General features: G+C 67.1%; 421 protein-coding genes, 3 tRNA genes, 2 pseudogenes and 4 riboswitches (2 of these 430 running past the window's edge). Of the genes and pseudogenes, 204 read left to right on the top strand and 222 right to left on the bottom strand.

Translation table 11 applies throughout. The features are described 5' to 3' along the window. From IDF66_RS16870 to IDF66_RS16850, 5 genes are all read left to right on the top strand, one after another. On the top strand, positions 1 to 916 hold the 3' portion of the coding sequence (locus IDF66_RS16870) for a UTP--glucose-1-phosphate uridylyltransferase (RefSeq protein ID WP_164306391.1). Its footprint begins 41 nt before the window's first position; 916 of the gene's 957 nt are visible here — the last part of the coding sequence; the start codon falls outside the window, past its left edge; it ends in the stop codon at positions 914 to 916. A 105-nt stretch (positions 917 to 1,021) separates the two neighbouring features. Further along, positions 1,022 to 2,326 (top strand): molybdotransferase-like divisome protein Glp, encoded by a 1,305-nt coding sequence (gene glp, locus IDF66_RS16865; protein WP_190267828.1) that lies wholly within the window; start codon positions 1,022 to 1,024, stop codon positions 2,324 to 2,326. A 30-nt stretch (positions 2,327 to 2,356) separates the two neighbouring features. Continuing rightward, complete coding sequence (locus IDF66_RS16860; protein WP_164306389.1) at positions 2,357 to 3,013, top strand: GNAT family N-acetyltransferase; 657 nt, start codon at positions 2,357 to 2,359, stop codon at positions 3,011 to 3,013. A 53-nt stretch (positions 3,014 to 3,066) separates the two neighbouring features. Continuing rightward, a complete protein-coding gene (locus tag IDF66_RS16855) occupies positions 3,067 to 3,714 on the top strand; it encodes an SIMPL domain-containing protein (protein WP_190267827.1) in 648 nt (215 codons plus the stop codon). A 151-nt stretch (positions 3,715 to 3,865) separates the two neighbouring features. Then, a complete protein-coding gene (locus IDF66_RS16850) occupies positions 3,866 to 5,104 on the top strand; it encodes a gephyrin-like molybdotransferase receptor GlpR (RefSeq protein ID WP_190267826.1) in 1,239 nt (412 codons plus the stop codon). Between the two features lie 88 nt (positions 5,105 to 5,192). Here the strand turns inward: IDF66_RS16850 and IDF66_RS16845 are convergent, their stop codons facing one another. Then, positions 5,193 to 5,936: a hypothetical protein gene (locus IDF66_RS16845; protein ID WP_190267825.1), complete on the bottom strand. Its 744-nt coding sequence runs from the start codon at positions 5,934 to 5,936 to the stop codon at positions 5,193 to 5,195. 133 nt (positions 5,937 to 6,069) lie between these two features. Between IDF66_RS16845 and IDF66_RS16840 the strand changes: the two genes are divergently transcribed. Then, positions 6,070 to 6,142 (top strand) — tRNA-Ala (locus IDF66_RS16840). 109 nt (positions 6,143 to 6,251) lie between these two features. Here the strand turns inward: IDF66_RS16840 and IDF66_RS16835 are convergent. Beyond that, positions 6,252 to 6,743, bottom strand: coding sequence for an FBP domain-containing protein (locus IDF66_RS16835; RefSeq protein WP_190267824.1), 492 nt, complete (start codon positions 6,741 to 6,743; stop codon positions 6,252 to 6,254). A gap of 466 nt (positions 6,744 to 7,209) precedes the next feature. Here IDF66_RS16835 and IDF66_RS16830 point away from each other — a divergent pair, with 466 nt between their 5' ends. Continuing rightward, the gene (locus tag IDF66_RS16830) at positions 7,210 to 8,634 is read left to right on the top strand and encodes a DEAD/DEAH box helicase (RefSeq protein ID WP_190267823.1); all 1,425 of its coding nucleotides are present in this window, start codon (positions 7,210 to 7,212) and stop codon (positions 8,632 to 8,634) included. Positions 8,635 to 8,747: 113 nt separating this feature from the next. Here the strand turns inward: IDF66_RS16830 and IDF66_RS16825 are convergent, their stop codons facing one another. Continuing rightward, positions 8,748 to 9,068, bottom strand: coding sequence for an AzlD domain-containing protein (locus tag IDF66_RS16825; RefSeq protein WP_164306383.1), 321 nt, complete (start codon positions 9,066 to 9,068; stop codon positions 8,748 to 8,750). Beyond that, positions 9,065 to 9,805, bottom strand: coding sequence for an AzlC family ABC transporter permease (locus IDF66_RS16820; RefSeq protein WP_190267822.1), 741 nt, complete (start codon positions 9,803 to 9,805; stop codon positions 9,065 to 9,067). Before IDF66_RS16820 ends, IDF66_RS16825 begins: the two co-directional genes overlap by 4 nt. A 19-nt stretch (positions 9,806 to 9,824) precedes the next feature. Between IDF66_RS16820 and IDF66_RS16815 the strand changes: the two genes are divergently transcribed. Continuing rightward, positions 9,825 to 10,451: a helix-turn-helix domain-containing protein gene (locus tag IDF66_RS16815; protein ID WP_190267821.1), complete on the top strand. Its 627-nt coding sequence runs from the start codon at positions 9,825 to 9,827 to the stop codon at positions 10,449 to 10,451. Positions 10,452 to 10,493: 42 nt separating this feature from the next. On the opposite strand, the gene IDF66_RS16810 is transcribed toward IDF66_RS16815, so the two are convergent. The 3 genes from IDF66_RS16810 to IDF66_RS16800 all read right to left on the bottom strand — a co-directional run bounded on the left by IDF66_RS16810 (position 10,494) and on the right by IDF66_RS16800 (position 14,091). After that, positions 10,494 to 11,300 carry a maleylpyruvate isomerase N-terminal domain-containing protein gene (locus IDF66_RS16810; RefSeq protein ID WP_387999910.1) on the bottom strand — a complete coding sequence of 269 codons (807 nt, stop codon included), beginning with the start codon at positions 11,298 to 11,300 and terminating at the stop codon, positions 10,494 to 10,496. A 208-nt stretch (positions 11,301 to 11,508) separates the two neighbouring features. Then, the gene (locus IDF66_RS16805) at positions 11,509 to 13,047 is read right to left on the bottom strand and encodes a 4Fe-4S binding protein (RefSeq protein ID WP_190267819.1); all 1,539 of its coding nucleotides are present in this window, start codon (positions 13,045 to 13,047) and stop codon (positions 11,509 to 11,511) included. A 27-nt stretch (positions 13,048 to 13,074) separates the two neighbouring features. Continuing rightward, complete coding sequence (locus IDF66_RS16800) at positions 13,075 to 14,091, bottom strand: AurF N-oxygenase family protein (protein ID WP_190267818.1); 1,017 nt, start codon at positions 14,089 to 14,091, stop codon at positions 13,075 to 13,077. Positions 14,092 to 14,278: 187 nt separating this feature from the next. Here IDF66_RS16800 and IDF66_RS16795 point away from each other — a divergent pair, with 187 nt between their 5' ends. Beyond that, a complete protein-coding gene (locus IDF66_RS16795; protein ID WP_190268052.1) occupies positions 14,279 to 16,078 on the top strand; it encodes a cation:proton antiporter in 1,800 nt (599 codons plus the stop codon). Positions 16,079 to 16,152: 74 nt separating this feature from the next. On the opposite strand, the gene rpmG is transcribed toward IDF66_RS16795, so the two are convergent. After that, the gene (gene rpmG / locus IDF66_RS16790) at positions 16,153 to 16,317 is read right to left on the bottom strand and encodes a 50S ribosomal protein L33 (protein WP_124707939.1); all 165 of its coding nucleotides are present in this window, start codon (positions 16,315 to 16,317) and stop codon (positions 16,153 to 16,155) included. Continuing rightward, positions 16,317 to 16,553, bottom strand: a complete 237-nt coding sequence (rpmB, locus tag IDF66_RS16785; protein WP_190267817.1) for a 50S ribosomal protein L28 — start codon at positions 16,551 to 16,553, stop codon at positions 16,317 to 16,319. The genes rpmG and rpmB overlap by 1 nt, the downstream gene beginning before the upstream one ends. A gap of 104 nt (positions 16,554 to 16,657) precedes the next feature. Between rpmB and mrf the strand changes: the two are divergent. Continuing rightward, positions 16,658 to 18,029 (top strand): annotated as a pseudogene (mrf, locus tag IDF66_RS16780) (ribosome hibernation factor-recruiting GTPase MRF). Next, positions 18,029 to 18,280 (top strand): type B 50S ribosomal protein L31, encoded by a 252-nt coding sequence (locus tag IDF66_RS16775; protein WP_164306375.1) that lies wholly within the window; start codon positions 18,029 to 18,031, stop codon positions 18,278 to 18,280. Before mrf ends, IDF66_RS16775 begins: the two are co-directional and overlap by 1 nt. Before the next feature lie 177 nt (positions 18,281 to 18,457). On the opposite strand, the gene IDF66_RS16770 is transcribed toward IDF66_RS16775, so the two are convergent. Then, positions 18,458 to 18,766 (bottom strand): hypothetical protein, encoded by a 309-nt coding sequence (locus IDF66_RS16770; protein WP_190267816.1) that lies wholly within the window; start codon positions 18,764 to 18,766, stop codon positions 18,458 to 18,460. Positions 18,767 to 18,925: 159 nt separating this feature from the next. Between IDF66_RS16770 and IDF66_RS16765 the strand changes: the two genes are divergently transcribed. The 7 genes from IDF66_RS16765 to IDF66_RS16735 all read left to right on the top strand — a co-directional run bounded on the left by IDF66_RS16765 (position 18,926) and on the right by IDF66_RS16735 (position 25,953). Further along, positions 18,926 to 19,786: a universal stress protein gene (locus IDF66_RS16765; RefSeq protein WP_190267815.1), complete on the top strand. Its 861-nt coding sequence runs from the start codon at positions 18,926 to 18,928 to the stop codon at positions 19,784 to 19,786. 52 nt (positions 19,787 to 19,838) lie between these two features. Continuing rightward, a complete protein-coding gene (gene soxR, locus IDF66_RS16760; RefSeq protein WP_164306468.1) occupies positions 19,839 to 20,285 on the top strand; it encodes a redox-sensitive transcriptional activator SoxR in 447 nt (148 codons plus the stop codon). Positions 20,286 to 20,366: 81 nt separating this feature from the next. Further along, positions 20,367 to 21,317 carry a patatin-like phospholipase family protein gene (locus IDF66_RS16755; RefSeq protein WP_164306826.1) on the top strand — a complete coding sequence of 317 codons (951 nt, stop codon included), beginning with the start codon at positions 20,367 to 20,369 and terminating at the stop codon, positions 21,315 to 21,317. Between the two features lie 10 nt (positions 21,318 to 21,327). After that, positions 21,328 to 22,551, top strand: a complete 1,224-nt coding sequence (locus IDF66_RS16750) for an MFS transporter (protein ID WP_190267814.1) — start codon at positions 21,328 to 21,330, stop codon at positions 22,549 to 22,551. A 46-nt stretch (positions 22,552 to 22,597) separates the two neighbouring features. Next, positions 22,598 to 23,824 carry an arginine deiminase gene (locus tag IDF66_RS16745; protein ID WP_190267813.1) on the top strand — a complete coding sequence of 409 codons (1,227 nt, stop codon included), beginning with the start codon at positions 22,598 to 22,600 and terminating at the stop codon, positions 23,822 to 23,824. A 12-nt stretch (positions 23,825 to 23,836) separates the two neighbouring features. Next, positions 23,837 to 24,214, top strand: a complete 378-nt coding sequence (locus IDF66_RS16740; protein WP_190267812.1) for a GntR family transcriptional regulator — start codon at positions 23,837 to 23,839, stop codon at positions 24,212 to 24,214. Positions 24,215 to 24,246: 32 nt separating this feature from the next. After that, entirely contained in the window at positions 24,247 to 25,953 is a 1,707-nt protein-coding gene (locus tag IDF66_RS16735; protein WP_190267811.1) for a BCCT family transporter, read from the top strand. Here the strand turns inward: IDF66_RS16735 and IDF66_RS16730 are convergent. Beyond that, positions 25,889 to 27,439: a dolichyl-phosphate-mannose--protein mannosyltransferase gene (locus tag IDF66_RS16730; protein ID WP_223309801.1), complete on the bottom strand. Its 1,551-nt coding sequence runs from the start codon at positions 27,437 to 27,439 to the stop codon at positions 25,889 to 25,891. The two genes, IDF66_RS16735 and IDF66_RS16730, sit on opposite strands and share 65 nt — an antisense overlap. Positions 27,440 to 27,525: 86 nt before the next feature. Between IDF66_RS16730 and rsmI the strand changes: the two genes are divergently transcribed. Then, positions 27,526 to 28,410 carry a 16S rRNA (cytidine(1402)-2'-O)-methyltransferase gene (rsmI, locus tag IDF66_RS16725; RefSeq protein WP_223309719.1) on the top strand — a complete coding sequence of 295 codons (885 nt, stop codon included), beginning with the start codon at positions 27,526 to 27,528 and terminating at the stop codon, positions 28,408 to 28,410. Here the strand turns inward: rsmI and IDF66_RS16720 are convergent. The 6 genes from IDF66_RS16720 to IDF66_RS16695 all read right to left on the bottom strand — a co-directional run bounded on the left by IDF66_RS16720 (position 28,340) and on the right by IDF66_RS16695 (position 36,774). Further along, on the bottom strand, positions 28,340 to 29,617 hold the full coding sequence (locus tag IDF66_RS16720) for a helix-turn-helix domain-containing protein (RefSeq protein WP_190267810.1): 1,278 nt from the start codon (positions 29,615 to 29,617) through the stop codon (positions 28,340 to 28,342). The genes rsmI and IDF66_RS16720 overlap by 71 nt on opposite strands. Before the next feature lie 161 nt (positions 29,618 to 29,778). Then, complete coding sequence (locus IDF66_RS16715; protein WP_190267809.1) at positions 29,779 to 30,948, bottom strand: aminodeoxychorismate synthase component I; 1,170 nt, start codon at positions 30,946 to 30,948, stop codon at positions 29,779 to 29,781. Further along, on the bottom strand, positions 30,945 to 32,525 hold the full coding sequence (gene metG / locus IDF66_RS16710; RefSeq protein ID WP_190267808.1) for a methionine--tRNA ligase: 1,581 nt from the start codon (positions 32,523 to 32,525) through the stop codon (positions 30,945 to 30,947). Before metG ends, IDF66_RS16715 begins: the two co-directional genes overlap by 4 nt. Positions 32,526 to 32,645: 120 nt before the next feature. Next, entirely contained in the window at positions 32,646 to 33,563 is a 918-nt protein-coding gene (locus IDF66_RS16705) for a PDDEXK family nuclease (RefSeq protein ID WP_190267807.1), read from the bottom strand. A gap of 152 nt (positions 33,564 to 33,715) precedes the next feature. Next, a complete protein-coding gene (locus tag IDF66_RS16700) occupies positions 33,716 to 36,067 on the bottom strand; it encodes a glycoside hydrolase family 65 protein (protein ID WP_164306836.1) in 2,352 nt (783 codons plus the stop codon). Continuing rightward, positions 36,064 to 36,774, bottom strand: a complete 711-nt coding sequence (locus IDF66_RS16695) for an HAD family hydrolase (protein WP_164306837.1) — start codon at positions 36,772 to 36,774, stop codon at positions 36,064 to 36,066. The genes IDF66_RS16700 and IDF66_RS16695 overlap by 4 nt, the downstream gene beginning before the upstream one ends. A gap of 135 nt (positions 36,775 to 36,909) precedes the next feature. On the opposite strand from IDF66_RS16695, the gene IDF66_RS16690 reads away from it, so the two are divergent. From IDF66_RS16690 to IDF66_RS16670, 5 genes are all read left to right on the top strand, one after another. Continuing rightward, a complete protein-coding gene (locus tag IDF66_RS16690) occupies positions 36,910 to 37,782 on the top strand; it encodes a PhzF family phenazine biosynthesis protein (protein ID WP_190267806.1) in 873 nt (290 codons plus the stop codon). After that, the gene (locus IDF66_RS16685; RefSeq protein WP_164306839.1) at positions 37,779 to 38,714 is read left to right on the top strand and encodes a TatD family hydrolase; all 936 of its coding nucleotides are present in this window, start codon (positions 37,779 to 37,781) and stop codon (positions 38,712 to 38,714) included. The genes IDF66_RS16690 and IDF66_RS16685 overlap by 4 nt, the downstream gene beginning before the upstream one ends. Before the next feature lie 123 nt (positions 38,715 to 38,837). Beyond that, entirely contained in the window at positions 38,838 to 39,968 is a 1,131-nt protein-coding gene (locus IDF66_RS16680; RefSeq protein WP_164306840.1) for a resuscitation-promoting factor, read from the top strand. Then, the gene (gene rsmA / locus IDF66_RS16675) at positions 39,932 to 40,822 is read left to right on the top strand and encodes a 16S rRNA (adenine(1518)-N(6)/adenine(1519)-N(6))-dimethyltransferase RsmA (RefSeq protein ID WP_190268049.1); all 891 of its coding nucleotides are present in this window, start codon (positions 39,932 to 39,934) and stop codon (positions 40,820 to 40,822) included. Before IDF66_RS16680 ends, rsmA begins: the two co-directional genes overlap by 37 nt. Positions 40,823 to 40,955: 133 nt before the next feature. Next, positions 40,956 to 41,891 carry a 4-(cytidine 5'-diphospho)-2-C-methyl-D-erythritol kinase gene (locus tag IDF66_RS16670; RefSeq protein ID WP_190267805.1) on the top strand — a complete coding sequence of 312 codons (936 nt, stop codon included), beginning with the start codon at positions 40,956 to 40,958 and terminating at the stop codon, positions 41,889 to 41,891. 33 nt (positions 41,892 to 41,924) lie between these two features. On the opposite strand, the gene IDF66_RS16665 is transcribed toward IDF66_RS16670, so the two are convergent. After that, positions 41,925 to 42,644 (bottom strand): glycoside hydrolase family 25 protein, encoded by a 720-nt coding sequence (locus tag IDF66_RS16665; protein ID WP_190267804.1) that lies wholly within the window; start codon positions 42,642 to 42,644, stop codon positions 41,925 to 41,927. 84 nt (positions 42,645 to 42,728) lie between these two features. Between IDF66_RS16665 and IDF66_RS16660 the strand changes: the two genes are divergently transcribed. The 3 genes from IDF66_RS16660 (at position 42,729) to IDF66_RS16650 (ending at position 46,640) form a co-directional block, all read left to right on the top strand. Continuing rightward, the gene (locus IDF66_RS16660) at positions 42,729 to 43,907 is read left to right on the top strand and encodes a lipase family protein (RefSeq protein ID WP_223309718.1); all 1,179 of its coding nucleotides are present in this window, start codon (positions 42,729 to 42,731) and stop codon (positions 43,905 to 43,907) included. 97 nt (positions 43,908 to 44,004) lie between these two features. After that, on the top strand, positions 44,005 to 45,852 hold the full coding sequence (locus IDF66_RS16655) for an ABC-F family ATP-binding cassette domain-containing protein (protein WP_223309717.1): 1,848 nt from the start codon (positions 44,005 to 44,007) through the stop codon (positions 45,850 to 45,852). Further along, positions 45,852 to 46,640 (top strand): aldose epimerase family protein, encoded by a 789-nt coding sequence (locus IDF66_RS16650; RefSeq protein ID WP_190267802.1) that lies wholly within the window; start codon positions 45,852 to 45,854, stop codon positions 46,638 to 46,640. The genes IDF66_RS16655 and IDF66_RS16650 overlap by 1 nt, the downstream gene beginning before the upstream one ends. A gap of 8 nt (positions 46,641 to 46,648) precedes the next feature. Here IDF66_RS16650 and galK read toward each other — a convergent pair whose 3' ends face one another. From galK to IDF66_RS16635, 3 genes are read right to left on the bottom strand one after another with little or no spacing between them, the layout of a single operon-like run. Then, a complete protein-coding gene (galK, locus tag IDF66_RS16645) occupies positions 46,649 to 47,731 on the bottom strand; it encodes a galactokinase (protein WP_190267801.1) in 1,083 nt (360 codons plus the stop codon). Next, positions 47,728 to 48,894 carry a galactose-1-phosphate uridylyltransferase gene (galT, locus tag IDF66_RS16640; protein ID WP_190267800.1) on the bottom strand — a complete coding sequence of 389 codons (1,167 nt, stop codon included), beginning with the start codon at positions 48,892 to 48,894 and terminating at the stop codon, positions 47,728 to 47,730. The genes galK and galT overlap by 4 nt, the downstream gene beginning before the upstream one ends. After that, positions 48,891 to 49,685, bottom strand: coding sequence for a DeoR/GlpR family DNA-binding transcription regulator (locus IDF66_RS16635; protein ID WP_190267799.1), 795 nt, complete (start codon positions 49,683 to 49,685; stop codon positions 48,891 to 48,893). The genes galT and IDF66_RS16635 overlap by 4 nt, the downstream gene beginning before the upstream one ends. A 122-nt stretch (positions 49,686 to 49,807) precedes the next feature. Between IDF66_RS16635 and IDF66_RS16630 the strand changes: the two genes are divergently transcribed. After that, positions 49,808 to 51,511 carry a sodium:solute symporter family protein gene (locus IDF66_RS16630; RefSeq protein ID WP_164306848.1) on the top strand — a complete coding sequence of 568 codons (1,704 nt, stop codon included), beginning with the start codon at positions 49,808 to 49,810 and terminating at the stop codon, positions 51,509 to 51,511. Positions 51,512 to 51,535: 24 nt separating this feature from the next. Next, positions 51,536 to 51,799, top strand: coding sequence for a hypothetical protein (locus tag IDF66_RS16625; RefSeq protein ID WP_164306849.1), 264 nt, complete (start codon positions 51,536 to 51,538; stop codon positions 51,797 to 51,799). A gap of 58 nt (positions 51,800 to 51,857) precedes the next feature. On the opposite strand, the gene IDF66_RS16620 is transcribed toward IDF66_RS16625, so the two are convergent. The 3 genes from IDF66_RS16620 to IDF66_RS16610 all read right to left on the bottom strand — a co-directional run bounded on the left by IDF66_RS16620 (position 51,858) and on the right by IDF66_RS16610 (position 55,211). Beyond that, on the bottom strand, positions 51,858 to 52,700 hold the full coding sequence (locus IDF66_RS16620; RefSeq protein WP_190267798.1) for an SGNH/GDSL hydrolase family protein: 843 nt from the start codon (positions 52,698 to 52,700) through the stop codon (positions 51,858 to 51,860). Between the two features lie 158 nt (positions 52,701 to 52,858). After that, positions 52,859 to 53,593 carry an alpha/beta fold hydrolase gene (locus tag IDF66_RS16615; RefSeq protein WP_190267797.1) on the bottom strand — a complete coding sequence of 245 codons (735 nt, stop codon included), beginning with the start codon at positions 53,591 to 53,593 and terminating at the stop codon, positions 52,859 to 52,861. Positions 53,594 to 53,657: 64 nt separating this feature from the next. After that, complete coding sequence (locus IDF66_RS16610; protein ID WP_190267796.1) at positions 53,658 to 55,211, bottom strand: ABC-F family ATP-binding cassette domain-containing protein; 1,554 nt, start codon at positions 55,209 to 55,211, stop codon at positions 53,658 to 53,660. 232 nt (positions 55,212 to 55,443) lie between these two features. Between IDF66_RS16610 and IDF66_RS16605 the strand changes: the two genes are divergently transcribed. Continuing rightward, entirely contained in the window at positions 55,444 to 56,448 is a 1,005-nt protein-coding gene (locus tag IDF66_RS16605) for an enoyl-CoA hydratase/isomerase family protein (RefSeq protein ID WP_190267795.1), read from the top strand. A 9-nt stretch (positions 56,449 to 56,457) separates the two neighbouring features. Here IDF66_RS16605 and IDF66_RS16600 read toward each other — a convergent pair whose 3' ends face one another. Next, entirely contained in the window at positions 56,458 to 57,246 is a 789-nt protein-coding gene (locus IDF66_RS16600; RefSeq protein WP_223309716.1) for a hypothetical protein, read from the bottom strand. 4 nt (positions 57,247 to 57,250) lie between these two features. Beyond that, positions 57,251 to 58,858 carry a peptide chain release factor 3 gene (locus tag IDF66_RS16595; protein WP_164306854.1) on the bottom strand — a complete coding sequence of 536 codons (1,608 nt, stop codon included), beginning with the start codon at positions 58,856 to 58,858 and terminating at the stop codon, positions 57,251 to 57,253. Between the two features lie 134 nt (positions 58,859 to 58,992). Between IDF66_RS16595 and IDF66_RS16590 the strand changes: the two genes are divergently transcribed. Then, entirely contained in the window at positions 58,993 to 59,862 is an 870-nt protein-coding gene (locus tag IDF66_RS16590; RefSeq protein WP_317628736.1) for a type IV toxin-antitoxin system AbiEi family antitoxin domain-containing protein, read from the top strand. Positions 59,863 to 59,901: 39 nt separating this feature from the next. On the opposite strand, the gene IDF66_RS16585 is transcribed toward IDF66_RS16590, so the two are convergent. Together IDF66_RS16585 and IDF66_RS16580 are read right to left on the bottom strand one after the other, a co-directional pair. After that, positions 59,902 to 60,918 (bottom strand): beta-ketoacyl-ACP synthase III, encoded by a 1,017-nt coding sequence (locus IDF66_RS16585; protein WP_164306855.1) that lies wholly within the window; start codon positions 60,916 to 60,918, stop codon positions 59,902 to 59,904. Positions 60,919 to 60,969: 51 nt separating this feature from the next. Next, positions 60,970 to 61,638: a PadR family transcriptional regulator gene (locus IDF66_RS16580; RefSeq protein ID WP_190267793.1), complete on the bottom strand. Its 669-nt coding sequence runs from the start codon at positions 61,636 to 61,638 to the stop codon at positions 60,970 to 60,972. Between the two features lie 226 nt (positions 61,639 to 61,864). On the opposite strand from IDF66_RS16580, the gene IDF66_RS16575 reads away from it, so the two are divergent. Together IDF66_RS16575 and IDF66_RS16570 are read left to right on the top strand one after the other, a co-directional pair. Next, positions 61,865 to 62,902 carry an ATP-binding cassette domain-containing protein gene (locus tag IDF66_RS16575; protein WP_164306857.1) on the top strand — a complete coding sequence of 346 codons (1,038 nt, stop codon included), beginning with the start codon at positions 61,865 to 61,867 and terminating at the stop codon, positions 62,900 to 62,902. Continuing rightward, positions 62,899 to 63,660 (top strand): ABC transporter permease, encoded by a 762-nt coding sequence (locus IDF66_RS16570; RefSeq protein ID WP_190267792.1) that lies wholly within the window; start codon positions 62,899 to 62,901, stop codon positions 63,658 to 63,660. The genes IDF66_RS16575 and IDF66_RS16570 overlap by 4 nt, the downstream gene beginning before the upstream one ends. Before the next feature lie 5 nt (positions 63,661 to 63,665). On the opposite strand, the gene IDF66_RS16565 is transcribed toward IDF66_RS16570, so the two are convergent. The 3 genes from IDF66_RS16565 to IDF66_RS16555 form a co-directional block, all read right to left on the bottom strand. Then, the gene (locus tag IDF66_RS16565; protein ID WP_344870566.1) at positions 63,666 to 64,685 is read right to left on the bottom strand and encodes a beta-ketoacyl-ACP synthase 3; all 1,020 of its coding nucleotides are present in this window, start codon (positions 64,683 to 64,685) and stop codon (positions 63,666 to 63,668) included. A gap of 204 nt (positions 64,686 to 64,889) precedes the next feature. After that, a complete protein-coding gene (pth, locus tag IDF66_RS16560; RefSeq protein WP_190267790.1) occupies positions 64,890 to 65,456 on the bottom strand; it encodes an aminoacyl-tRNA hydrolase in 567 nt (188 codons plus the stop codon). A 20-nt stretch (positions 65,457 to 65,476) separates the two neighbouring features. After that, entirely contained in the window at positions 65,477 to 66,121 is a 645-nt protein-coding gene (locus IDF66_RS16555) for a 50S ribosomal protein L25/general stress protein Ctc (protein ID WP_164306861.1), read from the bottom strand. A 287-nt stretch (positions 66,122 to 66,408) separates the two neighbouring features. Between IDF66_RS16555 and IDF66_RS16550 the strand changes: the two genes are divergently transcribed. Next, positions 66,409 to 66,852: a limonene-1,2-epoxide hydrolase family protein gene (locus IDF66_RS16550; RefSeq protein ID WP_190267789.1), complete on the top strand. Its 444-nt coding sequence runs from the start codon at positions 66,409 to 66,411 to the stop codon at positions 66,850 to 66,852. A 9-nt stretch (positions 66,853 to 66,861) separates the two neighbouring features. On the opposite strand, the gene asnB is transcribed toward IDF66_RS16550, so the two are convergent. Continuing rightward, on the bottom strand, positions 66,862 to 68,703 hold the full coding sequence (gene asnB / locus IDF66_RS16545) for an asparagine synthase (glutamine-hydrolyzing) (RefSeq protein ID WP_164306863.1): 1,842 nt from the start codon (positions 68,701 to 68,703) through the stop codon (positions 66,862 to 66,864). 133 nt (positions 68,704 to 68,836) lie between these two features. Further along, on the bottom strand, positions 68,837 to 69,178 hold the full coding sequence (gene arsC, locus IDF66_RS16540) for an arsenate reductase (glutaredoxin) (protein ID WP_164306864.1): 342 nt from the start codon (positions 69,176 to 69,178) through the stop codon (positions 68,837 to 68,839). A gap of 84 nt (positions 69,179 to 69,262) precedes the next feature. On the opposite strand from arsC, the gene IDF66_RS16535 reads away from it, so the two are divergent. Then, positions 69,263 to 69,841, top strand: coding sequence for a hypothetical protein (locus IDF66_RS16535; RefSeq protein WP_190267788.1), 579 nt, complete (start codon positions 69,263 to 69,265; stop codon positions 69,839 to 69,841). 11 nt (positions 69,842 to 69,852) lie between these two features. On the opposite strand, the gene IDF66_RS24060 is transcribed toward IDF66_RS16535, so the two are convergent. Beyond that, the gene (locus IDF66_RS24060) at positions 69,853 to 70,656 is read right to left on the bottom strand and encodes a FadR/GntR family transcriptional regulator (protein ID WP_164306866.1); all 804 of its coding nucleotides are present in this window, start codon (positions 70,654 to 70,656) and stop codon (positions 69,853 to 69,855) included. A 102-nt stretch (positions 70,657 to 70,758) separates the two neighbouring features. On the opposite strand from IDF66_RS24060, the gene IDF66_RS16525 reads away from it, so the two are divergent. The 5 genes from IDF66_RS16525 to IDF66_RS16505 are packed head-to-tail and all read left to right on the top strand — an operon-like array spanning position 70,759 to position 75,926. Then, positions 70,759 to 71,904 carry an acyl-CoA dehydrogenase family protein gene (locus IDF66_RS16525; RefSeq protein WP_190267787.1) on the top strand — a complete coding sequence of 382 codons (1,146 nt, stop codon included), beginning with the start codon at positions 70,759 to 70,761 and terminating at the stop codon, positions 71,902 to 71,904. Beyond that, complete coding sequence (locus tag IDF66_RS16520) at positions 71,901 to 72,872, top strand: acyl-CoA dehydrogenase family protein (protein WP_190267786.1); 972 nt, start codon at positions 71,901 to 71,903, stop codon at positions 72,870 to 72,872. The genes IDF66_RS16525 and IDF66_RS16520 overlap by 4 nt, the downstream gene beginning before the upstream one ends. Next, complete coding sequence (locus IDF66_RS16515) at positions 72,869 to 73,651, top strand: enoyl-CoA hydratase/isomerase family protein (protein ID WP_190267785.1); 783 nt, start codon at positions 72,869 to 72,871, stop codon at positions 73,649 to 73,651. The genes IDF66_RS16520 and IDF66_RS16515 overlap by 4 nt, the downstream gene beginning before the upstream one ends. Further along, positions 73,648 to 74,853 carry an acyl-CoA dehydrogenase family protein gene (locus IDF66_RS16510; RefSeq protein WP_190267784.1) on the top strand — a complete coding sequence of 402 codons (1,206 nt, stop codon included), beginning with the start codon at positions 73,648 to 73,650 and terminating at the stop codon, positions 74,851 to 74,853. The genes IDF66_RS16515 and IDF66_RS16510 overlap by 4 nt, the downstream gene beginning before the upstream one ends. Next, a complete protein-coding gene (locus IDF66_RS16505) occupies positions 74,853 to 75,926 on the top strand; it encodes an acyl-CoA dehydrogenase family protein (RefSeq protein WP_190267783.1) in 1,074 nt (357 codons plus the stop codon). Before IDF66_RS16510 ends, IDF66_RS16505 begins: the two co-directional genes overlap by 1 nt. On the opposite strand, the gene IDF66_RS16500 is transcribed toward IDF66_RS16505, so the two are convergent. From IDF66_RS16500 to IDF66_RS16480, 5 genes are all read right to left on the bottom strand, one after another. After that, positions 75,927 to 77,624, bottom strand: a complete 1,698-nt coding sequence (locus IDF66_RS16500; RefSeq protein WP_190267782.1) for a class I adenylate-forming enzyme family protein — start codon at positions 77,622 to 77,624, stop codon at positions 75,927 to 75,929. A 36-nt stretch (positions 77,625 to 77,660) separates the two neighbouring features. Next, complete coding sequence (locus tag IDF66_RS16495; protein WP_164306873.1) at positions 77,661 to 78,860, bottom strand: MaoC family dehydratase; 1,200 nt, start codon at positions 78,858 to 78,860, stop codon at positions 77,661 to 77,663. Between the two features lie 15 nt (positions 78,861 to 78,875). Beyond that, the gene (gene acuI / locus IDF66_RS16490; RefSeq protein ID WP_223309715.1) at positions 78,876 to 79,865 is read right to left on the bottom strand and encodes an acrylyl-CoA reductase (NADPH); all 990 of its coding nucleotides are present in this window, start codon (positions 79,863 to 79,865) and stop codon (positions 78,876 to 78,878) included. Between the two features lie 93 nt (positions 79,866 to 79,958). Further along, positions 79,959 to 80,738, bottom strand: a complete 780-nt coding sequence (locus IDF66_RS16485) for an SDR family NAD(P)-dependent oxidoreductase (RefSeq protein ID WP_317628735.1) — start codon at positions 80,736 to 80,738, stop codon at positions 79,959 to 79,961. After that, a complete protein-coding gene (locus IDF66_RS16480; protein WP_190267780.1) occupies positions 80,735 to 82,210 on the bottom strand; it encodes a class I adenylate-forming enzyme family protein in 1,476 nt (491 codons plus the stop codon). The genes IDF66_RS16485 and IDF66_RS16480 overlap by 4 nt, the downstream gene beginning before the upstream one ends. Before the next feature lie 82 nt (positions 82,211 to 82,292). Here IDF66_RS16480 and IDF66_RS16475 point away from each other — a divergent pair, with 82 nt between their 5' ends. From IDF66_RS16475 to IDF66_RS16460, 4 genes are all read left to right on the top strand, one after another. Further along, entirely contained in the window at positions 82,293 to 83,495 is a 1,203-nt protein-coding gene (locus IDF66_RS16475; RefSeq protein ID WP_223309714.1) for a CaiB/BaiF CoA transferase family protein, read from the top strand. Continuing rightward, entirely contained in the window at positions 83,488 to 84,381 is an 894-nt protein-coding gene (locus tag IDF66_RS16470; RefSeq protein ID WP_190267779.1) for an HpcH/HpaI aldolase/citrate lyase family protein, read from the top strand. Before IDF66_RS16475 ends, IDF66_RS16470 begins: the two co-directional genes overlap by 8 nt. Continuing rightward, a complete protein-coding gene (locus IDF66_RS16465) occupies positions 84,378 to 85,649 on the top strand; it encodes an acetyl-CoA hydrolase/transferase family protein (protein WP_190267778.1) in 1,272 nt (423 codons plus the stop codon). Before IDF66_RS16470 ends, IDF66_RS16465 begins: the two co-directional genes overlap by 4 nt. Before the next feature lie 101 nt (positions 85,650 to 85,750). Beyond that, positions 85,751 to 86,512 (top strand): enoyl-CoA hydratase/isomerase family protein, encoded by a 762-nt coding sequence (locus IDF66_RS16460; RefSeq protein WP_190267777.1) that lies wholly within the window; start codon positions 85,751 to 85,753, stop codon positions 86,510 to 86,512. A gap of 18 nt (positions 86,513 to 86,530) precedes the next feature. On the opposite strand, the gene IDF66_RS16455 is transcribed toward IDF66_RS16460, so the two are convergent. The 15 genes from IDF66_RS16455 to glmU all read right to left on the bottom strand — a co-directional run bounded on the left by IDF66_RS16455 (position 86,531) and on the right by glmU (position 103,533). After that, positions 86,531 to 87,073 (bottom strand): carboxymuconolactone decarboxylase family protein, encoded by a 543-nt coding sequence (locus tag IDF66_RS16455; RefSeq protein WP_223309713.1) that lies wholly within the window; start codon positions 87,071 to 87,073, stop codon positions 86,531 to 86,533. 44 nt (positions 87,074 to 87,117) lie between these two features. Continuing rightward, on the bottom strand, positions 87,118 to 87,861 hold the full coding sequence (locus IDF66_RS16450; protein WP_190267775.1) for an SDR family NAD(P)-dependent oxidoreductase: 744 nt from the start codon (positions 87,859 to 87,861) through the stop codon (positions 87,118 to 87,120). Then, positions 87,858 to 88,691: a TauD/TfdA dioxygenase family protein gene (locus tag IDF66_RS16445; RefSeq protein WP_190267774.1), complete on the bottom strand. Its 834-nt coding sequence runs from the start codon at positions 88,689 to 88,691 to the stop codon at positions 87,858 to 87,860. Before IDF66_RS16445 ends, IDF66_RS16450 begins: the two co-directional genes overlap by 4 nt. Before the next feature lie 42 nt (positions 88,692 to 88,733). Continuing rightward, on the bottom strand, positions 88,734 to 89,294 hold the full coding sequence (locus IDF66_RS16440) for a nuclear transport factor 2 family protein (protein WP_164306882.1): 561 nt from the start codon (positions 89,292 to 89,294) through the stop codon (positions 88,734 to 88,736). Between the two features lie 33 nt (positions 89,295 to 89,327). Beyond that, a complete protein-coding gene (locus tag IDF66_RS16435; RefSeq protein ID WP_317628734.1) occupies positions 89,328 to 90,158 on the bottom strand; it encodes an SDR family NAD(P)-dependent oxidoreductase in 831 nt (276 codons plus the stop codon). Positions 90,159 to 90,211: 53 nt separating this feature from the next. Further along, positions 90,212 to 90,763 carry a nuclear transport factor 2 family protein gene (locus IDF66_RS16430; protein ID WP_190267772.1) on the bottom strand — a complete coding sequence of 184 codons (552 nt, stop codon included), beginning with the start codon at positions 90,761 to 90,763 and terminating at the stop codon, positions 90,212 to 90,214. After that, the gene (locus IDF66_RS16425) at positions 90,760 to 92,199 is read right to left on the bottom strand and encodes an aldehyde dehydrogenase family protein (RefSeq protein ID WP_190267771.1); all 1,440 of its coding nucleotides are present in this window, start codon (positions 92,197 to 92,199) and stop codon (positions 90,760 to 90,762) included. The genes IDF66_RS16430 and IDF66_RS16425 overlap by 4 nt, the downstream gene beginning before the upstream one ends. Positions 92,200 to 92,235: 36 nt before the next feature. Then, positions 92,236 to 93,942 carry a thiamine pyrophosphate-binding protein gene (locus tag IDF66_RS16420; RefSeq protein WP_190267770.1) on the bottom strand — a complete coding sequence of 569 codons (1,707 nt, stop codon included), beginning with the start codon at positions 93,940 to 93,942 and terminating at the stop codon, positions 92,236 to 92,238. After that, positions 93,923 to 94,858, bottom strand: a complete 936-nt coding sequence (locus IDF66_RS16415) for an SDR family NAD(P)-dependent oxidoreductase (RefSeq protein WP_190267769.1) — start codon at positions 94,856 to 94,858, stop codon at positions 93,923 to 93,925. The genes IDF66_RS16420 and IDF66_RS16415 overlap by 20 nt, the downstream gene beginning before the upstream one ends. Before the next feature lie 39 nt (positions 94,859 to 94,897). Next, on the bottom strand, positions 94,898 to 96,733 hold the full coding sequence (locus tag IDF66_RS16410; RefSeq protein WP_190267768.1) for a flavin-containing monooxygenase: 1,836 nt from the start codon (positions 96,731 to 96,733) through the stop codon (positions 94,898 to 94,900). A 63-nt stretch (positions 96,734 to 96,796) separates the two neighbouring features. Continuing rightward, on the bottom strand, positions 96,797 to 98,170 hold the full coding sequence (locus IDF66_RS16405; protein ID WP_388000171.1) for an aromatic ring-hydroxylating oxygenase subunit alpha: 1,374 nt from the start codon (positions 98,168 to 98,170) through the stop codon (positions 96,797 to 96,799). A 39-nt stretch (positions 98,171 to 98,209) separates the two neighbouring features. Further along, the gene (locus IDF66_RS16400) at positions 98,210 to 99,055 is read right to left on the bottom strand and encodes an SDR family NAD(P)-dependent oxidoreductase (protein ID WP_190267766.1); all 846 of its coding nucleotides are present in this window, start codon (positions 99,053 to 99,055) and stop codon (positions 98,210 to 98,212) included. Between the two features lie 7 nt (positions 99,056 to 99,062). Continuing rightward, positions 99,063 to 100,655, bottom strand: coding sequence for an SMP-30/gluconolactonase/LRE family protein (locus tag IDF66_RS16395; protein WP_223309712.1), 1,593 nt, complete (start codon positions 100,653 to 100,655; stop codon positions 99,063 to 99,065). A gap of 393 nt (positions 100,656 to 101,048) precedes the next feature. Continuing rightward, positions 101,049 to 102,026 carry a ribose-phosphate diphosphokinase gene (locus tag IDF66_RS16390; RefSeq protein WP_164306890.1) on the bottom strand — a complete coding sequence of 326 codons (978 nt, stop codon included), beginning with the start codon at positions 102,024 to 102,026 and terminating at the stop codon, positions 101,049 to 101,051. Between the two features lie 28 nt (positions 102,027 to 102,054). Continuing rightward, positions 102,055 to 103,533 carry a bifunctional UDP-N-acetylglucosamine diphosphorylase/glucosamine-1-phosphate N-acetyltransferase GlmU gene (gene glmU, locus IDF66_RS16385; RefSeq protein ID WP_190267765.1) on the bottom strand — a complete coding sequence of 493 codons (1,479 nt, stop codon included), beginning with the start codon at positions 103,531 to 103,533 and terminating at the stop codon, positions 102,055 to 102,057. Positions 103,534 to 103,710: 177 nt separating this feature from the next. Here glmU and fabG point away from each other — a divergent pair, with 177 nt between their 5' ends. Further along, entirely contained in the window at positions 103,711 to 104,466 is a 756-nt protein-coding gene (gene fabG, locus IDF66_RS16380) for a 3-oxoacyl-ACP reductase FabG (RefSeq protein ID WP_190267764.1), read from the top strand. A 125-nt stretch (positions 104,467 to 104,591) separates the two neighbouring features. After that, a tRNA-Gln gene (locus IDF66_RS16375) sits at positions 104,592 to 104,663 on the top strand. 119 nt (positions 104,664 to 104,782) lie between these two features. On the opposite strand, the gene IDF66_RS23855 is transcribed toward IDF66_RS16375, so the two are convergent. Then, entirely contained in the window at positions 104,783 to 105,544 is a 762-nt protein-coding gene (locus IDF66_RS23855; RefSeq protein WP_317628756.1) for an MSCRAMM family protein, read from the bottom strand. Between the two features lie 111 nt (positions 105,545 to 105,655). Then, positions 105,656 to 107,152, bottom strand: a pseudogene (locus tag IDF66_RS23850) (DHA2 family efflux MFS transporter permease subunit); the annotation flags it as partial. A gap of 94 nt (positions 107,153 to 107,246) precedes the next feature. Here IDF66_RS23850 and IDF66_RS16365 point away from each other — a divergent pair. Continuing rightward, on the top strand, positions 107,247 to 107,915 hold the full coding sequence (locus IDF66_RS16365; protein ID WP_164306894.1) for a TetR/AcrR family transcriptional regulator: 669 nt from the start codon (positions 107,247 to 107,249) through the stop codon (positions 107,913 to 107,915). A gap of 15 nt (positions 107,916 to 107,930) precedes the next feature. Here IDF66_RS16365 and IDF66_RS16360 read toward each other — a convergent pair whose 3' ends face one another. From IDF66_RS16360 to IDF66_RS16340, 5 genes are all read right to left on the bottom strand, one after another. After that, complete coding sequence (locus tag IDF66_RS16360; protein WP_190267762.1) at positions 107,931 to 108,923, bottom strand: glycine betaine ABC transporter substrate-binding protein; 993 nt, start codon at positions 108,921 to 108,923, stop codon at positions 107,931 to 107,933. Further along, a complete protein-coding gene (locus IDF66_RS16355) occupies positions 108,920 to 109,657 on the bottom strand; it encodes an ABC transporter permease (RefSeq protein WP_190267761.1) in 738 nt (245 codons plus the stop codon). Before IDF66_RS16355 ends, IDF66_RS16360 begins: the two co-directional genes overlap by 4 nt. Next, positions 109,654 to 110,976: an ATP-binding cassette domain-containing protein gene (locus tag IDF66_RS16350; RefSeq protein WP_190267760.1), complete on the bottom strand. Its 1,323-nt coding sequence runs from the start codon at positions 110,974 to 110,976 to the stop codon at positions 109,654 to 109,656. The genes IDF66_RS16355 and IDF66_RS16350 overlap by 4 nt, the downstream gene beginning before the upstream one ends. Further along, a complete protein-coding gene (locus IDF66_RS16345; RefSeq protein ID WP_164306898.1) occupies positions 110,973 to 111,617 on the bottom strand; it encodes an ABC transporter permease in 645 nt (214 codons plus the stop codon). The genes IDF66_RS16350 and IDF66_RS16345 overlap by 4 nt, the downstream gene beginning before the upstream one ends. 235 nt (positions 111,618 to 111,852) lie before the next feature. Further along, positions 111,853 to 112,266: a nuclear transport factor 2 family protein gene (locus IDF66_RS16340; RefSeq protein ID WP_164306899.1), complete on the bottom strand. Its 414-nt coding sequence runs from the start codon at positions 112,264 to 112,266 to the stop codon at positions 111,853 to 111,855. 46 nt (positions 112,267 to 112,312) lie between these two features. Between IDF66_RS16340 and IDF66_RS16335 the strand changes: the two genes are divergently transcribed. Continuing rightward, positions 112,313 to 113,008 (top strand): TetR/AcrR family transcriptional regulator, encoded by a 696-nt coding sequence (locus IDF66_RS16335; protein ID WP_190267759.1) that lies wholly within the window; start codon positions 112,313 to 112,315, stop codon positions 113,006 to 113,008. Here IDF66_RS16335 and IDF66_RS16330 read toward each other — a convergent pair. Further along, positions 112,969 to 113,607 (bottom strand): TetR-like C-terminal domain-containing protein, encoded by a 639-nt coding sequence (locus IDF66_RS16330; protein WP_190267758.1) that lies wholly within the window; start codon positions 113,605 to 113,607, stop codon positions 112,969 to 112,971. The genes IDF66_RS16335 and IDF66_RS16330 overlap by 40 nt on opposite strands. A gap of 94 nt (positions 113,608 to 113,701) precedes the next feature. Between IDF66_RS16330 and IDF66_RS16325 the strand changes: the two genes are divergently transcribed. After that, complete coding sequence (locus IDF66_RS16325) at positions 113,702 to 114,817, top strand: hypothetical protein (RefSeq protein WP_190267757.1); 1,116 nt, start codon at positions 113,702 to 113,704, stop codon at positions 114,815 to 114,817. Positions 114,818 to 114,821: 4 nt separating this feature from the next. Beyond that, positions 114,822 to 115,883, top strand: coding sequence for a phosphotransferase family protein (locus IDF66_RS16320; RefSeq protein ID WP_190267756.1), 1,062 nt, complete (start codon positions 114,822 to 114,824; stop codon positions 115,881 to 115,883). Here IDF66_RS16320 and IDF66_RS16315 read toward each other — a convergent pair whose 3' ends face one another. Beyond that, complete coding sequence (locus tag IDF66_RS16315; RefSeq protein WP_164306904.1) at positions 115,884 to 116,678, bottom strand: dioxygenase family protein; 795 nt, start codon at positions 116,676 to 116,678, stop codon at positions 115,884 to 115,886. A gap of 87 nt (positions 116,679 to 116,765) precedes the next feature. Here IDF66_RS16315 and IDF66_RS16310 point away from each other — a divergent pair, with 87 nt between their 5' ends. From IDF66_RS16310 to IDF66_RS16300, 3 genes are all read left to right on the top strand, one after another. Beyond that, entirely contained in the window at positions 116,766 to 117,263 is a 498-nt protein-coding gene (locus IDF66_RS16310) for a GNAT family N-acetyltransferase (RefSeq protein ID WP_190267755.1), read from the top strand. A gap of 34 nt (positions 117,264 to 117,297) precedes the next feature. Then, positions 117,298 to 120,894, top strand: a complete 3,597-nt coding sequence (mfd, locus tag IDF66_RS16305) for a transcription-repair coupling factor (RefSeq protein ID WP_190267754.1) — start codon at positions 117,298 to 117,300, stop codon at positions 120,892 to 120,894. Between the two features lie 133 nt (positions 120,895 to 121,027). Beyond that, positions 121,028 to 121,987 (top strand): MazG family protein, encoded by a 960-nt coding sequence (locus IDF66_RS16300; protein ID WP_190267753.1) that lies wholly within the window; start codon positions 121,028 to 121,030, stop codon positions 121,985 to 121,987. Here IDF66_RS16300 and efeB read toward each other — a convergent pair. The 3 genes from efeB to efeU form a co-directional block, all read right to left on the bottom strand. Then, positions 121,969 to 123,273 carry an iron uptake transporter deferrochelatase/peroxidase subunit gene (gene efeB, locus IDF66_RS16295; RefSeq protein WP_190267752.1) on the bottom strand — a complete coding sequence of 435 codons (1,305 nt, stop codon included), beginning with the start codon at positions 123,271 to 123,273 and terminating at the stop codon, positions 121,969 to 121,971. The genes IDF66_RS16300 and efeB overlap by 19 nt on opposite strands. Then, positions 123,274 to 124,422, bottom strand: a complete 1,149-nt coding sequence (gene efeO / locus IDF66_RS16290; RefSeq protein ID WP_190268043.1) for an iron uptake system protein EfeO — start codon at positions 124,420 to 124,422, stop codon at positions 123,274 to 123,276. 72 nt (positions 124,423 to 124,494) lie between these two features. Continuing rightward, on the bottom strand, positions 124,495 to 125,406 hold the full coding sequence (efeU, locus tag IDF66_RS16285; protein WP_190267751.1) for an iron uptake transporter permease EfeU: 912 nt from the start codon (positions 125,404 to 125,406) through the stop codon (positions 124,495 to 124,497). Between the two features lie 202 nt (positions 125,407 to 125,608). Between efeU and IDF66_RS16280 the strand changes: the two genes are divergently transcribed. The 5 genes from IDF66_RS16280 to IDF66_RS16260 all read left to right on the top strand — a co-directional run bounded on the left by IDF66_RS16280 (position 125,609) and on the right by IDF66_RS16260 (position 130,096). After that, positions 125,609 to 126,316 carry a lytic transglycosylase domain-containing protein gene (locus IDF66_RS16280; protein WP_203589274.1) on the top strand — a complete coding sequence of 236 codons (708 nt, stop codon included), beginning with the start codon at positions 125,609 to 125,611 and terminating at the stop codon, positions 126,314 to 126,316. 118 nt (positions 126,317 to 126,434) lie between these two features. After that, positions 126,435 to 127,718 (top strand): phosphopyruvate hydratase, encoded by a 1,284-nt coding sequence (eno, locus tag IDF66_RS16275; protein ID WP_164306911.1) that lies wholly within the window; start codon positions 126,435 to 126,437, stop codon positions 127,716 to 127,718. A 187-nt stretch (positions 127,719 to 127,905) separates the two neighbouring features. Beyond that, a complete protein-coding gene (locus tag IDF66_RS16270; RefSeq protein WP_317628732.1) occupies positions 127,906 to 128,454 on the top strand; it encodes an FtsB family cell division protein in 549 nt (182 codons plus the stop codon). Then, positions 128,451 to 128,981, top strand: coding sequence for a DUF501 domain-containing protein (locus IDF66_RS16265; RefSeq protein WP_190267750.1), 531 nt, complete (start codon positions 128,451 to 128,453; stop codon positions 128,979 to 128,981). The genes IDF66_RS16270 and IDF66_RS16265 overlap by 4 nt, the downstream gene beginning before the upstream one ends. Continuing rightward, entirely contained in the window at positions 128,978 to 130,096 is a 1,119-nt protein-coding gene (locus tag IDF66_RS16260) for a Ppx/GppA phosphatase family protein (protein WP_317628731.1), read from the top strand. Before IDF66_RS16265 ends, IDF66_RS16260 begins: the two co-directional genes overlap by 4 nt. A gap of 94 nt (positions 130,097 to 130,190) precedes the next feature. Here IDF66_RS16260 and IDF66_RS16255 read toward each other — a convergent pair whose 3' ends face one another. From IDF66_RS16255 to IDF66_RS16235, 5 genes are all read right to left on the bottom strand, one after another. Then, on the bottom strand, positions 130,191 to 130,694 hold the full coding sequence (locus IDF66_RS16255; RefSeq protein WP_190267749.1) for a DUF4395 domain-containing protein: 504 nt from the start codon (positions 130,692 to 130,694) through the stop codon (positions 130,191 to 130,193). A 66-nt stretch (positions 130,695 to 130,760) separates the two neighbouring features. Then, positions 130,761 to 132,584 (bottom strand): DNA helicase RecQ, encoded by a 1,824-nt coding sequence (gene recQ, locus IDF66_RS16250; protein ID WP_190267748.1) that lies wholly within the window; start codon positions 132,582 to 132,584, stop codon positions 130,761 to 130,763. A gap of 26 nt (positions 132,585 to 132,610) precedes the next feature. Then, the gene (locus IDF66_RS16245) at positions 132,611 to 132,982 is read right to left on the bottom strand and encodes a hypothetical protein (RefSeq protein ID WP_164307055.1); all 372 of its coding nucleotides are present in this window, start codon (positions 132,980 to 132,982) and stop codon (positions 132,611 to 132,613) included. Between the two features lie 68 nt (positions 132,983 to 133,050). Then, a complete protein-coding gene (locus IDF66_RS16240) occupies positions 133,051 to 134,268 on the bottom strand; it encodes a fatty acid desaturase family protein (RefSeq protein ID WP_190267747.1) in 1,218 nt (405 codons plus the stop codon). 2 nt (positions 134,269 to 134,270) lie between these two features. Continuing rightward, complete coding sequence (locus IDF66_RS16235) at positions 134,271 to 135,350, bottom strand: ferredoxin reductase (protein WP_190267746.1); 1,080 nt, start codon at positions 135,348 to 135,350, stop codon at positions 134,271 to 134,273. Positions 135,351 to 135,522: 172 nt separating this feature from the next. Here IDF66_RS16235 and IDF66_RS16230 point away from each other — a divergent pair, with 172 nt between their 5' ends. From IDF66_RS16230 to IDF66_RS16215, 4 genes are all read left to right on the top strand, one after another. Further along, positions 135,523 to 136,206, top strand: a complete 684-nt coding sequence (locus IDF66_RS16230; protein WP_190267745.1) for a TetR family transcriptional regulator — start codon at positions 135,523 to 135,525, stop codon at positions 136,204 to 136,206. Between the two features lie 55 nt (positions 136,207 to 136,261). Then, complete coding sequence (locus IDF66_RS16225) at positions 136,262 to 137,743, top strand: serine/threonine-protein kinase (protein ID WP_190267744.1); 1,482 nt, start codon at positions 136,262 to 136,264, stop codon at positions 137,741 to 137,743. 255 nt (positions 137,744 to 137,998) lie between these two features. Beyond that, entirely contained in the window at positions 137,999 to 138,649 is a 651-nt protein-coding gene (locus IDF66_RS16220; RefSeq protein WP_317628730.1) for a serine hydrolase, read from the top strand. 123 nt (positions 138,650 to 138,772) lie between these two features. After that, positions 138,773 to 139,678 (top strand): hypothetical protein, encoded by a 906-nt coding sequence (locus IDF66_RS16215; RefSeq protein WP_387999972.1) that lies wholly within the window; start codon positions 138,773 to 138,775, stop codon positions 139,676 to 139,678. Here IDF66_RS16215 and IDF66_RS16210 read toward each other — a convergent pair whose 3' ends face one another. Beyond that, complete coding sequence (locus tag IDF66_RS16210; protein ID WP_190267742.1) at positions 139,679 to 141,169, bottom strand: YibE/F family protein; 1,491 nt, start codon at positions 141,167 to 141,169, stop codon at positions 139,679 to 139,681. It lies immediately after the preceding gene. A gap of 90 nt (positions 141,170 to 141,259) precedes the next feature. Further along, the gene (locus IDF66_RS16205) at positions 141,260 to 142,693 is read right to left on the bottom strand and encodes an LLM class flavin-dependent oxidoreductase (protein WP_317628729.1); all 1,434 of its coding nucleotides are present in this window, start codon (positions 142,691 to 142,693) and stop codon (positions 141,260 to 141,262) included. A gap of 113 nt (positions 142,694 to 142,806) precedes the next feature. On the opposite strand from IDF66_RS16205, the gene IDF66_RS16200 reads away from it, so the two are divergent. Further along, a complete protein-coding gene (locus tag IDF66_RS16200) occupies positions 142,807 to 143,307 on the top strand; it encodes a mycothiol transferase (protein ID WP_190267741.1) in 501 nt (166 codons plus the stop codon). A 14-nt stretch (positions 143,308 to 143,321) separates the two neighbouring features. Here IDF66_RS16200 and IDF66_RS16195 read toward each other — a convergent pair whose 3' ends face one another. The 5 genes from IDF66_RS16195 to IDF66_RS16175 form a co-directional block, all read right to left on the bottom strand. Beyond that, positions 143,322 to 143,936 (bottom strand): response regulator transcription factor, encoded by a 615-nt coding sequence (locus IDF66_RS16195; protein WP_190267740.1) that lies wholly within the window; start codon positions 143,934 to 143,936, stop codon positions 143,322 to 143,324. After that, positions 143,933 to 145,036 (bottom strand): sensor histidine kinase, encoded by a 1,104-nt coding sequence (locus IDF66_RS16190; protein WP_190267739.1) that lies wholly within the window; start codon positions 145,034 to 145,036, stop codon positions 143,933 to 143,935. Before IDF66_RS16190 ends, IDF66_RS16195 begins: the two co-directional genes overlap by 4 nt. 113 nt (positions 145,037 to 145,149) lie before the next feature. Next, entirely contained in the window at positions 145,150 to 145,911 is a 762-nt protein-coding gene (locus IDF66_RS16185; RefSeq protein WP_190267738.1) for an ABC transporter permease, read from the bottom strand. Between the two features lie 20 nt (positions 145,912 to 145,931). Next, positions 145,932 to 146,828, bottom strand: coding sequence for an ABC transporter ATP-binding protein (locus tag IDF66_RS16180; protein ID WP_190267737.1), 897 nt, complete (start codon positions 146,826 to 146,828; stop codon positions 145,932 to 145,934). Positions 146,829 to 146,921: 93 nt separating this feature from the next. Continuing rightward, the gene (locus IDF66_RS16175) at positions 146,922 to 147,338 is read right to left on the bottom strand and encodes a hypothetical protein (protein WP_190267736.1); all 417 of its coding nucleotides are present in this window, start codon (positions 147,336 to 147,338) and stop codon (positions 146,922 to 146,924) included. A gap of 112 nt (positions 147,339 to 147,450) precedes the next feature. Here IDF66_RS16175 and IDF66_RS16170 point away from each other — a divergent pair, with 112 nt between their 5' ends. Together IDF66_RS16170 and IDF66_RS16165 are read left to right on the top strand one after the other, a co-directional pair. Further along, the gene (locus tag IDF66_RS16170) at positions 147,451 to 148,422 is read left to right on the top strand and encodes a cation diffusion facilitator family transporter (RefSeq protein ID WP_223309710.1); all 972 of its coding nucleotides are present in this window, start codon (positions 147,451 to 147,453) and stop codon (positions 148,420 to 148,422) included. A gap of 24 nt (positions 148,423 to 148,446) precedes the next feature. Then, a complete protein-coding gene (locus IDF66_RS16165) occupies positions 148,447 to 149,376 on the top strand; it encodes an LLM class F420-dependent oxidoreductase (protein ID WP_190267735.1) in 930 nt (309 codons plus the stop codon). Between the two features lies 1 nt (position 149,377). On the opposite strand, the gene IDF66_RS16160 is transcribed toward IDF66_RS16165, so the two are convergent. From IDF66_RS16160 to IDF66_RS16150, 3 genes are read right to left on the bottom strand one after another with little or no spacing between them, the layout of a single operon-like run. Continuing rightward, complete coding sequence (locus IDF66_RS16160) at positions 149,378 to 150,106, bottom strand: pirin family protein (RefSeq protein ID WP_190267734.1); 729 nt, start codon at positions 150,104 to 150,106, stop codon at positions 149,378 to 149,380. Next, positions 150,103 to 150,582 carry a MarR family winged helix-turn-helix transcriptional regulator gene (locus IDF66_RS16155; protein WP_190267733.1) on the bottom strand — a complete coding sequence of 160 codons (480 nt, stop codon included), beginning with the start codon at positions 150,580 to 150,582 and terminating at the stop codon, positions 150,103 to 150,105. Before IDF66_RS16155 ends, IDF66_RS16160 begins: the two co-directional genes overlap by 4 nt. Next, positions 150,579 to 151,550 (bottom strand): pirin family protein, encoded by a 972-nt coding sequence (locus IDF66_RS16150; protein ID WP_190267732.1) that lies wholly within the window; start codon positions 151,548 to 151,550, stop codon positions 150,579 to 150,581. Before IDF66_RS16150 ends, IDF66_RS16155 begins: the two co-directional genes overlap by 4 nt. Before the next feature lie 105 nt (positions 151,551 to 151,655). On the opposite strand from IDF66_RS16150, the gene IDF66_RS16145 reads away from it, so the two are divergent. After that, positions 151,656 to 152,063: a hypothetical protein gene (locus IDF66_RS16145; protein WP_190267731.1), complete on the top strand. Its 408-nt coding sequence runs from the start codon at positions 151,656 to 151,658 to the stop codon at positions 152,061 to 152,063. A 25-nt stretch (positions 152,064 to 152,088) separates the two neighbouring features. Continuing rightward, positions 152,089 to 152,925 carry an alpha/beta hydrolase gene (locus tag IDF66_RS16140; RefSeq protein ID WP_190268037.1) on the top strand — a complete coding sequence of 279 codons (837 nt, stop codon included), beginning with the start codon at positions 152,089 to 152,091 and terminating at the stop codon, positions 152,923 to 152,925. Between the two features lie 47 nt (positions 152,926 to 152,972). Here IDF66_RS16140 and IDF66_RS16135 read toward each other — a convergent pair whose 3' ends face one another. Continuing rightward, positions 152,973 to 154,496 (bottom strand): alpha/beta hydrolase, encoded by a 1,524-nt coding sequence (locus tag IDF66_RS16135; RefSeq protein ID WP_190267730.1) that lies wholly within the window; start codon positions 154,494 to 154,496, stop codon positions 152,973 to 152,975. A 259-nt stretch (positions 154,497 to 154,755) separates the two neighbouring features. On the opposite strand from IDF66_RS16135, the gene IDF66_RS16130 reads away from it, so the two are divergent. Both IDF66_RS16130 and IDF66_RS16125 read left to right on the top strand, forming a co-directional pair. Continuing rightward, complete coding sequence (locus IDF66_RS16130) at positions 154,756 to 155,955, top strand: lipase family protein (protein WP_190267729.1); 1,200 nt, start codon at positions 154,756 to 154,758, stop codon at positions 155,953 to 155,955. Between the two features lie 133 nt (positions 155,956 to 156,088). Next, on the top strand, positions 156,089 to 157,534 hold the full coding sequence (locus IDF66_RS16125; RefSeq protein WP_190267728.1) for a carotenoid oxygenase family protein: 1,446 nt from the start codon (positions 156,089 to 156,091) through the stop codon (positions 157,532 to 157,534). A gap of 582 nt (positions 157,535 to 158,116) precedes the next feature. Here IDF66_RS16125 and IDF66_RS16120 read toward each other — a convergent pair. After that, positions 158,117 to 159,541 carry an aldehyde dehydrogenase family protein gene (locus IDF66_RS16120; protein WP_164306929.1) on the bottom strand — a complete coding sequence of 475 codons (1,425 nt, stop codon included), beginning with the start codon at positions 159,539 to 159,541 and terminating at the stop codon, positions 158,117 to 158,119. A gap of 147 nt (positions 159,542 to 159,688) precedes the next feature. Here IDF66_RS16120 and IDF66_RS16115 point away from each other — a divergent pair, with 147 nt between their 5' ends. Both IDF66_RS16115 and IDF66_RS16110 read left to right on the top strand, forming a co-directional pair. Next, positions 159,689 to 160,012: a putative quinol monooxygenase gene (locus IDF66_RS16115; protein ID WP_190267727.1), complete on the top strand. Its 324-nt coding sequence runs from the start codon at positions 159,689 to 159,691 to the stop codon at positions 160,010 to 160,012. 89 nt (positions 160,013 to 160,101) lie between these two features. Then, a complete protein-coding gene (locus IDF66_RS16110; RefSeq protein ID WP_190267726.1) occupies positions 160,102 to 161,226 on the top strand; it encodes a TDT family transporter in 1,125 nt (374 codons plus the stop codon). A 15-nt stretch (positions 161,227 to 161,241) separates the two neighbouring features. On the opposite strand, the gene IDF66_RS16105 is transcribed toward IDF66_RS16110, so the two are convergent. After that, positions 161,242 to 162,402, bottom strand: coding sequence for an MFS transporter (locus tag IDF66_RS16105; protein ID WP_190267725.1), 1,161 nt, complete (start codon positions 162,400 to 162,402; stop codon positions 161,242 to 161,244). 70 nt (positions 162,403 to 162,472) lie between these two features. Here IDF66_RS16105 and IDF66_RS16100 point away from each other — a divergent pair, with 70 nt between their 5' ends. Next, entirely contained in the window at positions 162,473 to 163,378 is a 906-nt protein-coding gene (locus tag IDF66_RS16100; protein ID WP_190267724.1) for an alpha/beta hydrolase, read from the top strand. Positions 163,379 to 163,503: 125 nt separating this feature from the next. On the opposite strand, the gene IDF66_RS16095 is transcribed toward IDF66_RS16100, so the two are convergent. Continuing rightward, positions 163,504 to 163,722, bottom strand: a complete 219-nt coding sequence (locus IDF66_RS16095) for a hypothetical protein (RefSeq protein WP_190267723.1) — start codon at positions 163,720 to 163,722, stop codon at positions 163,504 to 163,506. 117 nt (positions 163,723 to 163,839) lie between these two features. Here IDF66_RS16095 and IDF66_RS16090 point away from each other — a divergent pair, with 117 nt between their 5' ends. Then, a complete protein-coding gene (locus tag IDF66_RS16090; protein ID WP_190267722.1) occupies positions 163,840 to 164,289 on the top strand; it encodes a VOC family protein in 450 nt (149 codons plus the stop codon). Further along, the gene (locus tag IDF66_RS16085) at positions 164,286 to 165,134 is read left to right on the top strand and encodes an SDR family oxidoreductase (protein ID WP_190267721.1); all 849 of its coding nucleotides are present in this window, start codon (positions 164,286 to 164,288) and stop codon (positions 165,132 to 165,134) included. The genes IDF66_RS16090 and IDF66_RS16085 overlap by 4 nt, the downstream gene beginning before the upstream one ends. Positions 165,135 to 165,139: 5 nt before the next feature. On the opposite strand, the gene IDF66_RS16080 is transcribed toward IDF66_RS16085, so the two are convergent. From IDF66_RS16080 to IDF66_RS16065, 4 genes are all read right to left on the bottom strand, one after another. Next, positions 165,140 to 165,216, bottom strand: a tRNA-Leu gene (locus IDF66_RS16080). A 121-nt stretch (positions 165,217 to 165,337) separates the two neighbouring features. Further along, positions 165,338 to 166,024, bottom strand: a complete 687-nt coding sequence (locus IDF66_RS16075) for an MspA family porin (protein WP_190267720.1) — start codon at positions 166,022 to 166,024, stop codon at positions 165,338 to 165,340. An 11-nt stretch (positions 166,025 to 166,035) separates the two neighbouring features. Continuing rightward, positions 166,036 to 166,707, bottom strand: coding sequence for an MspA family porin (locus IDF66_RS16070; RefSeq protein ID WP_223309709.1), 672 nt, complete (start codon positions 166,705 to 166,707; stop codon positions 166,036 to 166,038). 129 nt (positions 166,708 to 166,836) lie between these two features. Continuing rightward, positions 166,837 to 167,604, bottom strand: a complete 768-nt coding sequence (locus tag IDF66_RS16065) for a helix-turn-helix domain-containing protein (protein WP_190267718.1) — start codon at positions 167,602 to 167,604, stop codon at positions 166,837 to 166,839. A 151-nt stretch (positions 167,605 to 167,755) separates the two neighbouring features. On the opposite strand from IDF66_RS16065, the gene IDF66_RS16060 reads away from it, so the two are divergent. Next, positions 167,756 to 168,505, top strand: coding sequence for a hypothetical protein (locus IDF66_RS16060; RefSeq protein WP_190267717.1), 750 nt, complete (start codon positions 167,756 to 167,758; stop codon positions 168,503 to 168,505). A 4-nt stretch (positions 168,506 to 168,509) separates the two neighbouring features. Here the strand turns inward: IDF66_RS16060 and IDF66_RS16055 are convergent, their stop codons facing one another. Then, a complete protein-coding gene (locus tag IDF66_RS16055; RefSeq protein WP_190267716.1) occupies positions 168,510 to 170,507 on the bottom strand; it encodes a sigma factor-like helix-turn-helix DNA-binding protein in 1,998 nt (665 codons plus the stop codon). Between the two features lie 178 nt (positions 170,508 to 170,685). After that, positions 170,686 to 171,807 (bottom strand): isochorismate synthase, encoded by a 1,122-nt coding sequence (locus IDF66_RS16050; RefSeq protein WP_190267715.1) that lies wholly within the window; start codon positions 171,805 to 171,807, stop codon positions 170,686 to 170,688. 101 nt (positions 171,808 to 171,908) lie between these two features. Between IDF66_RS16050 and IDF66_RS16045 the strand changes: the two genes are divergently transcribed. Genes IDF66_RS16045 through IDF66_RS16035 form a run of 3 tightly spaced genes read left to right on the top strand, consistent with a single transcriptional unit; the run spans position 171,909 to position 174,825 of the window. After that, on the top strand, positions 171,909 to 172,940 hold the full coding sequence (locus IDF66_RS16045) for a FecCD family ABC transporter permease (protein ID WP_190267714.1): 1,032 nt from the start codon (positions 171,909 to 171,911) through the stop codon (positions 172,938 to 172,940). Then, positions 172,937 to 173,998: a FecCD family ABC transporter permease gene (locus IDF66_RS16040; protein WP_190267713.1), complete on the top strand. Its 1,062-nt coding sequence runs from the start codon at positions 172,937 to 172,939 to the stop codon at positions 173,996 to 173,998. The genes IDF66_RS16045 and IDF66_RS16040 overlap by 4 nt, the downstream gene beginning before the upstream one ends. Further along, entirely contained in the window at positions 173,995 to 174,825 is an 831-nt protein-coding gene (locus tag IDF66_RS16035; RefSeq protein ID WP_164306951.1) for an ABC transporter ATP-binding protein, read from the top strand. Before IDF66_RS16040 ends, IDF66_RS16035 begins: the two co-directional genes overlap by 4 nt. Before the next feature lie 41 nt (positions 174,826 to 174,866). Here the strand turns inward: IDF66_RS16035 and IDF66_RS16030 are convergent, their stop codons facing one another. Genes IDF66_RS16030 through IDF66_RS16020 form a run of 3 tightly spaced genes read right to left on the bottom strand, consistent with a single transcriptional unit; the run spans position 174,867 to position 178,686 of the window. After that, positions 174,867 to 176,408: a phospholipase C gene (locus IDF66_RS16030; RefSeq protein WP_190267712.1), complete on the bottom strand. Its 1,542-nt coding sequence runs from the start codon at positions 176,406 to 176,408 to the stop codon at positions 174,867 to 174,869. A gap of 37 nt (positions 176,409 to 176,445) precedes the next feature. Then, positions 176,446 to 177,567 carry a hypothetical protein gene (locus tag IDF66_RS16025; RefSeq protein WP_190267711.1) on the bottom strand — a complete coding sequence of 374 codons (1,122 nt, stop codon included), beginning with the start codon at positions 177,565 to 177,567 and terminating at the stop codon, positions 176,446 to 176,448. After that, on the bottom strand, positions 177,568 to 178,686 hold the full coding sequence (locus IDF66_RS16020; RefSeq protein WP_190267710.1) for a phosphotransferase family protein: 1,119 nt from the start codon (positions 178,684 to 178,686) through the stop codon (positions 177,568 to 177,570). A 187-nt stretch (positions 178,687 to 178,873) separates the two neighbouring features. Between IDF66_RS16020 and IDF66_RS16015 the strand changes: the two genes are divergently transcribed. From IDF66_RS16015 to IDF66_RS15995, 5 genes are all read left to right on the top strand, one after another. Beyond that, a complete protein-coding gene (locus IDF66_RS16015) occupies positions 178,874 to 180,064 on the top strand; it encodes an oxygenase MpaB family protein (protein ID WP_190267709.1) in 1,191 nt (396 codons plus the stop codon). Between the two features lie 42 nt (positions 180,065 to 180,106). Beyond that, positions 180,107 to 182,416, top strand: a complete 2,310-nt coding sequence (locus tag IDF66_RS16010; RefSeq protein ID WP_190267708.1) for an MMPL family transporter — start codon at positions 180,107 to 180,109, stop codon at positions 182,414 to 182,416. Next, a complete protein-coding gene (locus IDF66_RS16005) occupies positions 182,370 to 183,137 on the top strand; it encodes a TetR/AcrR family transcriptional regulator (protein WP_190267707.1) in 768 nt (255 codons plus the stop codon). Before IDF66_RS16010 ends, IDF66_RS16005 begins: the two co-directional genes overlap by 47 nt. Before the next feature lie 35 nt (positions 183,138 to 183,172). Beyond that, on the top strand, positions 183,173 to 184,030 hold the full coding sequence (locus tag IDF66_RS16000; protein ID WP_164306958.1) for a Bax inhibitor-1/YccA family protein: 858 nt from the start codon (positions 183,173 to 183,175) through the stop codon (positions 184,028 to 184,030). Between the two features lie 201 nt (positions 184,031 to 184,231). Continuing rightward, positions 184,232 to 185,761 (top strand): MDR family MFS transporter, encoded by a 1,530-nt coding sequence (locus IDF66_RS15995; protein WP_190267706.1) that lies wholly within the window; start codon positions 184,232 to 184,234, stop codon positions 185,759 to 185,761. A 63-nt stretch (positions 185,762 to 185,824) separates the two neighbouring features. On the opposite strand, the gene IDF66_RS15990 is transcribed toward IDF66_RS15995, so the two are convergent. Together IDF66_RS15990 and IDF66_RS15985 are read right to left on the bottom strand one after the other, a co-directional pair. Next, positions 185,825 to 187,048 (bottom strand): acetyl-CoA C-acetyltransferase, encoded by a 1,224-nt coding sequence (locus IDF66_RS15990; protein WP_164306960.1) that lies wholly within the window; start codon positions 187,046 to 187,048, stop codon positions 185,825 to 185,827. Between the two features lie 9 nt (positions 187,049 to 187,057). Beyond that, on the bottom strand, positions 187,058 to 188,020 hold the full coding sequence (locus IDF66_RS15985; protein ID WP_190267705.1) for an SGNH/GDSL hydrolase family protein: 963 nt from the start codon (positions 188,018 to 188,020) through the stop codon (positions 187,058 to 187,060). Positions 188,021 to 188,107: 87 nt separating this feature from the next. On the opposite strand from IDF66_RS15985, the gene IDF66_RS15980 reads away from it, so the two are divergent. From IDF66_RS15980 to ilvA, 3 genes are read left to right on the top strand one after another with little or no spacing between them, the layout of a single operon-like run. After that, positions 188,108 to 189,502, top strand: a complete 1,395-nt coding sequence (locus tag IDF66_RS15980) for a cystathionine beta-synthase (RefSeq protein ID WP_190267704.1) — start codon at positions 188,108 to 188,110, stop codon at positions 189,500 to 189,502. An 11-nt stretch (positions 189,503 to 189,513) separates the two neighbouring features. Beyond that, positions 189,514 to 190,686 carry a cystathionine gamma-synthase gene (locus IDF66_RS15975; protein ID WP_190267703.1) on the top strand — a complete coding sequence of 391 codons (1,173 nt, stop codon included), beginning with the start codon at positions 189,514 to 189,516 and terminating at the stop codon, positions 190,684 to 190,686. A gap of 32 nt (positions 190,687 to 190,718) precedes the next feature. After that, the gene (gene ilvA, locus IDF66_RS15970) at positions 190,719 to 191,918 is read left to right on the top strand and encodes a threonine ammonia-lyase (protein WP_190267702.1); all 1,200 of its coding nucleotides are present in this window, start codon (positions 190,719 to 190,721) and stop codon (positions 191,916 to 191,918) included. Between the two features lie 168 nt (positions 191,919 to 192,086). On the opposite strand, the gene IDF66_RS15965 is transcribed toward ilvA, so the two are convergent. After that, the gene (locus IDF66_RS15965; RefSeq protein WP_164306964.1) at positions 192,087 to 192,599 is read right to left on the bottom strand and encodes an SRPBCC family protein; all 513 of its coding nucleotides are present in this window, start codon (positions 192,597 to 192,599) and stop codon (positions 192,087 to 192,089) included. A gap of 39 nt (positions 192,600 to 192,638) precedes the next feature. Between IDF66_RS15965 and IDF66_RS15960 the strand changes: the two genes are divergently transcribed. Further along, on the top strand, positions 192,639 to 195,920 hold the full coding sequence (locus IDF66_RS15960) for a BTAD domain-containing putative transcriptional regulator (protein WP_190267701.1): 3,282 nt from the start codon (positions 192,639 to 192,641) through the stop codon (positions 195,918 to 195,920). A gap of 9 nt (positions 195,921 to 195,929) precedes the next feature. Here IDF66_RS15960 and IDF66_RS15955 read toward each other — a convergent pair whose 3' ends face one another. From IDF66_RS15955 to IDF66_RS15945, 3 genes are read right to left on the bottom strand one after another with little or no spacing between them, the layout of a single operon-like run. Next, the gene (locus IDF66_RS15955; protein WP_190267700.1) at positions 195,930 to 196,769 is read right to left on the bottom strand and encodes an ABC transporter permease; all 840 of its coding nucleotides are present in this window, start codon (positions 196,767 to 196,769) and stop codon (positions 195,930 to 195,932) included. Further along, a complete protein-coding gene (locus IDF66_RS15950; RefSeq protein WP_190267699.1) occupies positions 196,769 to 197,764 on the bottom strand; it encodes an ATP-binding cassette domain-containing protein in 996 nt (331 codons plus the stop codon). The genes IDF66_RS15955 and IDF66_RS15950 overlap by 1 nt, the downstream gene beginning before the upstream one ends. A gap of 56 nt (positions 197,765 to 197,820) precedes the next feature. Beyond that, positions 197,821 to 199,161, bottom strand: a complete 1,341-nt coding sequence (locus IDF66_RS15945; protein ID WP_190267698.1) for a hypothetical protein — start codon at positions 199,159 to 199,161, stop codon at positions 197,821 to 197,823. A gap of 94 nt (positions 199,162 to 199,255) precedes the next feature. Between IDF66_RS15945 and IDF66_RS15940 the strand changes: the two genes are divergently transcribed. Beyond that, a complete protein-coding gene (locus IDF66_RS15940; protein WP_223309708.1) occupies positions 199,256 to 200,101 on the top strand; it encodes a phosphatase PAP2 family protein in 846 nt (281 codons plus the stop codon). Here IDF66_RS15940 and IDF66_RS15935 read toward each other — a convergent pair. Next, positions 200,044 to 200,364: a hypothetical protein gene (locus IDF66_RS15935; RefSeq protein WP_164306968.1), complete on the bottom strand. Its 321-nt coding sequence runs from the start codon at positions 200,362 to 200,364 to the stop codon at positions 200,044 to 200,046. The genes IDF66_RS15940 and IDF66_RS15935 overlap by 58 nt on opposite strands. 290 nt (positions 200,365 to 200,654) lie before the next feature. Here IDF66_RS15935 and IDF66_RS15930 point away from each other — a divergent pair, with 290 nt between their 5' ends. After that, the gene (locus IDF66_RS15930; RefSeq protein WP_164306969.1) at positions 200,655 to 201,779 is read left to right on the top strand and encodes a nitronate monooxygenase; all 1,125 of its coding nucleotides are present in this window, start codon (positions 200,655 to 200,657) and stop codon (positions 201,777 to 201,779) included. A 287-nt stretch (positions 201,780 to 202,066) separates the two neighbouring features. Then, complete coding sequence (locus IDF66_RS15925) at positions 202,067 to 202,828, top strand: DUF4352 domain-containing protein (protein WP_190267697.1); 762 nt, start codon at positions 202,067 to 202,069, stop codon at positions 202,826 to 202,828. A gap of 141 nt (positions 202,829 to 202,969) precedes the next feature. On the opposite strand, the gene greA is transcribed toward IDF66_RS15925, so the two are convergent. The 3 genes from greA to IDF66_RS15910 form a co-directional block, all read right to left on the bottom strand. Next, on the bottom strand, positions 202,970 to 203,464 hold the full coding sequence (greA, locus tag IDF66_RS15920; RefSeq protein WP_164306971.1) for a transcription elongation factor GreA: 495 nt from the start codon (positions 203,462 to 203,464) through the stop codon (positions 202,970 to 202,972). A 125-nt stretch (positions 203,465 to 203,589) separates the two neighbouring features. After that, positions 203,590 to 204,345, bottom strand: coding sequence for a queuosine precursor transporter (locus tag IDF66_RS15915; RefSeq protein WP_317628727.1), 756 nt, complete (start codon positions 204,343 to 204,345; stop codon positions 203,590 to 203,592). Further along, the gene (locus tag IDF66_RS15910; protein WP_190267696.1) at positions 204,342 to 204,812 is read right to left on the bottom strand and encodes a DUF4307 domain-containing protein; all 471 of its coding nucleotides are present in this window, start codon (positions 204,810 to 204,812) and stop codon (positions 204,342 to 204,344) included. The genes IDF66_RS15915 and IDF66_RS15910 overlap by 4 nt, the downstream gene beginning before the upstream one ends. Before the next feature lie 48 nt (positions 204,813 to 204,860). Between IDF66_RS15910 and mca the strand changes: the two genes are divergently transcribed. From mca to IDF66_RS15880, 6 genes are all read left to right on the top strand, one after another. After that, entirely contained in the window at positions 204,861 to 205,757 is an 897-nt protein-coding gene (gene mca, locus IDF66_RS15905) for a mycothiol conjugate amidase Mca (RefSeq protein WP_164306973.1), read from the top strand. After that, positions 205,754 to 206,086, top strand: coding sequence for a hypothetical protein (locus IDF66_RS15900; RefSeq protein WP_203589206.1), 333 nt, complete (start codon positions 205,754 to 205,756; stop codon positions 206,084 to 206,086). Before mca ends, IDF66_RS15900 begins: the two co-directional genes overlap by 4 nt. Then, entirely contained in the window at positions 206,061 to 208,121 is a 2,061-nt protein-coding gene (locus IDF66_RS15895; protein WP_190267695.1) for a thioredoxin domain-containing protein, read from the top strand. Before IDF66_RS15900 ends, IDF66_RS15895 begins: the two co-directional genes overlap by 26 nt. 187 nt (positions 208,122 to 208,308) lie before the next feature. Further along, positions 208,309 to 209,307, top strand: a complete 999-nt coding sequence (locus IDF66_RS15890; protein ID WP_190267694.1) for an SGNH/GDSL hydrolase family protein — start codon at positions 208,309 to 208,311, stop codon at positions 209,305 to 209,307. Positions 209,308 to 209,436: 129 nt separating this feature from the next. Then, positions 209,437 to 209,823: a YciI family protein gene (locus tag IDF66_RS15885; RefSeq protein ID WP_190267693.1), complete on the top strand. Its 387-nt coding sequence runs from the start codon at positions 209,437 to 209,439 to the stop codon at positions 209,821 to 209,823. A gap of 6 nt (positions 209,824 to 209,829) precedes the next feature. Further along, positions 209,830 to 211,119, top strand: coding sequence for an RNA polymerase sigma factor (locus IDF66_RS15880; RefSeq protein WP_190267692.1), 1,290 nt, complete (start codon positions 209,830 to 209,832; stop codon positions 211,117 to 211,119). A 5-nt stretch (positions 211,120 to 211,124) separates the two neighbouring features. Here IDF66_RS15880 and IDF66_RS15875 read toward each other — a convergent pair whose 3' ends face one another. Continuing rightward, the gene (locus tag IDF66_RS15875; protein ID WP_317628726.1) at positions 211,125 to 211,766 is read right to left on the bottom strand and encodes a histidine phosphatase family protein; all 642 of its coding nucleotides are present in this window, start codon (positions 211,764 to 211,766) and stop codon (positions 211,125 to 211,127) included. Beyond that, a complete protein-coding gene (gene rocD / locus IDF66_RS24055; RefSeq protein WP_190267691.1) occupies positions 211,763 to 213,853 on the bottom strand; it encodes an ornithine--oxo-acid transaminase in 2,091 nt (696 codons plus the stop codon). Before rocD ends, IDF66_RS15875 begins: the two co-directional genes overlap by 4 nt. 97 nt (positions 213,854 to 213,950) lie before the next feature. Between rocD and IDF66_RS15865 the strand changes: the two genes are divergently transcribed. After that, positions 213,951 to 214,397 carry an Lrp/AsnC family transcriptional regulator gene (locus IDF66_RS15865; protein ID WP_164307065.1) on the top strand — a complete coding sequence of 149 codons (447 nt, stop codon included), beginning with the start codon at positions 213,951 to 213,953 and terminating at the stop codon, positions 214,395 to 214,397. On the opposite strand, the gene IDF66_RS15860 is transcribed toward IDF66_RS15865, so the two are convergent. After that, on the bottom strand, positions 214,375 to 215,265 hold the full coding sequence (locus tag IDF66_RS15860; RefSeq protein ID WP_190267690.1) for an SGNH/GDSL hydrolase family protein: 891 nt from the start codon (positions 215,263 to 215,265) through the stop codon (positions 214,375 to 214,377). The two genes, IDF66_RS15865 and IDF66_RS15860, sit on opposite strands and share 23 nt — an antisense overlap. A 278-nt stretch (positions 215,266 to 215,543) precedes the next feature. Here IDF66_RS15860 and IDF66_RS15855 point away from each other — a divergent pair, with 278 nt between their 5' ends. Continuing rightward, complete coding sequence (locus IDF66_RS15855) at positions 215,544 to 216,614, top strand: 3-deoxy-7-phosphoheptulonate synthase (RefSeq protein WP_164306980.1); 1,071 nt, start codon at positions 215,544 to 215,546, stop codon at positions 216,612 to 216,614. A gap of 126 nt (positions 216,615 to 216,740) precedes the next feature. On the opposite strand, the gene IDF66_RS15850 is transcribed toward IDF66_RS15855, so the two are convergent. Next, positions 216,741 to 218,213, bottom strand: a complete 1,473-nt coding sequence (locus tag IDF66_RS15850; protein ID WP_190267688.1) for a PepSY-associated TM helix domain-containing protein — start codon at positions 218,211 to 218,213, stop codon at positions 216,741 to 216,743. A gap of 119 nt (positions 218,214 to 218,332) precedes the next feature. Further along, complete coding sequence (locus IDF66_RS15845; RefSeq protein WP_190267687.1) at positions 218,333 to 218,860, bottom strand: hypothetical protein; 528 nt, start codon at positions 218,858 to 218,860, stop codon at positions 218,333 to 218,335. 45 nt (positions 218,861 to 218,905) lie between these two features. Then, positions 218,906 to 219,120, top strand: a riboswitch (cobalamin riboswitch). 89 nt (positions 219,121 to 219,209) lie between these two features. Here IDF66_RS15845 and IDF66_RS15840 point away from each other — a divergent pair. From IDF66_RS15840 to IDF66_RS15825, 4 genes are all read left to right on the top strand, one after another. Continuing rightward, positions 219,210 to 220,247: a FecCD family ABC transporter permease gene (locus tag IDF66_RS15840; protein WP_190267686.1), complete on the top strand. Its 1,038-nt coding sequence runs from the start codon at positions 219,210 to 219,212 to the stop codon at positions 220,245 to 220,247. Continuing rightward, positions 220,247 to 221,023, top strand: coding sequence for an ABC transporter ATP-binding protein (locus IDF66_RS15835; RefSeq protein WP_164307066.1), 777 nt, complete (start codon positions 220,247 to 220,249; stop codon positions 221,021 to 221,023). The genes IDF66_RS15840 and IDF66_RS15835 overlap by 1 nt, the downstream gene beginning before the upstream one ends. Next, positions 221,020 to 222,024 carry an ABC transporter substrate-binding protein gene (locus tag IDF66_RS15830; protein ID WP_190267685.1) on the top strand — a complete coding sequence of 335 codons (1,005 nt, stop codon included), beginning with the start codon at positions 221,020 to 221,022 and terminating at the stop codon, positions 222,022 to 222,024. Before IDF66_RS15835 ends, IDF66_RS15830 begins: the two co-directional genes overlap by 4 nt. A gap of 70 nt (positions 222,025 to 222,094) precedes the next feature. Next, positions 222,095 to 222,442 carry a helix-turn-helix domain-containing protein gene (locus tag IDF66_RS15825; RefSeq protein ID WP_164306985.1) on the top strand — a complete coding sequence of 116 codons (348 nt, stop codon included), beginning with the start codon at positions 222,095 to 222,097 and terminating at the stop codon, positions 222,440 to 222,442. Between the two features lie 29 nt (positions 222,443 to 222,471). Here IDF66_RS15825 and IDF66_RS15820 read toward each other — a convergent pair whose 3' ends face one another. The 4 genes from IDF66_RS15820 to trhA form a co-directional block, all read right to left on the bottom strand. Continuing rightward, positions 222,472 to 223,062: a ClpP family protease gene (locus IDF66_RS15820; protein ID WP_190267684.1), complete on the bottom strand. Its 591-nt coding sequence runs from the start codon at positions 223,060 to 223,062 to the stop codon at positions 222,472 to 222,474. Further along, entirely contained in the window at positions 223,059 to 223,673 is a 615-nt protein-coding gene (locus IDF66_RS15815) for a ClpP family protease (protein ID WP_190267683.1), read from the bottom strand. Before IDF66_RS15815 ends, IDF66_RS15820 begins: the two co-directional genes overlap by 4 nt. Positions 223,674 to 223,765: 92 nt before the next feature. Further along, positions 223,766 to 225,382 (bottom strand): alkaline phosphatase D family protein, encoded by a 1,617-nt coding sequence (locus IDF66_RS15810; protein WP_190267682.1) that lies wholly within the window; start codon positions 225,380 to 225,382, stop codon positions 223,766 to 223,768. 159 nt (positions 225,383 to 225,541) lie between these two features. After that, positions 225,542 to 226,213: a PAQR family membrane homeostasis protein TrhA gene (gene trhA / locus IDF66_RS15805; RefSeq protein WP_190267681.1), complete on the bottom strand. Its 672-nt coding sequence runs from the start codon at positions 226,211 to 226,213 to the stop codon at positions 225,542 to 225,544. Positions 226,214 to 226,259: 46 nt separating this feature from the next. On the opposite strand from trhA, the gene IDF66_RS15800 reads away from it, so the two are divergent. Continuing rightward, complete coding sequence (locus IDF66_RS15800) at positions 226,260 to 227,042, top strand: isoprenyl transferase (RefSeq protein WP_190267680.1); 783 nt, start codon at positions 226,260 to 226,262, stop codon at positions 227,040 to 227,042. A gap of 11 nt (positions 227,043 to 227,053) precedes the next feature. Here the strand turns inward: IDF66_RS15800 and pdxR are convergent, their stop codons facing one another. Continuing rightward, positions 227,054 to 228,556: a MocR-like pyridoxine biosynthesis transcription factor PdxR gene (gene pdxR, locus IDF66_RS15795; RefSeq protein WP_190267679.1), complete on the bottom strand. Its 1,503-nt coding sequence runs from the start codon at positions 228,554 to 228,556 to the stop codon at positions 227,054 to 227,056. A gap of 88 nt (positions 228,557 to 228,644) precedes the next feature. On the opposite strand from pdxR, the gene IDF66_RS15790 reads away from it, so the two are divergent. Further along, on the top strand, positions 228,645 to 229,400 hold the full coding sequence (locus IDF66_RS15790) for an SDR family oxidoreductase (RefSeq protein ID WP_190267678.1): 756 nt from the start codon (positions 228,645 to 228,647) through the stop codon (positions 229,398 to 229,400). Then, a complete protein-coding gene (locus tag IDF66_RS15785; protein WP_203589202.1) occupies positions 229,397 to 229,882 on the top strand; it encodes a carboxymuconolactone decarboxylase family protein in 486 nt (161 codons plus the stop codon). The genes IDF66_RS15790 and IDF66_RS15785 overlap by 4 nt, the downstream gene beginning before the upstream one ends. Positions 229,883 to 229,884: 2 nt before the next feature. Here IDF66_RS15785 and coaA read toward each other — a convergent pair whose 3' ends face one another. Further along, positions 229,885 to 230,826 carry a type I pantothenate kinase gene (gene coaA / locus IDF66_RS15780; RefSeq protein WP_164306993.1) on the bottom strand — a complete coding sequence of 314 codons (942 nt, stop codon included), beginning with the start codon at positions 230,824 to 230,826 and terminating at the stop codon, positions 229,885 to 229,887. Between the two features lie 51 nt (positions 230,827 to 230,877). On the opposite strand from coaA, the gene IDF66_RS15775 reads away from it, so the two are divergent. The 5 genes from IDF66_RS15775 (at position 230,878) to IDF66_RS15755 (ending at position 237,300) form a co-directional block, all read left to right on the top strand. Then, a complete protein-coding gene (locus IDF66_RS15775) occupies positions 230,878 to 232,116 on the top strand; it encodes a DUF885 domain-containing protein (RefSeq protein ID WP_190267677.1) in 1,239 nt (412 codons plus the stop codon). A 41-nt stretch (positions 232,117 to 232,157) separates the two neighbouring features. After that, positions 232,158 to 233,435: a serine hydroxymethyltransferase gene (gene glyA, locus IDF66_RS15770; RefSeq protein ID WP_190268033.1), complete on the top strand. Its 1,278-nt coding sequence runs from the start codon at positions 232,158 to 232,160 to the stop codon at positions 233,433 to 233,435. Positions 233,436 to 233,493: 58 nt separating this feature from the next. Further along, a complete protein-coding gene (locus tag IDF66_RS15765) occupies positions 233,494 to 234,366 on the top strand; it encodes an acyl-ACP desaturase (protein WP_190267676.1) in 873 nt (290 codons plus the stop codon). A gap of 304 nt (positions 234,367 to 234,670) precedes the next feature. Further along, positions 234,671 to 235,972, top strand: coding sequence for a PhoH family protein (locus tag IDF66_RS15760; RefSeq protein WP_190267675.1), 1,302 nt, complete (start codon positions 234,671 to 234,673; stop codon positions 235,970 to 235,972). A 398-nt stretch (positions 235,973 to 236,370) separates the two neighbouring features. Next, entirely contained in the window at positions 236,371 to 237,300 is a 930-nt protein-coding gene (locus tag IDF66_RS15755; RefSeq protein ID WP_190267674.1) for a L,D-transpeptidase family protein, read from the top strand. Positions 237,301 to 237,337: 37 nt separating this feature from the next. Here the strand turns inward: IDF66_RS15755 and IDF66_RS15750 are convergent, their stop codons facing one another. The 5 genes from IDF66_RS15750 to IDF66_RS15730 all read right to left on the bottom strand — a co-directional run bounded on the left by IDF66_RS15750 (position 237,338) and on the right by IDF66_RS15730 (position 242,925). Continuing rightward, positions 237,338 to 238,030: a PIG-L deacetylase family protein gene (locus tag IDF66_RS15750; RefSeq protein WP_190267673.1), complete on the bottom strand. Its 693-nt coding sequence runs from the start codon at positions 238,028 to 238,030 to the stop codon at positions 237,338 to 237,340. A 100-nt stretch (positions 238,031 to 238,130) separates the two neighbouring features. Continuing rightward, a complete protein-coding gene (locus tag IDF66_RS15745; RefSeq protein ID WP_190267672.1) occupies positions 238,131 to 239,531 on the bottom strand; it encodes a class II fumarate hydratase in 1,401 nt (466 codons plus the stop codon). 79 nt (positions 239,532 to 239,610) lie between these two features. Next, complete coding sequence (gene glpX / locus IDF66_RS15740; RefSeq protein ID WP_164307001.1) at positions 239,611 to 240,603, bottom strand: class II fructose-bisphosphatase; 993 nt, start codon at positions 240,601 to 240,603, stop codon at positions 239,611 to 239,613. 85 nt (positions 240,604 to 240,688) lie between these two features. Continuing rightward, positions 240,689 to 241,483, bottom strand: coding sequence for an amino acid ABC transporter ATP-binding protein (locus tag IDF66_RS15735; protein ID WP_317628725.1), 795 nt, complete (start codon positions 241,481 to 241,483; stop codon positions 240,689 to 240,691). Continuing rightward, positions 241,480 to 242,925: an ABC transporter permease subunit gene (locus IDF66_RS15730; RefSeq protein WP_223309769.1), complete on the bottom strand. Its 1,446-nt coding sequence runs from the start codon at positions 242,923 to 242,925 to the stop codon at positions 241,480 to 241,482. The genes IDF66_RS15735 and IDF66_RS15730 overlap by 4 nt, the downstream gene beginning before the upstream one ends. Positions 242,926 to 243,069: 144 nt before the next feature. On the opposite strand from IDF66_RS15730, the gene IDF66_RS15725 reads away from it, so the two are divergent. Further along, complete coding sequence (locus tag IDF66_RS15725; RefSeq protein WP_190267670.1) at positions 243,070 to 243,636, top strand: DUF4245 domain-containing protein; 567 nt, start codon at positions 243,070 to 243,072, stop codon at positions 243,634 to 243,636. 40 nt (positions 243,637 to 243,676) lie between these two features. Here IDF66_RS15725 and IDF66_RS15720 read toward each other — a convergent pair whose 3' ends face one another. The 3 genes from IDF66_RS15720 to IDF66_RS15710 are packed head-to-tail and all read right to left on the bottom strand — an operon-like array spanning position 243,677 to position 246,023. Then, positions 243,677 to 243,937 (bottom strand): exodeoxyribonuclease VII small subunit, encoded by a 261-nt coding sequence (locus IDF66_RS15720; RefSeq protein WP_164307005.1) that lies wholly within the window; start codon positions 243,935 to 243,937, stop codon positions 243,677 to 243,679. Then, a complete protein-coding gene (gene xseA / locus IDF66_RS15715) occupies positions 243,934 to 245,187 on the bottom strand; it encodes an exodeoxyribonuclease VII large subunit (RefSeq protein ID WP_190267669.1) in 1,254 nt (417 codons plus the stop codon). The genes IDF66_RS15720 and xseA overlap by 4 nt, the downstream gene beginning before the upstream one ends. Then, positions 245,184 to 246,023, bottom strand: coding sequence for a lipid droplet-associated protein (locus IDF66_RS15710; protein ID WP_190267668.1), 840 nt, complete (start codon positions 246,021 to 246,023; stop codon positions 245,184 to 245,186). Before IDF66_RS15710 ends, xseA begins: the two co-directional genes overlap by 4 nt. Before the next feature lie 104 nt (positions 246,024 to 246,127). Here IDF66_RS15710 and IDF66_RS15705 point away from each other — a divergent pair, with 104 nt between their 5' ends. Beyond that, a complete protein-coding gene (locus tag IDF66_RS15705) occupies positions 246,128 to 247,081 on the top strand; it encodes a 4-hydroxy-3-methylbut-2-enyl diphosphate reductase (RefSeq protein ID WP_190267667.1) in 954 nt (317 codons plus the stop codon). A gap of 15 nt (positions 247,082 to 247,096) precedes the next feature. On the opposite strand, the gene mycP is transcribed toward IDF66_RS15705, so the two are convergent. Together mycP and eccD are read right to left on the bottom strand one after the other, a co-directional pair. Further along, complete coding sequence (mycP, locus tag IDF66_RS15700) at positions 247,097 to 248,407, bottom strand: type VII secretion-associated serine protease mycosin (protein ID WP_190267666.1); 1,311 nt, start codon at positions 248,405 to 248,407, stop codon at positions 247,097 to 247,099. Positions 248,408 to 248,537: 130 nt separating this feature from the next. Then, positions 248,538 to 250,085, bottom strand: coding sequence for a type VII secretion integral membrane protein EccD (gene eccD, locus IDF66_RS15695; RefSeq protein ID WP_223309705.1), 1,548 nt, complete (start codon positions 250,083 to 250,085; stop codon positions 248,538 to 248,540). A 116-nt stretch (positions 250,086 to 250,201) separates the two neighbouring features. On the opposite strand from eccD, the gene eccCa reads away from it, so the two are divergent. From eccCa to tsaD, 18 genes are all read left to right on the top strand, one after another. Continuing rightward, positions 250,202 to 254,284 carry a type VII secretion protein EccCa gene (gene eccCa / locus IDF66_RS15690; RefSeq protein WP_190267665.1) on the top strand — a complete coding sequence of 1,361 codons (4,083 nt, stop codon included), beginning with the start codon at positions 250,202 to 250,204 and terminating at the stop codon, positions 254,282 to 254,284. 85 nt (positions 254,285 to 254,369) lie between these two features. Then, the gene (locus tag IDF66_RS15685) at positions 254,370 to 255,599 is read left to right on the top strand and encodes a type VII secretion-associated protein (RefSeq protein WP_317628724.1); all 1,230 of its coding nucleotides are present in this window, start codon (positions 254,370 to 254,372) and stop codon (positions 255,597 to 255,599) included. A gap of 176 nt (positions 255,600 to 255,775) precedes the next feature. Next, positions 255,776 to 256,219 (top strand): 50S ribosomal protein L13, encoded by a 444-nt coding sequence (gene rplM, locus IDF66_RS15680; protein ID WP_164307012.1) that lies wholly within the window; start codon positions 255,776 to 255,778, stop codon positions 256,217 to 256,219. Continuing rightward, positions 256,216 to 256,776 (top strand): 30S ribosomal protein S9, encoded by a 561-nt coding sequence (gene rpsI / locus IDF66_RS15675; RefSeq protein ID WP_164307013.1) that lies wholly within the window; start codon positions 256,216 to 256,218, stop codon positions 256,774 to 256,776. The genes rplM and rpsI overlap by 4 nt, the downstream gene beginning before the upstream one ends. A 2-nt stretch (positions 256,777 to 256,778) precedes the next feature. Further along, positions 256,779 to 258,119: a phosphoglucosamine mutase gene (gene glmM, locus IDF66_RS15670; protein ID WP_190267663.1), complete on the top strand. Its 1,341-nt coding sequence runs from the start codon at positions 256,779 to 256,781 to the stop codon at positions 258,117 to 258,119. After that, positions 258,116 to 258,814, top strand: a complete 699-nt coding sequence (locus tag IDF66_RS15665) for an HAD family hydrolase (RefSeq protein ID WP_190267662.1) — start codon at positions 258,116 to 258,118, stop codon at positions 258,812 to 258,814. The genes glmM and IDF66_RS15665 overlap by 4 nt, the downstream gene beginning before the upstream one ends. Before the next feature lie 114 nt (positions 258,815 to 258,928). Further along, positions 258,929 to 259,270, top strand: a complete 342-nt coding sequence (locus IDF66_RS15660) for a hypothetical protein (RefSeq protein WP_190267661.1) — start codon at positions 258,929 to 258,931, stop codon at positions 259,268 to 259,270. Continuing rightward, on the top strand, positions 259,267 to 260,250 hold the full coding sequence (locus tag IDF66_RS15655; protein ID WP_190267660.1) for a hypothetical protein: 984 nt from the start codon (positions 259,267 to 259,269) through the stop codon (positions 260,248 to 260,250). Before IDF66_RS15660 ends, IDF66_RS15655 begins: the two co-directional genes overlap by 4 nt. A 13-nt stretch (positions 260,251 to 260,263) precedes the next feature. Next, positions 260,264 to 260,524: a hypothetical protein gene (locus tag IDF66_RS15650; RefSeq protein WP_164307018.1), complete on the top strand. Its 261-nt coding sequence runs from the start codon at positions 260,264 to 260,266 to the stop codon at positions 260,522 to 260,524. A gap of 90 nt (positions 260,525 to 260,614) precedes the next feature. Further along, entirely contained in the window at positions 260,615 to 261,487 is an 873-nt protein-coding gene (locus IDF66_RS15645; RefSeq protein ID WP_190268030.1) for a dienelactone hydrolase family protein, read from the top strand. Between the two features lie 23 nt (positions 261,488 to 261,510). Next, positions 261,511 to 263,373 (top strand): glutamine--fructose-6-phosphate transaminase (isomerizing), encoded by a 1,863-nt coding sequence (glmS, locus tag IDF66_RS15640; RefSeq protein ID WP_190267659.1) that lies wholly within the window; start codon positions 261,511 to 261,513, stop codon positions 263,371 to 263,373. Between the two features lie 10 nt (positions 263,374 to 263,383). After that, positions 263,384 to 264,844 carry an NAD(P)H-hydrate dehydratase gene (locus IDF66_RS15635; RefSeq protein ID WP_190267658.1) on the top strand — a complete coding sequence of 487 codons (1,461 nt, stop codon included), beginning with the start codon at positions 263,384 to 263,386 and terminating at the stop codon, positions 264,842 to 264,844. A gap of 100 nt (positions 264,845 to 264,944) precedes the next feature. After that, the gene (alr, locus tag IDF66_RS15630; protein ID WP_190267657.1) at positions 264,945 to 266,078 is read left to right on the top strand and encodes an alanine racemase; all 1,134 of its coding nucleotides are present in this window, start codon (positions 264,945 to 264,947) and stop codon (positions 266,076 to 266,078) included. Positions 266,079 to 266,097: 19 nt separating this feature from the next. Continuing rightward, on the top strand, positions 266,098 to 267,207 hold the full coding sequence (locus tag IDF66_RS15625) for an alpha/beta fold hydrolase (protein WP_190268029.1): 1,110 nt from the start codon (positions 266,098 to 266,100) through the stop codon (positions 267,205 to 267,207). Then, the gene (gene tsaE, locus IDF66_RS15620) at positions 267,204 to 267,665 is read left to right on the top strand and encodes a tRNA (adenosine(37)-N6)-threonylcarbamoyltransferase complex ATPase subunit type 1 TsaE (RefSeq protein ID WP_317628723.1); all 462 of its coding nucleotides are present in this window, start codon (positions 267,204 to 267,206) and stop codon (positions 267,663 to 267,665) included. The genes IDF66_RS15625 and tsaE overlap by 4 nt, the downstream gene beginning before the upstream one ends. Further along, complete coding sequence (gene tsaB, locus IDF66_RS15615) at positions 267,665 to 268,372, top strand: tRNA (adenosine(37)-N6)-threonylcarbamoyltransferase complex dimerization subunit type 1 TsaB (RefSeq protein ID WP_190267656.1); 708 nt, start codon at positions 267,665 to 267,667, stop codon at positions 268,370 to 268,372. The genes tsaE and tsaB overlap by 1 nt, the downstream gene beginning before the upstream one ends. After that, on the top strand, positions 268,369 to 268,878 hold the full coding sequence (gene rimI / locus IDF66_RS15610; protein WP_190267655.1) for a ribosomal protein S18-alanine N-acetyltransferase: 510 nt from the start codon (positions 268,369 to 268,371) through the stop codon (positions 268,876 to 268,878). The genes tsaB and rimI overlap by 4 nt, the downstream gene beginning before the upstream one ends. Beyond that, complete coding sequence (gene tsaD, locus IDF66_RS15605) at positions 268,875 to 269,927, top strand: tRNA (adenosine(37)-N6)-threonylcarbamoyltransferase complex transferase subunit TsaD (protein WP_190267654.1); 1,053 nt, start codon at positions 268,875 to 268,877, stop codon at positions 269,925 to 269,927. Before rimI ends, tsaD begins: the two co-directional genes overlap by 4 nt. Here the strand turns inward: tsaD and IDF66_RS15600 are convergent. Continuing rightward, a complete protein-coding gene (locus IDF66_RS15600; protein WP_164307025.1) occupies positions 269,918 to 270,328 on the bottom strand; it encodes a MarR family winged helix-turn-helix transcriptional regulator in 411 nt (136 codons plus the stop codon). The two genes, tsaD and IDF66_RS15600, sit on opposite strands and share 10 nt — an antisense overlap. 102 nt (positions 270,329 to 270,430) lie before the next feature. Between IDF66_RS15600 and IDF66_RS15595 the strand changes: the two genes are divergently transcribed. The 3 genes from IDF66_RS15595 (at position 270,431) to groL (ending at position 274,146) form a co-directional block, all read left to right on the top strand. Next, positions 270,431 to 271,975 (top strand): MFS transporter, encoded by a 1,545-nt coding sequence (locus tag IDF66_RS15595; protein WP_190267653.1) that lies wholly within the window; start codon positions 270,431 to 270,433, stop codon positions 271,973 to 271,975. A 161-nt stretch (positions 271,976 to 272,136) separates the two neighbouring features. Beyond that, the gene (groES, locus tag IDF66_RS15590; protein WP_006334733.1) at positions 272,137 to 272,436 is read left to right on the top strand and encodes a co-chaperone GroES; all 300 of its coding nucleotides are present in this window, start codon (positions 272,137 to 272,139) and stop codon (positions 272,434 to 272,436) included. Between the two features lie 99 nt (positions 272,437 to 272,535). Beyond that, positions 272,536 to 274,146, top strand: coding sequence for a chaperonin GroEL (gene groL / locus IDF66_RS15585; protein ID WP_164307027.1), 1,611 nt, complete (start codon positions 272,536 to 272,538; stop codon positions 274,144 to 274,146). A gap of 88 nt (positions 274,147 to 274,234) precedes the next feature. On the opposite strand, the gene IDF66_RS15580 is transcribed toward groL, so the two are convergent. Continuing rightward, positions 274,235 to 274,531, bottom strand: a complete 297-nt coding sequence (locus tag IDF66_RS15580; RefSeq protein WP_164307028.1) for a WhiB family transcriptional regulator — start codon at positions 274,529 to 274,531, stop codon at positions 274,235 to 274,237. A gap of 438 nt (positions 274,532 to 274,969) precedes the next feature. Here IDF66_RS15580 and IDF66_RS15575 point away from each other — a divergent pair, with 438 nt between their 5' ends. The 3 genes from IDF66_RS15575 (at position 274,970) to IDF66_RS15565 (ending at position 277,388) form a co-directional block, all read left to right on the top strand. After that, positions 274,970 to 275,764, top strand: a complete 795-nt coding sequence (locus IDF66_RS15575) for a hypothetical protein (RefSeq protein ID WP_190267652.1) — start codon at positions 274,970 to 274,972, stop codon at positions 275,762 to 275,764. A gap of 105 nt (positions 275,765 to 275,869) precedes the next feature. Then, positions 275,870 to 276,457 carry an RNA polymerase sigma factor ShbA gene (gene shbA / locus IDF66_RS15570; RefSeq protein WP_190267651.1) on the top strand — a complete coding sequence of 196 codons (588 nt, stop codon included), beginning with the start codon at positions 275,870 to 275,872 and terminating at the stop codon, positions 276,455 to 276,457. After that, positions 276,441 to 277,388, top strand: coding sequence for an anti-sigma-D factor RsdA (locus IDF66_RS15565; protein WP_164307031.1), 948 nt, complete (start codon positions 276,441 to 276,443; stop codon positions 277,386 to 277,388). Before shbA ends, IDF66_RS15565 begins: the two co-directional genes overlap by 17 nt. Before the next feature lie 58 nt (positions 277,389 to 277,446). On the opposite strand, the gene IDF66_RS15560 is transcribed toward IDF66_RS15565, so the two are convergent. After that, entirely contained in the window at positions 277,447 to 277,836 is a 390-nt protein-coding gene (locus IDF66_RS15560) for a DUF5319 domain-containing protein (RefSeq protein ID WP_164307032.1), read from the bottom strand. Positions 277,837 to 277,956: 120 nt separating this feature from the next. Here IDF66_RS15560 and guaB point away from each other — a divergent pair, with 120 nt between their 5' ends. Beyond that, the gene (gene guaB, locus IDF66_RS15555; protein WP_164307033.1) at positions 277,957 to 279,468 is read left to right on the top strand and encodes an IMP dehydrogenase; all 1,512 of its coding nucleotides are present in this window, start codon (positions 277,957 to 277,959) and stop codon (positions 279,466 to 279,468) included. Between the two features lie 74 nt (positions 279,469 to 279,542). Next, positions 279,543 to 280,700: a GuaB3 family IMP dehydrogenase-related protein gene (locus IDF66_RS15550; protein ID WP_164307034.1), complete on the top strand. Its 1,158-nt coding sequence runs from the start codon at positions 279,543 to 279,545 to the stop codon at positions 280,698 to 280,700. A 16-nt stretch (positions 280,701 to 280,716) separates the two neighbouring features. Here IDF66_RS15550 and IDF66_RS15545 read toward each other — a convergent pair whose 3' ends face one another. From IDF66_RS15545 to IDF66_RS15535, 3 genes are read right to left on the bottom strand one after another with little or no spacing between them, the layout of a single operon-like run. Beyond that, positions 280,717 to 281,319 (bottom strand): energy-coupling factor transporter transmembrane component T family protein, encoded by a 603-nt coding sequence (locus tag IDF66_RS15545; protein WP_190267650.1) that lies wholly within the window; start codon positions 281,317 to 281,319, stop codon positions 280,717 to 280,719. After that, positions 281,316 to 281,990, bottom strand: coding sequence for an energy-coupling factor ABC transporter ATP-binding protein (locus IDF66_RS15540; RefSeq protein ID WP_164307036.1), 675 nt, complete (start codon positions 281,988 to 281,990; stop codon positions 281,316 to 281,318). Before IDF66_RS15540 ends, IDF66_RS15545 begins: the two co-directional genes overlap by 4 nt. A 47-nt stretch (positions 281,991 to 282,037) precedes the next feature. Continuing rightward, positions 282,038 to 282,649 carry a biotin transporter BioY gene (locus tag IDF66_RS15535; RefSeq protein WP_164307037.1) on the bottom strand — a complete coding sequence of 204 codons (612 nt, stop codon included), beginning with the start codon at positions 282,647 to 282,649 and terminating at the stop codon, positions 282,038 to 282,040. 73 nt (positions 282,650 to 282,722) lie between these two features. Between IDF66_RS15535 and guaA the strand changes: the two genes are divergently transcribed. After that, complete coding sequence (guaA, locus tag IDF66_RS15530; protein ID WP_190267649.1) at positions 282,723 to 284,315, top strand: glutamine-hydrolyzing GMP synthase; 1,593 nt, start codon at positions 282,723 to 282,725, stop codon at positions 284,313 to 284,315. 29 nt (positions 284,316 to 284,344) lie between these two features. Here guaA and IDF66_RS15525 read toward each other — a convergent pair whose 3' ends face one another. Further along, the gene (locus IDF66_RS15525; protein WP_164307039.1) at positions 284,345 to 284,554 is read right to left on the bottom strand and encodes a hypothetical protein; all 210 of its coding nucleotides are present in this window, start codon (positions 284,552 to 284,554) and stop codon (positions 284,345 to 284,347) included. Continuing rightward, positions 284,551 to 285,906: a PspC domain-containing protein gene (locus tag IDF66_RS15520; RefSeq protein ID WP_317628722.1), complete on the bottom strand. Its 1,356-nt coding sequence runs from the start codon at positions 285,904 to 285,906 to the stop codon at positions 284,551 to 284,553. The genes IDF66_RS15525 and IDF66_RS15520 overlap by 4 nt, the downstream gene beginning before the upstream one ends. A 111-nt stretch (positions 285,907 to 286,017) precedes the next feature. On the opposite strand from IDF66_RS15520, the gene IDF66_RS15515 reads away from it, so the two are divergent. Together IDF66_RS15515 and IDF66_RS15510 are read left to right on the top strand one after the other, a co-directional pair. Further along, positions 286,018 to 287,313, top strand: a complete 1,296-nt coding sequence (locus IDF66_RS15515; protein ID WP_190268027.1) for a PspC domain-containing protein — start codon at positions 286,018 to 286,020, stop codon at positions 287,311 to 287,313. Then, positions 287,310 to 287,981, top strand: a complete 672-nt coding sequence (locus IDF66_RS15510; protein WP_190267648.1) for a LuxR C-terminal-related transcriptional regulator — start codon at positions 287,310 to 287,312, stop codon at positions 287,979 to 287,981. The genes IDF66_RS15515 and IDF66_RS15510 overlap by 4 nt, the downstream gene beginning before the upstream one ends. A gap of 61 nt (positions 287,982 to 288,042) precedes the next feature. On the opposite strand, the gene IDF66_RS15505 is transcribed toward IDF66_RS15510, so the two are convergent. Further along, positions 288,043 to 289,263 carry a serine/threonine-protein kinase gene (locus IDF66_RS15505; RefSeq protein ID WP_190267647.1) on the bottom strand — a complete coding sequence of 407 codons (1,221 nt, stop codon included), beginning with the start codon at positions 289,261 to 289,263 and terminating at the stop codon, positions 288,043 to 288,045. Between the two features lie 81 nt (positions 289,264 to 289,344). On the opposite strand from IDF66_RS15505, the gene IDF66_RS15500 reads away from it, so the two are divergent. The 3 genes from IDF66_RS15500 to IDF66_RS15490 all read left to right on the top strand — a co-directional run bounded on the left by IDF66_RS15500 (position 289,345) and on the right by IDF66_RS15490 (position 293,005). Next, positions 289,345 to 290,367, top strand: a complete 1,023-nt coding sequence (locus IDF66_RS15500; protein ID WP_164307042.1) for an Rv2578c family radical SAM protein — start codon at positions 289,345 to 289,347, stop codon at positions 290,365 to 290,367. Positions 290,368 to 290,621: 254 nt separating this feature from the next. Further along, positions 290,622 to 291,395, top strand: coding sequence for a hypothetical protein (locus tag IDF66_RS15495; RefSeq protein ID WP_190267646.1), 774 nt, complete (start codon positions 290,622 to 290,624; stop codon positions 291,393 to 291,395). A gap of 11 nt (positions 291,396 to 291,406) precedes the next feature. Continuing rightward, the gene (locus IDF66_RS15490) at positions 291,407 to 293,005 is read left to right on the top strand and encodes a DNA polymerase Y family protein (RefSeq protein WP_223309703.1); all 1,599 of its coding nucleotides are present in this window, start codon (positions 291,407 to 291,409) and stop codon (positions 293,003 to 293,005) included. 7 nt (positions 293,006 to 293,012) lie between these two features. Here the strand turns inward: IDF66_RS15490 and IDF66_RS15485 are convergent, their stop codons facing one another. From IDF66_RS15485 to IDF66_RS15475, 3 genes are all read right to left on the bottom strand, one after another. Beyond that, positions 293,013 to 294,089 (bottom strand): alanine racemase, encoded by a 1,077-nt coding sequence (locus tag IDF66_RS15485; protein WP_190267644.1) that lies wholly within the window; start codon positions 294,087 to 294,089, stop codon positions 293,013 to 293,015. Beyond that, the gene (locus tag IDF66_RS15480; RefSeq protein WP_190267643.1) at positions 294,086 to 296,026 is read right to left on the bottom strand and encodes an SDR family oxidoreductase; all 1,941 of its coding nucleotides are present in this window, start codon (positions 296,024 to 296,026) and stop codon (positions 294,086 to 294,088) included. Before IDF66_RS15480 ends, IDF66_RS15485 begins: the two co-directional genes overlap by 4 nt. Positions 296,027 to 296,190: 164 nt before the next feature. Next, the gene (locus tag IDF66_RS15475; protein ID WP_164308399.1) at positions 296,191 to 296,766 is read right to left on the bottom strand and encodes a TetR/AcrR family transcriptional regulator; all 576 of its coding nucleotides are present in this window, start codon (positions 296,764 to 296,766) and stop codon (positions 296,191 to 296,193) included. Positions 296,767 to 296,846: 80 nt separating this feature from the next. On the opposite strand from IDF66_RS15475, the gene IDF66_RS15470 reads away from it, so the two are divergent. Together IDF66_RS15470 and IDF66_RS15465 are read left to right on the top strand one after the other, a co-directional pair. After that, positions 296,847 to 297,218, top strand: coding sequence for a DUF4267 domain-containing protein (locus IDF66_RS15470; protein ID WP_190267642.1), 372 nt, complete (start codon positions 296,847 to 296,849; stop codon positions 297,216 to 297,218). Between the two features lie 35 nt (positions 297,219 to 297,253). After that, the gene (locus IDF66_RS15465; RefSeq protein ID WP_190267641.1) at positions 297,254 to 297,760 is read left to right on the top strand and encodes a cupin domain-containing protein; all 507 of its coding nucleotides are present in this window, start codon (positions 297,254 to 297,256) and stop codon (positions 297,758 to 297,760) included. A gap of 69 nt (positions 297,761 to 297,829) precedes the next feature. Here the strand turns inward: IDF66_RS15465 and IDF66_RS15460 are convergent, their stop codons facing one another. Next, positions 297,830 to 299,473 (bottom strand): MFS transporter, encoded by a 1,644-nt coding sequence (locus IDF66_RS15460; protein WP_190267640.1) that lies wholly within the window; start codon positions 299,471 to 299,473, stop codon positions 297,830 to 297,832. Between the two features lie 125 nt (positions 299,474 to 299,598). Between IDF66_RS15460 and IDF66_RS15455 the strand changes: the two genes are divergently transcribed. The 3 genes from IDF66_RS15455 to IDF66_RS15445 all read left to right on the top strand — a co-directional run bounded on the left by IDF66_RS15455 (position 299,599) and on the right by IDF66_RS15445 (position 303,707). Further along, positions 299,599 to 300,105, top strand: coding sequence for a MarR family winged helix-turn-helix transcriptional regulator (locus IDF66_RS15455; RefSeq protein WP_190267639.1), 507 nt, complete (start codon positions 299,599 to 299,601; stop codon positions 300,103 to 300,105). Positions 300,106 to 300,189: 84 nt separating this feature from the next. After that, on the top strand, positions 300,190 to 303,462 hold the full coding sequence (locus tag IDF66_RS15450; protein WP_190267638.1) for an error-prone DNA polymerase: 3,273 nt from the start codon (positions 300,190 to 300,192) through the stop codon (positions 303,460 to 303,462). Between the two features lie 14 nt (positions 303,463 to 303,476). Then, on the top strand, positions 303,477 to 303,707 hold the full coding sequence (locus IDF66_RS15445) for a DUF167 domain-containing protein (RefSeq protein WP_164308403.1): 231 nt from the start codon (positions 303,477 to 303,479) through the stop codon (positions 303,705 to 303,707). A gap of 54 nt (positions 303,708 to 303,761) precedes the next feature. On the opposite strand, the gene IDF66_RS15440 is transcribed toward IDF66_RS15445, so the two are convergent. Beyond that, positions 303,762 to 304,226, bottom strand: a complete 465-nt coding sequence (locus IDF66_RS15440) for a tRNA (cytidine(34)-2'-O)-methyltransferase (protein WP_164308404.1) — start codon at positions 304,224 to 304,226, stop codon at positions 303,762 to 303,764. 24 nt (positions 304,227 to 304,250) lie between these two features. Beyond that, positions 304,251 to 305,219 carry a serine/threonine dehydratase gene (locus IDF66_RS15435; protein WP_190268026.1) on the bottom strand — a complete coding sequence of 323 codons (969 nt, stop codon included), beginning with the start codon at positions 305,217 to 305,219 and terminating at the stop codon, positions 304,251 to 304,253. A 65-nt stretch (positions 305,220 to 305,284) separates the two neighbouring features. Here IDF66_RS15435 and IDF66_RS15430 point away from each other — a divergent pair, with 65 nt between their 5' ends. The 3 genes from IDF66_RS15430 to IDF66_RS15420 all read left to right on the top strand — a co-directional run bounded on the left by IDF66_RS15430 (position 305,285) and on the right by IDF66_RS15420 (position 308,150). Beyond that, positions 305,285 to 306,163 carry a bifunctional methylenetetrahydrofolate dehydrogenase/methenyltetrahydrofolate cyclohydrolase gene (locus tag IDF66_RS15430; RefSeq protein ID WP_190267637.1) on the top strand — a complete coding sequence of 293 codons (879 nt, stop codon included), beginning with the start codon at positions 305,285 to 305,287 and terminating at the stop codon, positions 306,161 to 306,163. Beyond that, a complete protein-coding gene (locus IDF66_RS15425) occupies positions 306,160 to 306,486 on the top strand; it encodes a DUF3017 domain-containing protein (RefSeq protein WP_164308406.1) in 327 nt (108 codons plus the stop codon). The genes IDF66_RS15430 and IDF66_RS15425 overlap by 4 nt, the downstream gene beginning before the upstream one ends. 116 nt (positions 306,487 to 306,602) lie before the next feature. Continuing rightward, the gene (locus IDF66_RS15420; RefSeq protein ID WP_190267636.1) at positions 306,603 to 308,150 is read left to right on the top strand and encodes an Hsp70 family protein; all 1,548 of its coding nucleotides are present in this window, start codon (positions 306,603 to 306,605) and stop codon (positions 308,148 to 308,150) included. A gap of 14 nt (positions 308,151 to 308,164) precedes the next feature. On the opposite strand, the gene metX is transcribed toward IDF66_RS15420, so the two are convergent. Together metX and IDF66_RS15410 are read right to left on the bottom strand one after the other, a co-directional pair. Next, positions 308,165 to 309,313, bottom strand: a complete 1,149-nt coding sequence (gene metX / locus IDF66_RS15415; protein ID WP_190267635.1) for a homoserine O-acetyltransferase MetX — start codon at positions 309,311 to 309,313, stop codon at positions 308,165 to 308,167. Positions 309,314 to 309,366: 53 nt separating this feature from the next. Further along, positions 309,367 to 310,692 (bottom strand): bifunctional o-acetylhomoserine/o-acetylserine sulfhydrylase, encoded by a 1,326-nt coding sequence (locus IDF66_RS15410; protein ID WP_190267634.1) that lies wholly within the window; start codon positions 310,690 to 310,692, stop codon positions 309,367 to 309,369. A 62-nt stretch (positions 310,693 to 310,754) separates the two neighbouring features. Beyond that, positions 310,755 to 310,876: riboswitch (SAM riboswitch) on the bottom strand. A gap of 243 nt (positions 310,877 to 311,119) precedes the next feature. Here IDF66_RS15410 and IDF66_RS15405 point away from each other — a divergent pair. From IDF66_RS15405 to IDF66_RS15395, 3 genes are all read left to right on the top strand, one after another. After that, positions 311,120 to 312,961 carry a PE-PPE domain-containing protein gene (locus tag IDF66_RS15405; RefSeq protein ID WP_190267633.1) on the top strand — a complete coding sequence of 614 codons (1,842 nt, stop codon included), beginning with the start codon at positions 311,120 to 311,122 and terminating at the stop codon, positions 312,959 to 312,961. 351 nt (positions 312,962 to 313,312) lie between these two features. Beyond that, positions 313,313 to 314,533: an NADP-dependent isocitrate dehydrogenase gene (locus tag IDF66_RS15400; protein ID WP_190267632.1), complete on the top strand. Its 1,221-nt coding sequence runs from the start codon at positions 313,313 to 313,315 to the stop codon at positions 314,531 to 314,533. Between the two features lie 111 nt (positions 314,534 to 314,644). Next, complete coding sequence (locus tag IDF66_RS15395; protein ID WP_190267631.1) at positions 314,645 to 315,904, top strand: MFS transporter; 1,260 nt, start codon at positions 314,645 to 314,647, stop codon at positions 315,902 to 315,904. A 97-nt stretch (positions 315,905 to 316,001) separates the two neighbouring features. Here the strand turns inward: IDF66_RS15395 and bfr are convergent, their stop codons facing one another. Then, the gene (gene bfr / locus IDF66_RS15390; RefSeq protein ID WP_164308412.1) at positions 316,002 to 316,487 is read right to left on the bottom strand and encodes a bacterioferritin; all 486 of its coding nucleotides are present in this window, start codon (positions 316,485 to 316,487) and stop codon (positions 316,002 to 316,004) included. A 103-nt stretch (positions 316,488 to 316,590) separates the two neighbouring features. Further along, positions 316,591 to 316,773: a (2Fe-2S)-binding protein gene (locus IDF66_RS15385; RefSeq protein ID WP_164308563.1), complete on the bottom strand. Its 183-nt coding sequence runs from the start codon at positions 316,771 to 316,773 to the stop codon at positions 316,591 to 316,593. A 115-nt stretch (positions 316,774 to 316,888) separates the two neighbouring features. Between IDF66_RS15385 and IDF66_RS15380 the strand changes: the two genes are divergently transcribed. Genes IDF66_RS15380 through IDF66_RS15370 form a run of 3 tightly spaced genes read left to right on the top strand, consistent with a single transcriptional unit; the run spans position 316,889 to position 319,918 of the window. Beyond that, the gene (locus IDF66_RS15380) at positions 316,889 to 317,725 is read left to right on the top strand and encodes an exodeoxyribonuclease III (protein ID WP_190267630.1); all 837 of its coding nucleotides are present in this window, start codon (positions 316,889 to 316,891) and stop codon (positions 317,723 to 317,725) included. 57 nt (positions 317,726 to 317,782) lie between these two features. Beyond that, entirely contained in the window at positions 317,783 to 318,817 is a 1,035-nt protein-coding gene (gene trpS, locus IDF66_RS15375; RefSeq protein ID WP_190267629.1) for a tryptophan--tRNA ligase, read from the top strand. Between the two features lie 48 nt (positions 318,818 to 318,865). Further along, entirely contained in the window at positions 318,866 to 319,918 is a 1,053-nt protein-coding gene (locus tag IDF66_RS15370) for a YhjD/YihY/BrkB family envelope integrity protein (protein WP_190267628.1), read from the top strand. 22 nt (positions 319,919 to 319,940) lie between these two features. Here the strand turns inward: IDF66_RS15370 and IDF66_RS15365 are convergent, their stop codons facing one another. The 8 genes from IDF66_RS15365 to IDF66_RS15330 all read right to left on the bottom strand — a co-directional run bounded on the left by IDF66_RS15365 (position 319,941) and on the right by IDF66_RS15330 (position 329,684). Continuing rightward, positions 319,941 to 321,206: a D-alanyl-D-alanine carboxypeptidase family protein gene (locus IDF66_RS15365; RefSeq protein ID WP_190267627.1), complete on the bottom strand. Its 1,266-nt coding sequence runs from the start codon at positions 321,204 to 321,206 to the stop codon at positions 319,941 to 319,943. A 67-nt stretch (positions 321,207 to 321,273) separates the two neighbouring features. Then, on the bottom strand, positions 321,274 to 322,164 hold the full coding sequence (gene phaZ / locus IDF66_RS15360) for a poly(3-hydroxyalkanoate) depolymerase (RefSeq protein ID WP_190267626.1): 891 nt from the start codon (positions 322,162 to 322,164) through the stop codon (positions 321,274 to 321,276). Between the two features lie 8 nt (positions 322,165 to 322,172). Continuing rightward, positions 322,173 to 323,873 carry a PHA/PHB synthase family protein gene (locus IDF66_RS15355; RefSeq protein WP_164308417.1) on the bottom strand — a complete coding sequence of 567 codons (1,701 nt, stop codon included), beginning with the start codon at positions 323,871 to 323,873 and terminating at the stop codon, positions 322,173 to 322,175. Further along, a complete protein-coding gene (locus IDF66_RS15350) occupies positions 323,870 to 325,372 on the bottom strand; it encodes a long-chain-fatty-acid--CoA ligase (protein WP_190267625.1) in 1,503 nt (500 codons plus the stop codon). Before IDF66_RS15350 ends, IDF66_RS15355 begins: the two co-directional genes overlap by 4 nt. Positions 325,373 to 325,519: 147 nt before the next feature. Next, positions 325,520 to 326,740, bottom strand: coding sequence for a PucR family transcriptional regulator (locus IDF66_RS15345; protein WP_190267624.1), 1,221 nt, complete (start codon positions 326,738 to 326,740; stop codon positions 325,520 to 325,522). Between the two features lie 72 nt (positions 326,741 to 326,812). Then, positions 326,813 to 327,835 (bottom strand): adenosine deaminase, encoded by a 1,023-nt coding sequence (locus tag IDF66_RS15340; protein ID WP_190267623.1) that lies wholly within the window; start codon positions 327,833 to 327,835, stop codon positions 326,813 to 326,815. 2 nt (positions 327,836 to 327,837) lie between these two features. Then, positions 327,838 to 329,223: an aspartate aminotransferase family protein gene (locus IDF66_RS15335; RefSeq protein WP_190267622.1), complete on the bottom strand. Its 1,386-nt coding sequence runs from the start codon at positions 329,221 to 329,223 to the stop codon at positions 327,838 to 327,840. Beyond that, on the bottom strand, positions 329,220 to 329,684 hold the full coding sequence (locus tag IDF66_RS15330) for an Lrp/AsnC family transcriptional regulator (RefSeq protein WP_164308422.1): 465 nt from the start codon (positions 329,682 to 329,684) through the stop codon (positions 329,220 to 329,222). The genes IDF66_RS15335 and IDF66_RS15330 overlap by 4 nt, the downstream gene beginning before the upstream one ends. 111 nt (positions 329,685 to 329,795) lie before the next feature. Between IDF66_RS15330 and IDF66_RS15325 the strand changes: the two genes are divergently transcribed. Together IDF66_RS15325 and IDF66_RS15320 are read left to right on the top strand one after the other, a co-directional pair. Beyond that, positions 329,796 to 331,286 carry a gamma-aminobutyraldehyde dehydrogenase gene (locus tag IDF66_RS15325; RefSeq protein WP_190267621.1) on the top strand — a complete coding sequence of 497 codons (1,491 nt, stop codon included), beginning with the start codon at positions 329,796 to 329,798 and terminating at the stop codon, positions 331,284 to 331,286. Beyond that, positions 331,283 to 332,698, top strand: coding sequence for an NAD(P)/FAD-dependent oxidoreductase (locus IDF66_RS15320; RefSeq protein ID WP_190267620.1), 1,416 nt, complete (start codon positions 331,283 to 331,285; stop codon positions 332,696 to 332,698). Before IDF66_RS15325 ends, IDF66_RS15320 begins: the two co-directional genes overlap by 4 nt. A gap of 31 nt (positions 332,699 to 332,729) precedes the next feature. Here IDF66_RS15320 and IDF66_RS15315 read toward each other — a convergent pair whose 3' ends face one another. The 8 genes from IDF66_RS15315 to sdhC form a co-directional block, all read right to left on the bottom strand. After that, a complete protein-coding gene (locus tag IDF66_RS15315; RefSeq protein WP_190268025.1) occupies positions 332,730 to 333,464 on the bottom strand; it encodes a type 1 glutamine amidotransferase in 735 nt (244 codons plus the stop codon). Positions 333,465 to 333,469: 5 nt separating this feature from the next. After that, positions 333,470 to 334,345 carry a universal stress protein gene (locus IDF66_RS15310; protein ID WP_190267619.1) on the bottom strand — a complete coding sequence of 292 codons (876 nt, stop codon included), beginning with the start codon at positions 334,343 to 334,345 and terminating at the stop codon, positions 333,470 to 333,472. Further along, positions 334,335 to 335,840, bottom strand: a complete 1,506-nt coding sequence (locus tag IDF66_RS15305) for an APC family permease (RefSeq protein WP_190267618.1) — start codon at positions 335,838 to 335,840, stop codon at positions 334,335 to 334,337. Before IDF66_RS15305 ends, IDF66_RS15310 begins: the two co-directional genes overlap by 11 nt. 114 nt (positions 335,841 to 335,954) lie before the next feature. Further along, entirely contained in the window at positions 335,955 to 336,368 is a 414-nt protein-coding gene (locus IDF66_RS15300) for a hypothetical protein (protein ID WP_190267617.1), read from the bottom strand. Positions 336,369 to 336,513: 145 nt separating this feature from the next. Beyond that, positions 336,514 to 337,302 (bottom strand): succinate dehydrogenase iron-sulfur subunit, encoded by a 789-nt coding sequence (locus IDF66_RS15295; RefSeq protein WP_164308428.1) that lies wholly within the window; start codon positions 337,300 to 337,302, stop codon positions 336,514 to 336,516. Then, complete coding sequence (gene sdhA / locus IDF66_RS15290; RefSeq protein WP_164308429.1) at positions 337,302 to 339,056, bottom strand: succinate dehydrogenase flavoprotein subunit; 1,755 nt, start codon at positions 339,054 to 339,056, stop codon at positions 337,302 to 337,304. Before sdhA ends, IDF66_RS15295 begins: the two co-directional genes overlap by 1 nt. A gap of 17 nt (positions 339,057 to 339,073) precedes the next feature. Further along, complete coding sequence (locus IDF66_RS15285) at positions 339,074 to 339,532, bottom strand: succinate dehydrogenase hydrophobic membrane anchor subunit (RefSeq protein ID WP_164308430.1); 459 nt, start codon at positions 339,530 to 339,532, stop codon at positions 339,074 to 339,076. 10 nt (positions 339,533 to 339,542) lie between these two features. Next, entirely contained in the window at positions 339,543 to 339,950 is a 408-nt protein-coding gene (sdhC, locus tag IDF66_RS15280) for a succinate dehydrogenase, cytochrome b556 subunit (protein WP_164308431.1), read from the bottom strand. A gap of 224 nt (positions 339,951 to 340,174) precedes the next feature. On the opposite strand from sdhC, the gene IDF66_RS15275 reads away from it, so the two are divergent. From IDF66_RS15275 to IDF66_RS15265, 3 genes are read left to right on the top strand one after another with little or no spacing between them, the layout of a single operon-like run. After that, the gene (locus IDF66_RS15275) at positions 340,175 to 340,576 is read left to right on the top strand and encodes a cytidine deaminase (protein ID WP_190267616.1); all 402 of its coding nucleotides are present in this window, start codon (positions 340,175 to 340,177) and stop codon (positions 340,574 to 340,576) included. After that, positions 340,573 to 342,054, top strand: a complete 1,482-nt coding sequence (locus IDF66_RS15270; protein WP_190267615.1) for a thymidine phosphorylase — start codon at positions 340,573 to 340,575, stop codon at positions 342,052 to 342,054. Before IDF66_RS15275 ends, IDF66_RS15270 begins: the two co-directional genes overlap by 4 nt. Then, on the top strand, positions 342,051 to 343,190 hold the full coding sequence (locus IDF66_RS15265) for an adenosine deaminase (RefSeq protein WP_190267614.1): 1,140 nt from the start codon (positions 342,051 to 342,053) through the stop codon (positions 343,188 to 343,190). The genes IDF66_RS15270 and IDF66_RS15265 overlap by 4 nt, the downstream gene beginning before the upstream one ends. Positions 343,191 to 343,535: 345 nt before the next feature. Here IDF66_RS15265 and IDF66_RS15260 read toward each other — a convergent pair whose 3' ends face one another. From IDF66_RS15260 to IDF66_RS15250, 3 genes are all read right to left on the bottom strand, one after another. Next, complete coding sequence (locus tag IDF66_RS15260) at positions 343,536 to 344,822, bottom strand: primosomal protein (RefSeq protein ID WP_190267613.1); 1,287 nt, start codon at positions 344,820 to 344,822, stop codon at positions 343,536 to 343,538. 86 nt (positions 344,823 to 344,908) lie between these two features. Continuing rightward, entirely contained in the window at positions 344,909 to 345,844 is a 936-nt protein-coding gene (locus IDF66_RS15255) for a C40 family peptidase (protein ID WP_190267612.1), read from the bottom strand. After that, positions 345,844 to 346,188 carry a type VII secretion target gene (locus IDF66_RS15250; RefSeq protein ID WP_190267611.1) on the bottom strand — a complete coding sequence of 115 codons (345 nt, stop codon included), beginning with the start codon at positions 346,186 to 346,188 and terminating at the stop codon, positions 345,844 to 345,846. The genes IDF66_RS15255 and IDF66_RS15250 overlap by 1 nt, the downstream gene beginning before the upstream one ends. Positions 346,189 to 346,239: 51 nt before the next feature. On the opposite strand from IDF66_RS15250, the gene upp reads away from it, so the two are divergent. Beyond that, entirely contained in the window at positions 346,240 to 346,863 is a 624-nt protein-coding gene (gene upp, locus IDF66_RS15245; RefSeq protein ID WP_164308438.1) for a uracil phosphoribosyltransferase, read from the top strand. A gap of 15 nt (positions 346,864 to 346,878) precedes the next feature. Here the strand turns inward: upp and IDF66_RS15240 are convergent, their stop codons facing one another. Genes IDF66_RS15240 through IDF66_RS15225 form a run of 4 tightly spaced genes read right to left on the bottom strand, consistent with a single transcriptional unit; the run spans position 346,879 to position 350,674 of the window. Continuing rightward, positions 346,879 to 347,670 (bottom strand): ABC transporter ATP-binding protein, encoded by a 792-nt coding sequence (locus IDF66_RS15240; protein ID WP_190267610.1) that lies wholly within the window; start codon positions 347,668 to 347,670, stop codon positions 346,879 to 346,881. Between the two features lie 4 nt (positions 347,671 to 347,674). Beyond that, positions 347,675 to 348,244 (bottom strand): hypothetical protein, encoded by a 570-nt coding sequence (locus IDF66_RS15235; RefSeq protein WP_190267609.1) that lies wholly within the window; start codon positions 348,242 to 348,244, stop codon positions 347,675 to 347,677. Next, a complete protein-coding gene (locus IDF66_RS15230) occupies positions 348,241 to 349,863 on the bottom strand; it encodes a phospho-sugar mutase (protein ID WP_190267608.1) in 1,623 nt (540 codons plus the stop codon). The genes IDF66_RS15235 and IDF66_RS15230 overlap by 4 nt, the downstream gene beginning before the upstream one ends. 7 nt (positions 349,864 to 349,870) lie before the next feature. Then, positions 349,871 to 350,674, bottom strand: coding sequence for a purine-nucleoside phosphorylase (locus tag IDF66_RS15225; protein ID WP_190267607.1), 804 nt, complete (start codon positions 350,672 to 350,674; stop codon positions 349,871 to 349,873). Positions 350,675 to 350,710: 36 nt separating this feature from the next. Here IDF66_RS15225 and IDF66_RS15220 point away from each other — a divergent pair, with 36 nt between their 5' ends. Both IDF66_RS15220 and IDF66_RS15215 read left to right on the top strand, forming a co-directional pair. Beyond that, positions 350,711 to 351,409: an enoyl-CoA hydratase/isomerase family protein gene (locus IDF66_RS15220; protein WP_164308442.1), complete on the top strand. Its 699-nt coding sequence runs from the start codon at positions 350,711 to 350,713 to the stop codon at positions 351,407 to 351,409. Between the two features lie 15 nt (positions 351,410 to 351,424). Beyond that, positions 351,425 to 352,612, top strand: coding sequence for an amidohydrolase (locus IDF66_RS15215; protein WP_317628721.1), 1,188 nt, complete (start codon positions 351,425 to 351,427; stop codon positions 352,610 to 352,612). Between the two features lie 17 nt (positions 352,613 to 352,629). On the opposite strand, the gene IDF66_RS15210 is transcribed toward IDF66_RS15215, so the two are convergent. Next, positions 352,630 to 353,112, bottom strand: coding sequence for a gamma-glutamylcyclotransferase (locus tag IDF66_RS15210; protein ID WP_164308444.1), 483 nt, complete (start codon positions 353,110 to 353,112; stop codon positions 352,630 to 352,632). A 165-nt stretch (positions 353,113 to 353,277) separates the two neighbouring features. On the opposite strand from IDF66_RS15210, the gene IDF66_RS15205 reads away from it, so the two are divergent. Next, complete coding sequence (locus tag IDF66_RS15205) at positions 353,278 to 354,681, top strand: NAD(P)H-quinone dehydrogenase (protein WP_190267606.1); 1,404 nt, start codon at positions 353,278 to 353,280, stop codon at positions 354,679 to 354,681. A 5-nt stretch (positions 354,682 to 354,686) separates the two neighbouring features. On the opposite strand, the gene IDF66_RS15200 is transcribed toward IDF66_RS15205, so the two are convergent. Then, on the bottom strand, positions 354,687 to 355,292 hold the full coding sequence (locus IDF66_RS15200) for a TetR/AcrR family transcriptional regulator (RefSeq protein ID WP_190267605.1): 606 nt from the start codon (positions 355,290 to 355,292) through the stop codon (positions 354,687 to 354,689). Between the two features lie 171 nt (positions 355,293 to 355,463). Here IDF66_RS15200 and IDF66_RS15195 point away from each other — a divergent pair, with 171 nt between their 5' ends. Next, a complete protein-coding gene (locus tag IDF66_RS15195) occupies positions 355,464 to 356,339 on the top strand; it encodes an LLM class flavin-dependent oxidoreductase (protein WP_190267604.1) in 876 nt (291 codons plus the stop codon). Between the two features lie 15 nt (positions 356,340 to 356,354). Here IDF66_RS15195 and glpK read toward each other — a convergent pair whose 3' ends face one another. Continuing rightward, complete coding sequence (glpK, locus tag IDF66_RS15190) at positions 356,355 to 357,890, bottom strand: glycerol kinase GlpK (RefSeq protein WP_190267603.1); 1,536 nt, start codon at positions 357,888 to 357,890, stop codon at positions 356,355 to 356,357. 28 nt (positions 357,891 to 357,918) lie between these two features. Here glpK and glpD point away from each other — a divergent pair, with 28 nt between their 5' ends. Together glpD and IDF66_RS15180 are read left to right on the top strand one after the other, a co-directional pair. Further along, the gene (gene glpD / locus IDF66_RS15185) at positions 357,919 to 359,661 is read left to right on the top strand and encodes a glycerol-3-phosphate dehydrogenase (protein ID WP_164308449.1); all 1,743 of its coding nucleotides are present in this window, start codon (positions 357,919 to 357,921) and stop codon (positions 359,659 to 359,661) included. Between the two features lie 92 nt (positions 359,662 to 359,753). Beyond that, complete coding sequence (locus IDF66_RS15180) at positions 359,754 to 360,176, top strand: pyridoxamine 5'-phosphate oxidase family protein (protein ID WP_164308450.1); 423 nt, start codon at positions 359,754 to 359,756, stop codon at positions 360,174 to 360,176. Positions 360,177 to 360,222: 46 nt separating this feature from the next. Here IDF66_RS15180 and IDF66_RS15175 read toward each other — a convergent pair whose 3' ends face one another. Both IDF66_RS15175 and IDF66_RS15170 read right to left on the bottom strand, forming a co-directional pair. Next, positions 360,223 to 361,020, bottom strand: coding sequence for an Fpg/Nei family DNA glycosylase (locus IDF66_RS15175; protein WP_190267602.1), 798 nt, complete (start codon positions 361,018 to 361,020; stop codon positions 360,223 to 360,225). Beyond that, positions 361,013 to 365,656, bottom strand: coding sequence for an ATP-dependent helicase (locus IDF66_RS15170; RefSeq protein ID WP_190267601.1), 4,644 nt, complete (start codon positions 365,654 to 365,656; stop codon positions 361,013 to 361,015). Before IDF66_RS15170 ends, IDF66_RS15175 begins: the two co-directional genes overlap by 8 nt. A 63-nt stretch (positions 365,657 to 365,719) precedes the next feature. Then, positions 365,720 to 365,797: riboswitch (cobalamin riboswitch) on the top strand. A 111-nt stretch (positions 365,798 to 365,908) separates the two neighbouring features. Here IDF66_RS15170 and IDF66_RS15165 point away from each other — a divergent pair. Genes IDF66_RS15165 through IDF66_RS15155 form a run of 3 tightly spaced genes read left to right on the top strand, consistent with a single transcriptional unit; the run spans position 365,909 to position 367,506 of the window. Beyond that, positions 365,909 to 366,133, top strand: coding sequence for a CbtB domain-containing protein (locus IDF66_RS15165; protein ID WP_190267600.1), 225 nt, complete (start codon positions 365,909 to 365,911; stop codon positions 366,131 to 366,133). Positions 366,134 to 366,162: 29 nt separating this feature from the next. Beyond that, positions 366,163 to 366,990 (top strand): CbtA family protein, encoded by an 828-nt coding sequence (locus IDF66_RS15160; RefSeq protein ID WP_190267599.1) that lies wholly within the window; start codon positions 366,163 to 366,165, stop codon positions 366,988 to 366,990. A gap of 9 nt (positions 366,991 to 366,999) precedes the next feature. Further along, complete coding sequence (locus tag IDF66_RS15155; RefSeq protein ID WP_190267598.1) at positions 367,000 to 367,506, top strand: histidine phosphatase family protein; 507 nt, start codon at positions 367,000 to 367,002, stop codon at positions 367,504 to 367,506. Between the two features lie 206 nt (positions 367,507 to 367,712). Here IDF66_RS15155 and IDF66_RS15150 read toward each other — a convergent pair whose 3' ends face one another. Further along, positions 367,713 to 368,315, bottom strand: a complete 603-nt coding sequence (locus IDF66_RS15150) for a nitroreductase family protein (RefSeq protein WP_190267597.1) — start codon at positions 368,313 to 368,315, stop codon at positions 367,713 to 367,715. A 114-nt stretch (positions 368,316 to 368,429) separates the two neighbouring features. On the opposite strand from IDF66_RS15150, the gene IDF66_RS15145 reads away from it, so the two are divergent. After that, entirely contained in the window at positions 368,430 to 369,656 is a 1,227-nt protein-coding gene (locus IDF66_RS15145; protein ID WP_190267596.1) for an acyl-CoA dehydrogenase family protein, read from the top strand. 25 nt (positions 369,657 to 369,681) lie between these two features. On the opposite strand, the gene IDF66_RS15140 is transcribed toward IDF66_RS15145, so the two are convergent. The 5 genes from IDF66_RS15140 to IDF66_RS15120 form a co-directional block, all read right to left on the bottom strand. Beyond that, entirely contained in the window at positions 369,682 to 372,453 is a 2,772-nt protein-coding gene (locus IDF66_RS15140; protein WP_190267595.1) for a molybdopterin-dependent oxidoreductase, read from the bottom strand. Further along, positions 372,450 to 373,268, bottom strand: coding sequence for an FAD binding domain-containing protein (locus tag IDF66_RS15135; protein WP_190267594.1), 819 nt, complete (start codon positions 373,266 to 373,268; stop codon positions 372,450 to 372,452). The genes IDF66_RS15140 and IDF66_RS15135 overlap by 4 nt, the downstream gene beginning before the upstream one ends. Further along, positions 373,268 to 374,617 carry an 8-oxoguanine deaminase gene (locus tag IDF66_RS15130; RefSeq protein WP_190268024.1) on the bottom strand — a complete coding sequence of 450 codons (1,350 nt, stop codon included), beginning with the start codon at positions 374,615 to 374,617 and terminating at the stop codon, positions 373,268 to 373,270. The genes IDF66_RS15135 and IDF66_RS15130 overlap by 1 nt, the downstream gene beginning before the upstream one ends. Positions 374,618 to 374,719: 102 nt before the next feature. Then, on the bottom strand, positions 374,720 to 376,189 hold the full coding sequence (locus IDF66_RS15125; protein WP_190267593.1) for an MFS transporter: 1,470 nt from the start codon (positions 376,187 to 376,189) through the stop codon (positions 374,720 to 374,722). Positions 376,190 to 376,287: 98 nt separating this feature from the next. Then, positions 376,288 to 377,742 carry a short-chain fatty acyl-CoA regulator family protein gene (locus IDF66_RS15120; RefSeq protein WP_190267592.1) on the bottom strand — a complete coding sequence of 485 codons (1,455 nt, stop codon included), beginning with the start codon at positions 377,740 to 377,742 and terminating at the stop codon, positions 376,288 to 376,290. Positions 377,743 to 377,860: 118 nt separating this feature from the next. Here IDF66_RS15120 and prpD point away from each other — a divergent pair, with 118 nt between their 5' ends. From prpD to IDF66_RS15100, 4 genes are all read left to right on the top strand, one after another. Then, complete coding sequence (prpD, locus tag IDF66_RS15115) at positions 377,861 to 379,363, top strand: 2-methylcitrate dehydratase PrpD (RefSeq protein ID WP_190267591.1); 1,503 nt, start codon at positions 377,861 to 377,863, stop codon at positions 379,361 to 379,363. After that, a complete protein-coding gene (gene prpB / locus IDF66_RS15110) occupies positions 379,363 to 380,301 on the top strand; it encodes a methylisocitrate lyase (RefSeq protein ID WP_190267590.1) in 939 nt (312 codons plus the stop codon). Before prpD ends, prpB begins: the two co-directional genes overlap by 1 nt. Then, the gene (locus tag IDF66_RS15105; RefSeq protein WP_190267589.1) at positions 380,298 to 381,437 is read left to right on the top strand and encodes a bifunctional 2-methylcitrate synthase/citrate synthase; all 1,140 of its coding nucleotides are present in this window, start codon (positions 380,298 to 380,300) and stop codon (positions 381,435 to 381,437) included. Before prpB ends, IDF66_RS15105 begins: the two co-directional genes overlap by 4 nt. 246 nt (positions 381,438 to 381,683) lie before the next feature. Further along, positions 381,684 to 385,073 (top strand): pyruvate carboxylase, encoded by a 3,390-nt coding sequence (locus tag IDF66_RS15100; RefSeq protein WP_190267588.1) that lies wholly within the window; start codon positions 381,684 to 381,686, stop codon positions 385,071 to 385,073. Between the two features lie 81 nt (positions 385,074 to 385,154). On the opposite strand, the gene IDF66_RS15095 is transcribed toward IDF66_RS15100, so the two are convergent. Continuing rightward, positions 385,155 to 385,790, bottom strand: coding sequence for a nucleoside/nucleotide kinase family protein (locus IDF66_RS15095; protein WP_190267587.1), 636 nt, complete (start codon positions 385,788 to 385,790; stop codon positions 385,155 to 385,157). 44 nt (positions 385,791 to 385,834) lie between these two features. After that, positions 385,835 to 388,123, bottom strand: coding sequence for a 5-methyltetrahydropteroyltriglutamate--homocysteine S-methyltransferase (gene metE, locus IDF66_RS15090; protein ID WP_190267586.1), 2,289 nt, complete (start codon positions 388,121 to 388,123; stop codon positions 385,835 to 385,837). A gap of 164 nt (positions 388,124 to 388,287) precedes the next feature. Further along, a riboswitch (cobalamin riboswitch) is annotated at positions 388,288 to 388,483 on the bottom strand. A gap of 210 nt (positions 388,484 to 388,693) precedes the next feature. Between metE and IDF66_RS15085 the strand changes: the two genes are divergently transcribed. Beyond that, entirely contained in the window at positions 388,694 to 388,900 is a 207-nt protein-coding gene (locus IDF66_RS15085) for a cold-shock protein (RefSeq protein ID WP_161059604.1), read from the top strand. Positions 388,901 to 388,999: 99 nt separating this feature from the next. Here IDF66_RS15085 and IDF66_RS15080 read toward each other — a convergent pair whose 3' ends face one another. The 5 genes from IDF66_RS15080 to uraD (IDF66_RS15065) all read right to left on the bottom strand — a co-directional run bounded on the left by IDF66_RS15080 (position 389,000) and on the right by uraD (IDF66_RS15065) (position 392,636). After that, positions 389,000 to 389,437, bottom strand: a complete 438-nt coding sequence (locus tag IDF66_RS15080) for a DUF5994 family protein (RefSeq protein WP_190267585.1) — start codon at positions 389,435 to 389,437, stop codon at positions 389,000 to 389,002. A 14-nt stretch (positions 389,438 to 389,451) separates the two neighbouring features. Then, positions 389,452 to 389,583, bottom strand: coding sequence for a hypothetical protein (locus IDF66_RS23975; RefSeq protein WP_263282339.1), 132 nt, complete (start codon positions 389,581 to 389,583; stop codon positions 389,452 to 389,454). 198 nt (positions 389,584 to 389,781) lie between these two features. Beyond that, positions 389,782 to 390,108: a hydroxyisourate hydrolase gene (gene uraH / locus IDF66_RS15075; RefSeq protein WP_190267584.1), complete on the bottom strand. Its 327-nt coding sequence runs from the start codon at positions 390,106 to 390,108 to the stop codon at positions 389,782 to 389,784. Then, entirely contained in the window at positions 390,105 to 390,638 is a 534-nt protein-coding gene (gene uraD / locus IDF66_RS15070) for a 2-oxo-4-hydroxy-4-carboxy-5-ureidoimidazoline decarboxylase (RefSeq protein ID WP_190267583.1), read from the bottom strand. Before uraD (IDF66_RS15070) ends, uraH begins: the two co-directional genes overlap by 4 nt. Before the next feature lie 9 nt (positions 390,639 to 390,647). Beyond that, on the bottom strand, positions 390,648 to 392,636 hold the full coding sequence (uraD, locus tag IDF66_RS15065) for a 2-oxo-4-hydroxy-4-carboxy-5-ureidoimidazoline decarboxylase (RefSeq protein WP_190267582.1): 1,989 nt from the start codon (positions 392,634 to 392,636) through the stop codon (positions 390,648 to 390,650). Between the two features lie 136 nt (positions 392,637 to 392,772). Here uraD (IDF66_RS15065) and IDF66_RS15060 point away from each other — a divergent pair, with 136 nt between their 5' ends. Continuing rightward, a complete protein-coding gene (locus IDF66_RS15060) occupies positions 392,773 to 393,360 on the top strand; it encodes a nucleotidyltransferase family protein (RefSeq protein ID WP_190267581.1) in 588 nt (195 codons plus the stop codon). 8 nt (positions 393,361 to 393,368) lie between these two features. On the opposite strand, the gene IDF66_RS15055 is transcribed toward IDF66_RS15060, so the two are convergent. After that, positions 393,369 to 393,974: a TetR/AcrR family transcriptional regulator gene (locus tag IDF66_RS15055; protein ID WP_190267580.1), complete on the bottom strand. Its 606-nt coding sequence runs from the start codon at positions 393,972 to 393,974 to the stop codon at positions 393,369 to 393,371. Positions 393,975 to 394,068: 94 nt separating this feature from the next. On the opposite strand from IDF66_RS15055, the gene IDF66_RS15050 reads away from it, so the two are divergent. Together IDF66_RS15050 and IDF66_RS15045 are read left to right on the top strand one after the other, a co-directional pair. Continuing rightward, positions 394,069 to 395,673: an MFS transporter gene (locus tag IDF66_RS15050; RefSeq protein WP_190267579.1), complete on the top strand. Its 1,605-nt coding sequence runs from the start codon at positions 394,069 to 394,071 to the stop codon at positions 395,671 to 395,673. 170 nt (positions 395,674 to 395,843) lie between these two features. Beyond that, the gene (locus IDF66_RS15045; protein WP_317628720.1) at positions 395,844 to 396,605 is read left to right on the top strand and encodes a hypothetical protein; all 762 of its coding nucleotides are present in this window, start codon (positions 395,844 to 395,846) and stop codon (positions 396,603 to 396,605) included. Positions 396,606 to 396,612: 7 nt separating this feature from the next. Here the strand turns inward: IDF66_RS15045 and IDF66_RS15040 are convergent, their stop codons facing one another. The 13 genes from IDF66_RS15040 to IDF66_RS14980 form a co-directional block, all read right to left on the bottom strand. Continuing rightward, the gene (locus tag IDF66_RS15040) at positions 396,613 to 396,975 is read right to left on the bottom strand and encodes a GNAT family N-acetyltransferase (RefSeq protein WP_190267577.1); all 363 of its coding nucleotides are present in this window, start codon (positions 396,973 to 396,975) and stop codon (positions 396,613 to 396,615) included. Positions 396,976 to 396,991: 16 nt separating this feature from the next. Further along, positions 396,992 to 398,806 (bottom strand): acetyl/propionyl/methylcrotonyl-CoA carboxylase subunit alpha, encoded by a 1,815-nt coding sequence (locus tag IDF66_RS15035; protein WP_164308471.1) that lies wholly within the window; start codon positions 398,804 to 398,806, stop codon positions 396,992 to 396,994. Positions 398,807 to 398,976: 170 nt separating this feature from the next. After that, on the bottom strand, positions 398,977 to 400,542 hold the full coding sequence (locus tag IDF66_RS15030) for a condensation domain-containing protein (RefSeq protein ID WP_190267576.1): 1,566 nt from the start codon (positions 400,540 to 400,542) through the stop codon (positions 398,977 to 398,979). Continuing rightward, positions 400,539 to 400,988: a SufE family protein gene (locus tag IDF66_RS15025; RefSeq protein ID WP_164308473.1), complete on the bottom strand. Its 450-nt coding sequence runs from the start codon at positions 400,986 to 400,988 to the stop codon at positions 400,539 to 400,541. Before IDF66_RS15025 ends, IDF66_RS15030 begins: the two co-directional genes overlap by 4 nt. Then, positions 400,985 to 401,881 carry a sulfurtransferase gene (locus tag IDF66_RS15020; RefSeq protein ID WP_190267575.1) on the bottom strand — a complete coding sequence of 299 codons (897 nt, stop codon included), beginning with the start codon at positions 401,879 to 401,881 and terminating at the stop codon, positions 400,985 to 400,987. Before IDF66_RS15020 ends, IDF66_RS15025 begins: the two co-directional genes overlap by 4 nt. A 185-nt stretch (positions 401,882 to 402,066) precedes the next feature. Then, positions 402,067 to 403,452: a condensation domain-containing protein gene (locus IDF66_RS15015; RefSeq protein WP_190267574.1), complete on the bottom strand. Its 1,386-nt coding sequence runs from the start codon at positions 403,450 to 403,452 to the stop codon at positions 402,067 to 402,069. Then, positions 403,449 to 404,873, bottom strand: coding sequence for a condensation domain-containing protein (locus tag IDF66_RS15010; RefSeq protein WP_190267573.1), 1,425 nt, complete (start codon positions 404,871 to 404,873; stop codon positions 403,449 to 403,451). Before IDF66_RS15010 ends, IDF66_RS15015 begins: the two co-directional genes overlap by 4 nt. A 6-nt stretch (positions 404,874 to 404,879) precedes the next feature. Then, a complete protein-coding gene (locus IDF66_RS15005; RefSeq protein WP_190267572.1) occupies positions 404,880 to 406,346 on the bottom strand; it encodes a condensation domain-containing protein in 1,467 nt (488 codons plus the stop codon). A gap of 103 nt (positions 406,347 to 406,449) precedes the next feature. Beyond that, a complete protein-coding gene (locus IDF66_RS15000; protein WP_190267571.1) occupies positions 406,450 to 407,493 on the bottom strand; it encodes an alpha/beta hydrolase in 1,044 nt (347 codons plus the stop codon). A gap of 134 nt (positions 407,494 to 407,627) precedes the next feature. Continuing rightward, entirely contained in the window at positions 407,628 to 408,998 is a 1,371-nt protein-coding gene (locus IDF66_RS14995) for a hypothetical protein (protein WP_190267570.1), read from the bottom strand. 108 nt (positions 408,999 to 409,106) lie between these two features. Then, the gene (locus IDF66_RS14990) at positions 409,107 to 409,742 is read right to left on the bottom strand and encodes a Maf family protein (protein WP_317628719.1); all 636 of its coding nucleotides are present in this window, start codon (positions 409,740 to 409,742) and stop codon (positions 409,107 to 409,109) included. After that, on the bottom strand, positions 409,739 to 409,981 hold the full coding sequence (locus IDF66_RS14985; RefSeq protein WP_190267569.1) for an acyl-CoA carboxylase subunit epsilon: 243 nt from the start codon (positions 409,979 to 409,981) through the stop codon (positions 409,739 to 409,741). The genes IDF66_RS14990 and IDF66_RS14985 overlap by 4 nt, the downstream gene beginning before the upstream one ends. Further along, on the bottom strand, positions 409,978 to 411,606 hold the full coding sequence (locus IDF66_RS14980) for an acyl-CoA carboxylase subunit beta (protein WP_164308482.1): 1,629 nt from the start codon (positions 411,604 to 411,606) through the stop codon (positions 409,978 to 409,980). Before IDF66_RS14980 ends, IDF66_RS14985 begins: the two co-directional genes overlap by 4 nt. A gap of 172 nt (positions 411,607 to 411,778) precedes the next feature. On the opposite strand from IDF66_RS14980, the gene IDF66_RS14975 reads away from it, so the two are divergent. Continuing rightward, positions 411,779 to 412,558 (top strand): biotin--[acetyl-CoA-carboxylase] ligase, encoded by a 780-nt coding sequence (locus IDF66_RS14975; protein ID WP_190267568.1) that lies wholly within the window; start codon positions 411,779 to 411,781, stop codon positions 412,556 to 412,558. Between the two features lie 55 nt (positions 412,559 to 412,613). On the opposite strand, the gene IDF66_RS14970 is transcribed toward IDF66_RS14975, so the two are convergent. Continuing rightward, positions 412,614 to 413,207, bottom strand: coding sequence for a hypothetical protein (locus IDF66_RS14970; RefSeq protein ID WP_164308484.1), 594 nt, complete (start codon positions 413,205 to 413,207; stop codon positions 412,614 to 412,616). A 170-nt stretch (positions 413,208 to 413,377) separates the two neighbouring features. Here IDF66_RS14970 and IDF66_RS14965 point away from each other — a divergent pair, with 170 nt between their 5' ends. Genes IDF66_RS14965 through IDF66_RS14955 form a run of 3 tightly spaced genes read left to right on the top strand, consistent with a single transcriptional unit; the run spans position 413,378 to position 416,028 of the window. After that, positions 413,378 to 413,953, top strand: a complete 576-nt coding sequence (locus IDF66_RS14965) for a PH domain-containing protein (RefSeq protein ID WP_164308485.1) — start codon at positions 413,378 to 413,380, stop codon at positions 413,951 to 413,953. Further along, positions 413,950 to 414,624, top strand: a complete 675-nt coding sequence (locus tag IDF66_RS14960) for a response regulator transcription factor (protein WP_164308486.1) — start codon at positions 413,950 to 413,952, stop codon at positions 414,622 to 414,624. Before IDF66_RS14965 ends, IDF66_RS14960 begins: the two co-directional genes overlap by 4 nt. A 21-nt stretch (positions 414,625 to 414,645) precedes the next feature. Then, the gene (locus IDF66_RS14955; RefSeq protein WP_190267567.1) at positions 414,646 to 416,028 is read left to right on the top strand and encodes a sensor histidine kinase; all 1,383 of its coding nucleotides are present in this window, start codon (positions 414,646 to 414,648) and stop codon (positions 416,026 to 416,028) included. On the opposite strand, the gene IDF66_RS14950 is transcribed toward IDF66_RS14955, so the two are convergent. Then, positions 416,000 to 416,560, bottom strand: a complete 561-nt coding sequence (locus tag IDF66_RS14950) for a GtrA family protein (RefSeq protein WP_190267566.1) — start codon at positions 416,558 to 416,560, stop codon at positions 416,000 to 416,002. The genes IDF66_RS14955 and IDF66_RS14950 overlap by 29 nt on opposite strands. Positions 416,561 to 416,710: 150 nt before the next feature. Between IDF66_RS14950 and IDF66_RS14945 the strand changes: the two genes are divergently transcribed. Continuing rightward, a complete protein-coding gene (locus tag IDF66_RS14945) occupies positions 416,711 to 417,955 on the top strand; it encodes a 5-(carboxyamino)imidazole ribonucleotide synthase (RefSeq protein WP_223309749.1) in 1,245 nt (414 codons plus the stop codon). A 245-nt stretch (positions 417,956 to 418,200) separates the two neighbouring features. Then, positions 418,201 to 418,686, top strand: coding sequence for a 5-(carboxyamino)imidazole ribonucleotide mutase (gene purE / locus IDF66_RS14940; protein ID WP_263282340.1), 486 nt, complete (start codon positions 418,201 to 418,203; stop codon positions 418,684 to 418,686). A gap of 12 nt (positions 418,687 to 418,698) precedes the next feature. Here the strand turns inward: purE and def are convergent, their stop codons facing one another. The 6 genes from def to IDF66_RS14910 form a co-directional block, all read right to left on the bottom strand. Then, positions 418,699 to 419,277 (bottom strand): peptide deformylase, encoded by a 579-nt coding sequence (gene def, locus IDF66_RS14935; RefSeq protein ID WP_190267564.1) that lies wholly within the window; start codon positions 419,275 to 419,277, stop codon positions 418,699 to 418,701. A gap of 28 nt (positions 419,278 to 419,305) precedes the next feature. After that, a complete protein-coding gene (locus IDF66_RS14930) occupies positions 419,306 to 420,133 on the bottom strand; it encodes a dienelactone hydrolase family protein (protein WP_190267563.1) in 828 nt (275 codons plus the stop codon). 7 nt (positions 420,134 to 420,140) lie between these two features. Beyond that, positions 420,141 to 420,515, bottom strand: a complete 375-nt coding sequence (locus IDF66_RS14925) for a nitroreductase family deazaflavin-dependent oxidoreductase (protein ID WP_190267562.1) — start codon at positions 420,513 to 420,515, stop codon at positions 420,141 to 420,143. A gap of 50 nt (positions 420,516 to 420,565) precedes the next feature. Further along, positions 420,566 to 421,252, bottom strand: coding sequence for a YdcF family protein (locus tag IDF66_RS14920; protein ID WP_190267561.1), 687 nt, complete (start codon positions 421,250 to 421,252; stop codon positions 420,566 to 420,568). An 80-nt stretch (positions 421,253 to 421,332) separates the two neighbouring features. After that, positions 421,333 to 422,055 (bottom strand): TIGR03089 family protein, encoded by a 723-nt coding sequence (locus IDF66_RS14915; protein WP_190267560.1) that lies wholly within the window; start codon positions 422,053 to 422,055, stop codon positions 421,333 to 421,335. Beyond that, positions 422,055 to 424,166, bottom strand: coding sequence for an LCP family protein (locus tag IDF66_RS14910; protein ID WP_317628718.1), 2,112 nt, complete (start codon positions 424,164 to 424,166; stop codon positions 422,055 to 422,057). The genes IDF66_RS14915 and IDF66_RS14910 overlap by 1 nt, the downstream gene beginning before the upstream one ends. A gap of 232 nt (positions 424,167 to 424,398) precedes the next feature. Here IDF66_RS14910 and rfbD point away from each other — a divergent pair, with 232 nt between their 5' ends. Genes rfbD through manB form a run of 3 tightly spaced genes read left to right on the top strand, consistent with a single transcriptional unit; the run spans position 424,399 to position 427,364 of the window. Beyond that, a complete protein-coding gene (gene rfbD, locus IDF66_RS14905) occupies positions 424,399 to 425,310 on the top strand; it encodes a dTDP-4-dehydrorhamnose reductase (RefSeq protein WP_317628717.1) in 912 nt (303 codons plus the stop codon). Between the two features lie 55 nt (positions 425,311 to 425,365). Then, complete coding sequence (locus IDF66_RS14900; RefSeq protein ID WP_190267557.1) at positions 425,366 to 426,259, top strand: glycosyltransferase family 2 protein; 894 nt, start codon at positions 425,366 to 425,368, stop codon at positions 426,257 to 426,259. Further along, the gene (gene manB / locus IDF66_RS14895; protein ID WP_190267556.1) at positions 426,249 to 427,364 is read left to right on the top strand and encodes a mannose-1-phosphate guanylyltransferase; all 1,116 of its coding nucleotides are present in this window, start codon (positions 426,249 to 426,251) and stop codon (positions 427,362 to 427,364) included. The genes IDF66_RS14900 and manB overlap by 11 nt, the downstream gene beginning before the upstream one ends. A gap of 13 nt (positions 427,365 to 427,377) precedes the next feature. Here the strand turns inward: manB and IDF66_RS14890 are convergent, their stop codons facing one another. Further along, positions 427,378 to 428,046 carry an O-methyltransferase gene (locus IDF66_RS14890; RefSeq protein WP_190267555.1) on the bottom strand — a complete coding sequence of 223 codons (669 nt, stop codon included), beginning with the start codon at positions 428,044 to 428,046 and terminating at the stop codon, positions 427,378 to 427,380. A gap of 304 nt (positions 428,047 to 428,350) precedes the next feature. Between IDF66_RS14890 and sigE the strand changes: the two genes are divergently transcribed. From sigE to tatB, 4 genes are all read left to right on the top strand, one after another. Beyond that, positions 428,351 to 428,962, top strand: coding sequence for an RNA polymerase sigma factor SigE (sigE, locus tag IDF66_RS14885; protein WP_164308497.1), 612 nt, complete (start codon positions 428,351 to 428,353; stop codon positions 428,960 to 428,962). A gap of 218 nt (positions 428,963 to 429,180) precedes the next feature. Next, positions 429,181 to 429,792 carry a hypothetical protein gene (locus tag IDF66_RS14880; protein ID WP_223309747.1) on the top strand — a complete coding sequence of 204 codons (612 nt, stop codon included), beginning with the start codon at positions 429,181 to 429,183 and terminating at the stop codon, positions 429,790 to 429,792. Positions 429,793 to 429,795: 3 nt separating this feature from the next. Further along, complete coding sequence (locus IDF66_RS14875) at positions 429,796 to 431,373, top strand: S1C family serine protease (protein ID WP_190267553.1); 1,578 nt, start codon at positions 429,796 to 429,798, stop codon at positions 431,371 to 431,373. A gap of 33 nt (positions 431,374 to 431,406) precedes the next feature. Then, positions 431,407 to 431,859 (top strand): Sec-independent protein translocase protein TatB, encoded by a 453-nt coding sequence (gene tatB / locus IDF66_RS14870; RefSeq protein WP_190267552.1) that lies wholly within the window; start codon positions 431,407 to 431,409, stop codon positions 431,857 to 431,859. Positions 431,860 to 431,887: 28 nt separating this feature from the next. On the opposite strand, the gene IDF66_RS14865 is transcribed toward tatB, so the two are convergent. From IDF66_RS14865 to IDF66_RS14850, 4 genes are all read right to left on the bottom strand, one after another. Next, positions 431,888 to 433,033 carry an Mrp/NBP35 family ATP-binding protein gene (locus tag IDF66_RS14865; protein ID WP_190267551.1) on the bottom strand — a complete coding sequence of 382 codons (1,146 nt, stop codon included), beginning with the start codon at positions 433,031 to 433,033 and terminating at the stop codon, positions 431,888 to 431,890. A gap of 87 nt (positions 433,034 to 433,120) precedes the next feature. After that, positions 433,121 to 434,281, bottom strand: coding sequence for a lytic transglycosylase domain-containing protein (locus IDF66_RS14860; RefSeq protein ID WP_190267550.1), 1,161 nt, complete (start codon positions 434,279 to 434,281; stop codon positions 433,121 to 433,123). 323 nt (positions 434,282 to 434,604) lie between these two features. Continuing rightward, positions 434,605 to 435,168 (bottom strand): DUF1003 domain-containing protein, encoded by a 564-nt coding sequence (locus IDF66_RS14855; RefSeq protein WP_190267549.1) that lies wholly within the window; start codon positions 435,166 to 435,168, stop codon positions 434,605 to 434,607. Continuing rightward, positions 435,165 to 436,487, bottom strand: a complete 1,323-nt coding sequence (locus IDF66_RS14850; RefSeq protein WP_190267548.1) for a magnesium transporter MgtE N-terminal domain-containing protein — start codon at positions 436,485 to 436,487, stop codon at positions 435,165 to 435,167. The genes IDF66_RS14855 and IDF66_RS14850 overlap by 4 nt, the downstream gene beginning before the upstream one ends. A 188-nt stretch (positions 436,488 to 436,675) precedes the next feature. Between IDF66_RS14850 and IDF66_RS14845 the strand changes: the two genes are divergently transcribed. From IDF66_RS14845 to IDF66_RS14825, 5 genes are all read left to right on the top strand, one after another. Beyond that, the gene (locus IDF66_RS14845) at positions 436,676 to 437,164 is read left to right on the top strand and encodes a general stress protein (RefSeq protein ID WP_164308505.1); all 489 of its coding nucleotides are present in this window, start codon (positions 436,676 to 436,678) and stop codon (positions 437,162 to 437,164) included. Positions 437,165 to 437,451: 287 nt separating this feature from the next. Beyond that, complete coding sequence (locus IDF66_RS14840) at positions 437,452 to 438,858, top strand: extracellular solute-binding protein (RefSeq protein ID WP_317628716.1); 1,407 nt, start codon at positions 437,452 to 437,454, stop codon at positions 438,856 to 438,858. Next, positions 438,855 to 440,000, top strand: a complete 1,146-nt coding sequence (locus IDF66_RS14835; protein WP_223309699.1) for a carbohydrate ABC transporter permease — start codon at positions 438,855 to 438,857, stop codon at positions 439,998 to 440,000. The genes IDF66_RS14840 and IDF66_RS14835 overlap by 4 nt, the downstream gene beginning before the upstream one ends. Before the next feature lie 5 nt (positions 440,001 to 440,005). Further along, positions 440,006 to 440,836, top strand: a complete 831-nt coding sequence (locus IDF66_RS14830) for a carbohydrate ABC transporter permease (RefSeq protein ID WP_164308508.1) — start codon at positions 440,006 to 440,008, stop codon at positions 440,834 to 440,836. A gap of 3 nt (positions 440,837 to 440,839) precedes the next feature. Then, positions 440,840 to 442,015 (top strand): ABC transporter ATP-binding protein, encoded by a 1,176-nt coding sequence (locus IDF66_RS14825; protein ID WP_164308509.1) that lies wholly within the window; start codon positions 440,840 to 440,842, stop codon positions 442,013 to 442,015. On the opposite strand, the gene IDF66_RS14820 is transcribed toward IDF66_RS14825, so the two are convergent. The 3 genes from IDF66_RS14820 to IDF66_RS14810 are packed head-to-tail and all read right to left on the bottom strand — an operon-like array spanning position 441,996 to position 444,057. Beyond that, positions 441,996 to 442,484: a nucleoside deaminase gene (locus IDF66_RS14820; protein WP_190267547.1), complete on the bottom strand. Its 489-nt coding sequence runs from the start codon at positions 442,482 to 442,484 to the stop codon at positions 441,996 to 441,998. The genes IDF66_RS14825 and IDF66_RS14820 overlap by 20 nt on opposite strands. Positions 442,485 to 442,535: 51 nt before the next feature. After that, the gene (locus tag IDF66_RS14815) at positions 442,536 to 443,393 is read right to left on the bottom strand and encodes a chromosome partitioning protein ParB (RefSeq protein ID WP_164308511.1); all 858 of its coding nucleotides are present in this window, start codon (positions 443,391 to 443,393) and stop codon (positions 442,536 to 442,538) included. Further along, positions 443,383 to 444,057 (bottom strand): metallophosphoesterase family protein, encoded by a 675-nt coding sequence (locus tag IDF66_RS14810; RefSeq protein WP_164308512.1) that lies wholly within the window; start codon positions 444,055 to 444,057, stop codon positions 443,383 to 443,385. Before IDF66_RS14810 ends, IDF66_RS14815 begins: the two co-directional genes overlap by 11 nt. 39 nt (positions 444,058 to 444,096) lie before the next feature. Between IDF66_RS14810 and IDF66_RS14805 the strand changes: the two genes are divergently transcribed. Next, the gene (locus tag IDF66_RS14805; protein ID WP_164308513.1) at positions 444,097 to 444,672 is read left to right on the top strand and encodes a suppressor of fused domain protein; all 576 of its coding nucleotides are present in this window, start codon (positions 444,097 to 444,099) and stop codon (positions 444,670 to 444,672) included. Between the two features lie 37 nt (positions 444,673 to 444,709). Here the strand turns inward: IDF66_RS14805 and IDF66_RS14800 are convergent, their stop codons facing one another. Further along, positions 444,710 to 445,783, bottom strand: coding sequence for a magnesium and cobalt transport protein CorA (locus IDF66_RS14800; RefSeq protein WP_190268021.1), 1,074 nt, complete (start codon positions 445,781 to 445,783; stop codon positions 444,710 to 444,712). A gap of 38 nt (positions 445,784 to 445,821) precedes the next feature. On the opposite strand from IDF66_RS14800, the gene IDF66_RS14795 reads away from it, so the two are divergent. Together IDF66_RS14795 and IDF66_RS14790 are read left to right on the top strand one after the other, a co-directional pair. Then, a complete protein-coding gene (locus tag IDF66_RS14795) occupies positions 445,822 to 446,442 on the top strand; it encodes a MarC family protein (RefSeq protein ID WP_190267546.1) in 621 nt (206 codons plus the stop codon). Between the two features lie 9 nt (positions 446,443 to 446,451). Continuing rightward, on the top strand, positions 446,452 to 447,414 hold the full coding sequence (locus IDF66_RS14790) for a type 2 periplasmic-binding domain-containing protein (protein ID WP_317628715.1): 963 nt from the start codon (positions 446,452 to 446,454) through the stop codon (positions 447,412 to 447,414). A 30-nt stretch (positions 447,415 to 447,444) separates the two neighbouring features. Here the strand turns inward: IDF66_RS14790 and IDF66_RS14785 are convergent, their stop codons facing one another. Further along, positions 447,445 to 448,275, bottom strand: a complete 831-nt coding sequence (locus tag IDF66_RS14785; RefSeq protein WP_190267545.1) for an SDR family NAD(P)-dependent oxidoreductase — start codon at positions 448,273 to 448,275, stop codon at positions 447,445 to 447,447. 31 nt (positions 448,276 to 448,306) lie between these two features. Beyond that, positions 448,307 to 449,842: a flavin-containing monooxygenase gene (locus IDF66_RS14780; RefSeq protein ID WP_190267544.1), complete on the bottom strand. Its 1,536-nt coding sequence runs from the start codon at positions 449,840 to 449,842 to the stop codon at positions 448,307 to 448,309. Between the two features lie 114 nt (positions 449,843 to 449,956). On the opposite strand from IDF66_RS14780, the gene IDF66_RS14775 reads away from it, so the two are divergent. Beyond that, the gene (locus tag IDF66_RS14775; RefSeq protein ID WP_190268019.1) at positions 449,957 to 450,574 is read left to right on the top strand and encodes a TetR/AcrR family transcriptional regulator; all 618 of its coding nucleotides are present in this window, start codon (positions 449,957 to 449,959) and stop codon (positions 450,572 to 450,574) included. 68 nt (positions 450,575 to 450,642) lie between these two features. Here the strand turns inward: IDF66_RS14775 and IDF66_RS14770 are convergent, their stop codons facing one another. The 4 genes from IDF66_RS14770 to IDF66_RS14755 all read right to left on the bottom strand — a co-directional run. Further along, the gene (locus tag IDF66_RS14770; protein WP_388000127.1) at positions 450,643 to 454,443 is read right to left on the bottom strand and encodes a multifunctional oxoglutarate decarboxylase/oxoglutarate dehydrogenase thiamine pyrophosphate-binding subunit/dihydrolipoyllysine-residue succinyltransferase subunit; all 3,801 of its coding nucleotides are present in this window, start codon (positions 454,441 to 454,443) and stop codon (positions 450,643 to 450,645) included. Between the two features lie 188 nt (positions 454,444 to 454,631). Then, positions 454,632 to 458,483 carry an ABC transporter ATP-binding protein gene (locus IDF66_RS14765; RefSeq protein WP_190267542.1) on the bottom strand — a complete coding sequence of 1,284 codons (3,852 nt, stop codon included), beginning with the start codon at positions 458,481 to 458,483 and terminating at the stop codon, positions 454,632 to 454,634. Continuing rightward, positions 458,480 to 459,256: a hypothetical protein gene (locus tag IDF66_RS14760; protein WP_190267541.1), complete on the bottom strand. Its 777-nt coding sequence runs from the start codon at positions 459,254 to 459,256 to the stop codon at positions 458,480 to 458,482. Before IDF66_RS14760 ends, IDF66_RS14765 begins: the two co-directional genes overlap by 4 nt. Beyond that, positions 459,249 to 459,798: the 3' portion of a glutathione S-transferase family protein gene (locus IDF66_RS14755; protein ID WP_190267540.1), read on the bottom strand. 497 nt of this gene lie beyond the right edge of the window; the window shows 550 of its 1,047 coding nt (coding positions 498–1,047); its start codon lies beyond the right edge, outside the window; the stop codon is at positions 459,249 to 459,251. The genes IDF66_RS14760 and IDF66_RS14755 overlap by 8 nt, the downstream gene beginning before the upstream one ends.

The following is a 459,798-nucleotide window of genomic DNA, read 5'->3' as shown; positions in this document are numbered from 1 at the left end:
CGAGTACCAGCCTGTGCCGAACACACCGCCGATCCCGCGAACCGCGGTCGTGCCGGCCGCCGGTCTCGGGACCCGGTTCCTGCCCGCGACGAAGACCGTGCCCAAGGAATTGCTGCCGGTCGTCGACACCCCCGGTATCGAGCTGGTCGCCGAGGAGGCCAAGGCGGCAGGTGCCGAGCGGCTGCTGATCGTCACCTCGCCCGGCAAGGACGGCGTGGTCGCACATTTCGTCGAAGATCTGGTGCTCGAGAGCACCCTTGCCAAGCGCGGCAAGGCGGCCATGCTGGCGAAGGTGCGCAAAGCGCCATCTCTCCTGGAAGTGGCCTCGGTGGTGCAGGAGAAGCCACTCGGGCTCGGCCATGCGGTCGGTTGCGTCGAACAGTATCTCGACGACGACGAAGACGCCGTCGCGGTCCTCCTGCCCGACGACCTGGTCCTGCCCGGTGGCGTCCTCGAGGTGATGGCACGGACCCGAGAGCGCCGCGGAGGGTCGGTGTTGTGCGCGATCGAGGTCCCGTCCGACCGGATCAGTGCCTATGGCGTCTTCGACGTCGAGGAACTCCCGGACGCCAACAACCCCAACGTGATGCGCCTGAAGGGAATGGTCGAGAAGCCGAAGCCGCAGGACGCGCCGTCGAATCTGGCGGCCGCCGGCCGTTACATCCTGGATCGCAAGATCTTCGATGCCCTCCGCCGCATCAAACCGGGCGCGGGTGGGGAGTTGCAGCTGACCGACGCGATCGCCCTGCTGATCGAGGAGGGCGAACCCGTGAACGTCGTCGTGCATCGAGGCACACGCCACGACCTCGGCAATCCCGGCGGCTATCTGAAGGCGGCCGTCGATTTCGCCCTCGATCGCGAGGACTACGGCCCCGACTTGCGTGAGTGGCTCGAGAAGCGGCTCGCCGAAGGCTGATGATCTCGGCAGACGACCGGCGTCAGCGCGCCTGCGCGCACCGGCGACCGGGGGCGGCTAACGTCTAGCCCAACTGTGTCAGCCGAGATGGGGGCGAGAGGTGAGATGCGTTCGGTCGAAGATCATCTGACCCGGGTGACCGCCGCCGCGGTCGCGCCGCGACCGGTCCGCGTGGCGATCTCCGAGGCCCAGGGCCTGATGTGTGCGGAGGAGGTCGTCACCGAACGGCCGATGCCCGGATTCGATCAGGCTGCCATCGACGGGTACGCCGTGCGGGCGGTCGACGTCGGTCTCGCGGGCGCGATCGCACCCGCGGATGTGGAGGATCTGGATTCCGGGGGAGCCGACCTCGTCGACCTCACCCCCGGCGAGCCGATGATCGTGGCGCTGCCGGTGGTCGGTGATGTCGGCCCGGGGGCGCGTACACCGACACGGCTGCAGCCTCGTCAGGCCGTCCGCGTGGAGACCGGGGCGCCCATGCCGACGCTGGCCGATGCGGTGATCCCGCTGCGCTGGACCGACGGCGGTGAGCAGAAGGTGAAGGTCGGCCACGGCGTCGAGAGCGGCGACTACGTCCGTCGCATCGGTGACGACGTGCAGCCCGGCGACGTCGCGGTGCGAGCGGGCTCGATCATCGGTCCGGCGCAGGTCGGATTGCTCGCGGCGGTCGGGCAGGCCCGTGTCATGGTGCATCCGCGACCACGGATGTCGGTGATCTCGGTCGGCAGTGAGCTCGTCGACATCGACCGCTCGCCCGGGCCCGGCCAGATCTTCGATGTCAACAGCTACGCGCTGGCGGCCGCGGGCCGCGACGCCGGCGCGGATGTCAACCGGGTCGGCATCGCCGAGCGGGAGACCTCGCGGATGCGGGAAGTGGTTGAGGCGCAGCTGATCAGATCGGAGATCGTGGTGATCTGCGGTGCGGTCGGCGGAAAGTCGTCGCGAGTGGTCGCAGATGCGCTGAGCGACCTCGGCGATCTGGAGATCGTGCGTGTCGGCATGCATCCCGGTTCGGTACAGGGATTCGGCCGCCTCGGTCGCGACGAGGTGCCCACGTTCCTGCTGCCGTCCAACCCGGTGAGTGCGCTGGTCACCTTCGAGGTGATGGTGCGGCCCCTGATCCGGATCGCCCTGGGGAAGCGACAGCCGATGCGGCGCGTGATCAAGGCCCGCACCATCGGTCCGATCGCATCGGTCGCCGGGCGCAAGGGCTATCTGCGCGGGCAATTGATGCGTGACGAGCGGTCCGGGGAGTACCTCGTGCAGGTCATCGGCGCGTCCCCGACCGGGAGCTCGCATCTGCTCGCCGAGCTTGCCGAGGCCAATTGCCTGATCATCGTGGAACCCGACGTCGAGGAGTTGGGAACCGGCGACGAGGTCGAGGTGGCGTTCCTTGCGCAGCGGGGATGATCGCGCCTCCCGGGCACTAGACTCCGATCCGTGTTGAGGTGGTTGACCGGGGCGCAGATCAATCCCGGCTGGCCCGCCACGCTGGGGCCGTTGCGCACCCAAGCGGGAGCGGTGGGGTTGCGGCCGGTGCGACTGCGGGATGCGAAGGCGTGGAGCGAGCTGCGCATCCGAAACCAGAACACTCTGCTGCCGTGGGAACCGAGCGGCATCGGCTCCTGGGCCGAGCGGCATCACCCCGGATCGTGGCCGCCCTTGTATTCGGTGCTGCGCGCCGAAGCCAAGCGCGGCGCGGTGCTGCCGTTCGTCATCGAACTCGACGGCAGGTACGTCGGTCAGCTCACCGTCGGCAACATCCAGCGGGGGGCGGTGCGCAGCGCGTGGATCGGCTATTGGGTCGACGCGCAGCATTTCGGTCAGGGCATTGCGACGGCAGCGGTCGCACTGGGCGTCGACCACTGCTTCGGGCCGGTTGGCCTCCATCGTCTCGACGCGACGGTCCAGCCCGCGAACGTGGCGTCGCAGGCGGTGCTCACCAAGGTGGGGTTCCGGCGTGAGGGTCTGCTCGAGAGATACATGGATGTGAACAACCGGTGGCGCGACCACATCCTGTTCGCCCTGACGGCCGAGGAGATCGCCGGGAGCGCGGCCGAGACGCTGGTCCGGGCGGGCCGCGCCTCGTTTCACTGACGGGTGCGATAGATCGGGGAATCGTGTCGGTGCGCCCACGTAGCGTCGGCGCCATGTCACCACTGGAGATCGTCGTACGCGGGGTCGCCCGCCGGAAGTTCCGGCCGGAGAGGGCGATCCTTTACCTGACCGTGCACCGGGAAGGGTGGTCGCGGGAGAGTGTCTACCGCGACGCCGCCACAGTGCACGGTGCCGTGGTCGAGTCGCTGAAAGACCTCCTCGCCCGCGATGTGATCGACGAATGGTCCAGCGACACGCTGCGGGTGTTCAGCTACCGGCCTTATGACGGCGACGGCCACCGGCAGGATCCGGCCTACTCCACCCGCATCAGGATCGACGCGGTGTTCACCGACTTCGAGGAGCTGTCGAAGTTCATCGATCGTTGGGCGGCGGCCGACGGCGTCGATGTCGGCAATGTCGAATGGGCCATAACCCAGGACAATCGCCGGACGTACGAACGGGACCTGCGGCGTGAGGCGGTCGACGACGCCGTGGCCAAGGCGCAAGCCTATTCCGACGCTGTCGGCAGGGGAGCCGTGACGGCCACTCAACTGGCCGATCCGAACATGCTCTCGGATTCGGGAGCTTCGATGGTGCGTGCGGCATCGATCGCGGCTCCCGGAGCCGCACCCGCTCTCGAATTGCGTTCCGAGGACATCGAGATCGCGGTGGCCGTCGACGCCCGGTTCCTCGCGAGCTGACCTGATCCGGCCCGCCCACACAGGCCCTGAGAGCGTTCTGTGAATTCGTGGAATGTCACCGACGCCCGGCGCGTCTGCGCTGGCGGAGGCATGAGCACCCCTAGATTGTGAGGTGGCCTCGTGTAACCAGAGTGAAAGAAGGGAGAGTCGCATGCCGAACTCAGTCTTGTGGGTCTGCCTCGTGGCCGTATGGCTTTTCGTACTGGTACCGATGGTCATCAAAGGCCGGCCACAGATGCGGAAGACGACGGACGCCGTCAAGGAGACCCGTCTGCTGCACCGGGGAGGCACCCGCACTCGAACGACCCGCCGTCGGGCATCGGGGAGTCATCCCCACGACCCGTCGTGGAAGGCCGATCGCACGAAGCGCTCCACCACGAGTGCGCGCACCGCCGTCCTGGACCGTGACGACACCGAAACCGACACGGACACAACGGATTCCGAGGACAGTCGGGAAGCGCACAGGCCCACCGTGGGCCGCGCCACGGGTGCTGCGGTGAAGGCGCCGGCGGCCGAGGTCGATTCCGATGACGACAGCAGCGATGAGGTAACCGCAGAATCCGATATCGATACCACCGTCGATGACGCCGACGATGACGAGGTCACGGTGGACGGCGAGTTCGTCGATCCCGAGCGTGAGGACGTCGACGACGAGCTCGATGATGTCGAGGATGCCGAGATCGCCACTCTCGATGAGATCGACGACGCCGAAGACATCGATGACGACGCCGATCTCGAGGACGAGTACGACGATTCGGACGATGACGTCGAATACGAGGACGACGAGTACGAGGAAGACGAGTACGAGGAAGACGAGTACGACGACTTCGACGACGAATATGACGACGACTTCGAGGACGAGTATGACGACGAGCCCGTCGTCGCAAGGGATGAGCGGCCGGCCGAGCCCCCGGTGACCGCGAGGTCGACGCCACGCCGCCAGGCCGCACACTCGTCAGATGCCCGGCGAACTCAGCTCCGTTACCGGGAACGTCAGCGTGTCCTGCTCGGCATGATCATTCTGCTCATCGCCGCCCTGGCCTCGGGCATCTTCTTGGGCCTCACCGGATGGTTTGCGGCAGGTGTTGTCGGGGTGGTGCTGCTCACCTACCTGGCCTACCTGCGACGCACGGCGGCGACCGAGCAGAAGATCCGGGCGCAGCGCGCTGCCCGGGCCCGCCGGGCCGAGCGAGAGCAGACCGAGCGTCGGCGCAGGCAACAGGCCGTGCCCGAGTTCGCCGCGGCCCCACCGCCGCAGCGGCTGCGGCGTCCCGGTGGTGCCACCGTCCTCGAACTCGACGACGAGGACCCCGTGTTCGATCATCTGCCGCCGTTCCAGCGCCGTCGGATGATGCGTGAGGACGGAGAACTTCGCCGCGTCGCCGGCTGAGGCCGACTGCAGAAACACAGATGACACCAGAGCCGTATGCCGCGGACATATCTGTCACGGCGTGCGGCTCTGGTGTCATCTGTGTCCGTCAGGCCCGGGTTATCGCCTCTGAGTGGTCGGCAATCCACTTGCGGGCCTGTCGAGTCGCCCGTGCGAGGGCGAATCGTTCGCCGATGTAGCTCGCGGGAGCGCCGATGATCGGGATATAGGTCAGGAGCCGAAGCGGTCCGGGCGACCCGGGGCGTCGTTCCATCTCGCAGGTGAGACCGCGCAGGACCTTCGCCGTCTCCCAGACCGTGCCGACGAGCGTGTGCCTGCGCTGCACGGGCTCCGTGGGCAGTGGCGGCCGCTCGCCGGTATCGGACTCCGTCCGGTCGACGGTGCGGCCGCACAGCACCGCTGCCAGCAACTCGACCTGGCGAGAACGCTCGGTGACGCCGTACTCGCGGGCGACCGCGACGAGGACCATCGCCTGGTTCGCGAAACCCATCGTCGACGACAGCGGCAATCTCCTCGTCCACGCGCCGAAGACGCCGGGGTAGGCGACCGCGATGTTGTTCACCGCCCCGATCCGGCTTATCCACCAGTCGGCGCGGCTGTTCATCGAGCGCTGGGACCAGCCCTTGGTGCCGGGCCAGTCAGTGACGTCGAGTGCGTCGGCGAGCAGATGAAGCGCCCGCTGCACCGTCGAATCGGGGTGTCGGTCGTCGTGGAAAGTATGCCGCTTGAGGCCCAGCGGATCGCGGTCCGCCAGCGTGTCGAGGACCGGGTTGATACCTGCGACAGCGCGGTCGAGCACGCCCGCGACCTGCGCGTCCGACATTTCGGCCATACGGCGAGACTAGCCGAGTCGGCGGGCGGAGATCGGGCGCGAACCCATGCCGCGGCGAGCCCGGGTGGCGGTGTGTGAGATCGATGCGACAGGCTGCTAAAGTGGCCAACGGCCGGTCAGTCGATGACCGCCAGGGGCTATGGCGCAGTTGGTAGCGCGACTCGTTCGCATCGAGTAGGTCAGGGGTTCGATTCCCCTTAGCTCCACAGTTGAAGGACTCCACAGTTGAACAAGCTCCACAGATGGAAAGCGCGGTTCCGAATCATCGGAACCGCGCTCTCGTCTCTCATGAGCCGTATTTCATCAGCGCGTCGATCAGCCCTTGTCGAGGATTCGCCGCGCGAAGCCGTCGGCGCGAGTCCGCAACGACTCGATCCGTTGGCTACGGACGGCCTCGGGGTCGTCGCCCGCGTAGATCTTCGACGGACGGACCCGGACGTTGGCGCAGCACTCGAAGTTCGAGCACACGAGGGTTCCCACGGTATTGCCCTTGCGTCCGGCCGGGCCGGCGAGTTTCGCGCTGTAGAACGCGACCTCGTTGGGCAATTGGACGTCCTCGCACAGCGAGCACTGTGGGCGGGTTCGAGGCTGCCTACCGCCGAGCCGCAGCATGATGCCGACCGGCCGGTCGTCGACCGGGACGATCATGTAGCCGACCAGCGGCAGTTTCGGGTCGCGCCAGCCGACGTAATCGGTGTTCTCCCAGTCGATGTCAGCGAAGTCGAGCGGGAGCGTCAGCGCATTGCGTTCTCGCAGAGAAGCATTGACGAAGGACTTGCGAATCTGTGATTCGGTTAGTGCGTGCATGTGTATCGAATACCTTGATGGATCGTCGTGACAGGGGTACGCGTGACCGGACGCGGGACACCCGGCCGGGTGAGATCCGCGTCTGTCGGGGCGGTGTCGTCAGTTGTCGGCGTGCACGACGCCGACGACCTCCCCACGCCCGACGGGCGACGACATGGATGGATACACGTATCGCATGGTGCCTCCGGCGTATCCCGGTCGTCAACTGGATTGCCCCTCGGCAGTGGTCATGATCTGCGTCACCTGATTTGGCCGTGCTGTCGGAAGTCGCGTAACGTTGATTTCAATTGATGCACCGATCAGGTGCCGTCAACGCGTCGTAGAACGCTTCTTCGACAGGCCAGTCAGTGCCTGCTCTTTGACTTCGTACGGCGAACGAACACGCACAGATGCGTCTTCGCCATCGACACCTTGCAGAGCTGTTCGACTGCTGCTGTGGCGTGTCCACTACAGAAAGACACGGACCTTGTCCATTACCTTTGCTTCTCTCGGCGTGCCCGCCGAGCTCGTGAAAGTTCTTGCCGCCGAAGGCAAGACCGAACCATTCCCCATCCAGGCCGAGACCCTGAAGGACACCCTCGCGGGTGACGACGTGATCGGTTCCGGCAAGACCGGTTCCGGCAAGACCCTGGCATTTGCGATCCCGATGGTCGCGGGCCTCGCCGAACTCGACGTCGAACGCCGTCCCGGTTCACCGACCGGTCTGATCCTGGCTCCGACCCGCGAGCTGGCCACCCAGATCGCCGCCGTGGTGACCCCGCTGGCCCGCGCGATGAACCTCACCGTCACCACGGTCTTCGGCGGTGTCAGCCAGAAGCGGCAGGAAGATGCCTTCCGTCGCGGTGTCGACATCGTCGTCGCCTGCCCCGGCCGTCTCGAGGACCTGATGCAGCAGCGCATCGTCCGCCTCGACCGGGTCGACATCACCGTCCTCGACGAGGCCGACCACATGGCCGATCTCGGCTTCCTGCCGGGCGTGACCCGCATCCTGGCGGCCACACCGGCCGACGGGCAGCGGATGCTGTTCACCGCGACGCTCGACAACGGCGTCGACAAGGTGGCCAAGCGCTTCCTCGACAAGCCGACGGTCCACTCGACGGTGGAGACCACGGCTCCGATCGAGATGACCCACCACGTCTTCGAGGTGTCGCCCGGCGACAAGAACGGACTCGTCCAGGAGCTGGCCTCCGGCCAGGGACGCCGAATCCTGTTCATGCGCACCAAGCATCAGGCGAAGAAGCTGGCCAAGAAGCTCACCGACAGCGGCATTCCCGCCGTCGACCTGCACGGCAATCTCAGTCAGGCACAGCGCGACCGGAACCTGAAGGCGTTCGGCGGCGAGGGCGTGCGCGTCCTGGTGGCCACCGACGTCGCGGCGCGTGGCGTCCATGTCGACGGCGTCGAGCTCGTCGTCCACGTCGATCCGCCTGCAGAGCACAAGGCATACCTGCACCGTTCCGGACGCACCGCACGTGCGGGCAGCAGCGGCGACGTGGTCACCGTGTGCCTGCCCGAGCAGCGTCGCGATCTCGCCGGCCTGCTGCGCAAGGCGAACATCAAGGTGACCCCGACCCGCGTGGATGCCAAGTCCGCTGAGGTCGACACCCTGGTCGGACCGCGTGCCGAGTATGTGGCCCCGGTGGAGCAGCCGGTGCAGCGTCAGGCGCCGAAGTCCAACGGCCAGCGTCGCGGCCGCCCCGGCGGACGCAACGGCCAGGCCGGGAACGACCGGTCCGGCGCCGGTCACTCGGGTCAGCGTCGTCGCGGGACGGGCCGTTCGGCGACCGCGCAGTCGCAGTCGCACACCGGGGAGTCGTCGCACGGTCGTCGCCCGGCAAACCAGCAGCGTCGACGGGCCACCCGGGCAGGCGCTCCGGCAAGCGCTCGCTGACCGAGCCGGCTCACTCTTCCGGAATCCACCTTCGCGCACGCGAGGGTGGATTCCGGCGTTCCGGGGTGTCCACGACGTTCAAGGACCACAACGGCCCCTGCGGGATGGCCGGCCTACGCGACTCCCGCGGCGCGTAGACCCGCCGCCACCAGGGCCGCCAGTAGCACGACCACCACCAGTGGTGCCTTGCACAGCGCGGCGATGATCCCCACCGTCACGCCCGCAGGCCGTGCCCAGCCGACAAGATCGTGGCCGGCGAACAGTGCGCCGGTGGCGGCGACCCCGACCAGCAGGACGATCGCCGCCCGGTCCATCACGGCGGCGGCCTGCGGGCTCACCTCATAGCGGTTGCGCAGCGCGGGTCCGGCCAGCCTGATCAGGTATGTCCCGACGGCCAGCACGCCGACACCGATGAAGAGTCCCGTGGTACTCATCGCAACGACTCCTGCGCATATCCGACTTCGTCGTGGTCCATGACTTCCGTTGCGGGGGTGGGGGATCGGCGTCGCCGGGCGATCTCGACGACCGCGACACCCGTCAGCGAGAGCATGATCGGCACACCGGCGGGGAGGAAGGGCGAGGCGAGTACCGCGATGCCGCCGCCGACCAGTGCGGCGGCGAGGGTGGTCCGCTCGCGGAGCGCGGGGACCGCGAGCGCGGCGAGCAGAGCCGGGAAAGCGGCGTCGAGACCGAGGGTCTCCGGGCTCGCGACCAGCTCGCCGATCGCCGAACCGAGCACCGACCCGAGCGGCCAGCCGATGAGGATCCCGATGCCGCACAGAAAGAAGATGGCACGTGCGCGTCGGGAATCGTGCTCGCCGGATGCGAGCGCGGCCGTCTCGTCGTTGATCAGGTGTGCGCCGAGGGCGAGCGGCAGCCCGCGTCCGAGGTGCTTGCCGACAGACAGTCCGTAGCCGAAATTGCGGGTGTTCACCAGCAGTCCGGCCAGTGCGGCGACCAGCGGTGCCCCGCCTGCGGCGATCACGCCGACGAACACGAACTCCGACGACCCCGCGAGCACGACCGTTGCGATCGTGAGGATCTGCCACCACGCGAGTCCTGCGGTGTGCGCGGCGACACCATATGAGGCGCCGATCACCAGCACCGACGCACTCATCACGACGACGGCGCGAACCGCCGACGGGTCGAGTGTTCTCCAGGACGAACGCATGACCACTATGATGGACACTATGGATGGTGTTCGTCAAGAAGGACGGTCGTCCCGTTCAGTGAACGACCCTGAACGTGAGCCGGCCGATGCGTCGTCGGGGATCAACCCGAAGCAGATCGTGGCGGCGTCGCTCAAACGTGAACGCACGCGGGCCGGATTGTCGATCGGCGAGCTCGCTCGGCGCGCAGGCATCGGCAAATCGACTCTGTCGCAACTGGAGTCCGGCGACGGTAATCCGAGTGTCGAAACGCTCTGGGCGCTGTCCACGGCCCTGGGGCTGCAGTTCTCGGCGCTCCTGGATGCACCCGTGCACCCGGTGGAGGTGATCCGCTTCGGCGACGGCCCGGTGATCCCGGCCGCGGCCGCCGACTATTCGGCAACGCTGCTCTCGACAGCGCGGCCGGGGACCCGCCGCGACATGTACCTCATCAGGGCCGAACCGGGTGAACCACGTGTCTCGGCACCACACTCACGCGGAGTGGTCGAACACGTGGTGATCAGTGCCGGACGGGCGCGCGTCGGGCCCACCGATGCCGCGGTGGAACTCGGGGCCGGCGACTACGTCTCGTATGCCGGGGACATCGAGCATGTCTTCGCGGCCCTCGTGCCGGGCACAGTTGCCGTGATGATCAGCGAGTCGACCTGAGCCGGGCAAAGTCGTGACTCGGCCGGTGGCCGTCTGGCCGGATCATGCCGGGATGAACCGCCTGTGCAGACTCGTGGCCAGCCAGGGCCGGGCACCCCACGCGAAAGCACGGCCGGTCAGCGCTGCCCAGGTGGGGGAGACGCGTCCGTACGCGGCGAGCATCGCGACGACCGGATCGATGCTGATGTGCACGTCAGGAGGCCGAAGGTCGGTCGGATCGATCTCGAGCCTGCCGTCGGTGAACTGGTAGACGAAGCGCTCGGCGCATCCGCGCAACCGGATGTCGTAGGTCGCAGAGTGTCCCTCGCACGCGATCTCGTCCACCCATTCGGGCAGGATCTGATGGCGGCCCCGCGCCACCAACGGGGCGACCGCGGGGTCGATGTCCCATGGGGCGCCGATCGCGCAGGCGACATCGTGGCCGTGCACGACGAACTCGCCGATGAGGATGCCGAGCGCGGCGTCGGATCGGATGCACCGGTCGCCGTCGAACCTCATCAGTGGTACCCGTGCGCCGAAATGCGACACCTCGTCGAGCAGGCGGTCGAGGTCGCCGAGGAGGTTGTCGGTGAGCAGCGTGACGTCACGCGTGGTCAGGTTGGCGATCTGCTTGGCATTGAAGTCGGGCAGGTCTGTCGCGCGTCGCGACCACGAGCCCTCGCCACGTGCGAGATCGAGGTAACGGCCGGGCGCCGACGACACGTGGCCGAGGCAATCCGCCACGGTCCACGACGGTGTCGCGGACAGGCGGGTCTCGGGGTCGGCGACAGTGCGCACCAACTCCACGAACTGCGTGCCGGTCTCCCGCGCAGCGTCGATGTAGTCGAACCGCGAGAACATCGTCCTCACAACTGGCCACCCCCCAGAGCAACAGGGCCCCAGAATAACCCCGGGTGGTCGTCCGGGCGGACGAACGTGACACAACTGTTTCCTGCACGTATTCGTTTGTGCACAACGACTTTTGCGAAGCTGTAGATCCGATTGCAGTGGGACGTATGTCCCAGATTGCGCTGAGTGGGGCAGAGGACCCCGAACGGCACAGCGCCGACGGGGGCGGTCAGCCCAGTCTGCTCAGGATCCGTCGGCGGCGCGGACGCCCGTGTTCGGGTAGCAGTCCGGCCTCGAGATCGGTGAGCAGCGATGCGACGGTCTCGGCCGAGTCGGTCTTGTTGGTGCCGATGAAGCCAGACGGCCCGCGTTTGATCCATCCGGTCACATACATGCCGGGCACCGGCACCCCGTCGTCGACGACCCGGCCTGCGCTGTGCGGGATCACGCCCCGGGCGTCGTCGAAGGGCAGCCCCGGTACCGCGATGCCGCGGTAGCCGATGGAGGTGAGGACGAGTCCGGCGTCGATGGTGTCGGTCGTGCCGGTCGGAGTGATGGCCCCGGTCAGATCGACGGTGTTGTGGGCGACCACGACGCCCGCGGCCCGGCCGTCCGTATCCACATCGACGCCGACCGGGGAACGATGGAAGGCGAGCCGGATGCGACGCCCTCGGCGCGGTGTGCGTGCCGCGACCTCGGCCAACAGATCGATCTTGGCGCGAGTTGTCGCGTCGTCGGCCGCCGGGACGGGCGCGTGTGCCAGGTCGTCGGGATCGACCACGACGTTCGCGCCGTGGTCGACGAGGCCGATCAGCTCGGGCAGGGTGAAGGCGGCGTGTGTCGGACCGCGGCGACCCAGGACGACGACCTCATCGATCGCCGACGACCGCAGCGCCGACAGCGCATGCCGGGAGATGGACGTGTCGGCAAGCGATTCCGCATCGGTGGTGAGGATGCGGGCGACGTCGAGTGCCACATTCCCATTGCCGATCACGACGGCCCGGGGGGTGGCGAGATCGATGTCCAGGTGGTCGTGGTCCGGGTGGTCGTTGTACCAACCGACCAGCGCGGTGGCGCTGTGTACGCCGGGTGCGGAGGCGTTGTCGATCGCGAGACGACGATCTGTCGGTGCGCCGCCCGCCCAGATGACCGCGGAGTGACGCTCCCGCAGATCGTCGAGGGTGAGATCGCGCCCGATCGTCATGCCGAGCCGGATGTCGCAACGCGGGTTGCCTGCGATGTCGTCGAACAGCCGCATCACCGACCGGGTGGACAGGTGGTCGGGCGCGACCCCGTAACGAGCGAGCCCGAACGGTCGGCGGAGCCGCTCGTAGATGGTGACCGAGATCTGCGGCTGGCGCAGGAGTTCGTCTGCGGCGTACATGGCCGACGGCCCGGACCCGACGATGGCGACCGACACGGGGGAGTCGACGGCGAGCTGATGTGGTTTGTCGATGGGGGCCAACGGGAGTCGTCGTGCAGGGTCGACGGGGAAACGTGTCGCGCCGTCGCCGGTCGGATCGAAATGCGCGGCGTTGACGTCGGTGAATCGTGCCTGCTCGTCGGTGAGCCGATGGCCGGGCACGATCGCGCCGACCGGGCAGGCGCTCACACAGGCGCCACAGTCGACACAGGTCGACGGGTCGATGTAGAGCATCTCGGAAGTGCCGAAGCCGGGCTCCTCCGGGGTGGGGTGGATGCAGTTGACCGGGCATGCGTAGACGCACGAGGCGTCGCCGCAGCACGCCTGCGTGACTACGTGGGGCATGTCGGATCCGTCTGTGAGGGGTGCGGCTCAGGCCGCGGTGTACGTCGGTTCGCTCCGGAACCGTGACGGCCGGCCGCCGATACCGAGAATCTTCCACAGCAGTCGCGACACCGGGTTCATCAGGCCGCACTGATCGCCGAGCATCCGCACGTCACCGAAGACGTTGCGCAGGAACTTCTTCGATTCGTCTGACCGCCAGAAGATGTCACGCATCACCTCGTCGGGCACATCGAACCGCTTCTGGAAGCTCTTCGGCGGTACGACGATCGCGCCGCACAGGATGCGCATGGTGAGAGGGAACATGAGCGAGAGCAGGAAGCGCTGGATGCGGCCCTTCCGCGGGACGGTCTCCCGCAGGAGGTGATGCGCGAACGAGATGTGCCGGGCCTCCTCGGCCACGTGCAGCTGCATGACCGCGGCCATGGTGGGGTGCAGGGTGGCACGCGTCCGAAGGAAGTCCTTCTGGATGTGATCGATCGGCTCTTCGCCGCCGAGGACGCCGAAGAAGAAGATGGTCGGGAAGATCGTCGACGCGAGCGGTACCAGTGGTGAGATCAGCCGGTAGCCGATCTTGGCGCCCGGCACGTCCATTCCGGTGCGGTTCACGAACTCCTGGAACATCAGGGTGTGATTGCACTCTTCTTTGGACTCGTGCGTCGTGTAGCGGAACTCCTTGGCCCCATTGGGCAGTTTGAAGCTGTACTGCATGAGCCCGCGGATGAGGATCGACTCGAACTGCAGACCGACCTTGGCCACGTTGGCCTGCCGCCACATGCCGATCTCGATCTGCTTGTCGACGGGCAGTTGCTGGTACCAGGGGTGGCGGCCCACCGGATCGACCTTGCTCGACAGTATCCAGCGGTGATCGTCGGGAGTGATCGCCATCTCGGGGGCATCCCAGTCGATGTCGATGTAGGGGTCGAAGTTGCGGTGCACCGACGCGGCCGACAGGTCGTCGAGGATCTGGGTGTAGTTGTCGGCGTCGCTGGACTTGTCGTGCTCGGGGACGTACGACTGACCCACGCGTTCGAGGGCGTTCGTCATGGCTGACCCTTCTCGTCGTCGGAGATGGTCCGGGTGATACCGGACGGCTCACCGGATCGGACCGGTACCGCCGTGTTGTGAACCGAACGTAATTGGACGCTCGATCATTTGTCAACATTCAATGTCACAATCCAGGATGGCACCGCGTGCCGGGCCCGACGCCGGACATGTGAGTCAGGATGGTCAGGTGCATCAGATCCTCCTCGTGGTCGTCGCGGTGCTCGGAATCGCAGCCGCTCAGGTCATCGGCCCACGCATTCGTGTGGCGCCACCGTTGTTGCTGGTCGTGGTGGGTGTGGTGGTGGGGGTGATGCCGTTCGTCCCGGCCGTCGACGTCGACCCCGAGTGGATTCTGATCGGGGTGTTGCCGCCCCTGCTCTACTCGGCCGCAGTGTCCATGCCGACGATGGACTTCCGCCGGGACTTCGGCGCGATCAGCGCGTTGTCGGTGCTTCTGGTGCTGGTCAGTGCCGTGCTGCTGGGCTTCTTCTTCGTCTGGGTGATCCCCGGGATCGGCCTGGCCACCGCGATCGCCCTCGGTGCGATCGTGAGTCCGACCGATGCGGTCGCGACCTCGATCGCCAAACGCCTCGGCGTGCCGCACCGGGTCACGGCGGTGCTGGAGGGCGAGAGCATGCTCAACGACGCGACGTCGCTGGTGCTGTTGCGGTCTGCGATCGCGGCCATCGCGGCCAGCTTCTCGTTCGGCCATGTCGCCGTGGACTTCGTCCTGGCCGTTGTCGTCGCGGTGATCATCGGAACCGTTGTCGGCTGGCTCAATCTCGCGGTCCGGGCGCGCGTACCCGATGCGACCGTGAACACAGCCATCTCGTTCACGGTTCCGTACCTCGCCTATATCCCCGCGGAGGAGCTCGGCGCCTCGGGGCTGGTGGCGGCAGTGACCGCGGGATTGATCACCGGTGCCGGCGCCGCGCGGTTCCTGACGCCGCAGCATCGACTGTCGGACAGCCAGAACTGGCGGACCGTCGAGCTGATCGTCGAGGGCGGGGTGTTCCTGCTGATGGGCCTGGAGCTGTGGGGCCTGGTGGTCGATGTCCACGACGACCACGACGGGGTCGACACGGCGGTCTGGATCGGCTTGGCGGCCCTGGCGCTCGCGGTTGTGATCCGCGCGGCTTACGTGGTGCCGTTGGTCCTCTGGCTCGATCGCGCCGCCCAACGCGGGACCGAGATGCGGCCGATGCTCGCAGACATCAATGCGACCATGGTCGAACGTCAGCAAGAGGGGCCCGACCGGCCGATACGTCGCACGCGCGAGGCGCGCAGCGCGATCCGGCGTGAGTGGCGGCGTCTGCGTCGTCGGATGGAACCCCGGCGGTGGTCCGATTCCGAGGAGCTTCCGCCGACATCGCCGGAGACGGCGCGGCTCGTCAGTTCGCGACTCACCCGCCAGATCGCCGACATCGACTACTACCGCTCCGCGCCGTTGGGGCCGAAGGAGGCGACCATCGTCGTCTGGGGTGGGTTACGCGGCGTGGTGACACTCGCCGCCGCCCAGACCCTCCCGGGCGATGTCGAGTCGCGGTCTCTGCTCGTCCTCATCGCCTTCGTCGTCGCGGCGGCGTCGCTGCTGTGTCAGGGCGGCACCCTCGCCTGGCTGATCCGCGTATTGAAGGTGACCGAAGACACCGACGGTCGCGTCGCCGAGCACCATCGGCTCCGTGCGGAGCTGACCGCCACGTCGCGCAAGGTGATCGCAGAGTCGGAGTTGGTCGCGCGGTATCCGGTGCTGCGCAAGCGGTTTGCCACGATCGCCAAGACCGCTGACACCGAGGAGGGCATCATCGACGCGAATATGAGGGTTCGCGCCGCCTACGAACAGATCCGTCGTGACCTGGTCGCAGCGCAGCGAGAGGTCCTGCTCCAGATGCGGGACGAGGGCACTTTTCACTCGGCACTGCTCGAACAGGAACTCAGGCAGCTCGATGCCGAGGAGATCAGTCTGGACCTGCGGGCCGAGGACTGATCTGGGCAGGATTCATCGCCCCGAGGCGTAAGGCAGCAGCGCCATCTCGCGGGCGTTGCGGATGGCCGTGGGCATCAGCGGTCCTCTCGGAAGTCGACGTGGCGGCGGGCGATGGGATCGTATTTGCGCAGCACCATGCGATCGGGGTCGTTGCGGCGGTTCTTGCGGGTCACATACGTGTAGCCGGTGCCTGCCGTCGACCTGAGCTTGACGATGGGGCGGATCTCGTTGCGGGCCATCAGATCTTCTCACCTCGGGCACGGATGGCCGCGAGGGTGGATTCGATGCCGTGCCTGTCGATGGTGGCGATTCCCTTTGTGCTCACCCGCAGCGTCACGTAGCGGCCCTCTGTCGGCACGTAGTAGCGGCGACGCTGGATGTTGGGATTCCACCGACGCGATGTCTTTCTGTGGGAATGGGATATCCGGTTGCCGAAGCCGGGTGCGCGCCCGGTGACCTGGCAGCGTCGGGACATGGTGCCACCTTCCTGCTCATATTGAAAATGATTGCCATCAATGCGCTCGCCACGCTACCGTCAGGCATACGTAAATGGAAACTGTTTCCAATAGGGAGTTGCTCGTGGGAGACGACGGAGTGGTTTCGACGTCGAAAGATGGAGTTGCGAAGGGTGATCGCACGCCGCTCGTCCTGGTGACCGGGCTGGATTCGACTGCGGTCGCCAGGGTCGGTGAGGCGCTGGTCGGTATCGACGGCTCGACCGGGACCGTGGTGGTTCATCACGATCTCGGTCGGGTCGCCGACGGCCGGGTCGTGCGGCGGACGGCCTGGGTGGACGCCGGCGGACGTCGGCACGATCGGGAGACCGAGGTCGAGCTGGCCCACGGGTGTGTGTCCTGCACGCTGCGCGAGGATCTGCTGCCGCTGCTGCGGCGGCTGCATCAGAGGTCGTCGGTGAGGCGCATCGTGGTGGTGCTCGATCCGATCATGGAACCCGAACGGATCTGTTGGGCGGTCGAGCATGTGGTGATCGCGCAGATGCCGGGATTCGTCGACGGCCCGGCCGGACGTGATGTGCGAGTCGAGGCGACCATCGCCCTGTGTCGCCGAGGACACCTGGCTCGAGGCGGCGACCGGTGAGTTGTCGCTTGCCGAGGCGGGGTTCGCCGCCGTCGCCGACGATGACCGGACCCTTGCGCAGCTCGCTGTCGGTCAAGTGGCGTTCGCCGACGCGCTCGTCGTCGCGGGATGCGACCCCGCGATGCGTGACGCATGGGAATCGGCCAGACTGGCGGCGGTCTGCAAACGACTCGCGCCCGGGGCGCCGATCGTGATGGAGCTCCCGCAACGTCCGGTGACCTGGACCATCGCGGAGTCGTTACTCGCCGCGGTGGCGCCCGGGGCGCGCCGCGGGCGCCTGGACGGGCCGCACGATCCGCTGCTCCGTGACCAGCCCGCGCTCTCGGCCGACTGCGGGGTGTCGTGGGTGGAGTTCCATGCCGATCGGCCGTTGCACCCCGGCCGCCTTCACGAAGCCATCGACGTGCTGCTCGACGGCGTGGTCTGTGCGCGTGGGCGCCTCTGGCTGGCGACTCGGCCCGACGAGGCGCTGTGGCTCGAATCTGCCGGTGGCGGACTACGAGTGGCGCCGGGAGGGCGCTGGCTCGCGGCGATGGGTGAGGAGCAACGCGACCGGGTGGACCCCGAGCGGCGCGCGATGGGCGCACTGCGTTGGGACGAGAGATTCGGCGACCGCCACACCTCGTTGGTCGTGCTCGTCCATCGGGCCGACGCCGTCGACGTCCGGGAAGCGCTCCGATCGGCCTGTCTCGACGACGTCGAGTTCGCGGCCGGAGGGGCGCTCTGGTCCACCTACGACGACCCGTTCGGGCAGATGCACGCAGACCCCTGCGACGACCTCGAACCGCCCGCCGCGCCCGCCGTCGATGCGACCCGGAATACCGAGGGTTCGCACAACCGAGAGGACCGATGATGAAGCGTGACATCCATCCCGATTACCACCCGGTCGTGATCCGGGATGCGTCGACGGGCCATGAGTTCCTGACGAGATCCACCGCGACCTCCGCCGATCAGGTCGAATGGGCCGACGGAGTGGTCTACCCGCGGATCACGCTCGACGTCACCAGGGATTCGCACCCGTTCTACACCGGTGTCGCGCGGATCCGTGATGTCGAAGGACGTGTCGACCGGTTCCGTCGGCGCTACCCGCACCTCGGCCGATGAACCCGCTGAGCTGCTGACGCGCCGGTGTCGGGTCCAGATCGACAGGCGCGCACATGTTTTCACGTGTCGACCTGGAGCGGTCTCCCGTTGAGTGGGCGCGGCATCACGCCGATCGGCGGACTCGGTTGGACGCGTGCATGTTCAGTGAATCTCTACGACCGATCGGCGGGCCGTAGCTCAGGACATCAGCGCCGGAGCGGTGTTGAAGAGGAAGACGATGAACACGGCCAGCAGGAGCCACGAGGCGCCCTGCCAGGTCTGCCATTTCCCTCCGGCCCGCCAGTTCCGGTAGGTGCGCCACAGCGAGGCGAGCGCACCGATCAGCACGATGATCGGTGCCGCGACGATCAGCGCGGTCCGCAACCCGTCGTCAGAAGCCCAGGCCACCAGGAGCGCCAAGAGCCCGAAAGTGATTGTGACACCTGCATGTACCGCCGCTTGGCGGAGTTCGTCGCCGGTGGACGCCGGCCTGTGGGTCTCGTTCATGTCTGCTTTGCGTTCGATGTCGGTTCACCTCTTCTCCACCATACCCTGCGTCGAAAAGTGCTGTGACCGGGACTTTTTGCTCATTGCCGCAGGGCTCGGCGGCAGGCAGGATGGGGGTGAGGCCACACGGGGTGACCAAGTGAGGAGATGGGACCGGAGATGAACGCGATACTCGTCGGTGTTGATGGATCGGATGCGTCGAATCGGGCGGTGCGGTGGGCGGCCACGACGGCTGTGGCCGAGGAGGTCGATCTGAAGCTGGTAGGCGTCTACGACATCAGCACCAGCAATTACGCGCCTGGGCTGATCATCCCGCAGGACGTGGTGGACGCGATCAAGCAGGACGCCGCCGATGCCGTGCACGACGCCGCGGCGCTGGCCAAGGAGGTGGCTCCTGGCGTTGCACCGCAGACCTCGTTGGTCGAGGGTGACGCGGCGAGGGCTCTGCTCGAGCTGGGTAAGGACGCCGGGACGATCGTCCTCGGGACGCGTGGTCTCGGATCGATCAAGGGCCTGTTCCTCGGATCGGTGAGCACCACGGTCGCGGCTCATTTCCACGGTCGCGTGGTGGTGGTGGCAGGACCCGGCGGCAACGGACCGGTGGTGGTCGGCATCGACGATTCACCCGTGAGTGACGCAGCGGTGGCCGAGGCGTTCCGTCAGGCGTCAGTGCGCAAGACGAAGCTGGTCGCGGTACACACCTGGACCCCGCTCGACGTCGATGCCCTGCACGGATACGGCATCGAGCCCGACGAGGTCGCCCGGATGTCGCAGGAGGCCGTCGAGGCCGTCGCGGAGCGGCTGGCCGGCTACACCTCCGAGTATCCCGATGTGGTGGTCGAGCGGGTGGTGATCCCTGAGGAGCCCGCGAAGGCCGTCCTCGATGCGGCAGGCGACGACGCACAGCTGATCGTGGTGGGCAGCCGCGGTCGCGGTGGATTCAAGGGTCTGCTGCTCGGCTCGACCAGCCAGAAGATCCTGCACCAGGCCGAGAGCCCGGTGATGGTGGTCCGCAGCTAGACCGGAGCGTCGGCGACTTCAAGTTCACTTGAGGTCGCCTACGATGGGATTCGTGTCGCTCAAGAAGCTCGAACTCTCCGTCGGCGAGTTGGCCCAGCGTGCGGGTATCGCGCCGTCCGCGGTGCGGTTCTACGAGGACCAGGGACTGATCTTCAGCCGTCGAACCTCCGGCAATCAGCGCCGCTATCACCGTGCGATGCTGCGCCGCGTCGCCTTCATCCGGGCGTCGCAGTCCGCCGGCATCCCGCTCGCGGTGATCGCCGACGTGCTCTCGGAGCTCGGCACTCACGAGTCGCCGCCGAAGTCGATGTGGGAGTCCGCATCCAAGCGATGGATCGACGACATCAACAACCGGATCGCGCTGCTGGAGAACATGCGCGACATGATCGGGTCGTGCGTGGGCTGCGGCTGCCTGTCGCTGGGCGAGTGCCATCTGTTGAATCCCGGCGACGAGATGAACAAACTCGGTCCCGGCCCACGCCGACTGATGCGGGACTGATCGGCCGGGCCAACACCCGCTTGCCGGTGATGTCGACAAGGGCGCTGTCGGCCGGACTGTGGCGCTCGATAGGCTCGCAACATGGCCAGACCCACCCGCGTGGCACTCGCCCTCGGCAGTGGCGGGGCGCGTGGTTACGCGCACATCGGTGTGATCGCCGAACTCACCGAACGCGGCTTCGACGTGGTCACGGTGGCGGGATCGTCGATGGGTGCGCTGGTGGGCGGTCTGTACTGCGCGGGCAAGCTCGACGAGTACGTCGACTGGATCACCGGCCTGTCCCAGCTCGATGTGGTGCGGCTGATGGACGTGTCGCTGTCCAAGCCCGGTGTGATCGGCGCCGAGCGCATCCTGTCGCGGGTGCGGGAGATCCTCGGCGACGCCCGGATCGAGGATCTGTCGATCCCTTTCACCGCGGTGGCGACCGACCTCAATGTGGGTCGTGCGGTGTGGTTCCAGCGCGGCCCGGTCGTCGAGGCGATTCGCGCCTCCATAGCGATTCCCGGCGTGATCAGTCCCCATGACCACGGCGGACGGCTGCTGGCCGACGGCGGCATCCTCGACCCGTTGCCGGTGGCCCCGACGTCGGGCGTGGCAAGCGATGTCACGATCGGGGTGGTGCTCGGCGCCGACGGCGGTCCCGATCACGGCGCCACCCGCGAACCCAAGACCAAACGGCTGCTGCGCCGCAACGTCGCCCCCATTCTCGACAGCGACTTCGTCAGGTCGGTCCGGGACAGGTTCGGACTCGAGGCTGCCGGCGGCGGCGAGTTGCATGACCCGGCGCCCACCGCGGAACCCGACGTCGAGACCAGCCGCATGGGCCGTATCGAGGTGCTGAGCCGGTCGCTCGACATCATGCAGGAAGCGCTCACCCGCTATCAGGTGGCCGGGTATCCACCCGACATCCTGATCCGGGTGCCGCGGAAGTCGGTGCGCACCCTCGACTTCCACAAGGCTTCCGAGATGATCGCGCTCGGCCGATCACGGACTGCCGAGGCGCTCGACCAGTTGCCCGAGTTGACCCTGTGAGGGCCCGGACGTGAGACGGATTCCCCGCGGGATCTGGGTGCTGCTGGCTGCGAACGTCGTCATCGCACTCGGATACGGATTGATCGCGCCGGCGTTGCCCGCCTTCGCGCGGAGTTTCGACGTAAGCTTCACCGCCGCGTCGGCCGTCGTCTCCGCGTTCGCGGTCATGCGCCTGCTCTTCGCACCCGCGACGGGGCGACTGGTCACGGTCTTCGGCGAGCGACGGATCTACCTGATCGGACTGCTGATCGTCGCGGCGAGCACCTTCGCGTGCGCGTTCGCCCAATCCTATTGGCAGCTGCTGCTGTTCCGCGCCGCGGGCGGCATCGGATCGACGATGTTCACCGTCTCGGCGATGGCCCTGCTGATCCGCATGTCACCAGGGGACATCCGCGGACGGGTCTCCGGCTACTTCTCCGCAGGCTTTCTCATCGGCAACATCACCGGACCGCTGATCGGTAGTGCGCTGGTCAATTTCGGCCTGCGCATGCCCTTCGTGGTGTACTCGATCGCGCTGCTGATCGCATCGGTGGTGGTCGCCACCCAGCTGCGTGACCAGGGTGGTCGACCGGACCCGTCCGTGCCGGCACCCGCCGGGGTGGTGGGTTTCCGTAGCGCGTTGCACGACAGTACGTACCGCGCGATCCTGTCGTCGAACTTCGTGCAGGGATGGGCCTCGATGGGGGTCCGGGTGGCGGTGGTGCCGCTGTTCATCACCGACGGCCTCGACGAAGGTGCGGCGATGGCCGGTGTCGCGCTGGCCGTGTTCGCCGTCGGCAATGTCGCGGCCATCGTGATCGCCGGGAGGCTGTCCGACGGTCTGGGTCGGCGGCCGGTCATGCTCCCGGGTCTTGCGATTGCCGCGGCGGCCACCGCGGCACTGGGTTTCGCGCCGAATCTGCTGGTGGCGCTGGCATTGTGCCTGGCTGCGGGTGCCGGATCGGGATTGTTCGCGCCGACGCATCAGGCCGCCCTGGCCGATGTGCTCGGAAACCGGCAGCAGGGCGGATCGGCACTGGCGGCCTACGGCATGTCGTCGGATCTGGGTGCGGTGAGTGGCCCGATCATCGTGGGTTTCGTCGCCGATCGGGCCGGATTCGCACCGGCTTTCCTCCTCACGGGTGCGGTCACCGCGCTCGCGTTCGGGATGTGGTGCATGGCCGACGAGACGGCGCCCGCGGTGGTGGGTGGCGGTCCTCATCTCACCGACGTGGAGCGCGACACGGACGAGTAGGCCGAGCGAGCCGGTGAGATCGACTGCGACGGATTACCGTTGACACATGAGCAGCAGCGCCGCCGGCTACGCCCTGGGATCGACCTCCGAGGTGGGCAGGCTGCGGGCAGTCATGCTGCATCGACCGGGCGACGAACTGCGGCGACTCACGCCGCGAAACAACGATCAGCTGCTCTTCGACGGTCTGCCGTGGGTGGCCCGTGCGCAGGAGGAGCACGATGCGTTCGCCGAACTGCTGCGAGCCAATGGCGTGGACGTCCTCCTGCTCGGCGATCTGCTCACCGAGACCATCGAGCACAGCGGTGCGGCCCGGATACAGGGGATCGCCGCCGCCGTCAGCCCTCGACGACTCGGCACGCACCTCGCCGACGATCTCGCCCGTCATCTGCGCGGATTGCCCGCGGCGGAACTGGCCCATGTCCTGACCGCCGGAATGACCTTCGACGAACTCCCGGTCACCCCGGCCGCGGCATCGTCGTCGCTGGTGCGCCGGATGCACCACGGTCCCGAGTTCGCCATCGAGCCCTTGCCCAATCTGCTCTTCACCCGGGACAGTTCGTTCTGGATCGGCCCCCGATTCGCGATCACCTCGCTGGCGCTGCCCGCCCGGGTACGGGAGACCTCGCTGACCGACCTGATCTATGCGCACCATCCGCGGTTCACCGGCGCCCGCCGTGCCTACGAGTCGCAGGTCGCGCCGGTCGAGGGCGGTGACGTCCTGTTGCTGTCGCCCGGCGTGGTCGCGGTCGGGGTGGGGGAGCGCACCACGCCCGCGGGTGCGGAAGCGTTGGCGCGCAGTCTGTTCGACGATGGGCTCGCGCACACCGTACTGGCGGTCCCGATCCAGCAGGCGCGTGCGTTCATGCACCTCGACACGGTGTGCACCATGGTCGACGTGGACGCGGTGGTGATGTACCCGAACATCGCGGAATCGATGTCCGCGTTCACCTTGCGCCACCGCGGCGGCACGGTCGAGGTGAGCGGTTCCCGTCCGTTCGTCGAAGCGGCTGCCGAGGCGATGGAGATCGACAAACTCCGGGTGATCGACACCGGTCTCGATCCGATCACCGCCGAGCGCGAACAGTGGGACGACGGGAACAACACGCTCGCGGTCGCACCGGGGGTCGTCGTCTCCTACAACCGCACTGTCGAGACGAATCAGCGTCTCCGGGATTCGGGGATCGAGGTCCTCGAGATCGAGGGCAGAGAGCTCGGGTCCGGTCGCGGTGGGCCCAGGTGCATGTCGTGTCCACTCGCCCGCGACGAGGTCTGAGCAGGAGGCGACATGTCCGCGGATCTGGCGACCATGTTGACGATCGACCACGACGGTGCCGAGCCGCCGTTCGAGCAGGTCCGCGCAGGTGTCATCGAGCTCATCGCACGCGGAGAACTCCTGGTCGGACAGCGTATTCCGACAGTCCGACGGCTCGCCGCCGATCTCGGGCTGGCGGCCAACACCGTTGCGCGCAGCTATCGGGAACTGGAAGCGGCGGGCGTCATCGAGACCCGGGGCAGGCACGGCTCGTTCATCAAGTCGAGTCGTGACGCAACGCTCGACCGGGCGCAGCGGGCGACGGTCGAGCACGTGAGATCGCTCCGAGACCTCGGCATCGACGACGCCACAATAGTCACATTGGTGACACAGGCTACCCGTTTGGGTTGAGAACCTGCATCAACCTTTGGTTGTGTTGACTGGTGACAACGGAACAGAAAGCGGTCAGGACGTCGCGTGTCGGCTTTGACCCGTGGGTGTTCGGGATCACCGCGGCCATCGTCGTCAGCTTTGTCGTGTGGGGAATGGTCGACTCAGACAGTCTGAACGCCTCGAGCACCAACGCCCTGAGCTGGATCACCGACAACATGGGGTGGTTGTTCATCCTGTCGGCGACCTTCTTCGTGGTCTTCGCCGTGTATCTGGCGGCCAGCAAGTACGGCCGCATCCCGCTCGGTCACGACGGCGACAAACCCGAGTATCGGACGATCAGCTGGATCGCCATGATGTTCAGCGCAGGCATGGGTATCGGACTCATGTTCTTCGGTGCGTACGAGCCGCTGTTCCATTTCGTCAACGCACCGCCCGGATACGACGCCCGAGATGTGCAGATCGCCATGGCGACGACCATGTTCCACTGGGGTTTCCATCCCTGGGCGATGTATGCGGTCGTCGGCCTCGCGATCGCATACAGCACGTACCGGTGTGGTCGTGGCCAGTTGATCAGCGCGGTTTTCGCCCCGTTGCTCGGCGGGCGGGAGAACGGCCCGATCGGCAAGGTGATCGACATCCTGGCCATCTTCGCGACGTTGTTCGGCACCGTGGCATCCCTCGGGCTCGGTGCGCTGCAGATCGGTTCGGGGCTGGTGAAGGTCGGTTGGGTCGACGAGCCGTCGACCATGCTCCTGGTGGCGGTGATCGCGGTGCTGACCGCGGCTTTCGTCGCGTCGGCGGTGTCGGGCATCGCACGTGGCATCCAGTGGTTGTCCAACATCAACATGGTGCTCGCGCTGATCTTGGCGATCTTCGTCTTCGTGGTGGGCCCGACGGTGTTCATCCTGAACCTGATGCCCACCACGCTCGGCGCCTACCTCAACGACATCCCCAGTTTCTCCGCACGTTCGGGAGCCACCGTGGACGCCGACGGTCAGGACTGGCTGGCGTCGTGGACGATTTTCTACTGGGCGTGGTGGGTCTCGTGGACGCCGTTCGTCGGGTTGTTCCTCGCGAAGATCAGCAAGGGACGCACCATCCGGGAGTTCGTCATCGGCGTCATGGTGGTGCCGACCACCGTGTCGCTGGTCTGGTTCTGCATCTTCGGCGGTACCGCCATCCGGCAGGAGACCGACGGACTGAACCTGCCGGTGGACGACAGCGAGGCGACGTTGTTCGAGGTGCTGGCGCACCTGCCCTGGACGGCGGTCGCATCCGCGCTGGTCATGTTGTTGGTTGCGATCTTCTTCGTCTCCGGTGCCGACTCCGCGTCGATCGTGATGGGTTCGCTGTCACATCGAGGGGCCCACGATCCGCCGAGATGGCTCACCATCTTCTGGGGTGTCCTCACCGGGACGGTGGCCGCGCTGCTGCTGGCCATCAGCGGAGACGACGGATTGACCGGACTGCAGCAGATGGCGATCATCGCCGCGCTGCCGTTCGTGGTGGTGATGATCTTGATGTGCTTCGCGCTGTTCCGGGACCTGCGCCGTGATCCGCTGATCGTCGCGCGGATGGAATTGCGCTCCGAGATCGACGAGCACATCCGGCAGCAGGCCACCGAGATCGCGACGAGCGAGTTCTCGGCCGTCGGCGGCTACGTCGAGGAACCGGTCAGCGTCGACGAGCCCGTCAACCCCAACTCGGAAGCCAGATCTGCTGATGCCACTGGGCTGGAGAGATCGCACCTGCGGTGAGGATCGGCCACAGCCAGATGAAATTGGCCACCACGAGTCCGACGTAGATCGCGACGACGAGGATCGCGAGGGTCCGACGTTCCGGCCGTGCACGCGCCGTCGAGGTGGCAGCTCGCAACAGATCGCCGGTGCACAGGGCCAGCCCCATCACCAGGAAGGGTGCCATCACGGTCGCATAGAAGAAGTACATCTGGCGGTCGAGGTCGGCGAACCAGGGCAGATAGCCCGCGGCATATGCGGTCACCACTGCGGCGTACCGCCAGTCGCGGCGGACGAGGAACCGCCACAGGCCCCACGCGAGCATCGGGAGCGCGAACCACCAGATGGCGGGGGACCCGATCAACATCTGGGCGCGGACGCACTCACCGCCGCCGCATTGATCGGGACCGTTCTCGATCGCGTACAGCATGGGCCGCAGACTCATCGGCCACGTCCACGGCTTCGATTCCCACGGATGGTGGTTGCCCGCCGAATTGGTCAGTCCCGCATGGAACTGCAGGATGCCCGCCTCGTAGAACCAGAGCGAACGCCAGGCACCCGGAACCCACGCGAACGGCCCGCCGCTGCCGATCTGGTTGCCGACCTCATAGCGATACACTGCGGTCTCGCTGTTGAACCACGGGATGAACGTGGCGAGGTAGATGAGCACCGGCATCGCCGCGAGGCTCAGGCCGGACGGGATCAGGTCGCGGCGCAGGACGCCGAGCCACGGCCGACGGACGTGATAGGCGGTGCGGGCCGCGACGTCGAAACCGATGGCGAGCACGGCGAAGAAGATCACGAAGTAGATGCCCGACCATTTGGTGCCGCAGGCCAGGCCGAGCATGACGCCCGCAGTGAACCGGTACCAGCGGAACCCGAGCCGTGGACCGTAGTCGCTGTCACCCATCCGGCCCTCGACCCAGACACGGTGCATCCGTGCGCGTACCTGGTCGCGGTCGGCGATCAGCGCGGCGAAGGCGGCGACGACGAAGACCGCCTGGAAGATGTCCAGCATCCCCATCCGGGATTGGACGAACAGCACGCTGTCGCAGATCGCGAAGAGCCCGGCGATGGCGCCGACCAGCGTGGAGCGCGACATCCGTCGGACCACGCAGTAGATCATCACGACGATCGCGACGCCGGCGATCGCCGGTGCGATCCGCCAGCCGACCGGGCCGTAGCCGAAGATCGACTCGCCGGCCGCCAGTAGCCATTTGCCGACCGGTGGATGCACCACGAGCCCGTAGGCCGGGTTGTCCTCGATCCAATTGCCGCCGGTGAGCACCTGCCAGCCCTGTGGGACATAGTGCTTCTCGTCGAAGACCGGAGTGCCCTGGTCGGTGGGATGGGCCAGACCCCAGAGCCTGGTGGCGGTGGCCACCACGGCGATCACCAGACCGACCAGGAGACCTCGTCGTCGATCGGGAGCGCCGAACAGCGGGGTCGGGATCTCGGGCCCCGGCCGGGTGCCCAGATCCTCCGCGCGTCCACGATCGGCGGACAGGCCGCTCTCCTCGTCGGGACCTCGATCGAGGATGGCGGCGTTGGTCACCCGTCCGATCGTAGTGGTCACTCGTAAGCTGTCAGATGATGAACTCTCGGGAAGCCGTCGATATGTCCGACGGCCATACGATCGAGGCGGTCGGCCGGCTCGTCCTGGCGGCGACGCCGATGGGACGGGTCGACGATGCGTCGCCGCGGCTGCGCGCCGCTCTCACCTCGGCCGATATCGTGGCGGCCGAGGACACCCGCCGCGCGCGGAATCTCGCCGCGGCGCTCGACGTGGGGATCGGCGGAAGCCTCGTGAGTTACTACGACCAGGTCGAGGCGGCACGGACACCGGCGTTGGTGGACGCGATTGCCGCCGGGTCGACCGTGCTGCTGATCACCGATGCCGGGATGCCGTCGGTGAGCGATCCGGGGTTCAAGCTGGTCGCGGCCTGTGCCGACGCGGGATTGCGGGTCACCTGTCTGCCCGGTCCGTCGGCGGTGACCACTGCGCTCGCCGTCTCGGCGCTACCGTCCGAACGGTTCTGCTTCGACGGCTTCGCTCCGCGACGTGCCGGTGCCCGCCGGGAGTGGCTGACGACGTTGCTCGACCAGCCCCGGACCACCGTGTTCTTCGAGTCGCCCCACCGTCTCGCGGACACTCTCGCCGACGCCACTGAGGTCTTGGGGCGTGATCGACGTGCAGCGGTGTGCCGCGAGCTCACCAAGACCTACGAAGAGGTGCGCCGCGGAACGCTCGCGGAACTCGCCGACTGGGCCGCCGACGGTGTGAAGGGGGAGATCACCGTGGTCCTCGCGGGCGCGACTCCGAGGGTCCGTGACATGGCCGACCTCGTCGAGGAGGTCGAACAGCTCGTTGCCGACGGTGTCCGTCTCAAAGAGGCATGTCAGGAGGTCACGCGGGGCGGCGGTGCTTCCCGGCGTGACGTCTATCAAGCGGTTCTGGCCCGTCGTCAGGAGTCGTGAGCCAGGCCTCGGCCGGATCGACAGCTGATTCGTCCTCGGAGACATGAAGAGTCACGCCCGGGGCCAGCCGATAGGGGCGGCTGGTGAGCAGGGCGCCGACCGCACGTCGCAGCCGCGACATCTCCGCACGAACCGTCACCACGTGCCCGGAATCGCCGAAGATCAGTCGGCTCAATCGTGCCGAGGTGAGACCCGACTCGGACGCCTCGGCCAGCAGGAGCAGGATCTGGGCATGTCGGCGAGTCAGCACGGTCTGCCAATCGTCGCCGTCGCCGGCCACGGTCAGCGTTGGTTCACCGCGCAGATCGAGTTCGGCGACAACGGGATTCGCGGGGCCGACGCGTCGCAGGAGCCACCCGGTGCCGACCTGCTGGGCGACACATGTCCCGATCCCCGGGACGAACTGATGGATGTCCTCCATGGGGGCCGCCACCGCGTCGGGCGCCGTGCATCCGCGGCTGTCGGCCACCCAGCCGTCGCCGTCCACCAGGAGTGCCGGACCGCGGATGCCGGTCAGTCGTGCACCAGCATTCTTTCGCAGGTCGGCGAGAGATCGCGCATGAGCGCCGGCGATCTCGTGTTCGCCGAGCGCTGCCATGCTGGCCGCGAACGCCGTCGACGACGGCTGCAGACCTTGCACCGGGCCGGCCAGGGAGACGATTCCGGTCAGCTGCCCGGTACGGGGATCGTGTATCGGCGCGGCGGCGCAATAGAGCGAGTGGAGAGCATGATTGAAGTGCTCCTGACCGACGACACGGGTGGACCGGTGGTCAGACATCACCAGGCCGACAGCCGTGGTCGCGGTGGATTCCTCGTCCCAGCGACTGCCCTCCACCAATTCGAGGTGGTCAGCGACCCGCAGCCACCGCGAGGTCCCGCCACGCCACAGCAGGACACCGTCGGAGTCGAAGACTCCCATGAGCAGTTCGGTGTCGTCGGTGGTCTCGGCGAACAGCCGTTGCAGACGCTGCGCGCCGTCGGCGAGTGCGTTGCGGTGGCGCCGGTCGTGGACCTCGCCGGGAGGGAGATGCCGCGGCGCGTGTTTGTCGGCGTCGGCCCCGGTGTCGACGGCACGTTGCCACGAGGCCAGGACTTCCTTGCGGGCGGTGGGCACCGGGAGATCCCGGGTGACGTGTGCTTGTGACCGGTCACCAAGGCCGCCGGCGTCACCCGTACTTTCCGTACCCGGCAGTATGGATCGGCGCATAGTCCGACTCTACCCCAGATGATGGCAAGCGGAAGGGGGTCGGCCGTGCCGATTAGCGATGTTCAGGACTTTGCGTCAAGCGGCGCCTGATTCGCGACAAGCGCGGGCGCCAGTGCGTTGAACGGTCATCGTCCGGCGTCGAATCCGGGCACGATGTCCGTTCAGGGAATACTCGGGGTCGCCTCGACGATACTCGCCGCCTTGTCCAGGCATTCCTGCCATTCGCGGGCCGGATCCGAATCGATGGTGATCCCGCCACCCACCCCGAGGCCGGCCATACCGTCCGGTGTCATCGTGACGGTCCGGATCGCCACGCTGAGATCGAGCCCGTGTCCTGGGCCGGCCATGCCGATCGCGCCGCAGTAGACACCCCGTGGTGACGGTTCCCAGTCCGCGAGCAGTTCGGCCGCGCGGATCTTCGGCGTCCCCGTGACCGACGCAGGCGGGAACATTGCGCGCAACAACTCGTTGGTCCCGACCGCGGGGTCGACGATGGCCTCCACCCGCGACACCAGATGCCACACCCCGGGCGCCGGCACCACCGAGAGCAGATCTGCGACCCGGACCGTGCCGGTGACGGCGAGACGGCCCAGGTCGTTGCGTACGAGATCGACGATCATCACGTTTTCTGCGACATCCTTCGCCGAGGCCGACAACGATTCGGGCGCCGCATCGGCCGGTACCGTCCCCTTGATCGGCGACGACGACACGATATTGCCGGTCCGACGTAGGAACGTCTCCGGCGAGAAGCTGGCCACGGTGCCCCAATCGCCGTGTAAGTAGGCAGATTTCGCCGGCATCGTCGTCCTGGTGATCGACGCGAAGAACTCCAGTGGGTCGCCATCGACGGTCCCGGTGAAACGGGTGCACACGCAGGCCTGATAGACCTCGCCGGCGCGGATCGCCTCGAGGCACCGGTCGATGGCCGCGAGGTGGGATTGCGGCTCTGGCGGGACCCAGCTCGCCGACCATCGGTGCCCAACGGGATCGGCGGGCTCGCTCAGCGCGCGCTCGATCCATGGGGCACAGGCATTTCCGTGGACGCTCTCGTGACGCCACCGGCCGTCGCGGAGGATCACCACCTCGTCGGTCAGCCCGCCGACCACGGTGGGCAGCGGGGATTCGGTGGCGTGGACCGGAAAACCCAGATAGCCGAACCAGAACAGATCGGGGTCGTCGGGCGGCGCGAATCCCGGGCGGAGCGCGATCGACGGTGCGATGACGGCATCGGCGTCCCACCAGTCGCCGATCAGGGCGGCCGGTGGCGGCAGGCCGGCCGCGCGCGTGTGCGCGTGCAGCGCACGCAGGACGTCGAGCGCCGGAGCCGTCACGCCTCGTAGCGGGGGAAGATCGGCGTTGGCTTGGGCAACGGGGTGCCTGCGACGAGCGAGTCGGTGACAGCGGTGAACTGGCGATCGTCGGGATCGACGGCGAGCAGATCGAGCAACCGGTTCGTCGACTCGGGCATCACCGGCTGGGCCAGCAGCGCGACGATGCGGACCACCTCGGCGCACACGTAGAGCACCGTCGCCGTGCGGTCGAGATCGGTCTTGGCCAGCTTCCAGGGCTCCTGGGAGGAGATGTAGCGATTGGTGTCGCCGAGAACCGACCACAGCGCCTCGATGCCGAGATGGATCGCCTGGACGTCGAACTGGTCCCGCACCCTGGACAACAATCCGGCGGCCTTCTCCAGCAGCGCGGCGTCGTCGGCGGTGTAGGCGCCGGGTGTGGGGATCGCACCGTCGAAGTACTTGCCGATCATCGACAGACTGCGTTGTGCCAGGTTGCCGAACTCATTGGAGAGGTCGGCGTTGATCCGGCTGACGATCGCGTCCGTCGAGTACGAGCCGTCCTGGCCGTAGGAGACCTCGCGCAGGAAGAAATAGCGCACCGGATCGAGCCCGTACTCGTCGATGAGATTGTCCGGGTCGACGACGTTGCCGACCGACTTGCTCATCTTCTCGCCCTTGTTGAACAGGAAGCCGTGGGCGAACACGCGTTTGGGCAGTTCGATACCCGCGCTCATGAGGAAGGCGGGCCAATAGACGCAGTGGAATCGAATGATGTCCTTGCCGATGATGTGGAGGTCGGCCGGCCAGTATCGGTCGAATGTCGCGGTGTCGTCGGGGAAGCCCACGCCCGTCAGGTAGTTGGTGAGGGCATCGACCCACACGTACATGACATGGTCGGGATGACCTGGCACCGGTACGCCCCAGTCGAAGGTGGTGCGCGAGATCGACAGGTCGGTCAGTCCGCCCTTGACGAAGCTGACGACCTCGTTGCGCCGCACGTCCGGACCCACGTACTCGGGGTGGGTCTCGTACAGCTCGAGCAGCTTGTCCTGATATGCCGACAGCCGGAAGAAGTAGGTCTCCTCCTCGGTCCAGGTGAGGACGTGGCCGTTCTCGGTCGCGACCCGGTTGCCGGCGTCGTCGATGGTGGTGTCGGCCTCGGCGTAGAAGGTCTCGTCGCGGACGTCGTACCAGCCCGAGTACGTGTCCAGATAGATGTCACCGGCATCGGACATGCGTTGCCAGATGGCTTCGGATGCGCGCTGGTGGTCGGTGTCACTGGTCCGGATGAATCGATCGAAGCTGGAGCCGAGCCGCTCCTGCAGCGCTTGGAAGCGATCGGAATTGCGCTTGGCCAGGTCTGCCGTCGGGATGCCTTCGGCCTCGGCCGTCTGCTGCATTTTCTGCCCGTGGACATCGGTGCCGGTGAGGAAGCGGACGTCGTAGCCGTCGAGACGCTTGAACCGGGCGAGCGCGTCGGTCGAGATGTACTCGTAGGCGTGACCGATGTGGGGAGCGCCGTTGGGGTAGGCGATGGCGGTCGTGATGTAGCACGGTTCGCCCGCGCCGTGCGAGGCGTGAACAGCGGACTCGGTGCGCGTCGGATCGTCGGTCATGGTGCCGCCAGAATACGTGGGTTGGCTCGCACTCCGCTGTCCGCCCCGGCTGCTGGTCACCTCATCTGTGGGTTGTCACCTTCGCGTTGGCGAAGGTGACAACCCACAGATGAGGTGGTCCTACGCAGCTGGTCGCCGAAAGGTGCGGTCGAGGCGCGCGATCAGCGACGCCGGGTGGTCGACGTCGTGCCAACCCCAGTGGACGACGCGATGACCGAGTTCCACGAGCGCGTCGGTCCGCGTCTTCTCGTAGAGCATCAATGACTGCCCGTCTGGTCCCTCGTATTTGCTCTTGCCGTCGCATTCACCGACGGTTCGCAGCGCTTCCCAATAGAAGTCGACCCGTGCCACCCACCGGCCCCGGCTGTCGTACAGGTTCACCTGCAGTGCAGGCACCGGCAATCCGCCGTCGACCAACTCGATCCGACTGCGGGACTCCAACACCGATTCTGCGAGCCCGTTCATTTCCGGCACGACACGGCGGGCGCGTGAGGCACCGCTCATCCGGTCGATCAGATCGAGTTCGTCGGCAAGATCGTCAGCGGTGCAGAGACCGGCATGCAGGGCCGCGTCGCCGACCGCGATGGCAGCGATACGGGGTGCCGTTCGCGCAACGTCGACCACGGCTCGGGCCGCCGTGATCACCGGAACGCCGTCGACGGTCTCGATTGCCGGTGGGCGTCGGTCGGTGACCAACTTCATGACCGACGTCGTGCGTGTTCCCGGCGTGCGTCGGTGATCCACGACAACGACCCGATCCGTGTCGAGACCCCAGACGGGCAGTCCCCACGCGGCGACTGCCGAGACCCCACCCAGTGCACGTCCGGTCACCGGAGCTCGGCGGATCCAGGCCCGCGCGAGTTCCCGGTGACGGTGTTCTGCCGTGCCGTCGAGAGTTCCCGCGGGGACGAGGACCCCGGGCGCGAGGGTCTCGAGTTGGCCGGTCCGGGTCGCTGCACGCAGGTCGGCGTCGGTGTACCCGGCGACGATGAGTTCTTGCCTGTTGACGGCGTGGTGGAACCTGCTGAAGTCGTCCATGGGTATTGGACGTTGGGGAGCCGGATCTGGCTCCGCCACATCGGACGCCCTGGAGACCACCTCATCTGTGGGTTCGCACCTTCGCGTAGGCGAAGGTGCGAACCCACACATGGGGTGGATGCGTCATGTCGGCGGGACCAGCCGGGCGCCGGTCACTCCACGCGACGGTACGGCTCGCACCCCGGTGGCGCCTTGGGCGCCTCACGCTTGTCGAGTTCCAGGATCGGTTTGCTGACCGGGGCCGAGTCCAGGGTGAACTTCTCCCCGTGGTGAGCGAGATCGATCGGCGGACCCGACAGCAGGCGATAGGTCGCGGTCTCGCGGTCGATGGCCACCACGATCTTCGACTCACGCACGGTCATCCGGAACGAGAGGTAGGTGAGCCGGTTGGGCAACCGTGGTGCAAACGTGATCTTGCCGCCGAAATCGCGCATTCCACCGAACCCGGCGACGCAGTCCGTCCAGGCCCCGGCCAGCGCGGCGATGTGCAGCCCGCTGGAGACGTTGCTGTGCAGATCGTGCAGGTCGGTGAACACCGACTCGCACATCAGGTCGTAGGACAGATCGAGGTAGCCGACCTCGGCGGCGACCACCGCTTCACAGCAGGCCGACAGCGACGAGTCGCGAACCGTCAGCGGGTAGTAGTAGTCGAAGTTGCGGATCTTCTGCTCCGGGGTGAACGACGATCCGAAGTTGTACATGGCGAACACGAGGTCGGCTTGTTTCACCACCTGCTTGCGATACAGGTCGTAGTACGGATAGTTCAGCAGCAGTGGGTATTTACCCACCGACGACTCGAAGTCCCACGCACCGAGGAGCGTGAAGGATTCGCATTGCTGGTGCACCCCGAGATCTTTGTCGAACGGGATCGACATGTCGTCGGCACAGGATTCCCAGTGGGCGGCCTCGGCGACGGTCACCCCGAGTTCCCGTGCCACGTCGGGACGCCGGTGAACGGCGGCCACCGCGTCCCGAAGATTCTGCTGCGCAGCAAGATTGGTGAACACGTTGTTGTTCACCACTGCGGTGTACTCATCCGGGCCGGTCACGCCGTCGATCCGGAACTTCCCGTTGACGTCATGGTGGCCGAGGCCCGCGAACAGCCGGGCGGTCTCCACCAGCAGTTCGACACCGCACTCGGCCTCGAACTGTTCGTCATTGGTGGCGCGTAGGTACCGGGCGGTGGCGTTGGCGATGTCGGCGCTGACGTGCACGCCTGCGGTGCCGGCAGGCCAGTATCCCGAACACTCGTCGCCATTGATGGAGCGCCAGGGGAACATCGCACCGCGTTGCCCGAGCTCGGCGGCCCGGCTCTTGGCCTTGTCCATCGTGGCGTGGCGCCATCGGAGTTCTTCACCGGCTGCGGCCGGCACCGTGTAGGTGAGCATCGGCAGGATGAAACTCTCGGTGTCCCAGAAGGTGTGGCCGTCATACCCGGGGCCGGTGAGGCCCTTGGCGGGGATCGCGCGGGACTGTCCGCGCGCACCTGCCTGCAACACATGGAACAGTGCGAACCGCACTGCCTGCTGCAGTTCGGGATCGCCGTCGAGCTCCACATCGGCGTCGCGCCAGAAGTCCTCGAGATAATTGATCTGGTCGGCTTTCAGTGCGTCCCAACCGGTTTCCATCGCCATCGCGAGTGCGGCGTCCACCTGAGCACGTAGGGCAGGGACCGACCGACGAGCGGACCAGCCGTAGCCCATGAACTTGGTCAGCGACAGCTTGGTGCCCTGCGGCACGTTCGCGGCGACGGTCAGCCGCGCGAGGTCGGAGTCGGCACGGATGAAAGCGTCGGCCTTGTCGGGAAAATCGATCTCGTGGTCCATTCCGGCGGCCACGTGCAGGCCCGACCGCTTGGTGTGATGGACGAGCATGCCCCAGTAGTTGCGGCAGGCAGAGAGATCGGAGACGAGTGGTTGGTCGAGTGCGGCCGCCAGACGCGGATCGTTGCCCGGCGCAGGGACGGGTTCGTTGGCGAGCAGATCCGACTGCAGCACGAGCTTCATGTCCTCGCCGATCGGTTCCACCTCGTAATGAATGGCGGCGATCGTGCGTTTGGTGAACGACACCAGCCGCTCAGACCGGATACGCACGGTGCGACCCGTCGGGGAGGTCCACAGGGTGTTCCGCCGGAGGGTGCCGGTGCGGAAATCGAGGATGCGCTCATGTTCCTCGGTGCGGCCGTAGCGCAGATCCATCGGCTCGTCCTCGACGAGCAGACGGATGATCTTGCCGTCGGTCACATTGACCACGGTCTGGCCGGATTCCGGATAGCCGTAGCCACTTTCGGCGTAGGGCAGACCACGTAGCTCGTAGAAGCCGTTCAGATAGGTGCCGGGGTGATCGACGGGTTCGCCCTCCTCGAACGTCCCGCGCAGACCGATGTGCCCGTTCGACAACGCGAACAGCGTCTCGGTGCGGCCGAGGACGTCGACGTCGATGCCCCGCCAGCGCAGCTGCCACGGGTGGACGTCGAAACCGTGTTCCATCGCGCCCGGGTTCATGCGGGGAGCAATTCGTCGAGATCGTTGACGACGACGTCGGCGCCCGCCGCGCGCATCGCGTCGGCCTGTCCGCCGCCGACCCGGTCGATGGCGACCACGTAGCCGAACTTCCCGGCCACCGCCGCCTCCACTCCCGAGATCGCATCCTCGAAGACCACGGCCCCGGCAGGCGTGACGCCCATGAGCTCGGCGCCCAGGAGGAACGAATCGGGCGCCGGCTTGCCGGGCAAGCCCCGTGACGCGGTTTCGAGTCCGTCGACCCGCACCTCCACGTATTCGCTGAGGTCTGCGGCATCCAGCACGGCTGCTCCATTCTTCGACGACGTGACGACGGCAATGCGTAACCCGGCCTGCTGCGCCGCTTTCAGATAGCGCACCGAGCCGGGGTAGGGATCGACACCGTCGCGCTCGAGCGTCGCGGTGAAGAGGTCGTTCTTGCCCTCACCGATGGCGGCGAGGGTCTCGGCGGGGACGTCGTCGATCTGCCGTGAGTGGAGGAAGGCCCGCACACCGTCCTCACGGCGGCGACCATCGACGTAGTCGAGATAATCCTGCTCGGTGAACTCGTCGAAACCCTCGGGATCCCGTTCGGACAGAAACGCGTCGAACGCCTGTTTCCACGCGTTGCGGTGCAGGACGGCAGTCGACGTCAACACTCCGTCGAGGTCGAACAGCGCGACCGTCATGGCATCTGGCAATCCCAACACGGTTGGAACGCTACCTGTCCGAGCGGTGGCTGGCGCGCCATGCGAGAGGTTCGTGTGTCGGTTGTCGACGTGTGCACGGTCGGGCCCGGCCAAAACCCGGTTGGCCCCTGCGGCTCTCACCGCCAAGATGAATGCATGACCCGTCGATTCGCCCAAGTGGATGTGTTCTCGTCGATCCCCGTCGCAGGTAACCCGGTCGCCGTCGTCGTGGACTCCGATGGCCTGACCGACGAGCAGATGGCCGCCTTCGCGCGGTGGACCAATTTGTCGGAGACCACCTTCCTGTTGCCGCCGGAGAGTTCCGATGCCGACTACCGGCTCCGGATCTTCACCCCGACCGGCGAGCTGCCGTTCGCCGGACATCCGACCCTGGGCTCGGCACACGCCTGGCTGGAATCGGGTGGGAGCCCGGCGGGCGACCGGATCATCCAGGAGTGCGGTGTCGGCCTGGTCCCGATCCGTCGGGAGCAGATCGGTCCCGACGATGCCGGTGCGGAGCGCACCCGCCTGGCCTTCGCGGCGCCGCCACTGCGTCGGTCCGGACCGGTGGACGCCGACGTTCTCGCCGAGGTGACCGCGGCTCTCGGGCTCGAGCCATCCGATGTGGTCGACGCGCAGTGGGTCGCCAATGGTCCCGACTGGATGGCGCTGATGCTGACCTCCGGGCAGCGGGTCGTCGAGGTGGAGCCGGACATGGCCGCGCTCGGGACGCACGAAGTCGGCCTGGTCGGGCCCCACGCCCACGGCCTTCCCGGCGAACCCGAGGTGGACTTCGAGGTCCGTGGCTTCGCGCCGGGCTTCGGGATCGCCGAGGACCCGGTGACCGGCAGCCTCAATGCGGGGATCGCGGTCTGGCTCCGGCGTGACGGTCTCGCCGCCGCGTCCTATGTCGCCGCGCAGGGGACGGCACTCGGCCGCTCCGGACGTGTGCACATCACCGACGACGGCGCCGACATCTGGGTGGGGGGTGCGACCACCACGGTCATCGCTGGCACAGTGGTGCTGTGAGTCAGACGCCAGCAACCGGCGACACCGGGACGGTTTCCGACGGCAATCCGGCAGGCCGGGAATCGGCCGAGACCGAGAGCAACAAGGCGGCGCGCAAGCGCCGCAGGCGTGAGCCGCCGCCCGACCCGGCGCCGTTGCCGGGCCTCGTCGACGCCCACACCCATCTGGCAGCCTGCGGCGGACGCGACCCCGATGCCGTCCGTGCGATCCTCGACCACGCCGAGAGCGTCGGTGTGCAGCAGGTGGTGACCGTGGCCGATGACATGGTCGATGCCCGGTGGGCGATGGATGCGGCGCAGTGGGATCACCGGGCGTACGCCGCGGTGGCGCTGCATCCGACGCATGCCGCAGAGCTCGACGACGATGCGAAGGCCGAGCTCGAACAGATGGTCGCCGACCCGAGGGTCGTCGCGGTGGGGGAGACCGGCCTGGACTACTACTGGCCCGGCAAGTCCGAATCGTGCGCGACTCCGGCGGAACAGGCAGAGGCGTTCGGATGGCATATCGATCTGGCCAAGCGGATCGGCAAGCCGTTGATGATCCACAACCGTGAGGCCGACCGCGACTTGCTGGACATCCTGGCCTCCGAGGGCGCTCCCGAGTCCGTGATCATGCACTGCTTCTCCGGTGACCTAAATGTTGCACGAGAATGTGTCGACCGTGGCTTCATGCTCAGCTTCGCGGGCACGGTGAGTTTTGCGAATGCCGAGGAATTGCGCGCCGCGGCCGAGATCGTGCCCGACGATCAGATCCTCGTCGAGACGGATGCACCCTTTCTGACGCCGCATCCCTACCGTGGCCAGCCAAATCAGTCGTATTGCCTGCCGTATACAGCGCGTGCCCTGGCGCGCGTGCGCGGCGTCGACGACGCGGCGATGGCCGGGATACTCGGTGCGAACGCGCGCCGAGTGTATGGACTGCCTTTGCAGTAATAGCACCTGTTCGTTATCGTATTGTGATCCCGCTGCCATGGGCGGCGATTTCGAACGGGTGGGCCAGGGGGTCCGGGGGTTTGAGTCGCTGGTGCAGTGAGGACGTTTTTGTCCCCGACCAGGATGTCTATCTTGTCTGTTCTCGCGCGCATCAACCATTCACAGTCCACCCGTGCCCGGGTCGCCGTCGGCGCAGTGCTGGCAACCCTCACCGCCGGTGGTGTCATGGGGATCGCCATGCACAAAGACGTGAAGATCAATGTCGACGGGCAGATCAAGAACGTCTCGACGATGTCGATGTCGGTGGACTCGGTGCTGCGTTCGCAGGGCTTCGACCCGGCATCGGGCGACCACGTGGTCCCGGCCCTCGGCTCCGGGGTCAGCGATGGGCAGACCATCACCTTCAATCGGAAGAAGACTGTCACCCTCGATGTCGACGGTGCCCGCAAGGAGATCCAGACGACGGCGTCCAGCGTTCCGCAGTTGCTCGCCGATCAGGGGTTGGCCGCCGGTTCCAACGACACCAATTTCCCGCGGGCGGGCGCCCTGCCGGTCGACGGCGGTGTCATCGACGTCACCATGCCCAAGCGGGTCAGCCTCACCGACGGCTCGGTCAGCTACAAGCCCGTTGTCGCTGCGAAGACCGTCGGCGACCTGCTCGCCGAGACCGGCAAGCCGCTCGCAGGCGACGACAAGGTCGTCCCGGCCGCCGACACCCCGGTCACCCCGGACATGAAGATCAAGGTCACCCGTATCCGCACCATGGATTCCACCGTGACCGAGCATGTCGCGCCGCCGGAGGTCAAGAAGGAGGACCCGACGCTGGTCCGGGACAAGAAGGTGGTCCTCAAGCAGGGCAAACCCGGTGAGCAGAAGGTGACCTACAAGCTCACCATGGTCAACGGCAAGGTGGTCAGGCGCGACAAGGTCGACGCCGAGGTCCTCACCGCGCCCCTCGCGGCCACCGTCAAGATAGGGACCAAGGAAGGTGCGCCCGACGTGCCGGACGGCTCCGTGTGGGATCAGCTCGCGCAGTGCGAGGCCACCGGCAACTGGGCGATCAACAGTGGCAACGGCTTCTACGGTGGCGTGCAGTTCGACCAGAACACCTGGGAGCGATGGGGCGGCCTCGAGTACGCCCCTCGCGCCGATCTCGCGACGCGTGAAGAGCAGATCGCCGTCGCGTCCAAGACCCAGGCCGCGCAGGGGTGGGGCGCCTGGCCGTCCTGCTCCTCGAAGCTGGGCCTGAACTGACCGACGACGCGCCGCGACTGCTCGGGCCTGCGCAGATCCGTCAGCTCGCCGCCGAACTCGACATCCGGCCCACCAAGACCCTGGGCCAGAACTTCGTCCACGACGCGAACACGGTGCGCCGGATCGTCGCGGAATCGGGCGTCGGCGCCGACGATGTCGTCCTGGAGGTCGGTCCCGGCCTGGGCTCGCTGACCCTGGCACTGCTGGGGACCGCAGGCGGTGTGATCGCGGTCGAGATCGACCCGACGCTGGCCGGTCGGCTTCCCTCCACCATCGAGGAGTACGCGCCCGCGCAGGCGGGATCCTTCCAGGTGATCACCGCCGACGCGATGTCGGTGACGCGCGACGACCTGCCGGTCGCCCCGACGGCGCTCGTCGCGAATCTGCCCTACAACGTCGCAGTGCCCGTGCTGCTCCACCTCCTCGCTGAATTTCCAAGTATCGCAACGGCTTTGGTGATGGTTCAGGCCGAGGTGGCGGATCGTCTCGCGGCCGGCCCGGGCAGTCGGGTGTATGGGGTGCCGAGCGTCAAGGCGCGCTACTACGGCACGGTGGCCCGCGCCGGCGCGGTCGGGCGCAACGTGTTCTGGCCCGAACCGAAGGTCGAGTCGGGTCTGGTGCGCGTCGAGCGCACCGACACCCACGCCGACGATGCGGCGATCCGCACGAAGGTGTTCGCGGTCATCGACGCCGCCTTCGCGCAGCGCCGCAAGACCTTGCGATCGGCGCTGGCGAGCTGGGCGGGCAGCGCACCCGAGGCCGAGCGGAGGTTGCGTGCGGCCGGGATCGACCCCGGTCTGCGTGGCGAACGGCTCGACGTGGACGACTTCGTCCGATTGGCGTCGATCGACTGACCTGGCGACCCGGCCAGACCCCCGATCATGCCGACGGCAACCCCGATCTCGCCGACGGCAAACGGAGTCCCGCCCCAGAGCATGACGAGTCGCGTCCACCCGACGGCCCGCGCGTCCATTAGGCTGGTTACCTGTGTCTCGAGCCTCGTTGTCGGTGGTGTCCGACGCGGTCACCGTGCGTGTACCGGCCAAGGTGAATCTGTACCTCGGCGTCGGCCCCCTGCGCGATGATGGCTACCACGATCTCGTCACCGTCTTCCAGGCACTGTCGCTCTACGACGACGTGCGGCTGAGCCCGGCCACCGAACTCCGTGTCGCCACCACCGGCGAAGGCGCCACCGACGTACCGGCCGACGGCACCAACCTCGCCGCGTTGGCGGTCACGGAGGTGGCGCGCCGGGCCGGGCGAACCCCGAAGGTCGCCATCGACGTGACAAAGCGGATCCCGGTCGCAGGCGGGATGGCAGGCGGCAGCGCCGACGCGGCGGGCGCACTGGTCGGCGCCGACAAGCTCTGGGGTCTCGAACTCGAGCGTCCGGAATTGTCGGAGATCGCGGCCGGGTTGGGCAGCGACGTACCGTTCGCCCTGCACGGCGGCACGGCGCTCGGTACCGGTCGCGGCGAGCAATTGATGCCGATCCTGGCGCGCGGTCAGTTCCATTGGGTGCTGGCGATGTCGAAGTCGGGGTTGTCGACGCCGGCCGTCTATCGGGAGCTGGATCGGTTGCGGGAGAGCCGGTCTGATTCCGACATCGTCGTCGAGCGTCCGGATGCGTTGATGGCGGCGTTGACGTCCGGCGATCCGAGCGTGGTCGCGCCGTTGCTGCGCAACGATCTTCAGCCCGCGGCGCTGAGTCTGCAACCGGCCCTGCGTCGTACCCTGCGAGCGGGCGTCGATGCCGGCGCACTCAACGGAATCGTCTCGGGGTCCGGACCGACGTGCGTGTTCCTCTGCGCCGATGAGGCCTCGGCGGTCGACGTCGCCGCCGAACTGTCGGGTGCCGGGGTCGCACGGGCGGTGCGGACCGCCAACGGTCCGGTGCCCGGGGCACGAGTCGTCACCGAGTAGTCGGCCCGGCAGGTCGCTCGTCGACCGGTCGGCTCAGCTCCCGAAGACGTTGATCGCGTTGCCGTACGCGCGCAATGACGCGATGGAGCCGTTGTACCGGTTGAGGTCGACCCGGGTGGGCACACCCGGCAGCCAGCCGGAGTCGGTGAACTGCCAGAACCTCCATGTCCGCCAGCCGCCCCGCGGCATCTCGGGTGCGCCGCGTCCGTTGTACGACGCGATCCAGAGCGGGTGGTCGCCGAACTCGCGGGTGGCGCCCATGGCGGTGTTCCAGAAGCGCGGATACGTGTAGAGGATCGTCTTTCGGCCGGTCAAGGGTTCGAGTACCGCGAAGAACTCCCTGACCCAGGCGGCGAGCGCACGAGGACCGAGACCCCCGGAATGTTCGAGATCGAGTACCGGCGGGAGGTCGAGGATACCGTTCTGGCCGAGCACGATCGTTGCGTAGAACGCCGCCTGCTGAGCCGCTGAACGGGTCGGGTCGGCATAGTGATACGTCCCACGGACGAGCCCGGCGGCCCGCATCGCCAGGCTGTCCTGGACGAAGTGCGGATTGACGTACCAGGTGGATTCGGTGGCCTTCACCATCGCCAGCTGCTGACCGGAGGCGCGCACCGCGGACCAGTTGATGGATGCGCCACCCGGATGCTGATGGCTGGAGACGTCCGGGCCGACCTGCGGAGCCCCGACGGCCACCGGGGCCGAACCCATCGCGCCGGCGAGTCCGACGGCGCCGGCGATGATTGTGGTCATGATCGATCGTCGGAGGATCACGGCTTCACGCTAGGGGAGATGGGCTGACCTCGCAGTCCGATTGGGTACTTCGATCGTGATCGGATGGGTAATGTCCCAGTCGTGCGCGCACACACGAGAGCCGGTGGGACGCTGGTGGCGGTGGTCATGGTGGTCTCGATCGTCGCGACGATGATCGTCGGAACTGCGTCGGCCGCGCCGGCTCCGGGTGCGCGGATCGGTTCCGTCCTGCAGGATTCCGCGCTGTCGTCGGGGCAGTTGCCGAGCGGTGCGGCACGCGGACATCGTCTGTTGTACGTCACGCGCGATCAGCACGGGAAGCAGGTCACCAGCACGGGCGCCCTCTATCTACCCGATGGGCGCCCGCCTGCCGGGGGTTGGCCCGTCTTCTCCTGGGCGCACGGCACCAGCGGCATCTCCGACAACTGCTCGCCCAGCGTGTCGTCAGGGGCGCGTCGCGACAAGCTCGAGCCGACGATCAGCAAAGCTCTGCGGTCGGGCTATGCGGTGACCGCCACCGACTATCCCGGTGTGGGGAGCGGGGGCGTCGCGGAGTATCTCGGGGGCCGCGCCGAGGGGTACTCGGTGATCGACATGATCCGCGCATCCAGGACCGTGGACCCGTCGGTGTCGCGGAGATGGGTGTCGAGCGGCCATTCGCAGGGTGGGCACTCGGCGATCTGGGCGGCACGGCTGGCACCGCGGTACGCGCCGGACCTGCCGTTGCTCGGCACCGTTGCCTTTGCGCCTGCGTCGAACATCGAACGCGTCGTGCCGCTGATGGCGCCGGGGGTCGGCGACCTCGGAAGGTTCAACGCCTTCAGTGGACTGATCCTCTACATCCTGTCCGGACTCGACCATGCACGACCCGATCTGCACGTCACGGGATATCTGACCCAGGCGGGACGGACGTGGCTCGGCCGGGCGCAGCACATGTGTGTGGGTGAACTCGGCACGGCTCTCGTCGGTGTGCCGCCGGGCACCCTGGTGGCCAAGCCGTTCACCGACCCGAAGTTCATCGCTGCGCTCGCCGACTATCTGGCGGTGCCACCCGGCGGGTATCGCACTCCTGTGCGGATCGAGCACGGCGTGTCCGACACCACCGTCCCGTTTCCGCTCAGTCTCGCTCTGACATCGCAGATGCGTTCGGCCGGAACGGATGTGCCACTCATTCCGTATCCCGGTGTCAACCACATGCAGGTGGTGACGGCAGGCATCCCGGATGCGTTCCGGGCGATCAACGGATACTTCGGCCGGTCGTAGGGCGACTCTTCCACCGCCGATCGGGCACGGCTGCGCCGATGAGCACGAAATCCCCGTCGATCGTGCGCCCTCGAGGTGGCTGCGAGGGGCCGCGACGATGGGTTGCCGAGACCCCGTTGCTAGGGTCTACAGAGTGGCACCTTCGAACCCGTCTGCGCTGATCAACGCGGACCGTATCAGCAAGAGTTTCGGCATCAAACCCTTGCTCGAGTCCGTGTCCCTCGGGGTTCACGAAGGTCAGCGGATCGGTGTCGTCGGCCTCAACGGCGGCGGTAAGACGACACTTCTCGAGATCTTGGGTGGCATCACCGAGCCCGACGGCGGTCGGGTGTCCCGGGCCGGCGACGTCCGGGTGTCGACGGTGACCCAGCGCGGCGAACTGCCTGCGGGTGCGACCGTCGCCGAAGTCGTCGTCGGTGGGCCGGAAGTGGCGGTTCACGAGTGGGCAGGTGACCCGCGAATCCGTGGCATCCTCAACGGCATCGGTATCGATGGTCTGCTCGACGCCCGGGTCGACGAACTCTCCGGTGGGCAGCGACGACGTGTCGGGCTCGCAACGGCTCTGGTGTCCGAGTCGGATCTGCTGATCCTCGACGAGCCGACCAACCACCTCGACGTCGAGGGCGTGCAGTGGCTGGCCGACCACCTGGTCGCCCGACGGAGCGCCCTGATCGTCGTCACCCACGACCGGTGGTTCCTGGACACGGTTGCGACTCGCACCTGGGAGGTCCACTCCGGCCGCGTCGACGAGTACGACGGTGGCTACAACGACTGGATCTTCGCCCGCGCCGAGCGCACCCGGCTGGCGGACACGATGGAGGAGCGTCGCCGCAACCTGGCCCGCAAGGAACTCGCGTGGCTCCGGCGCGGCCCGCCGGCGCGAACCTCCAAACCGCGCTATCGCATCGAGGCGGCCGAACGCCTCATCGCGGATGTCCCGCCGCCGCGTGACACCGTCACGCTCTCGGCCTTCGCCAAACGCCGTCTCGGGCGGGTGGTCGTCGAACTCGAAGACGCTCGGGTGACGACGCCGGCAGGCGACGTGCTGCTCGACGACCTGACCTGGCGGTTGACGCCCGGCGAGCGCATCGGCCTCGTCGGTGTCAACGGATCCGGGAAGACGACCCTGCTGCGTGCCCTGGCCGGTGAGATCGACATCGCCCCGGGGCGCCGCAAAGAGGGCACGACGGTCTCGATCGGCTGGCTGCGGCAGGAACTCGACGATCTCGATGAGGATCAGCGCGTACTCGACGCGGTAGAGGCGGTGGCGACACGGATAGTGCTGGGGGACAAGGAGATATCGGCGAGTCAGCTGGCCGAGCGCCTTGGTTTCACCCCCGCGCGCCAGCGCACGCCGGTGGGTGACCTGTCGGGTGGCGAACGACGACGGCTGCAGATGACCCGGGTGTTGATGGCCGAGCCCAACGTGTTGTTGCTCGATGAGCCGACCAACGATCTCGACATCGACACCCTGCAGCAACTCGAGGATCTCCTCGACGGCTGGGCGGGCACACTGGTGGTGATCAGTCACGACCGGTATCTGATCGAACGGATCTGCGACAGCACATGGGCTCTGTTCGGCGATGGGAAGCTGACCAACCTGCCCGGCGGCATAGAGCAATATCTGCAGCGACGACGTGAGATCGCCTCCGCCGCACCGCGGCGCGCGGCGATGTCGAACGTCTCGGGTGCGTCGACCGCCTCGACCGCACCTGCCCCCGCGATCAGCGCCAGTGAACATCGGGATGCGCGCAAGGCGATGAACCGGCTGGAACGCCAGATACAGCAGCTGGACACGCGAGAGAGTCGCCTGCACGACCGATTACTCGATGCGGCAACTGACCCCGAGAAGCTGATGGAACTCAACGCGGAACTGAAAGACGTCGTGGAGGCCAAGGAGGCGGCGGAGGCGGAGTGGCTCGAGGTCGCCGAAAAGGTCGAGTGATGGAAGCCGACGGAGACCTCGTGTTACGGACATCCGGTGCCCAAGCGCGGGTGAGTCCACAGGGCGGCCGACTCACCTCCCTGCGCATCGCCGACGTCGAGCTCCTCCAGCAGGGCGAACCGTATGGATGCTTCCCGATGGTCCCGTGGTGTGGACGCATGCGGGACGGCGTCCTCGACTTCGGCGGCGTGCGTTATCGATTCGATCGCAACGATCCGCCCCACGCGCTCCACGGGATTGCGCGCGACCACCGCTGGGAGACGGAGACGTCCGGCACGGATCATGCGACGTTGAGCCGGAGTCTGGACCCACAGTGGCCGTTCGAGGGCACGGTCACCCAGGATTTCACCCTCACGCCCGGGGCATTGACGATGCGGTTGGGGGTCTCGTCGGCAGATACGCCCTTTCCCGCGCAAGCGGGTTGGCACCCGTGGTTCCGTCGCCACCCTGTGTCCGGCGAGTCCGGCCCTCTTGCAGTGGATTTCGCGCCGGCCTGGCAGGAAGAGCGCGGTCCCGACTACCTTCCGACCGGCACACGGCTGACGCCGCAGCCGCCACCGTGGGACGACTGTTTCGGTATGCCCTCGGGTGTCGACGTCACCCTGGATTGGCCCGACCTGCTGCGACTGCGGATACGTAGCGACGCGGAATGGGTGGTGATCTTCGACCATCGGCCGTTCGCGATCTGTGTGGAACCGCAATCCGGACCGCCCGACGGCCTGAACACGACGCCCCGGTTGGTGGCACCGGGACACGATCTGGTGGTCACCACGCGCTGGACGTGGTGAGGGCCGGGTCAGATCAGGTGTGCGCCACGGCCAGGCCGCACCCGACGAACCGTCGGGGTCGGATGTCCGGCGGCGGCGATCGCCGCAGGCAGGTCGGCGCAAATTCGTTCCGCCGCAGCGGCGGGGGCCAGTGCGATCACGGATCCGCCGAACCCACCGCCGGTCATCCGCGCACCGTGGGCGCCGAACTGCTGCGCGGTGACCGCGATGAGGTCGATGTGCGGAGTCGTGATCTCGAAGTCGTCGCGCATCGAGTCGTGTGAGGCGTTCATGAGTTCGCCGACCGCGGCGAAGTCCGCGAGCCGCAAGGCGGACGCGGCCGCGAGGACACGCGCGTTCTCGGTCAGGATGTGGCGTGCACGAGCCCGGTTCAGCCCTTCTGGCAGATCCTTCCAGGCGTCGTCGCGTGCCTCACGCAACGAGGCGACGCCGAGTTCGGCAGCCGCGGCCTCGCACGATGCACGCCTGGCCGCATACTCGCCGGCGGCGTGTCGGTGGGGTGCATGGGAGTCGATCACCAGCAGTTGTGCGGAATCCTCGACCGGCATCGGGACCGGCTCCACCTCGAGTGACCGGAAATCGATGAGCAGGGCGGTGTCCTGTTGCCCGAACAAGCTCGACAACTGGTCGAGCAGGCCGGTCGGGGCTCCCACGTAGTCGTTCTCCGCGTGTTGTGCGAGCCGCGCCAGTTCGTGTCGGGAAAGATCCAGGTCCGCGGTGATCGCCAGCAGCGCTGCGCATTCGAGCGCGGCAGACGACGACAGCCCGGCGCCGACCGGAACCGTGGATTCGACATGGAGACGGCCGCCCGCCACGTCGTGACCGGCGGTCCGGAGGGCCCAGACGCAGCCGGCGATGTATGCGCCCCAACCGGTGACGTCGCCCGGTGCGGTCGTCGGACCGATGGTGGCGACACCGGACTCGTCCCCGGATTCCGCGACGATCGTCCCGTCGCCGGTATCGGGTGCGAAATCAGCTGTGGTGCCCAGGTCCAGGGCGATCGGCAACGCGAATCCGAGGTTGTAGTCGGTGTGTTCGCCGATCAGGTTCACCCGGCCTGGGGCATAGCTCCGTATTCGCCTGTTGCTCACGCCATTACCTCACGTAGGTCGGCGGCGACGTCCTCGGGCGTCTTGTCGGTGACGAATGCATCGCGCCCCGATTCGGAACCGGCCAGGTACTTGAGCTTGTCGGCGCTGCGGCGCACGGAGAACAACTCGGCGTGGAGATAGCCTTCCGCCGAATCCGCCCGGTATTGGTGCCACGACGCGATATAGGGCAGCGGCCGACCGTAGAGCGCGTCGTAGGCGCGCAGCACCATGAGGTACACCCGCGCCAGATCGTCGGCCTCGTCGTCGGTGAGCTCGGAGAGTCGGCGGACGTGTCGCAGAGGATAGATGTGGACCTCGGCGGGCCAGCGGGCCGCGAACGGCACGAACGCCGCGGTGTGGGCGGTCTGGACGAGAATCCGCTCCCCGCTGCTCAATTCGCCGGCGAGGATCGATTCGAACAGGTCAGAACCGGTCTGGGCGCGATGTGTCGACGCGGCGCGCAGCATGGTCTCGGTCCGGTGTGTGCGGAACGGATACGCATAGATCTGACCGTGCGGATGTGTGAGGGTCACCCCGATCTCCTCGCCCCGGTTCTCGAAGCAGAAGACCTCTTCGACGCCGTCGCGCGCGAGCAGATCGTCGGTCCGCTGGGACCAGACGTCCACTACCAGCCGGGCACGCTCGGGCGTGAGCCCGGAAAACGAACCCTCGTGGTCGCTGCTGAAGCACACCACCTCACACCGGCCGTGACCGGGCGCCTCGACCATCAGATCGCCGGGCCGATCCGGGAGCCGGAAACCGCTGCCGGCATGTGCCGCCGCCAACGAGGGGAAACGATTCTCGAACACCACCACGTCGTAGTCGTCGGCGGGCACCTCACTGGAACGTCCGGAGGGGTCCGGGCAGAGCGGGCACATCCGTCGCGGCGGCTTGTAGGTCCGCTCCTGCCGTGCGGGAGCGATCATCACCCAGTCGCCGATCTGCGGGTCGCGTCGGACGCGGGTGGCCGAATCGTCCGGGCGCGCAGGGAGATCGCGATGGTCGATGCCGGGCACCGGCGGGTTCTCGGCGGTCGAGAAGAACAGGATCTGCCGGTCGTCGGCGAGGCTCGTCTGCTGCGGCGTCGGCAGCAGGCGCCCGACTCCGTCCTCGTTCGCACGATTGCCGGTCACAGATTCTGGGGTCACGTCATCAGGGGTCATCGAGGTATTCCTTCGGCGATGGTCAGCACGACGATGTCGGCGAGTTCGCTGCGTGCCGCGGCGGGCAGGCCGTCGTCGGTCACCAGTCGGTTGATGCGTCCGAACTCGGCGAACAGGTGCGCGCCGATCTCGCCGTACTTGGTGTGGTCAGCGAGCACGACCGTCGATCGCGCGGTGGTCAGGAGCTTGCGATTGGTCTCGGCCTCACCGAGATTGGGGGTGGTGACACCCGCGGATGGGTCGATGCCGTGGGTTCCGACAAAGGCCCGGTCGGTCCGGTAGTGCTCCAGTGCGGCATTGGCGATCGGCCCGACGAGGGCATCCGACGGTGTGCGCTGTCCACCGGTGAGCTGGACCCTCGCGGCGTCGAGATAGGAGTCCGATGGGTCGGTCAGCAACTCGAAGATCGAGACCGAGTTCGTCACCACGGAGATGTCGCGGCCGCGGAGCAATCGGGCCAGTTCCAGCGTGGTGGTACCGGCGCCGATCGCGACGGTCATGCCGTCCTCGATCAGTGGCAGTGCGGCCAGCGCGATGGCGCGCTTGGCATCCGGTTCGCGAGTCGCCTTGAGCGACGATGGCGGTTCGAGTCCTCGTCCGGTGAGGTCGCCGTCGGTCCGGACAGCGCCACCGTGGACCTTGCTCAGTTCCCCGTCGCTCTCGAGGTGGTCGAGATCGCGTCGGATGGTCATCTCGGAAACGCCCATCTCAGCGGCGAGGTCGGTGACCCGCACCGCTCCTCGGGAGACCACGGCGGCCAACACGTGTCCCCGGCGCTCCGCTGCAAGCATGGCGAGATATTAGCAGGAACGCACTAAAACGAACATCTAGTCACAATTCCGCACCGGTGTGGTGTTATCTTCTGTTAGTTTCTGACAGTCATCGACATGCCGAGCGCAACAAGGGGGTTGCCGTGCACCTGGCATCCGACTCCATTCTCCGGTTGAACACCGGGTGGATGGACTACGTCCTGATCGCCATCTACTTCGTTTTCGTTCTGGGGATCGGTTATCTCGCCCGCAGCCAGATCGCCACCAGCATGGACTTCTTCCTGTCCGGCCGACGGCTGCCCGCCTGGGTGACCGGTATCGCGTTCGTCTCGGCGAACCTCGGCGCGGTCGAGATCATGGGTATGTCCGCCAACGGCGCCCAGATCGGCCTGGCGACCATGCACTACTACTGGATCGGCGCTGTGCCGGCGATGGTCTTCCTCGGCCTCGTGATGATGCCGTTCTACTACGGCTCCAAGGTCCGCAGCGTCCCCGAGTTCATGCGCCGCCGGTTCGGTACCGGCGCGCACCTGGTCAACGCGCTCAGCTTCGCCGTCGCCCAGGTGCTCATCGCCGGCGTCAACCTGTTCCTGCTGGCGACCGTCATCAACGCGGTTCTCGGCTGGCCGCAATGGATCTCGCTCATTGTCGCGGCTGCTGTGGTGCTCACCTACACCGCGCTGGGCGGGTTGTCGGCGGCCATCTACAACGAGGTCCTGCAGTTCTTCGTGATCCTCGCCGCGCTGGTCCCGCTCACCGTCATCGGTCTGATCAAGGTCGGCGGCTGGAGCGGCCTCAAGGACAAGGTGATCGACACCCACGCGTCGGACGGAACGGTGACCGCCACGGTCCACGAGCAGTTGTCGTCGTGGCCGGGACAGGCACTGAGTGGGTTCTCCTCGCCGGTCTGGTCGGTCGTCGGCATCGTCTTCGGCCTGGGATTCGTGTTGTCGTTCGGCTACTGGACGACCAACTTCGTCGAGGTCCAGCGGGCCATGGCGTCCGACTCGATGTCGGCCGCGCGGCGCGCTCCGATCATCGGTGCCATCCCGAAGATGTTCATCCCGTTCGTGGTCGTCGTCCCCGGCATGATCTGCGCCGCGGCGATCGGCGACATGATCCACCTCAAGAACACCGGATCGGGCAACGGGATCACCTACAACGACGCCATGTTGCTCATGATGCGCGACATCTTGCCCAACGGATTGCTCGGCGTCGCGGTCGCGGGCCTCATCGCGTCGTTCATGGCGGGTATGGCGGCCAACGTGTCCGCCTTCAACACGGTCTTCAGCTACGACATCTGGCAGCAGTACGTGGTGAAGAACCGCGAGGACCACTACTACATCACGGTCGGACGGATCGCGACGGTCGCCGCGGTGTTGCTGGCGATCGGAACGGCAACCATCGCGTCGGGCTACTCCAACCTGATGGACTACCTCCAGACGCTCTTCGGGTTCTTCAATGCGCCGCTGTTCGCCACCTTCATCCTCGGCATGTTCTGGAAACGGATGACCCCGACGGCGGGTTGGGTGGGCCTCGTCAGCGGCACTTCGGCCGCGGTCGTGGTGTTCATCCTGCAGGAGACGGGCGTGATCGACCTCCCGGGGCAGGGGATGCCGTTCGTGGCCGCATCGATGGCCTTCATCGTCGACATCCTCGTCTCGGTGGTGGTCTCGTTGGTGACACGTCCGAAGCCCGAGTCCGAACTGAAGGGCTTCGTGTACTCGTTGACCGACAAGTCGACGCTGACGGGCGACGACAGCTCGACACCATGGATCGCGCGGCCGGTGCCGCTCGGCGCCGTGGTGATCGGCCTCGTCATCATCCTCAACATCGTCTTCCACTGACCGAACAGACCAGGAGCGTTCACCATGAGCGACAAGAAGACCCGAACCTTCGCGCGGCTGTTCGACATCCGCAACATCGTCGGTGCCCTGATGGGTATCTACGGTGTCATCCTGCTGATCGCCGGACTCGTGCCATCGAGTGCGGAGGCCGGCGCGGGTTCGACACAGCGCTCGACCGATCCGATCGACATGTCGGTGGGCAGCGGCGCCAACCTGTGGGTGGGTGCGATCCTGCTCGTCGTCGCCCTCATCTTCATCGGATGGGCGGCGTGGCGACCGCGATCGTGACGCGGCACAACTGACAGTTCCGATGTCGGGCCCGGTTCACCGGGTCCGACATCGGCGGTCAGCGGCGGATCGCCCCGTTCACCATCGCCGCGACGGCGATCGCGCCTGCCTGGTTGATGTGGTACGGGTACGCGATCCGGTTGGACAACGCGCTTTCGTACCATGGGCTGATCACATTGCAGGGATCGTGGCCGGCTGACAGCCGATTGGCGTCCACGAAGGTGCCGTCGACCTTGGTGGCGGCGCGGCGTAGCGCATCACCCGCACGATTGAAGACCTGATTCATCCACCGGACGTCGGGGTCACTGATGGGCACCATCGGCCAACAGCCGTGGTTTCCCATGAACCCGCCGATACCGACGACGATGATCTGTGCGCGGGGGGCCTGCCTGCGGATCGCACGCAGTGCGGGCGTCACGCGATTCTCCATCCGGGCGATACGCCAGCGGGCCTCACCGTTGAGCCGGGTGCGGCAGAAGCGGTCGGTGAGCGGTGCGGTGGTGCACTTGCCGACGAGCGCGCCCCAGCGCATGTCGTTGCCGCCGATGCTCACGCTCACCACCTGGGCATCCCGTGGGACCATCCGCACCTGCGGTGGCTTGTAGCCGGCGTTCGTCCGTTGCCCGGCGGTGTAGAGGTTCGGCGCCTGGGCACCCGCGCATGACGTGTCGACGAAGTGTCGGGGCAGCGCCAGCAGCGCGACGATCGCCGGGTAATTGGCCGCAGAGCGTTTGCATCCGAGGAAGTAGTCGGGCGTCGGGGTGAAGAAGCCGCCCGACGCCCGGGAATCACCCATCGCCACGTAGGTCCCGTTGGTGTACCGGACAGGTGTCGTATCCGGTGCGGCCTGAGCAGGTGGTGCCGCCACCACGCCGGCCAGAGCGGCGACAGTCGCCGCCATGGAGATCAGGATTGCAGGACCACCACGAAATACACGCCGACTCACCAGCACACCTCACAACGACAATTTGCTCTCTTCGATGCCCACCACCGCAGGTCATCAGGGATTGTATGCGAGGTCACACAGATCGGGTGCGGCAAGAGCAAACCTCGGCGTTCTCAGGCGATCCGGACGTGATCACATCGTCTGGCGAAATCGTCGATGAGCGAAGCTGTCCGCGCCGGCTGGATCAGCGGGAACAGATGGGCGGCACGGGGGATGATCCGCAGCTCAGCGCGGTCCGAGACAGCTCTGAATCGTTGCTCGTGGATGCGGAACTGGTCCCAACCGCCATTGATGAACTCGATCGGACCGGGGTACCGGGCGACCTCGGCGAGCGCATCGAAGTTCGACAACTCGCCGACCACGTCCCGGATCGAATGCAGAGCGAGGCCACCCGCCTCCATGTCCTCGGCGACCCGCGTGCCGACCGCGACCCGGGTGAGTCCCTTGCTGATCACGGCGGCCTGGCGTGGGAGAAATCCGGTCGCCGCGCCGAACGCCCGGAACGGTGCGGCGAGAAGCCGACTCGGCTGCGTCGTCGCGCACATCGCGACCAGGCCGGCGACCGCGTCCGGGTGTCTGCCTGCGACGGCCATCGAGACGTACCCGCCCAGTGACATTCCGGCCACCACCGCCGGTTCCCCGACGTCGCGCACCGCGCCCAGTACTGCCGTGACGGCATCGTCGATCGTGAAGGTCTCGGCGGACCGGGTGCCGTGACCGGGCAGATCAGGGGTGAGGACCGGCCGGTCGGTGATCTCCGCGGCAATCCGGTGGAGTGCGGCACCACTGACCCGGAGGCCGTGGACGAGGACGACGGGAACGGGCGACACCTCACGCGATGGGCTCATCGGGAGCCAGTATGCCCGCCACCGCTCGCCCTGTCGCGGTCACACAGCCGTCATGCCCTCCTGATCAGGTCGTGGGCACCTCGACCGTGCGGTCTATCGCGACGGCGTCGAGGAAGCCGGCGTCGTGTGAGACCACCAGCAGCGCACCCGACCACTCCCGGATCGCGTCGACCAGTTCCTCGGTGGTGTCGATGTCGAGATTGTTGGTCGGCTCGTCGAGGATGAGGAGCTTGGGGGTCGGGTCCGCGATCAACGCCGTGGCCAGCGCGACCCGGAGTCGTTCTCCGCCCGAGAGTTCGCGCAGCGCCCGGTCGGCGCGGGCGCCCCGGAACAGGAACCGTGCGAGGTGTGCGCGCACGTCCTGGATCGGGATGTCGGGGTGGGCGTCGGCGACCGCCTGCGCGATGGATCTCCGGTCGTCGTCGAACACGATCCGCTGCGGCACATAGGCATACGGCACCACCACATGGCCGGTCGCAATGAGGTCGGAGATCAAGGTGGTCTTCCCGGATCCGTTGCGTCCGGTCAATGCGATGCGCTCGGGTCCGTCGATCCGCAATCGCTCGTCGTCGATCACCTGTGCGCGTGAGGAGATCTCGACCGGTGGCATGGTGATTCGTGCCGTGCGGTCGTCCCGGATCTCCTCACGCGCCGCGTCGAGCCGGCTGGTCGCCGCGGACACATCGTCGCGATGCGCATTGCGCAGCTTGCCCGCCGATACCTGGGCCGCATCGCGACGCAGGTGGGCGATGATCTTCGGCACCCGCTTCTCTCGTTCGGCGGTCGCCGCGGTGCGCGCCCGTCGATCGAGCTTGATCTGCGCCTCCACCATCTCGCGACGCTGCTTGCGTACGTCGTTGGCGGCGGTCGCGACCGCCGCCTCGGCAGACTCCTGCTCGGCGTCGAGGGTGTTCCGGTACAGCGAGTAGGGGCCACCGAAGAGTCTGATGCCACCCCGGTACAGCTCGAGTGTGGCATCCACGCGCTCGAGGAGTTCGAGATCGTGGCTGACCACCACGACCGTTCCCGAGAATCGGCCGATCACGTCGAACAGCCTTGTGCGCGAGGCACTGTCGAGATTGTTGGTGGGCTCGTCGAGGAGTAGCACCGCCGGTCGGCGGATCAGCTGGGCGACGATCGCGAGGAGGGTGGCCTCGCCCCCGGAGAGCGCTCCGATCCTCCGGTCGAGATCCGTGGGCAGTCCGAGCGCCGACAACTGGCCGACCGCCCGGTCCTCGACATCCCAATCGTCGCCGACGGTGCCGAAGTCCTGCTCGTCGACCGACCCGCCTTCGATCCGCCGCAGGGCGGAACGGATCTCGTCGATGCCCAGGACGGTGGCCACCGAGAGGTCGGGGTCGTCGTAGGGATGCTGGCCGACCATGCCGACGTCGCCACGGACCGAGACGCTGCCGCGCTGTGGGGTCAGCTCCCCGGCGATGAGACGCAGCAGGGTGCTCTTTCCTGCACCGTTCGCGCCCACCAGTGAATAGACTGCGTCCGAGACGCTCAACGAGATCTGGTCGAAGACGACGGTGCCGTCGGGCCAGGCGAATGCCACGTCGGACAGGGCTATCGAGGGATTCGGCTGAGTGCCGGACACTGAAGATGCAGTCATGAGCAGACTCCTGAGGTGGTGGGCGATGGCCTGCCGATGCCAGAGCACGGCGGCGGTTTCGGGCCTACCTCAGATGTTCATGACTGCGACATCACTCCTCGGGTCGTACGGTGTCGGCGTGCCGACGTCGCCGTCCACGGTAGCGCGGAGGGCTGTGTTTGCCAACCGCATTTCCGTCGCCCGCCGACGTCCCGCGACGATGACGGCCCGGCGAGGCAGCTACCGTGGCCCCATGTCGTTCATTCGGACCTCGGTCGTCAACGGTGTCGGTGAGATCATCCTCGACCGGCCAAGGGCCCTCAACGCCCTGGATCAGACCATGATCGACGACATGCACCGCGTGCTCACCGAATGGGAGGACGACGACGGCATCGAAACGGTGCTCGTCACCTCCGCAAGCGATCGCGCCTTCTGTGCCGGCGGCGACATCCGGGCGATCCGCGAACATGCGGTCGCGGGAGAGCACGATGCGGTCACGCAGTACTTCGCCGCCGAGTACCGGCTCGACCAGCTGGTGGCGAACTATGCGAAGCCGTATGTGGCGGTCATCGACGGGGCGGCCATGGGCGGTGGCCTCGGGATCAGCGTGCACGGTGAGGTGCGGGTGGTGAGCGAGAAGGCCGTGATCGCCATGCCGGAGACCGCGATCGGGTTCTTCCCCGACATCGGCGCGACGTACTTCTTGCCCCGCCTGCCAGAAGGGGTCGGGATGTGGCTGGGGATGACCGGTGCCCGGATCCGCGGCGCCGACGCGGTGGAGGTCGGCCTGGCCACCCATTTCGTCGAGTCCGCCGACCTCGGTGAGGTCACCGACCGAGTACGTGACGGGGAGCCGCTCGTCGAGGTCCTCGCCGGCCATCATGATCGTCCGGCGCCGGAGATCCCGTTACGCAAGGTGGGTGAGTACTTCGCCGACGAGAACGTCTCGGCGATCATCGGAGGTCTCAAGGGTGCGGTCGGCGACGAATGGGCAACCGAGATGGTCGATCTGATCGAGCAGGCTTCCCCGACCAGTCTGTGGGTCACCGCAGCGATGATCGAAGCAGGCGCACGATCCACTCTCGACGAGTGCTTCGACCGGGAACTCCATGCCGCCGAACAGATCACCCGGACCGGCGACTTCGCTGAGGGTGTGCGCGCGGTCCTCGTGGACAAGGACCGGCGGCCCGAGTTCGCGCCGGGTTCGGTCGACGATGTCGACCCGGATGTGGTGGCGCGCATCGTCGGGATGGTGTGACCGGCGGTGTCACGGTGTCAGTTCGAACCACCCGGACAGGGTGACGCCGGGCGGTGAGCCGATCGCGGTGGGCGTCGTCGATGAGGTGGGGTTGCCTGGTGATGCCGGCGTCGATTCGTCGGCGTCATAGGTGACGTCGTCGTCGGGCGCGAACGGGTTGGCGTCGTTGCGCGTGGCCCGCTGACAGGTGAATGACGCGGCCGCGCGTCGCGACGACATCGCGGTGATGGTCAGCGGGCACGAGTTCGAGTGGTAGTAGGCGCCGTCCACGGAGACGCCGATCGCGGCGTTGATCGGTTTCGACAACGGTCCGACGGTCGGCCGGCTGGAGCCGATCGGCGGCAGCACACCGCCGGTGAGGTCGCTTGCCAGGAACTCGACCTGTGCGCCGTCGGTGCCAGGTCCCTTGAACGCGAACAGCAGGGTGTCGGGCGGCACTTCCGGGCGCGGATTACCCCACTTGCTGAACCCGAGACACTCGGTGTCGCCGTCGCCCACCACGGCCGAGGCCGGGGTGCCCGTGGGGTTGCCCCGATCGGTATCGGGGGAGTCGACCATCGCCACTCGTAGTGCGCCGGAACGGAAGTCGAGGTCGGCCCCGGTGCGGTCGATCCGGCCGGATTCGGGCGTCTCGCTGCATTCGGCGGCGTCCAGATGGGCGGACGCGGTTGGAGTGGGTGACGCCGACGATGAGGTCGGCGTGTCGTGGCTGTCGCCGGTGCCGCAGGCGGCGATGACCGACACGGCCGCGGTTGCCGCGAGTAACCAGGCGGTGCGGCGGGCCGTCGGGGTCACCACGAAATCAGTCCGCTGCTGCGACAAGGGGTTCGAGGGTGAGGTCGGGGTGCTCCTTCTCGATGTACTGCAGTCGCCACTTGTCACTGAACAGCGCCAGCAGTGCACCGTCGCTGCGGGTGAAGACCTCTACGCCGCGCTGCCGGCCGAGTTCTGCCGCGCTCTCGGCGTCGGTACGTCGTGCCAGGCTGTAGCCGAGCGGCTCGATGGTGGTGGCGACGTTGAACTCCGACTTCATCCGTGCGGTGACCACCTCGAATTGCATCGGGCCGACGGCAGCGAGGACCGGGGAGGCGTCGCCGCGCAGGTCGTTGCGCAGGACCTGGACCACGCCCTCGCTGTCGAGCTGGTCCATCGCCTTGCGGAACTGCTTGTACTTGTCTGCCGTGTTCACCCGCAGCGCCGAGAAGTGTTCCGGCGCAAAGGACGGGATCGGGGGGAACTGGACCCGGGGATCGGTGAACAGGGTGTCGCCCGGTGCGAGGGCCGTCGCATTGACGAGACCGACCACATCGCCGGGGTAGGCCTGGTCCACGGTCGACCGATCGCGACCGAAGACCGCCTGGGCATATTTGGTGGCGAACGGTTTTCCGGTCTGCGCGTGGGTCACCACCATGCCGCGTTCGAACTCGCCGGAGACGATCCGCATGTACGCCAGGCGATCCCGATGACTCGCGTCCATCCCGGCCTGCACCTTGAACACGACCGCACTGAACGGTTCGGTGACCTCACGCACGGTGCCGTCGACGTCCGCGCGCCCGGTCGGCGGGGGTGCGAGTTCGACCAGCGTCTCGAGCAGCTGGCGCACACCGAAATTGAGCATCGCAGACGCGAAGATCATCGGTGATGTCTGACCGGCGAGGAACATCTCCTGGTCGTGGTCCTGGCCCATCTCGGTGAGCAGTTCGCTCTCCTCGAGGGCGGTGGTCCACTCGTCGCCCTCCCGCGCGGCCGCGTCGTCGGCACCCATGATCTCCTCGGGGGCCACCTTCGCGCCGCCGGCGGTGCGGGTGAAGCGGATGTACTCGCCGGTGCGACGGTCCAGGAGGCCGCGGAAGTCGCCGGCGATGCCCACCGGGAAGTGCAGCGGTGTCGGCGTGAGGCCGATGCGCTCGGTGATCTCGTCGATCAGCTCGAGGGGGGTCTGGCCGGGACGGTCCCACTTGTTGATGACGGTGATGACCGGGATGCCCCGGTGACGGCATACCTGGAACAGCTTGAGCGTCTGTGGCTCGAGTCCCTTAGCAGCGTCGATGAGCATCACGGCGGCATCGACGGCGGTGAGGACGCGATAGGTGTCCTCGGAGAAGTCGGCGTGACCCGGGGTGTCGACCAGGTTGATCACGTTGGGCAGGTCGTCGAGGCCGTGTTCGCCGACGAAGTTGAACTGCAATGCGGTGGAGCTGACCGAGATGCCGCGGGCCTTCTCCATCTCCATCCAGTCCGAGACCGTGGACTTGCGGCCCGCCTTCCCGTGGATGGCGCCTGCCTCGCTGATCATCCGGGCGTGCAGCGCCAGCGCCTCGGTCATCGTCGACTTGCCCGCGTCCGGATGCGAGATGATCGCGAAGGTGCGACGGCGGCTCGCTTCGCGGGCGACGGCTTCAGAACTCACTCGAGAAGGCTACCGTTCGGGCGCTGGCCAGGCCAAAACCCTGCGCTTCGTTGAAGGTTGTGCCCGGGTCCGGCACAACCTTCAACGAACACGCCCAAGGGGAACCGCCGTCGATGCGAATGCGTCGAATCCCCGTGACAGTACGAGACCGGATCAGTGCGTTCCTGGCATCGCACGACGGCGTGATCACGACGGCGCAGGCGCTCGCATGTGGCCTGAGTCGATCGGGGATTCAGCGCCGCGTCACCTCCGGCGAATGGCTGCGTGTCACGACCGGCGTGTTCATGGCCTCCGATCATCAGCGAAATGCGCGCACCCGGGTGCGTGTGGCAACGCTCTCGGTGGGGCCTGCGGCGGTGTCGGGGGCCGGTGCGGCGGCGTGGTGGCACGGGCTCGTCGACACATTTCCCAGCCAGATCACCGTGTTCACGGGGACGTGGGGGCGTCATCCCCGAGCGCCCGCTGGTGTGAGAATCGCTCATCGGACTCTCGATCCGGTGGACATTGTCGAGGTGGCGGGCCTGCTCGTGACCGGAGTGGCATTGACCGTGTTGGATGCCGCGGGCGAGTGTGGTCCGAAGGTCATCGACGATGCCCTCCTGCTGAGAAAGGTGAAGCTCGAGCAGCTGTCGGCCGCCCACGCGCGGTACAGGTCACGCAGAGGTGCGTCGGAAACCTCCCGGCGGTTGGCCGTATTGGCGTCGGGTGCACGGTCGGAGGCCGAACGGGTGACGGTGGACCTGTTCCGGGCCGGCGGGATCACGGGCTGGCGCGCGAACACGGAGGTGTGTGGCCATCTGGCCGACTTCGTCTTCGACGAGAAGCGGGTGGTCGTCGAGATCGATGGGTCCGCGCACCACCGGGACGCGAAGACGTTTCAGCGTGACCGGACGAAGCGAAACGCGTGGATCGCGGCAGGCTGGAATGCGCTGAACTTCACCTGGGACGACATCACGAGCAGGGGTGGGGAGGTGGTGGCCCAGGTGGGTGCAGTCGTGGGTTGAATCCTGTGCCTGATACCGGCGCAGGATTCAACGGACAGATCACTCGAACGGAACAGGCGGCAGTTTGACGACCTGCGACGCATAGCTGAGCCCGGCGCCGTAGCCGAGGAGCAGAGCCGTCTCGCCGGGCTTCGCGGCGCCGGTCGACAACAGTTCCTCCATCGCCAGCGGGATCGATGCCGCGGAGGTGTTGCCGGTGTGCTCGATGTCGTTGGCGACGACGGTACCTTCGCGCAGTTTCAGGTTCTTGGCGAGCAGGTCGTTGATGCGCGAGTTCGCCTGGTGCGGGACGAAGACGTCCAGATCCTCGGCGCCGACCTTCGCCGCGTCGAGGGCGCGCTGGGCGACCTTGCCCATCTCGAAGGCAGCCCATCGGAACACCGCGGTGCCCTCCATGCGCAGGTACGGGCGCTGGGTGCGGTCGCTGTCGAGGAAGGTCACCCAGTCGATGTCCTGGCGGATCGCGTTGAACTGCGAACCGTCGCTGCCCCAGATCACAGGACCGAGCTGCTGATCCTCGGTCGGCCCGACGACGACGGCACCCGCGCCGTCGCCGAAGATGAAGCAGTTGGTGCGGTCGGTCATGTCCATCGTGATCGACAGCTGTTCGGCGCCGATGACGAGGACATGTGTCGCACTGCCGCCGCGGATCATGTCCGACGCAACGGCCATGCCGTAACCGAAGCCGGCGCAGCCGACCGTGATGTCGAAGGACGGGACGCCGTTGGCGCCGAGCTCGGTCGCGACCTTGGTGGCGCCTGCGGGGGTCAGCAAGAGGTGGGTGTTGGTCGCCAGGATCACGGCGTCGATATCGGATCCCGAGAGCAGCGCATTGGCGATGGCCTTGCGGCCGGCGTTGACCGACATCTCCATCACGGTCTCGTCGCGCCGCGCGAAGCGTCGCGTCTTGATCCCGGTGCGGGTGTAGATCCACTCGTCGGAGGAATCGATCTGCTCGCAGATCTCGTCGTTGGTGACCACCCGCTCGGGGCGGTACGCGCCGATGCCGAGCATGCCGATGTTGTTGATCCCGGCAGTGTCTGCAATGACAGCCATGAGTGTCCCTTTCGCTATGCGACCCGCCATAGACCGTCTCACATCGGCGCCCTACTGGGAAGTAGCGTTGCGCGCGGGCTGCCGCTGGCCGATCATCTCGCGATATCGATCGCGGTCGGCGGTCATCTGGTGGCCGGGATCGTCGGCGGGCGGCGTCCAGCCCTCGGAGCTCAGGTCGAGCCGTCCCGATCGCAGGTCCTCGATGACGCCGTTCAGCCAGAGCAGCTCGGCCCGGGCCTCGGCACCCCACAGCTGCAATCCGCGCAAGGCGTGTGGCGGGACGTGCGGGTGGTCCTCGGCCCGGCCGTCGACCGGGAACTCGATCACTGCGGCGTCGAGGGCCCGGCGGCGGTGCGCGAGGAGTTCGAGAGCCTTCTCCTGGCCGAGCATGGGCAACATGCCGAATGCGGCGTGGAACTCGCGACGGTCGAACACATTGACCGTGACGACCGCGTCGGTCAGCAGTCGGTCGAACTCGGCGCGACCGCCGTCGGTGAGCTCATAGACCGCGACGTCGCGCGCGCCGTCGGTGAGGTCGTGGCGGACGGCGAGACCATCGGTCACGAGCCCGCCGAGGCCGTGATAGATCGAGCCGGGATTGACATTGGCCCACTGATCGACCTGCCAGGACATGAGTTCGCGCCGGATCTGGTAGCCGTTCACCGGCTCGAAGAGGGCAACGGCGCCGAGGAGCAGTAATCGAGTGGTCGTCGCTGCCATGCCCACGAGGGTAGGTCCAGATCCGCGCGCGTACCAGGACCGTTGTTGTCCTCGATTCGATGAATCCTCGAGGTGAGGCAAGTCAGCCTCTCTGAGCTGCGAGCGTCGGATCTCGCCGTTGACTTCCGACGTACAGATTGGAATAGTCGAAAGTGTTCAAACTTGAACAGTCGGAGATCCGAACGGTGGCGACTCGGGAGTTCCGGCGGACGCGAAGGGGACAGGCATGATCCATGCACGCGGGTTGGTGCAGACATTTCACACCGGCCGTGGAAAACAGAAGCGGGAGGTCCGCGCCGTCGACGGCGTGGACCTCGACATCGCGGAAGGGGAGGTCGTCGGCTTCCTCGGTCCGAACGGTGCAGGTAAGACGACCACACTTCGGATGCTGACCACGCTGTTACGGCCCACGGCCGGGACGGCCACCGTCAACGGGTATGACGTCGTGAAGGACTCGGTCATGGTGCGGCGCAGCATCGGCTATGTCTCGCAGGCAGGCGGTGCCTTCAGTCAGGCCCAGGCAGGCGACGAGGTGGTCGACCACGGGATGCTCTACGGGATGACGCGCTCCGCGGCCAGGGCCCGCGGCAAGGCCCTGTTCACGCAGCTACAACTCGACGGCCTCTGGGATCGGATGCCCAAGAACATGTCCGGCGGACAGAAGCGTCGCCTCGACATCGTCATGGGCCTGGTCCACGATCCGACCCTGGTGTTCCTGGACGAGCCGACCACCGGTCTCGACCCGCAGGCGCGGGCCAACCTGTGGGAACACATCAGGCGACTGCGCTCGGACACCGGTGCCACGGTCTTCCTCACCACGCACTATCTCGACGAGGCCGACGAGCTGTCCGATCGCATCATCATCATCGACAACGGCCGTATCGTGGCCGCCGACACGGCCGACAATCTCAAGGCCACGGTGTCGGGCGATCTGGTCGATCTCGAACTCTCCGACGACGCGATGGTCGCGGTCTCCGCGGAGAAGCTCGGTGCCATCGGCAGTGATGTGGAAACCGATGGACGCCACGTCCGTGGTCGGGTCCGTCGCGCGGGTCGCGAGGTGCCGGGCCTGCTCCGCGAGTTCGACGCCGCGGGTATCAACCTCGATTCGATCGAGGTGATCCGACCGACCCTCGACGACGTCTTCCTCACCCTCACCGGTCGTTCCCTCCGGGACGCCCAGGACGAACAGCCGGCCGACGATTCCGTTGTCGCCGAAGGATCTCCGGCCCACGAGCCGGTCCAAGGAGTGTCGCAGTCATGACCTTTCTCCGCGAGAGCAACATCGTGTTCCGTCGTCAGATCCGGATGAACCTGCGCAACCCCGCGTGGGTGCTGATCGGCGTCATGCAACCGATCCTCTATCTATTGCTGTTCGGTCCGCTGCTCACACCGCTGGTGAGCCAGTTCCCCGGCGGTGCCGACAACGCCTACACCTTCCTCGTTCCCGGACTTCTGGTGCAGCTGGGGATCTTCGGCGCGTTCTTTGCCGGGTTCAGCCTGATCGGCGAGTGGCGCGAAGGTGTCATCGAGGCCGAGCGCGTCACACCGGCAAGTCGCACCGCGTTGCTGACAGGACGTCTGTGGCGCGATGTGCTCCAGCTGTTCGTACAGGCGGTCATCCTCGTCGTACTCGGCCTGATCATGGGGATGCGCGGGTCGTTCACCGGCATCGTCGTCGGCATCCTGATCACCATGATCGTCGGCGGCGCGTGCGCGGCCGCGTCGAATGCACTGGCCCTCACCACCAAGAGCGAAGACGTGATGGCGCCGGTCATCAACATGGTGATGATGCCCGTGCTGTTGCTGTCGGGCATCCTGCTCCCGATGACCCTCGGACCCACCTGGCTGCAGAAACTGAGCGACTTCATGCCGTTCAAGTGGGTCGTCGACGGCGTGCGTGATTCGTTCGCCGGCGACATCGCGACATCATCGGTCGCCTGGGGGCTGATCACCGCGATCATCCTGGGAGCACTCGGAACCTGGTGGGGGACAGCGGTATTCCGCAAGGAGAATGCGTAGCGGACTCAGTCGAGGCTGCTCTCCGTCGGAGCCGGGGGAAGCGTCACGACGGCCCCGGCGTAGCTGAGTCCGGCGCCGAAGCCGAGCAGCAGTGCGGTCTGCCCGCCCTTCGCCTTGCCGCTCGCGAGCATCTCCTCCATGGCCAGCGGGATCGAGGCCGCCGACGTGTTGCCGGTGTTCTCGATGTCGTTGGCCATCGGGATGTCGTCGGCGAGCCCGAGGTTCTTCTTCATCAGTTCGTTGATGCGCGCGTTGGCCTGGTGCGGCACGAAGACCTCGATGTCGTCGATACCCACACCCGAGGTCTCCAACACGGTCGACAGGGCTTTCGGCAGGGTGATCGCAGCCCAGCGGAACACCCGCGGACCCTGCATCGTGACGAACATCCGGCCGACCGGCTCGGATTCGGGGTCCTTGTGCTGGAACTGTTCGGCGCGGTCCATGTACTCGGGGATGTCCCAGTTCTGACCGATCGCCTCGGCGTTCTCGCCATCGCTGCCCCAGACGGTCGGCGAGATCCCGTTCTCGTCGCTCGGCCCCACGACGACGGCCCCTGCGCCGTCACCGAAGATGAATGCGGTGTTGCGGTCGGTGGGCTCCATGACGACCGACATCGTCTCCACCCCGACGACGAGCACGTACTCGGCGGAGCCGGCGCGGACGGTGTCCGCCGCGATTCCGAGCCCATAGCCGAAGCCGCCGCAGCCCGCCGCGACGTCGTAGGCGGGGATGCCGTTGAGTCCGATGTCGAAGGCCACGATCGGCCCACCGTGCGGGATCTTGGTCTTCCAGCTGTTGGTCGCCAGGATCAGGGCACCGATCTTCTCCTTGTCGACTCCGGAGTTGCGGATCGCCCGTTCGGCGGCTGCGGCCGCCATCGACCGGGCCGTCTCATTGCCACTGATCCAGCGACGATTCCGGATGCCGCTGCGCTCGAAGATCCACTCGTCGCTCGAATCGAGCTTCTCGCACACCTCGTCGTTGGTCACCAACCGCTGAGGTCGATACGCGCCGATGCCCAGCATCGCGACGTTCTGGTGCCCGCTTCTCGCCGCAATTCCCACCGCTGTCTCCATCCCTCGTCGGTCGATCGACTGAAATTGTAGGCCTTCATTACCGAGAAGTAAGAAAGCTTTCGTCGCCTTTGCGATCCCGTATCCGATTCGACGCCGATCTCCGGGTGCGAGTCCCCGCACAAGGGGACCACCGGGTGTGCGCGGGCTGCCCGCTCACCAGGTGTGGACGACGTTCTGCGCGGCCTCCAGGCCGCGTGAGATCAGCATCTCGGTGGCGTCGATGCCATGCGCGATCAGCAACTCGACATCGGTACGAGCGGCCGACGGAAAGGGCTTCAGAACGAAATCGGCCGGGTCCTGTCGGCCGGGTGGTCGGCCGATGCCGAGTCGGACCCGGAGATAGTCACGTGACCCGATCGATTGGCTGATGGATCGCAGACCGTTGTGGCCGCCCTCACCACCGCCTTGCTTGAGCCTGACCAGACCGACGTCGATGTCGAGTTCGTCGTGCAGCACGATCAGGTCACCCGGCGCGACCGAGTAGAACTTGGCCAGGGGTCCGATCTGGCGCCCGGCCTCGTTCATGTAGACCCGGGGTTTCGCGACGAGGGCCTGGTGGCCGGCGACGGTGACGGGCGCGACCTGCGCGCCCGACTTCTTGTGCAGCTTCCACCGCTCGCCGGCCGAGGCGACGAGGCCATCGGCGACCATCGCACCGATGTTGTGCCTCGTCTTCTCGTATTTCGGGCCGGGGTTGCCCAGCCCGACAATCAGTTTCACTGATCAGTTGTGAAAGAGGATCACTCTGCCGCTTCTTCGGCAGGGGCCTCCGCCTCTTCTTCGGTGCCCGGGGTCTCCGCGCCGGCCTCTTCGGCCTCGTCCTCGAGCTGCGAGGCGGTCGGCGCCTCGTTGACGGCGACGATGAGCGTCTCCGGATCGGAGATCAGCGTGACACCCTCGGGCAGGTCCAGGTCGGATGCGTGGACCGCGTTGCCCGGCTCGACGCCCTCGACGCTGACGACGAACTGCTCGGGGATCGAGAGCGCGTCGGCCTCGATCTCGATGTAGCTGGCGTCCTGGGTGACCAGGGTGCCCGGGGCGGCGTCGCCCTCGACGACGATGTAGACCTCGACGGTCACCTTCTCGCCGCGACGGATCACCAGGAGGTCGACGTGCTCGATGTAGTTACGGATCGGGTGCACATCGATCTGCTTGGTCAGCGCGAGCTGGCTGGTGCCCTCGATGTCGAGGTCGATGATCGAGTTGGTGCCGGTGTTACGCAGGATCGCCGCGAGCTCCAGCGCCGGGAGATTGAGGTGCTGCGGATCGGTGCCGTGGCCGTAGAGCACGGCGGGTACGTTGCCCTCGCGGCGGGCACGACGGGCGGCGCCCTTGCCCTTCTCGGTGCGGGTGGTGACCGTCAGCTTTGCGGTCTGAGTAGCCATGTGATTCTCCTCGTTCGGCGGTTCGGGCGAACCGCGGTGGTTCGGTGGGTGGGTCGCGGCGAGCGACATCGACCCCGAACCATCCGGCGGGCCTTCAGATGCCCGCGGAGGAGTCCGCGATGATCGCGCCGATAACGGTGATCGCTCACCCTCGCCGAGACAACGCAGGAAAGAATAGTCGATGGCCACGGCCGATGTCACATCGTGCCCGGTGTCCGTACCGCAGGTCGGAAAGGTGTTCCCGTAACCCCGCGTCACAGGCATGTCGTCACAGGCATACTGGCCCCATGACCTCACGAACACCGATCGACATCGTCACCGAGTTCCTTGACGCGTTGGCACGGGGAGACTCGGCGGCCGCTCTCGAGAACGTGGACGAGAACATCGCCTACACCAATGTCTCGACGCCGACCGTCCACGGTAAACGCAAGGTGGCCAAGATATTCGGTGGACTCGACAACCTCTCGTGGGCCGGTTTCAACTACCGGATGGTCAATGTCTCCGCCGACGGCCCGGTGGTCCTCACCGAACGCGTCGACGAACTGCGGATCGGCCGCGTCGTCATGCAGTTCTGGGTGTGCGGTCGATTCGAGATCGGCGAAGGGCGCATCACGGTGTGGCGGGACTACTTCGACTACTGGGACATGACCAAGGGCCTGGTGAAGGGACTGGTCGCGGTGGTGATCCCGCCTGTGCAGAGGCCTCTGCCCGCGCGATCACTCACCGCGTAGCCGTCGGAGTCAGGCGACCTGCAGGTCGGGTGAGTACATCTCGATCCAGTGGTAGAGATCGAGCACCCGATCCATCTGGGTACGGACCTCGGGCGACACATCGTCGGCGGACTCTGCCGTCATGGCCTTGACGGCGCGGCGGTCGACGAGATCGAACACCTGATGGCCCCTCTCGGCGGCGATGTCGTCGAGCTGCTGCTGCAGTGTGATGGTGTACTTGAGGTCCTGGGTCGACGGGTATGGGCTCTTGGTCCGATCGACCACTGACTGCGGTAGGACGTGTTTCGTCGCATGACGCAGCAGACTCTTCTCCCGACCGTCGAAGGTCTTGAACGCCCATGGCGTGTTGTAGACGTACTCGACGAGCCGGTGATCGCAGAACGGGACACGTACCTCGAGACCGACCGCCATGGATGCGCGGTCCTTGCGGTCCAGCAGCATTCGGACGAAGCGGGTGAGGTGGAGGTGGCAGATGACCCGCATCCGGCGTTCCTCCGACGATTCACCGTCGACGGTCGGGATCGCTGCGAGGGCGGTCGCGTACTGGTCGTCGACGTAGGAGTCGATGTCGAGGATCTGCTGCATCTCGGGAGTGAGCATGGCGTAACGCGAACGCGTGAGCGCACTGCCGAACGCCAGCCATGGGAAGGTCTCGGCGTTGCGTGAGCTCTCATCGAAGAACCACCGGTAGCCGCCGAACACCTCATCTGCCGATTCTCCGGACAGGGCGACCGTCGATTCGGCCCGGATCGCCTTGAACAACAGGTAGAGCGAGCTGTCCATGTCTCCGAGGCCTGCCGGGATGTCGCGGGCTCCGATGACCGCCCTGCGCACGGCGGGATCGGTGAGATCCGCGGGATCGAGCATGACGTCGCGGTGCATCGACCCCACATGCGTTGCGACGTCACGGACATACGGCGAGTCGGGAGTGTCCCGCATCTCGTCGGGCCGGAAGTTCTCCTCCTGGTTGACGAAATCGACCGCATAGCTGTGTACGCGACGGCCTTCTTCGCCGAGGTGGGCGGCGGCGAGACCGGTGAGTGCGCTCGAATCCAAGCCGCCGGAGAGCAATACGCATCGCGGGACGTCGGCGATCAGTTGCCGGTTCACGATGTCGGTCATCAGCTCACGGACGTGGTCGACGGTCTCGTCGACGTCGTGGGTGTGCTCGTGCGCAGGCAGCGACCAATAGGTCCGGGTGGCGCAGCCATCGCGTGAGACCGTGACGACAGTGCCCGGCTCGACCTCGCGGATGTGCTTCCACATCGACCATCCGGGCGCCTTGGTGACCGCGAAGAGTTCCCGGAATCCATCGGCGTCCACGGTGTGCGGCACCAGCGGATTCGCCAGGATCGCCTTGGGTTCCGAACCGAACACCACGCCGTCGTCGGTCTGCGAATAGTAGAAGGGCTTGATGCCCAGTCGATCCCGCACCATGACGAGCTGCTCGGTTCGGCCGTCCCAGATCGCGAAGGCGTACATGCCGTTCAATCGATCCACCACTTCGGTGCCCCACTCGAGATAGCCGTGCAGCACCACCTCGGTGTCACTCTCGGTGTGGAACTCGTGACCGGCGGTGGCCAGCTGCCCACGGAGTTCGCGGAAGTTGTAGGTCTCGCCGCTGTAGACGATCGCGACGTCGCCGGACGGTGTGTTCGCGACCATCGGCTGCCGCCCCATCGGCAGATCGATGATCGCGAGCCGACGGTGGCCGAGGCCGACGTGTCGGTCGACGTAGGTCCCCACGTCGTCCGGACCGCGATCGCTCATCGTCGCAGTCATCTCGTCGAGAATGTTCTTCTTGCTTGCCATCTCGTGGGTGTAACCCACCCAGCCGGTTATTCCGCACATGAAACGCGTCCCACCTTCAGTGATTAGCAGTGCTAAATAAATTCGCAATTCCGTTGTAACACGGAACTAATCTGAAGGACGACGCGTCTTTTCGCTCTCGCGAGGAATGTCCGAAAGGTCGGGTCGGCGGGTGTCAGAGAATCTCGTCGAGTCTGTCCACCGGTCGGGCAAGTCGAGTTCCCTTGTCGGTCACCACGAATGGTCGCTCGACGAGAATCGGGTGCTGGACCATCTCGGTGAGCAGCTTGTCTTCGGGCAACGAACCGAGATCGAGTTCTTTGTAGAGCGATTCGCGTTTGCGGACCGCGTCGCGGGCGGTCAGACCGGCATCGGAGATCAGCCGGGTCAGCTGTTCGCGGGTGTATGGCTGATCGAGATACTTGACGACGGTGGGTTCGATCCCGGCGTCGCGGAGCTTCTCCAGCGCCTTGCGGGAAGTCGAGCACTTCGGGTTGTGATAAATCGTCGCGTCCACGCCGTTGACGATACCGGCTGGTCAGGTCGATCCGGTCGCACGCTGTGCGATCGGGGGACCGAATCGTCCGGCTATCGTTGCGGTGTGCGCGTCACCTCCCGACTGACCGGCGTCCGGATCGTGCTGATCGTCGGCGCAGTGCTGGGCGTCCTCGCGGCATCGCCGGGGCAGGCGTGGGCATGTTCGTGTGCGCCACGCCCCGCAGCCTCCGTCATCGACGACGCGTCGGCGATCGTCGTGGGTACGCCGGAGTCCCGCTCCGTGGACGGCTCGGCGGTCCGGTATCGATTCCGGGTGCGGGAGAGCCACAAGCAGAAGGTCCCGCAGACGATCACCGTGGTGACGGCGTCGTCGGCGGCGGGGTGTGGGATGGAGCTGCGGCTCGGCGCCGAACGCCTGCTCGTTCTCGGGCGACCCCCGGGCGGGGTGGTCGGTGCCGACGGGGATCGGGGTGCTTCGTTGTGCGACAACAGCGGTGTCACCGCGGCCGATGTGGTGCGGTACGGCGGGCCGGCGATCGCGCCCTACGCGCCGAACGCGGCGCGCGAACCGGCGCCCGCGGTTGTCGGCGTGTTCGTCGCCCTCGCGGCCCTGGTGGCTCTACCGGGGGCGATCATGTGGTGGCGCGTGCGAGCGCGCGACCGGCGACGGGATCCGGACTGACTGCACGTCGCCTAGATGCGGGAACGCCGCCCGGGATGGATGGCCTGCCGCGACATCGCCGCCGACGCGTTCACGATCCGATCGCCGTACCGCTCGAGCACCAGCGACTGGGTGGCGGCCAGGTGTGCACGCGCCAGGCGCTCGGCCTCGGCGGCGTTTCCGGCGGCGATCTCGTCGACCAGCCGCCGGTGGGCGCGAACCGCCTCCTCGGCCTCCAGTTGTGAGGGGTACTCGCCGTGTCGGGTGCGGGCTTCGGCCCATGCCTCTTCCTGGGCCGACCACAGTGCGACATAGCTGCCGACGGCGTAACGGATGGTCGCGTTGGGTGCGAACGAGACGACCAGATCGTGGAAATCGCGTGCGGTGTGGGTGAACTCCACGCCGTCGGTGACCAGGCCGATCGACGAGTCGATCGCGGCGGTGAGCGCGGGGACCACCACCTCGGCGCGATCCGATCGTTTGGCGCATTCGGCGGCGCACAGCGGCTCGAGCATCCGCAGTCCATCCGCGAGGTCGCGGAGCGTGACCTTTCCGGCCTGAAGTGAGAGTCCGAGATGGTAGGCGGCCGATGTCTCGTCCGGGCGGTGGACGTCGGCGCCACCGACATTGCCGCGTCGGACCGTCACCAGGCCTTCGGTCTCCAGTATCCTCAAGGCCTCCCGGATCGAGGGATAACTGACCCCGAAATCCTTGACGAGTTGTTCCTGTGTGGGCAGTCGGTAGTCCTCGACATCCAGGATGAGGTCGCGAAGCTCGGCAGCGACGGTCTCGGCGATCCGCCGTTGCGGAACACGACCGTTCCTGATCGTCGTCACGCGGGCCGCGATTCGTTCATGCGGCCGAGTCTAATCTACTGCAGGGCATCTTTACCATTCAAGTATTCCAATCCTTATTATGATTGAAGTAATGTGCCCGGCATGGACTTCACGATGGGCGAAGCGGCGACCGGACTCCGTGACCAGTTGCGCTCACTGATCGCCGAGCGCGTGCCGGCCGATTTCCGTGGCGCCTTCACCGACGATCCGGACGACCTCCGCATCGCCCAGGACTTCTGCCGATTCCTGGCCGACCGCGGTCTGCTGTGTCTGGCGTGGCCGGAGGAGTTCGGTGGACGGGGAGCCTCGGTGTGGGAGCAGACCGTCGTCCGCGAGGAGATGTGGGCGCACCACGAGCCCCGTGGTGCCCAGTACATGGGCGTCAACTGGGTGGGGCCAACGATCATGCGACACGGCACCGACGACCAGCGACGACAGCACCTGCCGCCGATCGCCCGAGGCGAGGTGATCTGGTGTCAGGGGTTCAGCGAGCCGGGGTCGGGGTCCGACCTGGCGTCGCTGCGGACCGCGGCTCGACGAGAAGGCGACGGGTGGCGGATCTCCGGACAGAAGATCTGGACGTCGTACGCCACGATGGCGCAATGGTGCTTTCTGCTGGCGCGCACCTCGACCGGGGAGCGCAGACAGCAGGGGCTGACAGTGTTCCTGGTCCCCATGTCCGACCCGGCCATCGAGGTCCGGCCGATCCGATCGATGTTGGGGCCGCATCACCTCAACGAGGTCTTCTTCGACGAACTCCAGGTGACCGAGGCCAACGTCCTGGGCACCGTCGACGACGGCTGGTCGGTGGTGCAGGAGGTGCTGTCCTTCGAGCGTGTGGGTATCGCCCGCTACGCCCGATGTGAGCTCCTGCTGCAGCAGGCGCCGGAGGTGCTCGGCGACCGTTGGGAGGCACTGCCATCCGATCTCCGGACGCGGTGGGCCCGCGAGTTGGTGCGGTGTCGGCGGGCTCGACTGCTCGCATACCGGGTCGTGTCGATGCAGGCCGAGGGGCGGGTGCGCCCGGGCGACTCCGCGCTCTACCGGATCGCCGTCACCACACTGGACCAGTCGAGTGCCGACGTCCTCGCGGAGATCGCCGCATACACGGCGGGCGACCCGGGTGTCGAGCGTTTCCGCCTCGACGTGGAGGATCACTGGGGCTACTCGCAGGCGGCGACCGTGTCGTCCGGGAGCATCGAGATGCAGCGAATCCTGTTGGCCCGAGACCTGGTGGCGGCCTCGTGAACATCGATCTGAGCGCCGAGGCGATCGACTACGGCGTGGCAGCGCTGGGAGCCTTCGCGTCGGCAGGCGGTGACCGGATCGTCGAGGATGCGGAGCGTGATCCACGAGGGCGCCGCGCCGTCGTGGAGCCCGTTCTCGCCGAACTCGGGGCCTGGGAGCTCGACCCTCGTGGTGACGCCGACGAACTCGAGGCAGCCGCCGCGCTCTGTCGTAGTGCGGGTTACTGGGCGGTGCCCTACCCGGTCGCCGAACGGCTCGCGGGGCCGAAGGACCTCGACGTCGACGGGCTCGTGGTGGTGTCCGATCACGACCCCGCGGCGCCCGTCGCCGATCTCGACATCCGGCTGGCGACGGTGACTCTGTCCGGTCGGCGCAGTATCGCGCTCGCGCGGCCGCCGGAGCGATCGCCGCGCACGTCGGGCTTCGTCACCGGGCTGGTGCTGGACCCGCTAGACGACGACGGGACCGCCGACATCGCTCTCGGACTGACCCTGCCGATCTGGACTCTGCTGGGGATGCTCGACCGCGCAATGGAACTCACCCGCAGCCACGTTCTCCTACGTGAACAATTCGGTCGTCCGCTGGCGAAGTTGCAGGGTGTCCAGTTCCAGCTGACCGACGCCGAGGTGGAGCGGGCCGGCGTCGAGGTCCTCGCGAAGTATGCGCTGTGGAGTATCGAGTCGGATCACCCGGAGGCCGTCGACGATGCACTCGCGCTGCGCCTGGCGGCCATCGAGGCCGCCGACACAGTGTTCCGTATCGCGCATCAACTGCACGGCGCCACCGGCTTCTGCGACGAGACCAGGCTGTCGTGGTTGTCGCGCCACAGCCTTCCGTTGCGTCGGCTGCCGCTCGGCCTCTCGGCAACGGGTGAGGCGCTCACCCGCAATCTCGGCCGACGTGGTCTGACCGGGTTGTTCGGTGGCACTGCGGAATCGACGACGACCCGGGAGTCGGTGGCACCATGACCTACGATCTTCCCGACGAACTGACGGTTCAGAGCGACGGGCCGATCCGCGTGGTGACGATCAATCGCCCCGGCGAGCTCGGTGCGGTCAACAAGTCGCTGCACTGGGCACTGGCCAACGTCTGGCGACAACTCGCCGCCGACCGCGAAGCGGCCGTCGTCATCCTCACCGGATCGGGGCGGGCGTTCAGTGCCGGAGGCGATCTCGGCTGGATCAGATCCTTCCTCGACGATCCGGTCGCGCGCGACGACAGCATCCGTGAGGGCGCCGAGATCATCGACGAGATGCTGAGATTCCCGCTGCCGGTGATCGCCGCGGTCAACGGGCCGGCCGTGGGCCTCGGTTGCAGTATGGCCGTGCTCTGTGACGTCGTGCTGATCTCGGAGAGTGCATATCTCGCCGACCCGCACGTTGCGGTCGGATTGGTCGCCGGTGACGGCGGAGCGGCCTTCTGGCCGTTGCTGACACCCATTCTGAGGTCACGGGAATACCTCTACACCGGTGACCGGATCCCGGCGTCGACCGCCGTCGAACTGGGACTCGCGACACGGGTGACGCCAGGCGACGAACTCATGGCGCAGGCGCGCGCCCTGGCCACTCGCCTCGCCGCCCAGCCGCGGGAGGCGCTGCAGAGCACCAAGCGCATCGTCAACATGCATCTGTCTCAGGCACTCGGGGGTCCCCTGCAGGCGGGTTTCGCGGCCGAGGTGGTCACCATGGTGTCCGATGAGCATCGGGAACGCTTGCAGGCAATGGCGGCCCGGGCGGCGCGCCGATGACACAGTCGGCGTCGGTGGTTTGTGATCAGGGGCCCGAGGGTTTTCGGTCCGAGGTCCGCGAGTGGTGCCGCGTACACGTGCCGAACGACTGGCGAACCGCGCAGACCGGGGCGTCCGCCGAGACATTCGTGGCCTTTCAGAAGGACTGGTTCGCCACACTGGCCAGAGCGGGGTACGCCGTGCCGCACTGGCCGAAGGAGTGGGGTGGCGGGATGTCCGTCGCCGATCAGGTGGTGCTCTACCAGGAGCTGGCAGCGCATGATGCGCCACGTCTGGTCCTTCCGTTCGTCTCGATTCACCATGCCGCGTCCACCTTGCTCGCGGCCGGGACCGACGAGCAGCGCTCGCGGCACCTGCCCGCGATTCTCGACGGTGAGATCTGGTGTCAGGGCTTCTCCGAGCCAGGGGCCGGCTCGGACATGGCGGCACTGTCGACATCGGCTCGCCGGGTCGGCGATCACTACCTGGTGAACGGTCAGAAGCTCTGGGCCAGCGGTGCGCTGCACGCGGACTGGTGTCTGCTCCTCGCGCGTACCGACCCCGAAGCGCCCAAGCGTCAAGGGATCTCGTACTTTCTGCTCGACATGGCCGCACCCGGCATCGACGTCCGGCCGATCCGTCAGGCCACCGGGGAATCGCATTTCTGTGAGATCTTCCTCAACGACGTCGAGATCCCCGCGACGCAGCTCGTCGGCCCCGAGAACGAGGGCTGGCGGGTGGCGCAGGAGACCCTCGGCGCCGAACGAGGGATGACGATGCTCGAACTCGCCGAGCGCCTCGGCCACGGCGGCTTCCCGTGGCTTGTCGACCTCTGCCGTCACCCCGGGCCGGACGGCACACGGCCGCTGGATGATTCACGGGTGGCCGATCGCCTTGCGGCGCTCGAGACCGAGATCACCGGTCTCCGCCTGCTGTGCGCGGAGTTCGTCGCCGATCACAGTGGGCCGGCAGACGCCTCCATCGTCAAGCTGTATTACAGCGAACTCCTCCAGCGGGTGATGGATCTCGGGGCCGAGATCGGTGGTCTCGACGCTCAGACACAGTTGCGCAAACCGCTGTCGAGCGGATGGGAATCGGGAACCTGGGTCCTCGATTTCATCGGGTCGTGGGAGTGGACCATCCCGGGCGGGACCAGCGAGATCCAACGCACCATCATCGGGGAGCGTGGCCTCGGTCTGCCCCGTGAACCGAAGGGAATCTGATGTCGACGCGGGCCGACGAACTCGCCGAACTCCACGACGAACTCTCCGCGGTGGCTCGGGACGTGTTGTCCACCAGGTCATCCGGCACAGCGGTGGATTGGCATCTGATCGCGGGTTCGGGGTGGCTCGGACTCGAGGTGCCCGCATCCCACGACGGTGCCGACGCCACCTTCGCGGAGGTGTCGGTTGTCCTGCGGGAGATGGGCCGGGCGGCGGCGAGCGGCCCGTATCCGGCGGTCGCCGGACTGGCCGTCGGCGCCCTCGGGGCGCTGGAGCCCTGCGACCGGAGGGACCGGCTGCTCCGGCAGACCGTGTCGGGTGACGTGGTGCCGGTCCTCGCGCTCGACGCCGACCGTCCGGACGGCAGCACGTTTCACCTCGACGGCACCTCGGACGGTCTGGTGCTCGGTGGCGAGGTGAACTTCGTCCTCGGTGCTCCCGATGCCGATCGACTCCTGGTCCCGGCGGTCACGTCGACAGGGGAGACGGTGATCGTCGATGTCGACCCGCGGGGCGGCGGCGTGAACGTGGAGGCGCGACCGGTGGTCGACGCCACACGGAGCTTCGGGCGGGTCACCGCGGCGGATGTGCGCGTCGACGACGATTCGGTGTGGCACTACCGCGAGGGTGTCGATGCCGCAGTGCTGCTGTGCGATCGGGCGGCGACGGCCGTGGCGTGTGACAGCCTCGGTCTGGCCGAGGCGATGGTCGAGGCGACCGTCGCCTACGCCGGGGTGCGTGAACAGTTCGGACGGAAGATCGGGTCGTTCCAAGCCGTCAAGCATGCCTGTGCCGACATGCTCGTCGACGTGACGGTGGCGCGCGGGCTGGTCGGCTCCGCGGTCCGGAAGGTGAGCGACGGCTCACCGGGGTCGTCGCTCGCGGTCGCCATGGCCGCGTCCTTCACCGGCGAGATGGCGGTGCGGATCGCAGGCAAGGCCATGCAATTGCACGGTGGGATGGGATACACCTGGGAGAGTGGCGTTCACGTGTATCTCAAACGCGCGACGCTGAATCGGACGTTGTACGGGTCGCCCGCCCGCCATCGCGCGCGGATTGCGCAACGATATTGATCAGGTCGACAGGCGCTTGGTCGCAAGGTCGCGAAGGTCGCTCGACTTGATCTTCGCGCTCCCGGTCAGGCTGATCTCGCCGTCGTCGAAGAACAGCACATGGCGTGGGACCTTGTAACTTGCCAGCTTCTCGCGCAGGTAGCTGCGGATGCCCTCGGATTCGAGGTCGGCGTCTGCGTGGGGCACGATGCACGCCACCACCACCTCGCCGAGGGTGTCGTGCGGAACACCCACGGTGCGGGTGACCTTCACGCCCGGATGTGCGACCAGTACCTCGTCCACCTCGAGTGGGGACACGTTGGCGCCGCCGGTCTTGATGATGTCGGTGAGGCGGCCTTCCCAAAACAGCCGGCCGGAGTCGTCGAGGTATCCGCCGTCGCCGGTGTGGAAGAAGCCCTCGTCGTCCAGGGTCTCGGCCAGCGGCGTCCCGAGGTAGCCGAGCATGAGAGTCGGTCCCTTGACACAGATCTCGCCGCGTTCGCCGACCGGGACCGTGTCGCCGTGCAACGCGTCGACGATCTTCACGGTGTTTCCCGGCAGCGGCTCGCCGCTGCTGCCGCCGATCACATCATCCGGCGTGTTCGCTGCGAAGCACGTTGTGATGGTGAAGGTCTCGGTGTTTCCGTACGCATGCCCGGGCTCGGTGTAGTCGGTGGACACGGTCGCGTGTCGTGCGAGCGCGGTGTTGCGGTCGACGAATCGCAGACTGCTCAGATCGACCGATTCCCAATTCGGTGCGGCCTCGAGTGCGGCCCACTGGTGGGGCCAGGCCAACGGGAAGTTCACCTTCTCGGACTCCATCAGCTCCAGCGCCCCGGGCGCGTCGAACATCGACTGCAGCACGAGCGACCCGCCACAGGCCAGTGTGGAGCCGAGGGCCATTCCGAAGTTCCCGGACCAGAAGAAGCCGTTGGCGGACCAGCATCGCACGTTGTCGTCGGGAGTGAGTCCGTACATGCGGCGGAATCGCCACATCTGGATCGTGACGCCACGATGCGCGCTGACGATTCCCTTGGGGCGGCTCGTCGAACCCGACGAGAAGAACAGAACCGCGGTGTCGCTGGGCCGGGTGGTCGCCGCGGTCGACTCGATCAGTTCGCGTGGTTCGTCGCCCCCGAGCGCCAGGAAGGACTCCCAGTCGTCGATGCCGACATGTCCGGTGACGTCGCCGACCGTCGCCACGTAGGTGAGGAACGGATATGTCGTCGACCGCATTGTCCCCGGCGTCGCGGTCTCGAGCTGTGGTTCCAGCTCGGAGAGGACCTCGGCGAGATCGGTTCTCCCGACCCTGCGCTCGAACAAGAGCACCGAGACAGCGGACACCTTGAGCAGGTGATCGAGTTCGGCAGGGGTCGAGAAGGTGCTGAGCGTGACTGCGACACCGCCGGCCAGTGAGGTCCCGAAGACGGCGGAGAGCCATTCGGCGCGGTTGGTCATCAGCACGCCGACACGACTGTCCTTGCCCACGCCGCGGGCGCGGAGTGCGCGTGCCACCTCGATCGACCGTTCCCACAGATCCGTGTAGGACCAGCGGACCGCACCCTGATCCGTCCGCATGACGAGGGCCTCCCGGTCGCCGAACTTCTCGGTCACCTCGCGGAGAAAACCTGGCAGCGTGAGGGTTCCGAGGCCGGGTTCGTCATCGAGTGGGGGACCTGTGGCGACCGACGGCGCAACGTCGATGGACGGGGTGCTCATGGCTGACCTCGCTTGGATGACGGGTGTGATGCCGACTCAGCGCGGCAGTTCGACTTCGGCGGTACACGACACCAGGCCGGCGCCGTCCTGATTGGTGAGCTTCAACTTGATCTGGACGAGCGGGACCCCCCAGTCGGACTCGGGCTGCTTGTCGATGACCTCGGCGTCGAAGTAGGTCACGTCGCCCTCGAAGGCCGGAGCCCGGAAGTCCGCCTTGGTGTGCCGGACCATGCCGTCGTAGCCCGCCCAGTTGGCGAGGAAGTCGGTGCACCACGCACCCATCGTCGCGCCATACCCGTAGGCGCGCGCCATACCGACCTCGCCCGCCTTCTCGGCGTCGATGTGGCCCCGGGACGGCCCGACATAGAGCCCGTCCCGCTTGCGCGGATCGATCTTCGCGTCCTCTTCGTCGAACCCGAAGCCCTCGCCCCAGCCCGGATCCTGGTAGACCCACGGGTCGTCGATCCCCTCGGGCGCAACCCATTCGAACGTTCCCCAGATGTTGAACAGGAACGCGCGGTACTCGGTGGTGAACGACGCGATGCTGTGCGGCCCGATCACCCGGCGGGGCAATGTGTCGCCGACCTTCACCTCGTCGAACCGCGGCGACACCCCCAGGCGATTCGACAGCAGCCACTCGCGTCGCAGCGCCTCGAGCTCGATCAGTTCGTCATTGGTCCACTTCTTGACGACGCCGACCTGGTTGTCGTACATACCGCGCTTGGTGGCCTCGGCGGTGAGGTAACGGATCGCCGTCGAGCGTTCGCGCGCCACCAGGGCGCCGTGCTGATTGGTGTGGGTGGTGTCACCACGGGAGAACATCGTCGGCCCTGCGAACTTGGTGTCCGCGACCTTGTAGTCGTGAAAGCGGCGTTCCTGGAACAGCTTGTCGCCCGGCCGTACCGGCGTGCCGTAGAACCACCACTCCTCACCGCCGAAGATCAGGTGGCTGTTGGGGATGTGCCCGACACAGGCGGGTGCCGCCCCGTGGCCGTAATCCAGTGCCACCGCGATGGACTGGGGCGCGATGATGCCGCCGTACCGGGATTCCCGAGCGAACTCCTCGTTCCAGTGGATCGGGTTCGGGTTGTCCATCGCCATGGCCCACCGGCGGATGTCGGACGTGCTGCACGGATCCCACAGCTGCCCACCGCCGATCGGCTTGCCGACCCGATGGTCGACGTCGGACAGATCGAGCTCGGTGGTCTCGGTCTTCGGTTCGGTCGTGCTGCTCAACGTGTTCTCCCCGATCTATCGATTGACGTCGACGACGATTCGGCCGCGAATCGTGCCGTCCATGAGCTGTCCCGCCGAGGTGATCGCATCCGCGAGGGACACCTCGTGCGCGATCGATTCCAGCGCATCGGGATTCAGGTCGCGGGCCAATCGATTCCACGCGGTGAGACGGCGCTGCCTGGGTGCCATCACACTGTCGATGCCCAGCAGGGACACGCCGCGCAGGATGAACGGCGCGACCGATGCCGGGAAGTCCATACCCTGCGCCAGGCCGCATGCTGCGACCGCTCCGCCGTACCGGGTCTGTGCGCAGGCGTTGGCCAGGGTGTGGCTGCCGACGGAATCGACGACGCCGGCCCAGCGCTCCTTCTGCAGGGGCTTGCCCTTCTCCGCGAGTTCGGCCCGATCGACGATCGTGGTGGCCCCCAACTGCTCGAGATACGCCGACTCGGTGGTCTTCCCGGTGGACGCGGCAACGGAGAAACCGGCCTTGGTCAGCAACGCGATCGCGACGCTGCCCACGCCGCCGGTCGCCCCCGTGACGAGGACCTCGCCCTGATCGGGCCGCACGCCTCCGCCGAGCAATGCCTCGACGCAGAGGCTGGCGGTGTAACCGGCGGTGCCGATCGCCATCGCCTGGCGTGAGGTGAACTCCGCAGGCAACGGGATCAGCCAGTCTCCCTTGAGTCGAGCGCGCTGGGCGAAGCCGCCCCAATGCGACTCGCCGACGCCCCAACCGTTCAGGACCACTCGATCTCCCGCGGACCAATCCGGATGCGAACTGTCGGCAACGGTGCCCGCGAGGTCGATGCCGGGCACCATCGGAAATGACCGGACGACGGGGGAGCTGCCGGTGATCGCGAGCGCATCCTTGAAGTTCAGCGAGGAGTAGTCCACCTCGATCTCGACGTCACCTTGGGGGAGGTCGGAGGCCTCCAGGTCCGTGACCGAGACCGACTGGCCGGACTCGCCCTTCTCGATGACAACAGCCGAAAACTTCTGCAAAGCCGTTCCTTCCCCAGGGAGAAAAGTCGTTGAGGGCGACGTTACGTCAATCCTCATAAGGATAGCAATACTTGACTGGTTGACGATTTCTCTTCAACGTGCGGTCCAGCCACCGTCGACGACGATGGTCTGTCCCGTCACATATGCTGCCGCATCTCCGGCCAGCCAGACCACGGCTCCGACGATGTCGTCGGCCGATCCCTGCATGGGCAGCGGGGTGTTGCGCCGGAGGTACTCGGCGGCTCGCTCACTCTCGTACAGCGGGCTGGTGATCTCGCTCCGGAAGAAGCCCGGCGCCACCGTGTTCACCCGGATCGAATGTCGTGCCCACTGGACGGCCAGTTCGGCGGTCAGGCCCGACAGTCCGGCCTTGCTCGCCGCGTAGGACGCCTGGGGAATGCCGGGTATGCCCACCCGCCCGCTGATCGACGAGATGTTCACGATCGAGCCGCGTCCGATGGCCCGCATGTGCGGGAAGACGTTCTGCGCCAGCAGGAACGGTGCCATCAGGTTCAGTTCCATGGTGTGTCGGATGGCGTCGACGGGTTCGGACTCGGCCCGCTCCTCGGTGAACATGCTGCCCGCGGCATTGACCACGATCTCCGGTGGCCCGAGGGTCTCGGCGACCTCCGACACGATGTCTCCCACCCGATCGAGATCGGACAGGTCGCAGGCGATGGGCACGCCGTCGATGCGTTCGGCGATCTCGATCAGTCGGTCGCGACGGCGGGCGACCACCGCGACGCGCGCCCCGGCCGAGGCCAGCGCCTGCGCCACGGCCGTGCCGAGGCCCGACGACGCGCCGGTCACGATCGCCACGCGGCCGTCGAGGCCGAACATCTCGGCGGGGTGGTGGTCGGGGGGCGGTGTCACCTGTCGCTCCTGCTCGTGGACCTCTTGACGAGGTCGATCAGGTCGGTCCGTTGGACCTTACCCATCGCGTTGACCGGCAGGGCATCGATCTGAGACCAGATCTCCGGGACCTTATAGGGGGACAGGGCTTTTCGGCAGCGCTCGGCGAGCGAGTCGAAGTCGACGGACTTGCGCCCCTCGCTCTCGATCACGGCGGCGACCCGCTGGCCGAGGCGTTCGTCGGGCACCGGGTACACCGCCACCCGGGTGACGTCCGGGTCGGATCCGATGACGCGTTCGACCTCGAGTGGATACACGTTCGCGCCGCCCCTGATGATCACCAGTTTCTTGCGGTCCAGCACCGTCAGCCAGCCGTCGGCGTCGACGGTTCCGATATCCCCGGTCGGCACCGGTCCGGGTTCGGCGGGACGCAGACCGTCGTGCTGCCAGTACCCCAGCAGCGGGCGCCAGGCATTCGCCCACCGGCCGTCGGTGCGGCCGGTGACCTTCAGTTCGCCGAGCTCGCCCGTGGGCAACCGCCTGCCGTCGTCGTCGTAGGCGGCGACGTCGTAGTGATCGAGCACCTGCCCGCTCGCCCCGGCCCGCCAGTCCTCGCCCACCGGATCGATCGACACGACTGCGGGCGCCTCGGTGAGGCCGTAGGTCGCCCGGGGCATGATCCCGTGGGCTGCGGCGAAGTCGGCGCGCAGTTCGTCGGAGGTGTCGCTGCCGCCGCTCCATACCTCCTCGAGCGAACCCAGATCGATGTGCGGACGTCTGGCCAGGTCATAGAGCTGTGCCGGGGCGCCGTTCCACACGGTGACCCCCCGACCGGCGATCCACTCGGCGACGCCGTCGACGTCGCGGCGGTTCATCACCACGGCGCAGCCACCGCACTGGGCGGTCAGCAGGGTGGACAGCACCATCAGATTGAGGATGGTGAGCGGGAAGCTGTCGCCCTTGCGCAGCGTCCGGTCGTATCCACGCCCGGCCCGCAGTGCGGCGCCCGGGAGCAACAGATTGCGCTGGCTGTGCACCACTGCCTTGGGTCGTCCGGACGTTCCGCTCGTGAACGCGATACCGGCGGGTGCGTCGATGTCGACGTCCACCGTCGGTGCCGTCTCGTCCCGGTCCAGGAGATCGGACCATCGCCCGGCGTCGAGGACCTCGGGGGAGGCCAGGCGGCACCTCTCGCCCGCCAGGATCACCGACGGCCGGCAGAGTTCCCGGACGTCGTCCTGCTCGTCCTCGGACAGCGCCTCCCCGATGCCTGCCCAGATCGCGCCGATCCGCTGAGTGCCGTGGAAGGCCGCGACGATGTCGAGATCATTGGGCAGACATGCGGCGACACGGTCTCCGGGCCGTACCCCGAGTGACCAGAGTGCACCCGCGACGCGACGTGCCTGCTGATCGAGTTCGGCGTACGACCACACCCCGGACACCGCCTCGACAGCCGGGGATTCCGGATTCGACGAGAGGGTGGGGTCCAGCACTTCACCTATCGTCTTGAAATTCTCCACCCGCTACTAATACCACTATCCTTGTAAACATTGATCTGATAGTTTCTGTCCGGTGATGGCTGGCGAACACATGGGGGACGGCAGGCGGCCGGAGCACACCGGTCCGCTGTCGGGGGTGCGGGTTGTCGATCTGACGGCCATGGTGATGGGCCCCTATTGCACGCAGATCATGGCAGACATGGGTGCGGACGTGGTGAAGATCGAGCCTCCCGCGGGCGACAACACCCGCTACATCTCGGTGGGTCCGGAGCAGGCGATGGCTGGGGTCTTCGTGAATGTGAACCGCGGAAAGCGCAGCGTGGTCATCGATCTGCGCTCATCGGACGGAAAAGCGGCACTGCGCGAACTGATCGCAGACGCCGATGTGTTCATCCACTCGATGCGGGGCACCGCGATCAAGCGGCTCGGCTTCGGCTACGACGAGGTCGTCGCGATCAACTCGTCGATCGTCTACACCAACTGTTACGGATACGGTCGTCGCGGCCCCGACGCGGATCGGACGGCCTACGACGACACCATCCAGGCCGAGTGTGGGTTGCCCTTTGTGCAGCAACAGCTCACCGGGGAGGTCGGCTACGTCGGCACCATCATGGCCGACAAGGTCGCAGGCATGACCGCGTTGTACGCGACGATGATGGCACTCTTCCATCGCGAGCGGACCGGCGACGGCCAAGAGGTCGAGGTCAGCATGTTCGAGACGATGGCGTCGTTCATGCTCGTCGAGCACGCGAACGGTGCCATGTTCGATCCGCCCCTCGGGCCGGCGGCCTATCCCCGGGCGGTCGCCCCGAATCGAAAGCCCTATCGCACCAAGGACGGTCACATCTCCGCGCTGGTGTACAACGACAAGCAGTGGTCGGTGTTCGTCGATGCGGTCAACCCGCCGTGGGCCGGCGACCATTTCGCGACCCTGGCGCAGCGGGCGGCTCAGATCGACACCGTCTATGCGTTGCTGGGGGAGACCTTCGCCGAGCGCACCACGCAGGAATGGCTGGACCTGCTTCGGTCGCTCGACATCCCGGCAGCTCCGGTCAACAGTCTCGACGACCTCTTCGACAACGATCACCTGAATGCGGTCGGATTCTTCGAGGATGTGGAAACCCCAAATGGGACAGTGCGTTTCCCGGGGTCTCCGGCCTGGTTCTCGCGCACCCCGGGAAAGGTGTCGGGCCCGGCTCCGCGACTCGGTGCCGACACCGACGAGGTGCTCGACGAGATCCGGCTCCGATCTGGTGTGCGAGGGGAGAACGATGCCTGAGATCGGGGGAGAGATGCGGGTCCGCTCGTGGCTGTTCGCCCCGGGCGACAGCGAGAAGAAGATGGCCAAGGCGACCGCAGGCCCGGCAGACATGGTGATCTTCGATCTGGAAGATGCTGTCGCCGAGGACGAGAAGCCCACATCGCGACGGTTGATCTCCGCATTCCTCTCCGACATCCCGGAGTCCGGGCGACGGCGTCTGTGGGTGCGGGTCAATCCGCTCGACGGGCCACACACGCTGGCCGATCTGGCGGCGGTCATGCCGTCCCGGCCGGGTGGGATCATGCTGCCGAAGGCGCGCGGCCGCGGCGACGTCGAGCTCCTCGATCACTACCTGTCCGCGTTGGAGGTGGCGTCCGGCATCGAACTCGGATCGACCAAGGTCATCGTCCTGGTCACCGAGACCGCCGAGGCGATGTTCACCACCGGCGACTATCGGGGAGCGCCGCGGGTGATTGCCTTGACCTGGGGCGCAGAGGATCTCGCGGATGCCGTCGGCGCGAGTGAGAACCGGGACCCCGACGGCGGCTACGCGTTCACCTATCAGCTCGCGCGAAGTCTCTGCCTGCTCGGTGCGTCGGCCGCCGGGGTGGCGCCCATCGAGACCATCCAGGGCGATTTCACAGATCTCGACGGCCTGCGGACGCGGGCGGAGCAGGTCCGCCGCGACGGCTATCTCGGGATGCTGGCCATCCATCCGGCGCAGGTCGAGGTGATCAACGAGGCCTTCTCGCCCTCGGTGAGTGAACTCGAGGCGGCTCAGGAGATCGTCGATCTGTTCGCGTCGAATCCCGGAGTGGGGGCGATCGGATATCGCGGCGCGATGCTCGACCGTCCGCATCTGGCCCGCGCCGAGGCCCTCCTCGCGGCGGGACGGCGTCCATGACGGTGGTGACCGAGGCCCAGAACCTCGATCTGACAAGCATTCTGCGGTCGGGAGACAGCATCGTCATCGGCCAGGCATGCGGCGAGCCGACCACCCTGCTCGAAGGGCTCGTCGCTCAGGGCCGCGACATCGGGGGCCTCTCGGCCTTCGTCGCGACGAGTTTCTCCGGCACGCTGACCCCGGAGTCGGCCGCATCCGTCTCACTGTCGAGTATGGGGGCGATCGGGACCCTGCGGTCGATGAGCAAGGCCAACGCCTTGGACGTCATCCCATGTCATGTCAGCCAGGTCGCCCCGATGATCACCGCGGGACATCTGCGATGCGATGTCGCATTTGTGCAGGTCAGTCCGTCAGATGCCAACGGAGACCATAGTTTCGGGCTGATCAGCGACTATGTGCGAGCCGCCGTCGACAAGGCGCGCGTCGTGGTCGCGGAGGTCAACGACCAGGTGCCCTACACGCTCGGCGAACTCCTGCCTGCGTCGAAGATCGATCACGCGGTCCATGTCTCGCGCCCGCCGGTACAGGTGAGCCCGGCGACGATCAGCGAGACCGATCGCGCGATCGCCGCATACTCGGCCGCCTACATCGACGACGGGTCGGTCATCCAGATGGGGGTCGGAGCCGTTCCCGATGCGATGCTTCAACTGCTCGTCGACCGCACCGACCTCGGTGTGCATTCCGGGATGGTCGGCGACGGGCTGGTCGATCTCGTGGAGGCGGGTGCGGTCACCAACGCGCGCAAGCGGATCGATCGCGGCGTGACGATCACCGGTGCGCTGATCGGGACGACTCGGCTCTACGACTTCGCCCACCGGAACCCGGAGATGAGGATGTGCGCCACTGCGTACACGCATGACGCCGGGGTGATGTCCGATCTCGATGATCTCGTCACCATCAACTCGGCGGTGGAGGTCGACCTCACCGGGCAGGTGAATGCCGAGCAGAGCGGCGCGGCCTACCTCGGTGGTACCGGCGGACAGGTCGACTTCGTGCGGGCAGGCGCGCGATCGGCAGGGGGGCGCGCGATCATGGCGCTGCCATCGACCGCGAAGGGCGGCACCGTCAGCCGGATCACCGCACAGTTGTCGGGCCCGGTGACGACGGCCCGCAGCGAGGTGGACGTGGTGGTCACCGAGTTCGGCGCGGCCGAACTCCGCGGGCAGAACATCGCCGAGCGCACCCGGCGCCTGATCGCCATCGCCCACCCGGACTTCCAGGAAGACCTGGCGCGGGCCGCCCATCCGATCCAGCAGCGAAGGTTCTAGGGAGTGGCACCCGATTCCCGTTGCGATCGCGGCGGCTCGATGGTCCGCCGATCTCCCGCAGCAGAATTGAGAGATACGTCCCAGGCGAGAGGCAGGTCCCGATGAGCGACGCCGTCCTGTTCGATGTCGACGATGGGATCGCGATCATCACGCTGAACCGGCCGGACACCCGGAATTGTCTGTCCGAGGACGTCCGTGACGGACTGGCGCAGGCGTGGGATCGATTCGAGAACTCCGACGACCTACGTGTTGCCGTGCTCACCGGCGCCGGGGAGAGCTTCTGTGCCGGAGGCGATCTCAAAGAAATGGTCGCGACCGGCATGCAGGTTCCGCCTCGAGACATGTTCGCCCTGCCCTACGACACGGTGGAGTTGACCAAGCCGACCATCGCGGCGGTCAACGGCGCCGCGTTCGCCGGGGGCTGGATGATCGCGCAGGCGTGCGACCTCTGTGTGGCCAGCAGCAGGGCGAAGTTCGCGGTGACCGAGGTGAAGGTGGGGCGGAGCTCGCCGTGGGCGTCGCCGCTGATCCACATGATCCCGCAACGGATCATGATGGAGATTCTTCTGACCGGCAAACCCATCAGTGCGCAGCGTGCCTACGAGATCGGGTTGGTCAACAGGATCGCCGAGCCGCACGACCTGCTGGACTCGGCGGTCGGACTCGCGCGCGAGATCCTCGTGGGTGCTCCGCTCTCGGTCCGCGCCGCGCGTGAGACCGTCATGCTGTCCACGGAGATGGGACGATCGGCGGCATTGCAGGCAGCGCGAGCAGCGTCGGAGGTCTGCTACCGCAGCGAGGACGCCCAGGAGGGGCCCGCCGCGTTCGCCGCGAAACGGACTCCTCGATGGCAGGGGCACTGAGGACCGCGATCCCGGCCGCTACCGCGCGTGGTCTCGGGGCAGGAACGGCACGAGACCGGGTTCGGGCTGGATCCCGAATGACCGCAACGCCATCGCCAGCATGGCGTAGCAGCCGACGGTGAAGACCACGTCCATGAGCTGCTGCTCATCCATGTCGCGTGCGAGCGCGGTCCACGTCTCGTCGCGGATCGTCCCCTCGTCCAGCAGTTGATCGACCGATGCCACCAGGGCTCGGTCCGCAGGCGACCATCCGGCCGCCGCGGGCCCATCGGCCACCCGTTCGATCTCGTCGCCCGTCACCCCCGCCCGGCCGGCGAGGATCACGTGCTGGGCCCACTCGTATTCGGCCTGGCGCAGGTGTGCGACCCGCAGGATGAGCAGTTCACGTTGTCGCGCCGACAACGCGGAGCCGGCCAGCAGATGTTTGTTGAAGGACAGGAACGCCATCGCCAGGGTGGGGTAGCGGGCGAGAGTGCCGAGCAGATTGTCGCCTGCCTGCCGCTCGTGATCGGGACCCGCGCTCGCGACCGACGACCGGAACCCGTTCACGAAGTCCCGCATCTCCGGTGACCAATCTGCCTGTGGCGCAGGACTTATCCGATCGTTCACGTGTTGCGCCCGCCGTTGACCCCGATGATCTGGCCGGTGATGTAACCGGCCTCCTCGCTGACGAGGAACGCGCATGTCGCGGCCACGTCCTCGGGCTGCCCGATGCGTCCCACCGGTGTCTTGCCGATCTGGGCGTCCACGTCGACCATCCCCGAATCGACGGTCTTGCGCAGCATCGGGGTGTCGATGAAGCCGGGCGGGATCGTGTTGACGGTGATCCCACGCCGGCCGAACTCCAGCGCGAGAACCTTTGTCAGCCCCACCACTCCGGACTTCGCGGTCACGTAGCCGGCCAATCCGGGCGATCCGCTGTGCACGCTCGACGACGAGATGTTCACGATGCGGCCCCAGCCCTCCTCGAGCATGTCCGGGATCACCGCCTGACAGCAGTCGAACGTGCCGGTGAGGTTGATCGCCAGTGCGCCGTCCCAGCGCTCCTTGGTGATCTCGAGGAACGGGGTCGCCAGCGTGGCACCTGCGCTGTTGACGAGTACGGTCGGGCGGCCGAGCCGGCCGCGCACCTCCTCGACGCCCGCGTCGATCTGGGCACGGTCGGTCACGTCGACCGCCAGACCGATCGCCTTGCCGCCGGCATCCTCGATCGCCCGGGCGGCCGCTTCGGCGGCCTCGCCGTTGACATCGAAGATCGCGACCTGGTCGTTGCCGGATGCGAGTCGCGTACTGATGGCACCACCGATTCCCGATGCGCCACCGGTGACAATTGCCGTACGACCACTCATTTGATCTTCTCCTCGCCTGCGACGGTGATGCGGTGCATGATCCGGGGCTTGTCCCGGTCGAACTCGCGGACCCGGTGGACCAGGCCGGTGTTGTCCCAGAAGACGGTGTCGCCCTCGGTCCAGCTGTGGCTGCAGACCTTTCCCGGTCCGGTGATGCGGTCGCGCAGTTCGGACAACAGCGCCTTTCCCTCGTCGATGTCCATCCCGGCGATATGCGACGCCGTCGCGCCGAGCACCAGTGAGCGACGGCCGGAATCGTGTTCCCACACCAAGGGGTGTTCGCGGACCGTGCGAGTTGCCCAGTCCTCCAACTGCTCCGGCGTCGGGTCGGTGTAGGTCATCCGCTGAACGGCGTCGAAGGTGTGGACGACCCTGAGCTGGGCGAACCGCTCCTTCTCGCTCTCTGTGAGGTTGTCGTAGGCCGCGTAGGTGCTGGCGAACTCCGTCTCCCCGCCCTCGGCCGAGGTGACCCTCGCGGTCAGGATGGACGACTTGGGCGCGATCTCGTCGAGGAGGCCGTCGATATGCCAGAACTCGTTGCTCCGGAGATAGGCGGCATTCGGGTTGGACGGATTGAAGCTGATCTCCATCACCTCCTCCGTCTCCGGTGGCAGGTGCGAGAAGTTGATCAAGGTGCCGAGCTTGCGGCAGAACTCGACCAAGACCTCGTCGCTCGCGTTCAACTCGGGGAACAGCAGGACCCCCGAGTTCTCGAGTGCCTCTGCGATCGTGCCCGGTAGATCGGCGTCACTGCTGAGTCGGCCGGCATCGACGTCGAGCACCTTTGCGCCGACGTTCTCCGAGAGCCGTTCGGTTCTGATCGTGCTCATGGGTGATCCTCCTACTGTCGGGTGTCGCGTGGTTCCCTGGTGTCAGCCGGGGATGTTCGCTGTGCGCTTGTTGGTCAGGGGCCGGGTGTAAGACGGGTCGTCCGGACTGCGGGACGGGGCGCCGTTGACATTGATGTCGGGGACGTCGGCGAACGGGATGGCCATCGTGGGAACCATGCCCGACCACTCGATCGCGTTGGTACGCAACGCGATCTTCCATTGCCCGTCGCGCCGCTCGAGTCGGTCGATATAGCGTCCGCCTGCGATCCAGTTGCTGTCGTCGCGGTTTCGGCCGACGAACAGGTAGTACGTCTCGGTATGGGCGACATCGCCGGTGATGTCGCAGGTGTGGTTCAACAGATTGTGGTGCGTCGCGAGCTGGCCTTGTTCGTGCATCGGGACGGACCACTCGTAGAGGTCGACCGGGCCTCCGACGAAATCTCCCGCGGCGATCGTTGCGTCGGGATGGAAGGCCGACAGGAACGCATCGCGATCGAATCGGTCCATCCCACGGCTGAACCGGGTCATGACATCCATGATGTCCTGGCGATCCAACAGTTCGTCGAGTCGGGTGAGCGACTCCGCGGATACCGTCGTACTCATCGTTGTTGGCTCCGTTCGTGTGGTGCTGCTTGCTCAGACAGGGGCCCAGATCGGCTCGCCGCGGGTGGCCCGCAGCGAGGGGATGGACCGTCCGTCGATGTCCGTGATCCCGTAGTCGTCAGCGAGTTCGGCGGTGATGAACGTTCCACCGCTGCGACTCATGACGGCGTCGTCTGCGGCCAGTGCCGCGATCACCCGGCCGGGGAACTCTGGTGAACAGCCGTGGGCAGGCTGCGTGGCGGCGTCTGCCTCCAGTCCCTCGATGGCGGCCAGATTGCGTTGGGCGCGCTCGGTGAACGTGAGACCCTGCCACAGCGAGATCGAGGCGACACCATGATCTTTCAGTTCGACCGCCATGTCGCGTGCCATGCGGTCGACGGCAGACTTTGCGGTCCCGAAGATCACGCCATAGGTGTACGCGACACCGGTATAGCCGGAGATCGCGACGATGAGACCCGACCTCTGCGGGACCATGATCCGTGCTGAGTGCCACGCGCACACGAAGTTCGACCGCACCCCGACGTCCACCATCTCCCAGTCGGCGAGTGGTTTGCGCCAGAACTGCTCAGGGTCGGTGAGGTCGTCCGGCAGGGCGAAGGCGTTGTTGACGAGGATGTCGAGGCGGCCCTGCTCGCGCTCGATCCGATCGAACAGGGCTGCGACATCGTCGTCGTCGCCGTGGTCGACCTGCACGGGGATGCCCTTCCCGCCGCGGCGATCGCACAGCGCCGCCGTCTCGCCGATGGTGCCGGGCAGCTCGTGCGTGTCCGGGGTCAGGGTGCGGCCGGTCACGTAGACGGTGGCACCCTCGTCGGCAAGGGCCAGGGCGATGCCCTTGCCGATGCCGCGGCTGGCCCCGGTCACGACGGCCACCCTGCCCGACAGCGACCTCGGTTCCGACGACCTCACGTGCGTTCCTACCGCTGTCCTGCGACGCGTGAGGCGCCGAAGAAGGATTCGCTGTGATCGCCGTTGGCCTTGCCGGTGTAGTGATCACCCCGGAATGGCTCGCCCATCAGCCCCGCGGACCAGTCCGCCGCGACCCCGAGATCGCGAGACCAGTCGTAGAGCATGGTGCGCGCGGCGATTCGCCATTCATCGTCCCGGCGCTCCAGGCGATCGAGATAGCGGCCACCGAGGACGACGTCGTGCTCCTCGGCACCGAAATCCACCCGGTGGTAGGCCGTGACGTGGGTCTCGGCCAACGCGGTGGCACCGTCGAGCGAGATCACGCTCTGGCCGAGTGCGTGCTGGGTCACCGGTACCGCTGGGGATCCGGGTACGACCCAATCCAGGTAGGCGTCCAGATCTCCGGCGAAGATCCCGAAATCCATGGCGGCGTCCGGCCAGAAGGACGCCCGGATCAGGTCGGCATCTCGCCGGTCCTCACCCCGGGCGACCCCAGCGATACCCGCGCGGATCTGTTCGTGATCGAGCAGTGTCTGGACATCTCTCGGCCCGAACGTCATTCGCTGTCACCCGGTGTCGGGCTGTAACCGAGGATGCCCTTGATCTCCAGGTAGTCGTCGAAGCCGAACTCGCCCCATTCGCGACCGTTGCCGCTCTTCTTGTACCCGCCGAACGGTGCGCAGAAGTCGAACGCATCGTTGATGGCCACCGAGCCTGCGCGGATTCGGCGGGCAACCGATCGCGCCTCGTCGAGGTCGGCGCCTGCGACGAAACCTGCGAGTCCGTACTCGGTGTCGTTGGCGATGTCGATCGCGTGGTCGATGTCCTCGTAGCCGAGGATCGTCAGCACCGGGCCGAAGATCTCCTCACGGGCGATCGCCATGTCGTTCTTGACATCGGCGAACACCGTCGGCTGCACGTAGAAGCCCTTCGTGAGGCCCTCGGGTCGTCCGGGACCACCGGTCACCAGGGTCGCGCCGTCGTCGATGCCCTGTTGGATGAGGCCCTGGATCTTGTCGAACTGCGATTCCGACACCACCGGTCCGATCGAGTAGTCGCCGGTCGGATCTCCGACGGTGACCGACGGTGCGGCGTCCTTCGCTGCTGTGATCGCTTCCTCCATGCGGGCGTTGGGCACCAGCATGCGCGACGGGGCACTGCAGGTCTGCCCCGAGTTGAGCATCATGGTGACGACGCCCTTCGAGACGTTCTCGGCGAAATCCGCATCGTCGAGGACGATGTTGGGTCCTTTGCCGCCGAGTTCCTGGGTGACCCGCTTGACGCCGGCCGCGGCGTTCTTGGCGATGTCGATGCCGGCGCGGGTGGAACCGGTGAAGGAGACCATGTCGACGTCCGGATGCCCCGACAGCGGTACCCCGACACTCGGTCCGTCGCCCTGGACGAGGTTGAAGACACCCGCCGGAACTCCGGCAGCGTCCAGGATCTCGGTGAAGACCTGACCGGTGAACGGAGATCTCTCCGACGGCTTGAGGACCATCGTGCAGCCGGTCGCCAATGCCGGGAAGACCTTCACGGCGATCTGGTTCATCGGCCAGTTCCACGGTGTGATCAGTGCACAGACACCGATTGGTTCTTTGACGACCAGCGATTCACCACGCTGCTCTTCGAAGGTGAAGTTCTGCAGTGCTTCGATCGCGGTCCCGAGGTGGCCCGCACCCAGACCGACCTGGAAGCCGTTGGCCAGTGCGGTCGGCGCGCCCATCTCCTCGGTCAGTGCAGCGGCGAGATCGCCACTGCGGTTCTGGTATTCGGCGGAGATGTTCGTCAGCAGTTCGACACGCTCCGCGACGGTGCTCGCCGACCAGGCGCCGAATGCCTGCCGGGCGGCGGCCACCGCCTTGTCGACATCTGCCGCCGAACCCGATGCCACGGTGCCGCACACCTCTTCGGTTGCGGGGTTGATGACGTCGAAGGTCGCCGACTGTGCGGAGTCGACCCACCGGCCACCGATGTAGAACTTGCGATACTCACGCATGACAGCCCCAATTCTCTTTTCGTGCAACGGGAAGTACTACTGCTGGCCCTCGGCGTACCACGTGCGGAACTCGTCGTAGCTCGGCATCTCCTCGGAGTTCGCCTTCGGGTCGACGGCGACGTGGATGACGCCTGGCTTGCCACTGGCGAACGCGCGCTTGATGGCCGGTGCGATGTCTTCGTCCTTCTCGACGTATTCGCCGTAGCATCCGAACCCTTCGGCGACCTTGTCGAGTCGGGTGGCCTCGCTCCAGTGGACGCCGGTCTCCCGGGAACCCTGACCGTAGGTGCGCTTGTAGACGCCCACCTCGAGTCCCCACGCGTAGTCGACAGCGACGACGCAGACGAGCGGCAGATTCAGGCGCGCAGCAGTTTCCAACTCGGAGATGTGGAACTGGAACGACGAGTCACCGGTGATCAGCATCATCGGACGCTTCCCGCCGTCGGCGACGCCTGCTCCGACCGCGTACGGCAGCCCTGTCCCGAGGTGCCCGAAGTTCTGATTCCACATGACGTCATGCGGTTTGGCCTGCGAGTAGGTCCAGCCGAAGATGGTCGTCGCGCCGCCGTCGCGCACCATGATCCCGTCGGCAGGGAAATCCTTCGTCGCCTCCACGATCAGTCGCGCGGGATGCACGGGGCTCGCTCCCGATGGTGCGGTCTCGGCGAGTTCGGCCAACTGCGCCGCGTCGTCGGAGATCCAGCGCTTGAGTTCCGGGGTCGCCGTGCGCGGCGAATCCTTCAGGGCCTCGACGAGCTGCGGCACCACGGCACGGAGATCTCCGACCAAGGGCACGTCGATGGGACGATTGACCCCGATCGCGGCCGGGTCCTGCTCGATCAGCAGCCAACTGCGTTCGGCCTCGCCGTCGACCCAGTGCCTGCCCTTGCCGAAGTGCACCGGCTCGCCGAGTTCGGTGCCGATGGCAAGGCACAGATCTGACGTGACGACCGCCTCGACGGCCGCCTTGGAGAAGCCGTATGGGAAGGTGCGGTCCTCCAGTCCTTCGATATAGGACGTGCCGCCGGAGGTCTGGATCACCGGGCACGCCATCAGGTCTGCGAGTTCCTTCACCGACGCGCCGGCGCGAGCCGTGTGGACGCCGTGGCCGATGAGCAGGATGGGCTGCTTGGCAGCAGTGATCAGGCGTGCGGCCTCGTCGACCTTGTCCTGACCTGCGGTCTGTCCGACCAGCCGGTACCTGCTGGGAGGCAAGGCAGGCGGCACATCCAGTTCTTCCTGGATCACGTGTGAGGGGTACTCGATGTAGACCGGACCCGGTGTGCCCGACAGCGCCTTGCGGAGACCCTCGCGGATGATCTCGTCGGTCTGATCGGCGTATTCGATACTGGCGCTGTACTTCACGGCGGGCTCGATGAGCCCGGACTGCTGGACGAACTGAATCCGTCCGCGGCGAACGCGCTGTTCGGTGATCCGGGCCCGTTGCCCGCCGAGGAAGATGACGGGTGAGTTCTCGACCATGGCGCACATGACGGCGCCGGCCATGTTCGCGATACCCGGTCCCAGGGTGCCGATGCAGACCGCGGCCTTGCCGGTCATCCGCGAGACCGCCTCGGCCATGAAACCCGCGGTCTCCTCATGGTGCGGGGCGACCACATTCCAGCCCCGCTCCTCGGCTGTGTGGAACAGGTGGACGAAATTGGGGTCCGGGATACCGAACATCGTGTTGATGCCCTCGGCCTCGAAGAGGTCGAGAATTCGTTCATAGACCTTGACTGACACGCGCGCTGCCCTCCGTCGCTAGTGCGAAACTCTTGGTGATGTGGTCGACATGGCCTGACGGGACTACCGGCAAGAGCCATGAATTGGTGGTGTCGCGGATTTCGTCGATGCGTTCGCCGACGTCGTCGATGGACCACGAGGACTGGTACACGCCCTCGGTCTCGGCGATGTAGGCGCGGGCCACTCGTCCGGCTATCGACACCAGCATCTCGCCGGTGACCGAACAGGATTCGTGGGCGAGCCAACCCACTGCGGGTGCGGTCAGCTCTGGTCCCATCGGCGGATAGGCGGAGGTGTCGAGTCCTTCGGCCAGCCGCGTCAGGGCAGCCGGGACGATGACATTCGACAGCACCCCGTGTTCGTGGCCCTCCAGCGCCGCGACATTGGAGAGGCCGATGATCCCGGCCTTGGCTGCGCCGTAGTTGGCGACGCTCTTGTTGCCGTAGATGCCGCCGATCGACGATGTCAGCACCACGCGGCCGTAACCGGCTTCGCACATCAGTGGGAATGCCGGTCGCACCACATGGAAGGCACCGCGGAGATGTACATCGAGGACGGCATCGAAGTCCTCGTAGCTCATCTCCGACAACGAGGCATAGCGGTTGTTGCCTGCGTTGTGCACGAGGATGTCGATCCGGCCGAAACCCTCCACCGCCGAATCGATGATGGCGCGTCCGCCGTCGGCGGTGGCCACCGACTCGGTGCACGCGATGGCCTCGCCGCCCATGTCCCGGATCTCCCGGACCACGTCGGCCGCGGGACCGATGTCGGTGTCCTCACCGCTGATGCTGCTGCCGGGGTCGTTGACGACGACCTTGGCGCCACGGGCTGCCAGCAGCAGAGCATAGGACCGCCCGAGGCCACGTCCCGCGCCGGTGATCACCGCGACCCGGTTGTCGAATCTGAGCTCAGACATCGATGGCCCCGCACTGACGGTGCGTGTGACGTTCGCGCATCACTTCTCCAGCACCAGCCCTTCCAGTTCGCCGGTGTCGCGCCACGCCTGCAGCCGATCGCTCAGTTCGTAGAAGCCGCCCCAGAACGGGTCACCCAAGAACGAACGTCCGTTCGGCTCACCCTCGCTGTTGTAATAGCCGGGGGTGCACTCCATGGTGAAGGTGCTGTTGTCCACGGAGAACTCGCGGATGGTCTGCACCCAACCCTCCTCGGCCTCCGAGGTGGGCTCGACGTAGGTGGCGTCGCGGCGCAGAGCCTCACCGATGATGTAGGAGATGTGATCGGCCTGCTGCTCGAACATCAGTGTGGTGGATGCGGTGACGCCGCCTTGAACGAATCCGGTGGCGAAATGGTTGGGGAATCCGTGCGCCATCACTCCGTGCAGAGTGCGGAAGCCCTTGCCCCAGTGGTCATACAGTGACACCCCGTCGCGGCCCGCGAACGGTTTGATGTCGAACTGCCGATCCAGTGCAGTGGTGATCTCGAAGCCGCTGGCGAATACGATGCAATCGACCTCGTACTCGACACCATTGGCGACGACGCCCTTCTCCGTGATCCGCTCGACCCCCTTGGTCTCCGAGACGTCGACGAGGGTCACGTTCGGACGATTGAACGTCGGCAGGTATTCGTCGTTGAACACGGGCCGCTTGCACATGTTGCGGTAGTAGGGTTTCAGCTTCTCCGCTGTCTCCGGATCCTCGACGATCTGCTCCACTCGCCGGCGGAGCCGCTCCATCGCGCGATAGTCCTCGATCTCCTTGAGTTCCATGAACTTCGCCGGATCGGCAAGTGCGGCCCAGCCCTCGTAGTTCTCGGTCGCGTTGAGTTTTGCCGCCATGTTGCGAGCGACCTCTGTCCAACCATCGCAGATGAGGTCGGGTTCACCGGGGTTGTAGAACGCGAACGCCGCATTGTGGAAGTTCCGCTGCCGCGCGGCCCGCCACCCCGGTTCCAGGGTCTGTACCCATTCCGGGTCGGTGGGGTAGTTGGCCCGTTCGAAGATGTAGGACGGTGTGCGCTGGAAGACGGTGAGATGCTTGGCTCCACGCGCGAGATGCGGGATCGCCTGTACACCACTGGAACCCGTGCCGATGACCGCGATGCGCTTGTCGCCGATCTTGTCCAGGCCGCCGTGCAGGTCGCCGCCGGTGTAGTCGTAATCCCAGCGGGCGGTGTGGAAGGTGTGGCCCTTGAAGTCCTTGATCCCGGGGATGCCGGGCAGCTTGGGCCGATTGTAGGGACCCTGGCACATGATCACGAAACGGGCGCGGATCGCATCACCGCGATTGGAGGTGATCTGCCACCGGTTGATCTCGCCATCCCACTCCAGTGATGTCACCAGGGTGTGGAACAGCGCATGGTCGTACAGGCCGAAATGCTCCCCGATGCGCTGAGCGTGATCGAAGCACTCGTCGCCCTTGGAGAACTTCTCCTTCGGCATGAAGCCGGTTTCTTCGAGCAGGGGCAGGTAACAGTAGGCGTCCGAGTCGATCTGGATGCCCGGGTAGCGGTTCCAGTACCAGACACCACCGAAGTCGCCACCGAGTTCGATGATCCGGAAGTCGGAGACGCCTGCCTGTTGGAGCCGATGCGCGGTGATGAGACCGCAGAATCCGCCCCCGAGGATCACCACGTCGATCTCGTCGGTGATCGGCTGACGCGGTACCACCGGCAGATGCGGGTCGCCCTCGTAGAACTCGGCGAAGTCGTCCTGCGCCTCGAGGTACTGAGCCTGACCATCGGAACGGAGTCGCTTGTCGCGCTCGTGGAGATATTTCTCGTGGAGAGAAGCGATGTCGACATCGGGTGTCTGCGTGGGTTCGCAGTTCTGCATGATGATTCCTTGCTTCGGTACAGCTGGTGAGGGGACGGAGTGATCAGGGGGAGGCGATGCGTCTCAGGCGAGGTCTTCGGGGGCGCCGGTACCCATGTACCTGGCCAGGTTGTGATGCAGGTTGACGATGCTGCGCTCCCGGTACGGATTGGGCTTGGCGCCCGAGAAGCCTTGCGACTTCACACCCTTCTGGACCGCGGCCATGTTGGAGAAGTCCTGGGGCAGCACGGTGCGCCAGCCCGGGTCGTCCTCTGGGGTGAACTCCCACTCGGTCTCCGGCTCTTCACCTTCGGGGAACAATTCGAAGACGGCAGCCTCGAAGTAGCACTTGTCGGGATCGTCGCCGTACGGTCGGGCGCTGTAGCAGAGCATGTTGTTGAGCGCGTGGCCGATCTGGAAATTGGGGAAGATCTGCCAGGCCGTCCCGCTCTTGGAGACGGTTTCGTTGTCGACGGTCGGCCAGATCACGCCCCGTTCGGCGTCGTCGCGCCGTGCCGACGTCAGCCAATGCGCGAGCACTTCGTTGGCCGGTGTCCCTTCGGGGAGTTCATCGATCAGCCGTTGAGCCGCGTCCACCAGGGTGCGGGTGGTGTTGGTGTTTGCGTTCTCCCACGTGAAGTTCTGCAGATCGATGGTCGAGATCCGGGCGTCGGGCCCATCGGCGACGCGTAGCTTGGCCTGGTTGTCTTCCATGCCCTTCGGCGCGTCGTACCCGATGTTGCTGTGCTTGCCCTGCGCGCGGGACCAGCCGAGGAACGTGCCATAGGCGCGGAATTCGGGGTGCGTGTAGGGAACGTGGTAGGTCTCCATGAAGGCTTCGAGCGCGATCTTCCAGTTGCAGTCGAAGACCAGCCACTTGCGCCAGCGGTACCGCATGTTCTCGAGTTGGAAGGGATCGAGCAGACTCGCCGCGGGCTCCAGGTAATCGCGCAGCGGCTCGCAGTCCGGATCCATGTTGATCCAGATCCAGCCGCCCCAGGTGTCCACCTGCACGTTGCGCAGGCGGGTCTTCTCCTCGGTCAGACCCGTCGGCCAGTCCTCCCGTTCGGCCGCCCAGGTGTTGCGGCCTTCGAGGTCGTAGGTCCAGCCGTGGAATCCGCAGACAAACGTGCGGCACTTGCCCTTTGCCTCTCGTTTGCCCTCGGGGGTGTCCACCAGGCGGCGTCCACGGTGTGAGCAGACGTTGTGATACGCGCTGATCGTATCGGGGGAGGAGCGGGCGATGATGAACGAGTCCTCCATGATCTCGTAGGTGAGGAAGTCGCCAACCTTCGGGATCTCCTCGACCCGGCCGACCTGCTGCCAGACCTTGTTCCACAGCTTGTCCCGCTCTGCGCGGAGATAGTCTTTCGAGATGTAGGCCTCGACACCGATCTCCAGCGGGGTCGTCGGCGGCTCGCCGTTGGACTGTCGGGCCGCTTCCTGGATGTCGTCGATTGTGTCAGTCATGACGTTCTCCCGGTGAAAATTGTTGGTTCAGTGCGTGATTGCTTCGCGGAATGACTGATCCTTGAGGAACAGTGAGGTGTGATCGGCGCCCATGTGGGTCCATTTGAGATTCAGGCCGCCGTCCACGAGGAGGGTTTGCCCGGTGATGTAGCTGGAGAGGTCGGACAGGAGGAACAGGATGGCACCGGCCTGCTCCTCGGGGCGGCCGCGACGCCCCATGGCGATGGCGCGACGATCACGATCCGCGTCGTCGTCGACATACATCAGCGAGGCGGGGGTCGCGGTCACGCCGGGTGCGACGGCGTTGACCCGGATGTCGTCGATGGCCAATTCCACGGCCATGGTTCGCGTCGCCGCGACCAGGGCCGCCTTGGCGGTGCCGTAACCGATGTGGAACGGTGCCGTGTTCATACCGCTGATCGACGAGATCGAGACGATCGAGCCCGGCAGTCCCTGCGACTTGAGTTCGGCAGCAACGGCCTGACTCATGAAGAACATCGTCTCGAGGTTCTGGGTGAACAGGTCGCGCCAGTCCTCGCGGGTGACCCGGGTCGCGGGCATCCAGGTGGTCGGCGCCGCGCCTCCTGCGACATTGACCAGCCCGTACAGCGTGCCGTCGGTGATGCGCACCTGGTCCATCACCGCCGCGATGCCCTCGTCGGTGGAGGCGTCGGCACTCACCGGGATGATCGAGAGGCCCTCTGCGACAAGCGGTGTGATGTGCGTGTCCAGATTCTCCTTTGAGCGGCTCACCGCGATGACGGTTGCGCCTGCCTCGGCAACCATCTTGGTCACCGTGGTGCCGATGCCACCACCCGCTGCGCCGGAGACGATCACGATCCGGCCGGTCAGGCCGACGACGTTGTTCTCCATGCGGCGATCAGCGCTCCTTCCGAAGCGCGATGACGCTTCCGTCGGCATCGGCCGAGACGTACAGGGTTCCGTCGGGGCCGGCCGCTACACCCGCGAACGGTCCTTGCGGTCCGGAGAACGGGACCAATCCGCGCAGCGGCTTGGGTGTCACCCCGGGTGGTGCACCGACGGGTAGCCCCGTCGCCACGATCTGTCGGCTCTTGGTCTCCAGGTCGACGTTGACCAGCGATTTGCTCCCGGTGTCGACGATGTAGAGCTGCGACCCCACGACGGTGATCCCCTGCGGCGACTCGAGTCCGTCCACCAGGGTGTCGGTGCCCGAACTCGTCACGGCCGCAACCCGACCGGCACCCGACTCGGAGACGAGGCAGGTTCCGTCCGCGGTGAACGCCACGCCCATCGGGCGGTCGAGCCCGCTTGCCAGGACGTCGGTCCGACCGGACCCGACGGCATGCACCTGACCGGTTCCGAGGTCGGCGACCGCGATGGTCCCGTTCGCCGCGACGGCTACTCCGTAGAGCTGGTCGAGGCCTTCGACGAGTACTTCGCTCTCGGCGGCGGCCGGCCGGTAGCGCGATACCGTGCCGTTGCCGGCGACGACGAACTCGCCGTCGCCCGTGGCCGCCATCCCGCGGATGTAGCCGGGGTACCCCGGGCTGAAAAGCATTCCCAGCGTGCTGAGTTCGGCGCCCGGTCGATGTGCCAGCAAGAACGTGCCGTCGGCGATGTAGAGGGTGCCGTCGGGGCCAACGGTGAGGTCGAGCGGCCAGGTCAGTCCGTCGGCCAGGGCAGTTCGGGTGCCGCCGTCGCCGAGTATCTCGGTGATCTGTCCGGTGAAGCTCGACACGAACAGTCGGTCACCGGCAAATGTCAGGTTGTCCAGACCCGGTGAGAGCTGGGCCAGTAGAGTCTGCGTGCCGCTGCGGGGATCGATCCGCAGGACCTGCCCGGAGGCGACCTGGGTGGACACGATGTTGCCGTCGGAATCGAACTTCACCGAGTCGGGTCCGCCGAGATCGGTTGCGACCCTTTCGGGTTCGCCTCCGTCGAGGTCGATGCGCCAGATCTCGTTTGCGCCGAGCAGCGGATAATAGAGCTTGCCGTCGGGGCCGACCTCCATGCCGTTCGGCATGGGCAGATCCTCCAGGAGGACCGTGGGGGCGCCACCGGCGGGATCCAATTCCATCAGGCGACCACCGGGTCGGCATTCGTTCACGAAGAGCCTGCCCTGATGGATTGTGATGCCGTTGGCCCCGGGCAGATCGTCGCGCAGCAACCGGGTGGCGCCGCCTGCCTCGCGCACGCTGACCCGTCCGTCGTAGTACTCGGTCACGTACATGTCCCCGCGCGCGTCGAACGCCACGTCGTCGGGCGCGATGATGTCGCTGCCCTTGGCGCTGACGGTCTCCAGCGCACCGGATTCGAGGTCAAGGGCGCTGATCTGGCTCCCGGCGACCTGCGCGATGTAGATCCGGCCGTCCGGGCCCGTCCGGATGCCGTTCGCCCCGAACAGCCGGCTCGGTTCGGTCACCCGCTCAAGGCGCCAGCCGTCGGCGAGCTCGTGGGACGAAGTGCTGGTGTAGCGGGCCGCCTGCGTCAAGGTGGGCCTCCTGTCCTGAGGAGAGATCAGTGATGGCGACGTGTCCTGACGGCCGGTGCGTGAAGGCCGGACGGGCGTGATGCAGGCCACAATTTCGCTCGCGTCGGAGTCTAATCCGGGAACCGCAAGATTTACAAGTATTACTATCCTTGACAGGATAGGAACCACGTTCTCGACTAGGTGCAGTCAGATTATCGAGGGGTGGACGCGGTGACGGGACCATTGCGCCGATGTTCGATGACCGTTGCGCAGCATCTGCGCAACGGTCATCGTCGGTACGTCACGGCGTCAGGTGAGTGGCTTCCGATGGACGGCCCACAACGCACGAGAGCGGACCGCCGCGACGATGATCGTCGCGAAGGTCCGCTCTCGTGGGATCGGTGTGCCGGGCGTCTACGCGCTGCCGTCGAACAGGCTCGTGACCGAGCCGTTCTCGAAGACCTCGCGGATGGTCTGGGCGAGCAGCGGGGCGATCGACAACACCGTCAGGTTCTCGAACCGCTTCTCCTCCGGGATCGGCAGGGTGTCGGTCGCGATGACCTCACGGGCGCCGCAGTTCGCGAGCCGCTCCGCGGCCGGATCGGAGAAGACGCCGTGGGTGGTCGCGATGACGACCTCGCCGGCACCGGCATCCTTGAGCACTTTCACCGCACCGGCGATCGTGCCGCCGGTGTCGATCATGTCGTCGATAAGCACGCAGGTGCGGCCGTCGACATCGCCGACGACACGATTGGACTTGACCTGGTTGGGCACCAGGGGATCGCGCGTCTTGTGGATGAACGCCAGCGGTGCGCCGTTGAGCGCATCGGCCCACTTCTCGGCGACACGCACGCGACCGGAGTCCGGCGACACCACGGTGACGTTGTCGGTGCCGTAGTTCTCCCGGACATAGTCGGCGAGCTGCCCCTGGGCATGCATGTGGTCGACCGGGCCGTCGAAGAAGCCCTGGATCTGGTCGGTGTGCAGGTCGACGGTGATGATCCGGTCCGCGCCTGCGGCCTTCAACAGGTCGGCCATCAACCGGGCGGAGATCGGTTCGCGACCGCGATGCTTCTTGTCCTGGCGTGCGTACGGGTAGAACGGCAGGATCACGCTGATGCGTTTTGCCGATCCGCGCTTGAGGGCGTCGATCATGATGAGCGACTCCATGACCCACTGGTTCATCGGGTATGGGCAGCTCTGCAGGACGAATGCGTCGGAGCCGCGCACCGACTCCTCGAAGCGTACGAAGATCTCGCCGTTGGCGAAGTCCCGCGCCGTCTGCGGCGTCACCTTGATGCCGAGCTCGTCGGCGACGGACTGAGCGAGGTCGGGATGGGCGCGACCAGAGAACAGCATCAGGTTCTTCTGGTTGTCCGTGGTCCAGGTCATGAAAACTCTTCTGTTGGAGATGTAGCGGTCAGGCGCCCGGCTGGTCGTCTGCCGGGCTGTCGGTCTGTTGGGCCTCGAGCGCGGCACGGGCCGACTCGCTGTCCGGGCGCTTGCGCACCACCCAGTTCTCGATATTGCGTTGTTGTCCCGCCGACACCGCAAGGGCACCGGGTGGGACATCGTCCCGCAAGACCGTACCCGCTCCGGTGTATGCGCCATCGCCGACCTGCACTGGTGCGACAAACATGTTGTCAGAACCGGTGCGGCAGTGGGACCCGATCACAGTACGGTGTTTCGCCACGCCGTCGTAATTGACGAACACGCTCGAGGCTCCGATGTTGGAGTACTCGCCGATCGTCGCGTCTCCGACGTAGGTCAGGTGCGGGACTTTGGTGCCGGCGCCGATGTCGGCCTTCTTTGTCTCGACAAAGGTGCCGATCTTGCCGCCGACGCCGAGCCGGGTGCCCGGACGTAGGTAGGCAAACGGTCCGACCGACGCATTCGCACCGATCTCCGACTCGCTGCCGTGGGTACGGATCACCGCAGCGCCTGCTCCGATCGACACGTCGCGCAGGGTGGAATCCGGGCCGATGACCGCGTCGTCGGAAACGGTGGTGGTGCCCAGCAGTTGCGTGCCGGGTTCGATGCGCACGTCCTCGCCGATGGTGACGTCGACGTCGATCCAGGTGCTGGCGGGATCGACGACGGTCACCCCGGCCAGCTGATGGCGCCGCACGATCCGACGGTTCAGCTCGGCGCCGAGTTCCGCGAGTTGGACGCGGTCGTTGCACCCGGCCACCAGATGCGGATCGTCGACGGTGTGCGCGTGCACCGTTTGGCCGGCGTTGCGGGCGATCTCGACCACGTCGGTGAGATAGTGCTCACCCTGCTTGTTGTCCGTGGTGAGTTGGGTGAGTGCGTCGCGGAGCACCGCCGCGTCGAATGCGTAGACCCCGGCGTTCACCTCGGTGACGGCCCGTTCCTGCTCAGTGGCGTCCCGGTCCTCGACGATCGCGCGGACGTCCGTGCCGTCGTCGGTGCGCAGGATCCGGCCATAGCCGGCCGGGTTCTCGGCGATGAAGGTGGTCACCGTGACCGCGGCGCCGGCTCCTGCCTGGTGGGTGGCGATGATGGCCTCGAGGGTGTCGCCATCCAGCAGGGGTACATCGCCGGGGGTGACCAGGACCGTTCCGCTGAAATCGGCGGGCAGTGCGGACAGGCCGACCTGCGCGGCGTCGCCGGTGCCGCGCGGCTTCTCCTGTTCTGCGGTCGAGATCGTCCGCCCGATGTTGTGGGCGATGGCCTCGATCGCGGCACTGATGCGTTCCCGCTCGTGGCCCACGACGGCGATCACATGATCGGGATCGACGGCCGCGGCCCCGCGCAGTGCGTGACAGAGCATCGAGTGACCGCCCAGCTCGTGCAGGATCTTCGGGGTCTTGGACCTCATACGGGTGCCCGCGCCTGCCGCGAGCACGATCACGGCGGTTGTCGGTGAAGACGGCATGTCAACCTCCGCTGTCGGGATTCGGGTTCGTCGGCCAGGGCTTCTCGGCGTCAGGCGGCGACGCGCCCGATGTTACGCATCGGTAGTCCACGAGAGCGCGCTCACCCGCCGAAATGCAGGCCTGATAGAAAACAGGGAGGTGACCAGACCTGGCACGGACAAACGGAGGTACATCAGATGAGCACTCAGAAAGTCGCGATCGTCACCGGCGCCGCGCGTGGTATCGGCGCGGGTGTCGCCAAGCGATTGGCCGCCGACGGCCTCGCCGTCGCCGTCCTCGACCTCGATGCGGGCGCATGTGCGGACACTGTGTCGGCCATCACCGGCGACGGTGGAAAGGCGATCGCGGTCGGTGCCGACGTCTCGAAGGAGGAGTCGGTCAAGGCGGCCGTGGAGAAGGTCGTCGAGGAACTGGGTCCGCCCACGGTCCTGGTCAACAATGCCGGCATCTTGCGCGACAACCTCTTGTTCAAGATGTCGGTCGATGACTGGGACGCCGTTCTGGGCGTGCACCTGCGGGGCGCGTTCAACATGAGCAAGGCATGCCAGAAGCACATGGTCGACGCCGGCTGGGGACGGATCGTCAACCTGTCGAGCACGTCGGCGCTCGGCAACCGCGGACAGGCGAACTACTCGGCCGCCAAGGCGGGCATGCAGGGGTTCACCAAGACCCTCGCCATCGAGCTCGGCCAGTTCGGTGTCACCGCCAACGCGATCGCACCCGGATTCATCGCAACCGAGATGACCGCCGCCACCGCCGAGCGCGTCGGCGTGCCGTTCGAGGACTTCAAGAAGGCCGCGGCCGCGGAGATCCCCGTGCAGCGCACCGGCCTTCCGGAGGACATCGCCCACACCGCGTCGTTCTTCGCCAGTGAGGGCGCAGGCTTCGTCTCGGGTCAGGTCATCTACGTCGCCGGCGGTCCGAAGGACTGATCAGGTTTTCTCGCGCCCTCGACTCGTTCCCGCGTATCCGATCGGACAAGCGGGAACGAAACGGGGGCGCGGGAACTGCGTCGAACTGTCGCCACGACGCTGTGGCACAATCGTCTGCGCAGTATTCCCCCATGGTGTAATCGGCAACACTTCTGATTTTGGTTCAGGCATTCCAGGTTCGAGTCCTGGTGGGGGAGCAGATCACCTCGGTTCACAATCGCCCCGGATACGGCTGTGGCCCGTTGCTCCGCGAGGAACAACGGGCCACAGCCGTGTTTCGGGTCAGGTCGCGATCGATGCGATCACGGCCACCCGGTCACGGCACCGCGGGATTCTTGCCCGAGGCCAATCCGATGTCGGCGGTGTTGTGTTGGCCGGCAACGACTTCGACCTGGATCGCGGCCGGTTCGTACAGGTTGGCCACAACGGTGAACTGGCCGTCGGTCAGTCCGTCGATGCGGTATCGACCGTCGGCGTCGGTGGTGGCCGACGCGACGATGGTCTGGTCGGGACCGATCGCAGACACCGTCGCACCCTGCAGCGGGGTGCCGCTGTGTGCGGCGCGCACCGCACCCTCGATACCGCTGGTGGGGGCCAGCAGGATCTCGATGGGCTCGACACGTCGGCCGGCCGCTGCGTCGATGGTCGCCAGTTGGCTGGCCGGCTGGTAGCCGGGCGCGGATGCGGTCACCGCGACGGTGTCGCCCGCCGACAGACCTGGGATCGCGAAGTGCCCGTCGGCATCGGCATGCGCCCGGGTCACCACCGCGCCGGATTGATCGGTGACGATCAGGTCGGCACCCAGGGCGCGATGGCCGTCGCGGACGCGCCCTCGGAGCACGGCGCCGCCGGCGAGGGTGAAGTCGCGGTGGGACACCGCGTCACCGACGACGGAGACGGTCATGGCCTTGGGGGCGTGGCCGGGTGCGGTGGCGATGACGGTATAGGTGCCGTCGGCGATGTCGTGCACGGTGTAGAAACCGTCGCCGTGGACCGCTGTCGTGCCGACCTGTCGGCCGTGGATGTCGGTGACGGTGATCGCGGCGGTGTCCAGAGCTGTGCCGTCGCCGGTGATGATGCTCCCGGCGATGCGTGGACGGGCGGCCGGTGCATCGGCGTCACCGACGATGGCCGGGCGCGCTTCCGATGATCGGTTGACGTCAACGGCGTCGACGTCAACGGCATCGGCGGCATCGGCTGCGGACGACGGCAGCTTGCCGCTCCGGACGAGCAGCCCTGCGATCAGTCCGCCGACCACGAATACGCCTGCGGCCACCGCGAATGCGGTCGTGTAGGAGTCCACCGCGGCCAACTGCGACAGTTCGTTCTGGTTCGAGACGGTGGCCGCGTGGTCGGTGATGTACGAGGCCGCCGCACTCGACGCGATGGTGCTGAGCAGCGCCGTGCCCACCGATCCGCCGACCTGCTGCATGGTGTTGACCGTTGCCGAGGCGACGCCTGCGTCCTCGGGCGAGACGCCCGAGATGGCGCCCTGCATCGCCGGGGCCATCGAGGCGCCGATGCCGACTCCGAGGATCAGCAGCGCGGGCAGGACATGCGTTGCGTACGAACTGTTCACGGTGATCTGCGTGAGCAGCACCATGCCGCCGGCGGCGATCAGCATGCCGCAGGTCATCAGCCAACGCGGACCGAAGCGGGGAAGGATCACCGCGGTCGACGTGGTCGCCGTGATCACCAGCATGCCGATCATCGGGAGGAAGCCGAGTCCGGTCCGGATCGGGCTGAACCCGAGGTTCTGCTGCAGGTAGTACGTGAGGAACAGGAAGATGCCGAACATGCCGATGCCGGCGATGAACACCACCAGGTAGGACCCGCCACGGGTGCGGTCCTTGATCACGCGCAGCGGCAACAAGGCGTGCTTGCTGCGTGACTGCCACCAGATGAAGCCGGCCACGAGCACCACACCGGCGATCAGCCAGGTGATGGTCGCCCAGTCGGCCCAGCCGTTGGTCTCGGCATTCGAGAAGCCGTAGACGATCGAGAACAGTCCGGCCGACGCGGCGACCACGCCGGGCAGGTCCAGTTTCGGATGGTGCTCGGACTTGTGCGCGCCGAGGAACAGAACGGCACCCACGAGTGCGATCGCGGCGATCACGAGATTGACGTACAGGCACCAGCGCCAGTCGGCCCACTCGGTGAGCATCCCGCCGAGCAGCAGTCCCAGCGCGCCGCCGCCACCGGCGATTGCGCCGAAGATGCCGAAGGCCTTACCGCGCTCGGCTGGGTCGGTGAACGTGGTGGTCAGCAACGACAGGGCGGCCGGAGCGAGCAACGCGCCGAAGATGCCCTGGCCCGCACGTGCGGCGACCAGCATCTCGAAGTTCACCGCCGCGCCGCCGACAGCCGACATCCCGGCGAATCCGATGAGCCCGATGATGAAGGTGGTCTTGCGGCCCCACAGATCCGACAGGCGGCCACCGAGTAGGAGCAGGCTGCCGAACGACAGGGCGTACGCGGTGATGATCCACTGCCGATCCGCGTCGCCGAAGCCCAACGATTCCTGGGCGTGGGGGAGTGCGATGTTCACGATGGTCGCGTCGAGCACGACCATGAGTTGGGCAAGGGCGAGGACGCCCAAGACGATCCAGCGCAGCCGATGATGGCGCGCCTGCTCCGATTCCTTCTCGACGGGTGCGGCGTCGAGGTCCTCGTAGACAGTGCTCATCCGAGCCTCCGTTCTAGGCGGAGGTATCTCCTCCGGTTGCTGGCACCAACGTACGCCAACCGGAGGCTATTCCTCCACTTGCTATGATGTGAGCATGAACACCCAAGCCGCCGATGCGGTCGGCTCCCGCAAGCTGCGTGCCGACGCCGAACGCAACCGGCTGCGCATCATCGACGCGGCCCGTGAGTTGTTCGCCGAACGCGGGCTGGAGGTGTCCCTCGACGACGTGGCCGAGCGCGCCGGGGTGGGGGTGGGCACCGTCTATCGGCGGTTCACCAATCGCGACGAACTCATCGTCGGTGTCCTCGCCGAACACCTCACCCAGGTGGCCGAGCGGGCACGCCTCGCAATACAGGACCCCGACGCCTGGCAGGCCGTGGTGGATGTCTTGACGCTCGTGGGCACGTCGATGGCCACCGATCGGGGGCTGGCGGCACTCATCATGCGCATCGACCACGAGCATCCCGACATCAAATCGGCGAAGTCGATCCTCACCGGACAGCTGACAAAACTCTATGAGCGGGCCATGGACGCCGGGGTGTTGCGTCCCGATCTGGCGCCGAGCGACTTCTTCGGGATCTTCACGATGCTCGCGGCCCTCGCCGACGTCACCCAGCCGACTGTGCCGGATGCGTGGCGACGCTTCCTGGAGTTGATCCTCGACGGCGTGCGCGCGACCGGTCGCACGACGTTGTCGGTACCGGCGCTCACTGACGAGCAGATCCTGGAGATCCAGTGCGCGCGGCGAGACGCCCAGCGGTAGCCGCGACCAAACCGGTTACGTGATCAGCCCCTCGCTCTTCAGCCAGTCGTAGGCGACGTCGGAGGGGTCCTCGCCGTCGATGTCCACCCGACCGTTGAGATCCTGCATCACGTCGTCGGTGAGACGTTCGGACACCGTGTCCATCAGTGGGGCGATGTCCGGGTACGCGTCGAGTGTCTCCTTGCGGACCACCACCGTGCCGCTGTACGGCAGAAAGTACTTCTTGTCGTCCTCGAGGGTGACGAGTTGCAGGTTCTTGATCCGGCCGTCGGTGGTGTACACCATGCCGAAGTTGCACGGCTGGCTCTTCGCCGTCGAGGTGTAGACGACCCCGGAGTCCATCTGCGTCACATTTCCCGCGGGCACCCCGTTCGGTGTGTTGTACGGCATCCCGTAGGTCTCGAGCATCGGCAGGAAACCGTCTGGCCTGCTGAAGAACTCGTCGTTGATGCAGAAGGTCCGATCCTTGACCGGGAGCTTGGCGATGTCGGACATGGTCTTGACGTTCAGTCGTTTGGCCGTCGGCCCGGACACGGCAAAGGCATAGGTGTCGTTGAAATTCGCGGGCGGCAGCCAGACGAGGTTGTTCTCACTGAGCTCGATGTCGTGGACGCGGGTCCACAGCTCCTTCGGGTCCGGGATCGTCTCCGTCTCATGGTGATAGGTCACCCACGCGGTTCCGGTGTACTCCCACAGCAGGTCGGCGTCGCCGTTGAGCTGAGCCTGCCGCGACGACGCGGACCCGGGCGCGTTGGTGAGATCGGTGACGTCGGCGCCCGCGGCCGCGAGGTAGGTGGCCGCGATCTTGCCGAGCAGGACGCTCTCGGTGAAGTTCTTCGACGTCACGGTGATCTGGGCGCCGGCCAAAGGTGTCTTGCCGTCGGGCAGCGACGACTTCTGGAAGGTGCCGGACGAACTGACGAGGCCGCAGCCGGCAACCGCGAAGAGGGCGACCAACGTCACCCCGACGGTCTGCGTCAACGACTTTCGTGGGCGCGGCCACCTCATGAGATCCCCCTGGGGGTCGCGAAGAGCTCGACGAGCCGACCGATCCAGTCGATGATCAACGCCAGCAGGCCCACCAGGATGGCGCCCGAGACCAGGAGTTTCGGCAGGAACAGTGTGACACCGGTGGTGATCAGTGTGCCCAGGCTCGTGGCGCCGATGAAGGTACTCAACGTTGCGGTGCCGACCAGGATCACGAGCGCGGTGCGGACGCCGTTGAGGATCACCGGGACCGCGAGCGGCAACTCCACCTGGACGAGGGTTCGGCCGGCCGAATAGCCGATGCCTCGTGAGGCCTCGATGGTTCGCTGATCCACCTGGCGCAGCCCCACGATGGTGTTCTGCAGGATCGGGAGGATGGCATAGACGACGAGACCGATGACGGCGGTACGGAACCCGGTGCCCAGCCAGAAGGTGAACAGGACGAGCAGACCGACCGCGGGTGCGGCCTGACCGACATTGGCGATGTTGATGGCGATGGGGTTGAGCCATCGCATCGAGGGCCGGGTGAGCAGGATGCCCAACGGGATCGCGATCACCACGACGATGACGGTGGCCACCAGGGTGAGCTTGATGTGTTCGAGGATGGTGGTCCGGAGGTTGTCCCAACCGAGTGCTGCCTGTTCGGTCTCGGTGAATGTGGTTGCCTGGTACCAGATCACATACCCGACCGTGAGCACGACGATGAGCAATGGCTCGAACCACACGTCCATCGGCAAGCGGCGTAGTCGTCTCATGGGTGCTCGCCGGCTCCCGATTCGCCTGCCGGCTTTTGGTCGTCCACTGGCGTCTCGGTCCCCGGCTCGTCGTCGGCGGCGACGATCACCGGCATCTCGTCGGTGGACGAACCCTCGGGATGATCGACATAGGAGGGGGTTTCGGGGTCGTCGCGGACCTCGGCGAGCTGGCCGCGGATCACATCCATCACCAGTCCGATGGTCAACGACCCGACGACGGCCCCGCGCCCGTCGGTCACCAGGACGCCCCCCTGGCTGGCCGCGAGCATGGAGTCGAGAGCGTCGTTGAGCGTCGACGACCGTGCGACGACGGGTAGTCGCCGGTCGATGTAGTCGGACACCTGAGGCTTCGCCCGTAGCTCATCCAGCGATGGCCACGCGCGCGGATGGCCGTAATTGTCGACGACGACCACCCAGTTGTGCCCCGCGGAGCGTGCTCGCGCGATGACCGCGTCCGCCGACTCGCCGACGCGGGCGGTGGTGACGGGTTCGTGCTGCACGTCGCGTACCCGCGACAGTGTCAGATGGGCAAGCGTCGCACCCGATCCGACGAACTGCTCGACGAATTCGCTGGCCGGGTTGGCCAGGATCTCCTCGGGTGTCGCGTATTGCTCGATGTGGCCGCCCTCGGACAGGACCAGGACCTTGTCGCCCAGCTTCGTGGCCTCTTCGAAATCGTGGGTCACCACGACGATCGTCTTCCCGAGTTCGTGCTGGATGGCGATGAGACTGTCCTGCAGGCGAACCCGTGTGATCGGGTCGACCGCGCCGAACGGTTCGTCCATCAGCAATACCGGGGGATCGGCCGCGAGGGCTCGTGCCACGCCGACACGTTGCTGCTGTCCACCGGACATGTCCTTCGGCAGTCTGTCGGCGAAGGTGTCGGCATCGAGCCCGACGAGATCGAGCAGATAGGCGGTACGCTCGGCGATCCTCTTCTTGTCCCAGCCGAGCACGCGGGGGATCGCGCCGATGTTCTTCGACACCGACCAGTGTGGGAAGAGGCCACCGGACTGGATCACGTAGCCGATGGATTGCCGCAGTTTGTCGGGATTCTCGTTCGTGACGTCGCGATCGCCGATGAAGATGTGCCCCTCGGTGGGCTCGATGAGCCGGTTGATCATCTTCAGCATCGTGGTCTTCCCGCATCCGGACGGACCGACGAAGGCGACGATGTGGCCAGCGTCGATCTCCAGATCCAGGCTCTCGACAGCTGGTTTGTGTTGTCCTCGATAGCGCTTCATCACGCCCTCGAGTCGGATCGAGGCTCCGGTGACGGTGCGATCCGGGGAGGCCGAGTCGATTGCCGGTTCGGTCATGACAGTCCTTTGGAGATCGTGAGGCGGCCGAGCAGGACGAGGAGGCCGTCAAACACCAACGCGATGATGACGATGAGAACGGTTCCGGTCAGGGCCATCTCGAGGGCGTTGGCACCCCCGAGCCGAGACAGCCCGCTGAAGATCAGCGACCCGAGCCCGGGGCCGAGTACGTAGGCGACGATCGCGGCGACGCCGATGATCATCTGGGTGGAGACGCGAATCCCGGTGAGGATCACCGGCCAGGCGATGGGTAACTCGACGGAGAGCAGAATTCGCCAGCGCGACAGGCCGATGCCCTGAGCCGACTCGATCACCGACGGTGGAACCGACCGCAACCCGACGATGGCGTTGCCGATCACGGGCATCGCGGCGAAGAACGCCAGCATGATGAAGCTCGGGGTCACCCCCAGTCCGAACGGCACGATCAGCAGGGCGAGAAGAGCCAGCGACGGGATGGTCAGCGCGACTCGGCTGGTGGTGAGGGTGAACGCCGAGAAGAACGGCAGCCGGTAGACCGCGACGGCGATGAGCACCGCGACCACTGCGCCGACCAACACCGTCTGAAATGCCAGCGAGGCGTGTTGATACGTGAGAAAGGTCAGCGTGGCCGCATGCCCCTGGATGTAATCCCACAATTGCACGGGAATCCCCTCGTCGTCTGCCCGTCGGCATCAGAACCCGAACTGACGGACACAATCTGAGGTCTGAGCCGGATCTCACAGTAATGCGCCGACATACGTTCAGGCAGGGTTTTGTTCGATGCGGCCGCACTCTTGACTTCCGAAAGGCTGCCGACACATGCCGTCTGACCTGCCCTCATGTCGAATAGGTAACGATTGGTGGCCGATCGGTGTCGCGTTGGCCGATCGGTGCCGGTCAGAGCTGTTTGTCGAAGCACTTCTCGAGTGTTCGGGTCCGGATCCGCCAACCGTCGTCGGTCAGCAGCCAGGTGTCGGCGTACCAGAGGCCGATGAGAAACGTCGACGTGTCCGGCGTCTGCATCGGGTTCAGGCACAGGGTGCGGGTGGTCGCGGTGGCGCCGTCGACCCGGATGTCATGGTTGCCCAGCAGGTGGCAGTAGGCCGAGAAGCTCGGAAGAACTTCGGCGAGCCACGCTTTGACCTCGACGGGCCCGCCGACGATGCCGCCCATGACGCTGTAATCGACGACGGCGTCGGTGGTGAAGACGGCGTCGAGGTCGTCGAACCGTGCGGAGTCCACCGCCGTGGAGTAGTCGGTCAGGACCTGCTGGATCTCGAGGCGTGCGGAGATCTCTTCGATGCTCAACATGCCCAACAATTACCAGTGTCGGGCACGCGTCGTTAGTGTTGTCGTCATGGCAGTGAGCCGCCCGACCGACAAATCCGACGAGGTGCAGCGCGCGCCCCGCGCGCGGATGACCGGTCCCCAGCGTCGGATGCAACTGATCGAGGTGGCCAGAGGTCTGTTCGCCGAGCGCGGGTTCGAGGGGACCTCGATCGAAGAAGTCGCCCAGCGCGCCGGCGTGTCGAAGCCGATCGTGTACGAACACTTCGGCGGCAAGGAAGGTCTCTACGCGGTTGTGGTCGACCGCGAGATGGAGACGCTGTTGGAGATGGTCACCTCGTCGCTGACCAAGAACCGTTCCCTGTACCGAGTCCAGCAGGTGGCCTTGGCGTTGCTCACCTACATGGAGGAACGGACCGACGGTTTCCGCATCCTCGTTCGCGGCGATCGAACGGGCACTGACGAAACCACCACGTATTCAAGCCTTCTCAACGATGCGATCAGTCAGGTGGAGCACATCCTCGCCAGTGATTTCGAGCGTCGCGGCTTCGACCCCACATTGGCGCCGCTCTACGCGCAGGCCCTGGTCGGCATGGTCTCGGTGACCGCGCAGTGGTGGTTGGACGTCCGTGAGCCCCCGAAAGAAGTCGTGGCGGCCCACCTGGTGAATCTGTGCTGGAACGGACTCACCAGGCTCGATCCCGATCCGAAGCTCGTCGGGCCCGGTTACGTCGAGAATCGCGACCGGACGACCGCCGAGGACTGAGGATCCCACTCCGACATCGCCAGGGCCATCAGGGCATCGGCGGTCTGCGTACAGAAGGATTCGCTGTCGTGCAGGCCGAACGTCAGCGCGCGGACCAGTGTTGCGCCGACCAGCAGATCGAAGAGTGCGTCGGTGCGTGCGGCGCGCAACGTCGCCGATCCGGGCGGGATGACCGCTGTCACGGCGTCGGCCACATGCGACCGCACGCTCCGTTCGACCCGCGTCAACAGGGTGCCGTACAGGTCCTCGTCCTGCTGATACGCGACGAGTAGTCCGGGGATCGCAGCGCGTGTCGCGGGGTCGGCGAGGTGGGCGAGGAACAACCGGACCCACGCGCGCAGGTCTGCATGGAGATCGTCGGTGGGGGTCGGCAAGGAGATGTCGCGCGCACCGAAGACCGCGTCCTCGATCAGTGTCTCCCGTCGCGCCCAACGTCGGTAGACAGTCGGTGTGCCGACGCCCGCGCGGCGGGCGATCGCGGCGATGTTGGCCGCCTGATAGCCGCCCTCCCGCAGCAGTGCGCGTGCCGCATCCAGTACGGCGACGTCCTTCTCGGGGTCGCGAGGGCGGCCGGCGACAGTTCGCTGTTCGGCGGTCACGGACCGACTCTAGCGAATCTGCGACGTAATTTCGTTATGGCCCGTAACGTAATGCCGTGCCGCGACCCGTGCGGATCTTCCGAGGAGGGACACCATGCTGACTGCGCACGACGAGTTGCTCTGTCATCAGCTGCCGACCACATTCGATCACCCCGAACAGAGTGATCTGCGCTGGGTCGAGCGCGTCGTGATGTACGGTTTCGACACGTCCGGCGACGTGACGGTGATGACCGGGATGGCGCGCTACCCCAATCGCAACGTGACCGACGCCTACGCGATGGTCTCCCGCCGCGGCGAGGAGACCCGTGTGGTCCGTGTGTCCAGTCAGATCGACGCAGCACCCGCCGGTCTCGGCGAATACTCGATCGGGCCCTACACCTACTCGATCGAAGAGCCGCTGCGCCGCACTCGGGCGACCCTGCGGGGCAACGAGCACGGGCTGGAACTCGATCTGGTCCTGACCGCCGAATTCCCGGCCTACGAACAGACGCCGGCGTTTCACCGGACGAGGGGACGGGTCCAGGAGAACGCTCGGCGCTTCTATCAGAACGGGAACCTGTCCGGGCACATCGTGATCGACGGCGACCGCATCGACATAGACCCGCACCGTTGGTGGTTCGGACGTGATCATTCATGGGGCGTACGCAACGGACCCGGGGGCGGCAGCCTGCCGGACGGTACCGAGATGCAGCCGGGTGAGATTCCCGATGGTGTGCTGTATTACATGGGGATCTTCGAGTTCGACGACGAACTGGTGCATTTCGCGCAGCGTGAGGATTCCGAGGGGCGTCGAACGCAGTTCGAGGGCGAGATCTTGCATCGCCTGGCCGATGGTGGCTCGTCGTCGCCGATCATCGACGTCGACCACGATCTCAAGTTCCGCGACGACCTGCGCGTGATCAGTGGTGGAACCTTCGACGTCCACCGTGACGACCGGACCACCAGCTCGATCGATGTGACGCCGATCTGTGATTTCTGGCCAGGTCTGGCCGGCTATCAGGAGTTCCGTGGCTACGCGTCAGGGTATTGGCGTGGAACGGATTTCATCGATGGATTCACCATCGACGCGACCGATGTGGAAGCAATCCGTCCGGTCAGTTTCGTCAGTGAGACGCTCTGCGAGGTGCAGATGGACGGCAAGGTGGGACACGGGCTCGTCGAGATGGTGTTCGTCGGTGCCTATCCGCGCTACGGTTACACGGGCTGGTGATGGCGTGACGGTTTCGCCGACCTCGCGCATCGCGGCCGATCTCCTCCCGGAGGCGCTCGAACCGATTGTTCGCCAACGTGTTCGGGGAGCTGGGCAGGCGGAGATCGAGAACTGGCGACCGGCGGCACAAGGGTTTTCCACGGAGACCTATCTCTTCGACCTCGTCGGAGTCGACGATGGCGACGACGATTCGGTCGGGCTGGTCTTTCGCAGGCCTCCCGAACGTCCGGTCCTGCCGGATTTCGACTTGCGGCGGCAGTATCTGACGATGGACCGTCTCCGCACCTCCGACGTTCCCGTCCCCACGATGCGGTGGATCGATGCGCACGGAACCGACCTGGGGACACCGTACTTCGTGATGGACCGCATCGACGACACCGTGACGGTGAGCGATATGCCGCCATACCACCAGGCAGGGATCTTCGCCGACGCGGACGCGGCGGGCCGTGCCGAATTGTGGAACGGGTGCGTCGATGTGATCGCGTCGCTGCGCGCGGTGGATCCGGTCGCTCGGCGCCTGGGCTTCTTGGACCTTCGTGTATTCGGATCGTCGGCGCCACAACGGCTGGCCGGGTTCCTTCGTCATGCCGTGGGGTGGGCGAGTGGGTCGACGGCGCCGCGCCAGGAGTTCATCGACGCTCTCGACTGGCTGGACGGACATCTGTACGAGCCGGAGTACGTCGGGCTGTGCTGGGGCGACAGCAGGATGTCGAATGTGCTCTACAGCAAGGAGTTCGACGTGGTCGCGGCGCTGGACTGGGAGATCGCGTACCTCGGCGACCCGGCCGGTGATCTCGCGTGGATGCTGACCACCGACTGGATCAGCAGCCCGTTTCCCGACCACGCCCGGGCCCCGGGCACGCCGTCGACCGAAGAGACCCTTGACCGCTATCGGCGGCGTACGGGGCTGCGCCTGGACCACATGAGGTTCGCCCATGTCACCGCCGCGCTGTTGCTGGCCGTTCCTCTCCTGCGCCTCAACGAGATCCTGGACCTCGGGGACGTCGACCTCGCGGAGATCTGCATCGAGCGACTCGATCACGTCTTCGGTGACGGGCTCGTCTGATCAGGACAGGACCAGACTCCGCTTGGCCAATCCCATCCAGAATCCGTCGATCACCTGATCGGGCTTCTGCTCGACGTCGCTGCTCGCACCGAGTGCGACGAAGAGTGGGGAGAAGTGCTCGATGGTGGGGTGCGCATAGGGCATGCCGGGGGCGCGATTGCGGAAGTCGATGAGCGACTCGACATCTCCCGCTGCGAAGCGCTCCTGGGCCCATGCGTCGAATTCCGCCGACCACCCCGGTGGGGTGGCTTCGGGCGTCGGATCGGTCAGGTAGGGGAGGCCGTGGGTGGTGAAGCCCGAACCGATGATCAACACACCCTCCTCCCGCAGCGGTGCCAGACGACGACCGAGATCGAGCAATCGTTCCGGGTCGAGCGTCGGCAGGGAGACCTGCAGAACCGGGATGTCGGCGTCTGGGTACATCACCGTCAGCGGGACGTACGCGCCGTGGTCGAGGCGGCGGGCGCGGTCGTGGGCGATGGGCTCGCCGTCGGGCATCATCGCGGCGACCCGGTTGGCGAGACCATCGGCGCCCGGGGACCAGTAGGTGGTCCGGTAGAAGCGATCGGGGAAGCCCCAGAAGTCGTAGGTCAGCGCGGTGGTGGGGTCGGTCGAGCCGATCGTCAGCGGCGCCGCCTCCCAATGCGCCGAGACCACGAGAATCGCCGACGGCCGGTCGAGGCGTCCCGCGAGTGCCGTCAACTGACCCACCCAGCGTTCACTGTCGACCAATGGCGGTGCGCCGTGGCTCAGGAAGAGCGCTGGTTGAGGTGTTGTCGCGTCTGACATGGTCATATCGTAGTCAACTGGACCGCGGTCCGTTTGATTCCGCGGGCGTCACTCGCTCGCGAGCCGCACCGGCGATCCGGCATCATCGACCGCATGGTCTCCATCCGTCCCGCCGTGTCGGCCGACTGTGTCGCGGTCTCCGACATCTACCGGCACTACGTCGAGAACACGTTCGCCACCTTCGACTACGACGCGCCGAGCCGGGACGCCTGGGAGATCAAGCTCGGCGCGATCGTCGCGGCCGGGCGCCCGTTCCTGGTGGCCGAGGACGAGGGGGCGGTTCTGGGGTTCGCCTACCTCGGCTCCTTTCGCGACAAGCGCGCATATGCCTGGACGGCGGAGGACACGATCTACCTGAACCCCGACGCCGGCGGTCGGGGCATCGGGTCGGCGTTGCTGGGCGCCCTCCTCGAGGCGGCCGATCCGGACAACGTGCGGCAGGTCATCGCGGTGATCGCGGCCACCGGTGGCGAGGCGTCGATCGCCCTGCACATCAAACACGGCTTCACCGAGGTCGGCCGGACACCCTCCGTGGGGTACAAGTTCGACCAGTGGATCGACTGCGTTTATCTGCAGCGCCCGCTGGGCTGATCCGTCGTCGCACCCACAAACTAGAATCGTTGGAGTGTCATCAACCCCCGCCCTGCACGGGCTCGCCGCGGTCACATGTTCGGACAAGGCGATCGCGGATCTGGTGGGGCGGCAGGGTCAGGAGCGTCTCGACATCAGCGCGCCCGATTCGGCCCGGCCGTTCGTGGTGGCCTGCCTCGCGGGCGCCGCGGCGACCGAGACCTCGGCCGCGCCGCTGCTGGTGGTCTCCGCCAACGGACGCGAGGCAGACGATCTGACCGCCGAACTGGCCGAACTCCTCGACGACCCGAACGCGGTCGCCCAATTCCCGTCCTGGGAGACCCTGCCGCACGAGCGACTGTCGCCGAGCGCGGACACGGTCGGCCAGCGGCTGGCCGTCCTGCATCGACTGGCCAACCCCGGGGAGGGTACGGCTCTGCGGGTGGTGGTCACCACGGTGCGCTCACTGGTCCAGCCGATGGCCCCGGGTCTGGGGGAGACGCGCACCATCACGCTGCGTGAAGGCATCGAGATCGATTTCGAGGGCCTGCTGAACGATCTCGTCGAGATGGCCTACGAACGTGTGGACATGGTGGGTCGGCGCGGCGAGTTCGCCGTCCGCGGCGGCATCCTCGACGTCTTCCCGACGACGGCCGACTTCCCGGTGAGGGTCGAGTTCTGGGGCGACGAGATCTCCGAGATCCGCGCCTTCTCGGTGGCCGACCAGCGTAGCCAGCCCGAGATCGACGCATCGGTGGTTCGCATCCATCCGGGCCGCGAGCTGATCCTGACGCCCGAGGTCCGTGCACGGGCCGCCGACCTGGCGACCGAGCACGCGGGCGAACAGGTGCTCGCGGAGATGCTGACGAAGCTGGCCGAAGGCATCCCGGTCGAAGGGATGGAAGCCCTGATCCCGATGCTCGTCGAGGGTCGGATGCAGATGCTGACACAGGTGTTCCCGGACGGGACCGGCGTCCTGGTGCTGGACCCGGAGAAGGTCCGCACCCGCGCAGCGGATCTGGCGCAGACGGGCGCGGAGTTCCTGGAGGCGTCCTGGACGGCCGCGGCGCTGGGTGCGGCGGCCCCCGTCGATGGCCGTTCGGCCGACGGTTCGGGCATCGACCTGCAGGCGAGCTCGTATCGTTCCCTCGACGAGGTCGAGAAGACGACGCTGGCCGCGGGCCGTTCGTGGTGGACGATGAGCCCCCTCTCGACCGGCAGCGGTGACGAGATCGAGCTCGACCTGACCGCGGGACCGACCCCACGTGGCAACGAGGCCGACATCGCCGCCACCTTCGCGAATCTCCGCGCGCATGTCACCACCGGCGGTATCGCGGCCGTCGTCGTGGCGGGTAAGGGAACCGCTCAGCGGGTCGGCGAGCGGCTGGCCGAGGCCGAGGTGCCCGCCGAGATCGTCGAACCCGGTGTGCGGCCCCAGCCGGGGCAGGTCTCGGTGTTCCACGGGACGCTGCGCAGCGGTGTGGTGTGCCCCGATGCGCGGCTGGTGATCGTCACCGAGACCGACCTGACCGGCAACCGGGTGGCCGGCGTGCGCGACGGCCGACGGCTGCCGGCCAAGCGTCGCAATCAGGTCGACCCGCTGGCCCTGAGCGCCGGGGACATGGTGGTGCACGACCAGCACGGCATCGGCAAGTTCGTCGAGATGATCGAGCGGACCGTGTCGGGGGCGCGGCGGGAGTACCTGGTCCTCGAGTATGCGGCGAGCAAGCGCGGCCAACCGGGTGATCGGCTCTACGTGCCGATGGACGCGCTCGACCAGCTGTCGCGGTATGTCGGTGGTGAACAGCCGTCGTTGTCGAAGTTGGGCGGCTCCGACTGGCAGAACACCAAACGCAAAGCGCGCAAGGCGGTTCGGGAGATCGCCGGTGAGCTCGTGCAGCTCTATGCGGCCCGCCACGCGGCCCCCGGTTACGCCTACAGTCCGGACACGCCGTGGCAACGTGAGATGGAGGACGCCTTCGACTTCACCGAGACGATGGATCAGCTCACGGTGATCGCCGAGGTGAAGTCGGACATGGAGCGAGCGGTCCCGATGGACCGCGTGATCGTCGGCGACGTCGGCTACGGGAAGACCGAGATCGCTGTCCGGGCGGCGTTCAAGGCGGTGCAGGACGGCAAGCAGGTCGCCGTCCTGGTGCCGACAACCATTCTTGCGCAACAACACCTGCAGACGTTCACCGAACGGATGAGTGAGTTCCCGGTCCGCGTCCGCGGACTGTCGCGGTTCACCGACACCAAGGAGTCGAAGGAGATCGTCGACGCGATGGCGACCGGCGATGTCGACATCGTCATCGGGACCCACCGGCTCCTCCAGACCGGGGTGACGTGGAAGGACCTCGGTCTGGTGATCGTCGACGAGGAGCAGCGGTTCGGCGTCGAGCACAAGGAACACATCAAGTCGCTGCGTACACATGTCGACGTGCTGACGATGTCGGCGACGCCGATCCCGCGAACCCTGGAGATGTCGATGGCAGGCATCCGGGAGATGTCGACCATCCTCACCCCGCCGGAGGAACGACATCCCGTCCTCACCTACGTCGGCGGGTACTCGGCCAAACAGGTCGGTGCCGCGATCCGACGGGAACTGCTTCGCGACGGCCAGGTCTTCTACGTGCACAACCGCGTCTCGACGATCGACAAGACCGCTCGGGACATCGCCCAGATGGTCCCCGAGGCGCGGGTCGTGGTGGCCCACGGTCAGATGAACGAGGATCAGCTCGAACGCACGGTCGCCGGGTTCTGGAACCGCGAGTACGACGTCCTGGTCTGCACCACGATCATCGAGACCGGTCTCGACATCTCGAACGCCAATACCCTCATCGTCGACCGTGCCGAGAATCTGGGTCTGTCTCAGCTGCATCAGCTTCGCGGACGTGTCGGGCGAAGCCGGGAACGTGGGTACGCCTACCTGCTCTACAGCCCCGAGCGTCCGCTCACCGAGACCGCGTACGACCGCCTTGCCACGATCGCGCAGAACAACGAACTCGGCGCGGGCATGGCGGTGGCGCTCAAGGACCTCGAATTACGTGGTGCGGGAAACGTTCTGGGCGCCGAGCAGTCCGGACACGTGGCGGGTGTCGGTTTCGACCTCTACGTGCGACTGGTCGGCGAGGCCGTCGAGGCCTACCGTGCTGCCGCCGACGGCAAGCCGGTGTCGACGAGCGAACCCGCTGAGGTCCGGATCGACCTACCCGTGGATGCCCACATCCCCGTCGAGTACGTCGACTCCGATCGTCTGCGCCTCGAGGCCTACCGGAAGCTCGCGTCGGCGACCGACGACGCGGCCGTCGACAGCGTCCTGGCCGAACTCGCCGACCGCTACGGCGAGCCGCCCGAGGAGACCGGTCGGCTCGCGGCGATCGCTCGGCTGCGTCTGCGCTGCCGGGAGCGGGGGGTCACGGAGATCGGCCTGGCCGGTACGGGCGTGAAGATCGCACCGATGACACTGCTCGACAGCGAACAGGTCCGGCTCAAACGGCTGTACCCGGCGGCCGGGTACCGCGCCACCACCTCGGTCATCAGCTTGCCGATCCCGCGGACCGGAGGTGTCGGGTCGGCCCGCCTGCGCGACGAGGAGGTCATCGACTACGTGAACAGCTTCTTGCTGGCCCTGCGGCCGCAGCCCGACTGAAAGCCCGTCGACCGCACCCGATTTCTCGTCGGGAGCATCGACACACGTCGTCGACTCTGCCGGTGTGGCCACCCACCCGGCTCGTCCTGGGTTACGGTCGTGACATCCGCAGCCCGACCCGGAGGATGACTCGATGACCGTCGTGCTACTCGATCCCCTTCGCCCTGACGTGATCCCGTTGCGTGCCATCCCTCTGCTCTCCGGTCCGCTCGTCATCACCGAGGACATCCATCCCTCGACGCTGTGGGAGTTGGGCAAGACGTCGGCATCCTGGGCCGAGGTGGACGATCCCGAGTCGACGCTGCTCACGAGCGACCGGAACCACCGGTTCGTCCGCACCCGGCTCGAGCGCGGCGACGACCTGATCGCCGCCCGGGGTGTTCCCGGCGATGCATTGCTCGCGGCCGTCGCACTCATGGACACCCTCCGTCGAAACGGACCGTGGGAGAGCACCCAGACGCACGCCACGCTGCGCCGGTACCTACTCGAAGAATGCTATGAACTGCTCGATGCGATTGACGACGACGATCCCGAGCTGCTGCGTGAGGAACTGGGAGACCTGTTGCTCCAGGTGTTGTTCCACGCCCGGATCGCTGCCGACGACCCCGACCATCCCTTCGACATCGACGATGTCGCCCAGAGTTTCACCGACAAGGTGACCGGCCGCACGCCGGGCATCCTGTCCGGTGCTCATGCCGATCTGGAGACGCAGATCCGTGAATGGGAAGAGCGTAAGGCGGCCGAGAAGAAGCGCGGATCGGTCTTCGACGGGGTCGCCACGACGGCGCCGGCGCTGGCCCTGACGCAGAAGGTCCTGGAACGGCTGTCGGCCGCCGACTTTCCGCTCGACACCGTCGATCCGGCGATCACGTCCGTCGCTGTCGAACCCGGCGGTGACAGCGTCGAAGAGCTGGCACGACAACGAGTTCGGGCGTTCATGGCGCACGTCCGCGACGTCGAGAAACGTGCGGGCGCCGACGGGGGAGCGCCGAGCACACGTGCGGCGTGGCTCGCAGCGCTGGCCCCCGATGCTGCCGACGACGAACAGGCTGCGGTCGGCGACGAATCCCGGGCTCAGCCGAAGAGTCCCTGACCCCACCATTCGCCGGGTCGCAAGCCTGGCGGTACCGCGAACACCGACGATCCGTTGGGGATCAGGTACTCGGTCATCGCGTCCTGACGGGACAACACCTGCTGCATGGGCACGAACTGCTTGCCGGTGTCCCGGTTGAACGCGATGAAGAACAGTCCGGCGTCGAGGTGGCCGAATCCGTCGGAGCCGTCGGTGAAGTTGTAGCCCCGGCGCAGGATCTGGACCCCGCCGAGGTTGTCGGGATGGGCGAGCCTGACATGTGCGGTGCGGGGGATCATCGGTGCGCCGTACGACGTGACGTCGAAGTCCGGGGTGTCGAACTCGTTCTGTTGACCCAACGGTGCGCCGGAACCCTTCAACCGCCCGACGATCTGTTCTTGCTCGAGCAAGTTGGCGCGATCCCACGGCTCGATGTCCATCCGGATGCGGCGTGCGACGAGGTAGGTGCCGCCGGTCATCCACTGGGCGTTCGCGGGGTTGTCCTCCTTCGCCACCCACACCCAGCGGTCGAGTAGATCGGTGTCCTCGGCACGGAGGTTCGCGGTTCCGTCCTTGAAGCCGAACATGTTGCGCGGCGTGTCCTGGGACTGGGTGGTCGACGACGTGCGGCCGAACCCGAGCTGTGACCAGCGGACCGCCACCACCCCCAGACCCATGCGGGCCAGGTTCCGGATGGCGTGCACGGCGACCTGTGGGTCGTCGGCGCAGGCCTGAACGCAGATGTCACCGAAGGACCGGGACGATTCGATCTTCTCGGCGGCGAACGCGGGCAGGTCGACGAGGGCGGCCGGTTTGCGATCGGCGATGCCGAAGCGATCCCGACGGTCGGGATCGGATGCACTCGGCCCGAACATCCCAGGGCCGAACCCGATGGTGAGTGTCAGATTGGCGGCGTCGAGACCGAGCGCTTCCCCGGTGTCGGCGGGCGGTGTGTAATCGCCGAGTCCGACGGCGCCGTCGGGCGCAGTCTGTTCGCCACGGGTCATGCGCTCGGCCGCGACCGTCCACTTCTGAAGCATCGCCACCAGATCCGAGCGGGAATCGGTGATCACATCGAAACTGACGAAGTGCAGGCGATCCTGTGCGGCCGTGATGATCCCGGCCTGACGTTCGCCTCGGAAGGCGACCACCTGCGATCCGTTGGTGTCCTCGGCTGCGGTGGCACGACCGATCGCGCCGCCTGCGGCAGCCGCGACCACCCCGACGCCGGCGCCCCCGAGTAGCGCCCTACGCGAGATGCGTTGGCGTCGCGAGTTCTCGGCCGGCGGCGGGGTGTTCTCCGACATCTATCCCAGCACCAGCCCGGGAACCTGCGACAGTGACGCCGACAGAGCATCGATCTTGTTGGACAGGTCCTTACGCTGTTCCTCGGTGACCTGGGTGTAGGTCACGTATCCGTCGCCGTCGCGGTATTGGTTGATGGCGGTGCGGACATCGGCGAACTGGGCGGTGATCTTGTCCATCAGCGCCTGGTCCTTGGCCGAGATCATCGGCTGCATCTCCGCGATCAAGGTCTCGGCTCCGTCGACGTTGGCCGCGAAGTCCCACAGGTCGGTATGGGAGTAGCGATCCTCTTCACCGCCGACCTTGGTGGCGGCGATCTCATCGATCAGTGCCTGGGGGCCCTGCACGAACTGGCGTGTCTCGAAGGTGAAGTCGGGCTTGTTGACCTCGGCCTTCAGCTTGTTGACGTTGGCGAGCAGTGCGTCGGCGGCCTTGTCGATCTCGGCCTTGTTGTCGGTGGCCTTGGCATTGGCGGCGTCGGCCGGGGCGATCTGCCCGGGTGCCTCGCCGACCTCGGCCTGCTGCGGCGGCCACAGGGCCCGCTCGATGCGGTGGAATCCGGTGAACGGCTGCGATCCGTCCTCGGTGTCGTCCCAGCGCATGTCGATGGCCGGGTCGAGATCGGGGAACGATTCGGCGACGGGCTCGATGCGCTCGTAGAAGGTGCGGACCTGACCGAACATGGCCTTGGCCTGGTCGACCTCGCCGGCCTTCACGTGATCGACGAAGACCTGCACCTGGGCCGACAGCCCGTTGACCTGGCCGCGAACGTAGTCGAGGTAGCGCTCCTTGGCGGCGTTGACGTCGGCGGGCACCTCCTCCTTCGCCTTCTTCTCGCCGGTCACCGAGATCTCCTTGCGGATGCCGGTACCGACCATGCCGGGCTTGCAGGCCACGGTGTAGGTGCCGGGATCAGTGACCTCGACGGTCAGATTCCCCGAAAGTCCCGGCCCGATGTTCTCCACCTCACCCAGGACACGGTTGTTGTTCCCGTACAGGTAGAACTCGGTGACCTTGGACCCGTTGTTGGTCACCTTGAAGTTCACGTCGCCGGTCTGGGCCTCGGATTTGTCGAGGTCGCAACCGTCGTTGGTCGAGGTGACCGCGATCGCCCCGTTCTCGCTCTCCTTGGAGGTGCAGCCTGCCAACATGATCGGCGCGAGCACGGCCAGCGACAGCAACGCGACGGGCGTGGTGAGTCTTGGATTCACCCTGTGTTCCTTTCAGGTACCGGCGTCTGTGGCGGCCGGGGCTTGCGTGGCGGAACCGTCATCGGACGGGGCTGGTGGCCGCTGCCGGTTCGCGCGGAGGAAGAAGTAGAGGACGATCACCACGTAGAGGCACCACGCCACCACCTGCAGGACAGTCGGGTCGGGGCGCACGTTGAAGATGCCGGCGAGCACCGTGCCGTACCACGACGACTGGTCATAGTGCTCGGAGATGTCGAACGCCAGGTTGCTGCCGCCAGGGAGCCATCCAACGGTCTGCAGGGCCCGGACGCCGTAGGAGAGGATCCCGGCCGCGACGAAGATCAGGAAGATCCCGGTGTAGAGGAAGAACTTGTGGAAGTTCAGTCTCACCGCACCCCGGTAGAGCAGCACGGTCACCACGATCGCAACCACGATGCCGAGCAACAGACCCAGCAACGGCCACAGGCTCCCCGACACACTCTCGGCGTAGCCGACCATCAGGAGCGCGGTCTCGAACCCTTCGCGCCCGACGGCCAGGAAGGCCAGGCCCATCACCGACACGCCCCCGGTCAGCAACGCATGCGACATCCCCGATTTCAGGTCGGTCGAGATGTGCGCGGCGGCTTTGCTCATCCACAGCACCATGGCGGTGACGATCACCACTGCCACCAGTGACGCAAGGCCGGCGATCAGCTCGGCAGTGAGTGTGGTGACCGTCGACGTGCCGAGGTGGATGATCAAGAAGATCACCACGACCATCGCTACCGCGGCCGAGACCCCGGCCCAGATCCATTTCAGCGCGTCCCGGCGGTCGGACTTCACCACGAACGCCACCAGGATCATCACCACGATGCCCGTTTCGAGGCCTTCGCGAAGACCGATCAGCCCACTGCCGAACATCTGCGCGAAAATCGAGGGCGCGCCGCCCGCGGCCAAAAGCTGCATGCCGGTCTTTCTGGGACGGAATCACGTGCGTGATCAGGTTTGGTGAGGCTAACCACGTGACAGTAGCCTCGCGCCGTGGGAACCGAAAGGGGTACCCCGCAGTTGTCATGGGGAACGGGACAAAAGACTCAAAGGAGATGCAGTGAGGGCGCGCATGAGCGTGCGGCGTGGAGCCGGTCGCCGACTGGTTCTGGTGCCGCTGATGATCGGCGCGACCGCGCTCGTGGCCTCTGCGTGCCTCGACCTGCCCTCGCTGAACCGACCCGACATACCGGACGGGATTCCGCCGGGGCCTGGCGCGCCGACCCCGTATATCGACATCAATGCCCCAGGACGGACCGCCGAACTGTTCCGTGGCTGGGCGGGCCCGATCTCGGACTCCACCGGCATCCCGCTGATCGCGCTCGAGGCATACGGCAACGCCGCGGAGATCCAGCGCCAGCAGCACCCCGAATGCGGACTCGCGTGGACGACGCTGGCCGGGGTGGCGGCGGTGGAGAGCAAGCACGGCACCCACCACGGGACCGACATCGCGGCCAACGGGGACACCGCGCCGCCGATTCGTGGCGTGGCCCTCGACGGCACCAAGGGCAACATGCAGATCCATGACACCGACGGCGGAAAGCTGGATGGTGACCCCACACATGATCGGGCGATGGGACCGTTCCAGTTCATCCCGGAGACGTGGAAACGCTACGGAGTCGATGCCAACGGCGACGGACGAGCCGATCCCGACAACATCGACGACGCCGCCCTGTCGGCCGCGCGATATCTGTGCGTGTCCTCGGGTGGTGACATGACCACACCGGAGGGCTGGGAGGACGCGGTGAAGGTCTACAACAACTCGATGAAGTACGTCCTCGACGTCCGGGACCGCGCCAACGCCTACTCGGTCAACGTTCGATACTGAGGCCCCGCGCCGGGTCCCTCCCTTGTCACGTGCGTCCACCGGCCAACGATTAGGCTTTGACGCGTACCCGTCGGCGTTGAAGTGGCGTCGACCCCGTCGACCATAAAGGGGCACAGCTGTGGCAATGATCGAGCAGGTCGGTGCACGCGAGATTCTCGATTCGCGGGGCAATCCGACCGTCGAGGTCGAAGTGGTTCTCGACGACGGCACCTTCACCCGCGCGGCGGTCCCCTCCGGAGCTTCGACCGGTGAGCACGAGGCCGTCGAATTGCGAGATGGCGGTGAGCGTTACGGCGGCAAAGGCGTGACCAAGGCCGTCGAGGGTGTGCTGGGTGAGTTGGCTCCTGCGGTCATCGGTCTGGAGGCCGAGGACCAGCGCCTGGTCGATCAGGCACTGCTCGACTGCGACGGCACCCCCGACAAGGGGCGTTTGGGCGCGAACGCGATCCTCGGTGTGTCACTCGCCGTGGCCAAGGGTGCCGCGGAGTCGGCGGGTCTGCCCCTGTTCCGCTACCTCGGCGGCCCGAATGCCCACATCCTGCCTGTCCCGATGATGAACATCATCAACGGTGGTGAGCACGCCGACAACGGAATCGACTTCCAGGAGTTCATGATCGCTCCGGTCGGCGCTCCGACGTTCAAGGAGGCATTCCGCTGTGGTGCCGAGGTGTACCACTCGCTGAAGTCGGTCCTGCACAAGCAGGGGATGAACACGGCGCTCGGCGACGAGGGCGGATTCGCGCCCGACCTCCCGAACACCGAGGCCGCGCTGGCCGCGATCGGTGAGGCGGTGGAGAAGGCCGGTTACAAATTCGGCCAGGACGTCGTCGTGGCGCTCGACGCCGCCGCCACCGAGTTCTACTCCAACGACGTCTACAAGCTCGAGGGCAAGGACTGCTCGTCGAGCGACATGATCGCCTTCTTCGAGAAGCTGGTCACCGATTTCCCGATCGTGTCGATCGAGGACGGGCTCGCCGAGGACGACTGGGCAGGCTGGGCCGCGCTGACCGAAGCCATCGGCGACAAGGTCCAGCTCGTGGGCGACGATCTGTTCGTCACGAATCCCGAGCGCCTCGAGCGTGGCATCTCGGAGGGTGTCGCCAACGCCCTGCTGGTCAAGGTCAACCAGATCGGCTCGCTCACCGAGACCCTCGATGCCGTGGCGCTCGCCCACAACAACAGCTACAAGACGATGATGAGCCACCGGTCGGGTGAGACCGAGGACACCACCATCGCCGATCTGGCCGTGGCCTGCAGCTGTGGTCAGATCAAGACCGGCGCGCCGGCCCGCAGCGAGCGTGTCGCGAAGTACAACCAGCTCCTGCGGATCGAAGAGGGTCTTGGTGACGCGGCACGGTACGCGGGGGACCTCGCCTTCCCGCGATTCTCGTTCGGTTCGTGATTAGCTTGACCCCATGACATCAGGCGGGCGCCGGGAGCGGAGTGAGCGTGCCCAGCCGTCTCGTGGGATGCCGGATGGACGGCGTCATCGGGCGCGGGCTGACCGACGTGGCGGTGCCGCGCGCGGTCATGCCCGACCCCGGTCACCGGGGGTGACCCCAGGTCCGACGCGTCCGTCGAGGATCTCGGTGACGGAGACCGGCGAGCAGGAAGTGCACGCGGACGATCTGGACCCGGCCGGGCGGGATGCCTCTGAGGCGGAAGCCGATCCGGCCGGCCGGATCGGCTCGCGCACGCGGCGTCCGTCGACGCGACGAACACGGAGGCGCAGTTTCGATCGGGCATCGCTGACTGCCCGGTGGGAGGGTCTCGACGCCAAGCGGGCGATCATCCTCGCGCTGGTCATCAGCGTTGTCGCGCTGACGCTCGCGATGCCGGTGCGGACCTATTTCTCGCAGCGTGCGGAGTTCGATCAGCTGCGGGCGGGCAACGAGCGTCTCCGATCTGAGGTCACCGACTATCAGCAAAAGGTGAACGAGCAGGGTGACCCGGCATATATCGAGGCGAAGGCGCGTGAGCGCCTTCAGTTCGTGCGGCCGGGTGAGAAGGCCGTGGTGATGATGTATCCCGATGACGACGCGCGGGTCGCCGCGCAGAAGAAGGCCGAGGAGCGCGCCCGTAACCCGTGGTACGGCAATCTGTGGGAATCCGTGTCGACCCCTCCGAACGCCAAGTGAGCGTCTCTGCAACCGACCTGGCCACCATCGCCTCGCAACTCGGGCGGGAGCCGCGTGGCGTGGTGGAGGTCAGCTATCGCACACCGGACGGCGCACCGGCGGTCATCAAGACCAGTCCTCGGCTGCCCGACGGCACGCCGTTCCCGACTCTCTATTATCTGACCGATCCGCGGCTCACCGCAGAGGCGAGTCGCCAGGAGTCGGCCGGGGTGATGAAGGAGATGACGGCGCGCCTGAGTGCCGACCCCGAGTTGGCGGCGGCCTATCGTCGCGCCCACGAGTCGTACCTCGCCGAGCGTGACGCGATCGAGTCCCTGGGTACCGATTTCACCGGCGGCGGCATGCCCGATCGGGTGAAGTGCCTGCACGTGCTGATCGCGCATTCGCTCGCGAAGGGTCCTGGTCTGAACCCGCTGGGCGACGAGTCTGTCGCACTGGCTGCCGAAGGGCCCTTGCGCGGCACGGCGATTCCTGCGGACTGGCCCCGTTACGTGCACACCGACAACACGGAGGATGACCCCGAGTGACCGTCGTGGGGGCCGTGGATTGCGGAACCAACTCGATCCGCCTGCTCGTCGCCGAGTCGTCCGGCGTGCACCGCACCGCTGTGGCCAACGGGCGCCGCTCTGCTGATCGAGTAGCCGACGAGCGCCACTCCGCTGTGGCCAACGAGCACGTCTCCGCTGATCGAGTAGCCGACGAGCGCCGTACCGCTGATCGAGTAGCCGACGAGCGCAGCGAGGAGGCGTATCGAGATCACTCCTCGAGCCCACTCGTCGACATCCACCGCGAGATGCGCGTCGTCCGCCTCGGCGAGGGCGTCGACGCCAACGGTGAGTTCGCCCCGGCTGCCATCGAACGCACGCGAAAGGCGTTGTCGGACTACGCCGACATCATGGTGGCGGCAGGTGTCGAACGTGTCCGTATGGTCGCGACGTCGGCGACCCGTGATGCCTCCAACCGCGACGACTTCTTCGCGATGACCTCGGAGATCCTGGGTCGGGTGCAGCCCGGTGCGCGCGCCGAGGTGATCAGCGGTGACGAGGAGGCGCGGCTGTCGTTCCGCGGCGCGGTCGGCGAACTCGACGCTGCTGATGGACCTTTCGTGGTCACCGATCTCGGTGGCGGATCGACCGAGGTCGTGGTGGGTGACGCGGATGGCGTGCGCGCCGCGTACTCCGCGGACATCGGTTGCGTCCGGCTGACCGAACGGTGTCTCCCGTCGGACCCGCCGACCACCGACGAGGTGGTGGCAGCGCGTGAGTTCGCGCGCGGCCGACTCGATCCGGCCTTCGCCGCGGTGCCCGTGGACGATGCCCGCACCTGGGTGGGTGTGGCAGGCACGATGACCACGTTGTCGGCGGTGGGTGCGGGACTGGCCGAATACGACCCGGAGGTCATTCATCTCTCGCGCATCTCACTCGACGATCTCGACGTGGTGTGCCGGCGGCTGGTCGGGATGACCCGGGCCGAGCGCGCCGCGCTCGGCCCCATGCACCCCGGCCGGGTCGACGTGATCGGCGGTGGTGCCCTGGTCACCATGGAACTCGCCCGGGTTCTCCGGGAGCGCGCCGAGATCACCGACCTCGTGGTCAGTGAACACGACATCCTGGACGGCATCGCGCTGGGACTACTGGACTGAGTTTCCTCCATACCCGACACCGTTGGTGGGTACGAACGGGTGATGACCACCGCACGTGTGCGTGACCTGCCGAAGAAGTCGGGCCGTCCGCGGATCAGGTGGCCGCTGGAGTGCGCAACGACAGGTTGTTGCAGGCCTCGCACACCGTTTCGGGAATGATGCCGCGACGCTGCAGGAAACCGAATGCGACGCAACCGAGGCAGAGGCCGAAGACGAACTCGAGCCCCGCGGCCACGATGAGGAGGCCGACGACGATCTGGGCAGCCCATCCCACGCCGAGCAGTGACAGCACGAGGGCAGTGCCGCTGAAGACCAACCCGATGGTCTGTGCGAATCGCTTCGGCGGTCCCGGGACGAGCTTCGATTTACGCCAGATCTTGGGCGCGATCACGCGGACCGACAGCTGCCCGAACGGCGAGAACCGTGGGCCTGCCATCACCCGCAGGAGGAAGCCGAGCGCGAGGAGTCCGTACACGACGGGACTGTTCACCAGGATCGCGACAACGGCGAGGAGGATGACCAGTCCGGCGGTCGATCGCGCCGCGTAGTCGTTGACGGGATTGGGAAACGTCAGCGCCGAGGGCAATGAACGGGACACGAGACCTCCTGAAGACAACGACGGCTCAGGATAGGTACAACCGCGCTAGCAGGGCAAATGTTCCGCTCACGCCGGTTCGAAGGTGGCGATGGTCGCCAGGACGTCGTCGCCGTACTGCTCGAGCTTCGCATCGCCGATGCCCGACACACTGCGCAGTTGTTCCGGGGTCTCGGGGCGGCGGGCCGCCAGTTCTCGGAGTGTGGCGTCGTTGAACACGACGTATGGGGGGACGCCGCGGCTCGACGCCTCGGCCTTTCGCCAGGAACGCAGGTGTTCGAACAGCTCACGGTCGGCCTCGGGGAGATCGTCGGCAGGCTTCGCCGACCGGCTCCGGGTGACGCTGCGCACCGGATCGTTGCGCAGCATCACCGCGACGTCGCCGCGCAGTACCGGCCCGCTCTTCTCGGTGAGTGTCAGCACCCCGTAATCGCCTTGCGGCGCGATGATCCCGGTCGCGACCAGCTGTCGGATCGCGCTGCGCCAGCCCGCCGCGTCGAGCTCGGTGCCGATCCCGTAGGTGGTGAGCCGGTCGTGGCCGAACTCCCGGATACGGGCCGTGTCGGCACCACGCAGGATGTCGACGAGATGTCCGGCGCCGAAGGACTGCCGGAACTCGCGCTGCAACCGGACGATCGTGGACAGCAGCTTCTGTGCAGCGACCGTCCCGTCCGAGGTGGCCGGTGGGCTCAGGCAGGTGTCGCAGTTTCCGCATGGCTGGGTCGCGTCCTGGCCGAAGTACCGCAGGAGCTGCCCGCGCCGGCAGTCGACGGTCTCGCACAACGCCAACATCGCGTCGAGGTGCTGCTGCTGGACTCGACGATGATTTGCGTCGCCGTCGGACTGATCGATGAGCCGCCGTTGCTGCATGACGTCGGCCAGGCCGTAGGTCATCCAGGCCACCGACGGCAGACCGTCACGTCCCGCGCGGCCGGTCTCCTGGTAGTAGCCCTCCACACTCTTCGGGAGATCGATGTGCGCGACGAAGCGGACGTCGGGTTTGTCGATCCCCATGCCGAACGCGATGGTCGCGACCACCACGACGCCGTCGGCGCGCAGGAACCTCTCGAGTGTCCGCTGACGGACGGTGCGGTCGAGGCCTGCGTGATAGGGCATCGCGTCGACACCGTTGGCCGCGAGGAACTCGGCGGTCTTCTCCACCGACGCCCGGCTCAGGGCATAGACGATGCCCGTGGCCGGCGCGCCGTCGACCGTGCCCTCGCTGCGGATGAACGCCAGCAGCTGTTTGCGTGGTTCGGCCTTCCCGACGATGCGGTAGGTGATGTTCGGCCGGTCGAAGTCCGCCACGAAATGGCGGGCGCCGCCCAGGTGCAGTCGTTCGGTGATCTCGGCATGGGTCCGTGCCGTCGCGGTCGCGGTCAGCGCGATCCGCGGGACGTCGGGCCACAGCTCGGCCAACTCTCCGAGCGCCAGGTAGTCCGGCCGGAAATCGTGACCCCACTGGGACACACAGTGCGCTTCGTCGATGGCGAAGAGCGCGATTTTCCCTTGTTGCAAGAGGTTTCGCGTTCCTGCGGTGTTGAGACGCTCGGGTGCCACGTACAGGAGATCGAGCTCGCCCGAGCGAAATGCGTCCTCCACCGCGGCCCGCTCGTCGGGCATCTGGGTGGAGTTCAGGTACGCGGCGCTGACGCCGAGTTCACGAAGTGCCGCCACCTGGTCGGCCATGAGCGCGATGAGGGGCGAGACCACGATGCCGCACCCGTCGCGAACCATCGCAGGCACCTGATAGCAGAGACTCTTGCCGCCGCCCGTCGGCATGAGGACCACGGCGTCACCGCCGCCGACCACGTGCCCGACGATCTCTTCCTGGTCACCGCGGAACGACTCATATCCGAACGTCGACTCGAGCACGTGCCACATGTCCGACATGGGCACAAGGTTACTGGCGTCGTGTGTCAGGGTTGCTCGCCCGGCAGCTCGCCGACATCGACCGGTTCCTCCGGGGCATCGTCCGCGCCGGGGAGAGCGGCAGGCCCGGATGTCGGCAGCTCGCCGAGATCGACCGGATCGCCGATCTCGTCGTCGACGGCGTCGCCGCCCTCGAGAATGTCCTCCTCGCCGACATCGAGGATGCCGCGCTCCTCGTCCTGTCGGGCCTTACGGGCCGCGTCACGCATCTCGAAGCCGTCGGTGACGAGGTCACCGATCTCCCGTGCGACGCCCGCGACCGCTCCGGTGATGATGGTGGCGATCTGCCCCACATGGGTGGCCGTCGATTCGACCAGCTCCTGGACCAGATCCTTGTTGCGTTCGATGCGATCGACCATGGTGAATCCCCTCGAGCTGATGGTCGGTGGATGTGCACCGAGGATACCTCCGTGCACACCCACCGTCGTCATGCCGCCGACGCAGGCTTCTCGCGTTCGACCGTGACCACCAGATCGTCGTCGTTGCGCGTCATGAAGTTCGGCAGCGAGAGCTTGGCGATCTTCTTCCAGGTCGACCCGAGCTGCTGACTCAGCGAACCGGTGTTGTAGGGCAGGCCGTATCGCTCGCAGATCTCGCGGACCTCGCCGGACATCTCGGGGTAGCGGCTCGCCGGGATATCGGGGAACAGGTGGTGCTCGATCTGGTGCGAGAGATTGCCGCTCATGACGTGGAACAGCGGGCTGCCGGTGATGTTGGCCGACCCGAGCATCTGACGCAGATACCACTGGCCGCGAGTCTCGTTCTCGCACTCCTCGGGCGTGAAGGTCTGCGCACCGCTGGGGAAGTGCCCACAGAAGATGATCGAGTAGGTCCACACGTTGCGGACCAGGTTCGCCGAGGCGTTGCCCAGCAACGTGGTGACGAACATCGGGCCGGTCAGCGCCGGGAACACCACGTAGTCCTTGAGGACCTGGCGGCCGGCCTTGCGCCACATGCCCTTCACGAGTCCTTTGACGTCGTACCACTTGCGCTTGCCCGCGACGATGTTCTCGACCTCGAGGTCGTGCAGCATCACGCCCCACTCGAAGAGCAGCATCAGGCCGGTCGCGTAGGCGAGATTGCCCAGGTAGTAGGGATTCCACTTCTGGTCACGGTCCATCCGGAGGATGCCGTAGCCGATGTCGCGGTCCTCACCCAGGATGTTGGTGAAGGTGTGGTGCATGTAGTTGTGGCTGTGCCGCCACTGATCGGCCGGGCAGACGGTGTCCCACTCGAACTCGCGTGAGTTGTAGGTGTCCTCGCGCATCCAGTCGTACTGGCCGTGCATCACGTTGTGGCCGATCTCCATGTTGTCGAGGATCTTCGACACGGAGAGGGCGCCGACGGCGGCGATCCAGGCCGGCGGGAAGAAGCCGAGGTACATGAGCCCGCGGCCCGCGATCTCGAATCCGCGCTGGGCCCGGATGATCGAGTACAGGTATTCGCGGTCCTTCTCGCCGAGGTCGGCGACGATTCGCGCGCGCAGTTCATCGAGGTCTCGGCCGAGAGCCTCGACCTGCTCGTAACCGAGCGTGATGTGGTTGGGGTTGCCGGTGTCCGCCTGCCGATCGTCCTCGGTCGGGTGATGCTCGACGACGACCCCGGTGAGCGGTGTGGTGGTGGGTGCGATCTCGGTGCTGGTCATGGCTATACCTCGATTTCAACGTCGCCGACAGGTGCGTTGATGCAGAGCTGGATCCGCTTGTCGGCTTCGGTGTCGGTTTCTCCGGTCAGCACGTTGCGCGTGCAGCCGGATTTCTTGATGGCGGTGCAGGAAAAGCAGATGCCCATCCGGCAGCCGGACTCCGGGCTGAGCCCGGCGGATTCCGCCTGATCGAGGATGGTGCGGCCGTCGTTGGTCGCAGATCTGCCGGAGTTCAGGAATGTCAGTTCGCCGTCGACCGGGGCGTCGGGGTCAACGGCGATCGGCGACGCGAGGACGAACGCCTCGCTGTGCAGGGGCTGGGTCATCCCGGTGGTGTCGTAATGGTCGTTCACCGCGTCCATCAGGGCCGGGGGCCCGCAGACGAACAGGTGGGCATCGTCGAGGCCGTCGACGTCGTCGAGGTGCTCGCCGGAGAAGTGGCCGTCGCCGTCCCCACGGGTGTAATGCAGCCGCAGGTCGATGGCGGGATACGCGGAGGCCAGAGCGGTGAGTTCCCCGCGGTAGGCGACGTCGGCAGGGGTGCGCGCGTAGTGCACGAACGTGATCGGTCCGGGGTGGTTCTCTGCTACGAGCGTACGCGCCATCGAGAGTACAGGTGTAATGCCGCTGCCGCCGCTGATGAAGACGGCGGACCCGGGTCGCTGCGCCGGCAGGGTGAACTCCCCGGTCGCCTGGCTCAATCCGACCACCATGCCGACATGGGCATGGTCGCGAAGGTGCTTGGACACGAACCCGTCGTCGTGTGCGGTGATGGTCAGTTCGATGTCGCCTGCCGGGCTGCCCGCAGCGTTGGCCGGCGAGTAGCACCGCACGTGGCGGACTCCGTCGATCACCGTGCTGAGCTGCACATACTGTCCGGCCTGGTGGCCCTTCCACTGGCGGGTCGGGCGCAGGACGATCCGCACGGACCGGTCTGTCGGACGGTGGACGGCGACGACCTTGCCGCGAAGGTCTCGCCAGGTGAGCATGGGATCGAACAGTTCGAGATAGCGATCGACCGGGTGAGGTGAGAGGGCGGCCTCGACGATCGGGCCGACAAGAGATGGGATGCGGATGCTCATGGGCTGGCTCCGTTCGTGGGTGCTCTTTTCAGTGAACATCTGTACACAAGAAGTGTGGCACGCATCCGGGGTGTGTCGTCAAGGGGGAGCTGTTGTGACGGCCACCACGGGTTTGCGGCGCGGTGCGGTGGGCGACACCGCTGCCGTCGGACGGGCCACTTAGACTCGGAGCGTGACCAGGACTCGACACACCGCCCGTCCGCGCTCGTCGCGCGATGCGGGCGAGTCCGAGACCCGGGCCGAACGAAAGAACCGCACCCGTCAGGCCCTGTTGGACGCCACCATGGAATTGGTCGCGGATCGGACCTTCGCCAGCATCAGCCTTCGTGAGGTCGCACGCGGCGCAGGCATCGTGCCGACGGCCTTCTATCGCCATTTCGCCTCAATGGAGGATCTCGGCGTCACCCTCGTCGAGGACTCGATGCGCGTGCTCCGCCGCACGCTGCGCGAGGGGCGTCGCGATCTCGCGGCGCGCCAGGCGTTGCCCACGGCGCAGAACTCACTCGCGATCCTGCTGCGGCACGTCCACGAGAACGAGGCGCAGTTCCGTTTCCTCGTCCGGGAGCAGCATGGCGGCATCGCCGAGATCAGGCGAGCGATCGACACCGAACTCCGGTTGTTCTCCAAGGAGCTGGCGATCGATCTCTCGCGGCTGCCTGACCTGGCCACCTGGCTCCCCGAAGACCTCGAGATCGCGGCGGAACTCATCGTGACGATCATGCTGACGGCCGTCGCCGATCTGCTCGACAACGATCATCGGGGGCGTGGTTCGGAACGCGAACTGGTCGAGCGGACCGAGCGGCAACTCGTGATGGTGTTTCTCGGTATGGGGCGCTGGCGACCGCGCGCTGAGTAAAATACGAATTCCCGATATTCAATATCTGTCGGTTCGTGTATTTATCATTTAGTCCATGTCGGGAGTTGGCCAACTCGGTGGCCAGGTCGGGCCTTATCGGCTGGACGACCTGTTGGGTCACGGCGGTATGGGCGAGGTTTATCGCGCATATGACACGACCAAGCACCGTGTTGTGGCGTTGAAGTTGCTCAATCCGGTTCTGGCCGAAGATCCGAAATACCAGCAGCGCTTTCGTCGTGAATCGCATGCGGCGGCAGGTCTCGGTGACCCCCATGTCATTCCGATTCACGATTGGGGCGACATCGATGGATTGCTCTATATCGACATGCGCTTGGTGGACGGCGAAAGTCTCCGCACCATTTTGCAGCGCGGGGGAGCCCTGCAACCCGAACGCGCAGTGTCGATTGTGTCCCAGGTTGCGTCTGCGCTCGATGATGCCCACCGCAATGGCGTGGTACATCGGGATATCAAACCGGAGAACATTCTCCTGACCGGCGACGACTTTGTGTATCTCGTGGATTTCGGCATTGCTCACGGAGACGCTGACAGCAGGCTGACCGACTCTGGTATGACCGTTGGTTCTGTCGCATATATGGCCCCCGAATTGTTCGATTCCGACGATGTCTCGCCTGCGACCGATATCTACGCGCTGGCATGTGTTCTCTTCGAGTGCCTCACCGGTCGGGTGCCACACCCGGCGACGACGATAAGTGCCGCGATCAAGGCGGCGGTACTCGACAAGCCTCCTTCGCCGAGCATGGTGAATCCGACTGTGCCGATGGCATTTGATGCCGTGGTGGCGCATGGATTGCGTAACCGGCCTGACCATCGCTATAGCACGGCCCGTGCACTCGCCGACGACGCGCGACGTGCCCTTTCTGATGATTCCGGTTCAACGGCGAACGCAGTAGGAGGTCGCCAGGGCGACGCCCGGACGACGGCGATTCTTGGTTCACCCGCGGTGGACCCGCCCACTTCCCCGCAGTATGTGTCGGAGGCGCAGGGTGTCGGCGGTCCGCCGTCTCAATACGCCGGTCAGGGTCCGCCGACGCAGTATCCGCCGCCGTACGGTTATGGACCGAGTCGAGACGAACGAGGAAGCCGACGGTCGGTGGTACCCGTCCTGGTCGGGATCATCGCCGCAGCGTTGATCGGTCTGCTTGCCCTCGGAGGCTATTGGCTGTTGGAGAAACAGTCGGACGCGTCGTCCGACGAGCCCATCGCCCGCACCACTCCGACCGTTACCCAGACGGTGACGCCCCAGGAGCCGGGCACTTCCGCCATGCCGACTGTGGCGGCGCCGCCTCAGGCGGCATCGTCATGCGGCGCGGGTGTGGCCGTCGGCACTTCGGTCACCAGTTGCCCTTTTGCGGTGGCGGTCCGTGACGAATACCTGCGGACCGGGCCGAAAGGGTATGCGCGCGACATCGTCGCCTATAGCCCGGTGACCGGAACCGCCTATCAAATGTCTTGCGCGCCAGAAGGTGCCGTCGTCGCATGTCGCGGGGGTAACGATGCGGTCGTATACGTCTACTGATCTGAGCCCACGCGCATGAAGCGGAAGGCGCTCTCGGTGGGGTCCGCTGCCTGCACCCTCGCCGTTCTGTTGAGTGCGTGTGCCGAGCCGAGTGCACAGCCGCCAGTGTCCCCGGTGACCGTCACCGTCACCGCGACGCCATCAAGATCTCAGGTGAGCCTGTCGCCCAGGCCTGCGAGGCCCGGCGGCGGTGCCATGCTCGCTTCTGGTTTTCGGACGGTCGCGGCATCGTCGGGAGCGACGGTCGGAATTGCCGTGGCACCTGTCGGTGGCGACGCCGTCCCAGAGCTCACACTGGGCGACCACACGGCGCGTGTTGCGTGGTCGACAATCAAGGTTCCGCTGGCAGTGGCCGCCGAACGTGCACACGGCCCCTCGTCCGCCGAGACTGCGGCAATCGTCAACTCGGACAATGCGTCAGCCGAGCAACTGTGGTCGTCGCTGGGCTCGCCCGGGCAGGCGGCCGACGCGGTCACGCAGGTGTTGCGTGAGGGTGGCGACAACCAGACGACGGTCCCTTCCCAGGCCCTGCGGCCGGGGTTCACGACGTTCGGCCAAACTGTCTGGTCCTTGTCGTCCGCCGCGACGTTCATGGCGAACCTCAGCTGTCTGCCGGGAACCGACCATGTCATCAATTTGATGGGTCACGTGGCCGGCAACCAGCAGTGGGGCGTGGACATCATGGCGACGCCTGCCTCGACGGCTGTGAAGGGCGGTTGGGGCCCGGGAATCGCCGACGGCTACTTGGTGCGACAGATCGCACTCATCCGCTACCGTGACGGCCAGTCGACGGCCGTGGCCATCAGTGCAGTCGGGGATTCGATGACGGAGGGCGTCACCGCGCTGAACGACGTCGCACGATGGCTGAACTCTCACATCGCGCGACTTCCGCGAGGTCGCTGCTGAATGCACGTTGCCGCCAAGGCGCCTCCATTTCTGTTCGCGAAAGACTACAACTTCGCATCATGGCTGGCAGTCACTGAATCTTGAACCTATCCTTCTGTTACTGATGTGACTCAGGAGACAGAAGTGACTCGTGTGAAATTGATTGTGAGCCTCACCGCAGTGGCTGTGGTGTGTTCGGTGGTCGTCGGCACGTCGAGCGCTGCCGCCGCTTCGCCACCGTGGTGGCCACCGCAGTTGCCGCCGCTCCCAGCGCAGATCGCGCGACTACTCGAGCCACCGGTCCCGGTGGAGAAGAAGTTGACGAAGAGCTTCGCCGCGTTGCAGAAGTCGATGCGCAAGACGTTGCCGGGCTCGTTGGGGCTGGCCATCACCCCTGTTGGCACGGACCAGTCGATCACCATGGGAAATCTGACGTCGGGGCGAGCATGGTCGACCCTGAAGGTGCCGGTCTCACTGGCAGCACAACGTAAGAACGGCGCGGCCGTCGCGGTGAAGGAGGACAAGGCGATCACGTTCTCGGACAACGACGCGGCGGGCGACCTGTGGGGATCGCTCGGCGGTGGTCGAAGCTCGGTGGATGCCGTGACGGAGGTCCTGCGCGAAGGGCACGACCTGCGGACCGCCGTGACCTCCGAGGCCGACAATCCGCCGTCCTACCCGGGATACACGCCGTGGGCGCTCGCCGATCAGGCCCGATTCGCGGCACATCTGCCATGCCTCGCCGAGAGCGAGCACGTGGTCCGGCTGATGAGTTCCGTCGCCGCCAATCAGCAGTGGGGCATCGCGAAGATCGGCCGCAAACAGGGTGCTGTGACGGCGGTGAAGGGCGGCTGGGGACCGGCGACGTCCGCCTCCGCCGGTTATCTGGTGCGGCAACTCGGGATCATCAGCACCACCCGGGGGCAGGTCGCGGTGTCCATGGCCGCGGTGCCTCGCAGTGGATCCTTCTCCAGTGGTATCGCGATGCTCGATCGGGTGGGGGACTGGATCGACCGCAATCTCGCCACCCTGCCCACCGGACGCTGCTGATCAGTCGTCCTCGACCTTTGCGTGCCGACCGGTCGAGATCACCGACGACGGCCGCTCCACCGGTTCGATCTGCTGCGCACGGTGATCGCGGACGCGTCGCCGACCGCTGTCCGGCGCGGGCGTCGTCGGCCGGGCGGCCGTGCGGGCGGGTGCGGCCGGTGCCGGCGCAGCAGCGACGCGTGCGCGTCCTGCCGGTCGGGCCAATGCCGCGGCGATCACCGTCGTCAACGGCACCGAGAGTGCGATCGCGATGCCGCCGACGAACGATCGCGCGAGTTCGACGGCCACCGCGTCGGTGGTGATCAGCGAACCGAACGGTTGCTGGGCGACCGAGAACAGCAGGAGCAGGGGGAGTGCGCTGCCCGCATACGCGAACACCAGTGTGTAGACGGTGCTGGCGATGTGATCGCGGCCGACGCGCATGGCGGCGCGGAAGGTGCCCAGTCGCGTCGACTCGCCTGCGGCCGCGAGTTCGAAGGCCGCCGACGCCTGCGTGATGGTGACGTCGTTGAGGACACCGAGCGTGCCGATGATGAACCCCGCCAGCAACAGCCCACTGATCGAGATACTGCCTTGGTACACCTGGAGATTGGTTGTCTGATCGCCCGACAACCCGGTCAGGTTCATGGTGTCGATCGCCAGCCAGCTCAGCAGCCCGGCCAGCATCAGTGACATCAGGGTGCCGAGCAACGCCGAACTCGTCCGGAGGCTCACGCCGTGAGCCAGGTAGAGCACCACGAACAGGATGGCTGCCGAGGAGACCACGGCGACCGCCACCGGTGATTCGCCATCGAGGATGGCGGGCAACGTGAACACACCGAGGACGAGAAAGGCGAATGCGAGTCCGATGATCGACCGGAAACCACGCCACGCCGCCACCAGGACGATGGCGGCGACGAACAGGAACGCCCACACCAGGGTCGGAACGGTCCGGTTGAAATCGAAGAACGTATAGCGCGGGTTGCCGTCGGGACCGGGAACCACACTGAGGCGGAGTTTGTCCCCGGTGTGCAGCGTCGGCTGCCCGGCCTGGGGCTGATCCGGCGACCCTCGCGACTGGGTGACCGCACCCGGCTCGGTGCCCGACTGCGCCCGGTTGGTGGGGACTTCGAGCAGGGTGTAGCGCCCCTCATCGCTGCCGCTGTCGATCCGCACCGTGCTCTGGATGCACGGCCCGAGGTCGGTCACCCCCTCGATCTGGAACTCGGCACTGTCCTGTGCGGTGCCCGCCAGCGGATTCAGGCAATCCGCCCGAACCTGCCCGACGACCTCACCGTTGACAGCGCGGATGGAACCGCCGTCCGCAGAACGGAATTGCATCGGGATCGCGTGGTCGCTGCTCGACGGCCACAACACCACCGCTCCTGCGACGACGCCGACGCCGATGACGGCGAGGCTGACGATCACGATCCAGCGGGCGATGGGCGAGAGGACAGCAGGGATTTCCGACAGGTTGTGGGAATGTCCGTGGCCGTGTCCGGGATGACTCACGACGACACCCTATGCGGTTTCGCGCGGTGTGCCCATTCGCCGGAGCGGCCGTGCACGTCGTCGACGGCCTCGTGGATCAGATCGACGCGGTCACCGAGCGGTTGACCCGATGTAGCGGGCCGAGTCGTCGACGGTCGACAGCGGTCCGTCAATCCGGTGCGCCGCCCCTCGATGATTGTCGGGTAGCAGGTCGCCCCGGCCGAACAGCTTGTGCCGCAACGTGCCCGGAACATACGAGCGGTCGTACGCGCCGCGCCTCTCGAGCGCGGGAACGACATGGGTGACGATGTCCTCGAACGACCCGGGAGTGACCGCGTAGGCGACGTTGAATCCGTCGACATCGGTCTCGGCGACCCAATCCTGCAGGGCGTCGGCCACCTCCTCGCCCGAACCGATCAGGACCGGGCCCATACCGCCGATGCCGCCCCACGCAGCGATGTCGCGGACCGTCCATTCGCCGCCGGTGTCCGAGGCCTGCTGGAATGCGGCCACTGCGGACTGGATCGCGTTGCTCTCGACGTGGCCGATCGGCTCGTCGAGGTCGTAGGACGCCAGGTCGATCCCCATCCAGCCGGACATGAACACCAACGAGCCCTCGTCGCTGGCGTACCGGCGATACTCCTGTGCCTTGGCCCGCGAAGCCTCCGGAGTCGCATCGGTGATGATTGTCAGAAGTGTGTAGATCCGTGCGTCGTAACGGCCCCGGCCGGCGGAGACCAGCTCGTCGCGAGTCTTCGAGACGACCTCACGCAGGATGTCCTTCGTCGGCGCGGCGACGAAGATCGCCTCGGCGTTCTGCGCGGCGAACCGGCGGCCGCGGGGTGAGGCGCCTGCCTGGTAGATCACCGGTGACCCCTGCGGCGACGGTTCGGCCAGGTGGATTCCCGGCACGGTGAAGTGTTCACCTCGGTGCCCGATGTGGTGCACCTTGGCGGGGTCGGCGAACACCCCGTTCTCGCGGTCGCGGCGCACGGCGTCGCGTTCCCAGGAGCCCTCCCACAGCTTGTAGAGCACCGTCAGGTACTCGTCGGCGTGGTCGTAACGGCTGTCGTGTTCGAGGTGATTCTCGTCGCCCATGTTGCGTGCGGCGGAGGGCAGGTAGCCGGTGACGACATTCCAACCGATGCGGCCTCGGGTCAGATGGTCGAGGGTGGAGAGCCGCCGGGCGAACGGGTACGGATGCTCGAATCCGGTGCCGGTGGTGATCCCGAAGCCGAGATGCTCGGTGGCGTGGGCCATCGCGGAGACGAGCAGCAGCGGATCGTTGACGGGGATCTGGGCGCCCTGCCGGATGGCTGCCTCGTCGGTTCCCGCGTAGGCGTCATAGGTGCCGAGGACGTCGGCGATGAACAAGCCGTCGAAACCGCCGCGTTCCAACAGTTTCGCGAGGTCCACCCAATAGTCGAGGGTGTTGTAGTCCCAGGACCGGTCGTCCGGATGGCGCCAGAGGCCGGGGGATTGGTGCGCGACGCAGTTCATGTCGAAGGCATTGAAACGGATCGGGCGGGATGACTGTTCAGACACCCGTGGGATGGTCCGCGGCCGTCGAGCCGATCGCCAGGTTTGCGCCCACGGAGAACCTAACCGGACGTCCCGACCCGCTGTGGTCGCCGCGGCACCGGAGTACAAGTGGAGATATGCGATCCATCGACGTTCTGATCGACGGCCTCGGCCGGGTATCCGACAATGTCCATGCGGTGCTCGACGGCATCACCGCGGACCAACTCGTCCACCGCCCCACACCGGAGGCGAACACCATCGCCTGGCTGGTCTGGCACCTGACCCGGGCGCAGGATGCGCAGATCGCCGATGTCGCAGGTACCGAGCAGGTCTGGACGTCGGCGGGATTCCATGAGCGGTTCGGACTGCCGTTCCCGCCGTCCGCCTCAGGATATGGACAATCCTCCGAGGAGGTCGGGCAGGTGGTTGCCGAGCCGGATCTGCTCCGCGAGTACTACGACGCGACGCACGACGTCAGCGTGGAGTACCTCGCTGCGCTCACCGACGACGACCTCGACCGTGTCATCGACGAGAGCTGGGACCCGCCGGTGACTCTCGGTGTCCGCTTGATCAGCATCGTCGACGACGACGCACAGCACGTGGGGCAGGCGGCCTATGTCCGCGGTCTCGTGAGCTGACCCCCGCGGCGAGATCAGATCCAGCCATGGTCGCGTGCGACCATAGCCGCCTCGGCACGTGTGCTCGTGCCGGTCTTGCCGATCGCCGAGGAGAGATGATTGCGTACCGTGCCGGCGGACAGGTGGACTCGCGCGGCGATGGTGGCCACCGTCGCTCCCGACAGGGCGGCCCGTAGCACCTCGGTCTCTCGTGGGGTGAGGGGATTGTCACCGCTGGTGAGGCTTTCGGTCGCCAACATCGGATCGATGACGCGGAGCCCGTGGCGGACCCGACGAACCGCGTCGGCGAGCTGGGACGCGGGGGTGTCCTTCACCACGAACCCCGACGCGCCCGCATCGATCGCGCGGCGAAGATAGCCGGGCCGCCCGAACGTCGTCACGATGAGGCTTCGTGTGTCGGGCAACTCGGACCGCAGGGCGGCGGCCACCTCGATGCCGTCCATTCCCGGCATCTCGATGTCCAGCAGACAGACGTCCACTCGGTGTTCGCGCGCGGCCACGACGACCTCGTCGCCCCGGCCGACCTCGGCGACGACGTCGAGGTCTGTTTCGAGCTCCAGGAGCGCGGCGAGGGCACCCCGCACCAGGGCCTGGTCGTCGGCGAGGAGCAACCGGATCGGTTCGCTCATGGCAGCACCGCCCGGACGGCGGTCCCGCCGGCGGCGGAGTCGACGGTGAGAGCGCCATCGGCATCCTCCACGCGCTCGGCCAGGCCGCGCAACCCGTTGCCGAACCCGGAGCCGTTCATCCCGTGCCCGTCGTCGCGGATCTCGATCTCGTTGTCGCGCAGGGTGATGGTGCACGTGGTCGCCGATGAGTGGCGCACCACGTTGGTCACCGCCTCGCGCAGGAGCCACGCGAACAGGGTGTCGTGAGCGGTGCTGGAGCGGTCGTCGGACGAGACCGACACCGCGATCCCTGCCGCGTCGAGCGCGCTGCGGGCGGCGGCGATCGTGCTCGCCAGATCGGGGGAACGCAGATTTCCGACGGTGGCACGCACCTCGTCAAGGGCTTGTCTGGACAGCATGTTCACTTCGCCGAGTTCCTTTCTCGCCCGCTCCGGATCGAGGTCCACCAACCGTTGGGCGAGTTCGGATTTGAGGGTGATCACCGTCAGCGAATGGCCGAGGATGTCATGGACGTCGCGTGCGACGCGCTCGCGCTCGGCGACCACCGCCAGTTGATTGTTGAGTTCACGCTGACGCTCGTCGGCGGCGTCGCGTTCCATCTCCCGGCCGCGCAGCACGCGGATGCCCAGCAGCGTCATCCCGACCGCCACCATCACCACGACCGTGCCAGGATCGACCGCCCAGTCCGGAATCCATTCACCGACCAGTACCGCGGCGGCGATCAAGAGGATCACGGTGGCGACGCCGTATATCGGTGGAAAGGTGAACGCCGCGATGGCCATCAGAAACGGGACGACCCCGAACGCGCCGCCGCCGATGATCGGCAGCAGGGCTGCGCCGATCGTGGTCAGAAGGCCGAACACCCCGATCGTGAACGGCATCGAGACCTCGCGCTCGCGCGCCATCAGCGAGTACACGCACGCGACAACGTAGATCACCGCAAAGGAGACGATCAGCAGATAGCCGCAGACCTTCTGCCCGGTCGAGATGTCGCCGGTGGCGACCGCCACCCACGGGTAGATCAGGAAGATCAGCCAGACGGCGCCGAACGCCCAGCGCATATCGCGCCACGGCGTCCACCATCGTTGCCTTCCGGGCATCGTCTCGTCGTTCCTGTCTCGCCGACTCCCACCCCAGCCGCGACGGTTTCCGTCATCCGCGACCACGAAATGGCGTCGCGGATGACGGAAACCGTCGCGGCTGCGAAGGGGAGTCACTGCCGGGCCGTACTGCGACTGTAGAAGAATCCGGCCGCCGCGGCGAAGATCGTCCCCCACACCAGGATGTTGACCACGCAGACGATCAACGGGACCGCCTCGCCGTAGACGGTCGCACCGCCGGTGAGCGGATACCGGGCGAGCGTCGCCACGCCGAACATCGGGGTGAACTCGGAGACCGTCAGCATGGTGCCCTTGAGCGGCACGAACACGTTTCCGGCAAAGGCGAGGAGAGCGAGGACGCCACCCAGTGCCTGCATCGCACCGTCGGATCGGAGCACGCTGCCGATGGTGAGGCCGAGAGCCGCGAACACCGACGACCCGATCCAGCTGAGTGTCAGGCAGCCGATCCAGACGGCCGCCGATGCCGTCGCGCCGGTCAGCGCACCGACGACGGCGAGCACCGCGAGCGGCAGTGCCGCCATGGTCATCGCGACCACGACCTTGGTCGCGACGTAGCCACGCGGCCGCAGTGGCGTCATCCGCAAGGTGCGGGTCCATCCGTTCTGCTGCTCGAGGGAGACCGAGGCGGCGTTGGTCGCGGCGGCCAGGATCGCGCCGTAGACGGCCATGCCGACGAGGACATAGAACGCCACATTGCCGTGGCCGACCGAGTCGTTCCGATCCCCTTGGGTCGCACCGAAGACCAGATAGAGCATGGCGGGCACCACAACGGTGAAGATCATGGCACGGCGGTTGCGGAGCACCCGACGTACATCGGTGATGAGGTAGGTGGGTGAGATGAAAGTGGTGGTCATGTGGTTCTCCGTGAATTCGGTCAGGCAGTGAGTTCGAGGAAGGCGTCTTCGAGGGTGTGGGCACTGATCTCGACGTCTCGCGCTGCGGTGTCGGTCAGGAGGAATCGGGCCAGTTCGTCGGAATCCTGCGCGCCGAGATAGACACGTCCGCCGCGTCTTTCGACCTCGGTGGCGTGCGGCACGGAGGCCAGGACCCGGGCGATGTCCGGCTCGTCGAGAACTGCGGAGACCACCCGGCCGCCTGCACGTGCGCGGATGTCGGCGGTCGGGCCGTCGGCGACGATGCGCCCACCGGAGATCATCACGATCCGATCGGCGAAGGAGTCGGCCTCTTCGAGGTAGTGGGTCGCGAAAAGTACTGTCCGCCCATGCATGGCGTCGGTACGCATCGCTGCCCAGAAGGCGCGGCGGGACTCGACATCCATGCCTGCGGTCGGCTCGTCGAGGACGATCAGGTCCGGGTCGGGGAGCAGCGCCAGCGCGAACTTGAGCCGCTGCTGTTCGCCCCCTGAGCATTTCGACACGGTCCGGCCGGCGATGTGCGCGAGATCGGCGCGTGCCATCGCGGCCGCCGGATCGACGGAACCGCCGTGCAGTGCCGCGACGACTCGCACTGTCTCTTCGACGGTGAAATCCGGCTGCAGACCACCGGTCTGCATCACCGCAGCGATGCGTCCGGACCGTGCGGCCTGCTGCGGCGGCAGCCCGAACACCTCGATCTCGCCGGAATCCGGCCGGGTCATACCCAGGACCATGTCCAGGGTCGTGGTCTTGCCCGCGCCGTTGGGCCCGAGGAAGGCGACGACCTCACCCGGAGTGATGGCGAGATCGAGGTGATCCACGGCGGCGACCGGGGTGCGATCGGCGCCGCGGAAGGTCTTGGTGAGCCCGTTGGATCGAAGTGCCAGGTGTGTCATGTCTCCACGATGCGACGACCGACGGCGTAGTTCCTGGCGGAGATGTCACTGATCTGCCATGACATGTGTCATGGCAGATGGTCGGTCAGGAACTCACGAGCGGCAGCCCTTCCAGGTCTGGAAGTCCCCGGCGAATGCGGCGCCGCCGGTGCAGGTGGGACCGTTCTTACCGTCGACGACGACGGTGGCGCCCGGTCCGGCGATACCGATGGCCAGTCCCGGCCGAACGCCGGTCATCGTCACCGTCGCTCCCTTACCGATGGCGATCGCGGCCGGACCGGCGTAGTTGTCGCCGGTCACCGCGGCCTTGCCGCCCCCATCGGTGACCGCCAGAGTGAGTCCGGTCGGGCCGGAATCGACCTGACAGTTCGGCATTGTCGACGATTGTCCGGGAAGACCGGGACACACCTCCGGCGCGGCATGGGCGGCCGGTGCGGCAGCCAGCGAGATACCGGCGGCGCCCGCCCCGGCGATGATGATCCCGAGGACGGTGCGGGTGGCAGAACGCATGATGGTGACTCCTCTGTTGCGGGTGGCTGACCGCAGCGATTCGGAGCCGATGGAGGCATGGATGGGTGGCAGATGTCCGTCCCCGCACAATGCGCCGTGAGACCATCGATGCATGTCGAAGGATGCGACGGAGTCACCGGGCGGCACGTCAGACGATTCGGCCGGTGAATCCATGCTGACGGTCGTCATCGCGTTCGCGATGAATGTGCTGATCGCCGTTGCCAAGACCGTGGCCGCAGGGATCACCGGCTCGGCGTCACTGGTCGCGGAATCCGCGCACTCGTGGGCCGATGCAGGCAACGAGGTCTTCCTGCTCATCGCCGAGCGCCGCGGCGCCCGCGACCGTGACCGGAGACATCCGTTCGGCTACGGGCGAGAAACCTATATCTGGTCGATGTTCGCCGCGTTCGGCCTGTTCACGGTGGGAGCCGTGGTCTCGGTGATGCATGGGATCTCTGCGCTGACCGAGCCCGAGGAGGACGCGAATTACCTCGTCGGATACCTCGTTCTGGCGATATCCGCAGTGCTGGAATGTGTTTCGTTCATTCAGTCGATCCGTCAGGCTTCGGCTGGTGGTGCGCGCTTCTCGATCCATCCACTCCGCTTCGTCAGCCGTACGTCCAACACGACGTTGCGAGCCGTGTTCTTCGAGGATGCCGCGGCCCTGGTCGGACTGGCGATCGCCGCCGCAGGCATGGCCCTCCACGAGATCACCGGGCAGGCGGTGTGGGATGCGATCGGATCGATCCTGGTCGGCATCCTGCTCGGCTTCATAGCCGTGTTCCTCATCAAGCGCAATGGCGAGTTCTTGCTCGGACAGTCGGCGATGCCCGCGACGCGGACCGAGATCCTGACCGCGCTGCTCAGGCGCGCCGAGATCGACCGGGTCACCTACCTGCACGTCGAGTACGTGGGTCCGATGAAGTACTTCCTGGTCGCTGCGGTCGACATGACCGGCGACCTCGCGGAACACGATCTGGCCGTCCAGTTGCGGAAGGTGGAGCGTGAGATCGAGGAACACGAGAGCATCGTCGAGGCAGTCCTGACCCTGTCGACCTCGGATGAGCCGTCGCTGACGCCCTGAACGGCGTGGGCGTAGGTTGGCACCGTGGAATTGCGAATCTTCACCGAACCCCAGCAAGGCGCAACCTACGACGATCTACTGCGGATCGCGAAGGCCACCGAGGACCTCGGCTTCGACGCCTTCTTCCGGAGCGATCACTACCTGGCGATGAATGTCGACGGCCGACCCGGTCCGACCGACGCCTGGCTCACCCTGGCCGGCCTGGCGCGCGACACCTCGCGAATCCGGCTCGGCACACTGGTGACGTCGGCGACCTTCCGCTATCCTGGCCCGCTCGCGATCTCCGTCGCCCAGGTGGACCAGATGAGTGGCGGCCGAGTGGAACTCGGACTCGGTGCCGGCTGGTTCGAGGCCGAACACAGTGCCTATGGCATCCCGTTCCCGCCGCTCGGCGAGCGGTTCGACCGGCTGGAGGAGAGCCTCGAGATCATCACCGGCCTCTGGGGCACGCCGGACGGGGAGACCTTCGACCATCCCGGTGGGCATTATCCGATCAGCGAGTCACCCGGGCTGCCCAAGCCCACCCAGTCGCCGCGACCACCGATCATCGTCGGCGGTACCGGCAAGAAGCGCACGCCCGCACTGGCCGCTCGTTTCGGCGACGAGTTCAATGCGGCCTTCCAGCCCGTCGACGAGGCCCGGGCGCAGTTCGAGCGGGTCGGCGCGGCCGTCGGGGATGCGGGACGCTCCGCCGACTCGATCACCTACTCGGCGGCGCTGGTCTTGTGCTGCGGTGCCAACGAGGAGGAGTTGGCACGTCGCGCGGCGGCGATCGGCCGTGAGGTCGACGAGCTCCGGGAGAACGGTGCAGCAGGTACCCCCGCCGAGGTGGTGGAGAAGATCGAGAGCTACCGCGCTGCCGGCGCGAGCCGGATCTACCTGCAGACGCTCGACCTGAGCGACCTGGATCACCTCGAGCTGGTCGCCAACGAGGTTGCGCCGCAATTGCGCTGACTCAGCGCACCGAGGCGTCCATCGCCCAATAGAGGAGCTCGGCGTTCTCCTGAGAGCGGAGGCGGACTTCTCCGTGCCCGGTGAGACGGACCGCGTCGCCTTCCGAGAGGACCCCGATGCCGTCGGCGGATGCGGTTCCGGCAGCGACGAACAGATGTCCGAACCGCGCCGCCGGGAACTCGATGGGGCGATCATCTCGCGGTCGTGCGGCCACCAGTGCCGACCGGTGGTTCGCGAGCCAGACGCCCGGACCGTCGGCGTCGGCGGGCATCCCGGACGCCACGACAACCGGCTCACCGGAAGACAGTTCGGTGGTCAGGTCGCGTTGCTCGTATCCGGGATCGAGGCCTGCGGTGTCGGGGGCGATCCACATCTGGATGACGCGCAACGGTCGATCCTCGTCGCGGCGGGCCGGATTGCGTTCACTGTGCCGGATTCCGCGCCCGGCCGTCATCCGCTGGATCTCGCCGGGGTGGATCAGCGACTCGTGACCGGTGGAGTCCCGGTGCGCCGCAACGCCTTCGAGTACCCAGGTGAGTATCTCGGTGTCGGAGTGGGTGTGCATGTCGAGGCCTTCGCCTGCGTCGACACGATCGTCGTTGTGGACGAGTAGAACACCGTGTGCATTGGCGGCGAGGTCGAAATTGCCCGTGGCGGGAAAGGACTGGCGAGAGTCGAGCCACTCGTTCCACCAATGGGCACGCTCGGCGGACCGGATGATCTGCATCATCGTCGGCCTCCCGTCTCGTGCTGGGACGACATGTGCCCCGACAGCCGGGTCATGATGTCGAGCAGGGCGACACCGTCTGTCTCGGACAGGGCGTCGATGAACAGTGTTCGGACACACCGGGCGTGGTCCCGGGCGGCGTTCCGGAAGACCTCGGCGCCACGGGGTGTGAGCACGGCGTAACTGCCGCGTCGATCCTCGTCGGCCCGCTCACGGCCGAGCCAGCCGCGGCGTACGAGTGTGTCGATCTGATATGACAGTCGCGATGTCGAGAACACCAGGTGTTCGGAGAGATCCCGCATCCGGAGTCGCTGTCGCGGCGCGTCGTGCAGCAACAGGAGTACCTGATAGTCGGCGAGGGACATGCCGGCACTCGCCTTCAGGTCGTCGTCGAGGACGGTCTGAAGGCGAGCGCTTGTCTCGATGAAGACCTGCCACGCCTCGCGTCGCGGGTCGCTCGCCGAAGGTGCGGCACTCACCGCGAGGTGTGTGGCATCAGCGCATCCGGCGGGATGACACCGAGTCGTCCGGCATTGAAGTCATCGATGGCCTCGATGAGTTGCTGTTTGGTGTTCATCACGAACGGTCCGTATTGGAACACCGGCTCGCGGATCGGCCGCCCGCCGAGGACCAGCAGTTCCAGTGCCGGACGGTTCGAGTCCTGGCCCTCGTCGGCGCCGACGGTGATCCGGTCACCCTTGCCGAACACCACCAACTGGCCCTGGCGGACCGGCCGGGCGTCCGGGCCCACGGTCCCGCGGCCGGACAGCACGTAGACGAGCGCGTTGAAGTCCGGGCGCCACGGCATCGACAGTCGCGCCCCCGGCGACACGGTGGCGTGCGCGAACGTGATCGGGGTGTGGGTCGAGCCGGGTCCGGCATGCCCGTCGACCTCGCCGGCGATGATGCGGATCAGGGCGCCGGCGTCTTCGGTGGTCAGCAGAGCGGCCTGGCCGCCTTCGAGATTCTGGTATTTGGGGCTGATGAATTTGTCGGCTGCCGGCAGATTCACCCACAGCTGAATGCCGTGGAACAGGCCGCCGGAATCGACGAGTTCGGCCGGCGGGGTCTCGATGTGCAGGATGCCCGCTCCCGCGGTCATCCATTGCGTTGCGCCGTTCTCGATGAGTCCGCCGCCCCCGGTCGAGTCCTGGTGTTGGAATCGGCCGTCGATCATGTAGGTGACGGTCTCGAATCCGCGGTGCGGGTGCCACGACGTCCCCTTGGGTTCGCCCGGCTCGTAGTCGACCTCACCCATCTGGTCCATGTGGACAAACGGGTCGAGGTCGGCGCTGGACACCCCGGCGAAGGCCCGGACCACCGGGAAACCCTCACCCTCGAAGCCGCGCGGCCCGGTGGTCACCGACTTCACCGGCCGTTCGGTCTGCTCGGGGGTTGCGGCGCGCAGCCGCGGCAAGGTCAGCGTGTCGGCGGTGATTGCGGGCATGACGGGCTCCTCTCAGTAGCTCAATTTTGAGCTATGTGCGTCTCAACGGGGTGGGGCCGTGTCGTATTCCCCCGCGTGGGGTGCTCGACCATGAATAATCGGGTCATGGCCGAAACCGGTGGTGGGAATCGTGGCTCCGAGGACGACGCCCGACCTGCCGAACGGCAGCGATTCAAGAAGCTAGCCCAGGCCGCGCTGAACGCGGATGTGACGGTGGACCAGGTCGAGGCGATCCTGACCGACCTCGGAGATGTGCTGGTCGACATGAACAAGACGATCAGTGGGCTCGACGGGGCCATCGACAATCTCGGCGTCACCATGTCGCGACTCACCGGCACGCTCGACCAGGTGGATTCGACCGTTGTCGCGATGGTCGATGTGGTCGACCGGCTCGAACGGGTCGTCGGACGGGTGGAGATCCTGGTCGGGATCGGTGAGGCGGCGATGCGACCACTCGCCGCACTGGAATCGGCAGGGCGCGGCGTGGCCTCGCGACTGGGGCTTCTCAGCTGAACGGGGTGTGACCACAATGACCGACATGACAGTGGAGGAACGCTCGTTCCGGGGCAGGCACGGCGAGACCATCACCTACGACGTGAGTCGCACCGAGGGTGCTCCCCGGGGGACAGTCGTGATCGCCCACGGACTCGGTGAACACGGCCGCCGTTACCGCCACGTCGTGGAGCGGCTCGTCGGTGCGGGCTACCTGACTGCCGTGCCCGATCACCTGGGTCATGGGCGTTCGGGTGGCAAACGTCTTCGTGTCCAACGGTTCTCTGACTACACCGACGATCTCGGCGCGGTGCTGGATCAGGTGGCGACAGGCGATCTGCCGACCTTCCTGATCGGGCACAGCATGGGTGGCTGCATCGCTCTGGACTTCGCGCTGGACCATCAGGACCGACTGGACGGCCTGGTGCTCTCCGGTGCCGCCGTGGTGCCGGGCGACGATCTGTCGCCGGTCGCGGTCAAACTGGCACCGTTGCTCGCGCGAGTGGCACCCGGATTGCCCACCACCGCATTGGATTCCGCGAGTATCTCGCGAGACCCGCAGGTGGTCGCCACCTACGACACCGATCCGCTGGTGACGCGGGACAAGATCCCGGCGGCCCTCGGCGGCGCGATGCTGGCCACCATGGGGTCGTTCCCACGACGGCTGTCGGGTCTACACATCCCGCTGCTCGTCCTGCACGGCGGCGCCGACGCTCTCACCAGTCCCGCGGGCAGTGAGATGGTGGATCGGCTCGCCGCATCATCGGACAAGACGCTCACGATCTACGACGGTCTCTACCACGAGATCTTCAACGAGCCGGAGCGCGATCAGGTGATCTCGGACGTGCTCGGCTGGTTGGCCGATCACACGCCCGAGCCCTGATTCACGGATCCGACGACTGCATCGCGCCGACGGCCTGCCGGTTGCCGTCAGGCCGCCGGGGTGGTGGTCGGTGTCGTCGCCGAAGGTGCGACCGACTCCTGCGAGCTCGCGGGCGCCTGCGACTCCGTGGCCGAGCTCGCGCCGGCATTCGTGTCGGCGGTGTCGGCAGGCGGGGCGGGGACCGTGGTCCCGACCTCGGTGCTGCCGGGGGTGCCCGCGGTCGCGTCCGATGCGTCGCCGCTGGTCGCAGGCGCCTCCGAAGAACCTGCCCCGGCAGTCGCGGTCGGCGACTCGGCCGAACTCGCGGCCGACGACTCCGATGCCTCGGTGGTGGCCGCGAGGACCTCGGGGTTCAGCGTCGGTGAGGCCTTCGCGGCGACCAGTGCCGCCTGGGTGGCTTTCGCTGTGCCCTCGGGTTCAGGGCTTCCTGACGCGCTGACGAGCTGCACCTTGTCGGTGACCGGCGGCGTGCTGCGCAGTGCTTCGAGGACGTGATCCTTGCCGTCGGCGAGCCCCCGACCCCAGTTCTCCCAGGTGTGTCCGCCGTAGTTCGGCAGAGAGATGACCGACGCCCCGGTCTGTGCCGCCTGCAACTGCATCAGCACCGTGGAGAAGGCCGACAGGATCTCCAGCGCCATCGCACTGATCTGGTCCTGCTGCGACAGCTTTGCCATCTCACTCGCGGTGAGGAAGCCGTTGCCCGAGGAGATGATCAGGGTCTGGCCGTTCTCCTTGAGCTTGCTCACGTTCTTCGACGGATCGTTGTCGGTCCACCGCTGACTTCCGGGTGCGCCCCACATGTTGACGATGCCGTTGGTGTAGTTCGACACCAACGTCTGCGAACCGAACACACCGAGCGCGCCGATCGGGTTGTCGGTCTGGTAGTAACCGGACATCGCCTGCACCACCTTGAACTGCTCGGGATGCCGCTCGGCGAGGGTGACGGCCGGACCGCCCGACATCGACAGGCCGATGATCGCGTTGTTGCTCTTGCTCACGCCGAAGTTCTCCGCCAGGTAGTCGGGGAGTTCGTCGGTCAGGAAGGTCTCTTCTTTGATGGTGGTGTTCTGGTCACCGGCGCCCGCGTCCCAGTCGGTGTAGAACGACGACGCGCCGCCGACGGGCATGACCAGGGTGGTGTCGCTCGCCCCGTCGTAGACCTTGGCCGCCTGCACATCGGTGGTCCAGGCCGACCGCTCCTCGCTCGCGCGCATGCCGTCGAGCAGATAAATCCCGTTGTCGCTGCCACTCGACGCGCGGATCTGGACGATCACGAACTTGTTCTGCGACGCCGACCAGACTTTGCAGTTCTGGACGTAGTTGCCGGACTTGTCCCAGGTACAGCCCTCGCGGAGGATCTCAGGGTGACCGGTGAGGGCCGATGCCTTGTTGCCGCCGGAGATCAGCGAGCTGATGCCGAACAGACCGAGGCTCACCGCGACGACGACGGCGATGCCCGCGAGCCGACGGCGACGGCGACGATGCGGACGGGCGGTCGTCGCGGTGGTGGGCGAGGACTGCCAGCCTTCGGCGACCAGATTCGGATCCAGGGATTCCGGAGGGATGGGCATGAGACTCCTGACACAAGATTTGAGCGATGTCCCCCGACGCACGGACCTCCGACGCGGAGGGCTTCCGTGATGACTGATGTGTCGTCGCACGGCGGGTCGGCGTTACACGCGTGAGGCTGCGCGCTTCGCTGTGAAATCGCTGTGAGGTGGGACGATCGCGGGTGTCGGGTTCTGACGCCTGACCGGTTCCGCGCGCGCCGCGGGTCGTTCTGTGGGATGTTCACTGCGTGAGGCGCCGCTCGCCCGATCGGAGATCCCCATGACACGGTTGTTGATGGTGCTCGGCTCGGTATTCGTGGTCGCTCTCGGATTGTTGTCGGCGCCGGGCCCGGTGCACGCGACGCCTCTGCCGTCCGCGGATCCCTTTTATCGGGCGGGTCCGGATCTGACTTCTCACCGGGCAGGCTCGGTCCTGCGGACCCGGCCGGTCGAGTTCGTCATGTCCGGTGTGACCGTACCCGTGACGTCGACGCAGGTGCTCTACCGCAGCAACGACGACAGTGGCGCGCCGATCGCGGGTGTCACCACGGTGCTCCGACCCGCCACGGCGAACGGCCGGATCGTCTCGTTCCACATGGCCTACGACGCGCTCGGGCCCCAGTGCGATCCCTCATACACACTGCAGGGCAACAAGCCCAGTCGGGCGGGGCAGTTCGAGGAGATCGCGATCGGCGGCTATCTCGCGGCCGGTTACACCCTCAGTGTGCCGGATTACGAGGGGCAGCAACAAGAATGGACGATCGGGCGACAGTCCGGCCATCTCGCCCTCGATGGGATTCGCGCGGCGGAGAAGGTGCTGAGACTGCCACCGTCGACGCCGGTCGGCATGGTCGGCTACTCAGGGGGATCGGTGCCCACCGGTTTCGGGGCCGAGCTCGCCCCGACCTATGCCCCCGAATTGGCGATCGTGGGTGCCGCGGCCGGCGGTGTGCCGGTGAACCTCGCCCACAACCTGCCGTATATCAGCGGCAGCAAGGACTGGGCCGGCGTCATGCCCGCGCTCGTCGTCGCCTATCAGCGCGCCTACGGACTGGACGTCTCGTCGTTCCTGTCGCCGTACGGACTCCGCCTGGTGAACACGGTCAGCGACGAGTGCATCATCGACTTCGCCGGCGACTATCCCGGGCTCACCGACGCTCAGATGGTGCGGTCGCCGTATCGGGGGTTCCTGCAGGTCCCGTCTGTGCGCGCAGCCATCGCACGCAACGTGATGGGCGCGGCAGGCACACCCGCGGCGCCGATGATGCTCGGTGTCGGGAAGAAGGACTCGGTCGGCGACGGAGTGATGGTCGCCGCCGACGTCGCCGACCTCGCCCGTCGCTACTGTGCGCGCAACGTCCCGGCGCAATTCCATCTCTACCGGGGTGATTCGCACAGCACTGCCTTCATCCCGTTCGAGCGCGACGCCGCGGTCTTCCTGAACGAGCGCTTCGCGGGACGCCCGACCGGCGGCTGCTGACGCGGCCGATCGGCAAGGTGATGCCACGGAGAAATCCGTCGCATAACGCATGCCTGCCGGTCGGGAAGGGCGCATCCTGAGAAGACGGCGCGGGACGAGCCCTCCTGCGCAGAAGTGTCCGAGAGGCGACCCCATGACCACCACGTCACCGACCCCCGCCCGGCCCGCGCCGGTCGACATGGCACACCACGCCCATCTCTCGGGAGTGTTCGCGCCACAACGCACAGAGGTCGACGTCGACGATCTCGAGGTGATCGGCACGATCCCCGACGATCTGCACGGCAGCTATCTCCGGAACGGGCCCAATCCACGATTCGATCCGATCGGGTCGTATGTCTATCCGCTCGACGGAGACGCGATGGTGCACCGACTCGAGATCGGCGGCGGCGCAGCCCATTACCGGAACCGGTTCGTCCGGACGCCGATGGTGGTCGCCGAGGAGGCGGCCGGGCATGCGATCTGGTCGGGTCTCACCGACGGGTACACGCCGTCGGCCGACGAGGTCGGTCCCGATCTCGCCGGGACGTTCCGGCAGTTGCCCGACATCAACATCGTCGAGCATGCCGGCCGACTGCTCGCCATGGCAGAGGCCGACCAGCCGTATCGTCTCGATCCCGCCGACCTGGGGACGATCGCCCGCGACAGTTGCGACGGTGCCATGGCGGTCGGCAGCACGGCGCACCCGAAGATCGACCCATCCACGGGGGAACTCGTGTTGTTCAACTATGTCCTGGAGGCGCCGTACCTCACGTGGGCGGTGATCGGACCGGACGGCCGGACACGCCGGCCACCGACCCCGGTGGAGGGTGTCGACCGGCCATTGATGATCCACGACATGGCCCTGACCGCGCGCTACATCGTGCTGTTCCTGTGCCCGCTCGTCTTCGACATCACCGCGATGCTCAGCGGCGGGTCGTTGCTGCAATGGCATCCCGAGTCCGGCACCCGCATCGCGCTGATACCGCGTGACGGCGGCCCGATCCGCTGGGTCGACTCCGAGCCGATGTGGGTGTGGCACTTCGCCAATGCCTTCGACAACGGTGCTGATGATGCACCGGGCGACGGCACCGTGACCGTCGACTACGTGGAATGGACCTATCCGGGGGCGTTCGCGCACATGCCGCAGCCGGCGTCGTCGGCGCTGGTGCGCGCGGTTCTCGACCCGGCCCGGGGAACGATCGCTCGCACCGTTCTCGGCGAGAGTGCCGATGTGGAGTTCCCGCGTGTCGACGACCGCCTGCTCACGCGGTCGCATCCACGCGTTGCGACCGTGGGCAAGAGCGGGAACGACACCGGAGACCGCGACAGCCTCTGGTTCCACGATCTCCGTGCCGGAACCGAGACCTGTTGGCGCCCAGGTGTCGCCATCGGCGAACCGATCTACATGCCGGGCGCGCACCACGATTACTGGGGTGCGTTCGGCACCGACCCGGCAGACATGGCCTCGTACTTCTACGTGCTGGCCGCCGACGATCCCAGTGCGGGCCCGCTCGCGACCGTCCGGATGCCGATCCGGGTACCGGCCGGTCTGCACGGGGCGTGGTCACCGGCCGAGCCGATCAACCCGCCGGTCGAGTAGCGGCGAACGAAGTGAGTCGCGTATCGAGATCTGTGTGGGGAGTCGGTGATCTCGATACGGCGCCTCGCTTCGCTCGGTGCCTACTCGATCGGCGGGTGGACCTGCCTGCTGGTTGGCGGGTGGACGTGCCTGCTGGTCACCGGCCGAGCCGATCAATCCGCCGGTCGAGTAGCGGCGAACGAAGTGAGTCGCGTATCGAGATCTGTGTGGGGAGTCGGTGATCTCGATACGGCGCCTCGCTTCGCTCGGTGCCTACTCGATCGGCGGGTGGACCTGCCTGCTGGTTGGCGGGTGGACGTGCCTGCTGGTTGGCGGGTGGACGTGCCTGCTGGTCACCGGCCGAGCCGATCAACCCGCCGGTCGAGTAGCGGCGAACGGAGTGAGTCGCGTATCGAGATCTGTGTGGGGAGTCGGTGATCTCGATACGGCGCCTCGCTTCGCTCGGTGCCTACTCGATCGGCGAGTGGACCTGCCTGCTGGTCGGCGGGTGGCCCTGCCCATTGGTCGGCGGGTGGGCCTGCCTGCTGGTTGGCGGGTGGACCTGCCCACCGATCGGCGGGCAGGTGTTCGCCGGAACTCAGCTCAGGCGTCGTAACCCAGGAGCGACTTGACCTCCAGGAACTCGTCGAAGGCGTAGTCGCCCCACTCGCGACCGTTGCCGCTCTGCTTGTACCCACCGAACGGTGCCGACGGGTCGAGCTGCGCGCCGTTGAGTGAGATCGACCCCGCGCGGATGCGGGAACCGACCTTGCGGACCTCGTCGACGTCCTTGCCCGACACATAGCCGGCGAGGCCGTATTCGGTGTCGTTGGCGATCTCGATGGCGTTGTCGATCGAGTCGTAACCGATCATCACCAGCACCGGGCCGAAGATCTCGGTGCGGGCGATGTCCATGTCGTTGGTGACGTCGGCGAATACGGTTGGCCGGACGTAGTACCCGGTTGGCAGATCGTCGGGACGTCCCGGGCCACCGAACACGACGTCGGCGCCCTCCTCGATTCCGCGTTCGATGAGCCCCTGGACCTTCTCGAACTGCGGCTCGGACACCACAGGACCCATACGGACGTCCGTGCTCGGATCACCGACGGTCAGAGTCGACTGCACGGACTTCGCTGCCTCGGCCGCCTCGGCCATCCGCGACTTCGGGACCAGCATGCGGGTGGGTGCATTGCAGGACTGTCCGGAGTTCATCATCATCGCGGCCACCCCGCCGCTGACATTGGTCGCGAAGTCCTCGTCGTCGAGGATGATGTTGGGGCTCTTGCCGCCGAGTTCCTGCGCAACACGCTTCACGGTCGGCGCAGCATTCTTGGCGACCTCGATGCCGGCGCGGGTGCTGCCGGTGAACGACACCATGTCGATGCCGGGGTGGGACGCCAGGGCTGTGCCGACGCCCGGGCCGTCGCCGTTGACGAGGTTGAACACTCCCGCGGGAACGCCTGCCGCATCGAAGATCTCGGCCACGATGGCGGCGCTGAACGGAGCCACCTCGGACGGCTTGAGCACCATCGTGCAGCCGGTCGCGAGTGCCGGGGCAACTTTCACCATGACCTGGTTCAGCGGCCAGTTCCACGGGGTGATGAAACCGCAGACACCGATCGGCTCCTTCACGATCCGCGACGACCCGCGGTCTTCGGAGAAGCTGAACGTCGGCAGCTGCGCCGCGGCGGTCATCAGGTGGGCGAGCCCGATGGGGACCTGGACGTTGTTGGCCAACCCGTTCGGCGCGCCCATCTCCTCGGTCACCGCTGCAGCGAGTTCGGGCATCCGCTTCTGGTACTCGGCGACCACCGCGTTGAGGATTCCGACGCGCTCGTCGACGCTGGTCTGGCTCCAGGTGGTGAATGCCTTACGAGCCGCCTGCACCGCCGTGTCGACATCGGCAGCCGTACCGAGTGCGACGTGGCCGGCGGCCTTCTCGGTCGCGGGATTGATCACGTCGATCAGATTGAGCTCCGTGGGCTCGACCCACTGGCCGTCGATGTAGAACTTGGTGATTTCGCGCATGGTGATCCTCCATATCCGCGGGGTGTTGTCGACACCACACTATGCCTGCCTGCAGAGTGCCGGGGCAGGCTTTGAGGAAACGTTCGTTGTCAGATTTCCGTCTCGATCTGAGACGTTGCGACACCACCTGGTCAGTAGGGTCGGATCATGATCTTCATCGTCGCGAAATGGTCCGTGAAGCCCGAATACGTCGAACAATGGCCTGATCTCGTTCAGGCGTTCACGCAGGCCACCCGGGCCGAAGCCGGTAACAAATGGTTCGAATGGTCACGCAGCCTCGACGACCCGTCCACCTACGTCCTCGTCGAGGCCTTCGACGACGACGCCGCCGAGGCCCACGTCACCAGCGAGCATTTCCGCACCGCGACCGCGGAGCTGCCGAAATACCTCACGCGGACGCCGGACATCGTCAACGCCACCATCGATCAGGAGACGTGGTCGGAGCTCGGGGAGATGTCGGTCGACAGCTAGGCCACATCTGCGCGCTCACAACCACTGATTGTGGGCACACAAGGCGCGGGCGTCTACCGGCGCAGGACGCGCTCGGCGAGGGTTGATCCATGACCTCCACAGCACTTGTCGACCGACGGTTCCTCGGCGAGCTCGAGCGCCCCGGCCAGGTGTTCGAACACCTCACACCCAACTGGTTCGCCGCCGTGATGGGCACCGGCATCGTGGCCAACGCGGCGGTCTCGCTGCCCCTGCAGTCGGGACTCCTGACCGCGTACGCCACGATGATCTGGATCATGGCCGCGGTGTTGCTGATCGCGATCTCCACGGGGTTCGTCCTGCACTGGGCCCGGCATCCGCACGCCGCGCGACACTATGCGGGCGATCCGGTGATGTCGCAGTTCTACGGCGCCGTGCCGATGGCCGTTCTCACCGTCGGTGCCGGGGCCGTGCATCTCGGTGCACCGCTGCTGGGATCGACGGTCGCCGTCGGCCTGGGCGCGGTCCTCTGGGCGCTCGGGACGGTGCTCGGTGTTGCGACGAGCGTCTGGGTTCCGTTCACCATGATGACCCGTACGCGGCAGCACGAGGTGCGTGCACTCCCGGCCTGGCTGATGCCGGTGGTGCCGCCGATGGTGTCCGCGTCGACCGGCGCCGCGTTGGTGTCTCATGTGCCGGAAGGGCAAGCGAGACTTGCCATGCTGTCGTCGTGCTACGCGTTGTTCGGCCTGAGTCTGATCCTGGGCATGATGACCATGACGATGATCTATTCGCGGCTTGTCCACGGTGGGGTGCCGGTGGCCCAGTCGGCGCCGACGATCTGGATCACGCTGGGCATGATCGGGCAGTCCATCACGGCCGCGAATCTCCTCGGCGCCCAGGCCGGCCTGGTCTTTGCCGGCTCGATGGCATCGATAGCACTGGGACTCAAGATCTTCGGGATCATCTACGGCCTGGCGATGGGGGGGTTCGGAGCGGCGATGTTCGCCCTTGCGACGGCGATCACCGTGCGCACCGTACGCCAGGGCATGCCGTTCGCGCTCACCTGGTGGAGCTTCACGTTCCCGGTGGGGACCTGCGTGACGGGTATGAGCGCGTTGGGAATCGCGCTGGGTTCGGCCCCGATCCGGGGGCTCGCCGACGCGCTCTACGTGGTGCTGGTGATCGCGTGGGGGATCGTCGCGACCAGAACCGCGCACGCCGCCTACATCGGTAGGGTGTTTCGCCCCGCGTGATGCGCAGGAGGATCGTCAGGCGGTGCGCTGCAGCCGGATTGCGCGTGCCGCCGATGCGGCGGCCGCGACGATCGTGAGCACGATCATCGGCGCGACGATACCGACCGACGGCTCGATCGTGGTCAGCAGCACGGGCAGTCCGAAGCCCAGATAGCAGGCCACATAGAAGATCCCCGTCACGGCACCACGGCTGCGGCGGGGCGCGAACGCCTCCACATCCATGAGCCCGTCGCGTAGACACAGCCCGTAGGCGAGACCCAGTACCACCGCGGTCACCACGAAGAACGCCATCGACGGATGGCCACCCGCCACGGCCGACAGCGTGAACCCGATGGCCGCCAGGGCGGCGCCGACCACTCCCGCCATCCGCCCGACTCCGAGCCGGCGCACCACGAACTGGACGATCACACCGGATCCGAGACTCAGGGCAGCGGCAACGCCGGGCACCCACGGGCCGTCGTACCGGTCGCTGATGCGGTGGGCCATCACGACCACCGCGACCGTCACCGACGAGAACACCCAGAGCGCCATCGGTACCGACCAGGACAGTGCCGCTGCGACCGACCGCCCGTCGGCATCGTCGACCTCGGTGAGCGGGTGGTCGTGGCGGATGGGAGTCGTCGGCGTGAGCACGAACCCGACGGCCGCCATCACGAGCGAGATGATCCCGCTGAGCGCAAACGGGAGTTCGGCGGGATGAGGCGCGAATTCGGCGAGGAGCCCCGTGATCACCGGACCGATGGCGAAACCGGTGGTGAGCAGTGCGCCCGCCAGCGTCGCGCCAGACCTGCCGCGGAGGTCGGCGGCCCAGGCGGTGCCGGCGCTGATCGTCAGTCCGGCACCGAGGCCGACCACGAGCCGACCCACCAGGACACCCGCCTGATCGTGCCAGCCGATCATCATGAGGTTTCCGATGCCGGCCAGCGCGGCACCGGTCAGCACGACCGGACGCCGGCCGACCCGGTCGGACAACGAGCCGCCGCCGAAGAGTCCTGGCAGGAGCCCGATCGCGTAGATGCCGAAGGCGCCGTCGAGGACCGCGGTCGCCAGCCCCTCGTCGGACTTCAGCACCGGGATCATCGAGGCGAAATGATTGGCGCCCCAGCCCGTCGCGAACAGGACGGCAAGGATGGCCGGCAGTGCGAACCGCTTCACCGGACTTTCGGCAGTGTGCATCGAAACCGATTCTGCCGGTTATAGAGTTGGCGGACCGCACCGGTACCGACAACAGGACGGAACGTCGACGATGGCCGCAAACGTGCAGGACTTCCATCCCGATCTGCAGCGGATGGCACGGTTCCTGCCCCGAGGGGTCGTCGGACCGAGGACCCTTCCGCTGATCCGGATGGTGCAGAAGGGGATGGGCCGGCTGCAGCGTGATGCCGAGGTGGAGGTCCGTTCGCTTCCCTCCGGTGGTGAGGCCCGGGTGTTCCGGCCGTCAGGGGTGACCGGGGACGCCCCCGGGTTGCTCTGGATCCACGGCGGCGGGTATGTCATCGGGGAGGCGCAGCAAGACGACGAACTGTGCCGACGGTTCAGTCGGGATCTCGGAGCCGTGGTGGTGTCCGTCGACTACCGGTTGGCGCCCGAGCACCCGTTCCCGGCGCCGCTCGACGACTGCCACGAGGCGCTCGATGTGCTGCATCAGCTCGACGGCGTCGCCGACGGGCAGTTCGCCATCGGTGGGGCAAGCGCGGGCGGCGGACTCGCTGCGCAGTTGGCGCTGCGGATTCGTGACCGCGGCGGGGCCACGCCCGTCCTGCAGTTGCTCGTCTATCCGATGCTCGACGACCGAACCGTCCGCACATCTGTCGATGAGGACGACCTGCGGATGTGGCACGCGAAGTCCAACCGATTCGGCTGGGACAGCTACCTCGGCGGCGCCGATCCCGAGATCGTCGCGCCGGCGCGACGCGACGATCTCAGTGGTCTGGCACCGGCATGGATCGGCGTCGGCGGTATGGACCTCTTCCATGACGAGGACCTCCAGTACGCCGAGCGGCTCCGCGCTGCCGGTGTCCCGTGCGAGCTCGAGGTGATTCCCGGTGCCTTCCACGGGTTCGACCTCGTGAATCCGGCAGCGCCGGTGTCGCGAGAGTTCTTCCGATTCCAGGCGGCAGCGCTACGGGCCGCGTTCCTCGGCAGCAGATGACCGGCGACGATCGGCCCTGACCGACGCAGCGGCCGCGGAGCGGCGTGCCTCGACGACCCGTTGATGCACCAGATTCGACGACGACCCGCGTCACGTGACGGTCGGCTTCGCGATCGACGCAGCGTCTAGCCGATACTGCTGGCCACCGCGACGACCACGCCTGCCACCACCAGCACGAGCACGACGACGGCTGCGGCGATCGCGCGATTCTTGCGGTGGCGGGTGACCGCATTGACCGCCAGTCCGATCCCGATGAGGATGGCCGCCGCGTAGATGGCGATGCCCAGGGTGAGCGCGGCCGCATTCGCGTCCGCCATGGCGAGGGTCGTCGGGTCGTGGGTCATCAGTCGAGTAGACCATGTGGGCCGACTTCGCCGATGGTGAGGATTGCACCTCTGCCGATCTCGTGAGAATATCATTCTCGTGATCCAGAACAGCATTCTGAAGTTCGTGAGTCGGCCGTGAAGGCAGAGGACATGTTCCACGTCGGGATCGTCACCGACGATCTGGAGACGACGCGATCGCAGCTCTCGGAGCTGCTGCGGTACGAGTGGGGGCCCGAGATCGCAGCGCCGATCGAGGTCGACTTGGCGGGCGGGTCTGCCACGGTCGAGATCACGTGCGCCTACTCGACCACCACGCCGCGGCTCGAGGTCATCCGCAGTGTGCCGGGGACCTTCTGGGAATCAGTGGGAGGCTCCGGGATTCATCATGTCGGTTACTGGTCCGACGATGTGGGTGCCGACGCAGCCGAACTCGAACGGCTCGGATACATGACCGAAGCCACCCGGAGAGCGCCCGACGGAAGCCCGTTCTTCGCATTCATGCGTAGCGACAAGGGCATTCGCATGGAGCTCGTCACGAGGGCCGCGGAACCGTCATTGCGTCAGTGTTGGGCGGATCGTTCATGAGCGCCGTCGGCGTCGTCACCGGCGCGGGCCGTGGTATGGGTTTCGAGTGCGCCAAGCGGCTCACGACGATGGTGGACACGCTGGTGCTGGTGGACTACGACGGTGCCACCGTGACTGCTGCCGCAGAGCAACTGTCGGCCGACGGCGGGGCGGTGGTCGAGCCGGTCGTCCTCGACATCACCGACGTCGCGGGTCTCGGTCGACTGGCTGCCCGCGTCCGTGAGCTGGGCACCCTGCGGGCCGTTGCGCACGTCGCCGGGATCTCACCGACCATGGCCGACTGGCAACGGATCTTCACTGTCGACCTGGTCGGCACGGCGACCCTGGCCGATGCCTTGCGCCCGTTGGCGACCGTCGGCACGGCGTGGATCTGCTTCGCATCGATGGCTCCGACCATCGGCGGTGTCGAGATCGACACGGCCACCGCCGCCGTGCTCGATGATCCACTGCACGAACATTTCCTGGACAGAATCCGCGAGAGCTTCGGCCCGATGGTCGAGCATCCCGGTGTGGCCTATTCGCTGGCGAAGCTCGGCGTCAAACGTTTCGCCCAGCAGGAAGCGGTGCGACTCGGACCGTCGGGCGGCCGCATCTGTTCGATCTCCCCAGGGCTGATCGACACACCGCAGGGGCGCCAGGAAGCCGCCGACAATCCGCGGATGGCCGCGTGGGCCGAGCAGACGCCCCTCGCCCGGCTCGGGCAAGCCCATGAGGTCGCCGCGGTGGCGGCGTTCGTGTTGTCGGATGCGGCGAGCTTTCTCAACGGGATCGATCTGCTCGTCGACGGCGGTTTGTGCGCGGCGGTTCGGGGGCCGCAGCCGCGCTCTGCGGAAGGTGCCGCCTAGCCACGTGGTGCCCCCAGTCGGACTCGAACCGACACTGGGCGGATTTTAAGTCCGCTGCCTCTGCCAATTGGGCTATAGGGGCGGTGCGCCCGAACTCGAGAACGCATCTACCAGAATGGCATGGGGGAGAAGGCCGGACGAACACCGGGGGCTCCGCGCACTGCGCGGAGCCCCCGGTCCCTGTGAGAGAGGTTCTTGCCCGATCAGCCCAGGCTGAACGGCTTTCCGTAGAGGTAGACGACCTGAGTGGTGTGGTCGGTCATGACCTGCACCTTCGCGTAGGACCGTGCCTGTGCGTATCCGGCGCAGCCGTTGATCATCATCGTCTCGTTTGTGTACGCGACCGCACCCGAGCCGCCGGCGAACGTGACGGCGGCGCCGTGCGACTCGGCGCCGAAGTCGTCTTTGCCCTCGACGTCGTTGATGGTGTAGTTCGCGGCCTGCCCGGGGCCGAGGGTGACCGAGGCGCCCGTCTCGGCGGTGGCGCTGATCGGCACGTCGTAATCACCGGTGCCCGGCGTGGCGGTTCCCTTGGTGGTGGAGTTACCGCCGAGGGTCAACTGGCACCCGACGATGTAGCCCGAGGCGATCCCCAGCTTGGCCTTCTTGTCCGACGCCTTGACGTCGTAGCGGCCCGAGACCCAGGCATTGCGATGCAGCGGCGTGCCACCCATCGAGGGGTTGATGCGTGCCCGCTCGTTGGTCCGGGTGATCGTCAGTGCGGTGCCGTCGGCCAGCTTCTTGGTGACCGTCTGGTTCGGCAGTCGGACCTGGGTGTCGGCGTGTGCCATCCCCTGACCGACCAGGGGAACCGCGGCGAGCACGCCGACGGCAACTGCGCCTGCGCGTACCGCGTTACGGGGAAATCGTTTGGCGACAATCTTGTTCATATCGACCTCTGTCATCCGATGGAGAAGGGCTTGCCGTACAGGTTCACCTTCTGGTGCAGCTTGCCCGTCGTCTCGATGGTGCTGAAGGCGCGTGCCTGCGCGTAGCCGCCGCAGTTCTGCAGATTCAGTCCGGCGCGGTCATAGCCGACGGTGTACGTGCCCGGCTTCTCGATGTCCTTCTTGGTCAGCTGCACGAAGATGACCTGTCCGGCGGAGATCGGCACCGTCAGGCTGGCCGAGGCAGACGGCGACGCCGACAGTGTCCCCGACAGGCCGCCCGACAGCCCCTTGATGTCGACCTGGCAGCCGACGATGTAGCCGGTCGACAAGGTGGCCGCCGCCCCGTTGGTGCTGGTGCCATTGGTGCCGGGAAGTTCCGACTCACCCTCGGCCCCGTTGGTCGGGCCCGCCTTGCTCGGCTTCAGGTTCGGTGCCTTCACCGTGACGGTTCCGCTCACCCAAGCGGTACGCGAAGCGGGGTTGCTCGCCATCGACGGCGAGATCTGTGCGCTCTCGCCGGTACGGGTCAGCGTCAGGCCCTCGCCGTGGGCGGTGCCCCCGGGAAGCTTGACGAAGGCATCGGCACCGGCCGAGCCGATACCCGCCGCCAAGGCGGCCGCCGCAGCGCCCACGCTCACCGTCGTGAGGCCGGCTACCCGAAAGGCCTTATGTCTGTTACTCAATCCACTCCTCCTCATCTCAGCGGCGCCGAGCGATGTGAGACCCCGACCGGCCCGGATCGTGACTGTCCCCGCGATCCGAGCGCACCGCGCTGCAAGCATGAGTACCGTATATGGAAGACTTAGGAAAGTCTAATGTGACTGACCGAACTCCACGGGCGACGTTCCGGTGTGGGCGCGGAAGGCTCGGGCGAAGGAACTCTGGTTGTGATACCCGACCCGATGTGCCACTGCGGCAACCGATCGGACCGTCGGCAGGAGTGCCTTGGCCGTCTCCATCCGGCACTGGGTTCGCCACTGCCGAAAGGTATTACCGGTCTCGCGTCGAAACGCGCGCTCGATGGTTCGGGTCGATGTGTGGGTGACCGATGCCCAGTCGGCGATCGTACGGTTATCCGCCGGATTTCGGCGAATGGCCTCGGCCATGACTCTGGCGGGCCCACTCGACGGCATGGCCAACTCGATGGCCCCCGAGGTCGTGGCCTGTTCGATCAATGACAAAAGTTGTTGCCGAAGAACGGTTTCCGGGGCGAGGTGGGGTGCGTGTGCTGCACCGACGAGGGCGAGTGCCAGTGCGCGGAAATGGAAGTCGACGGCGACGACGTCGGCGCAGCGCAGTGATGACGTGACCGACGAATCGAAGAACGTCGGCACCACGACCGAATTGGCACTGATGCTGAAGGTGTGTCGGGTGCCTGCCGGCACCCAGATGGCGTGGTCGCTCGGCAACGTGACCGACAGCTCTTCGAAGTCGAACGCCGTCTGGCCGCAGACCTGCCAGAGCAATACATGTGCGGACGGGTGCGACCGATTGGTCACCGTGATCGGGGGGATGTCCGCTGTGCGGGGGAGCCGCGCGGCCCACCGTCCGTCGGTCGGGACGTCGTATGTTGACGCCATGTGCACAACTCCTGTCGGGTTGCGTCGAGGTCCATAGCTTAGGTAAAGATAGCCTAATAAGCCGAGCGACAGTCGCCGCGGGAAGGGGGGCACCCGGGCGAATCGACGAAACGGACACCACTTCGGTGTTGTGAACGCGACGGGGATGATTGTGAAGCAGCTTTTGACACCGCACTCCTTGCTGAGTGAGGCGCAGGACTCGTACGGATTCACTCCCGCGGTGACCGTGGACGGGGACCCCCTCGACTTCGAGATGTTCGCGGAATCAGTCGAATACCTGTGTGCCGACCTGCGTGCCTGCGGGGTTGCCTCGGGGTGCCGGATCGGGCTGGGGGTGCAATCGGGCTGGATCTTTGTGCTCACGTGGCATGCCCTCGTGTCGATCGACGCGGTGGTGATCCCGGTCGATCTCTGCGACGAGGACTCCGTGGGGATCGCACGAGATCTCGACCTCGACTATCTGCTGACCCACCGGACCCACGACGACGTCCTGGAAGACGTGATCGACGAATTGGTGCACGACGAGTCGTCGATTCCGGTGTTCCGGGTGGCCGACGAGTTCGCACTCGTCGAGGTCGGCTGCGGCAGTTCCGTCCGATCCGGCGGGGGAGGCCTGGTCTCCGATCTGCGTACCGGAATCGTGGAGAAGACCGCTCTGCTACTCGTCGAGGCCGAGCGGATCGGTCGGCGACTCGATCTCTGGCCCGGCGTGTCAGTCCGCCTCGGCGGACCACTGAACACGCGCCCGACGATGTTGCTGATCATCGCCTGTGCAACGCGGGGGGCGTGCGCGTGTGTCGAGAGCGAGGCAGTGCTGGTCGCGGTCGAGGGCGTCGAGATGGTGCCGGTGATCGATCGGCCCGGCAGGCCCTGCGAGGCGCCCCTGCTGTCGGTGTGCTGAGAACTCAGAGCAGTGCCGAGTCGACGAGCTCGGCGAGGTCGTTCTCCTTGCGCTGGCGCAGCGCAGCGACGATCGTGCCGGGGTCGGCGTCATCCGGCAGCCAGAGGGATTCCCGGAGGGAGTCCAGCAAGAGCGACCGGGAGACGCGGCCACGCGGCCGGCGCCCCAACCGGGCGAGGATCTGCGATGCCGGTGAGCCGCGGCCGGGGTCGGCAGCCCTGACGTCGAACGTATCCGGGGTGAAATCGAGGAAGATCGGATCTCCTTCGGAGAGGCCGAGTTCCGTGACGAACCGCTTGATGGTTCCCGACCTCGCCTGGACCGACACCCACATGAACGACTGCGGACCGTGCCGTGTCTCGAGTTGTCGAGGCCTGCCCGGGGCGATGCCGACGATGCCGGCGAGCGCAGACGGCAGGTTGAAGGCCGATCCCTTGACGTGGGCGGAGGTCACTCTCGTCGACCAGTGGACGGTGTCACCATCGCGATACAGGCCTCGGGTCCGGGCGGGTGACTTCCGCGGTGAATACGGGCGTTTGCGGCGCATCACCATGTCGTCGCGGGTCACGAAATCGCCCGCACTGGCGTATGCCCGGACGCTGGCCGCGGTGACGTCGTAGTTTCCGGTGATCTCATCGATCACCATGGCGAGCGGGATGGGCTCGCCACGCGCCTTGGTGAGCAGCCGTTCGATCTGGACGTGGACGGGCACGTATTGCTCCATGCCCCAGCGTCGGAGCCCGTAACTGTTCCGGTCTGTCTTGACGACGCGTTCGTCGGTGACCAGCGCATTGCGCACCGACGACGGCGCACGGACGAACTCGCCGAGTCCTGCGACGATCTCGTCGAAGGTCTGTGGCTTGTGTGCGATCGACAGGACGGCGGCGACCAGATCTCCGGTCGAGGAAGTCGACGAGATCGCGTGGTCACCGAGAAACGAGTACCCGCTGCGATGTAACCAGCGTCGGGTGGCGTCGACGGAGAGCCCGAGGCCGTCGGCGACCGCACGGATCGGTGCGGTCTTCTCCGGGGTCGCTTCGGCATCGACGCAGGCGTGAGTCGCGGTGGTGGACTCCTTCAGGGTGCCACGGATGATCCAATCGTCGACGGCCATCAGGGCAGGCGCGGCGGCGGCCACGAGGCGCCAGATCGGCACGCCGAGCGCGTCAGCCGTGGCCCCCGACTCCGGTAGCTCGTCGACCAACGATTCGACGTCGATCACGGGATCGGCGAGGTCGACCATCGCCCCTTCCAATGCGTGCAGGCCGGGGATCTCGGTCAGTAGCGCTGACAGTCGATTCCGCAGGTTGCGATCGATCTGGGTCACCCGCTCGCGTGAGCTGCCCAGCATGCCTGCGAGTTCCGACTGTGTTCGGGGGTGGGAGGCGAGGATGCGGTCGTACAGTACGAGTCGGTCGCGTTCGGTGAGTGAGCTGACGAGATCACGCAGCTCTGCTCGACCGGTCGACGCCGACTGTTGTTGTTGCGCCGGGCGCTTCCCGTCCCGCACCACGCCGGATCTCGCCACGAGGCGAGCGATCAGATTGACCAGCGTGACCGGACCGATGCCGGGCAGCCGAGCGAGTTCGTCGACCGAGCGGGTCATGAGTTCCGAGATCGTGTCGACATCCCTCGCGCCGAGTTCCTCCCGCGCCGATCGCGGCAGTGGCAACGGCTCCGGGCCGGCCTGCACCTCGGGGAAATCGTCAATGAGTGGGCGCGACGACCGATCCGAGACGTAGCGCTCGGCGAGCCGGTGGCAGAAGCGTTCCAGGTTGACATCGGTCAGGGTGTCGGCGGGGGTGTTCTGGATCCAGGCGTTCACGACGATCTCGTCGTCGGCGAGTATCCCGGGCCCGTGCCGGTACTCCGACAGCCATGGCAACAGCTCGAACCATGGTCGGTCGGAGAGGGTTTCGTCACGGAGTCGGTCGGCGAGCCGGCGGTCGTCCGGAACCGCCGCCTCGGCGGAGGCCAGAACCTCGGAGGGGGACGGTGACATCGGTGGCTTCCCTGACTGTCGAGCATGGTGGCCGCCTGCGCGGTCGTGTCGCGGCGAGGTCGGACGTGGCCGCACACGTCGGGTCTGCGGCCGAGAATAGCCTATCGCCGTCACGCCTCGGTTGCCGAAAGTCATGCTCGTCGCCTCGCATGTCAGGAAGGTCGGGAAGGTCAGATCGTCATGCGGGAAGTTCGATGTCGAGGGCCGACAGCACGGTACGGAATTTCGCCGACGTCTCGGCGAGTTCGTCTGCCGGGTCGGATTCCGCGACGATGCCCCCACCCGCCCAGGTGATCAGCCCTCGTCCGTCCGGATCCAGGTCAGCGCAGCGGATGCTCACCATCCACTCGCCGTCGCCGCGTGCATCACACCAGCCGACCGCTCCGGCGTAGAACCCGCGGTCACCCTCGACGGACAGGATGTGGTCGCGGGCGGCCGGTGTCGGGGTACCGCAGATGGCCGGAGTCGGGTGCACGGCAGCGGCGAGGTCGAGTGCGGTCGTCCCGGGGTCTGCGATACGTCCGCGGATACCGGTGCCGAGGTGCCACATCGTGGGCGTCGAGGTGAGTGTGGGCTCCGCGGGGACTTCGAGGTCTGTACACAGCGGTGCCAGTGACGAGGCCAACGCCTCCACCACATAGCCGTGCTCGCGCCGATCCTTCGGTGAATCCGCCAGGCGGCGAGCGTTTTCCTGGTCGGCCGTCGGATCGGTGCTGCGGGGTGCCGAACCGGCGAGGGGGTGACAGGAGACGACATCGCCTCGTTTGTGAATCAGGACCTCGGGGGTCGATCCGACCAGGTGGTGACCTTCGTACTCGGACCCGGCAGCCGACAGGTCCGCAGCGAAAGCGTTACCCGCGTGGTCGCGAGCGGCCAGCCGAGCGGCCAGGTCCCAGGGTGACAGAGCGCTCGTCGCCTGAACGCTGAGCCGGCGGGCGAGGACCACCTTCGACATCCCGCCGCACGGGTCGGCGATGGCGCGCACCGCGTCGGCGACGTGCCGTTCGTGCTGCTCGGGCTCGGGGTGCGCCGCCGTCACCCGTGCTCCGACATCCGCTGTGGCCGGGCTCCGGCACCAGCGCCCGGGCCTCCGGCGGAAGTCGCGTGGTGCGATCAACGAGCAGGGGCGTCGTAGGTCGAAGGGCAAGGCGCCGACGATCGCAGGCGAATCGCCGTGATCGAGATGTGTGCGCGCGGCGTGGACCGAGTCGAAGTGGTGGCGCGCGCCCGAGGCGTATACATGCTCCTCCGGCCGGGACAGCAGGAAAACCGCATCGTGGTGGAGGTCATCGTCGGCCATGACGTCACAATCTACCAACAACGGTGTGTCTACGATAGGCTTTGCGACCGCGCCTGGTGGCTCCGACCGAACATGCCGACCGCCCGACAGAGGAGAGCTGAATGCAAGTCGTCACCGAGGAACGTTCGGTGGCCGCCTCCAACACACGGCGCGCGATCGGGGCAATCGTCGGAATCGGACTGCTCGTGGTGGTCTGCGCCCTCAGTATCGCGATCGGCGCCAAGACGATACCGATCGATACCGCGTGGCACGCGTTGTTCGCGTTCGATCATTCCGGTGATCAGATCATCATCCGCGAACTGCGTGTTCCCCGTACCGTTCTCGGACTCGTCGTCGGAATGGCGCTCGGAGTCGGCGGCGCGCTCATCCAGGGGATGACCCGTAACCCGCTCGCCGACCCGGGCCTGCTCGGTGTCAATGCCGGTTCCGCGTTCTTCGTCGCGATCGCCGTCGGTCTGCTCGGATTGACGGGAATCTGGTCGTACGTGTGGTTCGCCTTCGCCGGCGCGGCCATCGTGGCCGTGGTGGTGTACGTCTTGGGTTCCATGGGCCGGGCAGCCCCGTCGCCGATCCGGCTCACTCTCTCGGGTGTGGCGGTGAGTGCACTGCTCACCGGTATCACCACCGGCCTGACCCTGCTCGATCCCCAGGCGTTCGACGAAATGCGTTTCTGGCGAGCCGGTTCCATCGCCGGCCGCGATCTCTCGGTGACGGGTGCGGTTCTGCCCTTCATCGTCGCGGGCCTCGTACTGGCGGTGGTGGTGGCCCGGTCGCTGAACGCGCTGGCGCTCGGCGACGATGCCGCCCGGTCTCTGGGGGCGAATGTGACCCTGACCCGCGCTCTCGGCACGGTCGCGGTGACCCTGCTGTGCGGCGCAGCGACCGCGGCCGCTGGTCCGATCTCCTTTGTCGGTCTGATGATCCCGCATATCGCGCGCTGGATCGTCGGCCCCGATCAGCGCTGGATCGTGGCATACAGCGTCGTCGGCGGCGCGATCCTGGTGCTGCTCGCCGACGTGATCGGTCGGGTCGTCATCCGGCCGGGGGAGATGCAGGTCGGTGTGATCACCGCGTTCATCGGGGCGCCGGTTCTGATCATCCTGGTACGCAGGGCGAAAGCGAGCGGCCTGTGACCGGCACCGACATCGACTTCGGCCGTTCCGTGGTGGTCGTGCGCGGCCGGTCCGGAGTACCGTCCCTGCGGATCGGGGTTCGTGCGCTGACCGTCGTGCTCATCCTCGTCGCGCTCGCGCTGCTGATATCCGTCCTGGCACTGGGCACCGGTGACTATCACGTGCCGCCGGGGCGGGTGATCGAGACGATCTTCGGTGGCGGAACCCGATTCGAGCGGCTGGTGATCACGCAGTGGCGAGCGCCCCGGGTGGCGGCGGCCCTGGTACTGGGCGCCGCCCTCGGCATGAGCGGCGCGATCTTCCAGTCGCTGACCCGTAATCCACTCGGCAGCCCCGACATCATCGGGTTCAACACAGGTGCCTACACGGGTGCGCTGGTGATCATCCTCGTGGTGGGCAGCGATCACCGCTATGGCACGGCGGCGGGTGCACTCGTCGGTGGTGTCGCGACGGCCCTGGCGGTGTACCTGTTCGCGTTCAAGCAGGGAGTGCAGGGGTTCCGGCTCATCATCGTGGGGATCGGCATCTCGGCGATGCTGGCGTCGCTGAACACCTGGCTGATCCTGAAGGCCGATCTCGATGACGCGATGTCGGCGGCCACCTGGGGTGCCGGCACCCTCAACGGCATCACCTGGGCCGACGCGACGCCTGTGCTGGTGGTGATGGCGGTCCTGGTCCCGTTCGTCCTGATCGCCGGCTATCTCGGACCGCTGATGGAGATGGGTGACGACACCGCACGGTCTTTCGGCATACGTGTGGAGCCGACGCGCTTGTTCGTGATCGTGCTCGGCGTCGCACTGACCGCCGTCGCGACGGCGGTGGCCGGACCGATCGCCTTCGTCTCGTTGGCGGCACCGCAACTGGCACGCCGGCTGACTCGTAGCGCGGGTGTGCCGTTGGCACCTGCGGCGGCGATGGGGGCGCTGCTGTTGGTGGCGAGCGACTACATCGCCCAGCATGCGTTCGCCCCCACCGAGCTTCCGGTGGGTGTGGTGACCGCATCCATCGGCGGCGTCTATCTGATCTGGCTCTTGGCGCAGGAGGCGCGACGACAATGAGTACGACACCGCCCGGCACGGCACCGCACACGACGACACCTGGACATCGGCTCCGGGCCGACGAGATCACCATCGGTTATGACGAGCGGGTCATCAGCGAGTCGTTGTCCATCGAGATCCCGGATGGCGAGTTCACCGTCATCGTGGGGCCCAACGCCTGCGGCAAATCCACCCTGCTGCGGGCATTGTCGCGACTGCTCAAACCGCGGTCGGGGGCAGTGGTCCTCGACGGCCGGTCGATCAGTTCGTATCCGGCCAAGGAGGTCGCCCGGCGGCTTGGGCTGCTCCCGCAGACGTCGGTTGCGCCCGAAGGGATCCGGGTCGCCGAGCTCGTCGCACGGGGGAGGTTCCCGCGCCAGTCCATGTTCCGGCAATGGACGCCCGAGGACGAGACCGCGGTGCAGGACGCGATGACCGCGACCGGCGTCACAGATCTCTCCTCCCGGCTTGTCGACGAGTTGTCGGGAGGTCAGCGCCAACGCGTGTGGGTCGCAATGGTGCTGGCCCAGGAGACACCACTCGTCCTGTTGGACGAGCCGACCACGTTCCTCGACATCGCCCATCAGATCGAACTCCTGGATCTGTGTGCCGAGCTCAACCGTGCGCGCGGCCGCACCATGGTGGCGGTGCTGCACGACCTCAACCACGCGTTCCGGTACGCCGATCACCTCGTCGCGATGAAATCCGGGCGTATCGTCGCGCAGGGCAGGCCCGCCGAGATCGTCGACGCCGAGCTGATCGAGGACGTCTTCGGACTCCGGTGCCGGATCATCGACGACCCGGAATCCCATACACCGCTGGTCATCCCACGGCTGCGAGGCACATGATGCCGGCTTCGAGAAGTATGGCCATGGGTTCATCGGAGGAATCAGACGATTCCGCTGGGTGCCCTTCTGGTCCCGGGTTGCTGCCGGGGCATGTGGTTGGGTGGCACCGGATAGGGGCGCCCACGTCCGAGAGTTCCTGCGGCGACGTTCGGTCCGCAGCCGAGCAGCGCGTTCTGGGCGCCGGGAACCGGGTCGCCGAATCGCGGACGAGTCGCGTTGGGCCGGTGGGCGAAGTCGAACACTGACGTCATGTCGCCCACGGTCTTCCGGCGCCAGGGCGTCAGGTTGGGGACGTCGACGCCGAAGCGCTTCTCGATCAATCGGAGTTGTGACGTGTGGTCGAAGGTCTCCGATGCCACCAGGCCGCCGCGGCTGTACGGCGAGATCACGAAGCAGGGGACCCGGTAGCCAAGCCCGATCGGACCGCGAATCCCCTTCGACGCCGGCACTTTCGCGATATCGGGCACGCTGACGAACTCGCCCGCGGTACCCGCAGGCGGTGTGGGCGGGGTGACGTGATCGAAGAAGCCGCCGTTCTCGTCATAGGAGATGATGAGGGCCGTCTTCTCCCACACCGCGGGGTTGGAGGTGAGGATGTTGAGGAGTTCGACGATCCCCACTGCTCCCAGGGCGGCAGGGAGGGCCGGGTGCTCACAGTTGATCGCCGACGGGATCACCCAGGAGACCTTCGGCAGGCGATCGGCTGCGACATCGGCGGCGAAGTCGTTGGGGTACGTCGGCGCGATGCCACGGCGGGCCAGTTCCGAACCCGGGTTCTGCGCCTGTGTGAAGCATCCCATCATCCCGTCCAGGACGACCGACGACACCGGTCCGAGATCTCGGTTGTTGTAGATCTTCCAGCTCACCCCGGCGTCGCGCAGGTTCTCCGGCATGGTGCGCCACGAGTAGACGAACTTCGGTATCAGCGTGGGGGTTTCGAGCAGCGGGCCGCCGTGGGCGCCCGTCGGGTCGATGCTCGCACTCATCCAATAGAGGCGGTTCGGATCCGTGGGCCCGAGGACCGAGCAATGGTAGTTGTCGCACAGCGTGAACGCCTCGGCGAGCGATCGGTGGACGGGGATGTCCTCCCGCTCGTAGTAGCCCATCAGGGCGGGGGCGTTGGCCGGCCCCACCGACTCGATCGACATCGGCAGCCAACCGTCGTTGCGTCCGCCGTTCCACGACCGGTGCATACCCTCCCACGAGTGGTCGGGATCGTTGATGCACTCGCCGTCGAGGTTCGCATCGTTGCGGGTGTCGAGCCGGAACGGCAGGGTGTGGCCGCGGCTGGTGGGGCCGACTCCGGGCGCCCAGCCGCGCTGCTTCCAGGCCGCGGACTTCTCACCGAATCCCCGTACGCCGGAATAGGTTCCGAAATAGTGGTCGAACGACCTGTTCTCCTGCATGAACAGGACGACGTGTTCGATGTCGCCGAGCGATCCCGTTCCGGCCGGGTCGGCCGATGCGTATGCCCGGTCGATGATGGGCCCGGCCCAGGAGGTCAGCAGGGCGCCACCTCCGACCGCACCCACCCGGGCGAGGAACTCGCGGCGTGACAGACCTGCAAATGGCGCACCCGCCATGTTCGTTTCCCCTCGGCAGACGATGCCTGTGAGCTGTTCAGGCCGGGTCAGTGTACTCGCTGAAACCGTATTGTTGGTGCGGTCCGATCGCGGCGAATTCGAACAGACCATCACCGGTTTCTTCTGTCTCGCCGTCGAACAGGGCGAAACGGGCGTAATGGTCGGTGACGCAGAACATCTTCATGGTCGGATCGAGTTCGGGCACCTGCAGGTGCAGGTCCTCGACCTTCAGCTCGCCCTGCCACATGCCGTGCCGCCAGTCGGGTTCGAGTCCGTAACCGGTGCCGAACGCCAGGTAGTTGGCCAGCTGGGGGTGGCAGGTGACGGTGATGACCGCGCCCGAGGGCCGTGTGAACGTCAGGGTCGCCTCTGCCGTTTCACGCGTGCCGGGGATGAAGGTGATCTGGTGTGAGACGTGTCCGAGCCATTCGGGTTCACGGTCCGGGTCGCGCCAGACCCGTCGCGCATCGCCCATCACGCGCTCACCGGTCTCGGTCTCCTGGGTGACCACCACGATCGAGTGCTCGGCGAACTCCATCACCGAATAGATCCAGAAGAAGGTCCCCGAGATGTTTGCATCGGCCCGGCGCCCGGGCGGTTCGGCCTCGCCAACCGGGCGGACTCCCCACGACCGGTCGCGGTTGCCACGCCAGCTGTCCGGCTCGACGTCGAATCGTGTGCCGTCGACGGTCAATTCGCCGGACCACTTGCCCACCTGGACGAAACGTTGCGTGTCGAAGGTGACGCGCTCGACCTGCCTGAGAAAATGGCGTGGTTCGAGGGCGGCGGGACCGGTGGCGTCGAAGATGAGATCGAAGGAGAGGTCGCCGTGGCCGGCGTCGAGGGCAACGCGCAGGCGTTGCAGGCCGTCGAGGATCTCGATGGTGAACGGACCGACCCGCAGGTCGCCGCGGTCGGCCCCCAGGGCGCGTGACGCTCGGACCACGATGTGCTCGTCGTGGTGACGGACGACCGCAAAGCAGTCTGTGACGCCGAGGTTGGGATAGACCCCGAGACCCACGATGAGCCACGGTGAGTCGGATTCCGGCCCATGACAATTGAAGTAGTAGCGGTCGTAGAAGTTGCGGTCGGAGGTCTGGACGTGGCGGACCACCTCGGCGACCTGATGGATGGGGTAGTCGTCCATCGGTGACAGCATCTATCCGACCTTCTCCCAGTAGGTGCCCTCGAGCATGGCTTCGAGGGTCGCGCGGTGCAGGATCATGTCGTCGGGATCGGCGGGTTCTTCGGCCTGGCCGAAGTGGATGGCACGTGACTGGATCCGGTACATGACGACGGCATGGATGAGGGCTCCGTAGGTGATGTAGAAGTCGAGATCGAGTGGCTGATGTCCGCTCTTGCGGCCATAGGCCGCGGCCACCTCGTCACGACGCAGGAAATCGGGCAGTCCGGGTAGGCCTGCCATCTCGGCCAGATCCTGGAAGAACCGGTGCAGGAAGATCATCCACGCCACGTCCAGCTCACGTGGTCCGTACGCGGCCATCTCCCAGTCGAGTACCGCAGCCGGAGCGAAATCCTGATAGATGATGTTGCCGATCCGGGCGTCGCCCCACGACAGCACCGGATCGGTCTCGTCCGGGATGTTCTCGGCGACCCAGGCGAACCCGCGCTCGATCAACCCTGATCCGGCCCGGCCGTCCGATGCCCACGCGTAGAAGTCGCGCAGCCGTCGGATGTGGGCGCGCAGGGGAGTCTCGCCCGGCCCGGGCTGATCCAGCAGCTCATGCGGCACGGGCGCGGAGTGGATCATCGCCAGGGTCTCTATCGTCTTCTCGGTCAATGTCGCCCGCTGCTCCGGCGTCGCGTCGCTCATCCACGAGCCGAAGGTGTAGGGCATCACATCCGGCGGCACCTGTCCGTCGACGCGGCCCATGATGAAGAACGGGGCGCCGAGCGGGCGGGGATCGGGTTCGGACCAATAGAGCTTCGGAAGGGCCACATACGTGCTCGACGCCACGTGGCCGATGATCCGGAACTGGCGGTCGAGGTCATAGGCAGGGAAGACCGGATCGCTCTCGGCGAGCGGGGCGACACGGACCACGAGTGGGTGTTCGGTGTCGTCCCAGCGGGCGTCGAGGACGATCGTCTCGCTGGACATCCCGTTCGCCGATGGGATCTCCAGTCGGGTGACGGTCACCGGCGAGTCGACGACGGTGTTCAACCAGTCTGCGAGGCGGGCGCGGAGCCAGTCGGGGTCGCGACGCGACGACGTCGGGCGTGCGACCTCGTTGGGGTCTGCTGAATCGGTATCCGGCATAAGGGCATCCATCGGACGAGTGCGGGTGGGGCGGACAGAATTAGAACACGTTCCATCCCGCCTTGTCTGCTGACTCGAAGAGTTCGTCCGTGGGGCGGTCGACTGCACCGAGCGACCCATACGACACGCTCCCCGGCAGCACCGGATGGTGCTTGACCTGCGTACATGCGGTGGTCACCATGGTGGTATGGACGCCGCGTCGATCACCGGGGCGCGCAATTGGGATGCGGTCCGGCAGCGTCACCCCGAGTTGGTGGATCGCCTCGAGGTCGGTCTGTCGCGGTCCGATGCGCTCGCGGATGCCGTGATCGCGCAGATGCACGAACGCGACGTCTCGTGGATGCGATTGCTTGCATGCGTGGAGGCCGGCGCCGACGATCCGGCGACGTTGCCGACCCTCGCGGAACTGATGCGATCGGCGAGCGAGCCTCCGCCGTGGTTCGACCGGGCACTGGCCGAGGCCGGTGCGCGCGCGTGGTGGCGGTTCGGCACGCTGCAGTCGTCGACGTTGTATCAGTCGCTGATCTATGGCTATAAGGCGCAGGGTTTCGTCCGGCCGCTGGCCGCGACGGGCCGGCTCGGCGACGGGACGCTCGAGCGGGTTCAGAACACGGCGCGCTGGGTGGCGGAGGCGACAGCGCCGGGCGCCATGCGTCCGGGCGCCCCCGGATGGGTGGCGACCATCCGAATCCGCTTGCTGCACGCGTTGATCCGTGACCATCTGCTGGCCGACCGAGGCGGCACCGGGGAAGTCTGGGACGCCGACTCGTGGGGCGTGCCGATCAACCAGACCTATTCGGCCCTGACCATCGGTGGGGGCTTTCTCGTGCTACCGCTGATCGTCGCGCGCGACCTGGGGATCCACTACAGCAGCGCCGAGCGTGAGGCGATCACCCATCTCTGGCGATGGATCGGCTGGGTGATCGGGGTCGACGACCGATGGCTGCCGACCGACTTCGCCGGAGCCCGTGAACTGTTCGCCGTCGCGGCAGAATTCGAGCTGGAACCCGATGCGGCCTCGAAGACCTTGACCCGTGCTCTGCTGCGGGACGGCTACGATCTGCAGAACGCGATCCCGCTCCCCGGACCGGTGGTGTCGATGATGGGACTTGTGATCAAACCGGTTCTCTCCACGTCGTTCTCGTCGATCAGTACCCGCTGGATGGAGCAACCGGCGGCAGGCGCCATGGGATTGCGCCGAACACCCCTCCATCACCTGGTGGATGTGGCCCGCCCGGCCGTTCGCCTGCGCGAGGTCTTGCGTGCGACCGGTCTGCTGGGTTCCGAGACCGCCGTCGTCCGCCGGGAGCTGAGGACGGTGCGCCGAGGTCTGGGGATGCCCGCATTGGACGCCGGGCCGTTGACCGAAGTCGGTTAATGTTGATAACTTAACGCCGATAAGCGACCCTGGGGAGTGCGAATGTCGGCGAGGCTGACGCGACTGATCATCAAGGCGCCGAGGGCGGTGCTGGCTGTCGGCGTCCTGGTCCTCGCGCTGGCGGGTCTGTACGGCGCGCCGGCGGCCCACCACCTGCTCGCCGGTGGCTACAGCGATCCGAACTCGGGTTCGGCGCGCGCCGACCAGGTTCTCGACGAGACCTTCCATCGCGGCGGACTGCAGGTGGTGATCAAGCTCGACGGGCCGGCCGGGATGAACATGGCGACCGATCCGGTCGCCCGGCAGGTCGGCACCGGGATCGTCGACGAGCTGGAACGCCGCGATGATGTGCAGAGCCCGATCCTCTCGATCTGGCAGAACCCGAACCTGGCCCCGGCCCTGGTGAGCCGCGACTCCACCTCGACCCTGATCGTCGCGACCCTCGACGGTGGGGAGGAGCTGGCGCCCGAGCGCGCCGAGCAGATCGCCGATCTGTTCTCCGGTGAGCAGCAAGGGATCTCCATCCGGGTCGGCGGGCAGGGGCTGGTGTTCGGTCAGGTCAACGCGCAGACCACGAAGGACCTGGCCAAGGCCGAGGCGATCGCGATCCCGATCAGTTTCCTCGTCCTGATCGTCGTGTTCGGTGGCCTGGTGGCGGCCGCCCTGCCGGTGATCATCGGGATCGTCGCGATTGTCGGCACCTTCGCGTTGCTCCGCCTGATCGCGGAGTTCGCCGATGTCTCGATCTTCGCCCTCAACCTCACCACCGCGATGGGGCTGGCGTTGGCCATCGACTACACGCTGCTGATCGTGACGCGATATCGCGAGGAGGTCGCCTCCGGCGCGCAACGTCGCACCGCCATCGCGACGACGATGGCGACGGCCGGCCGGACCGTGACGTTCTCGGCGGTGACCGTCGCGCTCTCGCTCGCGGCCCTGGTGATCTTCCCGATGTACTTCCTCCGGTCATTCGCCTATGCCGGTATCGGTGTCGTACTGGTCGCGTCGGTGGCCGCGCTGATCCTGACCCCGGCGATCCTGCTGGTGCTCGGCGACCGCGTGGACGCGCTCGACGTGCGCAGGCCGGTCCGCAGGCTGTTCCGCCGACCGGAGCCGACGGCACACGCGATCGAGGAGACCCGGTGGTATCGATCGGTGCAATTCGTCCTTCGGCACGCGGCGCCGGCCGCCATCGTGGTGACGGCACTGCTCCTCGTCCTGGGAGCACCGTTCTTCGGGCTTCGCTTCGGCTTCCCCGACGACCGGGTGCTGCCCGCCTCGGCGTCGTCGCACGCGATCCAGCAGGAGATCCGTGAGGACTATGCGCAGAACCTCTCGTCGTCGGTGACCGTCGTCGCCTCGGGGGTTTCCGACCAGGCCGCTCTCGCCCGGTACACCGCAGCGCTCTCCGAGGTCGGACAGGTGAACTCGGCGACGTCGTCGGCGGGCACATTCGTCGACGGTCGATCGGTGGCCCCCGGGGGCACCGCCGACACCCGAGGCGACGTCTCCGTGATCACCGTGTCGACCCATCTGGAGCCCATGCGCGACGACGGTCTGGCGCAACTCGACCAGTTGCGTGACGTCGGTGTCCCCGAGGGTGCCGACGTACTGTTCACCGGCCTCGCGGCCACCAACGAGGACACGGTCGACGCGATCTATGACCACCTACCGTGGGTCCTGGCGACCATTGCGATCGCCACCTTCATCCTGCTGTTCTTGTTCACCGGCAGCGTTGTGCTACCGCTCAAGGCGCTCGTCCTCAACGTGCTGTCGCTGACCGCGACATTCGGTGCGATGGTCTGGTTCTTCCAGGACGGGCATCTCGGCGGATTGGGTACCACGTCGACCGGGTTTCTCGTCGCGACGATCCCGATACTCATGTTCTGCATCGCCTTCGGTCTGTCCATGGACTACGAGGTCTTCCTCCTCGGACGTATCCGCGAGGAGTGGCTGGCATCGGATGGAAGCCGGGCGGCGAGCGACCATGCGGTGGCGGTCGGCCTGGCCCGGACCGGTCGGGTGGTGACCGCGGCTGCGCTCCTGATGAGCATCGTGTTCGCCGGCATCGCGGCCTCTGAGGTCTCGTTCATGCGTATGTTCGGTGTGGGGCTGACCTTGGCCGTCCTGATGGACGCGACCCTGATCCGGATGGTGCTCGTGCCCGCGTTCATGCGATTGGCCGGGCGCGCCAACTGGTGGGCCCCGGGGCCGCTCGCGCGCCTGCACGATCGGATCGGGTTGTCTGAATCGGTCGCTCCGCAACCGAGCGACCCGACAGGACTCACGTCGACCCAGGAGAACAGTGCGCAGCACGACGAAACGAACCCGGTCACCCCGCGGGTCCGGTGAGCTCCTCGCCGAGGAGATCATCGCCTCTGCCACCTCGCTCCTTCTCGAAGAGGGAGATGACGCCGCGGTGTCCATCCGTGCGGTCGCCGGCCGCGTCGGGGTGACCCCGCCGTCGATCTATCTGCACTTCGCCGACAAGGACGCCCTGCTCGATGCCGTGTGTGCACGTTATTTCGAGCAGCTCGACGGCGTGCTCGGCGAGGTGTCCGATGGCATCGACGATCCGCTCGAGCGGGCTCTGCAGCAGGGGCTGGCCTATGTGCGATTCGCCGTGGAGACGCCCGTCCTGTACCGGTTGGCGTTTCGGCAGGCGCCGCCCGGCGGGGGCGGGGCCTCGATGGTCGACGAGGTGTTGGCGGCGTCCGCGTTCGCCCGGATATCGGCGACCGTGACCGAGCTGGCAGGCGAAGGGTTCTTCCCGATGTCCGACGTCACCGAAGTCGTGCTCGAGTTCTGGTCGGCAGCTCACGGGGTGGCGTCCCTGATGCTCGCCAAACCGGGTCTGCCCTGGGGCGATGACCTGGCTCTCGCCGAATCGCTGATGCGTTCGGTCTGCCTCGGACGCGCTTCGTTGGGCGTCCTGGGTGCGGCGAGCGAGCCGTGCGACGTGCGTGCATGGTTGGGCAGGCAACGTTTGGACAATGGTGACAACGAGGCTGTCGCACGACATGAAAGTCAAGAGAAGGTAAAGTCGGAACTCGATAGCAGTCGTACCCGTTGACAGGGCAGACACCACAAGCAAAAAGGAGCACGTACGTGCGAGAGAGCAGCAATCCGGTTATGCGCGGCGTCGTCCGCGATAACCAGACCGGCTACGCCGGTTTCGGCGCCGGAGCGGCCGCCGCCGGTCAGGGTGCCATGTGGAATCAACAGGGGCAGCAGACCGATCCATACACGCGTCCGGCCGCGCCGGTCACCCGCCAGCTGACGATCGACGATGTGGTCACCAAGACCGCGATCACGCTCGGCGTGCTGACCATCTCGGCCATCGCGACCTACTTCCTGGTCGACCAGAACGTCGGGCTCGCATCCCCCTTGATGCTCGTGGGTGCGCTCGGTGGACTCGCACTGGTCCTGGTCGCCTCGTTCGGGCGCAAGCAGGACAACCCGGCGATCGTGCTCGGGTACGCGGTCTTCGAAGGACTGTTCGTCGGCTCCATCTCGTTCGTCTTCGCGAACATGGTGGTCGCCAACGACACCTCTGCCGGGGCGCTGATCGGGCAGGCGGTGCTGGGCACGTTCGGAGTGTTCTTCGGAATGCTGCTGGTCTACAAGGTCGGCGCGATCCGCGTCACGCCGCGGTTCACCCGCATGTTGTTCGCCGGCATGATCGGCGTCATCGTCTTGATGCTGGGCAACCTCGTGATCGGACTGTTCAACGGCGGCGAGGGCTTCGGCCTCCGCAACGGTGGACCTCTGGCGATCATCTTCTCGCTGGTCTGCATTGCGCTCGCCGCATTCAGCTTCCTGCTCGACTTCGACGCTGCCGACCGGCTCATCCGGGCCGGTGCACCGGAGCGCGCCGCCTGGGGTGTCGCGCTGGGCCTCACCGTCACGCTGGTCTGGCTCTACGTCGAGATCCTGCGCCTGCTCAGCTACTTCAACTCGGACTAGCCTCACAGACCGGAGACCCCGCGCCGCATGTATTGCGGCGCGGGGTTTTTGTGTGGGGCATGGGGTTCGCCGAAAAACCACTCGCCAGGCCCGGTCACCGTTGATAGCGTTCTGATCCATGTGGTGAGCAGTGGCAGTGCGGCCGATGAGTTCCGCCGCCGTAGCCGGTCAAACAATCCATCGCCATCGACCCGTCGGTCGATGGCTTCTTTCCGGAAAGGACTCCCTGTGACTGCCACCGGCACGTCGTCACCCACCGACGACCGACTGTCGCGTCAGAACCTGCTCCTGATCGGCGTCCTGTTGGTCGCCTCGTTCGTGGTGATCCTCAACGAGACCGTCATGAGCATCGCGATCCCGGTGCTCCAAGAGGATCTGGGCGTCGACCCCAGTGTGGGTCAATGGCTGACGACGGCCTTCCTCCTGACCATGGCGGTCGTCATCCCGCTCACCGGCTTCCTGATCCAGCGAGCGGGAGCCCGGGTGTTGTTCATCGCCGCGATGTCGGCGTTCACCGTCGGTACCTTCATCGCGTTCGCGGCGCCGGGGTTCGAGGTGCTGCTGGTCGCGCGGGTGATCCAGGCGCTCGGCACCGCCATCATGCTGCCGCTGCTGATGACCACGGTGATGACCGTCGTCCCCGAGGCGAGGCGCGGGGTGATGATGGGCAACATCTCGGTGGTCATCGCGGTCGCCCCGGCGCTGGGCCCGACGGTGTCGGGCTTCATCCTGGATCACTTCGGATGGCGCTGGATCTTCGGCTTCGTCGGTCCGATCGCACTGGTGGCGCTCATCGTCGGCGGTGTGCTCGTCCGGCCCGTCGGGGAACGGATCAAGACCCCGATCGACTATCTGTCGATCCCGCTGGCAGTGCTCGGTTTCGGCGGCCTGGTCTACGGGCTCGCCGGGATCGGAGAATCGGCGGAGGCGGGATCGTCGATGCCGCTGTGGGTCCCGTTCACTGTCGGTGGCCTGGCGCTCGCCGCATTCATCGGCCGCCAGCTCGCCCTGCAGGGACGGGATCGTGCTCTGCTGGACCTTCGGGTGTTCAAGTCCGGGCAGTTCTCGCTCGCGATGGGGGCCATGGTCGTCGCGATGGGGACCATGCTCGGCACGTTCATCGTGGTGCCGTATTTCGCGCAGACCGTCCTCGGGCTCGACCCGCTGACGACCGGTCTGCTGACGCTGCCCGGTGGCCTCATCATGGGACTTGCCGGACCGCTCGTCGGGCGGATCTACGACATGTACGGGCCGCGGGTCCTCGCAGTCCCGGGCGCGATCATCGTGAGTGCCGCGGTCTGGATGCTCGTCTTCGTCAGCCCGTCGACATCACTGTGGTGGCTGCTGAGCGCCAACGCCCTGTTGTGCCTGGGGCTCGCCGCGACCTTCACGCCGCTGATGACGCTCGCGCTCGGGTCCGTCGAGCCGCGGCTGTACTCGCACGGCTCAGCCGTGCTGGGTACCTTCCAGCAAGTGGCGGGTGCCGCAGGCACGGCGTTGTTCATCACCGTGATGACCGTGGTGTCGACGGCCGACCAGACCGCGGGCGTCGCCGAGGCGGAGGCGATCAGTCACGGCGTGCAGCGTGTGTTCACCGTTGCCGGATGCCTGAGCATCGCGCTGATCGTCATCGTGCTGTTCGTGCGACGACCGCAGGCGCCGGTGGAGTTCGCCGACGACATGTCCGGCGGCCCGCTCGACGCGGATGCGGTACTGCCCGAAAGGGTCTGACAAGAAAGGTCCGGGGCCGTCGGACGATTCCGACGGCCCCGGACCTTGTGTCTTGAGCCGGGATCAGCTGAGGCGCTCGAGCACCATCGCCATACCCTGACCGCCACCCACACACATCGACTCGATGCCGAAGGTCTTGTCCTGGGTCTGCAGGTTGTTGAGCAGGGTGGTGGTGATGCGCGCGCCGGTCATGCCGAACGGGTGCCCGAGCGCGATCGCGCCGCCCGAGATGTTCAGCTTGTCGTGGTCGATGCCGAGTTCGGCGGCCGAGCCGAGCACCTGGACGGCGAATGCCTCGTTGATCTCGACGAGGTCGATGTCGGAGATCGACTTGCCGGAGATCCGGAGGACCTTGCGGATCGCCTCGATCGGCCCGAGACCCATGATCTCGGGCGACAGGCCGGTGGCCGCGGTCGCGACGACCCGGGCGAGCGGGGTCAGGCCCAGTTCCTTGGCCTTGGTGTCGCTCATGATCACCAGGGCGGCCGCGCCGTCGTTGAGCGGGCAGGCGTTGCCTGCGGTGATCGTGCCGTCGGGCCGGAACACCGGCTTGAGCTGCGACACCTTCTCGTAGGTTGTTCCGGCGCGCGGTCCGTCGTCGGTGGTCACCGTGGTGCCGTCGGGAAGGGTGACCGGATCGATCTCACGCTCGAAGAAGCCGGACTTGATCGCTTCCTCGGCGCGGTTCTGGCTGAGCACACCCCAGCGATCCTGATCCTCGCGGGAGATCCCGGTGAAACTCGCGACGTTTTCCGCGGTCTGGCCCATCGCCATGTAGACGTCGGGGATCAGTCCGTCCTTGCGAGGGTCGTACCACGTCGGCGCGCCGCCCTCGGCGGCCTTCTCGGTGCGCGCCATGGCCTCGTCGAACACCGGGTTCTTGGAGTTCGGGGCGCCGTCTGCGCCGCCGGAGATGCCGAAGCTCGACACACTCTCGACGCCGCCGGAGATGATCACGTCGGCTTCGCCTGCCTTGATGGCGTGCAGCGCCATCCGGGTGGTCTGCAACGACGACGAGCAGTAACGGTTGACCGACACACCCGGCACATGATCGAGGCCGAGTTCGACGGCGATCACACGGGCGATGTTGTAGCCGCCCTGACCACCGGGCTGACCGATGCCCCAGTGAATGTCCTCGATGTCGGCGACGTCGAGTTCGGGCACCTTCGCGAGCGCGGCGGCGACCATCTGGCGGGAGAGCTCGTCCGGCCGGACGTCTTTGAGGGATCCCTTGCCGGCGCGGCCGATGGGGGAACGGGCATGGGCGACGATGACTGCTTCAGGCATGCCGCCAGATTACCCCCTAGCAGTTGCTTGGTTCCCCGGCCGTCCCACCAGACGGCGAACCCTGCTGACCAGCCGATTCTGTTCGACCGCCTCAGAGACCTCGGGCGGCTGTGGCAGCGGCGCCGGTCCCCACTCGCCGATCGCCTCGAGCACCTCGGGGATCAGGATGTCGGCGGCGAGCGCATATCCGGCGGCAGACGGGTGGTACTGGTCCGGTGAGAACATGTGTTCCGGCTTGGCCAGGAACTCCTTGGCGAGGAGGTCGGCCATCGGTACCGGGCGGCCACCGGCCGCACGCACTGCGCCGCGCTGCGCCGCGGCGAGCTGCAGACCCCAGCGGCGCAACACAGACCGAAGGGGTTGCGGGATGGCGGTGATCACGCCGAAGTCGGGGCACGTCCCGACGACGACCTCGGCACCGTTCTCCTTGAGGAGGGTGACGGCCTCGCCGAGTCGCTTGGCCGACGACCGGATGCCATTGGTGGCCGTGACGTCATTGGCGCCGATCAGGATCACCGCCACATCGGGTCGTTCGCGCGTGATGAGCATGGCGTCGACCTGTGCCTCCAGGCCCTTCGACGTGGCACCGACGATGGCCTTGTTGGCGTATCGCACGATCTTGCCGGTCTCCGCGGCCACCCGTCGGGCCAGCAACACGCCAGGTGTCTGATCGGCGGTCTCGGCGCCGAGACCCGCGGCGGTCGAATCGCCGAAGACGACGAGGTAGACGTCCACCGATGTGCCCCGGGCGGGACGATGCGGCCCGGTCCCGTCCGGCAGGTAGATGCCGTCGCCGTTGGGGGCGTCGTCGGTGCGATGGGGTATCACCGTGCGTGCCTCGGTGGCCTGACCGTTCAGGTAGTTGTATGCCGCCCACGACGCGCCGGCGCTGGCCGCGGTGGCCGCGACGGTCGCGCCGACCTCACGCAGCAGTCGGTTGTTGTCCACGGCGACCCGGCCACTCGAATCCATGTGACTCCAATTCGGACACGGCAGCCAGCTTAGTCGGAGTTTCACTCCGGGTTCGATCCGATTCCGGACCTCTGGGACCATGGTCGTATGCGAATCGCTGATCATGTCGTGGACCTGGTGGGCAACACCCCGTTGGTCAAGCTCAACTCGGTGACCAACCCCGGTTCGGGCCTGGTCGCGGCCAAGCTCGAATACCTCAACCCCGGTGGCAGCAGCAAGGACCGGATCGCCGTCCGGATGGTCGAGGCCGCCGAGCAGTCCGGGGCGTTGCCGCCCGGCGGCACGATCGTCGAGCCGACCTCGGGCAACACCGGCGTCGGTCTGGCATTGGTGGCACAGCAGCGCGGCTACAAATGCGTGTTCGTGTGCCCGGACAAGGTCGGCGAGGACAAGCGCAACGTGCTCCGCGCCTACGGGGCCGAGGTGGTGGTGTGCCCGACCGCGGTGCCGCCGGATCACCCCGACAGCTACTACAGCGTCTCGGACCGGCTCGTGCGGGAGATCGAGGGTGCCTGGAAGCCCGACCAGTACTCGAATCCGGCCGGGCCGCAGAGCCACTACGAGACCACCGGCCCGGAGATCTGGGCGGACACCGAGGGCAAGATCACCCATTTCGTGGCCGGCGTCGGCACCGGGGGCACCATCACCGGAACCGGCCGCTACCTCAAAGAGGTCTCCGACGGCGCGGTGAAGGTCGTCGGCGTCGACCCGGAGGGCTCGGTCTACTCGGGCGGCACCGGCCGCCCATATCTCGTCGAGGGTGTCGGCGAGGATTTCTGGCCGTCCGCGTACGACCCGTCGATCCCCGACGAGATCATCGCGGTGTCCGATGCCGACTCGTTCGACATGACGCGTCGGCTCGCTCGCGAGGAGGGCCTGCTGGTCGGCGGCTCTTGCGGAATGGCCGTGGTGGCCGCGCTGCAGGTCGCCGAACGCGAAGGCCCCGACGCGGTCGTCGTCGTGTTGCTGCCCGACGGTGGCCGCGGCTATCTGGGCAAGATCTTCAACGACAGATGGATGAGCAGTTACGGCTTCCTCCGGTCCCCGCTCGACGGCAAGGCAAAGGAGCCGCTCGTCGGGGACGTGTTGCGCGGCAAGGCCGGAGCGTTGCCGGATCTGGTTCACACCCATCCGTCCGAGACGCTGAGGGATGCCATCGAGATCCTTCGCGAGTACGGCGTCTCCCAGATGCCGGTCGTCGGGGCCGAGCCCCCGGTGATGGCCGGTGAGGTCGCCGGCGCGGTCACCGAGCGAGACCTGTTGGGTGCGGTCTTCGAGGGCCGCGCCAGTCTGGCCGACCCGGTGTCGGCCCACATGGGTGATCCGTTCCCGCTGATCGGATCCGGCGAGCCGGTGTCGGCGGCCACCAAGGTGCTTTCGGAGTCGGATGCCCTCATGGTGGTGGAGGACGGTAAGCCCATCGGTGTCATCACCCGCCACGACCTGCTGGCCTTCGTCAGCAGCAACCCCATCGTCGGATAGGAAGTCGAGCCATGAGCGAGAAGCGCAGTGCCGCGGATTCGACCCGCTGGCAAGGATTTTCCACCCAGGCGATCCACGCAGGATACGATCCGGATCGGCAAACCGGTGCCGTGAACGTGCCGATCTACGCCAGTTCGACGTTCGCTCAGGACGGTGTGGGTGGCCTCCGCGACGGATTCGAATATGCCCGGACGGGTAATCCGACGCGGCGCGTCCTCGAGGCCAACATCGCTGCGCTCGAACGTGGCGAGTACGGACGTGGCTTCGCCTCGGGGATGGCCGCGACCGACGCGCTGCTGCGCGCGACGCTTCGACCCGGCGACCATCTGGTGATCCCCAACGACGCCTACGGGGGCACGTTCCGCCTCATCGACAAGGTGTTCTCCCAGTGGGGGATCACGTACTCGGCGGCGCCGGTGTCCGATGTCGACGCGGTTCGGGCGGCCATCACGCCCGCCACCAAGCTGGTCTGGATCGAGACCCCGACGAATCCGCTGCTGAACGTCGGCGACATCGAGGCGCTCGCCGCGGTGGCGCACGAGGCCGGCGCCAAGCTGGTGGTGGACAACACCTTTGCGTCGCCCTACCTGCAGCAGCCGATCACGCTGGGTGCCGATGTGGTGCTGCATTCGACGACCAAGTATCTGGGCGGACACTCCGATGTGGTCGGCGGCGCACTGGTCACCAACAGCGAGGAACTCGACGACGCGGTGGCGTTCCTCCAGAACGGCGCAGGTGCGGTGCCGGGCCCGTTCGACGCCTACCTCACCATGCGCGGCATCAAGACCCTGGCGGTCCGAATGGACCGGCACAGCGACAACGCCGAACGCGTCGTCGACTACCTGTCGTCGCATCCCAAGATCGATTCGGTGCTCTACCCGGGCCTGCCGGAGCACCCCGGACACGTGGTCGCGGCCAAGCAGATGCGGCGGTTCGGCGGCATGGTGTCGGTCCGGGTCAAGGGCGGACAGGTTGCCGCGCAGGAGTTCTGCGCGCGGACCGAGGTGTTCACCCTCGCCGAGTCGCTCGGTGGCATCGAGTCGTTGATCGAGCATCCCGGCGCCATGACCCACGCGTCGACGGCCGGCTCGCTGCTCGAGGTCCCGGCCGATCTGGTGCGCCTCTCGGTGGGCATCGAGGACATCGCCGATCTCCTCGGCGACCTCGAAAACGCGTTGGGCTGACGTCGGACGGCCCAGGGCCGATACTGGCGAACATGCTCCTCACCTCCGCCGAGATCGACGATGCAGGACAGGCCCTGTCCGGTGTCATGCGCCGCACCCCGATGGTGGCCTCGCGTGTGCTGTCGGAACGGATCGGGTGCGAGGTCTGGCTGAAATGCGAGAACCTCCAGCGCACGGGGTCGTTCAAACCACGCGGTGCCTACCTGCGCATCTCCCGCCTGTCGGCGGAGGAACGGTCTCGTGGTGTGGTCGCGGCCAGCGCCGGAAATCACGCCCAGGGCGTCGCGTGGTCGGCAGGCACACTCGGCATCACCGCCCGCGTCTACATGCCACGCGGTGCAGCGCTGCCCAAGGTCGCGGCGACGAAAGCCTATGGCGCCGAAGTGGTCCTCGAGGGTTCGACCGTCGACGAGGCGCTCGTCGCGGCGCGGCGGTTCGCCGACGAGACAGGCGCGGTGCTGGTGCATCCTTTCGATCACCCCGACATCGTGGCAGGCCAGGCGACCGTCGGGACCGAGATCCTGACCCAGATACCCGACGTCGACGCCATCGTCGTCCCCCTCGGTGGGGGAGGCCTGCTGGCCGGGGTCGCGGCGGCCGTGAAGGCACGGCGCCCCGAGGTCACCGTCATCGGAGTGCAGGCCGCGCAGGCCGCGGCCTGGCCGCGATCTCTCGCCGAGGGCCATCCGGTTGCGGCCGCATCGATGAACACGATGGCCGACGGCATCGCCGTGGCGATGCCCGGAGACGTCCCGTTCGCGCACATCAGTGAGCTGGTGGATTCGGTGGTCACCGTCAGCGAGGAATCACTGAGCACGGCCCTGCTGCTGATGCTCGAACGAGCGAAGCTGGTGGTCGAGCCGGCCGGGGCGGCCGCGGTCGCCGCAGTGACGGCCGGTGGCCTCGAGTTGTCGGGCAAGGTGTGCGTCATCGTGTCCGGCGGCAACATCGATCCGTTGCTGCTGAGTCATGTCACGACGCATGGGCTGACCGCCGCAGGCCGGTTCCTGACAGTCACCGCAACCGTCTCCGACCGTCCGGGCGGGTTGATCGCCCTGCTGGAACTGCTCCGCGACCGTGGGGCCAGTGTCGTCGATGTGGTGCACTCCCGGGTGGCCGACGACCTCTACCTCGACGAGGTCCAGGTGACCGTCAGCGTCGAGACCAGGGGACCCGAACACCAGCGCGAGGTGCGGCGCGCGCTCTCGGAGTCGGGCTTCCTCCGCGAGTGAGACACGCACTACCCGACAGCAACCGAAACCTCGCCGACGGCAACCGAGATCCCGCCGACGGCAACCGGAGACTCGGCGTCGGCACCAGGTGATCACGCGTCGGGAGGCCCGGCTCGCGCGATCGCGGTGCTCTCGGCGGGGAACCGGTTGCTGTCGGGGGGCCGCCCGTCAGGACTGCGGCGTCAGTTTCGCGAAATGCCGCACCGTGTCGGTTTCGACCGTTTTGAACACGGTCGATGCGGTGGGGCCCGAGAACGCGGTGACCGCCTTCGCCGAGGTGGAGAGCTCCAAGGCGAAGGACCAGACGAGTCGGCACCCGACCTCGGCCTGCCGTACCTCGGTGAGTTCTCCGAACTTCTTGAGACCCGGCGTCGACGCGGACACGGCGTAGAAGGCATTGCGGTATTGTCCGGCGGCCTCGTCCTCGTCCCAGACGAAGAAGTGTTCCGACAGCCCGGCCACCCCGAGTGATGCCTTGCGGGTGGTGTCGACGCCGTACGGCGGCGGCGACGTGAACTCGATGGATTTGATTGCGCGACACCAATCGAGCGTGTTCTGCCTGGTGAACTCGGCCCACGCGCGCTGCGGCGTCACGGGGAGGTTCACGTCCATGCGGTAGGTGATCGGTGCGGACTCGAAGAAGTCGAGGTCGATGGCCTCGAGAGGGTAACTGCGCGCCATGGTTCCATTCATACACGTGCGTGGCGCTAACCTGACTGGGTGTCCGCGTCCGAGAACATCACCGTGATCGGCCTGCTGGGGCCGGTCGCCGTGGGGCGAGGGTGTGCCGATCCGGATGACCTGGTGGCCGTCCCAGGGGTGCGTGCCCGTCGCCTCCTCGCCTCGCTGGCGCTGGCGGACGGTCGGACCCGGTCGGCCGAGCGACTGATCTCCGACGTCTGGGGTGATGATCCGCCGCGGTCGCCGATGCCGGCCCTGCACACCCAGATCTCGCGGCTGCGCCCCCTGCTCGGCCCCGGCCGACTCGAAGGTGTCGGCAACGGTTATCGCCTGGTGGGGTGTCGCACAGATATCGAGATCGTCGCCGACCTCATCGACGACGGCGGCCCAGAGGCGCTCGACGCGGCGACCCGATGGTGGCGGGGCGTGCCGGGCGACGATCTCGACGACGACGGGTCCTTCGGTCTCGACGCCGACGTCCGGACGCGGGCGGATCGGCAGCGAGACGCACTCGATCAGCGTCGCGTCGGTGTGGCGTTGGCTTCAGGGGATTTCTCGACGGCCCGCGAGATCGCCGACAGGCGTTGTCGGGCAGACCCGTTGGACGAGTCCGCGCACATCGATCTCATGCGTGCATTGGCGGGCGAGGGGCGGACCGCCGACGCCTTGTCGGTGTTCGCGCGCCTCCGCCGGGAACTGTCGGAACAGCTGGGTGTGGACCCCGGTCCCCAGGCCGTCGCGGTGAACGCCGAACTCCTTGCCGCCGAGCGTGGCTCGACATCGGCCGGGCGCGCGGAGGATACCGCTGCCCACGCGCCTGCACGGCAACGCGGCCGGACTGTCGGGCTGGTCGGCGACGCGTCGGACCTGATCGGCCGCGACGACGACATCGCCACCATCGTGGGCCTTTTCGACGCACATCGGCTGGTGACCATTCAGGGACCGGGTGGGGTGGGCAAGACACGGGTCGCGCACCGGGTCGGCGACGACCTGGCCGAATCGGGGCGCCCGGTGTTCTACGTCCCACTCGCGCCGGTCCGCAACGACGACGACGTGGTCGCATCCATCGCGGCGTCGCTGGGGGTCGGTGAGACGGAGGTCGGTGCAGGCGCACGTCCCCGCGTCGCGGTGGGGGATCTGGCCGATCGACTGGTCGACGCGGTACGGGGGCAGCGTGCCGTCATCATCCTCGACAACTGCGAGCAGGTCATCGAGCGGTGTGCGCGCGTGGCCGCGGACCTACTGGCCGCAGAGCCCCAGTTGTCCATTCTGACCACGAGCCGCTCTCCGCTGATGCTTGCCGCCGAACGGATCTACCTGCTCCCGGTTCTCGATGTGGGAGTGCGCGGTTCAGCCGTCGAACTCTTCGAACGGCGCGCCCTGGCGATCCGTCCCGACGCGCAACTGCCTCGGGCCGAGGTCGCCGAACTCTGCAGGCACCTCGACGGTCTCCCGTTGGCCATCGAACTCGCCGCGGCCCGGATCCGTGTCATGACTGTGGGTGAGATCTCGAGGAGACTCGAGGAGCGGTTTGCGCTGTTGCGCGGCAACGATCGGACTGCCCCCGATCGCCATCGGACCCTGTACGCGGTCATCGAATGGAGTTGGGACCTGCTCGACCCGGACGCGCAGTCCGCCTGGCGTCGCCTGTGCCGGTTTCCCGCCGGTTTCACCACCGCGGCCGCCGCGGTGGTGGTGGGTCAGAGCGGATTCCGGCTCGACGACACCCTCGAGGCACTGGTGAATCAGTCGTTGCTCACGGTGGCGGAGACCGACGGTCACATCCGATACCGCATGTTGGAGATGGTCCGCGAGTTCGGTGAGGGAAAGCTCGTCGAGACCGACGACGGCGCGGAGTCCGACGCCGTCGACCGGGCGATGGCCGGCTGGGCGCGTGAGTTCGCCGAGGCCGCGGAGGCCAGATACGACGTGGCGGTCGACGAAGGGCTGTTCGCCTCGATCGCGGTGGAACTGGACAATCTGGTGTGGGTCCTGCGTCGGTGCGTGACGCTCGCCGGCCAGTGCGGCGACCGGTACGGCGTCGATACCATCGTCACGCTCTTTCCGGTGTTGAGCGGTTTCTGGATGGTCCGCGGTCTCCACGGAGAGGTGATGTCGTGGGGTTCGCGACTTTTCGCCGTGCTGCCGAAACCGTCGTCGGATCTCGACGATGCCGAACGTCGACGATGGCAGTTCACCGTGCTCGCCTCGATGGGCCACCTGATGGTTCGCCGTGAGTACCGGGGAGTGGCCATCGGCCGGTTCTACCTGCGACGGTTGCACCATCCGGACCGCGTGTTCGACGAGCCGATGGACCTGCTGTCGGCGTGTGTACTCAGTCGCACCCCGCAGGCCGCGATGCGGCTCGTCGCACGGGGCGCGCGGGTCGACGATGAACAGGTGCGGGTGATGGCGCTGTCGATCCGGATGAACGCACGGGAGAACTTCGGCGATCTCGACATGGCCTTGGCCGATGCCCTTGTACTGCGCGACATCTCGCGACGACGTAACAATTCGTGGATGTCCGGGATGGCGCAGGTGGGGATCGGCAGCCTGTACGGTCAGCGCGCCGAGTGGGAGGAGGCGGTGCCCTTCTACCGGAATGGCATCGTCGATCTGATGCGGCTCGGATCCCGGGACGACGAACTGCAGACGCGGTGCTATCTGTCCGCGACCCTGGTCGCGCTGGGTCGGCTCGATGAGGCCGACCGCGAGTTGGCCGTGGTCACCGAGGGCTGGACTCCCGACGATCCGGATCCGCAGGGCAATCCGGAGGTGGTCGGCGCGATGATGATCGGCTACGCCGAGCTGGCACACGCCCGCGGACGCGAGGAGATTGCCGTGGAGACATTCTGCCGCGCAGCCGATCTCATCAAGTCCAACCATCCGATCGGTGCGCAGGACCCGGGGATGGTGATGCTCATCAGTGCCGCCGTGGCCGGCATCGTCCGCGGCGGCGAGCTGCCTCGTGCCCGGGAATTCTTGTCCCTGCTCGCCGACGGGGTGAGCGAGACGTTCGGAACGGTCGGCTGGCAGGATCAGCCGCAGGCCGGTGCGATGGCGATGGTCGCCGGCTATGTGCTGTGCGAATCCGAGCGTGACGATCCCGATGGCCCGTGGCTGCTTGTGCTGTCTCGGAGACTGGGTGCCCGGCAGGACTATCCGTCGCTGTACCAAGTCCATTCCAGAATGGCGGAGATCGCCGGAATGAATGCCGCACAGTGGGATTCGCTGGCGGCAGAGGCGGAAAAGTACTCGCGACGCCAGGCGATGGACGAGGTCCGGAACCGCCTGGCGCCGCGCACCAGTGCACAGAGTTGAGTTGGCAGATCAGGTGTTGCGCATGTACGCCCGCACCGCGAGCGGGGCGAAGACCGCGGTGACCACGACGGCGCCGACAAGTGCGTACACGACGTGGATGCCGACATGCCCGTTGGCGGTGAGTTCACGCACGGCCGACACCAGTTGGCTGATCGGATTGACCTTGACGAACGCCTGCAGCCAGCCGGGCATCGTGTCCACCGGGACGAATGCATTCGACATGAAGGTCAGCGGGAACAAGATGAGCATCGAGATGCCCTGTACCGCAGAGGCCTTGCTCATCAGGCAGCCCATCAGGGCGAAGACCCACGACACCGCAAAGCTGCAGACGATCACCAGCGCAGCGGCGCCGATCGTGCCCACGGCGTCCGGTCGCCAGCCCATGATCAACCCCATCACGATGGTCAGCGTGGTCGCGATGAAATAGCGGATCATGTCGGCGAGCAGTGCGCCTGCAAGCGGACTGATCCGGGCGATCGGCAACGACCGGAACCGGTCGAACACGCCCTTGTCCATGTCCTCGCGCAACTGGGTGCCGGTGACGATCGACGTGGTGATCACGGTCTGCACCATGATGCCGGGAATGATGACCGGTAGATAGGCGCTGATGTTCCCGCTGATCGCGCCACCGAAGATGTAGGTGAACATCAGGGTGAAGATGATCGGTTGCAGCGTCACGTCGAACAGCTGCTCGGGGTTGTGACGGATCTTCAACACGCCCCGGTAGGCCATGGAGAAGGACTGTCGGACGGTTTCGGCGAGGCCGATCGACCGTTTGGCCACGGGGCGAGCGTCCTTGGTGGTGATCGCGGTCGACGCCGGGCCGCGGTCGATGGTTGTGGTGGTCATCAGGCCACCTCCTCTTGGATGGTGTCGGTGTCGGTCTGATCGTCGGCAGGCCGGCCGGTGATGGTGAGGAAGACCTCGTCGAGGCTCGGCTTCTGGACGTTGATCTCATCGATGGCGATCTGGTTCTCGCGCAATGCGATCAGGACGTCCGGCACCAGATCCGGTTTCTGCAGACCGACGGAGACACGGGCGGCCTCGGGGCTCAGGGTCGCGGTCTCGCCGAGTACCGACTCGACGATCTGGCATACGTGCTGTGCGTCTGTCCGGTTCACCGGGACCAGTTGCAACGTGCTGGCACCGACGGACTGCTTGAGTTCGTCGGCGGTTCCGTCGGCGACCACGATTCCGTGGTCGATCACGGCGATGCGGTCGGCGAGTTGGTCGGCCTCATCGAGGTACTGCGTGGTGAGCAAGACGGTCGCGCCCTGCTTCACGAGGTTGCGGATGGTCTCCCACATCTGGGCGCGGGTACGCGGGTCGAGGCCGGTGGTCGGCTCGTCGAGGAACAACAGAGGTGGCGTGTCGATGAGGCTCGCCGCCAGATCGAGGCGTCGCCGCATACCGCCGGAGAAGTTCTTCAGTGGCCGATCGGCGGCCTCGGTGAGGGCGAATTCCTCGAGCAGTTCGTCGGCCCGGGAGCGCGCCGCAGGTCGCGACAGGCCCAGCAGCCGACCGAACAGGACGAGGTTCTGTGTGGCGGTGAGGTCCTCGTCGACCGAGGCGTACTGGCCCGTGACGCCGACGAGGGAACGGACCGCTACGGCGTCGTCGACGACGTCGTAGCCGAAGACGGTCGCGTGGCCCGCGTCGGGGCGCAGCAGCGTGGCGAGCATGCTCACCGTGGTGGTCTTCCCGGCCCCGTTCGGGCCGAGTACGCCGTACACCGAACCGGTGGGGACGGCCAGATCCACGCCGTTGACGGCGCGGGTCGATCCGAAGTGTTTGACCAGCCCATGCGCATCGATCGCCAGGCCGGCCGAGGTGGTTGTTGTCATGCCGCTGAGAGTGCCCGGTGCCGCTGTCGTGGGTCTTACACTGGCTTGCGCGCCGTTTACAACGGCTGGATGGCCGCTGACGTGGGTCGACGCCGTGAGCGTTCGGAATGATTCGATTCGGCGCGCCGGGGTGCGACGGACTGGAGTTCGGCGCGCTGGGGTTCGGCGCGCGGGGGTTCGACCCTCGGGGGTTCGACAACGCCGGGTTCGGCAGGGCGGGCTTCGGCACGGTGAGCGATGTAGGCCAGGCCGAACAGCAACATCGGGATCAGCAGGTAGCCGAACCGGCCGACCGGCGCGAGCAGGAAGAAGCACGAGAAACCCGCGCCGATGAAGGTGGCTGCGGCGGCGAAGGTGGCCGGCGGCCGGCGAACGAGGCATGTCGACAACACCACGGCACACACCACCAGCAGTGCCATGTCGGCGATACGGCCCGCCGGGCCGAGCGATGCGATGAGCACCCCGGGCATGGGGCTCCGGGCGGGTGTCGGGGTGCTGCCATGGCCGGTGGGGAACTCGATGACCTGAGCGATCGTGTCCGAGAGGGACAGAACGGCCGGGATGACGAAAACTGCCGACGCGGCCACGAAGAACGCGACGAAGCGAGCCGCGACGACCCGGCCGTAGCGGGTGATCAACAGCGCCAAGATGATCGGCAGGCTGAGCAGCGCCACCCATTTGATCGCGAAAGCGGCGGCGATGAACACCGCTCCCAGCGCGGGACGACGGGTGGCGGCGAGTGCGAGTCCCAGCAGGAGGAAACCGGCGAGTGGGAGGTCGACACCGCTCGCGCACATCTCCAGGGCGATCGTCGGCGATGCGACCAACAGGATCGCGGCACTGGTCGCCCATCCCGACCGCGCGCGGAGCACACGCATCGAGCCCCAGACGCCACCGATTGCGATTGCCGCACACCAGATGCGCGGATCCCCGACGACATTCCACGCGCTCTGCGGATCGATGCCGGAGCGCGCCATGAGAGCTCCGGGGATGCCGAACAGCGCCATCACCGGTAGGTAGGGGTTGATGTCGGCAAGGACGGTGGCGTGGTGGACGTACGGGATTCCGCTGGTGATCAGCAAATCACCGGACCGCGAGATGACACCGACCTCGTCCTGCATCTGGTGGTGGCCGTTGAGCAGCATCACGAACGGCACGACGAGCGCGCCGGTGACCGCGGCGATGCGGGCGAGGCGACCGCGCCGGGTACCGGTCGGCAGGGGTGCGATCGAGATGAGAGCTGCGACGCTGTAGCCGATGACGGCCGAATGCGCCCAGGTGATGTGGGCGTCGAGGCCCGAGATCCGGAACAGGAAGAACGCGCCGGCGCCGAACACGAGGTAGGCGACGGCCTCGACATGATGCCGCCGCACCTGTGGGTGCTTCCGTAAACCCACGATGACCATTCGCTTGCCCCCGGTCTACTGTGGAGTGAACACTTAGTTGAACGTATCAACCACGTCGTTCGGAATTTTAGCCGGTGGGGGACGTATGGCCATTGTGTGGCGGGATCAGCCGCCCCATCAGGGGCACGCGCGTGTTGCCCGGATGTCGGGGACCGCGCGTGCGTGGACGACCAGTGCGATGGCATATCTGGGACAGCCGCGATGGTGGGTGGAGGTCCTCCTCATCTGGGGGATCTACTCGGCCTATTCGCGGGTTCGCAACATCGGCGGCAAGGACATCGACCGTGCGTTCGGGAACGGCCGATCGATCGCGCAGGTCGAACAACACCTGCACATCGCCTTCGAGCCGGCGCTCAATCGCTGGGTGCATGTGAACGGCTGGGTGGCCGATCTCAGTGCGCTGCACTATCACACGCTGCACTGGTGGATCACCATCGGCGTGTTCGTCTGGCTGTTCTGGCGGCGCCGCGAGAGCTATCGACGGGCGTCGCTGGTGCTGGCGCTGACAACCCTCATCGCGCTGGCCGGCTTCTTCCTGATCCCGACCGCGCCGCCGCGCATGTACCCGGGGTATGTCGACATCATGGCTCAGACCGCATCGTGGGGCTGGTGGGAGGGTTCCGGTTCACCCGGCCCGGAGTCGGTGACGAATCAGTTCGCTGCGATGCCGTCGCTGCATTGCGGGTGGGCAATCTGGTGTGGGGTGATGATCGCGATGTATGCGCGTCGAACGTGGGTGCGCGTGCTCGGTGTGCTCTATCCGATCAGCACCGCCTTCGTGGTGATCGGGACCGCCAATCACTATGTGCTGGACGTGATCGCGATCGTTGCGGTGATCGCCGTGTCGATGGCGATCGTGTACATGCCGTGGCGTCAGGCCGCCGATGCGGTCGCGCGCAGGTCGGTCGACTCGGGTAAATCTGTCGCGTAGCGGATCACCGATGTCACCCGGCCGAGGCGACGCTCGACGAGGACGATGGCCTCGGCCAGCTGATCCGGGTCGTCGACGTCGGCGACAAGAGCGGCCGTGTGGCCGTTGTTGCCGAGCATGAACGGCACAGCGGCGGAGTACTGGCTGCTGACGACTCCGAGCGGGATGTCGCGACGGAACAGTGCGCGGGCGTAGTCCAGGACGGCGGGGTCGTCGTCGAGGACGATCAGTGGGACGGTGGGCGTGTGTGTGTTCTTTCTCATGATCCAAGGATGATGCCGCAGGTTGGAGGCGGTCTGAGGCGTTGCTGTGGGTTGACTGTGGATGCTTGTGCGGCCTGTGGATGAATCTTCGGAGCCGACCACGGATCGGTCTATTGTTCCTGGCCACGGGACGACGTCATCGAAGACCAGGGCGCTTGTGGACGCCCCGGGATGTGGCCCGGCCGGGCGGCCGCTTGTTCTCTGCTTCCGTTTCTAGTATCCAGAGTAGAACATGTTCTAATTCTGCCGTCTGTTGTCGATCTGTCTGTCTGGCGTTGAGGAGCCCCCAAGTGCACACCCCGATCTGTGACGAGCTCGGTATCGAGTTCCCCATCTTTGCGTTCACCCATTGCCGAGACGTGGTGGTCGCCGTCAGCAAGGCGGGTGGTTTCGGCGTGCTCGGCGCGGTGGGGTTCACGCCCGAGCAGCTCGAGATCGAATTGAAGTGGATCGATGAGCACATCGGCGATCGGCCCTACGGCGTCGACATCGTCATCCCGAACAAGTACGAGGGGATGGATGCCGACATGTCCACCGAGGAGCTCACCAAGATGCTCCAGGACATGGTGCCGGCCGAAACGTTGGATTTCGGCCGCAAACTGCTGCTCGATCACGGTGTTCCCCTCAGTGAGGACAGTGACAACTCCCTCCAGTTGCTCGGCTGGACGGAGGCCACTGCGACCCCGCAGGTGGAGATCGCCCTGCAGCACCCCAAGGTGAAGCTGATCGCCAACGCGCTCGGCACGCCCCCCGTCGACATGATCGAGAAGATCCACGCGTCGGGTCGCAAGGTGGCCGCGCTCTGCGGCTCGCCCCAGCAGGCACGTAAGCATGCGGACGCCGACGTGGACATCATCATCGCGCAGGGCGGTGAAGGTGGCGGCCATTGCGGCGAGGTCGGTTCCATCGTGCTCTGGCCGCAGGTCGTCAAGGAGGTCGCACCGCGTCCGGTGCTGGCGGCCGGTGGTATCGGCAGCGGACAGCAGGTCGCCGCCGCACTGGCTCTCGGTGCGCAGGGCGCGTGGAGTGGTTCGCAGTGGTTGATGGTCGAGGAGGCGGAGAACACACCCGTCCAGCAGGCCGCCTATGTCAACGCCGGCAGTCGCGACACGGTCCGCAGCCGGTCGTTCACCGGAAAACCGTGCCGCATGCTCCGCAACGACTGGACCGAGGCATGGGAAGATCCGAACAATCCCGAGCCGCTGGGAATGCCGTTGCAGTACATGGTCTCCGGTATGGCCGTCGCAGCAACACACAAGCATCCCGACGAGAGCATCGACGTCGCGTTCAACCCGGTGGGCCAGGTTGTCGGTCAGTTCCAGAAGGTGGAAAAGTCCGCCGCGGTGATCGAGCGTTGGGTGCAGGAGTACATCGAGGCAACCGGCAGTCTGGAGAGCTTGGCAAACGCGACCTGAAGTCGCTGTACCACAACATGATCGGTGGACAACGCCGGTAGGTCGCAGCAGGCGGCCGTCCTGTCCGCGGAACAGGGCGGCCGCCTGCTGCCGCCATCGGACGTCGGAATCTCGCGTGAGAACCGGGTGCGGAGTCTGCCGACCGCGGCGACCATCGCACTCGTCGGCCGGCTGTGCGGCGCGATCGGACCAAAGATCGGGTCTCGGTCCCCGCGACGGTCTGATCGCGTTCCCCGGCACGTGAGGCTTGTCGTTTTTGTCAGACCACGAGTGCAATATCTCCGGCCATGACGAATTCACACGAAACCGGGCCGGTCGATCCGGCCGCGCCGCACCATCCGACCGCTCCGCAGGGCGCCGAGCAGTACCCGCCGCAGCAGCAGTACCCGCCGCAGCAGTACGCGTGGCCGCCGAACGGTCAGCCGCCCTACGCCCGGCCTCCGGTGCCGCCGATCGAGGCCCCGAAGAAGAAGCGCAAGTGGCCGTGGGTCGTCGGCGCCATCGTCGCGTTGCTCGTGGTGATCGCCGCACTGCCCGGCGGCGGCTCTGACGACAAGAGTGACGACGCGGCCGGCGGCGGGGGTGGTGCGGCCACCGCGACACATGCGGCGGCTAATCCGCCCGCCGCCGAACCGGCGGATCGTGCGATCGCCGCGATGAACTCCCCTGTGCGCGATGGCAAATTCGAGTTCGTGGTCACCGGGGTCCAGCCGGGTCTCGACAGCGTGGGGGACAACCCGTACCTCACCGAAAAGGCGCAGGGTCGATTCGTCGTCGTGACGATGACGGTCAAGAACATCGGGGACAAGCCCCAGGGCTTCTCGCCGAGTGACCAGAAGCTCTTCGATGCGCAGGGTCGCAGCTTCGAGTCCGACACGACTGCTCAGGTCGCCCTCGGCGGGACCGATATCGCTGTGTGGGACAAGATCAATCCGGGTAATGCGGTCGACGTGAAGGTCATCTACGACATGCCTGCGGGTGCTGTTCCGACGAGCATCGAACTGCACGACTCGATGTTCTCCGGTGGCGAGACGGTGTCGCTGACGTAGTCCTCAGCGTGATCCCGGCCCATACGGTTCCTGTGCGACACAGGCGCGTGCGAACCGTGCCGAACGCGCCAGGGTCGTCCAGAGACAGTTGTAGCGGTGGGTGCGCAATGGCACCCACCGCTACAACGGTGACTCAGTGGATCAGCTGTGGTACGGCTCGGCGCTGACGAGGGTGACCTTGATCACCGCGCCGCTGGGCACGGAGTATTCACGTGTCTCACCGACCTTGGCATCGATCAGTGCCGCGCCGAGCGGAGAACTCGGCGAGTAGGTCTCGATCGACCCGTCTCCGGCGCTCTCCTCGCGGGTGGCGATCAGGAAGGTCTCGGTGTCGCTCTCGTCGCCGTCGTAATAGACCTTGACCACCGAACCCGGCAGGGCGACACCCGACTGGGTGGGCGCTTCGCCGACCTTCGCGTTGTTCAGCAACTCCTGGAGCTGACGGATACGCGCTTCCTGCTGGCCCTGCTCTTCGCGGGCCGCGTGGTAGCCGCCGTTCTCCTTGAGGTCGCCCTCTTCGCGACGCTCGTTGATCTCCGCAGCAATGACCGGTCGATTGGCGATCAGTGAATCCAGTTCGCCTTTGAGGCGGTCATGCGACTCCTGGGTCAGCCACGTCACCTGTGTGTCGGTCATCGGTCACTCCTTTGTGTTGTCCGCGCCCAGGCGGATTCTTCAACTGGGCATATGGACTGCTCAAAATGCAGCAACACGACCCCTCGCGGAGCCGTGTATCCATTGAGGATACCAGTCACTGAGAGCTAAAGCACATCAGAGCCGTCGGTCCGGGCCTGTCGGAGTGCCTCTGCGTAGCTGGGTTCGACCCTCTTGAGCCACCCGACGACGAGGTATGTCACGGGCATGATCACTATCTCCACCAACGTTTTCCAGGCAAATCCGACGACCGTGTAGTTGATGAAATCACCCCAGCTGGAGATGCCGAGAGCCGTTGCCGCAATCGAGCAGAAAACGAGGGTGTCGGCGAACTCGCCGACCACTGTCGAGCCGATCAGACGAGCCCACAGGTGGCGTTCGCCCGCGCGTTCCTTCATCTTGACGAGGACGAACGAGTTCAGGAACTCGCCTGCGAGGTAACCGGCCAGGCCGGCCAGCAGGAACTGGGGTACCACACCGGCAACCGTCCGGAACGCTTCTTGCCCGTCGTAGAAGTCCGCGGCCGGTAGCTCGATCGTCAGCCAGAAGCAGATCGACGCGATCAGCAGCACCGCGAATCCGGCGAGAATCGCCCGGCGCATGGCACGGAATCCGTAGACCTCGCTGATGACGTCACCCAGCACGTAGGCCAACGGGAACAGGTAGAACGCGCCGTCGGTGACCAGGCCGTTCATGTGGATGGGACCGAGGGAGACGTTCAGCCAGTCGTCGAACAGGACGACACCCTTGGTGCCGGTGATGTTGCTGATGAGCATCACGCCGACGAACAACGCCATCAGATACGCGTAATAGGGACTCGACACGGTCGCGAAGACCGCGCGAACACGCGTGGTGGCGGTCACGACTGCGAAGGTGCGGTCAGATAGGCAGGCACGTCTGTGGTGCAGCCGAACACCTCGCCGATCACGGGAGGCTTGGACGTGCTGACCTCGGTGTGCACACCGACCTGTGTCTGTGTACCGGCGGGGATGAGGATCTCCCGGCGGCCCGTCTCATCGCCGTCGGCGGAACGTCCACGCACCACACATGCTGCGGGCCGTCCCGGGTCTCGGCGCGTCACGGTGATCTGCACCGCAACCGTGGAGGGATTCACGATCTGGTAGCCGGCGGCTTCGCCGGACACCACCGGATTGGCGAACTTGGAGTAACCGAGCGCCGCGAGCGCGAGGCCGACAACCACCACCAGTGCAGACAGTCCGATGAACCAGCGTCGCCTGCTGGTCGGCGACTGCCCGGAGGGATACGTCGCGCGAGGTCCGCTGCGCGGTGCATCCGCACCGGCGTCGGTGCCCCCGTCTGAACTGTTCACGCGTCAATACCTACCATGGGAGGAGTACCTATCCGAAGGTGAGGAAGCGTGACCGAATCTCACACAGGTGGACCGCATGCAGGTCTCCGTCTGATGGCGGTGCATGCTCACCCGGATGACGAGTCCAGCAAGGGCGCCGCGACGACCGCGAAGTATGCGGCCGAGGGCCATGACGTGCTCGTGGTCACGCTCACCGGTGGTGAGCGTGGTGACATCCTGAACCCGGCGATGGACCGTCCGGGAGTCAAAGAGCGGATGAGTGACGTCCGCAAGGAAGAGATGGCGAACGCGGCCGCGGCGCTCGGGGTCGAGCAGATGTGGCTCGGCTTTGTCGACTCCGGACTACCGGAGGGCGATCCGCTCCCGCCCGTGCCCGAGGGTTCGTTTGCCGCGATCCCCATCGAGGACGCCATCGAAGCACTCGTCCGTGTGGTCCGGGAGTTCCGGCCGCACGTGATGGTCACCTACGACGAGCGTGGCGGTTACCCGCATCCGGACCATATCCGGGACCACGAGGTGTCCGTTGCGGCATTCGAGCGCGCCGGCGATCCGGACGCGTATCCCGGTACCGGCGAACCGTGGACGGTGTCGAAGATCTACTACACGCACGGCTTCATCCGTGATCGGATGGTGCTGTTCTCGGACGAGTTCGAACGGCACGGACAAGAGAGTCCGTTCACCGAATGGCTCAGCAAGTGGGAGCCCGGTCGTGGCGACCTGATGGGCCGGGTGACCACCCAGGTCGAGTGTGGCAAGTATTTTCCGCAGCGCGATGATGCGCTGCGGGCGCACGCGACCCAGATCGATCCCAACGGAGTGTTCTTCGCGGTGCCGCTCGAGTGGCAGCAGCGACTCTGGCCGACCGAGGAATTCGAGCTCGCGCAGACGCGCGTGAAGACATCGATCCCGGAGACCGATCTGTTCGCGGGAATCGAGGAACCATGAGCCCGATGCACATAGCGGCCGGCTATCAGATCCTGGCAGATCAGCAGCCCGAAGGCCCCGAGTTCGGCAAGGCCTCACCGCTGGGGCTGCTCATCATCATCGTCCTGTTGGTGGCGACCGCGCTGCTGATCCGGTCGATGAACTCACAGCTGAAGAAGCTGCCGAAGACCTTCGACGCCGAGCATCCGGAACCGGATCAGGCATTCGACGACGGAACCGATTCGGTCGTCGACGGCGAGGGCGATCCCGACACCACGTACTCCGACACCACAGACCCCGACACCACAGGCAAGGTGCAGGCCGATGAACGGAAGTCCGCCGAAACCTGAACCGACCGAAGCGGGTCGTGACGGGGATCTGCAGCGCAATGTGCTGGATCAGTCCACGAGCCCGTATCTCCGCCAGCACGCCCTCAACCCGGTGCACTGGCAGGAGTGGGGGACCGATGCCTTGGCCGAGGCCGTCCGCCGAGACGTCCCGATCCTGCTCTCCGTCGGCTACGCCGCCTGCCACTGGTGCCATGTCATGGCACATGAGTCCTTCGAGGACGACTCGACTGCCGCGGTGATGAATCGCGATTTCGTGTGCATCAAGGTGGATCGGGAAGAGCGTCCCGACATCGACGCGATCTACATGAACGCGACGGTGGCGATGACCGGGCAGGGTGGCTGGCCGATGACCTGCTTCCTCACCCCGTCTGGTGATCCGTTCTATTGCGGCACCTACTTTCCGTCGTCGCCGCGTGGCGGTATGCCCTCCTTCGTCCAGATCATGGGTGCGGTCACCGAGGCCTGGACACAGCGACGCGACGAGATCGATGCCATGGGACACCGGGTCCGTGAGCACCTCGAGGCCAACACCGAGGCGTTGCCGGTCGCCGATGTCGGCGTCGACGACCGGTTGCTTGTCCATGCGGTCACCACGATCCTCGACGACGAGGACACCGAAGCCGGTGGATTCGGAGGGGCGCCGAAGTTCCCGCCGTCGGCGTTGCTGGAGGGGCTGATCCGCGCAAGCGAGCGGACTGCCGACCGGCCGCCGCTCGACGCGGTGATCCGAACCGCCTCCGCGATGGCGCGCGGCGGTATCTACGATCAGCTGGCCGGTGGATTCGCGCGTTATTCGGTCGACAACGACTGGGTTGTGCCGCATTTCGAGAAGATGCTCTACGACAACGCGCAGCTGCTCCGAGCCTATGCGCATCTGGCGCGACGGACCGGTGATCCGCTGGCGATGCGGATCACCGAGGAGACCATCGAGTTCCTCGACCGCGATCTGCGGGTGTCGGACGGCTTCGCATCGTCGCTCGACGCCGATGCCGATGGCGTGGAGGGTTCGACCTACGTGTGGTCGCCCGCGGAGCTGACCGACGCCCTCGGCGAGAGCGACGGACGTTGGGCGGCAGACGTTCTCGGGGTGACGGAGAACGGCACCTTCGAACACGGCCGGTCCACCCTGCAACTGCATCGCGACCCCGACGACCCGGTCCGGTTCGCGCAGATCCGAGGTCGACTGCTGGTGTCGCGCGGCGGGCGGGTGCAACCGGCGCGCGACGAGAAGGTGGTGACCGGGTGGAACGCGATGGCGATCACCGCGCTGGTCGAGGCAGGTGCCGGCCTGGGGCGCCCGGACTGGATCGATCTGGGGGCGTGGTGTGCGCGGGCGCTACTGGACGGGCATGTCGTCGACGGGCGTGTGCGGCGTTCTTCGCTCGGCGGGGTTGTCGGGCAGCCCGCCGCGGCACTCGACGATCATGCTGCTCTGGTGACCGCTCTGCTGACCCTCCATCAGGCCACCGGTGACACATCGTGGCGGGACGAAGGGTTGGCCGTGCTCGATGCGGCCATCGCCTTGTTCGCCGATCCCGAACAGCCAGGGACGTGGTTCGATTCCGTCGGCGACGGGCTCATCACTCGGCCACGTGATCCGGTCGACGGGGCCACACCCGCAGGTGCGTCACTGATGGCCGAGGCCTTGCTGGCGGCGTCAGCACTCGCGCGTTTCGGTCCGGCGACGCGATATGCGGAGCTCCTCGATCAGACGCTCGCGCGTGCGGTGGTGCTCTTGGCCAAGGTGCCCCGATCGGCCGGACACTGGCTCGCAGTGGCGCAGACCAGAGTTTCCGGACCGCTGCAGATTGCGGTTGCCCAGGGTCCGGACAGCATGGGTGAACTCGCCGCACACGCCCGGCTGGTCGCCCCTGGAGGAACGATTGTCGTTGCCGGGGAACGTGATTCGGTGCCGCTGCTGGACGGTCGCGGCACCGTGAACGGTGCGGACGCAGCCTACGTCTGCCGTGGCACGGTCTGCGGTTTGCCTGTGACGGACGGCCAGGCGCTCGAGGAGGCATTGGCGGCCGGCTGATCCGACGTGCCGACCTTCCTGAATGACGCCACGCCTTCGTCGGGCGTGCGGAGTCTCGACGCGACAGCGTGCACTGCGACGGGTCACTCGTGAGCATCGGTCGCAGCGTGCGCCCGATCTGCGGATTGGGCATGTCATCCGGGCGGACCATTGCCCATGATGGCGGACGATCAGTATCGTCAGAGCAATGTCGCCTCTGCCACGGCGCTCGGTCGTGTCGTGGACCGCGATCCGGGTCGTTCGGATCGCCCATGCCGTGTTCACTGCTGCCGTGTTCACCGGTGCCGCGTTCGCCCTCGCCGGTTCGAGTGGCGTCGTGCCGAAGGCGCACGGGGCGGCGCCGCTGCGGATGTTCGCCATGGGCAACTCGTACATCTCGGGTCAGGGCGCCGACAACTACCAGACGATCCCGGCAGACATGACCTCCTATCACGCGGGGACGACCGGTCCGCAGAACTACTGCTTCCGAAGCAGACATGCTGCGGTGGAGGTCGTCGCGAAGCGGCTCGGCGCTCGATTCACCAACGTGACATGTGCGAATTCTCAACCGCGACATATCGATCAGGACGCGCAGTTCGACGAGGGTCGTCAGATCGAGCACCTGCCCCGTGACGCCGATGTCGTCGTCATGCAGGTGATCGGCAATCCGGAGTTCATCAAGGTGATCGAGTGTGTACAGCTCCGGGAGTGCGATCGGCGGACGATCGACCGATCGCTGCGGGTTCTCGACAACGACCAGCGATTCCACGAGCGGCGGATCATCGGTGAGGTCCGGTCCCGCGCCCCGAGCGCACATGTCTACGTCCTGGGGGCTCCCCAGGTGGTCCCGCGCGTGGGGCAGGACCAGCGTCGTCGCTGTGGCTGGTTCATGTCCGATCCCGAGGTGGGCATGCTCAACGACTTCATCGGGAAGGTGAACGAGATCTCCCGCGACAATGCCCGCCGAGCCGGTGAGACCTTCGTCGACCTGGCTCGTCCGGGATCGCCGTGGAATCAACGGCACGACCTGTGCAGCGCCGACCCGTGGGAGTGGGGCCCGCGGGTGGCTGCTCCCCAGTACGGACCCGACAACGTGAAGTTCCGGAACTGGATCCTGGGTGGATACCACCCGACTCAGGCCGGGCAGCGTGCCACCGCCGTGGTGCTGGAACAGGTCATCCGCGAACGCGAGGCCCTGCGAGGGTGATCTGGTGGCGACTTCCTCGAGAAATTCCTCGGGAGTGCTGTCGATCCGTGATGATTGCTTCGTCATGGGGGCAGATGGCGGCAGTGGGCCGGCATCACCTGCCATTCGGCATCCGAGAGAGGACCTGACATGCAATATCTGTTGGCGATCACGATTGACGAATCCGTCCCCATGCCCCAGGAGGGCGAAGACGGATCCGAGGAGATGCGTGCGGCGTGGGCCGGATACGGAAAGGCCCTGGCCGCAGCAGGTCTGCTGGTCGAGGGAGCGAGCCTCACCCCGAGCGCATCGGCCACGACGATGCGACTGACGCTCGGCCAGGGCCCCACCATCACCGACGGCCCGTATGTCGAGGCCAAGGAACAACTCGGCGGGTATTACCGCATCGATGCTCCGGACCTCGACGTCGCACTCGAGTGGGCGGGCCGGATTCCGCTGCCGTTCGGGGTGGTCGAGGTCCGGCCCGTTCGGCTCTTCGCGGCCGAGGACGGTACCCCGACGCCGGTCGAGGCCTGACTGGCAGTGGCCGACACCGCAGGATCGGCCATTGCGCGACTGGCGCGCGAGGAGAGCGGGCGCGTGCTCGCTCTCCTCGCCGCCCGCTTCGACGACGTCGACCTCGCCGACGACTGTGTCCAGGACGCGCTGTTGCAGGCCGCCGAGACCTGGCCGACCCGGGGTGTCCCCGACAACCCGCCTGCGTGGCTCTACACGGTCGCGCGCAATCGGATTGTCGACCAACTGCGTCTGCGTGCATCCCGCAGGCGCCGGCTCTCTGCGGCGGCACCCGAATTGCTGGCCGGGAATGAGCCGTCCACCGGACTGGAACTGATCGTCGACAACCGCGAGCTCGGTGACGAACGCCTCCGGCTGCTGTTGCTGTGCTGTCACCCGGCACTGGATCGCGACGCGCAGGTCGCCTTGACCCTACGGCTCGTCGGAGGTCTCACCACTGCCGAGATCGCTGCGGCCTTCCTGGTGTCCGAACGTGCTCTGGCACAACGGATCGTCCGCGCCAAGCGCAAGATTCGCGACGCTCGGATCCCACTCACCATCCCGGCCGACATCGACGGCCGCGTCGGTGTGTTGCTGGGAGTGCTCTACCTGATCTTCAACGAGGGGTACCTGTCGAGGGGCGCAACGCCGTCACTCGTCCGTCTCGATCTGGCAGACGAGGCAATCCGGTTGACCGGACAACTGATCGAGCTCATCCCGGAAAACGGTGAGGCCCATGGCCTCCTCGCGCTCGAAATGTTCCATCGAGCCCGGTTCGGTGCGCGACTCGACGTCGCCGGTGACCTCGTCGTGTTATCGGAGCAGGACCGAAGTCATTGGGATGCAACGATGATCGAGCGCGCGCGCACGGTGTTGCAGACCGCCGTGGCATGTCCAGGTGTCGGCGTGTACCGCATCCAGGCGATCATCGCCGCGTTGCACGCAGGCGCCGAGACGGCAGCCGACACGGACTGGGCCGCCATCGTCGATCTGTACCGCATCCTGGAGCGGATCGATCCCGGTCCGGTGGTCGTCCTGAACCGGGCCATCGCGGTGTCGATGGTCGACGGCCCGGAAACGGCGCTGGCCGAGGTCGATGCGATCGACGGGCTCACCGATTACCACCTGTGGCATGCCACGCGGGGCGAGCTCCTGTACCGGGCCGGTGATCCGGCCGCGGCCGCCGAGGCGTTCCGTAATGCACTCTCGTTGGCCGACAATCCGGTCGAACAGCGCCACCTGCGAAGCCGCATCGACATGTGCTCTGCGGGGGAGGAGCCCGGCGCAATGAGTGACCTTCCGGATCGCCACCGATGAAGCGCTCAGAGTGCGAGGTGAGTCGCCGCAGCACCTTCCGGTCCGACCAGAGCACACAGCCGTCGGTCCCGGCCCAGCTGCATGAGCAGTGCCGCGCCTGCGGGTCGTAGATCGATCTCGGCGCCCTGCCCGATCGGCCAGCCCAGGAATCGGCAGACGAACGACCGCGAGAAGTGCCCGTGGGACACGATGATCACGTCGGACTCCGTCAGGCGTTGCTCGACGAGTTCGACTGCGCCGTCGACTCGGCGGGTCATGTCGTCGACGGATTCGCCGTGGGGTCCGCCATGTGTCCAGATGGTCCAGTCGGGATCGCCGTCGGCGTGTATCTGTGCGCGGGTGAGGCCCTCGTAGTCCCCGTAATCCCACTCGGCGAAGCGATCATCGACCTCGTCGACAACGAGCCCGCCGAGTTCGGCGGTCCGTTGCGCTCGTCGTCGTGGTGAGGCGAAGACATACGGGGCGACGAGGCCGAGGCGGTCGGCGATGCCGGCGAGTGCGCGAGCGTCCTCCTCACCGCGCGGGGTGAGATCGATGTCGGTGCGCCCGGTGTGCCGGTCGGTCAGCGACCATTCCGTCTGCCCATGCCGGACGAGGAGCACTCGTCGGTTCGTCGGGATGTCTGCAGCGTCTCGGTCGTCGGTCACCCTGCCGAGCCTACGACCTCCGCCAGCTGATCGACCGCCCAATCGATCTCCGCCTCGGTGATCACCAGTGGCGGCGCGAGTCGGAGCGTGGAGCCGTGGGTGTCCTTCGCGAGCACGCCGCGCTCGGCCAACCGCAGACAGATGTCCTTTCCCGTGCCGAGCGATGGTTCGACGTCGATCCCGGCCCACAGGCCCAGGCCGCGGACCGCCACCACGCCGTGACCGATCAGGTCGCGCAGCCGGGCATGCATGTGGCGGCCGAGGTCGGCAGCGCGTGCCTGCCAGGTGCCTTCGGTGAGCATGTCGACGACCGTGTGACCGACGGCCGCGGCGAGCGGGTTGCCGCCGAAGGTGGAGCCGTGCTCGCCGGGGTGCAGGACACCGAGGATGTCCCGGTCGGCCACCACGGCCGACACCGGCAGGATGCCGCCGCCGAGAGCCTTGCCCAGGGTGTAGAGGTCGGCCTCCACGTCCCAGTGCTCCAGGGCGAGGGTCGTTCCGGTCCGACCGAGCCCGGACTGGATCTCGTCGGCGATCATCAGGACATCGTGTCGGGTGCAGAGCGCGCGGACGCGCGGCAGGTAGTCGTCCGGCGGCACGATGATGCCGGCTTCCCCCTGGATCGGTTCGACGAGGACCGCAACCGTGTTGTCATCGATGGCAGCCGACATCGCCGCAGCGTCGCCGTAAGGCACACGCACGAATCCCGGTGTGTACGGGCCGAATCCGTTACGTGCGTCGGGGTCGTCGCTGAAGCTCACGATGCTGATGGTGCGGCCGTGGAAGTTGCCGTCGGCGACGATGATCTTCGCCTGGCCGTCCGGTACGCCCTTGACGTCGTAGCCCCACTTGCGGGCCACCTTGATCGCCGACTCGACGGCCTCGGCGCCGGTGTTCATCGGCAGGACCATCTCCTTGGCGCAGAGTGCTGCGAGCGCCGCGCAGAAGGGCTCGAGCCGGTCGGATCGGAACGCCCGACTGGTCAATGTGATGCGTTCGAGCTGGGCCGTCGCCGCGGCGACGATCCGGGGATTGCGGTGGCCGAAGTTGACGGCCGAGTACGCGCCGAGACAGTCGAGAAAACGTCGTCCGTCGATATCGGTGATCCAGGCGCCCTGCGCGGTCGCCGCGGTGACCGGCAGCGGTGAATAGTTGTGCGCTACATGGGGCTCGGCGGAAAGGTGGCCGGCAGGAGGGGATACGGCAGGCCCGGAAACGGCTGGAGGGGACACCAGGACCTCCTTGTCGATGCCTCTCAATTCTAGGGTGCAGCACTTGATGCCGCCGCCGCCTTTGAGCAGTTCGGAGAGATCGATCGCGATCGTGTCGTAGCCTGCGGCGCGCAGCAATTCCGTGAGGTGTGGCGCCGCGTCGGTCATCACGACGTGGCGGCCGTCGGAGACGAGGTTCAGGCCGAGCGCGGCGGCGTCGTCGTCGGTGGCGACGATGGCGTCGGGGAACAACGTCCTCAGCAGAGTTCGCGAGGCAGGCGAGAACGCGGGTGGGTAGTACGCGATGTTCTCGTCGTCGAGCACCCCGAGAGCCGTGTCGAGGTGGTAGAACCGCGGATCGACCAGTTCGAGCGTCACGACCGGCAGACCGGTGATCGCCGAGACCTCGTCGTGGGTGTCACGGTGGCTCCGAAAACCGGTCCCGGCGAGGATGCGTGCCCCGATGACCAGGAAATCGCCCTCACCTTCCTGGATACCGACCGTCCGATGAACCGGACCGAGGCCGTTCCCGTGGAACCAGGCCGCATAGAGATCGCCCTCGGGCCCGCGTTCGGGAAACGCGAAGCGGGCAGCGATCGTGTGTCCACCGATGCTGAGGCCGCCGTTGGCGGCGTACACCATGTCGGGCAGGCCGGGGTGTGGATCGACAGTGTGGACACGATGACCGAGAGATTCGTAGGTCTCGCGGAGACGGAGCCACTGAGCGATCGCGAGGTCGGTGTCCACGGGTGTCGACGGATCCATCCACGGATTGATCGCGTAGCTGACCGTGAAGTGGGTCGGCGGCGTCATGGCATAGGTACGCAGCCGGGCTACCCGGGCGACCGGAGCGACCGCAGGGCTCGTCAGCGTCATGAATCGACGCTATCCTCTCCTTCCAACGCAAACAATCGATGACTGTTGCGCATCTGTGCAATGGATAGTGGTCATTGCAGTACGAAACGGAGATACATTGCGCGAGCTGGATGATCTGGACGAAAGCGTGCTCGCCTGCCTGGCCAGGGATGCCCGGGCCACCTTCGCGCAGATCGGTGACGACGTGGGGCTGTCGGCGCCCGCGGTGAAGCGACGCGTCGATCGCCTTCTCGGCGACGGCGTGATCAAGGGGTTCACCGCGGTCATCGATCCGCAGGCGATGCAGTGGACCACCGAGGCCTATGTGCAGGTCTCCTGCCAGGGCAACATCTCGCCGGAGTCGCTGAAGGCGGCGTGGGAGCCCATCCCGGAGGTGGTCAGCGCCGCGACCGTCACCGGCCAGGCGGACGCGATCCTTCGGGTCCGCGCTCGCGACGTCCGCCATCTGGAGCAGGCGCTGGAACGGATTCGCAGCGCGGGACCGGTGGACCATTCCGAGTCCATCATCGTGCTGAGTCAGCTCATCGACCGCGGGCACCCGTGATGCTCGACGGGAGTCGGTCCGCGATCATGCGGGCGATCGCCTTGTTGCCCGCCAGGTTCGGATGGAATCCGAGGTACTCGCTCGACGTCACGTAGCCCTCGAACCACTTCTCGTCGCCGGCGCAGGCGTCATGGCCGATCGATTCCGCCTCGACGTCGACGAAGGCCGCGCGGTGACGCTCGGCGACACGACGCAGGATGTCGTTGTAGGGGCCGAAGAAGTCCCGGCGGATGAAGGCGAGATCGGCGGAGCTCGCCGGATTCTCCGGGAAACAACCGCGCTCGCCGAAGTAGCCACCCTGCCCGACGATCACGACGGCGGCGGAGGGAGAGCGCTTCCGGACCGCGCGTACCACCGCGTCGACCCGATCCTCGAGGGGCGCGAGTGCGTTGCGGATGGCGGAGTGGTACCAGGCGTTGGACCGGCAGTGCGCGTCGACGCCCGGGATCGGGACAAAGCACACGCGGGAGATGTTTCCCCAGTCCGTGTCGTTGCCGCCGATCGAGATGGTCACGAGGTCGGTGTCGGGGCGCGGCGCATCGATCTGAGGTGGGACGAAACCCTGCGAGCGGAGCTGGGGCGTGGTGGTGATGTTCTCGGCCTTCGCTCCCGCGCATGCCACCGACCGGAACGTCGTGGTGTGGATGAGTCCCGCCAGCTGATCCGGGTAGGCGACCGATGATCGGCCGCAGCCGATGATCTGACTCGTGACGGTCGGGCTCGCTGCGCGCGAATCACCCAGTGCCACATAGTGTATCGGTTCATGGGCGGCGGCCGTCACCGGCGCGATGACCAGGTGTAGGAGTGTGAGGGCAACGATCCCGAGTGCCGTGATCAGTGCGAATCGGGGTCGCGGGACGTGGCGCATGCGCGAACCGTATTCGGCTGCGAGGCGGATCGCAATTGGTGGCGGTGCGCAGTCGTGCTAGCCTGGTCGCCGTGATGACCACTGTGCGCGCCTATTGGCGCTTTATCGAGGCTCCGGGTGGGGCCGAGATGAAGCGCTGACACTGCCGCGCGCGCAAACACCCGGAGCCCGAGCAGCGACCGCAAGGTTGCTGCTTTTGTCATTTCAAGGGCCTCCGGTGACTCATGAGCAACCAGGGGCACCCGACAACGACCGGGCCAGACCCCGAAAGGCACGACGTGACCACCATTCCCGACTTGACTGCCGCATCGACCTCCGATCGCCGGATCAAGTCCTTCCGTTCCATCCCGTCGCCGGACACGATCCGCAGTGAACTGCCGCTGACCGCACGACGGGCCGTCAGCGTCCAGGATGATCGTGACGAGATCGCCGACATCCTCGCCGGCCGTGACGATCGTCTGCTCGTCGTGGTCGGCCCGTGTTCGGTCCACGACCCGGTGGCGGCGCTGGACTACGCGCGGCGCCTGGCGCCTTTGGCGAAGGACTACGCCGATCGGCTGAAGATCGTGATGCGCGTCTACTTCGAGAAGCCCCGCACCACTGTCGGATGGAAGGGGCTCATCAACGATCCGGGGATGGACGGGACCTTCGACGTCGAACGTGGACTCCGGATGGCGCGCTCACTGCTGCTGGACATCATCGACCTCGGGCTACCCGTCGGGTGTGAGTTCCTGGAACCGACCAGCCCGCAATACATCGCGGATACCGTCGCCTGGGGTGCCATCGGGGCGCGCACCACGGAGTCGCAGGTCCACCGCCAGCTCGCATCGGGGTTGTCCATGCCGATCGGCTTCAAGAACGGCACCGACGGCAACGTCCAGGTGGCCATCGACGGCGTGAAAGCCGCAGCGGCGCAGCATGTCTTCTTCGGGGTCGACGACTTCGGCCACGGATCTGTGGTGGAGACCGCGGGTAACGACGACTGTCACGTGATCCTGCGTGGCGGTACCGGCGGGCCGAACTTCGACGCCGATTCGATCGCGACCGCAGTCGACGCGCTCGCGAAATCCTCACTGCCGCAGCGGGTGATGATCGATTGTTCGCACGCCAACTCCGGCAAGGATCACGTTCGCCAGGCCGAGGTCGCCGATGAGCTCGCCGACGCGATCCGCTCGCACCGACAGGCGGGCGAGACAGTTCCGATCAGCGGAGTCATGCTGGAGAGCTTCCTCGAGCCGGGTGCGCAGTCGTCCGATGCCAGGCCATTGACCTACGGCCAGTCGGTCACCGACAAATGCATGGGGTGGGAAGCCAGTGTCGCCGTGCTGGCGACGCTTGCCCAGAGCTGACCGGCGCGTGCCGGACGCCTCTGGACCTGCTCTGCCACCTCAGCCAGATGCGCACGCTCGCCGCGAAGGTGTGCCCGGTCGGCGACGTCGCGGTGGGACCGGCCCGATCCGGTCCCACCGCGACGCTCAACGTCGATTGCGCCGTGATTGATTCACGTATCCGACGGCACCATCGACGAGTATGAACGCAGCCAGGCTGATGCCGAGGAGCGGGATGAACCAGCCGACGGCCACGGCGATCACGATGATCGCCACGATCGTCGGGACCGGCAGTTCTCGCCATGCGCCGCGTAGCGGTGCGCGGCCGACCGCGAGGACACGCTCCGATCGCCGGGGGCGGCGTTGCCACCACATCTGATAGCCGCGCACGATCACGGCCAGGAGGCCGATCGCCAACAGCAGCAGCGCGATCTGGTTGGCCAGACCGAACAACAGACCCATGTGCAGGGCGATGCCCCACGTGCTCAGTTGCGCCGCGAGTGGCCAGTCGGCGAACCAGGAGACGTCGACCACGTGGCCGTTTGCTCCGTCGATCGAGACCGAGTTCGGCGAGAACTGCCACGGCTGGCGCGTCTCGGCCACCGTGAACGCGGTCGTCGTGTCTGTCGGTACGGACACCTCGACGTGGTCGGTCACCCCGATCCGATCGGCAACTGCCAGAACCGAGTCCACCTGTCCGACGGTATCGGCGACCCCGGTGTTCCCGGCGCCGGCATGTCCGGCCGCGTGGTCGCCGTGGCCGCTGGGTCCACCGGCAGGCATGGTGGAGTCGTCAAGGGAGGTCGACACACTCGGAGTCGTCCAGCTCAGTGCCTGGCGCAGCTCGCCGATGTGGTCGCCCGCCAAGCGCGACCAGGTGAGGCCGGTCGCCGACAGGAACAGCACCCCCACGACGATCCAGACACCCACGGCACCATGCCAGTTCAGTGTGCGGGCCCGCCCCTTGGTGGAACGGTCGACGCTGATCAGCCGAGCCGCCCGGCCATGCCTCATCCGGCGATACCGCGCAATCCACAATGCGAGACCCGCGAGTGCGATCACCCACAGCCACGACGCCGCGAGTTCGCTGTACAGGCGGCCGGGTTCTCCCAGGTGGAGGTGTCGATGCAACTGGCTGATCCAGGTTCGCATCGGCAGCGCTGCGGCGCTGCCGTAGCTCACCAGTTCGCCGACCGGGCGCGCAGTGACGGGATCGACGAAGACCGCCATCCGCTCCGATTCTCCCAGCGACGGGTCATCGAACAGCACACGCGTGGTGTCGCCCGGCGCGGCTGCCGGTCGCACCGCGGACAAGGTGAGATCCGGTCGGGCGGCCATCGCCGCGCGGATCTGATCGGCGACGGGGCGGGCCGGACCGGTGCTGTCGGTGTGTAGTTGCTCGCGGTAGACGACCTTCTCGAGACTGGGCGCCAGTGCGTAGAGCCCTCCGCTGACGACCGCGACGATCAAAAACGGTGCGATCAGGATGCCGGCATAGAAGTGGAGTCGTCGCACCAATGGCTCCCAGCCGATGTGGCGTCCACCGGGCGGGCGAGCGGCCGGGTCGGTCGGTGGCGAGGAGTCGAGCGGCTGACGGGGTGGTTCTTGGGTGAGGGACACGAAGGTCCGCCTTTCGGAACTGGACGCGGACGCACGACAGATGGCGTCGTGCGCATACGCGAAGAGCCGACCGCCGCGTGTGGTCGACACGCGAGCAGGTCAGCGAGGGTGAGGAATGGTCACATCGCCGAGAGCGGGGGACCCCGGGTACCCACGGGGCGGACATGCCTACGGCCGGGTCGCAGGCGGTCGTCGATCACGGGCAGCACGCTCCAGGACGTCGCGACGTCCACCGGTATCGAGATGAGCGTGAGAACGGTCCGGATCACCACCGACAGGGCGGCTGTCACCGCGATCTCCAGACCGATCGCCAGAGCGACCGCCACCACGGTGGCGACCATGTGAAACGTCGCCATCGAGGGCGTCATCAGTGTGGCGTGGTGATGAGACAGTGCGGCGAGTGCGAGGTGACCGACGAGCTGTCCGCCGACGAGCATGCCGACGAGCCCCGGCACACCGGCGCGCTGCGGGGAGGTTGCGGACGCGGCCCAGCCGAGCCCCGCACACACCGCGACCAGAAGCGTGAGACCCGTGGAGTCGGGCAACCCGCCACCCGCGGCTGCGTGCGCGACGATCGAGGTGACCCCCGACGACGCGCCGATGACGCAACCCCGAACCTTGTCGAGGGTGCGGGCCTGCGGGTGCATGGCCCGCATCCTATGACGGCAGTGCGCGACTGATCGAGGCGGCTGCTAAGTTCGTGCTGCGTCGGTCTCGCGTCCGGTTCGTCCGGATCGAGCGCAAGAGGGAATCTGGTGAGAATCCAGAGCTGCCCCGCAGCGGTGACCGGAAACGACAGCGGCCAGGAGCACTGGGTCAGCGATGACCTGGGAAGCGGCCGTCAGTAGGTGGCACGAACGGTGCCGTGTCCGGGAGTCCGAAGACCTGCCGACGTGACCGCGGCGGCGTGCCGTGGTCGACATCGACTCCGTGGGACATGGTCGGTGCCGCCGGTCTGTCGGCGTCGTCGTGTGCCTGGGTATCTGACGAGGTGCGATGAGCGGGCAGTGGTGGCGCGTGAGCGTGTTGAGCGGGCTGTGCGTATCGGGGCTTCTGGTCGTCTCCGTCCTCGGGCTCATCTTCGGTACGGCACACGTCCCGTGGCGCGATGCCGTCGGCTACGTCTGGGCCGACCTGATCGGAGGAATTGTCTCCGCGGGTGATGCCGCCGATTACCGGATCGTTGTCGATTCTCGGCTCCCTCGCGTTCTCACCGGCGCCCTGGTCGGCGCGGGTTTGAGCACCGTTGGTCTCGTCGTGCAGGCGATGGTCCGAAACGCGCTGGCCGATCCGTACGTGCTGGGCATCTCGTCGGGAGCGTCGGTGGGTGCCACAGCGGTGGTGCTGTTCGGGGTCTTCGCCGGAGCGGGCATCTATGCGCTGCCGACGGCGGCGTTCCTGGGCGCGTTGGTCGCCACCGTCGTCGTCTTCGCCATCGCACGATCGGCCGGTGGTCTCACTCCACTGCGGCTCGTGCTCACCGGGACCGCTCTGGGCTACGGATTCTCCGCATTGACAACGGTGCTGGTCTTCCTCGCGCCCGCCGGGGATGCGGCTCGTAGCGTGATGTTCTGGTTGTTGGGCAGTCTCGCCGCGACGAGCTGGCGCTCCGTGTGGCTCGTCGCAGCCGTGGTGTTGATCGGGCTCGCGGTCGTTGCCGGACTCGCCCGCCAGCTCAACGCCCTCGCGATGGGCGACGAGGTCTCGGCGTCACTCGGGTTGCGCGCCTCGCGATTCCGCATGCTGCTGTTCGTGGTGGCCGCACTCATGACCGGCGTCATGGTCTCGGTGTGCGGGGCGATCGGGTTCGTCGGGCTGGTGGTGCCACATGTGGCCCGTCTCCTGGTGGGGGCCGACCATCGCCGTCTGGTGGTGGTGACACCGCTCATCGGCGCGGTGTTCCTCGTCGCCGCGGATCTGCTGGCCCGAACTCTCGTTCCCCCACAAGAACTCCCGCTCGGCGCGATCACGGCAGCGGTCGGCGTGCCGGTCTTCCTGCTCCTGATGCGTCGTCGTGGCAGGGAGGCGGTGTGATGCGAGAGGTCGACTACGACCAGGTCGGTGTCGAGATCGGACACACGACGATCCTGCGCGACGTGACCGTCCATGCCCCGCGAGGCAGTTTTCTGGGGATCATCGGCCCCAACGGCAGCGGTAAGTCGACGATGCTTCGTTGCCTGTATCGCGCGCTCGACCCGACCGAAGGTCGGGTGCAGGTGGGGGACCGGGACATCACGTCGATCAGCATGCGGGACAACGCTCGCCAGGTCGCTGCCCTGACCCAGCGGATCGCACTCGACTTCGATTTCACGGCCGCCGAGGTGGTCGCGACAGGTCGATTGCCGCATCGGTCGCTGACGACGTCGACTGCCCGCCGCGATCGCGAGATCTGTGTACAGGCGATGAGCGACGCCGGCGTGACCCATCTCGTCGACCGAGCATTCACGTCGCTCTCCGGTGGTGAGGCGCAGCGGGTCCTGATCGCCCGCGCGTTCGCGCAGGAGCCGGAGGTCCTGGTGCTCGACGAACCGACGAACCACCTCGATGTCCGACATCAGTACGCGGTGCTGCGCGCGGCGCGAGACCGAGAGGTGACTGTCGTCGCGGCGTTGCACGATCTGAACATCGCCGCGCAATTCTGCGACCGGCTCGTGGTGCTCGCGCACGGTCGGGTCGCGGCGACCGGTACACCGCGCGAGGTCCTCACACCTGCTGCGATCCACCGCTTTTTCGGAATCGGCAGCCATGTGTTCGACCACCCACGACTGAACGTGCCACAGGTCATCTTCGATGAGAAAGAAGTGGAATGAGAACGAGATCGGTGATCGTCTGCCTCGCGGCACTGCTGGTGCTGTCGGGATGTGGGGCGCAGGTGGAGGAGGCGCCGCCGGAGTCCGGTGGCGCAGCGGTGACCGTGCAGAACTGTCGAGCACCTCTGACCGTGCCCGGACGCCCCGCCCGGGTGGTGACCAACGACACCGGCATCACCGAGATCATGTTCGCGCTCGGTCTGTCCGACCGGATGGCAGGCTATGCCTCCTACGCAGGCAAGGAGCGGGACATCGAATCCTCCCCGTGGCGGGCAGATTTCCGGCGGACGACTTCCCTGGGAGACGGCTTCACACGTGAGGTCATTCAGTCGGCGGACCCCGACTTCGTCTTCGCGGGGTGGAATTACGGGTTCAAGGAGTCGACCGGGGTCACCCCGGATTGGATTCGCACCCTGGGCGCGACGCCGTACCAGCTGACCGAGGCCTGCCGTCAGCCGGGCACCACCGAGCGCGGCATCATGCCCCCGCTCGACGCCTTGTATTCCGACCTGGCGAACATCGGCGACATCTTCGGCGTCCGCGACCGCGCGGATGCCCTGGTCGCCGCGTATCGCGCCGAGGTGGCGAAGGCCGACGAGACAGCGCCGCCGATCGACCGCCGCGCGCGGGTGTTCCTCTTCGACAGCGCCGATCCCAACCCGTTCACGTCCGGGAGATATGCCGCGCCGCAGCAGATCATCTCGGAGGCCGGCGGTGCGAACATCTTCGCCGATCTGGCGGATTCGTGGACCTCGACCTCGTGGGAGGCGGCCGCACAGCGTGATCCGCAGGTCATCCTCATCGTCGACTACGGTGCCGGCCCACAGAACACGGTCGACGCCAAGATCCGGCAGCTGGCGACCCATCCGTTGATGTCGCAGACCGAGGCGGTGCGGGAGAAACGGTTCCTGGCGCTGCCGTACGCGGCTCTCGTGGAAGGTCCCCGCAATCCGGCCGCGATCACCCAGGTGGCCCGCTACCTCCGCTCGAAGGGATTCTGATCTCCGTGGGCCGTTCTGCCGACAGCAGAACCCTCGGTGCCGACGGTCGGTGGCGACCTACCATCGGTCCATGGACGCCGGACTGCAGAGAGCCGAACCCCTGTGGCGCGAGGTCACCGGACGCGTCATCCGACGGCATCGTCACGACCGCGGCGAACGACTGGTGGAGACCGCGCGGCGCGCAGGGGTCTCGAGTCAGTATCTCTCCGAGATCGAGCGAGGTCGCAAGGATGCCTCGTCGGAACTGCTCGCCGCGGTCGCCGGCGCTCTCGGACTGACACTGCTCGACCTCACGCGCGAGGTGACCGTCGAGTTGTCGCGGAGGACCGCGGTGCCCGTGCTGCGCGCGGTGACCGCCCAGGCACCCGCGGTGGCACCGATGGGTGCGATCCGGGGGCCGCTCGCGCTGGCGGCCTGAGCAGTCCGACGTCGTGGGTGGTCGGGTGGCTACCCGCGGGTGTCGATGATCCGATCGGCCAGTCCGTAGGAGACGATCTCCTCGGCCCGCAGCACCCGGTCTCGGTCGGTGTCTCGCCGCAGCGTCTCCACCTCCTGACCGGTGTGTCGGCTCATCGCCTTCTCGATCTCCTCGCGGACCCGCAGGATCTCCTCGGCCGCCAGGATCAGGTCGGGGATGGTGCCACGTCCCTGACCCGAGGGTTGATGCAGCAGTACCCGAGCGTGCGGGAGTACCGAGCGTCGTCCTGGGCTTCCCGCCGCGAGGAGCAGCGCGGTCGACGAGAGCGCCTGCCCGACACAGGTGGTGGCGATCGGGGCATGGCAGTACTGCATGGTGTCGTACAGGGCGAAGGTCGCCATCACCGCGCCGCCCGTCGAATTGATGTACAGGTCGATCGGTGCGTCGGGGTTGTCGGAATCGAGGTGGAGGATCTGAGCGATCAACGCGTTCGCGACGCCGTCGTCGATCTCGGTGCCCAGATAGATGATCCGCTCGTCGAGAAGATGACTGTAGACATCCATCACCCGCTCGCCGTTCGGGGTCCGGCTGATCACATTGGGGATCGTGTAGCCACTCACCGTGCCACCCCGAATCCGGTGGAAGCGGGTTTCAGCGGACGGATCTGCGTCAGGTCGTCGACGACATGGTCGATGAATCCGTAGTCGATCGATTCCTCGGCGGTGAAGACGTGGTCACGCAGAGAATCCGCGAAGATCTTCTCGACCGGCTGGCCGGTCTGCTGGGCGATGATCGTCAGAACAGTGTCGCGGACATGCCGGAGGTCGTCTGCCTGGAGTTCGATGTCGGGCGCGTAGCCGCCGATGCCCGCGGACCCCTGATGTAGCAGGACCTTGGCGTGGCGGAGCGCGTACCGCTTGCCGCGCGTTCCGTTGCACAGCAGGAATTGCCCTGCACTGTAAGCCATTCCGAGATCCACGGTGCTCACATCGTTGGGGATCAGACGCATCGTGTCCATGATGGCGAGCATGGCCGGAACGGAACCGCCGGGCGAGTTGATCCACAGTCCGATGTCGGCCACCGGGTCCTCGGACGCCAGCATGACCAGCTGTGCACACATCTGGCTGCCGATTTCGTCGTCGAGCGTCGAGTCGAGCATCAGGATGCGTTGGCTCAGCAGGTTTTCCGCGGTTCGTTTGCGAAGGGGGAGAAAGCGTTGGTCGTCACTCATACCCCGATCCTGCGCCGCTCCCGTCGGGTCTCGCATCGGCACGCTGCCGCACGCAGAACGATGCTGCCGTGAGCAGTGCGCGATTCGGGTGATCAGATCACGTCGACGATCGGCCGGGCATTCGGGATGGTGATGAGGGCACGACGATGTAGCCGCGCCGACGGTGCCGCGATCGAGTCGGCCACCCGGTACTCGGCCTCCCATCGATCCGCCTGCAGGCGGTTGAGCACGTAACCTCGCTGAGCGTTCCCGAACCGGACGTGTGGTGAAGCGGCCTTGATCGCCCGGTCGGTTGCGTCGCTGTCTTCGCCGTCGCCTCCCGACGAGATCGACGTACCGGCCAATTCGACACCGACGGTGGGTGATTCGCCCCGATAGGTCGATCGGAGCTCGGACACCGCGTTCCGGTGGATGTCACCGACGATCGAGACGAGATTTGTCACCCCACGCCGTCGGGCGCCGTCGAGCACCCGGGCCCTGGAGGCCTCGTAGCCGCTCCACCCGTCCATGCTCACCTCCCGGACGCCGTTCTCTGCGTGGGCGAGGTCGGCGATGGTGGTCTGATGTGCCAGCACGTTCCATCGATGCCCGCTGCGCGAGAAACCGTCGAGCAGCCATCGTTCCTGCGCGGCGCCGGTGATCGTGCGGCGGGGATCGGCGGTGGGGCCGTTCTGCGCGGTGTCGTCGTCGCCGTTGGCCTGGTCGCTGCGGAAGGTCCTCGTGTCGAGGACGTTGAACTCGACGAGGTCGCCGAAACCGAAGCGGCGATAGGCGCGGATGTCGGCGCCGTGGGGCTGCTGTGCGACCCGCACCGGCGTGTTCTCCCACCACGCCCTGAGTCCCCGCGCCCGCCGGAGCAGGAACGCCGGGATCGGCTGATCGTCCTCGGGAATCGCTGCCGCCCAGTTGTTGTCCACCTCGTGGTCATCGAAGACCGTGATGAACGGGCTGGTCCGGTGGATCTCGCGCAGGTGTGAGTCGAGTTTGTAGAGCGCGTAGCGATCTCGGTAATCGTCGAGGTCCATCGCCTCGCGGTGGGCGGATTCGGGCATCGCGCTGGTCCGGCGCCGCCCGCCGTTGCCGGGTATCGGTTTCTCGTAGATGTAGTCGCCGAGGTGGAAGACCACGTCGGGAGCGTGGGAGGCCATGTCGGCGGAGGCGACGTAGTGACCGTCGGCCCACGACTGACAGGAGGCGAACGCGAACGTCAGTGCGGCTGCGTGGGCTGCCGGGGCGGTACGCGTTCTGCCGATCTCGGAGATGTCTCCTGCCGCGCGGAATCGAAAGAAGTACTCCCGCGCCGGCTCGAGCCCGCGGACATCGACGTGGATGCTGTGCCCGTTGCCTGCGGTGGCGGGAGCCCGGCCGCGCCGGACGACACGGCGCATCGACTCGTCGGTGGCGAGCTCCCAATCGACGGGTATGGGGGCCGCACCCATTCCGCCGCCGCGCGCCAGTGGGTTCCGGGCGAGCCTGGTCCACAGCACCACCCCGTCCGGCAGCGGGTCGCCGGAGGCGACCCCGAGGGTGAACAGGTGATCGCCGAGGCGGGGCGTACCGGACGACGCCGGCGTGTCACCGAGGAGACCGGGGACGACGGCCAACCCGCAGGCGACGCCGGTCCAGGTGAGGAATCTACGACGTGTCATGCCGACACGCAGTGTCTTGTCGGGGGTGATGGAGACGTCCGGCAGGTCGGTGCTGGGCATGGGGTAAGCCGACCAATGCCGACTGACCGGATGTCGTCCGCCGGCTTGATGTCCGGTGATGACCGGATGAAGACGCGGTCACGGCGTTCGACGTGGATTCGTCCCAGTGGTGTCCGGCCGCGGTGGTGTCGGGCGGCGGTGGTGTCGACGAGACGCAGATCAGGCGGTGAGCACGAGCCAGACGGCGATGTAGTGCATGAGGGCAGCGACCGCGGTGCACGCGTGGAAGACCTCGTGATGCCCGAACGTGGTGGGCCACGGGTCAGGCCAGCGGGCGGCGTACAGGATGCCGCCGACGGTGTAGAACACACCACCGACAGCCAGCAGCACGATGACCATCCAGCCGACCTGACGGACCAGGGCTGGGGCGACGGCGATGATCACCCAGCCGAGCAGGGTGTAGAGCGCGACGCCGAGCCCGCGTGGTGCCGACGGCCAGACGAGCTTGAGTGCCACGCCGGCGATCGCGCCGATCCACACGATGCCGAGTACCCACCATCGGACCTCGTCGGGGAGGGCGAGCGCGCAGAACGGCGTATAGGTTCCCGCGATGAACAGGAAGATCATCGAATGGTCTGCACGCTTCATCCGGATCTGCGCGCGCGGCGTCTTCCAGGGGATCCGGTGGTAACTCGCGCTCACCGCGAAGACGCCGAAGACCGTCACCGCATAGATTGCACAGGCGACCGCCGCGCCGGGGCCGCGCAGCACGCCCGCTCCGATCACCACCGCCAGTCCGGCGCACGCGGCCACCAACGCGGAGTATTGATGGATGACACCGCGTAGTCGGGGTTTGATGGCCGCGATCGGGTCATCCGTCAGGGTGCTCACGCAACCTACGGTACCGTAACTTTTGAGCCGATAGGATCAGGCAGCGATGAAACTTCTTCCCGATCGGCTGCGGCGACCGATGCTGAGCGTCTACGAACGCCGACTCGTTCAGCTCATGGATTCCTCGCGCCTACCTCGTCACGTCGCGATCATCTGTGACGGCAACCGTCGATGGGCCCGCGACGCCGGGTTCGAGGACGTCAGTCACGGTCACCGCGTAGGTGCGCAGCGAATCGCCGAGATGCTGTCGTGGTGTGCCGAGCTGGGGATCTCGACGGTCACGATCTACCTGCTGTCCACCGAGAATCTGCAGCGCGCCTCCGATGAACTCGATGCCCTGATGGAGATCGTGCCCGACATCGTCGAGGAGATCTCGGGCCCCGAGGGGGATTGGCGGGTACGTATCGTCGGTTCGCTGGCGCAACTGCCGGATGAGGTGGCCGCTCGGCTGCAGAAGGCGTCGGACCGGACACACGAGCGCGACGGGATGAATGTCAACGTCGCGGTCGGATACGGCGGCCGACAGGAGATCGTCGATGCCGTGCAGTCACTGTTGCGCGAGAGTCTCGCCACCGGTGACAGTCCTGAGGAGATGATCGGTGCCGTCACCGTGGACGCGATCGACCGCAACCTCTACACGAAGGGGCAGCCGGATCCGGACCTGGTCATCCGCACCTCCGGTGAACAGCGCCTGTCCGGGTTCCTCCTCTGGCAGAGCGCCTACTCGGAGATCTGGTTCACCGACGCGTATTGGCCGGAGTTCCGCCGGGTCGACTACCTGCGGGCGTTGCGTGACTACTCGGCACGGAGTCGCCGCTTCGGCAAGTGACCGGTCGCTTCTCATCGGTGGGCTCGCTCCGCGGTGACGAGGTGGTCGGTGATCAGGGCGACCAGGGCATCGACATCGACCGCGAACGTGGAGGCCGCCGGAGTGCCGAAGCCCACGACGATGCCTCCCGTCCGCGAGCCTGCTGGGTCACCACCCCCGACGGCGGGGACGGGTGCGGCCGGGTGACGGAACAAACCCAGCGGCGCCAGGGCGAATCCGCGTCGCTCGGCGGCGCGGGCGATGATCGGTTCCAGCGCGGCGGGGATCGGGATCACCGCGTGCAGTCCGGCGGCGATCCCGGGTAGCCCGAGGCCGGCCTCGGCGAGGCGTGCGGTCAGGCGATCGCGGCGTCGCCGGTAGTACTGCCTGCTGCGTCGGATGTGCCGGTCGTAGGCGCCGGAATCGATCAGGTCGGCGAGGACCAGCTGGTCGACGATGCTGGCGTCCGGTTCGCGAATCCCCTTGGACCGCACCACCGTGTCGACCAGATGTGGCGGCAGGACGAGCCATGCGATGCGCACGGCGGGGGACAGGCTCTTGCTGACCGAGCCGGTGTGGATCACCACATCGGGGCCGAGCGACTGGAGGGCGCCGATCGGTTCGCGGTCATATCGGAGTTCGCCGTCGTAGTCGTCCTCGACGACCAGCCTGCGCCCGGCGCGTGCCCAGTCGATGACCTCGGCTCGTCTGGTGGGCGACAGCGGGACCCCGGTCGGGAACTGATGACTCGGCGTCAGGAGTACCCCGCACGCGTCGGCAGCGAGTTCGCCGATGATCGCACCCCCGGCGTCGATCGCGACCGGGGTGGTCGCCGTCCCGGCACGTTCGATCACGGCCCGGTGAAACGGGAGGCCGTGACTCTCGACGGCGAGAGGCCCGTCGAAGACATTGCGGGACAGCAATTCCAGGGCATGCATCACCGATGTGGTGAGGACGATCTGTTCCGGGTCGGCCTCGACCCCGCGGGCGCGGGACAAGTAGGCCGCCAGGGATCGGCGCAAGGGAGCGCTGCCCTGCGGGTGGCCCGGGCCGAAGGCCTCGTCCGGGGCGGCCATGATGGCCCGGCGGGTGGACGCCACCCAGTCGGTGCGCGGGAACAGGGACGGATTCGGTTGGCCGAGCGCGAAATCGTGTACCGGTGTCGGGGCCGGCGGCCGCGCCGAGTCGGCCGGCCGGGATGCCGGCTGCCGTGCGGTGGCGGCGACCCGGGTTCCCGAACCCTGCCGGGCCACGAGCCATCCTTCGGCGATCAACTCCTGGTACACCGCAGAAACCGTCCCGCGTGCGAGTCCGACGTCGGCGGCCAGCGACCGGTACGGCGGGAGTCGGGTGCCTGCGGGGAGGCGTCCGTCGTCGATGGCGGCGCGCAGGGCGGCGGCCAGCGAGCGGCGTAGCCGGGCACCTCGCCCACGCGCGCTGGCCGACGGATCCGGTTGCAGGTCGAGAAAGAGATCCGTGCCGAGTCGTTGGGCGACCTGCTCCCAGGGATCTGAATTGGCCTGCATATTCACCATCGAATTGAACCACTTTTGTGATGCAATCTGCTCCTAGTCTGTATTTCGACAACATCGGAGAGTGCGACGGGATCGAGAGGACGAGGACATGAAAGTGGTCATACTGGGCGCGAGCGGCGAGATCGGCAGGTCGTTGAGCGACCGGCTTCGAGACCGAGGCGTCGATGTGCTTGCGGCGCAACGGTCCAGTGGCGTCGATGCCTACACGGGCACTGGTCTCGTGGAGAGTTTCGCCGGAGCCGATGCGGTGGTGGACTGCACGAACATCGTGACGACCAAGGCGGCGGCGGCCATCGACTTCTACGCCACCGTGGCCGCCAATGTGGCCGCCGCCGCGATCGAGGCCGGTGTCGACCGCGTCATCTGTCTGTCGATCATCAACGCCGCCGACCCTGCGGTCAACGCGAAATTCGGCTATTACCAGGGCAAGGCGGCCCAAGAGGAGGCCTACCGCGGCGCTCTGGGGGCGGACCGGCTCACGGTGGTCCGATCGGCCCAGTGGTACGAGCTCGCGCGGCAGATGATGGGTACGTTGCGTCTCGGTCCGCTCGCGGCCGTGCCGCATATGCGATGCCGTCCGCTGTCGTCGGCGGACGCCGCGGCGGCGGTGGCCGATGTGGTGATGGCGCCGAACGGCTCCGACGTCGAGGTGGCAGGACCCGAGGTGCTCGATCTCACCGACATCGGGAAGGCCATCGCCCGGCGGGCGGGGGCACCGAGGTGGGTGATCGGCGTGAAGGTCGGTGGACAGGCGATCCGCGACGGTGGTCTGCTACCCGATGCCCCGACGGTGATCGCACCGACGACCCTCGAAGAATGGCTGGACAAGGAGTACGCGGCATGACGACCCTGCAGGACAACGTTCCCGATACCCGACGGATGTGGCTGCCGGGCAACAATCCCGGTGTCTACAAGGCGCTCGTCGCGCTGCAACGTGCCTCGTCGGAAGGACTGGAGGCCACCCTCGGCGAACTGATCAAGATCCGCGCGTCCCAGGTGAACGGCTGCGCATACTGTCTGCACATGCATCTCTCCGATGCGCTCGCCGCGGGGATGGAGCCGATCACCCTCGGGATGGTGTCGGTGTGGGCCGAGGCGCCGCATCTGTTCTCGGAGCGGGAGCGGGCGGCGTTGGAGCTCACCGAGGCGGTCACGCGACTGGGGGAGCGCGGTGTCCCCGATGACGTCTTCGGCAGGGCCCGTGCCGTTTTCGACGAGTTCGAACTCGGTCAGGTGGTGGCCTCGATCGTGATGATCAACGCATGGAACAGGATCGCCGTGACGGGTCGGTATCCGGCCGGACTCGATGAGCGCCGTACCCGTTGAGACTACAACTTGCGCAACCGGACCCGATTGATCGAATGGTCGGCGTCCTTGCGTAACACGAGGGTCGCCCGCGGCCGGGTGGGCAGGATGTTCTCGATCAGATTGGGTCGGTTGATCGACGTCCAGAGGTCGCGGGCGGCCACGGTGGCCTGCTCGTCGGTCAACGACGAGTAGTAGTGGAAATGCGATTCGGGGTCGGCGAACGACGTCGTACGCATCTGCAGGAACCGCGAGACGTACCACTGCTCGATGTCGGCCGTCTTCGCGTCGACGTAGATCGAGAAGTCGAACAGGTCCGAGACCATCAGGGTGGGTCCGGTCTGCAGCACGTTCAGACCCTCGAGGATCAGGATGTCCGGTTGGCGGACATAGTGTTTCACGTCAGGGACGATGTCGTAGGCGATGTGTGAATAGACCGGCGCGGTGACCTCGCGGGCACCCGACTTGACCTCTGTGACGAACCGGAGCAGGGAGCGACGGTCGTAGGACTCGGGGAATCCCTTGCGGTGCATGATTCCCCGGCGCTCGAGTTCCGCGGTCGGCAGGAGGAAGCCGTCCGTGGTCACCAGGTCGACCTTGGGATGTGACTCCCAGCGGGCGAGCAGAGCGGCGAGGACGCGCGCCGTGGTCGACTTCCCGACGGCGACGCTGCCGGCGATCCCGATGACGAACGGCACCTGGCGGTTGGTCTGGCGTTCGCCGAGGAACGTCGACGTCGCCGCGAAGAGTCGCTGTCGTGCCGCGATCTGCAGATGGATCAGACGGGACAGCGGGAGATAGACGTCCGCGACCTCGTCGAGGTCGACCTGCTCGCCGAGTCCCACGAGTTGCTGGAGCTCGTTGTCGTTGAGGACCAGCGGCATCGATTCACGCAGTTCACGCCACTGTCGACGGTCGAGCTCCAGATACAGACTGGGATCGCGCCCGGTCGTGTCGCGTGCCATGGTCCTACAGCTTAGGGCGCACTGTTTCGGCCCGATCGGTAGCCTCCGTTCATGGCCTCCTCATCTGCCGCCGGTTCCGCTGCATCGCCCGCTTCGGTCACCGAGTATCTGCGTCTCGGACTCGCCTTCGACCGTCTCGAGGAAGGTTTCGTGGACGCGTACACCGGGAACCCGGCGCTGCGGACCGACGTGGCGAACGGTCCCGCACCCGAGCCGTCGGCACTGGCGGACCGTGCCCGCGGTCTGCGTCGCGAGCTGCCCGGCGAGCTGCCATCCGCGCGGGCCGACTTCATCGGGGCCCACCTGTCGGCGCTCGAATGCTCGGCACGGAAGTTCGCAGGCGAGGAGATCGGTTTCGTCGACGAGGTCCGTGCGTACTTCGACGTCGACATCACGATGGGCGATCCGCAGACCTACCGGGAGGCACACGCCGCGATGGCGGTCGAACTCGGTGTGCCCGACGCATCGGGCGATGCGCTCGCCGACGCGTATGCGGCACACCGTCGCTCCGACGAGATCCCGGCCGACCGCGTCGACGAGTGCGTGCGGGCCTTCAGCGGGGCACTGCGTGAGCGTGTGCGGTCGGAGTTCGTGCTCCCGGACAGCGAGCTGGTCGAGTTCGACGTGGTCACCGACAAACCCTGGTCGGGTTTCAACTACTACCTCGGCGACTACCGCTCCCGTGTCGCGATCAATGTCGATCTCACACAGCACATGTCGTCACTGCCGCACCTGATAGCGCACGAGGCCTACCCGGGACACCACACCGAGCACTGCCGGAAGGAGGAGCTCCTCGTCGGCGGTGGACAGCAGGAGCAGAGCATCTTCCTGGTGAACACACCGCAGTGCCTGATGGCCGAGGGACTCGCCGACCATGCGCTCGTAGCCGCGGTCGGACCGGACTGGGGACTGTGGGCCCAGGAGATCTATGCGGACCTCGGCCTGCGCTTCGACGGTGAGCGAGCCCAGCGGATGTCGCGCGCATCGAGCGGTCTGCTCGGTGTGCGTCAGGATGCGGCACTGCTCCTGCACGACCGGCACGCGGATCAGAACGAGGTTGCCGCCTTCCTGCAGCGATGGCTCCTGGCGCCACCGGAGCGGGCCCGTCAGATGCTGCGATTCCTCACCTCGCCCCTGTGGCGCGCCTACATCTCCACCTACGTCGAGGGCTACCGGTTGCTGGGTACGTGGCTCGATGCGGTACCCGACCACGACCGCCTCGCCCGGTTCGGCCGGCTGCTCGACGAACCGCTCATCCCATCGCAGCTGAGAGCCGAACTCGGGGTCTGAGTACCGGGCCCATAGACTTGTCGACCATGAGCCTGAATTCGATGTCCCTGGCCGAACTCGACCCGGACGTTGCCGCTGCGATGAACGGCGAGCTGAGCCGCCAGCGCGACACGCTCGAGATGATCGCGTCGGAGAATTTCGTTCCGCGCGCGGTCCTGCAGGCGCAGGGGAGCGTGCTCACCAACAAGTACGCGGAGGGATACCCGGGCCGCCGCTATTACGGCGGATGTGAGTACGTCGACGTGGTCGAGGACATCGCGCGCGATCGTGCCAAGGAGTTGTTCGGTGCCGACTTCGCGAACGTCCAGCCGCATTCGGGTGCGCAGGCGAACGCAGCGGTGCTGATGGCCCTGATGAACCCGGGCGAGAAATTGTTGGGACTCGACCTCGCCCACGGCGGTCACCTGACCCACGGGATGCGGTTGAACTTCTCCGGCAAGCTCTACGAGAACCATTTCTACGGAGTCAGCAAAGAGGACTTCCGGATCGACATGGACGAGGTACGCAAGATCGCGCGGGACGTCCGGCCGAAGGTGATCTGCGCGGGCTGGTCCGCCTACCCGCGGACCCTCGACTTCGAGGCGTTCCGGTCGATCGCCGACGAGGTGGGGGCCTACCTGTGGACCGACATGGCCCATTTCGCCGGGCTCGTCGCCGCGGGTCTGCACCCGTCACCGGTTCCGCACTCCGATGTCGTGTCGTCGACCATCCACAAGACCCTGGGCGGTCCGCGATCGGGACTGATCCTGGCGAAGCAGGAGTGGGCGAAGAAGCTCAACTCGGCGGTGTTCCCCGGACAGCAGGGCGGACCGCTCATGCACGCGATCGCGGGCAAGGCCGTCGCTCTGAAGATCGCCGGGACCGAGGAGTTCGCCGAGCGGCAGCGCCGCACTCTGTCGGGAGCGAAGCTGCTCGCCGAACGCCTCACCGGCTCCGACGTCGAGAAGGCAGGCGTGTCGGTCCTGACCGGTGGCACCGACGTGCACCTCGTCCTGGTCGACCTGCGCAACAGTCAGCTCGACGGTCAGCAGGCCGAGGATCTGCTGCATCAGATCGGAATCACGGTGAACCGCAACGCGGTGCCGTTCGACCCGCGTCCGCCGATGGTCACCTCGGGCCTGCGCATCGGTACGCCGGCGCTCGCGACCCGCGGCTTCGGCGACGAACAGTTCACCGAGGTCGCAGACATCATTGGCACTGCGCTCGCGACCGGACAGGACGCCGACGTGTCGGCGTTGCGTGGCCGCGTCTCGGCACTCGCACTCGACTTCCCCCTCTACGACGGGTTGGAAGAATGGGGTCTGATGAGCCGGGTCTGACCCCGGCGCGCCGGACGGGATTGGCCTACCGCACCGGGTGTGCCTATCCTGTCTGACGATGAACGCATTGACCGAGGACGAGCTGATCATCGCGCTGGAAAAGGCGCTGCCCGAGATCGCCGAGGAGCACCAGGCGGCGGCCAACCCATGGAACCCGCACGACTGGGTGCCGTGGGAGTCGGGCCGCAACTTCGCCTTCCTCGGCGGTGACGACTGGGATCCGTCGCAGGCGTCGTTGTCGGACGAGGCGCGGGCCGCGGTGTTGGCACTGCTGCTCACCAAGGACAACCTGCCGTCCTACCACCGCGTTCTCGCGATTCATTTCCCGGCGTTCTCCGACTGGCGTCAGCTCGTCGGCGTCTGGACAGCCGAGGACAATCGGCATGCGATCGTCCTGCGTGATTATCTGGTGGTGACCCGCGCCATCGATCCGGTCGATGCCGAGGAACGCCGTCGCATCCACGTGACGGCCGGCTACCGCCAGCACACCGAGGATGTCACCACCATCGGCCCGCTGGACGTGCTGGCGCTGATGGCGGTACACGAGAACCAGTGTGTCGCGTTCATCGAGAAGCTCTCCGCTGCGACCACTGATGACTCCTTCAAGCAGATCCTCGCGAAGATCGCCGGTGACGATGCTGTGCAGGCCAAGACCTTCGCGGCATTCCTGAACGCCGGACTCGTCGCGGATCAGGAAGGCACCGTCCGAGCGCTGGATCGTGCACTGACCGACATCGAGCCGATCGGCTCCGACGTCGTCGATTTCGATGACGAGCGTGCCCTGATCGCCGGTTACGAGGACGACAGCACACGCGCGGCGATCGCCGCGACGCTGGTCGAGCAGCTCAAGCTGGCCAACGTCCACGAGCTCACCGACGATGCCGAGGCCGCACGCCAGCGCATTCTGACGATGGCGGGCGTCGCGGGCTGAACGGTCCCGGCACAGCTCCGTCCGGTTGCCCGTGGGTATATCGCCAGGCAACCCGCGTTAACGCATAATTCACGCCGACACACCCCTTTCGGACGCGCCGAGAGGGGTGTGTCGGCGTACGTTGACCAGTGACGGGCCGCGGGGAAGCGGTTCGTCCGGGAGGTTCGATTCGTGGTGTGCACCAGCAACGCGAGGGGGCCGGCCCCGGTCCTCGTCCACCTCGGCTGACCAGCCGAGTCGGGCAAGAACCAGCCGGTCGTCGCAACCGGTTTGTGCGGGCGCCGCACAAACGTAGGAGCCCTACGTGACCACTCGCACCTACGTCCTCGACACCTCCGTGCTGCTGTCCGATCCCTGGGCGGTCTTGCGCTTCGCCGAACACCACGTGGTCCTGCCGCTGGTGGTCATCGGCGAACTCGAGGGCAAACGCCACCATCACGAGCTCGGTTGGTTCGCGCGGGAATCGTTGCGGATGCTCGACGATCTCCGTCTCGAGCACGGCCGTCTCGACCTCCCGCTGCCCATCGGGGACGAGGGTGGCACTCTCCAGGTGGAGCTCAACCACACCGACCCGGCGGTCTTGCCCGCCGGCTTCCGTACCGAGACCAACGATTCCCGAATCCTCGCCTGCGCGTTGAACCTGCGCGCGGAGGGCAAAGACGTGACCCTGGTGTCCAAGGACACCCCGTTGCGGGTCAAGGCGGGAGCCGTGGGGCTCGCCGCCGACGAGTATCACGCCCAGGACGTCGTGGTCTCCGGGTGGTCGGGAATGACGGAGCTCGACGTGGACTCCACCGTCGTCGACACCCTGTACTCGGAGGGTGTAGTGGATATCGACGAGGCGCGAGAACTACCGTGCCACACCGGTATTCGCATCCTCGGCAACGGTTCGAGCGCGCTCGGCCGGGTGAACGCGGACAAACGTGTGCAGCTGGTGCGCGGCGACCGGGAGGCTTTCGGTCTGCATGGCCGGTCCGCGGAGCAGCGCGTCGCGCTCGATCTCCTGCTCGACGACAGCGTCGGCATCATCTCCCTGGGCGGCAAGGCGGGCACCGGTAAGTCGGCGCTGGCATTGTGTGCAGGCCTCGAAGCGGTGCTGGAGCGCCGCACGCAGCGCAAGGTCGTCGTCTTCCGGCCGCTGTATGCCGTCGGCGGTCAGCAGCTCGGCTATCTTCCGGGCAGTGAGTCGGAGAAGATGGGCCCCTGGGCACAGGCGGTCTTCGACACCTTGGAGGGGCTCGCGTCGCCCGAGGTGATCGAGGAGGTGCTGAGCCGGGGCATGCTCGAGGTCCTACCCCTCACACACATCCGGGGGCGGTCGCTACACGATTCGTTCGTGATCGTCGACGAGGCGCAGTCGCTCGAGCGCAACGTCCTGCTGACCGTGCTCTCGCGGCTGGGTGCCGGCTCGCGTGTGGTGCTCACACACGACGTCGCGCAGCGCGACAACCTGCGAGTCGGTCGTCACGACGGCGTCGCGGCGGTCATCGAGAAATTGAAGGGCCACCCGCTGTTCGCGCATGTCACCCTGACACGGAGCGAGCGTTCGCCGATAGCGGCGCTGGTGACCGAGATGCTGGAGGAGTTCGCGCCCGGGGCCGACTGACCTACGCGGGCAACGCTGTGTCGTCCATCCCGACGACACAGTGCCACAGTGCTGCCGCACCGGTATTCACCGGTGCGGCAGCACAGGCGACGCGTGATCGGTCAGGATCCGAACGTGATCCCGCCGGCGATCAGTTCTGCGAGCGTCGCCCACAGGGCGGTGATGGTGTCGAACGAGCCCATGGTGTCTCCCCCTTTTCGTGGCAAGTCGGGGCATATGTCCCCGACCTGCGTCGACCCTACTTGTCGGCACCGTGATCTGCTGAGTGGGAGCCGACCGCGGCATCCCCAGATGACCGTCCTGGTGATTCGATCCATATCGCACCGTGATCATCACGTGACTCATGGCCTCTTGCGCACTGGCACACTGATGTGGTGCTGAAGTTACTGATGAGGCGAATGAGGTTATTGGGACTACTGGCGATTGCGGTACTCGCCGCCGTCGCCGGAGGTGCCGGCCCAGCTCTGGCTGCTCCGGGCACAACGACCCCGACGTCCCCGTCGACGCCACCGAAGTCGTCCGCGCCGGCGATCCCGGAGACGGGGATCCCATTGCTCGACACGCTGCTGAACAGCCTTGCCGGAAACCTCGGCGGCAGCAGTGCCGAGGCCGACACACGTCAGATGATCGTCGTCACCGCTCCCAAGGCAAACGACACATCCGCCACGCTGACGGGCTTCGAGCGCGGTGCCGACGGGTCCTGGAAACCCGTCATCGGTCCGACGAAGGCATTTCTGGGCTCACTCGGGATGGGGGAGCCCAAGGACAACGTCTATCGCACCCCGGAGGGCACCTTCGGGCTCGATCAGGCCTTCGGACGCCTGGCGAATCCCGGCACCAAGATGCCGTACAAGAAGGTCGACCGCCAGGACTGGTGGGATTCGAACATGAAGTCGCCCACGTACAACACGATGGTCCGGCAGGCGAAGAGCCCTGGAGGCGACAGCGAGAACCTCTACGATTCCGGGCCCGTCTACGACTACGCGGTCAACATCGCCCACAATCCGCAGCGGACCCCCGGTAAGGCGTCGGCGATGTTCCTGCACGTCACCAACAACCAGCCGACCCAGGGATGTGTGGCGATCGACAAGGAACTCATGCGCAAGGTCCTGGTGTGGCTGGACCCGGCGAAGCACCCCAAGATCTCCATCGGCGTCAATCAGGCCGGGCCCCCGGCGAGTTCGGCCGCGCCGCAGTCGAGCGCACCCAACTCGGCCACACCGAACGCCGATTCGCCTGCGATGCCCGGTGCCGATGAGCTGACCCAGCTGCTCGGCCAGTTGACCAGCCTGGTGCCGTCGTTGTTCGGGACCACAACCGGCAGTTAGCTCTTGGCTCCTGAGGTCGGGGACCGGTGGTGATTCGTCACTCCGGTCCCCGCTTCAATTCGAAACAGGCCGCGCGGAGATCGTCGAAGTCGTCGCGCGGCGCGGTCACCATGTCGATCTGCCTGCGGGCCTGCATGACGACCGGGGTGGCCGGATCGAGAACCGAGAGGTACTTCGCGTGGGCGGCAAGGGAGTCCACCGCGACGTCGATCTGGTCGGTGACGTCGACGGCATGGGTCGCGCTCGGGCCGTTCTCGAAGAGGCGGCGGGGCCGGGTGTTCGGGTCGAGAGCGTCGTACGCCTCGATGACGGCGGCAGCGAACTCCATGTGATCCGACTGGTTGGGTTGTCCGGGCGCCCATTGCGGGCCGCCATAGAGTGACAGGATCAGGTCGGGCTCGATCCGTGTGATGGTCTGCTGGATCCGGGTCCGTAGCTCGGGGGTGTTGCGGATGGCACTGTCGGGAAATCCCCAGAACTCCACCTCGTCGACTCCCACGATCGCCGCGGACGCTCGCTGCTCGGCCTCGCGTGCCGGGCCGGCCTCGACGGGGTCCATGCCCTCGATGCCGGCCTCCCCGCTCGACGCGAGCGCGTAGACGATGTGCCGCCCCTCCGTGGTCCAGCGTGCGACTGCGGGCGCCATCCCGTACTCCGGGTCGTCGGGGTGTGCGACGAGGACGAGTCCGGTCTGCCAGTCGGCCGGGAACGGGAGCAGCTGAGTCGTCATGGTGACGAAGCTACGCGCGGATGCGTCGTCCTCGTGGCACGCTCGAGGAAGTTCCCGTACCCGCTCGGCGACTGGGGGGTGCGCCGGATCGGCGTGTGGCTCAGCGCTCGCGGTCGAGGTTCGCCATCTTGAGCACGTCGAGGCGCGCGTCGAGTTCGGCCTCGGAGAGCTTGTCACCGATGAGCCCGCGATCGATCACCGTCTGGCGGATCGTCTTGCCCTCCTTGAGAGCCTGCTTGGCAACCGCGGCGGCCTCCTCGTAGCCGATCGCACTGTTCAGCGGGGTGACGATGGACGGCGAGCTCTCGGCGAGGGTGCGCAGACGCTCCTCGTCGGCGTCGAGGCCGACGATGCACCGGTCCGCGAACAGGCGGGAAACGTTGGCCAGGAGCTTCAGCGACTCGAGCACGTTGCGCGCCATCATCGGGATGTAGACGTTCAGTTCGAACGCGCCGTTGCCGCCGCCCCAAGTGACTGCGGCATCGTTGCCGATGACCTGCGCCGCGACCTGCGTGACCGCCTCGGGCAGAACCGGATTGACCTTGCCGGGCATGATCGACGATCCGGGCTGGAGGTCGGGCAGGTGGATCTCGCCGAGACCGGTCAGGGGTCCCGATCCCATCCAGCGGATGTCGTTGGCGATCTTGGTGAGCGAGACCGCGATGGTCTTCAGCTGGCCGGACAGTTCGACGAGTCCGTCGCGTGCGGCCTGCGCCTCGAAGTTGTCCTTCGCCAGCGAGAGCGCGTCGACGTTGGTCAGCGAGCGGAGCTCGGCGACGACCTTGGTGCCGAAACCGTCGGGGGCGTTGAGCCCGGTGCCGACCGCGGTGCCGCCGATCGGCAGCTCGCCGACGCGGGGCAGCGTGGCCGTGACGCGCTCGATGCCTGCCTCGATCTGGCGTGCGTAGCCGTTGAACTCCTGGCCCAGGGTCACCGGGACCGCATCCATCAGATGCGTGCGGCCGCTCTTGACCACGTCGCGCCACTGGGTCGCCTTGTCCAACAGGGCGAGTCGCAGGTGGTCGAGGGCGGGAACCAGGTCGGTGACCGCGGCCTCCGTGGCGGCGACGTGAGTCGCGGTGGGGAAGGTGTCATTCGATGACTGCGACATGTTGACGTGGTCGTTGGGGTGGATCTCGACGCCGTTCGCCTTCGCGATGGAGGCGATGACCTCGTTGGCGTTCATGTTGGAGCTGGTGCCCGAGCCGGTCTGGAAGACGTCGATCGGGAACTGATCGTCGTGCTGCCCGTCGGCGATCTCCTTGGCCGCGGCGACGATCGCGTCGGCCTTGTCGGCGTCGAGGAGGCCGAGGTCCTTGTTGACTTGCGCGCAGGCCGCCTTGAGCAGACCCATCGCCCGGATCTGGGTCCGTTCGAGCGGGCGGTGACTGATCGGGAAGTTCTCCACGGCCCGTTGCGTCTGGGCGCGCCACAGGGCGTCGATGGGGACCTGGACTTCGCCCATGGTGTCGTGCTCGATGCGGTACTGCTGTTCGGTCATGTGAAGACAACCATCCTCGTGTGTTCTCGGGAAAGGGTGGGCTGCAGAGATTCTCGCAAATCGCAGGTGGAGATCTCGGTCAGAGATCGAGTCGGGCGTACTCGCGCAACTTGGACGGCTGGTGGACCGACTCGATGCGGCGGATGGTGCCCGACTTGGATCGCATCACCAGCGAGCGCGTGGTGGCGCCGTTGGGGCGGTAGGTGACCCCGCGGAGCATGTCCCCGTTGGTCACCCCGGTCGCACAGAAGAAGGAATTCTCGCCACGGACGAGGATGTCGTTGGTCAGGACGCGGTCGAGGTCGTGCCCCGCGTCGATCGCCTTCTGGCGTTCCTCGTCGTTGCGCGGCCAGAGTTTGCCCTGGATCTCGCCGCCCATGCATTTCATCGCGACGGCGGTGATGATGCCCTCGGGGGTACCGCCGACGCCCATCAGCATGTCCACGGTGGAGTAGTCGTCGGCCGCGGCCACCGCACCTGCGACGTCGCCGTCGGAGATGAGACGGATCTTCGCGCCTGCCTGACGGATCTCCCCGATCAGGTCGGCATGGCGCGGACGGTCGAGGACGATGACGGTGAGGTCTGCGACATCGATGCCCTTGGCCTTGGCGACCGAGTTGATGTTCCAACTGACGGACTCGTTGATATTGATGGCGCCCTTGGCCTCCGGGCCGACGGCGATCTTGTCCATGTAGAAGACCGCGGACGGGTCGTACATGGTGCCGCGCTCGCTGACCGCGATGACCGCGATGGAGTTGGGGCGGCCCTCGGCCATCAACGTGGTGCCGTCGATGGGGTCGACCGCCACGTCGCAGTCCGGGCCGTCGCCGTCGCCGACCTCTTCGCCGTTGTAGAGCATCGGCGCCTCGTCCTTCTCGCCCTCACCGATCACCACGACGCCCCGCATCGACACCGTCGACAGCAGTTCGCGCATCGCGTCGACCGCAGCGCCGTCGCCACTGTTCTTGTCACCACGACCGACCCATCGACCGGCCGCTAGTGCCGCCGCCTCGGTGACGCGGACCAACTCCATGGCCAGGTTGCGATCGGGGGCCTGTGGGGACGGGGACATGTCGGACTCCTCGGCGTGGCAGCGATGACAATGCGGCAAGTGGTTCTCATCCTTGCATGTCACACCGAGCGTTTGATCAGCCGGGTCAGAGGGGATCGAGCAGTCGGCGCAGAAATTGGCGCGTCCGGTCCTCGGCCGGCTCATCGATCACCTGCGCGGCGGTTCCGCGCTCGCACACCACACCGTCGTCGACGAAGATGACCTGATCGGCGACCTGCCGGGCGAACCGGATCTCGTGGGTGACCACCACCATCGTCCACCCCTGGGCCGCGAGATCCTTGAGGACCTTCAACACGTCGCCGACGAGCTCGGGATCGAGGGCCGACGTCGGTTCGTCGAAGAGCATCACCTTGGGTTGGAGCGCGAGCGCCCGGACGATGCCGACACGTTGTTGCTGTCCTCCCGACAGCTGGTCGGGGTGATCGTCTCTCTTGCCGGTGAGTCCGACGTCGGCGAGAAGCCGCTCCGCCTCGGCCACCGCATCGGCGCGCGGGCGCTTCTGCACGATGACCGGCCCCTCGATGATGTTCTCCAGCACGGTCTTGTGCGGGAACAGATTGTGGTTCTGGAAGACCATCGCGCTCTGCCTGCGATATCGGGCGATGTCGGCCTTGCCGTACGGGCCGCCGAAGTCGATGGTGACGTCGGCGACGCGGACGATGCCGGAATCCGGCCGGTCGAGCGCATTGAGGGACCGCAGGATGGTGGTCTTGCCCGAGCCGGACGGGCCCAGGATCACGGTCACACTCCCGGCCGGGACCGAGAAGTCGATGCCCTTGAGGACCTCGTTGTCGCCGAAGGACTTGCGGAGTCCGTCGACGTCGATCAGGGTGCCGTCGTCGCCGATGGGCGGGGACGGGACGATGGGGTTGTCGGTCATGTCGTCACGAACCTTCCCAGATGATTCTCGAGCCGGCCCTGGAGACCGGACAGCACGACGCAGACGATCCAGTAGTAGACCGCCGCCGTCGTGTAGAGGGCGAAGAACTCGAAGGTGGGTGCGGCCGCGATCTGGGCGACCCGGAGCAGTTCGGTCACCAGGATGGTCGATGCCAGCGAGGTGTCCTTCACGAGCGAGATCAGCGTGTTCGACAGACCCGGCACGGCGTTGCGGGCGGCCTGGGGCAACACGATGCGACGCAGGGTGGTCGCATAGTCCATGCCGATGGTCTGAGCGGCCTCGGTCTGTCCCCTGGGCACCGACAGGATCGCACTGCGGATGATCTCGGCGGCATAGCCTCCGACGTTCAGCGAGAACGCGACCACCGCGGCCGGGAAGGGTGGCACGCTCACCCCGAGTTCGGGCAGGGCGTAGAAGATGATGAACAACTGGACGAGCAGCGGCGTTCCGCGGATCACCGAGATGTAGGCGCGCGCGATCCACGAGACCGCCTTCTTGGTGGAGAGTCTGGCCAGTGCCACCGCCAGCGCGATGACCAGTCCGATCACGAAGCTGATCGCGGCCAGCGGGATGGTCATGGTGATGGTGGCCCGAGCCATCGGCCACAGATTGTCGGCGATCAGCTGCCAGGTGCTGCGGGAGGCCGCATCGTCGCCCGACGATGCGGCCGCCGGGGCGCCGCTCGCATCGGCTTTCAGGTACTTCTGCGAGATCCGGCTGAGGGTTCCGTCGGCTTTGAGTTCGTCCAGCGCCTTGTTGATGTCGCCGACGATCCGGCTGTCCTTGCGGGCGGCGAACGCCTGCTCGCTGGTGTCGCCGGTCTTCGCGGAGATCTTGACGCTGGTGTCGCCGGTCTCGGCCAGATACGCGTAGACGGCGATGCTGTCGTTCACCGTGGCCTGCACGCGGCCCTGGTTCAGCAGTTTGATCGCCTGTGTGAACCCCTCGACGGACTCGACGCGGGCCCCTGCGTCCCGGGCGACCTGGGCCCAGTTGCTGGTGGAGGACTGGGCGGTGACCTTGCCGCTCAGGTCGGCGAGCGACCGGATGGAGGAGTCGTCGGCGCGGGTGACGATCACGCCTTCACCGACCGAATACGGTTCGGACAGGTCGTATTTCGCCTGCCGTTCCGGTGTGATCGTCACCTGGTTGGCGACCACGTCGAATCGGTCGGCGCCCAACGCCGCGAAGATCGAGTCCCATGGTGTCTCGACGAACTCGGCGCGTACGCCGAGCTTGTCGGCGACCGCGTTCGCGACGTCGACGTCGTATCCGGCGAGCTTGCCCGTGGTCGGATCGTGGTAGCTGAACGGCGAGTACGTCCCCTCGGTGCCCACCCGCAGGACTCCGGAGTCGCGGATGCCCTCGATGCCCGTCGACGAATCGCCGCCACAGCCGGATAGGCCTACGACGAGCAGCATCACGAGGCACAGGGCTGATACCGAGCGTCCGAGGCGTCCCATGGGACCACTCAACAGGCTCGGGCGCGTGTTGAACAGGGTTTGCGCCCCAGCAGGCGGGTAGGCGCCGTCGGGTCACGCGACGGACCTTGGGATACTCGTGTGATGGCCGCCAAACCCCGCATCCTGCACAGCAGCAAGGACATGATCTGGTCGTTGATCCCGCTGCTGGTCATCTGCGCGATCGTCGCGATCGCGTCGGGCAATTGCTCGGTCGGGCTCTCGGGTCAGGCGTCCGACGACAAGACACCCGGCTTCGACGTGTCGGCCGCCCTGCAGGCAGATGCCCGCGATCTCCCCTTCCCGATCCGTGAGCCGGCCACCCCGGCCGGCTGGAAGCCGAACTCGGGATCGACCCAGGCGGTGGGCGGGACCCGTGTGAGCAACGTCGGATGGATCTCCGATGTGGGGGCGTATGTGCAGCTCAGCCAGACCGACGCCAAAGAGGAGGACCTGGTCGTCCATCTCGGGGGTGGTGAGGCGCTGGGGACCGGTACCCGGCAGGCAGGCGGACGGGAATGGGTCACGTACTCGACACCGGACGAGAAGAAGTTCTGGATCACCGATCTCGGGGACGTCCGGATCGCCGTCCTGTCCCGCGGACCCGATGACGACATGACCGAGATCGCCACTGCCGTGCTCGCACAGCAACCACTACCGAGCGGGGCCTGACTCGATCGGTCGATCCGATCGATGGGCGCCGATCGACGTCTCAGTCGTCGTCGGCATCGCTCTCGGCGAGGGCGGACTCGATCCGGTCCCGGGCACCGGCCAGATGTTCCTCGCACCGCGCGGCGAGCGCCTCGCCGCGCTCCCAGAGCGCAAGTGAGGCGTCGAGGTCCAGGCCACCGTGTTCGAGCGTGGCCACCACATCGACGAGTTCGTCGCGAGCCTCTTCGTAACCGAGCTCCTCGACCGGGGTCCAGTCCCCGTCGTCGACTCCCGGATTCTCTTGGTCCGCATCCCCGTTCACGCTTGCTCTCCTTCGGTCACGCGTGCCGTCGCAGCACCGTCGGCCACCCGGATCCGCAGCCGCGCACCACTGGGCATGTCGGCGACGGTGCCAACCACATGGGCAGGATCGACGTCGGTGCGCTGCACCACGGCATAGCCGCGGGCGAGTGTCTGTGCGGGGCCCAGTGTGCCCAACCGGGCCGACAGATGTTCGCGGCGACGGTCCTCGGCATCGATGCGACGCCGGATGTCGCGCCGGATGTCGCGTCGCATCCGGTCGATCTGCTCGGCGTGGGCGTCGATCATGGTGAACGGCCTCGCCAGCACCGGTCGGGCACACAGCCCGTCGACGACGTGCGCCTCCCGTCGCACCCAGTTACGCAGGGCGTGTGCGCTGCGCCGCCGCATCTCGGCGACGCCGGCCAACTCGGCCGCGACATCGGGTACGACACGCTTGGCGGCATCTGTCGGGGTCGCTGCGCGCACGTCGGCGACCAGGTCGAGCAACGGTGCGTCGGGTTCGTGCCCGATCGCGCTGATCACCGGCGTACGGCAGGCGGACACCGCGCGCAGCAGGGCCTCGTCGGAGAAGGGGAGGAGGTCTTCGACGCTCCCGCCACCTCGGGCGATGATGATGACCTCGACGTCGGGATCGGCGTCGAGATCGGCGAGATGGCCGAGGATCCGCGGCACCGCGGTCGGCCCTTGGACCGGGGCATCGCGCACCTCGAAACGCACCGCGGGCCAGCGAGTGCCCGCCACCGCCACGACGTCCCGCTGGGCGGCGCTGGACCGACCGCTGATCAGGCCGACCGCTCTCGGCAGGAACGGGAGTGGCCGTTTCAGGCGACTGTCGAAAATGCCCTCCGCGGCCAGCAGTTGCCGCAATCGTTCGATCCGGAGCAGTAGTTCGCCCACGCCGACCGGGCGGATGTCGGTGACCCGGAGCGACACCGTGCCACGACCGGTGAAGTACGTCGGCCGACCCAGGACCACCACGTGGCTGCCCTCGGCGAGCGGCACCTCGGTCCGCATGAGCAGGTCGGGGCTGCAGGTCACCGAGATCGAGATGTCTGCGGCCGGGTCACGCAGGGTGAGGAAGGCGACCCGGGTGCCGGGCCTGCGGTTGATCTGGGTCACCTGGCCCTCGACCCAGATCTGGCCCAGCCGGTGAATCCAGTCGGCGATCTTGGTGTTGACGGTCCGTACCGGCCACGGGTGTTCGGCGGAGTTCGACTGCGCCCCCGTGTTCGCCTGGTCTGATGTCACGTGGTCTGTTGCCGCTTGCTGTTCTGCGAGGCGATGCGATTGTCGATCATGGTGACGAACGGCGCACGCGCCCTGGTCGCCTTCTCGTACGCCGCGAGTTGCTCGAGTTCGTCGACCCCGACGCTGCGCAGTTTGGCGCGCAGCTGGGCGAGGGTCAGGTTCTCGTATTCGATGTACTCGACGATCTCGGGAACCGGGCCGTCGAACGCCGGTGCGGCCTTGGTCGCGCCGTCCTTGTCGGCGTCTGCGTTCACGACTCCATCGGGGGGAGCGCTGTAGAGGGCGAATCGACCCGCCGCCGGGTCGGCGCCGGCCGCGTCGCCGGGGGACGCGGAGTTCGTGGTCGCAGCCTTCTTCGCCGGGGCTTTCTTAGCCGGAACCTTGTTTGCCGCAGCGTTCTTTGCCGGAGCCTTCTTCGCCGCAGGCTTCTCGGCGGGCGTCTTCGTGGCCGCGGGTGAGCGGGTGGGCGCATCTGCGGCGTCGGATGACCCGATGTCGGTCGATGTGTTTTCGGACACAGGAGTGCTCGGGGTGCCCGCGCCGTCGCGGCTCTCGATGGGTGTCCGGTCGGCCTCGGCGTCGATCGCGTCGTCATCGTCGTCGAACCGTGCCCACTCGGGCTGGTCGGATGGCTTGTCGAACAGCGTCTCGAGCGCGAGGTCGCCCTTGATGGCGAGCTCGGCGATGTTCTGCTGTACCCGCATACCCGCCTGCAACGTCTGGCTGACCGCAGTCATGGGCAGGGTGACCACCAGAGCGGGCAGCTTTCGGGTCTCCTCGATCGCGGTGACGACGAGACCGGCGGCGATGCGGGCCGGATACGGTGCGCGAACCATGACCACACTCTGCCATTCGACGGGGTACTGATCCACCCCGGGACATGCCGGGCCGATCCTGCGCCGGGCACAGACGGACGGCGACAGCCCGTAGGCTGGACGGCATGGTTGATCGCAAGCGTGTCCTGTTGGCAGAACCGCGTGGCTACTGCGCCGGAGTGGATCGTGCCGTCGAGACCGTGGAGCGCGCTCTGGACAAGCACGGCGCCCCTGTGTTCGTCCGCAAGGAGATCGTGCACAACCGCCACGTCGTCGAGACATTGACCGATCGCGGGGCGGTGTTCGTGGGCGAGACCGACGAGGTACCCGAAGGTGCGATCGTCGTGTTCTCGGCGCATGGTGTGTCGCCGGAGGTCCACCGGACCGCGGCCGAGCGCAGCCTGAGGACGATCGACGCCACCTGCCCCCTGGTCACCAAGGTGCATCAGGAGGCCAAGCGGTTCGCCCGGGACGACTACGACATCCTCCTCATCGGCCACGAGGGTCATGAGGAGGTCGAGGGCACCGCAGGCGAGGCCCCTGAGCACATCCAGCTCGTGGACGGCCCCGATCACGTCGACGACGTCGAGGTGCGTGACGAATCGAAGGTCATCTGGCTGTCGCAGACGACGCTCTCGGTGGACGAGACGATGGAGACCGTCAAGCGGCTGCGCGAGAAGTTCCCGCTGCTCGAGGACCCGCCGAGCGACGACATCTGCTACGCCACGCAGAATCGGCAGGTCGCGGTCAAGGCGATGGCGCCCCAATGTGATCTCGTGATCGTGGTGGGTTCGCAGAACTCGTCGAACTCTCAGCGCCTGGTGGAGGTGGCCCTGCAGAACGGGGCGGCCGCGTCGTACCTCGTCGACTACGCGCGTGACATCGACGAGTCATGGTTGGCCGGCGTCACGACGGTCGGTGTCACCTCTGGCGCGTCGGTGCCCGAGGTCCTCGTGCGCGGCGTCCTCGATCTTCTCGCCGAGCACGGGTACGACTCGGTGGACACCGTCAACACCGCGAACGAGACGCTGACCTTCGCATTGCCGCGCGAGCTGCGGCCCGCGCGCACGGCGAAGTGAACCGGACCTGATCGGCTAGTACTCGTCCGGGTCGAGGCGTCGCACCCGACGATGCGGCAGCGCCACTGCCAGCACCACCGCGATCACCGCGGCACAGAGCCCGGCACCGACGAGCGCGACGTCGCGGGCGGTGTGATCGACGGCCGGCTGTGGGCTCGGAGCGGCGATCGCCTTCGCCTCCATGGGATTCGGCAGGCCGTCCGGGATCTCGCTGGTCAGGGCCGCCACCGGATCGATGACCCCGTAGCCGATCTCGGTGTCGTGCCCGGTGCCGGGGGCGTGGGCGGTCCGCGTGATGCGCGCCATGACCTCGGCGGGGCGAAGCCGGGGGAACCGGGCCCGGACCAGTGCGACCGCGCCCGCCACGTACGGGGTCGCGAAACTCGTGCCCGCGATCGGGATCGGCCCGTCCTGGCCCTGCTGCGCATCGACGAGTCTCGACGATCCGCGGGTGCTGTCGAGACTGACGATGTCGGTGCCCGGCGCGGCCACGCTCACCCAGGGACCATGCAGACTGAAGCCGCTCGGCGCGCCGGTACCGGCGTCCACCGAGCCGACTGCCAGCACATACGGCGAGAACCACGCCGGACTCGCGACGGTGGACACCGATCCCCAGCCGTCGGTGTCGCCGGCGGCAGGGGCCGGATTCTGGTGCTGACATCCGGAGTTCTGCGACAGGTTGCCTGCGGCGACCACCACGACGACGTTGCGGTCGTATGCGTACTTGACCGCGGCGCCGAGTGACCTGTCGTTGAGCCGGGCCCCGGCGGAAGCGCACGCGACCTCGGAGATGTTGATGACGGTGGCGCCGAGGTCGACGGCCCGAACCACCGCGCTGGCCAGTGTGCGGACGGACCCGTACCCGGACCCGATGGTGGGATCCGAGTCGTCGGACCTGCGGTCTTTCGCGGAGTATGCGCCACTCGACTGCCGGATCGATATCAGTGAGGCATCCGGAGCGACACCGGCGAACGCATCGTTGCTGCTCGGTGCCGCGGCGATGATGCCTGCCACCAGCGTGCCGTGCGCATCGCAATCGACGAGCCCGTTGCCCGACGACACGTAGTCGCCGCCCGCCTGAACGCGACCAAGACGGGGGTGTGGAGTGATCCCGGTGTCGATGACGGCGACTCTCTGTCCCTTACCCCGGCTGAACCGCCACGCGTCCGGAAGGTTCATCATCGATTGCGCGGCAGTGGGTTTCGAATTGTCGTGACGGCCGGTCGCCAACGGCTTCGCGCAGAGGGTGCGTTGCTCGGTCGTCTCGGGCGGCGCTGTCGGCGCCGAGCGCACCAGCGCTCCGGGGTCGATCGTCGGGGGTGTCATCGCGGCAGCGGGTGAGCCCCCGAACACGGCGACCACCGTGAGGCCGGTGATCAGGGCGGCGCATCTGTGGAGTCCGGAGGCCGGTGTGCGCCGGCGCCGGGTTCGGGCCGAACGACCCAGCCGGCGCACGTCAGATCTCCCGGACGATCCGGTACAGGTCAAGAATCCACAGCAGGAGAGGCACGATCACAGCGACGAGGATGTACTCGATGATCTCGGCGGTGCGCCGCATGACCGGCGAGAACTCCTGGTTCGGCGCGACGACGCCCAGGACGAACGCGGCGACCACCATCAGCATGGCCACGGCGAACGCGATGATCGACCAGTTGTCGGCCCCGAATGCGAGACCCGTGACCACGGCGATCAGGGTGAGCGACCCACTGGCGACCAGGAAAGCGGCCTGTGCGAGGTCGCTGTGCGACCGGCCGCGCAGACACAGAACGAGCGCGATGATGGCGGCGTAGGCAGTCGACTTGGCGTCGAATCCCGAAAGCGGAGCTGCCGCGAGGATGGCCGACACAGCGGTGACGAGTGCGGTCCCGGCGACGATCCCGGTCAGATAAGCGTTGGCCACAAAGGACCGGCGCTCGAGGGCGTCGGCCTTGGGCAACGCCATCGCTCCGATCGCACCGATCCCTTCGATCGCAGGCTTCGGCTCGATGTCCTCGGCGTCGATCGCCGCTCCCGCGGTGGGAACCGGGGGGAGTGGCAGCTTCGCCAGCATGATGGTGGCGCGCGGCGCCAGAGCGATCACGAGGAGGCCGACGGCGGCCAGTACCGCCGCCACCTCGGGCACTGTTGCGCCGAGCAAGAGTTCTGCGCCACAACCCGATCCGGCGAGCAGGGCCGCGGTGGTGATCGCGCTGTGTACGGCCGGTCCGACCGCGGTGATGCGGTAGGAGACGACGGCGGCGACGAGCGTGACCGCGCAGCCCAGTGTCAGGTGTGCGGACCCGAAATGTCCCGGGGTGAGGAGCATGCCGGTGACAAAGAACAGTGGCATGGCGGACGAGACGAGAACGGCGGCACTCGCCTCGTCGCGGTAATGACGAGCGACGATCGTTCCCGCGGTGAGCAGCCCGACGGCGGCGAGGCCGCTGAGCCCGGCGATCCACAGGGCGCCGCTGGTCGAGCGGTGGGCGCCGAGTGCGACGGCTGCGGTGATGGCGGCCGCGACGGCGACGACATGACCGGCGTATCGGGCCGACCGCGGCGACCAACTCGCGAAATGAGATTCATTCAAACGAGCGACGGCATCGACGACGTCGTCGAACAGCGCCGGCGAGTCGCCTGCCCGGGTGGAGCGGAGGACCAGCAGGTCGCCGTCGCGTATCCCGGACTCGGACAACGATCGGTTCGGGGCGATCCGCTCCTGACCGACCAGGCCGAGCGTCCACCGGTTCTGACGGTCGTACCGACGACCGTCCTCGCCGTCCGGATCGTCGGAGTCGCGACGTGCCGGATTACGTGAGTCGACCTGGGCAACGAGATCGGGAATCAGTGCCGCAATGGGTAACCCTGCAGGTAGAGCCACATCCAACTGCGTGTTCCCGCCCAACACCGACACCCTGACCAATTCGGGCTCGATACCTGCGTCGGTGCGCGCACCGCCTCGTTCGCCGCCCGGCCCCATCGCCGGCGAGGGTGTCGTCATCCCTCGCGAATCCAGAGTCGACATCTGGTGGATCCTCCCCGCCCTGTTCGCGGTTAACATAGCGAACTGCGTCAATTGTGTAGCAGCGCGGCCCGCGCCGACGAACTCGGGGTGGCGGCGTCGGTCCGGGGGGAGATCGAGTGGTGGCAACAACGGAGGGGTTCGTCCGGCGTCCCCGGATCACACCTCCCCGTACGCCGGGTGGGGAACTGAACATCGCGCCGCCGCCCGACGTGCCGAGGGTCGTTCCGGGCAACATGCTCACCAAGATGCTCCCCGTGGTCATGGTGGTCGCGGTCGTCGGCATGATCGCGATGATGTTCGCGACCGGCGGACGCAACATCCTGTCCAACCCGCTGTTCATGATGTTCCCGTTGATGATGCTGATGTCGATGTTCGGCATGTTCGCCGCGGGCGGGCGGGGCGGCGGCAAACGCGCCGCCGAACTGAACGAGGAACGCAAGGACTACTTCCGCTACCTCGGTCAGACGCGCACCCAGGTACTCGAGACCGTGGACGCTCAGCGCGCCGCTCTCACCTGGAGTCATCCCGACCCGGTCGCCCTACTCGACATCGTGGGCAGCAGGCGGATGTGGGAGCGGCGACCGTCCGACAGCGATTTCGCCCATGTCCGGGTGGGGGTGGGCTCACAGCGGCTGGCCACACGCCTCATGCCACCGGAGACCGGGCCGCTCGAGGACATCGAGCCCGTATCGATGGTCGCACTGCGTCGGTTCGTCCGGACCCACTCCGTGGTGCACCGCCTGCCGACGGCGATCTCGTTGCGGGGCTTTCCGGCGGTGAACATCGAGGGCGCCCGACAGGAGACCCGAGATCTCGTGCGCGCCATGGTGATCGAACTGTGCGCTTTCCACGGGCCCGACCACCTGCACGTCGCCGTCATTGCCGGGGACCCCGCAGGGGAGGCGTGGGATTGGGCAAAATGGCTTCCGCACGTCGGTCATCCGACGTTGCGGGACGGTGTCGGTGCCATGCGGATGATCTACCCGACCCTGGCCGACTTCGAGAACTCGATGGCGGCCGATCTGCTCGAACGCGGCCGCTTCAGTCGTTCGGCCCCGCCGACACCGGGGCGGGCGCACCTCGTCGTGGTGCTCGATGACGGCCATGTCGCCGGCGACGAACGGCTGATCAACGACGCGGGCATGGAGGGCGTGACCATCCTCGACCTGACGGCCCCGCCGGACGGCCTGGCCGCGCGCCGAGGCCTGCAGCTGGTGGTCCGCGACCGAAAGGTTGCTGCCCGCAGTGCCTTCGGTGTCGAGGAGTTCGCCGACATGGATTCCCTCACCATCCCCGAGGCCGAGACGCTGGCGCGGCGGATGGCGCGGTACCGCCTGGCAACGGCTGCGGCGCTGGCGAACCTGGAGTCCGAGGCGACCTCGAGCGATCCAGGTCTGCCCGCTCTGCTCGGCATCACCGATGCGGCCCGGTTCGACCCGGCGGTGTATTGGCGCGGACGTACCGGGCGAGATCGCCTCCGGGTGCCGATCGGGTACACCCCGAGTGGAACCCCGGTCGACCTCGACATCAAGGAGAGCGCGCACGGCGGTATGGGACCGCACGGGCTGTGCATCGGGGCCACCGGATCGGGCAAGTCCGAGTTCCTGCGCACCCTGGTGCTGGCCATGCTCGCCACCCATTCGCCGACCGAGCTGAATCTCGTGCTGGTGGACTTCAAGGGCGGTGCGACCTTCCTCGGGCTGGAGTCGGCACCGCATGTCGCGGCGATCATCACGAACCTCGAGCAGGAACTCTCGATGGTCGACCGGATGAAGGATGCACTGTCGGGCGAGATGAATCGACGGCAGGAACTGCTGCGTGCGGCGGGCAACTTCGCCAATGTCAGTGACTACGAACGGGCCCGCGCGTCGGGAGTCCGGCTCGAGCCGCTGCCGGCACTGTTCATCGTCGTCGACGAATTCTCCGAATTGCTCGCGCAGAAACCGGATTTCGCCGAACTGTTCGTCGCGATCGGTCGGCTCGGACGATCGTTGCACATCCATCTGCTCCTGGCGTCGCAGCGGCTCGAAGAGGGCAAACTTCGCGGCCTCGACAGTCACCTGTCCTACCGGATCGGACTGAAGACGTTCTCCGCCAATGAGTCCCGATCGGTTCTCGGCGTGCCCGACGCCTACCACCTGCCCAGTGTCCCGGGCTCGGCGTACCTGAAATGCGACTCGGCCGAGCCGGTTCGCTTCAACACGTCGTATGTGTCCGGTCCGTACTACTCGCCGATCTCGCCCGACGGCGTGGTCGACCAGGGCCCGGCGTACAACGGGCCGCGTGGCCGGATGAAGGTCTTCACCGCCTTGCCGGTACCGCTGGACACGGGCGCGGCGAGTTCGTCGGTGCTCGACCAGGCGCAGGCCCTGCTGGACGAAGAACCGCCGCAGGACACCGACATCCCGGTCTACGACGATCCGGCCGCGGCGTCGGTGCCGACCCTGCTCGACACCCTGGTGACGCGGATGGCCGGGCACGGGCCTGCTGCGCACGAGGTCTGGCTGCCGCCGCTCGACCGGTCGCCGACCGTCGACGGACTCGTCGGACGTCGGGACTGGTCGGTGCCCGCGGATATCGGCGATCTGCGCATCGCCATCGGTGTGGTCGACCGCCCCTACGATCAGAGACGCGACGTCCACGTCCTCGATCTGTCAGGCGCGGCAGGCAATGTCGCGGTCGTCGGTGGCCCACAGTCCGGCAAGTCGACCGCATTGCGCACCATCATCATGTCGGCCGCGGCCACCCACACCCCCGAGCAGGTCCAGTTCTACTGCCTGGACTTCGGTGGCGGCAGCCTCACGAGCATCGTCGGCCTCCCGCACGTCGGTTCGGTGGCCTCGCGTGGTGACATGGACGCGGTGCGACGCACCGTCGCCGAGGTGAGTGCGATCGTGCGCAGCCGCGAACTGCTGTTCGCCCGGCTCGGGATCGAGTCCATGCGCGACTACCGGTCGCGGCGTCAGGAGTGGTTTGCCGGCGGCGGTATGGATCCGGCCGATCCGCTGGCGGCGGATCGGCACGGCGACGTCTTCCTGGTCCTCGACGGCGTCGGTGTGCTCCGCAACGAACTCGACTTCCTCGAGGAGCCGATCAATGCGATCGTGGCGCAGGGTCTCTCGTATGGCGTGCACGTGATCGTGACCGCCTCGCGGTGGGCCGAGGTGCGGCCCGCGGTCAAGGACCTGATGGGCAGCCGGATCGAGTTGAAGCTCGGCGACGCCATGGACTCGGAGATGGGTCGCCGCGCAGCCGCACTGGTTCCGCATGGCAGGCCGGGTCGGGGCCTGACCCCCGACGAGCTGCACATGCTCGTCGCTCTGCCGCGCCTCGACGGTGTCAGTGCGGCCGAATCCCTCCCGGCCGGTGTGCAACTCGCGATCGACAGGCTCGCCGCAGGCTATGGCGGTCGTGCGGCGATGGCCGTCCGCAAGCTCGGTGTGGAGATACCTCAGCGTGAGGTCGACGAACTGGTGTCGGCGAAGGGTGTCGCGTTGGGCGCCAACCAGGTCGCGGTCGGCGTCGGTGAGCTCGAACTCGCGCCGGTGGTCCTCGATTTCGGGTCGCAGCCCCACTTCATGGTCTTCGCGGACGTCGAGCACGGCAAGACCACGTTGTTGCGCAACATCGTGCACGGCCTGGTGCGCGACTCCACTCCGGACCACGTCAAGGTCGTGTTCGTCGACTACCGACGCACGATGCTCGGCATCATCGACGGTGATCACCTGGGCGGTTACGCCAGCTCGGCGAACAAGGCGATCCCGATGATGCAGCAGTTGGCGCAGATCCTCACCGACCGACTGCCGCCCGAGGACGTGACCCCGCAGCAGTTGCGCGACCGCTCCTATTACACAGGCCCCGACGTCTACCTGGTCATCGACGACTACGACCTGGTCGCGACGGCTTCGGGTAACCCGCTGTTGCCGTTGGTCGATCTCGCGGCCCATGCTCGCGACATCGGCTTCCACATCATCCTCGCCCGGCGCTCGGGCGGGCTCGGGCGGGCGATGTTCGACCCGTTGATCGGCCGTCTCAAGGACCTCTCCTGCGACATGTTGCTGATGAGCGGCGACCGCGACGAGGGGTACATCACCGGACGGGTCCGCATGCAGCAACTGATCCCGGGGCGCGGTGAGCTGGTCTCGCGGACGCGGCCGCAGGAGATGATCCAGGTCGGTTACGTCGAGCCCGAGGTCTGAGCGGGTGGCACCCACCACACTGCGACCGACTGTTGTCGACCTCGCCTTCGGTCAGGTCTCGGTATCAGGTGGGCGATCGGCGGACGTGACCGATTTGCTGGAGGCAGTCGATGCTCCGACTGTGATGGTCGCGGGTGCCCGCCGATACGGTCACCAGGCGTGGCAGGCCGTACTGCGAGATCTGCACCTGCCTGATATGGGCCCCGATGGCCCGCTACCGATGGTGGTCGGGTATCCCAGCACCTGGGGGCGTGTGCGTTCGTCGGTACTCGACCGCGCGACCGCGGAGTTCGGCGCAGCGATCACGCTCGTCCCTCGGGCGGTACTGATCGCGCGGAGCCACTCCGACGGGACGATGCAACGGTGCGCGGTCGTCGAGACCACGCATTTCCCTGGTATGCCGGTGGATCCGGCCAGGCCGAGGGAGGCGCGGTGGGACGTCGCCCGACTGCGTCGCACGTCGGCCGGATGGGAGATCGAGGCCGTGGACGTCCTCGAACCGGAGTCCGATGGTGTCGCCGCCCGGACCGAGGCCATCGTCGACGACTCGGTGGAGGCGGTCTTCGTCGACGGTTCGGAGCCCGCGGAGGTGGCCAGGGCGATCGATGTCGTCGCCACGCACGCGCTGGCCGGGCGGGTGGTGGCGGTCGATCGGGATCTGATCCGACGCTACGGATGGCGGAGCGGTCGACCTGAGGGCGCCGACCCGCCGATCGGTCAGAGCGAACGGCCCGCGCAGGATCCGACGGGGCCGATGCGCGGTCGAACCGGCCGGTGGATCGTGGCCGCGGGGGTGGCCGCAGTCGCGGTGGCGTTGGTGGCCGGTGTGGTCGGCTTCCTCCAACGCGGTGGCGAGGGTCCGCCCGCCGAGCAGTCGGTGACACTCGGGCGTACCGACATCGACATTCCCGCCGACTGGCGGCGAACCGAGCTGGGGCGAGGACCTGACGCCGGGGGCACGGACGGACCCTCGCGCTCGGTGTTCGCCGACCGAGCGGACGGGAGGCGGATGCTGGTGGTCCAGAGCGAGGTGCGGACCGACTCGACCCTGGCATCGGTGGCGACCAGTCTCGGAAACCGGATCCGCCAGCGTGGCGACGATGTGGTGACCGAGTTCTCGGCCGTCACCAGGTTCATGGGCCGTGAGGTGATCAGCTATCGCGAGGCGCCCGCGTCGGGCAGCGCGATCCGCTGGTACGTGCTCGTCGAGCACGGACTGCAGGTGTCGGTCGGGTGCCAGGCGGGGACGACCGGGGAGTCGGTGGAGGCCGAATGCGCTCATGCCGTGTCATCGGTGCGGATCGCCCCGCGGTGATCGCGACGCGTTTTGACCCTGATCAGCGCCTTCGCGTAGTCTGGACCGCTGGTGCGTGACATCTCCTCACCGGGTGACCGGGAGGAGATAGTCGAGGCCCGGGTCCCCACTGGTCGCCGGGAGTTCCCTCTGTCATGGCACCTGACCAGCACCCATCGACAGAGTTGAGGACAACTGTGCCCACCTACACCCCGAAGGCCGGTGACATCACGCACGCGTGGCATGTCATCGACGCCACCGACGTGGTGCTCGGCCGGCTGGCCGTGCAGAGCGCGAATCTGCTCCGCGGCAAGCACAAGCCGACCTATGCGCCCCACGCCGATGGTGGTGACTTCGTCATCATCATCAACGCCGAGAAGGTCGCGCTGACCAGCAACAAGGCCGAGCGCAAGCTGAACTACCGCCACTCCGGGCATCCGGGTGGGCTCAAGGTCCAGACGACCGCAGAGCTCCTCGAGAGCCACCCTGAGCGCGTGGTCGAGAAGGCCATCAAGGGCATGCTGCCGCACACCAAGCTCGGTCGCGCCATGGCGTCCAAGCTGAAGGTCTACGCAGGCCCGAACCATCCTCACGAGGCTCAGCGGCCCGTGCCCTTCGAGATCAAGCAGGTGGCCCAGTGAGCAACGAGAACATCAACGAGCCGGCCGTCGAGATCGACGAGGAGATCCAGGTCGCCGCTGACGGCGGCGCCGAGGTAGCGGAGGCCGTCGAGGTCGTCGAGCAGGCATCGGATGACTACGACACCGAGGTCGTCGCCGAGGCCGGCGAGGTCCGTGAGCCGGTCGTCATCGATCGTCCGATCCAGACCGTCGGCCGCCGCAAGGAGGCCGTCGTGCGCGTGCGCCTCGTGCCGGGCTCCGGTCAGTTCCAGCTCAACGGTCGCACCCTGGAGGAGTACTTCCCCAACAAGGTGCACCAGCAGCTGATCAAGGCTCCGCTCGTCACCGTCGAGCGCACCGAGTCGTTCGACATCTTCGCCAAGCTCGTCGGCGGCGGCCCCTCGGGCCAGGCCGGTGCGCTGCGCCTGGGCATCGCCCGCGCGCTGATCGAGGTCACCCCGGACGATCGTCCGGCGCTGAAGAAGGCCGGCTTCCTCACTCGTGACCCGCGTGCGGTGGAGCGCAAGAAGTACGGCCTGAAGAAGGCCCGCAAGGCGTCGCAGTACTCCAAGCGCTGATCTTGGCACGCCTTTTCGGAACCGACGGCGTCCGGGGCCTGGCCAACGACGAGCTCACTCCCGAGCTCGCGTTGGGCCTGGCCTCGGCCGCCGCGGTCGTTTTCGGACACGATTCGGTCCGCGACGCGCGTCCGCGTGCGGTGGTCGGCCGTGATCCGCGCGCTTCCGGCGAGATGCTCGAGGCCGCGGTGTGCGCGGGCCTCGCGGCCACCGGCGTCGATGCGATCCGCGTCGGCGTGGTGCCAACGCCGGCCGTCGCCTTCCTGACGGCCGATTACCAGGCCGACTTCGGTGTGATGATCTCGGCGTCGCACAACCCCATGCCCGACAACGGGATCAAGTTCTTCTCGGGTGGCGGCCACAAGCTCGACGATGCGGTCGAGGACCGGATCGCGGCCACGATGGCCGAGGAGTTCGCCCGTCCGATCGGTGCGGCCGTTGGCCGTGTGGTGGACGCGGTCGATGCGGGCGACCGCTATCGTGCGCACCTCGCCGCGGCGATCGGGAATCGCCTCGACGGCCTCACCGTGGTCGTGGACTGCGCCCATGGCGCCGCTTTCGAGTTGGCGCCGCAGGCGTACGCGGACGCGGGCGCCGAGGTGATCGCGATCCATGCCGAGCCCGACGGCCTCAACATCAACGAGGACTGCGGATCCACCCACATGGACAAGCTCCGTGCAGCGGTACTCGAGCACGGCGCGGATCTCGGTTTGGCCCATGACGGTGACGCCGACCGCTGCCTCGCGGTCGACTCGACAGGGCAGGTCGTGGACGGGGACGCCATCATGGCGATCCTCGCGACCGCGCTGAGGTCACGGGACCGCCTGCGCGACAACGTCCTCGTCACGACGGTGATGAGCAACCTCGGCCTGCACATCGCGATGCGCGAGGCGGGGATCACGCTGCGGACGACCGCTGTCGGCGACCGGTACGTCCTCGAGGAGTTGCGTCGCGGCGGCTATTCGCTCGGCGGGGAGCAGTCAGGGCACATCGTGGTTCCCGGCTCCGGCACCACCGGTGACGGCATCCTGACCGGTCTGCTCCTGATGGAGCAGATGGCCGCGACCGGGGAGCGCATCGCCGACCTCGCACGCATCATGACGGTCCTCCCACAGGAACTCATCAATGTGCGGGTCGCAGACAAACACGCGGTCGCCCAGTCGCAGACGGTCAAGCAGTCGGTCGCCGACGCGGAGGCCGAACTCGGCGACCACGGCCGGGTGCTGTTGCGTCCGTCGGGAACCGAGCAGCTCGTGCGTGTGATGGTCGAGGCAGGTTCGGCCGACACCGCGCGCGCGGTGGCGCGTCGTATCGCCGACGTGGTCGAGGCAGCGGGCTCGTGAGCACTCCGAAGGCGGTCCTGTTCGACTTCTCGGGCACCCTTTTTCGGTTCGAGGCACGTGACGACTGGTTCGACGACCTGCACGACGAGGACGGCCACCCACTGCACCTGGATGCTCAGGCGGTCCTGATCCGGCGGATGACCCAACCAGTCGGTTTGCCGACGGTGATCGAGGATGACGACCGGATTGCCTGGGAGCAAAGGGATCTCGACCCGGAGCAGCATCGGCGCGCGTATCTGGCGATGTTGCGCGCGTCGGGGCTGACGGCGCCGGGCCACGCCGAGCAGCTCTACGCCAGGGTTCTCGACCCGCATTCGTGGCAGATCTTCCCGGACACCGAAGTGGTGCTGCGTGGTCTGCGTGCTGCCGGCATCCCTGTCGGCGTCGTCAGCAACATCGCCTTCGACCTGCGCGCCGTGCTCGCGCTGCACGGAGTCGCCGACCTCGTCGACGAGTACGCCCTGTCCTATGAGGTGGGTGCCATCAAACCCAACCCCCGGATCTTCCATGCGGCACTCGACCCGCTCGGCGTGGCGCCATACGACGCGCTGATGGTGGGCGACAGCGAGGAGGCCGACGGCGGTGCTCGCCACCTCGGCTGTGCATTCGAGCTGGTCCAGGACGCACCGGCAGTCGAACGCCCGTCGGCGCTCGTCGATGCCGTCATGCGCCACGGAGTGGTCCTCCCGAACTGACTCTCTCGGCCGGGAACCGGCCCTGGGCGTCGCGCGTCTAAACTTCGACGCCACACCGTGTTCGTGTGACCGGATTCATGCGACGCGTGTTCGCGAGGCGGGAGAAGGGGACCGATGGCCGATTCACAGATGTCCGTCGACGTCGACGAGGTCTCGAAGGTGGTGGCGTTCTATCGTCGGGCCGCCGACGTCGTCGGCTCGGCGGCCGATGACATCCGGAGACACGAGCTCGGTCGGTGGGCGCTCGGCGAGGAGTACCGCGAGATGGGCGCGCGGTATCGGGAGATGGGCCGCGTCATCACCGAACGGCTCACCGACCAGGCGCATGCCGCCGACCGACTGGCCGACGCCCTCGGACGGGGTATCGCGATGATCGATACCGCCGATGCCGACAATGCGACCGGCCTGACCCGCACCGTTGGCGGGCACCGCTCCGACGGATCCGGTGCCGCGTGACGGGGGATTCGCTTGCGGCGCTGCGTGACCAGGCCGTCTCCGGGATCGAGGATCTGGTCGACGTGCTGGCGCTCGGGGCCACGCTGGGAGCCCGGACAGCAGGTGAGGACGACGTGCACAGGCCGTTCCGGAGGGTCGGGTCGTTCGATGTCGCGGGTCTCGCCGCCGACAGCCGTCGTCTCGACGCGGCCCACCGGGCCGTCGCCGAACAGCTGCACCGACTACCCGAACAGCAGGTGCGGCTCGGACGCGGCTGGGTGAGCGAATCCGGCGCGCGGGCGGTGGCGGCTGTGGTCGATCACCAGCGGCGCGCCGAAGCAGACCTGCACGTGTTGCGGACCCTCGCCGAGGCCACCGGATCCGCGGCGTCGGGGATCGATCAGCTGCTGCGCACGTGGTATCTCACCGTCGCCCAACTGGCGGCGCCCCTGGTCGCCGGCGTCCCACTGGCCGCCGTCCCGGGAGCGATCGTGGCAGGAAGACTCCCGGCCGCAGTCGTGATCGATGACATCGCGTCGCGGGCAGCGCTGTACTTCACCACGGCTCATGCCACGGCCTCCGGCATCGACGAGATCCTGGAGCATCTCGATCGCGTCACCGAGGGGATGGATGTGGAACCGTACCCGTTGGCCGGAAGCCGCCCGACCGAAGCGCAGCGACCGGCGCAGGAGACAACGGCCACACCGGAGCAGGCGGATACGACTTCCGGGCAGGCAGCCGCTGGTGGCGAGGCGGCAGGTGAGAACGTGCCGGTACCGTCGCGCCCTGGTCCCGACGTCCCGCTGCAACTCACACCGGACCACGCGGCCCATCCACCGCAACCTCAGGCGCCCGAATCCGCCAATCCACCCGCCGAGGACGCTGCCCTCGCCCCGATGACCAGTGCTCCCGAGCCGGGAGCCGCGGCCCCGCCCCGTCCACAGACGCATGGGCCTCCGCCACCGTCGGCGGGCGACCTGGCTCTGGCCGGCGACGAATGAGAGCGAGCCGATCGTGAATCTCGCAGATCAGATCGAGGCCGTTGCACGGCGTGCGACGGCGGAGGTCGTCGCGGCATCCCATGCGTACGCGTCGACCCAGCGGCGTCTCGCGTCGGATCTCGCCGACTTCCGGTCCGCGAACGCCGCCCCCGACGAACGGCTGCGGGCGAAGCTGCAGATGGATGCAGACATCGCCGATACCGCCACACCGCGAATACTGTTACCTGCCGACGTGGCCGAGGCCAGTCCGCATCGATCGGCTTCGGACGAATAGGCTGTCGGTGTGCCGGCAGCGAAACCAGGGCAGACGAGATCTCAGCGGACGACACGCGGCGCGAAGCCGTCCCGATCCGCCGACAAGCTGATGGCGCCGTTGTCGCGTCGCGGGCCGCACCGCGTCCTGCGCGGCGATCTCGGGATCGTCGGCATGCGCGGGCAGGTGTTCGCCCCGGAGTCAGGGCGGAGGGTGCCCGCCATAGCCGTCGGGCACACCTGGATGGCCGACAGTCGCAGGTACCGGGATCTTCTCTATCACTTCGCATCCTGGGGTTTCGTGACCGTCGCGCCGGACGACAACACCGGCTTCTTCGCCTCCGATGTCGGGTTGGCGGCCGACCTGCGGTCGGCCCTCGCAGTCGTCTCGCGGGTCCCCCTCGGATCCGGTGCGGTGACCGTCGATCCGGATCGGATCGGACTCGTGGGCCATGGTTTCGGCGCCGCTGCGGCCGTCATGGCTGCTGCCGATCAACCGATCCTGGGGCAGCGGGCACCCGCGGTGGCGGGCGTCGCCGCACTGTTCCCGGCACCGACGACGTCGATGTTGTTGCCGGCCGCGGGCCTGGTCACCGCGCCCGGGCTGATCGTGGCCGGCGCCGGTGAACTCGACACCGTGGAGGCCAACGCCCTGCCCCTGGCACAGGCCTACGCGGGCGATGTGGCGTTGCGCACTGTGCCGAAGGGGAACGCGCGGGATCTGCTGGAGCGTCGGACGGTCAAGTCGCTGATCGGGATGAACGGGTCCGACCGTGCCGTCCACGGCCTCGTCCGGGCAGTGTGTACGGGATTTCTGCTGCACACCGTGGCAGGCGACGCCGAGTACCGGGCGTTCTCCGACGCGGATTCCAGCCTGGGCAAACTGGGAGTGATCGATCTCGACGACCCACCCGTGCAGCCGGTGGATCCGGTGTCACACCTGCTCGGGGTCAAACCGCGTAAGCGGCGCACCCGAAAGAGCTGACTTCACAGGTACGCTGACTGTCTATGTGTGGAATCGTCGGATACGTCGGTCGGCGCGATGCGCTGGACATCGTGGTCGAGGCACTTCGGCGGATGGAATACCGCGGATATGACTCGGCCGGGGTGGCCATTCTCGACGGGCACGGCAACACCGTGGTCGAGAAGAAGGCCGGTCGGCTCGAGAACCTCGACAAGCAGATCGCCACGGTCGGCCCGGACAATCTGGTGGGCACCACCGGGATGGGGCACACCCGGTGGGCGACGCACGGCCAGCCCACGGATCGCAATGCGCATCCGCATCTGAGCAGCGATGGCAAGATCGCCGTGGTCCACAACGGCATCATCGAGAACTGTGCGGTCCTGCGGGCCGAACTCGAGGATGCCGGGATCGAGTTCCTCTCCGACACCGACACCGAGACAGCGGTGCATCTGCTCGAGAGTTACTACGCGAACGGCCCCACCGCCGGGGACTTCGTCTCCAGTGCCTACGCCGCGCTGCGTCGCCTCGAGGGCGCCTTCACTCTGGTCTTCACGCACTCCGATCACCCCGACACCATCGTGGCCGCACGCCGATCCACACCGCTGGTGGTGGGTGTCGGTGACGGCGAGATGTTCGTGAGCTCGGATGTGACCGCGTTCATCGAGCACACCCGAAATGCTGTCGAGCTCGGGCAGGACGAGGTCGTGGTGATCACCGCGGACTATTACCGGATCTCCGATTTCGACGGAGACCCGCGCGCGGGCAAGCCTTTTCACATCGACTGGGACCTCGCCGCGGCCGAGAAGGGCGGCTACGACTTCTTCATGCTGAAGGAGATCGCCGAGCAGCCCGCCGCGCTCGCCGACACCCTCCTCGGCCACCTCGAGGGCGGTCGGATCGTCCTCGACGAACAACGCCTCACCGACGACGACCTCCGCGACGTCGACAAGGTGTTCGTCGTCGCCTGCGGCACCGCGTATCACGCCGGGTTGCTGGCCAAATACGCGATCGAGCACTGGACGCGGCTCCCGGTGGAGGTCGAGCTCGCGAGTGAGTTCCGCTACCGGGACCCGGTGCTGGACCGTTCGACGCTGGTCGTCGCGATCTCACAGTCCGGGGAGACGGCCGACACGCTGGAAGCGGTCCGCCACGCCAAGGACCAGAAGGCCCGGGTACTGGCCATCTGCAACACCAACGGCGCGCAGATCCCACGGGAGTCCGACGCCGTGCTCTACACCCACGCCGGCCCCGAGATCGGCGTCGCATCGACGAAGTGCTTCCTCGCGCAGATCGTCGCCGCGTACCTGGTCGGACTCGCCCTTGCCCAGGCCCGTGGCACCAAGTACGCCGACGAGGTCGCGCGCGAGTTCGCCGCGCTGGAGCTGATGTCGAAGGCCGTCGAGGAAGTCCTCACGACCATGGAGCCGGTCCAGGATCTGGCACGGTCACTCGCGCACCACAACACGGTGCTCTTCATCGGCAGGCACGTCGGATATCCGGTGGCGCTCGAAGGGGCACTCAAACTCAAGGAACTCGCCTACATGCACGCGGAGGGATTCGCGGCGGGCGAACTGAAGCACGGTCCGATCGCACTGATCGAAGACGGCCTGCCGGTGATCATCGTGATGCCGTCTGCGGATGGCCGGGCGCTGCTGCATTCCAAGATGGTGAGCAACATCCGCGAGATCCAGGCACGCGGAGCCCGCACGATCGTGATCGCCGAGGAGGACGACCTGTCCGCCGCGAGCGTCGCCGACCACCTGATCCCCATCCCGAAGACACCGACCCTCCTGCAGCCGCTGGTGTCGACCATCCCGCTGCAGGTCTTCGCCGCCACCGTCGCGCAGACGCGTGGCTACGACGTGGACAAGCCGCGAAACCTGGCCAAGTCGGTCACCGTCGAGTAGTTCCCGACCGATGCCGATCCGCTACCTCACCGCCGACGCCGTCCGGCAGGCGGAACGGGCGACCGGGGATCTGCTGACCGGCGGCGCACTCATGCGGCGCGCCTCGTCCGGCGTGGCGCAGGTGGTGATCGGCGAGCTCCGGGCGACGGGCGGCTGTTACGGGCGTCGCGTCGGAGGAGTGATCGGGGCGGGTGACAACGGTGGCGACGCGCTCTATGCGCTGGCCGTGCTCGCGCACCGCGGTGTGGCGTGTACGGCGGTGCTGCTGAACCCGGACAGAGCCCACCCCGGCGGTCTCGCGGCGTTCTGTCGTGCGGGCGGCCGCATCGCCGAGACCCTCCCGTCCGGACTCGACCTGGTGATCGACGGGGTCGTCGGGATCGGAGGCCGTGGACCGTTGCGGTCGGCGGCCGCCGATCAGTTCGCCCGTCTGGAACGCGCCGAGTCCGGCGGACCGGCGATCGTGGCCGTCGACCTCCCGTCCGGAGTCGACGCCGACACCGGCGAGGTCCACGACCCGGCCGTGCAGGCCACCATCACCGTCACGTTCGGCGCTCCCCGAAATGCCCACCTCCTGGCGGCGCCGCAGTGCGGTCGGGTCGAGGTGATCGACATCGGCATCGACCGGTTCGGGCCGTCCGATGGTCCAGCGCCCCGGCTCTCGGTACTCGCTGACGATGACGTCGCGGGGCTGTGGCCGGTTCCCGGACCCGATGACGACAAGTACAGCCAGGGCGTGGTCGGGGTGATCGCCGGGTCGGCGCGGTACCCGGGAGCGGCGATCCTGGCGACGGGTGCGGCGGTGAGCGCGACGTCGGGCATGACCCGCTATGTCGGAACGGCCGCCGACGAGGTGGTCTCGCATTACCCGGAGGTGGTCGCGGCCAGGACGCTCGACGATGCGGGGCGGGTGCAGGCGTGGGTGGTGGGCCCCGGCATGGGAACCGACGACGACGCACTGGCCGTGCTCCGCACGGTGCTCGAAACCGATCTACCGGTGCTCGTCGATGCCGACGGTCTCACTCTGGTCGCGGCGCATCCGGAGCTCGTGGCGGACCGTCGGGCCCCGACGCTGCTGACGCCGCACGCGGGCGAATACGCGCGCCTGGCGGGCGACGACGTCGGCGCCGACCGATTGCAGGCAGCCGCAGGGCTGGCGGCGAAGTGGCAGGTCACGGTGCTTCTCAAGGGGCGGATCACGCTCGTCGCGGACCCATCGGGTGATGTGCTCGGCAACGACGCCGGTTCCTCGTGGGCGGCCACGGCCGGGGCGGGTGACGTGCTCTCGGGAATCGCCGGCGCCCTGATGGCGTCCGGGCTCACCCCGTCTCTGGCAGGGGCCGCCGCGGCACGGGTACACGGGCACGCAGCCGATCTGGCCGCCCGAAGCGCGCCGATCGGGGCGTCTGCCCTCCTTGGCGCGGTCCGACCGGCGGTGCGGGCGATCCGTGAGGCCTCTGCGATCGGGTGAGTGTGGTCCTCAGACGGCACTGCATCGGTAGTGATCCCGGACATATCGGTGGCCGCGCGCACGTGCAGGGCACTCATGCCGATCTGGGACAATGGACGCGATGACCTCACCTGCTCTGGCCGCGACCATCGATCTCGACGCGATCGCCCACAATGTCGGCGTGGTGCGCGATGCCGCGCGCGCCGATGTCCTCGCGGTGGTGAAGGCCGATGCCTACGGGCATGGCGTCCTGCCCGTCGCGCGGACGGCGCTGGCCGCAGGCGCCGCCGAACTGGGGGTGGCGCACGTCGACGAGGCGGTCGCGCTGCGAGCCGGCGGGATCAGCGCTCACATCACGGCGTGGCTCCACACTCCCGCCACGGATTTCGGCGCGGCGATCGCCCACGACATCGACATCGCCGTGTCGTCGTCGCGTCAGCTGGCCGCGGTCGTCGCCGCGGCGGCGGCCCGGTCCACCACGGCCACGGTGACGGTCAAGGTTGACACCGGGCTCAACCGCAGCGGGATCGCGGTCGACGAGTGGGCCGACTTCGCCGAATCGCTGGCAAAGGCGAAGGCCGACGGTGCTGTATCGGTCAGGGCGATCATGTGCCACCTCGCGCGTGGTGACGAGCCCGACCATCCGCTGAATTCCGAACAGGCACACCGTCTCGACGTCGCCGCCGACGACCTGCGCAGGCTCGGTGCCGGACCCGAGGTGATGCACATCGCCAATTCTCCTGCCGCACTGACACGTCCAGACCTCGCGCGCGATCTGGTCCGGCCCGGGATCGCCCTCTACGGGCGGACCCCGGTGCCCGAGCGCGGTGACTTCGGTCTGATTCCCGCGATGACGTTGACCGCCCAGGTCTCGCTGGTCAAGAAACTCTCTGCGGGAGAGGGGGTCTCCTACGGACATACCTGGATCGCGCCCACCGACACGACCATCGCGATCCTGCCTGCCGGCTACGCCGACGGCGTGCCGAGGCTGCTCTCGGGCAAGTTCGCGGTCCGGATCAACGGACGATCGTTCCCCGGCGTCGGCCGGATCTGTATGGATCAGATGGTCGTCGACCTAGGTCCGGACGGGGGAGGCGTGGCCGAGGGCGACCGGGCGGAGCTGTTCGGCACCGGTCGCGACGGCGGGCCGACCGCCAAGGACTGGGCTGACACCATCGGAACCATCGACTACGAGATCGTCTCGGGAATCGGTCGCCGGGCAATACGGGAGTACGTCGGGGGCGCCCGTGGATGACTCGGAGCGGATCGGCTGGATGGCCGGGGTCACCGGTGTCGCCGCGCTCGGGGCTGTCGCTGCCGGCGGGGTCGCCCGCAACGTGGCACGTCGCCGGACCGCGAATCGGACGGATCCGTTTGCGGGCGTGGACTTCACCACGATCTATGACGACACCGCGAGCACCGTCACCACCGACGACGGGATCGATCTCGCGGTCCGCACCGTGATCACCGGCCCGGCGGGAGCCGATCCGGATGAGATCGACCCGGAGCTGACCGTGATCTTCGTCCACGGGTTCAGCCTGCGGATGGCGAGTTGGCATTTCCAGCGTTACGAGTTGGCGCAGCGCTGGGCCGACCGATCCATCCGGATGGTGTTCTTCGATCATCGCGGTCACGGGCGGAGTGGTCCGGCGCCGGCCGAGACCTGCACCATCACCCGGCTCGGCGACGACATCGGCGCAGTGATCCGCGCCGCCGCTCCGACCGGACCCCTTGTCCTGGTGGGTCATTCGATGGGCGGGATGGCGTTGATGGGGCTCGCTCGGCGCGACCCGGCACTCTTCGCCCCCGATGGCCGGGCCAGTGGCGTCGCCCTGGTGGCGACGGCCTCGCGCGGTCTGACCGAGGCCGGCCTCGGCGAAGGACTGTCGAACCCGTTGCTCGACGCGTTCCGGCTGTCGGTCCGTCATGTCCCCGCTCTGGTCCGGGCCGGCCGGGGGATCACCCGTCAGGTGTTGGAACCGGTACTGGTCGCGGCGAGCTTCGGTCCCGACTTCTACAGCCCGAACGCGGGGCGTGCCGTCGAGAAGATGATCCAGAACACGCCCATCGAGACCATCGTGAACTTCCTGCACGCCCTGGAGGACCACGACGAATCCATGGCACTGCCGGTCCTCGCCCGCGTGCCGTCGGTGGTGGTGTGCGGCAACGCGGATCGACTGACGCCGCTGCCCAGATCGATGCGGATGTACGGGGAACTCAGAGAGGACTCGCGACTCGTCGTGGTCGAGGGGGCGGGTCACATGGTGCAGATGGAGAGGCCGGATGTGGTGACCCAGGCGATCGTCGAGCTGGTGGATCGTGCGCGGACGGCGACGCCGCAGCCGCGCCGTCGCCGGTGGTGGCGAAGGAGGGTGTCAGGGTGAGCGAACCCGTGGAGGCAGGTGCGCCTGGCGCGCGAACGTTGGTGGAGGTCGCCGACACCGAAGATCTGGGACGCGAACTGGCCGCCACCCTGCGGGCCGGGGACCTGGTGATCCTCGACGGCCCGCTGGGTGCGGGCAAGACGGCGATGGCCCGGGGGATCGGCGCCGGGCTGCAGATTCTCGGCAGGGTGTCGTCGCCGACGTTCATCATCGCGCGTGAGCATCGGCCGTCGCGGCCTGGACTGCCCGGCATGATCCACGTCGACGCCTACCGGCTCGGCGGCCTCGACGAACTCGATGCGCTGGACCTCGATTCCGACCTGACGGGGGCGGTGATCGTGGTGGAGTGGGGTGAAGGAGTCGCCGAGCGTCTCGCCGATCGGCACCTGCGGGTACGCCTGCGACGGGAGCCCGAATCGGATGTCCGTCGCGCCGAGTGGGAATGGGTGGATCACTGATGTGGGTATTGGCCATCGACACCGCGACCGACTCGGTGGTGACCGGCGTCGCGCGCCTGAGCCCCGACGAAAGTGGTGCGCCCGAGGTGGTGGCCGAGCGTGTCGTGTCGGACGGGCGCCGACATGCCGAGGTGCTCACCACACTCATCGCCGAGGTCCTGTCGGAATCGGGCGTCGCGCGCGCCGATCTCGCCGCAGTGGTCGTCGGCTGCGGGCCGGGCCCGTTCACCGGATTGCGGGTGGGGATGGCGACCGGGGCGGCCTTCGCCGACGCGTTGGGGTTGCCCGCGCACGGCGTGTGTTCACTGGACGCGGTCGCCGGACAGGAGCTCATGGACGGGGCGGGCGACGGCTCGGTGCTCGTGGTCACCGATGCCCGACGTCGGGAGGTCTACTGGGCCCGGTACGTCGACGGGAGACGGGTGAGTGGGCCGGAGGTCGTCGCACCGGCCCGGCTTGTCGACGACCTCGCCTCGACGCACATCGATCTCGTGGCCGGATCGCCCGCGCACGCCGAGCTCTTCGGCCGCGCTGTCGGGACCGCGACGGTACCGTCGGTGGCCGGTCTCGTGGCCGCCGCGTCCGACGACCTGCGTACCGGAACGCATCCGGAACCACTGGTGCCGCTCTATCTCCGGCGCCCTGATGCCAAGGAGGCCAAGGGCCGTCGGCTCGCAGCAGGACAGAACACGGAGGTGACACGGTGACGACGTCGGAGCTGCTGATCGACGACCTCGACTACGCGGACATTCCCCGCTGTGCCTCGCTGGAGAAGGAGATGTTCGCCGACGATTCGCCCTGGCCCGCAACGGCCTTCCGTGCCGAGCTCAATGCCCCGTACAACAAGTACTTCGCGGCCCGCGAACGGCCCGGCGGAGACGTCGTCGGCTACGCGGGGGTGTCGACGCTGGGGTCGGCGGGCTCGTTCGAATGCGAGATCCACACGATCGCCGTCGCGCCGTCGCATCGTGGCCGGGGTTACGGACGCGCATTGCTGGTGGCGATGCTCGACGTCGCCGACGACTGTGGCGCACCGGTTTTCCTCGAGGTACGCACCGACAACTCCACCGCGATCGACCTCTACGCGCGACACGGGTTCGTCCGGTCGGGCATCCGCCGCAACTACTATCAACCGTCGGGTGCCGACGCGTACACGATGATCCGACCGGCCACGGCGGAGTCCGTGACGCCGGAGTCAGGGACTCACCCATGATCGTGATGGGAATCGAGAGCTCGTGTGACGAGACCGGTGTCGGCATCGTCCGGTGGGATCCGGACGGCGTCGGCGACGGCGGGAAGGGTACCGCGGCACTGCTCGCCGACGAGGTCGCGTCCAGTGTCGACGAGCATGCCCGGTTCGGGGGCGTGGTCCCCGAGATCGCGTCACGAGCACACCTCGAGGCGATCGTGCCGACCATGCAGCGTGCCCGGGAAGTTGCCGGAATCGACCGCCCCGACGCGATCGCGGTGACGATCGGCCCGGGTCTGGCCGGCGCACTGCTGGTCGGCGTCGCGGCCGCGAAGGCCTACGCATTGGCCTGGGACGTCCCGCTCTTCGCCATGAATCACCTGGGCGGTCATGTCGCGGTCGACACGCTGGAGCACGGGCCGATGCCGGAGTGCGTCGCCCTCCTGGTCTCCGGTGGCCACACCCACCTGCTGCACGTGACGGACCTGGCGTCGCCGATCACCGAACTCGGTACCACGGTCGACGACGCGGCGGGGGAGGCCTTCGACAAGGTGGCGCGCCTTCTCGATCTCGGATTCCCGGGCGGTCCGGCACTGGATCGTGCTGCAGCCGAGGGTGATCCGAGTGCGGTCGCGTTCCCGCGCGGGATGACCGGACCTCGTGACGCGCGCTACGACTTCTCGTTCAGTGGTCTCAAGACCGCGGTCGCACGCCATGTCGAGAAATGCGATCGCGACGGCGTCGAGGTGCCGATCGCCGATGTCGCCGCGTCGTTCCAGGAGGCGGTTGCCGACGTCCTGACGATGAAGGCGTTGCGTGCCTGCACGGACCTCGACGTCGACACCCTGGTGCTCGGCGGTGGTGCCACCGCGAACTCACGCATTCGATCGCTGGCGCAGGAAAGGTGCGAGGCGGCGGGCATCACCCTGCGAGTGCCCCGGCCTCGCCTCTGCACCGACAACGGAGTGATGATCGCGACGCTGGGTGCGCATGTCATCGCCGGGGGAGCCCAGCCGTCCCCGCTGACCGTTGCCACCGACCCGGGGATGTCGGTGCAGGTCAGTCAGCTCTGACGCTGCAACAGCTCGCGGCAGCCCAGTGAGTGGTCGGCGAGTACCGCACGCTGCGTCGGACGCGCACGTCGGTAGCGGTCCTCACCGCTCTCGGTGAGCTGGGCGAACACCGACCGCCGGTCCGACTCACACATCGTCCTGCTCGCGAGCCCGTCCTTCTCCAGGCGCGCGACCACGCGTGACAGAGCGCTCTGGCTGAGATGGACGTGCTCGGCGAGCTCGCTCATCCGCAGGCTGTGTTCATCTGCTGCCCAGAGCAATTCGAGTACCTCGAACTCACTGGCGGAGATCTTGTGATTGGCCTGCAGTTCACGGTCGAGAGCGCAGGAGACCCGGTGATAGCGAACTGACAGGTCATGCCAGGCCGCGGCCAGCGCATCCTGATCGGTTCCCTCGGTCATGCCGAACACCTTACCACATGCACGTACATGTAATGCGCACACAAAATATTCCTAGGAATTAGATGTAGGTGCATTACATGCATAAGCATAGAGTTGACGCTCATGACCCAGACACACGATCTCGTCATCACTCAACGCGCCACCGATCCGTCCACAGCGCCGCCGGCATCGACCGACCCCGCAACCCGCATCACCAACGCCTCCGGGTGGGGCTCGCGCACCTGGCTGTTGCTGGTGGTCCTGGCCGGGGCGCTCTTCCTGGACGGCCTCGACATCTCGATGGTCGGTGTCGCACTGCCGTCCATCGGTGCCGACCTCGGTATGGGGCAGTCCCAACTGCAGTGGATCGTCAGCGGCTACGTCCTCGGCTATGGAGGTCTGCTCCTGCTCGGCGGGCGGACCAGCGATCTGATCGGCAGGCGGCGCGTGTTCCTCATCGCTCTCGGCGTGTTCGGGGTGGCCTCGGTGGTCAGCGCGCTCGTCGACATCGACGCCCTGATCGTCGCGCTCCGATTCGTCAAGGGGGTGGCCGCGGCGTTCACCGTGCCGGCGGGCCTGTCGATCATCACCACCACATTCGCGGAGGGGCCCGCGCGCAATCGGGCCCTCTCGATCTACACCGTCTGCGGGGCCAGCGGGTTCTCGCTCGGCCTGGTGTTCGGTGGCCTGCTGACCGAACTCTCCTGGCGCGCAACATTGATCTTCCCCGGGCCGGTCGCGCTGCTGCTGCTGTTCGCGGGCCACCGGGTGATCCCGAAGATCGGCGCCTCACGGTTCCGATGGGCACAGTTCGACGTCGTCGGTGCGTTCACGAGCACGGGCGCGCTCCTGCTCCTCGTCTTCGGGGTGGTGCGTGCCCCCGAGGTCGGCTGGGCCTCGGCGATCACCATCGGAACCCTTGTCGTTTCCGGGCTCCTCGCCGTCGCGTTCGTCCTGGTGGAACGCCGGCACCGGCATCCGCTCGTGCGCCTCGGACTACTGCGGTCGCCGCTGCTCGTGCACGCCAACATCTCGGCGGCCCTGATGTTCGGCTCGTATGTCGCGTTCCAGTTCGTCGTCACGCTGTACCTCCAGGATTCGCTGGGGTGGTCGCCGCTCTCGATGGCGCTCGGCTTTCTACCTGCCGGTCTGATCGTCGCGGCCAGCTCGATCCGGATGGACCGCGTCCTGGATCGGGTGGCGACGCCGTGGTTGCTGGTCGGCGGATTCGCGGCGTTCCTCGGCGGCTACCTGTGGTTCGCACGAGTGGAGCCGGGGATGGCCTACGCCGACTTCCTGCTGCCGACGATCATCCTGCTCGGCATCGGTTTCGCGGTCACGTTCCCGTCGGTCACCTCTCAGGGCACCGCTGGTGTCGACGACGCGGAGCAGGGACTCGCCTCGGGGTTGGTCAACACCAGTGTCCAGGTGGGCGGGGCGGTGATGATGGCGGTGGTCACCGCGATCCTCACGAGCTCTGACGAACCGTCTGGTCCCGGTGAGCTCCTGGGCGGGATGTCGACGGCGATCTGGGTGGTCGCGGGCATGTCGATCGTCGGACTCGCCAGTGCGATCGCGATGGCGACATGGTCGCTGAAGAGCCGTACGCAGGTGCTACCGGACCCGGTGCCGGCGCTCGAGAACCCGCTCGCGGGCGGGGCCGACTGATTTTGCAGCCTCCGCCCTTGAGTGCTGGCACTCTCGTGTATAGAGTGCTAGTCGGCACTGCGTGAAGCCTCGGCACCCGCGACGACGGGGCTTTGTCCAGCGCCATGAACATCCGAACCACCGTTCGAACTCACTCAGTACGAAAGTTGAGGACTCACATCGTGGCGAGCGTGAACATCAAGCCGCTTGAGGACAAGATCCTGGTGCAGGCCGTGGAGGCAGAGACGACCACCGCGTCCGGTCTGGTCATCCCGGACACCGCCAAGGAGAAGCCGCAGGAAGGCACAGTCATCGCCGTCGGCGAGGGCCGGGTTACCGAGCAGGGCAACCGCGTCCCGGTCGACGTCAAGGAAGGTGACACCGTCATCTACAGCAAGTACGGAGGCACCGAGATCAAGTACGCCGGCGAGGAGTACCTGATCCTCTCGGCGCGCGACGTGCTGGCCGTCATCGGCAAGTAAGACCCGCGAATCACACCGCGTGTCCACCGCCCCGGAGCCCTCGTCGGGCGCCGGGGCGGTGCTGATTCTCCAAGCTGTCCCGCACTCTGAAAGAGACCCATGTCCAAACAGATCGAATTCGATGATGTAGCGCGCCGCGCGCTCGAGCGCGGTATCAACCAACTGGCCGACACGGTGAAGGTCACCCTCGGCCCCCGCGGCCGGCATGTGGTGCTGGCCAAGGCGTTCGGCGGACCGAGCGTCACCAACGACGGCGTCACCATCGCCCGGGACATCGACCTCGAGGATGCCTTCGAGAACCTCGGTGCCCAGCTCGTGAAGTCGGTCGCCACCAAGACCAACGACGTGGCAGGCGACGGCACCACCACCGCGACCGTGCTCGCACAGGCGATGGTCTCGGCCGGCCTGCGCAACGTCGCCGCAGGTGCCAACCCGATCGCGCTCGGCGCCGGGATCGGCAAGGCCGCGGACGCGATCAGCGCCGAACTGCTCCGGGTGGCGACCCCGGTCGACGGTGAGAAGGCCATCGGCCAGGTCGCGACCGTCTCGTCACGTGACGAGGAGGTCGGCGTGATGGTCGGCAAGGCGATGACCCGGGTGGGTGGCGACGGCGTCGTCACCGTCGAGGAGGGCTCCGGTCTGGAGACCGACCTCGACATCACCGAGGGCGTCCAGTTCGACAAGGGCTTCCTGTCGCCGTACTTCGTCACGGATGCGGACAGCCAGGAGGCCGTGCTGGAGGACGCGTTGGTGCTCCTCTACCGCGACAAGATCAGCTCGCTGCCGGACTTCTTGCCGCTGCTGGAGAAGATCGCCTCTGAAGGCAAGTCGGTGCTGATCATCGCCGAGGACGTCGAGGGCGAGCCTCTCTCGACACTCGTCGTGAACTCCATCCGCAAGACCATCAAGGCCGTTGCGGTCAAGGCCCCGTTCTTCGGGGATCGTCGGAAGGCGTTCCTGGAGGACCTGGCGGTCGTCACCGGCGCGACGGTGATTTCCTCCGACATCGGCATGTCCCTCGCCGAGACGGGACTCGACGCACTCGGTTCGGTCCGCCGTGTGGTCGTGAGCAAGGACACGACGACCCTGGTCGAGGGCGCAGGCACCAAGGACGACATCGCCAAGCGTGCCGAGCAGCTCCGTCGTGAGATCGAGCAGAGCGATTCCGACTGGGACCGCGAGAAGCTGGCCGAGCGCCTGGCCAAGCTCGCCGGTGGCGTGGCCGTGATCCGCGTGGGCGCTGCCACCGAGACCGCGCTCAAGGAGCGCAAGCATCGCGTGGAGGATGCGGTGGCAGCGGCCAAGGCCGCGGTCGAGGAGGGCATCGTCATCGGTGGCGGCTCCGCAATCGTGCAGGCGGCGTCGGTGCTCGACGCGCTGGCGGCGGACCTGCCCGAGGACGAGGCGCTGGGGGTGCGCGTCGTGCGTGACGCGGCCCGTGCCCCGCTCTATTGGATCGCCGGCAACGCGGGCGTCGACGGTGCCGTCGTGGTCGCGAAGGTGACCGAGTCCGATCAGGGCCTCGGCTTCAACGCAGCCACGCTCACCTACGGTGATCTGCTCGCCGAGGGAATCATCGATCCCGTGAAGGTGACGCGATCGGCCGTGGTGAACGCGGCATCCGTCGCGCGGATGGTGTTGACCACCGAGACCGCGATCACCGACCGGCCCGAGGAGGCCCCGGCCGGCGGTCACGGTCACGCCCACTGACGTCGGCTACGTACCCGCAAAACCCCTCGGGGGCATCGATCCAACCGGATCGATGCCCCCGAGGGCGTTGCGAAGGTCCGCGCGTCGGCTAGCCGGCCATCCGGCGTCCGACACCGCGCTTCATCAGCATGCTGCGTTCGGATTCGGAGAGCCCTCCCCAGATGCCGTACGGCTCGGCGACCGCGAGGGCATGTTCACGGCATTGGGCGATCACCGGACACTGGTGGCACATCTCCTTGGCACGACGCTCCCGCTGGGCGCGCGCACGGCCGCGCTCACCGTCGGGGTGAAAGAACATCGAGGATTCCACTCCGCGGCAGAGACCCTTCATTTGCCAGTCCCAGATGTCGGCGTTCGGGCCGGGAAGAAGATTTGGCTGAGGCATGACAGCGACTCCTTGTCTGCGAGTGGCACTCGTATTCATCAGTGCATCCACACAGTAGGCAAGCAAAAGAAATGGAGTCAATCCCGCCAAATGCCTGCTCAATGATGGTGAAACTTCGGGAAATGTTAACTCTGTGTTGTGGAAACGGACCGGACTAGCATATACGTGCCACCGGGTGGTCCGGACCCCTTCTGCGGGTCCGTTTGGCCTGTCTGAACTGCGAATTCCCTTGCGCGGAGGAACGTTTCGGCAGCCCTCCCAGCTCGTTTCAGGAAGGTTCCGTGACGGGCTCCGCGTAACACGGAAGAAATGTGCAGAATATTCCTGCGTGATCTGGGGGCGGAATTAATGTTTGTGACGGCAGGTTAAATTCATGCAAACTGGAACCGGTTGCATTCCATTCGGCGTTGACATGATCGCGAGAAAACAGGGTCTGATATGGGCAAACGTACGGATGGGTATGCGTTGTGGGGCCGTGCGGTGCACCGGGGAGGTATAGGTCACACCGCAGCCGCGTTCGCGTTGCTCGACGGTGTGGACCGCGTGGGACGGGAACACGGTGACGATGTGCTCTCGTCGCTGGCCTCCTCGACCAGGGCTTCGCTGCTGCGGCAGGCAGGCCATCACCGGCATGCTGCGACGTACGACGGACGCGCACTGCTGTTGGTGGGCGTGGCCTCACCCGGCGCGCCTCGACGGCGAATGGCCGACGAGGGCCAGTGGCGACAGGCCGCCCTGTTGGACGCGCTGGTCGGGCTCGCCGCTGATCATCTCGGCCGACTCCGTCTGCCGCACGCTGCGCGCCTGCTGGACCGTGCCCGCGACCACGCCGACCCCGACGACGGCGGTTGGCTCGCCGGTCGTCGTCCCCGGCTCCGCATCGAGTGGGTCTCGGCCGAGTTGGCCATGTACGGCGGCGACGCGGCGAAAGCGGTCGGACACGCCGAGGCGGGTTGTCGGTTGGCAGAACTCGGCGGCACCCCGGAGCGCCACCGGGTGAAGACGATCCTCATCGCCGCCGCCGCCGCGGCGACCGCAGGTGACTCGCGTCACGCCGCGGAGCTCGCGAGCGACGTCACCAGGCGCGCAGCCGACGCGGGCCTGACGCCGTTGCAGTGGGCTTCGCTGGCGTTGCGGAACGGTCTCGACCCGCGAGATGAGCAGGTCACGGAGGAACTCGCGCGCACCCGATCCGAACTCATCTCTCGAGGGGTGCCATTCGACAACGCGTGATGGCAGTGGGTGCGTCGAGCGTCGGGTCGGATCGCTAAGGTGACGTGGGGGAAATGGCGGACCGGCAACACCACGACACATGTAACACGGGGATCTCAACTGACGATGAAACTGACGGGTGTTGAGCTCGACGAGGCTGTCCGTGCCGCGGGGCACGGCGATCGCGCGGCGCTCACGTCAGTTCTCGAAAGTGTGCAGGACCCGATCCTGCGCTACTGCCGAGGGCGAATTGGAGTCGGAGAACGCCATCTGTTCTCCGCCGACGATATCGCGCAGGAGGCGTTGATGGCGGTGATGACAGCGCTGCCCCGGTACAAGGACCAGGGCAGGCCGTTCATGGCGTTCGTCTACGGGATCGCTGCACACAAGGTGGCCGATGCCATGCGCGTGGCAGGCCGGGTCAAGGCCGATCCGGTGGAGACCTTGCCCGAGGCGATGTCGTTCACGGGCGGACCCGAACAGTCGGCTCTCGACGCCGATGCGAGTCGCCGGATGCGTGCACTGTTGACGATCCTCCCGGAGAAGCAGCGTGAGGTGCTGGTCCTCCGACTCGTGGTCGGGCTGTCGGCCGAGGAGACCGCCGATGCCATCGGCAGCACCGCAGGCGCGGTGCGCGTGGCCCAGCATCGCGCGCTGGCGAAGTTGAAAGACCAATTGAGGAAGGCAGGTGAGGTCGATGAACGACAAGCATGATCCTGCCGAGCCGGGGTGGGATCTGACCCAGCCCATCGACATGACGTCGGTGCATGTCGACGACGAGTTCATCGACGCGCTGTCGCAGGACCTTCCTGTGCCCACCCACGACGACACCGAGTACCAACTTGCGGAACTGCTGTCGGGCTGGCGGCACGAGACGCTCACCGCGCCGCTCCCGGAGCTGCCGACCGTCGATGAGGTCGAGACGGCGATCGCCGCCACCGAGCGAGCGCGTCGCGGCCGCGGCGTCATCCGCCACCTCCGTGTCGCGTCCGGTGCAGCCGCGATCGTGGTGATCGCAGGCGCCGGCCTGACCGTCCTCGCCGAGGGATCCTCGCCCGGCGACCCGCTGTGGGGGGTCAAGCGGGTGGTGTTCTCCGAGGCGGCAAGCCAGACGCAGGCATCGATGGATGTGCAGTCGAACCTGGAGAAGGCCGAGGCCGCGATGGCCGCCGGTGATCCCCAACAGGCGGCCGAGCTGATCGCGAAAGCGCAGAAGGACCTCGGGCCCGTGCGCGACAACGAGACCCTCAACCGCATGAAGGACTGGATCGAGCGGCTCCGCGCACAGACCGCGACGTCGGGAGCGTCGTCCACCTCGTCGTCGATCTCGGTCTCGCAGAGTCGGCGACCGGGCGAAGGGGCCGGTGGGCCGACGACTCCGCCTCGTGACCTGCGCCGTTCGCGCATCGACGACGGGTCGTCGTCGATCACCGTCACGAAGCCGGCACCGCCTCCGCCCGTGACCTCCGATGTGCCCACCAGCGATGGTGGCCACCAGAGTCCGGGGAACCCGGAACCATCGACGCCACCCGATGTCCGGGACACCACCCCGACCACCACCGCCACATCGTCACCGGTCGAACGGGATGACGGGGCAGGCGGGACGGCGTCGGATTTCCCGACCACGACATCGCCGTCGTCGTAGGACGGCTCAACGGCTCGGTCCGGTTCAGCCTTCGGTCTGGCCCAGCGTTGGGTCTCGCTCAGCGTTCGTCGTCGGCGTGACTGTGCGCATCCGCGTAGCCACGGCAGTAATCCCAGGTCACATAGGCGTCAGGTCGCGGGTCCACCGCCGGCTCATGCGGCCGGACGGTTCCGTCGATCAGTAGCTGCAGCAGGTTGGCGCGCAGCATGTCCCAGTCGTGATAGTGGTCCTCGTGGCAGTCGTCGCACACCACGACGAGTCCGCGGATCCCCCGCTGGGCCAGCAGTGCCTCATAGACCGCGAGGTCGGCCAGATCCTCCTCGACCGCCATCCGCTCGTTCTCATCGAGCGGGATGCCGGGCTCCACCGAGTCGAGCGCCGAGGCCGGATCGCTGGGGTCATCTGCGAACGGGTCTGGCGGGAGGCCGGGTGGTAGGTGGTCACGCACACAACCACGGTAACCGATGAAACGGTCAGGGTGGGGTGAGGACTCCACAGTCTCCCGGCGTGTGGAACGAACCGCGCGGGGTGACCCTCACCACTGCGGCACTGCCGATACGATGGACAGATGACGCACGTTCGCACCGGAGGAGACGACCCCGACAAGGTCGCGATGCTCGGCCTCACCTTCGACGACGTCCTGTTGCTTCCCGCGGCCTCCGATGTCATCCCCAGTGACGCGGACACGTCGTCGCGGGTCACCAAGAACATCACCCTCAAGGTGCCCCTGGTGAGTTCGGCGATGGACACCGTCACCGAGGCGAGAATGGCCATCGCGATGGCCCGCGCAGGTGGCATGGGCGTGCTGCACCGCAACCTGTCTATCGAGGACCAGGCCGGTCAGGTCGAGACGGTCAAACGTTCCGAGGCCGGCATGGTCACCGATCCGGTCACCTGTTCTCCGACCGACACCTTGGCCGAGGTCGACGCCATGTGCGCCCGGTACCGGATCTCCGGTCTTCCCGTGGTGGACGAGGTCGGCGAGCTCATCGGCATCATCACCAACCGCGACATGCGGTTCGAGGTCGACCTGTCGCGTCCGGTCTCCGAGGTCATGACGAAGGCGCCGCTGATCACCGCACAGGAGGGCGTGTCGGCCGAGGCGGCCCTGGGCCTGCTGCGCCGGAACAAGATCGAGAAGCTGCCGATCGTCGACGGCAACGGGAAACTCACCGGGCTCATCACCGTCAAGGACTTCGTCAAGACCGAGCAGCACCCGCTGGCGACCAAGGACGCCGACGGCCGACTGCTGGTCGGCGCGGCGGTGGGCACCGGAGACCCGCAATGGGACCGTGCGATGGCGCTGGCCGACGCGGGCGCAGACGTGATCATCGTCGACACCGCGCACGCCCACAATCGGCTGGTGCTCGACATGGTCTCGAAGCTCAAGGCCGAAGTGGGCGACCGGGTGCAGGTCGTCGGCGGCAACGTCGCGACCCGCGAGGCCGCCCTCGCTCTCGTGGAGGCCGGTGCCGATGCCGTGAAGGTCGGCGTGGGGCCCGGCTCCATCTGCACCACCCGGGTGGTCGCCGGTGTCGGCGCCCCACAGATCACGGCGATCCTGGAGGCCGTGGCCGTGTGCAAGGAGCACGACGTGCCGGTCATCGCCGACGGTGGGCTGCAGTACTCCGGCGACATCGCCAAGGCGTTGGCCGCCGGCGCATCGACCGCGATGCTTGGTTCGTTGCTGGCCGGGACGGCCGAGGCACCCGGTGAGCTGATCCTCGTGAACGGCAAGCAGTTCAAGAGCTACCGCGGCATGGGCTCGCTCGGGGCGATGCAGGGGCGCGGACAGGCCAAGTCGTTCTCCAAGGACCGCTACTTCCAGGATGACGTCCTCAACGAGGAGAAACTCGTCCCGGAGGGCATCGAGGGGCGGGTGCCGTTCCGCGGACCGCTCACCCAGGTGATCCATCAGCTCGTCGGCGGTCTCCGCGCCGCCATGGGATACACCGGGGCGTCGTCGATCGCCGATCTCCAGCACGCCCAGTTCGTGCAGATCACCTCGGCCGGGCTCAAGGAGTCGCATCCACACGACATCACCCTCACCACTGAGGCGCCCAACTACTATTCTCGCTGAAGCTCGTAAGATGTCGGCGGATCGGTCCGATCGGATCGACCGGCGATCGGTTCGCGTAGCAGAAAGGCGCAACGGTGCGTGATCTCGTGGACATCGGTATGGGCCGAACGGCCCGCCGCACGTTCGAACTCGATGACATCAGTATCGTCCCGTCCCGTCGGACCAGGTCGTCGAAGGATGTCTCCACCGCGTGGCAGATCGATGCCTACCGTTTCGAGTCCCCGATCCTCAGTCACCCGACCGATGCGCTGGTGTCGCCCGCGGTGGCGGTCGAACTCGGCAAACTCGGTGCGCTCGGTGTGATCAACGGCGAGGGGCTGTGGGCCAGGCACCGCGACGTCGATGCGAAGATCGCCGAGCTCATCGCCGTGGCCACCGAGAATCCCGATCCATTGGCGGCGATTCGTCATCTGCAGCAACTGCATTCGGCGCCGTTGGACACCGGGCTGCTGCGTGAGGCGGTGTCCACCGTGCGCGACGCCGGCGTCACCACCGCGGTCCGGGTGAGTCCGCAGCACGCACCGGAGCTGACGCCCGCGCTGCTGGAGGCCGGCGTCGAGATCCTGGTCGTGCACGGCACGATCATCTCGGCCGAGCATGTCGCACAGGTGGATTCCGACGGCGCCGCCCGAGAACCGTTGAACCTCAAGACCTTCATCGCCGAGCTCGACATCCCGGTGATCGCCGGCGGCGTGCACGATCACCGGACGGCCCTGCATCTGATGCGGACCGGGGCCGCGGGCGTGATCGTCGGATACGGCTCCGCCGCGGGCGCGACCACGACCGGGGAGGTCCTGGGTATCGGCGTCCCGATGGCCACGGCGATCGCCGATGCGGCCGCTGCGCGACGTGAGTACCTCGACGAGACCGGCGGACGGTATGTGCACGTCATCGCCGACGGTGACATCCACGGCTCAGGGGATCTCGCCAAGGCGATCGCGTGTGGCGCCGATGCGGCCGTCCTCGGCACCCCGCTCGCGGCTGCCGCCGAATCGCCGGGCCTTGGCTGGTACTGGCCGTCGGCGGCCGCGCATCCGGACACACCGCGCGGTGCCCTGCTGCAGGTCGCGACCGACGACGATCGACCAAGCCTGGAGTGTGTGCTGACCGGGCCGTCCCAGGATCCGTTCGGCGAGCTGAACCTCGTGGGTGCGCTGCGGCGGTCGATGGCCAAAGCCGGTTACAGCGACCTGAAGGAGTTCCAGAAGGTCGGGCTGTCGCTGCACTCCTGAGACCGACGGGCCGGAATCAGTCCAGCCCGCGGGCGATGAGGGTGTCGGCGAATCCATCAGCCGTGCGCAGCGCCGCGATGACCACCGGCGCGACCAGAATCCTTGCGCCCGGACGTAATCCGCGGGCCTGTCGGGCCTCGTCGACCTGGCCGACGACCTCCACCATCAACGGGATCGACCGGATCGCCAGCGCCAGTGCGAGGGCGATGTGATCGGTGCGTACGCCGATGCGCAGCAGTGGACTCAACCCGGCGACGATGGCGTCGAGGATGGCCGATGTCCGGGTGGTGAGTGTGACGGCCGCGGCCAGTGCGACCGAGGCGGCGAGTACCGCGCAGACCAGCACGGCGCGCTGCCAATCGGTGAACACCACCTGGAACACGAACACGAAGGCCAGTACCCAGGTCACCGGGCGCATCTGTCGCCATGCCTCCCGCGGGCCGATACCGCCCATCGCGAAGACCACCGCGACGCCGACCGCGAGCATGCCGACCGCCGGCAGGGTGCGGACCGTGAGACTGATGGCGAGGATGCCCGCCGCCAGCCCGAGCAGCTTGAGACCGGTCGGAAGGCGGTGCAGCGGTGACCGTCCCGGACGGTAGACGCCGAGCGCGGTCATGACATCAACGCGCGGTATGCGGCGACCGCGGCCGCCGGCTCGTCGTCGGCCACGACCCGTCCCTCGTCGAGCACGATGACCCGGTCATAATCGGACAGCAGATCGAGGTCGTGGGTGAGCACGATCAGTTGCTCGTCGAGGGTCGAGAACACGTCGCGCAACATCGAGCTGTTGCGGAGATCGAGAAGGGTGGTCGGTTCGTCGGCGACCAACACCGCCGGACCGGTCACCAGGACCGACGCGAGTGCGAGGAGTTGCTTCTGCCCGCCCGACAGCAGGTGCGCCGGATGGTCGGCATGGTCGGCCAGCCCGAACTGTGCCAGCACCGCGCCCGCCCGTGCCGAGCGTTGCGCCTTGTCCCGTTCGATCCGGGTCAGGGACAGTTCGATGTCCTCCGAGACGGTCGGCATGATGATCTGGCGGTCCGGATCGCTGAAGATGAAACCGACCTCGCGTCGGACCTGACGTTTGTGGCGCGCGGCGTCGATTCCGTTGACGTGCACCGAGCCTCGGTCGGGAACGACGAGCGCATTGATCATCCGCGCCAGGGTGGACTTGCCGCTGCCGTTGGCACCGATGATGCCGATCCGTCGTTCGGACAGTTCGAGATCGATGTCGGCCAGCACGACGCGATCACCGAAGGAGTGGCCGACGGCCCGGAACTCGATCATCGGCAGGACCCGATCACCACGCGAACTCGACCATCATCGGGACCCGGTCACCGTGCGCGGCGCAGCCGCAGCGGTGTGATCAACCCCGGGTAGGCGCGGTGGACCTGTGCCGCGACGAGGGCGGTGATGACCGCCTTCGCGATGTCGCCGGGGATGTAGGTGCCGTTGGTGGAGATCGCCGCCCACAACGAGAGGTCGGTGCGTAGCAGGAGGCCGATGATACCGCAGGCGTAGACCACGACCATGCCGCCGACGATGTTGATCACGATGCCCCAGAGGACCCGGTAGCGGGGCATCATCAGCGCCGTCCCCACGCCGATGGCGATCACGCCCGGGAGGAATCCGACGAAGAAGCCGGCGGTGGGGGAGGCCAGTGCCACGAGCCCGCTGCGTCCGCCCGCCAGGATCGGCAGTCCGGCGATGGCGAGCACGTCGAAGATGATCACCGCCAACGTCCCCTTGCGCGGGCCGATGATCGCGCCGGCGAGCATCACGCCCAGCGACTGCAGGGTGATCGGCACCCCGGCCGAGCCGATGGTGATGGTGCCGGGAAGACCCAGCGCCGCGATCAGGGCCGCGAAGACGGCCGCCTGCGTCAGGTCGGTCACCGACAGCGAGAATCGCCGCGACGACGAGGGCGTGTCGGTGGTCTGGGACATTCCGACATTATGGCGGGTCGGGGTGTGCGCACGGCTGCCGGGTGCGGTGGTGGGTGCCATTAGACTCGATGGGGTGACAGACACCTCTGCAGACACATTCTCCGACGGTCCCCGGCCGGTGCTGGTGCTCGACTTCGGTGCGCAGTATGCGCAGCTGATCGCCCGGCGGGTCCGCGAGGCGCGGATCTACTCCGAGGTGATCGCCCACGACGCGCCGCTGGAGGAGCTCAAGGCGCGCAATCCCGTCGCGCTCATCTTCTCGGGCGGCCCCGCTTCGGTCTACGCCGACGACGCGCCGGCACTCGATCCGGGGGTGTTCGATCTCGGGGTCCCCGTGTTCGGCATCTGCTACGGGTTCCAGGCCATGGCAAGGGCGCTCGGCGGCGAGGTGGCGAACACCGGCGGTCGTGAGTTCGGGCGGACGACGTTGTCGATCACCGGCGAAGGCGTCCTGCATCAGGGTCTGACCGAGACCCAGCCGGTGTGGATGAGCCACAACGACGCCGTACAGGCCGCGCCGGACGGATTCATCGTCACCGGCTCGACGCCCGGCGCGCCGGTCGCCGCGTTCGAGTGCGTGGATCGCCGGATGGCGGGGGTGCAGTACCACCCGGAGGTGTTGCACACGCCGCATGGCCAGCAGATCCTCACCAGATTCCTCTACGAGGTCGCCGGACTCGAGGCGACCTGGACGGCCGCCAACATCGCCGACCAGCTCATCGACCAGGTCGCCGATCAGATCGGTGACGGTCTCGCGATCTGCGGGCTGTCGGGCGGTGTCGACTCCGCGGTCGCTGCCGCACTCGTGCAGCGGGCCATCGGAGATCGGTTGACCTGCGTGTTCGTCGATCACGGACTCCTGCGAGCAGGCGAGCGTGAGCAGGTGCACCACGATTTCGTCGGTGCCACCGGCGCGAAGCTGGTGACCGTCGACGCTGCCGACACCTTCCTGGGCGAACTCTCCGGGGTCAGCGATCCGGAGGAGAAGCGCAAGATCATCGGGCGGGAGTTCATCCGGTCGTTCGAGGGCGCGGTCACCGATGTCCTCGGCGATCGGGCGTCCGACGGCGACAAGGTCGAGTACCTGGTCCAGGGCACCCTCTACCCGGATGTCGTCGAGTCCGGCGGCGGCAGTGGCACCGCCAACATCAAGAGCCACCACAATGTGGGCGGTCTGCCGGACGATCTCGAGTTCTCCCTGGTGGAACCACTGCGGCTGCTCTTCAAGGACGAGGTCCGAGCGGTCGGCCGCGAACTCGGCCTGCCGGAGGAGATCGTCGGCCGTCAGCCGTTCCCCGGCCCGGGTCTGGCCATCCGGATCGTCGGCGAGGTGACGGCCGACCGTCTCGCGATGCTGCGCAAGGCGGATCTGATCGCCCGTGAGGAACTGACCGCGGCAGGCCTCGACGGCCAGATCTGGCAGTGTCCGGTGGTGCTCCTCGCGGATGTGCGCTCCGTCGGGGTGCAGGGTGACGGCCGCACGTACGGACATCCGATCGTGCTACGGCCGGTGTCGAGTGAGGACGCGATGACAGCCGACTGGACGCGCGTGCCCTACGAGGTCCTCGAGGTGATCTCGACGCGGATCACCAATGAGGTCCCGGACGTGAACCGTGTGGTGCTCGACGTCACGAGCAAGCCGCCGGGCACCATCGAGTGGGAGTAGGGCGCGTCCGGGGAGGCGATCGCACCCCGTCACCGGCGTGACGATCGCGCTCCGGTCAGGATCAGGATCAACCCGATCACCAGGCCCAGCCCGACCGCCAGCCATCCCAGGTCCGCGGCCGACGGCAGGTCCGGTCCACCGGCGAAGCCCCAACCCGCCACGAGGAGTGCTGCGACTCCGAGGATCGCGAGCCCCGGTGCGCGATGTCTGGTGTCGCGCCCGGTCGTCTCCGAGGTCATCGAGCCACCTCCACATGTCCGATGTTGGTCCGTGCGTTGAGATTCAGGACGGGGCCGTCGGTGCCGTCGTCGCCGCCGGAGAGTCCGTCGGGGCAGGTGTAGTCACCGACACCGGAGTCGCAGGTGGCCCGGACGTTCATGTCCTTCGGCACCTGCACCTCGATCTCGCCCACACCGTTGCGCAGGGTGACGGTGCGATCGGCGGTGAGGTCCAGGTCCCGGAGGTCGAGGACCATGCGCCCCATGGTGAGCGAATACTCACCCTTGATGTCGCTCTCGGTGACCGGTGTGTAGATGCGCTCACCGACACCGCCGGATGGCAAGCCGTCGAGATGGCCGACCAGCGAGGTCGCCACCACCGCGACGCCGAGGCCCAGCGCGATCGGCACGAGCCCTGAGCTGTGTCGTCCGGTTGTCCGGCGGCGAAAGCCCGCGTAGATCAGGCCGGCGCCGACCACGGCCAGCGCCAGGGACAGGATGCGCGCCGGGGTGAACCAGTCGACGCCGGCCTGATGCAGTGCGGCTCCGGCGGCCGCGGTGATCACCGCGACGCCGACGACGATGAGCGTCAACGGCGATCGCCGGTCGGCCGGTTCGATGGGGGCGCGGTCGGGTGTGGGATCGGGGAGGTCCCAGGCGAATTGCGCGGTGCCCAGTGGATCCCAGGCCGGTGGGGTGCGCTGCTGGAAGTCGGTCGGCGCGGCCTCGGTGGTCCCGGACCAGGGAGGCCTCCCGGAAGACGTGGTCGTGCCCGCCGACATCGCCTGGGCCGTCGGCAGATCGGGGTATGTGCCCGCGGGGTGGCCTGCCGACGCGTCCGCCGTCAGGGCCCGGGGGATCCACGGCTGCAACCGATCCGTCGACGCGGCGGCTTCGATCTGCTCGGGCTGCGCAGTGTCGACGCTGGTGCCGGCCGGTGGTTCGGGAGTCCGCTGATAGAGCAGCCACCATCCGACGAGCATCAGCGCCGCGCCGAGGAGGCCGCCCGAGCTCCAGGTGCGACTGGGGCCGAACGAGGTCAGCACGATGATCGCGAGCACGATGAGCAGGATGAACGGCGGGTTGCGGTGCCGCAGATGCCGCGGCCGACGACCGGCCGCCGAAGCGGCGTGCCGGATCGATCCGAGTTCATCGCGTGAGCGGCTCTCCGCAGGCAGCGCGACCCATGCGGCGATGTACAGGACGAGCCCACTGCCGCCGAACAACGTCGCCACCACGAATGCGATCTTCACCAGCGTCGGATCGACCCGATAACGCGCCCCGATACCCGCACACACACCCGCCACCGTGCGATCGTGGTTCGGCCGGATGGGCCTCGTCGCCCACATCCCCTCGAACTGCTTCGTGTCCATGAAATCCATCTTGGCGGCGCGATCGGGCCCGCACATCGGGGGAAGACCCTGAGAACGTCCCTGATGTGCACGGTGACCTCGACGTGCCAGTATCGAGAGGTGAGTAGTGGTGTGCCCGTGCCCGCGTCACCGCAGGCGTCACCCCCGACGCCGCGGCTGGTGCGACGCGACGGTGGCCGCGTCATCGCCGGTGTCGCGGGCGGTATCGCCGACCACCTCGGCGTCGATGCGTTCCGGGTGCGTGTGGTCTTCATGGTGCTGGCCGCTCTCGCCGGAGCAGGAGTACTCGCCTACGGGCTGCTCTGGTTCTTCTGTCCGCCGGGTCAGGACACCGCTCCGCCGCCACCCGGCGAGCGACGCCAGGCCTACGGGCTCGCGCTGGTCGGCCTGGTCGCGATGTCGGTGGTCGGCTTCGCCGCATCCGGCACCCCGGCTGCGTATCTGGTGCCTTTCGTCTTCGTCGTGGTCGGCGCCAGCCTGGTCTGGCGTGAGTTCGACACGTCACGTGCCTCGCCCAGGACCCCGCTGCTGACCTGGACCCGCCTGATCGGTGGCGCACTGCTGGTGATCGGCGGGCTGGTCGTGATAGTGCTCGCCGGGAACCAGAACTTCGGCGGTCTGTCCACCACCCTGCTGGCCGTCCTCGCGACGCTGATCGGTGTCCTGCTGCTCACGGTGCCGCTGTGGATGCGGATGTGGCGGGCACTCAACGACGAGCGCGCCGCGCGCATCCGGAACGCCGAACGCGAGGAGATCGCGTCGCATCTGCACGACTCGGTGCTGCAGACACTCGCGTTGATCCAGAAACAGGCAGGCCGGCCGGAGGAGGTGGCGCGACTCGCCCGCAGCCAGGAGCGCGAACTGCGTGGCTGGCTCTTCGGTGATCCCGCGCAACGAGCGGGATCACTCTCGGCGAGCCTGCAGGGGGTCGGCGCCGAGGTGGAGGACGACTACGGCATCGAGGTCGAGGTGATCACCGTCGGCGACCTCCGTCCGGATGACGAGCCTGCGGCCGAGCGTCGTCGATGGTCGGCGTTGGTGGCCGCCACCCGGGAGGCACTGATCAACGCGGCGAAGCACTCTGGCGAACGCAAGGTCGATGTCTATGGTGAGGTGACCGACGAGCAGGTCGATGTGTTCGTCCGTGATCGTGGTGTGGGCTTCGAGCCGGAGCACGTCGACGACGACCGCCAGGGCATCGCCCGATCCATCCGGGCGCGCATGGAGCGTGCGGGCGGTGACGTGGCGATCGACTCGGCACCGGACCACGGCACGAATGTCCGTCTGACCATGCCACGGGGAGCGGCCGGTGGCCCGGACCGGACGGACAAGGCCGACAAAGCAGAGTTGGGCGTGGAAACCGTTGCGACGGTGGAACGCTCACGTGAACAGGAAGGGCATCGATGACCGACACGGCGGTGTGCCGGATCTTTCTCGTCGACGACCATGCGGTGTTCCGGTCGGGTGTGCGCGCCGAATTGGCATCCGAACCGGGACTGCTGGTGGCCGGCGAGGCGGGCACCGTGGCCGAGGCGGTCGAGGGAATCCTGCGGATACGTCCCGACGTCGTCCTGCTCGACGTCCACATGCCCTCCGGTGGTGGCGTCGCGGTGTTACGCGGTGTCACCGATGCGATGCCGGCCGACGGCGTGCCGGTCTTCTTGGCGCTCAGCGTGTCCGACGCGGCCGAGGACGTCATCGCGACGATCCGTGCCGGGGCACGTGGTTACGTCACCAAGACCATCGGCGGGAAGGAACTCGCGGATGCCGTGCGGCGGGTCGCCGACGGCGACGCGGTCTTCAGTCCGCGTCTCGCCGGTTTCGTCCTGGACTCCTTCACCGGTCGTTCCACCGCCCCGGAGCCACCGCTCGACCCCGAGCTCGACTCGCTCACCAGGCGCGAACTGGAGGTGCTCCGACTGCTCGCCCGCGGCTACACCTACCGGGAGATCGCCGACGAGCTGTTCATCTCCATCAAGACGGTCGAGACGCACGCCTCGAACGTGCTGCGAAAGACGCAGCAGTCGAACCGGAATGCGCTGACCCGGTGGGCGGCAACCCGGCACATCGGCTGACCCGGACTCGCGCCGAGCGTGCGCAGTACCGCGTCGATCGAGCGTGGTTTCGTGTCGATCGTCAGCCGGCGAGTGCGATCAGTAGGACCACCACGATCGCGAGGATGACGAAGAACGCCAGGATCGAGATCGCCAGTGCTGTGGTCGATGTCGACGGCTTGCCGGCCGGGCTCGTCCCGGGCTCGTCCGGCCGGTATCGGCTTGTGGACTCGAAGGTCGTGTGCGACGGATCGGTCGACAGGGTGGGTGGGGGTCCCTGGAGTGTCGGTCCGGGACGCCCGTGCGCCGACGGTCCGCCGACCGGCAGGTGCGTACCGGTCGGGTGGGTCCGTGGTGGCCGGGGTGCTCGTTGTGCCCACACCGGGACCCCGCCGTCGGGCTTGGTGAGCGGGCTGGTCAGCGCCTGATGCACCGACCCACGCGGACCTGCGGCCACCTGCGCGAGCAGATCTCGGGACTCGCTCATGGTCGGTCGCTTCGCCGGGTTGGGTTCGAGCATGCGCAACAGGACGGGTCGCAGTTCGCCCGCCTTTGTCATCGGGTTGATCTGTGCACGAGCGACCTTGTGCAGCAACACCAATGAGTTGTCGTCGACCCCGAACGGTGGCTGCCCCTCGACGACGGTGTACACCGTCGCGCCCAGGGAGTAGACGTCCGATGCTTCTCCGGGCTCGGCGCCGCGGGCGACCTCGGGCGCGAAATATGCAGGGGTACCGGTGATCACGCCCGTCTGTGTGAGGCTCACGTCGTCCTTCACGCGGGAGATGCCGAAGTCGGTGATCTTCACCAGTCCTGCGTTGCGACCGGTCGTCGTGATCAGGATGTTGCCCGGTTTGATGTCGCGGTGGATGATGCCTGCGACATGCGCCTCGGTCATCGCGTCGGCCACCTGGGCGCCGATCTGGGCGGCCTGCTGGGGCCCCAGAGTTCTTGTGGTGTGCAGTATCTGGGCGACACTCCGGGAGGGGAGGTACTCCATCACCAGCCACGGTTCTCCGCTGTCGAGGGCGACGTCGTGCATGGCGACCGCATTGCGATGGGATAGCCTGGCCGCGATCCGGCCCTCCCGCATTGCGCGCTTGCGGACGTTCTCGGCCGTCTCGTCGCTGAGGCCTTCGGTGGAGACCACCTGCTTCACTGCGACGTCGCGGGCCAGCAGTTGGTCGCGGGCCAACCACACCGTGCCCATACCGCCGCCGCCGATACGCGACTGCAGACGGTAGCGCCCGGCCACCAGGTACTGCGGCCCTGGCGTGCGGTGGCCCTCATGGGTGGTCGACATAGGCTGCATGATAGTCGTGCCGGTCGGGGTCGGGTGCGCCCGCGCTTGACAGGGTGATCGCACATATGTTCGACTCTGGGTATGCGGTGGTCCGACCAGGGGGTCGAGGTCGACGACGGCGCGCTGCCCGGCCTGGGCAAGGCGGGTCTCGTGCGCTCGGTGCAGACCCCCGAATTCGAAGGTGTCACCTTCCACGAGGTGCTGGCCAAGAGTGCCCTCAACCGGGTTCCGGATGCCGCGAACCTGCCGTTCCGGTTCACGGTCAACACATTTCGGGGCTGCACCCATGCGTGTCGGTACTGTTTCGCGCGGCCGACGCACGAGTACCTCGATCTCGACGCCGGGCAGGACTTCGACAGTCAGGTCGTGGTCAAGCTCAACGTGGCGGCCGTGCTCCGCAAGGAACTGCGGCGCCGGTCATGGAGTCGGGAGACGGTCGCGTTGGGGACCAACACCGATCCCTACCAGCGGGCCGAGGGGCGGTATCGGCTGATGCCGGGGGTGATCTCGGCACTCGCGGAGTCGGCGACCCCGTTCTCGATCCTGACGAAGGGGACGTTGCTGCGCCGGGACCTGCCCTTGTTGCGGCAGGCCGCGCGCAAGGTCCCGGTGAGCATCGCGATCTCGCTGGCGATGCACGATGCCGAGCTGCAGAAGTCGCTGGAGCCGGGCACGCCGTCGCCGAGGGCGCGGCTGGAACTGATCCGCGCGATCGCCGATGCGGGCTTCGCCCCGCACGTGATGGTGGCGCCGGTGATCCCGTATCTGAGTGATTCCACCTCGCATCTCGACGACTTGTTGTCGGCGCTCGCCGATGCGGGTGCGGCCGGGGTGACCGCGTTCCCCATGCATCTGCGTGGATCCACCAAGCCGTGGTTCATGGAGTGGTTGGCCGAGCATCATCCGGCCCTGGTGCGCCGGTACCGCGGTCTCTACGGGCGGGGTGCCTATGTCACGCCGGAGTACTCGGCATGGTTGCGCGACCGGATGCGGCCGCTGGTACAGCAGTACGGTCTGGCGGGAGCCCAGGGCCTGCGAGGATCGGCGACGCCGGCGGAGCCGGTCGCGAGGCCCGAGTTGCAGCAGACCCTCACCCTCTTCTGACCCACCCCCGGTAGTCCCCCCCCGCAGCCGCGACGGTTCCCGTCATCCGCGCCCCCTTTTTCCCGTCGCGGATGACGGGAACCGTCGCGGCTGCGGGAGCTTGTGTGTGGGGGAGGGAGGGAGGGGTGGGGTTGAGGGGTGCGTTGACGGTTGTCGGTGGGCCGTCCTAGGATTGAATCGAATCGAAAACATGTTCGAACAGCATGCATCTTCCCTGCGCGCTGATTGCGGAAAGTCGCAGTTCAGGAGGGTGTATGGGTACGTCTGCGGGTGTTGTCACAGATGGGGCGGTGAGCCACGATCTCGATCGTCTCCGACGTCAGATCGCGGTGATGTCGGGACGCCCCGATCACCACTCTGTCGAGGTTGCCGACCGATCGGCCGGGGTGTTGCCGGTGCCGGGGGCGCTGGCCGATCTGCTGCCCCGACGTGGCCTTGCCCGGGGGAGTGTGGTCGCGATCTCCGGCGCCCGATCGATCCTGTTGTCGGTGATCGCATCGGTGAGCGGGTCGGGTCGCCAGGTGGGGATCGTGGGTCTGCCCCAACTCAACTACGGGGCGGTCGCGGAACTCGGCGGCGATCTGTCACGGATCGCCGCGGTCCCGAATCCGGGGGTCGACCCGATCGAGGTGGCGGGGGTGCTGCTCGACGGGATGGATCTGGTCGTGCTGGGCCTGGGCGACGTCGCGGTGCCGCCATCCCGGACACGGGTGGTGATGGGTCGGGTCCGCAAGCAGTTGTCGACATTGATCACTGCAGGCGGGACGTGGCCAGGCGCGCACCTCCGCCTGGACGCGGAGGTGGTGGCCTACCGGCATCTGCCCGGCGGCACCGGTTCGATCGACCTCGCCACGGCCCGAGCCGGGTATGGACGGCTCGGCGGGATGTCTCTGCAGGTGTCCGTCAGCGATCGGGGACATCAACGTGAGACCGGTGAGATCGATTTGGTGGCAGGAGGTTTCGGTGCCACCGGGCAGGTGGATCTGGTGCCGTCGCCGACGCGTCCGGGTCTTGCGGTGGCCAACTGATGGCGGCGCCGATGACCTCGCCGGTCACCCCCGCCGGCCGTGTTCTCGCGCTGTGGTGTCCGGACTGGCCCGCGACGGCCGCCGCGATGGCCGACGACCTCCCGCCACAGCATCCGATCGCGGTGCTGCACGCCAATCGCGTGATCGCCTGCTCGGCGCCGGCGCGCAGCGTGGGTGTGCGGCGTGGGATGCGTAAACGGCAGGCGCAGTCGGCCTGTCCGGAGATGACCGTCGTCACCACCGACGATCATCGCGACGGCAGGTTCTTCGAGCCGGTGGTCGCGGCGGTGGCAGATCTGGTGCCGGTCGTCGAGGTGCTCCGTCCGGGACTCCTGGTGGTGCCCTCGTCCAATGCCACCCGGTATTTCGGTGGCGAGGACGTACTTGCCGAGAAACTGATCGATGCGGTGGCCGTATCCGGTGTCGAGGCGCATGTTGGGGTGGCCGACCAGCTGTTCACCGCGGTGTTGGCGGCACGGCACGGCGCTCACGTCGAGCCGGGTGGTGATGCCGTCTATCTGGCCGGCCGGCCGGTTGCCGACCTCGCCGTCGAACACAGTCTGAGCGATCCGACCAGGACCGAGTTGGTCGATCTGCTCCGTCGCCTGGGGATCTCGACGATCGGCGCCTTTGCCGATCTGCCTGCAGGCGATGTCGCGACCCGATTCTCCGCCGATGCCATGACCGCCCACCGACTGGCCAACGCCGTACCAGGCCGACCGCCGTCGGGACAGATCTCCCCGGTCGATCTGGTGATCGAGCATCGCTGTGATCCGCCGATCGATCGCGTCGATGCGGCGGCGTTCCTCGGCCGTCGGCTGGCCGATGCGCTGGCACGACGGTTGGCTGCGGCATCGGTTGCCTGCACGCGGCTCACCGTGGAGGCGGTCACCGAACGGGGACAGCGTCATTCCCGGACCTGGAGATGTGCCCAGCCGCTGACCCCGGAGGCCACCGCGGACCGCATCCGCTGGCAGCTCGAGGGGTGGCTGACCGGTGGCCGGGCCGGTGCGGAGGGGCGGCCGGATTCGCCGATCGATGTACTGCGCCTCGAACCGGTCGAGGTGGTCGCTGCCGGAGCACTGCAGTACTCGTTGAACGGCAACGGGTTACCCGAGGATCCGGAGGTCGACGAGCGGGCCCGTCGGTCCCTGGTCCGGGTACAGGGGCTGCTCGGCGGTGACGCCGTGCAACTCCCGATCCGGAGTGGCGGACGTGGTCCCGGAGACCGGATCACGATGGTGTCCCTCGGGGACGAACGGATCCCGGCGCGCAATCCCGATGCGCCGTGGCCGGGTCGGCTGCCGCAACCGACCCCAGCGGTGTTGCTGGACACCCCGATCCAGATGCTCGACCTGACCGGGAGCCCGGTGGAGGTGACCGCCCGGGGTTGTTTCTCCACCGAACCCACCACGATTCGGATGGAACGTCGCGGTCGGACACGAGGCGGCGTCTGGGAACTGCGCTGGTGGGCCGGACCCTGGCCCACCGGCATCGACTCGGATACGGGGGGGATCACCGCACGGGCACAGGTCCTGCTCGACGACTCGCGTGCGCTGTTGCTGAGCTATCGGGCGGAGAAGTGGGTGGTCGAGGGGGTTTACGAGTGACCGGTCATCATGAGTTGGCGCCGCGGGCGATCACCGACCACCCGGTCGTCGCTCCGTCGGGCATCTCGGCGACCAATTCGTCGACGAGATTGACGGCGGTACACACGTGATTGGGTATCACCCGCAACCGGTCGCCGAGGACCGGCATGGCGGCAGGGGCGGTATCCGACGGGAACCGGATCACCGCATGGTGTTCCGAGAGTGACGTGATGGTCGCATCAGGTGTGTCGAGCAAGCGTCCGAACCCCGAGGTCCATGGCGGACGGTCGGCGCCGAGGATCTTGCTGCCCGCATCCACGACGATGCGATCGCCGGTTCGGTGGACCACGGTGGCGACGGCGCACAGCGCGACATCTGCCAAACCGCACGATCCGAGTTCCACCTGCTGCGCGTCGTTGAACGGGTACACGCCCGGTCGGATCTCGGTCAGCACCCCTGGCTCGGCGAACTCGATCGTGGGCGTGGATCCGCCACTGCGCACCACAGGCTCGATCCCGCTGTCCCGCAGTCGTTCGGTGGCCACCGACAATGCGGCCACCTCCTGCTGCGCGGCCCGGAGACGTGCATCGCCGGGGCCGTATCCGTGGCCGGGGAAGGTGAACACACCGACCACCCGCAGGCCCGCATCTGCTGCTGCGGCCGCGATCACGCCGGATTCCGCGGGGTCGGCGCCGGTTCGGTGCTGTCCGGAGTCGATCTCCACCACGACGTCGGCATCGGCATCGCCGATCTCCACAGCGAGTTGTCGCGCACCCTGTGCGGAGTCGACGGCCAGGCGAAGTCGGGCCTGCTCGGCGAGGGCACGAAGCCGAGGGCCCTTGTCGCCGGACACCCAGAGCGGATACGCGATGAACAGATCCGCCCGGTCCGGTGCGATCGAGGCAAATGCCTCCGCCTCACCGATGGTCGCGACCGTCAACCCGACCGCTCCTGCCGCAAGCTGCCGCCGGGCGATCTCGGCGCACTTGTGGGTCTTCGCATGTGGCCGCAAGTCGATGCCCGCGGCCCGTGCGCGTTCGGCAACGGATCCGATGTTGCGGTCGAGCCGCGCGACGTCGACCGAGAGGAACGGTGTGTCGGTCATGCGCTGCCGTCGCCATCAGGGTTCGGCTTGCCCAGTGCGGCAGCCGATTCACCGAAGGCGAGGTACTCCTGGTGGAGGATTCGCGTGGTCAGCCCTGGCGCGAACCGGTGGCCGATCTCGGCCAGGGCGCCCACCGCCGAACCCACGCGCCGGGGTCGCTCCAGGATGCCGTGCAGCACCCGGGCCGCCGCCTTGTCCACACCCCACACGCCTGCCTGATTCGCGTAGGCCTCCGTGGGCGCGATCATCCGTGTCCGCACGAGGGGGAGCCGCACGTTGGTGAACGTGACGTGGTCGGAGAGGGTTTCGGTACTCGTCACATCGCTGAATGCCTCGAGAGCGGCCTTCGACGCGGCATACGCACCGAACCGGCCACCACGGGACTGCACGGCGATCGAGGTCACGTTCACGATGTGGCCGGCCTGCCGCTCGACCATGTGCGGGAGCAGACCGAGGACGAGGTTGACCGCGCCGAAGTAGTTCACCGCCATGAGTCGCTGGTAGTCGTGCAACCGGTCGGTCGAATTGATGGTGGCCCGACGGATCGAACGCCCCGCGTTGTTGACCAGGACGTCGACGTGGTCATGTTCGGCGAGAAGCGTTTTGACAAACCCGGCGACAGACTCCTCGTCGGTGATGTCGCACTGGTAGTTGTGTACCCGCCCGGGTGGCACGCCGTCCTTGCTCGCGGTCGCCGAGAGTTCGGCCGCCGCGGCATCGAGGTCGTCGGCGTGACGGGCGACGATGAACACGTTCGCCCCGCGCGCCACGCACATCCGCGCGGTTGCCTTGCCGATCCCGCTGGAGCCTCCGGTGATGAGGATGTTCTTGCCGACCAACGGTCCACGCGAATCGTTGTGACGATGCCGGGCGGGGTCGAGGTGCGCCGCCCAGTATTTCCAGAGCCGGGGGCCGTAGTCGTCGAGGTCCGGCAACATGATCCCACGCTCACGGAGTGCGGCGATCGTGTCGTCGGATCGGAAGTCGACGGTCAGTGACACGGTGTCGAGGAGAGCGGGCGGGATGCCCTGCTGGGTGGCGAGGAGATCCCGACCCACTCGTAGCGGCCCGGTGCCGGCCAGCGTGAGAAACGGCTCGACGATCCCGTTGGGAATCACGTTGCGACCTTGTGGCCCATGGAATCCGGGCGCGATCGCGTTGTACATCCCGGTGATCGTGCGCCGTCGGGGATCGGCGAGGTGGTAGACGATCCCACTGCGCTCCGGTTCGAGGCTGCAGAGCGCGACGATCGAACCGGCCACGAAGTCGACGGGAACGATGTTTGTGTTGCCGAGATCCGGCATCGGGAGGGGAAGTCCGGCAGGCAGATGGCCCAGCATCCCGAGGTGACCGAAGAAGTAATACGGGCCGTCTATCTTGTCCATCTCGCCGGTGCGTGAATCGCCGACGACGATCGACGGTCGGTAGACGCGCCAACGCAGTCCCTCGCGCTCGCGGACCACTTTCTCGGCCTCGAACTTGGTCCGGTGGTAGGGCGACGGAAACCCTTGTCCGGCATCGAAATCATCCTCGGTGAAGGTTCCGCGATGGTCGCCGGCCACTGCGATCGAGGAGACGTGGTGCATCATCGCGCCTGCCGTGAGCGCGAAATCGGCCACGCGGGCCGTGCCCTCCACGTTCGCGGCCTGCTGGGCGTCGGCATCGGCGGTCATGTCGTAGATCGCCGCGAGGTGGATGACGTGGTCGATGTCGGGGAGTTCGGCACCGCCGACCGCGAGTCCTGGGGTGGTCACGTCACCGATGACCGGCGTGACCTGGCCGGTGGCATCCATGTCGGTGAGCATCTGGCTGAACCGCGGCAGCGTCTGCGCACGCACCAGGGCGTGAATGCGGGCATCGGGCTCGACGGTGAGGAGGCGTTCGATGACGCGGCGGCCGATGAATCCGCTGCCGCCGGTGATGAAGTATGTCGTCATGGCTGTGTGGTGTCCGATCTTCTCTGCAGGAGCGTGACTTCGACCAGCGTGACTCGGTTCTTACTTGACGGTAAGAAGCCGGTTTCTACCCAGGGTGACATTTACATTGACGAATGGCAACATCAGGCCCGGCGTGTGTCGGACATGGCTCGGAGTTGGCAAGCTCAGCGCGTCGGATCGAAGAGTCCTGCGAGTGCGTCGACGCGCCTACGTCGGTTCCCGGGACTCAGCCGGTGGCCGTGGGTGAGGGTCGACATCCCGTGTAGCGCGCACCAGAGCAACTCTGCCCGGGTGCCGGCGTCGTCGGCGTGCTGGCCGCCGACGGCATCGACCAGGACGTCGAAGGCCGTCCGCAACTCGGACGGCGTGGAGTCGTGTGCGAACTGCACGCCGAGCTGCATCGAGAACATCGCTTCGTAGGTTGCGGGATTCTCGGCGGCGAAGGCCAGGTAGGCCTCGATGAACGCGCCTAGGCGATCGGTCGCGTCGGCGCCGTCGAGTGCCTGCCGCATCACAGTCGTGAAGTCGGCGAATCCGGCGAGTGCGACCGCACTCACGATGCCGTCCCGTCCGTCTGGGAAGTGGCCGTAGAGCACCGGCGGGCTGTACTCGATCTCGCCTGCGAGGCGGCGAGTGGTCACCGCGGCCCACCCCTCCCTGTCGGCGATGGAACGGGCGCAGTCGACGATCTTGCGCTCGCGTTCCTGCTTGTCCCGTGCCTTGCGCTCTCGAACTCCCACACGCAGAGGATATCACTGATAGATTCTGGTCCAGCAGTAGTCTATCGTTGGTAGAAATTCTTCAAAGGGAAGGTCATGTCATGCTCACTTCTTCGATCGGACTCGTCCTCAGCTGGATCGGCGGCCTCGGCATCGTGGCGATCGGCGTGGCCTATCTGGCAAAGAACGAGAAGAACGCCGCCGGGTTCGGCCTTCCCGTCCTCCCGGCGTCGGACGCGCGCGGGTGGTGGCAGGTGAAGGGGATCCGTGACGTCGCGAGCGGCCTGCTCGTGATCGTTTTCACGTTCGCGGCCCGCGATCAGCTCGCACTTCTCGTGCTCGTGCTCGTGCTGATCCCGCTGGGTGACATGTGGATCGTCCTGTCCAATGAGGGGGATCGGAAGGCGGCGTTGGGCATCCATGGCGCGACGGCGCTTGCGATGATCGTGGCCGCAGTTCTGCTGTTCGTCTGACCGACCGACCGGAATCGACAAGAAGGAGGCAAACGATGACCGACATCACCGGGCACGAGTCGGGGGTGCGAAGCCCCGACGACGAGGTGGTGGGTACCGACCGTGCCTCGATGCACCTGCTGTTCGACGCGTCCGATACCGACGATGCGCTCAGCACGCTCGAGGTCCGCCTGCAGGCAGGCGCCGATGGTGCAGCGCCACACTTCCACCGACGATCATCGGAGATGTTCTACGTCGTCGACGGCGAGCTCAGGGTGATGACCGGCGATCGGATCGTCACGCTCGGTGCCGGGAACTCACTGGTGGTGCCCCCGCTGATGCCGCACGCCTTCGGCGCGACGCCCGATACTGCGGCCCGGGTGTTGATCGTGCTCACGCCGGGCGTCGAACGTTTCGAGTACTTCCGGCTGCTCGGCCGGATTCAGAGCGGTGATGCATCGCTGGAAGAACTTGCCGCAGTGCAGGACGAGTTCGACAACCACTTCGTCGACGCGCCGCAATGGTGGCAGGAACGGCAGCTCACGAGGCGTGGCGATGAATGATCGCGGGCCCCTGCGTGGCGCCGCTTTCCCGCCATCGCGCTGGACGGATGGCGGGAAAGGTCTTGTGCGTCAAACGGTTTGAGCCGGGGTGCGACGATCCGGCACCTGGCCGGGGTTCTGCGGTATCAGAGCCGAGGCGATCAGTCCCAGTAGGACGAAGCCGGCAGCGAGGTAGCCTCCCAGCGTGAGCCCATCGGTCATCGCCGTTCGGGCGGTGTCAGCGATCTGCGCTGTCCGAGGGTCGGCGGCGAGTCCTTCGATCGCCGCGCCGGCGCTGTCGGTGATTGCGCGCGTGAGTTGTTCGGTGTGTGGCGGGGCCACGCCGGCTGCGGTGAGTTGATCGTCGACCCGCGAGCTCAATGTGGTGAAGAAGGCCGTGGTGAGGATCGCGATCCCGAGAGCGGATCCCAGTTGGCGGAAGGTGCTCTGGATTCCGGCTGCCTGGCCGTTGTCGTCGTCGGGGATATCGGCGAGGACCACATTGGTCACTTGAGCAGTGGCGAATCCGACACCGACACCATAGAGTCCGAGAATCAGCGACAGGGTCCACCACGCGCTGTCGGTCGAGGCGAACAGTCCCAGCCCGCCGAGTCCGACGACCTCGAACACCAGGCCCCAGCGAAGCATGGTCAGCGGCGACACACTCTTGTCGGCCAGGCCGAAGCTGGCCCCGCTGGCGACGAAGCTGCCGATGGCAATCGGTACCAGCGCCAGCCCGGACTGCAATGCACTGTAGCCGAGGGTGAACTGCAGCCAGAGTGGGAGCACGGCGACGATGCCGAACTCGCCGACTCCGATGATCAACGTCGCGATGTTGCCGTTGCGGAACGATGCCACCGAGAACAGACTCAGGTCCAGCAATGCCTTGTCGCTGTTGCCACTTCGGCGCAGCAGCATTTGTCGCCCGATGAAGCCGGTCAGGGCCGACGCGCTGCCCACCAGTGCCACCAGAACCGGCGACGGGCCGCTGGCCCAGTGAAACCCGCCGATATCCATCGATTGCGTGGTGGTGACCCACCCGTATGTGCGTCCCTCGATCAAGCCGAACGCCAGCAGGCCCAGTCCCAGTACCGACAGAATGGCCCCGATGATGTCCGATCGTCCGGGCATGCGTGGTGAGCGATCGATACAGCCCATCACTCCGGCCACGATCACGATCGCCAACGGCACGTTGATGCCGAAGGCCCAGCGCCACGACACATGCTCGGCCAGCCAGCCGCCCAGCAATGGGCCCAGTGCGGCGGCCGCACCGATCGTGGAGCCCCAGATGGCGAAGGCCTGGCCGCGAGCCTTGCCCGTGAATGTGGCGTTGAGCAGTGCAAGCGACGTCGGCAGGATCATCGCGGCCCCGGCCCCCTGGAGGAACCGTGCCATGACCAGCAGGCCACCACTCGGCGCGAGGCCGGCCAGAATGCTCGTCACACCGAACACGACGACTCCGACAAGGAATACGCGCCGTGCTCCCACGATGTCGGCCGCGCGACCGACAACCAACAGCAACGCTGCGAACACGATTGCGTAGGACTCCTGAATCCATTGCGCCTGCGTCGAACCCGTGTCGAGGTCTTCGATGATCGACGGGATGATCACGTTCACGATCGTGGTGTCCACCACGATGAGGGCCACACCGAGCGCAATGGCGACCAGGCCAACCCATTGTCGACGTGTCGGTCTGGCGGCCGCCTGTGTCACATCGGTACCGAGCGCGTCCATGATCGAGCCTTCCTATAATTCTACGATGGAATGATTCCAGCATGAAAGTATTGGCGATGGCGTACGTTGTCAAATGTTGTTGCTGGCATCACTTCAGCGCGCTTGAGAGGACTGAGGCGAGGGACATGGGCGACCCGGTCGACCCGGAGCAGCTGACCGAACGGCTACGTGCCTACGGTGGGGCGTACCGGGAATTCAGTCGAAGGTTTGCTTCGTGGCTTGGTTTGCACGCCACCGACGCTGAAGCGCTCATCGAGATTCTCGCGTGTGAGGAACGTGGCATGGCCCTGTCCCCGGCGCGTCTGAGTGAACGGATCGGCCGGTCCAACCCGGCAACCACCGCGGTCCTCAACAGGCTCGAGGGGGCCGGTTACGTTGTGCGGACTCGCGAGCACAACGACCGCCGAATCGTCACGCTGCGCAGCAGCCGGGAGGTTCACGCTCTCGCCGACGAGTTCTTCAACCCTCTCGGGGAGCGGGTCGGCGCCGTGATGGCCCGATATTCGGCTGTCGAACTCCAGCGGTTCCAATCCTTCCTGGCAGAACTGTTGGCCGCGATGAACACCGAATTGTCCAGTCCGGCGGGTCCGCATCCTCGCGCAGACATCGATGGGACCGTCCACTCGGAATGACGGACGTGTGAACCACGCCCGAACCCGAACCCGGGCGACGTGCCGGAGCTGGTTCATCGAACACATGTTCGATAGACTTGGTCGGTGGGATGGGATCAGGGGCCACCGACGTGGTCGGAGATGGAGCGGGTGCTCTCCGGCCGCGCGCCGGGACACGGGCGGCCCGGGGAGGCGTTCGGTCCCGGTGACAACTCCGGGGACGGCAACGACAGCCCCGCATGGTCGCGGAAGCGGGGTGCCTACCGTCCGGAGGGCGTGGAACGAGGTCGATCCTCCGTCCGGTATGCCGAACTCCACGCGCACAGTTCCTACAGTTTTCTCGACGGTGCCTCGATGCCGGAGGAGATGGTCGAGGAGGCGCAGCGTCTGGACCTGGAGGCCCTTGCCGTCACCGATCACGACGGCTTCTACGGGGTGGTCCGATTTGCCGAGGCGGCAAGAGAGTTCGGCATGCCGACGGTGTTCGGTGCCGAGCTGTCCCTGGAGCCCGACGTCACGCGGACGGGTGTCCCGGACCCGCCGGGCGAACATCTGCTCGTCCTCGCCCGCGACAGCGAGGGGTATCGGCGACTGTCCCGGACCATCGCGGACGCGCACATGGTCGCGGGGGAGAAGGGGTTGCTGCGCTATGACCGGGAACGACTGCCGGACATGGGAGGTGGTCATTGGCTGGTGCTCACCGGATGTCGTAAAGGGTCCGTCCGGCGGGCGCTCGAGCGGAGTGGGCCCGGAGCCGCACGGCTCGCGCTGACCGATCTGGTGGATCGCTATGGCCGTGAGGACATCGCGGTGGAACTCACCGCCCAGGGGCTGCCGGAGGACGACGAACGCAACGCGATCCTGGCCGGGCTCTCCACCGAATTCGGTCTGACGACGGTGGCGACCACCGGGGCACACTTCGCCGGGCCGCCACGCCGCAGACTCGCGACGGCCGTCGCGGCGGTCCGGGCGAGGACGGACATCGAGACCATCGACGGCTGGCTGCCGGGTGTCGGTGGTGCGCACCTGCGCAGCGGCGACGAGATGTCCCGGTTGATCGCCGGGCATCCGGATGCGATCGACAACACGGTCGGGTTGGCTGCCGACTGTGCTTTTCGGCTGGGTCTCATCGCGCCGCGGTTGCCCCCGTTCGACGTCCCGGACGGGCACACCGAGATCAGTTGGCTGCGCGAGCAGACCATGGATGGCGCGCTGCGTCGCTACGGCACCCCGGGCATGCATCCGCAGGCGTATCGGCAGATCGAGCACGAACTGGCCATCATCGAGACCCTCACCTTTCCCGGCTACTTCCTCGTGGTCGCCGACATCGTCAATTTCTGCAAGCGCAACGACATCCTGTGTCAGGGGCGTGGAAGCGCCGCCAACTCGGCAGTCTGCTACGCATTGGGCATCACCAACGTCGACCCGGTCGCGAACAAGCTCTTGTTCGAGCGCTTCCTGTCGCCCGAACGGGACGGCCCACCCGACATCGACGTGGACATCGAGTCCGATCGACGGGAAGAGGCGATCCAGTACGTCTACCGGCGCTATGGCCGTGACTACAGTGCACAGGTCGCCAATGTCATCACCTATCGCGGCAGATCAGCGGTCCGTGACATGGCGCGCGCACTCGGTTATGCCACCGGGCAACAGGACGCCTGGAGCAAGGCCCCCGACGAGGCGCCCGACGACGTCACCGATCTCGCAGGTGAGATCCTGGGGATGCCAAGGCATCTGGGCATCCACTCCGGAGGGATGGTGATCTGCGACCGGCCCATCGCCGACGTGTGCCCGACGGAGTGGGCGAGGATGGAGAACCGGAGTGTGTTGCAGTGGGACAAGGATGATTGCGCCGCAATAGGTCTCGTCAAGTTCGATCTTCTCGGGCTCGGCATGTTGTCAGCGCTGCACTACGCCATCGATCTGGTTGCCGAACACAAGGGCATCGAGGTCGATCTGGCGACCTTGGATCTGACCGAGCCTGCCGTCTACGACATGTTGTGCCGTGCCGACTCGGTCGGCGTGTTCCAGGTGGAGTCGCGCGCACAGATGGCCACCTTGCCGCGATTGAAGCCACGAACGTTCTATGACCTGGTGGTCGAGGTGGCTCTCATCCGTCCCGGGCCGATCCAGGGTGGCTCGGTGCATCCCTACATCCGGCGCCGCAACGGGACGGAGAGACCGACGGTGGAACATCCGTCGATGCGCAAGGCGCTCGATCGCACCCTGGGAGTGCCGCTGTTCCAGGAGCAATTGATGCAACTCGCGGTCGATGTCGCCGGGTTCGACGCCGCGGAGGCCGACCAACTGCGCCGAGCGATGGGTTCCAAACGGTCGCCGGAGCGGATGGAACGTCTGCGCAGGCGATTCTACGAGGGTATGGAGAAGGAGCACGGGATCGCAGGCGAGACGGCCGATCGGATCTTCGAGAAGATGGCCGCATTCGCGAATTTCGGTTTCCCGGAGAGTCATTCGCAGAGTTTCGCGTCCCTGGTCTTCTATTCGTCGTGGTTCAAGCTCCACCATCCGGCGGCATTCTGCGCGGCGTTGCTGCGGGCGCAGCCGATGGGTTTCTACTCGCCGCAGTCGTTGGTCGCGGATGCGCGCAGACACGGTGTCGTCGTGCACCGTCCGGACATCAACCTGTCGCACGCACATGCGACCCTGGCGAACGAGGGGCTCGAGGTCAGGTTGGGGCTCGGCGGGATTCGAGGGCTCGGCGACGATGTCGCCGAGCGGATCGTCGAATGCCGTGACCGCGACGGTGACTATCGGGATGTGACAGATGTGTCCCGCCGTGCGGAGCTGACAGTGCATCAGCTCGAGGGACTGGCGGGCGCGGGGGCGTTCGCCGGCTTCGGGATGAGTCGGCGGCAGGCCCTGTGGGAGGCGGGTGCCGCCGCGACGGTGCGGTCGGATCAGCTGGCACTCGAGTCATCCACACGGACACCGACCTTGCCGGGGTTGTCGGAGATCGAACTGGCCGCGACGGATGCCTGGGCGACGGGTATCACCCCGACGTCCTATCCGACCCAGTTCCTGCGGCCCCGCCTGGCGGCGATGGGGGTGGTCCCGGCCGATGGGTTGCTGTCCGTCGCAGACGGGTCACGGGTCACCGTGGCAGGTGCGGTGACTCATCGGCAGCGTCCGGCGACTGCGTCGGGTGTGACGTTCATCAACCTCGAGGATGAAACGGGCATGGTGAACGTGGTCTGTTCGGTGGGGTTGTGGACTCGACATCGAAATCTGGCACACTCTGCATCAGCATTGTTGATCCGTGGCACCGTGCAGAATGCCGAGGGGGCGGTGACGGTGGTGGCGGAGCGCCTGCAGCGCTTGGATCTCCGAGTTGGAACTCGTTCCAGGGATTGGCATTAGAGAGGGGCGCGGCAATGCCGAGGCAGATCGTGGTGACGGTGAAGCCGAGTAGTCGCAAGGGGCCGCTGGTGGAGACCGGGCCGGACGGTTCGGTCACAGTCTTCGTCCGTGAACCGGCGGCCGAGGGGCGCGCCAACAAGGCTGTCGCCGAGATTCTCGCCGATCACCTGGGTGTGCCCAAACGAAAGATCGCCCTCGTCGGCGGAGCGACCGCCCGCACCAAGCGGTTCCGCATCGACAACTGACCGCCTCGACAACCGGGCGCATCCACACCATCACGGTGCAGGTCGACCCGTCGGTCAGACGGCCCCGGTGAACCCGTTCTGCCGCCACGCCTCGTAGACGACGATGCTCGCGGCATTGGCGAGATTGTGCGACCGTCGCCCGGCCAGCATGGGGATCCGGACCCGGTCGGTGACCGCCGGTTCGGCCAGCACGTCGTCGGGCAGGCCGGTCGGTTCCGGCCCGAACAGCAAGACGTCGCCTGGGCGGTACTCGACATCCGTGTGGTAGCGCGACGCATGCGCGGTGAACGCGAAGACCCGCTCGGGCTGGAGCGTGGTCCAGGCCGTCCCCAAATCGGGATGCACTGTCACCGTGGCCATCTCGTGGTAGTCCAGGCCTGCGCGTTTGACCTGTGCATCGGACATGCTGAACCCGAGCGGTTCGATGAGATGCAGTTCACAGCCGGTGTTGGCGGCGAGGCGGATCGCGTTCCCGGTGTTGGGCGGAATACACGGCTGATAGAACATGATGCGGAACATGGTCAGGCCAGGTTAGCGCCATGGTTACCGGCCGGACGCACCCGCCTCCGACCGCTGGGGCCCCAACGTGGTGTTCGCCCCGCACAACACCACGCACAATGTCGAATCCGGTTCCGGCCGAACGGCTCCGGTGAGCACCGCGGCGACCGCCGTCGCGGTGCCCGGCTCCACCAGGATGCGGAAGGCGTCCCACAGGTGGCCACGCGCCGCGATCAGATCCGCGTCCGACACCACCACACTGGTCACCGCGCGACCGGCGATCGTCGACCAGCAGATGTCCCCGAGCCGGGTCGCGCCGAGTGAGTCGGCTGCGACACTGTCGAGTTCCACGGGCACGGGGCGACCCGCGTCGATGGCGTGACGCAGGCACGACGACCCGATCGGCTCGGCGCCGACGATCCGGTCGCCCGGCCGCTGTACCGCCGTCAGCCCGCCGAGCAGACCGCCGCCGCCGACACAGACGACGGTGGTGAGCGGACCGGCGACATCGTCGGCGAGTTCGAGTCCGATCGTGCCGGCCCCGGCCACGATGTCGGGTTGGTCATAGGCGTGCAGGAGGAGAGCACCCGATCGCCGGGCCATCTCGGCTGCGGCGTCGGCCGCGTGCTGGTAGCGGTCACCCACCTGATGGACGTCTGCGCCGAGTGCGCGCAGGCTGTCGACCTTGACCTGAGGTGCGGTCTCCGGCACCACCACGGTGCACCTGGTGGCGGCGATGCGGGCCGCCCATGCGGCGCCGATCGCGGCATTGCCACCGGACGCGACCAGGACACCCGCATCGTCGAGAAGTCCTTCGTCTCGCGCATGGCGTACGGCGTTGAGGCTCCCCCGGGGTTTGAAGCACCCACCCGCCTGGAGGTATTCGAGCTTGAACACCACGTCGACCGGGCCGTCGACGGTGTCGATCGCGGTCCGCAGAACCGGCGTCCGGCGCAGCGAGCCCGCGATCCGCTCCCGGGCGGCGACGACCTCGTCGAGGGTGACCGGACCCACCCGATCGGTAGATGGTTCCACGTCGATCCACAGTACCGACGCGGCGGATGGAACAATGGATCTCCGTGAGCGCTATACGACTCGACGGCAAGGTCACTCGTGACGAGATCTTCTCCGATCTCGGGGTCCGGGTGGAGAAGCTGCGTGCCGAGGGCATCATGCCCGGTCTCGGTACCGTCCTGGTCGGGGATGACCCCGGTTCGCAGTCCTACGTGAAGGGTAAGCACGCCGACTGTGCGCGTATCGGCGTGGCCTCGATCCGTAAGGACCTCCCGGCGGATGCGACGACCGAGGAACTGAACGCCGCGATCGACGAGCTCAACGACGACCCCAACTGCACCGGCTACATCGTCCAGTTGCCGTTGCCCGGTCATCTCGACGAGAACGCCGCGTTGGAGCGCATCGACCCGTCGAAGGACGCCGACGGTCTCCATCCGATCAACCTGGGACGTCTGGTGCTCGGCAAGGAGTCGACGTTGCCGTGCACTCCGCGGGGCATCGTCCACCTGCTGAGGCGATACGACATCCCCATCAAGGGCGCACGGGTGACCGTCGTCGGGCGCGGGGTCACCATCGGGCGACCGATCGGTCTGCTGCTGACGCGGCGCAGTGAGAACGCGACCGTCACGCTCTGTCACACCGGCACCCGCGATCTTGCGTCCGAGGTGTCGCGGGCCGACGTCGTGATCGCCGCAGCCGGAGTCCCGCACCTCATCACCAAGGACATGGTCAAGCCGGGTGCCGCGGTCATCGACGTCGGGGTCAGCCGCACCGAGGCCGGACTCACCGGTGACGTCGCTCCTGACGTCTGGGACGTCGCGGGCCACGTGTCACCCAATCCCGGGGGAGTCGGGCCGCTGACCCGCGCGTTCCTGCTCGTCAACGTTGTCGAGCGTGCGGAAGCGCAACTCGCCGGTCGTGCCGGACCGGGACCTGTCGGGTGACCGGGACCGGTGCCGATGGCCGCGTCGAGCGGATTCGGCACGTGCGACAGGTCAGGCGTTATCTGGTTCAGATCCCCTACTTCGTCGTATTGCTGGGCCTTCTGGTCGCCGCCGTGCTGGTGCTGTTCGACCGCTGGCGGCGTGGCGCATTCGTCTTCGGATCGGCGCTGCTGCTCGGTGCGGTCCTGAGATCCCTGATTCCGTCGTCGCGAGCGGGACTTCTCCAGGTCAGAGGACGTTTCTTCGACGTCGCGGCGATGGCGGCCACCGGCACCCTCATTCTGTGGCTGGCGACGTCAATCGATCCGTTGGGCACAGATTGATTACAATAGATACCAACACGTGACCTGAGGCCCGAGGGGGCGCCAACAGCTGGGGAGTACGTATCACTTCGACGATCAACACCGCCGACCCGACGATTCCGGATGATTCCACGTCGATGGGTGTCTCGGCAGGCGACGGAATGATCCACTACGTCCTGCTCACCCGCGACGACGTCGGGCGCAGTGTCGTGGACACGCGGGTGATCGACGTCGACCGCAGCGACGGACTCGACGTCGCCGGACGGGTGAACGCCGGGATCGACCTGATGCTCGGGGCCGCGCGCGACGCGGACCTGCGGGTCGGTCCGATCGGCGTGGCCGCACGCACCACCAAACAACGCTGGGAGCTCCAGTCGCGGGGCGCCGGTCCGCGTCGTCAGATCCACTTGGTCAACGACGACGAGGCCGTCGTCGCGTATCTGTCGGCGACCGGCCAGATCAACAGGTTCGAATCCGTGGTGGTCGTCGATTGCGGCGACACCGGGATGTCGCTGTACACCGTCGAACCCGCGACCAATCGGATCTCGGCGACGGAACGATCGCGTGCGCTGACCGGCCGTCGCCTCGATCGGTCGATCGTCGGTCAACTGGTCGCCGACGACAACGTCGCCGAGCCGACCGGAGCCCGGGTCCGCCGGCGTGCCCTCCTCAGTGCGTGCCGTACCGCCAAGGAGGAGTTCTCTGCACCGGGTCTGTCCGCGGCGGCTGGTTCGATCCTGCTCGCCGACGGTGGCGGGCACATGACGCTCACCCAGGACACCATCGACGCGGCGATCGCCCCGATGGTCGACGATGCACGAGAAGTGTTGGCGCGCTACCTGTCCGAGGGCGCCGATCGCGGCACGCCGCCCCAGGCGGTCGTCCTGGTGGGCGGCATCGCCAACCTGCCTGCGGTGCGCGCGATGGTCGACCGTGAGCATGCGCTCGAGGTGGTCGTCCCCGAGGCCCCCGAACTCGCCGCATCCATCGGCGCGGCGATCCTGGCCCGGACCAAGACGGCCGCCGACAGTCCGTCCCGGCTCGCGTTCATCGGCGGAAAACGGAATCGCGAGTGGCTCTCCGCGACGCCACTGGCCGTGGTCGGCGCCATCATCGCCGCTGCGATGATGACGATCTTCGCCGTGAGTTCATCGCTGACCGGGCAGAATGAGCCTGCTCCGTCGTCGACGGCCGCACCCACGACCTCGTCGACCACCTCCTCCTCTGCGGTCACGACCTCACCGGCCCCGCAACAGCCCGCCACGACCACCACGGCGGTCGCACCGCCTCCGGTGGTCCAGGTGCCGACCGAGGAACAAGTGGTGCCGACCACCCGTCAGCCCGAACCGCGGTGGAACGAATCACCCGGCTGGGCCACCACCGAGTTGCCGCCCACCACGCAGCAACCGGACCAGCCCTCGACGACCACGCGGACACTCTTGCCATATCCGCTTCCGTCGCTGCCGTGGCCTACCGGTACCCGGCCCACGCCGACGATCCCGCCGGACCTGTTGCCTCCCGGCTTCCAGCCGCAGACGACGCAGCCGACACCGCCGCCGCCCGAGCAGGCGCCCGCGACGACGACATCACCGCGGGGAGCGCAGCAGCGGGTGACACCCACGGCACCGACGTCGGGGGACTCGACCGAGGCGTCATCGACCACCACACCGGTGCCCTCGCGGTAGGGTCCGGCCGGGACTCAGCTGCGGGCGAGTTCGACGGTCTGCTTGAGCAGATCGCTGATCGCGTCGAACTCGGTGAGGAACCCGTCATGACCGTTGTCCGAGTGGACCACCTGTAGGCCGCCCACGCAGTTGCCGAGCAGTTCGGCGAGCTCGACCTGTAAGCGCAAGGGGTAGAGGCGGTCCGAAACGATGCCGCCGACGATGACGGGCACCTGACAACGGCTCAGTGCGGCCTCGATGCCGCCTCGGTCGCGGCCGACGTCGTGGTGGTTGAGGACGTTGCTCAGCACCACGTAGCTGCCGGGATCGAAGCGGCCGATCAGCTTGTCGGCCTGATGCTGCAGATAACTGTCCACCGCGTACCGGCCTCCGGTCAGTGGCTCCTCGTCTCCCTGAGGCTGATCGGCGAACCGCTGGTCGAGCTCCGCCTCTCCGCGGTACGTCAGGTGGGCGATCCGGCGTGCCACGCCCATGCCGGTCGACGGCACGCGCCCGGTGCCGTGGTAATCGCCGCCCTGCCAGTCGGGATCGGCCTTGATCGCCGCGATCTGTGTTGTCTGCGTACCGATCTGGTCAGCGGTCGCCCTCGCCCCGACGGCGAGGACCAGCGCGCTGCGGACCATCTCGGGATACTCGATCGCCCATTCCAGAGCGCGTGCGCCACCCATCGAGCCGCCGATGACGGCACCGATCCCTGCGATGTCGAGGTGCTCGAGGAGCAGTCGCTCCGCGCGGACCTGATCCAGGACGGTGATCTGCGGGAAGCGTGAACCCCACGGCTGCCCATCGGGATCCGGTGACGCGGGTCCGGTGGATCCCCGACAACCGCCGAGTACGTTGGCGGAGATGACGCACCATTCGTCGGTGTCGATCGCGCATCCGGGACCGATGAGTCCGTCCCACCAGCCCGGGGACGGATGCTCCGCGTTCGACGGCCCGGTCACGTGCGAGTCGCCGGTGAGGGCATGCAGAGTGAGGATGACGTTGTCGCGCGTCGGCGACAACGTCCCCCAGCGCTGGAAGGCCAGGGTGACGTTGTCGATCTGCCCGCCGTTGTCGAGCGAGACCGAGCCGATCTGCAGGCTGGACGTCGCCCCGTCGGGCAACTGCTCCCAGTCGGGCCGGTCAGCTGACTCGGTCTTCGGTTCGATGCTCACCGACACGTTTCACTCACTCTGCGCTGCACCTCGGTTCCCCTGTCTCCGTTGATCTCCGGTTATCGTGCCGCCGCCGCGAACCCCTGCTCGAGGTCGGCGATGATGTCGTCGATGCCCTCGATTCCGACCGCCAGGCGTACCAGTCCGGGGGTGACGCCCGCGGCGACCTGTTCCTCGGGTGTCAGCTGGCTGTGCGTGGTCGATGCGGGGTGGATCACCAGCGACCGTACGTCACCGATGTTCGCGACATGACTGTGCAGTCCTAGGGCATCGACAAAGCTCTTGCCGGCGTCGACGCCGCCGGTGATCTCGAACGAGACGATCGCACCTTGTCCCCTGGGGAGCAGCTTCTGTCCGCGTTGGTACCACGCCGACGACGAGAGTCCTGCGTACGCAACCGATTCCACCTGTGCGTGCTGCTCGAGGAACTCGGCGATGCGCTGTGCATTGGACACGTGGCGCTCGACGCGCAGGCTCAGCGTCTCGAGCCCCTGCGCCAGCAGGAATGCGTTGAACGGCGAGATCGCGGCACCGGTGTCGCGGAGCCATTGCACCCGCGCCTTCAATGCGTAGGCAGGTGCACCGAGGTCCGCGAAGACCGCGCCGTGATAGCTCGCGTCCGGAGTGGTGAAACCCGGGTAGAGATCCTTGCCGTCGCGCTGGGCCCGCCAGTCGAATGTGCCACCGTCGACGATCACGCCACCGATCGCGGTGCCGTGGCCGCCGATGTACTTGGTGGCCGAGTGCACGACGATGTCGGCCCCGTGTGCCAGTGGATTGAGCAGGTACGGCGTGGCGACGGTGTTGTCGACGATCAGTGGCAGTTGATTGCGGTGTGCGACCTCGGCGATGCCCTCGATGTCGAGGATCTCGTTGTTGGGGTTGGAGATCGTCTCGCCGAACACGGCTCGCGTGTTGTCCTTGATCGCGGCCTGCCATGAGTCGAGATCCTCGGGATCGTCGACGAAGGAGACCTCGATGCCGAGCTTCGGCAAGGTGTAGTGGAAGAGGTTGTAGGTACCGCCGTACAGACGCGGGCTGGATACGACGTGTCCGCCGTTCTCGACGATGTTGAGGATCGAGTACGTCTCGGCCGCCTGCCCGGAGGCCACCAGCAGGGCGGCGACGCCCCCTTCGAGTGCGGCGATGCGCTGCTCGACCGCGTCCTGCGTCGGGTTCATGATCCGGGTGTAGATGTTGCCCGGTTCGGCCAGACCGAAGAGATTCGCGGCGTGCTGCGTGTCGTTGAAGACGTACGACGTGGTCTGGTACAGCGGTAACGCTCGGGCGTTGGTTGTCGGGTCGGCGGTCTGACCCGCGTGGATCTGTATGGTCTCGAAGCTCCAGGTGTCGACTGGATTGGTGTCTTCGGGGGCGTCGGACATGACTGTGTCATCGCTTTCTACGGTCGGCAGGGTGCAACGACCCTGGTGGGGTCCGACCTTCGGACCCGCGCTTGCCGGGGAACTCGAACTCGTGTTCCTCAACCCGGTCATCACCCGGAGCACCCCACCGCGGATGGAGGGTTGCCGATCAGCAAGCCGGGGCTTTGCGCTGATGCTCATGACCTGGCGTCAAGGATATAACACGGCTCCGGCGACGCGAGAACCCTCCTGATCGCGGTGATCCGATCTGACCACGCCTGTCGTCCAAAGGAATGAACTTTCCGTCTAGCGTTGGCAAAACCCCAGTTAAAAATCATTAGCGTCACTAACGGGGATTCGTTGTTTGCAATCGTGTATCTAGTCTGTGGCCAGCCCTGGGGACGCGTATCAGGTCCGATCCGCGCCAGGTCGGACGAAGGCCGAACGTATGACAACCCGCTTCCCGATGTCGCGTCGGGCCTCCGTTGTGCTCATCGCCGTGTGCTCCAGCCTGGCCGTCGTCGCGGCGTTCTGCATACCGGGGGCCGTGGGCACCGCCGCGGCCGCCGATTGCGGCGGGGGAGCGGTCGTCATCGTCGGGGGGACGAACGATCCCGATGGCGCGGCGATGATCGGCATCAAGCAGCGGTACAGCGGAACGGGACTGGACAACACGCTGGGCACCCGTGACGACACCGAATACGCCGGCGCGCCCTACCAGGTCATCTACGCCGACTATCCGACAACGCTCTGGCCGCTCGGCGCAGCAGGCTACGACGACAGCGTGGCTCAGGGGGAGGTGGCGACGCGTTCCGCCATCGCCACCTACCAACACGCGTGCGGCACTGACAAGCCAGTGGTCGTCGCCGGATATTCACAAGGTGCCCGAGTCGCCGGTGACGTGCTGTCCGACCTCGGAAACGATCGGGACATGACGGGTGTACTCCTCGATGAGGACGGCAACCCGGTCCTGGACGAGAACGGGGTCCCTGTGACCGCCACGATCGACACAACGAACATCACCGGCGAGCTCTACGCCGACCCGCGTCGTGACGGAACCGTCGCGGGTGAGGGCATCGAACTGGCGTTGATCGGTGTGATCCCCGGACTGACGATGACCGGCCCTCGCGACGACGGTTTCGGGACCATTCCGGTGACCACGGTGTGCGCGGCAGGCGACCCGATCTGCGACCTCCCTGATCCGCTCCATGATCCGATCGGGGCGATCGACGGCCTGGTCGGCTACTTCACCAAGCACAACTACTACCCGTACCGCATGTACCTGGATCCGGCTGATTGGCCGACCACCGAATGTGTGGCCGGTTCGACCACCACCTGCATGGTTCCGCAGGATTCTGCGATCGTCGGCGTCATCCGTCAAGGTGCCGAGGCGATCGGGATCGACGGCGCCGAGATCCCCGACTTCCTCGCCGGCCACTGGACCGTCGATCTGCCCGACGGTGCCTCGTTGGCGAACCTGCAGCCTCTGGTCCGCCTGATCCAGGCGCAGCTGCCCCAGCTGCCCGATCTCGGCTACGGCGCCTATCTGCCGGATCTCTTCGTCTTCGAGGCGATCATCGACGGCATCGTCCATGGGGCGCCGGACGAGGTCAAGGCCGGTGTTGCCGCGCTCGCCGCGAGCGCGAAGAGCATCATCCTCGCCCCGGTGAACTATGTGCGATTCCTGGCCGAGCAGATCCCCGGTCCCCAGATGCTCGCCTCCGCCGGCGGCGCGACCGTGCCGGCGGCCGGTGTGATGGATGACCCGCCGGCAGAGAACAGGGTCGCCGTGCTGCGAGCGGTCGCCGCCATCGAGGAACCGCAGGGTGCCGACAGCAGCGCGCCGGTAACTGATTCCGCTCTGCCGGGTCCCTCGTCTTCTGCGGCGTCGCAGGGCAACTCGGCTGCGGCGGACTCCGCGGCCGGTGCTGCTCAGGCGCCGGCGTACACCTACACCCCACCCGCGGTCGCCGATCCGGAGCCGTCGGTCGCGGATTCCGGTTCGGGCGTCGAGAACGGCGCCGGTGTCACCGGGACCGACTCCACCGGCACTGGCAGCCCACGCACGGACGGCACCGACACGGGCGGCACCGACACAGGCGGCACCGGGTCTGCGGGTGCGGGGTCTGCTCCGGCGTCGGAGAGCGCGGCCGACAGCGGCGGCACGACGCCCGGCGACAGCGACACCGGTGACGATCGTGGGACCGGTTCGGCAGTCACTTCGGGGACCGGCGGTGGCACCGCCAAGAGTTCGGCATCCAGCAATTCCGGTGACGACGACGGGGAGTAGCCCGGACGGCTTGAGCCGAAAGTGCCCCCGAAAAGCGCCCTCCTCAATGGTCTCGTCGACCTATTGGCGACGAAGGTCGTGAGGAGGGTGCTTTCCCGGTGCGCTTGTGCAACCCTCTCGAGGCTGCGCCGATAGCCGTTCGGGACGATCGACGGCCCGACCGCCTGTGCGCCCTCCACCACCGACCGGCGGTACGCTCACAACTAGCAGTACGCGCGTTCTGTTAAAGCGCTGATCGCGCGAGCGGATCACCTGCCGTACTACGTTTGGATACCCGCAGCGTGTGGAATGCAGGCAGCCCTGCCACAAGCACAGGGGCTGTCGGTCGTGCCGAGGAGGACGCAAAGCCGTATGGGCAAGATCAAGGTCGAAGGAACGGTCGTAGAACTCGACGGCGACGAGATGACCCGCATCATCTGGCAGTTCATCAAAGAGAAGCTGATACACCCGTACCTCGACATCGACCTCGACTACTACGACCTCGGCATCGAACACCGCGACCGGACCGACGACCAGGTGACCGTCGACGCCGCGCAGGCCATCCAGAAGCACGGAGTGGGCGTCAAGTGCGCCACCATCACGCCCGACGAGGCACGGGTGGAGGAGTTCGGGCTGAAGAAGATGTGGCGGTCGCCCAACGGCACGATCCGTAACATCTTGGGCGGCACGATCTTCCGGTCGCCGATCATCATCTCCAACGTTCCCCGACTGGTTCCCGGCTGGACTAAGCCGGTGGTCATCGGCCGCCACGCCTTCGGCGACCAGTACCGTGCAACGGATTTCAAGGTGCCCACGGGTGGCACCGTCACCATCACGTTCACCCCGGACGACGGTTCCGAGCCGATCGAACACGAGATCGTGAAGATGCCCGACGAGGGCGGCGTGGTGATGGGTATGTACAACGTCAACAAGTCGATCGAGGACTTCGCCCGCGCATCGTTCAACTACGGCTTGCAGCGGAACTATCCGGTCTACCTGTCGACCAAGAACACGATCATGAAGGCCTACGACGGCGCATTCAAGGACATCTTCTCCGACGTGTTCGAGAAGGAGTTCAAAGCGGAGTTCGACGCGGCCGGGCTGCACTATGAGCACCGCCTCATCGACGACATGGTGGCCTCCTGCCTGAAATGGGAGGGCGGCTACGTCTGGGCGTGCAAGAACTACGACGGTGACGTGCAGTCCGACACCGTGGCGCAGGGCTACGGTTCGCTCGGGCTGATGACCTCGGTGCTCCTCACTCCGGATGGCCGCACCTGCGAGGCCGAGGCCGCACACGGCACCGTGACGCGTCACTTCCGCCAGTATCAGCAGGGCAGGCCGACGTCGACCAACCCGATCGCGTCGATCTTCGCCTGGACACGCGGCCTCGACCACCGCGGCAAGCTGGACAACACGCCGGAGGTCCGAGAGTTCGCGCAGAAGCTCGAGGACGTGGTCATCGACACCGTCGAGGGCGGCAAGATGACCAAGGACCTGGCATTGCTCGTCGGGGGCGATCAGTCGTATCTGACCACCGAGGAGTTCCTCGGCGCTCTCGACGAGAACCTGCGGGCCGATCTCCGAGACTGACTGCCGGTCCATCTCCCGCTCGGCCGTCGGTACAGGGCTGTGGGATGAGCGCTGTGAACGAACTCACCCCACGTTTGTGGAATCAGCGCATCGCTCGCCGAGGTTGGAGAAATGGTGTCATCACCTCCCGGTCTCACTCAGGCGTCGTCTGCCCGCCCGCAGCGGTCCATCCGTCGGTGGGCCATCCTCGCCCTTGCGCTGGGCGGGTTCGGGATCGGAACCACCGAGTTCGTGGCGATGGGATTGCTGCCGAATATCGCCGGCACCCTCGGCGTCAGCGAGCCGACTGCCGGTCATGTCATCTCGGCGTATGCGTTGGGGGTGGTTGTCGGCGCCCCGCTCATCGCGGCGCTCACCGCTCGCATGTCCCGTCGCACACTGCTCATCAGCCTGATGGTCGCATTCACCGTCGGCAATCTCGCGACGGTGCTCGCACCCACGTACGGATTGCTGATCGTCGCGAGATTCGTTGCGGGTCTGCCGCACGGCGCGTACTTCGGGGTCGCGGCCCTGGTCGCCGCGCACCTCGCCGGCCCCCGTGATCGGGCGAAGGCGGTCGGCAAGGTGATGCTCGGACTGTCGGTGGCCAACGTCCTCGGTGTCCCGATGGCGACCTGGCTCGGCGAGTCTCTCGGGTGGCGGGTGGCCTTCGCGCTCGTCGTGGTGATAGGCCTGGCGACCATCGTCGCCCTGGTGCGGAACCTCCCCGACCTGGCGGACATGCCGGTGACCAATCCGATCACCGAGCTGGGTGCGCTCGCACGACCACAGGTCTGGTTCACACTGCTCATCGGGGTGGTCGGCTTCGGCGGCATGTTCGCCTTCTACACCTATCTCAATTCCGCGCTGACGAATGTGACCGGCATATCGGTGTCGCTCGTTCCGGTCGCGCTGATGTTGTTCGGCCTCGGTATGGTCGTCGGCAATGTCGCAGGCGGGATACTCGCCGACCGCAGCGTGCCACTCGGGATCCTGATCGGCCTGGTGGCCACCGGTGCCTCACTCGCGTTGTTCGCACTGATGCTGCAGAATGCCTGGGCGGCAATGTTCTTGAGTTTCGCGATCGGGTTGTCGGGGGCGTCCACCATCCCGGCCCTCCAGACCAGACTGATGGATGTCGCCGACGATGCGCAGACACTCGCCGCGGCTCTGAACCACTCGGCCCTCAACATCGCCAACGCGCTCGGTGCCTGGTTGGGCGGAGTGGTGATCGCGGCCGGTCACGGATATCGGGCACCGTCGATGCTCGGCGCTCTTCTCGCGGTGGCCGGACTCCTGGTGTTGGCGCTCGCGCTGGTCACCCAGCGGCGGGCCGCGAGGGTCCGGCCGTGCTCAGAGGTACCGGCAGAGGGCGTCAGCCTGTCCGCGTGACCCGGCGGGCCCGTCGACGCGCTGAAACGCCGACAGCGGTTGCGCCCACATAGGCGCAACCGCTGTCGGGGGCTGCAGAAAATGTCTTGTGCCGACGTCAGCCGACAGTGGGCGGCGTCGCGACCGTCTTCGACAGATAGAGCTGCTCGCCGAGCTTGTCCAGTAGCTCGAGCTGTGTCTCCAGGTAGTCGATGTGGTCCTCTTCGTCCTTGAGGATGTCCTCGAGGATCTTTGCGCTGGTGATGTCGCCCTTGCCGCGGCACATCGAGATGCCGGGCCGTAGCCGCTCGACCACCTCGATCTCCACCGCCATGTCGGATTCGAACTGCTCGCGCAGCGTCTGTCCGATGCGCAGCGGCAAGATCTTCTGGTAATTGGGCAGAGCCTCGAGGAACAGGATGCGATCGGTCAGGGTCTCCGCGTGATGCATCTCCTCGATGGACTCCGCGCGTGACTTGCCCGCGATCTCGGTGAGCCCCCAATTCGCCTGCATCTTGGAATGCAGGAAGTACTGGTTGATCGCCGTCAGCTCGCTCGTGAGCTGTTCGTTGAGTAGTGCGATCACCTCGTCGTCGCCGCGCATGACCGTGTCTCCGTTCGCCGTGGTATAGGGAACGTAGCACGCATAAACTCCCCGCGTCGGGCTTCCCGCGCGAGGTTGTCTGAATCGAGTCAGATGGCGTTCGTCATGCAGCTGTCGTGGCGGTGGAGGTCCTTTCGCTGACGATCTCGTGAAGTCGTTCGAGGCAGGTGCCGCAGCCTTCGCCCGCACCGCAACGTTCGCCGATCGCGTCGACCGACATCGCGCCGGACGAGCAGTGCTCATGGACCTCGTCTTCGGTCACCGCGCGGCAGATGCAAACGAACATTGTCTTCACCTCTTCGGGTCAGTTAGGTAAGGGTTGCATAAAGACGACGTACAAAGCAAGGGTTGGCTTACCTCTGGTACGGGCGCACCACAACCGGGCGGTACCCTCGGACGCTGTGTCCATCACGATCAGCACCGTCAATGTCAACGGCGTCCGGGCCGCGGTGAAGCACCGTTCCGAGGCGAATCGAGGGCTTCTCGCATGGCTGGCCGACGCGGCCGTCGATGTGGTCCTCCTGCAGGAGGTCCGTGCCGATGAGGACCAGGCACGCGAGGCCCTCGCGCCTGCACTCGACGACGGCTGGCACCTGGCGATGAGCGCCTCGGTGGTCAAGGGGCATGCCGGCGTCGGCGTCCTCAGTCGACTGCCGATCGGGCAGGCCCGAATCGGGTTCGGCAGCAACGAGTTCGACCGGACCGGCCGGTATCTCGAAGTGGATGTCGATGGTGCTGCCGAACCGTTGACGGTGGCGAGCCTGTACCTCCCCAAAGGGGCGGCCGCGACCTCCGAGCCGAAAGACGTCGCGAAGTTCGACGAGAAGGTGCGGTTTCTCGACGAGTTCGGTCAGTATCTCCGGAAACTCGCTCGTCGACGTAGACAGGTCGTCGTCGGTGGTGATTGGAACATCGCGCATGCCGAGGCCGACATCAAGAACTGGAAGGGCAATCGAAAGAGTCCGGGATTCCTGCCGCATGAGCGGGCCTGGGTGGGTGAATTGCTCGACGAGGGATGGTCGGACGTGGCGCGCGACCTCGCTCCGGACGAGGAGGGGCCGTACACCTGGTGGTCATGGCGGGGTAAGGCCTTCGACAACGATTCGGGGTGGCGGATCGATTACCAGCTCGCCAACCGATCGTTGGCACGGCGGGCCGTGAAGGCGACTGTCGACCGTGCCGCGGCCTACGACCTCCGGTGGTCGGATCATGCGCCGATGACCGTCGTCTACGACTGAGCGTTCGTGTCGACCTCTCCCGGAAAACGGGTCGCGGGCATCTGCGAAACTGGAGGCATGAGCAGCGACGTCACTCAATCCGGCGCGTCACGGCCGCGCGTGCTGTCGGGTATCCAGCCGACCAGCGATTCCTTCCACCTCGGAAACTATCTGGGGGCGGTTCGCCAGTGGGTGGCGTTGCAGGACGAGTTCGACGCTTTCTACTTCATTCCCGACATGCACGCGATCACCGTGTCCTACGAGCCCGCGGAACTCCGCGACCGTACGCGCCGCAGTGTTGCCCAATTGCTCGCGGTGGGCGTGGACCCGGAGCGATCGACGATCTACGTGCAGTCCCACGTGCCGGAGATCGCCCAACTCACCTGGGTGCTGTCCTGTATCACCGGCTTCGGCGAGGCGAGCCGGATGACCCAGTTCAAGGACAAGTCGGCCAAGCAGGGCACCGACGCGGCAGGCGTCGGGTTGTTCACCTACCCGATCCTGATGGCCGCCGACATCCTCGCCTTCGAGGTGGATCGCGTGCCGGTCGGGGAGGACCAGCGTCAGCATCTCGAACTCGCACGCGATCTCGCGAAGCGTTTCAACTCACGGTTCGGCAAGGTTCTCAAGGTGCCCGAGGCGTATATCGTCTCCGAGTTCGCCAAGATCTACGATCTGCAGAACCCGACTGCCAAGATGAGCAAGTCCGCCGAGTCCGACCGCGGCCTCATCAACCTGCTCGACGATCCCAAGAAGTCGGCCAAGAAGATCCGCTCTGCGGTCACCGATACCGGAACCGACATCCGCTTCGACCCGGCGGAGAAGCCGGGCGTCAGCAATCTGCTCACCATCCAGTCTGCGCTCGCCGGCACCCCGATGGACGTCCTGGTCGACAAGTATCAGGGAAAGGGCTACGGCGACTTGAAGGTTGACACGGCAGACGTGCTCACCGAGTTCGTCACGCCGCTGCGCGGGCGGGTCGCCGAATACATGGACGATCCGAGTCATCTCGACGACATCCTCGCCCGCGGTGCGGCGCGCGCGCGATCGGTTGCTTCGACCACGCTGGCCTCGGTCTATGACAAAGTGGGATTTCTGGCACCGGAAGGGTGATCAGCCGTTATCCGACTGACCCCGTGATCCGATGAGGAGGCGGTACAGGTGAGTTCGATGGTGGATTCCGGAAAGTCGGCGGTCGAGCGCGGCAAGAGCGCCTTCTCCGGGGCGCGCGAGCGCTGGACATGGCTCGAACACCTCATCCAGATGGTGCAGAGGTACAACGATCGTCGCGGCAACCTCTACGCCGCGAGCATCAGTTTCAACGGGATCCTCGCGCTGGTTCCCATTGTCATGGTGGTGTTCGCGATCGCCGGTTTCGTCCTGGCGAATCAGCCAGAGCTCTTGAAAGAACTCCAGGATGCGGTCGTCAAGAACATGCCCGAGGGGCTGGGCGATCAGGTCAGCGACCTCATCGACTCGGCGATCGCGTCTCGCGCCGCCGTCGGCATCGTGGGTCTGATCGGCGCCGCGTTCACCGGCATCGGCTGGATCTCCGGAGTTCGGCTCGGCATGACCGAGATGTGGGGCGGCCGGGTCAACCGCAACGCGGTCATGTCGAAGGTCTGGGACCTGATCACCTTCATCGTGCTCGGCCTCGCCTTCGCAGGCACCATGGCGCTCACCGCCATCGGCAACTCCGGCCTCACGACCGAGGTGCTGTCGTGGGTGGGTCTCGAGGACGCCTCGTGGGCTCCCGCTGTCGTCCGGACCGTGTCCATCATCGTCTCGGTCATGGCGACCTGGCTGCTGTTCACCTTCGTGATGTCGCGGCTCCCATTGGTGCAGTTGCCGTTCCGGAACACCCTGAAGGCCGGGCTGCTCACCGCGATCGCTTTCGAGATCGTCAAGACCGTGGGCGGCATCTACCTCCAGTCGGTGCTGAGCGGTCCGGCAGGCGTGGCATTCGGCCCCATCATCGGCCTCCTCGTGTTCGCCTACCTCGCATCGCGCATCGTGCTCTATGCCGCGGCCTGGTGTGCGACCGATCCGATCAATGCGGAGTTCCAGGTCACCGAGGAGGACGCGCCGCTGCCGCCGGTGGTCGTCTCGCCGAACTATCAGGTCAATCCGGTCGCCAGGCCGGCCACCCTGGTGGCGGTCGCCGGTATGGCTGCTGCCATCAGCGGATTCGTGGGGTGGTTGCTGCGGCGCTAGTCCGCACGATCTGGCGACTCCGTCACCGCCGGGCGAACAGCCGAAGAGCGACCAGCAGGAGACCGATCGCGACGAGTGCGGCGCAGAGGCCGACGAGGATTCGGATCGACCAGCGGTCCGGATGGTCCGTACCCGTCGCCGACATGGCGCGGGTGGGGTCTGGTGCTGCCGCCGCAGTGGTGGTGGTGGGGGCGGGCCGGCCGGTGGAGGGTGCCACCAGCAGTCCGACCTCGGCGTTCGGCGGCGCGCGAAAACCGTAGTCGTACATGGACTCGGCCTGATCCCAGTACGAGTCCGACTCGATGGTCAGTCCGTACATCTGCACGATCACGATCCGGCGGCCGTCGCGTTCGGTCGCCCCCACGAACGTCTTACGGGCGTCATCCGTGTATCCCGTCTTACCGCCCAACATGCCGGGATAGCCGTCGAGCAGCAGGTGATTCGAGGTCTGCATGAGGTAGCCCGGGTGGTCCTTGTCGCCGGAGACATCCGGACGCTTGGGGTAGCCGGGGAAACGGTAGTCGCGCAATCCGATCAACTCTCGGAAAAGGCTGTTGCGCATCGCCTCCCGATAGATCAGTGCGAGGTCGTAGGGTGAGGTGGACATCCCGGCGGCGTCCAACCCGGACGGAGTCGAGGCGTGCGTGTCGAGTGCCTGGAGCGAATGTGCCTTGTCGTTCATGGCCGTGAGGGTGGCGTCGACACCGCCGAGGCGGCGTGTCAGCGCGGCGGCACAGTCGTTGCCGGACACCACGATCAGACCGCTCAGCAGGTCGCGGATGGTGTAATGACCGCCCGGTCCCATGCCGCAGGAATCGCCCTCGGCACCCCAATCCTCCGGCGTGGCGGCGACCACCTCATCGAGATCCATTGTGCCGTGGTCGATCGCGTCGAGGACCACCAGCGCGAGCAGGACCTTGACGGTGGAGGCCGGGCGGTATCGGCCGTGCGGGTCCTTCGCCGCGATGATCTTCCCGGTGTCCAGGTCGGCGATCAGCCATCCCGCGGAGGTCAGTCGGCCCGGCACCGGTCCGGTGTCCGGCTCGGCGACCACCCCGCATCCGGCCAGACGGGTACCACCGACGGGCGGATCGGGTACCGGAAGTGGGCTGGGCGCCGACGAGCCGGGTGCGACGATCTCGGAGGTGTCGACCGCAGGTGGTGTCGTGACCTTGTGCGGACAGTGATCGGTGATCGGGGTGGTCACCGGGACAGGAACTGCATATGCCGCCCCCGACGGGCACACCAGCGTGATCATCACGAGGATGAACAAGACCAGGAGCCTCATCGCACGGACACTATCAGCGATGGTGCCCGGTCTCCGCGTGGACGCGATCGCCGACGCGACGACCGGATCATCCCCCCGGGGTGAGTTGACAGGCGACGCCGCGGCGCCTGGTGTGACGAGCGATGCCGGGCACGCCGAGGAAATCATCGATGACGGGGGCGAAAGTCTCCGCGGCCACCACCAGGTCGATGTGACCGCCGTCGTGCCTGTGGAATCGTGACCGCGGGAGCAGCCGATCCATGATCTGCGCGTTGATGATCGGCACGATGGGGTCGTCGTCGCCCGCGATGAGCAGCGTGCGCTGCCGGATGGCCGGCAGGGCGAACAAGGATGTCCACACCGAGCCGGCAAGCAACTGATGCAGGTAGCCGGTCCGGGAGCCGGCATGTAGCTGCCGGACGAACAGATCGACAACGTCTTGTCCGCGCTCGCGCACCGCGCCGCCATAGAGTTCGGCGGCGATCGTGCCGCCATAGGAGGGATCACGGAATCGGCGTGGAGTGATCATCTTGTTCAGCACTCGCGGATGACCGGGCACCATGATGGCACCGGTGCCCGTCGCCACCAGAATCAGCCGCCGGCATCGTCGAGGATTCTGGAAGGCGAACTGCTGGGCCAGTGCTCCGCCCCACGAGAGCCCCAGCACGTCGACGACACCGATCTCCAGCCGATCCAGCATCCGGCCGACCACCCAGGCCAGGTACGGAAAGCCGTACGGCAGAGGCGAAGCCGGCGATTCTCCGGTGCCGGGCACGTCGAAGGTCACCACCGGGCGGTTCGGATCGAGGTGCTCGACCAGCGGGTCGAGCACCTCGAGGCTCGCGCCGATGCCGTTGCACATCACCAGTGGCACTCCGAAGCCACGGTGATATCGCACTCGTATCCGCTGTCCGCCCACCGCGACGAACACGTCGGTGTCGTCGGCGGGATCTGCTGCGGACAAGGCCGGTGTTGTCATGTGGCGTCTCACTTCTCGTGCACGTAGGTGCCGGGTGCCGGGGCGAGGGCCTCATGGCCGGGGCCGCCGAGCACGGCAGGCGAATCGATCTCCGGGCCCGAGCGTTCGGCGAGCCACCGGAGGTGGTCGGGCCACCATGAGTCGGCGTGCTTCTCCGACGAGTCCAGCCACGCATCGGGGGCGACGTCGGCGTCCACCTGCGCGCTGCGGAAGGACGCCTTCTTGTTGCCGGGCGGGTTGACGAGCGAGGCGATGTGCCCGCTCGTCGACAGCACGAACGTGTTGTCCTTGCTGCCGAGGAGCGCGGCGCTGCGATATGTCGCCTGCCACGGGCAGATGTGGTCGGCGATGCCGCCGACGACATATGCGTCGCAGGTGATGGCGCCCAGATCGACCGGCGTGCCCAACATGGTCGCCTGTCCCGCGGTGACGAGGTCGTTGTTCAGCCCCATCATCACCATGTCGCGGTGCAGCGCCGCGGTCATCCGGGTGGTGTCCGCGTTCCAGAAGAGGACGTCGAAAGCGGCCGGCGAGCGACCCTGGATGTAGTTGTTGACCCAGTAGCGCCACACCAGATCGGTGGGTCGCAGCCAGGCGAACATCTCGGCCATCGCGTTGCCGTCGAGGTAGCCCTTGTCGGCCGACGTCCGGATCGCAGCCTTGGCGGCGCGTTCGCTGGCCAGCGCAGAGGCGAAGCCGGCCTGGCTCTGGTCGAGTACGGTGACTCCCAACGTGAGACTGGCGACCTTGTCGCCGTGCCCGGTGGCGGTGAGATGTGCCAGCGTCATCGCGGCCAGGATTCCGCCTGAGCAGGTGGCGAACACGTTCGCGGATTCGGCGCGGGTGATCGATCGAACGGCGTCGATGGCCTCCACGAGGGCTTTTCCGTAGGCGTCGATTCCCCACTCTCGGTGTCGTGCTTTGGGATTACGCCACGAGATGGTGAAGACCTGCTGTCCGCCACGCACGTAGTGTTCGATCAGACTGCGGTCGGGCGCGATGTCCATCACGTAGTACTTGTTGATCACGGGCGGCACCATCAGCAGCGGCGTCTGGTGCACCGTGGCGGTCTGTGGTGCGTAGTGGATGAGTTCGAACATCTTGGTGCGCAGCACAACTGCGCCCTTGGTCGTGGCGACCGTCTCGCCGACGTGGAACGCGTCCGGATCGACCATGGCAGGCACCCGCGGTTTGGATGCCATGTCGCGGATGAAGGCCTTGGCGCCGCGGACCGCTGACAGGCCGCCGGTGTCGATGAGTGCCTTCCAGCCGACCGGGCTCACCAGAGGATTGTTGGTGGGGGACGAACCCTCGATGATGTTGTCCAGCGCGAACCGAACCTTCTCGGCGTCACGCCAGTCCAGGTCGGCTGCCGAGTACAGGCGTTCGGCTGCCTCTGAGGCCGCCAGATAGGCCTGCTCGATGCGGCGTAGGAGCGCATTACCCGACCAGGCCGGGTCCGCGAACCGCTTGTCGTGGCGGGCCGGGGTCCGATCGGAGCGGCCGAGGGTGATCGCACCGAGTTCGCGGGCCAGACCGAGGCCGGTCTCGGCGACCGTGATCGGCTGCCGGGCGAGCGACCCGCCGAACCGTGCCCAGGCGGCGTTGGGAGTCATCCGGTTCGTGAACGACTTGGTCGAGTTGACCAGGAGCAGATCCAGGGGAGCCGCGATGTCATTTGCGGCGGAATGATTCTGAGCGATGGTCATGATGTTGCCTCCTCGGGGACGGTGATGTCGCGCTTCTGGATCTTCCCGGTCGCCCCGGTGGGCAGGGCATCGAGGAACCAGATCTTGCGCGGGTACTTGTAGGCGGCGACGCGGGCCTTGATGTAGTCGCGCAGGTCGTCCTCCGATATCGACTGCCCCGGTTTGAGGGTCACGGCTGCGCCGATCTCGTCACCGAGGGAGTCGTGTGGGATACCGATGACGGCTGCTGCGGCGACGGCGGGATGTTCGTAGATGACTTCTTCGATCTCGCGGGGATAGACGTTGAAGCCCCCGCGGATGATCATGTCCTTGGTGCGGTCGATGACGGTGTAGTAGCCGTCGTCGTCGAGGGTGCCCACATCTCCGGTCGAGAACCACCCCTCCGCGTCGATGGCCGCGGTGGTGGCATCGGGAAGATTCCAGTAGCCCTTCATCACGTTGTGCCCGCGCACCTGGATCTCACCAGGGTCACCGACGGCGACCGGGTTGCCGTCGGTGTCGACGATGCGCATTTGGACGCCCTCGATGGGGGTACCGATGGATCCGGCCTTCCGGATGCGGTCGGGGTGATTGAAGCACGCGACCGGCGAGGTTTCCGAGAGGCCGTAGCCCTCGAGGATCATCGCGTCGAAGGCCTTCTCGAAATCCGTGATCACCTGGGCGGGCAGAGCGGCACCGCCCGATGCGCACGTCCGCAGTGAACTGGTGTCGTGCGTGGGGAGTCGTGCGGCGATCAGAGCCGAGTACATGGTCGGCACACCCTGGAAGATCGTCACCTCGTCGCGGGCGATGATCTCGAGCGCCTCGGCCGGGTCGAAGCGCGGCATCAAGGTGAGTGTGGCGCAGGCGACCACCGAGGCGTTGAGGCCGCACGTGAGACCGAAGACATGAAACAGCGGTAGGCAACCCATCACCACGTCGTCGGAGCTCGCCTCGAACAGCGTGCGGACGCAGACCTCGGCATTACGCCCCAGCCCGCGATGAGTGAGTTCGGCGCCCTTGGGCTTACCCGTGGTGCCGGAGGTGTGCAGGATGACCGCGGTGTCCTCGTCGTCGCGCGGTGTCGCCTCCGGTTGCGGTTCGACATCGGCCAGCATCGAATCGAGCGAGGCGTCGTCGACCAGGATGCACGATGTTGCGGCCTTCTCGGCTCCGAGCTGCGCCTCCTCGGCGAAGGTGGGTGCCGCGAACAGCACGGTCGCTCCGGTGTTGGCGAGATAGAACTCGATCTCACGTGCCTTGAGCAGCGGGTTCATCGGTACGGCGATCGCTCCGCGCCGCACGATGCCATAGAAGATGACCGCGAACGCCGGTGTGTTGGGCAGCATCAGGCCGACCCGGTCGCCGGACTCGACCCCGAGTTCGGCGAGCAGCGTGGCCATTCTTGCTGCGGCATCATCGAATTCGTTGTAGCTCAGCGTGCGGTCGCCGCAGATCAATGCGGTCGCATCCGGGTGTGCTTTCGCTGCGGCGGTGAGATTCTCGCTGAGGTTGGTCATGAACGGCTCCACGGTGAGGTCGGTGTGTCTACCGTTCAATCGTGCGTTCGATCACCCCGATGCACCATGGTGTGCGGATCAACGTGGGGTGCTCGTGGGTGTGCACATGCACACCCACGAGCCGCGACTGTCGCCGATGGCGCCGGATCAGGAGAGAGGTTGGCGCCCGGCGACCGGGAAATGCTCGTCCACCTCAAATGCCAGGCACAGCTCCGCGACGTCACGGGGCGCTGTGGTCGAACGCCCGGTCAGCTCTTCGATACGTCTGAGCCGATGGCGCACCGTGTTCCGATGAACGAACAGTCGTTCCGCGGTGTCGGTGACGTTGCCGCCGACGGCAGACCACATCCGAAAGGTCTCGAAGAGGGGATCGCGATCCTCGGCGGCGAGTTGGTAGAGCCGACCGAGAACCACCGCGGCGAGGTCGGCGGTCACCTCAGGGGCGGTGACTGCCGCCACCCCCAACACCGAGTCGTCGAACACGCTGACACCCTCGCCTTTCCCGGACATCGCCACCCGGGCGTACCGCAGCGCCCTCGATGTGTCGGCGAGTTCTGCGAAAGGTGCGCTGACACCGACCCGTCCGACAGCGGTTCGGGTGAGCAAACCGATCACCTGATCGCGTGCCGACAACGACGGCGCATAGACGATCCCGATCTGCTGGTCGGGCAGGAGTCGCCACGCCGACGAGAGATCGATGCCGCGCAGCTTGTTCTCGATGCCGGCGAGAGGTGCCCTGCCGACAGTCGCCGCGGCCGCCGCGACGGCGAGGAACGGGCCCCGATGGGGCAATCGGAGGATGTCGGCGATCTCCCAGAGACTCTGCTCCGACGAGACCCTCCCCTCGAGCAGGTGCTGGGTGAGTGCGGCGCGTTCGCTCGCATCGTCAAGGATCTTGGCCGTTGTCCGCTCCCGATGTGCCGCGGCCATCGCCATGATGAACGCGTCCTGTGCCTGCCACATTCGCGCGGTCGCGTCGAGCAGCGTCGACCGGCTCAATTCGGTGCGTTCCTGGGCGATCGATTTGAACTCGGCCCACACCATCTGGAATCCGATCCGGTAGGCATGCATCAGGGCGGGCAGAGGGACACCGACGGCGGCCCGTGATCGACCGGTCTCCTGCGCCTGCGAGGTGTCGAATCGCTCGTCTCCGGTGAGTCCGTACACGACCAGTTCGAAGTTGGCGCGGACCGTCGTGGTGATGTCGTCGAGCGACACGGCATCGGTCGACGCGTAGTAGTCCACGTCGTGGCGTATGGCCAGCGCCACAGCTGCGGAGAGCCCCTCGAGCCGATCGCGCAACATCGTCGCGATCAGGCGGAGCTCCTCGTCCGGGTCCGCTGCCGGATCTTTCCGAACGGTCGTCATCACGCTCATTGTGCGACGTATGACCAGCAGGCTGCAGCCGTTCCCCCGGATCGACGGGTGATGCGCGTGCGATCAGTCCGCAGGCCGGCCACCGGACGGCGGCGACAGCCACTCGTCGATCCGAGCGTGGATCTCCTGCTGTCGCGACGTGTCGAGAAAACTGGCATCGACCGAGTTGTGCGCCAGCCTTGCCACGGTCTGATCGTCGAGGTCGAACGCATCGACGATGGCGGCGTAATTCTGGTCCACGTAGCCACCGAAGTACGCGGGGTCGTCGGAGTTGATGGTCACGTGCAGGCCGGCCTCGATGAGCTCGGGCAGCGGATGCGATGCGATGTCGGCAACGGCATTCAGGTGCACGTTCGACAGCGGGCAGATCGTCAGTGGAGTTCGTTCGTCCGCGAGGCGGGACATGAGCCGCGGATCGTCGACGCTGCGGATGCCGTGGTCGACGCGTTCGACGGCGAGGTCGTCGAGCGCCTGCAGGATCGAATCGGGTCCTCCTTCTTCGCCTGCGTGGGCAACCAGTCGCAGGCCCGCGCGCGACGCGCGGTCGAAGACCTCGGTGAACCGGGATGCGGGATTGCCGACCTCCGCGGAGTCGAGTCCGACGCCGATGATCGGCGCGTCCACGGCGAGCAACTCATCGAGGGTCGACAGAGCCTCCGCGACAGGGCGATCCCGTAGGAAACACGCGATGAGCCCGGTCGTGATGCCGAGTTCGGCATGAGCTCGCTCGAAGCCGTCCATCAGTCCATCGACGACCTCGGTGAGCGTGACGCCACGAACCGTGTGCGCCTGCGGGTCGAAGAACACCTCGGCGTGCACGACCCCGGCGGCGTGGGCGCGGGTGGCGTAGGCGTGCGCCAGCCGTGCGAAATCCCGGCGGCCGCGGAGCACGACGAGGTTTTCGTAGTAGATCTCGAGGAAGGACTGCAGGTCGTCGAACGCGTACCGGGCCCGCAGTTCTTCCGCGTCGCGGTAGGGCAGGTCGATGCCGTTCTCGCGGGCCAGTTCGAAGACGAGCTCTGGCTCGAGGGTTCCCTCGATATGCAGGTGCAGTTCGACCTTGGGGAGTGCGGCGATTCGGGTCATGGTCACAGCAATGTATATGCCTCGCTCAGCACCGAACGAAGGATTTGCTCGATCTCGTCGAACTCGGTCTGCGTCGCGATCAGCGGCGGTGCGAGCTGTACCACCGGGTCGCCGCGGTCGTCGGCCCGACAGTAGAGACCGGCGTCGAACAGCGCAGACGACAGGAAGCCTCGCAGGATCCGTTCGGATTCGGCGGGTGTGAACGTCTCCTTGGTCGACTTGTCCTTCACCAGCTCGATCCCGTAGAAGAATCCCTCACCCCGGACATCGCCGACGATCGGCAGATCGTTGAGGCGCTCCAGTGTGGCGCGGAACGCCGGGGCGTTCTGCTTGACGTGCGCGTTGAGTCCCTCGCGTTCGAAGATGTCGAGATTGGCCAACGCCACGGCGGCCGAGACCGGGTGTCCGCCAAAGGTATAGCCGTGCGGGAAGCTCGTCGTGCCGTCGCGGAACGGCTCGAAGATCCGGTCACTGGCGATCATCGCGCCGATCGGGGAGTAACCCGAGGTCATGCCTTTTGCGCAGGTGATGATGTCCGGTACGTAGCCGAAATCGTCGCACGCGAACATCGATCCGATCCGGCCGAACGCGCAGATGACCTCGTCGGAGACGAACAGGACGTCGTACTCGTCGCAGATCTCCCGGACACGTTCGAAGTACCCGGGCGGCGGCGGAAAGCATCCGCCCGCGTTCTGGACAGGTTCGAGGAAGACCGCCGCCACGGTCTCGGGCCCCTCGAACTCGATGGCCTCGGCGATGCGGTCGGCCGCCCAGCGGCCGAACTTCTTGGGATCGGCGGCGAGTTCCTCGTTCGGGGCGCGGTAGATGTTGGTGTTGGGAACGCGGAAGCCACCCGGGGTGAGGGGCTCGAACATCTGCTTCAGCGCCGGCACGCCGGTGATGGCGAGCGCACCCTGCGGGGTCCCGTGGTAGGCGACCGCACGCGAGATCACCTTGTGCTTCATGGGTTTTCCGGTGAGCTTGAAGTACTGCTTGGCCAGCTTCCAGGCGCTCTCCACCGCCTCGCCGCCACCGGTTGTGAAGAAGACCCGGTTGAGATCCCCTGGGGCGTTGGCGGCCAGGCGCTCCGCGAGTTCGATGGCGGGGGGCGTCGCATACGACCAGATGGGGAAGAACGCGAGTTCCTTGGCCTGCTTGGCCGCGGCTTCGGCGAGTTCGACGCGGCCGTGTCCGGCCTGCACGACGAACAGGCCTGCGAGGCCGTCGAGGTAGCTGCGTCCTCGGTCGTCGTAGATCCGCATGCCCTCGCCGCGGGTGATGACCGGCGGTGTGATGCCGTCGCCGTGGCGGGCGAAATGCCCCCAGAGATGAGCGGCGCTGCGTTCGCCGAGCGAGAGATCGGCGGCGGGATCGTGGGCAATGCTCATCGGGTACCCCAATTGTATTGTTGCTTGACCAATTTCAGATAGACGAGAGTCTCCGTGCCGGTGACCTCGGGATGCGTTCGAACCTGCTGGTTCAGGATGCGGAGGAGATGGTCGTCGTCCTCGCAGACCACCTCGATGAGGATGTCGAAGGATCCGGCGGTCAGGACGACGTAGTCGATCTCGGGACAGCGGCCGAGCTGTTCGGCGAGCGCCTGGGTGTCGCCGGTGCATCGGATGCCGATCAAGGCCTGCCGCGAGAAGCCCAGCTTGAGGGGGTCGGTGACGGCGACGATCTGGAGCAGCCCGCTCTCGTTGAGTTTCTGAACCCGATTGCGGACGGCCGCCTCGGAGAGGCCCACCGTCTTGCCGATCGAGGCGTACGAGGCGCGACCATCGGCCTGCAGTTCCTCGATGATCTTCTTGGCGATCGCGTCCAGGGGTGACGAAACGGATTCGGGCACACGACGATCGTGGCGGATTCCGCAGTTCTATGCAACCCGAAGCGATGATTTCCATATCGATATGGCGATCTGGGTCGTGAATTCGAACTTTCGCCGGTAGGCTCGACGAGCATGTCACCCATCAGAGGCGTTCCGTCGGGCTGGATTGGCGGAAAGGCCTTCGCCGGGTCGGGTTCGCACTACGCCGTCATCGATCCGGCGAACGACGAGGTGGCCGCGTCACTCACCCTCTGCACCGCCCACGACGTCGACACCGCGGTCGATGCCGCCCGATCTGCCCAGCGGGAGTGGGGTTCGGCGACGCCCGCGGACCGCGCGGGGGTGCTGGCATCGCTGGGGCGAGCACTCGCGGCCGATGCGCGTCTGCTCGCCGACGAGGAGGTTCGTCATACCGGCAAGTCGATCCGGCTGGCCACGGAGTTCGATGTTCCGGGGTGTATCGACAATGTCGACTTCTTCGCAGGGGCCGCTCGTCATCTCGAGGGGAAGGGCTCTGCCGAGTACTCGGGTGATCACACGTCGTCGATCCGGCGGGAACCGGTCGGCGTCGTCGGTTCCATCACGCCGTGGAACTACCCGCTGCAGATGGCGGTCTGGAAGGTGCTGCCCGCGCTTGCCGCCGGGTGCGCGGTGGTCCTCAAGCCCGCCGAGATCACTCCGCTGACAACGCTCACACTCGCTCGTCTCGCGACCGAGGCCGGTCTGCCCGATGGTGTACTCAACATCGTGGTCGGCAGCGGCGCCGAGGTCGGCGCGGCCATCGCCGGTCATCGCGGGGTCGACATGGTGACCTTCACGGGCTCGACGACCGTGGGTCGGATGGTCATGTCGCAAGCCGCCACGAACGGTACGCGCGTACAACTCGAGCTCGGCGGCAAGGCGCCCTTCGTGGTCTTCGACGATGCGGACATGACCGCGGCGGTGCACGGTGCGGTGGCCGCGGCGCTGATCAACGCGGGGCAGGACTGCACCGCTGCCACCCGCGCCATCGTCGCCGAGGCCCGCTACGACGAGTTCGTCGACGGCGTGGCCGATCTGATGGCCGGCGTCGTCATGGGAGATCCCTATGACCCGGCAACAGATATGGGTTCGCTCATCTCGCGTGGACACCGCGACAAGGTCGCTGCGATGGTCGATCGTGCACGTCGGTCGGATGCGCGAGTGGTCACCGGCGGGGCCATCCCGGACGGCGCGGGGGCCTTCTTCCCGCCGACCCTGGTCGCCGACGTCGCGGAGGACTCCGAGATCTATCGCGATGAGGTGTTCGGCCCGGTACTGACGGCGAGCCCCTTCACCGACGACGATGATGCGATCCGCCGAGCAAACGACACCGTGTACGGATTGGCCGCGTCGGCGTGGACACGCGACGTCTACCGGGCGCAGCGTGCCTCCCGTGAGATCCATGCGGGTTGTGTCTGGATCAACGACCACATTCCGATCGTCAGCGAGATGCCCCACGGCGGATTCGGCGCATCCGGCTTCGGCAAGGATATGTCCACCTACTCCCTCGACGAGTACCTCGCGACCAAGCACGTGATGAGCGACATCACCGGCGTGGCCGAGAAGCCTTGGCACCGAACCGTGTTCGCCGGCGCGAGATGAGCTGGGCGAGCAAGCCGACCGCGCGCGGCACGGCGATGGTGGCGCAGGCCAGGCCGGTCCCGTACTGGCTCGACCGGCCCGAACGGCCCGAGCCGCGACCACGGCTGGCCGGTGCGGTGTCCGCCGATCTCTTGATCGTCGGTGGTGGCTTCACCGGGTTGTGGGCTGCGGTGCAGGCCGCCGAGCAGCACCCGGGCCGGCGCGTGGTCCTGGTCGAGCGCGACCGGATAGCCGAGCATGCGTCGGGCCGCAACGGCGGATTCTGCTCGGCGAGCATCACCCACGGCCTGGCCAACGGTCTCGACAGGTTTCCCGACGAGATGCCCGAACTCCTGCGGATGGGCCGGCAGACCCTCGACGACATCGAAGCCGCCGTCGAGCGACTGGGAATCGATGCCGACCTCGAGCGAACCGGCGAGCTCGACATCGCGAACTTCGACTGGCAGGTGGCAGATCTGCAGGAGTCGTCGTCACGGGCGGCATTGCTCGGCACCGACCTGCCGTTGCTGCCGGGACCAGAGGCGCTGGAACGGGTCTCGTCGCCAATGGTGGTCGCGGCCACCTTCGATCGTGACGTCGTGATGCTCGACCCGGCGAAGCTCGCCTGGGGCCTGGCGGCAGCGGCGGAACGACTGGGTGTACGGATCTTCGAGCACACCGAGGTCGCCGGTATCTCCGCCGTGGGTGCGAAGATCCGTGCTTCGGTCTCCTACGGTGAGGTCGAAGCGGACGCGGTCATTCTCGCGACGTCGGCCAGTCCGTCGCGGATTCGTCGTCTCCGGCCGTACACGGTGCCGGTCTGGGACTACGCGATCATGACCGAGCCACTCACGCCGGTGCAGCGCGCGGCGATCGGATGGTCGGGCCGCGAAGGCCTCGCCGACTGCGGTCCGAGGTTCCACTACTTCCGGCTCACCGCCGATGATCGCATCCTCTTCGGGGGCTGGGATGCCCTCTACCACTACGGGTCCGATGCCGGTCCGGGGCACGAGTTCGAGCCGGGGGAGTTCGCACTGTTGGGCGAGCATCTGCTGCAGTTCTTCCCGCAGCTCGAGGGGATACGTGTGACCCATTCCTGGGGTGGCGTCATCGACACATGTTCACGGTTCTGCGCATTCTGGGACCGCGCCCACGAAGGACGAGTGGTGAGCGTGGTCGGGTTCACCGGGCTCGGTGTCGGTGCGTCGCACTTCGGAGCCCGGACCGCCCTCGATCTGGTGGATGGCCTCGACACCGAGCGCACACGTCTGACGATGGTGCGCACCAAGCCTGTTCCGTTCCCTCCGGAACCGTTGCGGTGGATCGGGATCACCGCAACCCGACATCAGCTCGCGCGCAGCGAGCGCCGCGAAGGAAAGCGCGGCGCGTGGCTCGCACTGATGGACAGGGTCGGGTTGGGCTTCGACAGCTGAGTACCGGCAGGCGAGTGGGCGGCGCGGCCGGTCACCCGGCGGGCCGGTGGGTCGCCACCGAGGCCAGCCAGCGTCGCATGACCGCGGCCGACAGGGGTGCCGTCAGCGCCTCGGCGTTCGCCGCGTCGTCGGCGAACCGATCCACCGCGGCACGTCCGATCGCGGCCTCGACCTCATTGCGCGATTCCCCGTGCAGCCAGCGGCGGATGAGGGCTCCGCCTGCCTCCAGATGGAACTGCACCCCATAGCTGTTGCCATACCGGAACAACTGATTCGGGTATAGAGCCGAGCCGGCCAACAGCGTGGCCCCGGCAGGGAGTGCGAAGGTGTCGAAATGCCACTGCACGGTTTCGAACGCGGCCGACGGCGTGGCGCCCCACACCGGGTCGGCGATGCCGTCGCTGTTCAGCGTCACCTCTCGCACGCCGATCTCGGGCACGTCGCCCCGGAAGACATCGGCGCCCAGCGCCGCCGCGAGCAGCTGCGAACCGAGGCAGACTCCCCAGACCGGGATGCCGACGGCGACCGCGTCGCGCAGAAAGACGATCTCCGATGCGATCCACGGGATCGCATCGGCGTCCCCGACGCCCATGGGTCCGCCCATCACGATGATGGCGTCGAACCCGGTCATCTTGTCCGGCAACGGTTCCCGCCAGGCGCGGACCGTCTCGACATCGGCGAGTTCATCGAGTGCGGTCGAGTACGCCCCGGGGGTCTCGACTTCGGCATGCCGCAGTTCCAGCACGCGGATTCGCTGGGTGGCCATCATGGTCATCCCGACCTGGGCACCACGATGACCGGTGCGGTGGTCCAGCGCAGTATTCGGGCGGCCGTACTGCCGAGAAAGACCCGTCGGGCCGCACCCAGATGACCGGAGCCGATCGCCACGACGTCACCGTCGTCCCAGGGGAGGTTGTCCAGCGCCTCGTCGAGTGTCGCACCGTCGGCGACCAGCACGTCGACCTCGAGATCGCCGGTCACCGTGGCGCGGGTCTTGTCGAGCAGTGCGCGGGCGGTCGCGACCTGCAGCTCACGTGCGGCGCGGCTGGTCTCGTCATCGAACGGGGAGTCGAGGGAGACCAGCGACAGCAGGCGGAGATCGAGGCCGGCATTCTCGGCCATGGCGACGGCGAACGGCAGCGGGTCGCTGCGCCCGGGCTTCGACGATACCGCGACGGTGATCGAATCCAATTGTGCCGCAGCATTGTCGGAGTAGCCCCGGGGTGCGAGTGCGACCGGCAGCGGTGACGAGTGGAGCAACCCGGTGCTCACCGTCCCGAGGCTGTGTCGCCGTAGCAGGCCGTCATCGGCGCCACCGACCACGATCATCGCCGCCTTGGATCGCTGAGCCATCCCGATCAGGCCGTCGGCGAACGAGTCGTCGACGGCCACCACGGTCCGGGTCTCGATACCGGGCGGTATGTGTTCCGCGCCGTCGGCGAGCCACTGCGCGGCTTGGTTCTCCAACCGCTCCTGATATTCGCGGAGGCCCGGCTGGCCGTCGTGTCCGACCGGACGGACGACGCAGATCAGATCGATGGCCGCGCCTGTCGCGCGGGCGATCACCACCGCGAGTGCGATCCCGTCGAGACCGGATGGGGTGGCCAGGTAGCCGACCGCGAGTCGTGGGGTCGGATCAGTAGACATCGGGCACCTTCACTTCGGTGTTCGCATCAAGGGTCTGGCCCTTGAAGAAACTGCTGTTGTGCGCATAACAGGCCAGCATCAGGGGTACGCCGAGGACGAGCATGCCGACGCCGAGGATGAACACGCCGCCGACCCCACCGACCGATGTGGACCCGTAGTCTGGCGCGATCATGTCGATTGCACTCTTGACGAACGCCCAGGTCATCGCGATACCGCCCAGCAAGGGGAACAGTCCGCGCATGAAGAAATGACGTGCCGAGGAGGACAGTGTCCGTCGGAAGTACCAGACGCACGAGAACGCGGTGATGCCGTAGTAGAACGCCACGGCCAGTCCCAACGACGCGATGGAGTCGCCGAGTGTGTTCTGGCTGAGGAATGACAGCACCAGGTAGAACGTCAATGCCGAGATGCCCATGACGGCGGTGCCGAATGCCGGTGTCATGTAGCGAGGATGAATCTGGGCGAACCGCTCCGGGAGCGCCTTGTAGACGGCCATCGACAAACTGCCCCGAGCGGTGGGCAGGATGGTCGACTGGGTGGAGGACAGCGCCGAGATGCTGACCGTGAGCAGTAGTGCTGCGGCCATCACGCCGCCGGCGACGGGTTCGCCCAGCGTGGTGAGCACGTCGTCGGTGTTCTCCGGGTTGTTCAGTCCGATGCCTGTCTCGCCGAAACCTGCGAACGACTCGATCGCGTAGGCGACCAGCACGTACGTGGCGACCAGGATGACGCAGGTGATCACCGCGGCCCGACCGGGAGTCTTCGCGGGATCTTTGGTCTCTTCGCCGATGGCCAGACACGCGTCCCAACCCCAATAGATGAAGATGCAGAGGATCACGGCGGCGGCGATCTCGGATTGGGTCAGTCCGCCCGGCCACAGCCAGCCGACCTCGGGGGAGATGGCCTGCGGGCCTGCGGTGCCGACGCCGACCTTCACCAGTGCGATCACGCTCGCGAGGATCAGCACGGCGAACTGGACGAACATCAGCACGGCCTGGATTCGCTCGCTGATGACGATTCCGCGAATGCTGATCCAGGTCATCGCCGCGATGAACAGGCAGCCCAGCAGGACCTTGACCCAGAGGGTCTCGGCGAGTGTGTCCAGGCCGAGGAACTTCAGTAGGTAGACGGCCGCGATCTCGGCGACATTCGCCAGGACGATGATGGCCGAGACGGCAAGTCCCCATCCGCCGATCCAGCCGATCCACGGCCCGAAGGCCTTGGTGCCCCACGTGAAGGTGGTGCCGCAGTCAGGCGTGTCCTGGGAGAGTTCGCGGTAGGCGAAGGCGACCAGGAGCATCGGGATGAAGGCGAGGACGAACATCGCCGGGGCCTTGGTGTGGACGGCCGCCACCACGTAACCCAGGGTGGCGGCGAGGCTGTAGGCCGGCGCAACCGCCGACAGCCCGATGATGACATTCCCGAGCAGACCGATGGAGCCGGCCCGGAGGCCTTTCTCACCCGCGTGGATCTCGGCGTGCACGGTTTCTGCCATGGTGTCTCCCACTCCTGTGGCAATGGTGGGATAAGACTACGGTTTCCGCAGAGAATCCGCGCGGCAAGGAGAGATTCTCTCGTATGCCCTTGATTGAACGACGGATTCAGTCACTCAGCGACAGTAGGTGGTTGCATATCGTGGCGAGCGGGCGGACTTCTCGCGCATCTTCGTCGTGTTCACCCAGACGGCACACGCGGCGAAACGGCCGTTCGACTGGAACAGCGTGTCGATCTTCTGGTGGCGAACCCGGCTCGTGAACACGAGCGATCCTGTCCACAGACCTGTGCGCTTGTCGAAGCGACGGAGTGGGAGGTCGCTCTGGCGCCGCATCCGGTTGTGCGAGTCGTACCAGACCACAGTGCTGTTGACCTGTCGGTCCGAGGTGAGGACGACGGTGATCCGGTCGCCGGTGCCCGGATATCTCGGGCTCGCGTCGGCGAATGGCACTCCGAGGGCCGGGGCAAGGATCGGTCCGAGGCCGAGGGTCAGGATGAGGCCGGCGATCACGAGGTGGGTACGAGTCATGATGATTGGACGCGCGCCGTCATCGTGCGGTTCCATCGCGTTCCGGACTCACTCACCCACCGACGACACAGCCCCTCCCGGGCTGTGGGAGGGGCCGTGTCGGGGCTGCAGAGAAAGAATCTGCTGGATAGGCGAGAGCAGGTGCTCAGCGCGAGAACATCAGGGCGCGCTTGACCTCTTGGATCGCCTGGGTGACCTGGATGCCGCGGGGGCATGCATCGGTGCAGTTGAATGTGGTCCGGCAGCGCCAGACGCCGTCGACGTCGTTGAGGATGTCGAGGCGCTCGATGGCGGCCTCGTCGCGGCTGTCGAAGATGAACCGGTGCGCGTTGACGATGGCGGCGGGCCCGAAGTAACTGCCCTCGTTCCAGAACACCGGGCAACTCGTGGTGCAGCAGGCACAGAGGATGCACTTGGTGGTGTCGTCGAAGCGGGCACGGTCATGCTGGCTCTGGATGCGCTCACGCGTCGGCTCGTTGCCGGAGGTGATCAGGAACGGCTTGATCGCGCGGTACGCGTCGAAGAACGGCTCCATGTCGACCACGAGGTCCTTCTCCACCGGAAGGCCCTTGATGGGCTCGATGGTGATGGTGATCTCTTTGCTGTTGTCCTTCGGGAGCATGTCCTTCATCAGGAGCTTGCAGGCCAGGCGGTTCACACCGTTGATGCGCATCGCGTCGGAGCCACACACGCCGTGCGCGCAGCTGCGCCGGAACGTGAGGGTGCCGTCGAGGTAACCCTTCACGTAGAGCAGGAGATTGAGCAGGCGGTCGGTGGGCAGGGCAGGCACCCGGAAGCTCTCGAATCCCTGCGCGTCGGGGTCTTCCGGGTTGAACCGGAAGATCTTCAAGGTCACCATGGTGGCCTCGTCGGGTACCGGCGGCAGTGGTGGCTCGTCGGACGAGGGCGCGGGGTTCTCCATGATTGCTGTCATCAGTACTTACGCTCCATCGGCTCGTAGCGGGTCTGCACCACGGGCTTGTAATCCAACTCGATGTCCGAGAGAAGGTCGGTGCCCTTCTTGTAGGCCATCGTGTGGCGCATGTAGTTGACGTCGTCCCGGTCGGGGTAGTCCTCGCGGGCGTGACCGCCGCGCGACTCCTTGCGGTTCAGCGCGCCGACCACCGTCACCTCCGCCATCTCCAACAGGAAGCCGAGCTCGATCGCTTCGAGGAGATCGCTGTTGAAGCGCTTGCCCTTGTCGTGGACACGGACGTGTGAGTAGCGCTCCTTGAGTGCGTGGACGTCGGTGAGTGCCTGCTTGAGGGTCTCCTCGGTGCGGAACACCGAGGCGTTGTTGTCCATCGTCACCTGCAATTCGGTGCGGATGTCGGCGACGCGTTCGTGTCCGTGGTCCGACAACATCAGTTCCAGCCAGGTGTCGACCATCTTGGTCGGGTTCTCGGGCAACTCGACGAAGTCGGCGGACGTGGCGTACTCGGCCGCGGCGATACCGGCACGACGTCCGAAGACGTTGATGTCCAGCAGAGAGTTGGTACCGAGGCGATTGGCGCCGTGCACCGAGACACAGGCGCATTCACCCGCCGCGTACAGGCCGTGGACGACCTCGTCGTTGTTGCGCAGAACCTGGCCCTCGATGTTGGTCGGGATACCGCCCATCACGTAATGACAGGTCGGATACACCGGGACGTACTCGGTGACCGGGTCGACGCCGAGGTAGGTGCGGGCGAACTCGGTGATGTCGGGCAGCTTCTCGTTGAGCACGTCCTCGCCGAGGTGGGTCACGTCGATGTAGACGTAGTCCTTGTTCGGGCCGGCGCCGCGTCCTTCGAGAACCTCGAGAACCATCGACCGGGCCACGATGTCGCGTGGGGCGAGGTCCTTGATGGTCGGCGCGTACCGCTCCATGAAGCGCTCGCCGTCGGCGTTGCGCAGGATGCCGCCCTCGCCGCGGACGGCCTCGGAGATGAGGATGCCGAGTCCGGCCAGGCCGGTCGGATGGAACTGATGGAACTCCATGTCTTCCAAGGGAAGTCCCTTGCGGAAGACGATGCCCATGCCGTCACCGGTGAGGGTGTGGGCATTGGATGTGGTCTTGTACATGCGTCCCGAGCCGCCGGTCGCGAACACGATCGACTTGGCGTGGAACACGTGGATCTCGCCGGTCGACAGCTCGTAGGCGACGACGCCCGTCGCCACCGACTCGCCGTTCTCGTTCTCACCGAGGCAGATGTCGAGGGCGTAGAACTCGTTGAAGAACTCGACGTCGTTCTTGACGCAGTTCTGATACAGGGTCTGCAGGATCATGTGGCCGGTGCGGTCGGCGGCGTAGCACGCACGGCGGACCGGGGACTTGCCGTGGTCGCGGGTGTGGCCGCCGAATCGGCGCTGATCGATCTTGCCCTCGGGGGTCCGGTTGAACGGGAGTCCCATCTTCTCGAGGTCGAGGACCGCGTCGATGGCCTCCTTGGCCATGATCTCGACCGCATCCTGGTCGGCGAGGTAGTCGCCGCCCTTGACGGTGTCGAAGGTGTGCCACTCCCAGTTGTCCTCTTCCACGTTCGCCAGTGCGGCGCACATACCGCCCTGGGCGGCGCCGGTGTGGCTGCGGGTGGGGTAGAGCTTGGTCAGGACCGCGGTCCGGGCGCGGGGCGCGGACTCGATGGCGGCGCGCATCCCGGCGCCTCCGGCCCCAACGATGACAACGTCGTAGCGATGTTCCTGCATAAGTTCGTCAATCTCCTCTAGCCGACGCTGTTCACGTCGAAGGTCAGCAGCGCGTACGTGCCGAGCACGAGCACCAGGATCATCGAGATGCCGAGCAGCACGTTCAGCCAGAATCGGGTGGAGTCCTTGCGCGAGTAGTCCGCGATCACGGTCCGGACGCCGTTGCCGCCGTGCAGCTGGGCGAGCCAGAGCATGGTGAGATCCCAGATCTGCCAGAACGGCTCACGCCACCGCGCCGCGACGAACGAGGCGTCGATGCGGTGCACGCCGTCGTCCCAGGCGAGCATGATGAACATGTGACCGATGGTCAGGATGATCAGGGCCAGACCCGAGAAGCGCATGAACAGCCAGGCGTACTTCTCGAAGTTGCCGCCCTTGCGCATGCGCGGCGACCGCGGGTTGTCCAGACTCGCGGGCCGGTCGTACTCGGTGCCCAGCGTTTTGGCGGCACCCGGAGTGGCTTGCGATGCAGTCATCAGGTGCCTCCTAGAACGAGTGGGTGATCAGGATCTGCAGCAGGCGGATGGCCGCCGCGCCGAACACGATGACGAAGACGGTCACGATCGCCCACAGCATCTGCCGCTGGTACTTGGGGCCCTTCGACCAGAAGTCGATCAGGATGATGCGGACGCCGTTGAACGCGTGGTACAGCACGCAGGCGACGAGTGCGATCTCCATCAGGCCGATGATCGGCGTTTTGTAGGTCTCGATGACCTCGGAGTACTTGTTCGGATCGATCCTGATGACCGCGGTGTCCAGCACGTGGACGAACAAGAAGAAGAAGATGGTGACACCGGTGATCCGGTGCAACACCCACGACCACATGCCTGGGTCGCCGCGATACAGGGAGCGTTTGCGCACCGGGTCCGGTGCTACCTCGGTCGGGGTGCTCATCGGGAAATTGGCCTCCAACAGCGTCGATGGATGTGCCGAGTCGGCATTATCAGGCTCGGCCGTGGACCCATGCAAGAGACTTTAAACCTATGCTGACCCCGCGCATAAATTGCCCGAACCGATTTGGGCGACAACTGATCTCGACTTAGGTTTGCCTTACCAAGCTTTGCGCTGGTAAGGGATGTCACATCCTGGTCGTCCGTGCCGATTGTGAGGAGTTCGGTTTGGTTCCCGAGATTGACTGGAATCTGTTGCGGGACAAGGCATCATCGATGCTGGATCGAGCCTATGCTCCGTATTCCGGGTTTCCGGTCGGCGCATCCGGGCTCACCCTCGATGGACGCCTGGTTCTGGGCTGCAATGTGGAAAATGTCTCATACGGACTCGGCATCTGCGCCGAGATCGCACTCTGCGCACATCTGTTCGCGACGGGCGGGGGACGGCTGATCGCGGTGTCGGTCTGCGACTCCCGGGGCGAGATCCTCATGCCCTGTGGTCGGTGCCGGCAGGTGCTGCTCGAACACGGTGGTCCCGGGCTGGCGGTGGACCACCCGCGCGGGTCGACGACCCTGGGCCATCTGCTGCCCGATGCGTTCGGCCCCGATGATCTGGCGGCGGGCCGATGAGCGATCAGGAGTCGACGTTGGCGGATCGGAGCGGTGCCGAGGATGCCGAGATCATCGACGCGATCTCGGTGATCACCACCAAACGCGATGGCGGAGAGCTGACGGACAGTCAGATCGACTGGGTGATCGACCGGTATACGCACGGCGCCGGGAGCGGAGCGAGCGGGCCGGATTCGAGCGGCGCCGGGAGCGGAGCGAGCGGGCCGAATCGGCAGGGCGCCGGGAGCGGAGCGAGCGGGCCGAATCAGCACGGCGCCGGGAGCGGAGCGAGCGGGCGCGTGGTCGACGAGCAGATGTCCGCCCTGTTGATGGCGATCTTCCTTCGTGGGATGAATCGTCGTGAGATCTCGCGGTGGACGCAGGCGATGATCGATTCGGGACGGCGGATGGACTTTTCCGGCCTGCGGCGTGGTGGCCGTCGGTTGGTGACCGTCGACAAGCATTCGACGGGCGGTGTCGGGGACAAGATCACGCTGCCGTTGGCGCCGCTGGTTGCCTCGTTCGGCGTGGCAGTTCCCCAGCTGTCCGGCCGCGGGCTGGGCCACACGGGCGGAACTCTGGACAAGCTCGAGTCGATCCGGGGCTGGCGTGCCGACATTTCTGCCGCCGAGATGAGCGAGCAACTCGAACGGGTCGGTGCGGTGGTGTGCGCCGCCGGAGGTGACCTCGCGCCCGCCGATCGGCGTCTCTATGCGTTGCGCGATGTGACCGGGACCGTCGAATCCATTCCACTGGTGGCCAGCTCGATCATGAGCAAGAAGATCGCCGAGGGCACCGGGGCGCTGGTCCTCGACGTGAAGTTCGGTAGCGGGGCCTTTCTCAAGGCGGAAGAGCAGAGCCGGGAGCTCGCCGAGACGATGGTGTGGCTCGGGCATGCGGCGGGCGTGTCGACGACCGCCCTGCTGACGGATATGAACACCCCTCTCGGTCGCACCGCGGGCAACGCGCTTGAGGTCGCCGAGTCGGTGGAGGTGCTCGCCGGCGGCGGCCCCGCCGACGTGGTCGAGCTGACGCTTGCGCTGGCACGGGAGATGCTCGACGCGGCAGGCCTCACCGATGCAGATCCTGCACAACATCTGGCAGACGGGACCGCGATGGACACCTGGCGCGCGATGATCGCGGCGCAGGGCGGCGACCCCGATGCGCCGCTGCCTCGTGCCCGGCACACCGAGTCGGTGCAGGCCACGCAGTCGGGGATCGTCACACGGCTCGATGCGATGGCGGTCGGGGTCGCGGCGTGGCGTCTCGGCGCGGGGCGCGCCGTCCCGGGTGAGGCGGTGCAGGCCGAGGCCGGAATCACGTTGCACGCCAAGCCGGGCGATCGGGTGACGGCGGGCGATCGGTTGTTCACGCTGCACACCCAGACCCCGGAGCGCCTTGCCGCGGCGCGGGCCGCATTGGCGACCGCGGTCGGAATCGGAGATTCTGCGCCACAACGCAGGCCGTTGGTCGCCGACCGCGTTACCGTCGGTTCATGACGCCCGACGACCCGACGACGCCGCCCGGGCGGCCGCTGGACCTCCCCAACATCTCGCTGGCACCCAAGGTGGTGCTCCACGATCACCTCGACGGCGGTCTGCGCCCGGCGACAGTTCTCGAACTAGCGCGCGAGGTGGGCTATCCGGACCTTCCGGCCGACGACGCGGAATCGCTGGCCCGCTGGTTCCGTGACGCGGCGGACAGCGGTTCGCTCGAGCGCTATCTCGAGACGTTCGCGCATACCGTCGCGGTGATGCAGACCCCGTCTGCGCTGAGACGTGTGGCTCTCGAATGCGTGCGAGATCTGGCTGCCGACGGGGTGGTGTACGCCGAGGTGCGATACGCGCCCGAGCAACACCTCGCACGCGGGATGACGCTCGATGAGGTGGTGGAGGCGGTGCTGGCGGGTTTTCGCGACGGGGAGGCAGAGGCCGAGGCGCAGGGGCGTCCGATCCTGGTGCGGTGCCTGGTGACCGCCATGCGCCACGCCGCCCGGTCGCAGGAGATCGCCGAGCTGGCGGTGCGATACCGGGACGACGGTGTGGTGGGCTTCGACATCGCGGGTGCCGAGGCGGGAAATCCGCCGACCCGGCATCTCGATGCGTTCGAGTTCATGCGCGCGAACAACGCGCACTTCACCATTCACGCCGGTGAGGCGTTCGGGTTGCCGTCGATCCATGAGGCGATCGCTTTCTGCGGCACCGATCGCCTCGGGCACGGGGTCCGGGTCATCGACGACATCACGTTGCCGCCGGGCACGGACCTGGCCGCCGAGTCGTTCGACGGAGTGGAGCTTGGGCAGATCGCGAACATGGTGCGGGACAAGCGTATCCCGCTGGAGCTGTGCCCGAGTTCCAACGTCCAGACGGGTGCGGTCGCCTCGATCGCGGAGCATCCGTTCAACGTCCTCGCTCGCCTGCGCTTCCGGGTGACGGTCAACACCGACAATCGGCTCATGAGCGACACCACCATGAGCAAGGAGTTCTACCGACTGGCCCAGCAGTTCGGGTACGGCTGGGCCGACTTCGAGCGGTTCACGGTGAATGCGATGAAGTCGGCATTCATCCATTTCGACGAGCGACTCGCGCTCATCGACGACGTCATCAAACCCGGGTACGCGGTGCTGGTGGGCTGAGGTCGGCCGGGGCGATCTCGATGCGGTGCCTCGCTGCGCTCGGTACCTACTCGATCGGCGGGGGGTTGGCCGGGTGATCTCGATGCGGTGCCTCGCTGCGCTCGGTACCTACTCGATCAGCGGGGGGTTGGCCGGGTGATCTCGATACGGTGCCTCGCTGCGCTCGGTACCTACTCGATCGGCGGGGGGGGTTGGCCGGGTGATCTCGATACGGTGCCTCGCTGCGCTCGGTACCTACTCGATCGGCGGGGGGGTTGGCCGGGCGATCTCGATACGGTGCCTCGCTGCGCTCGGTACCTACTCGATCAGCGGGGTCGGGGACGGGGGGCGGGGATGGGCCGCGCGTCAGGACTTCTTGACCAGGCGGTCTTCGAAGTCGTGTACCAGCGCACGCCAGGCTTCGGACTCGTTGTCGAAAGGCGGGCTCGGTGCCATGCGCTTGGGGTCGGGGTTGACCGCGTAATCGACGAACCAGCCCAGCGGCGTTGTCGAGCCGAGGGCCTCGTTGACCGAGTCATCGTCGGCGTAGTCCGCTGCATCGGTGAGGAGTTCGACCGCGAGGTCGAGCTGATTGCGGTCGATGCGGCGCGGACCGTCGGCGATGTCGTCCACCAATCCCGGCAACACGTACACGTTGTCGTCGATGACGTCGAACTCGAGTGAACCGTCGGTGGCCGAGGTTCGCACCTCGTCGAACGTCGACAACTCGGTGAGATCGTGGTCGCGCGAGTCGGCGAGGTAGCGGCTCAGCGATCGCGCGGAGGTGAACACGAAGATCTTGCCGTCGGCGCCGAGGAACACCGGGTCGTCGCCGAGATAGCAACGCAGGGAAAGGTATTCGCCATCGCCGGTCACGATCCGGATCGGATCGATGCCGATGTTGGCCCAGAAGTCGTCGTCGTCGATCTCGTCATCGACATCGTCGTCATCTTCGTCGTCGTCCGCTTCATCGGTCTCGTCCGCGGAATCGTCGGCGTCGCCGTCGACCAGCTCGAGATCGTCGTCGTCGGGCTCGTCCTCATCTTCGGCCGAGGCGGCGGCCTCGAGTTCGGCCTCCGCGGTGGAGACGGCTGCCGCGTCCACGTCGGGAGTGCTGATCACATCGTCGATCGCGTCGATGACGTCGTCCCAATGCTTCGCGATCAGGCGGCCGATCCGCACCCACAGGTCGACGCCCTCGCGTCCGACGAAGTTGCGGGTCCCGGTGGTGACGGCTCCCAGGATCGGATTGCCGTTGAAGAATTTGGTGATGACGGTCAGTTCGCAGACCTCGCCGAGGATCCGGACGATCTCGAGTGCATCCTCGAGTTCGGCGATCACCTCCGGGCTGGGGTCCTCGGCGGCGAGCTCGGGCACCCCGACCAGGTCGTAGGTGTGCTTGTCGTCGGGCACCAGTTCGTCGGCCTGCACTCCGACGACCGTCGACCACGCCGGATGATCGGCGAGGTCGTTGTCGTCGCCGGCGCGGATGAACGCGGCCAGCTCCGCGACGCCCGGGAAGCCATACAGATCCTCGTCGAGTCCGAGGAACGCCTCCCACTCGTCGTCACCCTCTCGCCACCGGGGTGCCCAGAGGGTGAAGGTGTTTCCGTCGGTGAGTCCGAGCTCGATGGGGACGATGTCTCCGGCCATGAGGACACAGCGTAGCGATCCGACCTGTGAACTCGGGTGGCGCCCCCGCGACCGGGCGATGAACGCCGGTCGTTGCGCATGCGTCGTCACCGCGGGCGGAAGAAGCCTTGGAAGCCCTGACCGGCATTGGTGGTGCGCAATGGTGACACCTGAACCGGATCGCCTGCCTCCACGAGTTGATTGTTGCCCACATACATCGCCACGTGTCCGTCCCAGACTGCGAGATCGCCGGGCTGTAGTCGGGACTGGCTCACCGGTACCCCGGCGGTGTCCTGATCTTGGGCCAGGCGGGGGAGGTCCAGCCCGGCCTGGCGGTATGACCACTGCGTGAGCCCGCTGCAGTCGAAGCCGCCGGGCGTGGTGCCGCCCCAGACATAGGGCACGCCGCGCTGGCTCAAGGCTGCACGGACGGCCTTGGCGGCTCGTTCGTCCGGTGCGTATGAGGTGGACCCGTCGGGCAGCTCGATGGGGATACCGCCGGCGGCGCGCGTGGTGGGGTGACCGCTGACCTCCGCCGGTGCGTTGTGGCGCGCAAGAGCCATCATCCGGTTGGTGTCCGACTCCAGTTCGGCTTGTGCGCGTGCCACGATCTGCATGCCTCGGCCCACGTGATCGAGGGCGACCGGCAGGATCATCGCCAGGCCCTGGGGGCTGAACAGCGTCGGCCCGAGCGCCGACGCTGCGCGCTGAAACGAGTCGATCAGGGCGTTGAGGTGATCGGCTGCGACCTTCACCTTGAGTCCGGCCTCCTCGATCAGCGCCGCGATCTCGCTGCCGGTGGTGGCGACGTCCGCGATGGTGCAGTGGTTTCGGTCGGCGGCGACGACGGCACTGTCTGCGCCCGAGCCATGCCACGTCCGCGACGCCTGCTCGGTGGAGGCGATGGACGCCTGCCGGATCTGTTCGAGTTGCGGGGTGGCCGTGCGGAGCCGGTCGGCGGGATTGTCGGACGGCAGAACCCCGGTGCCGAGCGCGGTGATCAGGATCCGGAGGGGCGCGATGAGGATGTCGATGGTGAGCATCAGAGTCGCAGCTCCCGATCGGGGAGCGCGACCGACGGCGTCATCGCCGACGTCACGGTCGCCGCACTGCCGACGTCGGTGTCGACGTAGCGGGACGTGGCGGCCCGGCTACGCTCGCCCTGGCTCTGATGCCGCCCGGCGACGCCGTCGAGGCTGTGCGCGCGGGAATCGAGGGCGTATGCGGTCGCGGCGAGGAACTCGGCGCCGATGACGCCGAAGGTCATGGTGAGCGCTCCGACCTCGCCGCGCTGGCGGGCCGTGTGCGCTCGGATCTCGGCGGCGGCGGATTGTTGCCCGCGCGCATACGCGGTCAGCGAGTCGGGCTGGACGGTTACGTCGGTCATGTTTGATCTGACGTCCGCCCGGCCGGTCCGGTTCCACTTAGGGTGTGTGTCATGCAGGTACAGATCGTCGATCACCCGCTGGCGGCCGCGCGGTTGACGACCATGCGGGACAAGACCACCGACAATGCCCGGTTCCGTGCTGCGCTCTCGGATCTGACGCAGATGCTGATCTACGAGGCGCTCGCGGGGGCGCCGACCGAGTCGGTGCCGATCGAGACGCCGTTGATCGCATTCGCGGGTACGCGGTTGGCCACACCGCCACTTCTCGTACCGGTGCTGCGGGCGGGGCTCGGGATGGTGGAGCAGGCCCACGCCATGGTGCCGGAATCGCACGTCGGGTTCGTCGGCGTCGCACGCGACGAGGCCACCGCACAACCGGTGCCGTACCTGGAGTCGCTGCCGGACGATCTGGCCGGACTCCCCGTGTTCGTGTTGGATCCGATGCTGGCCACCGGCGGTTCGATGCTGCACACGATCGACCTGCTGGTTTCCCGGCATGCCACCGACATCACCGCTGTCTGTGTCGTTGCGGCACCGGAGGGAGTCGCCGCATTGGAGACGTCCGGTCATCCCGTGCGTCTCGTGGTCGCCGCCGTCGACGACGGGCTGGACGACACGTCGTACATCGTGCCGGGTCTCGGCGACGCGGGGGACCGCCAGTTCGGTCCGCGCTGACCGCTGGGTCCAGCGTCAGGCGGCGACGGCCGCCCAGCGGCCGCCCTCGCGGCGGACCACCACATCGTGGTCGAAGCACACGCTGATCGTCGTCGACGTGAGCGCATCGTCGACCGGCCCGGCCGCGACCACCTCGCCGTCGCGCAGCAGCATCGCATGAGATGTGCTCGCGGGCAGGTCCTCGAGGTGGTGGGTCACCAGTACGCTCGCCAGATTCGGCACCTCCGAACGTAATTGGTCGATGCCGGTGAGCAGCTTCTCCCGCGCGGCGAGGTCGAGCCCGGTCGCCGGTTCGTCGAGGAGCAGCAATGCGGGCCGTGGCATGAGGGCGCGTGCGATCAATGTCCGGCCGCGCTCGCCCTGACTCATCACCGGCCACAGCGAGTCGCGACGCAGGGTCATGCCGAGGAGTTCGAGCAACGCGTCGGCGTGGCGGTGCTCGTCGTCGGTGTAGTCGTGTCGGCGATCGAGTTCCGGTGTGTTGGTCAGTCCGGTCAGCACCACCTCGTGGGCGGTGAGGGGGATGTCGATCCGCCAGCGAGGGTCGACATGTCCGATATGTGTGCGCAGTTCACGCATGTCCACGCGTCCGAGTCGTTGGCCCAGCACGTCCACCGAACCTGTCGTCGGGTGGCCGCGAGCGCCGAGGATCGTCATCAACGTGGACTTGCCTGCACCGTTGGGCCCGAGCAGGGCCCAATGTTCCCCGGGGGCCACCCGCAGGCTCACGTCATGCAGCAGCGGACGGCCACTGCGGACAACGTCGATGTCAGAGGCGTCGAGAATCGGTTCGGTAGCCGTGTGCACGACCTCACCGTAGCCAGTGGGCGATCATCGGCTCGTCGGCGACCGTCTCCCCGCCCTGTGAGATGACCAGCGACTCGGGCGAGATGACGTATGTCACACCGTTGTTGGTGACCGCGAAGGTGTCGCCGATCCGCCGTGGGTAGTCCACCTCGACGCCCTGCCCGTCGGCGAGGCCCTTGTAGTACGACCGCCCCGACTGCGTGCCGACCTGGCACACGATGACTCGGGAGCGTGTCGTCTCGCCGATCATCACGGCCGGGTCGTCGGCCCCGTTGCAGCGCGGGCCGTCCGGGTATCCCTGCCAGTCGGCGCCGGGAACGGTGGGGTGTGGGCGTTCGGTGGTGATGGTTGCCGTCGAGGTTGCGATGTCGGTGACGGTGCTGGTGACGATCGTCGGCACAGCAGGCGGTGCCGACGACGCCGCCGCGGGCGATTCCGGGGTCCGGTCGTCGAGCAGGAGCAACGCTGCGAGCGCGCCCGCGACGACGATCAGAACTCCGGCCGCGATGGCGACGATCACGATCGGCGACGACCAGGGGGAGCGGTCGTGCGGCTGCGGGGTCGGACGGCTCACGGTTCTCCTCCGGGTAGCTCGGCTGCCACCCGGGCGGCGAGTTCGTGCAGGTGGTCGGACGTCTGCGCGATGTCTGCCCGACCAGGGGGCGCCACGACCTCGAGGTAGTACTTGAGCTTCGGCTCGGTACCCGACGGCCGGGCGATCACCCGTAGGGAGATGCCGTCGGCGGTGCGCCCGGTCAGTTGCACTGCGTCTGTGCGCAATCCGTCGTCGCGGATGGCGTAGTCCTCGACGTCGACCGGAATCCCGGCAGGCGCACGGGGTGGCGACCGTCGCAGCGACGACATCAGGTCGGCGATGAGTCCGATGTCGGTGACGCGTATCGATCGCTGGGTGGTGACGTGGACGCCGTGCGCGAGCGAGAGTTCGTCGACGGCGGCAGACAGGTCCGACCGCATCGCGACCCGCTGGTGGGTGAGCAGGGCGGCCACCACGGCGGTGGCGATCCCGTCCTTGTCGCGGACCGCGTCGGGATCCACGCAGTGTCCGATGGCCTCCTCGTAGGCGTACAGAAGCGGTTCTCCTGCCCGCACAAGCCATTTGAATCCGGTGAGAGTACGTACGTGGCGGGCGCCTGCGGCCGACGCGACGGCCTGCAGCATCGAGCCGGACACGATGGTGCTGGCCACGACGGGTGCCGCGAGATCGGTGGTGGCGAGTAGATGCGCGCCCAGCAGAGCGCCTGTCTCGTCGCCGGTCAGCATGCGCCAGGTGCCGTGGACCCGGGTGCCGATCGCACAGCGGTCGGCATCGGGGTCGAGTGCGATCGCCAGGTCGGCGTCGATGCGTTCGGCCAGCGCGAGTACCCGATCCGACGAGCCGGGTTCCTCGGGGTTGGGAAAACGTACGGTGGGAAAGTCGGGGTCCGGGGCGAACTGCTCGGCGACGACGTGTACGTCTGGAAATCCGGCGCGCCGCAATGCCGCGAGCGCGAGGGCGCCGCCGACCCCATGCATCGCGGTGAGTGCTACCCGCACCGGCGAACCGTGCACGCGCCCGAATCGCGCCTCGAGCCGGTCGAGGTAGCGAGCAGTGTTCGCGCCGTCGCGCGAGTCCGTCGAGACCCGTTGTCTGCCTATGGTGTTCGCCGGTGGAGCAGTCGCAATCAGCTGTTCGATCCGCCGATCGGCCGGTGGTACGAGTTGCGCGCCGCCGGCGAGATAGACCTTATAGCCGTTGTCGGTCGGCGGGTTGTGGGACGCCGTGACGGCCACCGCCGCGGCGGCATCGAAGTCGCGGCATGCGAATGCGACCAGCGGCGTGGGTGTCGGTCCGGACAGCGCGACGACATCGAATCCCTGCGCGGCAAGGACTTCGGCCGTCGCAGTGGCGAAGGCACGCGAGCCGTGACGGGCATCCCGGCCCACCACCACTGTCGCCCCCGCCGCTCCGTCGTCGAGCAGGGCGCATCCCAGGGCGTGGGTGGCACGGGTGACCACCGCCACGTTCATGCCGGCAGGCCCGGCACGCACCGGACCACGGAGTCCGGCGGTGCCGAAACGAAGTGTGTCGGCGAAACGTTCGTCGAGTCGATCGGGCGCGAGCGCGGAAAGCTCGGCCCGGGTCAGGGGATCGGGGTCGGAGGCGATCCAATCGCGCGGATCGATGGTCGACATCGTCGCGTCACACCTCGGCGATGATCGAGGCGAGGAGCTCACCCATCCGGGCGGCCGAGGCCTGCCCGACCTCGAGAACCTCGGTGTGACTGAGCGGTTCGCCGGTCATCCCGGCCGCGAGATTGGTGACCAGCGACATCCCGAGGACGTTCAGGCCCGCGGCACGCGCCGCGATGGTCTCGTGGACCGTCGACATCCCGACCAGATCGGCGCCGAGCGTGCGCAGCATGCGGATCTCTGCGGGCGTCTCGTAGTGCGGGCCCGACAGCCCGGCATAGACGCCCTCGGTGAGGGACGGGTCGGTGCGGCGGGCGATCTCACGCAGTTTCGGGGAGTACGCGTCGACAAGATCGACGAACTGCGCGCCGACCAGCGGGGATCGCCCGGTGAGGTTGAGGTGGTCGGCGATCAGGACGGGCTGGCCGACCGCCATGTCGTCGCGGAGCCCGCCGGCGGCGTTGGTCAGCACGATCGTGTGAGCTCCGGCCGCGGCGGCGGTCCGGACCGGGTGGACCACCCGGGCCAGGTGATGTCCCTCGTAGGCGTGGATCCGGCCCAACAGGATCATGACCCGGCGATCGGCGACCTGCACCGAGTGCACGATTCCGCCGTGACCTGCTGCTTTCGGCGGGGTGAAACCGGGTAGTGCGGCCATCGGGACGCTGGCGACCGGTGCGCCGAACGCCCGCGCCGCCGGGGCCCAGCCCGATCCGAGGACCACGGCGACGTCGTGGGCGGCGCAGTCGGTCTCGGCGGCGATCGTCGCGGCAGCCGCGACGGCTGCGGCATCGGCGTCGGCAGTGGGGTCCATGGCCCTAACCTTAATGCGCGGCGATAAGGTCGCTACATGCCGTTTCTCAGTTCTGCAGGCGAAGTCAGCGAGCTCTACCTCGGCTCCGAGGGCGTCGAACTCGACGCGTCGAATCCCGACAACCGGTTCCGGCTCGACTGGCTTGCCTCGGTCGGCGATCTCCTCGACCAGGTTGCCGCGGAGCCGACGAAACCACTCGTGATCACCGCCACCGGGAAGTTCTTCAGCAACGGACTCGATACCGACTACATCGCGGCGAACGCGAGCGGATTGCCGCGCTACCTCGATCGTGTCCATGAGCTCTACGTCAAGCTCCTCACCCTGCCCGTCCCGACGGTCGCCGCCGTGAACGGGCACGCCTTCGGCGCAGGCGCCATGCTGGCCCTGTGCGCCGATGTCCGCGTGATGCGCACCGAGCGGGGATTCTGGTCGCTGCCCGAGGCGGCGCTCGGGATGCCGTTCACCCGCGGCATGAGTTCACTGATCCGTACCCGGCTCACCGATGCCGCTGCGACCGAGGCGATGCTGACCTCCAGGCGATATGGCGCAGACGACGCCGTGGGCGCCGGGATCGTCGAGGAGTCGGTCGATGTGGACAGACTGGTCGGTAGGGCCGCGGAGCTCGGCCTGGAACGCGCACCGCTGGCAGGTCCCAATCTCGGATTGATCAAGCGCGGGCTCCGGCAGCCGCTGATCGCCGACCTCGAGACCCCGACACCTGCGACCCTGTTGTGAGGGGTGGGCATGGCCGTGAGTGAGACCGAGGCCCAACCGGTGGCGCCGCGTGATCTGATCGGTGCGTGGTGGGCAGCGCATGGCCAGGATGTGGTGGCGTGGCGGCGCCACATCCATGCGCAGCCAGAGCTCTCGCGGCAGGAGATCAACACCACCGACCTGGTGATCGCCGAGCTGACCGCGGCAGGTCTGCAACCCCGTCGGTTGCCGTTGGGGACAGGCGTCGTATGTGATCTCGGACGCGCCGACCAGCCACGGGTCGCGTTGCGTGCGGACATGGATGCCCTGCCGATCACCGAACGCACCGGACTCGCGTTCAGCTCCACGGTCGAAGGGGTCTCGCACGCGTGCGGCCACGACGCCCATACGGCAATCCTCATGGGGGTGGCCAAATTGCTCGCCTCCGTGGATGCGCTGCCGGTGGGCGTACGTCTGATCTTCCAGCCGGCCGAAGAGGTCATGCCCGGTGGCGCACTCGATGCCGTCGCCGCGGGTGTGATGAACGGTGTCAGTCGGATATTCGCGTTGCACTGTGATCCGAAACTCCCGGTGGGGTCGGTCGGATTACGGTCGGGTGCGTTGACGTCGGCGGCCGACCACATCGATCTGCAACTGCATTCCGCGGGCGGCCACACATCGCGTCCGCATCTCACCGGTGACCTGGTGTATGCCATGGGCACGGTGATCACCGGCCTGCCGGGCATCCTGTCCCGCCGTATCGATCCGCGGTCGGGAACCGTGATGGTGTGGGGCGCCGCGCATGCCGGCAACGCCCCGAACGCGATCCCGCAGGAGGGTCGGCTGCGGGGCACCGTCCGTACCGGCGACCACACGACCTGGGCAGAACTCGAACCCCTGGTCCGCAGTGTGATCGGTGAACTTCTCGCGCCCCTCGGTGTGCGCTACGACCTGTCGTACTTCCGCGGGGTGCCGCCGGTCGTCAACGACGAGGTCGCGGTCGCGATGATGCGTACCGCTGTAGCCGCAATCGGGCCGAACGCCGTCGCGGACACCCCGCAGTCGCCGGGCGGCGAAGACTTCTCGTGGTACCTCGAGCACGTGCCGGGTGCGATGGGCCGGCTCGGTGTCTGGGACGGCATCGGTCCCCATGGCGACCTACATCAGCCGGGCTTCGACCTCGACGAGCGCGCCTTGGAGATCGGGGTGCGGACCCTCGCCGGCATCGCGCTGGGCGTCGCCTGACCGGCCGAACGCCGGTCCTAGGACTCGTCGGGGCCGGGGCCGGGCCCGACGTTTCGCGATTCGCGCAGTCGAAGGTCCTGTACGTACTCGGCGGGCGCGCCTGCGATCTCCGCCGCCTCGGCCATCACACCGAGGTAGCGCGCCGACGGCAGGCCGCCCTCGTATGCGTCGAGCACATAGAGCCAGGCGAGCACCGGGCCGTCGGCCGTGTGGATGCGTGCGCGGATCTTGACATGGATACCGAGTTCGGAGCCCTCCCAGCGGTCGAGGTTGTCCTCGTCCTCGGAGGTCACGTCGTAGAGGACCACGAAGACCTTGGCATCGGAATCGTCCCGGTCCTCGGTGACGGTCGCAAGCGAACCCTCCCAGCCGATGTCCCCGCCGCCGAAGGTCAGTCGCCAGCCATGCAGCCACCCGGTTCCCGACATCGGCGAGTGCGGTGCACGCTCGGCCATCTGCTCGGGATGCATGTTCGAACCGTAGGCGGCGTAAATCGGCACGGGCGAAAGCCTAGATGGTCGGCGCGCCCCGCGAAAGCCGAGCCTGCCCGACCGCGCGCCGCGAATCGGGCCGGGGACTAGGTTGGTACACGACGGACCACGCGCCGGGAGCGAGATGGCGGCCCGGATCGACTCTGTCTGCCGAGGATGAGGAGAGGACTCACAGTGACCAAGATCGTGATCATCGGCGGTGGACCCGCGGGTTACGAGGCCGCGCTCGCCGCAGCCGCCTACGGCGCCGACATCACCGTGATCGATTCCGACGGCATCGGCGGCGCGTGCGTCCTGTGGGACTGTGTGCCGTCGAAGACCTTCATCGCGTCCACCGGCATCCGGACCGAGGTGCGCCGCGCCGTCGATCTGGGCATCAACATCCGGACCGATGATGCCCTGGTGACCGTGCCGCAGATCCATCAGCGCGTCCGGGACCTGGCCTTCGCCCAGTCCGCCGATATCAGGTCCCGGCTGATCAGCGAGGGTGTCACCCTGGTGTCCGGCCGTGCGCAACTGGATGAACGGCAGGTCGGCGTGTCCGCGCACGGGGTGATCGTCACCCTGCCCGACGGATCGACGCAGCGCTACGAGGGCGATGTGGTCCTGATCGCGACCGGCGCCTCGCCACGGGTCCTGGCCGACGCCCGGCCCGACGGCGAACGAATCCTCAACTGGCGTCAGCTCTACGACCTGGAAGAACTGCCCGAGCACCTGGTCGTGATCGGTTCGGGTGTGACCGGCGCCGAGTTCGTGCACGCCTACACCGAATTGGGTGTCAAGGTGACCCTCGTGTCCAGTCGCGACCGGGTCCTGCCCGGCGAGGACGAGGATGCCGCGCTGGTCCTCGAGGATGCGTTGGCCGAACGCGGCGTCGAACTGATCAAGCACGCACGTGCGGACAAGGTTGAGCGGCACGGGGATTCGGTGACTGCGCACCTGACCGACGGGCGCACGGTAACCGGCTCCCATGTGTTGATGACGGTGGGATCGGTACCCAACACGAACGATCTCGGGCTCGACCGGGCAGGCGTGGAGATCGACCGGAACGGCTACATCACCGTCGATCGGGTGTCGCGGACATCGGTTCCGGGTGTGTACGCCGCGGGGGACTGCACCGGTCTGCTGCCGCTCGCGTCGGTGGCGGCGATGCAGGGGCGGATCGCCATGTACCACTCACTCGGCGAGGGCGTCAGTCCCATCAAGCTGAAAACCGTTGCATCCGCGATCTTCACGCGTCCCGAGATCGCCACCGTCGGGGTGTCGCAGACGGCCATCGACGCCGGTGAATACCCGGCACGGACCGTGATGCTCCCGCTCGCGACCAACCCGCGCGCCAAGATGAGCGGCCTTCGCCGTGGTTTCGTGAAGATCTTCTGCCGCCCGGCCACCGGAGTGGTGATCGGCGGCGTGGTGGTCGCGCCCAACGCATCCGAGCTGATCCTCCCGATCGCGCTCGCGGTGCAGAACAAACTGATGGTCTCCGATCTCGCGCAGACGTTCTCGGTGTACCCGTCGTTGACCGGCTCGGTGACCGAGGCCGCGCGACAGCTCGTCCGCCACGACGACCTGGATTAGGACCACTACGGCGACCGGCGGGGAGTGCCGAGCCCGGCGACCAGAAGCGCGACCATGCGTCGCGCGTCGTAGTCCTCGTCGCCGCCGATGCACAGATTGCCGATGCCGCGCAGGAATTCGAGCGCGGTGATGTCGGAACGGATCTCACCGGCCGCCGCGGCTCCGTCGAGCAGCGTGCCACAGACGGGTACCAGCCGGTCGAGGAAATACGCGTGCAGTGCCTGGAAGCGCGCGGTGTCGGAGCGCAGGGCAGCAGCGAGGCCGTGCTTGGTGGTCAGGAAGTCGACGAAGAGCTCAACCCACTCGCCGAGTGCGCGGTATGGAGTGGCGGCGGTCGCCATGAGTGCAGGCCCGGCCTCGGCGCAGGCTTCGACCTGATGCTGATACACGGCGATGACGAGGTCGGCGCGAGTGGGGAAGTGGCGATAGATCGTGCCCATCCCGACCCCGGCGCGATCGGCGATCACACGTACCGGCGCCTCCACACCGGAGACGACGAAGACGGCCGCGGCGGCGTCGAGCAGGGCCTGCTCGTTGCGCCTCGCATCCGCACGCTTGCGCGATGACGCCCGTGGCCGGGTAGCCGCTGGTCGGTCGTTGTCCTCCGGCACGTGTCCACTTCCATTCCGATCGAGGGCTGGATAAACGGAACAGCGCTCCGTATCATAATCGGAGCGCGGTTCCGATTACTCTCCCATCGTGCCGCAGTGCCCGACCGAATATCGACGTTCCGACACGCCGACCCGCAGCCCGACGTCCCGCACCCCCGAGGAGGCGCCACGATGGCTCCCATCGAACATCCGAGTTTCGGGATCATGACCGCACCCATGCAGGTCGGTTATGACGACATCCTGCGCGTATGGCGCGAGGCCGACGAGGTCTCCGCCATCGAGCACGCCTGGCTCTTCGACCACCTGATGCCGATCGGTGGCGACCCCGACGGCCCGATCTTCGAGGGGTGGACACTGCTCGCCGCGCTGGCAGCGCAGACCGAGCGGCTGCGCCTCGGACTCCTGGTGACCAGTAACAGGTTTCGGCCTCCGGCCATGCTCGCCAAGATCGCGACCACCGTCGACATCGTCTCGGGAGGCCGTCTCGACTTCGGTATCGGCGCCGGATCCCGGCCGGGTCATCCGCTGGCCCGGCGGGAGTATGCCGCGCACGGCCTGCCGTATCACGATGCGGCGCATGCGGTCGCGAGTCTCGCCGAGGCCTGCACGGTGATCCGCCGACTGTGGAGCGAGGGCGAACCGTTTGATTTCCACGGCGAGAAAGTGCAGTTGACCGGCGCATTCGGCAACCCGAAACCGCTGCAGTCGCCGTACCCGCCGATCCTCATCGGAGGACGATCCACGCCGACGCTGCGGGTGGTCGCCGAACATGCCGACATCTGGAACATCCCGGGCGGCGACATCGATGATGCCGTCCGGCGCAGTGCATTGGTCGATCGATTCTGCGCCGAGATCGACCGCGATCCGGCGACGATCACCCGGTCGATCGCGCTGCCGGTGTCCTACGACCGCCCCGACAACACGCGACGGGAGATCGCCGAGGCACTCGGTGCAGGCTTCTCGCATGTCGTCCTGATGTTGCCGTCGCCATACCCGGATCGGGTGGCGCACTGGGTCGCCGACGAACTCATCGACACGCGGGCGTGACCACCGCCCAGGCGTTCAGGCGAGATCGAAGCTGTGGCCGACCGCGCGGTTCCAGCCGTCGTAGAGACGGCTGCGGTCGTCGGCTGCCATCCGGGGTTCCCAGCGCTTGTCCTCGGCCCAGTTCGCGCGGATCTCGTCCTCGGATTCCCAGTAGCCGACGGCAAGACCTGCCGCGTAGGCGGCGCCGAGGGCGGTGGTCTCGTTGACCACCGGCCGCACCACCGGTACGTCGAGGATATCGGCCTGGAATTGCATGAGCAGGTCGTTGACGACCATCCCGCCGTCCACCTTGAGTGTGGACAGTTCGACGCCCGAGTCGGCCTGCATCGCCTCGATGACCTCGCGGGTCTGAAAGGCACTGGCCTCCAGGGCGGCTCGCGCGAGGTGACCTTTGTCGACGAAACGTGTCAGGCCGACGATGACCCCTCGGGCGTCGGGTCGCCAGCGCGGCGCGAACAGTCCGGAGAACGCCGGGACGAAGTAGGCGCCTCCGTTGTCCTCCACCGACGCGGCCAATGATTCGATCTCGCGCGCGTGGTCGAAGAGGCCGAGGTTGTCGCGCAACCACTGCACCAGCGATCCCGTGACCGCGATCGACCCCTCGAGCGCATAGCGCGCGTCCTGATCGCCGATCCGGTAGCAGACCGTGGTGAGCAGGCCGTGGTCACTGAACACCGGCTCGGTCCCGGTGTTGAGGAGGAGGAAATTGCCGGTGCCGTAGGTGTTCTTGGCCTCGCCCGGATTCAGGCATGCCTGCCCGAACGTGGCGGCCTGCTGATCGCCCAGGATTCCGGCCAACGGCACGCCGGGCAGTGATCCGTGCTCGCGCAACGGCCCGTAGACCTCGGACGAGCTGCGGATCTCGGGGAGCAAGGACATCGGCACGCCCATGTCGGCGCAGATCTCCTCGTCCCACGCCAGGGTGCGCAGGTCCATCAGCATCGTCCGCGATGCGTTGGTGACGTCGGTGATGTGCAATCCGCCGTCGCGTCCACCGGTCATGTTCCAGGTGATCCACGAATCCATTGTGCCGAAACACAGTTCGCCTGCCTCGGCACGTCGTCGAGCACCGTCGACATGGTCGAGCAGCCACCGCACCTTCGGCCCGGCGAAGTACGTCGACAGTGGTAGTCCGGTGCGATCCCGGTAGCGATCCACCCCGATGTCACCGGCGAGCGTGCCGCAGAGGTCGTTGGTGCGGGTGTCCTGCCAGACGATCGCGTGATGGATCGGCTCGCCGGTTTCGCGGTCCCAGATGAGAGTTGTCTCACGTTGGTTGGTGAGTCCGCACGCCGCGATGTCGCCGTGTTTCAGATCGGCGGACGCCAGTGCGGCGGCGGCCACGCGACGGGTGTTGCGCCAGATCTCCGATGCGTCGTGCTCCACCCAGCCTGCCTGCGGGAACACCTGCTCGTGTTCGATCTGCTCGGAACTGACCACGCGGCCATGCCGGTCGAAGATCATCGCCCGTGTGGACGTCGTGCCCTGGTCGATCGCGGCGACGTATGTGCTTGCACTACCCACGACGGACAGTGTCGCACGCGGTGGCATCGGAGGAGATCAATTAGGCTCGGCAAGCATGAACACCGAGTTCGACCCAGACCGACCAGCGGATATGGGGCCGCTCTACCGAGCCGAGGCGTGGCGCCGGCTGGGTGCTGAGCAGTTCGACCTCGTCGTCATCGGGGGCGGGGTCGTCGGCGTGGGGGCCGCGCTCGACGCCGCCACCCGTGGTCTCCGCGTTGCCCTGGTCGAGGCTCGGGACATCGCCTCGGGTACGTCGAGCCGGTCGTCGAAGATGTTCCATGGCGGCCTCCGATATCTCGAGCAACTCGAGTTCGGCCTTGTGCGTGAAGCACTTCGGGAACGGGAACTCTCCCTGCGTTTCCTCGCGCCACATCTGGTCAAACCCCTGCCGTTCCTCTACCCACTGACCCGCCGGGTGTGGGAGCGCCCGTATGTGGGCGCAGGGCTGTTCCTCTACGACCAGATGGGCGGGTCGAAATCGGTTCCCGGCCAAAGTCATGTCACTCGGTCAGGTGCGTTGCGCGTGGCGCCTGCGCTGAAGAGGAACTCGTTGATCGGTGGGATCCGCTACTACGACACGGTGGTCGACGACGCCCGGCACAGTCTCACGGTCGCGCGTACCGCGGCGAACTACGGCGCCGTGATCCGGACGTCGACCCAGGTGGTCGGATTTCTGCGGGAGGCGGATCGGGTCCTCGGCGTCCGGGTCCGTGATTCGGAGACCGGTGAGATCGGTGAGGTGCGTGCCCACTGCGTGATCAACGCAGCCGGGGTGTGGACCGACGAGGTCCAGGCGCTCTCGAAACAGCGGGGCCACTTCAAGGTTCGTGCCTCCAAGGGTGTGCACATCGTGGTTCCCCGGGATCGGATCGTGAGTGAGACCGCGATCATCCTGCGCACCGCCAACTCGGTGCTGTTCGTGATCCCGTGGGAGACCCACTGGATCATCGGGACCACCGACACCGACTGGAATCTCGATCTCGCCCATCCGGCTGCCACCCGTGCCGACATCGACTACATCCTCGAGCGCGTCAACCAGGTGCTGGTCACCAAGCTCACCCATGGTGACATCGAGGGCGTGTATGCCGGGTTGCGGCCGTTGCTCGCCGGTGAGGACGATGAGACCTCCAAGCTCTCACGTGAACACGCCGTGGCGACGGTCGCGCCCGGGCTGGTGTCGATCGCGGGCGGGAAGTACACCACGTACCGGGTGATGGCCGCCGATGCTGTGGATGCCTGTACCGACTTCATTCCCACCCGGGTCGCGCCGTCGATCACCGAACGGGTTCCGTTGCTCGGCGCCGACGGCTACTTCGCACTCATCAATCAGTGTGAGCACCTGGGTCGTCGATTCGGTTTGCATCCCTACCGGATTCGTCGTCTCCTCAACCGCTACGGATCGCTGATCGACGACGTCCTCTACTACGCCGACACCGAGCCGTCGTTGCTGCGGCCACTCGCCGCCGCACCGCAATATCTGCGCGTGGAGGTCGTCTACGCGGCGATCGACGAGGCGGCACTGCACCTGGAGGATGTCTTGGCGCGGCGCACGCGGATCGCGATCGAATATCCGCACCGCGGAGTCGATTGCGCGCAGGAGGTCGCCGATCTGCTGGCACCGATCCTCGGGTGGTCGGAGGAGGAGACGGCGTTCGAGGTCGCCACCTACATCGCCCGGGTGGAGGCCGAGGTCGCATCACAGCTACAACCCGACGATGATTCGGCCGACGCCCTGCGGGCCGCGGCGCCCGAAGCGCGGCCGGAAATCCTGGAGCCGGTCCCGGTGCCGGACTGAATCCGTTATGTGTGATCGCCGAAGTCGGGACCTTCGGCACTGTCGGCCCATGTGTTCCGGAGGAACAATGGGTTATGACAGAAGGACGGATCATGGTCGACAACGTCGTGCAGGTGCTCACCGACGACGAGGCCTGGGAACTTCTCGCAACCGTCGCGCTCGGCCGAATCGCGTTGAGCGTCAACGGTCAGCCGGACATCTTCCCGGTCAACTTCCACGCCGGTGAGGGACGGATCGTCTTCCGCACGGGAGAGGGCACCAAGCTCTCCGAGATCGCGGTCAACGAGAACGTCGCCTTCGAAGCCGACGACCACACCGCACTGAGGGGTTGGAGCATCGTCGCAAAAGGTGCTGCACGCGTGTTGGTGTCGACTCATGACATCGCCGCCGCCGACGAATTGCCCTTGCGCCCGTGGATACCCACGATCAAGTACAACTACGTCGAGATCTCGGTCGACGAGATCAGCGGCCGGCGCTTTCTGTTCGGTCCTGAGCCGGAACGGTATCCGGTCTGAATCGGGGGCGGGTACCGCTCGCCACAGGACCACCGTCGCGATCTCGTCAGGTCTGACAGCCTGGGCAGAAGTAGATCACGCGATCATCGCCGATCGAGCCGAGTTGACCTCGCTCGATCGGCGTTCTGCATCGTCGGCACAGTTGCCCTCGTCGGCCGTACACCCACAGCCGCGCACTCGCCGCGGTCTGTCCGGTGGTGGTGCGGGCGGTGCGTGATCGGTTGGCCCACAACAAGCGTCTGCTCAGATCGACTGTCGCGGGCACATCGACATCTCGCACATCGCGCGTAGGCAATGTCCCGCGTAGGAAACAGATCTCGCTGCGATAGACGTTGCCGATGCCGGCCAGCAGACGTTGGTTCAGCAACGCGGTGCCGATCGGATCGTCGGGACGTTGTTCGATTCGGCGGACCGCTTCGTCCCGATCCCAGTCGAGGGCGAGCAGATCGGGTCCGAGGTGGCCGAGCGCCGCTTCCGGATCGTCGGACAGCTCGAGGATGCCGAGGTCGAATCCCACGGCCTCGGCGTCGTCGGTTCGCAGGACGACGCGCGCCTGGAAACCCGGTCGTCGCCATCGGCGGCCGACCGGGTACACGTGCCAGGCACCTTCCATCTTCAGGTGTGAATGGATGCTCACCGCACCGACATCCGGCCGTCGCTCGTCGGGGCCCGCGACATCGATCAGCAGATGTTTTCCTCTCGATCGGACCGCGACGACGATGCGGCCGGACAGATCGGTGGTCGCGAGCCGTGGAACACGGAACTGCGTATACGACAACCGCTTGCCCGCCAGAGCCGTTCGAAGCGCAGTGGCGGTCGCGAAGACGGTGTCACCTTCAGGCATGCTGCCCGTAGCGCATCCGGAGGCCGCGTGGCGTCGTCGCGAACCCGGCGGCCGTCAGGATGCGCGCGAAGTCGGATCGTAGCGCCGGCTGTGAATCGACCTGGTCGATCATCAAGCGGGACATGCGCCCTGATCGTATGAGGGCGGCCAGGGCATCTGCCGCCGACTCCAGCGCGGACGTCGAATCGCTGAACGTCAGGAGGGTCTTGCCGCCGCGCTCGACGAAGACGACGAGCGCGCCGTCGACCAGCACCACGAGGGCGCCAGGCTTGCGACCGGGACGGTGACCCACGTCCTCAGAGGTCGACGACGGCCATGGCAGCGCGGCGCCGAATGGATTCGCCGGGTCGTTCGACGCCAGCACGATGGCGGACTTCTCGCTGCCGCGGTCGACGAGTGCGTGCCGCCGCAGGTCGTCGACCGTGGCGGGCGATGCGAACTGTGCCCCACCGAGACCGTCGACGTAGTAACCGCGCCGAACCTGGCCGTTGTCCTCGAACACGGTGAGGGCCTTGTAGATCCGGGCGAATCCTCCGGTGACATTCTCGCTCGCGACACTGCCTCGGGTGATGACGCCGTACCTGGCCAGGAGCTGCTCGCAGGTTGCCTGAGTGGCCACGGTGGGGTCGGGCTCGTGCCGTTCGAGTGCAAACCACCGTCCACTCGCCGTCGGGGGAACCGCGCGCCCGATCGATTGCTCCGCGAGATAGCGCGTGGACAGGCGCTGCGCCCGTAGGCGTGGAGCGCGGCCGCGCGAACGGTGTGCTGGTGTCGATCTCGATGCCGACGCGGTGCGCCTCGGTTGGATCAATGCACGTACCGGTGCGAACGAGTCGTTGCTGATCCGGCCCGACCAGACCAGATCCCACAGCACGGTCTCCACCTCGGCAGCGGGTACCGGTGAGGTGGAGTCGGTGCTCACGGTGTCGGCCACCTGAGCGAACCGAAGGGCACCGCCGGGCTCGAGAGCATGGGCGACGCGGGTCATCAGCGCGGTGGTGTCGATCTCGTCGGGCGGTGGCAGCGTCAGCGGCGCCACGTCGGCGGGGTGCAGTGCGACCCAACCGTCCGAATTGCCGATGCGGCCGTGCCCGGACCAGATCACCTCACCCGCGCTGAGCAGCTCGTCGAGCATCGCCGGCTGGTAGTCCCGGATCCGAGCCGGCAGGACCAGGGATTCCCAGGCGGACGCCGGGAGTGGAAATCCGGCCAGCTGGTCGATGACCGTCAGCACACCGTCGACACCGCCGAGCTGATCGTCGGCTGTGGTGTGTTGCCAGGACGCCAGGAACCGTGCCAGGACCTCGACGTCGACTGGGGCCACCTCGGCTCGGCTCGCCGCCAGGGAACCACGCCGGATCTGACCGAGTACGTCGGCGTGACACCACTGCGTGACCCGCTGACCGCCCGACGGTTCGCCGTCCGGGAGGAAGTCTCCCTCGACAACCCGCCGGTCGGCGGCCAGCCGGACCAGCGTGTCCCGGACCACTCCGATGGCCATACCCAAAGTCTGCGCGGCCTCGGCGACGGTGAACGGTCCGTGGGTGCGGGCGTATCGGCCGACCAGGTCGCCGACCGGGTCCGGCACGGGCTCGAGGTAGGCGGCCGGGATGCCCATCGGGGCCGGTACGCCGAGGGCGTCGCGAAGTCGTGCGGTGTCGTCTATCGCCGCCCACAATGGCCGCCCACCGTGATTGACGGAGATGATCTGCCCGGTCCGATGCAGGTCGGTGAGGTGTGCGAGGGCCGGATCGTCGCCCCGGTAGCGATCGGTGACCTCCTCGGTGCTCAACGGGCCGAGCCAGCGCAGGAGATCGACGATGTCCTCGGCGTCGCGGGCCTGCCGGTCGGGGGACAGACGCTGCAGCCGTGCGGTGACCTCGGCGATGACCGCGGGGTCGAGGAGTTCGCGGAGATCGACCCGCCCGAGCAGTTGGGCCAGCAGGCTGGTGTCCAGCGAGAGGGCTGCCGCGCGCCGCTCGGCGAGTGGGGCATCGTCGGCGTACATGAACGCACCCACGTACCCGAACAGCATCGACGCGGCGAAGGGTGACGGGCTGGCGGTCTCGGTTTCGACGACCCGGATCCGGCGCCGGCGGATCCGGGTGAGCAGGTCGACGAGGGCCGGCAGGTCGTAGACGTCCTGGAGGCATTCGCGCACCGCTTCCAGGACGATCGGGAAGTCGGGGAACTTCGATGCGACGGAGAGCAACTGGGCGCTGCGCTGACGCTGTTGCCACAGCGGTGCGCGCCGTCCCGGGTCTCGCCGCGGGAGCAGCAGCGCCCGCGCCGCGCATTCGCGGAACCGGGAGGCGAACATCGACGAGTCGGCGAGGGCATCGGTGACGAGTTGTTCGATGTCGTCCGGGTCGACGACGAAGACACCGGTCCCGGGCGGATCGTCGTCGGTGTCGGGCAGACGCACGATGATGCCGTCGTCGGATGCCGTGGTCGCACCTTCGATGCCCAGGGTGTTCTGCAGACGTGCCGAAATCGCGCTCGCCCACGGTGCATGGACGCGTAATCCGTAGGGGGAGTGCAGGATCAGACGCCAGTCGCCGAGTTCGTCGCGGAACCGCTCGACGACGAGTGTGCGGTCGGTCGGAAGGTGGCCGGTGGCCTCTTTCTGTTCGCTGATCAGCGCGGCCAGGTTGTCGCGCGCGAAGTCGGTGAGACCGAGGCGTGCCGCGTGCTCGGCGAGGGTGTCGGGATCGGCGACGGCTCCGGTGAAATTGCCGATGGCGGCACCGAGTTCGGCGGGCCGGCCGACGGTGTCGCCGATCCAGAACGGGAGACGGCCTGGCTGACCGTAGGCGGGGGACACGAGAACGCGATCGTGGGTGATGTCCTCGATCCGCCAACTCGTCGCACCGAGTGCGAAGACGTCGCCCACACGCGACTCGTAGACCATCTCCTCGTCGAGTTCGCCCACCCGGGTGGACTTCTCGGCCTGCATCGGGCCCGTTCCCTGCGCCCCCACCATGAAGACCCCGAACATTCCGCGGTCGGGGATCGAACCACCGGATGTGACGGCGAGTCGCTGCGCGCCGCGGCGGCCCACGAGAGTGCCCGCCTCGCGATCCCACGTCACCCGCGGACGCAACTCGGCGAACTCGTCCGACGGGAACCTCCCGGCGATCAGGTCGAGGGTGGCGTCGAAGACCTGTCGGCCGAGTTCGCGATAGGGCGCGGCACGGCGGACCACCTCGAACCAGTGGTCGACGTCGAGATCGTCGATCGCGGCGGCGGCGATCGTCTGCTGCGCCAGGATGTCGAGGGGGTTCTGCGGGACCCGGAGCTCCTCGATCGCGCCGTCGAGCATCCGCTCGACGGTGACAGTGCAGTGGATGAGATCGGTGCGATGCTTGGGATACAGCACACCCTGCGAGATCTCGCCGACCTGATGTCCCGCGCGGCCGATGCGCTGCAGCCCGTTGGCGACCGACGGCGGCGCCTCGACCTGGATGACGAGGTCGACGGCGCCCATGTCGATGCCGAGTTCGAGTGAACTGGTGGCCACCACGCACGCGAGCCGCCCGGCTTTGAGGTCGTCCTCGATCTGCGCGCGCTGCTCCTTGCTGACGGAGCCGTGATGCGCGCGCGCGAGAGTCGGCGCGGAGCCCGCGCTCGCTCCGCTGGCCATGACGAATGCAGGAGCGCCGCCTGCGACGCGCGCATTCGGCGGCGGTGTCCCGTCGGTGGTGCCGGTGCGCTCGGCGCGGATCTCGTTGAGACGGGCGGTGAGGCGTTCGGCGAGCCGTCGCGAGTTGGCGAACACGATCGTCGCGCGATTCTTCTCGATCAGATCGACGATCGACGTCTCGACATACGGCCACAGTGAGCCGGCGGTGGGGGAGAACGCGTCGTCGAGCTCGTCGGCGGTCTCGGGCGCCGGGATGTTCGCCATGTCGGCGACCGGGACGTCGACACGCAGATCGAAGGTCTTGGTGGCGGCGGGCTTCACCACCCGGCACGGTGCCGCGCCACTGAGGAAGCCGGCGACCACCTCGGGCGGTCGGACCGTTGCAGACAGCCCGATGCGCTGTGCGGGTTTCTCGAGGAGTTCGTCGAGACGCTCGAGGGTCAATGCGAGATGGGTGCCGCGTTTGGTTGCCGCGACGGCATGGACCTCGTCGACGATCACGGCATCGACATCGGTCAGCGTCTCGCGAGCGGCCGACGTCAGCATCAGGTAGAGCGATTCGGGGGTGGTGATCAGGATGTCCGGTGGCGTCTTGATCAACGATCGGCGTTGGGCCGGGGAGGTGTCACCCGAGCGCACCCCGACCGTGATGGATGGCTCGGGCAGGTCGAGCTCCTGGGCAGCCCGGGTCATCCCGGTGAGCGGTGCCCGCAGATTGCGCTCGACGTCGACCGCCAGCGCCTTGAGTGGCGAGATGTACACGACGCGGGTGCCGTGCCTGCGGTCGGGCTCCGCGGCCAGCCGATCGAGAGCCCAGAGGAAGGCGGACAGTGTCTTGCCGGACCCGGTCGGCGCGATGACCAGTGTGTTGTCGCCGTCGGCGATGGACGACCAGGCACCCGACTGGGCCGCCGTCGGAGCGTCGAAGGCGCCGGTGAACCACCGCCGGGTCGGGGCGGTGAAGCGGTCGAGGACGGGGGCCTTGCGGGGCACATTGCCATCATCCCTCACGTCACCGACAGGACCGGGTATACAGTCTTCTCACACCAGTGCGTGGGGAATCCGGTGGGAATCCGGAGCGGTCGCGCCGCTGTGATCCCGGCTTGCCAGACATGCCGGGAGAGCCAGAATGCCGGGCATTGGTGGAGTTCGTTTCGACAACCCGATCGGGACAACCCGTTTGGGAACGTACCGTTTGGGACAACACGAAGTGGGACGCGAAATCCCCGGGAAAGGACCACCCGTATGACTGCCTCGACGCAGACGACAACAAAGGCCCGATCGCTGGCCGTTCCGGATCTCTCGGTGGCGAGCGCCGCGATGTGGCTCAGCCTGACCGTGCTGCTCGCCGGTCTCGCCTATTACTTCCTGGGTTACGACCAGGGCGCGGTGTCGGTGTTCGGGTCCGACACCCATGTCCACGAGTTCGTGCACGACGCCAGGCACTTCCTCGGCTTCCCCTGCCACTGAGCGAGAACGGACAGGGGAGACAACCACACATGGAGAAGAAATTCATCGGCGCAGGCCTGTTGTCGGGTCTGATCGCCGGAATCGTCGCGTACGTGTTCGCCCGGCTGTTCATCGAGCCGCAGGTCGCCAAGGCGATCGATTACGAAGAAGGACGCTCGCACGCCGAGGAGATGCTCGCGGGCGAGCACGGCGCACACGAGCACGGAGAGGTCTTCACCCGTTCGATCCAGGAGAACATCGGTGCCGGGGTCGGTACGGTGGTCTTCGCGGTCTGCATGGGTGCGTTCTTCGCGGTCGCGTTCACGATTCTGTGGGCCTACATGGGACGCCATTACCCGGCAACCGATCCTCGCGTGACGGCCGGCGCACTCGGCGTGATCGGGTTCGTCGCCGTGTTCGGGGTGCCGTTCTTCGCCTACCCGGCCAATCCACCCGCCGTCGGCAACGATGACACGATCGGCGCGCGCAGCGGCGCGTTCCTCGCGATCACCCTGCTGTCACTCGCGTTCGCGATCGCCGCGGTGGTGCTCGCATTGTGGCTGCGTCCGCGACTGGGCGGTCTGCTGTCGGGAGTTGCCGCCACGGTCGGCTACCTCGTGGCGGTGACGATCACCGTCGCCGTGCTGCCAGAGTTCGACGAGGTGCCGGGCCCGGTCGCCAACGATTCGGGACAGATCATGTTCCCCGGCTTCCCGGGCGACGTGATCGGCGATTTCCGGGTCTACACGATCGCCAATCAGGTCGTCCTGTGGACCGTGCTGACGGTGGTGTTCGCGGTGATCCTCGGGCGTCTCGCCCGCCCCGCAGCGACTGCGGATGTGACGACCGGCGACAAGATCGTCGCCGAGCAGGGCTGACACCGGACAGTGCTGGTCATCACCGCCGGCCGCACCGGCCCCAACCGATCGGTGCGGTTCGGCGGTGATCTGTCTCTGGACGACGGGGGGCGAAGAACCGTCTCGGCCCTCGCCGCGACGATCGCCGACGACATACCAACTGCGATCGGCGTGCCCTGCGGGCCCGAGGTCGCGCCGCGCGAATCGTGCGAGATCCTCGGCGTCGGTGCCGCTGTCGAGGTCCGGCTGCGCACAGTGGACTTCGGGGTGTGGTCCGGCTTGACCCCCGAGGATGTTCCACCCGCCGAACTGGCGGCGTGGTTCACCGATCTCGGTGCATGCCCGCACGGCGGCGAGACGGTCGTCGACTTCGTCGCACGGATCCACCAGTGGCGCGCGGAGCAACCGCCCACCACGATGTGCGTGGTGTCGATGCCGGTGGCACAGGCGTTGCTCGCCGAGCACGCGGATGATTTCTTCGCCGTCGAGGTGCGGCCGGCTGCGGCATACCGGACGACATCGGTGGTCGATCAGTGACCGGAGCGTTCGCCGCGGCGAACGCCGACGGGTTCAGAGCTGGTGGAGAACTCCGCGGAGGTACCAAAGGAACGAAATCGCGATTGCGTACCTAGACATCCGCAGGCACTCCTGACACAGTGATCATCAAGAAACTGAAACGTGTTCCGATGAACACCGGCTCCGGGGGTATTTCGATGTTCGAGTGGCCGAATGGTCGTTGAGACTCACCCCTCGGCTGTGCTCTCGTCGGGCGATTCGGCCCGAACCCAGACGACATCGCGGCGGGTGCGTCGCGATCTCGATCCCGGAAGTGATCCTGCGATGTCATGGGCGGCGACACCAAAGGCGCTCATCGACGTGACGTCCATGTGGGTGGGCACCTCGAACTCGCGGGCGATGGCGTCCCGGTCGAAGGCGCGGAACTGTCGAACGGCCAGTCCGAGTGCCAACGCCTGCATGGTCATGTGGGCGACTGCCTGTCCGAGGTCGTATTGCGAGAACTCGGAATACTGCCACTCGGGGGAGTCCGCCACCCGCGCATGCGCCAGATTGACGACGAGCAGCGACGCATCAGCCGCCCACCGAGTCGAACTCGGCGCCAGCAGCGGCATCAGTCTGCGGTGCACCACGTCGTCGCGCAGCGCGGCAATGAACGACCACGGTTGGGAGTTGCCGGCCGACGGTGCCAGTCTGGCCGCATCGAGCAGCAGATCCACCTGGCGTTCCGTCATCGTCGACCGTGGGTCAAAAGCCTGCGGGCTGAACCTGCCGGTGAGTGCGGGATGCAGTTCACCCGGGTCATCGGGCGGGGAGCATGTCGTCACCATGGCGACCAGTATCCCGGGCGTCGACGGTTCTGTTGTATCCGCCTTTCACCATGGTCAGCGCACCAGGTTGTCAGATAATTCGCAGGCGAAAGCCGTCACCCGTGAGGAGATGTGATGTACGAGTGGTCCGAAGAAGATGTGATGGTCCGAGATGCGTTGCGTGCGTTCATCGACAAAGAGATCAAGCCGCACATCGACGAGCTCGAGACCGGCCAGCTGCCGCCCTATGACATCACCCGCAAACTGCTTTCCACCTTCGGTGTCGACGCCATGGCGAAGGAAGCCCTGGAGAAGGAGCTCGAGGCCGAGGCGAACGGTGAGAAGAAGTCGTCCGGCGGGGGCGGCGGGAACATGTCGAGCTCGACGTTCATGATCCTCAACATCGAACTGGCCGGTGTCTGCCTGGGCCTGGTGGGGTCGATGGGTGTGAGCATGGGCCTCACCGCATCGACCATCCGCAGCAAGGGAACCCTGGCGCAGAAGAAGCGCTGGCTGCCCGAACTCGTCACGATGGAGAAGGTCGGCGCGTGGGCGATCACCGAGCCCGATTCGGGGTCGGATGCGCTGGGCGGCATGAAGACGAGCGTCAAACGCGACGGCGACGACTACGTTCTCAAAGGCCAGAAGACGTTCATCACCAACGGTCCGTACGCCGACACGATCGTGGTGTTCGCCAAGCTCGACGAGGGCGACGACACCCCAGTCCGTGATCGCAAGGTGCTCTCGTTCGTCCTCGACAAGGGCATGCCCGGGCTCACCCAGGGCAAGGCGTTCAAGAAGATGGGCATGATGAGTTCGCCCACCGGCGAACTGTTCTTCGACAACGTGCGGCTCGGCAAGGACCGGCTCCTCGGCGAGACCGAGGACACCGGATCGGACACCCGAGGCGGCGAAGGGGCGAAGGCCGGGTTCACCGCCGAGCGTGTCGGCATCGCCGCGTTGTCGCTGGGGATCATCAACGAATGTCAGCGGCTGTCGCTCGATTACGCGAAGAACCGCACGCTCTGGGGCCAGGAGATCGGTCAGTTCCAGCTCATCCAGCTGAAGCTGGCGGAGATGGAAATCGCGCGGATCAATGTGCAGAACATGCTCTTCAACGCCATCGAACGGACCAACGCCGGAAAGCCCTTGTCGCTGCCCGAGGCGTCGGCGATGAAGCTCTACTCCTCGCGTGCCGCCACCGAGGTGGCGATGGAGGCGGTCCAGCTGTTCGGCGGCAACGGGTACATGGCCGAGTACCGTGTGGAACAGCTTGCGCGCGATGCCAAGTCGCTGATGATCTACGCAGGCAGCAACGAGATCCAGGTGACCCACGTCGCCAAGGGGTTGTTGCGCGCCTGACCGCGTCGGGGCCGGGGCCCGGCACTCAGTCCTGCATCAGTCGCCACACGCGATCGCGGGACATCGGCAACTCGTGGGGGCGCACGCCGATCGCCCGACGGATCGCGTTCGCCAGTGCCGGGGCCACCGGGTTGTAGGGCGACTCGCTCATCGACTTCGCGCCGAAAGGCCCGAGGTCGTCGGAGGTCTCGGCGAAATAGACCTCCGTGGTGGGGATGTCGGCCATCTGCGGAACCCGGTAGTTCCGGAAGACCGGCGTCAGCGGGACACCGTGACCGTCGAGCACGATCTCCTCGTACAGCGACGAGCCGATGGCCTGCGCGACACCGCCTTCCACCTGGCCGATGCACTGCTGAGGATTCATCACGGTGCCGGCGTCGGCGGACTGGACCGACTGCAGGATCTCGACGGCGCCGGTCTCGGTGTTCACTGCCACACGGAATGCGTGCACGTTGAACGCGATCGACCGCAGGTCGCCGTTCTCCACGCCGGTCGCTACGATCCGGTCGTCGACGCGTGATTCGTCGTCGACGGCGTCGATCAACTCGCGGAACGAGATCAGGCGTTCGCCCGCCATCGCCCCGTCGGGGGTCAGGACCACGCGATCCGGCTCGTCGCCGACGACCTCGGCGGCTGCACCGATCAGCTTCTCGCGCAGCGAGATACACGCTGCGTGGAGTGCCTTTCCCGCGACGGTGATGCCAGCCGAGGCGAACGCACCCGTGTCGTAGTCGGCGGCGTCGGTATCGCCGTGGCTCAACCGGATCCGGTCGGGCGTGGTGTCCAGCGCCGTCGCCGCGATCTGCGTGTGGACGGTGGTGGTGCCGTTGCCGAACTCGGATGTGCCGATCCCGACGTGATAGTCGCCCTCGGCGTCCACGCCGATCCGCACCCGCGAGATGTGACCGCGCGGTGCCATGGTGGCGATGGCGGCCAACGCCATCCCTTCTCCGACACGCCAATGCGGTCCCGGCGGTGGCGCAGTGCCGTTGCCACGGTCCAACGCCGATTGCGCGAGGTCGAGACACTGGTCGAGACCGTAACTGCCGTACACCAGGTCGGGTTCGGGCTCGGGATGGGTGATGAGGAGTGGATCGCCGTCGGCCACGGCGTTGCGGCGGCGCAACTCGAAGGGGTCGATGTCGAGAGAGATCGCGAGTTCGTCGAGCGCGCTCTCCACCGCGAAGATCACCTGCCCGAGCCCGTAGCCGCGGAAGGCTCCCGACGGCGGGTTGTTGGTGTAGACGACCTCCGCATCGACCCGCTTGACCGGGCAGTTGTAGACCGAGATCGACTCGGCGCATGCATGGAACATGACCCCGATCGCATGATTTCCGTATGCGCCGGTGTCGGAGAGGACATCGATCTTCAGTGCGGTCAGTCGTCCGTCGGTGTCAGCCCCCAGGTCGACCGCCACGCGGAACGGGTGACGATAGGTGGTGCGGGTCATCTCGTCGGTACGGCTCATCTCGTAGCCGCAGGGTCGGCCGGTGCGCAGCACGGCGAGCGCGACGAGATCCTCGGTGAGGAGTTCCTGTTTGCCGCCGAACCCGCCGCCGACGCGGGCCGTGAAGACCCGAATCCGGTCGACGTCGAGATCGAGGAGGTGTGCCAGTTCGTCGCGCACGAGGAACGGGACCTGGCTGCTGGTCCGGATCACCAGACGTCCGTCGTCGTCGAGCAGGCCGATGCTGCCGTGTGTCTCGAGTTGCGCGTGCGAGACCCGGGCCGTCGACCAGCTGCCCGAGACCGTCACCGCCGAGCGGGCCAGAGCGTCATCGACATCGCCTCCGAACCCGTGATGGAAGTCGGCAATCGTGTTCCGGTCCGCATGGTTCACGCGATCGAGCGCGGTGCGCTCGGGATGGATGCGCGGCGCGCCCGGTTGCCTGGCCTCCTCGGGATCGAAGACCGCAGGCAACTCCTCGTAGGTCACCTCGATCAACCGGCACGCGTGCTCCGCGGCCGCTGCGGTGTCGGCGACGACCGCGGCGACCCGCTGTCCGACGAATCGGACCACCGGGTCGAGGATCAGTGTGTCGTCGGGGTCGTCCTCACGGTGCTCGTGCCGGGCCGTGGAGAACCGTCTGCCGGATACGTTCTCGTGGGTGAGGATGAGTGCGACGCCCTCCACTCGCTCGGCTGCCGAGACGTCGATCGACGCGATGCGGGCGTGGGGGACAGGCGATCCGAGGACTCTCAGGTAGGTCATCCCGGGAACCGCGACGTCGAAGGTGTAGGGCTCGGTACCGGTGACTACTCGTCGCGCCGCAGGCGGGTTGACCGATTGGCCGACGCTGCCGGTCGCAGATACCGGAGTGCTGTCGGCTGGATTCGTGTTGCTGTCGGCGGGCGTTCGGTTGCCGTCGGCGAGGCCTTGGCTGATGGCGGCGCGGATGGCCCGGTAGCCGGTGCACCGGCACAGATTGCCCTTCATCTTCCGGGGCAGGTCGGCGAGGTCGTCGGGACGCAGTGTGGAGGCCGTGACGACCATTCCCGCCGTGCAGAATCCGCATTGGAAACCGAAGTTGTCGATGAAGGACTGCTGCATCGGATGCAGATCGTCTGGCGTGCCGAGTCCGGACGCCGTGGTCACCGAACGGTTCTCCACTCGCTGCGCCGGATAGATGCAGGAATGGACCGGGGTGTCGTCGACGAGCACCGAGCAGGCTCCGCAGTCGCCTGCGTCGCAGCCCTTCTTCACCTCGAAATGCGCGGTGTCACGCAGCAGGGTGCGCAGACACTGGCCCGGCCGCGGCTGCGCCTGATGCTCGGCCCCGTTCACCGAGAACCTCATCGGGTGACCCCGTCCGCGAGTTCGGTCCGGATCTCCTCTGCCAGAACGACCGACACTGCACGTCGCCAATCGGCCGCGCCGAGCGGATCGGTGTAGTAGGCGTCGACGGCAGAGACGTCCCGACGCAACCGGGCCGCCCACGGCGGTGACGGATAGCGCAGGACGACCGGGCGAGTGGTGGCCGCGGTGATCCCGATGACCACCGAGTCGTCCTGGTCGATGCGACCGGTGACCACCGCGCCCGACCGTCCGAGTTCTGCCAAGGCGATCTTGCGGAATGCGGTGGTCGCGCGCATCGAGGATCCCGGGATGTCGACGGCGCGAAGTACTTCGCCGTCGGCGAGTAGGGTGGTGCCGTTGCCGGTGACGAACTCGGCGGCCGGGATTCGACGATCGTTGCCGTCGGGGCACCAGATCTCGGCGACGCCGTCGAGTCCGGCGGTGAGCGAGACCATCGCGGCCGCCGCATAGGCGCGACAGATGTTGCCACCGACGGTGGCCACGTTCCAGATCTTGAACGACGCCAGCAGGGCATTCGCGCATGCGCCGAACAACGGTTGCGCCCGCCATCCCGAACGTGCGGGCAGTGCGGCGAGTTCGGCGATGGTGCAGGTGGCTCCGATCCGGAGTCCGCCGTCGGGAAGCTCTTCCAGCGCAGGCCATTCCATCTCCGACAGGTCCACGATGCCCGAGGCATCCACCTGTGGCTCGGAGAAGAACCAGGTACCACCGGCGACCAGCCTCTCGCCGGGGGCCAGATGCAGGTCCTCGCGTGCACGGGCGTGGCGATAACCGGTGATCGTGTTGAGATCCATCAGGACGCCTTGTCGATCAGGCGACGATGCTCCCTGGCCACCTCGGCGGCGACGGCGTCGGTGTCGACGGTGAGCATGGTGCCGTCGCCGACGATCCGTCGCCCGTTCACCCAGGTGCCGATGATCGGCGGGACGGCGCCGAGGACCAGCGCGGCAACCGGGTCGTCGATGCCACTGTGCGCCACCGACGACAGGTCCCACAGCACGAGATCGGCCAGCTTGCCGACCTCGATCGAGCCGGTGTCGTCGGCCCGGCCGAGCACCCGTGCACCACCGATGGTCGCCAGCTCGATGGCGGTCCGGGTGGTGAGCGCCGTGGGGCCGCCCCGAGCGCGTGCCATGAGGACCGCCTGGTGGGCCTCCTCGAGCAGTCGGCACGACTCGTTGGACGCCGCCCCGTCGACGCCGAGACCGACCGGGACACCGGCATCGACGAGGTCGCGGGTGCGGCAGATGCGATTGCCCAGACGAGCATTGGAAGTGGGGCAGTGGGCGACCCCGGTGGACGTCGCGGCCAGACGCTCGATCTCGTCGTCATCGAATTCGACCCCGTGCGCGAACCACACGTCGTCGCCGACCCAGCCGACCGACTCCATGTATTGCAGTGGAGTGCAACCGAAGTGCTCGTCGCAGTAGGTGTTCTCGTCGAGGGACTCGGCGAGATGGGTGTGCATCCGGACCCCGAGTTCGCGGGCCAGCAGCGCCGATTCGCGAAGCAGGTCCGTGGTCACCGAGAACGGTGAGCACGGTGCGAGCGCGATACGCAGCATGGCGTCGGCGGAGGGATCATGCCACCGGGACACCGCATCGGCGCTGTCCGAAAGGATGTCGTCGAGGCCCTGCACCACCGAATCCGGCGGTAGTCCGCCGTCCTTCTCCGACAGGTCCATCGATCCACGGGTGGGATGGAATCGCAGCCCGATGGTCCGTGCCGCGTCGATCTCGGCGCCGAGTAGATCACCGCCGTCGGCGGGGAACACGTAGTGGTGGTCGGTGGTGGTCGTGCAGCCGGACAGCGCGAGCGAGGTGAGGCCGCCGAGCGCGGCGGTGCGCACCGCGTTCTCGTCGATCCCGGCCCAGATCGGATACAGCGTGGTCAGCCACTCGAACAGGGTGTGGTCGGCGGCGAGACCGCGGGTGATCCACTGATAGAGATGGTGGTGTGTGTTGACCAGCCCCGGCGTGAGAACGTGTCCGCGCCCGTCGATCCGGACGGCGTCGTCGGGCAGCGACGCCGGACGCTCGCCGACCGAGACGATGCGTTCGCCGTCGATCAGTACCGACGCCTGCGGCAGTTCACGACGTGCGCCGTCGACGGTGATGACATGCGCGTTCTCGATCAGGGTCATGGGCGGCCGGGAACGAGGTGCGCGGGGCGAGGCGCTGCTGGGGGACACTCGCGACACGCTACGACGCTTGTGTCACAGCCGCATGTCGAGTGAACCCCACGGTCAGACCTCCTCGACGAACAGCGGGCGGCTGGGCGGGATGGCCAGTGCCAGTGCGGCGGCCAGCGCGCAGGCGCCGAGCGAGATCGCCGACGCCCAGAGGTAGCCGCCCTCTGCGGGCACCGTGACGGAGCCGCCGTCCGGACCGGCGACGGTGATCATCGACCACGTCAGGATCATGCCGACCACGGCCGCCGACGTCGAGGTCCCGACCACGCGCATGAGCGCGTTCACCCCGTTCGCCTCGCCGGTCTGCTCGACGCGAACGGCGCGCATGATCAGGGCGGGCATCGCCGAATACGCGATTCCGAGACCCGCGCCGATCAGGCAGGCGACGATCAGCATGACCCACCACGCCAGCTCCCATGATCCGGCGATGGCGATGATGAACACCACATAACCGACCCCGATGACCGCCCCGCCGGTGGCCAGCGAGACCCGTGGGCCGAACGCGCGGGTGAGGTGGGCGCTGACGTGTGAGAACACGAACATCAGCAGGCCGCTCGGCGCCAGCACCAGACTCGCCGTGAGCATGTCGAGCCCCAGGCCGTTCGGGCTCGACGACGGCGCCATCAACAACTGGATGGGGATCAGCTGCATCGAATAGAACGCGAACCCGGTCGCCACCGATGCGATGTTGGTCAGCAGCACGGGTCGTTCGACGGCGAGGGAGAGGTCGATCAGCGGATTCGTTCGGCGGCGTTCGACGATCCACCATCCGATGGCCGCCGCGACAAACGCGACGAGGAGTCCGACGGTGAGCGGGTCGCCCCATCCCCACACCGAGCCCTTCGACAAAGGGAGGAGCAGACAGCTGAGAATCGTGGCGAGGCCGAGAGCGCCGAAGAGATCGAAGCGTCCGCCGGTGCGAGAGCGGGATTGTGGGACGGTGAACGCGATACCCACCCCCGCTGTGACAGCGGCGGCGGCGCACGCCCAGAACAGTGCGTGCCAGCTGACGTGCTGGGCGATGGCCGCGGCGAACGGCAGGCCGAGGGCGCCCCCGACGCCGAGTGAGGCGCTCATGGTGCCGACCGACGATCCGAGATGTCGTGGCGGCACGATGTCGCGCATGACGCTGATACCCAGGGCGATGGTTCCGAAGCCCAGGCCCTGCAACGCGCGCCCGATGAGGAAGGGGAGCAGCGAGGCCGACAGCGCGCACACGACCGATCCGAGTGCCACACAGCCCATGCTCGCCAGGAGCATGACGCGCTTTCCGTACATGTCGCCGAGCCTTCCGCCGATCGGCGTGATCACCGCGCCGACGAGCAGTGTGATGGTCAGTGCCCACGAGGTGTCGGACGGGGCGGCGTCCAGCAGGACCGGCAGTTGTGGGATCAACGGCACGATGATCGTCTGCATCAGGGCGACGACGATCCCGGCGGCGCAGAGGACGGTCACGGCGAGCCGCGGATGGGCCTCCGGGACGGCGGGTGGCGAGCCGGTCTGTTCATCCACCGGTCTGCTCATCGCACTCACGCTTCACGCACCTCCGATGGCTACGCTATCGACCCGCACCCAATCGGAGAAATCGGATATGTCACCCTTGACACGCTCAGGGGCGTCGATCAGTCCGAGACCGGGCGATACGGCACCGAGTCGCTGACGCGCGGATCGACGTGGATCGGCCGTCCGATCTGTGGGAACGCCCGCTGTGGGCAGGCCGGGCGGTCGCAGACCTTGCACCCGGCGCCGATCGGGATCACCGTGCGGGGGGCCGCGAGGCTGACGCCGGTCGAGTAGACGAGCCGATCGGCATGTGCGACGTCGCACCCCAGTCCTATCGCGAAACTCTTGTGCGGCGTCAGGAAACCATCGTGTTCCGAGGTCGTGCGCGCGAGCCAGAAATACGAGCGACCGTCGGGCATGGATGACATCTGGGTGACGATTCGTCCGGGGGTGGCGAAGGCGTCGTGGACCACCCATAGGGGGCAGCTCCCGCCGACGCGTGAGAAGTGAAATGCGGTTGCGGACTGTCGTTTCGAGATGTTCCCGGCACGATCTACGCGCACGAGGATGAACGGGATTCCGCGACTGCCGGGGCGCTGCAATGTCGAGAGTCGGTGACACACGGTCTCGAACCCGACCTCGAAGCCCAGGCTCAGCAACTCGACGTCGTAGTGAGCCGATTCGGCCGCGCGCCGGAATTTCTCGTACGGCAGAAGCAGGGCACCGGCGAAATAGTTCGCCAGGCCGATGCGGGCAACGGGGATCGATTCAGGACTCAGGTCGTCGGCACCGGCGACGAGCTCGTCGATCACCTCGGTCTGGGTGAGCAGCGCGAGCTGGGTCGCGAGCTGAAATGCGCGTTGCCCCGCGCTGAGCCGCCCGGCCAGGTGGATCACCCGCTCACCCGGATCGAACCGGCGCTTCGGGGTGCGGGAGCGGGCCCCGAGGTCGGCGTCGTGGGTGATCGCCACGCGGATCCGGTGATCGCGGGCGAGGAGTTCGGCGAGTTGCAGATCGAGCCCGCCGATCGACAGCTCGTTGTCGGCGAAGATGCCCTCGGCGGCTTCGTCGAGCACGTCGATGTGGTTGCGCCGGTCGTAGAAGAAGTCCCGGACCTCCTCGAAGGGCATGGGCGTCGACGACGCGCGCCCGGGTTCGCCGGACGCGTGCGCCCGATACGTCTCCAGTTCGTTGTCGGCCGCGGTCAATCGGCGGTGCAGGTTGACCAGCGTGGTGCCGATCGAGGGCATCCGCGCGACCAACTCGGCGATCTCCGCTCGGCTCACGTCCGGCGTGTCGGGCTGTGCTGCCAGGACGTCGGCCAGATCCGCGACGAGCCGGGCGTCACCGTCGGAGGCGAAATAATCGGCGTCCAGGTCGAACTCGCGACTCAGCGTCAGCAGTACCGATACGGTGATCGGCCGCTGATCGTTCTCCAACTGGTTCACATAGCTCGTGGAGAGGTCGATCCGCCGTGCGAGCGCCGCCTGGGAGAGTCCGCGCTCGTCGCGGAGCCGCCGCAGCCGCGCACCGACGAACAGTCGCCGGGCTGAGCTCGTCGAAGCCTTGGCCATGGGCAGAGCCTACCGCGCCCCGTGTTCACAACATTCGCAGAGAAGTGTTTCTGCATCCGCAAGAATACGCCTGTGCCAGGCCTTTTCTCGAAGTGTGAGGCCTGCATACAGTGCGAATATGATCAAACATCGCGTGCGTACCCACCGCAGTTCCGAGCACTTCCCGCAGAGCGAGCACCTGGCGCAGAAGATCGCCGAGATCGCCACGGACCCGGTCGCGGTGCCCGCGGACACACGCGAGATGGTGATCAATCGCGTCATCGACAACGCCGCGGTGAGCGCGGCGTCGGTGATCCGGCGCCCGGTCACCTCCGCCCGGCGCCAGGCGCAGGGTCATCCGGCCACACCCGGCGCGACAGTCTTCGGCATCGACGGCACTTACTCCCCGGAGTGGGCGGCGTGGGCGAACGGCGTCGCCGTGCGCGAACTGGATTTCCACGACACCTTCCTGGCGGCCGAGTACTCCCACCCGGGCGACAATATCCCCGCACTGGTGGCCGTCGCGCAGCACGTCGGTGCGAGCGGAACAGACCTCATCCGCGGACTCGCCACCGCCTACGAGGTCCAGATCGACCTGGTGCGCGGAATGTGCTTGCACGAACACAAGATCGATCATGTCGCTCACCTCGGACCATCGGTCGCAGCGGGCCTCGGCACCATGCTCGGCCTCGACGAGGAGACGATCTACCAAGCTGTCGGGCAGGCGCTGCACCTGACCACAGCCACCCGCCAGTCCCGCAAGGGGCTGATCTCGAGTTGGAAGGCCTATGCGCCGGCACACGCCGGCAAGATCGCCGTGGAGGCGGTGGATCGTGCGATGCGCGGCGAAAGTGCGCCGGCTCCGATCTGGGAAGGCGAGGACGGGGTGATCGCGTGGCTGCTCGGCGGCCCCGATGCCGCGTACACAATCGGCCTGCCCGCTCCGGGCGAGCCCAAGCGCGCGATCCTGGACAGCTACACCAAGGAACACTCGGCCGAATATCAGAGCCAGGCGGCGATCGACCTCGCACGCCGCATGCGGGACAAGATCTCCGACCTCGACGCGATCGAGTCCATCGTGCTGCACACCAGCCATCACACCCATGTCGTGATCGGTACGGGTTCCGGTGACCCGCAGAAATTCGATCCGTCCGCGAGTCGCGAGACCCTCGACCACTCGGTGATGTACATCTTCGCGGTCGCCCTGCAGGACGGCTCCTGGGATCACGAGAAGTCCTACGCGCCCGAGCGCGCCAACCGGGCGGACACGATCGATCTGTGGCGCAAGATCTCCACGGTCGAGGAGCCGGAGTGGACCCGTCGCTACCACTCCGCCGACCCGGCCGAGAAGGCGTTCGGCGCCAAGGCGGTCATCACCCTGCGCGACGGGGAGGTCATCACCGACGAGCTCGCCGTCGCCGATGCCCACCCGCTCGGCACCCGGCCGTTCGGTCGTGACCAGTACGTCGCCAAGTTCCGCTCCATGGCCTATGGCGTCGTCGAACCCGGCGAGCAGGATCGGTTCCTCTCGGCCGCAGCGCAACTGGCCGACATCCGGGCGGGCGGACTGTCCGCTCTCAACACACTGGTCCGTCCGGTGGTCCTGGACCAGGCGCCGCAGACCGGGGCGGGGCTGTTCTGATGTCGCTGTTCTCCTCCGCCATTTCCGACACGGAGAAACGTCGGATCCTTCGGGCCGGTCTCGAGTCGGGGACACTCCAGCGTTGGCCGGGAGCATTCTCACCACTGGTGGCGAAACTGATCGCAGAGGTCGGCTTCGAGGGTATCTACGTGTCCGGTGCGGTGCTCTCGGCCGACTTGGGGCTGCCCGACATCGGGCTGACTACCCTGACCGAGGTCGCCACCCGGGGCGGGTCGATCGCCCGGGCCACCGATCTGCCGACCCTCGTCGACGCCGACACCGGTTTCGGCGAGCCGATGAGTGCGGCCCGGACCGTCGCGACGCTCGAGGATGCCGGGTCGGCCGGGTGTCACCTGGAAGATCAGGTGAACCCGAAACGCTGTGGGCACCTCGACGGCAAGGCCGTCGTACCGGTCGACGACATGCTCAGACGACTTGCGGCCGCGGTGTCGGCGCGACGTGACCCGGAGTTCGTCATCTGCGCGCGCACCGACGCCCGAGCCGTCGAGGGTATCGACGCGGCGATCGAGCGCGCCAAGCGGTACGCCGACGCCGGCGCGGACCTGATCTTCACCGAGGCGCTGGCCGACCTCGGCGACTTCGAACGTTTCCGCAAGGCGGTCGACGTGCCATTGCTGGCGAATATGACCGAGTTCGGCAAATCGGAATTGCTGACCTCCGATCAACTCCGCGACGTCGGGTACAACGCGGTGATCTACCCGGTCACGACATTTCGGATCGCCATGGGGGCCGTGGAGCGAGGATTGCGCGAAATCGATTCGGCCGGTACGCAATCCGGACTTCTCGACGATATGCAGCACCGGAGCAGGCTCTATGAGCTGCTGCGCTACGCCGACTACAACGACTTGGACACCGATTTGTTCAACTGGCCGGATTCGACCCACGCCGGGAGCGAGACAACGGGAGCGCAGCAATGACGATGTCCGAAGCGAGCGACGCGCCGACCATCCACAAAGGGCTCGCCGGCGTCGTCGTCGACACGACGGCCATCTCCAAGGTCGTGCCCGAGACGAACTCGTTGACCTACCGGGGCTATGCGGTCCAGGACCTGGCCGAGCGGTGCAGCTTCGAACAGGTGGCGCATCTGCTCTGGCACGGGGAGTTGCCGACCGTGGCCGAGCTCGCTGTGCTCGCCCAGCGTGAGCGTGCGAGCCGACGTATCGATCGGTCGACTCAGGCTCTGCTGCAGCGCATTCCGGAGACCTGTCACCCGATGGACGTGGTCCGTACCGCGATCAGCTACCTTGGCGCGGAAGATCCGGATGAGGACGTGAGCAGCCCGGCGGCGAACGTCGAGAAATCGCTGCGCATGTTCGCCGTCCTGCCCACGATCGTGGCCGCGGACATGCGTCGACGTCGGGGCCTCGACCCGATCGCCCCACATCACGGACTCGGATACTGCGAGAACTTCCTGAACATGTGTTTCGGGGAGGTTCCGGATCCGGTGATCGTGCGGGCGTTCGAGAAATCGATGGTGCTCTACGCCGAACACAGCTTCAACGCCTCGACTTTCGCCGCACGTGTGGTCACCTCCACTCAGTCCGACACCTACAGTGCGGTCACCGCGGCTATCGGTGCGCTCAAGGGTTCGCTGCACGGCGGTGCCAACGAAGCTGTCATGTACGACATGATCGAGATCGACCGACCGGAGCGGGCTCGCACGTGGCTCAACGCCAAGCTCGACGCCAAGGACAAGGTCATGGGCTTCGGCCACCGTGTATACAAAAACGGCGATTCGCGGGTGCCGACGATGAAGCAGGCGTTGCTGGATGTTTCCGAGCTCACCGGCTACAGCCGTTGGTGCGAGATCTATATCGAGCTCGAGGCGGCGATGGCCGAACGCACCGGCATCAAGCCGAACCTCGATTTCCCCACCGGCCCCACATATCACCTGATGGGCTTCGACATCGCCTCGTTCACGCCGATCTTCGTCATGAGCCGGATCACCGGGTGGACGGCGCACATCATGGAACAGGTGGCGGCCAACGCGCTGATCCGCCCGTTGAGCCAGTACTCGGGTCCACCCCAGCGGGCGGTCGGGCAGGTCTGCTGAGGCGCGCGTTCGACGCCTCGCCACACCCGAGCGTTCGGTCGGGATGTTGCCGAGAACGCACAGGTCAGCGGCATTCTTGTGAGATCTGTGGCGCGAGGTGCCGTCGCCGCGCTGTGTCGTGGGCGCCGTGTCGCTGTGATGTCCGCACCAGTAATCTGAGAGCACCCCAGCGTGTAACCCGTGCGGCAAGGTGTGCTCGCCACTGTCAGGTGGGTGTGCTCCGACGCACTGACGAGAGAGAGTCACGTGTTCGACAAAGTCCTGGTGGCCAACCGTGGTGAGATCGCGATCCGTGCTTTCCGAGCGTCCTACGAACTCGGGGCCAGAACGGTCGCGATCTTTCCTTACGAAGACCGCAACTCGGTTCATCGCCTCAAGGCCGACGAGTCGTATCAGATCGGCGTGCCCGGCCATCCTGTTCGGGCCTACCTGTCGGTCGATGAGGTGGTGGGGGCTGCCGTTCGGTGCGGCGCGGATGCGATCTACCCGGGCTACGGATTCCTCTCGGAGAACCAGGGACTCGCGGCGGCGTGTGCCGAGGCGGGCATCACGTTCGTCGGGCCGTCGGCCGATGTGTTGGAGCTGACGGGCAACAAGGCGACGGCGGTGGCCGCGGCGAAGGCCGCCGGGCTGCCGGTGCTCGCGTCGTCTGAGCCGTCGGCCGACGTCGACGAGTTGTTGCGTGCTGCGGCGGACATGCAGTTCCCGGTGTTCGTCAAGGCGGTGGCCGGTGGCGGTGGCCGCGGGATGCGCCGGGTGGCCGAGCCCGACGACCTCGCCGATGCGATCGCGGCCGCCTCGCGCGAGGCGGATGCGGCGTTCGGGGATCCGACGGTGTTCCTGGAGCAGGCGGTGGTCAACCCACGCCACATCGAGGTGCAGATCCTGGCCGACACCCACGTCAATGTTATCCACCTGTTCGAACGGGACTGCAGTGTGCAGCGGCGTCACCAGAAGGTGATCGAGTTGGCGCCCGCCCCGAATCTCGCGCCGGAGTTGCGCGAGAAGATCTGTGCGGATGCGGTGGCGTTCGCCCGCCACATCGGCTACACGTGCGCCGGCACCGTCGAGTTCCTGCTCGACGAACAGGGCAGGCATGTGTTCATCGAGATGAATCCGCGGATTCAGGTCGAGCACACGGTCACCGAGGAGATCACCGATGTGGACCTGGTGGGTTCGCAGTTGCGGATCGCGGCGGGTGAGTCGTTGCCCGATCTGGGGCTGACCCAGGATCGGATCACCATCCGCGGCGCGGCGATGCAATGTCGTATCACCACCGAGGACCCGGCCAACGGCTTCCGGCCCGACGTCGGCCGCATCACCGCCTACCGCAGTCCCGGTGGTGCGGGGGTGCGATTGGACGGTGGCGCGGTCCTGGGTGCCGAGGTGAGCGGCCATTTCGATTCGATGCTGGTCAAACTGACTTGCCGCGGAAGGGATTTCGCGACGGCGGCCCGTCGGGCGCGGCGGGCGGTCGCGGAGTTCCGCATTCGTGGTGTGGCGACCAACATCCCGTTCCTGCAGGCGGTGCTCGACGATCCGGACTTCCGGGAGGGCCGGGTCACGACGTCGTTCATCGAGGAGCGGCCGGCGTTGCTGACGTCACGGTCCTCGGCTGATCGTGGCACCAAGATCTTGTCCTATCTGGCGGATGTGACCGTCAACAAGCCACACGGCGAGCGGCCGACGAAGGCGTACCCGCGCGACAAGCTGCCCACCTTGGATCGGGCCACCCTGACCTCGCCGCCGGACGGGTCCCGTCAGCGTCTGCTGGCGCTCGGTCCCGACGGATTCGCCGCGGATCTGCGTGATTCGAAGCGGTTGGGTGTCACCGACACCACGTTCCGCGACGCTCATCAGTCGCTCTTGGCCACCCGGGTGCGCACCAGTGGACTCATGATGGTGGCGCCGTATGTGGCTGCGTTGACGCCGGAGCTGTTGTCGGTCGAATGTTGGGGCGGGGCGACCTATGACGTCGCATTGCGGTTCCTCAAGGAGGATCCCTGGGATCGGTTGGCGCAGCTGCGTGAGGCCATCCCCAACATCTGTCTGCAGATGCTGCTGCGCGGGGCCAACACGGTCGGTTACACGCCGTACCCGACGAAGGTGACGACGGCATTCGTCGCCGAGGCGACCGAGGTCGGGATCGACATCTTCCGGATCTTCGACGCGCTCAACAATGTCGACCAGATGCGTCCGGCGATCGATGCGGTCCGCGAGACCGGGACCGCGGTGGCCGAGGTGGCGATGAGCTACACCGGCGACCTCGCCAACCCCGACGAGGACCTCTACACCCTCGATTACTACCTGCGCCTGGCGGAGCGGATCGTGGAGGCCGGTGCCCATGTGATCGCGATCAAGGACATGGCCGGCCTGCTCCGGGCGCCGGCAGCGACCACGCTGGTCTCGGCGCTGCGCAGCAATTTCGATCTCCCCGTGCACGTGCACACCCACGACACCCCCGGCGGTCAGCTCGCGACCTACCTCGCGGCGTGGCAGGCGGGTGCGAGTGCGGTCGACGGTGCGAGCGCGGCGCTGGCGGGCACGACCAGCCAGCCGGCGTTGTCGGCAATCGTCGCGGCGGCGGCACACACCGACCGGGACACCGGGCTCGATCTCAAGGCCGTATGCGACCTGGAGCCGTACTGGGAGGCCCTGCGAAAGGTGTACGCGCCCTTCGAGTCCGGCCTTCCGGCGCCGACCGGCCGGGTGTACACCCACGAAATCCCGGGTGGGCAGCTGTCGAATCTGCGCCAGCAGGCGATCGCGCTCGGGCTGGGCAATCGATTCGAGGCCGTCGAGGAGGCCTATGCGGCAGCCGACCGGATGCTCGGCAGGCTGATCAAGGTGACGCCGTCGTCGAAGGTGGTCGGCGATCTCGCCCTGGCGCTGGTCGGTCGCGGTATCACCGCTGCCGAGTTCGCGTCCGATCCGTCGGCCTACGACATCCCGGATTCGGTGATCGGCTTCCTGCGCGGGGAGCTCGGTGACCCCGCAGGCGGCTGGCCTGAACCGCTGCGCAGCATCGCGCTGAAAGGTCGTGGCGAGGCCCCGCCGCCGGAGACGCTCACCGACGACGACTCCGATGCGCTCGACGTGTCCGGACGCACGCGGCAGGAGACGTTGAACCGCTTGCTGTTCCCTGGTCCCACGAAGGAGTTCGAGAAGCACTTCGAGGAGTACGGCGACACGTCGCGACTGTCGGCGAATCAGTTCTTCTACGGCCTGCGCTACGGCGAGGAGCACCGCGTCGAACTCGAACCCGGTGTCGAGCTGCTGATCGGGCTCGAAGCGATCAGCGAGCCCGACGAGCGCGGTATGCGCACCGTGATGTGTGTACTAAACGGTCAGCTGCGTCCGGTGTCGGTGCGCGACGGCTCGGTCGACTCGGCGGTCGAGGCGGCCGAACGGGCCGACCGCTCCAACCCGCATCACATCGGCGCCCCGTTCGCCGGGGTCGTGTCGCTGAGCGTGGACGTCGGCGACGAGATCGCCGCGGGTGCCGCGATCGGAACCATCGAGGCGATGAAGATGGAGGCCACCATCACCGCACCGCTCGGGGGCAAGGTGGCACGCGTCGCGGTGGGCGCGGTGACCCAGGTCGCGCCAGGTGATCTGCTGATCGAGATCGGCTAGGCGCACAGCGCAACACCACACAGGACTCCCGGATACACGCAAGATTTCGTGTGTATCCGGGAGTCTTGCGTGTGGGGGCGGTCAGAGGAACGGGATGGTGCCGTCGATGACGAGATCCGCGCGATCCCGGGTGCCTGCGACGAGTGCGGCGTTCGGCTCGTCGACGTTCTCGACCCATGCGCGCGCGGATTCCGGTGACCGGCCGGCGGCGAGATGGCGGCGGAGCAGGCGTTCGCGGCGGGAGTTCGTGGGTGCATCAACGTAGAACAGCAGGGTCAGCAGTCCGGCGACCGGTGACCAGAGTTCGTCGTCGAGGGCGAGATAGTTCCCTTCGGTGACGATCGGGGCTGCCGTCGCCGGGAGTACGAGCGCCGCGGCGACCGGCTCGCCCGCGGTGTGATCGAAGTCGGGGGCGTAGACATCGCGGTCGGCGTGGACCGCTCGGTTCAGCAACGCGACGTAACCGTCGACGTCGAAGGTGTCGGGTGCGCCCTTGCGATCCGACCTGTTCAATTGCGCCAGAACGGTGTTCGACAGGTGAAAGCCGTCCATGGGCAGGTACCCGACGAAGCCGTCGCCGTACCGGCCACGGTAGTGCCGGGCGAGCGCTCCTGCGAGCGTGGTCTTTCCGGAACCGGGCGGTCCGGTCACGCCGACGACGATGCGCTCGCCACTGCGGGCAGCGAACGCATCGTCGAGGTAGGCAAGGACGGACACCGGGGAACCATAGCCCGGCGCGGCCGGAACCGGGGCGGATCGAATCAGGAGAGTGACGCCCGAACGGTCCTGGCCGCCGCGACCATGTTCGTCAGTGACGCGACCACCTCTTCGGTATCCCGCGTCTTGAGTCCGCAGTCGGGATTCACCCAGAGGCGCTGGACGTCAACGGCATCCAGCGCCGAGGACAGCAACCTCTCGATCTCGCCTGCATCAGGAACCCGTGGCGAGTGGATGTCGTACACACCCGGCCCGACGCCGTTGGCGAAACCCGCGGCGTTGAGGTCGTCGAGGACCTCCATATGAGAGCGCGCCGCCTCGATCGAGGTGACGTCGGCGTCGAGTGCGGCGATCGCACCGATCACCTCGCCGAACTCCGAGTAGCACAGGTGGGTGTGTACCTGGGTGGTGTCGGCGATGCCCGAGGTGGCGAGCCGGAATGCCCGGACCGCCCAATCGAGGTAGGCCTGCTTGTCGGCATCGCGCAGCGGCAGCAGTTCCCGAAGCGCCGGCTCGTCGACCTGGATGATGCCGACACCGGTCCGCTCCAGGTCGACCGTCTCGTCACGGATCGCCAGCGCGATCTGAGATGCCGACTCCGAGACGGGCTGATCGTCGCGCACGAACGACCACGCCAGGATCGTGACCGGACCGGTCAGCATGCCCTTGACGGGCTTGTCGGTCAACGATTGTGCGTAGGTGATCCAGTCGACGGTCATCGGAGCGCGCCGGGACACATCGCCGAACAAGATCGGCGGACGCACGCATCGGGTGCCGTAGGACTGTACCCAGCCGTTGTCGGTGGCGAAGAAGCCGTCGAGCTGTTCGGCAAAGTACTGCACCATGTCGTTGCGTTCGGGTTCGCCGTGCACCAGCACATCGAGCCCGATCTTCTCCTGCAGGGCAACGACATCCGCGATCTCGGTGCGCATCCGGCGCAGGTACTCGTCCCGGTCGATCGCGCGAGAACGTAGCGCGGCGCGGGCTTTGCGGATCGCTGCGGTCTGCGGGTAGGAGCCGATCGTCGTGGTGGGCAGCGCGGGGAGACCGAGTCGCAGATTCTGCTCGGTGATCCTGATGGCGGCGTCACCGCGGGTCACATCGGCGTCGGAGATGGCGGCGAGCCGGTCACGAACTGCATTGTCGCGCAACCGGTTGTCGGTGCCGCGCATCGCGAGCGCTGCCCGACACGCGTCGAAGGCCTCGGTCTCGGCCTCACGGCCGAGGCGAAGCGCGCGCGACAACGTCGCGACCTCGCCGAACTTCTCGGATGCGAAGGCGAGCCAGCCTCGCAGATTCGGATCGAGCAAGTCCTCCTCGGCCAGGCTGTACGGGACATGAAGCGTGGAGCACGAGGTCGAGACCGCGAGATCACCCGCCGATCCCAACAGCGTGCCGAGCGTGGCCAGCGCACGGTCGAGGTCGGTGCGCCAGATGTTGCGTCCATCGACGACGCCCGCGACCACCAGCTTCTCCGACAACTCCGGGATGGCGACCACTGTCTCGACAGCGCCCTCGACGAAGTCGACGGCGATGCCCTCGACCGCAGTACGGGCGAGCGCTGCCAGCGAATCACCGGGATCGCCGAAGTAGGTGGCGACGAGGATCGCGGGACGACGGGTCACGCCGCTCAGTCGTGCGTAGACGGAGCCGGCCAGGTCGGGTAGCCCGCCGACGACGTCGGTCACCAGCGCCGGCTCGTCGAACTGCACCCACTCGACCCCGGCGTCGGCGAGCCGGTCGAGGAGTTCGGCATACAGCGGCACCAGGTCATCGATTCGGGTGATCGGAGCAGGGCCGTCACCCACTGCTTTCGCCAACGCCAGGAACGTGATCGGGCCGATGACAACCGGGCGGGCCGCGATGCCGGTGCCGTGCGCCTGTGCCACCTCCGCGAGCACCTTGTCCGGGTGAAGGGTGAACGTGGTCTCGCTGGAGATCTCCGGCACCAGGTAGTGGTAGTTGGTGTCGAACCACTTGGTCATCTCGAGCGGCACGATGTCCGCGGTTCCACGAGCGGCGGCGAAGTAGCGGTCGAGGGGATCCTCGATCGCGGCGACACGCGGTGGCAGTGCGTCGAGCATGACCGCGGTGTCGAGCATGTGGTCGTAGTAGGAGAACGTGTTGACCGGGATGGAGTCGAGTCCGGCCGCGGTGAGCTCCTCCCACGAGCGGCGGCGCAGATCGGCTGCCACGGTATCGAGCCCGGCCGCGGTGACCCGGTCGGCCCAGTACCCTTCGACGGCGCGCTTGCATTCGCGATGCGGGCCGATGCGGGCGGTGCCGAGTGTGGTCGCGGTGAACCGCCGGGCGGATTGGTTCGGTGAAGACATGAGAATCGAACTCCTGCAGACGATACGGATGGTCCGCCGCCCTGCAGGGGAGCCGAGCGAGCGAGCGTCGACGATCCGGATCCCCGGACATCGAAACCCACCGGTTCGACCTGCGCCCAGTCCACGAGGCGACGAGCCACCGGACGCGGCGCGCCCGGTGCACCTGGCAGGTCTTCGGGCTCGTCGGCGGGCCTGCCCAGCGAGTGCTGAACGGGGCGTTCCTACTGACCGTCGCTTCCCGGACCACGGGTCCAGTGCATCTGACGGCGGTCGTTCCGACATACCGCTGCGGGACAGCTCCGGATTCTCACCGGATTCCCTCTTCATCGGTGTCCGTCGAGGACGCCGATGTCGACGCCACCCGGGGAGGTAGGGCTCCACATGTCCCGCGAATGGCGAACCAACTGCGGTATCCACCGTACCGAGGATGGCCGTCCGGCCGACACACGGGGACGCCGTCAAACGGGTTCACCTTCGTCACGGTTATCTCAAAAGTCACAAAGTGTGCAATGATGGTGTCGCGAGTGCCACATGGCTCTCGTGTGCAAAATAGAGAGAAGTACCAGCATCATGGCTCAAGGAACCGTCAAGTGGTTCAACAGCGAAAAGGGCTTCGGCTTCATCGCTCCCGACGACAGCACCGATGGTGACGTTTTCGTTCACTACTCGGCCATTCAGGGCGGCGGATACCGCAGCCTCGAAGAGCAGCAGCGCGTCCAGTTCGAGGTCGAGCAGGGCCCCAAGGGCCCGCAGGCGACCACTGTGACCGCCATCTGACCACAGTCTTCACCAACGAACGCCGCTCGGGTTTTCCCCGGGCGGCGTTTGTTGTTGTCTCACAAGGCATGCCGTCGCTACTCGGTAGCGACGTGTGGCTCAGCCGACCGGGTTCGCGTCGGTGGCGCCGCACTGCAGCGCGGCGCGGCGGAGGATTCGCTGGGCGTCGCGGTACAGGTGACTGTGCTCCGAGCCCGGCGAACTGGTGCATCGACCAGCCTGCCGCAGCAGCGTGGCGGCAAGCGCCGACTGGGTCCTGGGCGGAATGACGAGCAAGGTGACCTCGGCACGATCCGCGGTGATCGACATCAGCGGCAACATGTCGGGCGAGTTCTCGGAGTCGAATCCGGGATAGCGCGCGAAATTGCGCCAATTCACGTCGATTCGGGTGATGGTCCCGAGCCTGCTACGGCCGGCCTCCTGCAGGGCGGGAAGCTCCTGCGAGATCTGCGATGTGTAGGGCAGCCATGCCCCGGCGATCGGGACCGTGAGGTCGGGTGCGAGTTGGAGACGGGTCGGACCGAGTGCGAGTGGCACGGTCTCGCCGCCGGTCAGTCTCGCCCGGCGGAGTGGGGGTTGTCCGGTGCGTCGGAGAACTGCAACTCCGAGGTGGCCGTGGTGGCCTGCACGGCCGCATGCGTGGCGTCGGTGCAGTGCGAAAAGAGGTTGGAATCGTTGGACATCGGATATCCGTTCGGAGAGGTGATCGGTGGAGTCCGGCTCGAGAGCGTCGATCCACCGCCGACTCGGTCCGCGCGATTGCGTGGACGCGACATGACGTCGGCTTCCCCTGGACTCTACCCCCTGCGCTGTGGTGTCCGTCGCATTCGGTGCGCCGGTGGACGGGTCGGCAGGAGCGCGCTCGCCACCGACGCGTTCGGTCAGCTACCCCGGTAGGTCGTGTAGGAATACGGGCTGAGCAGCACCGGGACGTGGTAATGGCGAGTGGGGTCGTCGACCGCGAAACAGATGTCGATCTCCGGGTAGAAGCCGGCGATGCCGTGCGTGTCGAACCACCGTCCGGTGTCGAACACGAGGTGATACGTGCCGGGGGCCAGGGAGGCGGTGTTGACCTGTCCGATCCGGCCGTCATCGTCGGTGAGGCCTGCGGCCAGCTCGGTTCCGGTCGAGTCCCTCAACGAGATCGAGACACCACGGGCCGGGGACCCGGACACCGCATCGAGCACGTGGGTGGACAAGCCGGTCATGTCGTCGCTCCGTCGTCGAGGTAGATGCTCGCGGGCGTCAGCATCCGTGTCAGCCTACTGCGATTGATCTTCGCCAATTCCATTCGCATCACACGTCGTTCGGTCTCGGCGTCGTTGTGCATCCGCTGCCGGAGGATGTCGAGGAGCTCATCGGCCGGGCGGCCGTTGGCGAACACGAGATACACGTGGCCGAACCTCTCCTCGTAGGCGGCGTTGAGCTTCTTGAGGTCGGTCAGCACCGCCGAGTCGGCACCGGCCACCCCTGATTGCTCACGCTCCGACGACGGATTGTCGGGTCGGTCCCCGATACGTGGGTGTCCCGCCAGCGCCTCGTCGAGATCGGTGTCGGTGAGTTCGGCCAGGATGAGATCCGCATACTCGAGCAACGCCTCGTCGTCGGAGAAGGGGCGGGCCTTGGCGACCCGCAGCGCCCAGATCGACGAGCTGCAGCATTCATAGAGCTGATGGATGGCCTGGCGTTCGGAGAGTTCGTTGAAACTGGACAATCCGCGCCAATCGACACGCCTCATACGGCCAGCCTAGGAGAGTTCGGGCTGTCGGCTGAACCGGGCCGACGTGATCGGATTGGCGTCTGCGACCAGATCGTCGAACCGGTAGTTGGCGATCTTTGCGATCTCGATGAGGGCAAAGGACTTCTCACTGGTGTCGGCGTTGTCCATTCGCGCCCAACCACTGCGCAACACCCGGTCGTATCGTTCGGTCTCCCGGGCGCAGATGACGAGCGGGAAGCCGAAGTGCTCCCGGTACGCCGACGCCAGGTTGACCACGTTCTCGTGTTCGGTCTCCTCCAGATGCGACAGACCCTTGTGATCGACGGCGATCAGTTCGCCGGTGTCCTCGTCCTCGGCGCCGAGGTCGGGGAAGGCGCGGATCAGGTCCAGTTGCTCGGCGTCGCTACCGGTCAGCATCGCCTCCTGGAACGCGCTGCGGAGGTCATGGACGTCCTCGAAGGGTTTCTGATCCCACGCGCGGTCGAGTACCCAGTCCACGTTCTGCACGACGCCACCGAACGTCGCGCGGAATTGCTCCTTGGACATGGTGTTGACCTCGTCGAGGGTGATCGCGCCACCACCCGCGACGGCGGGGCCGCGGCCACCGAGGTGGAAGAACAGCAGGTTGAGCAGGATCGCGGTGATCGCACCCATCGTGATGCCGGTCGAGAAGGGGATCTGCAGGAAGATGTTGGGCATAGCCTGATCGACGCCGGGGAGGGCGGGCACGTCGACCTGCTGACCGGATTTCTCGATGACGGTGGTCGGTGTCGCCGACTGCGAGAACTGCACATACAGAGCGACGGCGAGCGAGGTCGCGGAGATGATCAGGTTGCGGTGATCGGTGAAGTCGACCGACGTCAGGGTCTGGATGCCGACGATGGCCACCGTGGCGAACATGATCAGGGCCGCGCCGCCGAGCACGGGTGCGGGAATGCACTCGACGACCTTGGCCAGTTTCGGGAACAGCCCGAGGACGATCATGATGCCGCCGGCCGCGGCGACCACCCATCGGCTCTTGACGCCGGTGAGTCGCACCAGGCCGACGTTCTCCGAGAACGCCGTGTAGGGGAAGGAATTGAACGAGCCGCCGATGACGGTGGCCAGACCGTCGGCTCGGACCGTCGCGGCGACGTCCTCCTTCTTGATGCGCTTGCCGACGATCTCGCCGGTCGCGAACACCGATCCGGTCGATTCGACGGCAACCACCAGCAGCACCACGATCAGCGAGACGATGGCGACGATGTCGAATCGCGGCCAGCCGAAGGCGAACGGCGGGGTGAAGCCGAGCCAGTCCGCCTGACCCACGGCCGCGAAATCCGCGTCACCGCACAGCCAGGCCACGAAGGTTCCGACGACGAGGCCCAACAGCACCGCGATCGTCGCCATGAAGCCGTGGAAGAAGCGCTGCATCAACACGATCAGCAGGATCGTGCCCAGTACATAGAGGACCCACCGCCAATTGGCCGAATCGTGGAGATGGGTTGCCGGGTCGCTGACCGCGTCGCCGGCGCCGACGGGGATCAGACAGATGCCGATGATCGTGATCAGCGTGCCGGTGACCACCGGGGGCAGGAAGCGGATCAGCTTGGCGAAGAACGGTGCGATCAAGAAGGTGAAGACGCCTGCCGCGATGACCGCGCCGTACACGGTCTGCAGGCCGACCCGTCCGCCGCCGTGATTGTTCGCGATCTGGATGACCGGCGCGAGCGTGGCGAACGTGATGCCCTGCAGCAGTGGCAGGCGGACACCGATCTTCCAGATGCCCACTGCCTGCAACAGGGAGGCGATGCCGCAGGTGAACAGATCTGCGGTGATCAGCATGGTCAGGGCCTCGGAGTCGAGGTTGATCGCCCGTGCGATCAGGAGCGGGACCAGGACCGCTCCGGCGTAGAACGCGACGACATGCTGTGCACCCAGGGTGAGCAGTTTGCCCGCGGGCGGCACCTGATCGACAGGGGCAACCCTCTTCTTGCGCTTGGCTCCGTCGATGGGAGTGGTGGAATCCGTGGTCATGCTCGCTCACCTCTATGTCGGCCGTTGACCGCTACATCTTGGACCTCGACGGCTGTTCCCGCTGGGTGGGAGATCGTATATTTCCTTCTGGTAAATCGGACAAAGGGGTTGTGCCGCACTAGTATCGACCGTCGTCATGATTGTCGAGCCGAGTGTTCCGGACCGGCGGCGCGAGCGGGGCCGCCTCGTCGGGGTGGTGCTGGCCGCGGGCGCCGGGAGTCGCTTCGGTGCGCCCAAAATCGTTGCTGAGGACGGAGATTGGCTTCGTCGATCGGTCGATGCGCTGGCCCGTGGCGGCTGTTCCGATGTGTACGTCGCGATGGGCGCCCGGATCGTCGACCCACCGGAGGGAGCGTCGGCGATCATCGTGCCCGACTGGCGGAGCGGCCTGGGGGAGACCGTCCGGGTGGTGGCGACAGCGGTGCGCGACCTCGACGCGGACGGCATGGTTTTACACGTTGTTGACACGCCGGACGTCGGTCCGGATGTGACCAACCGACTTCTCGCCGCGGTCGGACGCAGGCGAGATGGCATCGCTCGGGCGGTCTTCGACGGTCGACCCGGACATCCGGTGTACCTCGGGACCGATCACCTCGACGGGGTGATCGCGACGGTGACCGGTGATATGGGTGCGCAGCCGTACCTGGCCGCCCACCGCGCCGACCTGCTCCTGGTCGAATGTGGCGATCTGGCCAACGGCCGGGATCGGGACACCCCTGGGTGAGTCGGGGCTCAGCGGTGCAGGGTCGCGACGATCGATTCGAGAGTCTGGTCGCGTGACGGCAGGCCGCGGGAATGGCCGACCAGAATCGGCTGCGCGTGCCGGAGGAAGACCGACGCGATCAGGAGATGGGCGGTCACATGTACGTCCACCGCAGGATCGACCACGCCGGCGTCTTGCGCGGATCTCAGGTACCCGCTGATCGCCGTCACCCCACGCTGCGGTCCGTAATCGTTCTCCAGGATCACGCCACCCAGTTCCGCACGGAGTTCGCTGTCGGCCTGGGCGGCCATCAGCACGTCGAGGCCGGCCTCGAGGAACTCCTCGAGGCGTGCGACGAAGACGGTGAGGACCTCGCGCACCTCGGCGACGTCATGCGGGGCAGGCGGCATCGTCGGCCCGAACTCCCACAGCGGCCGCAGTGCCTCGGTGAAAACGGCACCCACCAGGTCTTTTCGGTCTCCGAAATGGTAAAAGATGCTGCCCTCGGAGATGTCGAGCCGATCGGCGATCTCGCGGGTCGTCAGACGGGCGATGCCTCGATCGCGCAGGACGGCCAGGGTGGCCGTGACGATCTCGTCTCGCCCGGTCTTCGGTGGCCGTCCACGTCGCGTCACGTCTGGCACTCTACGCGGGAACGAATACTTATTGAGTAACCGCTCAGAATGTGTGACGATTAACTGAGTCGAAACTCAAATAAGGAGGGGTGCGATGCCTCGGAAATGGTTGACCCTGGCTGCGGTGTGTACCGGGGTGTTCATGTTGCTGCTCGATGTGACGATCGTGAACGTCGCGCTACCCGACATCCAGCGAGACCTGGGATCGTCGTTGGCCGGTCTCCAATGGGTGATCGACGCGTACGCGCTGACCCTCGCGGCGCTGCTGCTGACGGCGGGGACCATCGCCGACATCATCGGTCGCAAGCTGGTGTTCGCGTCCGGCATCGTCGTGTTCACGATCGGTTCGCTGGCGTGCGGCCTGGCGCCCACCATCGAGATCCTGGTCGCCGCGAGGGCTGTGCAGGGTGTCGGTGGGGCGATCATGTTCGCCACGTCGCTGGCGCTGTTGGCGCAGGCCTTCGCGCCCAAGGAGAGGGGCGTCGCGTTCGGTGTGTTCGGCGCGGTGACGGGCGTCTCGGTTGCCGTCGGGCCGGTTCTCGGCGGGGTGCTCACGACGGGACTCTCCTGGCACTGGATCTTCTACGTCAACATTCCGGTGGGCATCGCGGCGTTGGCGGTCACCTACTTCGGAGTCGACGAGTCGAAGGCCCCCGGGACACGGCGCATCGACTGGCTGGGTTGTGTGAGTTTCAGTGCGGCCCTGGCATTCCTGGTCTTCGGTCTCATCCGTAGCCATGCCGACGGATGGGGGTCGTCGACGGTCGCCGGCTCGCTCATCGCAGCCGCGGTGCTCCTGGTGGCCTTCGTCGTCGTCGAACGGATGGTCGCGGACCCGATGATCGACGGCGCACTGCTCCGGGTGCCGACCTTCAACGGTGGTCTGATCGCGGCGTGGGCGGTGTCGGCGTCGATCTTCTCGGCCCTGACCTACCTGGTCATCTACCTGCAGACCATCATGGGTTACTCGGCGCTGGAGGCCGGATTGCGCTTCCTGCCGTTCTCGGCGGTCGTGTTCGTCGCGGCCGCCGTCGCAGGCCGACTCTCGGATCTGGTGCCGGTGAGATGGCTCATCGGTCCCGGATTCGTGCTCGTGGCGGCCGGACTCTGGCTGATGCGCGGCACGGACCCGACCGGCAGCTGGACTCAGCTCGTGCCGGGGTTCGTCGTCGCAGGCGTCGGGACCGGTCTGATCAATCCGCCGCTGGCTTCGACGGCCGTGGGTGTGGTCGAGCAGGAGCGGGCGGGGATGGCGTCGGGGATCAACTCCACCTTCCGGCAGATCGGCATCGCCACCGGGGTGGCGGTGCTCGGCAGTGTGCTCGCATCGCATTTCGCCGACACGGTGGCGTCGGCGTTGACCGGCGGGCCGCTGTCGGCACGCGCACGAGAAATCGGCGATGCCGTCGCCGACGGCAACATGGCAGGCGTTTTGGGGACCGTGCCGGGCCCGCTCCGCGCCGGGGTCGCCCGGGCAGCGGCGCAGGGGTATGCCGACGCGCTGGATCGCGTCCTCCTCATCGCCGCGGTGGTGGCGCTGGTTGCGGGCCTGATCGCGGCGGCACTGATCCGGAGTCGTGACTTCCATGACCCAGACGCCTCGCCGGATTCGGACACGGCCGTGGATACGCACACCGTGCGCGCGGAGCACGACGCCGGAGCTGCCCAGGACGTGCCGATCGGGAAGACGGTGAACTGAGGCGGCGCCGGGCCGCGTCGTGACCGACATCTGGTGAAACATCCACGCCGCTGCGGTTTCGTTGCCTTCTCGTCGCCATTCCGATGCATGCGAACGCCTCGCGGCTGCCGGCGACCTGCCTAGTGTGCAGGTGAGCCGGCCCGGAACGAATGGGTGAAGAGGTGATCGTCGTGAAGCGAGCACATCGTGGACCCGTTGCGGCGCTGGCGGCGGCCGGTATCGCGATGGTGGTGGTCTGTGGCTGCGGCGGGAGCCCCGCGGTGACCGGCGATGCGGTGCCCCGCGTGAACGAACACGTACCGGCCGACCTCGACATCACCTTCCGCTGGCTGCCCGGTCCGGTTCTCGATCTGTTCGGCCCCGAGGGCACCTTTGTCCGGGCCTATGTCGAATCGTTCGAACTGGCCGACGCCGGCCGGTCGACGACGTGGGGTTACCACGGCTTCGTCGCGGCGTCGCCCTCGAACATCGACAGCATGATCGCCGCCTACCCGCCCGACGTGTCGGCGGATCGGCCGGGTGTCGGCACCGCGATCTTCACCGGTCTGCGGCGACTCGACGACGGGGACTGGACGCGGATCGTGCTGTGTCGCCATGGATTTCGATCCGTTCGTGATGGTCCGGGGAATGGGTCGTCGTGGACGTCGCGCACCGACGCGCCGCGGCCCGTCGAGATCGACTTCCGCAGAGTCGGCGCCGGACCGCCCAAGGTGAAGAGCGGCACCAAGCGAACGCCCGACGGCGAAGTGTTCGGCGACTGGCATACCACCAGAGTCGATTTCGCCGCCATCTACCCGACACCGACCGCCGATCAGAACGCGTGCGCTGCCATGGTGTCGTCGGGCGTCCCGCAGCGCGCACCCGCCCATGGCGGGCAGCCGTGGCCCAGCCTGACACCCAGCCCGGGGTGGTCGGCGACCTCGCTGCTCTGAGCGCGGATCAGCTGCCCGGGGTCGTGTCGATGGGGCCGACGGTGAGTCCGAGTGCGCCTTCGGCAAAACGTGTCACCGGCGCAACCGCAGCATGCAGGGCCTCGTCGTGGCCGACTCGGGCTCGCCCCCACAGATGACCGCCGTCGTGGTCGCGCCGGACCCCGATCAGGGCGATGAGTTCGCCCGTGGTGGGTATGCAGACGGCCCAGACGTAGCCCGTCTCGTCTGCCCAGGCGGCGTTCGTGGCAGCGACGTAGGCGTCCGGATCGTCGATGCCCAGATCCGACAACGCCGGGACGTCGGTCATCCGCTCGTCAGCGCGCAGCGCTCGCAGATACCACGTCCCGGCGTTGATCTCGACCGGATTCATGAATGCGGTTGGAGTCCTACTTCAGCTCGAGGAGCATGGTGCCCTGGGTGACCGCGGCGCCCGCCTCGACGGCCAGGCCGGTGACCACACCGTCCTTGTGTGCGGTGACCGGGTTCTCCATCTTCATGGCCTCGAGCACCACCACGAGCTCGCCCGCGGAGACCTCCTGGCCCTCCTCGACGGCCACCTTGACGACGGTGCCCTGCATGGGGGCCTGCACGGCGTCGCCGGATGCGGCCGCGCCGCCACCCTTCTTGCGCGCACGGGCCTTGGGCTTCTTGCGGACCACGCCGTTGGCGCTGCCGCCGCCGCCACCGAGCGCGAGGTCGCCGGGCAGGGAGACCTCGACGCGACGGCCGCCGACCTCGACCACCACGTTCTGGCGCGGCAGCGACTCGTCGTCTTCGATGGGCTCACCGCCGGTGAACGGCTCGATCGGGTTCTCCCAATCGGTCTCGATCCACTTGGTGTAGATGTCGAACTTCTCGTCGCCGTTCTCGTCGACGTGACCGTGGAAGGCCGGGTTCTCGACGATGTGCCGGTGGAACGGGATGACCGTGGCCAGACCCTCGACATGGAACTCTGCGAGAGCACGACGCGAACGCTCCAGGGCCTGCTCGCGGTTCTCGCCGGTGACGATCAGCTTGGCGAGCATCGAGTCGAACTGACCACCGATGACGTCGCCTGCGACCACACCGGAGTCGACGCGGACGCCGGGGCCGGTCGGCTCCTTGTAGACCGTGACCGGGCCCGGGGCGGGCAGGAAGTTGCGGCCGGCGTCCTCGCCGTTGATGCGGAACTCGAACGAGTGGCCGCGCGGTGTCGGGTCCTCGGAGATCTCCAGCTTCTCGCCGTTGGCGATCCGGAACTGCTGGCGGACGAGGTCGATGCCCGCGGTCTCCTCGGTGACCGGGTGCTCGACCTGGAGCCGCGTGTTGACCTCGAGGAACGAGACCAGCCCGTCGCTGCCGACGAGGAACTCGACGGTGCCTGCGCCGTAGTAACCGGCCTCGCGGCAGATCGCCTTGGCGGACTCGTGGATCTTGGTGCGCTGTTCGTCGGTGAGGAACGGCGCGGGGGCCTCCTCGACGAGCTTCTGGAAGCGACGCTGCAGCGAGCAGTCGCGGGTGCCGGCGACGATGACGTTGCCGTGCTGGTCGGCGATGACCTGGGCCTCGACGTGGCGGGCCTTGTCGAGGTACCGCTCGACGAAGCACTCGCCGCGTCCGAAGGCGGAGACCGCCTCGCGCGTGGCCGACTCGAACAGGTGCGGGATCTCCTCGATGGTGTAGGCGACCTTCATGCCGCGGCCACCGCCGCCGAACGCCGCCTTGATCGCGACCGGCACGCCGTGTTCCTCGGCGAAGGCGACGACCTCGTCGGCGTCCTTCACCGGGTCCTTGGTGCCCGGAGCCATCGGGGCGTCGGCCTTCAGCGCGATGTGGCGTGCGGTGACCTTGTCGCCGAGGTCGCGGATCGACTGCGGCGACGGTCCGATCCAGATCAGTCCCGCATCGATGACGGCCTGGGCGAAGTCGCCGTTCTCGGAGAGGAAGCCGTATCCGGGGTGGATGGCGTTTGCGCCCGACTTGGCTGCGGCGTCGAGGATCTTGTCGAACACCAGGTACGACTCGGCGGAGGTCTGACCACCAAGGGCGAACGCCTCGTCCGCGAGCTTCACGAACAGTGCGTCGGCGTCCGGCTCCGCGTACACGGCGACGCTGGGGAGACCGGCGTCTCGGGCTGCGCGGATCACACGGACGGCGATCTCACCGCGATTGGCGATGAGCACCTTGGAAATGGTCGAGCTGTTCGCAGAGGGACTAGGCACTTGTTCTCCTGGGCGTCGTGTCGTCGTCGTTGGGCGACACCGGCTGGTGGTCGGGCATCACACTCGTTCTGAGTTCACCCCGTGACGGACATGGTGGTGGCCGATCAGGGTGACGCATGACACTTGGAGTCTAGGTGCCACGCGCTCAGGGCAATACCCTAGCTCACCGATCAATTGCTCGGTTGGGCACCGGGTGGGTTCGCGACACCGAAGGTGCTGGCATCGCCGATGGCCCGGACGAGCTCGGTGAAACGGCCCAGGTAGGCGTGCACCGCGCCGGACGTGTCGTCGTCGGCGGCATCGTCGATCCCGGCCGAGGTGAGATTGTTCACTTCTGTCGTCGAGTCAACAGTGGGGCCGACGGCGGCGGTCGCCCTGGCGGGGAATCGGGCCGAAACGCGCATTCCGGACGGCGTCCGATTGATCCAGATGAAGACCTCGTCGGTGGCGTAGCTGTGACTGCGCAGCACCTTGGCGCGGCCCTCGTCTGCCGCCGCGGCGCCGGGCGCGTACCGGGTGTCGATGAACGAGATGACGAAGTGGGGCTCGCCCTGGTAGCCGATGAGTTCGGCGACGCGCAGGAACGGCAGGGATGCGCCCTGCCGGGATCGTTTCAGCTCGGCGGTGGCCCGCGTGACGGCCTGATCGAAGGTAGGGGAATCGGAGACGTCGAGGCAGAAGGGCGCGACAGCGACGAACCAGCCGAGCGCGGTGAGCCATCGGGTGTGGTCGCGCGTGTGGCGGGGTAGGACGCAGCGGAACTCGGGGTCACCGGTCCGTTCGTGATAGACGATGGCGAATGCCGCGAGCACTCCGGCTGTCAGGGTCCCGCCTGCCTGCGAGCACACCGCCGTGAACCGGTTGGCCGCGTCGTCGTCGAGGACGACGCCGGTGATCGAATCCTGCGGGACCGGACTGTCATCGGTCTCGGCCGGCACCGAGTCGGCGGCAGCCGGGGCCGTGGCGGAATCCGTGTCGCCGTCGGTGCCGGCGCGACGGTAGTCGAAGCCGGGCAGGCTGCCGCGGCCGCTGCGCAGGAACGACGACCAGGTGGACACGGCGGGATGGTCGGCGCCGGTCTGATCTGCCTGCCGACGTTCCTCGGCACTGAAATCGACGTAACTGCCGACCGTCGGCAGATCGGGTTCGGTGTGATCTCGCGCCGACCGGTAGAGCGTCACCAGTTCTTGCTGGGCCATGATCAGCGAGTATCCGTCGACCAGTGAGTGGTCGGCGGCGAACAGCAACGTGAAGGAGTCCTCACGGCCGACGGTGGCGAACATGTACGCGGGCCAGTGCAGGGGCGCGGTCGCCCGGTCGAAGGCGCCGGCGATCTGCTCGACGAGCGGACCCGACTGGGTGTACCAGCCGATCCGGCCCATCTTGAGCTTGACCGTGCCCACGTCCGTGCTGAGTCGTTGCAGGCCGTCGCCCTTGATGACGACATGGCTGCGGAGGACCTCGTGCCGATCGATCCAGGTCATCAGGGTGCTGCGGATCGCCGGGATCGACAGCGGCTCATCGAACTCGATGGAGAGACCGAGCCACGATTCCCGGCCACCTTCCCGGCGGGTGCGCAGGCGGTACTCGAAGGCCGACCGCAGATGCTGTTCGTGATTGTGCGAGGTCAACCGCGAGTCGTGACTCCAGCTGCCGAGCCCACCCGGAACGTAGGGCATCCACTCGACGAGTCCGCCTGGCTCGATCGGCTCCTCGAGGATCTGGATGAATTTCATGGCGCGGTCGGCGGCCCGCCCGACCCGGCCGTCTGCGCACGGACCTGACCCTTGATCCGGGCGAGCATCCCCGCCATCCCGCGCAGGCGCAGCGGGCTCACCGCCGAACCGAGACCGAGATCGTGATAGAAGTCGGCGGGCACCGCGAGGATCTCGTCGGCGGATGCGCCGTCGAGGCCCTGGTGCAGGATCGACGCGAATCCACGGGTGGTCGGTGCCTCGGGCGGGGCGCTGAAATGCAGTCGCACCGACGTCGGGTCGGACGCGTCCACCGAGAGAAACACCGGGGACTGACATTCCGGCACCGGCTCCATCGCGTCCTCGAGCAAGTGCTCGGGAAGGTCCGGAAGCTCCCGCGAGAACTCCAGCAGCAGCGTCACCTTGTCGGAATCGCCCAGTGCGCCGAAATCGTCGACGATCTCGGCCATGGCGTCCGGGAGGCTCATGTCGAGGCGGGCGCCGAGCCGGGTTCGGTGCCGACGGCGATCGGTACCCGCACCGCGTTGCCCCACTCGGTCCACGAACCGTCGTAGTTGCGCACATTGGCGAAACCCAGCAGGTGGGTCAGCACGAACCAGGTGTGGCTCGAGCGCTCGCCGATCCGGCAGTACGCGATGGTCGGTGTCGACGCATCGAGATCTCCGTAGATCTCGTCGAGTTCGGCCTTGGCCCGGAACCGGCCGTCGGGAGCGGCAGCCTTCGCCCACGGGATGGAGATGGCGGTGGGGATGTGTCCACCCCGCAGCGCGCCCTCTTCCGGGTAGTCGGGCATGTGGGTGCGTTCGCCGCTGTACTCCTGCGGCGAGCGGACGTCGACGAGCGGCTCGGAGCCGAGTGCACCGAGCACCTCTGGTGCGAACGCACGGATCAGCGTGTCGTCGCGCTCGACGACCGGGTAGTCCGAGCGCGGATACTCGGGGACATCGAAGGAGGTCTCCCGGTCTTCGGACATCCAGGCATCCCGGCCGCCGTCGAGCAGCCGGACATCCTCATGACCGAAGAGGGTGAACACCCAGAGTGCGTACGCCGCCCACCAGTTGCTCTTGTCGCCGTAGATGACGATGGTGTCGTCGCGCTCGATGCCCTTGCTGCGCATGAGTTCGGCGAATTGTTCACCGTCGATGTAGTCGCGGGTCACCGGGTCGTTCAGGTGCAGATGCCAATCCACCTTCTGGGCGGTCGGGATGTGGCCGATGTCGAAGAGGAGGACATCCTCGTCGGACTCGATGATCTTGAGTCCCTTGGCACCGAGATGCGCCGAGAGCCACTGCGTCGTGACGAGGCGCTCCGGGTGGGCGTAGTCGGCGAACGCCGGATTCGGATCGGTCTCAACGCTCAACTGCGGTCCCTTCGTGATTGTCGTCGGTCCGCGACGGGCTGGCTGTCACACGGACCCGCCGACGTGCGGTATCTCGCACTGAGCCTACCCACTGTTCACGCCGCACGGTCGGCGGCGTACCGAGCGGTGGATCCGGTGCCCGGCGTACGCGCTTCGCCGACCGCGCGGGTCACCCGGCACCTCGCTCACCCGGCACGGTGGCGCAGCCCGCCTGACCAGACATCGCGAAGGCGGTGGTCCACCGCGTCGAGGACGCCGTTCATCGTGCGGTGGGCGAGTGCGGTCTCCGGGTACCGGGCGCGCAGGTGGACACCGTCGGCGTCGCGCCAGAACCAGAACTGGGCGGTGTCGGTCCGGCGTGGGCTCGAGATCTGCCGGGTGGTCACCGACGCAGGCAGGCCGAGCCTGCGGTAGTCGACATAGGACACCATGAAGACGTCGCTGCGGTTGGTCCGGATCAGATCGCCGAAGGTCATGTACACCGGGGTGAGGCCGATCCGGGCCAGCGGAAGGGCCTCACCGAGGCGCGCGGTGTTGGCGCGCAAGGTGGTTCCGCGATCTCCTCGGGCGCTCAACCGGATGGGTGCGTTGCCGACCAACCATCCGACCGCTTTGCGATCGGTGGCGTCGTAGCGGGTGTGGACCGGGAGGATGGCAGGCAGCTCGGCGGGTCCGCCGGAGTCGTGCACCGCATCCGCGAACGCCGTCAGCAGTGCCGGGTACGTGCGCGCGTCGAGTGCGTGGACGGTCTGCTCGAAGCGGTGCGCCGATTCGGCGCACATCAGGGTGCGCACCTCGGTACACACCGGGGCGGTGTCCCCGTGTGCCAGACCGAGGTCGAGAGGGAATTCGGGGACCGTCCAGTCGTTGGCGGCGAGGAACTCGCCCCAGCCGCGCAGCCGCGGGTCGTCGGGGGCCACCGTCGGAGCATCGTCCTCGACCATCCGGATGTCCAGAAAGCTCACCGGCTGTGTGACTTTCGTGCCGGAGAGGTCGTCCACGAGATCGGATGCGATCACCGCGAGAGAATATGCGTCGACGTAGCAGTGGTCGAACGCCAGGATCACGGTCGTCGAGGACGGCCGCCGCACGGCGGCGAGGTAGTGCTGTAGCGGCGCGAACGGCGAACAGACCGTTGCGATGTCGTCGACCAGGCGGTCGGCGAGCGGGGAATCCCCGGTGACCGCGACGGCCGGACCCGTGGCACCCGCCGGACCCGGGTCGGCAGGGAGAACGGTTCCGGTGACGGGCTGCACGCGAAGTCCGCCGACGGGCAGTCGGTGACGGACATGCTCGTCGTCGGAGGAGACGAAATGGCACCTCAGCACCTCGTGCCGGTCCACCAGCCTCCGAAGGCTGCGGGTGATGTCGTCGACGGCCACCGCCTCCGCGAACTCGACGGTCAGCGCGAGCCAGCCGCCGGTGCCGTTGCGACGAACCGCATCGAGGTGGAACTTCTCGTTCTCCGACGGCGGCACATCGACCGGGAGGGAGTCGGCGGTCGCGGCCAACTCCCAGCGGATGACTGCGCCGGGCTCGATCTCGACCGAATCGTCGCCACAGAGCTTCACGACCGGACCCCCGTTGCGGAACGCGCGCCGACAACGGGATCGGCACCCGCGGCATAGTCGGTGAGCCATCGACCGACGGCGCTCGCGTAGGTGTCGAAGACGCTCTGCGCGGTGGGATTGTCGGGAATGTGCGCGAGGAGCGTCAGCGCATGGTCATAGCGGGTGAACCACATGTTCGCATTGCGGGTGCGGCCCACCGCGGGAAAGCAGGTCGCGGGCGCCACGGCGGGATCGTCGCTGCCGGGAACCCTGCGGAAGTCGATGTAGGACACCATCTGTGGCGAACCGGAGTCGGGGAGGTAGGTGCCCTCGGCGGCCAGGACCGCGAGAGCGGCGTGGACGGGCAGGGTGGCGAGGTCGCGGGCCACGGCCACCGCGTCGGTGGCGATGTGGACGAGGTCGGTGAAGCGCGTTCCCGGCGACACCGGAAAGGCGACCGGTGCGAAGTTGCACAACCAGCCCTGGGTGGCGGCGTGGTCGGCCGTGCGTGTCGAGAGCACCGTGGACGTGAAATAGGTTTCGGTTCCCAGTAATTCGTGTTGCGCCGCGGCCAGCGCTGCATAGATCAGCCCGACGAGGGAACTGCCGTCGTCGCGCCGCTGCGCGCAGGAGTCGAGTTGTCCGGCCGACAGCAGGGTGCGTTGGACGGGAAGCGCCGGACCGAGCTCTCCGTCGGCGAGACCGAGGTCGAACGGGAAGCGGGGGACCCGACCATCGTTCGCGGACAAGATCTCTCGCCAGGTCGCGATCCGAGGGTCGTCGGGAGCCGCGGACGCCGCGAGCGACTTCTCGGACGCGATGTAATCGGTGAACCGTCCCGCGTGCTCGGGCTGCGGGATCTCACCGTCGCGGTGGGCCCGGTAGAGGCGGGCGATCTCGTGGAGGCCGATGTACTGCGAGAACCCGTCCGTGTGCGAGTGATCCGACCCGATGTAGAAGGTGAATGCGTCGCCGTGGTCGAATGCCCCGTAGACGACGCCGGGCATGCGGTCGAAGACCGCTTCGGATTCGATGCGGCCGACGACGTGACCGATCACGTCGTCGGCGGCGACATGGGCCCCGGACCCGCCGGTGCGGAACTCGATGCTCTCCGCCGGTGCCACCAGGCGGACCGGGCCGGCGTCGTCGAGTCGGTAGACAGCACGCAGTTCGTCGTGCCTGCGGACGAAGGTGGTCAGCGCGGCCGCCATGGCCGCGCGGTCGAGCGGACCGTCGAGGACGGTGATGGTGCCCGCCGTCCCGGTGTGCGGGCCGCCGTCGGCCCGTTTGGCCGCCGCGGCGGCGACATGGTCGGTCTGCAAGAAGGTCAGACCCCCGGCAGTCGGTTCGGCAGTGGCGAGTGCGCGGTCCGGATCGGCCGGCCGCCACTCGACGCTCGCGCCACCGACGGGGCGCGAGCGCAGGGGAGGAGTGTGGGTCATCGGGTCCTAGGACGCATTCGTCGCGTCGAGCACGCCGTGGTCGTAGGCGAGGTCGCCCTCGGCGATCACGGTTGTCAGGATCTGGTGGAACGTCGAGATGAACCGATGGACCATGTCGGCCCGCTGACCCGTCGGGAACCTCGAGGAGATGTTCGTCCCGGTGGGAACCCGGTTGATCCAGAAGTAGACCTCGTCGGCGTTGCGCGTTGAGCTGCGCAGCACGCGGGCGCGCCGAGCATCCCACAGATCGGCGCCGTCGGCGTGCCGCAGGTCGATGTAGGAGACCACGAGCCCGGGTGGCGTGGTGTCGCCGCCGATCAGATCGGCGATCGGGGCGAAGGGGGCGGCGCCGACCGCCTTGTAGTCCGAGGCGCTCGCCGCGATCGACGTGATCGCCGCGCGGAAGGTCGTGGCGTCTTGCGGACGCAGGTGCACCGGGATGATGCCGACGAACCATCCGGCGGCCTCGCCCCATTTCATCTCGCTGCGGGTGTGGACCGGATTGATGAATCGCAGCTCGCCGGACCCGCTCAGCTTGGCCGCCGCCATCGACAGTGCGGTGTAGATGCCCGCCTGCATGTTGGCGCCCGCGTCTTTGCACAGGGCGTTGAAGGCCGCGGTCTGATCGGCGTCGAGCAACCAGGACGACAAGGTCGCCTGGAATCCGCGGTCGGGTGTGCGTTCGGCGATGATGGTCGGTGCTTCGTCAAACTCCGACGACCGCACGACCGGGAAGGTGGGCATCGGTGCCGGCTGCGGTGAATCGGGGTCGGCAGCGGCGAAGAATCGGCTCCAGCCGGCGACGGCGTCGTCGGTGTCGCGGATCTGGTCTCCGATCGCCCGCTCCGCATCGGAGAAGTCGACGTAGCTCCCGAATTCGGCGAGGCCGTCGCGGGTTCCGGTGACCACGGATTCGTAGAGGGCGGTCAGTTCCTTGATCGCGAACACCTGCGTATACGCATCCATCACCGTGTGGTCGGCGGCGAAGACGACGAGAAACGCATCGTCGCGATCGTCGAGCTCGACCGTGACTGCGATGCAGTGCGGCCAGCTCAACGGGCTGACGGTGGTGTTGAAGTACTCGTTCACCCGCTCGAAGACCTCGGTGCTGCTGAGGTGATCACCCATCGGGCGTCGACTGATCGAGATCGACTCGATGGGCAACGTGATGCGCCGGGGAGCCTCGGTGTCAGCGCCGGTCACCGAGGTGCGGAACGCCTCGTGACGGGCATACCAGCGGTTCATGGTCTCGCTCATGACGTCACCGTCGAGAGGGCGCTCGATGAGGAATGCGGTCCCGATCCACTGGCTGTACCAGTCGTCACCCTCGGCCGCGGCGCGATTGGCATGCTCGACGTGCATGTACGACAGGCGACGTGGATCGAGGGACCACGCATCCGGCGCGGCCTCGGGAACCCACGCTGTCAGCGAGCCTCCCGGCAACGGATAGTCGGCCAATTCGGTGTATTCCATCGAACCTCCTTCGTCGGTACTGCGCTCGTCTGCTCGGGGTCTTCTGCCGGAGCTCTCGCGTGCATCCCCCCGGCCGCCCGTCAGGGCGTGTGGCGTCGTCGCGTCAGACGCCGAGTCCTGCGGCGATGAACGGCCAGCTCCGGTGCAGCTGATCGACCCAGTACGGCCACGAGTGGGTGCCGGGGTCGACGTAGTGGAAGGACGCGGGGATGTGCTGAGCAGCCAACTGGGCCTGCAGATTCCGGGTGCACCACATCGAGCCCATCTCGATTGCCCCGCCGACGATCTGACGGTTCGCCGGATCGTCGTTGCCCGGGTATCCGGGCGCGTCGTACCGGCCTGCGCGGCCGGTCCCGGTGGACACGTAGATCGCACTGCCGCGCAGCCCCGCGGAATGGCGAAGGACGTCGTGCGCCGACCAGGCGGGATCACCGGGCGGGCCCCACATGTTGTCGGCGTCGCCGCCGAATGCCGACACGATGCCGCGCGGATATGCCTCACCGGCGGGACCGGTGGTGGTGTAGCAACCGCTGTAGGCGGCGACGGCACGGTAGAAGCCGGGATTGCGGGCGGCCAGCATGAGGCTCGAACCGGCCCCCATGGAGAGGCCGCCGATCCCGCGGCGTCCGTTGCCGTCGAACCGGGCGTCGAGCAGCGGAGGGAGCTCCTTCTTGAGAAAGGTCTCCCACTTGTAGCGGCCCAACGTGGGATCGTCGCGCTGCCAGTCGGTGTAGAAGCTGCCGTTCCCTGCCAGCGGCAGTGCGACGGTGACGTTCTTGTCGGCGAAGAACTTCACCGCATCGGACTTGATCAGCCAGATGCTCTTCTGCGGATTCTCTTCGCCGAGACCGCTCAGCATGTACAGCGTCGGGCGTGGACCGTTCTGGGTCCGAGGGACCAGCACCTGGACCTTGATGGTCTTGCGCATGGCCGCGGAGTGGACGTACACGCCGTACTGGGTCGGTCCTTCGCGCACCACACGTTCGATCGACGGTGCAGACGGTGCCGCGGTCGCCACCGAGGCGGTCCCGGCCAAGGAGGCCACCGCGGCGCACAGGATCGACACGGTTGCTGCCGTGCGCGCCAGACGGCGTCGTGTGCGGCCGGCGCGGCGAGGTCGGGCGGTCCGCGTCCGCAAGGTCGTCATCGAGCGTGGTTCTCCTCGTCGTCGTCAGCCCGGCGACGGGCTGTTGCTGCTGGAGGTCAGGTAAACCAAAACACAGATCATTTGCAAGCGAAACTAATGATTTGGGGCTCAGATCGCCCCGAGGGTGAGAAGTGTCACCATGGAATGGTGGTCAACCCCCAACGGGCGCATTCTTTTTGAACGCTCGCGCACAGCTCGGCGGAGGTCGGGAACGCGACCGGGTCGAGCCCGGAGACAGCAAGTGTAGTGGTCTCGCCCGTGTCATGAAACCATGCCGCGAGCCCGCCACGAAGTCGGAGAAGGCGCTCACGGCTGACGCCCTGAGTCGTCGCGCGCGAGGCGAAGGTGCCGATCCGGGACGGATCACCGAGTCCGGCGAACAGGGCATCGACCACACCGCCGTTGGAGGCGAGGGCGAGCGGCGTGGCGGCGTTCTTGCTGAGAGCGGCGACCGCGGCGTCCGGTAGTGCCTGGATGAGTGGCTGCAGTCGCGGTGGCCGACCCGCGCCGGTGCCGGCGCGCCGATATGTCTCCTTGGCCGCCTGCCGGATCGCCGCGAGGTCTCGTGAGCGACTCCACTCGGCGGGTACGTCCAGCGTGAGCCCGGTGGTCGAGTTCGCCCTGGTGTCCTCCTCCGGGCGCACCGACATGGGGATCGACAACCTGACCGTGTCCTCCCAGGACGCGCGGCCTGCGCCGACGATGAGCCCGGTGACGATCGCGAGGAAGAGCGCGTTGCTGGTACCACCCGATGCCGAGAAGGTGGATCGCCAGTCGTCGCCCGGGATGGAGACGATGGCGAGCGGGGTCCGGATCGTCGTCTCGCGGGCCACCTCGTCCTCTGTCGGTGCGGGTGGCGGGGGAGTCGACTGCGACGTCACCGGTCGCTTCTCCGACGACTGCTCCGTCGATCCCGCGACTCCCCGTGCCGACCAGGTGTCGCGCAAGAGTCCGACGAGACCGGCGCCGACCTTTCCCAGTTGGGTGGCGGACTCGCGGATCTGATCGTGCAACGACGGCGTGGCCGGTGCGTACTGCGCGTCGGTGGAGTCGTCGTCGCCGGTCGCGTGCAGGATCGCCCGCCCGCCCAGCCAGCCGTCACCGACGGCGTGTGAGGAGCAGAGGGTGACGATGCCCCCGCCCGATGCCAGGGGGGCCGCCCGCAGATCCCAGACGGGACCGTGCGCGAGGTCGAAACGGACGTCGGCGGCACGTTCGATCCAGTCGAGGATCTCGTCGTCGGCGAGCTCCGGATCGAGGTGGGCTCGGCCGGCGGTGCCGGCCGCAGAGGTCCAGTGATCGCGGACGAAGGGAATCCGGCTTCGGCGCAGGCGACGGCTGATCGGGGTGTCGAGCAGCCGCCTGCCGATCCGGTCGAGTTCCTCGGCCGTCAGGGGTTCGGTGAGGCGCCAGATGGCCTGACTCAGCACCGGGACAGCGAATGCACGGTCCATGCGGATGAAGAGATCGTCGTCGTGGGTGGTGCGCTCGACGGGGGAAGTCACTCCGACGAGACTAGACATCTCGATTGGATCTCGCTTGTGCGAGCGGGTGAATTGCTGATGACGAGGCGTGGCGTCACCCGGTCACCGACATCCGGGGCCGTCCGGTCGTCATCGCCACAGGCTCGTGACGTCGACGCCCACGTCGGCGAGGAGCAGGCGAACGGTCGGCAGACCGATTCCGATCACCGAGGACGGATCGCCGTCGATGGCCTCGACGAACCAGCCGCCGAGGCCGTCGAGAGTGAACGCACCGGCGACCGCGAGGGGCTCGCCGGTGGCGGCATAGGCGTCCACGGTCGCGTCGTCGATGTCGGCGAAGCGGATCGTCGTGGCCGCGGACGCCTGAGCGGTCCCGACGACCCGGGAGTCCCGGATGCGTGAGACACGGTGTCCGGTCAGCAGTTCCGCGGACCGTCCGCGCATCCTGCGCCATTGGGCACGCGCGACGTCGACGGTGTGCGGCTTCCCGCTGAGTTCGCCGTCGAAGAGCAGCATCGAGTCGCAGGTCAGTACCACGGTGTCGATTGCGTGATCGTCGGAGGCGAGGATCGTGGCGACCACGGCGTCGGCCTTCGCGCCCGCGAGGGCCACCACCACCTCCGCCGGAGGTGCGCCGTGGAGCGTGTCGAGCACCGCGTCCTCGTCGACGTCGGAGACGATCACCCGGGGGTCGAGCCCGGCGGCCCGCAGGACCCGCAGCCGGGCAGGCGATGCGGATCCGAGGACCACCGAGACAGCCGTCACGCCCTCAGGTTGGTGAAGCTTGTCGGCGCTCCCCAGACGGGACGGAGCCGGTCCTCGGGTCGACCCCAGTCGTCGCGGGGGCCGGTCTCGACCGGGCCGCTGTTCGACGAACCGGCGGCCGCGGCGACCAGCGACGTGAGGACCGCGACCTCTTCGTCACTGGGGTTGCCGCGGACGATGCGCAGCAGCGGCGCGGCGGCCGGGGTGTCTGCGGCTGTGGTGTCGGCGGTGTCGCTCATAGCGGGATGTTCCCATGCTTCTTCGGCGGCAGGGTGACCATCTTGCGCTCGAGCAGCCGCAAGGCGGTGGCGACCTGTCCGCGGGTGTGGCTGGGCGGGATGACGGCGTCGACGTAACCGCGCTCGGCGGCCACGTACGGGTTCACCAGGGTGTCCTCGTACTCCTGCTGCAGCTGGAGCCGCAGCGCGTCGACGTCGTCGCCGTTGGCCTGGGCCTCCTTGAGCTGACCGCGGTAGACGAAGCCCACCGCGCCCGACGCGCCCATGACCGCGATCTGGGCGGTCGGCCATGCGAGGTTCACGTCGGCACCCATGTGCTTGGAGCCCATGACGTCGTAAGCGCCGCCGTAGGCCTTGCGGGTGATGATGGTGATCTTGCCGACCGTGGCCTCGCCGTACGCGTAGAGAAGCTTGGCACCGCGGCGGATGATGCCGTTGTACTCCTGGTCGGTGCCGGGCAGGAACCCGGGGACGTCGACCAGGGTGACGATCGGGATGTTGAAGGCATCGCAGGTGCGGACGAACCGGGCGGCCTTCTCCGAGCCCTTGATGTCGAGGCAGCCGGCGAACTGCGTCGGCTGGTTGGCGACGATGCCGACGCTGCGGCCGTCGACGCGACCGAAGCCGACGACCACGTTGGTCGCGTACTCGGCCTGGACCTCGAGGAACTCGTCGTCGTCGAGGATGCGGCGGATCACCTCGTGCATGTCGTACGGCTGGTTCGGCGAATCCGGGATCAGGGTGTCGAGTTCGAGATCCTCGTCGGTGAGGGTGTCCTCGATCGAACCGGCGGCCGGGTCGGCGACCGGCAGTCGGGGCGCCTCGGCCCGGTTGTTGCTGGGGAGGTAACCCAGCAGTTCCTTGACGTACTCGAGCGCGTCCTCTTCGTCCTGGGCGACGTAGTGGGCGGTGCCGGACTTCGACATGTGGGTGTGGGCGCCGCCGAGGTCCTCCATCGTGACGTCCTCGCCGGTGACCGTCTTGATCACGTCGGGGCCGGTGATGAACATCTGGCTGGTCTGGTCGACCATCACCACGAAGTCGGTGAGAGCGGGCGAGTAGACGTGTCCGCCGGCGGCTGCACCCATGATCAGCGAGATCTGCGGGATCACGCCGGAGGCGCGGACGTTGCGGTGGAAGATCTCGCCGTACAGGCCGAGCGAGACGACGCCTTCCTGGATGCGGGCGCCTGCGCCGTCGTTGATGCCGATCAGCGGGCGGCCGGTCTTGATGGCCAGGTCCATCACCTTGACGATCTTCTCGCCGTAGACCTCGCCCAGGCTGCCGCCGAACACGGTGGCGTCCTGGGAGAAGATGCACACCTCGCGACCGTCGATGGTGCCGTAGCCGGTGACCACGCCGTCGCCGAGCGGGCGGCGCTCGGCCAGTCCGAAGTTGGTGCTGCGGTGCCGGGCGAGAGCGTCGAGTTCGACGAACGACCCCTCGTCGAGCAGGTGCGTGATGCGCTCGCGCGCGGTCAGCTTGCCCTTGTCGTGGATCTTGTCGACCGCGGCCTCGCCCACCGGGTGCTTGGTCTCTTCGAGGCGATTACGCAGATCGGCGAGCTTTCCCGCCGTCGTGTGGATGTCGGGAGCGGCGCCGTCATCGCGCGAAGCAGTCGTCATGAACAACGATGCTAACTACCCGACTGTGAGCCACGTCAACCGGATCAACGTGAGATTTGCCTCATGTTCCCGAGCGATCGGTCGGAGCCACCGCGCGTGCCTGGCCGAATCGGCCTCGGGCCACATCTGGACCCGTCCCCGTGCCCGTGAACGGCGCAGTAGCGTCTGGGGTATGACCCTGGATGGCGCTGCGCTCCTCGACACTCTCGCTGACACCTGCTGGCACACGATCGAGGTCGTGGAGTCGACGGGTTCGACCAACGCCGACCTGATCGCCCGGGCGGCGACCGAGGAGCTCGGCGGCACGGTTCGCATCACGACCGACCAGACCTCCGGTCGGGGCCGTCATACCCGGGTCTGGTCGGCTCCCGCAGGTGGCCAACTCGCCATGTCGTCGGCGGTGGCGGTCGGCGCCGACCCAGAGCACCTCGGCTGGTTGTCGCTGATCGCGGGTCTGGCGGTCACCCGGGCCGTGGAAGCCGTCGTGGGTGAACGGCCCACCCTCAAGTGGCCGAACGACGTGCTGATCGACGACCGCAAGATCGCAGGCATCCTGTCCGAGTACACGCACACGCCCACTGGCGGGGTGGCCGTCATCGGGGTCGGGCTCAACACGGTCATGACCGAGGAACAACTGCCCGTGCCGACCGCGACCTCATTGCTGATCGTCACCGGCGACGAGGTCCCGCCGGAGGATCTCGCACGACAGTTCCTGCGTGCCCTCTCCGAGTTGCTCACGTTGTGGCCGACCGACATCGATCAGCTGGCAGCCATGTATCGCGAGCGCAGCGACACGCTCGGCCGACGCGTCCGGTTGGTGTTGCCGGGCGACAAGGAGCTGGTGGGTACGGCGGTCGGGATCGATCGGACCGGGCGGATCGTGATCGACGTCGACGGCCGCGAAGTGGTGGCGGCGGCCGGCGATGTCACCCACCTGCGGCCGATCGACTGATCCGGCCGCCCCGAGTGTGGACTCTGCCGTCTGGTGGGTTCGTCCGCCTGGCGGTCTAGCCCTGCTGGATGCTCTTGTGCCCCATGGCCGGGACCAGGGCCAGGATCGGTAGTCCGATGATCAGATGGAGTACCGCCGTGGCGATCCCCACGGACACCTCGGACGACAGGACCAGCGGGATGATCACGGCGCCTGCGATGAGCAACCCCACGATCCAGCGGAAGAACTGATTGGGCGAGGGCGTGACCATCTGGAGGACGTACCACAGCGCGCCCGCCGCCAAGGCGCAGAGGAAGCCGACCACGGCGAACCAGATCTCGTCGCGCGCCAAGGGGTTCCACACGCCGAACTTGCCTGCCTCGTTGACCCTCTCGACGATCGCGCGGATCACCCAGGCCGCGAGCCATGCGGCGAGTCCGGTGACGACGCCGGTCATCACGACGCCGCCGACGAACATGGTCGGGTTCACGTTGGGGCCCAGGCGGGGTTTCTGGCGTGGTGCCGGCTGCTGGTAGGCCTCGGAGTACTCCGCCGGACCGGGTTGTGCGTGTGGGTCCGACCGGCTGTACGCCTGTGACTCGGGCGGATATCCGCTCTCGTACCTGGCGGTTCGTGGGTCGTACGGGTCACGTGGGTCGCGATAACTCATGGTTTCTCCTTGACCTTCTCGGCGGTCGGACCGGTACGCGTCTGTTCGCAGTGTACTTGTGTGCACCAGCGGTCCTGGGCGGCATGGTGGTGCCACGATCGCCGTGTGGGCGAGTGCGCGGTGGGTCGAGCCGCGCCGTTGTGTGCGAGCCGCGGATTAAGCTGGCTGCCATGTCCTACCCACGCGAGAACCTCGCCCCCGGCGAGGAGATCGTCCTGCACCGGCATCCGCATTGGAAATGCCTGCTCGGGCCGTTCCTGGTGTTCCTTTTGGTGACTGCTGTCGCGGGGGTGCTCGCGGGGATGGTCAGCGGGTCGACCCTGGACTCGACGGTCGCGACCGTGCTGATGATCATCATCGGTGTGCTGTGGCTGGTCGGATTCGTGTGGTACTTCGTCCGGCCGTTGGTCTCGTGGAAGACGACGCATTTCGTCCTCACCGATCGCCGGGTGATCTATCGCAACGGCGTCCTGACGCGATCGGGGATCGACATCCCGATCCGCCGGATCAACACCGTCGAGTTCCGGCACGGGCCGATCGACCGGATGCTCCGGACGGGCACGCTGATCATCGAGTCGGCGTCCGACGAGCCGTTGTCGTTCGACGACATCCCCCACGTGGAACGGGTGCACGCGATGCTCTATCACGAGGTCCTCGACACGCAGGAGGACGTCGCGCCCGACGAGATCGGGCTGACCGACGACGACCGGTCCGATCGTCGCCACGACGAGGGGGTCGGACGGTGACCGACGTACTGCTGGCCGAGGACGACATCGCCATCGCCGAGCCGCTGGCGCGCGCACTGACCCGCGAGGGGTATGGCTGTGAGGTGGTCACCGACGGCGCCGAGGCGCTCGACCAGGCGCTCGACACCCGCTTCGAACTGCTCATCCTCGACCTCGGGCTGCCGGAGATCGACGGCCTGGAGGTGTGCCGCCGAATCCGGACCGCGCGACCACAGCTCGCCGTGCTGATGCTCACCGCGCGCACCGACGAGGTGGACTTCGTGGTGGGTCTCGACGCAGGCGCCGACGATTACGTCGGCAAGCCGTTCCGGCTGGCCGAGCTGCTGGCCCGGGTCCGGGCGTTGCTCCGCCGCCAGCAGAGCGCCGACGTGGTCCTCGACGGCGGCGACATCCAGCTCGACACCCGCGGCCGCCGCGTGCTCGTGGACGGTGCCGATCTGGTGCTGGCCAACCGGGAGTTCGATCTGCTGCGATTCCTGATGGAACGGCCGGGGCAGGTGGTGAGCCGAGACGAGATCCTCACCGAGGTGTGGGGATCGGCAGACCTGCGCTCGTCGAAGACGCTCGACATGCACATCTCGTGGTTGCGCCGGAAGATCGGGGACGATCAGCACGACCGTCCCCGGCACATCGTCACGGTGCGCGGTGTCGGATTCCGATTCGACCCCTGATCGACTGGTCGGGGACACCGCATGCGGCGCCGGATCCTGAACACGATGATCGCCATGATCGTGGCGGTCGGTCTTCTGCTGGGCATTCCATTGAGCGTGATCGCCTGGTGGTGGGTGTCGGACAACGCTCACCAGAACCTCGACTCGCGCCTCAAGCTGATCTCGGCGCAGCTGATCCGTCAGGAGGGTGCCGAAGGGCGGGTGTCCGCGGGCTCGCTCGACACCGAGGCGTTCCGGCTGCTGTTGCCCGAGGACGGCCGGCTGACCGTCCGCTACCCGGTTGGCGACGCCGCCGAGGCGGAGACGGTGATCGGCGAGCCGATCGACGGCGCGACGATGACCGATTCGATCGCACTGGGCGGCGCCGGATCGCTGCTCCTCGAGATCCCCCTCACCCAGGTGCGCGACGACCAGCTCGCGGCCATCGGGATCGTGGCGCTGGTGGTCGCCAGTTCGATCGCCGCGGGCACGACCGTGGCCGCGGTGACCGCTGGTCGCGTCGCGGATCCGCTGATCGACCTGGCAGGGCGGGCCGCCGCGATGGCGAAGGGGGACTTCCGTTCCGAGTGGAAGTCGTACGGCATCAGCGAGCTCGACAGGGTGTCCCGGGCGCTCGGGGACGCGAACTCGGAGATCGCCCTGCGGCTCGAGCGGGAGGGCGAGATCGTCGGCGACGTGTCACATCAGCTGCGCAGCCGGTTGACGGCGATCCAACTGCGCCTCGATGAACTGTCGCTGCACGAGGATCCGGCGGTCGTCGGGGAGGCCGAGGCGGCGCTCGAGCAGGTGGAACGACTCTCTCGAGAGCTCGACGAGATGGTGGCGGCATCACGGAACGATCCGGCGGTGCCGAACCAGATCGACGTCGAGGAGATGGTCCGGACGCTGATCGGCGACTTCCGCACGGCATTCGGCGCGACGGGACGATCGATCGCGGCGACGTTCAACGGCCAGACCACGGCGGTCAGTGCCCGGCCGGGACGGTTGCGTGAGGCGTTGAGTGTGCTCGTCGACAACGCGCTGCAGCATGGTGCCGGGACGTGCCGGATCCACGTCGACGATCTGCCGTCGGCCGACATGCTCCGGATCATCGTCGCCGACGAGGGGACCGGCATCGACGACGATCTGGTCGGGTTGATCTTCCGCCGGGGATTCTCGGCCGGGCGGGGCAACGGGGTCGGTCTGTCGCTGGCACGCGCACTCGTCGAGGCCGACGGGGGACGTCTCGAACTGACGATGCGCCGACCGGCGGTGTTCTCGATCGTGGTGCCCTCGGCACACACCGGCGATCCCGACGACGGGGACGACACGGACGGCGACCGCCCCGATGGCGATGACCGCGGCGGTGATCCCGTCCGGGGCAGGCCGTCACCGGTCACGCGTGACCGAGTTCCTCATCGTTGAGTTCCTCGGCGGTCGGGTGCAGATCGGTGGATCCTGCGTCGCCGCCGCGGAGGAGATCATCGGGGAACGCGAACTTGCGCAGTGCCCAGAACCGGAAGGCCATCTGTAGCAGATTGCCGATGAGGAACCCGAGGACGAAGTCGACGATGACCAACTCGGTGACACTCAGATTGCTGCGGAGGTCGAAGACGTTGTTGGCGACCCACAGTGGCGCGGCGGCCAGGATCACGCCGACACCGCTGATCACGAAGAAGATCAAGGCCTCGTGATGACGTTCGCGGCCGCCACGGTTCTTGAACGCCCACTCCCGGTTGAGGATGTAGTTGAGGATCGTCGCCAATGTGCCGGAGATGATGCGCGCGACGACGGGTTTCGGTTCCAGGACGGTGAACGTCAGCAGATAGAAGATGGCCAGGTCGAAGACGAAAGTGGTACCGCCGACGAGGGCGAACTTGATGAGTTCGTGATGGCGCATCGCGACCTGTCGAACCGGCGCGGGTAGTCGAGCGACCAGCTCGTCGATAAAGGGCACAAGATCCGAGTGTACGAAATGGAACCGAACAGTGACTTCGCCGGGCAATCATGCGGATGTCGTCGCCCTCGTGCCACGATGTTTCGCGTGACTTCCAGTGCCGGTGATCCCGCGAGGCCCGAGAGCTCCATGACCCGGTCGGAGACCGGTATGCCGTCCCGGTCGGAGACCGGCATGCCGACCCGGTCGGAGACCGGCATGCCTACCGTGACGATGATCGGCGGCGGGCAGCTGGCGCGGATGACTCATCAGGCGGCGATCGCGCTCGGTCAGTGCCTCCGCGTGCTGGCCGTGAGCGGCAGCGATCCGGCCGCCCAGGTCAGTGCGGATGTGGTGCTCGGTTCCCATGACGATCTGGCGGACCTCCGGGAGGCCGCACGCGGTGCGGTTGCGCTGACGTTCGACCATGAGGGCGTGCCGTTGGCGCACCTGCAGGCGTTGGAGGCCGACGGTGTCGCGGTGCGTCCGCCGTCGGCGGCACTGCACTTCGCCCAGGACAAGCTCGCGATGCGGGTCCGGCTCGGCGAACTCGGACTCCCGATTCCCGACTTTGCCGATCTGACCGGCGACCGCGATGCGGCGCGCGCGCGGTTCGTGGATTTCGGTGACCGCCACGCGTGGTCGGTGGTCCTCAAGGCGATCCGCGGCGGTTACGACGGCCGCGGGGTGTGGCTGGTCGATGATCGCGACGAGGCCCTGACGTTGTTCGACGAACAGTTCGACGCGGGCGTCGACCTCATCGCCGAGCAGAAGGTGTCGATGCGTCGTGAGCTCTCCGCGATGGTCGCGCGATCGCCGTTCGGACAGGGTGGGGTCTGGCCCGTGGTGGAGACGGTGCAGCGGAAGGGGCAATGTGCCGTGGTCCTCGCTCCGGCGCCGGAGCTGGCGGAGGACGTTGCGGCCCGGGCACAGCAGATGTCGGTGCGGCTTGCGGCGGAGCTCGGGGTGGTCGGTGTGATGGCGATGGAGCTGTTCGAGACCACCGACGGCGAACTCCTGGTGAACGAGCTGGCGATGCGGCCGCACAACAGCGGGCACTGGACCATGGACGGTGCGGTGACCTCGCAATTCGAGCAGCACCTGCGGGCGGTCCTCGACTATCCGCTCGGCGACACCGCCCCTCGGGCGCCGATCACGGTGATGGCGAACGTCCTGGGCGCGCAGGAGGCGCCGTCGATGTCGATGGACGAACGCCTGCATCACCTGATGGCCCGCATGCCCGATGCCAAGGTGCATCTGTACGGTAAGGGCGAGCGTCCCGATCGAAAGATCGGTCACGTCAACATTGTTGGTACCGACAGCGATTCGGTTGCCGAGGTCCGGGAGCGCGCCGAGCGTGCCGCGCACTGGATGTCGACTGCCGAGTGGACCGATGGATGGGATGTGCACTCATGACCGACCACACCGGGACGGACGACACGGAGACAAGCAACAGCGGGTCAAGTAACGGCGGGTCAAGCAACAGCGAGACGGCCGGTACAGAGACCGACACCGTCGAAGCGGAGACCGCCGACACGGAACTCGCCGCGACGGACCCTGCCGACGCCGACACCGCCGACCCCGACGATGACGTCGTCACCGAGGCGGCCCAGGCCCCTGTCGCCGAAGCCGCGCTCGATCCGACCCGTCCGCGCGTCGGACTGATCATGGGCAGCGATTCCGACTGGCCGACGATGGAGGCGGCCGCCGAGGCGTTGGCGGAGTTCGGTGTCCCGTTCGAGGTCGGTGTCGTCTCGGCACACCGCACACCTCAGCGCATGCTCGACTATGCGGCAGGCGCGGCCGCGCGCGGTATCTCGGTCATCATCGCCGGCGCCGGGGGAGCCGCCCACCTGCCCGGCATGGTCGCTTCGGCGACGCCGCTGCCGGTGATCGGGGTTCCGGTCCAGTTGCGCACCCTCGACGGACTGGACTCGTTGCTGTCGATCGTGCAGATGCCCGCGGGTGTCCCGGTGGCGACGGTGTCGATCGGTGGTGCTCGCAATGCGGGTCTCCTGGCGATCCGGATCCTCGGGTCGGCGGATGCCGGGTTGCGTTCTCGCATGGAGGATTTCCAGAAGGGTCTGGAAACCATGGTGCTCGAGAAGGATCAGGCACTGCGCGACAAGCTGCTCGGGGAGAGCTGAGCCCGTCTCCCGCTACCGACCCGACGGGGATCGGGGCCAGTCGTCGGCGTAGCGGTGCGACCCTTCGTCGAACATGCGGTGGAGACGCTTGCGCGCTCTGGTGGCGAGCCGGTCACCGAACACCATTCCATCGATGTGATCGGCTTCGTGCTGAAGGCAGCGGCCGAGCGTTCCGCCTGCGGTGACGACGATCGCCTCGCCGTATTGGTCCTGGCCCTCGCAGGTGGCGACGTCGGGTCGGTCGACGTCGGCGTACGCACCCGGGAGCGACAGACATCCCTCGCCGTAGGACACGAGTCGTCGGGCACGACCTTCGGGAAGCGTGAGCGCCGGATTGCAGACGACACCTGTGCGCCGAGAACCGGTTTCGTCGGTGCAGTCGTAGATGAAGACGGCGAGGTCGACGCCGATCTGTTGCGCGGCCAGACCGGCGCCGTGCGCGGCGTCGTTGGTGGCGAACATGTCGGCGAGGAGCTGTTGCAGTTCCGTCCCGAAATCTGTGACCGGTCGTGCGGGCGTGTGCAGCACCGGATCACCCCACCGGACGATGGTGCGCGGTGTTCCCAGTCTCAGCAGCTCGGCGACGGGCATCTCGGTGGACCTTTCGGTGCGGGTGGTGTCATGTCGATGTCGTCAGCAGCTTCTCGACAAAGAAATCGAGCACCTTCTCGCGGGTGTCGTGGGTGGGCTGTCCCGGTTCGTCGACCAGGTCTTCGGTCAGCACCGAATGTGGTTTCGGCAGCATCGAATCGGGGTTCGCTGCCGAATCGGGCAGTTCGACGGCGAGGAACGCGTCGCCGAGTTGCTCTCGGAGGAAATCGAATCGGCCACGCGGGGACAGCGGGTCGCCCTCGAAACGCAGGCCCATCACCTGAAGTCCGGCTGCACAGCGTGATTTCACCCTGGCGAGGTCGTCGTCGCCGATGTCGATCGAGCGGTTGCGCGCCGGGATGACACCGAAGGGGAGCGACGGCTGGGACAGCACCGGCGCGAGCAATCGGTCGTCGGCGGCCATGGCGAGGGCGAATCCACCGGTGAAGCACATCCCGACGGCACCCACGCCGGGTCCGCCACAGCGTTCGTGCTCCTCGGCCGCGAGGCCGCGCAGCCAATCGGTGACCGGAGAGGACTTTCCGGTGGCCAGCACGGTGAACTCACGGCTGATGCAGGCGCGCACGATCGTCCCGACCATGTTCTGGGCGGCGCCGACGGCGCCGAGATTCGATGGTCGCGGGTCTCGGCCGTCCACCCCGAACAAGGACGGCATCACCGCGGTCAGCCCTCGGCCCGCGACCTTTCGGGCGAAATCCGCGACCTTGGGGCTGATCCCGGGCATCTCGGCGATCACGATCACCGCCGGTCCGGAACCCTGTGTGTAGACGCGATGGGTCGTGCTCCCGACGGTGACGTCGCGAACGCTGAAATCGTCGAGCGAATCGTCGGCCATGTGGTGCTCAGCCGTCGACGATCGTACCGGTCAGCACGGAATCGAAGAACCGGGCGAAGACCCGTGCACCACGCGCGACGTCGGGGGAGTCCGCGGGGATGATCCGTGGCCTGACGACCTTGTGGTGCTGCGACTTCCGGACGATCCCGAACTCGCCGGCGGCCTGCACGTTACGAACCCAGTCGGTGTGGCGGCCGTAGGCCAGCACGATCGACACCCGGTCGTCATCGACCCATGCCAGCACCGGAATCGTGTATTCGGTACCGGATTTGCGTCCGACATGCTCGACCATCGCCCACGGCGCGAGGCGTGGCGCCCACTGACGCTGGATCGGATTGGTGACCACCTTGTTGAGACGGGCCACTGCACTGGGGATCTTCATGGCTACGAGCATGCCGCACCCGACGACGATTCGGAAAGGGCGCGTTCGGATCAACTCGATCCGAAGGACCCGCTGCCGGAGCCGACGGCCGGCGCGCCGTTGGTATAGCCCGCGATCACCCCGGCAATCGGGATCGAGCCGTTCACCGCCGTCCGGAAATTCAGCATCGCGCGCTTCACGTGGGTCGGGCTGCTGACCACCACCGCGCCCGTGGCTCGCCCGGCGGCGAGTATCCGGGCGGTGTAGCGGGCATTCTCCACCGTCGTGCGGGACTGGTTCTCGGTGGCGATCCGGGCGGTCGGCACGCCGTGGGCGATCAACCACGCCCGCATCGCCTGGGCCTCGGTCCGCCCGCCCCTCGGCAGACCGCCCGTGGTGATGATGCCCGCAGGCGGGAAACCCCGCGCCAGTGACAGTCCCGCCTGCAGGCGGGTGACCAGCACGGGCTTCATCGACCCGTCCCGATTCAGGCCCGCGCCGAGGATCACGATGCGGGTCCCGAACGGGTTGAGCTGGAGCATCATCGGCACCTCGGGCGTCAGGCGCTCGGCGTCGGTGCACCGTTTGATCAGGTCCGGAATCGGGGTCTGACAGCCACCGACGGTCGACATGATCCCGTTGAACATCGTGGTCGGTGACGCCGCCGCAGGAGCGGCGGCCACCGGTGCGGTCCCGGCAATCGCGACACTCAGGACACTTGCGCCCACCAAGTGAGCAACCCTCCCTTTGATACGCATGGGCAACACGGTAATTCTCTGATATGCATTTCCGTTGCGATTCTGGATATCCCGCGCACTCTGCCCAAGAAGGGCCGGTGTCAGCGGAGGGTGAGTCCGGCTCGCTCGGTGTCGGCGAGACCGGCAAGTCGTGTCTCGTCGGCATGGGAGACCGCGATCAGTGAGGCGCCGACGACCAGGGGCGCCAGCAGATTTCCGACGACCTGGTCGCGGGTGTGCCAGGGCCGCACCGTGAGCACCCGCGTCCCCGCGACGATGCCGTCGCTCGCGGCCGCTGCGCGGGCCGAGGCGAGCACATCGTCGGTCGGCTCGCCGTCGAGTGCGGGCCCGGTGACCCGGCGCGACATGGAGTACTGGTCACCGTGCACGCGAACGGCGCCGGCGAAATCGGTGACCCCGACCGGTAGATCGCGCACACCCATCGCGAACGGATCCAGCGAGGCGACGAGGACCTCGTCGGCGTCGTCGTATCCGCCGAGCCGGTCAGCGGATGTCACCACCGCACCGGGCGTCGACCCGTCGACGTCGCTGCCGGGCAGCCGGACGTGCGTGCCCGCCCACCAGGCGCCGAGCAGGATGGCCGCGGTCTGCCAATGCTCCGGAAGATCCACGAGGACCTCGTCGTCGGGCCCGAGGCCCAGTTCGTCGACGAAGAAGTTGGCCGACTTGGCGGCCCAATTGCCCAGGGTCGCCCCGGACAACTCGGTTCGTTCACCGCTCGCATGGTCGTAGTAGGTCAGCAGCGGCTGCGACCAGTCGGTGACCGCGTCGAAGACGGCGGAGGTGATCGTCGGTGCGCTCATCAGTTCACACACGTCGGGCCGTCGGAACCGGCTGTGATCGGCGGACGGTTGTTGCCGACCCGTTCGCTGGCCGGCACGTTGTCGGTCTGGGCGCCGGTGTCGCCGATGGACCCCGGGCCCCCGTAGGTGTTGGTCAAGACCGCCTTCATCCGCTTGTCGGGCATCGACGAGTCGACTCGGACCTGGGCACCACCGAGATCCTTGGCGAGTTGCTGGGCGCCCGCGTCGTCGGAGTGCGCATACACCACCGAGTCCTTGTCGTTCGACGCGCCGGTGCCGGTCTTGCCTGCCTGGAATCCCTTGGTCGTCAGGATGTTCGACACGTTGGAGGCCAGGCCGTCGATGGTTCCCGCATTGACCACGTCGACGGTGTAGTCGGCCCGGTCGGGCGCGTCCTCGTTCTTCTTGCTGTTGAGCAGATTGTCGGTGAAGCTGTGGACCTGCTTCGGGTCCACCTGCACCACACTCTGCTGACCGTCGTCACTCCAGCCCTGTTCGGTGACGACGGGGATGGTCGCGAACTTGACCCGACCGCCGGTGAGATCCTTCAACTGCTCCGCGAACTTCAGGATGTCCCAGTTGTTGTCGATCACCACCGATCGCGACACCGCCCGCTGGAGTTCGTCGAGCTTGCCGGGATCGGTGAGCAGATGGGCGGAGAGCATCTTCTGGGTCAGCGACGCCATGAAGACCTGCTGACGAGTGATCCGATCGAGGTCGCCGCGGGGCAGGCCGTGGCGCTGTCGGACGAAACTCAGTGCCTTGGGTCCGTTCAGGGTCTGCTTGCCCGCCGAGAAACGAGCACCCGAGAACGGCTCGCGGACCGCGTCGTTCAGGCAGACATCGACCCCGCCGACCGCATTCGTCAGCAGGACGAAGCCGAGCAGCCCGACCTCGGCATAATGATCGACCTTGACGCCGGTCAGATTCGCGACCGTGTCGATCAAGGCCTTGCGACCGGCTTGGGTGCCTTCCTTCTCGGCTGCCGCCTCGCTTTCGCCTGCCTCGACCGCACGTCCCCGCACCCCCTCCTTGGTGGTGCCATATGCCGCGTTGATCTTGGACATGCCGATACCGGGCACGTCGACGTAGGAGTCGCGCGGGATCGAGATCGCCGTCGCGGACGATCCGTCGTTGGGGATCCTGATGAGCAGGATCGTGTCGGTGTTGGTCGCGACCTCCTCGCCGGAGCGCAGCATCTTGAGCTCGGACGGTGACAGTGGGTTGCCCTTGGCATCGGTCCGCGAGTCGGTGCCCACCAGCAGGATGTCCACGGCGCCGTCGTCGGCGCCGCCGAGTCCGAGACCGGCCAGCTGGGTGATGTTCGAGTTCAGGTTGCTGACGCTGTTCCACGCATAGCCGGTACACAACAGCACCGCCACCGACAGCAACGCCACCAGCCCGCGACCGAGGCCGGTGCGGGTGGTCCGGGATCGCCACGAGAACTGCTGTGTGACGCGCCTGGGCGCCGGTGTGCCGGCAGATTCGGCCGCCGGCTCGGGGCGGGACTTCGGGCGCGAAGGGCGGCGTCGCCCGGTGCCGGCCGCTCGCGGGGCCTCGACGGTCCGCCGATCATCGCCGGGAGTGGCCGCGGGACGGCGACGTCGGGGTCGCCCGGGAGCGTCGGCGCGTTCGTCGGCGCGGGGCGGACGCGGCCTGCCCTGGGCGCGATCTCGTCGGGTCGAGGGTTCCGGTGCGTCGGCCGGACGAGGACGACGTCGGGGAGCGGCGTCGTCGGGACGTCGTCGCGGGTGTCGTGCCCCATCGGCCGCGACACCGTCGCGGGTATGGATCTCGCCCGACCTGCGACGGCCCTGCTCGTTCACCGCATCGGGTGGCCGTCGTCGGCGAGGCTGGTCCGGGCGGGCCTGGTCGGTCGGTGTGCGGCGCGCGGTCGGGGTCCGGCCGTCGGTGGGTGTGCGGCGCTGGGCGCGCGGATCGCCGGGGGCGGGCCGTCGCAGACGCGGCGGCGGATCGGACGGTTGGCCCTGCGCCGGATGCTGAGTACGTCGTACTCGTCCCTCGGCGGGGCCGCGGGGCGCGACGGTGGGCTCGTCGGGACGTGCGCGACCGCCGGAACGTCGGCGTGCGCCATCGGGTCGAGAGTCCACGGGCGGGTCAGTCCCTTTCGTCGTCGGCGAACCCGGCGACATCCGCTCGGGACGTGTTACGCAAGTGCGTGCCGTTGTTCGTGATGTTGACGTTTCGGATGGTGCTGTGCTGACGTCAGGCTACTGAAGTGAAGTGAGAATTCGAGGGTGCAACGCCGAGCGCTCGCGTCGAGACCCACATCACCGATCGGCGTCTGCGTGCTCGCGATCTCCGTACGGCACCATGTGTTCCATGAGTGCGACCACCTACATCGTCGGCGCAGGCGGGCAGCTCGGCACGGCGCTGCGAGCGTCTGACAAGGCTTCCGAGCGGGTGCGCACGCTCACCTCCGCCGACATCGACATCACCGAGGAGGCGTCGGTGGCGAACGCTCTCGCGGACCTCGGCGCCCGGGACGTGATCCTCAACTGCGCCGCCTACACCGACGTCGACGGTGCCGAGTCCGACGCCGGGCGTGCCTTCGCGATCAATCGCGACGGGCCGGGCCACCTCGCGCGGGTGTCCGCCAGGGCAGGCGCCCGGCTCGTCCACGTCTCCACCGACTACGTCTTCGCGGGGGCGGCGGCCACCGACGACGGCCCGCGCCGCCGAGTCCCGTACGAACCCGGCGACGTGACAGGTGAGCCGGAAACCGTCTACGGCGCGTCGAAGCTGGCCGGCGAGCGGATCGTGTTCGACACCGACCCGACGGCGACCGTCGTCCGGACGGCGTGGGTGTACACCGGCGCTCCGGACAGCTCTGACTTCGTCGGCACGATGCGGCGTCTGGAGTCCGTCCGTCCCGAGGTCACCGTCGTCGACGACCAGACCGGGTCACCGACATATGTCGGCGATCTCGCCGACGGCCTGTGGGAACTGGTGTCGACCGAGCCGGGCGGCTCGACCGCAGGCGTCGTGTTGCACGCCACAAATGCCGGCAGCGTCAGCTGGTATCAGGTGGCGCGCGCAGTCTTCGAAGAGGTGGGCGCCGACCCTGAACGGGTGCGGCCCTGCACCACCGACGAGTTCCCGCGTCCGGCGCCCAGACCTGCCTATTCGGTGTTGTCGGGGGCGTCGTGGAGCGCTGCGGGCCTGACCCCGCTGCGCGACTGGCGGGCGGCTCTGCACGACGCGGTGACCCGCGACCGCATCGCACGCGGCTGACCACATGACGTCGAAGGGTGATCGGCGCCCGCACGAGGTTGGTTACCCTGACCCGGTGACTGCTGAGCTTGCCGTCGTGACGGTGACGTATTCGTCGGGGGATTACCTCGCGGCATTCCTGCGAAGCCTCGAGAAGGCCACCGCCTCATCGGTGCCCCGGGTCGTCATCGCCGACAACGGGTCGACCGACGGTGCGCCCGAGGCCGCAGAGCAGGAGTTCGACAACGTGACGCTCGTGCGGACCGGCGGCAACATCGGCTACGGCGGCGGCATCAACCGTGCGGTCGCCGAGGTGGACCCCGCGGTGGAGTTCATCGCGGTGGCCAACCCGGATGTCGAGTGGGCGCCGGGTTCGCTCGACGAACTCCTCGCCGCGGCCCGACGCTGGCCGCGCGCCGGATCGCTGGGGCCGTTGATCCGCGAGCCGGACGGTTCGATCTACCCGTCGGCGCGGCGGGTCCCGGATCTGGTCTCCGGCGCCGGACACGCATTGTTCGGGGCGATCTGGAAGACCAATCCCTGGACGGCCGCCTATCGGGCCGACGACGCCGCGCCGAGCGAACGTCCGGTGGGATGGTTGTCGGGATCGTGTCTGCTCGTGCGCCGTGCCGCATTCGACTCCATCGACGGTTTCGACTCGCGGTACTTCATGTACATGGAGGACGTCGATCTCGGCGATCGGCTGGGCAAGGCAGGCTGGCTCAACGTCTACGTACCGGACGCGGAGATCGTCCACACCAAAGGCCATGCGGCCGGACGCAATCCGGAGAAGATGCTGCCCGCCCATCACAAGAGTGCCTACCGGTTCCAGGCCGACCGCCATCCGGGCGTGTGGCAGGCGCCGCTGCGCCTGGCGCTCCGCATCGGGCTGGCCGTGCGTTCTCGGGTCGCGGTGCTCGCGGCCGGCCGGGCCGTCGAACGAAACAGAGGAGGAACCGGTGACCAGTGAGAGCCATGTCGAGGTGGCGTCCGATCCGGACGTGACATCGTCGGTGCAGGCCGTGGTGCTGGTGGGCGGAAAGGGCACCCGGCTGCGGCCGCTGACCCTGTCGGCCCCCAAACCGATGCTGCCCACCGCCGGTGTCCCGTTCCTCACCCATCTGTTGTCCCGGATCCAGGCGGCGGGGATCACCGACGTGGTGCTCGGCACCTCGTTCCAGGCCCACGTGTTCTCCGAGTACTACGGCGACGGCTCCAAACTCGGTGTGCGCCTGCAGTACGTCACCGAGACCGAACCCCTCGGGACCGGCGGCGGCATCCGCAACGTGCTCGACGACCTCACGGCCGACAACATCCTTGTGTTCAACGGCGATGTGCTCGGTGGCACGGACGTCCGCGAGATCCTGACCACGCATCGGAACAGCGGTGCCGACGTCACGATGCACCTCGTGCCCGTCAGTGATCCGCGGGCCTTTGGTTGCGTGCCGACCGACGAGACCGGCCGGGTCACCGACTTCCTGGAGAAGACCCAGGATCCGCCGACCGACCAGATCAACGCCGGGACCTATGTCTTCCGTCGTTCGGTGATCGAGGAGATCCCACCCGGTCGCCCGGTCTCGGTCGAGCGTGAGGTCTTCCCCAAACTGCTCTCCGAGGGCCGGCACATCCAGGCCCACGTTGACCACGCCTACTGGCGGGACATGGGTACTCCGGAGGACTTCGTGCGTGGGTCGGCGGATCTGGTCCGCGGCATCGCGCCGTCGCCCGCGCTCGGCGACCGGCGCGGCGAATCGATGGTCCACGACGGTGCAGGCGTGGCACCCGGCGCGGTGCTCATCGGCGGGACCGTGGTGGGTCGCGGCGCCGAGATCGGGCCGCGGGCACGGCTCGACGGTGCCGTCGTCTTCGACGGTGCGGTCATTGAGGCCGGTGCCGTGGTGGAGCGGAGCATCGTCGGATTCGGCGCCCGCATCGGGCCCCGGGCCCTGATCCGCGACACCGTGATCGGTGACGGCGCCGATGTCGGCGCGCGCTGTGAGCTCCTGCGCGGTGCGCGGGTGTGGCCCGGTGTGCAGATCCCCGACGGCGGGCTCCGCTTCTCCACGGACGTCTGAACGGGGGAGCGGCTCAGCGGGCCTTGGCGGCCGCGAGAACGCCCGCGCCCAGCGGGATCACCACCGGCATCAGCCGCTCGTCGTCGGCGATCAGCATCGCCGCCTCCCGTGCGGCCGCGGCGGGTGGGTCGGTGCGCGTCGGGTCGGCGACCGCGCCGTCGGCGGTGGCGTTGTGGACCACCACCACGCCGCCCGGGCGCAGGATCCGCACGGCCTCCACGACATGGCGCGGGTGATCGATGAGCGGACCGTCGACGAACACCAGGTCGTAGGACTCGTCGGCGAGCCGGGGCAACACCTCGGTCGGGGTGCCGTTGATCAGGCGGGTCCGCCCCGGCACGATGTCGGCCCCCGCGAACGACTGCCGTGCGGCGCGATGATGTTCGGGTTCGGGATCGATGGTGGTGAGCACGCCGTCGGCGGCCATGCCGTTGAGCAGCCAGAGACCGCTGACACCGGCGCCGGTGCCGATCTCGACGACGGCGTGGGCGTCACAGGAGCGGGCCAGCAACGCCAGCAATGCACCGACGGCGGGCGCGACCGCGGATGCGCCGAGTTCGTCGGCGCGGGTGCGGGCCGACGCCAGGGCGTCGTCCTCGACGATCGCCGATTCCGCGTAGTCGATGAGGGCGCTCGTGGACACCGAGCCCGCCGGTTCGGAGCCCCCAGATGAATCGGTCACCCCCTGAGGTTATGTCGCGTCGTCACGATTGCGTCGGCGGCGCGCCAACCTCGCCCGAAGTCGGAGGTCAGAGGTTTTTCTGACGGCCGCCGAACCCGCCGTCCACTTCCTCAGCGAAACCTCAGCACTCTCATACGGCGACCACACCACGATGGGAGAGGGTTCTACTAGCGCATCCGATGCGCTCGCAGCCGACGATCCGCCGAGGTTCGGACCGAGGAATAGATCGCAGGCAGACGTGGTTTACCATCGTGAACATCCGTCATCCGACGTGATGTCCGGGGAAGGGAACTGGCCACCAAACATGACTGATCCCCTGGGGTCTGCAGACGTCGTCCCGACCGGGACCGCTGGATTCGATGCCACCGGCGACGAGACCTTGATGCCGTCCTGGGACGAGCTCGTGCGCGAGCACGCGGATCGTGTGTATCGCCTGGCCTACCGCTTGTCCGGTAACCAGCACGACGCCGAGGACCTCACGCAGGAGACGTTCATCCGGGTCTTCCGTTCGCTGTCGAACTATCGGCCCGGCACCTTCGAGGGGTGGCTGCACCGCATCACCACCAATCTGTTCCTGGACATGGTCCGGCGCCGGAGCAAGATCCGCATGGAGGCATTGCCCGACGAATATGATCGGGTGCCCTCGGACACCCCTGATCCCGAGCAGATCTTCCACGACGCGAATCTCGACCCAGATCTGCAGGAGGCGCTCGACGCACTGCCGCCGGACTTCCGTGCCGCAGTCGTCCTGTGTGACATCGAGGGCCTGTCCTACGAAGAGATCTCGGCGACCCTCGGAGTCAAACTCGGCACCGTGCGCAGTCGCATTCACCGCGGTCGTCAGACGATCCGCGATCACCTCACCGCCCGAGGACACACCGGCAGCAGGTCGGTGGCCATCGGCGCGGTGCACTGACCATCCACTCCACAGGCGCGATCGGCCGTCACCCGAATCGGATCGAGATTCCGGGAACCACGGTCGGTCCGTCGCCGTTGTCCTCTTCGGATAGGGTGGGTTGCCGCGCCCGAGGGTCGGTGTGGCGGCACACTCGCCGACAGCGCAGTAGCGTGGAACGAACTGGACACGACGGCGGACTGGCCCGCAGCGGTGGAAGAGGTGAACGTCAGATGGAGATGAACCGAGGTCGAGTCACCTCGGGGCAGCAGGGCGACAGCCAGCTGCCCATGCCGAATCTCCGTCGTCGGCGTCGATCCGCGTGGAACCCGTCGACCTGGTCGCCCGTCACCGCCTCGTTCGCCCCCAATCGCACCTACCGCGCTCCGGGTACACCCGGTGGGCGCCGGTTCGCCCCGACCGAACATCTCGCCGCGGAAGCGGTTGCCGCCTACGTCGACGGTGAGTTGGGGATGACCGCCCATCTTCGGGCCACCCAGCACGTCGCGCAGTGTTCGGAGTGCATGTCGGCCGTCGACGCACAGGTTTCCGCCCGGTCTCGACTGCGGTCTGCCGGGGATGTGTCGTTGCCCGCCGGACTCCTCGGTCAGCTCAGTCAGATCCCCACCCGCGAGATCGACATCACCGGCGTCTCCGGCGACGCCCAGACCGACCGCCACAGCCCGTTGTCCCCGTGGCGGCACGATCGGCCTGCGAGCCCGATGGCCGCCCCGGGATTCCCGGTCACCGAGGCGCCGCGCGACCCGATGCCCACCTCTGCCTCCGCGGACCGCCGTGGACGACCCGGCCAGGGCACCCGTGCCCGGATGAGCCGCTGGCGAGGCCGCTGACACGTGGACACCAGAGGGGAAAGCGAGCTCGACGGGTCGACCGAGTCCGCCGGGGAGACAGCGGGTCCGGACAGCGCGGGCCCCGACGACGTCCGTTCCGGCGTAGCCGGTTCGGAGGAGTCAGCCGCGGAGACGACGGCGGGCCACGGCACCGACGGCAGGTCACGGCACGGCGCCGTGTCCCCACAGACCGCCGCGGTGTTCGGACGCCCGGCCGGTGTGCAGGGATCCTTCGCACAGTCCGAGGACACCACCGACACCCCGGATCCGCAGATCGCCCCGCCGGACCCTGTGCTCGCCGAGGCGTTCGGACGCCCGGAGGGCGTGACCGACACCCTTCAGCGGGACCCGTTGGCCACCTACGGTCAACCCGACGCACCACCTGCGCCGGCCGACCCCTGGCGCGACCCGGAGAGCGTGGCCGGTCTGGACCGGCCGGCCCTCGGCGTCCCGACCGCTCCCGAGCCCACCGATCCGGGCCCCAAGCTGGGCATCCAGGACGTCTTGTTCGGAAAGCGGATCAGTTGGCACGCGCTGGCGACGCTCGCCGTGCTCGCGGTGGTGGTCGGACTCGTCGGCGGGCTGATCGGCCGCTGGACCGCCGAGGTGGTCTCGCCGCTCAACTCCGATTCGGTCCAGCTGTCCACGGACGATGCCGACAACGGCGCCGCTCCTCGTTCCCCGGTCGCCAATGTGGCTCGCGCGGTGGAGAAATCGGTGGTCGCACTCGATGTGCGGACCAGCAGCGCAGTGGGCACCGGGTCGGGCTTCATCATCGATAAGAGCGGTTACATCGTCACCAACAACCATGTCATCGCGATGGCGGCGAACGACCGCAATGCCAAGCTCGAGGCCGTCTTCTTCGATCGCAAGCGGGTGCCGGCGCGGATCGTCGGTCGCGACACGAAGACCGACCTCGCGGTCGTCAAGGTCGACAACGTCGACAACCTCACCGTCTCCAAGCTCGGCAACTCCGACGATCTCCAGATCGGTGAGGAGGTCGTCGCCTTCGGGTCGCCGCTCGGCCTGGACCGGACCGTCACCAGTGGCATCGTCAGCGCCCTGCACCGGCCGGTGCCGTTGCGGCCGGACGCCGAATCCGACACCGACGCGGTGATCGACGCGATCCAGACCGATGCGGCGATCAACCCCGGCAACTCGGGTGGGCCGCTGGTCAGCGACAAGGCCGAGGTGGTCGGCATCAACACCGCGGGACTCGTTCCGGGGGGCGGTTCGATCGGCCTGGGATTCGCGATCCCGATCGATCAGGTCGTGCCGATCGCCCAGACACTCATCCGTCAGGGCTCGGTCGATCACCCACAGATCGGGGTCAACGCGAGTTCGGTCCGCAACGACCGGGTGCTGGGCGCACAGGTCCGCAATGTGGTCGCCGGTGGTCCGGCAGACCAGGCCGGGGTGCGCGAGAACGACGTGATCACCTCGTTCAACGGCCGTACCATCGAGAGCGCCGACGAATTGACGGTCGCGGTACGGACGGCGAAGATCGGTCAGAAGGTCCCGTTCAGCTACTGGCGCGACGGCCGGACGTTCAATGGCACGATCACGCCGGCCAGCGACTGATCGCAGACCGGGCTGGAGCAGATGGGGTGACGGATGTTCAGCAGTATCGGTTGGGGTGAGATCCTCGTCCTGTTGGCCGCGGGTCTGATCATCCTGGGACCCGACCGACTTCCCGGTGCGGTCTCATGGACCATGAAGTCCATCCGTCAGGTGCGCGACTACGCGACCGGCGCGACCGATCAGCTCAAGGACGAACTGGGCCCGGAGTTCGACGAACTCCGCAAACCTCTCTCCGAACTCAACGAGCTGCGCGGGATGACGCCGCGCGCGCTGGTCACGAAACATCTGCTCGACGGCGACGACTCCGTGTTCAAACTCGGTCTCGGCCCGACCACCGTGGACCGCGACACCACCGATTCCCCGGACATCAAGCCGGTGTCGGCGCCGATGCCGAATCCGCCCGCCGTCGATCCGGCGAAGCCGACCGCGCAAGGTCCGACCACGGGTTCCCGGTCACCGTCGGTCGGCGACTGGGACGCCACCTAGGATCGATCCGGTCACCGCCGAGCGCGTGTCACTCGTGCCGGGTGGTGTCGATCCCCAGGCTCATCCCGGCCAGCCCGCGCCGCCGTACGGCCAATTTGTCGGCGATTGCCCGCAGCGCGGATCCGGACGCCGAATCAGGTGCGGAGGTGACCACCGGCACGCCGTTGTCGCCGCCTTCCCGCAAAGACGTCTCCAAGGGGACCTGACCGAGGAGTTCCACGGGCGCGCCGACCGCCTTGGTCAGTCGCTCGGCGACCTTCTCGCCGCCGCCGGAACCGAACGGTTCCATCCGTGATCCGTCCGGGAGCTCCATCCACGACATGTTCTCGACGACGCCGAGGATCTTCTGACGTGTCTGCAGTGCGATCGCGCCGGCTCGCTCGGCGACCTCGGCGGCCGCCTGCTGCGGCGTGGTGACGACGAGGATCTCGGCGCCGGGGATGAGCTGGGCGATGGAGATCGCCACATCCCCGGTCCCGGGCGGCAGGTCGAGCAGCAGCACGTCGAGATCGCCCCAGTAGACATCGGCGAGGAACTGCTGGAGGGCTCGGTGCAACATGGGTCCGCGCCAGGTGACCGGTGTGTTCCCATCGGTGAACTGCCCGATCGAGATGAACTTCACGCCGTGGCTCATCGGCGGCATGATCATCCGTTCGACCTGGGTGGGCTTGGCGTCGCTGCCGAGCATTCGCGGCACCGAATGTCCGTAGATGTCGGCATCGAGGACACCGACGGTGAGCCCGCGCTCGGCCAGCGCGGTTGCGAGGTTCACGGTGACACTCGACTTGCCGACGCCGCCCTTGCCGGACGCGACCGCGTAGACGCGGGTCAGTGAGCCGGGCTGGGCGAACGGGATCACGGGGTCGGCCTTGTCGCCCCGCAGTTTCTTGCGCAGTTCGGTCCGTTGCTCGTCGTCCATCACGTCGAGCTCCACCCGGACAGCGCCGACGCCGGGCACATCGGCAGCGGCGTTCTCCACCCGGCCGGAGATCTCGGTACGCATGGGACAACCCGACGTGGTCAGGTAGATGACGACGTCCACGCTGGCGTCGTCGTTGACGTCGATCGACTTGACCATCCCCAGGTCGGTGATGGGTTTGCCGATCTCGGGATCGTTGACCTTGCTCAGGGCAGCGCGAACCGCGGATTCGGTGGGTACAACTCCGGTAGTCATCAGCGCCAGTTTAACCGTCCGGCGCACAGTGCCGGACGCACGGGAGACCACGACTCCCCGCGGGGCTCCTCGAGGTCACCGGCCGAGTCAGCGTGCCGCGGGCGGTGGCGTGGTGGTGGTGGGGCCGCCCGTGCGGGCGTTCGGGCCACGTTGCGGCGATCCGGAGACCGGCGGCTTCTTCTTCGGGGCCGTCTGCTTGGGAAGGGGCTTCGGCGGCGGCAGCAGTTGCGTCGGGACCAGATCGGGCGGTAGGCAGAGTGCTCCGATGCAGGTCGGCAGGGCAGGCGGTGGCGGTGTCGTCGTCGTGCTCTCGGAGGTCGAGGGAGACGACGAACTCTCGCCGGGCTTGGCGGGTTTCGACGGCTTGCTCGTCGACGACTTGCTCGGCTTGCGCTTGGGCTCGGGGATCGGGTTCGTCGGCATCACACCGGTCGCATAGGCGGCGGCCCAGCTCAACACATTCGCCGCGTACTCCATCGAGTGGTTGTAGCGCATCACCGCCGCGACCTTGTTCTTGGCGGCCATGATGTCGGTTACCCCGGAACACAGGTAGCGGCCTGCCGAATAGGTGGCGTCGAAGACGTTGTTCGGGTCGGCCTTACCGTCGCCGTTCGCGTCGGTCCCCCAGGCGGCCCAGGTGCTCGGGATGAACTGCATGGGTCCCATTGCGCGGTCGTGCGAGGAGTCGCCGTCGATCCGGCCGCCGTCGGTGTCGCGGATCACGGCGTTTCCGGCCAGCGTGCCGTTGAGCACCGGTCCGGCGATCGGGTTGATGGTGGTGCCGTATGCGTCGACGGAGCCGTTCGACGCGTGATTGGACTCGATGCGCCCGATCCCGGCCAGCAGGAACCACGGCAGCTTGCACTGCGGGGTGTCCGACGCGACGCGGTTGGCCGCCAGCTTGTAGGCCTGGAGCACCACCCCCGGGATTCCCAAGGGGCCGGTCGGCAGAGACCCGGTGATCCGGAACTGGGGCAGCACGGCGGCTTCGGGTTCGACGCGTTTGGGCGGCGGTGCGAATCCGAGCAACGTCACCGGGCCACCGGGGGCGATCTCGACCGCCGACGACGGTACCGAGGCCGCGTCCTCGGCGACGGCGGAGGAGACGGTGCCCCCCGAGGCGCTGGACGTCGCGGCCGCGAGCAGCATCGCTCCCACCAGGATGCCGCCGGTCCCGACGGCCAGTGCGCGTCGCGGCAGGTGGGACCGCCGCGGACCGTGGGCGCGACGGAACACGGCGGGACTCACCGGGCTCTCCTCGCCCGTGGCCCGGCGATGACCGGTGCTGAGACCAGTCCTGCGACCGTTGCCGACTGCCTGTCCACACTGACTCCGTTGCTCTCACACACGTGCATGCCCGCCCCTGAGGATCTTGCGGATTGCCGGACCCGCCGTGTCTGAGCTCCCCGGGCGTCCGACGTGTGACCCACCATACATATGGGTCTAATGCCCCAGTACAGGAACCCGACAATTCTTCACTACATGCATCTGATCGTTTGGTGAACCCACATGTTGTGGTCCGCGGCGCTCGCCGACCCATATGAAGTGTGGCCGACCGCGTCGGCCCCAGGTCACCGCGGAGTCGCGGAGTCGCCGCCGCCCCTGCCGCGTCGGGAGTCGTCCCCGCCGTCATCGGGTGTCGAGAGGTCGCGCGGACCGTTGCCGAGGCGTTCGGTGAGTTCGTCGAGGAAGTCGTCGAGCTCCTTGCGGAGATAGTCGCGGGTCACCGTGTCGCCGACCGCGAGGCGCACCGCGGCGAGTTCGCGGGCCAGGAATTCGGTGTCCGCCTTGGTCTGCGCGGACCGGATTCGATCCTCGTCGAGGGCGACCTTGTCGCGGTTCTCCTGTCGATTCTGTGCGAGCAGGATCAGGGGTGCGGCGTAGGCCGCCTGGGTGGAGAACGCGAGATTGAGCAGGATGAACGGATACGGGTCCCACCGCCACGACACTGCGACCAGGTTCAATGCCACCCAGACGATCACGATGACGGTCTGGATGGCGAGGTAACGTCCGGTTCCGAGGAAGCGTGCGATGCGTTCGGCGTAGACACCGATGACGTCGGAATCGAGGTTGAACGACAGCCGCCGGTTCTGCCGGGGCGTGTCGAGGCGACGGCCGGGTTGGTCGGTGCTCACGCACCCGCTCCTGCGGGCTTGATGCCGGACAGATCGCCGATCGGCCCGGTGTCCTCCGGTTCGGTCTCACGCCAGTCCCGGGGCAGGAGCTGGTCGAGGAGGTCGTCGACGCTGACCGCGCCCAACAGGTGCCCCTCCTCGTCGACCACCGGACCGCAGACCAGGTTGTAGGTCGCGAAGTACCGCGTGACGGCCTCCAGCGAGTCCTCGGGCCGCATGTGTGCGAGATCGCTGTCGAGGATGCCGCCGACGATGTTGGCGGGCGGTTCCCGCAGCAGCGCTTGCAGATGGGCGCAGCCGAGATACTTGCCGGTCGGTGTCGCGGTCGGGGGCCGCACCACGAACACGAGGCTCGCAGCCGCCGGTGTCACGTCTGGGTTGCGCACGCGCGCAAGTGTTTCGGCGACAGTGGTCGATGCGGTGACGATGATCGGCTCGGAGGTCATCAGACCGCCTGCGGTGTCGGGGGAGTGGGTCAGCAGACGCCGCACCGGTTCGGACTCTTCGGGGTCCATGCGTTCGAGCAACGACTCGGCCTCCGCGTCGGGGAGTTCGCCGAGCAGGTCGGCGGCGTCGTCGGGGTCCATCGCCTCGAGCACGTCCACCGCCCGGCCGAGTTCGAGGTGGGCGAGCAGGTCGGTCTGGTCGTCGGGTGGCAGCTCCTGGAGGACGTCGGCGAGACGCTCGTCGTCGAGTGCGGCGGCGATCTCGTCGCGTCGCTTGGCGGGGAGTTCGCGCAGTGCGTTGGCGACGTCGGCCGCTCGCATGCCCTCGAACTGCATGAGCGCCTGTGCGACACCCTGACCCGGCAGGTTCAGCTCCGTCTGGGTGAGTCCGTGGACGTGATGCCACTCGACGACGTTCGTCACGCTGCGGCGGCGGAATCCCTTGCGCCCGGGCCGGACGGCGACCCGCGACACCACCCAGTCCCGGGTACGGGTTCGCTCGATACCGAGGTCGACCACGTTCACATCCACCCCGGCCAGGTCGGTCAGATCGGGATCATCCACGCGCACGCGGGAATCCAGGATCTGGCCGATCGCGAGCGCCTCGCCGGGCCGCAGATGCAGCCGACGCAGACTCACGGTGCCGGTGTTGAGGGTCACGGCCTGGGGCTCGATCGCGGTCACGCGCAGCATGGGGACAAAGATCCGGCGGCGGGTGGTGAGTTCCACGGCCAGACCGAGGACACGCGGCTGCTGGCCCGTCATGCGGATCGCGACCACCACGTCACGGACCCGACCGATCGACTCCCCGTCGGGTCCGAGCACGGCCAAGCCCACCAACCTGGCCACAAACACCTTGCTCACGGACGCCATGGGAGTAAGGGTAGTGGCTGCACGACCCGGTGCCGTGCACATCCTGGTGGTGCCGCCCCGCCCGACCGCGTGCGCCGGCGCCGTTCACTGTGCATTCTGGAATGGCGAGGCCATGACACCCACCACCGCCCACTGCGGCGACCGGACGGTGGCCCCGGCGTGAGACGACACTCGAGAGAGGATCCGAGATGACCAACCCGATGCGCCAGGGTCGCGGGACCCCCGGCCTGCCGACGCCGCCGAAAGGGTGGCCGATCGGGTCGTACGGCACCTACGCCGAGGCGCAGCACGCCGTCGACTACCTGGCCGACCAGGATTTCACCGTCCAGGACGTGACCATCGTCGGTGTGGACCTGATGCAGGTGGAGCGCGTGATCGGCCGCCTCACGTGGGGAAAGGTGGTCGGCGGCGGCATCGTGTCGGGAGCGTGGCTCGGCGTGTTCTTCGGACTGCTCGTGACGCTGGTGGTCAGCGGTGCGGGTCTGGCGCCGTTGCTGTTCGGGCTCGTGGGCGGCATCGTCTTCGGGCTCATCTCGGCGACCATTCCGTACGCTGCGACCCGCGGACAGCGCGACTTCGCCTCGACGATGCAGTTGGTGGCGGGCCGCTACGACGTGTTGTGCGACCCCCACAGCGCCGAGAAGGCCCGCGACATGTTGAGCCGCCTGCCGTCCTGACCTCCCGGCGCAGTCGGCGATTCACGCAGGTGAAACTCTGCTGCAGGTCGGCGGAGATCACGATTCCCGCATGTTCTGGCACGCCCATGCCGAATGTGTTGCATGTCACGAACTGCGACATATAACGTTACGCAGCAGACGCTGACCGGTGCAGCCTCGTTGTCTTGCACCGCGAACGACATCAAGGAGGCTGCGTGCGGTTCCGGGCTGGCAGTTCCGAATCCGGTCGACATCCCGTCGGTGGGCATTCCCACCACGGATCCCGAAGTGGGGTAAGGCGAAAACTGGTGGTGGCCGCGGCGGCACTGGTCGCCGCCCTGCCCATCGTGACGGCCTGTGGGTCGGGCTACACACCCAAGGTCCTCAACATCTATCCGCCGGCCGACGGCGCGTCCTTCATCGATGAGGTCGGTCAGAAGTGCTCCGCCGACTCCGGCGGTGCGTACAAGATCGTCACGACGCCGTTGCCGAAGTCGGCCGACGACCAGCGACTGCAGTTGGCGCGTCGCCTCGCAGGCAACGACCCGGGCCTGGATCTGATGGGTATGGACGTGGTCTGGACCGCGGAGTTCGCCGACGCCGGCTGGATCGAGCCGGTGCCGGAAGCGTTGGCCGCCAAGGTCGCCGCGACCAACCTGGGTGGTCCGCGCGAAACGGCCATGTGGAAGACCGACGAGGATGCCCAGAAGCGTCTGTACGCGATCCCGACCTGGACCAACACCCAATTGCTCTGGTACCGGCCGGATCTGCTGCGCAAGTACCTCAACAAGTCCAAGGCGCCGGGAACCTGGGACGAGATGCTCGCCGACACCGAGGCGATCCGCCGTAAGGGCGGACCGAGCTACATCATGGTGCAGGGCAAGCAGTATGAGGGTCTGATGGTCTGGTTCAACTCGGTGCTCGCGAGCGCCGGTGGCTCGGTGGTCAGCCCCGACGACCCGAACCTGGTGACGCTCAACGACACTCCCGCACACCGCGCGGCGACGGTGAAGGCCCTGCAGGTTCTCAAGGCGATCGCGACCGCTCCCGGACACGATCCGTCGCTGACCAATGCCGACGAGTCCTCGGCGCGCCTGGGGATGGAGAACGGCACTGCGGCCTTCGAGGTCAACTGGCCGTTCGTGTTCTCGTCGATGCGGTCCAACGCCGCGGCAGGCGACGTCCCGTTCTTCCCGGAGATGCAACAGTACGCAGGCATGCTCGCCGAGGACGCCGAGAACCCGCCGACGGACGCGCAGCTCGGCCCGGTGAACAAGACGGTCCGCACCAAGTTCGATTTCGCGCGGTATCCGGGGGTCAGCAAAGATCTGCCTGCCAGGTCGACACTCGGCGGTGTGAACATCGCGGTGGCCAGCACGTCGCAGCAGAAGGACCTGGCGTTCAAGGCGGCCGAGTGCCTGACGGACGAGGCGGCGCAGAAGGTCTATTCGGTGGACGGTGGTACCCCGCCGACCATCGCGTCGATCTACGACGACCCGGACTTCAAGGCTGCGTACCCGATGGGGGACGACATCCGGACCCAGCTCGAGAGCCGGAATGCTGCAATTCGACCGGCTTCGCCGGTCTACCAGGCGATCTCGACGCTGCTGACCGCGAAGTTGAGTCCGGTCGGCGCATGGAATCCCGAGACGCTGGTCGACGAGCTCGCCGACCAGGTCCATAAGGCGATCGACGGGGAGGGCCTGATCCCATGACAACCGGCGACAACGGCGAGAACCGGTCGCGACCGGGCCGCCACAGCCTTCCGGAGAATGACACGCCGGCACGGGAACCGTCGGTGCGGCCGCCGTCGACCGGTGACACCGGCGCACAACCGGTCTACTCCGACGCATGGACCCCACCCGCAGCGGGCGCGACCTCCCCGACGGGCGGCGCCGCCAGGGCGGCCGGGCCTGCCGGGGGAGTGGCCGTCGCCGAGCGGTCCACTGCCCCCGCGAAGAACGGCAAGAAGAAGCTGAGTGAGGGCAAGGCCGCGGAGCGGCGACTCGCGCTCTGGCTCGTCGCACCCGCGGCGATCATGATGGCCCTCGTCACCGGTTATCCGATCGTGTATGCGATCTGGTTGTCGTTGAACAAGTCGAGCCTCTCGGCTCCGGGCGAGCGCAGCTTCGTCTGGTTCGACAACTACGCCACCGTGCTCACCGACAGCTACTGGTGGACGGCGTTCACGGTGACCCTCGGCATCACCGTGGTGTCCGTGGCGATCGAGCTGGTGCTCGGCATGGCGATCGCACTTGTCATGCACCGCACCATCTTCGGCAGGGGCACCATCCGCACGGTGGTGCTGATCCCCTACGGCATCGTGACCGTGGCGGCCGCATTCTCGTGGTACTACGCGTGGACACCGGATACCGGCTACCTCGCCAACCTGCTGCCCGACGGCAGCGCGCCGCTCACCTCGCAATGGCCGTCGCTGGCGATCATCGTGCTCGCGGAGGTGTGGAAGACGACGCCGTTCATGGCGCTGTTGCTGCTCGCGGGTCTGGCACTGGTCCCCGACGACCTGCTCAAGGCCGCACAGGTGGACGGTGCGGGCGCGTGGACACGCCTGTGGCGCATCATCATCCCGCTGATGAAGCCGGCCATCCTGGTCGCGCTCCTGTTCCGCACCCTGGACGCGTTCCGCGTCTTCGACAACATCTACGTGTTGACGAAGGGCTCCAACAACACGTACTCGGTCTCGATGCTCGGTTACGACAACCTCTTCAAGGCGTTCAACCTCGGTGTCGGGTCGGCGATCAGCATCCTGATCTTCATCTGTGTCGCGATCATCGCATTCATCTTCATCAAGGGCTTCGGTACCGCGGCGCCCGGTTCCGAGAACGAGGGGAGGTAGGCCGCGTGAGATCCGGTATCGGAAACAAGGCCTGGTGGTCGATTGCCAACATCCTGGTGATCCTCTATGCGATCATCCCGCTGCTGTGGATCATCAGCCTGTCGTTCAAGCCCCCTGGCAGCGTCAAGGACGGTAGCTTCATCCCCAAGGAATGGACCTGGGAGAACTACACCGGCATCTTCGAGACCAGCGCCTTCACCAGCGCGCTGCGCAACTCGATCGGCATCGGGCTGATCACCACCCTGATCGCGGTGATCCTGGGCACCATGGCCGCGTATGCCGTGGCGCGCCTGGACTTCCCGGGTAAGAAGCTGCTGATCGGCGCCGCCCTGCTGATCGCGATGTTCCCGCAGATCTCGCTCGTCACACCGCTGTTCAACATCGAGCGCAACCTGGGCCTGTTCGACACCTGGCCTGGCCTGATCCTGCCGTACATCACCTTCGCACTGCCGCTGGCGATCTACACACTGTCGGCCTTCTTCCGTGAGATCCCCTGGGAGTTGGAGAAGGCGGCCAAGATGGACGGTGCGACCCCGTGGCAGGCCTTCCGCAAGGTGATCGCGCCACTCGCGGCCCCCGGCGTGGTGACCGCGGCCATCCTGGTGTTCATCTTCGCCTGGAACGACCTGCTGCTCGCCCTGTCGCTGACCTCCACCGAGCGGGCCATCACCGCACCGGTGGCGATCGCCAACTTCACCGGTGACAGCCAGTTCGAGGAACCCACCGGTTCGATCGCGGCGGCCGCCGTCGTCATCACCATTCCGATCATCATCTTCGTGCTCTTCTTCCAACGTCGAATCGTGGCCGGGCTGACCTCCGGCGCGGTGAAGGGATAACCCATGGCCGACATCGTTCTGGACAACGTCACCAAGCAGTACCCGGACGGGTCGACCGCGGTCCACGGGGTCGACGTCGAGATCGCCGACGGGGAGTTCATCATCCTGGTCGGCCCATCGGGATGCGGGAAGTCGACCACCCTCAACATGATCGCCGGACTCGAGGACATCTCCTCGGGCGAACTCCGGATCGGCGGGGAGCGGGTCAACGACCGCGCCCCGAAGGACCGGGACATCGCGATGGTGTTCCAGAGTTATGCGCTCTACCCGCACATGTCGGTGCGCGAGAACATCGCCTTTCCACTGACCCTGGCGAAGCTGTCGAAATCGGAGATCACCGCAAAGGTCGACGAGGCGGCCAAGATCCTCGACCTCGGGCCGTACATGGACCGCAAGCCCGCGAACCTGTCCGGTGGGCAGCGGCAGCGCGTTGCGATGGGACGCGCGATCGTGCGCTCGCCCAAGGCCTTCCTGATGGACGAGCCGCTGTCGAATCTGGACGCCAAACTGCGTGTCCAGATGCGAACCGAGATCGCCCGCCTGCAGAACCGGTTGGGCACCACCACTGTCTACGTCACCCACGACCAGACCGAGGCGATGACACTCGGCGACCGGGTCGTGGTGCTGCGCAGCGGATACGTGCAGCAGATCGGCACGCCGCAGGAGCTGTACAACAACCCGGCGAATCTGTTCGTCGCCGGGTTCATCGGGTCGCCCGCGATGAACTTCCTGCCGGGACGCCTGGGCAGTGACGGTATCGACACCCCGATCGGCCGGGTCGCCATACCCGACCATCAGCAGATCGTCACCAATGCGCAGCGCGCCAAGAGCAACGGTGATGTGCTGGTCGGTGTCCGGCCCGAGCATCTCGAAGATGCGGCCCTCGTCGATCCGGCCGCCCGTTCGAACGGGTCGACGCTGACCGCCAGCGTCGACGTCATCGAATCGATGGGTTCGGACAACTACGTCTACTTCACCGTCGACTCGCCGGCCGCATCCAGCGATGCCCTCGACGAGCTCGCCGCAGACTCCGGCGCGGAAATCGGTGGCGGACAGATGATCGCACGCGTGTCCCCGGAATCCCGGATCGCCCGTGGCGGGACCGCCGAACTGTTCTACGAGGCCTCGAAGGTCGCCGTGTTCGATCAGTCGTCCGGGGTCAATCTGCGTCTCGGCTGACGCGGGCGTGATGGAGGTCGCGCAGGGTCTCGGTGAACTCGTCGACGGGACCGTCGACCGTCACGCCGGGCGCGACCTGCTGGATCGACAACGTCGCGACCGGTGCGGGCTCCGCGTCCCACTCGACCAGCCACGCGCCGAGCTGTGCACCCGAGGCGGCGTACACGATGCGACCGAGGCCGACCCATGCGTGCGCCGCCGAGCACATCGGGCAGTGCTCACCTGACGTGTACACGGTGGACGACGCACGCTGTGCCGGTGACAGATTGGTGGCAGCCCAGCGGGCGATCGCGAACTCGGGGTGCTGGGTGGCATCGCCGCCGGACACCCGGTTGCGGTCGGCGAACAGCTCTGTCCCATCCGCGGCGACCAGCGTCGAACCGAACGGCTCGTCACCGGCGTCGAGCGCCGCGCGCGCCAGATCGACGCAGCGGCGCAGGTGTTCGACATCCGTGGTGGTGATGGACATGTTCGTGCGCTCCCTCGTCGTGCGGTACCGATGCGATGCGTAGGAGGTCGTTCAGCGGCGGCGCCGACGGCCCTGGTCGTGTAGTTCGCGCAGGATATCGTCATCCCAGATGTGTTTGCGCACCAAGCGATAGCGTTCACACGCGAGCCAGAGGTAGAGCTCGGCGTCACTCGTGAGATCCGGTCGGATGTCGGCGCGCCTCGCCATCCGCACCACCGGCAGGAACTCCTCGCCGAACCACCGTCGGGCCACCTCCGGGCGGCTGAGGAACTCGCCGATCTCCTGGCCGAGCCGAAACCCCCAGGCCTCTACGTTCTCCGACAGCTCTGCGTAGTCGAACGGATCGGAGAATCGGATGGCATCGGCCTGAGCGCCGGCCAGCGGGACCCGCGAGAGGAAGAGCCGGCGATGATCCTTCATGATCAGGTCGGACGCCGCATTGATGCCCTCCGGCGAGATTCGCGTGTGGATCTCGGTGACGTAGGCGTCGATGGTGTGCAGGTGGCGGGCGATCGCTATCGACACCCGGTGGTGGCCGTCGAGCACGAAATGCATGGAGCCGATGCGGTACAGGCGGACCGGCGGTACCGATTCGCCGCGGCGCTGGGCGGCCGCGAGTCGTTGCCACCGCTCGCGGATGCGCGATGAGGTCGGCCGGAAGTACCGGTCGAAATCCTTGGTGCGGTCGACACTTCCGACGATCGATTCCACCTCGACCTGCTGCAGACCGAGGTATGTGTCGCCGATTCGGCCGAGGGCGGCGACGACCTCGTCGAACGGCAGGACGGTGTTGACGTCGGCGGGTTGCCGCGTGAACCATGCCATGAGACGCGACATCTCGGCGTGCCGACGCATCCGCGTGAAGTCGTTCTCCGCGTCGGCATCCGGGAACCCGGTGTCACGAGCCATGACGTCGCCTCACGATCTGGAATTCGCGGCTACCGGGATCGATGTCGAACTGGCAGTAGCCGACCACGTTCATCGAGATCGTCGCGTCGCCGATCATCTTGTCGACGGGCCGTGTCCCGAACGGGTGGACGTGACCGTGGACGAGCAGCGTGGGCTGCAGCGACCGCACCAATCCGTGGTAGCAGTCGAAGCCACGATGCGGCACGTCGTCGCCGTCGCCGATCCCGCGTGCGGGGCTGTGCGTCAGCAGGATGTCGGGGGTGGCGCGCGTGCAACTGAGGCGCCATGAGCGGATGCGCTGCTGCATGTCCGAGTACTGGTTGGGCCCGTCGTTGTAGCGCCGGCACCCGCCGAGCCCGCTGATCCGCAGACCGGCCACGGTGACGGTCCGCCGATCGGCGTTGATCGCACCGCGCGGTCCCGGATCCTCGGTGGGAAGGCCTGCCCGGATCCACCCGGCGCGCCCGTGCCGGTAACCGGTGAGGTCGCGGTCGTGATTCCCGGGGACGTAGACACATGGCGCGTCACAGAGCGTGGAGAGCACCTCGAGATACTCGAACGGCAGGTCACCGGCACCGAGGATGATGTCAGGACGCCCTTCGATGCCGACCCCGAAGGTCAGGGAGTCGACGACCTCATCGGCCACCGCGAGGACACGTACCACGCCTTCAGGCTAGGCCATCGCGCCTACTACGGTGGATGCGTGAGCGATGCCGTCACCGACCGGATCAATGAGTACCTCGCCGAGCGACTCGATGCCCAACCGCAGCGTGCGTCGGTGACCTTTCTCGGCGTGGAGCCGATCGACGTCCTGCGGTCGGTGACCGGCGACGACCTCGTGTACGTCACGGTGGGATGCGCCCGACATCCGATGTCGGAACCGACCGACATCCACGCGGACCCGGTACGGGGGCCACGAGCCGAACTGGTGGTCCGGATGCATGCGGGTGCGCCGCTGCCGGGCCTGCACCGGCGGATGGCGACCCTGGCCGCGGCGCCGGCCGTCGAAGGTCTGATCATCGGGGAGGATGCCCTGATCGATCTCTCCGAGCCGGTCTGGGACGGTGCGGCGTGTACCGCGGTCCTGCTGGAGGCCGATGACCTCGGCGAACTGGCCCTTGACGAGCCCATGGACCCGGTGCGGTTCCTGCGGGCCGTCCCGATCACCGCCAACGAAGCGGCGTGGGTGCGACTCAAGGGCGCGACCGCGCTACGCGATGCCTGGGCAGAGGCCGGGATCGACGTGCGGTCACCGGATCGGGCGGCCGCGAAACTCTAGCGGGCGATCGGCTGGTGGATGATCGCCTGGTGGATGATCACAGCCAGTTGTGACGGCGGAAGACCACCCACAGTCCCGCGCAGGCGACGATCAGCAGCACGATCACCGTCGGATAGGCCCAATGCTGATGCAGTTCGGGCATGTAGTCGAAGTTCATGCCGTAGATCCCCGCAACCATGGTGGGGACCGCCGCGATCGCGACCCACGACGAGATCTTGCGCATGTCGGTGTTCTGCTGGATCCCCACCTTGGCGGCCGCGGTGCCGATCAACGACGACAACACCTCGTCGTACTCGACGATCCGGTCGATCACCGTGGTCAGGTGATCGGCGACATCGCGGAAATGGCGTCGGATCTCCTTGGGCACCAACGGGTTCTGTCCGGTGAGGCGGGCCAGTGGTCCGGTCAGCGGGGTCACCGCCCGGCGGAGCTCGAGGACTTCGCGCTTGAGTAGATAGACGGGATCGATGTTGAGTGAACGTCGCGGCCCGAAGACCGCCTCCTCGATGGCGAGGATGTCGCTCTCCATCTCGTCGGTGACAGCGAGATAGCTGTCGACGACGAGGTCGGCGATCGCGTGCAGGACGGCGGTCGGGCCCAGGACGAGACGGTCCGGTCGAGCCTCGAGTCTCCTGCGCAGACCGGACAGGTGCGTGTGGTCGCCGTGGCGCACCGTGATCACGAAATCGTGCCCGACGAAGATCATGATCTCGCCGGTCTCGACCACCTCGCTGGCCTTCTCCATCGACTCGTGCTCGACGTACTTCACTGTTCGCAGCACCAGGAACTGGGTCTCGTCGTAGACCTCGAGCTTTGGCCGCTGGTGCGCGTGGACCGCATCCTCGACCACGAGCTCGTGGAGGCCGAACACCTCGGCGACGCCCTGCATCTGCTCGTCGTCGGGGGAGTGCAGACCGAGCCAGACGAATCCCTCGCCCGTCGAGCGCACCCGATCGAGTGCATCGGTGTAGGAGATGCGCCCGGGCTTGCGGTGCCCGTCGACGTAGACCGCGCAGTCCACAACGGCACGCGCCACCGGCACCGGAATTCGGGGCAGGGGCCTCTTCTCCCGGCGCGGGGGGACGAGTCCGCCGGGGCGCAGGCGTGGCATCGAGGGCACGACACGGATGCTACTCGTACGATCAGCTCGTGCCCTTCGACGTGACGGTCTACACGACCACCATGATCACGTTGATCGTGATCATGGACCCGCCAGGGCAGATCCCGCTCTTCCTCAGTCTCGTGGGCCACCGATCGCCCGAATACCGCAAACGCGCCGCGTGGCAGGCGCCGCTGGTGAGTCTGCTGGTGATCAGTGTGTTCGCGATCGGTGGCAAGGCGATCCTGAACTACCTGCACATCGGCATCCCTGCTCTGCAGGGGGCGGGCGGTCTGTTGCTCTTGCTGGTCGCGTTGCAGTTGCTGACCGGCCTGGGGAACGCGGGCAAACCGCAGGCCAGTGACGACGTCAACGTCGCGCTCGTCCCGCTGGGGACACCTCTGCTCGCCGGCCCCGGCGCGATAGCGGCGGTCATCGTCGAGGTCAGTAGTGTCTCCGGCGACGCAGGTGGATATCTCGCGATCGCCGCGGCCATCGTCAGCGTCCACCTCATCGTGATGATCGTGCTCCGCTATTCCACCGTCCTCATCCGGGTGCTGGGTGTCGGTGGGATCACCCTGCTGGCCAAGATCGCCGGTCTCCTGCTCGCCGCCATCGCGGTCCAGCTGATCGCCGACTCCATTGCAGGGTTCATCGCGGCGTCCGGCTAACGTGGGTGCGTGATCAAGCGTGCCGCGACAGCGATCCTGATCGTCCTCGCCCTCGCCGCAGTGGCCGGCTGTTCTGAGGCCGATTCCTCCGACGGCGGCCTGGTGATGGGAGCGCCCAATTCCCCGTCCATGCAGGTGATGGCGCAGATCTACGCGGGCGCCTTGCGCCACGCCGGCACTCCGGTCTCGACGACCGTGCCGCGCGGAGACTATCGTTCCCTGCTCGACGACATGGATGCCACCACCGTGGACCTGTTCCCGGCGTTCAGTGGTCAGCTGCTGTCCGAACTTGCTCCGCAATTGACGCCACCCACCGCTGATGACGTCTTCACCGACCTGAATCGTTCGCTACCGCAAGGTGTTTCGGTCGGCGATGCGACGACGGTCTCTGCCACGCCGCAGGTCTTCGTAGCGGCCACGGTCGCCGACCACGAGGTCACCGATCTCGCACACTGTGCGCGTCTGTCACCCGGACTGCCACTCGTGGTGGCCGGGCGCCCGGACGGACCGACGATCGACGCGCTCAGCGCCGCCGGCTGCCGATTCGGCCCGGTCGAATCGGTGCCGTCGCCGTCCGCGGTGGTCCGGCGGGTCGCCGGTGGTGGCGCGGTCGGGCTCCTGACCCCGCTCGACGTTGCCGGCGACGATGCCGAGGGCTCGTCCGGTGACATCCGGGCGCTGACCGCGCCGAAGTCGGCGACGGAGAACGGTGAATCGGGCACGACGGGGCCTCCGGAGTCGACCTCCGACGATGCGCCGGGTGACCGGGCGGTGGTCGCGACGGGACCACGGGCCGAGCAGCTGGTGCCGGTGTACCGGACGGCGGCGTTGTCCCGCGATCAGGTGAAGACGATCAACAAGGTCGCCGGCGAGATGACCACCGCGGACCTCGCGACACTGACGCGACGGGCAGTTGCGGGTGCGGCGCCCGCCGATCTCGCCAACGCGTGGCTGGCCGAACACGGTCTGTAGTCCCGCCGGCCACTCGCCGGCGGTCGGCGATCACTTCGCTTTGCCGAGTGCCCAACCCGTGACTCGTGCGGTGATGCCCTGGTACCCGGATGCGACGAGACGCACCCAGAGGTCGAGGAGCTTCGCGTCGGTGCCCACCAGCACCCTGGCGCGGTTCTTCTGCACACCGTTGATGATCACGTCGGCGGCATCCTCGGAGGTCATCCGGGCAAGATAGCGGTCGAAGAACTCCGCGGACTTCTTCTGGTCGTGGTCGCCGGAGGTGGTGGCGTTGCGCGCGATCGCGGTCTTGATGCCACCGGGGTGTACGCACGTGACCTTGACCGGGTGCTTGGCCAGGATCATCTCCTGATTGAGGGACTCGGTGAAGCCGCGAACGGCGAACTTCGCCGAGTTGTACGCCGCCTGACCGGGTTCGGAGAGCAGCCCGAACAGTGACGACGTGTTGACGATATGGCCGTCGCCGGATGCGATGATGTGCGGCAGGAACGCCTTGGTGCCGTTGACCACACCCCAGTAGTCGACGTCCATGACGCGCTCGATGTCCTTGAACTCGGTTCGCTCGATCTCGCCGTGATGTGCGATGCCGGCGTTGTTGAAGATCGCGTTGACCTTGCCGTAGTGCGCCACAACGGTTTCCGCGTAGTTCAGCACGGCCTCGCGCTCGGCGACGTTCAGGATCTGGGCGTGGACCGGCGCACCGGTCTCGGCGACCAGTTTCTCGGTGCCCGCCAGGCCGTCGGGGTTCATGTCCGAGATGGCGAGCTTGGCGCCCTTGCGTGCGAGCTTGACCGCCAGGTCGCGGCCCATGCCCGATCCGGCGCCGGTGATGACGACGACCTTGTCGCGAAAGTCCTTCATGTGTACTCCTCGGTTGGGTGGGTTGCGGCGGTCAGGCGGTGGCCGGTGCCGGCTGCGCGTCGGCGGATTCGGCCGGGCGCGTACGCGTCCCACGACGTTCCACATCGTAGGCGGCGATGTCGAACTGCCGGGTGATACGACGGAAGTTGAACGTGAATCCCGGCCACAGCGTGGTGATGTTGCCGTGGTGGTCCTTGTACCACGATGCGCATCCGCCGTTGACCCACACGCTGTTGCGCAGATCGTGCTGGACCTCTGCGTTGTAGCGCTGCTGGGCTTCGAGTGTGACGTCGGTGCGTGTGATGCCTTGTGCGCGAACTGTCTTCAGATAGTCGACGAGGTAGTTCAACTGGGACTCGATCATGTACACCATCGAGGTGTGACCGAGGCCGGTCGACGGTCCGACCATCAGCATCATGTTCGGGAAGCCGTTGACGAACGAACCCTTGTAGCCCTGCATGCCGATCTCGTCCCACACATTGGCGAGGCTGCGGCCGGCGGCGCCGACGATCTTGTCGAAGACGGGGGAGTCGGTGACGTGGAAGCCGGTGGCCACCACGATCACGTCGGCGTCGCGAACGGTGCCGTTCTTGTCAGCGATACCGTTCTCGGTGATCGAGGCGATGCCGTCGGTGACGAGATCGACGTTGGGACGCGCGATCGCGGGATACCACTCATTGGAACGCAGGATGCGCTTGCAGCCGACCTGGAACGTCGGGGTCGCCTTTGTCCGGAGTTCAGGGTCGCGGATCGAGCGGGCGATGTTCGCTCGGCACACGAGTTCGACCGGCTTGAGCGACTTGGGTGAATAGGTCAGACCGAAGGCGGTGACCTCGTTCATCGCATAGATCGCGCCGCGGACGGCCGACTGGTAACCGGGAACCTTGGCGAAGGCCCACTTCTCGGTCGCCGAATAGGCGCGTTCGGTGCGGGGCACGATCCACGGTGCGGTGCGCTGGTAGACGTCCAGCCGACCGGCGACCTTGGCGAGTTCGGGCACCAACTGGATGGCCGACGCGCCGGTGCCGATCACCGCGACACGCTTTCCGGTGAAGTCGACGTCATCGTCCCAGCGGGCCGAATGCACGATCGTGCCCTGGAAGTCGTCGAAGCCGTCGATGTCGGGCAGGTTGGGCTCACAGAGTGGGCCGATCGCGCCGATCATGATCTGTGCGCGAACCTGCTCGCGCTGTCCGTCGCGCACCACGTCGAGGATCCAGCGACGCTCGTCCTCGTGCCACTCGGCATGCTCGACCTCGGTCTGGAACCGGGTGTGGGAGCGCACGGCGTGGCGCTCTGCGACATCGTTGATGTAGCGATGGATCTCCGGCTGGTGGGAGTACGAGCGTGACCACTCCGGATTGTGGGCGAACGAATACGAGTAGAGGTGCGATGGCACATCGCAGGCAGCGCCCGGATAGGTGTTGTCGCGCCAGGTTCCGCCGAAATCCGACCCACGGTCGATGACCATGAAGTCGTCGAAGCCGTTCTGCTTGAGCTTGATGGCCGCGCCGAGGCCGGAGAACCCCGCTCCGATGATGGCGATCTGTACATCGATCATTGTCATGGTCCCACCATAAACGTCTACTGAACGGCCGTCAATAGCTTATTGAATCTTGATCAATAAAGGCCTACGGTGGAGTCGACCAGCAACGACGGCGAACGAGAGGACTTTCAGACCATGGCGGTGACCTCGGGTTCGGTGCCGGCGGCCAAGCGTACGCGGATGAGTCCGGAAGCCCGGCGTGACCAACTCGTCGAGCTCGGGCTCGACATGGTGCGCCATCGCCCGCTCGAGCAGGTGTCGATCGACGCGATCGCGGAGGCCGCAGGGGTGTCGCGGGCGCTGCTGTTCCATTACTTCGAGTCGAAACAGGACTTTCACGTCGCCATCGCCCGGGCGCAGGCCGACGAGATGCTCGAGCGCACCGAGCCCGATCCGGGGCTCGGCGATCCACTCGTGATGCTTTCGGCCTCGATGTCGGCGTTCATCGACTACGTCACCGACAATCGGGAGGCGTATATGGCCTTCATGCGCGGGTCGTCGAGTGCAGATCCGGCGATGCGCGAGGTGTTCGACCAGACCCGTGCCGTCATGGCCGCCCGCGTTCTCGACCACGCGCCCGCGCTGGGGATCGCGGTGACCCCGGTCGTCGAGATGACCGTGCAGGGCTGGATCTCGTTCGTCGAGGACACCACCATCAGGTGGCTCACCGATCCGGTGATCGATCGTGATCAGCTGCTCGCCCTGATCAGTGCCGCCCTTCCGGCCCTCGCCGGCGTCGTCCCGCGGGACTGATTCCCCGCGGGGGAGAGACACGTGTGGCGGGTGCCCGGGGACACCCGCCACACGTCGACAACGTCAGATCAGCCGAACGCCTCGTCGAGGATCTCCTGCTGCTCGACGGCGTGCACCTTGCTGGAGCCCGACGACGGCGCCGACATCGGGCGACGCGAAGCGCGGCGCAGACCCTTGAGCAGGTCCGGCAGCATATCGGGCAGCCAGAGTCCGAGGAACGGCCACGGACCCTGATTGGCCGGCTCCTCCTGCACCCACACGAAGTCGTCGGCATTGCCGTACTGCTCGAGGGTGTTGCGGAGGCGACGATGCGGCACCGGGTAGAGCTGCTCGATACGGACGACCGCGATGTCGTCGCGCTTCTCCTTGTCGCGGCGCGCGGCGATCTCGTAGTAGAGCTTGCCGCTCACCAGCAGGACACGCTTGACCTTCTCGCGATCGCCGTCGCCCGCGATGAACTTCGGGTCGTCGATGACCGAGCGGAACTTGTCGTCGGTGAACTCCTCGATCGGGCTGACCGCCTGCTTGTTGCGGAGCATCGACTTCGGCGTGAACACCACCAGCGGTCGGCTGATGCCATCGAGGACGTGGCGACGCAGGAGGTGGAAGTAGCTCGCCGGGGTCGACGGCACCGCGACGGTCATCGAGCCCTCGGCACACAACTGCAGGAAGCGCTCGATACGACCGGACGTGTGGTCGGGACCCTGGCCCTCGTGACCGTGGGGGAGCAGCAGCACGACATCGGACAGCTGGCCCCACTTCGCCTCACCGGACGAGATGAACTCGTCGATGATGGACTGGGCACCGTTGACGAAGTCACCGAACTGCGCCTCCCACATCACCAGCGCATCGGGGTTGCCGACCGAGTAGCCGTACTCGAAGCCGACCACCGCGAACTCCGAGAGCGGGGAGTCGTACGCCATGAAGCGGCCCCCGTTGTCCTCGCTGTCCTCGCCGTTGACCGGCTTGAGGTGATTGAGCGGGGTGTACTCGGTGCCGCTGTGACGATCGATGAGGACCGAGTGGCGCTGGGTGAACGTGCCGCGTCGCGAGTCCTGTCCGGACAGCCGGACGGTGCGGCCCTCGCTGACGAGCGAGCCGAATGCCAGGAGCTCGGCGAAGGCCCAGTCCACACCACCGTGGCGCGACATCTCCTGGCGACGTTCGAGCACCGGCTTGACCCGCGGGTGCGGCGTGAAGCCTTCCGGCACATTGATGAAGGCGTCGCCGATACTCGCGAGCACCTCCTTGTCGACCGCCGTCACCAGCTTGGTCGGCAGGGTCTGATCGGACTGAATCGAGGGACTCGGTTCCGCGTGGTACTTCTCGAGCTCCTTGACCTCGTTGAACACCCGCTCGAGCTGACCCTGGTAGTCACGCAGGGCGTCCTCGGCCTCCTTGGTCGAGATGTCACCACGACCGATCAGGGCCTCGGTGTAGCTCTTGCGGACGCCGCGCTTGGTGTCGATCACCTCGTACATGGCCGGCTGGGTCATCGACGGGTCGTCACCCTCGTTGTGACCGCGACGACGGAAGCAGACGAGGTCGATCACGACGTCCTTGCCGAAGGCCTGCCGGTAGTCGACGGCGAGCTTCGCGACCCACACGCAGGCCTCGGGGTCGTCGCCGTTGACGTGGAAGATCGGCGCGCCGATCATCTTCGCGACGTCGGTGCAGTACTCGGTCGAGCGGGAATGCTCGGGGGCGGTGGTGAAACCGACCTGGTTGTTCACCACGATGTGGATGGTGCCGCCGGTGCGGTAGCCCGGGAGCATCGCCATGTTCAGCGTCTCGGCGACCACACCCTGGCCGGCGAAGGCCGCATCACCGTGCAGCATCAGCGGCAGGATCGGGAACGAGTCGTCGTCGCCCATGAGGTCCTGCTTGGCGCGGACGAGACCTTCCAGGACCGGATCGACGGCCTCGAGGTGGCTCGGGTTGGCGGTCAGCGACACGTTGATCTCGTTGTCGCCGAACATCTGGTAGTACTTGCCCTCGGCGCCGAGGTGATACTTCACGTCGCCGGAACCGTGCGCCTGCGACGGGTTCAGGTTGCCCTCGAACTCGGTGAAGATCTTCGAGTACGGCTTGCCGACGATGTTGGCGAGCACATTCAGGCGACCACGGTGAGGCATGCCGATGACAACCTCTTCGAGGGTGTGCTCGGCGCCCTGATCGATCACCGCATCCATCATCGGGATGACCGCTTCGGCACCTTCGAGCGAGAAACGCTTCTGCCCGACGTACTTCGTCTGCAGGAAGGTCTCGAACGCCTCGGCCGCATTGAGCTTCGACAGGATGTACTTCTGCTCGGCGACCGGCGGCTTGACGTGCTTGATCTCGACGCGTTCCTGTACCCAGCGCTGCTGCTCCGGTTCCAGGATGTGGGTGTACTCGACGCCGATGTGACGGCAGTACGCGTCGCGCAGGATCGAGAGCACGTCGCGGAGCTTCATCTTGTCCTGGCCGTGGAACCCGCCGACGCTGAAGGCGCGGTCGAGATCCCACAGGGTCAGGCCGTAGGTGAGCACGTTGAGGTCGGGATGGCTTGCCCGGGCGTCACTGTCGAGCATCAGCGGATCGATGTCGGCCATCAGGTGGCCGCGACTGCGGTATGCGGCAATGAGTTCCAGCACGCGGGTGCTCTTGTCGACGAGCCCCGCGGGGATGTCGCGACGCCAGCGGACCGGCTCGTACGGGATGTGGAACGCGGTGAAGATCTCGTCGTAGAACGCGTCGTCGAGGAGCAGTTCGTGGATGGTCCGCAGGAAGTCGCCGGACTCCGCACCCTGGATGATCCGATGGTCATAGGTCGACGTCAGTGTCATCAGCTTGCCGACACCGAGTTCGGCGATCTGCTCGTCGCTGGCGCCCTGGAACTCCGCGGGGTATTCCATCGCGCCCGCGCCGATGATCGCGCCCTGCCCCTTCATCAGGCGCGGCACCGAGTGGACCGTGCCGATCGTTCCGGGGTTGGTCAGCGAGACGGTGACACCCGCGAAATCGTCGCCGGTGAGCTTGCCGTCACGCGCACGGCGCACGATGTCCTGATAAGCGCTGTAGAACTCGGCGAAACCCATGGTCTCGCAACCCTTGATGGCCGCGACCACCAGTGTGCGGTTACCGTCCTTGCCGACCAGATCGATGGCCAGACCCAGGTTGGTATGGGCCGGGGTGACGACGTTGGGTTTGCCGTCGACCTCGGCGAAGTGGCGGTTCATGTTCGGGAACGCCTTGATCGCCTGGACGATCGCGTAGCCGAGGATGTGGGTGAAGCTGATCTTGCCGCCGCGGGTACGGGCGAGGTGGTTGTTGATGACGATGCGGTTGTCGATCATCAGCTTTGCCGGGATGGCGCGAACGCTCGTGGCGGTCGGCACATCGAGCGAGGCGGCCATGTTCTTGGCGATGGCGGCTGCCGGCCCGCGCAGGACCTTGTTCTCGTCTTCCGATGGCGTCGTCGCGGACGGGTCCACCGGGCTCTTCGCCCGGTTGTGGGACCGGGACGAACCGTCGCGGCTGGCGGTGCTCTGGCCGGATGCGGCCTTCGTCGCGGTCGATTCCCGTGCGGGTCCGGACTTGCGGGCAGGTGTGGAGGCCGTCGGCTGCTGGTCGAGCGTCACCTGCTTGTTCTGCGAGCTCGAGGTCTTCGTGGTGGTCGCGGGCGCCGCGGCCTTCGGTGAGGTGGCTGCGGCGGGGGCGCTGCCACCAGACGTCGCGGTACCGCTGTCGCGGGCGGCGGTGGTGCCGTTGCCCGCGGCGGTCGCGCTCGTCTCGGCGTCACCGTTCACGCTGGGGTCGTAGTTGGCGAGGAACTCGTGCCAGCTCGGATCAACTGACGTGGGGTCCTTCTTGTACTGCTGGTACATTTCCTCGACCAGCCACGTATTTTGTCCGAAATCTGAAATCGAACTGCTCACAGCGGTATCTCGCCTCAATTCCCTCTGGTGTCGGGTCGCTTGTCACCGAGAAAGTCCCTTGTGAAGACTATCGGCAAACCACCTGCCGATGGTACGCGTGCGCCATGCACGACGTGCGGTGGACCTCACTGTCCGACTCACCTGAGCTGCTGGTCACCAGCGGTGGCAATACCGTCTGCATCGGGAGCGACACCAGCATCCCAGAACGCGCGGTACCTCTGTCCCAACGCCAGCAGCTCGGTATGAGTTCCCCGCTCCACGATCCGGCCCTGATCGACCACCGCGATCGTGTCCGCGCGGGCGGCCGTGGCGAGTCGGTGCGCGACGATGACCGACGTCCGGCGGTGTGTGAGCGCCTCTCCTGCTGCGAGCACGAGCGACTCGGTGGCCTGGTCCAGCGTCGCGGTCGCCTCGTCGAGCAGCAACAGATCGGGTTCGACGAGTTCGGCGCGGGCCAGCGCGATCAGCTGCCGCTGTCCCGACGACAGGCCCTGGCCTCGCTCGCCGATCGGGTGATTCATCCGCCCGGGTAGTCCCGCGATCATCCCGGCGGCCCCGACGGCGTGCGCGGCCGCGGCGATCGCCCGGCGATCCGCGTCCGGTCGGCCGTAGGCGATGTTCTCCGCGACCGTCCCGGTGAACAGGTGCGGTTCCTGAGGGACCACGCCGAGACGACCGCGGTAGTCGGCGAGAGCGAAATCGCGGATGTCGGTGCCGTCCATCCGGACCGCTCCCGACGTCGGGTCGTAATAGCGGGCGAGGAGCTTCACGATGGTCGACTTCCCGGCGCCCGTCTTCCCGACGAGGGCCAGCGACGTCCCGGGCGGGATGGTCAGGTCGATGTCCGACAGCGCATCGCGATCCGCGCCGCTGTAGCGGAAGCTCACGTCGTCGAGGACCGCGCGACCTTCGAATCCGCCGCGGGGCGTGGTGACGACATCGTCGCGCCGGATCAGCGAGCTCGGGGTGCCCAGCAGATCGGAGATCCGCCGCAGACCGACCACCGCCTGCTGGTATCCGTCGAACACCTGGGACAGCTGCTGGACGGGCCCGAACAGCATGGACAGATAGAGGACGAAGGCGACCAGCGTGCCGGCCGACAGGGAGCCGGTGGTGATCTGGTGGGCACCGACGGCGATGGCGACGGCCGATGCGAGGTCCGACATCAGCGTGATGAACGGGAAGTAGGTGGCGATCGCCTTCTGCGACACCATCCGGGCGTGCACCCAGTCGAATGTGCGCCGGGTGAATCGGGACGTCGCGGCGGAGGTGTGGCGGTAGGTCTGCGTGGTCTTGATGCCGGCGATGTTCTCCTGGAAGTCGGCGTTCACGATGCTGACCAGCTCGCGGGACCGGGTGTAGGCGACCGACGAGATGCGCCGGAAGATGATCGTGGCGACGACCAGGACCGGGAGGACCGGGAGCATCAGGGCACCGAGCAGGGGATCGGTGATCACCAATGCGACGGACACGCCGACAAGGGTGAACGCGGCCACGACGGCTGTCGACAGACCGGTCTGGAGAAAGGTCGAGAGCGCGTCGACATCGGTGGTCATTCGCGTCATGATCCGACCGGACAACTCGCGCTCGTAGTAGTCGAGGCCGAGTCGCTGCAGGTGGGCGTAGCTGCGCACGCGGAGACCGAACAGGACGCGCTCACCTGCGCGGGTCGCGAAGACGATCTCCGCCGACGACCCGGCCCACCCGACGGCGACCAGCACCACGCCGATCGCGGTGGCCCGCCACAGCGTGGATTCGTCGGCATGCGTGGCGGCATCGATGACGGCTCGTGCGAGGGACGGGAATGCCAGCCCGACGAGGGTGTCCACCGCGATCGCCCCGATGGCCGCCATGATCAACCACTGCACCGGGCTCAGCAGCCCGCGCAGTGAGAAGGAGCGGCTCTCGGCGCGCGCCGCATCGACATCGACCCGGGGGCTCTCGTCGGCGGGCGGCAGGGCATCGACCGCGGCGAGCAGCTCGGGGGTGGCAGGCATCGAACCGAGGGCGCCGCCGATCCCGCCGCCACCGCGGGCTCCGCCGCCGCCGGGGCCCGTGGTCGCGACGACGGGTGGACGGATCGTCGGATCGTCGGCTTCCGGCGCGTCGTCGGGCCACAGCTGATCGAGCCCCAGTACGGGTGGCGGCCGGTGTGCGGCACGCCTGCCGGCCTGTTCCGGGTCTGCCGACGCCATCAGTGAGCGGAACAGGTCGCACCGACCGTCGAGCTCGGCGACGGTACCGACGTCCACGATGCGGCCGGCGTCGAGGACGGCGACGCGATCGGCGAGGGTCAGGGTGGAGCGGCGATGTGCCAGCAGGAGCATCGTGCGACGTTCGGCGCGTAAACCGTGCAGGATCTGTGATTCGGTGGTCGCGTCCACCGCGGACGTGGCGTCGTCGAGGACGAGAATCCGGGAGTCGGCGTAGAGCGCGCGGGCCAGTGCCACGCGCTGACGCTGCCCGCCGGACAGGGTGAGTCCGCGCTCGCCGACCACGGTGTCGAAGCCGTCCGGCAGTCCGTCCACGAACTCGTGTGCGTCGGCCCGTCGGGCGGCCGAGAGCAGGCGTCGGCTCGGCGTTCCGTCGGCCGGTGCGGTCTCGTCCGGACCGAGCGCGATGTTGGCGGTGATCGTGTCCGAGTAGAGGAACGGCTCGTCGAACACCACCGACACGGCGCCGTGCAGAGCGTCGGGTGCGAGTTCATCGACGGGATGCGCGCCGTCGTCCGACAGCAGTTCGACGACTCCGGAGTCGGGCCGGTAATAGCGCCCCGCGAGATCGGCGAGTGTCGACTTCCCGGAACCTGGCCCGCCCACCACCGCGACGCACTCACCCGGCGCGACGGTGAGGTCGACGTCGGACAGAACGGGTCGCTCGTCGAAGGAGAACCCGACCCCGCGCAGCCGGAGACCGAGCGGACCGTCGGGCAGGGTGGCGGTGTTCGACTCCGCCGGATCGCGCGGATGCTCGATCACGTCGTACACGCGGTCGACGGCGGCACGCGCCAACTGGGCGCTGACCACCAGATTGGTGAGCAGACGGGCGAGCGCGGTCATCGAGGCCACATAGGTCGCGAAGGCGAGGAACGTGCCAGCGGTGATGTGACCGTGCATCGTGAGGTAGCCGCCGACGGCGATCACCGCGACCATCCCGAGCTGCGGGATGGCCGCCATCGTCGGGGTGAAGCGCGCGTTGATCTTGCCGGCCCGCAGGCGTAGTGAATACAGCCGCGCGCCGAGGCCGACGAGTTCGTCGACCGCACGGCCCTCCTGGCCGAATCCCTTCACCACCCGCACGCCGGTCACGGTCTCCTCGACGTGCTGCGCCACGTCGGCGGCAGCCTGCTGGGCCGACCACGTCGCCGCGAAAAGCTTACGGCGCGTGCGGAACACGACAAATCCGACCACCGGGAAGATCAGCAGGGCGACGCAGGTGAGCAGGGGTGAGAGGTACGCCATGATCCCGATCGCGAGAACGACCTGCACCGCCGCGCCTGCCGACAGCGGCACCATCGCGAGCAGCCCCTGGACGATCTGCAGATCGGAGATCGACCGCGAGACGATCTGGCCGGTGCGGATCTGGTTCTGCGCGTTGCCGTCCAGGTGGAGCAGTGTGTCGAGAAGTCGTAGACGCAGCGCGTTCTGCACAGAGATCGACAACCGGCCCGCCGTCAGCCTGCGGCCGAATTGGCATCCGTAGCGGATGACGGCGATGACGAGCAACGCCGCGACGATGACCTGGATCGAGAGGCCGTCGTGCACGGCCCCGGTGGCATGGTCTATCGCCGCCTTGGCCAGCAGCGGCGCCACCAGATCCACGGCGACGGCGACCGCGGTCACCACCAGGGTGATGATCACCAGGTTCCGGAACCGCCAGCTCTCGGAGGCGAGTCGGCGAATCCACGGACGCGAGGTCGAGGGGTCGGGTGACGAGGACTCCGGTCCCGGTCGGGACGGTCGCGGTTCGGTCTGAAGCGTCGGAGTCACCGATCCAGGTCGCGCCGGTCACCGGCGGCCGGGAGGCCTGGGTCCCCGACGATCTGGCCATCGATGATCCAGGTGGTCGGTGGCGGGCCGAACGCCTCTCGGGAGTTGGTGATGACGCGCCTGCCGAGGGCGCGGTTGCCGATACCGCCGATCATCGCGCCGATCCCGGCAGGCATCAGCTTGCCGAACACCAGGGGAGCGCGCTTGATGGCGTACTTCTTGGTCAGCTTGTTGACGAGCGTCTTGTTGAGCTTGCCCAGCCCGCCACCGGGGATGGCCGCTCCGCCGAGGCGGCGCAGCGCACCGCCCTGCGTACCGACCAGCCGCCCCAGTGCGACCACTCCTTCTTCGCCCAGGGCCACCGCGAGGACCAGCGTCTTCCGGCGCTCCGAATCGTGCACCGGGATGCCGTGGACCTCGGCGATCGAGAGGGCGAGCAGTGCGGAGGCCTCGAGGAAGAATGCGGTCTCGCCGGTCATCGCACCGAGCGCGGTCATCGTGCCGACGCCGGGCACGGCCGCGGTGGCACCGACGGCCCCACCCGAGCCGGTGACCGCGGTGAGATAGGTCTTCTCGAGCCTCGTGATGATCTGCGCGGGTGATTCCTCGGGATGCGCGGTGCGGAGATTGCGGACGTACTTCGCGACGGCCGGGCCCTGCAGTCGTTGCGCGCGGTCGAGCAGACCACCGGTGACCTCGACGGCCTTGCCCGGCGGACGCTGACCGGGACGGGGCCCCGCGGTTCCGGTGGTGTGTCTGTTGATGTCAGCCATGTGTGGGTACCCGACCTTCCGATGGGACGACCTCGGTGGGTCTCGGCGGACCGGGTGGCGTGCCGTCGCCGAAGGGGCGGCCACCGAGCTCGTCCCGATGATGCGGGGTGAGCCAGTTGGTCAGATCCGGCCCGTCAGGGACGACGCCCGTCGGGTTGATGTCGCGGTGCACCACGTAGTAGTGACGCTTGATCTGTGCGAAGTCGGTGGTGTCACCGAAGCCGGGCGTCTGGAACAGATCCCTGGCGTAGGCCCAGAGCACCGGCATCTCGGACAGCTTGCTCCGGTTGCACTTGAAATGGCCGTGATAGACGGGATCGAATCGGGCCAGGGTGGTGAACAGGCGGACATCGGCCTCGGTGATGGTGTCGCCCACCAGATATCGCCGGGTGCGCAGGCGGTCCGACAGTTCGTCGAGCTTGGTGAACAAGCGGTCGTAGGCCTTGTCGTAGGCGTCCTGGTTGCCGGCGAACCCGCATCGGTACACCCCGTTGTTGACCTCGGTGTAGACGCCGCGGTTCACCTCGTCGATCTCGTCGCGC

The sequence above is a fragment of the Gordonia hankookensis genome (assembly GCF_014673215.1).
GTDB lineage: Bacteria > Actinomycetota > Actinomycetes > Mycobacteriales > Mycobacteriaceae > Gordonia > Gordonia hankookensis.
This window is presented reverse-complemented; position numbering and strand designations above follow the sequence as displayed.

Excerpts from the sequence above, each read along its gene's own strand:
- glp (WP_190267828.1), top strand. The coding sequence starts at position 1,022 with ATGCGTTCGGTCGAAGATCATCTGACCCGGGTGACCGCCGCCGCGGTC.
- IDF66_RS16855 (WP_190267827.1), top strand. The coding sequence starts at position 3,067 with ATGTCACCACTGGAGATCGTCGTACGCGGGGTCGCCCGCCGGAAGTTC.
- IDF66_RS16850 (WP_190267826.1), top strand. The coding sequence starts at position 3,866 with ATGCCGAACTCAGTCTTGTGGGTCTGCCTCGTGGCCGTATGGCTTTTC.
- IDF66_RS16845 (WP_190267825.1), bottom strand. The coding sequence starts at position 5,936 with ATGGCCGAAATGTCGGACGCGCAGGTCGCGGGCGTGCTCGACCGCGCT.
- IDF66_RS16835 (WP_190267824.1), bottom strand. The coding sequence starts at position 6,743 with ATGCACGCACTAACCGAATCACAGATTCGCAAGTCCTTCGTCAATGCT.
- IDF66_RS16825 (WP_164306383.1), bottom strand. The coding sequence starts at position 9,068 with ATGAGTACCACGGGACTCTTCATCGGTGTCGGCGTGCTGGCCGTCGGG.
- IDF66_RS16820 (WP_190267822.1), bottom strand. The coding sequence starts at position 9,805 with ATGCGTTCGTCCTGGAGAACACTCGACCCGTCGGCGGTTCGCGCCGTC.
- IDF66_RS16815 (WP_190267821.1), top strand. The coding sequence starts at position 9,825 with ATGGATGGTGTTCGTCAAGAAGGACGGTCGTCCCGTTCAGTGAACGAC.
- IDF66_RS16805 (WP_190267819.1), bottom strand. The coding sequence starts at position 13,047 with ATGCCCCACGTAGTCACGCAGGCGTGCTGCGGCGACGCCTCGTGCGTC.
- IDF66_RS16800 (WP_190267818.1), bottom strand. The coding sequence starts at position 14,091 with ATGACGAACGCCCTCGAACGCGTGGGTCAGTCGTACGTCCCCGAGCAC.
- rpmG (WP_124707939.1), bottom strand. The coding sequence starts at position 16,317 with ATGGCCCGCAACGAGATCCGCCCCATCGTCAAGCTCAGGTCGACGGCA.
- rpmB (WP_190267817.1), bottom strand. The coding sequence starts at position 16,553 with ATGTCCCGACGCTGCCAGGTCACCGGGCGCGCACCCGGCTTCGGCAAC.
- IDF66_RS16775 (WP_164306375.1), top strand. The coding sequence starts at position 18,029 with ATGAAGCGTGACATCCATCCCGATTACCACCCGGTCGTGATCCGGGAT.
- IDF66_RS16770 (WP_190267816.1), bottom strand. The coding sequence starts at position 18,766 with ATGAACGAGACCCACAGGCCGGCGTCCACCGGCGACGAACTCCGCCAA.
- IDF66_RS16765 (WP_190267815.1), top strand. The coding sequence starts at position 18,926 with ATGAACGCGATACTCGTCGGTGTTGATGGATCGGATGCGTCGAATCGG.
- IDF66_RS16755 (WP_164306826.1), top strand. The coding sequence starts at position 20,367 with ATGGCCAGACCCACCCGCGTGGCACTCGCCCTCGGCAGTGGCGGGGCG.
- IDF66_RS16745 (WP_190267813.1), top strand. The coding sequence starts at position 22,598 with ATGAGCAGCAGCGCCGCCGGCTACGCCCTGGGATCGACCTCCGAGGTG.
- IDF66_RS16740 (WP_190267812.1), top strand. The coding sequence starts at position 23,837 with ATGTCCGCGGATCTGGCGACCATGTTGACGATCGACCACGACGGTGCC.
- rsmI (WP_223309719.1), top strand. The coding sequence starts at position 27,526 with ATGAACTCTCGGGAAGCCGTCGATATGTCCGACGGCCATACGATCGAG.
- IDF66_RS16720 (WP_190267810.1), bottom strand. The coding sequence starts at position 29,617 with ATGCGCCGATCCATACTGCCGGGTACGGAAAGTACGGGTGACGCCGGC.
- metG (WP_190267808.1), bottom strand. The coding sequence starts at position 32,525 with ATGACCGACGATCCGACGCGCACCGAGTCCGCTGTTCACGCCTCGCAC.
- IDF66_RS16705 (WP_190267807.1), bottom strand. The coding sequence starts at position 33,563 with ATGGACGACTTCAGCAGGTTCCACCACGCCGTCAACAGGCAAGAACTC.
- IDF66_RS16700 (WP_164306836.1), bottom strand. The coding sequence starts at position 36,067 with ATGAACCCGGGCGCGATGGAACACGGTTTCGACGTCCACCCGTGGCAG.
- IDF66_RS16690 (WP_190267806.1), top strand. The coding sequence starts at position 36,910 with ATGACCCGTCGATTCGCCCAAGTGGATGTGTTCTCGTCGATCCCCGTC.
- IDF66_RS16680 (WP_164306840.1), top strand. The coding sequence starts at position 38,838 with ATGTCTATCTTGTCTGTTCTCGCGCGCATCAACCATTCACAGTCCACC.
- IDF66_RS16665 (WP_190267804.1), bottom strand. The coding sequence starts at position 42,644 with ATGACCACAATCATCGCCGGCGCCGTCGGACTCGCCGGCGCGATGGGT.
- IDF66_RS16660 (WP_223309718.1), top strand. The coding sequence starts at position 42,729 with ATGGGTAATGTCCCAGTCGTGCGCGCACACACGAGAGCCGGTGGGACG.
- IDF66_RS16655 (WP_223309717.1), top strand. The coding sequence starts at position 44,005 with ATGGGTTGCCGAGACCCCGTTGCTAGGGTCTACAGAGTGGCACCTTCG.
- IDF66_RS16650 (WP_190267802.1), top strand. The coding sequence starts at position 45,852 with ATGGAAGCCGACGGAGACCTCGTGTTACGGACATCCGGTGCCCAAGCG.
- galT (WP_190267800.1), bottom strand. The coding sequence starts at position 48,894 with ATGACCCCTGATGACGTGACCCCAGAATCTGTGACCGGCAATCGTGCG.
- IDF66_RS16635 (WP_190267799.1), bottom strand. The coding sequence starts at position 49,685 with ATGCTTGCAGCGGAGCGCCGGGGACACGTGTTGGCCGCCGTGGTCTCC.
- IDF66_RS16625 (WP_164306849.1), top strand. The coding sequence starts at position 51,536 with ATGAGCGACAAGAAGACCCGAACCTTCGCGCGGCTGTTCGACATCCGC.
- IDF66_RS16620 (WP_190267798.1), bottom strand. The coding sequence starts at position 52,700 with ATGGCGGCGACTGTCGCCGCTCTGGCCGGCGTGGTGGCGGCACCACCT.
- IDF66_RS16615 (WP_190267797.1), bottom strand. The coding sequence starts at position 53,593 with ATGAGCCCATCGCGTGAGGTGTCGCCCGTTCCCGTCGTCCTCGTCCAC.
- IDF66_RS16610 (WP_190267796.1), bottom strand. The coding sequence starts at position 55,211 with ATGACTGCATCTTCAGTGTCCGGCACTCAGCCGAATCCCTCGATAGCC.
- IDF66_RS16605 (WP_190267795.1), top strand. The coding sequence starts at position 55,444 with ATGTCGTTCATTCGGACCTCGGTCGTCAACGGTGTCGGTGAGATCATC.
- IDF66_RS16585 (WP_164306855.1), bottom strand. The coding sequence starts at position 60,918 with ATGGCTGTCATTGCAGACACTGCCGGGATCAACAACATCGGCATGCTC.
- IDF66_RS16580 (WP_190267793.1), bottom strand. The coding sequence starts at position 61,638 with ATGGCAGCGACGACCACTCGATTACTGCTCCTCGGCGCCGTTGCCCTC.
- IDF66_RS16575 (WP_164306857.1), top strand. The coding sequence starts at position 61,865 with ATGATCCATGCACGCGGGTTGGTGCAGACATTTCACACCGGCCGTGGA.
- IDF66_RS16570 (WP_190267792.1), top strand. The coding sequence starts at position 62,899 with ATGACCTTTCTCCGCGAGAGCAACATCGTGTTCCGTCGTCAGATCCGG.
- IDF66_RS16565 (WP_344870566.1), bottom strand. The coding sequence starts at position 64,685 with ATGCTGGGCATCGGCGCGTATCGACCTCAGCGGTTGGTGACCAACGAC.
- IDF66_RS16555 (WP_164306861.1), bottom strand. The coding sequence starts at position 66,121 with ATGGCTACTCAGACCGCAAAGCTGACGGTCACCACCCGCACCGAGAAG.
- IDF66_RS16550 (WP_190267789.1), top strand. The coding sequence starts at position 66,409 with ATGACCTCACGAACACCGATCGACATCGTCACCGAGTTCCTTGACGCG.
- asnB (WP_164306863.1), bottom strand. The coding sequence starts at position 68,703 with ATGTGCGGAATAACCGGCTGGGTGGGTTACACCCACGAGATGGCAAGC.
- IDF66_RS16525 (WP_190267787.1), top strand. The coding sequence starts at position 70,759 with ATGGACTTCACGATGGGCGAAGCGGCGACCGGACTCCGTGACCAGTTG.
- IDF66_RS16515 (WP_190267785.1), top strand. The coding sequence starts at position 72,869 with ATGACCTACGATCTTCCCGACGAACTGACGGTTCAGAGCGACGGGCCG.
- IDF66_RS16510 (WP_190267784.1), top strand. The coding sequence starts at position 73,648 with ATGACACAGTCGGCGTCGGTGGTTTGTGATCAGGGGCCCGAGGGTTTT.
- IDF66_RS16505 (WP_190267783.1), top strand. The coding sequence starts at position 74,853 with ATGTCGACGCGGGCCGACGAACTCGCCGAACTCCACGACGAACTCTCC.
- IDF66_RS16500 (WP_190267782.1), bottom strand. The coding sequence starts at position 77,624 with ATGAGCACCCCGTCCATCGACGTTGCGCCGTCGGTCGCCACAGGTCCC.
- IDF66_RS16475 (WP_223309714.1), top strand. The coding sequence starts at position 82,293 with ATGGCTGGCGAACACATGGGGGACGGCAGGCGGCCGGAGCACACCGGT.
- IDF66_RS16470 (WP_190267779.1), top strand. The coding sequence starts at position 83,488 with ATGCCTGAGATCGGGGGAGAGATGCGGGTCCGCTCGTGGCTGTTCGCC.
- IDF66_RS16465 (WP_190267778.1), top strand. The coding sequence starts at position 84,378 with ATGACGGTGGTGACCGAGGCCCAGAACCTCGATCTGACAAGCATTCTG.
- IDF66_RS16460 (WP_190267777.1), top strand. The coding sequence starts at position 85,751 with ATGAGCGACGCCGTCCTGTTCGATGTCGACGATGGGATCGCGATCATC.
- IDF66_RS16455 (WP_223309713.1), bottom strand. The coding sequence starts at position 87,073 with ATGCGGGACTTCGTGAACGGGTTCCGGTCGTCGGTCGCGAGCGCGGGT.
- IDF66_RS16450 (WP_190267775.1), bottom strand. The coding sequence starts at position 87,861 with ATGAGTGGTCGTACGGCAATTGTCACCGGTGGCGCATCGGGAATCGGT.
- IDF66_RS16445 (WP_190267774.1), bottom strand. The coding sequence starts at position 88,691 with ATGAGCACGATCAGAACCGAACGGCTCTCGGAGAACGTCGGCGCAAAG.
- IDF66_RS16440 (WP_164306882.1), bottom strand. The coding sequence starts at position 89,294 with ATGAGTACGACGGTATCCGCGGAGTCGCTCACCCGACTCGACGAACTG.
- IDF66_RS16430 (WP_190267772.1), bottom strand. The coding sequence starts at position 90,763 with ATGACGTTCGGGCCGAGAGATGTCCAGACACTGCTCGATCACGAACAG.
- IDF66_RS16425 (WP_190267771.1), bottom strand. The coding sequence starts at position 92,199 with ATGCGTGAGTATCGCAAGTTCTACATCGGTGGCCGGTGGGTCGACTCC.
- IDF66_RS16415 (WP_190267769.1), bottom strand. The coding sequence starts at position 94,858 with ATGTCTGAGCTCAGATTCGACAACCGGGTCGCGGTGATCACCGGCGCG.
- IDF66_RS16410 (WP_190267768.1), bottom strand. The coding sequence starts at position 96,733 with ATGCAGAACTGCGAACCCACGCAGACACCCGATGTCGACATCGCTTCT.
- IDF66_RS16400 (WP_190267766.1), bottom strand. The coding sequence starts at position 99,055 with ATGGAGAACAACGTCGTCGGCCTGACCGGCCGGATCGTGATCGTCTCC.
- IDF66_RS16390 (WP_164306890.1), bottom strand. The coding sequence starts at position 102,026 with ATGACCTGGACCACGGACAACCAGAAGAACCTGATGCTGTTCTCTGGT.
- glmU (WP_190267765.1), bottom strand. The coding sequence starts at position 103,533 with ATGCCGTCTTCACCGACAACCGCCGTGATCGTGCTCGCGGCAGGCGCG.
- fabG (WP_190267764.1), top strand. The coding sequence starts at position 103,711 with ATGAGCACTCAGAAAGTCGCGATCGTCACCGGCGCCGCGCGTGGTATC.
- IDF66_RS16365 (WP_164306894.1), top strand. The coding sequence starts at position 107,247 with ATGAACACCCAAGCCGCCGATGCGGTCGGCTCCCGCAAGCTGCGTGCC.
- IDF66_RS16360 (WP_190267762.1), bottom strand. The coding sequence starts at position 108,923 with ATGAGGTGGCCGCGCCCACGAAAGTCGTTGACGCAGACCGTCGGGGTG.
- IDF66_RS16355 (WP_190267761.1), bottom strand. The coding sequence starts at position 109,657 with ATGAGACGACTACGCCGCTTGCCGATGGACGTGTGGTTCGAGCCATTG.
- IDF66_RS16350 (WP_190267760.1), bottom strand. The coding sequence starts at position 110,976 with ATGACCGAACCGGCAATCGACTCGGCCTCCCCGGATCGCACCGTCACC.
- IDF66_RS16340 (WP_164306899.1), bottom strand. The coding sequence starts at position 112,266 with ATGTTGAGCATCGAAGAGATCTCCGCACGCCTCGAGATCCAGCAGGTC.
- IDF66_RS16335 (WP_190267759.1), top strand. The coding sequence starts at position 112,313 with ATGGCAGTGAGCCGCCCGACCGACAAATCCGACGAGGTGCAGCGCGCG.
- IDF66_RS16325 (WP_190267757.1), top strand. The coding sequence starts at position 113,702 with ATGCTGACTGCGCACGACGAGTTGCTCTGTCATCAGCTGCCGACCACA.
- IDF66_RS16315 (WP_164306904.1), bottom strand. The coding sequence starts at position 116,678 with ATGACCATGTCAGACGCGACAACACCTCAACCAGCGCTCTTCCTGAGC.
- IDF66_RS16310 (WP_190267755.1), top strand. The coding sequence starts at position 116,766 with ATGGTCTCCATCCGTCCCGCCGTGTCGGCCGACTGTGTCGCGGTCTCC.
- IDF66_RS16300 (WP_190267753.1), top strand. The coding sequence starts at position 121,028 with ATGACCGTCGTGCTACTCGATCCCCTTCGCCCTGACGTGATCCCGTTG.
- efeB (WP_190267752.1), bottom strand. The coding sequence starts at position 123,273 with ATGTCGGAGAACACCCCGCCGCCGGCCGAGAACTCGCGACGCCAACGC.
- efeO (WP_190268043.1), bottom strand. The coding sequence starts at position 124,422 with ATGTTGGCAGGCTGCACCTCCAAGGAGAGCGAGAACGGGGCGATCGCG.
- efeU (WP_190267751.1), bottom strand. The coding sequence starts at position 125,406 with ATGCAGCTTTTGGCCGCGGGCGGCGCGCCCTCGATTTTCGCGCAGATG.
- IDF66_RS16280 (WP_203589274.1), top strand. The coding sequence starts at position 125,609 with ATGATCGGCGCGACCGCGCTCGTGGCCTCTGCGTGCCTCGACCTGCCC.
- recQ (WP_190267748.1), bottom strand. The coding sequence starts at position 132,584 with ATGTCGGACATGTGGCACGTGCTCGAGTCGACGTTCGGATATGAGTCG.
- IDF66_RS16245 (WP_164307055.1), bottom strand. The coding sequence starts at position 132,982 with ATGGTCGATCGCATCGAACGCAACAAGGATCTGGTCCAGGAGCTGGTC.
- IDF66_RS16240 (WP_190267747.1), bottom strand. The coding sequence starts at position 134,268 with ATGACCAGCACCGAGATCGCACCCACCACCACACCGCTCACCGGGGTC.
- IDF66_RS16235 (WP_190267746.1), bottom strand. The coding sequence starts at position 135,350 with ATGAGCATCCGCATCCCATCTCTTGTCGGCCCGATCGTCGAGGCCGCC.
- IDF66_RS16225 (WP_190267744.1), top strand. The coding sequence starts at position 136,262 with ATGTCGGGAGTTGGCCAACTCGGTGGCCAGGTCGGGCCTTATCGGCTG.
- IDF66_RS16200 (WP_190267741.1), top strand. The coding sequence starts at position 142,807 with ATGCGATCCATCGACGTTCTGATCGACGGCCTCGGCCGGGTATCCGAC.
- IDF66_RS16195 (WP_190267740.1), bottom strand. The coding sequence starts at position 143,936 with ATGAGCGAACCGATCCGGTTGCTCCTCGCCGACGACCAGGCCCTGGTG.
- IDF66_RS16190 (WP_190267739.1), bottom strand. The coding sequence starts at position 145,036 with ATGCCCGGAAGGCAACGATGGTGGACGCCGTGGCGCGATATGCGCTGG.
- IDF66_RS16185 (WP_190267738.1), bottom strand. The coding sequence starts at position 145,911 with ATGACCACCACTTTCATCTCACCCACCTACCTCATCACCGATGTACGT.
- IDF66_RS16180 (WP_190267737.1), bottom strand. The coding sequence starts at position 146,828 with ATGACACACCTGGCACTTCGATCCAACGGGCTCACCAAGACCTTCCGC.
- IDF66_RS16175 (WP_190267736.1), bottom strand. The coding sequence starts at position 147,338 with ATGCGTTCTGCCACCCGCACCGTCCTCGGGATCATCATCGCCGGGGCG.
- IDF66_RS16170 (WP_223309710.1), top strand. The coding sequence starts at position 147,451 with ATGTCGAAGGATGCGACGGAGTCACCGGGCGGCACGTCAGACGATTCG.
- IDF66_RS16160 (WP_190267734.1), bottom strand. The coding sequence starts at position 150,106 with ATGATGCAGATCATCCGGTCCGCCGAGCGTGCCCATTGGTGGAACGAG.
- IDF66_RS16150 (WP_190267732.1), bottom strand. The coding sequence starts at position 151,550 with ATGCCCGCAATCACCGCCGACACGCTGACCTTGCCGCGGCTGCGCGCC.
- IDF66_RS16145 (WP_190267731.1), top strand. The coding sequence starts at position 151,656 with ATGGCCGAAACCGGTGGTGGGAATCGTGGCTCCGAGGACGACGCCCGA.
- IDF66_RS16140 (WP_190268037.1), top strand. The coding sequence starts at position 152,089 with ATGACAGTGGAGGAACGCTCGTTCCGGGGCAGGCACGGCGAGACCATC.
- IDF66_RS16135 (WP_190267730.1), bottom strand. The coding sequence starts at position 154,496 with ATGCCCATCCCTCCGGAATCCCTGGATCCGAATCTGGTCGCCGAAGGC.
- IDF66_RS16130 (WP_190267729.1), top strand. The coding sequence starts at position 154,756 with ATGACACGGTTGTTGATGGTGCTCGGCTCGGTATTCGTGGTCGCTCTC.
- IDF66_RS16125 (WP_190267728.1), top strand. The coding sequence starts at position 156,089 with ATGACCACCACGTCACCGACCCCCGCCCGGCCCGCGCCGGTCGACATG.
- IDF66_RS16120 (WP_164306929.1), bottom strand. The coding sequence starts at position 159,541 with ATGCGCGAAATCACCAAGTTCTACATCGACGGCCAGTGGGTCGAGCCC.
- IDF66_RS16115 (WP_190267727.1), top strand. The coding sequence starts at position 159,689 with ATGATCTTCATCGTCGCGAAATGGTCCGTGAAGCCCGAATACGTCGAA.
- IDF66_RS16110 (WP_190267726.1), top strand. The coding sequence starts at position 160,102 with ATGACCTCCACAGCACTTGTCGACCGACGGTTCCTCGGCGAGCTCGAG.
- IDF66_RS16105 (WP_190267725.1), bottom strand. The coding sequence starts at position 162,402 with ATGCACACTGCCGAAAGTCCGGTGAAGCGGTTCGCACTGCCGGCCATC.
- IDF66_RS16100 (WP_190267724.1), top strand. The coding sequence starts at position 162,473 with ATGGCCGCAAACGTGCAGGACTTCCATCCCGATCTGCAGCGGATGGCA.
- IDF66_RS16095 (WP_190267723.1), bottom strand. The coding sequence starts at position 163,722 with ATGACCCACGACCCGACGACCCTCGCCATGGCGGACGCGAATGCGGCC.
- IDF66_RS16085 (WP_190267721.1), top strand. The coding sequence starts at position 164,286 with ATGAGCGCCGTCGGCGTCGTCACCGGCGCGGGCCGTGGTATGGGTTTC.
- IDF66_RS16075 (WP_190267720.1), bottom strand. The coding sequence starts at position 166,024 with ATGAACAAGATTGTCGCCAAACGATTTCCCCGTAACGCGGTACGCGCA.
- IDF66_RS16065 (WP_190267718.1), bottom strand. The coding sequence starts at position 167,604 with ATGGCGTCAACATACGACGTCCCGACCGACGGACGGTGGGCCGCGCGG.
- IDF66_RS16055 (WP_190267716.1), bottom strand. The coding sequence starts at position 170,507 with ATGTCACCGTCCCCCTCCGAGGTTCTGGCCTCCGCCGAGGCGGCGGTT.
- IDF66_RS16050 (WP_190267715.1), bottom strand. The coding sequence starts at position 171,807 with ATGGCCGACGATGACCTCCACCACGATGCGGTTTTCCTGCTGTCCCGG.
- IDF66_RS16045 (WP_190267714.1), top strand. The coding sequence starts at position 171,909 with ATGCAAGTCGTCACCGAGGAACGTTCGGTGGCCGCCTCCAACACACGG.
- IDF66_RS16035 (WP_164306951.1), top strand. The coding sequence starts at position 173,995 with ATGAGTACGACACCGCCCGGCACGGCACCGCACACGACGACACCTGGA.
- IDF66_RS16030 (WP_190267712.1), bottom strand. The coding sequence starts at position 176,408 with ATGGCGGGTGCGCCATTTGCAGGTCTGTCACGCCGCGAGTTCCTCGCC.
- IDF66_RS16025 (WP_190267711.1), bottom strand. The coding sequence starts at position 177,567 with ATGCTGTCACCGATGGACGACTACCCCATCCATCAGGTCGCCGAGGTG.
- IDF66_RS16020 (WP_190267710.1), bottom strand. The coding sequence starts at position 178,686 with ATGCCGGATACCGATTCAGCAGACCCCAACGAGGTCGCACGCCCGACG.
- IDF66_RS16015 (WP_190267709.1), top strand. The coding sequence starts at position 178,874 with ATGGACGCCGCGTCGATCACCGGGGCGCGCAATTGGGATGCGGTCCGG.
- IDF66_RS16010 (WP_190267708.1), top strand. The coding sequence starts at position 180,107 with ATGTCGGCGAGGCTGACGCGACTGATCATCAAGGCGCCGAGGGCGGTG.
- IDF66_RS15995 (WP_190267706.1), top strand. The coding sequence starts at position 184,232 with ATGGCTTCTTTCCGGAAAGGACTCCCTGTGACTGCCACCGGCACGTCG.
- IDF66_RS15990 (WP_164306960.1), bottom strand. The coding sequence starts at position 187,048 with ATGCCTGAAGCAGTCATCGTCGCCCATGCCCGTTCCCCCATCGGCCGC.
- IDF66_RS15985 (WP_190267705.1), bottom strand. The coding sequence starts at position 188,020 with ATGGATTCGAGTGGCCGGGTCGCCGTGGACAACAACCGACTGCTGCGT.
- IDF66_RS15980 (WP_190267704.1), top strand. The coding sequence starts at position 188,108 with ATGCGAATCGCTGATCATGTCGTGGACCTGGTGGGCAACACCCCGTTG.
- IDF66_RS15975 (WP_190267703.1), top strand. The coding sequence starts at position 189,514 with ATGAGCGAGAAGCGCAGTGCCGCGGATTCGACCCGCTGGCAAGGATTT.
- ilvA (WP_190267702.1), top strand. The coding sequence starts at position 190,719 with ATGCTCCTCACCTCCGCCGAGATCGACGATGCAGGACAGGCCCTGTCC.
- IDF66_RS15965 (WP_164306964.1), bottom strand. The coding sequence starts at position 192,599 with ATGGCGCGCAGTTACCCTCTCGAGGCCATCGACCTCGACTTCTTCGAG.
- IDF66_RS15955 (WP_190267700.1), bottom strand. The coding sequence starts at position 196,769 with ATGACCACCACAACCATCGACCGCGGCCCGGCGTCGACCGCGATCACC.
- IDF66_RS15950 (WP_190267699.1), bottom strand. The coding sequence starts at position 197,764 with ATGACAACAACCACCTCGGCCGGCCTGGCGATCGATGCGCATGGGCTG.
- IDF66_RS15940 (WP_223309708.1), top strand. The coding sequence starts at position 199,256 with ATGGCCATTGTGTGGCGGGATCAGCCGCCCCATCAGGGGCACGCGCGT.
- IDF66_RS15935 (WP_164306968.1), bottom strand. The coding sequence starts at position 200,364 with ATGAGAAAGAACACACACACGCCCACCGTCCCACTGATCGTCCTCGAC.
- IDF66_RS15925 (WP_190267697.1), top strand. The coding sequence starts at position 202,067 with ATGACGAATTCACACGAAACCGGGCCGGTCGATCCGGCCGCGCCGCAC.
- greA (WP_164306971.1), bottom strand. The coding sequence starts at position 203,464 with ATGACCGACACACAGGTGACGTGGCTGACCCAGGAGTCGCATGACCGC.
- IDF66_RS15900 (WP_203589206.1), top strand. The coding sequence starts at position 205,754 with ATGAGCCCGATGCACATAGCGGCCGGCTATCAGATCCTGGCAGATCAG.
- IDF66_RS15895 (WP_190267695.1), top strand. The coding sequence starts at position 206,061 with ATGAACGGAAGTCCGCCGAAACCTGAACCGACCGAAGCGGGTCGTGAC.
- IDF66_RS15890 (WP_190267694.1), top strand. The coding sequence starts at position 208,309 with ATGTCGCCTCTGCCACGGCGCTCGGTCGTGTCGTGGACCGCGATCCGG.
- IDF66_RS15885 (WP_190267693.1), top strand. The coding sequence starts at position 209,437 with ATGCAATATCTGTTGGCGATCACGATTGACGAATCCGTCCCCATGCCC.
- rocD (WP_190267691.1), bottom strand. The coding sequence starts at position 213,853 with ATGACGCTGACGAGCCCTGCGGTCGCTCCGGTCGCCCGGGTAGCCCGG.
- IDF66_RS15860 (WP_190267690.1), bottom strand. The coding sequence starts at position 215,265 with ATGCGCCACGTCCCGCGACCCCGATTCGCACTGATCACGGCACTCGGG.
- IDF66_RS15845 (WP_190267687.1), bottom strand. The coding sequence starts at position 218,860 with ATGCACCCGCAGGCCCGCACCCTCGACAAGGTTCGGGGTTGCGTCATC.
- IDF66_RS15840 (WP_190267686.1), top strand. The coding sequence starts at position 219,210 with ATGAGCGGGCAGTGGTGGCGCGTGAGCGTGTTGAGCGGGCTGTGCGTA.
- IDF66_RS15835 (WP_164307066.1), top strand. The coding sequence starts at position 220,247 with ATGCGAGAGGTCGACTACGACCAGGTCGGTGTCGAGATCGGACACACG.
- IDF66_RS15830 (WP_190267685.1), top strand. The coding sequence starts at position 221,020 with ATGAGAACGAGATCGGTGATCGTCTGCCTCGCGGCACTGCTGGTGCTG.
- IDF66_RS15825 (WP_164306985.1), top strand. The coding sequence starts at position 222,095 with ATGGACGCCGGACTGCAGAGAGCCGAACCCCTGTGGCGCGAGGTCACC.
- IDF66_RS15815 (WP_190267683.1), bottom strand. The coding sequence starts at position 223,673 with ATGAGTGACGACCAACGCTTTCTCCCCCTTCGCAAACGAACCGCGGAA.
- IDF66_RS15810 (WP_190267682.1), bottom strand. The coding sequence starts at position 225,382 with ATGCCCAGCACCGACCTGCCGGACGTCTCCATCACCCCCGACAAGACA.
- IDF66_RS15800 (WP_190267680.1), top strand. The coding sequence starts at position 226,260 with ATGAAACTTCTTCCCGATCGGCTGCGGCGACCGATGCTGAGCGTCTAC.
- pdxR (WP_190267679.1), bottom strand. The coding sequence starts at position 228,556 with ATGGTGAATATGCAGGCCAATTCAGATCCCTGGGAGCAGGTCGCCCAA.
- IDF66_RS15790 (WP_190267678.1), top strand. The coding sequence starts at position 228,645 with ATGAAAGTGGTCATACTGGGCGCGAGCGGCGAGATCGGCAGGTCGTTG.
- IDF66_RS15785 (WP_203589202.1), top strand. The coding sequence starts at position 229,397 with ATGACGACCCTGCAGGACAACGTTCCCGATACCCGACGGATGTGGCTG.
- coaA (WP_164306993.1), bottom strand. The coding sequence starts at position 230,826 with ATGGCACGCGACACGACCGGGCGCGATCCCAGTCTGTATCTGGAGCTC.
- IDF66_RS15775 (WP_190267677.1), top strand. The coding sequence starts at position 230,878 with ATGGCCTCCTCATCTGCCGCCGGTTCCGCTGCATCGCCCGCTTCGGTC.
- glyA (WP_190268033.1), top strand. The coding sequence starts at position 232,158 with ATGTCCCTGGCCGAACTCGACCCGGACGTTGCCGCTGCGATGAACGGC.
- IDF66_RS15765 (WP_190267676.1), top strand. The coding sequence starts at position 233,494 with ATGAACGCATTGACCGAGGACGAGCTGATCATCGCGCTGGAAAAGGCG.
- IDF66_RS15755 (WP_190267674.1), top strand. The coding sequence starts at position 236,371 with ATGAGGTTATTGGGACTACTGGCGATTGCGGTACTCGCCGCCGTCGCC.
- IDF66_RS15750 (WP_190267673.1), bottom strand. The coding sequence starts at position 238,030 with ATGACGACTCAGCTGCTCCCGTTCCCGGCCGACTGGCAGACCGGACTC.
- IDF66_RS15745 (WP_190267672.1), bottom strand. The coding sequence starts at position 239,531 with ATGACCGAACAGCAGTACCGCATCGAGCACGACACCATGGGCGAAGTC.
- glpX (WP_164307001.1), bottom strand. The coding sequence starts at position 240,603 with ATGTCCCCGTCCCCACAGGCCCCCGATCGCAACCTGGCCATGGAGTTG.
- IDF66_RS15735 (WP_317628725.1), bottom strand. The coding sequence starts at position 241,483 with ATGACCGACAACCCCATCGTCCCGTCCCCGCCCATCGGCGACGACGGC.
- IDF66_RS15730 (WP_223309769.1), bottom strand. The coding sequence starts at position 242,925 with ATGCTGCTCGTCGTAGGCCTATCCGGCTGTGGCGGCGATTCGTCGACG.
- IDF66_RS15725 (WP_190267670.1), top strand. The coding sequence starts at position 243,070 with ATGGCCGCCAAACCCCGCATCCTGCACAGCAGCAAGGACATGATCTGG.
- IDF66_RS15710 (WP_190267668.1), bottom strand. The coding sequence starts at position 246,023 with ATGGTTCGCGCACCGTATCCGGCCCGCATCGCCGCCGGTCTCGTCGTC.
- IDF66_RS15705 (WP_190267667.1), top strand. The coding sequence starts at position 246,128 with ATGGTTGATCGCAAGCGTGTCCTGTTGGCAGAACCGCGTGGCTACTGC.
- mycP (WP_190267666.1), bottom strand. The coding sequence starts at position 248,407 with ATGACACCCCCGACGATCGACCCCGGAGCGCTGGTGCGCTCGGCGCCG.
- eccD (WP_223309705.1), bottom strand. The coding sequence starts at position 250,085 with ATGTCGACTCTGGATTCGCGAGGGATGACGACACCCTCGCCGGCGATG.
- IDF66_RS15660 (WP_190267661.1), top strand. The coding sequence starts at position 258,929 with ATGGCCGATTCACAGATGTCCGTCGACGTCGACGAGGTCTCGAAGGTG.
- IDF66_RS15645 (WP_190268030.1), top strand. The coding sequence starts at position 260,615 with ATGGCGCCGTTGTCGCGTCGCGGGCCGCACCGCGTCCTGCGCGGCGAT.
- glmS (WP_190267659.1), top strand. The coding sequence starts at position 261,511 with ATGTGTGGAATCGTCGGATACGTCGGTCGGCGCGATGCGCTGGACATC.
- IDF66_RS15635 (WP_190267658.1), top strand. The coding sequence starts at position 263,384 with ATGCCGATCCGCTACCTCACCGCCGACGCCGTCCGGCAGGCGGAACGG.
- alr (WP_190267657.1), top strand. The coding sequence starts at position 264,945 with ATGACCTCACCTGCTCTGGCCGCGACCATCGATCTCGACGCGATCGCC.
- IDF66_RS15625 (WP_190268029.1), top strand. The coding sequence starts at position 266,098 with ATGGCCGGGGTCACCGGTGTCGCCGCGCTCGGGGCTGTCGCTGCCGGC.
- tsaB (WP_190267656.1), top strand. The coding sequence starts at position 267,665 with ATGTGGGTATTGGCCATCGACACCGCGACCGACTCGGTGGTGACCGGC.
- tsaD (WP_190267654.1), top strand. The coding sequence starts at position 268,875 with ATGATCGTGATGGGAATCGAGAGCTCGTGTGACGAGACCGGTGTCGGC.
- IDF66_RS15600 (WP_164307025.1), bottom strand. The coding sequence starts at position 270,328 with ATGACCGAGGGAACCGATCAGGATGCGCTGGCCGCGGCCTGGCATGAC.
- IDF66_RS15595 (WP_190267653.1), top strand. The coding sequence starts at position 270,431 with ATGACCCAGACACACGATCTCGTCATCACTCAACGCGCCACCGATCCG.
- groL (WP_164307027.1), top strand. The coding sequence starts at position 272,536 with ATGTCCAAACAGATCGAATTCGATGATGTAGCGCGCCGCGCGCTCGAG.
- IDF66_RS15580 (WP_164307028.1), bottom strand. The coding sequence starts at position 274,531 with ATGCCTCAGCCAAATCTTCTTCCCGGCCCGAACGCCGACATCTGGGAC.
- IDF66_RS15575 (WP_190267652.1), top strand. The coding sequence starts at position 274,970 with ATGGGCAAACGTACGGATGGGTATGCGTTGTGGGGCCGTGCGGTGCAC.
- shbA (WP_190267651.1), top strand. The coding sequence starts at position 275,870 with ATGAAACTGACGGGTGTTGAGCTCGACGAGGCTGTCCGTGCCGCGGGG.
- IDF66_RS15565 (WP_164307031.1), top strand. The coding sequence starts at position 276,441 with ATGAACGACAAGCATGATCCTGCCGAGCCGGGGTGGGATCTGACCCAG.
- guaB (WP_164307033.1), top strand. The coding sequence starts at position 277,957 with ATGACGCACGTTCGCACCGGAGGAGACGACCCCGACAAGGTCGCGATG.
- IDF66_RS15545 (WP_190267650.1), bottom strand. The coding sequence starts at position 281,319 with ATGACCGCGCTCGGCGTCTACCGTCCGGGACGGTCACCGCTGCACCGC.
- IDF66_RS15540 (WP_164307036.1), bottom strand. The coding sequence starts at position 281,990 with ATGATCGAGTTCCGGGCCGTCGGCCACTCCTTCGGTGATCGCGTCGTG.
- IDF66_RS15535 (WP_164307037.1), bottom strand. The coding sequence starts at position 282,649 with ATGTCCCAGACCACCGACACGCCCTCGTCGTCGCGGCGATTCTCGCTG.
- IDF66_RS15525 (WP_164307039.1), bottom strand. The coding sequence starts at position 284,554 with ATGACCTCGGAGACGACCGGGCGCGACACCAGACATCGCGCACCGGGG.
- IDF66_RS15520 (WP_317628722.1), bottom strand. The coding sequence starts at position 285,906 with ATGGACACGAAGCAGTTCGAGGGGATGTGGGCGACGAGGCCCATCCGG.
- IDF66_RS15510 (WP_190267648.1), top strand. The coding sequence starts at position 287,310 with ATGACCGACACGGCGGTGTGCCGGATCTTTCTCGTCGACGACCATGCG.
- IDF66_RS15505 (WP_190267647.1), bottom strand. The coding sequence starts at position 289,263 with ATGTCGACCACCCATGAGGGCCACCGCACGCCAGGGCCGCAGTACCTG.
- IDF66_RS15500 (WP_164307042.1), top strand. The coding sequence starts at position 289,345 with ATGCGGTGGTCCGACCAGGGGGTCGAGGTCGACGACGGCGCGCTGCCC.
- IDF66_RS15495 (WP_190267646.1), top strand. The coding sequence starts at position 290,622 with ATGGGTACGTCTGCGGGTGTTGTCACAGATGGGGCGGTGAGCCACGAT.
- IDF66_RS15490 (WP_223309703.1), top strand. The coding sequence starts at position 291,407 with ATGACCTCGCCGGTCACCCCCGCCGGCCGTGTTCTCGCGCTGTGGTGT.
- IDF66_RS15485 (WP_190267644.1), bottom strand. The coding sequence starts at position 294,089 with ATGACCGACACACCGTTCCTCTCGGTCGACGTCGCGCGGCTCGACCGC.
- IDF66_RS15480 (WP_190267643.1), bottom strand. The coding sequence starts at position 296,026 with ATGACGACATACTTCATCACCGGCGGCAGCGGATTCATCGGCCGCCGC.
- IDF66_RS15470 (WP_190267642.1), top strand. The coding sequence starts at position 296,847 with ATGCTCACTTCTTCGATCGGACTCGTCCTCAGCTGGATCGGCGGCCTC.
- IDF66_RS15465 (WP_190267641.1), top strand. The coding sequence starts at position 297,254 with ATGACCGACATCACCGGGCACGAGTCGGGGGTGCGAAGCCCCGACGAC.
- IDF66_RS15460 (WP_190267640.1), bottom strand. The coding sequence starts at position 299,473 with ATGGACGCGCTCGGTACCGATGTGACACAGGCGGCCGCCAGACCGACA.
- IDF66_RS15455 (WP_190267639.1), top strand. The coding sequence starts at position 299,599 with ATGGGCGACCCGGTCGACCCGGAGCAGCTGACCGAACGGCTACGTGCC.
- IDF66_RS15445 (WP_164308403.1), top strand. The coding sequence starts at position 303,477 with ATGCCGAGGCAGATCGTGGTGACGGTGAAGCCGAGTAGTCGCAAGGGG.
- IDF66_RS15440 (WP_164308404.1), bottom strand. The coding sequence starts at position 304,226 with ATGTTCCGCATCATGTTCTATCAGCCGTGTATTCCGCCCAACACCGGG.
- IDF66_RS15420 (WP_190267636.1), top strand. The coding sequence starts at position 306,603 with ATGGGTGTCTCGGCAGGCGACGGAATGATCCACTACGTCCTGCTCACC.
- IDF66_RS15410 (WP_190267634.1), bottom strand. The coding sequence starts at position 310,692 with ATGTCCGACGCCCCCGAAGACACCAATCCAGTCGACACCTGGAGCTTC.
- IDF66_RS15405 (WP_190267633.1), top strand. The coding sequence starts at position 311,120 with ATGACAACCCGCTTCCCGATGTCGCGTCGGGCCTCCGTTGTGCTCATC.
- IDF66_RS15400 (WP_190267632.1), top strand. The coding sequence starts at position 313,313 with ATGGGCAAGATCAAGGTCGAAGGAACGGTCGTAGAACTCGACGGCGAC.
- IDF66_RS15395 (WP_190267631.1), top strand. The coding sequence starts at position 314,645 with ATGGTGTCATCACCTCCCGGTCTCACTCAGGCGTCGTCTGCCCGCCCG.
- bfr (WP_164308412.1), bottom strand. The coding sequence starts at position 316,487 with ATGCGCGGCGACGACGAGGTGATCGCACTACTCAACGAACAGCTCACG.
- IDF66_RS15385 (WP_164308563.1), bottom strand. The coding sequence starts at position 316,773 with ATGTTCGTTTGCATCTGCCGCGCGGTGACCGAAGACGAGGTCCATGAG.
- trpS (WP_190267629.1), top strand. The coding sequence starts at position 317,783 with ATGAGCAGCGACGTCACTCAATCCGGCGCGTCACGGCCGCGCGTGCTG.
- IDF66_RS15365 (WP_190267627.1), bottom strand. The coding sequence starts at position 321,206 with ATGAGGCTCCTGGTCTTGTTCATCCTCGTGATGATCACGCTGGTGTGC.
- phaZ (WP_190267626.1), bottom strand. The coding sequence starts at position 322,164 with ATGACAACACCGGCCTTGTCCGCAGCAGATCCCGCCGACGACACCGAC.
- IDF66_RS15355 (WP_164308417.1), bottom strand. The coding sequence starts at position 323,873 with ATGACCATCGCTCAGAATCATTCCGCCGCAAATGACATCGCGGCTCCC.
- IDF66_RS15350 (WP_190267625.1), bottom strand. The coding sequence starts at position 325,372 with ATGACCAACCTCAGCGAGAATCTCACCGCCGCAGCGAAAGCACACCCG.
- IDF66_RS15345 (WP_190267624.1), bottom strand. The coding sequence starts at position 326,740 with ATGACGACCGTTCGGAAAGATCCGGCAGCGGACCCGGACGAGGAGCTC.
- IDF66_RS15340 (WP_190267623.1), bottom strand. The coding sequence starts at position 327,835 with ATGACCCGAATCGCCGCACTCCCCAAGGTCGAACTGCACCTGCATATC.
- IDF66_RS15335 (WP_190267622.1), bottom strand. The coding sequence starts at position 329,223 with ATGAGCATTGCCCACGATCCCGCCGCCGATCTCTCGCTCGGCGAACGC.
- IDF66_RS15325 (WP_190267621.1), top strand. The coding sequence starts at position 329,796 with ATGTCACCCATCAGAGGCGTTCCGTCGGGCTGGATTGGCGGAAAGGCC.
- IDF66_RS15320 (WP_190267620.1), top strand. The coding sequence starts at position 331,283 with ATGAGCTGGGCGAGCAAGCCGACCGCGCGCGGCACGGCGATGGTGGCG.
- IDF66_RS15315 (WP_190268025.1), bottom strand. The coding sequence starts at position 333,464 with ATGGCCACCCAGCGAATCCGCGTGCTGGAACTGCGGCATGCCGAAGTC.
- IDF66_RS15310 (WP_190267619.1), bottom strand. The coding sequence starts at position 334,345 with ATGTCTACTGATCCGACCCCACGACTCGCGGTCGGCTACCTGGCCACC.
- IDF66_RS15305 (WP_190267618.1), bottom strand. The coding sequence starts at position 335,840 with ATGGCAGAAACCGTGCACGCCGAGATCCACGCGGGTGAGAAAGGCCTC.
- IDF66_RS15300 (WP_190267617.1), bottom strand. The coding sequence starts at position 336,368 with ATGACTCGTACCCACCTCGTGATCGCCGGCCTCATCCTGACCCTCGGC.
- IDF66_RS15295 (WP_164308428.1), bottom strand. The coding sequence starts at position 337,302 with ATGACAGCAATCATGGAGAACCCCGCGCCCTCGTCCGACGAGCCACCA.
- sdhA (WP_164308429.1), bottom strand. The coding sequence starts at position 339,056 with ATGCAGGAACATCGCTACGACGTTGTCATCGTTGGGGCCGGAGGCGCC.
- IDF66_RS15285 (WP_164308430.1), bottom strand. The coding sequence starts at position 339,532 with ATGACTGCATCGCAAGCCACTCCGGGTGCCGCCAAAACGCTGGGCACC.
- sdhC (WP_164308431.1), bottom strand. The coding sequence starts at position 339,950 with ATGAGCACCCCGACCGAGGTAGCACCGGACCCGGTGCGCAAACGCTCC.
- IDF66_RS15270 (WP_190267615.1), top strand. The coding sequence starts at position 340,573 with ATGAGCGATCAGGAGTCGACGTTGGCGGATCGGAGCGGTGCCGAGGAT.
- IDF66_RS15265 (WP_190267614.1), top strand. The coding sequence starts at position 342,051 with ATGACGCCCGACGACCCGACGACGCCGCCCGGGCGGCCGCTGGACCTC.
- IDF66_RS15260 (WP_190267613.1), bottom strand. The coding sequence starts at position 344,822 with ATGGCCGGAGACATCGTCCCCATCGAGCTCGGACTCACCGACGGAAAC.
- IDF66_RS15255 (WP_190267612.1), bottom strand. The coding sequence starts at position 345,844 with ATGCTCACCATCGACATCCTCATCGCGCCCCTCCGGATCCTGATCACC.
- IDF66_RS15250 (WP_190267611.1), bottom strand. The coding sequence starts at position 346,188 with ATGACCGACGTAACCGTCCAGCCCGACTCGCTGACCGCGTATGCGCGC.
- upp (WP_164308438.1), top strand. The coding sequence starts at position 346,240 with ATGCAGGTACAGATCGTCGATCACCCGCTGGCGGCCGCGCGGTTGACG.
- IDF66_RS15230 (WP_190267608.1), bottom strand. The coding sequence starts at position 349,863 with ATGTCGACCATCGATCCGCGCGATTGGATCGCCTCCGACCCCGATCCC.
- IDF66_RS15225 (WP_190267607.1), bottom strand. The coding sequence starts at position 350,674 with ATGGACCCCACTGCCGACGCCGATGCCGCAGCCGTCGCGGCTGCCGCG.
- IDF66_RS15220 (WP_164308442.1), top strand. The coding sequence starts at position 350,711 with ATGCCGTTTCTCAGTTCTGCAGGCGAAGTCAGCGAGCTCTACCTCGGC.
- IDF66_RS15195 (WP_190267604.1), top strand. The coding sequence starts at position 355,464 with ATGGCTCCCATCGAACATCCGAGTTTCGGGATCATGACCGCACCCATG.
- glpK (WP_190267603.1), bottom strand. The coding sequence starts at position 357,890 with ATGCCACCGCGTGCGACACTGTCCGTCGTGGGTAGTGCAAGCACATAC.
- glpD (WP_164308449.1), top strand. The coding sequence starts at position 357,919 with ATGAACACCGAGTTCGACCCAGACCGACCAGCGGATATGGGGCCGCTC.
- IDF66_RS15180 (WP_164308450.1), top strand. The coding sequence starts at position 359,754 with ATGGTCGACAACGTCGTGCAGGTGCTCACCGACGACGAGGCCTGGGAA.
- IDF66_RS15175 (WP_190267602.1), bottom strand. The coding sequence starts at position 361,020 with ATGCCTGAAGGTGACACCGTCTTCGCGACCGCCACTGCGCTTCGAACG.
- IDF66_RS15165 (WP_190267600.1), top strand. The coding sequence starts at position 365,909 with ATGACTGCCTCGACGCAGACGACAACAAAGGCCCGATCGCTGGCCGTT.
- IDF66_RS15160 (WP_190267599.1), top strand. The coding sequence starts at position 366,163 with ATGGAGAAGAAATTCATCGGCGCAGGCCTGTTGTCGGGTCTGATCGCC.
- IDF66_RS15150 (WP_190267597.1), bottom strand. The coding sequence starts at position 368,315 with ATGGTGACGACATGCTCCCCGCCCGATGACCCGGGTGAACTGCATCCC.
- IDF66_RS15145 (WP_190267596.1), top strand. The coding sequence starts at position 368,430 with ATGTACGAGTGGTCCGAAGAAGATGTGATGGTCCGAGATGCGTTGCGT.
- IDF66_RS15140 (WP_190267595.1), bottom strand. The coding sequence starts at position 372,453 with ATGAGGTTCTCGGTGAACGGGGCCGAGCATCAGGCGCAGCCGCGGCCG.
- IDF66_RS15135 (WP_190267594.1), bottom strand. The coding sequence starts at position 373,268 with ATGGATCTCAACACGATCACCGGTTATCGCCACGCCCGTGCACGCGAG.
- IDF66_RS15130 (WP_190268024.1), bottom strand. The coding sequence starts at position 374,617 with ATGACCCTGATCGAGAACGCGCATGTCATCACCGTCGACGGCGCACGT.
- IDF66_RS15125 (WP_190267593.1), bottom strand. The coding sequence starts at position 376,189 with ATGAGCAGACCGGTGGATGAACAGACCGGCTCGCCACCCGCCGTCCCG.
- IDF66_RS15120 (WP_190267592.1), bottom strand. The coding sequence starts at position 377,742 with ATGGCCAAGGCTTCGACGAGCTCAGCCCGGCGACTGTTCGTCGGTGCG.
- prpD (WP_190267591.1), top strand. The coding sequence starts at position 377,861 with ATGATCAAACATCGCGTGCGTACCCACCGCAGTTCCGAGCACTTCCCG.
- prpB (WP_190267590.1), top strand. The coding sequence starts at position 379,363 with ATGTCGCTGTTCTCCTCCGCCATTTCCGACACGGAGAAACGTCGGATC.
- IDF66_RS15105 (WP_190267589.1), top strand. The coding sequence starts at position 380,298 with ATGACGATGTCCGAAGCGAGCGACGCGCCGACCATCCACAAAGGGCTC.
- metE (WP_190267586.1), bottom strand. The coding sequence starts at position 388,123 with ATGTCTTCACCGAACCAATCCGCCCGGCGGTTCACCGCGACCACACTC.
- IDF66_RS15085 (WP_161059604.1), top strand. The coding sequence starts at position 388,694 with ATGGCTCAAGGAACCGTCAAGTGGTTCAACAGCGAAAAGGGCTTCGGC.
- IDF66_RS23975 (WP_263282339.1), bottom strand. The coding sequence starts at position 389,583 with ATGTCCAACGATTCCAACCTCTTTTCGCACTGCACCGACGCCACGCAT.
- uraH (WP_190267584.1), bottom strand. The coding sequence starts at position 390,108 with ATGACCGGCTTGTCCACCCACGTGCTCGATGCGGTGTCCGGGTCCCCG.
- uraD (WP_190267583.1), bottom strand. The coding sequence starts at position 390,638 with ATGAGGCGTGTCGATTGGCGCGGATTGTCCAGTTTCAACGAACTCTCC.
- uraD (WP_190267582.1), bottom strand. The coding sequence starts at position 392,636 with ATGACCACGGATTCCACCACTCCCATCGACGGAGCCAAGCGCAAGAAG.
- IDF66_RS15060 (WP_190267581.1), top strand. The coding sequence starts at position 392,773 with ATGATTGTCGAGCCGAGTGTTCCGGACCGGCGGCGCGAGCGGGGCCGC.
- IDF66_RS15050 (WP_190267579.1), top strand. The coding sequence starts at position 394,069 with ATGCCTCGGAAATGGTTGACCCTGGCTGCGGTGTGTACCGGGGTGTTC.
- IDF66_RS15040 (WP_190267577.1), bottom strand. The coding sequence starts at position 396,975 with ATGAATCCGGTCGAGATCAACGCCGGGACGTGGTATCTGCGAGCGCTG.
- IDF66_RS15030 (WP_190267576.1), bottom strand. The coding sequence starts at position 400,542 with ATGAAATTCATCCAGATCCTCGAGGAGCCGATCGAGCCAGGCGGACTC.
- IDF66_RS15025 (WP_164308473.1), bottom strand. The coding sequence starts at position 400,988 with ATGAGCCTCCCGGACGCCATGGCCGAGATCGTCGACGATTTCGGCGCA.
- IDF66_RS15010 (WP_190267573.1), bottom strand. The coding sequence starts at position 404,873 with ATGACCCACACTCCTCCCCTGCGCTCGCGCCCCGTCGGTGGCGCGAGC.
- IDF66_RS15005 (WP_190267572.1), bottom strand. The coding sequence starts at position 406,346 with ATGGAATACACCGAATTGGCCGACTATCCGTTGCCGGGAGGCTCGCTG.
- IDF66_RS15000 (WP_190267571.1), bottom strand. The coding sequence starts at position 407,493 with ATGACGACCTTGCGGACGCGGACCGCCCGACCTCGCCGCGCCGGCCGC.
- IDF66_RS14985 (WP_190267569.1), bottom strand. The coding sequence starts at position 409,981 with ATGAGCGACACCGCCGACACCACAGCCGCAGACACCCCGGCCGCCGCG.
- IDF66_RS14980 (WP_164308482.1), bottom strand. The coding sequence starts at position 411,606 with ATGACGACTGCTTCGCGCGATGACGGCGCCGCTCCCGACATCCACACG.
- IDF66_RS14975 (WP_190267568.1), top strand. The coding sequence starts at position 411,779 with ATGACCCTGGATGGCGCTGCGCTCCTCGACACTCTCGCTGACACCTGC.
- IDF66_RS14970 (WP_164308484.1), bottom strand. The coding sequence starts at position 413,207 with ATGAGTTATCGCGACCCACGTGACCCGTACGACCCACGAACCGCCAGG.
- IDF66_RS14965 (WP_164308485.1), top strand. The coding sequence starts at position 413,378 with ATGTCCTACCCACGCGAGAACCTCGCCCCCGGCGAGGAGATCGTCCTG.
- IDF66_RS14955 (WP_190267567.1), top strand. The coding sequence starts at position 414,646 with ATGCGGCGCCGGATCCTGAACACGATGATCGCCATGATCGTGGCGGTC.
- IDF66_RS14945 (WP_223309749.1), top strand. The coding sequence starts at position 416,711 with ATGCCGTCCCGGTCGGAGACCGGCATGCCGACCCGGTCGGAGACCGGC.
- def (WP_190267564.1), bottom strand. The coding sequence starts at position 419,277 with ATGCCCGTCGCCGAGCTGCTGAGACTGGGAACACCGCGCACCATCGTC.
- IDF66_RS14930 (WP_190267563.1), bottom strand. The coding sequence starts at position 420,133 with ATGGCCGACGATTCGCTCGACGATTTCAGCGTTCGCGACGTCACCGTC.
- IDF66_RS14925 (WP_190267562.1), bottom strand. The coding sequence starts at position 420,515 with ATGAAGATCCCCAGTGCAGTGGCCCGTCTCAACAAGGTGGTCACCAAT.
- IDF66_RS14920 (WP_190267561.1), bottom strand. The coding sequence starts at position 421,252 with ATGCGTATCAAAGGGAGGGTTGCTCACTTGGTGGGCGCAAGTGTCCTG.
- IDF66_RS14915 (WP_190267560.1), bottom strand. The coding sequence starts at position 422,055 with ATGAGCGCACCGACGATCACCTCCGCCGTCTTCGACGCGGTCACCGAC.
- rfbD (WP_317628717.1), top strand. The coding sequence starts at position 424,399 with ATGAGTGCGACCACCTACATCGTCGGCGCAGGCGGGCAGCTCGGCACG.
- sigE (WP_164308497.1), top strand. The coding sequence starts at position 428,351 with ATGACTGATCCCCTGGGGTCTGCAGACGTCGTCCCGACCGGGACCGCT.
- IDF66_RS14880 (WP_223309747.1), top strand. The coding sequence starts at position 429,181 with ATGAACCGAGGTCGAGTCACCTCGGGGCAGCAGGGCGACAGCCAGCTG.
- tatB (WP_190267552.1), top strand. The coding sequence starts at position 431,407 with ATGTTCAGCAGTATCGGTTGGGGTGAGATCCTCGTCCTGTTGGCCGCG.
- IDF66_RS14865 (WP_190267551.1), bottom strand. The coding sequence starts at position 433,033 with ATGACTACCGGAGTTGTACCCACCGAATCCGCGGTTCGCGCTGCCCTG.
- IDF66_RS14850 (WP_190267548.1), bottom strand. The coding sequence starts at position 436,487 with ATGGCGTCCGTGAGCAAGGTGTTTGTGGCCAGGTTGGTGGGCTTGGCC.
- IDF66_RS14845 (WP_164308505.1), top strand. The coding sequence starts at position 436,676 with ATGACCAACCCGATGCGCCAGGGTCGCGGGACCCCCGGCCTGCCGACG.
- IDF66_RS14835 (WP_223309699.1), top strand. The coding sequence starts at position 438,855 with ATGACAACCGGCGACAACGGCGAGAACCGGTCGCGACCGGGCCGCCAC.
- IDF66_RS14825 (WP_164308509.1), top strand. The coding sequence starts at position 440,840 with ATGGCCGACATCGTTCTGGACAACGTCACCAAGCAGTACCCGGACGGG.
- IDF66_RS14820 (WP_190267547.1), bottom strand. The coding sequence starts at position 442,484 with ATGTCCATCACCACCACGGATGTCGAACACCTGCGCCGCTGCGTCGAT.
- IDF66_RS14815 (WP_164308511.1), bottom strand. The coding sequence starts at position 443,393 with ATGGCTCGTGACACCGGGTTCCCGGATGCCGACGCGGAGAACGACTTC.
- IDF66_RS14800 (WP_190268021.1), bottom strand. The coding sequence starts at position 445,783 with ATGCCACGCCTGCGCCCCGGCGGACTCGTCCCCCCGCGCCGGGAGAAG.
- IDF66_RS14785 (WP_190267545.1), bottom strand. The coding sequence starts at position 448,275 with ATGAAGGACTTTCGCGACAAGGTCGTCGTCATCACCGGCGCCGGATCG.
- IDF66_RS14780 (WP_190267544.1), bottom strand. The coding sequence starts at position 449,842 with ATGACAATGATCGATGTACAGATCGCCATCATCGGAGCGGGGTTCTCC.
- IDF66_RS14775 (WP_190268019.1), top strand. The coding sequence starts at position 449,957 with ATGGCGGTGACCTCGGGTTCGGTGCCGGCGGCCAAGCGTACGCGGATG.
- IDF66_RS14770 (WP_388000127.1), bottom strand. The coding sequence starts at position 454,443 with ATGTACCAGCAGTACAAGAAGGACCCCACGTCAGTTGATCCGAGCTGG.
- IDF66_RS14760 (WP_190267541.1), bottom strand. The coding sequence starts at position 459,256 with ATGGCTGACATCAACAGACACACCACCGGAACCGCGGGGCCCCGTCCC.